283 protein-coding genes, 1 tRNA gene and 3 pseudogenes (1 of these 287 running past the window's edge) are annotated in these 326,095 nt (G+C 67.1%); 182 read left to right on the plus strand and 105 right to left on the minus strand.

Annotated features, from left to right (window positions below):
* The 8 genes from ACS5PM_RS00490 to ACS5PM_RS00525 form a co-directional block, all read left to right on the plus strand.
* Positions 1 to 291, plus strand: partial view of a cell division protein ZapA gene (locus ACS5PM_RS00490; protein WP_439384304.1) — the 3' portion only. Its footprint begins 45 nt before the window's first position; only the last 291 of its 336 coding nucleotides appear in the window; its start codon lies off the left edge, out of view; it ends in the stop codon at positions 289 to 291.
* 258 nt (positions 292 to 549) lie between these two features.
* Positions 550 to 1,014 (plus strand): EVE domain-containing protein, encoded by a 465-nt coding sequence (locus tag ACS5PM_RS00495; RefSeq protein ID WP_439384306.1) that lies wholly within the window; start codon positions 550 to 552, stop codon positions 1,012 to 1,014.
* Complete coding sequence (locus ACS5PM_RS00500) at positions 1,014 to 1,838, plus strand: sulfite exporter TauE/SafE family protein (RefSeq protein WP_439384308.1); 825 nt, start codon at positions 1,014 to 1,016, stop codon at positions 1,836 to 1,838. The genes ACS5PM_RS00495 and ACS5PM_RS00500 overlap by 1 nt, the downstream gene beginning before the upstream one ends.
* A 160-nt stretch (positions 1,839 to 1,998) precedes the next feature.
* Entirely contained in the window at positions 1,999 to 2,211 is a 213-nt protein-coding gene (gene rpsU / locus ACS5PM_RS00505; protein WP_009551973.1) for a 30S ribosomal protein S21, read from the plus strand.
* A gap of 85 nt (positions 2,212 to 2,296) precedes the next feature.
* Positions 2,297 to 2,746 (plus strand): GatB/YqeY domain-containing protein, encoded by a 450-nt coding sequence (locus tag ACS5PM_RS00510; RefSeq protein ID WP_439384310.1) that lies wholly within the window; start codon positions 2,297 to 2,299, stop codon positions 2,744 to 2,746.
* 20 nt (positions 2,747 to 2,766) lie between these two features.
* Positions 2,767 to 3,114 carry a protein tyrosine phosphatase family protein gene (locus tag ACS5PM_RS00515; RefSeq protein ID WP_439384312.1) on the plus strand — a complete coding sequence of 116 codons (348 nt, stop codon included), beginning with the start codon at positions 2,767 to 2,769 and terminating at the stop codon, positions 3,112 to 3,114.
* A gap of 203 nt (positions 3,115 to 3,317) precedes the next feature.
* Positions 3,318 to 3,857, plus strand: a complete 540-nt coding sequence (locus tag ACS5PM_RS00520) for a TRAP transporter small permease subunit (protein ID WP_439384314.1) — start codon at positions 3,318 to 3,320, stop codon at positions 3,855 to 3,857.
* Complete coding sequence (locus ACS5PM_RS00525; RefSeq protein WP_439385578.1) at positions 3,857 to 5,407, plus strand: TRAP transporter large permease; 1,551 nt, start codon at positions 3,857 to 3,859, stop codon at positions 5,405 to 5,407. The genes ACS5PM_RS00520 and ACS5PM_RS00525 overlap by 1 nt, the downstream gene beginning before the upstream one ends.
* A gap of 69 nt (positions 5,408 to 5,476) precedes the next feature.
* Here the strand turns inward: ACS5PM_RS00525 and ACS5PM_RS00530 are convergent, their stop codons facing one another.
* Together ACS5PM_RS00530 and pmbA are read right to left on the minus strand one after the other, a co-directional pair.
* The gene (locus tag ACS5PM_RS00530; protein WP_439384317.1) at positions 5,477 to 6,559 is read right to left on the minus strand and encodes a TRAP transporter substrate-binding protein; all 1,083 of its coding nucleotides are present in this window, start codon (positions 6,557 to 6,559) and stop codon (positions 5,477 to 5,479) included.
* Positions 6,560 to 6,735: 176 nt separating this feature from the next.
* Positions 6,736 to 8,112: a metalloprotease PmbA gene (pmbA, locus tag ACS5PM_RS00535; protein ID WP_439384319.1), complete on the minus strand. Its 1,377-nt coding sequence runs from the start codon at positions 8,110 to 8,112 to the stop codon at positions 6,736 to 6,738.
* 15 nt (positions 8,113 to 8,127) lie between these two features.
* On the opposite strand from pmbA, the gene yjgA reads away from it, so the two are divergent.
* Entirely contained in the window at positions 8,128 to 8,745 is a 618-nt protein-coding gene (yjgA, locus tag ACS5PM_RS00540) for a ribosome biogenesis factor YjgA (RefSeq protein WP_439384321.1), read from the plus strand.
* The gene (gene mog / locus ACS5PM_RS00545; RefSeq protein ID WP_439384323.1) at positions 8,738 to 9,343 is read left to right on the plus strand and encodes a molybdopterin adenylyltransferase; all 606 of its coding nucleotides are present in this window, start codon (positions 8,738 to 8,740) and stop codon (positions 9,341 to 9,343) included. Before yjgA ends, mog begins: the two co-directional genes overlap by 8 nt.
* 7 nt (positions 9,344 to 9,350) lie before the next feature.
* On the opposite strand, the gene cysE is transcribed toward mog, so the two are convergent.
* Positions 9,351 to 10,130 carry a serine O-acetyltransferase gene (cysE, locus tag ACS5PM_RS00550; RefSeq protein WP_439384325.1) on the minus strand — a complete coding sequence of 260 codons (780 nt, stop codon included), beginning with the start codon at positions 10,128 to 10,130 and terminating at the stop codon, positions 9,351 to 9,353.
* Positions 10,131 to 10,183: 53 nt separating this feature from the next.
* Positions 10,184 to 10,951, minus strand: a complete 768-nt coding sequence (locus tag ACS5PM_RS00555) for an RNA methyltransferase (protein ID WP_439384327.1) — start codon at positions 10,949 to 10,951, stop codon at positions 10,184 to 10,186.
* A gap of 123 nt (positions 10,952 to 11,074) precedes the next feature.
* On the opposite strand from ACS5PM_RS00555, the gene ACS5PM_RS00560 reads away from it, so the two are divergent.
* The 10 genes from ACS5PM_RS00560 to ACS5PM_RS00605 all read left to right on the plus strand — a co-directional run bounded on the left by ACS5PM_RS00560 (position 11,075) and on the right by ACS5PM_RS00605 (position 21,540).
* The gene (locus ACS5PM_RS00560; protein ID WP_439384329.1) at positions 11,075 to 12,004 is read left to right on the plus strand and encodes an inositol monophosphatase family protein; all 930 of its coding nucleotides are present in this window, start codon (positions 11,075 to 11,077) and stop codon (positions 12,002 to 12,004) included.
* Positions 12,005 to 12,026: 22 nt separating this feature from the next.
* A complete protein-coding gene (gene mutS, locus ACS5PM_RS00565) occupies positions 12,027 to 14,621 on the plus strand; it encodes a DNA mismatch repair protein MutS (protein WP_439384331.1) in 2,595 nt (864 codons plus the stop codon).
* Positions 14,618 to 15,442: a proteasome-type protease gene (locus ACS5PM_RS00570; RefSeq protein ID WP_439384333.1), complete on the plus strand. Its 825-nt coding sequence runs from the start codon at positions 14,618 to 14,620 to the stop codon at positions 15,440 to 15,442. The genes mutS and ACS5PM_RS00570 overlap by 4 nt, the downstream gene beginning before the upstream one ends.
* A 189-nt stretch (positions 15,443 to 15,631) precedes the next feature.
* A complete protein-coding gene (gene pyrG / locus ACS5PM_RS00575) occupies positions 15,632 to 17,302 on the plus strand; it encodes a CTP synthase (protein ID WP_439384335.1) in 1,671 nt (556 codons plus the stop codon).
* Positions 17,299 to 18,156: a 3-deoxy-8-phosphooctulonate synthase gene (gene kdsA, locus ACS5PM_RS00580; protein WP_439384337.1), complete on the plus strand. Its 858-nt coding sequence runs from the start codon at positions 17,299 to 17,301 to the stop codon at positions 18,154 to 18,156. The genes pyrG and kdsA overlap by 4 nt, the downstream gene beginning before the upstream one ends.
* Positions 18,157 to 18,173: 17 nt before the next feature.
* Entirely contained in the window at positions 18,174 to 18,479 is a 306-nt protein-coding gene (locus ACS5PM_RS00585) for a DUF1330 domain-containing protein (RefSeq protein WP_439384339.1), read from the plus strand.
* Positions 18,480 to 18,569: 90 nt separating this feature from the next.
* Positions 18,570 to 19,853: a phosphopyruvate hydratase gene (eno, locus tag ACS5PM_RS00590; RefSeq protein ID WP_439384341.1), complete on the plus strand. Its 1,284-nt coding sequence runs from the start codon at positions 18,570 to 18,572 to the stop codon at positions 19,851 to 19,853.
* 9 nt (positions 19,854 to 19,862) lie between these two features.
* Positions 19,863 to 20,132, plus strand: coding sequence for a septum formation initiator family protein (locus ACS5PM_RS00595; RefSeq protein WP_439384343.1), 270 nt, complete (start codon positions 19,863 to 19,865; stop codon positions 20,130 to 20,132).
* 99 nt (positions 20,133 to 20,231) lie between these two features.
* A complete protein-coding gene (gene pnuC / locus ACS5PM_RS00600) occupies positions 20,232 to 20,864 on the plus strand; it encodes a nicotinamide riboside transporter PnuC (RefSeq protein ID WP_439384345.1) in 633 nt (210 codons plus the stop codon).
* Positions 20,845 to 21,540, plus strand: a complete 696-nt coding sequence (locus tag ACS5PM_RS00605; protein WP_439384347.1) for an AAA family ATPase — start codon at positions 20,845 to 20,847, stop codon at positions 21,538 to 21,540. The genes pnuC and ACS5PM_RS00605 overlap by 20 nt, the downstream gene beginning before the upstream one ends.
* Here ACS5PM_RS00605 and hslO read toward each other — a convergent pair.
* Both hslO and ACS5PM_RS00615 read right to left on the minus strand, forming a co-directional pair.
* Positions 21,523 to 22,485, minus strand: a complete 963-nt coding sequence (gene hslO / locus ACS5PM_RS00610; protein WP_439384349.1) for an Hsp33 family molecular chaperone HslO — start codon at positions 22,483 to 22,485, stop codon at positions 21,523 to 21,525. The two genes, ACS5PM_RS00605 and hslO, sit on opposite strands and share 18 nt — an antisense overlap.
* Before the next feature lie 14 nt (positions 22,486 to 22,499).
* A complete protein-coding gene (locus ACS5PM_RS00615; RefSeq protein ID WP_439384351.1) occupies positions 22,500 to 23,024 on the minus strand; it encodes a gamma carbonic anhydrase family protein in 525 nt (174 codons plus the stop codon).
* A 51-nt stretch (positions 23,025 to 23,075) separates the two neighbouring features.
* Here ACS5PM_RS00615 and ACS5PM_RS00620 point away from each other — a divergent pair, with 51 nt between their 5' ends.
* Together ACS5PM_RS00620 and ACS5PM_RS00625 are read left to right on the plus strand one after the other, a co-directional pair.
* A complete protein-coding gene (locus tag ACS5PM_RS00620; RefSeq protein ID WP_439384353.1) occupies positions 23,076 to 23,867 on the plus strand; it encodes a ferritin-like domain-containing protein in 792 nt (263 codons plus the stop codon).
* A 62-nt stretch (positions 23,868 to 23,929) separates the two neighbouring features.
* A complete protein-coding gene (locus tag ACS5PM_RS00625) occupies positions 23,930 to 25,372 on the plus strand; it encodes a serine/threonine protein kinase (protein ID WP_439384355.1) in 1,443 nt (480 codons plus the stop codon).
* A 4-nt stretch (positions 25,373 to 25,376) separates the two neighbouring features.
* Here ACS5PM_RS00625 and ACS5PM_RS00630 read toward each other — a convergent pair whose 3' ends face one another.
* On the minus strand, positions 25,377 to 25,970 hold the full coding sequence (locus ACS5PM_RS00630; protein WP_439384357.1) for a MarC family protein: 594 nt from the start codon (positions 25,968 to 25,970) through the stop codon (positions 25,377 to 25,379).
* A 216-nt stretch (positions 25,971 to 26,186) separates the two neighbouring features.
* On the opposite strand from ACS5PM_RS00630, the gene ACS5PM_RS00635 reads away from it, so the two are divergent.
* A complete protein-coding gene (locus ACS5PM_RS00635; RefSeq protein WP_439384359.1) occupies positions 26,187 to 27,131 on the plus strand; it encodes a porin in 945 nt (314 codons plus the stop codon).
* Between the two features lie 35 nt (positions 27,132 to 27,166).
* On the opposite strand, the gene xerD is transcribed toward ACS5PM_RS00635, so the two are convergent.
* Positions 27,167 to 28,099 (minus strand): site-specific tyrosine recombinase XerD, encoded by a 933-nt coding sequence (xerD, locus tag ACS5PM_RS00640; RefSeq protein ID WP_439384361.1) that lies wholly within the window; start codon positions 28,097 to 28,099, stop codon positions 27,167 to 27,169.
* Positions 28,096 to 29,190 carry a tRNA epoxyqueuosine(34) reductase QueG gene (gene queG, locus ACS5PM_RS00645; RefSeq protein ID WP_439384363.1) on the minus strand — a complete coding sequence of 365 codons (1,095 nt, stop codon included), beginning with the start codon at positions 29,188 to 29,190 and terminating at the stop codon, positions 28,096 to 28,098. The genes xerD and queG overlap by 4 nt, the downstream gene beginning before the upstream one ends.
* A gap of 24 nt (positions 29,191 to 29,214) precedes the next feature.
* Between queG and tsaE the strand changes: the two genes are divergently transcribed.
* The 3 genes from tsaE (at position 29,215) to ACS5PM_RS00660 (ending at position 32,210) form a co-directional block, all read left to right on the plus strand.
* Positions 29,215 to 29,700, plus strand: a complete 486-nt coding sequence (gene tsaE / locus ACS5PM_RS00650) for a tRNA (adenosine(37)-N6)-threonylcarbamoyltransferase complex ATPase subunit type 1 TsaE (RefSeq protein ID WP_439385580.1) — start codon at positions 29,215 to 29,217, stop codon at positions 29,698 to 29,700.
* Positions 29,700 to 31,040 carry an N-acetylmuramoyl-L-alanine amidase gene (locus ACS5PM_RS00655; RefSeq protein WP_439384365.1) on the plus strand — a complete coding sequence of 447 codons (1,341 nt, stop codon included), beginning with the start codon at positions 29,700 to 29,702 and terminating at the stop codon, positions 31,038 to 31,040. The genes tsaE and ACS5PM_RS00655 overlap by 1 nt, the downstream gene beginning before the upstream one ends.
* 231 nt (positions 31,041 to 31,271) lie before the next feature.
* Complete coding sequence (locus ACS5PM_RS00660; protein ID WP_439384367.1) at positions 31,272 to 32,210, plus strand: hypothetical protein; 939 nt, start codon at positions 31,272 to 31,274, stop codon at positions 32,208 to 32,210.
* Between the two features lie 58 nt (positions 32,211 to 32,268).
* On the opposite strand, the gene ACS5PM_RS00665 is transcribed toward ACS5PM_RS00660, so the two are convergent.
* Together ACS5PM_RS00665 and ACS5PM_RS00670 are read right to left on the minus strand one after the other, a co-directional pair.
* On the minus strand, positions 32,269 to 34,179 hold the full coding sequence (locus ACS5PM_RS00665; RefSeq protein ID WP_439384369.1) for a chorismate-binding protein: 1,911 nt from the start codon (positions 34,177 to 34,179) through the stop codon (positions 32,269 to 32,271).
* A complete protein-coding gene (locus ACS5PM_RS00670) occupies positions 34,176 to 34,829 on the minus strand; it encodes a VTT domain-containing protein (protein ID WP_439384371.1) in 654 nt (217 codons plus the stop codon). Before ACS5PM_RS00670 ends, ACS5PM_RS00665 begins: the two co-directional genes overlap by 4 nt.
* Positions 34,830 to 34,866: 37 nt before the next feature.
* Between ACS5PM_RS00670 and mutL the strand changes: the two genes are divergently transcribed.
* Together mutL and ACS5PM_RS00680 are read left to right on the plus strand one after the other, a co-directional pair.
* The gene (gene mutL, locus ACS5PM_RS00675; RefSeq protein ID WP_439384373.1) at positions 34,867 to 36,774 is read left to right on the plus strand and encodes a DNA mismatch repair endonuclease MutL; all 1,908 of its coding nucleotides are present in this window, start codon (positions 34,867 to 34,869) and stop codon (positions 36,772 to 36,774) included.
* A gap of 4 nt (positions 36,775 to 36,778) precedes the next feature.
* Complete coding sequence (locus ACS5PM_RS00680) at positions 36,779 to 37,861, plus strand: pseudouridine synthase (protein WP_439384375.1); 1,083 nt, start codon at positions 36,779 to 36,781, stop codon at positions 37,859 to 37,861.
* A gap of 210 nt (positions 37,862 to 38,071) precedes the next feature.
* Here ACS5PM_RS00680 and ACS5PM_RS00685 read toward each other — a convergent pair whose 3' ends face one another.
* The 4 genes and pseudogenes from ACS5PM_RS00685 to ACS5PM_RS00700 form a co-directional block, all read right to left on the minus strand.
* Positions 38,072 to 38,401: an FKBP-type peptidyl-prolyl cis-trans isomerase gene (locus tag ACS5PM_RS00685; RefSeq protein WP_439385582.1), complete on the minus strand. Its 330-nt coding sequence runs from the start codon at positions 38,399 to 38,401 to the stop codon at positions 38,072 to 38,074.
* Positions 38,402 to 38,428: 27 nt separating this feature from the next.
* Positions 38,429 to 38,773 (minus strand): annotated as a pseudogene (locus ACS5PM_RS00690) (FKBP-type peptidyl-prolyl cis-trans isomerase); the annotation flags it as partial.
* 72 nt (positions 38,774 to 38,845) lie between these two features.
* A complete protein-coding gene (gene gluQRS, locus ACS5PM_RS00695) occupies positions 38,846 to 39,754 on the minus strand; it encodes a tRNA glutamyl-Q(34) synthetase GluQRS (RefSeq protein ID WP_439384377.1) in 909 nt (302 codons plus the stop codon).
* A 5-nt stretch (positions 39,755 to 39,759) separates the two neighbouring features.
* The gene (locus ACS5PM_RS00700) at positions 39,760 to 40,755 is read right to left on the minus strand and encodes a LysR family transcriptional regulator (RefSeq protein ID WP_439384378.1); all 996 of its coding nucleotides are present in this window, start codon (positions 40,753 to 40,755) and stop codon (positions 39,760 to 39,762) included.
* An 89-nt stretch (positions 40,756 to 40,844) separates the two neighbouring features.
* Here ACS5PM_RS00700 and ACS5PM_RS00705 point away from each other — a divergent pair, with 89 nt between their 5' ends.
* Positions 40,845 to 41,555: a pirin family protein gene (locus tag ACS5PM_RS00705; protein ID WP_439384380.1), complete on the plus strand. Its 711-nt coding sequence runs from the start codon at positions 40,845 to 40,847 to the stop codon at positions 41,553 to 41,555.
* A gap of 34 nt (positions 41,556 to 41,589) precedes the next feature.
* Positions 41,590 to 42,294, plus strand: coding sequence for a DUF599 domain-containing protein (locus ACS5PM_RS00710; RefSeq protein ID WP_439384382.1), 705 nt, complete (start codon positions 41,590 to 41,592; stop codon positions 42,292 to 42,294).
* Here the strand turns inward: ACS5PM_RS00710 and ACS5PM_RS00715 are convergent.
* From ACS5PM_RS00715 to ACS5PM_RS00725, 3 genes are all read right to left on the minus strand, one after another.
* A complete protein-coding gene (locus ACS5PM_RS00715; protein WP_439384384.1) occupies positions 42,284 to 43,093 on the minus strand; it encodes a substrate-binding periplasmic protein in 810 nt (269 codons plus the stop codon). The two genes, ACS5PM_RS00710 and ACS5PM_RS00715, sit on opposite strands and share 11 nt — an antisense overlap.
* Positions 43,094 to 43,306: 213 nt before the next feature.
* Positions 43,307 to 44,260, minus strand: a complete 954-nt coding sequence (locus ACS5PM_RS00720) for an alpha/beta fold hydrolase (RefSeq protein WP_439384386.1) — start codon at positions 44,258 to 44,260, stop codon at positions 43,307 to 43,309.
* A complete protein-coding gene (locus tag ACS5PM_RS00725) occupies positions 44,257 to 45,006 on the minus strand; it encodes a sulfurtransferase (protein ID WP_439384388.1) in 750 nt (249 codons plus the stop codon). Before ACS5PM_RS00725 ends, ACS5PM_RS00720 begins: the two co-directional genes overlap by 4 nt.
* Positions 45,007 to 45,117: 111 nt before the next feature.
* Between ACS5PM_RS00725 and ACS5PM_RS00730 the strand changes: the two genes are divergently transcribed.
* The gene (locus ACS5PM_RS00730; protein WP_439384390.1) at positions 45,118 to 45,885 is read left to right on the plus strand and encodes a DUF2189 domain-containing protein; all 768 of its coding nucleotides are present in this window, start codon (positions 45,118 to 45,120) and stop codon (positions 45,883 to 45,885) included.
* A 1-nt stretch (position 45,886) separates the two neighbouring features.
* On the opposite strand, the gene ACS5PM_RS00735 is transcribed toward ACS5PM_RS00730, so the two are convergent.
* A complete protein-coding gene (locus tag ACS5PM_RS00735) occupies positions 45,887 to 46,732 on the minus strand; it encodes a 2OG-Fe(II) oxygenase (RefSeq protein WP_439384392.1) in 846 nt (281 codons plus the stop codon).
* A 297-nt stretch (positions 46,733 to 47,029) separates the two neighbouring features.
* On the minus strand, positions 47,030 to 47,671 hold the full coding sequence (locus tag ACS5PM_RS00740; RefSeq protein ID WP_439384394.1) for an NADPH-dependent F420 reductase: 642 nt from the start codon (positions 47,669 to 47,671) through the stop codon (positions 47,030 to 47,032).
* Between the two features lie 131 nt (positions 47,672 to 47,802).
* On the opposite strand from ACS5PM_RS00740, the gene ACS5PM_RS00745 reads away from it, so the two are divergent.
* Positions 47,803 to 48,837 (plus strand): LysR family transcriptional regulator, encoded by a 1,035-nt coding sequence (locus ACS5PM_RS00745; protein ID WP_439384396.1) that lies wholly within the window; start codon positions 47,803 to 47,805, stop codon positions 48,835 to 48,837.
* Here the strand turns inward: ACS5PM_RS00745 and yaaA are convergent.
* The 3 genes from yaaA to ypfH all read right to left on the minus strand — a co-directional run bounded on the left by yaaA (position 48,774) and on the right by ypfH (position 51,284).
* Positions 48,774 to 49,559, minus strand: coding sequence for a peroxide stress protein YaaA (gene yaaA / locus ACS5PM_RS00750; protein WP_439384398.1), 786 nt, complete (start codon positions 49,557 to 49,559; stop codon positions 48,774 to 48,776). The genes ACS5PM_RS00745 and yaaA overlap by 64 nt on opposite strands.
* Before the next feature lie 67 nt (positions 49,560 to 49,626).
* The gene (locus tag ACS5PM_RS00755; protein ID WP_439384400.1) at positions 49,627 to 50,544 is read right to left on the minus strand and encodes a sulfotransferase family protein; all 918 of its coding nucleotides are present in this window, start codon (positions 50,542 to 50,544) and stop codon (positions 49,627 to 49,629) included.
* The gene (ypfH, locus tag ACS5PM_RS00760) at positions 50,544 to 51,284 is read right to left on the minus strand and encodes an esterase (protein WP_439384402.1); all 741 of its coding nucleotides are present in this window, start codon (positions 51,282 to 51,284) and stop codon (positions 50,544 to 50,546) included. The genes ACS5PM_RS00755 and ypfH overlap by 1 nt, the downstream gene beginning before the upstream one ends.
* A gap of 262 nt (positions 51,285 to 51,546) precedes the next feature.
* Here ypfH and ACS5PM_RS00765 point away from each other — a divergent pair, with 262 nt between their 5' ends.
* From ACS5PM_RS00765 to ACS5PM_RS00775, 3 genes are all read left to right on the plus strand, one after another.
* Positions 51,547 to 53,139, plus strand: a complete 1,593-nt coding sequence (locus ACS5PM_RS00765) for a DUF4331 domain-containing protein (protein WP_439384404.1) — start codon at positions 51,547 to 51,549, stop codon at positions 53,137 to 53,139.
* 116 nt (positions 53,140 to 53,255) lie between these two features.
* Positions 53,256 to 54,563, plus strand: a complete 1,308-nt coding sequence (locus ACS5PM_RS00770; RefSeq protein WP_439384406.1) for a hypothetical protein — start codon at positions 53,256 to 53,258, stop codon at positions 54,561 to 54,563.
* A complete protein-coding gene (locus tag ACS5PM_RS00775) occupies positions 54,560 to 56,068 on the plus strand; it encodes a HupE/UreJ family protein (RefSeq protein ID WP_439384408.1) in 1,509 nt (502 codons plus the stop codon). The genes ACS5PM_RS00770 and ACS5PM_RS00775 overlap by 4 nt, the downstream gene beginning before the upstream one ends.
* On the opposite strand, the gene ACS5PM_RS00780 is transcribed toward ACS5PM_RS00775, so the two are convergent.
* Positions 56,061 to 59,816: an error-prone DNA polymerase gene (locus ACS5PM_RS00780; RefSeq protein WP_439385584.1), complete on the minus strand. Its 3,756-nt coding sequence runs from the start codon at positions 59,814 to 59,816 to the stop codon at positions 56,061 to 56,063. The genes ACS5PM_RS00775 and ACS5PM_RS00780 overlap by 8 nt on opposite strands.
* Positions 59,747 to 61,057: an integron integrase gene (locus ACS5PM_RS00785; RefSeq protein ID WP_439384409.1), complete on the minus strand. Its 1,311-nt coding sequence runs from the start codon at positions 61,055 to 61,057 to the stop codon at positions 59,747 to 59,749. The genes ACS5PM_RS00780 and ACS5PM_RS00785 overlap by 70 nt, the downstream gene beginning before the upstream one ends.
* Positions 61,058 to 61,692: 635 nt before the next feature.
* On the opposite strand from ACS5PM_RS00785, the gene ACS5PM_RS00790 reads away from it, so the two are divergent.
* From ACS5PM_RS00790 to ACS5PM_RS01040, 51 genes are all read left to right on the plus strand, one after another.
* The gene (locus ACS5PM_RS00790; protein ID WP_439384411.1) at positions 61,693 to 62,190 is read left to right on the plus strand and encodes a hypothetical protein; all 498 of its coding nucleotides are present in this window, start codon (positions 61,693 to 61,695) and stop codon (positions 62,188 to 62,190) included.
* Positions 62,191 to 62,286: 96 nt separating this feature from the next.
* Positions 62,287 to 62,613: a hypothetical protein gene (locus ACS5PM_RS00795; RefSeq protein WP_439384413.1), complete on the plus strand. Its 327-nt coding sequence runs from the start codon at positions 62,287 to 62,289 to the stop codon at positions 62,611 to 62,613.
* Positions 62,614 to 62,788: 175 nt separating this feature from the next.
* Positions 62,789 to 63,307: a hypothetical protein gene (locus ACS5PM_RS00800; protein ID WP_439384415.1), complete on the plus strand. Its 519-nt coding sequence runs from the start codon at positions 62,789 to 62,791 to the stop codon at positions 63,305 to 63,307.
* Between the two features lie 551 nt (positions 63,308 to 63,858).
* The gene (locus ACS5PM_RS00805; protein ID WP_439384417.1) at positions 63,859 to 64,197 is read left to right on the plus strand and encodes a hypothetical protein; all 339 of its coding nucleotides are present in this window, start codon (positions 63,859 to 63,861) and stop codon (positions 64,195 to 64,197) included.
* Positions 64,198 to 66,217: 2,020 nt separating this feature from the next.
* Positions 66,218 to 66,586, plus strand: coding sequence for a VOC family protein (locus ACS5PM_RS00810; protein WP_439384419.1), 369 nt, complete (start codon positions 66,218 to 66,220; stop codon positions 66,584 to 66,586).
* A 591-nt stretch (positions 66,587 to 67,177) separates the two neighbouring features.
* Positions 67,178 to 67,906 carry a DUF6348 family protein gene (locus ACS5PM_RS00815; protein WP_439384421.1) on the plus strand — a complete coding sequence of 243 codons (729 nt, stop codon included), beginning with the start codon at positions 67,178 to 67,180 and terminating at the stop codon, positions 67,904 to 67,906.
* Positions 67,907 to 70,092: 2,186 nt separating this feature from the next.
* On the plus strand, positions 70,093 to 70,503 hold the full coding sequence (locus ACS5PM_RS00820) for a hypothetical protein (RefSeq protein ID WP_439384423.1): 411 nt from the start codon (positions 70,093 to 70,095) through the stop codon (positions 70,501 to 70,503).
* A gap of 141 nt (positions 70,504 to 70,644) precedes the next feature.
* On the plus strand, positions 70,645 to 70,935 hold the full coding sequence (locus ACS5PM_RS00825) for a hypothetical protein (RefSeq protein WP_439384425.1): 291 nt from the start codon (positions 70,645 to 70,647) through the stop codon (positions 70,933 to 70,935).
* Positions 70,936 to 71,149: 214 nt separating this feature from the next.
* Positions 71,150 to 71,443, plus strand: coding sequence for a hypothetical protein (locus ACS5PM_RS00830; RefSeq protein ID WP_439384427.1), 294 nt, complete (start codon positions 71,150 to 71,152; stop codon positions 71,441 to 71,443).
* Positions 71,444 to 71,563: 120 nt separating this feature from the next.
* On the plus strand, positions 71,564 to 71,983 hold the full coding sequence (locus tag ACS5PM_RS00835; RefSeq protein ID WP_439384429.1) for a hypothetical protein: 420 nt from the start codon (positions 71,564 to 71,566) through the stop codon (positions 71,981 to 71,983).
* Positions 71,984 to 72,103: 120 nt separating this feature from the next.
* Positions 72,104 to 72,442 (plus strand): hypothetical protein, encoded by a 339-nt coding sequence (locus tag ACS5PM_RS00840; protein ID WP_439384417.1) that lies wholly within the window; start codon positions 72,104 to 72,106, stop codon positions 72,440 to 72,442.
* Between the two features lie 93 nt (positions 72,443 to 72,535).
* Positions 72,536 to 72,973 (plus strand): NIF family HAD-type phosphatase, encoded by a 438-nt coding sequence (locus ACS5PM_RS00845; RefSeq protein WP_439384431.1) that lies wholly within the window; start codon positions 72,536 to 72,538, stop codon positions 72,971 to 72,973.
* Between the two features lie 88 nt (positions 72,974 to 73,061).
* Positions 73,062 to 73,565, plus strand: coding sequence for a hypothetical protein (locus ACS5PM_RS00850; protein ID WP_439384433.1), 504 nt, complete (start codon positions 73,062 to 73,064; stop codon positions 73,563 to 73,565).
* Between the two features lie 1,192 nt (positions 73,566 to 74,757).
* Complete coding sequence (locus tag ACS5PM_RS00855; protein WP_439384435.1) at positions 74,758 to 75,231, plus strand: hypothetical protein; 474 nt, start codon at positions 74,758 to 74,760, stop codon at positions 75,229 to 75,231.
* Positions 75,232 to 75,294: 63 nt separating this feature from the next.
* Positions 75,295 to 75,690, plus strand: a complete 396-nt coding sequence (locus ACS5PM_RS00860) for a hypothetical protein (RefSeq protein WP_439384437.1) — start codon at positions 75,295 to 75,297, stop codon at positions 75,688 to 75,690.
* A gap of 305 nt (positions 75,691 to 75,995) precedes the next feature.
* Entirely contained in the window at positions 75,996 to 76,505 is a 510-nt protein-coding gene (locus ACS5PM_RS00865; protein WP_439384439.1) for a hypothetical protein, read from the plus strand.
* A 2,036-nt stretch (positions 76,506 to 78,541) separates the two neighbouring features.
* Positions 78,542 to 78,958 (plus strand): hypothetical protein, encoded by a 417-nt coding sequence (locus tag ACS5PM_RS00870; RefSeq protein WP_439384441.1) that lies wholly within the window; start codon positions 78,542 to 78,544, stop codon positions 78,956 to 78,958.
* A gap of 564 nt (positions 78,959 to 79,522) precedes the next feature.
* Positions 79,523 to 80,050: a hypothetical protein gene (locus tag ACS5PM_RS00875; RefSeq protein WP_439384443.1), complete on the plus strand. Its 528-nt coding sequence runs from the start codon at positions 79,523 to 79,525 to the stop codon at positions 80,048 to 80,050.
* Between the two features lie 89 nt (positions 80,051 to 80,139).
* On the plus strand, positions 80,140 to 80,691 hold the full coding sequence (locus tag ACS5PM_RS00880) for a hypothetical protein (RefSeq protein WP_439384445.1): 552 nt from the start codon (positions 80,140 to 80,142) through the stop codon (positions 80,689 to 80,691).
* Between the two features lie 100 nt (positions 80,692 to 80,791).
* Positions 80,792 to 81,547: a tetratricopeptide repeat protein gene (locus tag ACS5PM_RS00885; RefSeq protein ID WP_439384447.1), complete on the plus strand. Its 756-nt coding sequence runs from the start codon at positions 80,792 to 80,794 to the stop codon at positions 81,545 to 81,547.
* A gap of 1,706 nt (positions 81,548 to 83,253) precedes the next feature.
* On the plus strand, positions 83,254 to 83,622 hold the full coding sequence (locus tag ACS5PM_RS00890) for a VOC family protein (RefSeq protein WP_439384449.1): 369 nt from the start codon (positions 83,254 to 83,256) through the stop codon (positions 83,620 to 83,622).
* A gap of 2,263 nt (positions 83,623 to 85,885) precedes the next feature.
* Entirely contained in the window at positions 85,886 to 86,227 is a 342-nt protein-coding gene (locus ACS5PM_RS00895) for a hypothetical protein (protein ID WP_439384451.1), read from the plus strand.
* Positions 86,228 to 86,231: 4 nt separating this feature from the next.
* Positions 86,232 to 86,711 (plus strand): hypothetical protein, encoded by a 480-nt coding sequence (locus ACS5PM_RS00900; RefSeq protein WP_439384453.1) that lies wholly within the window; start codon positions 86,232 to 86,234, stop codon positions 86,709 to 86,711.
* 652 nt (positions 86,712 to 87,363) lie between these two features.
* Positions 87,364 to 87,846, plus strand: a complete 483-nt coding sequence (locus tag ACS5PM_RS00905) for a cupin domain-containing protein (protein WP_439384455.1) — start codon at positions 87,364 to 87,366, stop codon at positions 87,844 to 87,846.
* Positions 87,847 to 88,419: 573 nt separating this feature from the next.
* The gene (locus ACS5PM_RS00910) at positions 88,420 to 88,776 is read left to right on the plus strand and encodes an antibiotic biosynthesis monooxygenase family protein (RefSeq protein WP_439384457.1); all 357 of its coding nucleotides are present in this window, start codon (positions 88,420 to 88,422) and stop codon (positions 88,774 to 88,776) included.
* A gap of 61 nt (positions 88,777 to 88,837) precedes the next feature.
* On the plus strand, positions 88,838 to 89,386 hold the full coding sequence (locus tag ACS5PM_RS00915) for a hypothetical protein (RefSeq protein ID WP_439384459.1): 549 nt from the start codon (positions 88,838 to 88,840) through the stop codon (positions 89,384 to 89,386).
* Between the two features lie 604 nt (positions 89,387 to 89,990).
* The gene (locus tag ACS5PM_RS00920) at positions 89,991 to 90,443 is read left to right on the plus strand and encodes a hypothetical protein (protein ID WP_439384461.1); all 453 of its coding nucleotides are present in this window, start codon (positions 89,991 to 89,993) and stop codon (positions 90,441 to 90,443) included.
* Positions 90,444 to 90,524: 81 nt separating this feature from the next.
* Positions 90,525 to 90,998, plus strand: coding sequence for a hypothetical protein (locus tag ACS5PM_RS00925; protein WP_439384463.1), 474 nt, complete (start codon positions 90,525 to 90,527; stop codon positions 90,996 to 90,998).
* A 69-nt stretch (positions 90,999 to 91,067) separates the two neighbouring features.
* Positions 91,068 to 91,487, plus strand: a complete 420-nt coding sequence (locus tag ACS5PM_RS00930; protein ID WP_439384465.1) for a hypothetical protein — start codon at positions 91,068 to 91,070, stop codon at positions 91,485 to 91,487.
* A 94-nt stretch (positions 91,488 to 91,581) separates the two neighbouring features.
* Positions 91,582 to 91,938 (plus strand): VOC family protein, encoded by a 357-nt coding sequence (locus ACS5PM_RS00935; RefSeq protein WP_439384467.1) that lies wholly within the window; start codon positions 91,582 to 91,584, stop codon positions 91,936 to 91,938.
* Between the two features lie 173 nt (positions 91,939 to 92,111).
* Positions 92,112 to 92,555 carry a GNAT family N-acetyltransferase gene (locus ACS5PM_RS00940; protein WP_439384469.1) on the plus strand — a complete coding sequence of 148 codons (444 nt, stop codon included), beginning with the start codon at positions 92,112 to 92,114 and terminating at the stop codon, positions 92,553 to 92,555.
* A 94-nt stretch (positions 92,556 to 92,649) separates the two neighbouring features.
* The gene (locus ACS5PM_RS00945) at positions 92,650 to 93,018 is read left to right on the plus strand and encodes a VOC family protein (protein WP_439384471.1); all 369 of its coding nucleotides are present in this window, start codon (positions 92,650 to 92,652) and stop codon (positions 93,016 to 93,018) included.
* A gap of 571 nt (positions 93,019 to 93,589) precedes the next feature.
* Positions 93,590 to 93,865: a hypothetical protein gene (locus ACS5PM_RS00950; protein WP_439384473.1), complete on the plus strand. Its 276-nt coding sequence runs from the start codon at positions 93,590 to 93,592 to the stop codon at positions 93,863 to 93,865.
* A 199-nt stretch (positions 93,866 to 94,064) separates the two neighbouring features.
* Positions 94,065 to 94,433: a VOC family protein gene (locus ACS5PM_RS00955; protein WP_439384471.1), complete on the plus strand. Its 369-nt coding sequence runs from the start codon at positions 94,065 to 94,067 to the stop codon at positions 94,431 to 94,433.
* 186 nt (positions 94,434 to 94,619) lie between these two features.
* Positions 94,620 to 95,087 (plus strand): GNAT family N-acetyltransferase, encoded by a 468-nt coding sequence (locus tag ACS5PM_RS00960; protein ID WP_439385586.1) that lies wholly within the window; start codon positions 94,620 to 94,622, stop codon positions 95,085 to 95,087.
* A 564-nt stretch (positions 95,088 to 95,651) separates the two neighbouring features.
* A complete protein-coding gene (locus tag ACS5PM_RS00965) occupies positions 95,652 to 95,984 on the plus strand; it encodes a hypothetical protein (protein WP_439384475.1) in 333 nt (110 codons plus the stop codon).
* A 1,065-nt stretch (positions 95,985 to 97,049) separates the two neighbouring features.
* Entirely contained in the window at positions 97,050 to 97,556 is a 507-nt protein-coding gene (locus ACS5PM_RS00970) for a protein-tyrosine phosphatase family protein (protein WP_439384477.1), read from the plus strand.
* Between the two features lie 67 nt (positions 97,557 to 97,623).
* Positions 97,624 to 98,148: a toxin-antitoxin system YwqK family antitoxin gene (locus ACS5PM_RS00975; protein ID WP_439384479.1), complete on the plus strand. Its 525-nt coding sequence runs from the start codon at positions 97,624 to 97,626 to the stop codon at positions 98,146 to 98,148.
* Positions 98,149 to 98,346: 198 nt separating this feature from the next.
* A complete protein-coding gene (locus tag ACS5PM_RS00980) occupies positions 98,347 to 99,261 on the plus strand; it encodes a hypothetical protein (RefSeq protein ID WP_439384481.1) in 915 nt (304 codons plus the stop codon).
* Positions 99,262 to 99,327: 66 nt separating this feature from the next.
* Positions 99,328 to 99,747: a hypothetical protein gene (locus tag ACS5PM_RS00985; protein WP_439384465.1), complete on the plus strand. Its 420-nt coding sequence runs from the start codon at positions 99,328 to 99,330 to the stop codon at positions 99,745 to 99,747.
* Positions 99,748 to 99,845: 98 nt separating this feature from the next.
* Entirely contained in the window at positions 99,846 to 100,229 is a 384-nt protein-coding gene (locus ACS5PM_RS00990; protein WP_439384483.1) for a DUF4844 domain-containing protein, read from the plus strand.
* A gap of 98 nt (positions 100,230 to 100,327) precedes the next feature.
* Positions 100,328 to 100,750 carry a signal peptide prediction gene (locus ACS5PM_RS00995; RefSeq protein ID WP_439384485.1) on the plus strand — a complete coding sequence of 141 codons (423 nt, stop codon included), beginning with the start codon at positions 100,328 to 100,330 and terminating at the stop codon, positions 100,748 to 100,750.
* A gap of 240 nt (positions 100,751 to 100,990) precedes the next feature.
* Positions 100,991 to 101,371, plus strand: a complete 381-nt coding sequence (locus ACS5PM_RS01000; protein WP_439385589.1) for a transglycosylase domain-containing protein — start codon at positions 100,991 to 100,993, stop codon at positions 101,369 to 101,371.
* Between the two features lie 1,083 nt (positions 101,372 to 102,454).
* A complete protein-coding gene (locus ACS5PM_RS01005; protein WP_439385591.1) occupies positions 102,455 to 102,769 on the plus strand; it encodes an excalibur calcium-binding domain-containing protein in 315 nt (104 codons plus the stop codon).
* 95 nt (positions 102,770 to 102,864) lie between these two features.
* On the plus strand, positions 102,865 to 103,422 hold the full coding sequence (locus ACS5PM_RS01010) for a hypothetical protein (protein WP_439384487.1): 558 nt from the start codon (positions 102,865 to 102,867) through the stop codon (positions 103,420 to 103,422).
* A 77-nt stretch (positions 103,423 to 103,499) separates the two neighbouring features.
* Positions 103,500 to 103,946, plus strand: a complete 447-nt coding sequence (locus ACS5PM_RS01015) for a DUF4260 domain-containing protein (protein ID WP_439384489.1) — start codon at positions 103,500 to 103,502, stop codon at positions 103,944 to 103,946.
* A gap of 33 nt (positions 103,947 to 103,979) precedes the next feature.
* On the plus strand, positions 103,980 to 104,522 hold the full coding sequence (locus ACS5PM_RS01020; protein ID WP_439384491.1) for a hypothetical protein: 543 nt from the start codon (positions 103,980 to 103,982) through the stop codon (positions 104,520 to 104,522).
* A gap of 982 nt (positions 104,523 to 105,504) precedes the next feature.
* Positions 105,505 to 105,963, plus strand: a complete 459-nt coding sequence (locus ACS5PM_RS01025) for a DUF1801 domain-containing protein (protein ID WP_439384493.1) — start codon at positions 105,505 to 105,507, stop codon at positions 105,961 to 105,963.
* Positions 105,964 to 107,021: 1,058 nt separating this feature from the next.
* The gene (locus ACS5PM_RS01030; RefSeq protein ID WP_439384495.1) at positions 107,022 to 107,447 is read left to right on the plus strand and encodes a hypothetical protein; all 426 of its coding nucleotides are present in this window, start codon (positions 107,022 to 107,024) and stop codon (positions 107,445 to 107,447) included.
* A gap of 142 nt (positions 107,448 to 107,589) precedes the next feature.
* A complete protein-coding gene (locus ACS5PM_RS01035; RefSeq protein ID WP_439384497.1) occupies positions 107,590 to 108,084 on the plus strand; it encodes a hypothetical protein in 495 nt (164 codons plus the stop codon).
* 102 nt (positions 108,085 to 108,186) lie between these two features.
* Entirely contained in the window at positions 108,187 to 108,753 is a 567-nt protein-coding gene (locus ACS5PM_RS01040; RefSeq protein ID WP_439384499.1) for a hypothetical protein, read from the plus strand.
* Here the strand turns inward: ACS5PM_RS01040 and ACS5PM_RS01045 are convergent.
* A complete protein-coding gene (locus ACS5PM_RS01045) occupies positions 108,750 to 109,337 on the minus strand; it encodes a transposase (RefSeq protein ID WP_439384501.1) in 588 nt (195 codons plus the stop codon). The two genes, ACS5PM_RS01040 and ACS5PM_RS01045, sit on opposite strands and share 4 nt — an antisense overlap.
* 11 nt (positions 109,338 to 109,348) lie before the next feature.
* On the opposite strand from ACS5PM_RS01045, the gene ACS5PM_RS01050 reads away from it, so the two are divergent.
* The 15 genes from ACS5PM_RS01050 to ACS5PM_RS01120 all read left to right on the plus strand — a co-directional run bounded on the left by ACS5PM_RS01050 (position 109,349) and on the right by ACS5PM_RS01120 (position 118,842).
* The gene (locus tag ACS5PM_RS01050; RefSeq protein ID WP_439384503.1) at positions 109,349 to 109,966 is read left to right on the plus strand and encodes an energy transducer TonB; all 618 of its coding nucleotides are present in this window, start codon (positions 109,349 to 109,351) and stop codon (positions 109,964 to 109,966) included.
* Between the two features lie 609 nt (positions 109,967 to 110,575).
* Entirely contained in the window at positions 110,576 to 110,899 is a 324-nt protein-coding gene (locus ACS5PM_RS01055) for a barstar family protein (RefSeq protein WP_439384505.1), read from the plus strand.
* Between the two features lie 449 nt (positions 110,900 to 111,348).
* The gene (locus tag ACS5PM_RS01060) at positions 111,349 to 111,882 is read left to right on the plus strand and encodes a hypothetical protein (protein ID WP_439384507.1); all 534 of its coding nucleotides are present in this window, start codon (positions 111,349 to 111,351) and stop codon (positions 111,880 to 111,882) included.
* 391 nt (positions 111,883 to 112,273) lie between these two features.
* Positions 112,274 to 112,648: a hypothetical protein gene (locus ACS5PM_RS01065; protein WP_439384509.1), complete on the plus strand. Its 375-nt coding sequence runs from the start codon at positions 112,274 to 112,276 to the stop codon at positions 112,646 to 112,648.
* A 137-nt stretch (positions 112,649 to 112,785) separates the two neighbouring features.
* Positions 112,786 to 113,208, plus strand: a complete 423-nt coding sequence (locus ACS5PM_RS01070; RefSeq protein WP_439384511.1) for a hypothetical protein — start codon at positions 112,786 to 112,788, stop codon at positions 113,206 to 113,208.
* A gap of 175 nt (positions 113,209 to 113,383) precedes the next feature.
* On the plus strand, positions 113,384 to 113,758 hold the full coding sequence (locus ACS5PM_RS01075) for a GNAT family N-acetyltransferase (RefSeq protein ID WP_439384513.1): 375 nt from the start codon (positions 113,384 to 113,386) through the stop codon (positions 113,756 to 113,758).
* 259 nt (positions 113,759 to 114,017) lie between these two features.
* Positions 114,018 to 114,551 (plus strand): GrpB family protein, encoded by a 534-nt coding sequence (locus ACS5PM_RS01080; RefSeq protein ID WP_439384515.1) that lies wholly within the window; start codon positions 114,018 to 114,020, stop codon positions 114,549 to 114,551.
* 307 nt (positions 114,552 to 114,858) lie between these two features.
* The gene (locus ACS5PM_RS01085) at positions 114,859 to 115,509 is read left to right on the plus strand and encodes a GNAT family N-acetyltransferase (RefSeq protein ID WP_439384518.1); all 651 of its coding nucleotides are present in this window, start codon (positions 114,859 to 114,861) and stop codon (positions 115,507 to 115,509) included.
* Between the two features lie 16 nt (positions 115,510 to 115,525).
* Positions 115,526 to 116,152 (plus strand): LysE family translocator, encoded by a 627-nt coding sequence (locus tag ACS5PM_RS01090; protein ID WP_439384520.1) that lies wholly within the window; start codon positions 115,526 to 115,528, stop codon positions 116,150 to 116,152.
* A 24-nt stretch (positions 116,153 to 116,176) separates the two neighbouring features.
* Complete coding sequence (locus ACS5PM_RS01095; protein WP_439384522.1) at positions 116,177 to 116,560, plus strand: hypothetical protein; 384 nt, start codon at positions 116,177 to 116,179, stop codon at positions 116,558 to 116,560.
* Positions 116,561 to 116,597: 37 nt separating this feature from the next.
* On the plus strand, positions 116,598 to 117,017 hold the full coding sequence (locus ACS5PM_RS01100) for a PaaI family thioesterase (RefSeq protein WP_439384524.1): 420 nt from the start codon (positions 116,598 to 116,600) through the stop codon (positions 117,015 to 117,017).
* 37 nt (positions 117,018 to 117,054) lie between these two features.
* Complete coding sequence (locus tag ACS5PM_RS01105; RefSeq protein ID WP_439384526.1) at positions 117,055 to 117,492, plus strand: GNAT family N-acetyltransferase; 438 nt, start codon at positions 117,055 to 117,057, stop codon at positions 117,490 to 117,492.
* Positions 117,473 to 118,069 (plus strand): hypothetical protein, encoded by a 597-nt coding sequence (locus tag ACS5PM_RS01110; RefSeq protein WP_439384528.1) that lies wholly within the window; start codon positions 117,473 to 117,475, stop codon positions 118,067 to 118,069. The genes ACS5PM_RS01105 and ACS5PM_RS01110 overlap by 20 nt, the downstream gene beginning before the upstream one ends.
* Positions 118,051 to 118,374, plus strand: coding sequence for a hypothetical protein (locus ACS5PM_RS01115; RefSeq protein ID WP_439384530.1), 324 nt, complete (start codon positions 118,051 to 118,053; stop codon positions 118,372 to 118,374). Before ACS5PM_RS01110 ends, ACS5PM_RS01115 begins: the two co-directional genes overlap by 19 nt.
* Before the next feature lie 15 nt (positions 118,375 to 118,389).
* The gene (locus tag ACS5PM_RS01120; protein ID WP_439384532.1) at positions 118,390 to 118,842 is read left to right on the plus strand and encodes a nuclear transport factor 2 family protein; all 453 of its coding nucleotides are present in this window, start codon (positions 118,390 to 118,392) and stop codon (positions 118,840 to 118,842) included.
* A gap of 18 nt (positions 118,843 to 118,860) precedes the next feature.
* Here the strand turns inward: ACS5PM_RS01120 and ACS5PM_RS01125 are convergent, their stop codons facing one another.
* The 7 genes from ACS5PM_RS01125 to ACS5PM_RS01155 all read right to left on the minus strand — a co-directional run bounded on the left by ACS5PM_RS01125 (position 118,861) and on the right by ACS5PM_RS01155 (position 129,500).
* Positions 118,861 to 119,916 (minus strand): 2-oxoacid:ferredoxin oxidoreductase subunit beta, encoded by a 1,056-nt coding sequence (locus ACS5PM_RS01125; protein ID WP_439384534.1) that lies wholly within the window; start codon positions 119,914 to 119,916, stop codon positions 118,861 to 118,863.
* Positions 119,913 to 121,763 carry a 2-oxoacid:acceptor oxidoreductase subunit alpha gene (locus ACS5PM_RS01130; RefSeq protein ID WP_439384536.1) on the minus strand — a complete coding sequence of 617 codons (1,851 nt, stop codon included), beginning with the start codon at positions 121,761 to 121,763 and terminating at the stop codon, positions 119,913 to 119,915. Before ACS5PM_RS01130 ends, ACS5PM_RS01125 begins: the two co-directional genes overlap by 4 nt.
* A complete protein-coding gene (locus tag ACS5PM_RS01135; RefSeq protein ID WP_439384538.1) occupies positions 121,760 to 123,598 on the minus strand; it encodes an FAD-dependent oxidoreductase in 1,839 nt (612 codons plus the stop codon). The genes ACS5PM_RS01130 and ACS5PM_RS01135 overlap by 4 nt, the downstream gene beginning before the upstream one ends.
* A 173-nt stretch (positions 123,599 to 123,771) precedes the next feature.
* Complete coding sequence (gene parC, locus ACS5PM_RS01140; protein WP_439384540.1) at positions 123,772 to 126,099, minus strand: DNA topoisomerase IV subunit A; 2,328 nt, start codon at positions 126,097 to 126,099, stop codon at positions 123,772 to 123,774.
* Positions 126,100 to 126,168: 69 nt separating this feature from the next.
* Entirely contained in the window at positions 126,169 to 126,882 is a 714-nt protein-coding gene (locus tag ACS5PM_RS01145; protein ID WP_439384542.1) for a lytic transglycosylase domain-containing protein, read from the minus strand.
* Positions 126,879 to 127,424 (minus strand): GNAT family N-acetyltransferase, encoded by a 546-nt coding sequence (locus ACS5PM_RS01150; protein WP_439384545.1) that lies wholly within the window; start codon positions 127,422 to 127,424, stop codon positions 126,879 to 126,881. Before ACS5PM_RS01150 ends, ACS5PM_RS01145 begins: the two co-directional genes overlap by 4 nt.
* 105 nt (positions 127,425 to 127,529) lie before the next feature.
* Positions 127,530 to 129,500, minus strand: a complete 1,971-nt coding sequence (locus tag ACS5PM_RS01155) for a DNA topoisomerase IV subunit B (protein ID WP_439384547.1) — start codon at positions 129,498 to 129,500, stop codon at positions 127,530 to 127,532.
* Positions 129,501 to 129,595: 95 nt separating this feature from the next.
* Between ACS5PM_RS01155 and ACS5PM_RS01160 the strand changes: the two genes are divergently transcribed.
* From ACS5PM_RS01160 to bamC, 4 genes are all read left to right on the plus strand, one after another.
* Positions 129,596 to 130,828, plus strand: a complete 1,233-nt coding sequence (locus ACS5PM_RS01160) for an MFS transporter (protein WP_439384549.1) — start codon at positions 129,596 to 129,598, stop codon at positions 130,826 to 130,828.
* 158 nt (positions 130,829 to 130,986) lie between these two features.
* Positions 130,987 to 131,532, plus strand: coding sequence for a class I SAM-dependent methyltransferase (locus ACS5PM_RS01165; protein WP_439384552.1), 546 nt, complete (start codon positions 130,987 to 130,989; stop codon positions 131,530 to 131,532).
* A 69-nt stretch (positions 131,533 to 131,601) separates the two neighbouring features.
* A complete protein-coding gene (gene dapA / locus ACS5PM_RS01170; RefSeq protein WP_439384554.1) occupies positions 131,602 to 132,483 on the plus strand; it encodes a 4-hydroxy-tetrahydrodipicolinate synthase in 882 nt (293 codons plus the stop codon).
* 91 nt (positions 132,484 to 132,574) lie between these two features.
* Positions 132,575 to 133,702 carry an NlpB/DapX family lipoprotein gene (gene bamC, locus ACS5PM_RS01175; RefSeq protein ID WP_439384556.1) on the plus strand — a complete coding sequence of 376 codons (1,128 nt, stop codon included), beginning with the start codon at positions 132,575 to 132,577 and terminating at the stop codon, positions 133,700 to 133,702.
* A gap of 143 nt (positions 133,703 to 133,845) precedes the next feature.
* On the opposite strand, the gene ACS5PM_RS01180 is transcribed toward bamC, so the two are convergent.
* The 3 genes from ACS5PM_RS01180 to ACS5PM_RS01190 form a co-directional block, all read right to left on the minus strand.
* Positions 133,846 to 134,049, minus strand: coding sequence for a hypothetical protein (locus tag ACS5PM_RS01180; protein WP_439384558.1), 204 nt, complete (start codon positions 134,047 to 134,049; stop codon positions 133,846 to 133,848).
* Between the two features lie 178 nt (positions 134,050 to 134,227).
* A complete protein-coding gene (locus ACS5PM_RS01185; RefSeq protein WP_439384560.1) occupies positions 134,228 to 134,743 on the minus strand; it encodes a hypothetical protein in 516 nt (171 codons plus the stop codon).
* Between the two features lie 4 nt (positions 134,744 to 134,747).
* The gene (locus tag ACS5PM_RS01190; RefSeq protein WP_439384562.1) at positions 134,748 to 135,875 is read right to left on the minus strand and encodes a cupin domain-containing protein; all 1,128 of its coding nucleotides are present in this window, start codon (positions 135,873 to 135,875) and stop codon (positions 134,748 to 134,750) included.
* 37 nt (positions 135,876 to 135,912) lie between these two features.
* Here ACS5PM_RS01190 and ACS5PM_RS01195 point away from each other — a divergent pair, with 37 nt between their 5' ends.
* Complete coding sequence (locus tag ACS5PM_RS01195) at positions 135,913 to 136,434, plus strand: FKBP-type peptidyl-prolyl cis-trans isomerase (RefSeq protein ID WP_439384564.1); 522 nt, start codon at positions 135,913 to 135,915, stop codon at positions 136,432 to 136,434.
* Between the two features lie 45 nt (positions 136,435 to 136,479).
* Here ACS5PM_RS01195 and dut read toward each other — a convergent pair whose 3' ends face one another.
* The 8 genes from dut to ACS5PM_RS01235 form a co-directional block, all read right to left on the minus strand.
* Entirely contained in the window at positions 136,480 to 136,932 is a 453-nt protein-coding gene (gene dut / locus ACS5PM_RS01200; protein ID WP_439384566.1) for a dUTP diphosphatase, read from the minus strand.
* Positions 136,929 to 138,149 (minus strand): bifunctional phosphopantothenoylcysteine decarboxylase/phosphopantothenate--cysteine ligase CoaBC, encoded by a 1,221-nt coding sequence (coaBC, locus tag ACS5PM_RS01205; RefSeq protein WP_439384568.1) that lies wholly within the window; start codon positions 138,147 to 138,149, stop codon positions 136,929 to 136,931. Before coaBC ends, dut begins: the two co-directional genes overlap by 4 nt.
* An 11-nt stretch (positions 138,150 to 138,160) precedes the next feature.
* A complete protein-coding gene (locus ACS5PM_RS01210; protein WP_439384570.1) occupies positions 138,161 to 138,934 on the minus strand; it encodes a UPF0149 family protein in 774 nt (257 codons plus the stop codon).
* Between the two features lie 66 nt (positions 138,935 to 139,000).
* Positions 139,001 to 139,564, minus strand: coding sequence for a GNAT family N-acetyltransferase (locus tag ACS5PM_RS01215; RefSeq protein WP_439384572.1), 564 nt, complete (start codon positions 139,562 to 139,564; stop codon positions 139,001 to 139,003).
* 6 nt (positions 139,565 to 139,570) lie between these two features.
* The gene (locus ACS5PM_RS01220) at positions 139,571 to 140,866 is read right to left on the minus strand and encodes a metallopeptidase TldD-related protein (RefSeq protein ID WP_439384574.1); all 1,296 of its coding nucleotides are present in this window, start codon (positions 140,864 to 140,866) and stop codon (positions 139,571 to 139,573) included.
* Between the two features lie 2 nt (positions 140,867 to 140,868).
* Positions 140,869 to 142,242, minus strand: a complete 1,374-nt coding sequence (locus tag ACS5PM_RS01225; RefSeq protein ID WP_439384576.1) for a TldD/PmbA family protein — start codon at positions 142,240 to 142,242, stop codon at positions 140,869 to 140,871.
* Between the two features lie 52 nt (positions 142,243 to 142,294).
* Positions 142,295 to 142,735: a GNAT family acetyltransferase gene (locus ACS5PM_RS01230; protein ID WP_439384578.1), complete on the minus strand. Its 441-nt coding sequence runs from the start codon at positions 142,733 to 142,735 to the stop codon at positions 142,295 to 142,297.
* Positions 142,735 to 143,256 (minus strand): DUF1993 domain-containing protein, encoded by a 522-nt coding sequence (locus tag ACS5PM_RS01235; protein WP_439384580.1) that lies wholly within the window; start codon positions 143,254 to 143,256, stop codon positions 142,735 to 142,737. Before ACS5PM_RS01235 ends, ACS5PM_RS01230 begins: the two co-directional genes overlap by 1 nt.
* Positions 143,257 to 143,270: 14 nt before the next feature.
* Between ACS5PM_RS01235 and ACS5PM_RS01240 the strand changes: the two genes are divergently transcribed.
* Positions 143,271 to 145,433 carry an alpha/beta hydrolase family protein gene (locus ACS5PM_RS01240; RefSeq protein ID WP_439384582.1) on the plus strand — a complete coding sequence of 721 codons (2,163 nt, stop codon included), beginning with the start codon at positions 143,271 to 143,273 and terminating at the stop codon, positions 145,431 to 145,433.
* A 115-nt stretch (positions 145,434 to 145,548) separates the two neighbouring features.
* On the opposite strand, the gene alaS is transcribed toward ACS5PM_RS01240, so the two are convergent.
* Together alaS and ACS5PM_RS01250 are read right to left on the minus strand one after the other, a co-directional pair.
* The gene (alaS, locus tag ACS5PM_RS01245; RefSeq protein ID WP_439384584.1) at positions 145,549 to 148,176 is read right to left on the minus strand and encodes an alanine--tRNA ligase; all 2,628 of its coding nucleotides are present in this window, start codon (positions 148,174 to 148,176) and stop codon (positions 145,549 to 145,551) included.
* 47 nt (positions 148,177 to 148,223) lie between these two features.
* Positions 148,224 to 149,612, minus strand: a complete 1,389-nt coding sequence (locus ACS5PM_RS01250) for an aminotransferase-like domain-containing protein (RefSeq protein WP_439384586.1) — start codon at positions 149,610 to 149,612, stop codon at positions 148,224 to 148,226.
* A 142-nt stretch (positions 149,613 to 149,754) separates the two neighbouring features.
* On the opposite strand from ACS5PM_RS01250, the gene gabT reads away from it, so the two are divergent.
* From gabT to ACS5PM_RS01285, 7 genes are all read left to right on the plus strand, one after another.
* Positions 149,755 to 151,062 carry a 4-aminobutyrate--2-oxoglutarate transaminase gene (gabT, locus tag ACS5PM_RS01255; RefSeq protein ID WP_439384588.1) on the plus strand — a complete coding sequence of 436 codons (1,308 nt, stop codon included), beginning with the start codon at positions 149,755 to 149,757 and terminating at the stop codon, positions 151,060 to 151,062.
* A gap of 115 nt (positions 151,063 to 151,177) precedes the next feature.
* Positions 151,178 to 152,257 carry an ABC transporter ATP-binding protein gene (locus ACS5PM_RS01260; RefSeq protein ID WP_439384590.1) on the plus strand — a complete coding sequence of 360 codons (1,080 nt, stop codon included), beginning with the start codon at positions 151,178 to 151,180 and terminating at the stop codon, positions 152,255 to 152,257.
* A gap of 48 nt (positions 152,258 to 152,305) precedes the next feature.
* The gene (locus ACS5PM_RS01265; RefSeq protein WP_439384592.1) at positions 152,306 to 153,337 is read left to right on the plus strand and encodes an ABC transporter substrate-binding protein; all 1,032 of its coding nucleotides are present in this window, start codon (positions 152,306 to 152,308) and stop codon (positions 153,335 to 153,337) included.
* Positions 153,338 to 153,356: 19 nt separating this feature from the next.
* Positions 153,357 to 154,616, plus strand: coding sequence for an ABC transporter permease (locus tag ACS5PM_RS01270; protein ID WP_439384594.1), 1,260 nt, complete (start codon positions 153,357 to 153,359; stop codon positions 154,614 to 154,616).
* A 5-nt stretch (positions 154,617 to 154,621) separates the two neighbouring features.
* Complete coding sequence (locus ACS5PM_RS01275; RefSeq protein ID WP_439384596.1) at positions 154,622 to 155,446, plus strand: ABC transporter permease; 825 nt, start codon at positions 154,622 to 154,624, stop codon at positions 155,444 to 155,446.
* 97 nt (positions 155,447 to 155,543) lie between these two features.
* Positions 155,544 to 157,022, plus strand: a complete 1,479-nt coding sequence (locus ACS5PM_RS01280; protein WP_439384598.1) for an NAD-dependent succinate-semialdehyde dehydrogenase — start codon at positions 155,544 to 155,546, stop codon at positions 157,020 to 157,022.
* Positions 157,019 to 158,059: an NHL repeat-containing protein gene (locus ACS5PM_RS01285; RefSeq protein ID WP_439384600.1), complete on the plus strand. Its 1,041-nt coding sequence runs from the start codon at positions 157,019 to 157,021 to the stop codon at positions 158,057 to 158,059. The genes ACS5PM_RS01280 and ACS5PM_RS01285 overlap by 4 nt, the downstream gene beginning before the upstream one ends.
* A gap of 57 nt (positions 158,060 to 158,116) precedes the next feature.
* On the opposite strand, the gene ACS5PM_RS01290 is transcribed toward ACS5PM_RS01285, so the two are convergent.
* Positions 158,117 to 159,010 carry a diguanylate cyclase domain-containing protein gene (locus ACS5PM_RS01290; RefSeq protein WP_439384602.1) on the minus strand — a complete coding sequence of 298 codons (894 nt, stop codon included), beginning with the start codon at positions 159,008 to 159,010 and terminating at the stop codon, positions 158,117 to 158,119.
* A 431-nt stretch (positions 159,011 to 159,441) separates the two neighbouring features.
* On the minus strand, positions 159,442 to 162,207 hold the full coding sequence (gene polA / locus ACS5PM_RS01295; RefSeq protein WP_439384604.1) for a DNA polymerase I: 2,766 nt from the start codon (positions 162,205 to 162,207) through the stop codon (positions 159,442 to 159,444).
* Between the two features lie 88 nt (positions 162,208 to 162,295).
* Here polA and ACS5PM_RS01300 point away from each other — a divergent pair, with 88 nt between their 5' ends.
* The 3 genes from ACS5PM_RS01300 to ACS5PM_RS01310 are packed head-to-tail and all read left to right on the plus strand — an operon-like array spanning position 162,296 to position 164,443.
* Positions 162,296 to 162,598, plus strand: a complete 303-nt coding sequence (locus tag ACS5PM_RS01300; RefSeq protein WP_439384606.1) for a hypothetical protein — start codon at positions 162,296 to 162,298, stop codon at positions 162,596 to 162,598.
* 38 nt (positions 162,599 to 162,636) lie between these two features.
* Complete coding sequence (locus ACS5PM_RS01305) at positions 162,637 to 163,605, plus strand: homoserine kinase (protein WP_439384608.1); 969 nt, start codon at positions 162,637 to 162,639, stop codon at positions 163,603 to 163,605.
* A gap of 16 nt (positions 163,606 to 163,621) precedes the next feature.
* Positions 163,622 to 164,443, plus strand: coding sequence for a BPSS1780 family membrane protein (locus tag ACS5PM_RS01310; protein WP_439384610.1), 822 nt, complete (start codon positions 163,622 to 163,624; stop codon positions 164,441 to 164,443).
* On the opposite strand, the gene ACS5PM_RS01315 is transcribed toward ACS5PM_RS01310, so the two are convergent.
* The 3 genes from ACS5PM_RS01315 to ACS5PM_RS01325 are packed head-to-tail and all read right to left on the minus strand — an operon-like array spanning position 164,444 to position 171,008.
* Positions 164,444 to 166,555: a GGDEF domain-containing protein gene (locus tag ACS5PM_RS01315; RefSeq protein WP_439384612.1), complete on the minus strand. Its 2,112-nt coding sequence runs from the start codon at positions 166,553 to 166,555 to the stop codon at positions 164,444 to 164,446.
* Entirely contained in the window at positions 166,552 to 168,597 is a 2,046-nt protein-coding gene (locus ACS5PM_RS01320; protein ID WP_439384614.1) for a diguanylate cyclase domain-containing protein, read from the minus strand. The genes ACS5PM_RS01315 and ACS5PM_RS01320 overlap by 4 nt, the downstream gene beginning before the upstream one ends.
* Positions 168,594 to 171,008 carry a UvrD-helicase domain-containing protein gene (locus ACS5PM_RS01325; RefSeq protein ID WP_439384616.1) on the minus strand — a complete coding sequence of 805 codons (2,415 nt, stop codon included), beginning with the start codon at positions 171,006 to 171,008 and terminating at the stop codon, positions 168,594 to 168,596. The genes ACS5PM_RS01320 and ACS5PM_RS01325 overlap by 4 nt, the downstream gene beginning before the upstream one ends.
* Before the next feature lie 104 nt (positions 171,009 to 171,112).
* Here ACS5PM_RS01325 and ACS5PM_RS01330 point away from each other — a divergent pair, with 104 nt between their 5' ends.
* Positions 171,113 to 172,156, plus strand: a complete 1,044-nt coding sequence (locus ACS5PM_RS01330) for a patatin-like phospholipase family protein (RefSeq protein WP_439384618.1) — start codon at positions 171,113 to 171,115, stop codon at positions 172,154 to 172,156.
* Positions 172,157 to 172,312: 156 nt separating this feature from the next.
* Positions 172,313 to 173,290 (plus strand): GMP reductase, encoded by a 978-nt coding sequence (locus ACS5PM_RS01335; protein ID WP_439384620.1) that lies wholly within the window; start codon positions 172,313 to 172,315, stop codon positions 173,288 to 173,290.
* A gap of 57 nt (positions 173,291 to 173,347) precedes the next feature.
* Here the strand turns inward: ACS5PM_RS01335 and ACS5PM_RS01340 are convergent, their stop codons facing one another.
* Positions 173,348 to 174,721 (minus strand): S41 family peptidase, encoded by a 1,374-nt coding sequence (locus tag ACS5PM_RS01340; RefSeq protein WP_439384622.1) that lies wholly within the window; start codon positions 174,719 to 174,721, stop codon positions 173,348 to 173,350.
* Between the two features lie 135 nt (positions 174,722 to 174,856).
* On the opposite strand from ACS5PM_RS01340, the gene ACS5PM_RS01345 reads away from it, so the two are divergent.
* Positions 174,857 to 177,700 (plus strand): valine--tRNA ligase, encoded by a 2,844-nt coding sequence (locus ACS5PM_RS01345; RefSeq protein WP_439384624.1) that lies wholly within the window; start codon positions 174,857 to 174,859, stop codon positions 177,698 to 177,700.
* Positions 177,701 to 177,767: 67 nt separating this feature from the next.
* Entirely contained in the window at positions 177,768 to 178,643 is an 876-nt protein-coding gene (galU, locus tag ACS5PM_RS01350) for a UTP--glucose-1-phosphate uridylyltransferase GalU (RefSeq protein WP_439384626.1), read from the plus strand.
* Positions 178,644 to 178,776: 133 nt separating this feature from the next.
* On the opposite strand, the gene ACS5PM_RS01355 is transcribed toward galU, so the two are convergent.
* The 3 genes from ACS5PM_RS01355 to cysM all read right to left on the minus strand — a co-directional run bounded on the left by ACS5PM_RS01355 (position 178,777) and on the right by cysM (position 180,557).
* Positions 178,777 to 179,004 carry a sulfurtransferase TusA family protein gene (locus ACS5PM_RS01355; protein WP_439384628.1) on the minus strand — a complete coding sequence of 76 codons (228 nt, stop codon included), beginning with the start codon at positions 179,002 to 179,004 and terminating at the stop codon, positions 178,777 to 178,779.
* Between the two features lie 10 nt (positions 179,005 to 179,014).
* Positions 179,015 to 179,584: an NUDIX domain-containing protein gene (locus tag ACS5PM_RS01360; RefSeq protein ID WP_439384630.1), complete on the minus strand. Its 570-nt coding sequence runs from the start codon at positions 179,582 to 179,584 to the stop codon at positions 179,015 to 179,017.
* Between the two features lie 67 nt (positions 179,585 to 179,651).
* Positions 179,652 to 180,557, minus strand: coding sequence for a cysteine synthase CysM (gene cysM / locus ACS5PM_RS01365; RefSeq protein ID WP_439384632.1), 906 nt, complete (start codon positions 180,555 to 180,557; stop codon positions 179,652 to 179,654).
* Between the two features lie 145 nt (positions 180,558 to 180,702).
* On the opposite strand from cysM, the gene ACS5PM_RS01370 reads away from it, so the two are divergent.
* The 3 genes from ACS5PM_RS01370 (at position 180,703) to ACS5PM_RS01380 (ending at position 182,102) form a co-directional block, all read left to right on the plus strand.
* Positions 180,703 to 180,787, plus strand: a tRNA-Leu gene (locus ACS5PM_RS01370).
* A gap of 46 nt (positions 180,788 to 180,833) precedes the next feature.
* On the plus strand, positions 180,834 to 181,418 hold the full coding sequence (locus ACS5PM_RS01375) for a rhomboid family intramembrane serine protease (protein ID WP_439384634.1): 585 nt from the start codon (positions 180,834 to 180,836) through the stop codon (positions 181,416 to 181,418).
* Positions 181,419 to 181,466: 48 nt separating this feature from the next.
* Entirely contained in the window at positions 181,467 to 182,102 is a 636-nt protein-coding gene (locus ACS5PM_RS01380; protein ID WP_439384636.1) for a rhomboid family intramembrane serine protease, read from the plus strand.
* Between the two features lie 3 nt (positions 182,103 to 182,105).
* Here the strand turns inward: ACS5PM_RS01380 and ACS5PM_RS01385 are convergent, their stop codons facing one another.
* The 3 genes from ACS5PM_RS01385 to ACS5PM_RS01395 are packed head-to-tail and all read right to left on the minus strand — an operon-like array spanning position 182,106 to position 184,796.
* Positions 182,106 to 183,341, minus strand: coding sequence for an AAA family ATPase (locus ACS5PM_RS01385; protein ID WP_439384639.1), 1,236 nt, complete (start codon positions 183,339 to 183,341; stop codon positions 182,106 to 182,108).
* 1 nt (position 183,342) lies between these two features.
* Positions 183,343 to 184,257 (minus strand): tetratricopeptide repeat protein, encoded by a 915-nt coding sequence (locus ACS5PM_RS01390; protein ID WP_439384641.1) that lies wholly within the window; start codon positions 184,255 to 184,257, stop codon positions 183,343 to 183,345.
* On the minus strand, positions 184,254 to 184,796 hold the full coding sequence (locus ACS5PM_RS01395; protein WP_439384643.1) for a hypothetical protein: 543 nt from the start codon (positions 184,794 to 184,796) through the stop codon (positions 184,254 to 184,256). Before ACS5PM_RS01395 ends, ACS5PM_RS01390 begins: the two co-directional genes overlap by 4 nt.
* 160 nt (positions 184,797 to 184,956) lie before the next feature.
* On the opposite strand from ACS5PM_RS01395, the gene ACS5PM_RS01400 reads away from it, so the two are divergent.
* A complete protein-coding gene (locus tag ACS5PM_RS01400; protein ID WP_439384645.1) occupies positions 184,957 to 185,973 on the plus strand; it encodes a S1C family serine protease in 1,017 nt (338 codons plus the stop codon).
* 16 nt (positions 185,974 to 185,989) lie between these two features.
* Here the strand turns inward: ACS5PM_RS01400 and ACS5PM_RS01405 are convergent, their stop codons facing one another.
* Positions 185,990 to 186,883 carry an SDR family oxidoreductase gene (locus ACS5PM_RS01405; RefSeq protein ID WP_439384647.1) on the minus strand — a complete coding sequence of 298 codons (894 nt, stop codon included), beginning with the start codon at positions 186,881 to 186,883 and terminating at the stop codon, positions 185,990 to 185,992.
* Between the two features lie 96 nt (positions 186,884 to 186,979).
* Here ACS5PM_RS01405 and ACS5PM_RS01410 point away from each other — a divergent pair, with 96 nt between their 5' ends.
* On the plus strand, positions 186,980 to 188,011 hold the full coding sequence (locus ACS5PM_RS01410; RefSeq protein WP_439384650.1) for a CDP-6-deoxy-delta-3,4-glucoseen reductase: 1,032 nt from the start codon (positions 186,980 to 186,982) through the stop codon (positions 188,009 to 188,011).
* A gap of 264 nt (positions 188,012 to 188,275) precedes the next feature.
* Here ACS5PM_RS01410 and ACS5PM_RS01415 read toward each other — a convergent pair whose 3' ends face one another.
* Positions 188,276 to 189,190: a LysR family transcriptional regulator gene (locus tag ACS5PM_RS01415; RefSeq protein ID WP_439384652.1), complete on the minus strand. Its 915-nt coding sequence runs from the start codon at positions 189,188 to 189,190 to the stop codon at positions 188,276 to 188,278.
* Positions 189,191 to 189,290: 100 nt separating this feature from the next.
* On the opposite strand from ACS5PM_RS01415, the gene ACS5PM_RS01420 reads away from it, so the two are divergent.
* The 5 genes from ACS5PM_RS01420 to ACS5PM_RS01440 all read left to right on the plus strand — a co-directional run bounded on the left by ACS5PM_RS01420 (position 189,291) and on the right by ACS5PM_RS01440 (position 196,672).
* Positions 189,291 to 190,469, plus strand: a complete 1,179-nt coding sequence (locus tag ACS5PM_RS01420; RefSeq protein ID WP_439384654.1) for an acyl-CoA dehydrogenase — start codon at positions 189,291 to 189,293, stop codon at positions 190,467 to 190,469.
* A gap of 2 nt (positions 190,470 to 190,471) precedes the next feature.
* The gene (locus tag ACS5PM_RS01425) at positions 190,472 to 191,653 is read left to right on the plus strand and encodes a CaiB/BaiF CoA transferase family protein (protein ID WP_439384656.1); all 1,182 of its coding nucleotides are present in this window, start codon (positions 190,472 to 190,474) and stop codon (positions 191,651 to 191,653) included.
* 126 nt (positions 191,654 to 191,779) lie between these two features.
* The gene (locus ACS5PM_RS01430; RefSeq protein ID WP_439384658.1) at positions 191,780 to 193,273 is read left to right on the plus strand and encodes a sulfatase family protein; all 1,494 of its coding nucleotides are present in this window, start codon (positions 191,780 to 191,782) and stop codon (positions 193,271 to 193,273) included.
* 163 nt (positions 193,274 to 193,436) lie between these two features.
* A complete protein-coding gene (locus ACS5PM_RS01435) occupies positions 193,437 to 194,933 on the plus strand; it encodes a sulfatase family protein (RefSeq protein WP_439384660.1) in 1,497 nt (498 codons plus the stop codon).
* Between the two features lie 212 nt (positions 194,934 to 195,145).
* Positions 195,146 to 196,672, plus strand: a complete 1,527-nt coding sequence (locus ACS5PM_RS01440) for a sulfatase family protein (RefSeq protein ID WP_439384662.1) — start codon at positions 195,146 to 195,148, stop codon at positions 196,670 to 196,672.
* Positions 196,673 to 196,735: 63 nt separating this feature from the next.
* Here ACS5PM_RS01440 and ACS5PM_RS01445 read toward each other — a convergent pair whose 3' ends face one another.
* A complete protein-coding gene (locus ACS5PM_RS01445) occupies positions 196,736 to 198,013 on the minus strand; it encodes a M20/M25/M40 family metallo-hydrolase (RefSeq protein ID WP_439384664.1) in 1,278 nt (425 codons plus the stop codon).
* 157 nt (positions 198,014 to 198,170) lie between these two features.
* Between ACS5PM_RS01445 and ACS5PM_RS01450 the strand changes: the two genes are divergently transcribed.
* From ACS5PM_RS01450 to ACS5PM_RS01460, 3 genes are read left to right on the plus strand one after another with little or no spacing between them, the layout of a single operon-like run.
* Positions 198,171 to 198,944 (plus strand): ferredoxin--NADP reductase, encoded by a 774-nt coding sequence (locus tag ACS5PM_RS01450; protein ID WP_439384666.1) that lies wholly within the window; start codon positions 198,171 to 198,173, stop codon positions 198,942 to 198,944.
* Positions 198,945 to 198,962: 18 nt separating this feature from the next.
* Positions 198,963 to 199,616: a pseudouridine synthase gene (locus tag ACS5PM_RS01455; protein WP_439384668.1), complete on the plus strand. Its 654-nt coding sequence runs from the start codon at positions 198,963 to 198,965 to the stop codon at positions 199,614 to 199,616.
* Positions 199,617 to 199,627: 11 nt separating this feature from the next.
* Positions 199,628 to 200,185 (plus strand): flavin reductase family protein, encoded by a 558-nt coding sequence (locus ACS5PM_RS01460; protein ID WP_439384670.1) that lies wholly within the window; start codon positions 199,628 to 199,630, stop codon positions 200,183 to 200,185.
* Between the two features lie 280 nt (positions 200,186 to 200,465).
* Here the strand turns inward: ACS5PM_RS01460 and ACS5PM_RS01465 are convergent, their stop codons facing one another.
* Positions 200,466 to 201,218, minus strand: coding sequence for a hypothetical protein (locus ACS5PM_RS01465; RefSeq protein ID WP_439384672.1), 753 nt, complete (start codon positions 201,216 to 201,218; stop codon positions 200,466 to 200,468).
* A gap of 71 nt (positions 201,219 to 201,289) precedes the next feature.
* On the opposite strand from ACS5PM_RS01465, the gene ACS5PM_RS01470 reads away from it, so the two are divergent.
* On the plus strand, positions 201,290 to 202,051 hold the full coding sequence (locus ACS5PM_RS01470) for an SDR family NAD(P)-dependent oxidoreductase (RefSeq protein ID WP_439384674.1): 762 nt from the start codon (positions 201,290 to 201,292) through the stop codon (positions 202,049 to 202,051).
* Here the strand turns inward: ACS5PM_RS01470 and ACS5PM_RS01475 are convergent.
* Entirely contained in the window at positions 202,018 to 203,025 is a 1,008-nt protein-coding gene (locus ACS5PM_RS01475; protein WP_439384676.1) for a DUF72 domain-containing protein, read from the minus strand. The genes ACS5PM_RS01470 and ACS5PM_RS01475 overlap by 34 nt on opposite strands.
* 127 nt (positions 203,026 to 203,152) lie before the next feature.
* Here ACS5PM_RS01475 and ACS5PM_RS01480 point away from each other — a divergent pair, with 127 nt between their 5' ends.
* Both ACS5PM_RS01480 and ACS5PM_RS01485 read left to right on the plus strand, forming a co-directional pair.
* A complete protein-coding gene (locus ACS5PM_RS01480; RefSeq protein ID WP_439384678.1) occupies positions 203,153 to 205,306 on the plus strand; it encodes a LamG-like jellyroll fold domain-containing protein in 2,154 nt (717 codons plus the stop codon).
* Between the two features lie 112 nt (positions 205,307 to 205,418).
* Positions 205,419 to 205,568 carry a lmo0937 family membrane protein gene (locus tag ACS5PM_RS01485; RefSeq protein ID WP_439384680.1) on the plus strand — a complete coding sequence of 50 codons (150 nt, stop codon included), beginning with the start codon at positions 205,419 to 205,421 and terminating at the stop codon, positions 205,566 to 205,568.
* A 100-nt stretch (positions 205,569 to 205,668) separates the two neighbouring features.
* Here ACS5PM_RS01485 and ACS5PM_RS01490 read toward each other — a convergent pair whose 3' ends face one another.
* From ACS5PM_RS01490 to ACS5PM_RS01570, 17 genes and pseudogenes are all read right to left on the minus strand, one after another.
* On the minus strand, positions 205,669 to 207,030 hold the full coding sequence (locus tag ACS5PM_RS01490) for a sigma-54-dependent transcriptional regulator (RefSeq protein WP_439384683.1): 1,362 nt from the start codon (positions 207,028 to 207,030) through the stop codon (positions 205,669 to 205,671).
* Positions 207,023 to 208,840: a sensor histidine kinase gene (locus ACS5PM_RS01495; RefSeq protein ID WP_439384685.1), complete on the minus strand. Its 1,818-nt coding sequence runs from the start codon at positions 208,838 to 208,840 to the stop codon at positions 207,023 to 207,025. The genes ACS5PM_RS01490 and ACS5PM_RS01495 overlap by 8 nt, the downstream gene beginning before the upstream one ends.
* A 62-nt stretch (positions 208,841 to 208,902) precedes the next feature.
* Positions 208,903 to 209,898: a cytochrome d ubiquinol oxidase subunit II gene (locus ACS5PM_RS01500; protein ID WP_439384687.1), complete on the minus strand. Its 996-nt coding sequence runs from the start codon at positions 209,896 to 209,898 to the stop codon at positions 208,903 to 208,905.
* A gap of 19 nt (positions 209,899 to 209,917) precedes the next feature.
* Positions 209,918 to 211,333: a cytochrome ubiquinol oxidase subunit I gene (locus ACS5PM_RS01505; protein ID WP_439384689.1), complete on the minus strand. Its 1,416-nt coding sequence runs from the start codon at positions 211,331 to 211,333 to the stop codon at positions 209,918 to 209,920.
* 13 nt (positions 211,334 to 211,346) lie between these two features.
* Positions 211,347 to 212,027, minus strand: coding sequence for a DUF6781 family protein (locus ACS5PM_RS01510; RefSeq protein ID WP_439384691.1), 681 nt, complete (start codon positions 212,025 to 212,027; stop codon positions 211,347 to 211,349).
* Between the two features lie 10 nt (positions 212,028 to 212,037).
* Entirely contained in the window at positions 212,038 to 212,784 is a 747-nt protein-coding gene (gene phbB / locus ACS5PM_RS01515) for an acetoacetyl-CoA reductase (protein WP_439384693.1), read from the minus strand.
* 32 nt (positions 212,785 to 212,816) lie between these two features.
* Complete coding sequence (locus tag ACS5PM_RS01520; protein ID WP_439384695.1) at positions 212,817 to 213,998, minus strand: acetyl-CoA C-acetyltransferase; 1,182 nt, start codon at positions 213,996 to 213,998, stop codon at positions 212,817 to 212,819.
* Positions 213,999 to 214,038: 40 nt separating this feature from the next.
* Positions 214,039 to 215,496 (minus strand): PHA/PHB synthase family protein, encoded by a 1,458-nt coding sequence (locus ACS5PM_RS01525; RefSeq protein WP_439384697.1) that lies wholly within the window; start codon positions 215,494 to 215,496, stop codon positions 214,039 to 214,041.
* Positions 215,497 to 215,508: 12 nt separating this feature from the next.
* Positions 215,509 to 216,843, minus strand: coding sequence for an NAD(P)/FAD-dependent oxidoreductase (locus tag ACS5PM_RS01530; protein WP_439384699.1), 1,335 nt, complete (start codon positions 216,841 to 216,843; stop codon positions 215,509 to 215,511).
* 33 nt (positions 216,844 to 216,876) lie between these two features.
* Positions 216,877 to 218,367, minus strand: a complete 1,491-nt coding sequence (locus ACS5PM_RS01535; protein WP_439384701.1) for a dicarboxylate/amino acid:cation symporter — start codon at positions 218,365 to 218,367, stop codon at positions 216,877 to 216,879.
* Positions 218,297 to 219,010 (minus strand): annotated as a pseudogene (gene lipA, locus ACS5PM_RS01540) (lipoyl synthase); the annotation flags it as partial. The pseudogene lipA and the gene ACS5PM_RS01535, both read right to left, overlap by 71 nt.
* Before the next feature lie 33 nt (positions 219,011 to 219,043).
* Positions 219,044 to 221,338, minus strand: a complete 2,295-nt coding sequence (locus tag ACS5PM_RS01545) for an NADP-dependent malic enzyme (protein ID WP_439384703.1) — start codon at positions 221,336 to 221,338, stop codon at positions 219,044 to 219,046.
* A 35-nt stretch (positions 221,339 to 221,373) separates the two neighbouring features.
* Complete coding sequence (locus ACS5PM_RS01550; RefSeq protein ID WP_439384706.1) at positions 221,374 to 222,180, minus strand: alpha/beta fold hydrolase; 807 nt, start codon at positions 222,178 to 222,180, stop codon at positions 221,374 to 221,376.
* An 11-nt stretch (positions 222,181 to 222,191) separates the two neighbouring features.
* Positions 222,192 to 223,955, minus strand: a complete 1,764-nt coding sequence (gene lpdA, locus ACS5PM_RS01555; protein WP_439384708.1) for a dihydrolipoyl dehydrogenase — start codon at positions 223,953 to 223,955, stop codon at positions 222,192 to 222,194.
* Positions 223,956 to 223,968: 13 nt separating this feature from the next.
* Entirely contained in the window at positions 223,969 to 225,567 is a 1,599-nt protein-coding gene (gene aceF / locus ACS5PM_RS01560) for a dihydrolipoyllysine-residue acetyltransferase (protein WP_439384710.1), read from the minus strand.
* Between the two features lie 8 nt (positions 225,568 to 225,575).
* Positions 225,576 to 228,260, minus strand: a complete 2,685-nt coding sequence (aceE, locus tag ACS5PM_RS01565; RefSeq protein WP_439384712.1) for a pyruvate dehydrogenase (acetyl-transferring), homodimeric type — start codon at positions 228,258 to 228,260, stop codon at positions 225,576 to 225,578.
* A 352-nt stretch (positions 228,261 to 228,612) separates the two neighbouring features.
* A complete protein-coding gene (locus ACS5PM_RS01570; protein WP_439384714.1) occupies positions 228,613 to 229,395 on the minus strand; it encodes a DUF2182 domain-containing protein in 783 nt (260 codons plus the stop codon).
* Between the two features lie 93 nt (positions 229,396 to 229,488).
* Between ACS5PM_RS01570 and ACS5PM_RS01575 the strand changes: the two genes are divergently transcribed.
* The 8 genes from ACS5PM_RS01575 (at position 229,489) to ACS5PM_RS01610 (ending at position 243,421) form a co-directional block, all read left to right on the plus strand.
* The gene (locus tag ACS5PM_RS01575; protein WP_439384716.1) at positions 229,489 to 230,097 is read left to right on the plus strand and encodes a DUF1326 domain-containing protein; all 609 of its coding nucleotides are present in this window, start codon (positions 229,489 to 229,491) and stop codon (positions 230,095 to 230,097) included.
* A 33-nt stretch (positions 230,098 to 230,130) separates the two neighbouring features.
* On the plus strand, positions 230,131 to 230,493 hold the full coding sequence (locus ACS5PM_RS01580; protein WP_439384718.1) for a GFA family protein: 363 nt from the start codon (positions 230,131 to 230,133) through the stop codon (positions 230,491 to 230,493).
* A 78-nt stretch (positions 230,494 to 230,571) separates the two neighbouring features.
* Complete coding sequence (locus ACS5PM_RS01585) at positions 230,572 to 231,849, plus strand: alpha/beta hydrolase (RefSeq protein ID WP_439384720.1); 1,278 nt, start codon at positions 230,572 to 230,574, stop codon at positions 231,847 to 231,849.
* Positions 231,850 to 232,041: 192 nt separating this feature from the next.
* On the plus strand, positions 232,042 to 232,902 hold the full coding sequence (locus ACS5PM_RS01590) for an alpha/beta fold hydrolase (RefSeq protein ID WP_439384722.1): 861 nt from the start codon (positions 232,042 to 232,044) through the stop codon (positions 232,900 to 232,902).
* A gap of 119 nt (positions 232,903 to 233,021) precedes the next feature.
* Entirely contained in the window at positions 233,022 to 234,170 is a 1,149-nt protein-coding gene (locus tag ACS5PM_RS01595; RefSeq protein ID WP_439384724.1) for a vanadium-dependent haloperoxidase, read from the plus strand.
* Positions 234,171 to 234,346: 176 nt separating this feature from the next.
* A complete protein-coding gene (locus tag ACS5PM_RS01600) occupies positions 234,347 to 237,406 on the plus strand; it encodes a sensor histidine kinase (protein WP_439384726.1) in 3,060 nt (1,019 codons plus the stop codon).
* 100 nt (positions 237,407 to 237,506) lie between these two features.
* Positions 237,507 to 240,635 carry a sensor histidine kinase gene (locus ACS5PM_RS01605; protein WP_439384729.1) on the plus strand — a complete coding sequence of 1,043 codons (3,129 nt, stop codon included), beginning with the start codon at positions 237,507 to 237,509 and terminating at the stop codon, positions 240,633 to 240,635.
* 65 nt (positions 240,636 to 240,700) lie between these two features.
* The gene (locus ACS5PM_RS01610) at positions 240,701 to 243,421 is read left to right on the plus strand and encodes an excinuclease ABC subunit UvrA (RefSeq protein ID WP_439385593.1); all 2,721 of its coding nucleotides are present in this window, start codon (positions 240,701 to 240,703) and stop codon (positions 243,419 to 243,421) included.
* Here the strand turns inward: ACS5PM_RS01610 and ACS5PM_RS01615 are convergent.
* Positions 243,327 to 244,007: a trimeric intracellular cation channel family protein gene (locus ACS5PM_RS01615; protein ID WP_439384731.1), complete on the minus strand. Its 681-nt coding sequence runs from the start codon at positions 244,005 to 244,007 to the stop codon at positions 243,327 to 243,329. The two genes, ACS5PM_RS01610 and ACS5PM_RS01615, sit on opposite strands and share 95 nt — an antisense overlap.
* Positions 244,008 to 244,470: 463 nt before the next feature.
* On the opposite strand from ACS5PM_RS01615, the gene ACS5PM_RS01620 reads away from it, so the two are divergent.
* The 10 genes and pseudogenes from ACS5PM_RS01620 (at position 244,471) to ACS5PM_RS01665 (ending at position 254,100) form a co-directional block, all read left to right on the plus strand.
* Complete coding sequence (locus ACS5PM_RS01620; protein WP_439384734.1) at positions 244,471 to 244,881, plus strand: GreA/GreB family elongation factor; 411 nt, start codon at positions 244,471 to 244,473, stop codon at positions 244,879 to 244,881.
* Positions 244,882 to 244,938: 57 nt separating this feature from the next.
* On the plus strand, positions 244,939 to 245,841 hold the full coding sequence (locus tag ACS5PM_RS01625; protein ID WP_439384736.1) for a universal stress protein: 903 nt from the start codon (positions 244,939 to 244,941) through the stop codon (positions 245,839 to 245,841).
* Between the two features lie 97 nt (positions 245,842 to 245,938).
* On the plus strand, positions 245,939 to 246,157 hold the full coding sequence (locus ACS5PM_RS01630; protein WP_439384737.1) for a hypothetical protein: 219 nt from the start codon (positions 245,939 to 245,941) through the stop codon (positions 246,155 to 246,157).
* A 174-nt stretch (positions 246,158 to 246,331) separates the two neighbouring features.
* The gene (locus ACS5PM_RS01635) at positions 246,332 to 247,390 is read left to right on the plus strand and encodes a beta-keto acid cleavage family enzyme (RefSeq protein WP_439384739.1); all 1,059 of its coding nucleotides are present in this window, start codon (positions 246,332 to 246,334) and stop codon (positions 247,388 to 247,390) included.
* Positions 247,391 to 247,399: 9 nt separating this feature from the next.
* Positions 247,400 to 248,383, plus strand: a complete 984-nt coding sequence (locus ACS5PM_RS01640; protein ID WP_439384741.1) for a Bug family tripartite tricarboxylate transporter substrate binding protein — start codon at positions 247,400 to 247,402, stop codon at positions 248,381 to 248,383.
* A 100-nt stretch (positions 248,384 to 248,483) separates the two neighbouring features.
* Positions 248,484 to 249,986, plus strand: a pseudogene (locus ACS5PM_RS01645) (3-(methylthio)propionyl-CoA ligase); the annotation flags it as partial.
* Positions 249,987 to 249,996: 10 nt separating this feature from the next.
* Positions 249,997 to 251,472 (plus strand): flagellar basal-body MS-ring/collar protein FliF, encoded by a 1,476-nt coding sequence (fliF, locus tag ACS5PM_RS01650; protein ID WP_439384744.1) that lies wholly within the window; start codon positions 249,997 to 249,999, stop codon positions 251,470 to 251,472.
* On the plus strand, positions 251,469 to 252,047 hold the full coding sequence (locus tag ACS5PM_RS01655) for a hypothetical protein (protein ID WP_439384746.1): 579 nt from the start codon (positions 251,469 to 251,471) through the stop codon (positions 252,045 to 252,047). Before fliF ends, ACS5PM_RS01655 begins: the two co-directional genes overlap by 4 nt.
* A gap of 110 nt (positions 252,048 to 252,157) precedes the next feature.
* On the plus strand, positions 252,158 to 252,778 hold the full coding sequence (locus ACS5PM_RS01660) for a FliH/SctL family protein (protein WP_439384748.1): 621 nt from the start codon (positions 252,158 to 252,160) through the stop codon (positions 252,776 to 252,778).
* Positions 252,778 to 254,100, plus strand: a complete 1,323-nt coding sequence (locus ACS5PM_RS01665; RefSeq protein ID WP_439384750.1) for a FliI/YscN family ATPase — start codon at positions 252,778 to 252,780, stop codon at positions 254,098 to 254,100. Before ACS5PM_RS01660 ends, ACS5PM_RS01665 begins: the two co-directional genes overlap by 1 nt.
* A gap of 11 nt (positions 254,101 to 254,111) precedes the next feature.
* Here the strand turns inward: ACS5PM_RS01665 and ACS5PM_RS01670 are convergent, their stop codons facing one another.
* Positions 254,112 to 254,327, minus strand: a complete 216-nt coding sequence (locus ACS5PM_RS01670) for a hypothetical protein (protein WP_439384752.1) — start codon at positions 254,325 to 254,327, stop codon at positions 254,112 to 254,114.
* Between the two features lie 3 nt (positions 254,328 to 254,330).
* On the opposite strand from ACS5PM_RS01670, the gene ACS5PM_RS01675 reads away from it, so the two are divergent.
* Genes ACS5PM_RS01675 through ACS5PM_RS01720 form a run of 10 tightly spaced genes read left to right on the plus strand, consistent with a single transcriptional unit; the run spans position 254,331 to position 261,549 of the window.
* Positions 254,331 to 254,585 carry a hypothetical protein gene (locus tag ACS5PM_RS01675; protein WP_439384754.1) on the plus strand — a complete coding sequence of 85 codons (255 nt, stop codon included), beginning with the start codon at positions 254,331 to 254,333 and terminating at the stop codon, positions 254,583 to 254,585.
* Positions 254,582 to 255,475 (plus strand): hypothetical protein, encoded by an 894-nt coding sequence (locus ACS5PM_RS01680; protein WP_439384756.1) that lies wholly within the window; start codon positions 254,582 to 254,584, stop codon positions 255,473 to 255,475. The genes ACS5PM_RS01675 and ACS5PM_RS01680 overlap by 4 nt, the downstream gene beginning before the upstream one ends.
* On the plus strand, positions 255,472 to 255,873 hold the full coding sequence (locus ACS5PM_RS01685; RefSeq protein WP_439384758.1) for a flagellar hook assembly protein FlgD: 402 nt from the start codon (positions 255,472 to 255,474) through the stop codon (positions 255,871 to 255,873). Before ACS5PM_RS01680 ends, ACS5PM_RS01685 begins: the two co-directional genes overlap by 4 nt.
* 44 nt (positions 255,874 to 255,917) lie before the next feature.
* Complete coding sequence (locus tag ACS5PM_RS01690; protein WP_439384760.1) at positions 255,918 to 257,132, plus strand: flagellar hook protein FlgE; 1,215 nt, start codon at positions 255,918 to 255,920, stop codon at positions 257,130 to 257,132.
* A gap of 1 nt (position 257,133) precedes the next feature.
* The gene (locus ACS5PM_RS01695) at positions 257,134 to 257,955 is read left to right on the plus strand and encodes a FliM/FliN family flagellar motor switch protein (RefSeq protein ID WP_439384762.1); all 822 of its coding nucleotides are present in this window, start codon (positions 257,134 to 257,136) and stop codon (positions 257,953 to 257,955) included.
* A 20-nt stretch (positions 257,956 to 257,975) separates the two neighbouring features.
* A complete protein-coding gene (locus tag ACS5PM_RS01700; protein ID WP_439384764.1) occupies positions 257,976 to 258,308 on the plus strand; it encodes a FliM/FliN family flagellar motor switch protein in 333 nt (110 codons plus the stop codon).
* A gap of 8 nt (positions 258,309 to 258,316) precedes the next feature.
* Positions 258,317 to 258,691, plus strand: coding sequence for a hypothetical protein (locus ACS5PM_RS01705; protein WP_439384765.1), 375 nt, complete (start codon positions 258,317 to 258,319; stop codon positions 258,689 to 258,691).
* Positions 258,692 to 258,732: 41 nt separating this feature from the next.
* On the plus strand, positions 258,733 to 259,557 hold the full coding sequence (gene fliP, locus ACS5PM_RS01710; protein ID WP_439384767.1) for a flagellar type III secretion system pore protein FliP: 825 nt from the start codon (positions 258,733 to 258,735) through the stop codon (positions 259,555 to 259,557).
* A gap of 15 nt (positions 259,558 to 259,572) precedes the next feature.
* Complete coding sequence (locus ACS5PM_RS01715) at positions 259,573 to 260,382, plus strand: sigma-70 family RNA polymerase sigma factor (RefSeq protein WP_439384769.1); 810 nt, start codon at positions 259,573 to 259,575, stop codon at positions 260,380 to 260,382.
* Between the two features lie 45 nt (positions 260,383 to 260,427).
* Positions 260,428 to 261,549, plus strand: a complete 1,122-nt coding sequence (locus ACS5PM_RS01720; RefSeq protein ID WP_439384772.1) for a tetratricopeptide repeat protein — start codon at positions 260,428 to 260,430, stop codon at positions 261,547 to 261,549.
* A 21-nt stretch (positions 261,550 to 261,570) separates the two neighbouring features.
* On the opposite strand, the gene ACS5PM_RS01725 is transcribed toward ACS5PM_RS01720, so the two are convergent.
* Positions 261,571 to 261,990: a hypothetical protein gene (locus tag ACS5PM_RS01725; protein WP_439384774.1), complete on the minus strand. Its 420-nt coding sequence runs from the start codon at positions 261,988 to 261,990 to the stop codon at positions 261,571 to 261,573.
* Positions 261,991 to 261,997: 7 nt separating this feature from the next.
* Positions 261,998 to 262,630 (minus strand): tetratricopeptide repeat protein, encoded by a 633-nt coding sequence (locus ACS5PM_RS01730; protein ID WP_439384776.1) that lies wholly within the window; start codon positions 262,628 to 262,630, stop codon positions 261,998 to 262,000.
* A gap of 282 nt (positions 262,631 to 262,912) precedes the next feature.
* Between ACS5PM_RS01730 and ACS5PM_RS01735 the strand changes: the two genes are divergently transcribed.
* Together ACS5PM_RS01735 and ACS5PM_RS01740 are read left to right on the plus strand one after the other, a co-directional pair.
* Positions 262,913 to 263,977, plus strand: coding sequence for a GSCFA domain-containing protein (locus tag ACS5PM_RS01735; RefSeq protein WP_439384778.1), 1,065 nt, complete (start codon positions 262,913 to 262,915; stop codon positions 263,975 to 263,977).
* Complete coding sequence (locus tag ACS5PM_RS01740; RefSeq protein WP_439384780.1) at positions 263,974 to 264,693, plus strand: hypothetical protein; 720 nt, start codon at positions 263,974 to 263,976, stop codon at positions 264,691 to 264,693. The genes ACS5PM_RS01735 and ACS5PM_RS01740 overlap by 4 nt, the downstream gene beginning before the upstream one ends.
* A gap of 54 nt (positions 264,694 to 264,747) precedes the next feature.
* On the opposite strand, the gene ACS5PM_RS01745 is transcribed toward ACS5PM_RS01740, so the two are convergent.
* Positions 264,748 to 265,410: an FkbM family methyltransferase gene (locus ACS5PM_RS01745; protein ID WP_439384782.1), complete on the minus strand. Its 663-nt coding sequence runs from the start codon at positions 265,408 to 265,410 to the stop codon at positions 264,748 to 264,750.
* Between the two features lie 584 nt (positions 265,411 to 265,994).
* Between ACS5PM_RS01745 and ACS5PM_RS01750 the strand changes: the two genes are divergently transcribed.
* Complete coding sequence (locus ACS5PM_RS01750) at positions 265,995 to 266,180, plus strand: hypothetical protein (RefSeq protein WP_439384784.1); 186 nt, start codon at positions 265,995 to 265,997, stop codon at positions 266,178 to 266,180.
* A gap of 482 nt (positions 266,181 to 266,662) precedes the next feature.
* Here the strand turns inward: ACS5PM_RS01750 and ACS5PM_RS01755 are convergent, their stop codons facing one another.
* Entirely contained in the window at positions 266,663 to 267,226 is a 564-nt protein-coding gene (locus ACS5PM_RS01755; protein ID WP_439384786.1) for a hypothetical protein, read from the minus strand.
* Positions 267,223 to 282,597 (minus strand): hypothetical protein, encoded by a 15,375-nt coding sequence (locus ACS5PM_RS01760; protein ID WP_439384788.1) that lies wholly within the window; start codon positions 282,595 to 282,597, stop codon positions 267,223 to 267,225. Before ACS5PM_RS01760 ends, ACS5PM_RS01755 begins: the two co-directional genes overlap by 4 nt.
* A 566-nt stretch (positions 282,598 to 283,163) precedes the next feature.
* Between ACS5PM_RS01760 and ACS5PM_RS01765 the strand changes: the two genes are divergently transcribed.
* A complete protein-coding gene (locus ACS5PM_RS01765) occupies positions 283,164 to 284,120 on the plus strand; it encodes an amino acid ABC transporter substrate-binding protein (RefSeq protein WP_439384790.1) in 957 nt (318 codons plus the stop codon).
* 24 nt (positions 284,121 to 284,144) lie between these two features.
* Here the strand turns inward: ACS5PM_RS01765 and ACS5PM_RS01770 are convergent, their stop codons facing one another.
* Both ACS5PM_RS01770 and ACS5PM_RS01775 read right to left on the minus strand, forming a co-directional pair.
* Positions 284,145 to 285,485 (minus strand): sigma-54-dependent transcriptional regulator, encoded by a 1,341-nt coding sequence (locus ACS5PM_RS01770; protein ID WP_439384792.1) that lies wholly within the window; start codon positions 285,483 to 285,485, stop codon positions 284,145 to 284,147.
* On the minus strand, positions 285,478 to 287,325 hold the full coding sequence (locus ACS5PM_RS01775) for a sensor histidine kinase (RefSeq protein ID WP_439384794.1): 1,848 nt from the start codon (positions 287,323 to 287,325) through the stop codon (positions 285,478 to 285,480). Before ACS5PM_RS01775 ends, ACS5PM_RS01770 begins: the two co-directional genes overlap by 8 nt.
* 329 nt (positions 287,326 to 287,654) lie before the next feature.
* Between ACS5PM_RS01775 and ACS5PM_RS01780 the strand changes: the two genes are divergently transcribed.
* From ACS5PM_RS01780 to ACS5PM_RS01820, 9 genes are all read left to right on the plus strand, one after another.
* Positions 287,655 to 288,584, plus strand: a complete 930-nt coding sequence (locus ACS5PM_RS01780) for a branched-chain amino acid ABC transporter permease (protein WP_439384796.1) — start codon at positions 287,655 to 287,657, stop codon at positions 288,582 to 288,584.
* Positions 288,585 to 288,603: 19 nt separating this feature from the next.
* On the plus strand, positions 288,604 to 289,695 hold the full coding sequence (locus ACS5PM_RS01785) for an ABC transporter permease subunit (RefSeq protein ID WP_439385595.1): 1,092 nt from the start codon (positions 288,604 to 288,606) through the stop codon (positions 289,693 to 289,695).
* A 28-nt stretch (positions 289,696 to 289,723) separates the two neighbouring features.
* The gene (locus tag ACS5PM_RS01790) at positions 289,724 to 290,500 is read left to right on the plus strand and encodes an ABC transporter ATP-binding protein (protein ID WP_439384798.1); all 777 of its coding nucleotides are present in this window, start codon (positions 289,724 to 289,726) and stop codon (positions 290,498 to 290,500) included.
* A gap of 34 nt (positions 290,501 to 290,534) precedes the next feature.
* On the plus strand, positions 290,535 to 291,239 hold the full coding sequence (locus ACS5PM_RS01795) for an ABC transporter ATP-binding protein (protein WP_439385597.1): 705 nt from the start codon (positions 290,535 to 290,537) through the stop codon (positions 291,237 to 291,239).
* A 125-nt stretch (positions 291,240 to 291,364) separates the two neighbouring features.
* Positions 291,365 to 292,507 (plus strand): branched-chain amino acid ABC transporter substrate-binding protein, encoded by a 1,143-nt coding sequence (locus ACS5PM_RS01800; RefSeq protein WP_439384800.1) that lies wholly within the window; start codon positions 291,365 to 291,367, stop codon positions 292,505 to 292,507.
* 54 nt (positions 292,508 to 292,561) lie between these two features.
* Positions 292,562 to 293,521 (plus strand): porin, encoded by a 960-nt coding sequence (locus ACS5PM_RS01805; RefSeq protein ID WP_439384802.1) that lies wholly within the window; start codon positions 292,562 to 292,564, stop codon positions 293,519 to 293,521.
* Between the two features lie 117 nt (positions 293,522 to 293,638).
* Positions 293,639 to 294,991, plus strand: a complete 1,353-nt coding sequence (gene chrA, locus ACS5PM_RS01810) for a chromate efflux transporter (protein ID WP_439384804.1) — start codon at positions 293,639 to 293,641, stop codon at positions 294,989 to 294,991.
* A complete protein-coding gene (locus tag ACS5PM_RS01815) occupies positions 294,988 to 296,178 on the plus strand; it encodes an MFS transporter (RefSeq protein WP_439384806.1) in 1,191 nt (396 codons plus the stop codon). Before chrA ends, ACS5PM_RS01815 begins: the two co-directional genes overlap by 4 nt.
* A 30-nt stretch (positions 296,179 to 296,208) precedes the next feature.
* Positions 296,209 to 296,538, plus strand: a complete 330-nt coding sequence (locus ACS5PM_RS01820; protein WP_439384808.1) for a ComEA family DNA-binding protein — start codon at positions 296,209 to 296,211, stop codon at positions 296,536 to 296,538.
* Here the strand turns inward: ACS5PM_RS01820 and ACS5PM_RS01825 are convergent.
* From ACS5PM_RS01825 to smc, 16 genes are all read right to left on the minus strand, one after another.
* A complete protein-coding gene (locus tag ACS5PM_RS01825) occupies positions 296,499 to 297,830 on the minus strand; it encodes a patatin-like phospholipase family protein (RefSeq protein WP_439384810.1) in 1,332 nt (443 codons plus the stop codon). The genes ACS5PM_RS01820 and ACS5PM_RS01825 overlap by 40 nt on opposite strands.
* Positions 297,831 to 297,926: 96 nt before the next feature.
* Positions 297,927 to 298,403, minus strand: a complete 477-nt coding sequence (locus tag ACS5PM_RS01830) for a hypothetical protein (protein ID WP_439384812.1) — start codon at positions 298,401 to 298,403, stop codon at positions 297,927 to 297,929.
* 149 nt (positions 298,404 to 298,552) lie between these two features.
* Complete coding sequence (gene dnaE / locus ACS5PM_RS01835; RefSeq protein ID WP_439384814.1) at positions 298,553 to 302,098, minus strand: DNA polymerase III subunit alpha; 3,546 nt, start codon at positions 302,096 to 302,098, stop codon at positions 298,553 to 298,555.
* A 67-nt stretch (positions 302,099 to 302,165) separates the two neighbouring features.
* Entirely contained in the window at positions 302,166 to 303,746 is a 1,581-nt protein-coding gene (locus ACS5PM_RS01840; protein ID WP_439384816.1) for a Kelch repeat-containing protein, read from the minus strand.
* Positions 303,747 to 303,911: 165 nt separating this feature from the next.
* A complete protein-coding gene (locus ACS5PM_RS01845) occupies positions 303,912 to 306,710 on the minus strand; it encodes a zinc-dependent metalloprotease (RefSeq protein WP_439384818.1) in 2,799 nt (932 codons plus the stop codon).
* 219 nt (positions 306,711 to 306,929) lie between these two features.
* Positions 306,930 to 308,885 (minus strand): DUF6600 domain-containing protein, encoded by a 1,956-nt coding sequence (locus ACS5PM_RS01850; RefSeq protein ID WP_439384820.1) that lies wholly within the window; start codon positions 308,883 to 308,885, stop codon positions 306,930 to 306,932.
* A gap of 82 nt (positions 308,886 to 308,967) precedes the next feature.
* A complete protein-coding gene (gene def / locus ACS5PM_RS01855; RefSeq protein ID WP_439384821.1) occupies positions 308,968 to 309,519 on the minus strand; it encodes a peptide deformylase in 552 nt (183 codons plus the stop codon).
* 76 nt (positions 309,520 to 309,595) lie between these two features.
* The gene (gene ligA, locus ACS5PM_RS01860) at positions 309,596 to 311,647 is read right to left on the minus strand and encodes an NAD-dependent DNA ligase LigA (protein ID WP_439384823.1); all 2,052 of its coding nucleotides are present in this window, start codon (positions 311,645 to 311,647) and stop codon (positions 309,596 to 309,598) included.
* A gap of 26 nt (positions 311,648 to 311,673) precedes the next feature.
* The gene (locus ACS5PM_RS01865) at positions 311,674 to 312,537 is read right to left on the minus strand and encodes an amidohydrolase family protein (protein ID WP_439385599.1); all 864 of its coding nucleotides are present in this window, start codon (positions 312,535 to 312,537) and stop codon (positions 311,674 to 311,676) included.
* 5 nt (positions 312,538 to 312,542) lie between these two features.
* Positions 312,543 to 313,865, minus strand: coding sequence for a polyamine export protein PaeA (paeA, locus tag ACS5PM_RS01870; RefSeq protein WP_439384825.1), 1,323 nt, complete (start codon positions 313,863 to 313,865; stop codon positions 312,543 to 312,545).
* Positions 313,866 to 313,872: 7 nt separating this feature from the next.
* Complete coding sequence (locus tag ACS5PM_RS01875) at positions 313,873 to 314,628, minus strand: VWA domain-containing protein (protein ID WP_439384827.1); 756 nt, start codon at positions 314,626 to 314,628, stop codon at positions 313,873 to 313,875.
* A gap of 15 nt (positions 314,629 to 314,643) precedes the next feature.
* Entirely contained in the window at positions 314,644 to 315,648 is a 1,005-nt protein-coding gene (locus tag ACS5PM_RS01880; protein ID WP_439384829.1) for a hypothetical protein, read from the minus strand.
* Positions 315,649 to 315,664: 16 nt separating this feature from the next.
* The gene (locus ACS5PM_RS01885; RefSeq protein ID WP_439384831.1) at positions 315,665 to 316,318 is read right to left on the minus strand and encodes a TerD family protein; all 654 of its coding nucleotides are present in this window, start codon (positions 316,316 to 316,318) and stop codon (positions 315,665 to 315,667) included.
* A 54-nt stretch (positions 316,319 to 316,372) separates the two neighbouring features.
* Positions 316,373 to 317,602 carry a hypothetical protein gene (locus tag ACS5PM_RS01890; protein WP_439384833.1) on the minus strand — a complete coding sequence of 410 codons (1,230 nt, stop codon included), beginning with the start codon at positions 317,600 to 317,602 and terminating at the stop codon, positions 316,373 to 316,375.
* A gap of 78 nt (positions 317,603 to 317,680) precedes the next feature.
* Entirely contained in the window at positions 317,681 to 318,736 is a 1,056-nt protein-coding gene (locus ACS5PM_RS01895; RefSeq protein ID WP_439384835.1) for a cell division protein ZipA C-terminal FtsZ-binding domain-containing protein, read from the minus strand.
* A 67-nt stretch (positions 318,737 to 318,803) separates the two neighbouring features.
* Positions 318,804 to 322,319, minus strand: coding sequence for a chromosome segregation protein SMC (smc, locus tag ACS5PM_RS01900; protein ID WP_439384837.1), 3,516 nt, complete (start codon positions 322,317 to 322,319; stop codon positions 318,804 to 318,806).
* A 167-nt stretch (positions 322,320 to 322,486) separates the two neighbouring features.
* Between smc and queF the strand changes: the two genes are divergently transcribed.
* From queF to ACS5PM_RS01920, 4 genes are all read left to right on the plus strand, one after another.
* Positions 322,487 to 322,918, plus strand: coding sequence for a preQ(1) synthase (gene queF, locus ACS5PM_RS01905; RefSeq protein ID WP_439384839.1), 432 nt, complete (start codon positions 322,487 to 322,489; stop codon positions 322,916 to 322,918).
* Between the two features lie 16 nt (positions 322,919 to 322,934).
* Positions 322,935 to 323,363 (plus strand): SET domain-containing protein, encoded by a 429-nt coding sequence (locus ACS5PM_RS01910; protein ID WP_439384841.1) that lies wholly within the window; start codon positions 322,935 to 322,937, stop codon positions 323,361 to 323,363.
* A gap of 356 nt (positions 323,364 to 323,719) precedes the next feature.
* Positions 323,720 to 325,324: a sensor histidine kinase gene (locus ACS5PM_RS01915; RefSeq protein ID WP_439384843.1), complete on the plus strand. Its 1,605-nt coding sequence runs from the start codon at positions 323,720 to 323,722 to the stop codon at positions 325,322 to 325,324.
* Positions 325,325 to 325,344: 20 nt separating this feature from the next.
* Positions 325,345 to 326,082 carry a response regulator transcription factor gene (locus ACS5PM_RS01920; RefSeq protein WP_439384845.1) on the plus strand — a complete coding sequence of 246 codons (738 nt, stop codon included), beginning with the start codon at positions 325,345 to 325,347 and terminating at the stop codon, positions 326,080 to 326,082.
* The last annotated feature ends 13 nt before the right edge of the window (positions 326,083 to 326,095 follow it).

Consider the following 326,095-nt stretch of genomic DNA (forward strand, 5'->3'; position numbering starts at 1 on the left):
GCCTGCCCAGAGGGCGGCGAATCCCTGCTGCAGGCGGCGGTGGCCACCGTCGATCATGAAATGAGCGCGATCCGCGATGCGGGGAAGGTCAAGGCGCGCGAGCGCATGGCCGTGCTCGCCGCGTTGAATCTCGCCTATCGTCTGGCGGAGCGTCCGGCCAGTCCTGCCGCGCTCCCGTCGCGCCTGCCGAGAGACGACACGCCCATCACCGATGAGCAGGCGGATGTGCTGGTCAGCGGGCTCATCGACCGACTGGATGCGGCGCTGGGCGACGACGGTCAACTTCTGTGACACGAAGGCTGTCGCGACCCCGGTCGAACGCCTAGAATCAAACCGTCCGCCGCATCCGCGTGGGTTTTATATTTCCTTGAACCGATGCTCTCGCGAGCCCGGGCTTGGAACATCGCCCGGCTGGTGTGATCGTCTCGCGTCAGATGAACCCGACGCCGTGCTGACCTCGCCCACCTGAATCCCCTGGGTTCAGGAATGCGGCCCACGGTTTGCGGTGGACACCCTTCTCGCGATCCGCTCGCCCACACCGAACGACGCATGCCCCAGTACTGGCTGATGAAGAGCGAGCCCGAGGAGGCCTCGATCGACGACCTCGCTCGCGCCCCAGGCCAGAAGCTGCCATGGACCGGCGTGCGCAACTACCAGGCCCGCAATTTCATGCGCGATGCGATGCGCATCGGCGACGGCGTGCTCTTCTATCACTCCTCGTGCGCAGAGCCCGGCGTGGCCGGTCTGGCCGAAGTGGCCAGCACGGCCTACCCTGACGAGACGCAGTTCGATCCCGAGAGCCATTACCACGACCCCAAGTCCACGCGCGAATCCCCCCGCTGGCAGCACGTGGACGTCAAGCTGGTGAAGAAGACCCGGCTGTTGCCGCTGCGCGAGATGCGCGCAGCGCCGCAGCTGGCCAGCATGGTGCTGCTCAAACCCGGCAGCCGCCTGTCCATCACGCCGGTGACGCCGGCCGAATGGCAGGCCGTGCTCGAGCTGCTGGGGGAGTGATGCCCGGCCTGGACGTGCTGCCGCCGGCGCTCATCGGCGAACTGGTCGCGCTGGGCCTGTGCGCGGGCTTCATGGCCGGACTGTTCGGCATCGGTGGCGGCATGCTGCTGGTGCCTTTCATGACCATCATCCTCAGCCACCGAGGCGTCGACAGCAGCGTAGCGGTCAAGATGGCCATCGCCACGTCGATGGCGACGATCCTGTTCACCTCCTTGTCGAGCGTACGAGCCCATCACCGGCGGGGTGCCGTGCGTTGGCCTCTGGTGCGCGGCATGGCGCCCGGCATCCTGCTCGGCGGCCTGGTCGCCGGAGGGGGCGCCTTCGCCTTGCTGAAGGGCCAGGCCCTGGCACTGGTCTTCGGTCTCTTCGTGGCCTTTTCAGCCACCCAGCTGTTGCGTGGCAAGAAGCCCGCGCCGCATAGGGAGATGCCCGGCTTCTGGGGGCAGGCCGCAGCGGGCTCCGGCATAGGATTCCTCTCCGGCCTGGTGGGCGCAGGCGGCGGCTTCGTGAGCGTGCCGTTCATGACGTGGTGCAACGTCCCGATGCACAACGCCGTGGCCACCAGCGCCGCGCTGGGAGTGCCGGTGGCCGTCGCCAGCACGCTGGGCTACCTCATCGGCGGCTGGCATCTCGAACCCGCACTGCCCGGTGCCTTCGGCTACCTCTATCTCCCGGCCCTGGCCGTCATCGCGCTGGCCAGCGTGTCGATGGCGCCTCTGGGCGCCAGTGCCGCCCACGCGATGAACGTCGGCCAGCTCAAGAGGGCTTTCGCCTTCCTCCTGTATGGATTGGCCGCCTACATGCTCTGGAAGGCCTTCCATTGACAGGGAACGCGCCATTTGGCAAACACCCTGAAATCAGGATAGAATCATTGTCTTTGCTGGCAAACCGCGTGTCGATCTTGCGAAACTCGAGTTCGGTGCGGCAACAGGCCGCGCCGGCGCAAGGCACCGAGCGCATCCATCCCGAAGGATCCTTCAGTCAATGACAACCATCCGTGTCAAGGAAAACGAACCATTCGACGTGGCGCTGCGCCGTTTCAAGCGCACCATCGAGAAGCTTGGCCTGCTGACCGAACTGCGCGCCCGCGAGTTCTACGAGAAGCCCACTTCCGAGCGCAAGCGCAAGAAGGCGGCTGCCGTCAAGCGCCACTACAAGCGCGTGCGCAGCATGCAGCTGCCCAAGAAGCTTTACTGATTCCGGTTCGTTTCCATCCGAAGAAGCCCGCACGGGACGCCGTAGCGGGCTTTTTTGCTTATTCGACCGTTGGAGCACTCTCACGATGAGCCTGAAAGAACGCATCACCGAAGACATGAAGGCCGCGATGCGCGCGAAGGAAGCCGACCGCCTGTCCGCCATCCGCATGCTGCTGGCCGCCTGCAAGCAAAGGGAGGTCGACGAGCGCATCGAGCTGGACGACGCCGCCGTGGTGGCCATCGTGGACAAGCTGATCAAGCAGCGCAAGGACTCCATCGCCGCCTTCCAGCAGGCCGGGCGCACCGACCTCGTGGACAAGGAAACGGCCGAGGTGGCCGTCCTGTCGGCCTATCTCCCGCAACGCCTGTCGGCCGAGGAAATCGCCGCCCAGGTCGCGGCACTCGTCGCCGAGCTGGGCGCGTCCGGTCCGAGCGACATGGGCAAGGTCATGGGCGCGGCCAAGGCCCGGTTCGCCGGCACGGCGGACATGGGCATGCTGTCTGCCGCGGTCAAGCAGGCCCTTTCGACCAAGTGAACCTGAGGACGAACCGCCCCATGCAAACCACCCTTCCCTTGCGCCCCGTCGCCGAAGATGTCTATGTCGCGCCGCAGCTTGACGCCGCCGCCATGGCCGAACTGGCGCGCCTGGGCATCCGCAGCGTGATCAACAACCGGCCGGACTTCGAGCACGGCCCGGACCAGCCCAGCAGCGCGAGCGTCGAGGCTGCCGCCCAGGCCGCGGGCTTGCAGTACCGCTTCCTGCCGGTCAATGGCGGCTACCAGTCACCGGAAGAGATCGCCGCCTTCGGCCGACTGCTGTCCGAGCTGCCGCGTCCGCTGGTGGCCTTCTGCCGCTCAGGTGCACGCTCGACCCGGCTCTTCCTCGCTGCACAGGCGGGTTGATTCCAGGCCAGCTAACGGCTGACCCGGGCTTACCCTGAGCGCGCCGCCATTTCAGGCGCGATTCAGGCACCAGCCGATACATTGCAGGCGGTCGGCGCTGCCGGGCTGCTCGCGGCCCTTTGCCGCGCCGCGGTCGACACCTAGTCCGGAGCTGCCGCCATGCCCCCTGCCTGCCTCGCCCTCTCCATCGACGGAGGGGCGCCATGAACGCCTTGCTCGCTTTCGCCCACGGCGTCGACTGGGTCAATGATCGCTTTGCCCGGTTCGCCGCCTGGGCGGTCATCTCGTCCTGCTTCATCAGCGCCAGCAACGCCGTCATCCGCTACGGCTTCGACTTCAGTTCGAACTCGTTCCTCGAGATCCAGTGGTACCTGTTCGCGGCCTGCGTGATGCTGGGGGCGGCGCAGGTCCTGCGGATGAACGAGCACGTTCGCGTCGACCTGATCTACGCCCGCCTGTCGGGCCACGGCAAGGTCTACGTCGACCTCTTCGGCCTGGTCTTCTTCCTCGTGCCGGTGATGGTGACGATGATCTGGTTCGCCTGGCCGCTGTTCGCCCGCATGTACGTCAGCGGCGAGATGTCCAACAACGCCGGCGGACTGGTCCGCTGGCCCGCGATGCTGATGCTGCCCCTGGGCTTCGCGCTCGTGCTGCTGCAGGGCCTCGGCGAAATCATCAAGCGCGTGGCCTGGTTGATGCACCGCTACGAGATGGACACCCACTACGAAAGGCCGCTGCAATGATCGCGATGGAGAGCTTCCCGCCACTGATGTTCGCGGGGCTGATCTTCGTGATGTTGATCGGCTTTCCGGTGGCCTTCTCGCTGGCTGCGCTCGGCCTGGCCTGTGGCCTGTACGCGATCCACATGGGCTGGTTCCCGCCGGAGTTCATGGGCGCCCTGCCGCAGAACGTGTTCGGCATCCTGTCCAACGACCTGCTGCTGGCCATCCCGTTCTTCACCATGATGGGCGCGCTGCTCGAGAAATGCGGCCTGGCGGAGGACATGCTGGATTCGATGGGCCAGCTCTTCGGCCCGGTCCGGGGCGGCCTGGGCTACTCGGTGATCATCGTGGGCTTCATCCTCGGCGCGATCACCGGCACGGTGGCGGGCCAGGTGATCGCGATGGCGATGATCTCGCTGCCGGTCATGATGCGCTACGGCTACAACATGCGCTATGCCACCGGCGTGCTGGCTGCCTCGGGCACGATCACCCAGGTGGTTCCGCCTTCGCTGGTGCTGGTGGTGCTGGCAGATCAGCTCGGCCGATCGGTGGGCGACATGTACAAGGGCGCCTGGGGTCCGTCGATCCTGCAGGTGCTGATCTTCGCGCTCTACACCTTCGTGCTCAGCCGCGTGAAACCGCATCACGTGCCGGGCGTGCCGAAGGAGGCCCGCACGCTCCAGGGCTGGGCGCTGTGGGCCAAGTGCCTGCGCGGCATCATCCCTTCGGCCATCCTGATCTTCGCCGTGCTGGGCAGCATGGGCGGCCTGCCGGGCCTGAACACCGCCATCGCGACGCCGACCGAAGCCGGCGCGATGGGTGCAGTCGGCGCCTTCATCCTCGCGGCGATGCACCGGCGCCTGACCTGGCCGCTGGTGCGCGAGGCCATGGCGGGCACCGCCCGCATCACCGCGATGGTGGTCTTCATCCTCATCGGCTCGCGCGTGTTCTCGCTCGTCTTCCAGGGTGTCGAAGGCGGCCGCTGGATCGAGCACTTGCTGTCGACCCTGCCGGGCGGCCAGGTCGGCTTCCTGCTGGTGGTCAACCTGTTCATCTTCTTCCTGGCGTTCTTTCTCGACTTCTTCGAGATCGCCTTCATCATCCTGCCGCTGCTCGGACCGGTGGCCGACAAGATGGGCATCGACCTGGTGTGGTTCGGCGTGATGCTGTGCGTGAACATGCAGACCAGCTTCATGCACCCGCCCTTCGGGTTCGCCTTGTTCTACCTGCGAGGGATTTCCGACACCTTGTTCAAGAACGGTGCGATACCCAAGCGTGTCGAATCCGGTGACATCTACATGGGCGCGATCCCGTGGGTCGTCATGCAGCTGATCCTGGTGGCGGTAGTGATCTTCGTGCCGGAGACCGTGACGGCCTTCCTCGACAAGGAGAAAGTCGTCGACATGGACAAGGCCTCGGAGTTGCTGCAAGGAATGGGCAACGGCCGGACGGACTCGGGCACGCCTGGGCTCGAGGCACCGTCGGGTTCGGCACCCGCCTCGGCGGCGCAGGAAGACCCGATGGACGTCTTCAAGCGCGCCGCCGAGGAGGACGCGAAGAACAAGAAGTAGCCCGCGAGGGCCTCAACGAAAAAGGCGGCCCGCGGGCCGCCTTTTCTTTGGGCTGATCGACTCAGTCGATCACAGCTTCTGCTGCTGCATGAAATCGTCGAAGCCGGCTTCGGCGAAGCGGAACCAGAGGTTCTGGTCGCGGCGGAAGTTGGCGAAGTCCTCGTAGACCTTCTTCCAGTTCGGGTTCTTGCCCGACAGCTCGCTGTACAGCGCCATGGCCTCCTTGAAGCAGGCGTCCATCACGTCCTTCGGGAAGCGCACGAGCTTGGTGCCCGAGCCGACCAGCTGCTTCAGCGCGGCCGGGTTCTTGGCGTCGTACTTGCCCTGCATGTCGATGTGGGCGACGGCGGTGGCGCACTCGATGATGGCCTTGTACTCGGCCGACAGTGCGTCGTAGGCCTTGGTGTTGACGAAGAAGTCCAGTTGCGGGCCGCCTTCCCACCAGCCGGGGTAGTTGTAGAACTGGGCCACCTTGTTGAAGCCGAGCTTCTGGTCGTCGTACGGTCCGACCCATTCGGCGGCATCGATGGTGCCCTTCTCCAGCGCCGAGTAGATCTCGCCACCCGGGATGTTCTGCGGCACGCCGCCGATGCGCTCGATGACCTTGCCGCCGAAGCCGCCGATGCGGAACTTCAGGCCCTTCATGTCGGCGAGCGTCTTGACTTCCTTGCGGTACCAGCCGCCCATCTGGGCGCCGGTGTTGCCGCCCATGAAGTTGATGATGTTGTAGTTCTTGTAGAACTCGCGCATCAGCTTCAGGCCGTTGCCTTCGACCATCCAGGCGGTCATCTGGCGGCTGTTCAGGCCGAAGGGGATGGCGCAGCCCAGCGCGAAGGTCTCGTCCTTGCCGAAGAAGTAGTACGGCGCGGTGTGAGCCATTTCGACGGTGCCGTTCTGCACGCCGTCGACCACGCCCAGCGGCGGCATGATCTCGCCGCCGGCATGGATGGAGATCTCGAACTTGCCGCCCGACAGTTCCTTCACCTTCTTCGCGAACACGTCGGCCGCGCCGAAGATGGTGTCCAGCGATTTCGGGAAGCTGGAGGCCAGGCGCCAGCGGATGTTGGCCTGTGCGTGCACGATGGCCGGAGCAGTGCCTGCGGCCAGCACACCGGCCAGACCGGCGCCACGAACGAAGGAACGACGTTCCATATCAAGAGTCTCCTGTTTCAACGATCAAGTCAGACGCGGCAAATTCTAGGAGTGGCCCCCGGGGCCACGAGCGGGGATAACCCGCGCGCAACCCGGCATCGCCGGCCCCTCCACGGCCGGCGGCCATGATGGGTGTCCGAAGCTTGCAATCGGCTGAAATTCGGGAAGGTCCCAGGTCAGGTGCCGGCCAGCTTCATTCGGTCGACGAGGACTGAACCGACCGTCTTCGCGCCCATGCAGAAAGCATCTGCGCCCACCGCGACGACGCCCTTGAGCATGTCGCGCAAGTTGCTCGCGATGGTGATCTCGTGCACCGGGAAGGCGATGCGCCCGTCTTCGACCCAGAACCCGGCGGCGCCGCGCGAGTAGTCGCCCGTCACGTAGTTCACGCCCTGGCCCATCAGCTCCGTGACGAACAGGCCCCGATGCAGCTTGCGCAACATCTGCTCGAGGTGATCGCCCGGCTGGGTCAGGCGGCTGGTGAGTCGCAGGTTCTGCGAACCGCCGGCGTGTCCGGTGGTCTTCATGCCGAGCTTGCGGGCGGAATAGCTGGACAGGAAATAGCCCTGCACCACCCCGGCCTCCACGACCTGGCGCGCACGCGTGCGCACCCCCTCGTCGTCGAAGGGCGCGCTGCCCTTGCCGCGGCGCTCGTGCGGGTCCTCGGAGATGTCGATGTGGTCGGCCCAGATGGGCTGGCCCAGGCAGTCCTGCAGGAAGCTGGCCTTGCGGTACAGCGCGCCGCCGCTGACACCCTGCACGAAGCCACCGAGGAGCCCGGCCGCCACGGGCGACTCGAACAGCACCGGCACCTCGCAGGTCTTGACCTTGCGCGATTTGAGCCGCGACAGGGCTCGCTCGGCCGCGTAGCGCCCCACCGATTCAGGCGAGGCCATCTCGAGCGCGTCGCGCATCGAGGTGTACCAGTAGTCGCGCTGCATGTCGCCACCCTTGCCGGCGATGGGCGACACCGAGAGCGAATGGCGCGAGCTCGCGTAACCGCCGCGGAAGCCCCGGCTGTTGCCGGCCCAGAAGTGCGACTGCTGGGCCGAGACGGAACCGCCATCGGAGTTCGTGATGCGCTTGTCGACCACCATCGCCGCCGCCTCGGCACGGCGAGCGAGTTCCGCGGCCGTTTCGGCGTCGAGCGCCCATGGGTGGAAGAGATCCAGGTCCTGCGCCACTTCGGCGGCGCTGGCCAGATCGTCGGCATCGGGCAGGCCCGCGGCCGGATCCTCGGCGGTGAAGCGCGCGATGTCGTAGGCCGCCCGCACGGTCTGCGACAAGGCGGCGGCGGAGAAATCCGAGGTGCTTGCGTTGCCGCGGCGCTGGCCGAGGTAGACGGACACGCCCACCGACTTGTCGCGGTTGCGCTCCACGTGCTCGACCTCGCCCTTGCGCACCGAGACACTGATGCCGCTGCCTTCGCTGACCTCCACGCCGGCGTCGCTCGCCCCGAGCTCGCGCGCCATGCCTAGCACGTCCTCCACGATCTGTTGGAACTGTTCGCGGCTGTAGGCAAAGCCCGTGCGGGAGGCGGTGGAAGCGGTCATGGAACAATCATAGCCATGCGCCGCGCGTTCCACGACAACGACCATTCCCCCGCGATCGACCCTGACGACAGCGTCGACGAGGCCCGACTCCTCCCTGACCGGCCCAGCAAATCCGCCCTGAAGCGGCAGATGCACGACCTGCAGGCCCTGGGCCTGGAGCTGTCAGAGCTGCCCGAGTCGCGTGTCGACAAGCTCGAGTTGCCTGAGTCGCTTCGCGACGCGATCGCGGAGTACCGCCGCACCCGGTCGCACGAGGGCCGACGCCGCCAGTTGCAGTTCATCGGCAAGCTGATGCGCCAGGCCGACGAAGCGCAGATCCGGGAAGCCGTGGCAGCGTACAAGCTGGGCAGCGCCAAGGAGACGCTCGCCCTGCACGAGGCCGAGCGCTGGCGCGAGGAACTGCTGGCCGACGATGACGCCGTCACCCGCTGGCTCGCCCGCTTCCCCGGGACGGACGTTCAGCAACTGCGCAGCCTGGTGCGCGCGTCGCGCAAGGATGCCAAGGCCGAGGCACCGGAGCAGCGCCACGGTCGCAGTTACCGAGAGCTGTTCCAGCTTGTCAAGGCTGCCCTGGCCACCGCTTCGACGAGCCCGTCGGACGACTCGGGCGATGAGGAAGACAGCGATGAGTGAAGACGCCAGCGCCGGCTTCGAGCGCGTCCGCATCGGCCTTGTCTCGGTCAGCGATCGGGCCTCCACCGGCGTGTACCAGGATCAGGGGATCCCGGCGCTGCAATCCTGGCTCGGCCGTGCCGTGCGCAACCCGATGGACTGGGAGACCCGGCTCATCCCCGACGAGCAGGCGCAGATCAGCGCCACGCTGATCGAGCTGGTCGACCAGGCTCGCTGTGACCTGGTGCTCACGACGGGCGGCACGGGCCCTGCACTGCGCGACGTGACGCCCGAGGCCACGCTGGCGGTGGCCGACAAGGTGATGCCCGGTTTCGGCGAGCAGATGCGCGCCATCAGCCTGCGCTTCGTGCCGACGGCGATCCTGTCTCGCCAGGTGGCGGTCATCCGCGGCAAGGCCCTGATCATCAACCTGCCGGGGCAGCCCAAGTCGATCGCCGAGACGCTGGAGGGCCTGTCGCAAGGCACGCCGCCGGCACCCGGCATCTTTGCAGCGGTGCCGTACTGCATCGACCTGATCGGCGGGCCGTACATCGAAACCGATGCCGCCGTCTGCGACGCCTTCAGGCCGAAATCAGCCCGGCGGCCCCCGGCCGCCTGAAGCGCGCCTACTTGACCAGCCGGTTCAGGCGCTCGGCGTCGAAGTGCTCGGTCGTCTGGGCGTCCTGCGGCACGCACTCTTCGTTCGGCAGTTCCCGCGCGCGGATCGACAGCTTCTCGATCGCCTGCCACAGCAGGGCGATCTGGTGCTCGTGGGAGCCGGCGTTGTCGATCAGGCCCTTCATGGCCTGGGCGACCGGGTCGTCGCCATTGGTCACGCCGTAGGCCGAGAAGCCCAGCTTGGCAGCGGTTGCTTCGCGGGCCGCATCCAGCTCGCGCAGGATGATGCGTGCCGGGTTCCCGACCGCCGTGGCGCCCGCCGGCACCGGCTTGGTGACCACCGCGCCCGAGCCCACGCGCGCCCCGTCGCCGACCGTGAAGCCGCCGAGGACTGCCGCGTTGGCGCCGACGATGACGCCCTGGCCCAGCGTCGGATGGCGCTTGGCGCCCTTGACCAGTGAAGTGCCCCCCAGGGTGACGCCCTGGTAGATGGTGCATTCGTCGCCGATCTCGGCCATCTCGCCGATGACGATGCCCATGCCGTGGTCGATGAAGACGCGGTGGCCGATGGTGGCGCCGGGGTGGATCTCGATACCGGTGAGCCAGCGTGCAAGGTGCGAGACGAAGCGGCCGAGCCACTTCAGTCCGTGCGTCCAGCACCAGTGGGCGCGGCGGTGCAGCACCAGCGCGTGCAGGCCGGGATAGCAGGTCAGCACTTCCCAGGTGGTGCGCGCTGCGGGGTCGCGCTCGAGGATGCAGGCAATGTCTTCGCGCAGTCGAGCGAACATGGTGCGTCCCGTGTCGGGGCCGTTGCGAAAGCGGGTTTCAGTGTAGCGGGCGATCAGGCATCCGGCCCCCCAGGGGCTTTGCCCCGGGCCGCCGCCAGCCGCTGCATGGCCGTCGCGATCCCACGCAGGATGTGCACCTCTTCGGCCGTCAGGGCCGCACGGTTGGCCAGCTGGTTCAACCGCGGCAGCAGCTTCTTGGGCGCTGCTGGATCCAGGAACCCGATGTCGATCAAGGCCTGCTGCCAGTGGCCGAGCAATCCCTGCACCGCCGCGCCATCGGCCCACGCCACGGGCGGCGTGCGCGCCGCGACCGCGAAACCGCCCAGCGCCTGTCGCCATTCGTACGCCAGGACCTGGACCGCCTGCGCCAGGTTGAGGGAGCCATAGGCCGGATCGGTCGGGATGCTGATGCAGGCATGGCAGCGGTAGACGTCCTCGTTGGCCAGACCGAATCGCTCGCCGCCGAAGACGAAGGCGACGCGGTGGCCCTCGCCGGCCAGGGACGCGAAACGCTCCCGGGGCGAGAAGGTCGGCGGACCGAAGTCGCGCGGGGTCATCGCCGTCGCACAGGCGTGGGTCACGCCCTCCAGCGCCTCGGCCAGCGTGTCGACGATCCGCGCGCCTTGAAGCACCTCGGTCGCCCCACTGGCCATGGCCAGGGTCTCCTCGCGCGACAGCACGTCGGCAAACCGCGGCGCCACCAGCACCAGGTCGCCAAATCCCATCACCTTCATGGCCCGCGCGGCCGAGCCCACATTGCCGGGGTGGCTCGTGTTCACGAGCACGAATCGCGTCGGATCGGCGGACAGGGGCACGGTCATGGGCGGCTAGAATCGAAGGCTTATCGCGCGGATTGTCCCCGGTGTGTCCGGATGCCGACCGCGCCCGCTCTTTGCCCCCGCCAGCCCGGTTCCCCCACGCCTGTCCAGCTTCGCCGCTTGCCCATGTCGACTTCCATCCATCCCATGCTGAACATCGCCATCAAGGCGGCCCGCAACGCGGGGGCAATCATCAACCGGGCCTCGCTGGATGTCGACCTGCTCCAGATCACCGCAAAGAACACCAACGACTTCGTGACCGAAGTCGACCACGCGGCCGAAGCCGCCGTCATCGAGACCATCCTCACCGCCTACCCGGCCCACGCCATCCTGGCCGAGGAGTCGGGCCGCCAGCACGGCGCCAAGCACAGCGACTACCTGTGGATCATCGATCCGCTGGACGGCACCACCAACTTCATCCACGGCTTCCCGGTGTACTGCGTGTCGATCGCGCTGTCCTTCCGCGGCAAGGTCGAGCAGGCCGTCGTCTACGACCCGACGCGCAACGACCTGTTCATGGCCTCCAAGGGCCGCGGCGCCTTCCTCAACGACAAGCGCCTGCGCGTGTCCAAGCGCATCCGGCTGGGCGAAGCCCTGGTCGGCACCGGCTTCCCCTTCCGCAAGGGGGACAACTTCCAGCGCTACATGAAGATGTTCGAGGCGGTGGCGCCGCACTGCGCCGGCCTGCGCCGGCCGGGTTCGGCCGCGCTGGACCTGTGCTACGTGGCCGCCGGCTGGTACGACGGATTCTTCGAGACCGGCCTGAACCCCTGGGACGTCGCTGCGGGTTCGCTGATGATCACCGAGGCCGGCGGCCTGATCGGCAACTTCACCGGCGAGGCGGACTTCCTTCACCAGCGCGAGGTGGTGGCCGGCACGCCCAAGGTCTACGGCCAGCTGGTGCAGTTGCTCGCCCCTTTCACCCGCATCATCAAGGCGGACGAGCCGGACGCGCCGCCGCCCGCTCCCGCCCCCCAGCCGGCCGCCGAGCGCAAGCCGCTGCGCATCCGCAAGGCCAAGCCGGTCACCGACGAGACCGACGAACACGCCGACTGACCCGCCCCATTCCGCCTCGACGATGAAGAGCGAGAACCTGCCGGTGCAGGACTTCAGCGCCCACACGCCCATGATGCAGCAGTACCTGCGCATCAAGGCGGCGTACCCGGACACGCTGGTCTTCTACCGCATGGGCGATTTCTACGAGCTGTTCTACGACGACGCCCGCAAGGGCCACCGGCTGCTGGACATCACGCTCACCACCCGCGGCCAGAGCGCCGGCGAGCCGGTGGTCATGGCCGGCGTGCCGGTGCATGCGGTCGAGAGCTACCTCGCCAGGCTGCTCAAGCTGGGCGAGTCGGTCGCCGTGGCCGAGCAGGTGGGCGATGTGGCGACCGCCAAGGGCCCGGTCGAGCGCAAGGTCGTGCGTGTCGTCACACCCGGCACCGTCACCGACAGCGAGCTGCTGGACGACCGCGCCGACACCCTGTTGCTGGCCATTCACCGCGCCCGCGGGGTTCATGGCCTGGCCTGGCTGGGCGTGTCCAGCGGGCAGCTCGGCGTGGCGGAGTGCAGCGAACGCGAACTGCCTGGCTGGCTGGCACGTCTGGCACCGGCGGAGATCCTGTTCGATCGCGACGACGTCCCTGCGCCGCTGCGCCAGGTCAAGGCCACGCTCACCGCTCGCCCGGCCTGGCAGTTCGATGCCGGCCTGGGCCAGCGCAAGCTTTGCGAGCAGCTCCGCGTGGCCTCCCTGGCGGGCTTCAATGCCCAGGATCTGACCTCCGCCCACGCCGCCGCCGCGGCGCTGCTGGCCTACGCCGAGCACACCCAGGGCCAGGCGCTGGCCCACGTGAACTCGCTGACCGTCCAGCGCGCCAGCGAGCTGCTGGAGCTGCCGCCCGCGACTCACCGCAACCTCGAGCTCACCGAGACGCTGCGCGGCGAGCGGTCCCCCACCTTGCTCTCCCTGCTCGACACCTGCCGCACGGGCATGGGCAGCCGGGCGCTGCGCCAGTGGCTGACCCATCCGGCGCGAGACCGCAGCGTCGCCCAGGCTCGCCACGCGGCGATCGCCCAGTTGCACGCCAGCGGTTTCGAGGGCCTGCGCGAGGCCTTGCGGGCTGTGAGCGATGTCGAACGGATCGCCTCCCGCATCGCGCTGCGCCAGGTGCGTCCGCGCGAACTTGCGGGCCTGCGGGCCACGCTGGCCGGCCTGCCTTTGCTCCGGGCTGCTGCGCCTCGCGGCACGGCCCTGCTGGACGGCTGGCACGCCGCTCTATCGCCGGATCCGGCCATCGCCGCCCTGCTGCAGCGCGCAGTGGCGGAAGAGCCGGCCGTCCTGCTGCGCGAAGGCGGCGTCATCGCCACCGGGTTCGACCCGGAGCTCGACGAGCTGCGCGCCATCGGCCAGAACTGCGACGCCTTCCTGCTCGACCTGGAGGCCCGCGAGCGTGCCCGGACGGGCATCGCCAACCTGCGGGTCCAGTTCAACCGGGTGCACGGCTTCTACATCGAGGTCACCTCCTCGGGGCTGGACAAGGTCCCCGCCGACTACCAGCGCCGGCAGACGATGAAGAACGCCGAGCGCTTCATCACGCCCGAGCTCAAGACCTTCGAGGACAAGGCGCTGTCGGCCCAGGACCGCGCGCTCGCCCGTGAGAAGTGGCTCTACGAGCAATTGCTTGAGCAGCTCCAGAACTGGCTGACGCCGCTGGCGGCGCTGGCGCGAGCCCTGGCCGGGCTCGACGGTCTGGCGGCGCTTGCCGAGCGGGCCGCCACGCTGGACTGGTGCCGGCCCGAGTTCGTCAACCACCCCTGCATTGACATCGAGGCGGGCCGTCATCCGGTGGTCCAGGCCCGGCTGCAGGAGACCGGCGGCGCGGAGTTCATCCCCAACGACTGCCGGCTCGACGCCCGTACCCGGCTGCTCGTCATCACCGGCCCGAACATGGGCGGCAAGAGCACCTACATGCGCCAGGTGGCGCTGATCGTGCTGCTCGCCGCCATGGGCTCCTACGTACCCGCGCGCGCCTGCCGCCTGGGTCCGATCGACGCTATCCACACCCGCATCGGCGCCGCCGACGACCTCGCCAACGCCCAGTCGACCTTCATGATGGAGATGACCGAGGCAGCCGCCATCGTGCATGGCGCCACCGAGCAGTCGCTGGTGCTGATGGACGAGATCGGCCGCGGCACCTCCACCTTCGACGGCCTGGCGCTGGCCTCGGCGATAGCCACCCAGCTGCACGACCGGAACAAGGCCTTCAGCCTGTTCGCCACCCACTACTTCGAGCTCACCGAGTTTCCGCGCCGGCACGAGCGTGCGCTCAACCTGCACGTGAGCGCCACGGAGAGCGGCGACGACATCGTGTTCCTGCATGCCATCGAGCCGGGCCCCGCCAGCCGCAGCTACGGCGTACAGGTGGCGCGGCTTGCCGGCATGCCGCCGGTGCTCATCCGGCAGGCCCGGGCGGCCCTGGAGGCGCTCGAGGCCCAGTCCCGCGAGCGTGACGCGCAGGTCGACTTGTTCGCCGCCCCGCCGGCGCCTCCGGCCGCCTTGCCCTCGCCGGTGGAAGAGGCGCTGGCCCGCATCGAGCCGGACACCCTGACGCCGCGCGAGGCATTGGACGCGTTGTACCGTCTGAAGCAAATCCAACAGAAGGCACAGGCATGACTTACTGCGTAGGCATCCGGCTCAACGCCGGCCTGGTGTTCCTCTCCGACTCGCGCACCAACGCGGGCCTCGATGCGATCAGTACCTTCCGCAAGATGATCGTCTACGAGAAGCCGGGCGATCGCTTCATGGTGCTGCTTTCGGCCGGCAACCTGTCGATCTCGCAGTCGGTGCGCGAGATCCTGCAGGTCGAGCAGATTCCCCAGGGCGACCGAGAGCCGCTGACCATCTGGAACGCCACCAGCATGTTCGACGCGACGCGGGTGCTCGGCAGCGCGGTGCGTCGCGTCTACGACCACGACGCCCAGGCCCTGCACAACGCGGGGGTGGATTTCAACGCCAACATGATCTTCGGCGGCCAGATCCGGGGAGAGGCGATGCGGCTCTTCCACACCTACTCCGCGGGCAACTTCATCGAGGCGACGCGCGAGACCTGCTTCTTCCAGATCGGCGAGAGCAAGTACGGCAAGCCGATCCTGGACCGGGTGCTGACGCCCACCACGCCGTTGGAAGAGGCGGCCAAGTGCGCCCTGGTATCGATGGATTCGACACTGAAGTCCAACCTCTCCGTCGGCCTGCCGCTGGACCTGCTCGTCTACGAAGAGGGCCGGCTGCAGAGCAACAACATCGCAGTCATCGACGAGCACAACCCGTACTTCCGCATGATCCGCGGCACCTGGGGCCAGCGGCTGCGCGAGGTCTTCGAGGCGATCGACGACCCCCACTGGAGCGGCCAGGACACCACCCACCCGCTGCTGTGGCCCTCCGAGCGCTTCGAGCCCATGCGCAAGATCCGCCACCCCCGCGAGAAGATTGTTTAGCCCCCACGCCCCCTGCCGGGGGCTGCCCCCCGAGGGGGCTCGCGCAGCGGACCGGCAAAGCCGGATCCGCGCACGCCCTTGGCCAACTCAAGCGACGCGTGGCCGAAGTAGACACTCGTATAATGTCTCTTTACCACCACGGCACTCCTGCATGCGGCCCGCCCCGGCCGCGCAAGAGTGCCTTTTGACATGACCAAGTTCGTCTTCGTCACCGGCGGTGTGGTGTCCTCCCTCGGCAAGGGCATCGCGTCAGCGTCTCTCGCCGCGATCCTTGAATCGCGGGGCCTGAAGGTCACCCTGATCAAGCTGGACCCGTACCTCAACGTGGATCCGGGCACCATGAGCCCCTTCCAGCATGGCGAGGTGTTCGTGACCGACGACGGTGCCGAGACCGACCTCGACCTCGGCCACTACGAGCGCTTCATCACGACGCGCATGCGTCGCACCAACAACTTCACGACCGGCCAGATCTACAAGACCGTGCTCGAGAAGGAGCGCCGCGGCGACTACCTCGGCAAGACGGTGCAGGTGATCCCCCACGTCACCAACGAAATCCAGGAGTACGTCAAGCGCGGCGCCGGCGTCGGCACGCCCGAGGCGGTCGACGTGGCCATCGTCGAAGTCGGCGGCACGGTGGGCGACATCGAGTCCCTGCCCTTCCTCGAGGCCGTGCGCCAGATGAGCCTGAAGCTCGGGCCGAACCACACCGCCTTCGTCCACCTCACTTATGTGCCGTGGATAGCCGCCGCTGGCGAGCTCAAGACCAAGCCCACCCAGCACACGGTGCAGAAGCTGCGCGAGATCGGCATCCAGCCCGACGCCCTGCTGTGCCGCGCCGACCGCCACATCCCCGACGACGAGCGCGAGAAGATCTCGCTGTTCACCAACGTGCCGTTGCACGGCGTGATCTCGATGTGGGACGTGGACACCATCTACAAGGTGCCGCGCATGCTGCACGAGCAGGGCCTGGACGAGATGATCTGCATGAAGCTGCAGTCGCTTACCCGCCCCGCCGACCTGCGCCGCTGGGACACCCTGGTGCACGAAGTCGAGCATCCGCGCGGCGAGGTCACGATCGGCATGTGCGGCAAGTACACCGATCTGTCGGATTCGTACAAGTCGCTGAACGAGGCGCTGCGCCACGCCGGCCTGCACAACCACGTGCGAGTCAAGATCGAGTACATCGACGCCGAGACGCTGAACGACGAGCGCGCCGATGCGCTGCTGGCCAAGGTCGACGCCGTCCTCGTGCCCGGCGGCTTCGGCAAGCGCGGCGTCGAGGGCAAGATCCACGCCGCCCAGTTCGCCCGCGAGCACAAGGTGCCCTACCTCGGCATCTGCCTGGGCATGCAGGTCGCCACGATCGAGTACGCCCGCCACCTGGCCGGCCTGGAAGGCGCCAACTCCACCGAGTTCGACCCGAACTGCACGCACCCGGTGATCGCCTTGATCGACGAGTGGCAGGATCGCGACGGCTCGATCCAGAAGCGCGACGCCAACTCCGACCTGGGCGGCACCATGCGCCTGGGCGCGCAAAGCTCCGACGTGAAGCCGGGCACCCTCGCCCACGAGATCTACGGCCCGGTCGTCACCGAGCGTCACCGCCACCGCTACGAGGCCAACGAGCACTACCTCGACCGCCTGCAGCAGGCCGGCCTGGTCATCTCGGCCATCACCCAGCGCGAGAAGCTGACCGAGATGGTCGAACTGCCGCGCGACCAGCATCCCTGGTTCGTCGGTGTGCAGTTCCACCCCGAGTTCAAGTCGACCCCGTGGGACGGCCATCCGCTGTTCATCAGCTACATCAAGGCGGCGCTGGCCCACCAAGCGCAGCGCCAGCAGGAAAAGGCGGCGGCATGAAGCTGTGCGGCTATGACGTGGGCCTCGACAAGCCCTTCTTCCTCATCGCCGGCCCCTGCGTGGTCGAGAGCGAGCAACTGCAGATGGACGTGGCCGGCCGGCTGAAGGAGATCACCTCCAGGCTGCGCATCCCTTTCATCTTCAAGTCCAGCTACGACAAGGCCAACCGCTCCAGCGGCACCTCCTTTCGAGGCCCCGGCATGGAAAAGGGTCTGGAGATCCTGGCCAAGGTGCGCCGCGAGCTGCAGGTGCCGGTGCTGACCGACGTCCACTCCGAAGCCGAGATCACCGAGGTGGCCAAGGTGGTGGACGTGCTGCAGACGCCCGCCTTCCTCTGCCGCCAGACCGACTTCATCCATGCGGTCGCTCGCAGCGGCAAGCCGGTGAACATCAAGAAGGGCCAGTTCCTCGCCCCGCACGACATGAAGAACGTGATCGACAAAGCCCGCGCCGCCGCGAAGGAAGCGGGCCTGCCGTCGGACGTGTTCATGGCGTGCGAGCGCGGTGCCAGCTTCGGCTACAACAACCTCGTTTCGGACATGCGCAGCCTGGCGATCATGCGCGAGACGGCAGCGCCGGTGGTGTTCGACGTGACGCACTCGGTGCAGTTGCCGGGCGGCCAGGGCACCAGCTCCGGCGGCCAGCGCGAGTTCGTGCCGGTCCTGGCGCGCGCCGGCATCGGCGTCGGTGTGGCGGGCCTGTTCATGGAGACCCATCCTGATCCCGCCAATGCCTTGTCCGACGGGCCCAATGCCGTGCCGTTGAAGCACATGGCGGCGCTTCTGGAACAACTGGCAGCGCTGGATCGCGTGGTGAAGTCCCAGCCGTTGCTGGAGAACGACTTCAGCTGCTGACAAAGAGGGAGCGCCTGATGGCCCACGGCTACCTGCTCGTGACGATGAACGTCACCGATCCCGAGCGCTACAAGCAGTACATGGCGGAAGCGCCGAAGGCGGTCAAGGCCTACGGGGGCGAGTACCTGGTGCGAGGCGGCCGGCACGAGACGCTCGAAGGCGACTGGGCCCCGCACCGCGTGGCGGTGTTGCGCTTCCCTAGCTACGAGAAGGCCAAGGCCTTCTATGACGACGCGCAGTACACGCGGATCCGCGAGCTGCGCAAAGGTGCCACCGAGTACTTCCACATGGTGCTCGTCGAAGGCTTCGAAGGCGTGGTCTGAGCCGGGCCCGCGTCAACTTGATGCCCGCAGGTAACGGATTTCCGGCATCCTGCGCGCCGCGAAATTGTCCAAACCCAAAGTGAGACTTCCATGAGTGCCATCGTTGACATCGTCGGGCGCGAGATCCTCGACAGCCGCGGCAACCCCACCGTCGAATGCGACGTGCTGCTGGAAAGCGGCACCCTCGGCCGCGCGGCCGTGCCTTCGGGGGCGTCCACCGGCTCGCGCGAGGCCATCGAGCTGCGCGACGGCGACAAGAGCCGCTACCTGGGCAAGGGCGTGCTCAAGGCCGTGCAGAACATCAACAACGACATCAGCGAGGCCGTGCTGGGCCTGGATGCCTCCGAGCAGGCCTTTCTCGACAAGACGCTGATCGACCTGGACGGCACCGACAACAAGAGCCGCCTGGGCGCCAATGCCACGCTGGCCGTTTCGATGGCCGTGGCCCGCGCCGCGGCGGAAGAGTCCGGCCTGCCCCTGTACCGCTACTTCGGCGGCATGAACGGCGTGCAGCTGCCGGTGCCGATGATGAACGTCATCAACGGCGGCGCCCACGCCAACAACAGCCTGGACCTGCAGGAGTTCATGATCATCCCGGTCGGCGCGCCCAGCTTCCGCGAGGCCCTGCGCTACGGCGCCGAGGTCTTCCACGCGCTGAAGAAGATCATCGACGCCAAGGGCATGAGCACCACCGTCGGCGACGAAGGCGGCTTCGCGCCCAGCCTGCCCAGCCATGAAGCCGCGATCCAGCTGATCCTCGAAGCGATCGACAAGGCCGGCTTCGAGGCCGGCGGCCAGATCGCCATCGGCCTGGACTGCGCCGCCAGCGAGTTCTTCAAGGATGGCAAGTACCACCTCGAGGGCGAAGGCCTGACGCTGTCCGCGCCCGAGTGGACCGACATCCTCGCCACCTGGGTCGACAAGTACCCGATCATCTCGATCGAGGACGGCATGCACGAAGGCGACTGGGACGGCTGGAAGCACCTGACCGAGCGCCTCGGCCAGAAGGTGCAGCTGGTGGGCGACGACCTGTTCGTCACCAACACCCGCATCCTGAAGGAAGGCATCGACAAGCGCATCGCCAACTCGATCCTCATCAAGATCAACCAGATCGGCACGCTGACCGAGACCTTCGCCGCCATCGAGATGGCCAAGCGCGCGGGCTACACGGCCGTCATCAGCCACCGTTCCGGCGAGACCGAGGATTCGACCATCGCCGACATTGCCGTGGGCACCAATGCCGGCCAGATCAAGACCGGCTCCCTGAGCCGCTCGGACCGCATGGCCAAGTACAACCAGCTCCTGCGCATCGAGGAGGACCTGGGCGACGTGGCGGTCTACCCGGGCCGCGGCGCGTTCTACAACCTCCGCTGATCTGCCCTCGTGCGCCTGCTGCCCCTCGCCCTCGCCGCGCTGCTGCTGCTCGTGCAGGCGGAGCTCTGGTTCGGCAAGGGCGGCAAGCCGCACGAGATGGCCCTGCGCAGCGAGCTGAAGGCCCAGCTGGAGGCCAACGCCGAGGCACGCTCGCGCAACGAGCAGCTGACAGCGGAAGTGGCGGACCTGCGCGAGGGCACCGAGATGGTCGAAGAGAAGGCCCGGCGGGAGCTCGGCATGATCCGGCCGGACGAGATGCTCGTCGTGATCACGAAATAGTGCCCCCACGCTCCCTTCCGGTCGCTGCCCCCCATGGGGGCGTTCGCAGCGGACCGGCAAAGCCGGATCCGCGCGAATCCCTTGGTTTGAAAGCCAGCGGTGTTTGAACTGCTGAGCCCGCTGCTGGCCGAAGCCTTCACGCTGTGGGGCAGCCCGACCACCTGGCTGGAGGTCGCGGGCTTCGTGCTCTCGGTCTGGATGGTGTTGTGCAACATGCGGGTCAACCCGCTGGCCTGGCCGCTGGCCATCGTCAGTTCGCTTCTGTATGCGCTGCTGTTCGCCAACAGCAAGCTCTATGGCGAGGCCTCGTTGCAGCTGTTCTTCGTGGTCGTGGCCGGCTGGGGCTGGTGGCAATGGCTGCGCGGCAGGGACGCCGACGGCACGGCCTTGAAGGTCCACCGCATGACGCATCGACAGGTCGCCACGGTGGCGGCCCTCACCTTGGCCGCCTGGCCTGCGCTCGCTGCGGCCCTGGCCCGCTTCACCGACTCCGACGTGCCCTGGCTCGACGCCCTGCCCACCGTCGGCAGCATCGCCGGCCAGTTCCTGCTGGGCCGCAAGCTGATCGAGAACTGGCCGGTGTGGCTGGCCGTGAACGTGGTGAGCCTGGGGTTGTTCAGCGTCAAGGCCCTGTGGCTGACCGTGGCGCTCTACGCGGTCTTTGCCGTGCTGTCCCTGGCGGGCTGGCGGTCCTGGATGAAGATCGAAGGCCATGTCGACGCCGCGCACTGAGCCGGTCATCCTGGCCATCGTCGGTGCGGAGAGCACCGGCAAGAGCACCCTCGCCCAGGCGCTGTCGGACCGCCTTGCTGCGGACACGGGTTGGCGCTGCACCTGGGTGCGCGAGCACCTGCGCGAGTGGTGCGAGCGCGAGGGCCGCACGCCCGCCGCTCACGAACAGGCTGCCATCGCCAGCGAGCAGGCGCGGCGCATAGACATTGCCGCCGCTTCGCATGACATCGTCGTGTGCGACACCACGCCGCTGATGACCGCGGTCTACCACCGCCACGTCTTCGGCGACCGCTCGCTGGATGCGGACGCGCTGGCCTGGCAGCGGCGCTGCACGCTCACGCTGCTGACGGCGCTGGACCTGCCCTGGCAGGCCGACGGCCTGCAGCGCGACGGGCCGCACGTGCGCGAGCCTGTGGACACCGCCGTGCGTGAGCTCCTCATCGGCGCCGGCCTGCCGTTCGTCGTCGTGGCAGGCCTGGGCCCGGCGCGCCTGGAGGCGGCCGCGGATGCGGTGGCACCCTGTCTGCGGCGCGCGGATGCGCCGGCTCCGGGCCTGTTCAGCCGCCTGGCCGCGCGCGACGCCGCCCAGCCCGAATGGCGCTGGGTTTGTGAAAGCTGCGACTCGCCGGATTGCGAGCACGCGGCCCGCAGACTGCGGCTACTGCAGCGAGGATGACGCCGGAGGCTGGTCGCGCCCGGGGGTGAACAGCTCTCCCACGTCGACCGGGTCGAAGTGGTACTGCTGGCCGCAGAAGTCGCAGCCGATCTCGATGTCGCCCCGCTCGGCGAGGATGGAATCGGCCTCTTCGCGCCCCAGGCCGCCCAGCATCGCCCGCACCCGTTCGCGCGAGCACGAGCAGGCAAAGCGCGGCGCCAGCGGCTCGAAGCGCACGACCTGCTCTTCCCAGAACAGGCGGCGCAGGATGGTGTCGGCATCCAGCGTCAACAGCTCCTCGCGCGTCAACGTCGCCGCCAGGTGCGCGATGCGGTTGAAGTGCTCGGACTGCCCGATCATGTCTTCGTTCGCGACGTTCACGCCGGCCAGGTTGGCGGCGCCTTCGATGGGCAGGCGCTGGATCAGCAGGCCCGCCGCCACCTTGTCGTCCGCCGCCAGCACCAGCCGGGTGTCGAGCTGCTCGGATTGCAGCATGTAGTGCTCCAGCACCTGCGAGAGCTGCTGCAGCGGCTCGCGCCGGTCGCCATGCAAGGGCACGATGCCCTGGTAGGGCTGCTGGCCGGGCAGGCGCTGCTCCGGGTCGAGGGTGATCGCGCAGCGGCCCTTGCCGTGGACGTTGAGCATCGCCTCCACCTGCGCATCGGCCGGCACCTCGCCGACGACCTTCGCGGTGGTGCGAAAGCTCAGGTCCGAACGCGCCTCGGCCACTGCCAGCTTCACCGGCCCGTCACCGAAGACCTGCAGGATCAGCGAGCCGCTGAACTTGATGTTGGCCTGCATCAGCGTGGCCGCCGCAGCCATCTCGCCCAGCAGCGTCTGCACCGGCAACGGGAAGCTTTCCCCGGCCTCGCGCCGGCGCAGCACCTCCTGCCAGCCGGTGCTCAGGCGCACCAGCATGCCGCGCACAGGCAGGCCGTCGAAAAGAAACTTGTGAAGTTCGTCCATGGATCGATGGTCTTTCAGCGGAGCTTCTTCAGCCCCTCGCGGTGACGGCGCGCATTGGCCACGTAGCGCTCGGCGGCTTCGTTCAGGCGGGCGATCTGCTCGGGCGTCAGCTCCCTCACCACCTTGGCAGGGGTGCCGACGATGAGCACACCATCCGGGAACTCCTTGCCCTCGGGCACCAGCGTGCCCGCGCCGACGAGGCAGTTGCGGCCGATGCGCGCGCCGTTGAGGATGACCGCCTGGATGCCGATCAGCGAACCGTCGCCTATCGTGCAGCCGTGCAGCATCACCTGGTGCCCTACGGTCACGCCCTGGCCGATCGTCAGCGGGTAGCCCACGTCGGTGTGCAAGACCGAGAGCTCCTGGATGTTGCTGCGCGCGCCGATCTCGAGCCACTCGTTGTCGCCGCGCAGCACGCACCCGTACCAGATGCTGCTCTCTTCGGCGAGGCTGACGCGTCCGATGACTTCGGCTGAATCGGCCACCCAGGCGGTGTCGGCGATGCGCGGGGCGTCTTCGCCCAATTGGTAGATGGCCATCGCTGCCCTCGTGGTTGGCCCTCCGCTGGAGGGCATCCGATAATTTTAGGGATGGAGCTGAGATCAGAGGCGCTGAAGGTCTTGTGTGTCGCCGAGCCGCACGAAAAGGCTCGCCGCGCGCGCGAGCTGCTGGACTCCGCACGTGCGGGCGCCGAGCCCGATGCCATGGCGGTACTGCAGCCATCGGATCCGCTGCCCGGCCGCCCGGACCGGCCGCTGCTGGTGCTGCCCGAGCAGGTGCCGCGCCGCACGCCCTTCACGCCCGAAGGCCGGGCGGCCCTGCTGCACGCGGTGTGCCACATCGAGTTCAACGCCATCAATCTCGCCCTCGACGCCGCCTGGCGCTTTGCCGGCATGCCGCAACGCTTCTACCTCGACTGGCTGCAGGTGGCCGGCGAGGAGGCCCTGCACTTCGACCTGCTGCGCACGCACCTTCAAAGCATGGGCCACGACTACGGCGACTTCGAGGCCCATGACGGCCTGTGGACCATGGCCGAGAAGACGCGCGACGACATCACGGCCCGCATGGCGCTGGTGCCCCGCACGCTGGAGGCGCGAGGCCTGGATGCCACCCCGCCCATGCAGGCCAAGCTGCGCAAGGCGGGCGACCTGCGCGCGGTGGAGATCCTCGACGTGATCCTGCGCGACGAGATCGGTCACGTCGCGATCGGTAACCGCTGGTATCGCTGGCTGTGCGAACGCGAAGGGCTCGACCCCCTCGCGGCCTATGCCGAGTTCGCTGCACGGTACGGTGCCCCGCGGCTGAAGGGCCCTTTCAATCTGCCGGCGCGTCGCGCCGCGGGCTTCGACGAGGCCGAAATCGATCGCCTTAATGCGACATAGTCGACGCGTCGAACTAAATCCGTCGCGGATAATTCGAGCCTTCCCGACGCCTCCCGAAATGCATGCCTGAGATTTCCGAGGACGCCACCCCGGCAGCGGTGCCGCCCCCGCTCGAGGAGCTGAACGCCCTTTCAGCCGGGACGCGTTTCGGAGAACTGGAGATCCTTCGCACGCTCGCCGTCGGCGGCTTCGGCATCGTCTACGTGGCCAGGGACCATGCGCTGGAGCGGCAGGTCGCCATCAAGGAGTACATGCCCGGGCAGCTGGCGCAGCGGTTCGGCGGCTCCCTCGTGTCGGTGCGCTCCGCCTCCTACAGCGAGACCTTCGACGTCGGCCGGCGCTCCTTCGTCAACGAGGCGAAGCTGCTCGCACGCTTCGATCACCGATCGCTGCTGAAGGTCTACCGCTTCTGGGAGGACAACGGCACGGCCTACATGCTGATGCCGTATCTGCAGGGCCGCACCCTGAAGCAGGCGCGCCAGGAGATGCGCGGCCGGCCGTCGCAGACCTGGCTGCTGGGCCTGATGAAGCCGCTGCTGGACGCGCTGGAGCTGCTGCACGCCGAGTCCGTCTACCACCGCGACATCTCGCCCGACAACATCCTGCTGCCCGACGACGGCGGCGATCCCATCCTGCTCGACTTCGGCGCCGCGCGGCACGCCATCGGCGACGGAACGCAGGCGCTCACCGCCATCCTCAAGCCGCGCTTCGCGCCCATCGAGCAGTACGGCGAGGCAGCCGGCCTGCGCCAGGGGCCGTGGACCGACCTCTACGCGCTGGGCGCGGTCATGTACTACCTGCTGCTCGGCCACACGCCGCCCGCGGCCACGACGCGCACGCTCGTCGACAGCTACCAGCCGCTGGCCCGCATGGGGCTGACCGGCTATTCGCCCTCGTTCCTGGCCGCCATCGACTGGTCCCTCGGCGTGCGGCCGCAGGATCGCCCAACCTCCGCGGCGCAGATGCGCGCGGCGCTGCTGGGCGAGCTGAGCCCCCCGGCGCCCGCCCCGGCGGCGCCTGGCGCCTCGGAGTGGGAGCACACCGTGTCCTTCGGGGACGAGCCGTCCGACAACGAAGCGATAGAGCTGCCGCTCGCCCCGGCTGGATCGACGAGGCTGGACGCCGCGCGACGCCGCTCCCGCCGAGCAGTGGTCTTCATCGGTTCAGCGGCGCTCGCGGCGGCGGGCCTGACGTGGTGGGCCCTGCAGGCGCACCGGCATCCCGCCGATACCGGCTCACCGCCGACAGCCGAGTCGACGCCCGGCCCCGTGACCGCGCCCTCCTCTGTCGCAGCGGCCGCACCGCCGAGCGGCGTCGCGCCAAAACAAGCCGCCGCTTCGGCCGCACCGAGACCGCTGGATCCGCGCCAGGCGTGCGAGGGACGCAACTTCATCGCGAAGGAGATCTGTCTCGCGCGCCAGTGCCAGAAGCCGGCCTATGCGAACCACGCCGAATGCGTGAAGCAGCGCGACTACAGGACGCAGCGCGAGCGCTTCGGCAACTGAAGCTCTACTCGAAGAAGTAGCGCTTCAGGCCCGCCAGGATCATCTCCACCGCGATCGCGGTGAGCACCAGGCCCATCAGCTTTTCCAGGGCCGACACCATCGGCGTGCCCAGCAGCTTGCGGATGCGCTCGGCGGCCAGCAGCACCACGCCGCTGATCGCCATGGCCAGCGTCAACGCGCCGACCCAGTGGGCGATGCGCTCAGGCTGGCGCGAGGCCAGCAGCAGCACCGTCGCCATGGCCGATGGGCCGGCCAGCAGCGGCACCGCCAGCGGGAAGATCATCGGCTCGCGCTTGCCGTCGCTGGCGTAGATCTCGCCGCCCGAGGCGAAGATCATGCGGATGGCGATGATCAGCAGGATCACCCCGCCGGCCACCTCCAGCGAGCGCTCGGAAAGGTGCATCAGGCTCAGGAAGCCCTGGCCGGTGAACATGAAGGCCAGCAGCACTCCGAAGGCGATGGCCACCTCGCGGACTGCCACCACTGTTCGCCGCTCCGGCGCCACGCCGCGCAGGACCGAGATGAAGATCGGCAGGCTGCCGAACGGATCCAGCACCAGCAGCAGCAACACGAAGGCAGAGACGAAGGTGTGATCCATGGCGGGCGATTGTGCCCGCGGGCCTGGGCGCCCCCGTGCGTCGCAGTCTCGCCACAGACAAGGGCCGACTCCACAGAACGTTGAGGGCAGCGCGGGCCGATCGCGCCATCGGGGACGAAGGCTGCAACAGAATGCAACCGCTTTCGCGCACCTCATGCGAGCTCTCGCAGCGCCCGGTGCACGTTGCCCCCCCCGTACAACACAAGGAGTCTCGTCTTGAGAACGCTTGCCCTGGCCGCGTCCCTGGCCACCCTGGCCGCCACCCCGGCCTTCGCCCAGAGCTCGGTCACGATCTACGGTCGCCTCAACCTCAGCGTGGAAAGCGTCAAGGTCCAGGAAGAAGATCGCCAGGGCGAGGTCCGCGACAACTCCTCGCGCATCGGCTTCAGCGGTGTCGAGGACCTCGGCGGCGGCCTGAAGGCCGGCTTCCAGATCGAGCACGGCTTCGACGCCTCCACCGGTCAGGCGGGCGACGCCTTCTGGGGCCGGCAATCGGAGGTCAACCTCGGCGGCAGCTTCGGCACCGTGCGCCTGGGACGCTTCACGAGCGAAGCCTATTACGCGACGGCCGACTACGTCAGCCTGCACAACCACGACACCGGCGATTCCGCCGATGCCTTCTACCTGCCCATCTCGGCGCTGACCGACCGCAATCGCAACAAGATCGGCTACCGGTCGCCCGAGCTGAACGGCCTCGTGCTGCACGCCGCGCTGGGCCTGAAGGAAGGCACCGACACCGACCAGCTCTACGACCTCGCCGCCGACTACGACAACGGCCCGCTGCACCTGGGCGCCGGCTTCGAGAAGCTGGGCGACGTCAAGCAGTACGCCGTGCGGGCGCTGTACGAGTTCGGCTCGACGACCCTGGGCGGCTACCTCGAGCACACCAGCATTCCGGTGCTGGGCGACGCGACGCACTTCCGCATCGCGGCGATGTACACGCTGGGCGCTTCCGAGTTCCACCTCAACATCGGCCGGGCCGGCGAATACAGCCAATGGGACAAGAGCGACGCGGTGCAGTGGACGCTGGCCTACAACTACAACCTCAGCAAGCGCACCAAGGTCTACGCCTACTACACCCGCCTCGGCAAGGACAGCGTCCTGATGGCCTACGGCGGCAACTTCGACGCGCTGGCCCTCGGCATCCGCCACAACTTCTGAGCATCCGGAGCCGGCCTCGTACCGGCTCTCGCGTTTCAGCCCCTCGGGTGATGCCGCGCATGCAGCGACTTCAGCCGCTCGCGGGCCACGTGGGTGTAGATGGTCGTGGTCGAGATGTCGGCATGGCCCAGCAGCATCTGCACGGCCCGCAGGTCGGCGCCGTGGTTGAGCAGGTGCGTCGCGAAGGCGTGCCGCAAGGTATGCGGTGACAGCGGCACCGTGATGCCGGCGCGCGCGGCGTACTTCTTGACCAGCGTCCAGAACATCTGCCGCGTCATGGCGCCGCCGCGCGCGGTGACGAACAGGTCCGGGCTGGCCTGGCCCGCAAGGATGGCCGCGCGCCCTTCGGCCAAGTAGCGGGTGATCCAGCTGGCCGCCTCGTCGCCGAAGGGCACCAGGCGCTCCTTGGCCCCCTTGCCGGTCACTCGCAACACCCCGTCATTCAGGCTCAGGCGCACCGTCGGCAAGTCAACCAGCTCGCTCACCCGCAGGCCGCTGGCGTACATCAGCTCGAGCATGCAGCGGTCGCGCAGGCCCAGCGGACTGCCGACGTCCGGCGCGCCCAGCAAGGCCTCGACCTGCGCTTCGCTCAAGGTCTTGGGAACCCGCAGGGCCTGGCGCGCGCTGTCCAGGCGCAGCGTCGGATCCGCGCTGACGAAGCGCTCGCGCAGCGCCCAGCGGTAGAAACGGCGGAAGACCGCCAGCCGGCGGTTCGCGGTGGTGGCGCGAGAGGCGTCGTGGCGCTCGACCGCGTAGCGGCGCAAATGCTCTTCATTGACAGCGACCAGCGTCGCGCCGCCGGTGGCATGCAGCCACTGCGCGAACAGGGTCAGGTCACGGCGATAGGCGGCCAGCGTGTTGGCCGCCAGGCCGTCCTCGACCCACAGGGCCGAGACGAAGGCATCGATGAGCGGATCGGGCGAGGCAGGGCCTGAAGCTTCCATGGGCGAAGATGGCTTGCGGCTCATCGGGTGGCCGCTCCGAGCGCCCAGTCGATGTGCTCTCGCACCAGCTCGTTGCTGGACGCGCGTTCGGCCGCCAGGGCGGCCCGCATCTCGGCCGAGGCCGCGTCGCCTGCCGCGATGGCGTTGCCCATCGCCACCGCCAGGTTGCGCCGCCAGCGAGCATGACCGATGCGGCGGATCGGGCTGCCCTCGGTGCGGCGCAGGAACTCGCTCTCGTCCCAGGCCCACAGCCCCAGCAAGGTGGCCGCATCCAGTGGGTCCCTGGAGTCGAAGTCGGCCAGCGTAGCCCGGCGGGCGTACTTGTTCCACGGACAGGCGAGCTGGCAGTCATCGCAACCGTAGATGCGGTTGCCCATCAGCCGACGGAACTCGACCGGGATCGCGCCGTGGTGCTCTATCGTCAGGTACGAGATGCAACGGCGCGCGTCCAGCCGGTACGGCGCGACGATGGCCCCGGTGGGACAAGCGGTGAGACAGGCCTCGCAGTGGCCGCAGTGCGCGGACGCAGGTGCCGTCAACGGCAAGGCGAGGTCCACATAGATCTCGCCAAGGAAGAACATCGAGCCGCCTTCGCGTGACAGCGCCAGCGTGTGCTTGCCCCGCCAGCCCAGGCCGCTGCGGGTGGCGAGTTCGGCCTCCAGCACCGGGGCCGAGTCGGTGAAGACTCGGTGCCCGAAGGGGCCTATGACCTCGGCGATGCGGTCGGCCAGGGCCTGCAGTCGCTGGCGCAGCACCTTGTGGTAATCGCGCCCTCGGGCATAGATCGAGATCACGGCCTCGCCCGACACGGCCAGCCGCTTCGTCTCACGCTCGGTCCAGTCTTCGGCGGTATCGCGCGGAAGGTAGTCCATGCGGGCGGTGATGACCCGCACCGTGCCCGGCACCAGCTCGGCGGGACGGGCGCGCTTGAGCCCATGCACCTGCATGTAGCCCATCTCTCCATGGAACCCGGCGGCCAGCCAGTCGAGCAGGCCCTTCTCGGCCGCGCTCAGGTCCACATCGGCCACGCCGATCTGGGAGAATCCGAGCGATCGCGCCCAGCCGGGCAGTTGTTGCGCGACCAGCGCCGCCACGTCCTGACCTTGACGACTCATCCGCCGATTCTAGAAACCCGCTTGCTGCACTGGCCCGATGAAGCGGCCTGTGTCCGCTTCGCCTTCGCCCTGGCCGAAGCGCTGCAGACCCAGCCGCCGCTGCGCGATGCCCGGCTCGAGCTGGATGGCCCGCTCGGCGCCGGCAAGACCACGTTCGTGCGCCACCTGCTGCGCGCCCTGGGGGTCACCGGCCGTATCAAGAGCCCCACCTATGCCGTGGTCGAGCCCTACGAGCTCCAGCTGCCGGACGGCCAGCAGCTCGCCGTGTCGCACTTCGATTTCTATCGCTTCGACGATCCGCGCGAATGGACCGACGCCGGCTTTCGCGAGATCTACACCGCGCCGGGCCTGAAGGTCGCCGAATGGGCCTCCAAGGCGGCCCCGCAGATGCCCCCGCCCGATTTGCGCCTCGTCCTCGAACCCCAGGCGGACGACAGCCGCCAGGTGCAGGCACTGGCTTGCAGCGAGCTCGGCCGCCAGTGGCTCGCCTGCGTGGAGGTGAAAGCCTGATGCGCCGGCGTGAATGGCTGGCGGGTGTCGGCACCGTGGTGCTGGTGCTGGGCCCTGCGGAACTGGCCTGGGGCGCGGCCATCGTCGCGGTGCGCGTCTGGCCGGCCGCCGAATACACGCGGGTCACCATCGAGTCCGACCAGGCCCTGGTCGCCACCCATTTCCTGGCCGACAACCCCTACCGCCTGGTGGTCGACATCGAGAGCCTGGAGCTGAGCCCGGCACTGCGCGAACTGGTGGGCAAGGTGCGGTCCGACGATCCCTTCATCGCCGGCGTACGCGTGGGGCAGAACCAGCCCCGCGTCGTGCGGCTGGTGGTGGACCTGAAGCAGGCCGTCAAGCCGCAGCAGTTCGCGTTGACGCCCGTCGCCGCCTACCAGCACCGGCTGGTGTTCGACCTGTACCCCACGGTGGCGGAAGACCCCCTGCTCGCCCTGATCCAGGAGAAGAACGCCGCCGAGCGCGAGGCCGCGAAGGAGGTCCAGGACGCCCTGGGCGAATTCATCGGGCGGGTGGATCGCCCGCTGCCCCCCATGGCCTCTGCCAGCGCGCCGGCGCCCCGGCCCGCCACGCCTGCCATCACGCCTGCGCCGACACCGCCGCCTACCGCGGCCCAGAAGGAGCGGATCAATCGCCTGATCATCGTCGCCATCGACCCCGGCCACGGCGGCGAGGACCCGGGCGCCATCGGCCCGAGCGGCCTGAAGGAGAAGGACGTGGTGCTGCAGGTCGCCCTGCGGCTGCGCGAGCGCCTGAACGCCAAGGCCGGCATGCGGGCCATGCTGACGCGGGACGCCGACTTCTTCGTGCCGCTGCACGAGCGCGTCAACAAGGCTCGCAAGGTGCAGGCGGATCTGTTCGTGTCCATCCACGCCGATGCCTTCTTCACGCCGGAGGCGCGCGGCGCCAGCGTGTTCGCGCTCAGCCAGACGGGCGCCACCAGCAGCGCCGCGCGCTGGATGGCCCAGAAGGAGAACGCCGCCGACGTGGTGGGCGGCGTCAACGCCGCGACCAAGGACACGACGGTGCTGCGCGCGCTGCTCGACATGAGCACCACGGCGCAGATCAAGGACAGCCTGCGCGTCGGCAACGAGGTGCTCAGCCGCATCGGCCAGGTCGGCCGGCTCCACAAGGACAAGGTCGAGCAGGCCGGCTTCGCGGTGCTGAAGGCGCCGGACATCCCGTCCATCCTGGTCGAGACAGCCTTCATCTCCAACCCCGGCGAAGAGGACAAGCTGCGCGACCCGGAGTACCAGAAACGCCTGGTGGAAGCGCTGTTTTCCGGCATCGAGCGCTACTTCGCCAAGAACCCGCCCCTGTCGCGCAACCGGACGACCTGAGTCAGCTGAAGCAGCGACTCGCACCGGGCCCTGCTCGAGCGGACACCACACTGGCGAGTGCGCCGGTGGCGCTTGCCCAGTGGCGGACCCCGGGCGCCGCCCCTTCCGTTGCCTTGATGATGACGATGGGTCCACCCGTGGCGAGCATCCCTCCCGCCCGAGTCGCCAGCGGCACGATCGAGTCAGTGCGCAGTCGCTCGTGCGAACACCGCAACTCCAGGAGGACACAAGATGACCGCATCCCATGCAGCGATCAAGATCGCCGTCTCGATCACTCTCGCCAGTGCATCACTCGCGGCGGCCGCCGCACCACTCACGCCGGCGCAGCGCCAGCAGGTCTCCGACATGCAACGCATGGCCACCCTGGGGCCGGGGGCGGCACCCGCCAAGCGGGGCTCCGAGTTGGCGGGCGGACCCAAGCTGACGGCCTTCAGCGTCGGTCCCAGCGTGGATGCCGGGAGCATGGACGCGCAGCTGCGCGTAGATCTCGTGGCCACCGACAGACTCTCGCAGCTCAACTACATGTCGGTGACTGCGACGAGCCCCGACGGACTGCAGCAGGTGAGCACGGGATATACGACGGGCTTCCCGTCATCCAAGGTCACCTCCGCGATCGGCTTGGCCTTCAACTACTTCCACGCGCCCGGCACCTGGAACGTCACCCAGGTGATCCTGTATGACGTGGCGGGCAACCAGGTGATCTACGACGCCGCGGCCCTTTCGAATCTCGGTCCGACCGCGTTTACCGTGAAGAACGAAACCTGGCGCACCGACACCAGCCCGCCGACCGCCTCCGCCGGCAAGGTCTTGACGCCGCACGTGGACGTAAAGTCCGTGGCGGCCTATGCGGGAGTGCAGTACGCGATCAATGACACCGGCAATCCCAAGGCATCCGGTCCGAGCTATGCGACGGCTCAGTTCTGCACACTGGACTTCGCGAACTGCATCTACCTGTCGCACTCGCTGACGTACGCCGGGCTCGCCAAGGCGACGATGAGACCGACCACCCAGCTCTACGCCGGCTATCCGGCCGGGACGTACTACCTCTACATCCTGTACTCCACGGACTGGGCCGGCTACACCGAGTACCTGACCGGCGCCGACTTCGGCGGTGAGACGGACTTCTCTGCGCTCTTCCCCAACGGCCACACGATCACGGTCACCAACTGAAGCGATCGTGCCACGCCATGCGCCGTGGCTGAGCAAGACCGGCTCAGGCGAGCGCGCCTCAGGCCTTGACCAGAACGGCGGCCAACGCACCTCTGAGCGAGTTGCAGACGATCAAGGCCTCGGCCTGTTCCACGTCCTCGCGACCCAGGCTTCGTTCAACGGCACCGAACTGCTCGTCGGCCAGCATCTGGGCGCGCATCACGCCGGGCAACACGCCGTCGGCCAGCGGTGGTGTCCACCAGCGGCCGTCGCGTCGCACGAAGACGTTGCTGCGCCCGCCTTCGAGCAGCGCGCCGTCCTCGCGCAGCAGCAGGCTGTCGAAGCCGCCCGCGGCCTGCGCGGCCTGCACCGCGCGGTCGTAGACGGCGCGATGGCTGGTCTTGTGGCCGGCCAGCGGCGCGTGAAGAGGCAGCCTCTCATCGAACCAGGCCAGCCGGACCGGCCCGGGCGCCAGGGGCTCCAACGGAGCGTGCCGCCACTCGGCGCTGCCGTCGTGACGCAAGGCCAGGCGCAGCCGCGTTTCGCCGGCAGGCGGGAGCGCAGGCCGCAAAGCCTCGTAGGCCGCGCGCAGCGCCGGCTCGTCGAAGGGGAAGCCGAACCGGGCCGCGCTGCGGGCCAGCCGCGCCATGTGCAATGGCCACATCGGCACGCCGGCGCCGGGCGCGTGGCGCATCGTCTCGATGAGGGCGAAGCCCGGGTCCAGGCTGGTCAGGAACCGGGCCTTCAGCCGGCACTCGGCTCGCTCGTCCCTGGCCGCACTGTCCAGCACGATGCCGGCGCCGACGCCCATGGTGACGGGCGCCAGGCCGCGCTGCGCCTCGCCCAGAGTGAGCGTACGGATCGCCACCGACAGGCAGAAGTCGCCGACGGCAGGTCCGCCTGCGCCCGGCGCATCCACCCAGCCGATGGCCCCGCAATACAAGCCTCGCGATGTGCCCTCCAGCTCGTCGATCAGTTGCATCGTTCGGTGCTTGGGCGCGCCGGTGATCGACCCACATGGAAAGGTGGCCCGCCACAAGCCCGGCATGTCGACGTCGTCGCGCAGGCGGGCCTGGACGGTGGAGGTCATCTGCCACACCGTCGCATAGGGCTCGACAGCGAACAGCGCCGGCACCTGGACCGAGCCGCCGGCCGCGATTCGGCCGAGGTCGTTGCGCAGGAGGTCCACGATCATCAGGTTCTCGGCCCGGTTCTTCTCGTCGCTGCGCAACCAGGCGCCCTGTGCGGCATCAGCCGCAGCGTCGGCGGGATGCCGGGGAGCCGTGCCTTTCATCGGCCGGGCCGTGAGCTGGCCGCGCTCGTGCTGCAGGAACAGCTCTGGCGACAGCGACAGCACGTGGCGAGCGCCTGCGCCGTGACGGCCGCTGCCGGCCGGCAGCGCGATGAAGGCGCCATAGCCCACCGGCTGGCGTGCGCGCAGGCGGCGGTACAGGGCCACCGGCGAGCCGAAGCTGTGGCCGTGCAGGCGGTAGCTGAAGTTGACCTGATAGCTCTCGCCCGACCGGATCGCCGCGTGGATGCGCGCGATCGCCTCGTCGAAGCCCTGGTCGTCTATGGATTCGCTCAGGTCCAGCAGGCCGGCCGGCGTCGGCTCCTCGGACCCGCGGTCCTGCGCCCGGAGCCACTCGCCGGACTCGCTCGCCGTGAGTCGATCGAGCGAGCGGAACATCAGCACGCGCAGGCCCCCGGCCGCGCCCTGCCCGACCTCTGCGTCATCCCGCGCCAGGCCGTGCAACGCGACGCCCCATTCGTAGTCCGCCAGCAGCACGGCATGCAGCCCCGCCCTCAGGTCCGAGTCCACCTCGGCCCACATGCGATCCAGCGCCGCCGGCGTGCGGGCCCGGTGCTCGCGCACGAAGCCGGTGTAGCAGCGGCTGCGCGTCTCGCCGGCCTCACCGCCGGGGTTCAGGTCGTCGAGCAGTGCGCAGACGGAGTCGCCGCCTGCCGGGCACCCGGGCACGACGCTCACGCCGCCGGCGCCGCCTGCTTGCGCCGGGCCCTCCAGCCGCCGACGATGATCAGCAGGCCGGGGATGAGGATCATGGCCCAGATGATCTTCTCGAGGTTCTCCTTGACCCAGGGCACGTTGCCGAACCAGTAGCCGGCCAGCGTCACGCTACCCACCCAGAGGGCACCGCCGGCGACGTCGAAGAAGGTGAAGCGCCGCCTCGTCATCTCGGCCACGCCCGCAACGAAAGGCGCGAAGGTGCGCAGGAAGGGCAGGAAGCGCCCCACGACGAGCGCGACGCCGCCGTAGCGTTCGTAGAAGTCGTGCGCCTTGAGGAAGGCTTCGCGGTTGAACCAGCGGGTGTTTTCCCACTGGAACACCTTGGGGCCGACGTGGCGTCCGATGGTGTAGTTGCTCTGGTTGCCCGCCACGGCGGCGCTGAACATCAGGCCGAGCGAGGTGGGCAGGTCCATCAGCCCCACGCCGCACAGGGCACCGACCACGAACAGCAGCGAATCGCCGGGCAGGAAGGGCATCACCACGACACCCGTCTCGACGAAGATGATCGCGAAAAGCAGGGCGTAGACCCACGGCCCGTGCTGGGTGACGAAGGCCGCGAGGTGCTGGTCGACGTGGACGACGAGGTCGACCAGGAAGGAAAGGAGCTCCATGCCAGGGATTATCGGCGGGGGTTCCTACAATCCCGTGATGACCGAACTGGCCACCCAACACGTCCCGGGCCACCCCGCCACCACCCCGCGCCGCGCCATCCGTGAACTGCCGGATGAACTCGTGAGCCAGATCGCCGCGGGCGAGGTGGTCGAACGCCCCGCCTCGGTGGTGCGCGAGCTGGTCGACAACGCGCTGGATGCCGGCGCCACGCAGGTCACCGTCAAGCTGGTGGGAGGCGGCATCCGCGCCATCGTGGTCGAGGACGACGGCGGCGGCATCCCGGCCGAGGAACTGCCGCTCGCGGTGAAGCGCCATGCCACGAGCAAGATCCGCTCGCTGGCTGAGCTCGAAGGCGTCGAGACCATGGGCTTTCGCGGCGAGGCGCTGGCGGCCATCGCCTCGGTCAGCGAGCTCGCCATCGTCAGCCGCACGTCCGAGGCGCCCCATGCCCACCGGCTCGATGCCCGCAGCGGCGAGCTGCAACCGGCCGCGCGCGCGGTGGGCACGAGCATCGAGGTGCGCGAGCTCTTCTTCAGCACCCCCGCACGGCGCAAGTTCCTCAAGAGCGAGGCCACCGAGCTTTCGCATGCGACCGAGGCGGTGCGCCGCCACGCCCTGGCGCGGCCCGACGTGGCCTTTGCGATCTGGCACGAAGGCAAGTTGGTCGAGCAATGGCGGCGCGCCACGCACGAACAACGCATGGCCGATGTGCTGGGCCCCGATTTCGTCGCCGCCAGCCGCGCGGTCGAGCATGCGGCCGGCCCGATGCGGGTGATCGGCCGGGCGGGCCTGCCCGAATCGGCCCGCGCCCGGCCCGACCACCAGTACGCCTACGTCAACGGCCGCTACGTGCGCGACAAGCTCGTCGCGCATGCCTTGCGCAGCGCCTACGAGGACGTGCTGCACGGCCAGCGGCAGCCGGCCTACGTGCTCTTCATCGACATCGATCCGGCACGCGTGGACGTGAACGTGCACCCGACCAAGATCGAGGTGCGCTTTCGTGAATCGGGCGAGGTCTACCAGGCGGTGCGGCGTGCCGTGGAAGGCGTTCTCGCGGCGACTGGCGGCAGCCCGCTGGGCCGGGCGATGGAGATGCCGGCGGACGCCCCTGTGCCCGCATCGCCGTTCGCTACAACGCCCGCGCCGATGCCGCGCTTCGAAGCCTCGCCACCAGCGGCCGGCCTGCCCTGGAGCGCTCACCAGTCGCGCCTCGGCCTGCAGGACGTGGGCGTGCTTTGGGCTCGCGAGGCGCCGGCTCCGTGGACCACGCCCGCCACTCGATCCCCCGACGCCGAGGCGGCCTTCTCGCCGTCGCCGATCGCCACGGACGAGCCCTCGCCTGCACCGGCAGATTGGCCGCTCGGTCGGGCGCTCGCGCAACTGGCCGGCGTCTACGTGCTGGCAGAGAACGCCCACGGCCTGGTGGTCGTCGACATGCACGCCGCCCACGAGCGCATCGTCTACGAGCGGCTGAAGGCGGCCGCGCGCCAGGCCCCGCTCGCGGCGCAGCCGCTGCTGATCCCGGCCACCTTCGCCGCGACACAGGAGGAGGTGGCCATCGTGGAAGCCCGCGCCACCGACCTGGGCGCGCTGGGGTTGGACATCTCGCCGCTGGGCCCCACCACGCTGGCCGTGCGCTCACGCCCCGCGGCCCTGCCTGACGCCGACCCTGTCGCCCTCGCCCGCTCGGTGCTGCGCGAGCTGGCCGACCTGGCCGAAGCCGACGCCGGCCGACTGCTGGAGCGGGCGCAGGATGAAATCCTCGCCACGATGGCCTGCCACGGCGCCGTGCGCGCCAACCGCCGGCTGACGATCGAAGAAATGAACGCGCTGCTGCGGCAGATGGAAGCCACCGAGCGCGCCGACCAATGCAACCACGGGCGGCCGACCTGGCGCCAGGTGACGATGAAGGAACTGGACGCGCTCTTCCTGCGCGGACGTTGAAACCATGACCATGCGCTCCGACCGGAACATCCAGCGCACGCCCAAGCGTGCCACCCGCGCGGCCACACCGGCCGCCCCTGCACCCGCCGGAGACCCGGGGCCGAAGGCTCCGTCAGCACCCGCCCCCACCACCCCCAGCGTGCCGGTGCGCTACGCGCCATCGACCAAGCCGCCGATGCCCCGTACGCCGGGGGCCCATGCTCCTCGCCCCCCGGCTCCCGCGGGGCCCCGCCCCAAGCCGCCGCGGCCGCCAGCCGCTCAGCCCGGCGGCCCGCGACGCGTGGCGCGGGACGAGGCCCCACCTCCCCAGGTCAAGCCGCGCCCGCCCGCCCCGCGCACTTCCGAAGCCGAGGGCATCCGCCTGTCCAAGCTGCTGGGAGACCGCGGCCTGGCGTCGCGCCGCGAAGCCGACGACTGGATAGCCGCCGGCTGGGTCAAGGTCGATGGCCAGATGGCTGTGCTGGGCCAGCGCGTGCTGCCGAACTCCCACATCGAGATCGACCCGGCGGCGCACACCCAGCAGGCGCAGCGCGTGACCATCCTGCTGCACAAGCCGATCGGCTATGTATCGGGCCAGGCGGAAGACGGCTACGAGCCCGCCAGCGTGCTCGTGACCGCGGCCACGCATTGGAATGAAGACCCGCACCGCCGCCCCTTCCACCCCGGCCACGCCCGCGGCCTCGCACCGGCCGGCCGGCTGGACATCGATTCGACCGGCCTGCTCGTGCTGACGCAGGACGGGCGCATCGCCAAGCACCTGATCGGCGAGGATTCCGACGTCGAGAAGGAATACCTGGTGCGCGTGGAGTACCAGGGCGAAGGGACCCTGCCCGAGGCCGACCTGCGCCGCCTGCAACACGGCCTGGAGCTGGACGGCAAGCAGCTCAAGCCGGCCAAGGTCAGCTGGGCCAACGAGGACCAGCTGCGCTTCGTGCTGCGCGAGGGCCGCAAGCGCCAGATCCGCCGCATGTGCGAACTGGTCGGCCTGAAGGTCGTGGGCCTGAAGCGCGTGCGGATCGGCAGCGTGGTGCTGGGCAAGCTGCCGGTGGGCCAATGGCGCTACCTGGGCCCGCACGAGAGATTCTGATCAGCATTCGGAGCGCGCGAAGCGCCGCTCCGTTCCAGTGGCTGCGCGGATCCGGCTTTGCCCGTTGTCCCCGCACCTCCAGGCAGTTCAGCCCCGCATTCCGAGCGCGCTTCGGCGCCGCTCCCTACCAGGGCGTGCGCGGATCCGGCTTGGCCGGTCCGCTGCGCGAGCCCCCCTGGGGGGCAGGCCCCGGAAGGGGCCGTGGGGGCCTCAAGTCCCCAGCAGCTCGACTTCGAAGACCAGGGTCGCGTTCGGGGGGATCACGCCGCCGGCGCCGCGGGCGCCGTAGCCGAGGTGCGGAGGGATGGTCAGCACGCGCGTGCCGCCCACCTGCATGCCCTGCACGCCTTCGTCCCAGCCGCGGATCACCATGCCGGCGCCGAGTTCGAACTCGAAGGGTTCGTTGCGGTCCTTGCTGGAATCGAACTTGCGGCCGCGGTGACCGGCCGCGTTCTCGTCGAACAGCCAGCCGGTGTAATGCACCGAGACGCTGTCGCCCTCCTGGGCCGTGGCGCCGCTGCCCACCACCACGTCGTCCATCTGCAGATGGGGCCGCTCGGGCGTCGGCAGCAGCTCGACCTCGAACACCAGGGTGGCGTTCGGTGGGATCACGCCGCCGGCGCCGCGTGCGCCGTAGCCCAGGTCGGGCGGGATCGTCAGCACGCGCGTGCCGCCGACCTGCATGCCTTGCACGCCCTCGTCCCAGCCCTGGATCACCTGGCCGGCGCCGAGGGCGAACTCGAACGGCTCGCCCCGGTCCTTGCTCGAGTCGAACTTGCGACCGCGGCCTTCAGGCGCCGCCGGGTCGTGCAGCCAGCCGGTGTAGTGCACGGTGACCGTCTGGCCAGCCCGTACGGTATCGCCGCTGCCGGTGACGCGATCGTCGATCTGCAGGCCGCTGGGGGTGCTCATGGAAATTCCTTTCTGTTCGAGGGCGCTGCGGCCGTTGCGGCAGCGAAGGCTGCGGATGATGCCACCGCCGGCTCAGCCCGCCTCCCGCCATGGCCACGACCGACCCCATGCCGCCACGGCCGCCTCCAGCCACGCGTCCCGGCCAGACGCCGGCAGGCTCGAAGGCAAGCTCAGCGTGCGCCCGGCCGACACCAGCGCCGCGAGTGGATCGGCCAGGTCCAGCTCCGCGGCGCCGTTCTGCTTCGACAGCTTCTGCCCGTCTGCCGCCAGGACCAGCGGCGTGTGCAGGTAGGCCGGCGTGGGCAGGCCCAGCAGGCGCTGCAGGTGGATCTGCCGCGGCGTGTTGTCCGCCAGGTCTTCGCCGCGCACGACGTGGGTGATGCCCTGGTCCGCGTCATCGACCACCACGGCGAGCTGGTAAGCCCACAGGCCATCGGCCCGCTTGAGGACGAAGTCGCCGACCTCGCCCGTCAGGTCCTGCCGTTGCGGGCCCAGCCGTCGGTCCAGCCAGTCGATCAGCAGGTCGCTGCCGTCGGGCGCGTCCGTGCGCAGGCGCCAGGCCCGCGCGGGACGGCCCTGCAGCCCATGGCGGCACGTGCCCGGATAAACCCGCTCGCCGTGCCGCTGGTGGATCTGCCCGCGCGCGGCCAGCGCGGCATCGATCTCCTTGCGGCTGCAGGCACAGGGGTAGGCGAGTCCGGCGGCCAGCAGCCGGTCCAGCGCCTGCTGGTAAAGCGCGCTGCGGTTCGATTGCCAGCCCGGCGGCTCGTCGGCCACCAGCCCGCAGGTCGCCAGTTGCCGCAGGATCAGCTCGTCCGCGCCGGGGACGCAACGCGGCCCATCGACATCCTCGATGCGCACCAGCCACTTTCCGCCAACCGCCCGCGCATCCAGCCAGCTCGCCAGGGCCGCCACCAGCGAGCCGGCATGCAGCGGGCCGGTGGGCGACGGCGCGAACCGGCCGACGTAGGTGCCCGCCACGAAGGCTATCCCGCGGTAGTCGGCAGGTGGCGCTCCAGCAGCGCGCTCCGCGTGGCGGGGCTGCCCAGCTGCTGCAGCCACCACTGCAGGGCGAGACCCTGCGGCGCCTTCTTGGGCTGCGGAACGGCCGCGCTGCGCCAGGCGTAGGCGGTGGGGGCCATGTGGCGCGTGCGGGTCACCTGCTTGACCACCAGGTGGCCGTGGCGAACGTGCTCGCGCACCAGGGGTTCGGGCACGAAGCCGCAGCCCAGGCAACGCAGCTGGGCCGCGATCTTGTCCTGCATGCTGGACACCGTCAGCACCTCCTGTCCCGGCAGCAGGTTGAAGGTGAGCGGCTGCATGCGCATGGCCGAGTCGGCGACGGCGATGGCGCGGTGGCGGATGATCTCGTCGTCGGTCAGAGGCTCCGGCAGCGCCGCGAGGGGATGGTGGGGCGCCATCGCGAAAACGAAGTTCAGATCGCCCAGGATCTTCATCTCGATGCCGGGCGGCGCGGGCATGTCGCCCGGCACGCCGATCGCCAGGTCGGCCTGACCGGTGACCAGGGCCTCCCAGGTGCCCGCCAGCACCTCGGTGCGCAGGCGCAGGCGGGTGCCGGGGCCAGGCTGGTCGTCGCCACCGGGCTTGAGGGCATAGAAGGCGTCGCAGAGCTCCAGCAGGGTCAGGCGCGACAGCACGTCGTCCACGGCGATGGTGAGCTCGGTCTCCCAGCCGGTGGAGACGCGGCGCACACGTTGCGCCACCGCGTCCATCTCGGCCAGCAGGCGCCGGCCTTCCGCCAGCAGTTCCTCCCCCGCCGCGGTGAGCTGGGCCTGGCGTGAGCGGCGGTCGAACAGGAGCACGTCCAGCGCGTCCTCGAGCTGCCTCACGCTGTAGGTCAGCGCCGAGGGCACCTTGCCCAGGGCGCGGGCGGCGGCGGCAAAGCTGCCGGTCCGGGCGATCGTGTCCATCATCGCCAGGGCGTCGGGGGTCAGGGCGCTGCGTCTATCCACGTGCTTCATGTTATTTGAAAGCTCGCTTCAAGCCCCGCCGCCCCGGCCGGTCAGGCGACTGCCTACGATGAACCCATCGACAACAGGAGGTAAGACCCATGATCACCGTTCGCAAGGCCGAGGACCGCGGCGTCGCCGACCACGGCTGGCTCAAGAGCTTTCACACCTTCTCCTTCGCCGACTACTACGACCCCGCCCACATGGGCGTGGGCAACCTGCGCGTCATCAACGACGACCGCATCGCCCCGGGCACCGGCTTCGGAACCCATGCGCACCGCGACATGGAGATCGTGAGCTACGTGCTCGAAGGCGAGCTGGCGCACCGCGACAGCATGGGCAATGGCACCGCCATCCGCCCGGGCGAAGTGCAGCGCATGACCGCCGGCACGGGCGTGCGCCACAGCGAGTTCAACCATGCCCAGGGCCAGACCACCCACTTCCTGCAGATCTGGCTGCTGCCGGCACGCGCCGGCCTGCAGCCGGGCTACGAGCAGAAGGAATTCGGGCCGGCCGACAAGCAGGGCCGGCTGCGCCTGGTCGCCGCCCCGGACGGCCGCGAAGGCTCGGTCACGCTGCATGCCGATGCCTCTATCCGCGCCGGCCTCTTCGACGGCGACGAGTCGGCCGAGCTCGCGCTCGATCCGAAGCGCCTGGCCTACGTGCACGTCGCCGAGGGCGAAGTCACGCTCAATGGCGAGCATCGGCTGCGTGCAGGGGACGGGGTGACGCTGGATGGCGAGACGCGGCTGGCGCTGGGCGCAGGGCGCGGCGCCAACGTGCTGGTGTTCGATCTGGCGCGATCGAGCTGATCGACAGCGTCGTCATGGGCGCTACATTGCCTGGATGAGTCTCACCCTCGACGCCCTCGGCCTGCTGCCTGCCATCGACTGGCTGGCCGTCGTCATGCTGTTCGCCGCCTGGGTTGGCTATGCCCGCTTCGCCGGCCGGCTGGCCGGCCGCCGGCCCTCGATCCTGGCGGCCACCAACCGGGTGCGCCGCCAGTGGATGTGGCGCACGACCACGCGCGAGAACCGCGTCGTCGATGGCATGGTGGCGCAGAACCTGTCGACCAGCCCTTCGTTCTTCGCCTCCACCACCATCCTGATCATCGGCGGCCTGCTGGCGGTGCTCGGGACGACCGACAAGGCCACGGAATTCGTTCGCGAGATCCCTTTCGCCGCCCGCACCTCCGTGCTCGTGTTCGATGTCAAGGTCGCCGTGCTGACGGCGATCTTCGTCTACGCCTTCTTCCGCTTCACCTGGAGCATGCGGCAGTACAGCTTCGGCGTGCTGCTGGTGGCCGCGGCGCCGACCCACGATCATCCGTGGACCGACGAGGAAAGGGACGCGTTCGCGGAGAGAGCCGGCCGCATCATGGGCCTGGCCGCCGAGACCTTCAACGACGGCCTGCGCGCCTACTACATGGCCTTTGCGCTGATCGCGTGGTTCTTCTCGCCCTGGGCCTGCCTGGCGGCCACCGCCTTCGTCGTCTTCGTGCTGTACCAGCGCGAGTTCCGCTCCGAAGTGCTCGCCGCCCTCATCGGCTGAGGTCGTCGCGCGGGATCAGCTCGGCCACTTCGTCCTCCGGCACGTGGCGGCGTGCAATGCGCGCCATCGTGCCGTCGCGCACCACCTCCCCCACCAGGCGCCGCCACGCCGCGATCTCCGCCTCGCTGAAACGGGCCCGCGACAGCACCAGCCCTTCGGGCACGACGGAGCCTCGCGGCGCCCAGTCCAGCGCCACCAGTTGCGGCTTGCGCGGATGCTGTGCCGCGTAGCCCCGGATCACCACGGCGTGGGCGATCACCGCGTCCACGCTGCCCTCGGCCAGCAGGCGCAGCAGGGCCGCGTCCTCGGTGGCCTCCACCACCCGGCCCTGCGCCCTCGCCTCGTCGAGCGCCGCGTCGTAGTCCGGCGTGTGGCGATAGCCTCGGACGGCGCCCCAGCGCAGCTTCGGGTTGGCCATGAACTCGGCGAGGCCGCCCGGCACCGGCGGATGCGAGGCCAGCATCCAGACGGTGTGCCTGAGCTGGATGTAAGGCGCGAAGGCGTAGAGCTTCTCGCGCTCCGGCGTGGCGATGCCCGATGTCGTCATGTCGAGCCGGCCGCCTTCGAGCTCCCACCAGATGCGGGCCCGGGTCATCGTCGTGCCTTCGAAACGGCAGCCGCTGCGGCGCTTGAGCTCGCGCATCAGGTCCACATCGATGCCGGTGCCGTCGAAGCCCTCGCCCCGCTCGCCGCCGGCGGCGCGATAGAGCGCACCGAACTCGTAGAACGCCACGGTGATGGGGCGATCGGGGCAGACCAGCGCAGGCGCTGGCGCAGGGCCGCGGGCTGCGGCAGGCATGGGCGCAAGCGCTGCCAGAGCTGCCGCGATCAGCGCGCCAGGAATGGCGCGCCCACGGCTGCTCCAGCACCTCCGCCCACTCTTTGGTCGGCGATCCCTCCGGTGCATGACCTGCATGCTGCCTTTCCCCGGGCAGGCTCGCAAGCGGGCAGACGCTAGAAGCCGTCCCGGCGCTGCTCCGTCTATCGATCCCTGCGGCGGCGCACGGCCGACTCAGCGAAGGCCGAGGAACTCCTTCAGCGACTCCACGGTCCGCTGCGGGTCCTCCTCCTGTGGCACGTGGCCGAGCTCGGGGAAGACGACGAGGCGGCTGCCGGCGATGTCGCGCCGGAACCGCTCCGCCACCGGAGGCGGGATGAGGCGGTCCCGCCCGCCCCAGAGGATCAGCGTCGGCAGCTTCAGCTGCGACAGGCGGCCCACCTCCTGCCCCGCGTCCAGCTGCTGCATGCGCTCGCGCAGCGCGTGGCGATTGCCCTCGCGCAGCGTCAGCTCGAAGTAGCGGTCGACGAGGGCCGGCGTGACCCTGGCCGGGTCGCCGTAGACGCTGCGCACGCTCTGGTCGACCAGCCCGCGCAGCAGGAACCACTCGCTCAAGGCACTGACGACCGGGGTCCGCGCCAGCCGGAACGCAACGGGCCACTCGATCGGCTGGACGTCGTAGCCTGAAGCATCCACGAGCACCAGTCGTGCGACCCGGCCCGGTGCCAGCGAAGCCACCCGCCAGGCCACCTCGCCACCCAGCGAATTGCCGGCCAGCACCACCCGGGCCAGGCCCAGCTGGTCCAGCAGGTCGATGACGAAGCGCGCCAGCGTGTCGCCGTGGTAGTCATCGGTCGGGTAGGAGCCGCCGAAGGGCCCCGTCAGCCCGAAGCCCGGCAGGTCGAAGCTGATGACCCGGCGCTGGCCCCGCAGCGCCGCGGCCCAGCCTTCCCAGGTGTGCAGGCTGGCGGAAGTGCCATGGATCAGCACGATGGGCTGCGGATCGTCGCGCGGGCCCTCGTCGCGCAGGTGCACCATCTGGCCCTTGATCTCGATGAAGTCCGACGGCGGTGGCGCCCAGCGCGCCACCAGCGTCTCGACCGGCCTGTCCGGCGCGCGAGCCACCGGCACGGCCAGCGCCGTCAGCATCAGCAGGATGCCGAAGGCGCGCCAGAGCAGCAACTTCATGCGCTCGCCACCGCGGGCTGCAGCGCGGGGTCGAGCTCCTGACGCTCGTCGAAGACGAAGCAGCGGCCACGCCAATGCGGCGCGCCATCGGTCTGTTCGAAGTAGCGCAGGATCCCGCCTTCGAGCTGATAGGCGCGCTCCACGCCGAGGTCCTGCATGACCAGCGCCGCCTTCTCGCAGCGGATGCCACCGGTGCAGTAGCTGACGACCGTCTTGCCGGCCAGCTCGGCGCGGCGCTCGGCCAGCGCCGCCGGGAAATCCGAGAAGCGATCGAGCCGCCAGTCGAGCGCGCCTTGGAAGGCGCCGGCGTCGACCTCGAAACCGTTGCGGGTGTCGAGCATCACCACCGGCCTCCCCTCGTCGTCGCGGCCGGCTTGCAGCCAGCGCGCCAGGGTCTTCGGGGCGACGGCCGGTGCACGAGCGGCTGACGGGCGCACCGCCGGCATGTTCATGCGGATGATCTCGCGCTTGACCTTCACCTTCAGCCGCTTGAACGGCAAGCCTTCGCTCCAGCTTTCCTTGGCATCCAGGCCGGCAAACGGCGTGTCCTCGCGCAAGGCAGCCAGCCAGCCGCGCAGAGCTTCCGGCTGGCCGGCCAGGAACAGGTTGATGCCCTCCTCGGCCAACAGCACCGTGCCCTTGAGGCCGACGGCGGCGGCGTGCTCGTACAGGCGCCGGCGCCGGGCCTCGAGGTCGTCGAGCGGGACGAAGCGGTAGGCGGAGACGTTCAGCACGCTGGCAGGCATGGGCGAATTCTAGGAGCCCGCCCAGGCCGCCCGCCGCGCCTTGATCTGGCTCAAGCCCGGCCCGGGACCGGCCCGATGGACGGGTGCCGATCGGCTGCCTAACCTGCCCGGATGGATGTAGACACCACGCCCGCGGGCACCCTCACCCCACCGCTGCGCACGCTGTCCTTCGCCGATCCGCTGCGCTGGCTCGCGCTCGGCTGGCGGGACTTCCGCCGCGCGCCCGGCGTCGGCCTGTTCTACGGGGCCTGCTTCATGGCGATGGGATGGGCGCTGCTGGCGGTGTTCGAGCGTGCGCCGGCCTACACGCTGGCCTTGTCGGCCGGCTTCCTGCTGATGGGGCCCTTCCTGTGCCTCGGGCTGTACCACGCCAGCCGGGCGCTGGAGCGGGGCGAGCAGCCGAGCCTCGCGGCCTCGCTGCACGCCTGGCAGACGCGAACCGGGACGCTGGCGATCTTCGGCTTCGTGCTGCTGGTGCTGGAGATGCTCTGGGGCCGTGCCTCGCTGGTGGTGTTCGCGCTCAGCTTCGACGGCATGCCGGACTTCCGCGGCTCGCTGCTCGCCCTGCTGGACCCGGAGAACATCGGCTTCATCGTCGCCTACCTGGCCGTGGGCGGGGTGTTCGCCGGCCTGATCTTCGCCGTCAGCGTGGTCTCGATCCCCATGATCCTGGACCGGCCCACCGACGCCATCACCGCAGGACTCACCAGCCTGCGCCTCGCCCTCGGCCAGCCCGGCGTGATGCTGTTCTGGGGAGCGCTGCTGACCGTGCTGGTGGTGCTGGCGATGCTGCCGGGATTCGCCGGCCTGCTGGTCGTCGGCCCGGTGGCCGGGCATGCCAGCTGGCATGCCTACCGCGCAGCCGTGGAAGAAAGCTAGTTCAGACGAACTCGCCCTCGCGCAGCCACTTGGTGGCGACCCACTTCTCGCCCTCCAGCACCGGGGCGCCGCCGTGCAGCGTCTTGGTGCTGGCGTGGGGAGCGTTGTAGCTGAAGAACACCGCGTTGCCCTTGATCGGCGCGACCTCCAGGCCGACATCGGGGAAGGTGGTGGCGCCGCCGCGCACAGGCGAGTTCAGGTACATCACCAGAGTGCCCAACCGCTGGCCGCCGCGCGCAAGGATAGTCGGCGTGCCGGGGTGGACGGGGTCGAAGTAGTCATGGTGCGGCTTGTACTCGGCCCCGGGCCGGTAGCGCAGCACCTGCAGGCCCTCGCCGTTCTTCACCGGCCAGCGCAGAAGCTGGGCGATGCGGTGCTCGATGCGTTGGCACAGCGCGTTCTCGGCACGGGCGAAGAACATGCCGTCGCTGGTGCGGGCGGTGTTGACTTCGCTGCCGCCGGTCTCGTTGACCACCGTTTCCGAGCGGGTCAGCCGGCCGCGGGCCAGCTCGACCATCTCGTCGCACTCGGCGTGCGTCAGCAGCCCGCCGAAGACGATGACCCGCGGCAGTTGCATGCTCATCAGCACCTTCACCTCGTGGCCATCGGCCAGCAGGCAGGTGGAGCCGTCTTCCACGGCGGGCTCGGGCAGCTCCAGGCTGGGGATCGGCCGGCCCTTGGCCTTCAGGTGCTCGGTGAGCGTGGACTCCATGGCCTCGATCGCCACGTCTTCGGGCCAGCCGCTCTTCTTCATCGCGGCCAGCACGTCCTCGGGGGGGAAACCGGCCTCGGCCTGGGCCACGATCCAGGCGCGCAACTCTGGGGTGATGGCAGTCGTCGTCGTCATGCCGACATTGTCGCGCAGGGTTCGGGGCGCCAGCCCCGAACCCTGCGGGTGCACGTGGGCTCCCCGGGCCCCCTCCGCGAGGGGGCTCCAGGCAGTCCGACTGCACCACCCAGCCCTCCGTGAGGAGGGCTCCGGCCAGACGGACGAAAGGCATGGAGCGCTCGTCATTCACGCGAGTGCCTCCCTCTCGGAGGGAGGCTGGTGGGAGCCCATTGCCTGCTGGAGCCCCCGCTCGGAAGGGGCCGGGGGAGCCCATGTACGGCCGCCTGAAGTTCGAGCGGCCAGGCCGCTCGGACTTCAGGCGGTGAGCAGCTTGAAAGCGTGCACCCAGTCGTTGCGCAGGAAGCCGGGGATGCACCACAGCATGCACAACGGCTCGATGGCCCGCGCGGCCACCGCGCCGCCCATGTCGGCCGAGTCCCAGCCCACCTGCTCCAGCAGGCCCGCCACCGCTTGCTTGGCCTCGGCGTCTTCGCCGGCGATGAACATCGTCGGGCGCCCGCCGGGCAGCTTGGGATCGATCATCAGCGCCGCGCCGACGGAGTTGAAGGCCTTGACGAAGCGCACCGCCGGGTGGGCTCGCTGCAGGCGCTCCATCAGTGAATCGTCGAGCGTGGTGAAGAAACGCAGCACGCCCTGGTCCGGCGGTGCGTCGGCGATCGGGTTGGTGGCGTCGATGAGCACCTTGCCCGCCAGCTGGCGGCTCACCTCGCCGTGGAGCGCCGCTTCGGCGGCGGTGCCCTTGACCGCCAGCAGGGCCAACTCGGCGAAGGCCGCCGTATCAGGGCCGGTGCCAATCTTCACACCGGCATGCTGCGCGGCGAACTCGGCCAGTTTCGCCGGCTCCCGCGTGCCCAGCATGACCTCGTGGCCGTGGCGAGCGAAGCCGGCCGCCAGCGTCTGCGCCACCGTGCCCGAGCCGAGGATTCCGATCTTCATGGTGTCCGTCCTTTCCGTCCTTGCGGCCCGCCCATCGGGCCTGCGATGGAGGTGACTGTAGGCAGTGGACTGCACAACCGGAAGTCACCAGCACTTGATGGATTCATGAGCGAGAGTTGAGAATTCAGACCATGAAGCAACTTCAGGGATTGCTGGCCTTCGTCGAGGCTGCCGGCGCGGGCAGCCTGGCAGCAGCGGCCGAGCGGCTCGAACTGACCCCTGCGGCCGTCAGCAAGAGCCTGGCCAAGCTCGAGGCGCAACTGGGCGTTCGCCTGCTGCAGCGGAGCACGCGTCGCCTGGCCCTCACGGCCGAGGGCGAGCGCTTTCTCGACAAGGCCCGCGCCGCGCTGCGCGCGCTGGACGAGGCAGTGGCCGACGTCACCCAAAGCGCGACCGAAGCCAGCGGCCGCGTGCGCATCTCGGTGGGCCATGCCTTCGGCCGCCAATGGGTGCTACCGCTGCTGCCTGCGCTCGGTGCCGCCCATCCGGGTCTCACGATCGAACTGGACCTGGACAACCGGCCTGTGGACCTGGTGGCCGAGGGCTACGACATCGGCATCCGCGGCGGCTTCATCCAGGATTCCAGCCTGGTGGCGCGCCGCATCTGCGCCTTGCCCCTGGCCCTGGTGGCCAGTCCGGCGTACCTGCAGCGCACCGGCGTGCCCCGCACGGTGGAGGAGCTGCGCAGGCACGAGTGCGTCGCCGTCCGCTTTGCCGGCAGCACGCCGAGCGCCTGGCGCTTCTTCGGCAGCGCCCGCCGCGGCCGGCGAATCGAGATCCAGCCGCAACCCCGACTCGCCGTGAGCGACCCGGCCGCGGTGCTGGATCTCGCGCTGGCGGACTGCGGCGTGGTGCAGGCCGGCCTGCATCACGCCCTGCCCTACCTGCGAAGTGGGCGGCTGAAGCTGCTGCTGGCGGACATCCACGACCCCGGCGACCGCGAGGTGGTCCTGCACTACCCGCACCGGCGCTATCTGGCGCCGCGCGTGCGGGTGGTGGTGGATGCCCTGCTGGCCGGGCTGGCCGGTGCACGGGATCTGCACCTCACGGCCAAGGCGCTGCTGGCCGAGCTGCCCTGGGCGGATGCCTGCACCTCGCAGGCTCAGTCCTTGCCGCGGCGGAAGACGAGCCGGTCGCGCCCGGAAGCGGCAGCGTCGAAGGCATAGCCGTCGGCATCGAACTCGCGCAGGGCCTTCACCGTCGCTGCCCGCTGCTGGATGGCGTGTCTTGCCATCAGCCCACGCGCCTTCTTGGCGAAGAAGCTGATGACCTTCCACTGCCCTCCATGCCACTCCTCGAACACGCACTCGACGACACGCGCCCTCAGCGCCGGCCGCAGCGCCGCCCGCGAGTACTCCTGCGAAGCCAGGTTGACGACGATGGGCGACTTCTCGTTGGCCTGCACCTCGTTCAGCGTCTCGGCCAGGGTGTCGCCCCAGTAGCCGTACAGGTCCTTCGCGCCGCCCGGGGTCGGAAGGCGCGTGCCCATCTCGAGCCGGTAGGGCTGGAGCTTGTCCAGCGGCCTGAGCAGGCCGTAAAGGCCCGACAGGATGACGAGGTGGCGCTGGGCCCAGGTCCAATCCGCATCGTCCAGCGTCCGGGCCTGCAGGCCATCGTAGACATCGCCATCGAAGGCCAGGCCGGCGGGACGGCTGTTGGCGGCGGTGAAACGGGTCGACCAGGCGGCATAGCGGCCGACGTTGAGCTGGGCGAGCGGATCGGACAGCTCCATCAAGGAGGAAATGGCCGCAGGCGTGTAGCCGCGCAGCACGTCGATCAGCTCGGCGGCCTCGTCGACGAAGCGCGGGCGAGTGGCGCGCCTGGCGAGTTCCGGCGGCACCGGGCGTTCATAGTCCAGGGTCTTGGCGGGAGACAGCAGGAAGAGCATGGGTCAGAAGGTTCGAAAGGGGGCGAGGAAGGGGCGATGTCACGGACCGCGTTTCACCGGCCGCGTCTCACGGCCTCTCCGGCAGCACGGCTGAGGATGATCCGACCGGAAGACAACCAGGCACTCGCCAGCGCGCAGCCAGGCCGTGGGTTTCGCGGCGCAGGGTGGTGCGCTCGGCCTCGGCCAGCAGCGAAGGAGCTGCTGGCGCCGCCGAGATCGGCTGCGAGAGCCGCTCGTCCACGCGGCTGCGCCGGAGGGCGCGCGGGGCGAGCATCGCCTCGTCGTAGGGCTCGCCGATGAAGGTGCAGATGGCCGCCAGCGCGTCGGCCGGCACCGCGGTGAGCCAGTCGTAGGGCACGAGGAAGACCCGGCCGGGAGCAAACGCCACGCTGTCTCTCAACGCGCGGTCCACCCGGCGCAGCCGGACGATGAGTTCGTCGATGCCGAGCTCCAGCCAGCTCCAGGCCTCCCTCGGCTTGCCCAGCGCCCGCTCGCGCGACAGGCGCAGCCGGTACGAATCGGCTATCGCCACCGGGTCTCGCACGCAGGCCAGCACCTGCGCACGCGGGAAGAGTCGGAACAGGCGCGGCAGCGAGAGCACGTGGGTCGGCGTCTTCTCCAGCAGCCGGCGGCCGGCGTAGGTCTCGTGCGCGGCGAAGGCGAGGAAGGCTCGCAACAGGTCGTCCTCCTCCAGCGTGTGCGCAGCGCCGCCCGCGAGCCGTGCAGCCCATTCGCGCAGGCGCGCCAGCGCTTCGCGGCCACCCACGTAAGCCTGCTGCATGGCGTGCGGCGGATCGGCCAGCCACTCGCGCGTGCGGCTGAAGATGAAGGTCTCGTAGACGTCGGGCACGGGCGCCAATGCCGGGTGCCTCGCGAGCGCGAGCTGCAGTGCCGACGTGCCGCTGCGCTCGTGGCCGCAGATGAAGACGGGGCGCGCCTCGGCCGCCCAGGAGCGCAAGGCGGCGAGGTCGTCTGGCCTCGACATCAGTCTTCGGCGTCGGGATCGGTGCTGCGGGCGGCCAGGCGCTCGGCCAGGCCCGGCACGGCCCCCATCGCGGCCGCCCAGGTGCGGTGGGGGATGTGGGTGCGCAGCCGCTCGATGGCTCGGTTGACCAGCGCCGCCGGCAACTCGTGTCCCACGCCTTCGGCAATGTCGATGGTGGCGTCGCCCTGCAACTCGGCGATGCGCTGCATCGCGTCGCGGGCATGGTGGGCCGGGATGACCTCGTCATCGCTGCCGTGGAAGAAGTGCAGCGTGGTGTGCTGCAGCGCCCGCTCGGGCAGCACAGCGTAGCGGCCGGCGAAGGACAGCACCCTGCCGGCGAGCCCGTCTTCCGCCTGGGCCAGCTCCAGCGCGCAGGCGGCGCCTTGGGAGAAGCCGACCAGCGCGGTGGCTGCCGGCCCCACCCCGGTCGATTGCTGAGCCCCTCGCACGAAGGCCGCCAGGCGAGGCAGCACGGCCCGCACGCGCTCGGCCCGGTTGCCTTCGTGGATGCCCAGGCGGGAGAACCACTGCCGGCCTCCCATTGCGCCGCTGGGGTCGCCATCGAAGGGATCGAAGCCATCGGGCACCAGCACCGCCGCTTGCGGAAAGGCGCGCCGCAGCGCCTCGGCCAGGGGTGCCATGCCGGCCGCGGAATCGCCCACGCCATGGAACACCAGCATCAACTGCTCGGGGCGCCCCTGCGCCGGCAGCCATTGGAGAACTTTCGGGTCTGAAGCCATGTCAGTGCCGCCCGGCCGCCCGTAGGCACTGAAGGGCCCCTCGGGGGCCGAGAACGGAGCGAGCTTGGGATCGTTTCATCCGCGGATTGTCGCGCGCGGCGCAAGCCGTACGCAGCCGGCAGGCCACCGGATGCAGGCCACCCAGCGGGCCGCGGGGTTGGTTCACGCCGCTGAATCCGCGTCACGCCACCGCTGCGTAAGCAGGGTCACGCCGAGCCGAGCTGGCCGGTGAACTGCCCTTCCCTACCGAGGAGACCCTGTCATGAACCGTTCCACTCCCCTGATCCTTCGCCTGGCACCGCTGGCCGCAGCGGCGGCGCTGGCCGCCACTGCCACCGTGCCGGCCTTGGCCTCCAGCCACCGCGAGGCGCCCTTCATCACCGGCGCGCCCAAGGTCGACGGCACCGACTTCTACATGTTCCGCAGTTACGAAACGGGCCGCTCGAACTACGTCACGCTGATCGCCAACTACCAGCCGCTGCAGGCGGCCTACGGCGGGCCGAACTACTTCGACATGGATCAGAACGCGCTGTACGAGATCCACCTCGACAACAACGGCGACGCCAAGGAAGACCTGAGCTTCCAGTTCCGCTTCACCAACACGCTGGCCAATGCGGGCAGGGGCATCGAGCTGCCTTCGGGCAAGAAGAGCGTGGCCATCCCGCTGATCCAGGCCGGGCCGGTCGCCAACGTGCGCGACACCAACCTCAACGTGGCCCAGACCTTCAGCGTGATCATGATGAAGGGCGACCGCCGCAAGGGCGAGCCCTGGCAGATCACCAACGCCGACAACGGCTCGACCGTCTTCGACAAGCCGGCCGACAACATCGGCACCAAGACCATCGCCGACTACCCCGGCTACGCCGCCAAGCACGTCTACAACATCAACATCCCGGGCTGCGGCATGCCGGGCCGGATGTTCGTCGGCCAGCGCGCGGAGGGCTTCGCCGTCAACCTCGGCGTGATCTTCGACCTGGTCAACGCGCCCATCGAGGTCATCACCGACCCGAGCAAGATCGGCCTGTTCCCCAACATCATCGCGGACGACAACGTCACCACGCTGTCGCTGGAGCTGCCCATCAGCTGCGTCACGCAGGGCAGCGAGCCGGTGATCGGCGGCTGGACCACCGCCAGCGTGCGCCAGACGCACAACATCGACGACACGCCCCGCTCCGGCCTGAACAAGGTCGACAAGAGCACCGGCGACTGGGTGCAGGTGTCGCGCCTGGGCATGCCGCTGGTCAACGAGGTGGTGATCGGCCTGAAGGACAAGGACAAGTTCAACTCGTCGAGGCCCGAGAGCGACGGCCAGTTCCTGAACTACGTGAGCAACCCCACGCTGCCGAAGCTGCTGGAGATCGCCTTGCCTCTGCCGAACAGCGCGCCGACCAACTACCCGCGCACCGACCTCATCACGACCTTCCTCACCGGCCTGCCAGGAGTGAACCAGCCGGCCAACGTGGTGGCCTCGGAGATGCTGCGGCTGAACACCAGCATCCCGCCGGTGCCCTACGAGCAGCAGAACCGGCTGGGCGTGCTGGGCAACATCCTGGCGGGCGGCAACGACCTGGCGGGCTACCCCAACGGCCGCCGGCCGAAAGACGACGTCGTCGACATCTCGCTGGTCGCGATGATGGGCGGGCTGTGCATGGCCAACGGCAACGGCAACGCGCTGGGCCTGGGCACCAAGTGCAAGCCCAAGGCCGTGCCGCTGGGCACGACGGCCTACAACCTGCACGACGCCGTCGACCAGGCCGCCACGCCGTTCCTGACCAAGTTCCCGTACCTGAACAACCCGACGCCGGGGGCAGGCGCGGGCGCGGGCGCGGCGGCAGCGCTGGCGGCACGCAAGTGATCGCAGCCTGAGCCTGTCGGGTGGCACGCGGTGGTGCCCGACGTCGCGACCTGATCCGGCCTGCAGCGGATCAGGCTTTTTCCGCACCGAGCCCAGGAGCCGACATGTCGCCCCGGATGAGCCCCCTCCTCGCAGCGCTGCTGCTTCTCATGGCGGCGGCAGCGGCACCGGCAGCGCCGCGCGCGCCGACCGATGACCGGGAGGTCGTCGAACGATTGCCGACCCGCTTGCCCGGCGTGGCGCCGCGCCGGATGCTGCCGGCCTCGGGGCCGGGCATGGCCAGCGCGATGCCGTCTCCTGCCAGCCTTTCGACGGCCTTGGCGCTCGCACGCCGGGCCATGGAGCAGGCCCATCGGAGTGGCGACCCTCGTGACTGGGGCCAGGCCCAGGCCGCGCTCGCGCCGTGGTGGAACGCCGCCGAGCCGCCCGCCGAGGTGCGGCTGCTGCGGGCCATGGTCCGCCAGAGCCAGCACGACTTCGCCGGCGCGCTGTCGGACCTGGACTCGCTCGTGGGCGCGCCGAAGACGGCCGACCCTTCGGCCGGAGCGGACAGCGGCTGGGCCCGGCGAGCCGCTTATGCGCGCCACGGCTCGCCTGCCTTGGCCCTGCGCGCGCAGGCCGAGCTGACGCGCGCCGGCATCCACCAGGTGCAAGGCCGCTATGCCGACGCCCGTGCGGGCTGCGGGCGGCTCATGGGCGACACCTATGCAGCGCTCGGCGAGACCGTGACGACCCCCGCTTGCGCCTGCCTGGCCGAGCTGGACCATCTGCAGGGGCGGCTGGATGCGCGCCGGGCGGATGCAACGCTCGCATCGCTCGGCCGTGGGAATGACCCGTGGCTGAGCCTGCTGCGCGCGGAGCTGGCGCAACGCTCCGGCCGCCACGAGGCCGAGCGGCTGTTCCTCGAAGCGACGGCCGGCGATGCGCCCAGCCTGTACGCGCTGGCCGCGAGGGCCGACTGGCTGCTGGAGCAGGGCCGGCCCGCGGAAGTGGACGAGCTCTTGCAGACCTACGACGCGGCCGATGGCCTGTTGCTGCGTCGAGCGATTGCCAACCGCCAGCTCGCGGCCCGGCAGCCGGCGCGCGGGCGGGTGGCCGACGAACTCGCCCGCCAGGTGCAAGCCCGCTTCGATGCCGCGCTGGCACGCGGCGACATGGGCCACGCTCGAGAGCAATCGCGCTTTGCACTGGACGTTCGGGGGGACGCGCAGGCGGCGCTGGCGCTGGCCGAGGCCAACTGGGTCTGGCAGCGCGAGCCGGCGGATGCCCTGCTGCTGCTGCGCGCGGCCGATGCCGCAGGCCGGCCGGACGCGGCCTCGCCCGTGTTGGCCTGGGCTCGCGAACAAGGGTTTCGGGATGCCCGCTGGCCGGCGCGCTTCAGGATGGCAAAGGTGTCCTCGAACGGGAAGGAGGTGCGCACATGAACTCCTCCGTGCGGACCGTGCGCCTCCTGCTGGCGTCTATCGGCGCGGCGAGCTGCCTGCTTCTCGCCCCTGAAGTCGCCCAGGCCCATGCGCCGAGCAACGCGACGCTGGATCTCGCTGCGCGCGGCAACGTGGTGGAGCAACGCTGGGACATCGCCCTGCGCGACCTGGACCGCGTGCTGCCGCTGGACGCCAATGACGACGGGTCCATCACCTGGGGCGAGGTTCGGCTGGCCTGGCCGCAGATCGCTGCCCTGGCTGACGCCGGCTTGCGATTGACGGTGGGCGAACGCGATCTGCTGCCGTGCACGCCCGGCGCGCTGGATGCGCCGCGCATCGACAGCCATGCCGATGGCAGCTACGCCGTCCTGGCTCGCCACTGGCACTGTCCGGCCGACGTCAGCGTGCGAGGTTTGAAGGTGGACTACCGCCTGTTCGGCGACAGCGATGCCTCGCATCGCGGGCTGCTGCAATGGCGCGCGGTTGCAGAGGGCGGCGTGACGACGGCGGTGCTGGCGCCTGCCGCGGGGCCGCTTCCACTGGCCGGCGGTGGCGAGGCGGGCGGCGCGGCGCCGGCGTCCACTTTCGGCAGCTTCGTCGCGGAAGGCATCCGCCACATCCTGATCGGCACGGACCACGTGCTCTTCCTGCTGGCGCTCATGCTGCCGGCGGTGCTCGTGACGCGGACGGGCGAAGCGGGCGGATGGCGTGCCACGCTGTGGCGGGTGGCTCAGGTGGTCACGGCGTTCACCGTGGCGCACTCGATCACGCTGGCGCTGTCCGTGCTGGGCTATGCGGACCCGCCATCGCGCGTGGTGGAGTCGCTCATCGCCGCCAGCGTGGTGCTGGCGGCCGTGGACAACCTGAAGCGCTTCCTGCCGGGCGTGCGCTGGCGAGCTGGAGCACCCGGCGCCAGGGTACCGACGCCGCCCGCCGAGCGGGTCATCGGCCAATTCGCAGCGGCCGTGCGCTGGCGTCCTGGGGCACCCGGCGCCGGGGTACCGGCGCCACCCGCCAAGCGGGTCATCGGCCGCTTCGCAGCGGCCGCCGTGCGCTGGCAACCTGGAGCACCCGGCATCGGGGTACCGGCGCCACCCGCCAAGCGGGTCATCGGCCGCTTCGCAGCGGCCGTGCGCTGGCAACCTGAAGCACCCGGCGCCGGGGTACCGGCGCCGCCCGCCGAGCGGGCAATCGGCCGCTTCGGAGCGGCCGTGCGCTGGCCGATGGCCTTCGTGTTCGGCCTGGTGCACGGCTTCGGCTTTGCGGGCGCGCTGAAGGAGCTGGGGCTGGAGCCTGTCGAGTTGGCGCGGTCGTTGGTGGGGTTCAACGTGGGCGTCGAGCTGGGGCAGCTGGGCATCGTGGCCATCGCGCTGCCGCTGGCGTGGTGGGTGCGGGAGACACGGTTCTATCGGCAGGTGGTGCTGGTGGGCGGCTCGGTGGCCATCGCAGCCATCGCGGCGGTGTGGTTCGCCGAACGCGCGTTCGATCTGCAAGTGCTCACCTGAAGTCGCGGCTGGAGATCTTGAGACTCTCGCTCTGGCCGCGGCCGAGCTTCTTGTCTTCTGGTGCGCGGGGGCCATTGGGGCGGGAGCGGTCCTCGTCCGCCGGGTGGCCTGACGACGCCGCGTCCAGCTCGCGCAGCAAGGCGCTGTGATCCACCAGACGCTTGGCCACCAGGTGCCTGACCTCCCCCTGGCGTTGCCAGATGCCGTAGACGGTGAGCAGCCTCGCAGTGAGCAATGGTGTGCGCTGCGCCTCGGCCAGCTGCGGCCAGACGATGACGTTGACCGGGCCCGTGTCGTCCTCCAGGGTGACGAAGATCACGCCCTTGGCCGTGGCCGGGCGCTGGCGATGGGTCACCAGGCCGCTGGCGCGGGCCAGTTGCCCATCGCGGAAGTGCTGCAGCTCGGCCGAGGTGCTCACCCTGAAAGCCTCCAGCCGCGGGCGCAGCAGGGCCAGCGGATGGGTTCGCAGCGACAAGCCGGTGCGCCGGTAATCGGCCAGCAGCGCAGCGCCGAGGCTGGGCGCCTCGAGCTGTGCAGGCTCCGGCTCCTCGGTCCTCGTCGCGTGCAGCAGCGGCCGCGGCCCTTGGGCATCGGCCATGGCGCGGGCTTGCGTCGTGTCGACACCTGCCACGGCCCAGGCCGCCTCGCGCCGGTGCCCGGCGAGCATCGACAGCGCGTCGGCATCGGCCAGCAGCCGAAGCGCCTGGGCATCCAGGGCTGCGCGCCGGGCGAGATCCTCCACGCTCGTGAAAGCCGCCTCGCCGCGGGCCGCGACGATTCGCTTCGCCACCTCCTCCCGGAAGCCGCTCAGGCGGCTGAAGCCGAGGCGCACCGGCCGCAGGCTGGCCACCGGCGGGCTGTGCGGCCAGGGCGCCTCGGCGGAGGGATGGGCATCATCGTCGGCGGACGACTCTTCCAAAGTCGAATCCCACTGGCTGAGCGTCACGTCGACCGGCCGCAGCACCACGCCGTGGGCCCTGGCGTCACGCACAAGTTGCGCCGGTGCGTAGAACCCCATCGGCTGGCTGTTCAACAAGCCGACGAGGAAGGCATCCGGGTGGTGCCGCTTGATCCAGGCGCTGACGTAGACCAGCAGCGCGAAGCTGGCCGCGTGGCTCTCGGGGAAGCCGTATTCGCCGAAGCCCTCGATCTGGTGGAAGATCGATTCGGCGTACTCACGCGGGTAGCCCTTTTCCACCATGCGGCCGACCAGCCGCTGCTCGAAGGGGCCGAGGCCGCCTCGACGCTTCCAGGCGGCCATGGCGCGGCGGAGCTGGTCGGCCTCGCCCGGCGTGAAATCCGCAGCGAGGATGGCCAGCTGCATCACCTGCTCCTGGAAGATCGGCACGCCCAGCGTGCGCTCCAGCGCCCGCTCCACCTCAGGGCTGGGGTAGTCGACCGGCTCTTCGCCGCTGCGCCGCTTGAGATAAGGGTGGACCATGCCGCCCTGGATGGGCCCGGGCCGCACGATGGCGACCTCGATCACCAGGTCGTAGAACTTCTCCGGCTTCAGGCGCGGCAACATGCTGAGCTGGGCCCGGCTCTCGACCTGGAACACGCCGACGGCGTCGGCCGCGGACAGCATGCGGTAGACGCGAGGATCCTCCTTCGGCAGGTCGTCCATCTCCAGCCGCCGGGCGGCGGGCACCTTCAGCCCCGCGACGGGATCGTCGCCCTTGTGCTGCACCCAGTCGAGCGAGCGGCGGATGGCCGACAGCATGCCGAGGGCCAGGATATCGACCTTGATCAGCTTGAGCGTGTCGAGGTCGTCCTTGTCCCACTGGATGACGGTGCGGCCTTCCATGGCGGCGTTCTCCACCGGCACCAGCTCGGACAGATCGTCGCGGGCGATGACGAAGCCGCCCGGATGCTGGCTGAGGTGGCGCGGAAAACCTCGCAGCTGCGAGGCGAGCTCGGCCCACAGCCTCACCAGCGGCGACTCGGGATCGAAGCCATGCTCGCGCAGCCTCTGCGGATCGAACCGGCCGGGGTGGTCGTCCCACCAGGGCTGCTGCTTGGTGACGGCCTCGACTCGATCGAGGTCGAAGCCCAGGGCGCGGCCCACATCGCGCAGCGCCGAGCGGCCGCGGTAGCTGATGACCACCCCGGTCATCGCGGCGCGGTGGCGGCCGTACTTGCGGTAGATGTACTGGATGACCTCCTCGCGGCGCTGGTGCTCGAAGTCGACGTCGATGTCGGGCGGCTCGTTGCGCTCGGCGCTGATGAAGCGCTCGAACAGCAAGTTGCCGAGATCGGGATCGACCTCGGTCACGTGCAGGGCGTAGCAGACGACCGAATTCGCCGCGCTGCCACGGCCCTGGCACAGGATGCCTTGGCCGCGGGCCCACTGCACGATGTCGGCCACGGTGAGGAAGTACGCCTCGTAGCGCAGCTGCTCGATCAGCGCCAGTTCGTGCTCGACCTTCTGCCTCACGTGCGCCGGCTCCACACGGCCTTTGTCCCGGTAGCGCTTCAAAAGGCCTTGCTCGGTGAGCTCGCGCAGCCAGGTGGTGGGCGTGTGGCCCTCCGGCACGATCTCTCGCGGGTACTCGTACTCCAGCTCGGCGAGCGAGAAGCTGCAGCGCCCGGCCCACTCCACCGCGGCCTGCAGCCAGGCGGCCTCGTAGCGCTCGGCCAGGCGCTGGCGCGAACGCAGATGCGCCTCGCCGTTGGACTCGAGCCGCAGGCCGGCCTGGGCTACGGTGCAACGGTGCCGCGTGGCGGCCAGCACGTCCTGCAGAGGCTTGCGCGAGCGGCTGTGCATCAGCACGTCGCCGGTGGCGACGATGGGCAGCCCCGTCAAGCCCGACACACGGCGAGCGATGGCCAGGCGCTCGTCGTCGAAGCGGCGATGGCGCAAGGCCAGCGCCAGGCCGCACCGCTCAGGGCCGAACCAGGTTTTCAACCACATCGCCTGGGCGTACAGCGCGCTGAATTCCGGCGGCCCGACCCCGCCCTCCTCGGACGGTGGACCATCGATCACCAACAGGGCCAGGCAGCCCCCCAGCCCCGCCAGCCCCGGGGCCGTCGAGGCCTTGCCCTCGAGGTCCGAGGCAAGTGCCTCGTAGCCCCCCTTCCCCGCCCGCCGACGCGCCAGGGTGATCCAGTGCGACAGGTTCGCGTAGCCGCGGCGCGTCTGGGCCAGCAGCACGAGACGGGCGCCATCGCCGGAGGGGCGGTGGGGATGGGGATGGGGATGGGGATGGGGATGGGGATGGGGATGGGGATGGGGATGGGCGTTTTGGTTTTGGTTTTGGTTTTGGTTTGGGTTTGGGTTTGGGTTGGGGTTGGGGATCTGGGTCGGGATCGGGATCGGGATCGGGATCGGGATCGGGATCGGGATCGGGATCGGGATCGGGGTCGGGGTCGGGGTCGGGGTTAGCGTTGACGTTGACGTTGACGTTGACGTTGACGTTGACGTTGACGTTGGGGCTCGCGTTCGTGTTCGCGTTCGTGTCGTCGATGAACTGAGTCCGGCGGTGGCCCGTGAAGACGCCAGGCGCATCTCGGTGCCGATGATCAATCGCAGGCGACGGTTTTCATCGCCGAGCTTGAGCTCCTTCGCTGCCTCATAGGCGCGAACCACCCCCGCCAGCGAGCACTCGTCGGTGAGCGCCAGCGCGCGGTAGCCCAGCGACTGCGCTCTCTCCACCAACTCGCCCGGCTGCGAGGCGCCGGTCAGGAAGCTGAAGTTGCTGCGGCTGTGAAGCTCGGCATAGTCGGGCAGGCCGAAGGCGGCGCCGGGCACGGCACCGCCACCGAGGGGACGAGCACCCGGGAAGCGACCATCGCGGCCATCGTCGTCTTCACCGTCTTCGCCATCGTGGAAACGGGTTGGCATGGCAAAAGTTCTTCGTGGTGGTGGCTTGCGCCGTCGCCATAGGCCGCGTCCGGCTCGCGGGCGACCCCGCGACGAGCCGCCGACACGTCGCCATCGGCAGGCGCGAACCTGCGCACCCCGCTGCTGCCCAGGCGCAGCACATGGGTGTAGATCATGGTGGTGCTCACGTCGGCATGGCCGAGCAGCTCCTGCACCGTGCGGATATCCACCCCGGCCTGCAGAAGGTGTGTGGCAAAGGAATGGCGCAGCGTGTGCGGCGTGGCCGGCTTGGGGATGCGTGCCTCGTGCAACGCGCGCTTGAAGGCCCGCTGGAAGGCCTGGTCCTGCAGGTGGTGGCGCCGGCGCTCTCGCGGCCCATCCGCCCCGGCGGGAGCAGAACGCGGATCGATCGAAACCACGGCTTGCGGAAACAGCCAGAACCAGGTCCAGGACTCGGCGGCGCGGGCGTACTTGCGAGCCAGGGCGTGCGGCAGGTGCACGCCGGCCAAGCCAGCTTCGCGATCGGCCCGGTACAGGCCATGGGCCAACCTCAACTGCGCCTTCAACGGGCCCTCGAGGGCCGCGGGCAGCATCACGACCCTGTCCTTGCCCCCTTTGCCATCGCGCACGATGATGACCTGCCGCGCGAAATCCACATCCTTGACGCGCAGCCGAAGCCCCTCCAGCAGCCGCATGCCGGTGCCGTAGAGCAGGCGCCCCACCAACCGATGCTCATCAGGCAAGGTCGCCAGCAGGCGCGAGACCTCGGCATGTGTCAACACCACGGGCAGCCGCACCTGCCGCTTGGGCCGACCCAGTTCGGACATCCAGGGCAGATCCTTCTGCCCCAGCACCTGCTGATAAAGGAACAGCAAGGCCGACAGCGCCTGCTTGTGCGTGGACGGCGACACCTGCCGCTCAGCCGCGAGCCAGGTCAGGAAGGACTCGATCTCGGCCCGCCCCAGCGACCGCGGATGCTTGAGCCCGTGGAAACGGATGAATGCCCGCACCCAATGCACATAAGCCTCCTCGGTCCGGAGGCTGTAGTGGCGATAGCGGATGTGCTGGCGGAGTTGGTCGAGCAACTTCAACGAGGCGGCCGTGGGCACAACCGGCCCTGCGGAAGGAGGCTCGCTTTCGGAGCCCGGTCGATCGGCTATTGAAGTCACTCTTGGCTTTGAAGCAAGGTTGAACAACTGTATTTATGTACAGTATCCGTCTACCATTGCCTCATGACAAGGCCTTCATCGTCCCAACCTCGTCGTACCCGCCGCGGACCCCAAACCGACCGCCATGAGACAGAGTTCGGCGTGACGGCGTCCCGTCCTTCATCCCCGCGCAATGCGGAGGCCACTGGCGCGGACGCAGCATCCTGTCGAACCATCAAGACGCTCACTCCTCCTCGGCATGGGACCCTGAAATGGCTTCGCCGCTTTGGCCCCTCGCTTGTCTGCGTCCGGTATCGAGAAGACTCCCACTGCCAACTGCGCTACACGACCGTCGAACTGCTGATCGACGTCCGTCCCATCGAAATGCGGCCACATACACTTGTGGCCGTCACCATCCCATACGACGACGAAGAGACCCGCCGCCAGGCGATCGAACACGGCGCCAAGTGGAAACGCCACGACAAGACATGGCTCATGCCATATGAAGATGCCAGAAAGTTGGGACTGTTCCCCCCAGACCGAAATGCCTACCCCAGCCATTCCAAAAACGCAAACGTGGTCAACCATAGGCATTTCTGCCTAGCCGTAGGAAGACGGCTTGATGTCTAAAACACGTTAGGCGTATGAAGCACCTAGTGTCCTCCGTCCTAGGTGTCTCGTGCTGCCTGGCAATTGCAGCACCTACAGACAGCAGTTCACTCTCGACAACGATTCAATCTTCCCTGGTCACGATCTGGCGGCAAGACACCTCCGCCTCTAGCTCTTCGCCTGTGCAGTCGCCCGGCGATGAACGTCTGCAGAAGTTCCAACTTGCGTCAACGCAGGCAGTAGCATGCTTCCGTACGCGTGCCGTCGATTACGACGAGGCGGATGTTCAACTGTTCAAGCATCTGATAACTCAATACCAAAGCATCTTCGCCACGCGGGATCCGGACTGGGAAGACTCAGTCACCATGGCCATCGACGGCAAGTTCGGTCAGGGTGCTTCTCGGGGGCGACGCGAATGCCAGAAGGGTGCAGTCAATGACGCAAACTGTGCAGTTGCCAAGTCATTCCAGGCCGTCGGCGTGTATCTGTATGCTGAGCTTGTTAGCTGCACCATGAAGGCAATCAATGCACAAGCGCCTTGGTAGGGCCGACAGTAGCGCTTCAGCGGACCATACGCCTAACCCCTCCGTCAAGGGGACGTCCCGCACGCGGGCCGCCCCTTACGTCAAACGTTAGGGCGCATGCAAATCACGCTCGCCAAGAGAGCACTTGTTCAGTTGGCTACGGCTGCTGTACTAATTGTTGCGCTGTCCCTTGGGTATACGGCACTTGCGGCGTCTCGCGCTGAAGCCAAGGCTCAAGCTGCATGCTCGAAAATTCCGGTCGGCACAACAGCCGTTCAGGCCGCGAGCGTCGTGCGCGAACTCAACTTGAGCCCATCTCTTCAGCTCATCTCCCCCGATCACATCGCGGTTGGCTTTCGGGCAGCGCTTGGTGAGCGGTGGTTCTGCGATGCTTACCTCGTCGAAGGCGTGGTATCGCGAAACGAAGTGAGGCCCGTCAATTGAAGTCGCAACGTCCATCAATTGCAGGGTCGCAGAGGTTCGGTCCCGCCATGGACCAACACCCTGCTCTTCGCGCTGTGCGCCCTAACCCCTCAGTCAAGGGGACGTCTTGCGCATACGCGCAAGCCGCCCCTTACCTCGAACGTTAGCCGTCTCACTCGCTATGCACCTTGAGTTCATGCGCGTCGCTGAAAGGCAAATGCCGGCTGTTGCTGAGCCATTGGAGGTTCAAAGCCTTACCGTCTGGTATTGCAAGTTCAAGACCCTCGCGCCTCTTGCGCGCTTTCGCAACGTCACACGCTTGACCATCGCTGGCTTCCCCGATGAGTCGTTCGAACAGATCTCTATGCTTGGCAACCTGAGGGAGTTGAGAATCCTCCACTTTCCCCGCGCACGATCTCTCGCCCCGCTGAAGCATCTCGTCCAACTTGTCGCGCTATCCCTTGAGGCCCTCCCGAGTTGGGACGCCTCAAGAAAGCAGCTTGTGGTGGATTCCCTCGATCCGCTGGCTGAGTTGCCCGCTTTGGCACACTTGCAACTGTTCGGCGTGGTCCCGCCTGACAGGTCACTTGCCGTCTTAGAGGCAAGTTCAAGCCTAAAGTCTGCCCGGTTCCAGGGCTATCCCGCCGCAGAGGCTGAACGCTTCTTCATGGCCAAAGCAGTCAAGAATGCTTCCTATCCATTCCCAGCCGGCTAACCCCTCCGTGAAGGGGACGTCCCGCAAGCGGGCCGCCCCTTACGTCGAACGTTAGGGCGCCATGAATCCGTCGGTCCGCAAAGTCACTCAGGGCATTCTCGGCGTCGCAGCCATTGCGTGCTTCGCGATTGCAATGCAACACATGCATCGGTCCGGCTGCTTGGCCGATCTCAAGACTGGCTCCTCGGGTGATATCAATCCTGCCCTCGTGTTTGAGTCATTGGCAATTGTTTGGGGGACCGCGAGTGCAGCATTTCTAGCCTTGCTAGCGGCCAGTTTCCCGGGCCGGAGTCCTCAGGCAAGAGTTGGAGCAGCCTTAGGGGCTGGAGTGCTTGGCTACATCGTCCTGATCAGTGCCTCTATCCATGTCCAAATTGAGGCGATTCAGAGATGCATCTGAGTTCTACTTGCTCGGCAAGCCAGCGCCCTAACCCCTCCGTCAAGGGGACGTCCCGCAAGCGGGCCGCCCCTTACGTCGAACGTTAGGTGTCTCAGGCTTCACGTGCCAGCCGAATCCTGCAAGAATTCCGTCTACCCTTCCCCACTTCGAAATGCCAACGCACAAGCTTCCGCCTTGGCTACAGCCGAAGGTCAATCCTCCGGCGGTGAACTTCGGGGTTGTCTGGTACACAGAAGCTGAGTGGGCCAAGGTCAAGGAAACATCAGTCGACCCTGAGCGCTTTGAAGCCAGTTACTCCGAGTGGATCCAAATGGCAGAGCAAGGGTTGCAGCAGCTTCAGGCTATGGGCATCGTTCCCAGCAAGGTTCAAGTAGTTGCCCAAGACTTTTTCGCTTGGTGCCTCGTCAAGGGCAAGCAAAACAGTGCCGAGTCTCGATCTGAATACGTCTTGGAGTTGGGAGCAAAGCGAAGCAATGCGAGCGACACCTAACCCCTCCGTCAAGGGGACGTCCACAAGCGGGCTTCGCCCACTTGCGGCCGCCCCTTACGTCGAACGTTAGGGCGCACACGCAGCCTCGTCCGGTCTTTAGATGAATGCCATTTGGTCACGCCTGTGCAACCGATCTCTCGCAGTTGCGGCAGTCATGGCACTTCCATGGCTGCTATCACTCGGAAGCCACGCCGCGCTTGAGTTGTGGGCACAGGTGAGGTTTCCGCGCGAAACTGGGAATGGTTCTCATCGCTTGTCTTCCTCGTTGCTACAGTAGCCTGCGTCCGCCTCGTCTCTCTAGGGAAGCTGCGGCGTTCGGCAAAGATCTTGGTCAGTCTCTTCCTGGGTTTGGGTGGGCTCTATCTTGCTGCAATGTTCCACGTTCACTCCAATTGCGGCGAGTCTTCGCTATACATCGGGCAGAAGTCCATTGAGGTCGTCGTGTCCTGTGGGTAGCTTGTTCCGGGCGGTCCTGTTCACCACCAGTTCTGCCATCAGCCTCCAGCGCCCTAACCCCTCCGTCAAGGGGACGTCCCGCAAGCGGGCCGCCCCTTACGTCGAACGTTAGGCCACATCGAAATGAAGGCGCTTGAACGCCCAGGGTTCTGCCGCTCAGCCATGTCGCTAAAACCAAATCCCCGTGCTCGTCGGGGCGTCGCAAGCAGTTGTGTGGCCGAAGGTGAGCGTCGCCCTGGGCTTTCAGGGTCGGGCAATACAGCGCGTTTGTCGATGCGTCGCCGTACGTTCACGCCAAAGGTGGTGGCAGGGCCTGCCGGCCCCCTCTCTTGTTCTTCGTTGCGTCCTGTCGAGTGCTTCATCCGCGCGTCCAGCCAGACGCCTGTGATTGGTGGCCCGGTTGGGCTCTGCGCGGTCCCCGGCCAAAATTCCGGGTTGGTCAGGCGGTTGCTGCAGGGTAATCTGGCTCCAGGACGGCAAGCTGCCGGTCACCGCCCTTCTCCAACCGTGCGGCCTAACCCCTCCGTCAAGGGGACGTCCCGCAAGCGGGCCGCCCCTTACGTCGAACGTTAGGCCTCGCCAAGCGGGGAACATCCAGGGTTGGCGTTGGGTATCACGGCCGCTCGGACGGCAAGCAATCCCGGCGATCGTTGTTGTCAGCGTCGCAGCTTGATGCTGCCCATTGGTGCCATCGCAGCCGTCTCCGCGCTCATCGCCACCGTGCTTGTGAGTGCAAATTGCATGGTCAGCGCCAGGTTGCCTTCGGTCAGCGGGCGGGCGTCAGGTTTGCAGGGCGGGTTGTCGGGGTATCCTTTTGCGTTCCGTGTCCCGCTTGGCTTGCTTCTCCAGCCGGTGGGTGCAGTAGGCCCACTTCGATCCGGCTGGTGAGTTGTCAAATGCACGAGCCCTCCATCACTTCAGCGTCCGTGTACCTTGCGAGTGCTTCTGCTGCCTTGTAGTTTGGCTTTTCAGGGCGCCGTCTCCTCGTTGGGCCATCCGCGGCCTAACCCCTCCGTCAAGGGGACGTCCCGCAAGCGGGCCGCCCCTTACGTCGAACGTTAGGGCACACGAAGGCAGGAATGCAGCATGTCCGAGGGCGTTATCTTCTGTTCTCCCAGCAGCCAGTCGGTGCTTCGTCAAGGTGGCAGCGTCAGCCCGCGTTCTTGTCGGCCTTGCGCTCATGTGTCGGTCTGGCTGCTGGCAATGAGGCGAGCGCTGTGAGTTGGGCCGAATACAAATCCGGCTGTAGGGTTGGTGCTGCGTGGCAGCCGGCGGGTGGTTGTTGTCAATTGCCGCAGTCAAGTTGCTGGGGCTGTTCCGCTCAGGCTTGGCGGTCTGTGTTGCGTTGGTCAGCGCAGTCTGGGCCCATGTCGGGCCTACCCTCAGGCAGAGTTGCAGTTTGGTTTGCAGCAAGCTCATCCGTGGGGTGCTGATGGTCAATACCGTGTGCCCTAACCCCTCCGTCAAGGGGACGTCCACAAGCGGGCTTCGCCCACTTGTGGCCGCCCCTTACGTCGAACGTTAGCCGTCTTGTAGTTCTCCGCCACACTACCTTGGAGCGAATATGGCAACGGTCCGGTACCTCGTCAAAGACGTAGACGCATCTCTCCCGTTCTATGAAGCGCTCGGCTTCAAGGTCACGGAACGATGGGGCCCACCATTTGTCATGCTTACCCGAGCTGACCTGAACCTGTGGCTGAGTGGCCCTGGCACATCGGCCTCAAAGCCACTGCAGAGCGGTGCTATTCCAGAGCCAGGCGGCTGGAACCGCATCGTCGTCGAAGTCAAGAGTATCGAGGAAGCAATGCGTGCATTGCACTCCACAGGTGCCAGGTTCCGAAGCGATCCCATTCAAGGTCCAGGTGGTAAACAGGTTCTGACCGAAGACCCTTCGGGTAATCCAATTGAGCTCTTTGAAGCGGCGCATGAATAATCAACGCCAAAGTAGTTGGGTGGCGCCTATCTGGGAGACGGCTAACCCCTCCGTCAAGGGGACGTCCCGCAAGCGGGCCGCCCCTTACGTCGAACGTTAGGCCTCTGCCGGGCAGGAAGCTGCCGGGTTAGCGCCGGTATCACGGTTCGCTCGGATGGCAAGGGAGTTCAGTGGAGCGTTGCTGTCAGCTTCGCAGCTTGAGGTCGCCGATCTCTGTAGTCGAGTCGTCACCGCGCTCATCGCCAGTGTGGTCATGAGTGCAAAGTTCATGGGTAGCGCCTTGTTGCCTTCGGTCAGCCGGTGGGCGCCAACTTTGCACGGCGGATTGTCGGGGTATCCTTTTGCTTTCCAAGTTCCGCTTGGCTCGCTTCTCCAGCCGGTGGGTGCAGTAGGTCCACTTCAGCCAGCCGGTGAGAGTCAAATGCAAAAGCCCTCCATCAGTTCAGCGTCGTGTCGGTTGCAGTCGCTTTTGCTGCCTTGTGGTTTGGCTATTCAAGCTGCCGTCTCTTCGTTGAGCCATCCGAGGCCTAACCCCTTCGTCAAGGGGACGTCCCGCAAGCGGGCCGCCCCTTACGTCGAACGTTAGACCTCATGTCTTCCACCCGCCACCTTCTCATCTGCTTCCTTCTTCTGGTAGGGGTCTCTTCCGCTACCGCTGGTCAAGGCGCTGAGTACGTCAACTCCTACTTTGAGTTGTGGCTCAAAGATCACCGCTTTAGCGACTTCGAGAAGAGAAGGAACGGAATCTTCTTCCCAAGCAAGGGCGTTCTTCTTGACGGCGAGATCAATGAGGCCAAGGAACTCAAGCCGGGCCAGCTCTACTCCGTCGAGTCGAGAATCTCCGTCACATTCAAGAACGGAAGAAGGCTTGACGACTTCGTCGCGGGTGCTGGTACGAAAGCAGACGAGGCGTTCTATGAGTCGCTGCAGAACTTCTGCCTCACGACACTTCATCCAATCTATGCGGAGCTCTTCGATCACTCAGATCCGCATGTTCGCAAGCAATGGTGGTCCGTCCGGGGCGTTCAGCGCAGAGTCTTCCTGTCTGAGTGGGGCCATCGGGGTAGTCCGATCCCTGAGCCGTTTCAGAAAGAGGTCGAAGCAGCTTTCGCTCGGGAGCTGGCAATCTCTCAGGTCTCCAAGGAAATCCACTGGGTGAAGCTGGTCGTCCTTATCGACCAAGGGCGAATGAAGCAACTGGTTGTCACGGTTGATGGCGAACGCAGCGAAAGCTTGATCAAGAAGCTGGCATCGCTCGCCTGGCCGATGCCAAAAGACTTCTCAATGGCCAAGCTATTCTTTGTCGTCGGAGAGGTCTAACCCTTCCGTCAAGGGGACGTCCACAAGCGGGCTTCGCCCACTTGCGGCCGCCCCTTACGTCAAACGTTAGGGCTTTTTTTGCACCGTATGAATCAATCGCCTCCCTATTCCCCGCCGAAGGCCCCTCTCGACATGGAGCCGCCTACCCGGCCGCCACGGCCGATCCTGCTGAAGGTCGCCGTCGGCGTACTCGCATTCGAAATGGTTGGTAGCCTCTTGCTCACCCTCTTTCACGTCTGGTATCTCAAGCAGGCAAGTCCATCCGAGGACTACTCATTTGTGTTGGTCGGCGCTTTGGGCTTGCCGCTAGTGGAGGCGCCACTCATTTGGCTTGTTGCGCGCGGAGCCAATTGGGCACGCTACACGCTCGCATTGCTACTCGCCGTTGGTCTGTGCGACTGCATCATCACCATTAGCCATTCACAAATATCTGACGCACTTCCGTTTGAGCTTGCCCGCGATTGGGGTTCGTATGGCCTTATGGTCTTGGGCCTCACTCTCGCATTCACACCCAAAGTCTCAACATGGTTCCGCCAAGTCCGAGCCCTCAAGTGACAAGCCCTAACCCCTCCGTCAAGGTGACTGGCCTGCGGCCAGCCCCTTACGTCGAACGTTAGGGCTCAAGAAGACAAGACCATGAGCAACTATCACTGGGTTTGCTTCGGGTGCAGAGAAGCCGTTCGCAGGCCTGGTAGCTCTCAGAACGTGCGCTGCCCCAGTTGTGCAAGCGCATGCGAAAACATTGGCTACAAGTGCCCAGTGCCGCCAAAGTCCAAGCCAAAGCTTTGGCAGGAGCTAGAGGCGTAATACGCTCAGGCCAGAAGAGGGTACTTTGTGCGCCAGTCCGCCTCAAACGTGCGTCGAAGTCACGACCTGGAGCAGGAAATCGCGAGAATTGAAGGTATGGAGTCCAATGAGGGCCGGCGCTCGCTCATCAAGCGCCTCAAAGCTGAGTTGGCGGCGCTGCGTCAGCGGCACGACGCTTTGCTAGCGGCTGAGCCGTTCTACCTCGCAAGCAAGCTCCCACCGCGCACCGGAGGGCAAGGCCGTGAGCCCTAACCCCTCCGTCAAGGGGACGTCTTGCGGCAAGCCGCAAGCCGCCCCTTACGTCGAACGTTAGGGATCACATGCACAGCTCAAGGCCTTCTCTTCGGTGCAGAGCAGTGGGCGTTTTATCTAAAGCGTGGCCGGCACTGCCTTTCTCTTTCCTATCACTTCCCGCTGGCGCTCAAGCAATCCATTCCAGCTTTTCAGCGGCCGGAGTGCTGTTCGGCCTCATCGTGCCGATTGCTCTTCTCGTCACGACCCTTTGCATCCTAAGCTTCAGGCTTGGGCGCTCCGTTCTTGTGGGCAAGCTTGTCGCCACCTATGCGATCTGCTCTCTTCTCTTCGTTGCCGTTGCCCTCGCCAACCCCTTCGCTGCATTATTGATTGTTCTCCTTCCGTGGCCCTTGGCTCTCGTCACAATCTTTGTCGCGTTGTGGGACGTCGCTCGTCGAAAGGACGCGGCGCTTCAAGAGCGGCTCTCATCGAGTCAAGCTTCCGAGCAGTCGTCACAGTAGCAGGAGCGGCTTCTTTGAGGTCAATCATGAGCATTCGAGCCAGCGCCACCCAGATCCCTAACCCCTCCGTCAAGGGGACGTCCCGCAAGCGGCCCGCCCCTTACGTCGAACGTTAGGCTCCGACATTCCTCGTCCCTCCATGTCGAAGAAGCTGACCATCTCTCTACTTCTCGTATGGCTTCTCATCGCGCTAGCAGCGGCATATGCTTTGTGGGCTTTTCAGCCCCAAGGCCCTGCGAAGTGGCTCCTTTTCCTTTTGGCAGGTCCACCGCTGTATCTACTTCTGAGCGGAGTCGGAGAGTTGCTTGGTGAAGCCTATTCCCGCTTGCCCGGCATTCACCAAGGCAACGAGTTCATCGAGCGTCGCACTGCAAGTCAGTCACTATCTGGACTTCGCGTACTTTGGTACCTATTCACATCGTTGCTGGCCATAGGTCTCGTGGTCGCGGCTACGTGGGCCTATCGAACTTATCTTTAAGCGGGAGAACCTAATGAACGTCTGGTCAGGTCCTCCCTCCAGTTGCGCAAACGGTGCAGCCGAGCGCCACCATCCGGCGCCTAACCCCTCCGTCAAGGGGACGTCCCGCAATCGGGCCGCCCCTTACGTCGAACGTTAGGCGTCGCATGTTGCCCCCAATCAGCGCCAACACCAGTATCGAGATGATCCGAGACGGCGGTTCCCTGCAAGCCGGGTTCGTTGGAGCCAATGGCTCAAAGTACTGCCTTCACTTCGCCCTCGTCTCCGAAGAAGCTGCTTCAGGTGAGTTGGTTCGTCTGGGCTATGAACAACCCGTTGTCTTTGAACGCCTGGAAGTTCGGGAAGAGAAGCGGATCGAATGGCAAGCAATCAATCAGGTCGAGGTGTCATGGGAACATGCGAAGGTTCTCTTGCATCAACTTCGCGCTTTCCTGCAACGTGACCAAGATTCAAAGTGGCTTGCAGCAATGGAAGAGGTCGCCAATACAAAAGGGGAAATTCCAGGTGAAGTGCCGCGCGTTCCCGGGCCAACGCTCCAGCTCCGCCGCGACGCCTAACCCTTCAATCGAGAGGACATGCCCCGGCAAGCCGGGTCATGCCTCTCATCTCAAACGTTAGGCCACGACGGAGCGCGCTCGAGCCGGACAGATAGGTTGGAGTGGCATGATGAGCCCGGTTCAGCTTTCCCCCTCAACCACTTGAAGATCACGCCCACTCCAGTAACCGCAGCCTTGGCAGGCATCGCCGCAGCTGTTGGCTGGCCATTCTTGTGGTCAAGGTTTGGCGGGCCAAGTGCCGATGGCAGCGTCGAGCTCATTGTTGGAACGCTTTTGGTTGTTGCTCTTCCTGCACACGCATTTGTGGTTGGCTTCGGGCGTAGCAGTCCTTCAGCCGCCGGCTCGCTCGATATAGCCTTGCTCAAGCGCATTGGCGCTTGGTTGGTTGCTGCGGCAGCAACTGCTGCGCTCGGGAGATTCATTCAATCATGAGCTTTGTAGCCTCAAGCCGGGCGAAGCTCTCCGCCAGCGAATGGCCTAACCCCTCCGTCAAGGGGACGTCCACAAGCGGGCTTCGCCCACTTGCGGCCGCCCCTTACGTCGAACGTTAGGCCTCTCGATGTCACCTTGGCCGCTACCGACGCGCGCTCTTAAGTTCATGAAAGAGTCAGTTCACCTAATCCACCCCAACGGCGACCATCGAATCGTGAAGCTGGGCTTCTGTTGGATCGGCTTCTTCCTCCCTGGCCTCTGGGCAATGTCGGAAGGTTTGTGGCGTCCGTTTGCCTTCACAGCATTGTTCTTCAAACTCATGAGCGTGAGCGAAAACGCAGCCGCGGAAATGGAGCTGCGCTCACTTTCTGACATCGCGTCACTCTTGAACATCGCAGCAGCCCTCTCTGCTTTGGCATATCTTTTAACCATGCTTTTCTGCGGCCTCTTCGGTAAAAGGTGGCTTGTGGCTAGGTTGAGGAAGCAGGGCTATGTTGAGCGCTCGTAGCTTTCTACGCGCCAATGCGAGCCAGTTGTCCAGCACTAAGGAGAGGCCTAACCCCTCCGTGAAGGGGACGTCCCGCAAGCGGGCCGCCCCTTACGTCGAACGTTAGGCGTCAGGAAGTCAATGCAAGTCCGCGCTAGCTCGGCTTGGTTTGCGTCGCTGGTCGCCGTGCTCGTCGCGATCGGAACTCAAGCGTTGCTTGAGGCCATTGTTCCCGCGAGCTTCGCCGAATGGCAGGCAATTGCTGGGTCCACCGCCAGTTCCGGCACCGTCTACCGCGCTGGCAGTTCCTCGCTATGGCTCACTGACGCCATCATTCGACTTCTTAGTTTTATTCTTGGTGGTTTCGTAGCCGGGCGGCTGGCCGGTGCTTTGTCCTGGCGCCTCATCTCCATGCTGCTTACCGCCGCCGTCTTGGCCACAGTCGTTCAGCAGTTTCCCGGCCGGCCGGCCAAGTCGTTGCTGGTGCTGTGGTCGCTGGCTGGTCCGGTGGGTGTAGGCTTTGGTGCTTGGGTGGCCAATGCAAAGCGTGCTGCCGCCTAACCCCTCCGTCAAGGGGACGTCCCGCAAGCGGGCCGCCCCTTACGTCGAACGTTAGGTGTCTCAGGCTTCACGTGCCAGCCGAATCCTGCAAGAATTCCGTCTACCCTTCCCCACTTCGAAATGCCAACGCACAAGCTTCCGCCTTGGCTACAGCCGAAGGTCAATCCTCCGGCGGTGAACTTCGGGGTTGTCTGGTACACAGAAGCTGAGTGGGCCAAGGTCAAGGAAACATCAGTCGACCCTGAGCGCTTTGAAGCCAGTTACTCCGAGTGGATCCAAATGGCAGAGCAAGGGTTGCAGCAGCTTCAGGCTATGGGCATCGTTCCCAGCAAGGTTCAAGTAGTTGCCCAAGACTTTTTCGCTTGGTGCCTCGTCAAGGGCAAGCAAAACAGTGCCGAGTCTCGATCTGAATACGTCTTGGAGTTGGGAGCAAAGCGAAGCAATGCGAGCGACACCTAACCCCTCCGTCAAGGGGACGTCCACAAGCGGGCTTCGCCCACTTGCGGCCGCCCATTACGTCGAACGTTAGGCCCTTTGCTTTTTCCATTCGGCATGTCTCATCTGACCGTTCTTGCACTCGATCTCGAAGGCACGCTCATTTCGAACGCGATGAGCCAGATCCCGAGGCCTGGCCTCTTTGCCTTTCTGGAGCGGTGCCAAGCTCTCTTCCCTCGGGTAGTCATGTACACAACCGTTAAAGAAGAGCGATTCCGCAAGATTGCCAGCCTGTTGGTTGACGAGAAGGCTGCCCCTTCTTGGTTCGCAGATGTCGAGTACGTCAGTTGGGAGGGAAAGACCAAGGACCTCAGTTTCATTCCGGGCGCAAGCGTCCCTGAGGCCTTGCTAGTCGATGACTTCGAGATCTACATTCATCCCGGTCAAGAGTCTCAATGGGTCAAGGTCGACTACTTCGACTACCCGTACGATGAAGCAGACACAGGTCTGGCCAAAGCGCTACGGGCACTGGAGCAACGCCTTGGTCAGGCCTAACCCCTCCGTCAAGGGGACGTCCACAAGCGGGCTTCGCCCACTTGCGGCCGCCCCTTACGTCGAACGTTAGGGCGCACGGAAGGACCCCATGTCGAAGCTGTTCTCCTTCTCCTTCTCGCTTACTCCTCCCGCGACTCCCAAGCCAAAGTTGCACGAGTACGGGTACAGCGAGTTCTTTCTCGCGCTTCCAGCCCAGTGGACGCAAGTGCCTACGGCCGAAGACAACACGGTCAATTTTCATTCGGCTGAGCAGGGTGCTGGAATCACCGTCTCCGCTGACTTCTATGAGATTCCCGACGCCAAGGCTCACGCATTGGCGGAGATGAACCTTTCCAGTCGGCTTGAGGCGTTGGAGCAGGCCACACCAAGTCGCGTCGTTGTATGGCAGCGCAGCATTAAGCCGCACTCTGGGGGCGCCGGGCTAGAGTTGTCGTTCGCGGCAGAGGTTCCCGGCGAGCATATCTACATCTATCTCGGGTATGTCACGTCTCGCAAGATCCTGAACTTCACGCTCGTTTGCAAGCCGGGTAAGGAGGCCGCCGCGGCGCTCTTCAGCCAGTTGGTTCCAAACTTCCAGCCCCGCCTTCCATGAGCGCAGTCAACGCGCGCCCTAACCCCTCCGTCAAGGGGACGTCCACAAGCGGGCTTCGCCCACTTGTGGCCGCCCCTTACGTCGAACGTTAGGCAATCCCGGGTTGAAGGCTGAGCTCATGCCTTGTCTGCCAAGTTCAGCCGCGAAATACACCAATCTCGTTGCCTGGTTCCAGAGTGAAAGGCGTGCCAGCTTCAGCGTCGGCGTGGGCTGTCCGTCCTTCGGCGGCCAGCGCGCGGACCGTGGTGGCTCCACCCGTCTTCACGCCAACGTGGTCGCAGGGTTGAAGCCTCAGCGACCTGCCGAGAGTGCTGGTGGCTTGGCCTTAGAAAGCCAGCTTGAGGCAAGTTCACGCGGAGTGGTAGTTTGTGAGGGTCACTGCCCTGTCAAGGCCGTCGCGTCTGACCAGCCGATGGGAGAAAATCGCATCTCCGGGTGGCCCAACTTGAAATACCGAATACCTGAAGTCTCCACACGCCAGCGTCGTGCCTCTTGGCTTTCAAGTCAGGCGCCCTCGCCGGTCGTGCTCTCGCGTTCCGGTCATCTCCCTGCTCAAGCGGGTTCGCCTAACCCCTCCGTCAAGGGGACGCCCCGCAAGCGGGCCGCCCCTTACGTCGAACGTTAGGCCCCGCGTGGCGGGAACAGCCGGAACAGCCAAGTTGGCAACTGCGTCAGCGGCAGCTCATCGGGCCGCCAATACCAAATGCCTCGGTCTCGATGCCTTGAGCCCATGGGAAAAGCGTGCTCGCTCCAACGTCGGCTTGGGCTGTCCGTCCTTCGGCGGCCAGCGCGCGGACCGTGGTGGCTCCACCCGTCTTCGTGCCAACGTGGTCACAGGGTTGAAACCTCGGCGGCCTGCGGAGCGTGCCGGTGGCTGGCCTTGTGAAGCCAGCTTGAGGCAAGTTCCCGCGTCGCGGTACTTTGTGAGGGTCACTGCCCGGTCAAGGTTGCCGCGTCTGGCCAGCCGATGGGAGAGAATTGCATCTCCGGGTTGCCTAACTCGAAATACAAGAATGCCTGAAGTCTCCACACGCCAGCGTCGTGCTGCAGTTGCACAAAGTCCAGCGCTTTCGTCGGTGCTGGCGTCGCGTTCCGGGCATCTCCCTGCTCAGCCGGGTTGGCCTAACCCCTCCGTGAAGGGGACGTCCCGCAAGCGGGCCGCCCCTTACGTCGAACGTTAGGCATCAAAAGTATGTCGCTGTCGAAACTCTTCGCCGAAGTTCTGTCCAATGCAATTGCAGAGGCCAAGCAACGTCAGGTTCCCGTCTTCACGTTCGCCCTCTATCACGATCACGAGTCAATGGCGGTATCGGTTTGCGTGGATACCGAAGAGAATTCGAGCAGAGTCGTTCGATCAATCAACAACTACAACATGAAGCATTTCATCAGTGCCGCTCGGGCCGGCGACCTGAAGTCCGCAAGACTTTGGCAGGCAAACATTGGTCGCAGCTTGTCCCTCGGAGATTTCAGTCTGGTCAATCTCGCCCGCACGCCGTTGGGGGCCACGCGAGTCAACGAACAGTTCTACGTCGAAATGGTTCAATCCGTTGTTGCCGCTCAGAGCCAGGTGGCTGCCCTTTCGCCAGAACCTCAGCGTCTGGTGTTGGCCTGTTCAGGAGCCGATAGCGAGGTGGCCTATGTCTGGTCACTGCCCGCAGATGCCTAACCCCTCCGTCAAGGGGACGTCCCGCAAGCGGGCCGCCCCTTACGTCGAACGTTAGCCGTCTCATTGAGTCCGGAGCAGGTCATTCAAGCCGCCTTCATAGCCCTCCTCTTGTTTGTCTTCATCGCCTCGGTCTTCTCCGCCTTGACGCGAGAGGTCAAGGACCTGAATGCACACAGGGCCGAAGCCGCGGAGCAGTTCAAGCTGTGGCTTGCAAGCAATGGAGCCTACCAACTCGGCCTTAACCCCGAGAGTAGCGAAGTGGTTCAGGAATCCGAGACCTACGGTCAGGAACGAGACGGTGTGATTTACTCCTACACGCTCACACGCTTTTTGCGCACCAGCAAAGGACACTACGTGATGTTTAAGTCGTCACCGAAGAAGCCATATGTCAAGTTGGTCGAGCCAGCGGTAGCGAAGATCGTTCTGAAGGAAAAGTATGTTCCCCTCGCAGACGGCTAACCCCTCCGTCAAGGGGACGTCCCGCAAGCGGGCCGCCCCTTACGTCGAACGTTAGCCGCCCCTATCCTCCTATGCGCTACTTCATTCCGCTTCTTCGTCTCTCTACGGAGTTGTCTTCGCAATCTGAACCGGAAGACAAACTCGGGGGTCTGCCTTGGGGCTTGCCACCAAGCCTTTGGCCCACTTGCCGCGAGTGTGGCAAGTCTCAGTCACTCCTTGCTCAGTTTGTCCACCATCCGCCGAGACTCGACCTCGGCAGGCCTGGCCGGGTACTAAGCGTCTTCCAATGCAATCACGACCCAGGCATGTGCTCAACCTGGGAGGGTGGGTCGGGAGCCAATGCATGCTTCGTCACCGAGCCAGAAGACCTGATTGCTGAGTTCTCGGTGTTGCCAAATGACTCGCCGGTCGTCGAGCGTGAGGCACGCATCGTTGAGTGGCTCGAACGAGATGATGAAATTGCAGAAGACCAGGCAGGTCTGTTCTTTTCCTCCACGGAGTTCTTCGAACTCCCCGAGTCCGAAGCCGCCAAGCCGACCTGGAGCACCCGACTTGGGAGCGTTCCTCGTTGGATCCAGAGCCCGGACGAAGCCCCAACTGAGGGCTGGGCCTTTTTTGGTCAACTGGACAGTACGTATAGCTTCCTCAGCGCTCCGAAGAGCTCGACTCCTGGAGTTGTCGAAGACGCAGAGAAATTCGAAGGTCGATCACACTATTGCGAAGGGCCCAATCTCGGTGATGGTGGCATCGCTTACCTCTTTCTTCGCAAGACCAAGGAAACGCCAGAGGGTTGGTTCTTCTGGCAGTGCGGCTAACCCCTCAGTCAAGGGGACGTCTTGCGCCAGGGCGCAAGCCGCCCCTTACCTCGAACGTTAGGGCTCCACGTCAATGACCACCCCTTCCAGCGCCATCGCTCTTTCCGCGCTTGTCGTTGCATGCGTTGTGCCGGGCGCCGTCTCTGCCATTGCCCTCCTCAATCCTCTGCTCGGTTTATGGGTCGCGGGCCTCAGTCTGCTTCACAGCTTCGTTCTCGGCACCCCTTTCTTCTTGGTCCTTCGCAGATTCGGGTGGGTCAATCTCTACACCTCGCTGGCCTCTGGCCTCGTCATTGGGGGGTTGCCGGCTGCCCTCGTCTTTCCTGACATTCCCGGCCAGGTCTTCCCTTTTGCTGGCTTCGGCCTTGCCTCGGGCGCCCTTTTTTGGGGGTGCGTTTGGTGGCAAAGTCGCCGTGTCCCGCCGTTGGTCCCGTCCGAATGAGGCCTGTCCGTCATTGGCTCTCCGCGTCGGACCAAAGCCCTATCCCCTCCGTGAAGGGGACGTCCCACAAGCGGGCCGCCCCTTACGTCGAACGTTAGGGCACACGAAGGCAGGAATGCTGCATGTCCGAGGGCGTTGTCTTCTGTTCTCCCAGCAGCCAGTCGGTGCTTCGTCAGGGTGGCAGCGTCAGCCCGCGTTCTTGTCGGCCTCGCGCTCCTGTGTCGGTCTGGCTGCTGGCAATGAGGCGAGCGCTGTGAGTTGGGCCGAATACAAATCCGGCTGTAGGGTTGGTGCTGCGTGGCAGCCGGCGGGTGCTTGTTGTCAATTGCCGCAGTCAAGTTGCTGGGGGCTGTTCCGCTCAGGCTTGGCGGTCTGTGTTGCGTTGGTCAGCGCAGTCTGGGCCCATGTCGGGCCTACCCTCAGGCAGAGTTGCAGTTTGGTTTGCAGCAAGCTCATCCGTGGGGTGCTGGTGGTCAATACCGTGTGCCCTAACCCCTCCGTCAAGGGGACGTCCCGCAAGCGGGCCGCCCCTTACGTCGAACGTTAGGCGCCACACGAGATGCCCTGGCTCAAAGTCGCGAAGCTTCTTTGGGCACTGCCATGTTCTGCTGTTGGCCTCCTACTTGCCGCCATTCCGTTGGGTCTCGGCGGCAGTGCCAAATGGAGGGCCGGAGCCCTTGAAGTCACCTATCGACCCAGCCAGTCCAACTGCGGCCCGCTTGCCCGCCGGCTGCCATTCAGAGCCATCGTCTTTGGGCATGTCATCATTGCGGTTACGCGGCAAGAGCTCGTGGTTCTTGGGCCTCATGGACGGGTCCATGTCGAGCAGTACGAGCGCTGGGGACCGATTTTCTTACTCGCTTATCCAGCAGCCAGTGTTTGGCAGTTGTTCAACGGCCGCAGTCCCTATTGGCACAACTACTTCGAAGTTCAGGCTCGTCAGCGAAGCAATGAAGTTCATATCTCACGCCGTGGCGCCTAACCCCTCCGTCAAGGGGACGTCCACAAGCGGGCTTCGCCCACTTGCGGCCGCCCCTTACGTCGAACGTTAGGCAATCCCGGGTTGAATGCTGAGCTCATGCCTTGTCCGCCAAGTTCAGCCGCAAAATGCACGAGTCTCGTTGCCTGGTTCCAAAGTGAAAGGCGTGCCCGCTTCAGCATCGGCGTGGGCTGTCCCGTCCTTCGGTGGCCAGCGCGCGGACCGTAGTGGTTCCAGCCGTCTTCGTGCCAACGTGGGCACAGGGTTGAGGCCCCAGCGGTCTGCCGGGCGTGCTCTTGGCTTGGCCTTAGGAAGCCAGCTTGAGGCAAGTTCCCGCGTGGCGGTACTTTGTGAGGGTCACTGCCCTGTCAAGGCCGTCGCGTCTGGCCAGCCGATGGGAGAAAATCGCATCTCCGGGTGGCATAACTTGAAATACCGAATACCTGAAGTCTCCACACGCCAGCGTCGTGCCTCTTGCCTTTCAAGTCAGGCGCCCTCGCCGGTCGTGCTCTTGCGTTCCGGTCATCTCGCTGCTCAAGCGGGTTCGCCTAACCCCTCCGTCAAGGGGACGTCCCGCAAGCGGGCCGCCCCTTACGTCGAACGTTAGGGAGCACTGTGCAGCGCTATCGAATCACCTTTTTTTCAGTTGTCCTGGTTCTTGCACACTTTGGGTCGGCCGCCGCTACTCCAGAAGTGAACGCTCTCTGGAACGACAAGCACGGGTTTGGCCTTTGGCTCTACGACGCGCCACGCGATTGCACCGGCAAGAACCCTTACTCGGGGCCGTTCATCAACGTAGGGCCAGGCGGCAAACATGAGCCGTTTCGCGGCAAGTCCCTTCACAATGCCAACATCGCCCTCTGCGCTTCGTTTGACTCGAATTCGAAGCCTTCCAGAATCTGCACTGTTCAAAAGCTTGAGCTCCAGTTCGATGAAACGTCGAGTCAGTTCTTTGGGGACTATGAGTTCACATTCAGCGACGGCAAGAAGGCGAAAGGTCAGTATCGAGCTGCATACTGCTCAGGGGAGTAAGCGTCCCGCTCGCGTGCTCCCTAACCCCTCCGTCAAGGGGACGTCCCGCAAGCGGGCCGCCCCTTACGTCGAACGTTAGGGCACACGAAGGCAGGAATGCAGCATGTCCGAGGGCGTTGTCTTCTGTTCTCCCGGCAGCCAGTCGGTGCTTCGTCAAGGTGGCAGCGTCAGCCCGCGTTCTTGTCGACCTTGCGCTCCTGTGTCGGTCTGGCTGCTGGCAATGAGGCGAGCGCTGTGAGCTGGGCCGAATACAAATCCGGATGTAGGGTTGGCGCTGCGTGGCAGCCGGCGGGTGCTTGTTGTCAATTGCCGCAGTCAAGTTGCTGGGGGCTGTTCCGCTCAGGCTTGGCGGTCTGTGTTGCGTTGGTCAGCGCAGTCTGGGCCCATGTCGGGCCTACCCTCAGGCAGAGTTGCAGTTTGGTTTGCAGCAAGCTCATCCGTGGGGTGCTGGTGGTCAATACCGTGTGCCCTAACCCCTCCGTCAAGGGGACGTCCACAAGCGGGCTTCGCCCACTTGTGGCCGCCCCTTACGTCGAGCGTTAGGTGTCACTAGGAACCCAGTCCATGTTCGGTCTGTTCACGACCCAACCGCCTCCCGAGCAACCGGCAGAGCGGTTTCCGCCTGTTCCGCCTTGGCGGCCAGTCATCGCACAACCGCTAGATCGCATCGTCGAGCGCATTAGGCACTACTCCAACGGAACCAAGGACTTTGCTGTCTTCAACCACGGAACCGTTGCCATACTGCCTGATGGCCTGTCGGACAACCAGGCACGCCAGCATGCTATGCAAGCGCTACACGGCGTGTTCCACGCTCATCCCGACATGAATCCACGTCCGATGAAAGATGGCAACATTCTCATTCAATACAGTAACGATGTGGCCTCGGTTGTTCTCAGCGATCTGGTCGATGCCAATTGGATTGAGATTCAAGCGAAGCATCAAGATGCGTTGGCAACGCATGAAGTGTTGATTACGCCTCTGGGTCCGAACAAGTTCGATGACCACGGCAAGAAGGCACTCTTTGGCCGTTGCTACATGTTCATGGATGCCCAAGATCCAACGGTGTCGCGCATTGAACGCAGTGCCACCTAACCCCTCCGTCAAGGGGACGTCCACAAGCGGGCTTCGCCCACTTGCGGCCGCCCCTTACGTCGAACGTTAGGCCTGATATGAGGTCGCACATGCCAAACAACCGCCGAGTTGCCACGGGACTCGCAGCACTACTGCTGAACTTCGTCATCCCGACTTCGTTTGCCGCCGACGAAAAACTATGCCCGCTGTCGTCCCCGACAGCACTGCTATCCAAGGAAGCTCGAGGCGTGATTCGTCACACGTTTCAACTCAGCTCTCCGCGTGAAGCGACCGAGTTCGCGTTCCTTCAGGGGGGTGAGTCTCTCGTCATCAGTCATCGCGGATGCGAGTATCGAGTCCTGACCATCCTGATCAACACAGAGTCCGAATCGTCGGCAGCAAGTGACACAAGGGTCGGCTATCGCCACGCAGCCCGTCAGTTGCTCAAAGTCGCCGAGCTCACCCCTACCAACGCAGCCTTCTTCCGCACCGCCGCAAAGGCACTTTCATCCACAGCCGAAGGCCGCGCCCTTCCCAAATACGATCGACCTCTCTCACTCTCGGAGGTCGAGGGCATGACAGCTACTGTTACTCTGGTTGAGTCTGGCCGCAAAGGAGCTGAGTACCATTCGCTCATCGAGCTCTCACGGGGCCCGTTTTGAGTTCTTCCGCGCTCAGGCCTAACCCCTCCGTCAAGGGGACGTCCCGCAAGCGGGCCGCCCCTTACGTCGAACGTTAGGCCTATAGGCCGGCGAGTCAGCAATGCAATCCACCACTGCATCTCGATCTGTTCAGCTTGTCGCTCTAACGGCAACGTGGGGGTTCCTAAACGCAGCCCAGGCGCTTGACTGCGCCAAGCAAACGGCCGAAATCGTTCAATCGTCAAAGTCGCCTTCTGACGCTCTTGGACGACTGGAGTCGCTGCGCGGTCAGTGCTCCAAGGACGAGCGCTTCGCTGTCTCGTTCGCCTTGCGCCTTAACCAGGCGCAACGGATTCAGGAGTCGGAATTGACAATCGCCGCCGCCCTCCCAAGCGCCGGCGCGCTCCGGGACAATCTTGTTGGAGTACGAGTTCTCAACCTGATGTCATCGGGAGAGTCAGCGAAAGCATATGCGCTTGCTAAGGAGTCCTCGGCTGCCTCGCCCCGCTTCGCGATGTTCTACAACCTCATGGGCGAGATCGACGCGAATTCGAGCCGTTGGGAGCCTGCCTACAGCAATCTGTCCACTTCGGCCGCTCTAAATCCGGACGCGCGAACGCTCCTCGCCCTTGCGTCGGTCGCTTATCAACTGAAGAAGTACGAAGAGACAGTTGAGCGCGTGACACAAGCCCTACAACTGGAACCTGGACGCATCGCCTCGGCCTCCGGCCTCACCGAGGGAATTTACGCGTTGGTAATGCTGAACAAGCGCGGTCAAGCCCTGGCTTTGCTTAGGCGGCACGTTTCCGCCAATCCCGAGTGGGAACAGTATGAGCCGATGCGACGTGTCGCGAATGAACTTGGCGTTCACTCTTAAGCATGAGGCCCAGTTTGTTCGAGCCTTTCTGCGATCGGCCTAACCCCTCCGTCAAGGGAACGTCTTGCGCCAAGACGCAAGACGCCCCTTACGTCGAACGTTAGGCCACAGGTGAAGGCCCCGCCCGCCCCCCAGGTTGCTGTAGACGCAGGCGAATGCGTCCGCGGAAGGTCCGCGGAAGGTCAGCGGCGGCTCAGCTACCTGGCACCGCCTCGCTACTATGAGGACCGTGTCTTTGCCTGCCGCTCTCGCCAATGTGAGTCCGTCTTTACGGCTGCTCAGCAAAAGCATGAGTTCGAGGTCAACAAGGCCCATCCGTTAAGGCAGCATGTCTTGTGCCCTGCATGTCTTTCCCGAAAACACGAGTTGCTGGACAGCAACACCCGGTATGTTGAGTTGTGGACTCGAGAGAAGTCACATTTATCTCGTGATGTTCCCTACCTGCTCGAATGGCTCGAAGTCCTGCGGGAGCTTCCGGTCTTTGGCGTCCGCCGTGACTCGGCCCGTATCCGCATGCTGGAAAAGGCGGCATCCGATGCGGCCTAACCCCTCCGTGAAGGGGACGTCCCGCAGGCGGGCCGCCCCTTACGTCGAACGTTAGGCAATCCCGAGTTGAATGCTGAGCTCATGCCTTGTCTGCCAAGTTCAGCCGCGCAATGCACCAGTCTCGTTGCCTGGTTCCAGAGTGAAAGGCGTGCCCGCTTCAGCGTCGGCGTGGGCTGTCCGTCCTTCGGCGGCCAGCGCACAGTCGGAGGCGGTTTCGGCCGTCTTCGTGCCAACGTGGGCACGGGGTTGCAGCCCCAGCGGCCTGCCGAGAGCGCTCGTGGCTTGGCCTTAAGAAGCCAGCTTGAGGCAAGTTCCCGCGTGGCGGTACTTTGTGAGGGTCACTGCCCTGTCAAGGTCGTCGCGTCTGGCCAGCCGATGGAAGAAGATCGCATCTCCGAGTGGCCTACCTTGAAATACCGAATGCCTGAAGTCTCCACACGCCAGCGTCGTCCCTCTTGGCTTTCAAGTCAGGCGCCCTCGGCGGTCGTGCTCATGCGTTCCGGTCATCCCGCTGTTCAATCGGGTCCGCCTAACATCTCCGTCAAGGGGACGTCCCGCAAGCGGGCCGCCCCTTACGTCGGACGTTAGGCAATCCCGGGTTGAAGGCTGAGCTCATGCCTTCTCTGCCAAGTTCAGCCGCGAAATGCACCAGTCTCGTTGCATTGTTCCTAAGTGAAAGGCGTGCTCACTTCAGCGTCGGCTTGGGCTGTCCGTCCTTCGGCGGCCAGCGCGCGGACCGTGATGGCTCCACCCGTCTTCGCGCCAACGTGGTCACAGGGTTGAAGTCTCAGCGACCTGCCGAGAGTGCTGGTGGCTTGGCCTTAGAAAGCCAGCTTGAGGCAAGTTCCCGCGTAGTGGTACTTTGTGAGGGTCACTGCCAGGTCAAGGTCATCGCGTCTGGCCAGCCGGTGGGAGAAAATTGCATCTCTGGGTTGCCTAACTCGAAATACAGAATGCCTGAAGTCTCCACAGGCCAGCGTCGTGCCTCTTGGCTTTCAAGTCAGGCGCCCTCGCCGGTCGTGCTCAGGCGTTCCGGTCATTTCGCTGTTCAGTCGGGTCAGCCTAACATCTCCGTCAAGGGGACGTCCCGCAAGCGGGCCGCCCCTTACGTCGAACGTTAGCCGTCTTGTAGTTCTCCGCCACACTACCTTGGAGCGAATATGGCAACGGTCCGGTACCTCGTCAAAGACGTAGACGCATCTCTCCCGTTCTATGAGGCGCTCGGCTTCAAGGTCACGGAACGATGGGGGCCACCATTTGTCATGCTTGCCCGAGCTGACCTGAACCTGTGGCTGAGTGGCCCTGGCACATCGGCCTCAAAGCCTCTGCAGAGCGGTGCTATTCCAGAGCCAGGCGGCTGGAACCGCATCGTCATCGAAGTGAAGAGTATCGAGGAAGCAATGCGTGCATTGCACTCCACAGGTGCCAGGTTCCGAAGCGATCCCATTCAAGGCCCAGGCGGTAAACAGGTTCTGACCGAAGACCCTTCGGGTAATCCAATTGAGCTCTTTGAAGCGGCGCATGAATAATCAACGCCAAAGTAGTTGGGTGGCGCCTATCTGGGAGACGGCTAACCCCTCCGTCAAGGGGACGTCCCGCAAGCGGGCCGCCCCTTACGTCGAACGTTAGGCGTCATGAAGACTGTCGTTTTGCCACCATCTCGAGTAGGCGCCGCCCTGCTTCTCGCGAATGCAGCTCTCGCTGGGGCCTTCCTCCTTGTGGCGTCGCGTTCCTGGATTGAGCCCGAGTTAGCCAACGTTCCGGGAGCGAGCGGTGGGTCAGGAGTCGTGTGGTTTCTCACCGCCATTCCGATTCTTGCCCTTGCTGCAGTCCTCAATGCTTGGGCGCTCATTTGGTCATGCACGCTCCGGGTGAGGCGCGGCACCTGGCCAGTCGCTTGGTTCTCCTGGTGCGCGGTGTTGATCTGGGCCGCGGCACTACTGTTCGACAATGCGCATCATGGTCTTTAGTCCATCGGTCAAGGTGAGCGCAGAGTCGCCAGCCACTCCCATTTCGGTCAAGGGGTTCGGGTCGAGCGTTGCCCAACCGACGCCTAACCCCTCCGTCAAGGGGACGTCCCGCAAGCGGGCCGCCCCTTACGTCGAACGTTAGGCCTCAATCCATGGCAACTCGAGCAGCACTACTTCTCTCCTGCGCGCTAGCGTCGTCCACCATGGCACAGGCACCCTCGCATAAGGTGGCCCGTAAAGAAACAGTTCGCCTTCGCCAGGCATACCAGCAATGGCAGCTTGAGCACCCTCGAAAGCTCGACTCATGGTCGGTACCAGATAGCATTCTTTCGGCGGAGGCAAAGGCAGCCGGCCTCTGCGAAGCCACCGTCGATTCCCAAACAGTGCTGTTCGTCACTGGCTCAGGCACGGAGCAGATCGAGGGGCTGGTTCTTGGTAGCCCATCTACCGCGTGGGTTCAGGGCTTCCGGAGTTCTGGTTTTGTCTTCGAATCCGCTGGTGCCGAGGGCGTCATGCGCTTTTCTCACCCGAGGCCTAACCCCTCCGTCAAGGGGACGTCCACAAGCGGGCTTCGCCCACTTGTGGCCGCCCCTTACGTCGAACGTTAGGCCACTTTAAAAAGAAGGCGCTTGAACGCCCAGGGTTCTGCCGCTCAGCCATGTCGCTAAAACCAAATCCCCGTGCTCGTCGAGGCGTCGCAAGCAGTTGTGTGGCCGAAGGTGGGCGTCGCCCTGGGCCTTCAGGGTCGGGCAATACAGCGCGTTTGTCGATGCGTCGCCGTACGTTCAAGCCAAAGGTGGTGGCAGGGCCTGCCGGCCCCCTCTCTTGTTCTTCGTTGCGTCTTGTCGAGTGCTTTATCGGAGCGGCCCGCCAGGCGCCTGTGATCGGCTGCCCGGTTGAGCTCTGCGCGGTCACCGGCCATAGTTCCGGGTCGGTCAGGCGGTTGCTGCAGGGTAGTCTGGCTCCAGGGCGGCAAGCTGCCGGTCACCGCCCTTCTCCAACCGTGTGGCCTAACCCCTCCGTCAAGGGGACGTCCCGCAAGCGGGCCGCCCCTTACGTCGAACGTTAGGCCTTTCGCACACGGAGAACCCCATGTCGCAGCGTCTGAGCTTAGGCCGGCGGGTCAAGAGCCAAGCCGCGCCCGGGCAACGTCAGTTGCAGCAATCCAGTCAAGCTCAGCCTCGTGCTTCTTGGCGGCCAAGGGCTTCAAGTCTTCTGGTTTTGGATGCTTGCAAGTCAAACTTCAGGGTGGTGGCTGGGCCTGCCGGCCCCGTCTCTTGTTCTTCGTTGCCACAGGGCAACCTGCGTCATCGGGTTGCGCCAAGTGGTGGGCTGTTGCAGCCAGCTCTCGCACGCGCCGTCTTCTGCCTGAGGGGTTGTTTATGTCGTGGCGGGCAGTGTCGCCTGCAGCAATCTGGGTCTGAGTTGGCAGTTACCCGGCACTTTCACCGCTGTGCTGCTTGTCTGCACCGCAGGCCTAACCCCTCCGTGAAGGGGACGTCCCGCAAGCGGGCCGCCCCTTACGTCGAACGTTAGACGCCTCTTTCCGTATGAAGCAAGTTGAGCACTCCGACGGAACGTCGTGTCCAGAAGGAACAACCGTCCTTCCACAAGGTTTCAGTCCTTGCTGTGAGCCGTTTGCTCAACACACTTCCGCCTGCTACTTCGACATCCGTTACGAGTGGTGGCCAAAGCAAAGGTCTTGGTTCATCATCATTGCGCCGTCAGCGGGTGGCGGTGGCATCGCCATTTCCTTTTGCCCGCACTGCGGCGCCAAGCTCTCTGGCTCCAAACGCAAAGCGCAGCCCAAACAGTAAGCCACATGAACAACCTGCATAGCACTGCACTCAAGCTCGCACTAGCAGCAGCTGTCTGCGCTTTTGTTGGCCTTGTTTTGTCGAGCTTGCTCATTCGGTCCCCTGCCCTTTGGCCTCTGGTGCCAGATTGGCTGGTCAGCGGTACGCTGTTCGGGTTCAAGCCTTCTACGCAAGAAGAGGCCGCAAACTACGAATTCACTGCGCTCTGGGCGCTTATCACTATGGGCTTTCTTTCCGCTTCGTTGCTTTACGGCTGGTCAAGAAAGTACTACCACCAGGCGTCTAACCCTTCCATCGAGAGGACGTCGCCCGGCAAGCCGGGCGACGCCTCTCATGTCAAACGTTAGGCGTATGAAGCACCTACTGTCCTCCGTCCTAGGTGTCTCGTGCTGCCTGGCAATTGCAGTACCTACAGAGAGCAGTTCACTCTCGACAACGATTCAATCTTCCCTGGTCACGATCTGGCGGCAAGACACCTCCGCCTCTAGCTCTTCGCCTGTGCAGTCTCCCGGTGATGAACGTCTGCAGAAGTTCCAACTTGCGTCAACGCAGGCAGTAGCATGCTTCCGTACGCGTGCCGTCGATTACGACGAGGCGGATGTTCAACTGTTCGAGCATCTGATAACTCAATACCAAAGCATCTTCGCCACGCGGGATCCGGACTGGGAGAACTCAGTCACCATGGCCATCGACGGCAAGTTCGGTCAGGGTGCTTCTAGGGGGCGAAGCGAATGCCAGAAAGGTGCAGTCAATGACGCAAACTGTGCAGCTGCCAAGTCATTCCAGGCCGTCGGGGTGTATCTGTATGCTGAACTCTTACCTGCACCATGAAGGCAATCAATGCACAAGCGCCTTGGTAGGGCCGACGGTAGCGCTTCAGCGGCCCATACGCCTAACCCCTCCGTCAAGGGGACGTCCCGCAAGCGGGCCGCCCCTTACGTCGAACGTTAGGCCTCGCCGAGAGAGGAACAGCCAAGGTTGGCGTTTGGCATCACGGTCCGCTTGGACCGCAAGTAATCCCGGCGATCGTTGTTGTCAGCGCCTCAGCTTGATGCTGCCCATCTCTGCAATGACAGCGGTGTCCGCGCCCATCGCCACCGTGCTTGTGAGTGCAAATTGCATGGTTAGCGCCAGGCTGCCTTCGGTCAGCGGTCGGGCGCCAGATTCGCAGGGCGGGTTGCCAGGGTATCCTTTGCGTTCCGTGTCCAGGTTGGCTTGCTTCGCCAGCCGGTGGGTCCTGTAGGTCCTCTTTGGTCCGGCCGATGAGTCGTCAAATGCACAGGCCTTCCATCACTTCACCGTCGTGTAGGTTGGGGGTGCTTTTGCTGCCTTGTGGTTTGGCTTTCCAGGGCGCCGTCTCTTCATGGGGCCATCCGCGGCCTAACCCCTCCGTCAAGGGGACGTCCACAAGCGGGCTTCGCCCACTTGCGGCCGCCCCTTACGTCGAACGTTAGGCCATAAACCATTCCTGCACTTGCACCAAATGAAACCGATAGTCAACATCGACGAGCTTGAGTTTGGATCTCACCAACACGGTGAGTCGTTTCAGGCCTCTGGGGCCCAAGTGTCCGGTCTCATAGGCGGCTCAAAGCTGGGCTACGGCGTCACGGTGGTGCCCCCAGGCAAGCGGGCCTGGCCCTTCCACAACCATCACGCGAACGAAGAGATGTTCTTCATACTGTCTGGCTCGGGCGCAGTACGGATCGGATCCGAACAGTACGAGATCCGAGCAGGAGATTTCATCGCGGCTCCAGCGGGAGGAAGGTCGACCGCGCATCAGATCATCAACACCTCCGAAGCCGAGCTGCGCTACATCAGCGTAAGCACAATGATTCGTCCGGAGATCGTTGAGTATCCTGACTCCAACAAGTTCTCGGCCTCGGCAATCCAGCCCGGTTCATCCTCCGGCTTTCGCCATCTCGGTGTGGTCGCGCCTGCAGTCGACTATTGGCAAGGTGAGAACTAGTCTCGCACTCTCGGCCGACCTGTGGCCTAACCCCTCCGTCAAGGGGACGTCCCGCAAGCGGGCCGCCCCTTACGTCGAACGTTAGGCGCCTCAATGCGCATCCTTGTTAGTCTCAGTCTCGCTTTGCTCCTCGGGTTGCTCGTCGCTCGCGTTCCGAGCATCGGCGAAGCAGAGGCTTCGTTTTCCTGGCCGGGCTTCGCGTCGGGCGTCACCATTGTGTTGTTGGCCCTTGGCATCGCAAGAGTCTTCGCTCCCGCCGCAGTGGCTGCCGGTCAAAGTATCAGTCCCTTGCAGCAGTGGCTCCTGCGGTCTGCACTCTGGTCGCTTCTCGTCGCTCTTGTGAGCTTTGCGCTCTTGCTGTACACGCCATGGCAGTGGCCGCGCCAATTGGCCATGCTTGTTATACCGGTTGGGGCTCTCTCAGTCTTCGTCGCCGTTGGTGTGGGATGGATCGGTGGCAAGAGTGGCGGCGCCTAACCCCTCCGTCAAGGGGACGTCTTGCGGCAAGCCGCAATCCGCCCCTTACGTCGAACGTTAGACCTCAACACTGAACTCGGGCCAGGCAAGGCACCAATGACGCACCAGTCTCTCGAAGCGCCAGCAAGCCCGGCCAGGCGCTACGTGTATGTGTGGGAGTTCAGGGTCTCGCCAGAGCGAGAGCAAGAGTTCGTCGCAGCCTATGGTCCATCCGGGGCCTGGTCGCAGCTATTCCGCAAGGCTGCGGGCTACGTCGAAACACTTCTCCTTCAAGATCAATCCATTCCTGGCCGCTTCCTCACCATCGATCGGTGGAGTAGTGAGAGTGCCCATGAGGCGTTCCTGGGTCAGTTCGGCGCAGAATACAAAGCCCTCGATCTCGCCTATGAAGCGCTTACGCAGCATGAATCAAATCTGGGCTCCTACTGGGAGTTCATCCACCCAGAGGTCTAACCCCTCCGTCAAGGGGACTGGCCTGCGGCCAGCCCCTTACGTCGAACGTTAGGGCGCAAGAGTGAACATCGTTGAGTTCTCCACAGCAAATTACCTTGTCCGGGTCTCGCTCGGCAGCCCGCCAAGCACCCTCGATACCTACCGCCAGAAGGCGGTTCTCTGCGACTCTCACGCCCTCAGCGATCTGGAGGCCCAGTACTTGTTCGTCGCTGTTGCACCCAACGAGGCCTCTTGGCCAACACTGGTCGTTGAGCAGCGATATGAGTCACATCAAGTCTTTCATCCAGGCGTCCTGGTCGTTCCTGAAGAAGATACCTTGTTCATTGGCGCAGGCACTCGACTTCTTGCCTACTCGTTGGTCGGCACCCCTCGCCGGCTCTGGGAAGACCAAACTGACGTCGGCTTCTTCTGTTGGCGGTTGCATGAAGGTATCGTTCTCATGTCGGCCGAATTGGAGCTTGCGGCTTGGTCTAACAAAGGTGAGAAGCTCTGGTCCTCCTTTGTCGAACCACCCTGGCACTACACCGTCGAGGGCGATCGAGTCACTCTCGATGTCATGGGCACCGTTACCTCATTTCGACTTTCTGCAGGTCCCAAGCGTGCGCCCTAACCCCTCCGTCAAGGGGACGTCCCGCAAGCGGGCCGCCCCTTACGTCGAACGTTAGGCAATCCCGGGTTGAAGGCTGAGCTCATGCCTTTTCTGCCAAGTTCAGCCGCGAAATGCACCAGTCTCGTTGCCAGGTTCCAGAGTGAAAGGCGTGCCAGCTTCAGCGTCGGCGTGGGCTGTCCGTCCTTCGGCGGCCAGCGCGCGGACCGTGGTGGCTCCACCCGTCTTCGCGCCAACGTGGTCACAGGGTAGAAGCCTCAGCGACCTGCCGAGAGTGCTGGTGGCTTGGCCTTAGAAAGCCAGCTTGAGGCAAGTTCACGCGAGTGGTAGTTTGTGAGGGTCACTGCCTGTCAAGGCCGTCGCGTCTGACCAGCCGATGGGAGAAAATCGCATCTCCGGGTGGCCTAACTTGAAATACCAAATACCTGAAGTCTCCACACGCCAGCGTCGTGCCTCTTGGCTTTCAAGTCAGGCGCCCTCGCCGGTCGTGCTCTCGCGTTCCGGTCATCTCGCTGCTCAAGCGGGTTCGCCTAACCCCTCCGTCAAGGGGACGCCCCGCAAGCGGGCCGCCCCTTACGTCGAACGTTAGCCACCACACTTACCGCTCATGGCAATCTGGCAGTTCGATCTCGCGTTCTATCCACGTGGCGGTCCAGAGCCCTGGCGAGTCGACGATGGACACGAGGTGCCACCTCTTCAAGAAGGCCAAGCAGCTAAAGTGCAAGCTTGGCTTCTTCGGCATTTTGGGGAGCCTTCTCTCCTTCTCGAGGGCTGGCTTATCTTCGGGATGGATCAAGGCAACAGGATAGATCTCGTCTTCAACGAAGACCGAACCGCCAACCTGTCAGCCCGAATCGATGCGCGCAGCAACTACGAAAGCTTTGTCAGCGCCTTGTGCGAATTGGGCCGGTTCTGCAACTGCGTCCTGTTCTCAGCAGAGTTCTGGGCAACGATTGAGCCTGCCACTACAGAAGTCCATTCAGCTCTTCATCACTCAAGAGCTATCGCCTTCGTCAACAATCCCCATGCCGTACTGCGCGCGAGCAACCCCGGCGGCTAACCCCTCCGTCAAGGGGACGTCCACAAGCGGGCTTCGCCCACTTGCGGCCGCCCCTTACGTCGAACGTTAGGCATCAAAAGTATGTCGCTGTCGAAACTCTTCGCCGAAGTTCTGTCCAATGCGATTGCAGAGGCCAAGCAACGTCAGGTTCCCGTCTTCACGTTCGCCCTCTATCACGATCACGAGTCAATGGCGGTATCGGTTTGCGTGGATACCGAAGAGAATTCGAGCAGAGTCGTTCGATCAATCAATAACTACAACATGAAGCATTTCATCAGTGCCGCTCGGGCCGGCGACCTGAAGTCCGCAAGACTTTGGCAGGCAAACATTGGTCGCAGTTTGTCCCTCGGAGATTTCAGTCTGGTCAATCTCGCCCGCACGTCGTTGGGGGCCACGCGAGTCAACGAACAGTTCTACGTCGAAATGGTTCAATCCGTTGTTGCCGCTCAGAGCCAGGTGGCTGCCCTTTCGCCAGAACCTCAGCGTCTGGTGTTGGCCTGTTCAGGAGCCGATAGCGAGGTGGCCTATGTCTGGTCACTGCCCGCAGATGCCTAACCCCTCCGTCAAGGGGACGTCCCGCAAGCGGGCCGCCCCTTACGTCGAACGTTAGGCGTCAGGAAGTCAATGCAAGTCCGCGCTAGCTCGGCTTGGTTTGCGTCGCTGGTCGCCGTGCTCGTCGCGATCGGAACTCAAGCGTTGCTTGAGGCCATTGTTCCCGCGAGCTTCGCCGAATGGCAGGCAATTGCTGGGTCCACCGCCAGTTCCGGCACCGTCTACCGCGCTGGCAGTTCCTCGCTATGGCTCACTGACGCCATCATTCGACTTCTTAGTTTCATTCTTGGTGGTTTCGTAGCCGGGCGGCTGGCAGGTGCTTTGTCCTGGCGCCTCATCTCCATGCTGCTCACCGCCGCCGTCTTGGCCATAGTCGTTCAGCAGTTTCCCGGCCGGCCTGCCATGTCGTTGCTGGTGCTGTGGTCGCTGGCTGGTCCGGTGGGTGTAGGCTTTGGTGCTTGGGTGGCCAATGCAAAGCGTGCTGCCGCCTAACCCATCGGTCAAGGGAACGTCCCGCAAGCGGGCCGCCCCTTACGTCGAACGTTAGCCGTCTTGTAGTTCTCCCCCACACTACCTTGGAGCGAGTATGGCAACGGTCAAAGACGTAGACGCGTCTCTCCCATTCTATGAGGCGCTCGGCTTCAAGGTCACGGAACGACGGGGGCCACCATTTGTCATGCTTGCCCGAGCTGACCTGAACCTGTGGCTGAGTGGCCCTGGCACATCAGCCTCAAAACCACTGCAGAGCGGTGTTATTCCAGAGCCAGGCGGCTGGAACCGCATCGTCATCGAAGTAAAGAGTATCGAGGAAGCAATGCGTGCATTGCACTCCACAGGTGCCACGTTCCGAAGCGATCCCATTCAAGGTCCAGGTGGTCAACAGGTTCTGACGGAAGACCCTTCGGGTAATCCAATCGAACTCTTTGAAGCTGCACATGAATAATCAACGCCAAAGTTGGGTGCCGCCTATCTGGGAGACGGCTAACCCCTCCGTCAAGGGGACGTCCCGCAAGCGGGACGCCCCTTACGTCGAACGTTATGCGTCATAGTCTCCAAGTTCGGAGCGGTCGAGCGGCGGATGCCGGCCGTCTCGCAGTCTTGGCCACTCAAGTCTGGTTGCACACGTATGCAACCGATGGCATCAGTGACTTAACTGCTCAGTACGTTCTTTCGGATCTCACCCCGGAAAAGTACCTGCAATCGCTGAGCGATCCATCAACCCACTTCTTTGTGGCGGAGCGCGACGAGAACCTCATTGGCTTTGCTGCGGTCAAGTTCGGCGTCGAGTGCCCGGCGGGAGCGAGCTCGTCTGCCGAGTTAAAAACGCTCTATGTTCAGGAGCACCACATCGGTCACGGTGTTGGGAGGTTGCTCCTTCAAGCAGCAGAGGCTAAGGCACGCGAGCAGTCAATGTCCGCGTTGTGGCTAACGGTTAATATCAAGAACGATAACGCCATTGCCTTCTATGCTCGGCAGGGCTACACCAAGGTCGGCACCGCGTACTTTGTCCTGGGAGAGGGGCGCCATGAAAACCACGTGCTCATCGGCAGTGACGCATAACCCCTCCGTGAAGGGGACGTCCCGCAAGCGGGCCGCCCCTTACGTCGAACGTTAGCCGTCCTGTAGTTCTCCGCCACACTACCTTGGAGCGAATATGGCAACGGTCCGGTACCTCGTCAAAGACGTAGACGCATCTCTCCCGTTCTATGAAGCGCTCGGCTTCAAGGTCACGGAACGATGGGGCCCACCATTTGTCATGCTTACCCGAGCTGACCTGAACCTGTGGCTGAGTGGCCCTGGCACATCGGCCTCAAAGCCACTGCAGAGCGGTGCTATTCCAGAGCCAGGGGGCTGGAACCGCATCGTCATCGAAGTGAAGAGTATCGAGGATGCAATGCGTGCATTGCACTCCACAGGTGCCAGGTTCCGAAGCGATCCCATTCAAGGCCCAGGCGGTAAACAGGTTCTGACCGAAGACCCTTCGGGTAATCCAATCGAGCTCTTTGAAGCGGCGCATGAATAATCAACGCCAAAGTAGTTGGGTGGCGCCTATCTGGGAGACGGCTAACCCCTCCGTCAAGGGGACGTCCCGCAAGCGGGCCGCCCCTTACGTCGAACGTTAGGCCACTTCGAAATGAACGCGCTTGAACGCCCAGGGTTCTGCCGCTCAGCCATTTCGCTAAATCCAAATCCCCGTGCTCGTCGAGACGTCGCAGGCAGTTGTGTGGCCGAAGGTGAGCGTCGCCCTGGGCTTTCAGGGTCGGGCAATACAGCGCGTTTGTCGATGCGTCGCCGTACGTTCACGCCAAAGGTGGTAGCAGGGCCTGCCGGCCCCCTCTCTTGTTCTTCGTTGCGTCTTGTCGAGTGCTTCATCGGCGCGTCCAGCCAGACGCCTGTGATTGGTTGTCCGGTTGGGCTCTGCGCGGTCCCCGGCCAAAATTCCGGGTTGGTCAGGCGGTTGCTGCAGGGAAATCTGGCTCCAGGGCGGCAAGCTGCCGGTCACCGCCCTTCTCCAACCGTGTGGCCTAACCCCTCCGTCAAGGGGACGTCCCGCAAGCGGGCCGCCCCTTACGTCGAACGTTAGGGCGCAACAAGTGAAGTCCTACGCCACCATCGCGCGCCGGGTAGTACGCATCCTCGGTCACCCCAACAGCGGCTGGTCGCCGGCTGACCTTGATGATGACAATGCACTAGAGCTTGAGTTCCAGTTCGAGATCACTGACGATGGGAACAAGAACTTCTTGCTTGTCTACCGGTCCCTAGATGGGCGCTATGCCGCGGACTCGTGGCATGAAACCTTGGAAACCTGCGCAGAAGAGTCTTTTGGCATCACCCAGTCTGAGTGGGTGATGCAAAATGCCCCTCTTTAGCCCAGTGTTCGAGCAGCATTTGGAGAACACTCGGTTGCATAGCTCTTTGCTGCTTCTTCAAGCTGCGCATTTCACCGTGTTCCCGCAAGCTCGCTTGCGCCCTAACCCCTCCGTCAAGGGGACGTCCCGCAAGCGGGCCGCCCCTTACGTCGAACGTTAGCCGTCTTGTAGTTCTCCGCCACACTACCTTGGAGCGAATATGGCAACGGTCCGGTACCTCGTCAAAGACGTAGACGCATCTCTCCCGTTCTATGAAGCGCTCGGCTTCAAGGTCACGGAACGATGGGGCCCACCATTTGTCATGCTTACCCGAGCTGACCTGAACCTGTGGCTGAGTGGCCCTGGCACATCGGCCTCAAAGCCACTGCAGAGCGGTGCTATTCCAGAGCCAGGGGGCTGGAACCGCATCGTCATCGAAGTGAAGAGTATCGAGGATGCAATGCGTGCATTGCACTCCACAGGTGCCAGGTTCCGAAGCGATCCTATTCAAGGCCCAGGCGGTAAACAGGTTCTGACCGAAGACCCTTCGGGTAATCCAATCGAGCTCTTTGAAGCGGCGCATGAATAATCAACGCCAAAGTAGTTGGGTGGCGCCTATCTGGGGGACGGCTAACCCCTCCGTCAAGGGGACGTCCCGCAAGCGGGCTGCCCCTTACGTCGAACGTTAGAAGGCTACTCCTTGGCAACCGGGTTCACCATCCGTCTAGCTGTTCTCGAAGACTCCTCAGCAGTCTTCGAAGCTCACAGAGATTCAGTGCTCAATCTCTGCGGGTCGTCGTACACGCCAGCCCAACTCGACACCTGGTTCGAAGAACGAACACACGAAATTCACTATCCGTCTATCAAGGCCGGTCAGCTCTTCCTCGCCGAGAAGGGTTCCCGTGTTCTCGGCTTCTTTGGCTTCTGCCCTGGTGAGGTCACCCTCCTCTTTGTCCGGCCAGAGGCCGCTGGGTCCGGCCTTGGCAGCCAATTGTTCGCCCTGGCAGTCCTGCATGCTCAGGTGGGGCATGAAGGGCCGGTTGTTGTTGTTGCCACTGTCAACTCGCGGCCGTTCTACGAGAAGCATGGGTTCGTCGTGGTCGAAGAATCCTATTTCGTTCGCGGCGCCACCGAAACGAGGTTCAAGGTCTTCAGAATGCAGCGCGCTTTCCACGCCCAGCCTTCTAACCCCTCAGTCAAGGGGACGTCCCGCAAGCGGGCCGCCCCTTACGTCGAACGTTAGGTGTCGGGAGTGCATGTAGCTTCTGTCTCCGTCGTTCTTGCCCTGGCGGTTGCCCCGTGCGGAGCAACTGACAATCCTCGGCCTGTCGGGCCGAACTGCGCTCTGTCAGCGCCTCCAGCGGAGGCGGGTGAGGAGTTCAATCACGGCGCAATCCTTCGCGTGTTCCCCCGCGCTCGGGACATCAGTTCGAAGTACAGCGGGTGCCAGGCCGTCTTTGCGGAGCAGAACGGTCAGTGGGTGGTGATGTCTATGACCGAAGTGATCGAATGCGATCCTGTAAGGGTCTGGTCTGAGGAGAACTCCAACGATGAATCTTTGTCTTGCCGTTACGCCCGTGGCAAAGTCGTGCGGGGCAATCCCGACACTTGCCCCATGCCGAAGTTCATCTTACTCAAGTCCCTCGCGCCCGGTTGTGCGCAACGCATACGAGAGGCCGCCACGACGCACGGTATTGGTCTCCCCATGCCTGACGGCTGCAAGTATGAGTAGGCCGACACCTAACCCCTCCGTCAAGGGGACGTCCCGCAGGCGGGCCGCCCCTTACGTCGAACGTTAGGCGTCACAATGATCAATCCTGAACTCTTGCGTAGTTGGGCATGCACCAAAGGCTACCTTCGAGATGCCCGATCTAACGTCTCCAAGTATTTGGAGGCAGAGTACTCGAATGATTTCGTCCAGTTCGATGAGTTCATCGAGCACAACGAGCTTGGGCTAGCATTCGATACGCTTTGCTCGGTTGCCAAAGAAAGCCGCCAGGAGTCAGTGCATGTCTTTGAACTGCTCGCGCTCTCCGCGGCAAGCATGGGTCGATTGGAGGACCAGCGAGAGCTCGATTGCTTGATCTCCGAGCTCACAGAAGCAACGCATGAAACACATCTTCCTCGACTCGACGCCTAACCCCTCCGTCAAGGGGACGTCCCGCAAGCGGGCCGCCCCTTACGTCGAACGTTAGGGCGCGCAGGATCTCACTCAGCGGCCACAATTCTTCTATGACTACTCGGGACGAACCGCCTCCAGGCCGTAGAAGCCGAACCCTTGCCCTCATCAGTTTGATGGCTGCACCGTGGCTAATCGCTATCGGTAGCCACGCCGCCTTGGAAACGTGGGCCCCGGGAGTGGTACCGACGTCTTCCTGGGAATGGTTTGCTTCCGTCTGCTTCTTAGCAGCCACCGCCGGGTCTGTTTGGCTTGTCTTTCGTAGCACGTTGCCTAGGTCATCCAAGCTCGGGATCTCCGTGGTCCTGACGCTTGGCGGCCTCTATCTCTCAGCAGCATTCCACGTGCATTGGAACTGCGGGGAATCCTCACCCTTTGTTGGTCGAGTACACAACGAGGTCGTGGCATCCTGTGAATAGCTCATCACGCCAGCGCCCTAACCCCTCCGTCAAGGGGACGCCCACAAGCGGGCTTCGCCCACTTGCGGTCGGCCCTTACGTCGAACGTTAGGCGCCACACGAGATGCCCTGGCTCAAAGTCGCGAAGCTTCTTTGGGCACTGCCATGTTCTGCTGTTGGCCTCCTACTTGCCGCCATTCCGTTGGGTCTCGGCGGCAGTGCCAAATGGAGGGCCGGAGCCCTTGAAGTCACCTATCGACCCAGCCAGTCCAACTGCGGCCCGCTTGCCCGCCGGCTGCCATTCAGAGCCATCGTCTTTGGGCATGTCATCATTGCGGTTACGCGGCAAGAGCTCGTGGTTCTTGGGCCTCATGAACGAGTCCATGTCGAGCAGTACGAGCGCTGGGGACCGATTTTCTTACTCGCTTATCCAGCAGCAGGGTTTGGCAGTTGTTCAACGGCCGCAGTCCCTATTGGCACAACCACTTCGAAGTTCAGGCTCGTCAACGAAGCAATGAAGTTCATATCTCACGCCGTGGCGCCTAACCCCTCCGTCAAGGGGACGTCCACAAGCGGGCTTCGCCCACTTGCGGCCGCCACTTACGTCGAACGTTAGGGCGCCCGCGCCATGTTTGGACCGTCCCTGTACTGGGTCCCAGGCATCGAACCACGCCGCCTAGCTCTCATGCCTCGACCGCGCGGTGGTGAGGAGCTAAGTGACGAAATCGCCAGTTGGCGCAGAGCTGGGATCACTCTGGTCGTGTCATTGCTCGAGCGATCTGAAGTTCTGGAGCTTGAACTTAAGGCCGAACCGACTCTGTGTGCCGGTGCGGGTATTCAGTTCTTCTCGTTCCCCATCCCAGACCGCGGCATCCCCGCATCTGTTCGCGAGTTCTCTCGCTTCCTTAGCGAAGTTCACGCTGAAATACTGAAGGGCGCCCATGTCGCCATTCACTGTCGTGCAGGTATCGGTCGCACCGGGCTGGTCTCTGGCTGCCTACTTCACATGCTTGGTGTCCCGTACAAAGACATCTTCCAAGTCCTGAGTCGGTCTCGAGGACTGGCCGTTCCCGACACGTCTACTCAAGAGGAGTGGGTAGAGAGGTTCACACATTCATCGCACCCAGCGCCCTAACCCCTCCGTCAAGGGGACGTCCCGCAAGCGGGCCGCCCCTTACGTCGAACGTTAGGCGGCAAGCAGCATGGCGGCATTTGCAGACATTCAGAGCGCAGTCGAGGATGCCTACGCCACGGAGCGAACCAACGGCTTTCTCTGCCTCGCCGCAATGAGAACATCGACTACCTTCTACGCAGCACAACAGATTGCTGCGGGCGGGAGAGCCATTGATCTTGATGCTTGCCCGCCGTGGCTCCTCGCCGAGCTGTATGGGTGGATCAGCATCTATTTGAAGGAAGGTAGCCTAAGGTGGCTCGTTCCACACACAGGCGGCGAAGTCGATCACTCAGAGATCGCCATGCACTTGGTCAAGACCCTGCCTCCCAAAGAGCAGTATGGTTTGTCCCTCGATCTCCATGTAGGCGAAGTTCAATACCCTTCAGGGCGGTACAAGAGCTACTTCACGTACTACTCATCCGCCGAGACCGATGTCATTCGGCATGGCCTTCACAGAGAGTATTCTGAGACCGGAGCGCTTACGGAAACCGAGTACAGGCATGGGGTCGCCATCGGCAGCAGACAGTTCGATGAAAAGGGAAGTGAAGTTTGAAGCCACTGCTACTCGCGAGCGAGCTCGCCTAACCCCTCCGTCAAGGGGACGTCCACAAGCGGGCTTCGCCCACTTGCGGCCGCCCCTTACGTCGAACGTTAGCCCGCAATTTCCCAAGTGTGAGCATCATCAAAGTCAATGATGCGGTAACGCGTTCAGCGGACTACTACTAGGGCTGCTGCACAAGGAGGCTCAAGGATGAAAGGACAGACGCTGCTTCATCTCATGGCCGGAGCGGTCTTGTTGCTTCTTGCGGGTTTGCTTGGCCACGACGTCTATCAAGGCTACCTTTCCAATCAACCAGCGAAAGCCCTTGAACTGTGGGGGAAGGTGCTTGTCGCAATATTGGCAGCCATCGGTGGGCTCTATGTACTAACCTCTAGCCAAGAGCACCAGAGGGAGATCGTTGCGCTTCAGCATTCCATACAGCGAGATCAGTCGGCTGATGCAGCAGGCATTGCCGTCAACCTCGAACTACTGAAGGGATCGATCACCCAACTCAATAACTCGATATCGTCCGAACAAGCCCTCAGATCGACCGTCGCTGCGGAGATCGCAAAACGGTACATCGCTGAAGAGTTCGAGCCAAGAATAAAGCAGTTTGAAGCGGTCGCAGCGGCCAAGAAGAAGTACGTTGAGCTTGCGTACGAGGACGACTTCCGTAGGCGCGAGCGGCGGGATCAAGCGCTCATGGGACTGTCACGCGCTGTCCTCCGAACTACGCGAGCTTTCCGGACACTCTCGAAGTTCCGCCTTGGCGACGGAACGCCCTCCGAGGCATTAGTGAACATCCTCGCTCAAGCACTTGCTGCAAGAGAGGCATTTCTGTCGGCTAGAGAGGAACTTGTTGTGCTGCATGCCGTGGCCCCTGAGCACGAGCGATTGCTTCGGGCCTACTCAACGGAACTCATTGACATGATCATCGACGTCCGCCGCCCATCCGCAAGAGACTCTGTGACATCGTCTGACTACGAGAGGATCATGACCGGACACGAGGCGAACTTAGATCACCTTGACGAGAAGCTCGGCGAGCTTCTGGCTGTATTTTTAGCGCCACATCAGCGAGAGCCCACGCTGCTCGATGGCAAGGGACGATCCGAAGTTGCGGCCTAACCCCTCCGTCAAGGGGACTGGCCTGCGGCCAGCCCCTTACGTCGAACGTTAGGCATCAGGAAGTCAATGCAAGTCCGCGCTAGCTCGGCTTGGTTTGCGTCGCTGGTCGCCGTGCTCGTCGCGATCGGAACTCAAGCTTTGCTTGAGGCCATTGTTCCCGCGAGCTTCGCCGAATGGCAGGCAATTGCTGGGTCCACCGCCAGTTCCGGCACCGTCTACCGCGCTGGCAGTTCCTCGCTATGGCTCACTGACGCCATCATTCGACTTCTTAGTTTCATTCTTGGTGGTTTCGTAGCCGGGCGGCTGGCAGGTGCTTTGTCCTGGCGCCTCATCTCCATGCTGCTCACCGCCGCCGTCTTGGCCATAGTCGTTCAGCAGTTTCCCGGCCGGCCTGCCATGTCGTTGCTGGTGCTGTGGTCGCTGGCTGGTCCGGTGGGTGTAGGCTTTGGTGCTTGGGTGGCCAATGCAAAGCGTGCTGCCGCCTAACCCATCGGTCAAGGGGACGTCCCGCAAGCGGGCCGCCCCTTACGTCGAACGTTAGGCCTCAGAGAGCAAGATCTAGCACCGTATTAGAGAGCAACTCAATGACCCGCAGATCCCGCTCGTATGATCCCATTGGCGAAGTCAAGGATGAGCCGCTCCTCGGCGTTTCGGCGGCAGTTCCGCAGTTGGTCGAGTACCGCGAACAGCCAAAGCTCGTTCGCCTCCCAGGCCAGGTCCCAGGCGAGCACGAGCGCCTGACCGCTGTCGTCAACCAGTTGACAGATGAACTTCTCAAGGGAGTCCAAGCCAATCCATCGAAGCTGTGGGTGATGCGGCAGTTCCAGCGAGCGCTCGAGACAATATCGGGCGAGGACTCAGAAGGCAAAGAGCATGTCGGTTACGAGCTCCAGAGAATCATGAAGATTCTGCACATCGCAAAGTCCGATGGGTTGTTGACCTTCTACCTGAGTCCGACTGGTCAATGATCTCTCTCTGTGTCCTATCACTGCGGCCTAACCCCTCCGTCAAGGGGACGTCCCGCAAGCGGGCCGCCCCCTACGTCGAACGTTAGGCGCCACACGAGATGCCCTGGCTCAAAGTCGCGAAGCTTCTTTGGGCACTGCCATGTTCTGCTGTTGGCCTCCTACTTGCCGCCATTCCGTTGAGTCTCGGTGGCAGTGCCAAATGGTGGGCCGGAGCCCTTGAAGTCACCTATCGGCCCAGCCAGGTCAACTGCGGCTCGCTTGCCCGCCGGCTGCCATTCAGAGCCATCGTCTTTGGGCATGTCATCATTGCGGTTACGCGGCAAGAGCTCGTGGTTCTTGGGCCTCATGAACGCGTCCATGTCGAACAGTGCGAGCGCTGGGGACCGATCTTCTTTCTCGCTTATCCAGCAGCCAGTGTTTGGCAGTTGTTCAAGGGCCGCAGTCCCTACTGGCACAACTACTTCGAAGTTCAGGCTCGTCAGCGAAGCAATGAAGTTCATATCACACGCCATGGCGCCTAACCCCTCCGTCAAGGGGACGCCCACAAGCGGGCTTCGCCCACTTGCGGTCGCCCCTTACGTCGAACGTTAGGCATCACCATGAACCTACTGCGACGACTCGCGTGCTCGATCTTTGTCGCACTTCTAGCTAGCGTGGCGACCTTTGATGTCCTGGTAGTTGTTCCCGCCGTGTCGAGAGTCAAGGCGGCGGTTGCCCGCTCCCAGCCCAGTGAAAGCAGTCCACCCAGTTCAATTGTGGAGATGCTCGACCGGGCATACGGAAGTCGCCTGAAGTATCTGGTCGTACGCCAAGTTGTACACGCCTCACAGAGTGAGGGCCTAAGAATCGGTACATCTCGGCGGCAACTCACTGAGTTGGGTCTAAGTCTGCTACTTCCCCTGCATGTCTCCCACCAGGAAATGCAAGCCGCTTTTCTTTCGCAGGCTTACATGGGTCCAGAAGTCACCGGGTTTGCAGCTGCTTCAGAGCGCTACATTGGCTTGCCACTTCAGCAACTTTCGCGCGAGCAGGCTGCACGGCTTGTCGCAATCACCCATGCTCCGTCAATCTACTTGGCGAGCCCGGAGCGCTTGGAACAGCGTGCAAAACTACTCCTCTCAACACAGGCGCCAGATGCCTAACCCCTCAGTCAAGGGGACGTCCACAAGCGGGCTTCGCCCACTTGCGGCCGCCCGTTACCTCGAACGTTAGGCAATCCCGGGTTGAATGCTGAGCTCATGCCTTGGCTGCCAAGTTCAGCCGCGAAATGCACCAGTCTCGTTGCCTTGTTCCTAAGTGAAAGGCGTGCTCACTTCAGCGTCGGCTTGGGCTGTCCGTCCTTCGGCGGCCAGCGCGCGGACCGTGACGGCCCCACCCGTCTTCGCGCCAACGTGGTCACGGGGTTGAAGCCTCAGCGAACTTTCGAGAATGCTGGTGGCCTTAGAAGGCCAGCTTGAGGCAAGTTCCCGCGTAGTGGTACTTTGTGAGGGTCACTGCCAGGTCAAGGTCATCGCGCCTGGCCAGCCGGTGGGAGAAAATTGCATGTCTGGGCTGCCTAACTCGAAATACAGGATGCCTGAAGTCTCCACACGCCAGCGTCGTGCCTCTTGGCTTTCAAGTCAGGCGCCCTCGCCGGTCGTGCTCAGGCGTTCCGGTCATCTCGCTGTTCAGTCGGGTCCGCCTAACATCTCCGTCAAGGGGACGTCCCGCAGTAGCATGCTTCCGTACGCGTGCCGTCGATTACGACGAGGCGGATGTTCAACTGTTCGAGCATCTGATAACTCAATACCAAAGCATCTTCGCCACGCGGGATCCGGACTGGGAAAACTCAGTCACCATGGCCATCGACGGCAAGTTCGGTCAGGGTGCTTCTCGGGGGCGACGCGAATCCCAGAAAGGTGCAGTCAATGACGCAAACTGTGCAGTTGCCAAGTCATTCCAGGCCGTCGGCGTGAATCTGTATGCTGAGCTTCTTACCTGCACCATGAAGGCAATCAATGCACAAGCGCCTTGGTAGGGCCGACGGTAGCGCTTCAGCGGCCCATACGCCTAACCCCTCCGTCAAGGGGACGTCCCGCAAGCGGGCCGCCCCTTACGTCGAACGTTAGGCCTCCCGGTTCCGCCAATACAGTCTCATTCGCCAGCCGCCCATGCTCAGAACCTTTACGCTGATTGGTGTAGTTGCCACCCTCGTCCTCGCCGCCTCCAGCGTTAACGCGGCATCAATGAACAAGTGCGTCGTCAATGGTACGGTCACCTATCAACAGGGGCCTTGCCCTTCAGAGCAGCCCAGCAAGCGCCCCACGCTCGAGGAGCTGAATGCCGAAGTGAAGAAGCGACGCGAAGCGGCCGTGTCAGCACCGCCGGCTGCACCTGTGGCCTCCAAAGGGTCGAGCGCCTTTCAATGCGATGGGAGGCAGTACTGCTCCCAGATGAGCTCCTGCGAGGAAGCGAGGTACTTTCTGGCAAACTGTCCCGGCGCGAAGATGGACGGGGACAAGAACGGTGTTCCTTGTGAAAGGCAGTGGTGCATTCGCTAGCCACACCCTCGCTGCACGGCTTCCAACGCGGCCTAACCCCTCCGTGAAGGGGCGTCCCGCAAGCGGGCCGCCCCTTACGTCGAACGTTAGCCGTCATGTACCGAACCGTCATTCCACGATGCACCGTTGTCGATTCACTCGAACCAGATCCCTACTCGCACTTCATGACCGGCGCAGTACCTGCCAAGTGCCGCACTTGCGAGAACCTGTTTGAAGGCGGTTGCACGCGCGCCATGGAGCAGGTCCGCGGGTATCTCGCACTCGATCACGGGCCGTGCCCTGTGAAAGGTCCAACAAATCCGGTGATCGTCGAAACCGAGCACTACACCAGCAAGGTCTTCGTTCCGGCAAAGTGTGAGCGCTGTCGCTTTCTTGAACTGGAAAAGGCCCGCGGCTTTGTCTGCAACTTTGAGCGCGCACGGTGGGGCGCCTTTCCACGCACCCTGGATTGGGGAGCGTGGAGCCCAGATCATCCGAACCTTGGTCTCAAGAGTGGCCGCTCTCTCCCCATAGCTGTACTTCAAGCCGTTGCCGCGCAGCACGAGGTAGAGGCAATCAAGGCGTTCCGGGCCGCGCATCCAGACGCGACGCTCAAGGAAGCGCGCGATGCGTATGCTGAGCTCTTGCCTCAGGTTTCCCGCGATGACGGCTAACCCCTCCGTCAAGGGGACGTCTTGCGGCAAGCCGCAAGCCGCCCCTTACCTCGAACGTTAAACGCCAAGGGAGGCATATGTCTGGCGCCACTACCGGAACTGTTCGAAGCGTACTGAGGCTAGAGGGCCTCTGCGTTCTTGTCGCTTCGCTTGCTTGCTATGCAAGATTCGGCTCCAGTTGGAGCCTATTTGCGGCCTGTTTCCTCATTCCCGACCTATCGTTCGTGGGCTATCTCGCTGGCGCACGATGGGGATCCATCGCGTACAACGCGGCGCATTCATACATTGGCGCTGTTGCTTGCCTTTGCATCGGAGCAAATGCTTCGTCGCCGATCTGGCTCACGGCAGGCCTCATCTGGTGCGCCCACATCGGGTTCGATCGAGCGCTCGGCTACGGATTAAAGTACTCGCACGGGTTTGCCTTTACTCACCTCGGGCTCATCGGGCGCACTGGCCGGGAGGCGTCTAACCCCTCCGTCAAGGGGACGTCCAGCAAGCGGGCCGCCCCCTGCGTCGAACGTTAGGCGTCACTCTCTACGTCACAAGCTGGAAAAGCTATGGATCCGCACAACAAGCACTATGTGGAGCTCTGGATGAAGCAGAGCCAGCTGTTTTGGCAAACGGTTTATCAGGTGCCCGTCATCGCTGGCGCAGTATTTGCCGGATGGTTCGCTCTCAAATCAGCGAGTCAAGATTTGCTTGCTCAGGGATTGCTTGGTGTCGGCATCCTGTCGATGGCCGTACAGGTTCTCATCCTAAAACGAATGGCGCAGTACTTGGTCACGTTTCGCCAAGCGGCGGATAGACTAATACCAGCGGTGCCCAATGCCTTTGCCGGCATGTCGGGCTTCATCTTGGGTAATGTCGTTCCGGTTCTTATCGCAGTGTTCTTTGGTGCACTCCTTGTTTGGTCCCCAAGATTCAGTGCACCTGCGCAGCGACCCACAACAGCCTCGAGCGCTACCGCCAATGGTCTCGGCCCGAACTCGGCAGCATCGCTGGCTTCGTCCGGTGTCGTTCCCGTGGCGCCTCCCCAGCCAGTGCCGCCTAACCCCTCGCTCAAGGGGACGTCCGCCGGCAAGCCGGCGTCCGCCCCTTAGCTCGAACGTTAGGCCCCGGGTGGCGGGAAACAGCCAGCCTGGCGCAGGGCGTGCAATAGCTTCTCAGGCGATCAATGCCAAATGCTTCGTTCTCGAGTGCGTTTAGCACTTCGGCGTCGGCGTGGGCTGTCCGTCCTTCGGCGGCCAGCGCGCGGACCGTGGCGGTTCCAGCCGTCTTCGTGCCAACGCGGTCACAGGGTTGAAGCCCCAGCGGCCTGCCGAGAGTACTGGTGGCTTGTTCTGAAGTAGCCAGCTGCGGCAAGTTCCCGCGGCGCGGTACTTTGTGAGGGTCACTGCCTGGTCAAAGTCGTCGCGTCTGGCCAGCCGATGGGAGAAAATTGCATCTCCGGGTTGCCCAACTTGAGATACTGAATGCCTGAAGTCTCCACACGCCAGCGTCGTGCCTCAGTTGCACAAAGCCAAGCGCTTTCGGCGCTGGCGGCGTCGCGTTCCGAGCATCTCGTTGCTCAGCCGGGCCAGCCTACCCCCTCCGTCAAGGGGACGTCCCGCAAGCGGGCCGCCCCTTACGTCGAACGTTAGGTGCCTCAAGTGAGACTTCCGCCAGTGCCATTGGTGCCAACCCCGGAAACCCCCGAGGCGGAGGCAGCTGTCGGCTTTAAGTGGGCGGGTAAGCTCATTGGGCAGCGTCACCGAATCGGAGGAGAGCCGAGTTGGATACAAGATGCCCAGGTCCCGAGTTGCAGCTGCGGCCAGCCGATGAGCTTCTATGGGCAACTTGACTCTTTAGGTGACAGTCACTGCATTGGCGACTGCGGCATGATCTATGTGTTCTTGTGCTGGGATTGTCTAGAGACAAAGAGTGTCTTGCAATCGTTCTAGGAGCGGCGGCTTCTCTACCTGCTCCAGGCTTCGGCCTCGGCTGGTCCACGCTCTCACCTAGACGTCCTGCGGCAAGCCGCAGGCCGCCCCTTACGTCGAACGTTAGGGCGCACCAAGCCCGTAGCCGCAAGAGGCCAGGTCGATGCAGAAATCACCGCCGGCAGCCAACCCAGAGGCCTACCTCGCCGCTCTCAGCGGTTGGCATCGCCTCTATGTTGCGGCTTTGCGCTCCGCGGTCTTTGAGGCAGCACCCCTTCAAGAGTCCGTCAAGTGGGGCAATCTCGTCTTTCATTCCAATGGCCCCGTCCTGGTCATTCGTTCGGAGCCAAAGCGAGTGCTTTTCGGGTTCTGGCGAGGCCAACGGATGCGTCACATTGAGCCAAGGCTCAAGCCTGGTGGCAAGCACGAGATGGCAACGCTCGAGCTGGTTGAGAAAACGCCGCTTGAGCGGTCCACAGTGGTCAGATTGGTCCAAGAGGCCGTAGCGCTCAATGTCGCTCTTGGCGATCCCACTTCACTGTCCACGCGTAGGCCAAGGGTGCGCCCTAACCCCTCCGTCAAGGGGACTGGCCTGCGGCCAGCCACTTACGTCGAACGTTAGGCGTCACAAGGCCCCCGAATCATCGTGATACTTCGTCCCGTTAAGCCCATCCCAAAGCGTCTCCAGCCATCCTCCTGGCTGATAGGTACTTGGCGATCGGATAAGGAAAGAACAATCCGAAGATGGAATAGGGGAGCCCCAAGGCCGGCTGACGGGAGTAGGAGATCCTTCGTCGAGAACGAGTTGGGCAAGGCCGTCAATCGCTTCACCCACGCCCGGTGGTATCACGCGTACGAGGATTCAAAGTTTGTCATGCCATATCGTGTTGTGTGGCAGAACGCCAGCTCTCTCTTTCTCGTCTATACCGCCGGCCGAACTGAAGGTGGTGAAGTCATCACGTTCGTGTCGAGGTCCATCTACTATGTCCAGAAGGGTGGCCATGTTGAGTTCTTCGCCAAAGACGGTGCCGCCTAACCCCTCCGTCAAGGGGACGTCCCGCAAGCGAGTCTCCCCCTACGTCGAACGTTAAGTGTCGACGAGCCTCGGTTCTCCGATCTAAAGGCAACACATGCAATCCGATCCTATCGCGACCTGGCATAGACTCCTCAAGCAGCACGATGTGCAGGGGCTTGATGGTTTGTTGGCAAACGATGCCGTGTTCTATTCGCCGGTTGTTCACAAGCCCCAGGTCGGCAAGGCAGTCACAAATTTTGTACCTAGCCGCCGCGTTCAAGGTCTTCGGTAACGAATCATTTCACTACGTCCGAGAGCTGCGGGCCGATCGCGATGCAATCCTTGAATTCGAACTCGAGATCGATGGCATCAGCATTAACGGCGTCGACATGATCAAGTGGAACGAGAGTGGAGAAATGACGGAGGGGTTAGCCCTCTGGTTCACGAGCAGTCCCACCCCAACAGGACCGCCTCGCAATGGAGGCACTTGAACTTGTAGAAAGCTTGGTCGCCGCGTGGGTGATAGCCCTTCGTAATATGCAGCCAGTCGCCTTTACCAAGACAGTATTCATTCTGCCAGGCCAGCTTTGTTTTTTCGCTGGCATTTTTCAAGGGGACCTGCCGGCGGCAGGCCCCTTACGTCGAACGTTAGCTGCCATCTGGCAATGAGCGTCCCTGTCGACTTCAATGAACTGTTCGCTGCATACGAATGGGTCAGCGGCGGTGAAGGCCTCGGAATGGACTGCCGGGCATACATCAGCCGAAGCACAGGCACGGTTCACTGGTGCGGAGAGGGAGTTGATGAGGAACTTCCGGAAGACATCGAAGATGGAACGCTCTACATCGCCGTTCCGCATAAGAATGAGTTTGATCTTGGTCGTTCGCTTGCCTTTCGTTTTGTCGAGGAGCATCTTCCTCGCTCGCGAGAGGCCGTTCACAAGTTCTTTCGCAAGCGAGGCGCCTATGCAAAGTTCAAGTCGCTGCTTGCGAGCGCAGGCGTCCTCGATGCCTGGCACGTGTACGAAGGGAAAGCCGTCGAAAGTGCGCTTCGCGAATGGTGCGAAGAGAATGGCTTCGTGCTTGTTCGCTAGCCCGTAGAGACCGGCGGCTAACCCTTCGATCGAGGGGACGTCCACAAGCGGGCTTCGCCCACTTGCGGCCGCCCCTCATGTCAAAACGTTAGGCATCCCGCCTCGTCTGATCACTATCTCAGTTCAAAACAAAGGACGCGTCTTGCTTCGCATCAAACTCTCGCTTCTCGCAGCCCTCGCCTCCGGACTATCTGGATGCGTCACCGGACCAGAGGGCTTACTTCGGAGCCACGCATATGAGGGCCCGCCGAAATCCAGAGATAACGTCGCAGCGGTGTTTGTCGCTCATTCCGGCCTCCAGACGTACTTCACGCTGATCTGCGAGGTCGATGGAAAATCCTACCGTCGCATGGGATTCATGACCAGCTGTCCTTCTGTTGCGTACCTGCTTCCCGGAAAGCACCAGCTGTCGCTTGAAACCAGATTCGGAAACTTGATCGGCAATCACTCTTATGAAGTGACGGTCGATCAGGGAAGGGTCTATCAGATCGTGACAACTCTCAAAGAACCTCGCGTTGTCAACTTCGATACGAGAGCAATGCCGCAAGGCTACGTACTTACCTACCGTGACATTGGCCCCTTCTTCTTTCAAGGAAATCTTCGTGCGGACGCGCCCGTTCCAATCGAAGGCAACTAGGAAGCTGATGCCTAACCCCTCCGTCAAGGCGACGTCCCGCAAGCGGGCCGCCCCTTACGTCGAACGTTAGGCGTCACAAGTCAACCCGAGACAGCGCCCTGAGTGTCAAACCAACCCGCTTACCTCTACTGGTTGATCGTTGGTTGCGAGGTGGCCTTCTGGCTGCTGCTAGTGCTCGCACTTGCCGCTCGCTACTTGCTGCAGCGCGACCACCTCAGCCGAGCGTTGCTGTTTGCGCTGCCCGTGGTGGTCATGCTACTGCTCGTATCCACAGCGCTGGATCTACGGGCAGGTACGCCAGCCACATTCGCCCACGGCTTAGCAACAGCCTACGTGGGTTTCACTGTAGCCTTCTCCAGTGTTGTCGTCAGGTGGGCTGATCAACGGTTCGCTTACCGGTTTGCAGGTGGTCCACCGCCTGCCACCATTCCCACCAGCGGCTGGCCTGCAGTTCAGTATGAGTTGTCACTGTGGCTACGCTGCATCGTGGCCGCGGTCATCACGGTCGCGCTCTTCAGCGCCCTGATCTCCTTTGTCGACAATAAGGCAATCACGCAGGAGCTTTACGAGTGGTTCAGTATTGCATTCGGTTTAGTCGCCGTTTGGTTCGTGTTCGGCCCGGCTTGGCGCTTGGTGTTCTTTCGTCGCAGGCACCGAAGTGACGCCTAACTCTTCAGTCGAGGGGACGTCTTGCGGCAAGCCGCAAGCTGCCCCTCGCCTCGAACGTTAGCCATCCCATGCACACCTGATGAGCGCTGATCCTCAGCCATGCGAAGCGAAGGAAGCGGCGCGGGTTTGCAGGCTACGGCGGCCCGAATGAGGCTGTGCATCATGGCCTTGAGATCGAATCGCCGGTTGAATCGGTATTGATATTCAGCCCAGTAGCGCTCGGCGTACTTGTAGAAACTGAAGGCATGGTACGTACCCGAGATGGCCGTCTTCAAGTTGCCCAGAACCGTGTTGGTCGCCTTGAGTTCGGCGATCTCGCAGGCTTGCTTGCCGCCGCCGGTCACGATGGCCAGTTGCACCGCCAGCTGGTTCCATGCCGTGTAGTTGAAGTTTGGCGCCCCGTCCGAGACCACCAGGCTGCCAGGTTGCAGGCAGTTCAGGCAGAACGTCTTCGCCCGTCGCGGGCTGCTGCGACAGGCATATCCGCTCCGGCTTGCCCTGGGGCGTCGCCGATACTGCCGCCAACAACGGCACCTTGCCCTTGCGCCCCAGACTGCTCTTGCCAACCCATCCTCACATTCCACCAGCCCACCGCATGAGCCAGCGGCTGAGGATCAGCGCTGATCAAGCAGGTGGGGATTCCGAGTTTCATCCTTCATGGCCCAAGGGCCTTGACCTGTCGCCACTGACCGACAAAGATCTGCGCAGTCTCAAGCTCATCCTCAACAACACCCCTCGCAAGAATCCTCGGCTTCCGCACCCCGCACGAAGTCTTCTCTCAGCTCAAATCCAACGACATCGCCGGCGTTGCACTTCAACCTTGAGTCGGCCTGGGGGCCTGCTGTCTCAAATGCGATACGAAGCTCAAACTCAAGCCTTACTAGCAATCATCGTTTTGGTCATGGCTGCATGTGCCACGCCTGAGGCCCTGCCTCCACGTCCGATTGACGCCAGTTCGGCCGAATGCCCAATGCCCGAGTACCCTATAGAGGCCAGAAGAACTGAAGCCATGGGAGTTACAAGAGTTTTGATGACAGTAAGTTCCCTTGGCACTGTCACCGAGACGACCATTCTTCGCAAGAGTGGTCAGTCTCGATTTCATGATTTGCTTGATCAGGCAGCAGTCAAGGCCGTTCAGCAATGCCGATTTCCCGCGGCCTCCGGTTATGGTCCGGCAAAGGCAGTTCGAGAGTTCAACTGGCAGCTTCATTGAAGTGCACCGCCCAACAGATTGGCAAACCGCCTAACCCCTCCTTCAAGGGGACGTCCCGCAAGCGGGGCCGCCCCTTACCTCGAACGCAAGGCGTCGGATGACGAAGCGGAGCGCCCCTTGAGAAAGTCCAGGCAACTTCTCCTATTGGCCACTCTCGCAGTTTCGCTGTCGGTGATGTCGGTCTTTGTTCAGCGTACTGGCCCCGAAACGGCGGTGTACGGAAATCTGTGCGGACCTTCATCCAACGATCCGTGTCTCGAACCCATGCTGAAGGGAGGCTTCCCGGTTGCATTCCTGTTCGATCAGCCAGGCGTATCCGTAGAGCACCGGCTCTCTATCGGCGAAGACGCGCTCCACATCGGCGCCTTAGCCGCGAACACCGTTCTGTGTTTCGTAGGAGTCATGCTCTGCGCCTACATCATCACATTGCTTCACAGGGCAAGTACGCGGTGAGGCGCTCGCTCTCTTCCAGTTCAAACCATTTGGCAAACTGTCCCGAATGGCCGTCCGGAGTCGGAGCACGGCCAAAGCCTGACCTCTCCGTCAAGGGGCGGTCCCGCAAGCGGGCCGCCCCTGACGTCGAATGCTAGCCGTTCTCCGACTTCGATCATGAAGACCGTTCGTATCGATGCTTCCAAAATCGCAGACTGGGCGTCGTTCTACGACAGCTTCGCCAACGCGTTTGGCTTTCCTCAGCTCTTTGGCAGGAACATGAACGCCTGGATCGATTGCATGACGAACCTGGACGAAGAGTTCAGCGCAGTTCAGGTTCAAACTGGCGAACTCGTTTGCGTCTCTCTGGAGGACGCGGCTGACTTCAAGGTCAGGTGCCCTGAGCAGTACCAAGCGTTCGTTGAGTGTGCGGCATTCGTCAATTGGCGACGTATCGAGATTGGAGAGCCGCCCATCTTGGTGGTGTCCTTCAATGCTTAGGAACGTGTTCACCTTGCACGGCCAAACTCTCCGTCAAAGGGACGCCCCGCAAGCGGGCCGCCCCCTTACGTCGAGCCCCAGGCACCTTGAAGAGTGTGGCGCTCGGCTTCATGCTCTTGTTCGCCGGCCCGTGCCATGCCGAGTCGACTCAGCTTGATACCTTTTCGCTACGGTACGGGAAGACTGGAATCGTGGGTGTCCAGACGACATTCGCCTTCGCAACAAGTGACGCCGAATACGCCGCGCTTTGGGCGATCCCCAGCAGTGGCCCTCAATCGAGCAGTCTCTGAACACCCGGCCGCGTAAGATCATGAGATTCCGAACGCCCGCTGAGGTCTTCAATGACCTCAAGTCAATCCACATCGCCGGCGTTGCACTTGAACTTTGAAACCGCCCGTCTTGCACCAGGGCGCAAGACGTCCCTTACGTCGAACGTTAGCCATCGAAGAATGCAACGCCGCACCGTCCTCTCCGCACCACTCTGCCTTACCGCCTTCGGCTGCGCCAGCGCGCTGAAGCTGCCCAATATTGACCCGGACGCCACTCTCCCGGCCGGGCATGGGTTGCTTGTCACTCGCGCTCTCCTCTCGGATGCGAGCCCAGGCATGAGTCAACGGCCCGATGTCTCGATCACTTTGATAGATGTCACCAACCTCACCGTGGCCTCGGCCATTCTTCCTCTGTCGCCGGGGGAGAACTTCCGGGCCATCGCGCTGCCGGCCGCGACATACACATGGCGGGGCATCTATCTAGGAACCTATTCCTCTGAGTTCCGGGGCAAGCTGCCGTTCAAGATCGAGGCCGGCAAGGCCTGCTATGTCGGCGATCTCGATCTCCAGATCGATTGGCGCTACAAGACCTACAAGTTGGCAGTCAAAGACCGTTCACGCATTGCGCAATCCCGATTCGAGGCGGAGTATCCAAAGCTTGCCGGCAACCTTCCGTTCGAAGTCTCGTTGGCCACGGATTTGCGCGGTCTCTAGCCGCGCGATGGTTAACCCCTCCGTCAGGGGGGACGATCACAAAGGTCGCCCACTTGCGGCCGCCCTTCCGTCGAACGTTAGGCCGCTCGCGCTCGACAATGCCATCCTCCTTCTACGCCGCTGAACGGTCTTCACCACCATCACGCCGAATATGGTGCCCAGCCCCTCTGCATCACAGGAGTTGTGGGCCCGGCCACCTCGACTCATTCGGCTGTGGCTGTCTACGAGGTTGTCGATGGTCTTATCAAGACCGTCTGGTTCTTCTAAGGGCATGCCGATGAGGCCCCCTTTGCGATGAGCCACAGTCGTCTCACGCGTCGAGCGTCCGCGTCGACAGGCAGCGCCTGTTCGGCAGGTGCACAATGGAATCTAGTGCCCCGTGAGGCTCTCCATGCCGTACAAGCTGACCTGGGAACTGTCGGGCGTCTACCGGCGGTATTTTGGCGACGTATCGATCGCACAGCGCCGTGCATCCTTCGATGAGATCTGCGGTGACCATCGGTTCGACGATCTTCGCTATGCGATCACGGACTATCTCGCTGTCGAGCGCTACGAGATCACGGATGGCGCCACCGCCGAGATGGCTGCGCTCCACATAGGCCCGCTGCGGACAAACCCGCGAATCGCGATCGCCGCCGTCGCCACCAGACCGGACATCATTGCCGCGATAAACGACCTGAAGGGTTACGGCTTCACCAGCGCGCCCTACGAGATCTTTGATTCGGTCGAAGCCGCCAGGCAATGGATCAGCTCCACCTCGCGTTGAGTTCCGAGGGACAAGTTGCCTTCGATTCGTGGTGAGTCGACGATGGCATGTGGAGTTGGTTCACTGCCGGCGGAGGTTGCCCACTGGCGCACAAACCGTTCGTCGTGCCGGGTCCCTCAACCCCATACACTGGCGGCATGCGTTCGATCCCAATCGTCCTGACGGTCTTGGTTGCAGCCTCTGCGATGGCGGAAACAGCCGTGCCGCCAGTGGAGCCGATCGGCTTCACCTCAGTCGCCAGCGCTCTCAAGGAACTCGAGGCACGGGACGGAGACGGCGTGATCGTCACTCACGCCGATGGATGGACCGTTGTCAACGAGCCTGCGAGAGCCGCGCAGTGGTCCTTCACGCCTGTCGGCCACTACGCCTACCCGGCTGTCGTCCGCCGCACCATCAAGCACTCCCCCACGGGCTCGGTGTCCGTGGAGACCGCGAGCCTCTGCGAGGCGCCGGAGATCCAGTGCAGCAAGCTTCTCGCCGAGTTCGCTGCCTTGAACGAGCGCATCTCTCAGGCCCTCAAGGCTCGCGGCCGGCAAGTTCCTTCGCAGCTTCCGCAGTGAAGGCCGCGAACCTCGTCCAGGCCTTGGCGTCATGAGGACCTTGTAGTCCACTGGCGTTTCGCGTTCCGCGGGTCGTCACTTGCCTCGAAGAGGACTGACTCGCACCAGCGCGCAACCAGGCCCTTGCCTTGAACACGTGAACACGAGCCGCCCTTTGGAACCTGTGGAACTTCGAGTGTCCGAGCCTGTGTCCGACGTGGCGCTCAACCGGTTGTTTGCCGACGCCTGGGAAGGTCACGTCGAACGGTCATTTCAGGCGGTGCTGTCCAGAAGCCTGCTGCACGTCTGCGCGTATGCGGATGGCCACTTGATCGGGTTTGTCAACGTCGCGACCGACGGGGGTCGGCATGCGTTCATTCTTGACACTTGTGTTCACTCGCACCATCGGAACCAAGGTGTCGGCCGAGCACTTGTTCGCCAAGCCATCCAGCAAGCGTCGGATGCGGGCGTGACTTGGGTGCACGTCGACTATGAGCCGGCGTTGCATCGCTTCTATGCAGCTTGCGGCTTGCGGCCGTCGAGCGCCGGGGTTCTGCGCGTCGGCCCCTGACCTTCCACGGGCTGAGTTACATTGAGCCGATCCATGAGGAGTTCGGCATGCCCAAAGGTGAACAGCGCAGCAACAAGATGGCAAAGAAGCCCAAGAAGGACACCAGTCCCCCGAAGGAGTCATCAGCGACTTCCACCCGACCGATTCCTCCCACGACGGCGGTGCTGCCCAAAGGGAAGCTGAAAACAAAATAGGCTGCGCCGCTGGCTCAGCGATCGGACTTCGCGGCGCGTCATTCAGCAGCGACGTGGATCAGAAGATGGTGGTCTTGCAAGCGTACGACCCCGGTTGGCCAGCCCTCTTCGAGACAGAGTCACTGCGGCTGCGCGCCGCCTTCGGTTCCTTGGCGCTGCAGATCGAGCATGTCGGATCCACTGCGGTGCCCGGCCTGGCCGCCAAGCCGGTGATCGATATCCAAGTCTCGGTCTCTTCGCTGGCGCCCTTTGGCCGCTACGTGCCTGTCCTGGCTGGGCTTGGATACCGTCACGTCGCGCTGGGCGACTTCGATCTGGTGTATCCCTTCTTCCACAAGCCGGCCGAGTGGCCTGGCACGCACCATGTCCACCTGTGCGAGGCCGCGGGGGAGCAGGAGTGGAAGCACCTGGCCTTTCGTGACCATCTGCGCGCGCATCCGCAGATGGCCGCACGGTACGAGGCGCTCAAGCGCGAACTCGCCGGCAGACACGACATCGGCACGCCTCGATCGATGGAGGCCTACTCCCTGGCCAAGTCCGAGTTCGTGGCCGAGGTCCTGCGCGCCGCACGGCATCCCCAAGGCGACCCGGCGCGATGACAGATCCTTCAGGTCGCCCTGAAGGGCCTGGCTGGAGCTGCGCGAGGATGATCTTCGTCGCCGAGTCCCCCCTCTTGTAGTTCGGCCAGGGCCGGTCGAACTCTTCGTCCAGCACCCCCAGATCCCTGATCCTGGCGACGGCGACGAGAGTTCGCGCCCCAGGCCCCTTGCAATGGATGGATACGCAGCGGCTCCGTCCCCTCGTGGCCTATCCCGTAGCATTGCGGCTCGGCGAGCCTTGGCTTGTCGTGGTACTGGAAGCGCAGCCTTCTGCGCTGATTGCTCGCATCTATCAGCAATTCATTTCATGGTGAACCCCATCGCGGGTCGACTTGCCGTCAGCCCGCAAACGCGCCACCAGCCTGTCGAACCAGCCGAGCGCAACGCCTCGGTTCCCCGAGTGCGCGGCTACGTTCTTTCGCCCGCCGTGCCCTCTGATGCCGAGGAGTGGAGCAAGTTCGAAGTGCTGCCGGAGTTCAAGCGCCATACCAGTTCGACGGTGACGTCGGCGGAGGACCTGCTGGCGCTCATAGCCCGCTCTGCCTCGCCCGACCCGGCAGCGCCGGTCTACTTCGTGGTGCGTGAAGAGGTTTCGCGGCAAATGGTCGCCTCGGTCGGATTCCACACCATCTCCGTTCTCAACCGCACCGCCGAACTGACCTACGGCGTGCGGCCCGACTGGTGGGGCCGGGGTCTGGCGACATCGCTGTGCCAGGCGGCGGTGGACTGGGGCTTCGCGCAGAGAGCGTGGGTTCGTCTTCAGGCCACGGCGCTGGAATCGAACTCCGCCTCGCAGCGCGTGTTGCAAAAGAGCGGGTCTTCCTTCGAAGGCCGGCTGCGCAACTTCCGCATGGTCCGCGGGAGGCCGCAGGACTACCTTGTGTACGCCGTGGTCCCCGCAGTCGCCGACGGGCTCGCCGACACGCCACGCAACGACCTTCGGCCTGGTAGTCCCTGAAACCAAGGAGACCTTCTTGTCCCTCGAACTCTGGCTCGCCTTCGTGGCCGCTTCGGCGGTCTTGCTGATCATCCCGGGCCCGACCATCCTGGCCGTCATGAGCTATTCCATGGCTCACGGACGGCGCGCCAATCTGCCGTTGGTGGCCGCGGTGGCACTGGGCGACTCCACCGCCCTGGTCGTCTCGTTGCTGGGACTCGGCACGCTGCTGTCCGCTTCGGCGTTCTGGTTCACAGTGGTCAAGTGCATCGGCGGCCTGTACCTGCTCTTCATGGGCGCCAGGCTGTTGCGCGCCGGCGTCTCGGCTGGCGAATTGCCGGCGCCCGCGGTCGCGACCTCGAGATGGAGGCTGTTCGCGAACACCTATCTGGTCACGGCGCTGAATCCCAAGGGCATCGTGTTCTTCGTCGCCTTCCTGCCGCAGTTCATCCGGCCCGGCGCGGAGGTGGCCCCGCAGTTGTGGACCCTCGCGATCACGTTCGTGGTCATGGCCACGCTCAACGCGACGCTGTATGCGGTCTTTGCCGGTGCCGCGCGCGGCTTTCTTGCGTCGCCACGGGCCCAGCGGGGTTTCAACCTGGCGGGCGGCTCGCTGATGTCGGCCGCGGGCCTGTGGGCGCTTCTCGCCAGGCGCAGCGCCTGAAGGCTGGCGACCCGTTGATGAACGATGAGAATCGACCCGTTCGTCAGCGTCGACGGGACGTCCTTCGCAGTCTCGCCGGAAGAGCTCGTCCGCGCTTTCGGCGTGCCGCTGCGCCAGGCCCGGAACGCCGTGGAGCTCGAGGAGTTCGACTATGGCGACACGGTCTTCCGCTTCCAGCGCTCCGGGCGACTGGAAGAAGTGACCACCCGGGTCGAGGTGTTGCACCTGGGGCCATTGGCGATACCCTTCGGGGCGATCGAGCCGTTCATCCGCTCCCACGACCCATCGATGTTCGAGCGGGGCGGCTTCATCGTCAGCCCGCGTTTCGGTCTGGCCTTCGCTCCGACAGGCGGTCGTTGGGTGACCGCACTGGCGGCCCATTGTCTGGACGAGTGGAGATCCTTGTGATGCACAGCGCCGCTCAAGCCGTGGGGGTTCTATTCGGATGATCACCGCCGAACAATTCAACGAGCGCAGCATCGGCCACCTGCCGGGTCACCTGGGCATCGTGGTCACCTACGTGGGCAGCGGCGAGCTTCGGGCCGAGTTGCCGGTACGACCTCAGCTGATGGCCCCCAATGGCTTCCTGCATGCCGGCAGCGTCGTGACGCTGGCCGACACCGCGTCGGGCTATGGCTGCGTGGCCCACCTGCCGCCGCAGGCGTCCGGCTTCACCACCCTCGAGCTCAAGTCGAACCACCTCGGCACCGCCCTCGAAGGGACAGTGGACTGCGTCGCCAAGGCGGTCCACCTGGGCAAGACGACCCAGGTGTGGGATGCCACGGTCACCCACCGCGAGACGGGCAAGACCATCGCCCTGTTCCGGTGTACCCAGATGGTGCTGTATGCGCGGCAAGGGACGTGACCGGCATCGCGCCGCGCCCCCGGCGCCGGCGGAGGGAGTGAACTTCAGCCTGCACGACGAGCTGCCTCGCGAGGAGGCCGAGGCGGTGGACAAGGGCCTGGGCCAGGCGAACGATGCCGCAGCTCCGCTGCATGAGGTCCGGCCGCTGGCCTGCTTTGCCCGCTCGCCCGATGGCACCGTGCTCGGCGGCGCTGTCGGTCGGACGTGGGGCCTGTGCTGCGAGCTGCAACAGCTGTGGGTGGTGCCGGAACATCGCCGGCAGGGCCTGGGCGCCGAGCTGATCCGCCGCTTCGAGGCCGCGGCGCGAGCACGCGGCTGCAGGACGGCGTACCTCGAGACTTTCAGCTTCCAGGCGCCTTCGCTCTACCGCTCCCTCGGCTACGAAGTGCGGCTGGCCTTGCATGGCTTCCCGGCGGGCAACGTCAAGTACACGATGGTCCATGCGCTGAAGGACGATGAGCATCCGGCCGCTTGACCTTGGGGATACGGCGGGCACCCCGCTGGCGCGGGGCCCGGCAATCACGTATCTTTTGAGCTCCCTGGCAAGCAGTTTCGGTGAGCGACCGAACCGTTGTTCCATGACCAACAGAACTTCCCTCCTGCCCCTGCTGGGCGCCCTCTGCGCCGCTCCCATTGCCGTCGCCCGTGCGGAAGCCCCCGCCTCCTATTCGTGTACCTACAAGGCATTCAGCCGTTGCGAGAACGGCACGGCCACGGTCAAGCTGCTCGAAGGGAAGGTCCAGGAGCTGACCTTCGAGAACACCGTCTGCGGCGTCAAGGGCAAGCCCGAACGCCGGTGCATCATGACCACCACCCGCTCGGGCGTCGATGCCTGGCGAGACGACGGGCAGGCGGTCCGCATCGTCTTTTCCAAGGCCTCCAAGAAGCGCCACCTCGAGCTCGACGACGAGATGCTGGTGTCCGTCGAAAACGACCGGGTGGTCCTTGATTTCACCGACACGCAGACCTTGACCCGTTGCGACGATGGGGCGGAGATGCCCGAGAAGGTCACCATTCTTCGAGAGGTTGCTCAATGCAAGACAGAGTTTTAGCGGCGCTGTTCGCCGCGGCGGTGTCGGCGGCCCTGCCGGCGGCGGCGCAGCAGGCCGCCGCTCCCGCGCCCGCGTCCTCCTCGGTGCCGCAGCGGGTCGGCAGCGCCGTCAAGCACGGCGCGGAGGCGACGGCGAGTGCCGTCGAGCGAGGCGCCACCAAGGCGGCCAGCGCGGTGGGCCGCGGCGTGTCCAGGGCCGCCAGCGCCGTCGAGCACGGCGCCTCGGTCGCCGGCCATGCGATCGAGAAGGCGGCCAACAAGGTGGGGCTGCCGGCCTCGTCGGCATCGTCGTCCTCCCAACGCTGAGACTTCGCGCCCTTCATGGCCGCCTTCATCGCAGGCCGGCACGCCGCGTCGGGCCTTATCACCCTGCTCGCCGCGCTGTCGGCGGCCCAGCCCGCACGGGCCGCCACCGCCGAAGAAGAGCTGATCGCCCTGGAGGACCAGCGGCGCGAAGCGATCAGGATCAAGGACCACGCCAGCCTCGGCCGGATCTACGCCCCCGAGTTCATGGCAGTGGCCGGCAACGGCCAGCTGATCGATCGAACCGCCTTGTTCCGCCTGTTCGACCAGGGCGGGTCGGCGCTGAAGTTCGAGACCGACGAGATCCGGATCCAGCTGCACGGCGACACGGCCGTCTTCTTCGGCCGGCTCACTGGCCGGACGCCGACGGGCGAACTGGCGACGGTGTCGCGCTTCTCGCACGTCTTCATCCGGCGCGAAGGACGCTGGATGTGCGTGGCCGGGCAGTCCACCCCCATCGCCGCTCCTTGAAGAGCGGCACTCGCGAGCTCAGCGCAAAGAGGCGTTGAGTTTTGCCAGCGCGGTCGAGCCCGGGCAAAGGTCGAGCTCATTCAGTGCGTTCAGCGGCCGCGTGGAGGTCCGCAGGGCCTGGTGCAGGTCGCGGGCCATCGGGTCGACGTAGAGCAGGCCTGAAACGATCTCGCCCCGCTCCTGCAGCGCCAGCAGATGCTCCATGGCCCCGACTCGGTCGGTCGGGTCGTAGTCAGCGTGCAGCTTGCGCAGGCGCAGGATGCTGCCGTCCGGTTGCGGCAGGTCGATGGCCTCGCCCGGCGCGGGTTCGGCGATGCGCTCGGGCGCCGGGTCGATGAAATCGATGCGGCTCACCGCCTCGTTGTGCTGACGCACGTAGTCGTAGCTGCGGGTGCTGCCGGCGTGGTTGTTGAAGGTCACGCAGGGGCTGACGATGTCGATGAAGGCGGCGCCGCCATGGGCGATGGCGCCCTTGATCAGCGGCACCATCTGCGCCTTGTCGCCCGAGAAGCTGCGGGCCACGTAGGTGGCGCCGAGTTGCATCGCCATGGCGACCATGTCGACCGGTGCGTCCGGGTTGGGCACGCCCTTCTTGGAGGTCGAGCCCCGATCCGCAGTGGCCGAGAACTGGCCCTTGGTGAGGCCGTAGACGCCGTTGTTCTCGACGATGTAGACCATGCGCACGCCACGGCGCATCGAATGGGCGAACTGGCCCAGGCCGATCGAGGCCGAGTCGCCGTCGCCCGAGACGCCGAGGTAAAGCAGCTCGCGATTGGCGAGGTTGGCGCCCGTCAGCACGCTCGGCATGCGTCCGTGCACGGTGTTGAAGCCGTGACTCGCGCCGAGGAAGTAGTCCGGCGTCTTGCTCGAACAGCCGATGCCCGAGAGCTTGGCCACGCGATGCGGCTCGATGTCCAGCTCCCACGCCGCCTGGATGATGGCGGCCGAGATGGAATCGTGGCCGCAGCCGGCGCACAGCGTCGACACCTTGCCCTCGTAGTCGCGCCGGGTGTAGCCGACGCGGTTGCGCTCCAGCGAAGGGTGGTGCAGGCGGGGCTTGGCGAGGTAGGTCATGCCTGGGCTCCTTGCGGCCTCAGGGCCAGGGCGAGCACCCGCTCGGTGATGGCCTGGGTGATGAAGCGCGCGGTGATGGGCGTGCCGTCGTAGTGCAGGATGGCCGGCAGGCGCTTGGGGTCGATCTCCAGCTCGTCGACCAGCAGGCGGCGCATCTGCCCGTCGCGGTTCTGCTCGACCACGAAGACCTGTTCGTGCGCGGCGATGAACTCGGCAACGCTCGCCGGGAACGGAAAGGCCCGCAGGCGCATGGCGTCCAGGTGGATGTGCTGGCCCGCCAGCGTGTGCAGAGCCTCGTCCATCGCGGGTGCCGTCGAACCGAAGTACAGCACTCCGAGTCGGGTCTTCTGCGCCGCCGGCTTGAGCAACGGTGCCGGCACCAGCGTCGCCGCGGTGGCGAACTTCTTCAGCAGCCGGTGCACGTTGTAGAGGTAGTCCGGGCCGGACTCGGAGTAGCGGGCCTGGGGATCTCGCGTGGTGCCGCGTGTGAAGTACGCCCCCAGCGAGGCATGCGTCCCGGGCAAGGTGCGCCACGGGATGCCGTCGCCATCCACGTCCTTGTAGCGCGCGAACTCCTTTCCGGCCGCCAGCTCGTCCGCGGTCATCACCTTGCCGCGGTCATAGCGCCGCTCATCGTCCCAGGCCAGCGGCTGGCACAGGCGCTGGTTCATGCCGATGTCGAGATCGGTCATCAGGAAGACCGGCGTCTGCAGCCGGTCCGCCAGGTCGAGAGAAGCCGCGGCGAACTCGAAGCACTCGGCCGGGTCCTGCGGCAGCAACAGCACGTGCTTCGTGTCGCCGTGCGAAGCGTAGGCACAGGACAGGATGTCGGCCTGCTGCGTGCGGGTGGGCATGCCGGTGGAGGGCCCGCCCCGCTGCACGTTGATGATCGTGACCGGGATCTCGGCAAAGTACGCCAGGCCGATGAACTCGGTCATCAGCGACACGCCCGGCCCGGAGGTGGCGGTGAACGCCCGTGCGCCGTTCCAGCCGGCCCCAGTCACCATGCCGATCGAGGCGATCTCGTCCTCGGCCTGCACGATGGCGTAGCGACGTTCGCCGGTGGTGGCATCGACGCGGTACTTCTCGCAGTACTTCTGGAAAGCTTCGGCCACGGAGGACGAGGGCGTGATCGGGTACCAGGCGCAGACGGTGGCGCCGCCGTAGACGCAGCCCAGCGCGGTCGCACTGTTGCCCTCGATGAAGATCTGCTCGCCCACCGCCTCGGCGCGGCGCACGCGCAGGCCCAGACCCGGCCCGCGCGGCGGCCCGAGGTGATCCCTCGCGAACTCTCGCCCGGCATGCAGGGCGCGCACGTTGGACTCCAGCAGCCGCTCCTTGCCCCGGTACTGCTCGGAAAAGAGCTTCTCGATCACCGACGCGTCGATGTCCATCAGGCCGGACAGCGCCCCCAGCACCATGATGTTCTTGAACAGCGTCCTCTGCCGCGGATCTTCATACGTGGCATTGCAGATGGCCGTCACCGGCATCCCGATGACGTTGATGTCAGGACGGAAGGCGTCGGGCGGCAGCGGCCGCGTGCTGTCGTAGAACAGGTAGCCGCCCGGCGAGACCTCGCCCACGTCCTGCGTCCAGGTCTGCGGGTTCATCGCGACCATCATGTCCACGCCGCCGCGCCGGCCCAGCCAGCCCGCCTCGCTCACGCGCACCTCGTACCAGGTGGGCAGGCCCTGGATGTTGCTCGGGAAGATGTTGCGCGGGCTCACCGGCACGCCCATGCGCAGGATGGCCTTGGCGAACAGCTCGTTGGCCGATGCGGAGCCCGAGCCATTGACGTTGGCGAACTTGACGACGAAGTCGTTGACGGCTTCCAGACGCTGAGTCATTTGGCGTGCACCCCCACCTGTCGGCCACCGTGGCTGCGGCAGGCCGGGCCGGCCTGCGTCGTCAGCAGCAGGAACTTCTGCATGTCCCAGGCACCGGTCGGACAGCGCTCGGCGCACAGCCCGCAGTGCAGGCAGACGTCCTCGTCCTTGACCATCACCCGCCCGGTCTTCAGCGGCGCGCCGACGTAGAGCGCCTGGTCGGCGTTCGGCGCCGGAGCCATCAAGCGACCGCGCAGGTCCGCCTCTTCACCATCCGGCGTGAAGGTGATGCAGTCCATCGGGCAGATGTCCACGCACGAATCGCACTCGATGCACAGCTTGGGCGTGAACACCGTCTGCACGTCGCAGTTCAGGCAACGCTGCGCCTCCTTGAATGCGGTCGCGGCGTCGAAGCCGAGCTCCACCTCGACCTTGATGCTGGCCAGCGCCTTCTCGGCCTCGGTCCACGGCACCTTGGAGCGCAGGTCGTTGGACACCGCGTTGTCGTAGCTCCATTCGTGGATGCCCATCTTCTGCGACATCAGGTTCACGTGCGGTGGCGGGCGCTCTGCCACCGGCTCGCCATGAAGGAACTTGTCGATCGACACCGCCGCCTCGTGGCCGTGCGCCACCGCGGTGATGATGTTCTTGGGCCCGAACGCCGCGTCGCCACCGAAGAAGACCTGCGGCAGCGTGGATTGCATCGTCTGCTCCCCCAGCACCGGCAGGCCCCACTTGTCGAAGGCGATGCCGCAGTCGGGCTCTATCCACGGGAAGGCGTTTTCCTGGCCCACGGCGATCAGCACCTCGTCGCAGCCCAGCACCACGTCGGGCTGGCCGGTGGGCACCAGCTGGCGCCGGCCCTTCTCGTCGTGGCGTGCCTGGACGATCTCGAAGCGCATGCCGACGAGCCGGCCGCTGTCGTCGAGCTCGAAGGCCTTCGGCACGTGGTAGTTCAGGATGGGGATGCCCTCGTGCATCGCGTCCTCCTTCTCCCACGGCGAGGCCTTCATCTCCTCGAAGCCACTGCGTACCACCACCTTCACGTCGCTCGCGCCGAGGCGGCGGGCCGAACGGCAGCAGTCCATCGCCGTATTGCCGCCGCCCAGCACGATGACGCGCGGCGCCACGCTGGTCACATGGCCGAAGGACACCGACGAGAGCCAGTCGATGCCGATGTGGATCTGCTCCTTCGCCTCCTCGCGGCCGGGCAGTTGCAGGTCACGCCCGCGCGGGGCACCCGCGCCGACGAAGATGGCGTCCCAGCCTTCGGCCAGCAGCGCCTTCATCGAGCCGATGTACTGGCCGCTGCGGAACTCCACCCCCATGCCGAGGATGTAGCCGCACTCCTCGTCGATCACCGACTCCGGCAGGCGAAAACGCGGCACCTGCGTGCGCATGAAACCGCCTGGCTTGGCGTCGCCGTCGAACACCGTCACGGAATAGCCCTGGGCGACCAGGTCGCGCGCCGCCGTCAACGAGGCCGGCCCGGCGCCCACGCACGCCACGCGCTTGCCGTTGCGCGCTTCAGCGCGCGGCATGCGGGCTCGCACCTCGCTGCGCTTGAAGTCGGCCGCGACACGCTTGAGCCGGCAGATGGCCACCGGCTCCGGCTTCTCGGCGTTGCGTTCTTCGACGCGTCCTCTGCGGCATGCGGGCTCGCAGGGCCTGTCGCAGGTCCGCCCGAGGATGCCCGGGAAGACGTTCGACACCCAGTTGACCATGTAGGCGTCGTCGTAGCGCCCTTGACCGATCAGCCGGATGTATTCGGGAACCGGCGTGTGGGCGGGACACGCCCACTGGCAATCCACGACTTTGTGGAAGTAGGCCGGATCCGCCACGTTGGTGGGTAGCACGGGCGCTGTCTCCTTTTGCCGGAGTGGCCGCTACTGCCAGGATCACCGCCGCAGACGCCGCACCCCGATCACCTATGGATGCGGACCAGTCTACTCCCGTGGTCGACCCGGGCCGCCCGAGGGGAAGCCCGGGTTGAACTGAAGCTTTCGTGCAGCCGGGTGCAAGTGGCCGCTCAGGCGGCGACGACCCGCATCGGCTTGAGGATGCCCTCCACCTTGTGGCCCTTGCGCGCCCGCTTGCCCACGTGGCCGGCCAGGGCCGCCCCCTTGAGCAGTTCGTCCTTGGCCTTGCCGCCGCGGCCGGTGCCCAGCACGCGCAAGGCCTCGCCGCAGGTCGCGACGGAGAGCAGAGGATCCTTCGCATCCACGTCCATCAGCGTCAGGCCGCGGCCGCCCTTGGGCTGCAGCTTCAGCTCGCTCAGGGGATAGACCAGCAGGCGGCCCGACAGCGACAGGCAGGCCACCTGGCCATGGTTCGCCGCCACTGCGGCCGGCGGCAGTACGTGCTCCTTGTCCTCGAGGGCCAGGAAGCTCTTGCCCCCGCGCTGGCGCGTGGCCAGGTCGGCGCAGCGCGCCAGCAGTCCGAAGCCGCCGGTGTTGGCGAGCAGCAGCGTCGCCTCGCCGGCGCCGGCGAAGTAGTGCGCCGGCTGGGTGCCCGTCTCCAGCTCGATGAGCGAGGTGATGGGCTGGCCGTCGCCCCGCCCGCCCGGCAGCGTGGCCACCGCCACGTTGTAGACGCGGCCGTTGCTGCCGAACACGTAAAGCGTGTCGACCGAGCGGCAGGGGAAGGCGCCGTAGAGCTCGTCGCCCGCCTTGAAGGTCTGCGCCGCCACGTCCACCTCGTGGCCCTTGAGCGCCCTCACCCAGCCCTTCAGGCTGACGATCACCGTCACCGGCTCGTCGACGATCCTGACCTCGGCCACCGCGCGCTTTTCCTCCTGGATCAGCGTGCGGCGCTCGTCGCCGAACTGCTTCGCGTCGGCCTCGATCTCCTTGATCATCGTGCGCCGCAGGGCCGTCGGGCTGCTGAGGATGTCCTCCAGCCGGTTCTGCTCCTCGCGCAGGCTCTTGAGCTCCTGTTCGATCTTGATCGCCTCCAGCCGGGCCAGCTGGCGCAGCCGGATCTCGAGGATGTCCTCGGCCTGGCGATCGCTGAGCTTGAAGCGGTCGATCAGGGCCTGCTTGGGCTCGTCCGAATTCCGGATGAGGTGGATCACCTCGTCGATGTTCAGCAGCACCAGCTGCCGGCCCTCGAGCACGTGCACGCGGTCCAGCACCTTCTGCAGCCGGTGCTGCGAGCGGCGCTGGACCGTCGCCTGGCGGAACGCGATCCACTCGGCGAACATCTGGCGCAGGCTCTTCTGCGTCGGCCGGCCGTCCAGGCCCACCATGGTCAGGTTGACCGGCGCGCTGGACTCGAGGCTGGTGTGGGCGAGCAGCGTGTGGATGAGCTCCTGCTGGCCCACCGTGCGGCTCTTGGGCTCGAAGACCAGGCGCACCGGCGCATCCTTGTTGGATTCGTCGCGCGCCGTGTCCAGCACGGCCAGCACAGCCGCCTTGAGCTGGTTCTGCTCCGCGGTGAGCGCCTTCTTGCCGGCCTTCACCTTCGGATTGGTGAGCTCCTCGATCTCCTCCAGCACCTTCTGCGAGCTGCTGCCCGGCGGCAGCTCGGTGACCACCAGCTGCCACTGGCCCCGGGCCAGGTCCTCGATCTTCCAGCAGGCCCGCACCTTGAGGCTGCCGCGGCCGCTGGTGTAGGCAGCGCGGATGTCGGCGGCGCTGGAGATGACCTGGCCGCCGCCCGGGAAGTCCGGCCCGGGCAGCAGGCCGAAGAGCTCGTCATCGGTCAGCTTGTCGTTGCGGATCAGCGCCACGGCGGCTGCAGCCACCTCGCGCAGGTTGTGGCTCGGGATCTCGGTGGCGAGGCCCACCGCGATGCCGGAGGCGCCGTTGAGCAGCGCAAAAGGCAGGCGGGCCGGCAGCAGGCGGGGCTCTGTCTCGCTGCCGTCGTAGTTCGGCGAGAAATCCACCGTGCCCTCGTCGATCTCGTCGAGCAGCAGGCGCGCGATGGGCGACAGGCGCGCCTCGGTGTAGCGCATCGCCGCCGCACCATCGCCGTCACGGCTGCCGAAGTTGCCGTGGCCGTCGATCAGCGGATAGCGCAGGCTGAAGCTCTGCGCCATGCGCACCAGGGCGTCGTAGGCCGCCTGGTCGCCGTGCGGGTGGTACTTGCCCAGCACGTCGCCGACCACCTTGGCGCATTTCACGGGCTTGGGCCCGGAGGCGGTCGTGAAGCCCAGGCCCAGGCGGTCCATCGCGAAGAGGATGCGGCGCTGGACGGGCTTCTCGCCATCGCACACATCCGGCAAGGCACGGCCCTTGACGACGCTGAGCGCGTACTCGAGGTAGGCCCGCTCGGCATAGTGGGCCAGGGTGATCGCGTTGGGGCCGCCGCCGTCGCCGCCATCGGGCGCCGCGAAGGTCAGGGGAGTCTGTTCCATGAAGGTCTTTCGGGGATTCGGGAGATTCGTTCGCTGCGGACCGGCGGCTCACGCCGCGCCGCAAGGGGTTCAGCGCGTGCCGGGCCCCGCTGCCGTGGGGCCGGTGAGCTGCAGCGCCCGCGCCCGGCCCAGCTGGCGCTGCTGCAGCAGCGCCCAGTAGAGCTCCAGCACCATGTGCACGTGCGAGCGGGTTTCGTCGATCGCCGGCAGCTTGCCGCCTCGTACCCGGGATTCGCCGGCGTTCCACGCGGCCAGCGCCAGGTCCACGCCACCGAGGCGCCTCCACAGGTCGGCCAGCATTCGCGCACCGATGAGGACGTTGCTGCGGGCGTCGCGCAGGTGCTCGTCCACCGGGCGGTGGGCGACCTCCTCGCGGGTCAGGTAGCGCTCGGCGGTGGCCGGGGTGATCTGCATCAGGCCGACGGCGCCCCGCGGCGACACGCTGTCCCGGCGGTAGCCGGACTCGACGGTGATCAGCGCCTTGAGCAGTTCCGCGTCGATGCCGGTGGCCAGCTCGGCCTCCCTCAGCAGCGGTTGCACGGCCTTGACCTCGGGCGCGAACTCCAGCCAGGTCAGCAGCTTGCTGCGCGTCATCGTCTTGCCGGGGACGTGCTCGCCTGCCGCCGCGTCCTGTCCGCTGCCGCTCAGGACCGGTGTGTAGCGGGAGTCCAGCGCGCGATCGGCGAAGTGCGCGACGCCTGCTGCATCGACGTAAGCCCACAGCTCCGCCCGTACCGGCAGTGCCGCGGCGGCCAACACCAGCGCCAGCCACGCCTGCCTCATGCCAGGCCCTCCAGCGGCGCTTCGAGGCCAACGGCCTTGCGGGCCTGGTACTCGCGGTCCAGCAGGCTCATGACGACCAGCGAGTCGTAGCCGCTCACGCCATCGCTGGTGATGCGAACACTCTCGCGCAGCCGCCCCTCGACGACGAAGCCCTCGCTCTCGTACAGCGCCAGGGCACGGGTGTTGAGCGACTTCACGTCGAGCCAGAAGCGGTGCGCGCCCAGGTCGCCGAAGGCCATGGCCTTGAGCCGCCGCACGCAGGCCCGGCCCAGCCCCTGGCCCTTGGTCTGCAGCACGATGCGCTTGAGCTCGACGCTGCCGTGCGGGTTGCGGCAACCCTGGAGGATGACGAAGCCCAGGCGCTCGCGGCTGTCGCCCGCCTCCACGATGAAGTGGCGAAAGTCCGGGAAGCGGATCGCGCCCTCGTGCTGGGTGCGCTCCCAGGGCGTGATGAACGGCAGGTTGTGCTGGTCACGCTCGATCGCCACGACGGCGTCCAGGTCCGACACCATCGTGGGGCGAAGCGAGACGCGAGCAGTCATGAATCTTCGTGTTGTATCAGCCAAGGTGCTTGCGCGGATCCGGCTCTGCCGGTCCGCTGCAAGAGCCCCCTCGGGGGGCAGCGACCGGAAGGGAGCGTGGGGGCCTTAGATATCCACGTCGACCGTGTCGCCGTGCAGTTCCATCAACTCGCGCCGCGCCTGCGCCTCGCCCTTGCCCATGAGCTTCGTGAGCGACTCGGTGGTGGCCAGGCCATCCAGCAGGCCGTAGCCCACCTGCAGCAGGCGCCGCGTGTCCGGGTTCAGCGTAGTGTCCCAGAGCTGCTCCGCGTTCATTTCGCCAAGGCCCTTGAAGCGGCTGATGGTCCAGCTGCCTTCGCGCGCGCCTTCCTTGCGCAACTTGTCCAGCGAAGCTTCCAGCTCCCCCTCATCCAGCGCGTAGATCTTGGCCGCCGGCTTCTTGCCGCGCGCCGGCGCATCCACCCGGAACAACGGCGGCTTGGCCACATGGACATGGCCCGCCTCGATCAGCCTGGGGAAGTGGCGGAAGAACAGTGTCAGCAGCAGCACCTGGATGTGCGAGCCATCGACGTCGGCATCCGACAGGATGCAGACCTTGCCGTAGCGCAGGCCCGAAAGATCCGGCGAATCGGCCGGGCCGTGCGGATCCACGCCGATCGCCACCGAGATGTCGTGGATCTCGTTGTTCTTGAACAGCAGGTCGCGCTCGACCTCCCACGCATTGAGCACCTTGCCGCGCAGCGGCAGGATGGCCTGCGTCTCCTTGTTGCGGCCCATCTTCGCGGAGCCGCCGGCGGAATCGCCCTCGACGAGGAACAGCTCGTTCATCGTCAGGTCGCGGCTCTCGCAATCGGTGAGCTTGCCGGGCAGCACGGCGACGCCAGAGCCCTTGCGCTTTTCCACCTTCTGGCTCGCGCGCTGGCGCGTCTGGGCCTGCTTGATGACGAGCTCGGCGAGCTTGCGGCCGTGGTCCACGTGCTGCGAAAGCCACAGCTCGAGCGCCGGCTTGACGTACGCGGAGACCAGGCGCAGCGCATCGCGGCTGTTCAGCCGCTCCTTGGTCTGCCCCTGGAACTGCGGGTCCAGCACCTTGGCCGAGAGCACGAAGCTGGCGCGCGAGAACACGTCCTCAGGCATCAGCTTGACGCCCTTGGGCAGCAGCGAGTGCATCTCGATGAAACCCTTGACCGCGCCGAACAGACCGTCCTTCAGGCCCGCCTCGTGGGTGCCGCCGGCGACGGTCGGGATGAGGTTGACGTAGCTCTCGCGCAGCAGGTTGCCCTCTTCGGTGAAGGCCACGCACCAGGCCGCGCCCTCGCCTTCCGCGAAGTTCTCCGTCTCGCCCTTGTCGGCGTAGTGCTCGCCCTCGAACAGCGGGATCATCGGATCGGCCGCCAGCGACTGCTGCAGGTAGTCGCGCAGGCCGCCCTTGTAGAGCCAGGTCTGGGTCTCGCCGGACTTCTCGGTGATCAGGGTGACCGTCACGCCGGGCATCAGCACCGCCTTGCTGCGAAGCAGGTGCATCAGCTCGTGCCGTGGCAGCTCGGCGCTCTCGAAGTACTTCGGATCCGGCCAGACGCGCACCGAGGTGCCCTGCCTGCGCTCGCCGGACTGCGACTTGCGCAGGGCCAGCGGCTCGATCACGTCTCCGCCGGAGAACGCCAGTGCCGCATGCTGGCCTTCGCGCCACACACCGACCTGCAGGCGCTTGGCCAGGGCGTTGGTCACGCTGACGCCCACGCCGTGCAGGCCGCCCGAGAAGCTGTAGGCGCCGCCCGAGCCCTTGTCGAACTTGCCGCCGGCGTGAAGGCGCGTGAAGACGATCTCCACCACCGGCACCTGTTCTTCCGGGTGCAGGCCGAAGGGAATGCCGCGGCCGTCGTCATCGACGCTCACCGAGCCGTCGGAATGCAGGGTGACCGCGATGCGCTTGCCGAAGCCGGCGAGCGCCTCGTCGGCCGCGTTGTCGATGACCTCCTGCACGATGTGCAGCGGGTTGTCGGTGCGGGTGTACATGCCGGGCCGCTGCTTGACGGGCTCCAGCCCCTTGAGCACGCGGATCGACGCTTCGCCGTAGTTGACGGGTGTCTGAGCCATAGGGGCGCGATTTTAGGGAAGACACCCGGCCCACCCCTGACGATCCTTCGGCCTCATGAAACATATGGCAAATATTCTTCCGGTAAATTCTCCGGATGAGTGCCACCCCACCGAATGCTGACGCCAAGTTGTCGATGACCCAGGTGCTGATGTGCGGCGCTGCCGTCGTCACCCTGTCGATGGGGATACGGCACGGATTCGGGCTGTGGTTGCAGCCGATCACGATGGACCGCGGCTGGACGCGCGAGACCTTCGCCTTCGCGCTGGCTGTGCAGAACATCGCATGGGGCCTGGCCGGCCCGTTCGCCGGCATGCTGGCCGATCGCTTCGGCGCCTTCCGCGTGCTGGTGATCGGCGCACTGGCCTACGCGCTGGGCCTCGTCGGCATGGCCTTGTCCACCTCCGGCCTGGCCTTCACCGGGTCCACCGGCCTGCTGATCGGCATAGCGCAGTCCGGCACCACCTACGCCATCGTGTACGGAGTGATCGGCCGCAACGTGGCGCCGGAGCGCCGCTCGTGGGCCATGGGCATCACCGCGGCGGCCGGCTCCTTCGGGCAGTTCCTCATGGTGCCGGTGGAGAACTGGCTGATAGGCAGCTGGGGCTGGCAGAGCGCCCTGCTGGTGCTGGGCTGCGCCGCCCTGGCCATCGTGCCGCTGGCCTTCGGCCTGCACGAGCCCCGCGGCACCACGCAGGCCGGCGCGCACCACCAGAGCATCGGTGCCGCCCTGAAAGAGGCGTTTGCCTACCCGAGCTTCCGCTGGCTGACCGCCGGCTACTTCGTCTGCGGCTTCCAGGTGGTCTTCATCGGCGTCCACCTGCCCAGCTACCTGAAGGACCAGGGCCTGACGCCGGACGTGGCGACCACGGCTCTGGCGCTGGTCGGCCTGTTCAACGTCTTCGGCACATATACCGCCGGCGTCCTCGGCCAGCGCCTGGCCAAACGGCACATCCTGTCGGCCATCTATCTCGCGCGCTCGGTGGTCATCACGGTCTTCCTGCTGGTTCCGGTCAGCCCGGCGAGCGTCTACGTCTTCGCTTCGGTGATGGGCTTCCTCTGGCTGTCGACCGTGCCGCCGACCAATGCGGTCGTGGCGCAGATCTTCGGCGTCCAGTACATGTCCATGCTGGGCGGCATCGTGTTCCTCAGCCACCAGGTGGGCTCGTTCATGGGCGCTTGGCTCGGCGGCCGGCTGTACGGGCTGACGGGCAGCTACGACATCGTCTGGTACATCTCGATCGCGTTGGGCATCTTCGCCGCCCTGGCGAACATGCCCGTGCGGGAGACACCCATTCCACGCGTGGCGCCGCGGCCGGTGGTCGTCTGAGCCATGGCGGATTTGCAGCCTGTCCAGCCCTCTCGGCCCTGGGTGCGGGCGGTGGGCGTTGTGGCAGCGGTGGCCGCGTTGGCGCTGGTGTTCCTGGCCTACCGCAACCCGCACGCCGTGCTGGACCTGGCCAACCAGGTCTGGGCCTGCTTTTGACCATGCCCGACCACGCCCTGCCCCGCCCCAGCGACTGGCTGCTTCGCTGGGCCCACCTCATCCGGCCCGGCGGCAGCGTCCTGGATCTGGCCTGCGGGAGCGGTCGGCACGTGCGCTGGCTGGCGAGTGAGGGTTTTCGTGTGACGGCTGTCGACCGTGACCAGGCCGCAGTGGCGCCACTGCAGTCCCTGGCGGAGGTCATCGTCGCCGATCTGGAGAACGGGCCCTGGCCGCTGGGCGGGCGAAGCTTCGACGCCGTGGTCGTCACCAACTACCTCTGGCGCCCCCTGCTGCCGGCCATCGTCGCGGCCGTCGCGCCGGGCGGAGCGCTGCTCTACGAAACCTTCGCCGCCGGGCAGGAGACCCTCGGCAGGCCATCCCGGCCCGACTTCCTGCTACAGCCGGGCGAGCTGACAGCGGCCGCGGACGGGCTCGCCGTCGTGGCCTACGAATGCGGGCAGGCGGACGAGCCGCTTCGCTTCGTCCAGCGCATCGCCGCCGTGCGGGACGCCCCAGGACCGGTGGCCCGTCATCTTTGCGCCGTGTAAACCCGTTGGGCGGGGAGAAATTTCCCTCCCCCAGGGGCGGCTAAAATCGTCGGCTTGCAAGGAATCCTGATGAAACCGATTGTTGGCAGCATCGTCGCGCTGGTGACGCCGATGCATGAGGACGGCAGCGTCGACTATGCGGCGCTGCGCGCCCTGATCGACTGGCACATCGCCGAAGGCACTGATTGCATCGGCGTCGTCGGCACCACGGGCGAATCGGCCACCGTGTCGGTGGAAGAACACTGCGAGATCATCCGCGTTGCGGTCGACCACGCGGCGGGCCGAGTGCCCATCATGGCCGGCGCGGGCGCGAACTCCACCGCCGAGGCGATCAACCTGTCGCGCTTCGCGAAGGACGTCGGGGCCGATTGCACGCTGCAGGTGGTTCCCTACTACAACAAGCCCTCGCAGGAGGGGATCTACCGTCACTTCAAGGCGATTGCCGAGGCGGTGGACATCCCGATGGTGCTGTACAACGTGCCCGGCCGAACGGTCGCGGACATGCAGCACGACACCGTGATCCGCCTGGCCCAGGTGCCAGGCATCATCGGCATCAAGGAGGCGACCGGCAGCATCGAGCGCGCCGCCTGGCTGATCAAGCATGTCCCCGAGGGCTTCGCCGTCTACTCGGGAGACGACGGCACCGCGGTCGCGCTCATGCTGCTGGGCGGCCAGGGCAATGTCAGCGTCACGGCCAACGTCGCTCCGCGCCTGATGCACGAGATGTGCATGGCGGCGATCGAAGGCGACGTCAAGCGCGCCCGCGAGATCCACCTGCGCCTGCTGCCTCTGCATCGCCAACTCTTCTGCGAGCCGAGTCCTGCACCGGCCAAGTGGGCACTGGCGCAACTGGGCCGCTGCCGCCCGGGTGTCCGCCTGCCGCTGGTCGAGCTGACCGAAGCGGGCCAGGCACTGGTGGGTGGCGCGCTGCGCGACTGCGGCCTTGTCTGAGCTTCCGCCCTTCCCCTCACGAACCCTTGAAACGGCCCGCCCCGGCGGCTGCTGGCGAGACGACATGCATTCCAAGAAATCCGTATTCGCAATGACGCCGATGCGCGCCGCCGTGTTGCTGATGGCCGTCGGCCTGGGCGGCTGCTCGTTCCTCGGTGACACGACCCCGGGCAAGGACGCAATCGACTACCGCAGCGGCGCCGCCAAGGGCCCGATGCTCGAGGTGCCGCCCGACCTCACGCCGCTGGCCCGCGACGGCCGGTATCAACCGCAAGGCGGCTCGATCAGCGCCAGCACTCTCGGCACCCCGGCGGCACGCACCTCCTCCCCGAGCCCCACCGCTCCCACGATCGCAGTGCAGCAGGCTGGCGACGCCCACCTGGAACGCGCCGGCGATGACCGCTGGATCGTCACCAGCCAGGCTCCCGAGCAGGTGTGGCCCCGTGCCCGCCAGTTCTGGCTGGACCTGGGCTTCGTCATATCGCGCGAGAACGCCGAGGCGGGCACGCTGGAAACCGACTGGGCCGAAAACCGCGCCAAGCTGCCTAACGACCTGGTGCGGCGCACCCTGGGTTCGGTGCTGACCAACGTCTTCGATTCCGGCGAACGCGACCGCTTCATGATGCGGGTCGAGCGCGGCAGCAACGGCACCGAGGTCTACATCACGCACCACGGGATCGAAGAGCGGGTCATCGGCCGTGAAGCCACGGGGACGGTCCAGTGGGTCGCCCGTCCGTCGGACTCTCAACTCGAGCGCGAGATGCTCACTCGCCTGATGATCGCGCTGGGCGCCAAGGACGAGGTGGCGCGCACCGAAGTGGCCGCCACCACGTCGACGGCGCCATTGAAGGCTCGCGTCCTGAGCGGCCAGCCGGGCGCGGCCTTGCAGGTCGACGATGGACTGGAGCGTGCCTGGCGCCGTATCGGCCTGGCACTGGACCGGGGCGGCTTCACCGTGGAAGACCGCGACCGCAACCAGGGGCTCTACTTCGTCCGCTTCATCGACACGAAGGAAGCCGCCAAGGACGAACCGAACTTCTTCACCCGCTGGTTCCGCAGCGACGACCAGGCGGCCAAGGCACTCAACCGCTATCGCATCCAGGTCAAGGCCGAAGGCACCGGCACCGTCGTCAGCGTCCTGAACTACCAGGGCCAGCCGGACAACTCGGCCAATGCCCAGAAGATCGTTTCGCTCCTGGTCGACGAGCTGAAGCTTTGAACTTCGCCTCGCCATGAAAAGGGGCCGCATCGCGCGGCCCTTTTCTTTTGGAACTTTGCGGACAGCACCAACGACAAAGCCGCCCGCAGGCGGCTTTGTCGTTGGCATCGCCCAAGGCCGCGAAGCCCTGGGCGAAGGCTCCATTACTTGCTGGCAGCTTCCGAAGCGGCGGCAGCAGCGGCGGGAGCTTCCGAGGCGGCGGGCATCGCGGACGAAGCAGCGTCCATGGCAGCCGAGGCCACCGGAGCGGGAGCGGGCGCAGCCGGGGCAGCAGCCTCTTCCTTCTTGCCGCAAGCGGCCAGCACAGCGACAGCGATCAGGGAAGCCAACAGGAGCGACTTGTTCATGAATGTCCTCAAACTAAGAGTCGAACAATTACCGGTAATTTTGGAAGCTCGCTGTTCGCGCGCGCCTCCTCCTCGAGACAGACCAGGAAACTCGCCATGAACCCTCGAGCACTCGAGATACTCCAGGTGGTTGCTTCCTGTGCCTAGCCTTACATTATACCCACGCCTAGGGTGATCCCTAGAGTCCTAGTGTGACGGCAGGGAAGGCCTCGCTGGATCGTTGCGAAATAGCATCGATCTGCTCGTGCGCGTGCTGCACGTCTGCCGCGTCATGCCGAAGCCAGCCGCGCACCCGCTCGCGGTCCAGCAGCCGCAGCGCCAGGCGGTGATCCACGACCAGCAAGCTGGGCATGTCCGTGCCGGACACCCCCTCCGGCGAGCGACATGTGATCAGGTGCGAGAAGACCTGGCGCCATCGGGTCAGGCGCGGCATGGTCCGCCTGACGTGTTCGAAGTCCTGCCCCAGCCAGCTCACCCTGGCCCCGGGCATGCGCGACCAATGGGTGAGGGATTCGATGGTCGCAGGCTCGTCCAGCGGCCATTCGCTGAAGTCCGGAGATACCCACCACATATGACGAATACCGCCGTCGCAGGCACTCGAAATGAGCGCCCGGACCGCGCCCTGGAATTCTGTTCGGGAACCGATCAATCCGGCTGGTGCAGCCTTCAGAAGGAGATCTTCGCTTGCATCCATTTCGTCAGTCGTCCGTGCCGTGAATCCACCCGGCCTCCACCCAGTCGGCCAGCAATTCGAATGCATCGCCACCGAGTTGGGCGACCGCGCGTGCAGCGAGCATGCGCTCGTCCGCCAGCGCCCGCATCAACCGCGCATCGCGGCCCGAAGCCCGAAACGACTCGCCGTTGATGAACACATGGTGGGTGTCATACATCATCCGCGTACGTGCGTCCAGGCGGACGCCCTGGCCTTGGCCCAGCGTTCCGCCGCCATCGAACCAGACGATGGACTTCGGCTCGGTCAGGGTCTCGCCCAAGGCGCAGGCCAGGCTGTTGGCATCGTTGAGCGCCTGCACGACCGCCTTCTGCGCGAAGTGCTGCAAGGCCTGCGGTATCAGGCCGGGAGTCGCCGTCGCCGCGCCGGCCGGGTCGCGATAGTGCGGCTCGTCGCCGGGCGCCTCCAGGGCGTCGGTCAGGCGCTGCAGCACGTCACGCGCGAGTTCGGTGGGCGTGGGGGTTCGAAAGCCGATCGAGCAGGTCATGCAGTCGTCTCCGACGGCCACGCCGTCGTGGCCCCAACGCGGCGGCAAATACAGCATGTCGCCGGGCTCGAGCAGCCATTCCTCGGTCGGGTGGAGGTTCGCCAGCAGCTTGACCGGCATGTCCGGCACGAGTGAAGCATCTCGCACCGGGCCGACACGCCAGCGCCGCCGTCCGCTGACCTGCAAGAGGAAGACGTCGTACGAATCCAGGTGCGGCCCGACACCGCCGCCATCACTGGCGTAGGAGATCATCAGGTCGTCCATCCGCGCCTCCGGCAGGAAGCGGAAAGCGTCGAGGAGGCTCCTTGCCGCCGGCACGTGCAGATCCAGGCCCTGAACGAGCAGCGTCCAGCCGGGCCGGCTGCGGGGCGGGATCTGGCGCCGCTTGAACGGCCCGTGCCGCAGGGTCCAGCGCTCGCCCGCCTGGGCGACGATCCGCGATTCCACGTCGTCACGCCCCGCGAGCTCGAAAAGTGCGTTTCGCTCGATCGGCGAGCGCACGCCGGGCACCGCCTGACGGATCAGGCAGGGTGTCTTCTGCCAATGCCGGCGCATGAACTGGCGCGGCGACAGTTGGCCCAGGAGGGGCAGTCTGCGGTCGATATCCATCGACGGATTGTCTTTCAGCCTATGCGATCATCCCCTGATGAACATCACCTCCCCCTGCGTCGTGACGCTGGTCTGGACGCTCACAGACGCACAGGGCCAACTGATCGACGACCTCGACGAGCCGGTCGAGTTCTTCTACGGCGGAACCGATCTGCTGCCCAAGGTCGAGGAAGCGCTCGCCGACCAGCAACCCGGATTCGAGACCCAGCTGCAGCTCGAGCCCGAGCAGGCCTTCGGCGACTACAACGCCGAACTCGTCTGCTACGAGGAACGCTCGCTGTTCCCGGAGGGCGTCGAGCCAGGCATGCAGTTCGAAGGCCTGCCCGACGGCGCCAGCACCACCGGCATGCCGGATGACCTGATCTACACCGTGACCGAGGTCTACCCCTCTCACGTGGTGCTCGACGCCAACCACCCGCTCGCCGGCATGGCCCTGCGCATCAAGCTCAAGGTGCTCGACGTCCGGCCGGCCACGGTCGATGAGGTCGGCGCCGGCTCGGTGGGCGACTCGCCCTTCTCGGTCCTGGACGGTGCGCCGCCGGACGAGCCGCTGCACTGATCGCAGGCCTGCGCGGCTGTCCAGGCCGCCGCGCACAGGGTGGCGTCAGGTCCTGCCGCTGGATCCGAAGCCGCCTTCGCCGCGGTCGCTTTGCTCGAAGGTCTCGACACGCCTGAAGGTGGCCTGCACGACAGGCACGATCACCATTTGGGCGATGCGCTCCATCGGCTGGATCGTGAAGGCCGTCTGGCCCCGGTTCCAGCAGCTGACCATCAGTTGCCCCTGGTAGTCCGAATCGATCAGGCCGACCAGGTTGCCCAGCACGATGCCGTGCTTGTGGCCGAGGCCGGAGCGGGGAAGGATCATCGCTGCCAGGCCCGGATCCTCGATGTGGATGGCCAGCCCGGTCGGGATCAGCGTCGTCTGGCCCGCGGCCAGCTCGACCGCCTCGCCCAGGCAGGCACGCAAGTCCAGGCCGGCGCTGCCGGGGGTCGCATAGGCGGGCAGGTGGCCGGCTACGCGTTCGTCCAGCACCTTGATGTCGATCGTCGTGTTCACGTGGGGTTCTTCAATCGGTGGGCGATCTCTCGCACGAGCTCGCGCGCAAGCGCCTGCTTGCCGCCGGTCGGGATCTCTCGATGGCCATGTTCATCGACCAGCAGCAGCGTGTTGTCGTCCCGGCCGAAGGTGGCCGGGCCCAGGTTGCCGACGATGAGCGGGATGCCCTTTCGCTCGCGCTTGGCCTGGGCATGGGCGAGCAGCTCGCGGCTTTCGGCCGCAAAACCGACGCAGTACGGCGGCCGCGGCAGACGCGCCACGGCGGCGAGGATGTCCGGGTTCTCGGCCATCGCGATGCTCGGCGCCTGCCCGCTGCCGTCCTTCTTGATCTTGTGCTCCTGGACCTCCGCCGGCCGCCAGTCGGCCACTGCCGCCGTGGCGATGAACACGTCCTGCGAAGCCGCCAGCGGAAGCACGGCCTCATGCATCTGCCGGGCACTGTGCACGTCCACGCGCGCCACCCCGCGAGGCGTCGCAAGCGCCACCGGCCCGGCCACCAGCGTCACGCGCGCGCCCGCCTCGCGCGCGGCGCGAGCCAGGGCGAAGCCCATCTTTCCGCTCGATCGGTTGGTGATGCCGCGAACCGGGTCGATCGCCTCGTATGTCGGCCCGGCGGTGATCAGGACCGACCGGCCGGCCAGGACCTTCGGCTGGAAGAAGGCCGTCAGCTCCTCGACCAGGTCCTCGGGCTCGAGCATGCGGCCATCCCCGACCTCGCCACAGGCCTGGTCGCCCGCGTCCGGGCCGAGCAGCGTGGCGCCATCGGCGCGCAGCTGCGCCGCATTCCGCTGCGTGGCCGGATGGGCCCACATCTCGCGGTTCATCGCCGGTGCCAGCAGCAGCGGGCAGCGCTCGATCGGCCGCGCCAGGCACAGCAGGGAAAGCAACTCGTCCGCCCGCCCCTGCGCCAGCCGGGCCATGAAATCCGCACTCGCCGGCGCCACCAGCACCGCATCGGCCTCGCGCGAGAGGTTGATGTGCGGCATGTTATTGGGCTCTCGCGCATCCCACTGGCTGGTGTAGACCGGCCGGCCCGACAGGGCCTGCAAGGTGATCGGCGTGATGAAGGCCTCGGCGCCTTCGGTCATCACCACCTGCACCGTCGCACCCGCCTGGATCAGCTGGCGGACCAGCTCGGCGGACTTGTAGCAGGCGATGCCTCCGGACAGGCCCAGCACCAGGTGCCGGCCGGCCAGATCAGTCGAGTTCGTGGCCATCGTCGGGCCCGTCACTGCATCTGCGCGCCGTGGCACTTCTTGAACTTCTTGCCGCTGCCGCAGGGGCATGGGTCGTTGCGGCCCGGCAGGGCCTCCACCCGGCGCGGGGGCGGCTTGGGCGCATGGTCGAGCCAGTACAGGCGCAGGTCCTGCGCCGCGTAGAGCGCCTCCTGGATCAGCTCGTCCCGGCTGAGCTGCTCGCCTTCGTACAGGTCCTCGAAGACCTCCTTCAGGTCGTCCTCATCCATCGTCAACGAAGCGATCCGGATGATGGTCTCGTCGTAGAGCTGGCCTTCCTCGGTCTCCATGTCGGGCTCGGGCCAGTCCTTGGGGAAGTCGTTCATCGCGTCGAGGAAGCCCATCGCCCAGACCTCGCCGGTCTGCTCGAGCAGCGCCACTTCCTCCGGCTTGACGTGACCTTCGTCGATCAGGCGTTGCTTGTCCTCGTCCGTGAGCTCGATCATCAGCGGCGCGAGGCGCAACACATCCGGGTCGTCCAGGATCAGTTCGGGATCGAGCTGGTCGGCCAGCACGCCCCAGCGCGCTTCGATGACCTCGCGTGCGGCGCCCGCGTCAGCCGGGTCGGCGAAAGTTCGCTCGAACACGCCCTCGGCGAAGACCGGCAGCCATTCTTCGTGCTCGATGCGCCGGGGCCCGGCCAGCAGGGCCGACATGTAGCCGTCCAGCCATTCCAGCGACACCCGGTCGTCGAAGCCCGCCATGCGCTGGCACAGGCCCTCCAGGGCCTCGATCTCTTGCTCGCTGCTCATGCGGGGTTCGGTCATGCCGCCCTCCTCGTTCTCACTTCCAATGCAGCCGGCAAGTGTCGCATGCCGGCGCGCACCCTTCGCTCAGGCACGGGGCGGTTCGCCTTCGGTGGACGCCGTCCAGCGCGGCGGCTCGGGGTGCAGCCTGGCCATCAGGAGCGAGTCGACGAACTGCCCGTCGCGCAGCGCATAGGCGCGCTGCCGGCCTTCGAGCTCGAAGCCGAACTTCCGGTACAGCGCCTGGGCCCTGAGGTTGTCCGCATACACACCCAGCTCGACGCGCAGAACGCCCAGCCAGTTGTCGGCGTAGTCCATCAGGGCCTGCATCAGAGCCGTCCCGAGGCCCCGGCCCTGCCATGGCACCGAGACCGACATGCCCAGGCTCATCACGTGCCGCCGCCGAAGGTGCGGGCCGGTGGGGTGCAGGCCGGCGCTCGCGACGATCTCGCCTTGCACTTCCGCCACCAGGTGCAGCTCCGGGTTGTGGCCAGTGACTTGCTGGGCGGCCAGGCGGGCGCGCCACATCTCGGCATCGGGAAAGGGCAGCTGCAGCAACTGCGAGTAGACCGCCGGCTCCTGCATCATCCTCACAAAGCCGTCGGCGTCCGCCGGACGCGCGCGCCGAAGGATCCACGGGGTGTCGCTCATGGTGGGTCAAGAAAAATGCAGGCCACCGATGCGAAGCCAGGGCAGCACGGTGGCGCCCGTGTCCAGGCGCTCGCGGCTCACGCCCAGCAGGTCCTTGAGCATGCGCGCCATGTTGCCGCTGATCATCACCTCCGAAAGGGCAGCGCCGGGGGTGCCTCCCTCGATCCGGAAGCTGTTCTTGATCACGCCAGAGAAGTCGCCGTTGGCCGCCGGAACGCCCATCGACAGCCGGCCGACGATCGCCCCTTTGGAGACTTGCTCGACCAGCCGCGAGCGCGACTCGCCGCCCGCAGCCATCTCCCAGCCGTAGACACTGGGCACGTGCGGCAAGCCCGTCTTGCGGCTGCCGTAGAGGCTGGGCAGCAGCGTCAGCAATCGGCCCTCACGCACCAGCTCGACCGGCGCCGCCTGGCAGGCGTCGGGAGACACCGGCACCACCCCTGGAGCCTGGAAGCGGCTGCGCACACCCAGAGCCGGCGCGGCGATCGTCTCGCCCACGCATTCCCGGTAGAGCGAGCTGCCGGCGATGAGCTGGGCGTCGCCCAGCTGGCCGAGCAGCCAGTCCAGCAGGTCGCCCACGGCCGGCGGGGTCAGGATGACCTCCCCCACGAACTTGGCGCCCAGCGGCTGCGTCTCGATCTGCTGCGAGGTGTCGCGCATCATCTCGCCAATGCCGAAGCAGGCCTCGGCCGGCACGCCCTTGAGCGAATGCGCGTCTCCCCCAGCCACATTGAACGAGCTGGCGCGCCCCCCGTCCCGCGCGGTGCCGAACGCGCTGAGCGAAACCCAACCGGCCCGCCAGGCCAGATCGCTGCCGCCGGTGGTGAGGGTGCAGGATTCGGACAGGTGGTGGGCCGACACGCCCTCCTCGATCGAGAAACGGGGCGTCTCGCGGGCGCGGAACTCCAGCAGCCCGGCCATGGTGTCGGCCAGGCCGGCCGGGTCCGGCTCCAGCGGACCCTGGACGATGCGGGCGCGCTGGCCAGCCGACACGACATTGGCGGCGTCCTGCGGGGCAGCACGCGCGGCATCGAACAGCTCCGCCACGGCGCGGCGCACGGTCTCGCCGTCGAACGTGCCGAGTTCGGCACTCGCGCGGCGCCCGTCGAGCACCCCCAGCAGGGAAAGGCGGCTCTGCTCGGTGCTGCGCATGAGGCTGGCCTCGTCGTGGGCCACGTTCAGCTCGCACTGGCGATGCATGCCGGCATTGACCTGGGCCTGGTCGAAGCCCTGGTCACGCAGCCAGCCCAGCACCCGCTCGGCCTGGTCGCGCAGGGCGGCGTCGAAATCGCTCTCGGGCATGTTCACTCTCCCCCCATGTGGGCCTGGGCGCGCAAGGCCGGGCCGCCCATGGACACGACCATGGGCTGCTTCTTGCCGCAGTAGCCGCTGCAGCTCCAGTACATGTCGTTCGATACCGCATCCACCGACTGCAGCACCTTGATCGCCGAGCCCGAGACGGTCGTGTCGCGGATGGCGCGCCCGAGCTTGCCGTGGCGGATCTCGTAGCCCAGGGTGATGCCGAACATGAACTCGGTGGTCGAGTCCGCCTGGCCGTTGCCCGTCTTCATCAGGAGGTAGCCGTCTTCCACCCCCGCGATCAGCTCGTCCAGCGTCGAGCGGCCGGGCAGGATGGCCGTGTTGCGCATGCGGATGAGCGGCTCGTCGGCCGGCGCGTAGGCACGAGCGCTGCCGGTGGGTGAATGGCCCAGGCGAGCCGCCGTCTCGCGGCTGTTCATGAACTCGGTGAGGATGCCGTCGCGGATCAGCACCGCATCGCGTGCCGGCATGCCTTCGTCATCGGCATAGACCGGGATCATCACCTCCTGGCCCTGGTAGTGGTGGGCGAAGTCCACCATGCTGACCAGCTCGCTGGCCACGCGCTGCCCCAGCAGACTGCCGGTGACCGCTCCACCCAGCACGATGTCGGCCTCGCAGGGATGGCCCATCGCCTCGTGCGCCAGCATGCCCGCCAGCGCAGGCGCCAGCACCACCGTCTGGCGGCCGCCGCGCGCGGGCACGGCCTCGCACTTGGCTCGCAAGTGCTGATGCAGTTCGTCGAGCTGGGGCGCCAGCGCCTGCACCGACCAGTCGATGTCGGCCAGGCTGCCCTTGCCGGAGACCTGCTCGGCCAGCTCCACCGGCGCCCCGTTGGCACCCTCCGCGACGAACACCACCTGACAGGCGGCCCGCTGGATGCTGGCCAGCGACTGGCCGCCGGTGCTGGTGGCCAGCCGCTTGCTGTGGTATTCGTCGCCCACGATGACCCGGATCGACTTGAGCGAAGGGTAGCGTTGCCGGCACCACGCGTTCAGCTCGGCCAGTCGCTCCTGGATCTCGCCCGGCGAGAGGACGCTGCGTCCTTGGTACACATGCTCGCCGCGGTATCCGCCCTCGGGCATGGAGACCGAAGAGCGGACCCCGAAACGCCCCATGGCGCCGGCATTGGCGCCGGCCTGGCGCGAGACCCGCTCCGCCGCGCCAGCGTCCTGGCCGGGCACCGATGCGAAGCCCCAGTAGCCGTCGCGGTAGACCCGGGCGCTCGTGCCGGCCTCGCTGCTGCGGCTGTTCTGCGTCAGGCTGCCGTCGATCATCACGATGCGCGACTTGCGCAGCTCGTGGCGGCGCATTTCGCTGTACTGCAGGCCGGCCAGGAGGGCCGGGGCGCTGAGGGTCATTTCGTGCTCCCTGGCGCCCATCGGCGCCTGTCGTTGCCGTCGGGGTGGAAAGCTACCGGTCGTCGTGTTCGAGCCGCTTGCCCAGGCTCACGACGCTGTCGTCGGCGTATCCCAGCGCCGCATAGAAGGCGAGGACGGGCTCATTGCCGCGTCGCACCTGCAAGTTGATCTTGGGGCAGCCGCGCTCTCGCAGGCGCGCCTCGGCCCAGTCCATGAGCTGGCGTCCCAGGCCCTGGCCCTGGCAGGCCGGGTCCACGGCGAGGTAGTTGATCCAGCCGCGATGACCTTCGTAGCCCGCCATCACCGTGCCTACGACCTGCCCGTCTTCGCCTGCGAGGACACCGAACAGCTCAGGCTGCTCGGCGAGCTTGCGCCGGATGTCCTTGGCAGGATCGTTCCATGGGCGAGTGAGCCCGCAGCGTTGCCAAAGGGCGATGGCCTGGGTCTCGTCGGCAGGCTCGAAGGGCCGGATCCGGCCACTTTGCCCCCGCATCAGCTGGCCGCCTGAGCGCCGACCAGGTAGTCGGACTTGCCCAGCTCGACGCCGTTGTGGCGCAGCAGCGCATAGGCGGTGGTGACGTGGAAGAAGAAGTTCGGCAGCGCCCAGTGCTTGAGGTAGGCCTCGCCCTTCATCGTGCGCGTCTTGTCCCGGCCGACGGGGAACGTGATGTCGACCTCCTCGCGCCCGTCGAGGGCGCCGTCCGGCACGGTGGCCAGCCACGCCTGGGTCTTCGCGATGCGCTCTCGCAGCTCTTCGAAGGTGGTCTCGGTGTCGTCGAACTTCGGCGCCTGCAGGCCACCGATGCGCGCGATCGCCAGCTTGGCGGCGTCGCACGCTATCCGGATCTGGGCGACGAAAGGCAGCATGTCCGGCGCGAGCCGCACGCCGACCAGGACGTTCGGATCGAACTTGCGCGCCGCCGCATGGGCCTGCGCCTTGGCCAGGCAGTGGTCGAGGTTGGCCAGGGTGGTCTTGAAGATGGGCAGGCTGGCGGACGACAGCGTGATCGGCATGGGGAATCCTCGAGGTGGCTTTCGTGAAGGATTGCCATCATAAGCACCACAAAATGTTCACGCCGGTCCGACCGGATCAACCTTCGGCGCGGCGCGCCTGGGCGCGGGCGATCGACAATCCCACGCTCGCATCCATGAACTACAGGGAGGTTGGATTGATCAAGGCTCGCTTTGCGGCCGGCTGCGCCGTGCTGTCCTTCGTCGCGTCGTGCCAGGCGGCGGCTCCGCCGGTGGCGGACTTCTTCAAGAACCCGCAACTCAACGATCTGGAGCTCTCACCGTCCGGCCGCTACATCGCGGCGACGCGCCAGAACGACAAGACACATCACCAGATGCTGGTGGTGATCGACCTGGGCGAGAAGCGCGAAGCCAAGGTCCTGGCCTCGTACAACGACGCCGATGTGATGCGAATCCACTGGGTCAACGACGATCGCATCGTCTTCGAGCTTGGCGATCAGTCATCGACCTACTTCAACCAGTACGGACGCGGCCTGTTCTCGGTCAGCCGGGCGGGCGACGAGAACCCGAAGATCGTCATCCGGCGCGATTGGGGCGCCGGTGCTGTCGACGTCTCCGGACAGGGCGCCAGAGTGCGGCCTCGGGACAACACCCTGGATCCGGACCACTGGTTCCATTCGACGCTGCTCGACGGCAGTCTCAACGTGATGGTCGAGGAGGGCAGCTTCGACACCACCGAGCACACGCTCGTCAGCACGCAACTGCTGCGCGTGAACAGCGACACCGGCCGCGTGGAGGTGTTGGGTCGCGGGGACTTGGCCGGCCACGCGAAGGAGTGGGTCACCGATGCGCGCGGCAATCCACGCGTCGCATTCACCTACGAGAAGGACCTCCAGCGCATCTACTGGCGCTCCGACGCCACCTCGGACCATTGGACGCTGCTTCGAGAAATGCCCCGCTATGACAAGGTCACGGGACGGGACAGCATCCTCGACGTCCTGGGGATGGACGACCGGGACCGGCTGTTCATCGTCACCAGCGGGGGCAATGCCGCCGGCACGACCGTGCTCGCCACCCTCGACCTGCGCCAGGCCGACGCCAAGCCCGAGCCGCTGGTGTCTGCGCCGGGATACGACTTCCAGGGCAGTCTTGTCCAGGCGCCGAACGGGCACGTCGTGGGCGTGAACTACCTGACCGATGCGTGGGGCACCGCCTGGTTCGATCCCAAGCTGAAGGCCATCCAGGAGCAGGTGGACAAGGCGCTACCGAACACCAACAACCAGATCGACTGCGGCGCCTGCACCGATCCTTCACGGGTGCTCGTCACCGCCTATTCCGACCGCGTCCCGGCGATGTACTTGGTCTACCACGTCGGTCCTGGCAAGTTCGAGCAGGTGGCCTCCGCCCGGCCGTGGATCAAGCCCGAGGAAATGGCCGAACGAGCATTCGAACGCATCAAGGCGCGTGACGGCATCGAGTTCCCGGTCCACGTCACCCGGCCCAACGGCGTCAAGGGGCCGGCGCCGACGGTGGTGCTGGTGCATGGTGGCCCATGGGTGCGAGGCGGCGAGTGGAAATGGGATGCGGATTCGCAGTTCCTCGCCTCGCGCGGTTACGCGGTGATCGAACCCGAGTTCAGGGGAAGCAAGGGCTATGGCTCCAAGCTGTACTTCGCCAGCTGGAAGCAATGGGGCCTGGCCATGCAGGACGACGTGGCGGACGCGACCCGGTGGGCGATCGAAAAGGGCATCGCCGATCCGAAGCGGATCTGCATCGCAGGCTCCAGCTACGGCGGATACGCCACGCTCATGGGCCTGGTTCGCTACCCGGAGCTGTACCGATGCGGCCTGGAGTCCTTCGGCGTGACAGACATCGACCTCATGTACACGAGCCATTGGAGCGACACCTCCAGCGACTACCGCACATACGGAATGCCATTGCGCATTGGAGACCGCGAGAAGGATGCTGCGCAACTGGCGGCGACTTCGCCGCTCAAGCAGCACGCCAGGATCACTCAGCCTCTCCTCATGGCAGCGGGCCGTCAGGACAAGCGCGTGCCCATCGAGCACTACACCAAGATGCTCGACGCCTTGAAGGGACACAACTCCCATGTGGAGTCGGTGGTCTATGACGAAGAGGCCCACGGCTGGCACCTCGATGCCAACCAGATCGACTTCTGGACCCGTGCCGAGAAGTTCCTCGACAAGAACCTGAAGTAGGGCCCGGCGTCCCTCGCGCCGCCGCCCCACCAGGCGGCTTGCGCAGCGGACCGGCTCGAGCCGGTCCGCACGCGCCGCTTGTCGAATCGGGCGGCGCTCGGCCCGCCCGGTGGGGTCAGGCCCTGTCGGAAACCCAGGTCGCGACGCTGGCGAGCGCCGCGCCGAGCCGGGTCGGGTCGGTGCCACCGGCCATGGCCAGGTCCGGCTTGCCGCCGCCCTTGCCGCCGACCTGCTGGGCCACGAAGTTCACCAGCTCGCCGGCCTTGACCTTGGCGATGGAGTCGGCCGTGACGCCCGCCGCGAGCTGCACCTTGCCGCCGTCCACGGCCGCGAGCACGATGGCGGCCGTCTTGAGCTTGTCCTTGAGCTTGTCCATGGTTTCGCGCAGGGCCTTGGCGTCGGCGCCCTGCAGCGTGGCGGCCAGGACCTTGATGCCCTTGACGTCGACCGCCTGCGACAACAGCTCGTCGCCCTGCGCCGAGGCCAGCTTGCCCTTCAAGGCGGCGACTTCCTTCTCCAGGGCGCGGACGTGGTCCAGCACACTGGCGACGCGCGCCGGGACCTCGTTCGGCGAAACCTTCAGCGAACCGGCCAGGCCGTTCACCGTGTTCTCCAGGCTGCGCAGGTAGGCCAGCGCGTTCTCGCCGGTCACCGCCTCGACGCGCCGGATCCCGGCCGCGACGCCGCCTTCGGCCACGATCTTGAACAGGCCGATGTCGCCGGTGCGGCCGACGTGGGTGCCACCGCAAAGCTCCTTGCTGGAGCCGATGGACAGCACGCGGACGCGCTCGCCGTACTTCTCGCCGAACAGCATCATCGCGCCGCTCTTCTGCGCATCGTCCAGTGCCATCACCTCGGCCTGGGCCGCGGCATTGGCCAGGATCTCGGCGTTGACGATGGCCTCGACCTTGGCGATCTGCTCGTCGGTCAACGGGCCGGTGTGGGCGAAGTCGAAGCGCGTGCGCTCGGCGTTGACCAGCGAGCCCTTCTGCTGCACGTGGCCACCCAGCACCTCGCGCAGCGCCTTGTGCATCAGGTGGGTCGCGCTATGGTTGCGCACCGTCTTCGTCCGGCGTTCGGCGTCGACCCGGGCGGTGAAGACATCGCCGACCTTGACCTCGCCCTCGACGACGGTGCCGTGGTGGCCGAAGACATCGGCCTGGATCTTCAGCGTGTCGTCGACGACGACGCGCGTGGTCGCGTTGCGCAGCTCGCCCGCATCGCCCACCTGCCCGCCGCTTTCGGCATAGAAGGGCGTGTGGTCGAGCACGATCACCGCGTCGTCACCGGCGCGGGCCATGTCGACCCGGCTGCCGTCCACATAGATCGCCGTGACCTGGGCGCCTTCGCGCACCAGCTCGTCGTAACCATGGAAGGTGGTCGGCGAGCCCTGGTAGTCCAGGCCCTGGGCCATCTTGAACTTGCCCGCTTCGCGGCCGCTCTGCTTCTGCTTCTCGAGCAGTTCCTGGAAGCGAGCCTCGTCGACCTTGATGCCGCGCTCCCGGCAGACATCGGCCGTCAGGTCGACCGGGAAGCCGTAGGTGTCGTGCAGCTTGAACGCCGTGTCGCCGTCCAGCACCGCGGGCTTGGACTCCAGCGCGGTCTCCAGGATCTCCATGCCGCGCTCAATCGTCTGGAAGAAGCGCTCCTCCTCCTGCTTGAGCACCTCGGTCACGCGGGCCGCGCCCTGGCGCAGCTCGGGATACGCATCGCCCATCTGCTCGACCAGGGCCGGCACGATGGCGTGGAAGAAGGCCTTGCGAGCGCCCAGCTTGTAGCCGTGGCGGATCGCGCGGCGCGCGATGCGGCGCAGCACGTAGCCGCGGCCGGCGTTGCCCGGGATGACGCCGTCGACGACGGTGAACGAGCAGGCGCGGATGTGGTCGGCGATCACCTTCAGGCTCGGCGACTCCGGATCGACATGGCTGCCGCCGGCAGCCTCGACCGCCTTCTTCGCCGCCGCCAGCAGCGCCACGAAGAGATCGATCTCGTAGTTGGAATGCACGCCCTGCAGCACCGCGGTCACGCGCTCCAGGCCCATGCCGGTGTCGACGCTGGGCTTGGGCAGCTTGTGCATCACGCCGTCTTCGGTGCGGTTGAACTGCATGAAGACGTTGTTCCAGATCTCGATGTAGCGGTCGCCGTCCTCCTCCGGGCTGCCCGGGGGGCCGCCGGGGATCTCCGGGCCGTGGTCGTAGAAGATCTCGGTGCAGGGGCCGCACGGGCCCGTGTCGCCCATCATCCAGAAGTTGTCGCTGGCGTAGCGGGCGCCCTTGTTGTCGCCGATGCGCACGATGCGCTCGGCCGGCACGCCGATCACCTTGTGCCAGATGTCGTAGGCCTCGTCGTCCTCCTGGTAGACGGTGACCCAGAGCTTGTCCTGCGGCAGCTTGAAGTGCCCGGTCAGCAGCTCCCAGGCATAGACGATGGCGTCGTGCTTGAAGTAGTCGCCGAACGAGAAGTTGCCCAGCATCTCGAAAAACGTGTGGTGGCGCGCGGTGTAGCCCACGTTGTCGAGGTCGTTGTGCTTGCCGCCGGCGCGGATGCACTTCTGCGCGGTGGTGGCCCGGCTGTAGGGCCGCTTGTCGAAGCCGAGGAAGACGTCCTTGAACTGGTTCATCCCGGCGTTGGTGAACAGCAGCGTCGGGTCGTCGCCGGGCACCACCGGGCTCGACGCGACGATGGCGTGGCCCTTGGATTCGAAGAACTTCAGGAAGGTCTGGCGGATCTCGGAGGCTTTCATCCGGGGCTTTCTCGCTGCGCTGGCGCTGGGAAGAGATGGACCTGGAATTATCCCAGTTCGGCACGCAGGAAGCTGTACAGCCGCTCATCGCCCGAGAACGCCACGTTGAAGCGCATCCACTCGGTGGGCTCCAGCCCCGCGCGGAACAGGTGGCCAGGGCCGAACATGATGTCTTGCTCGGCGGCGCGGTTGGCCAGCGCGGGCGGGTCGGGCAGCGCCGGGTGGCGGGCCCAGACGAACATGCCGGCGCCGGGCCGGGCGAACAGCTCGAAGCCCAGTTCCGCCAGCCGGCCGCCGACCTGCTGGTGCGCCTCGGCCAGGCGCTCGCGCAGGCCCTTCAGGTGCTTGCGCCGGCGGCCGTCCTGCAGGGCCGACAGCGCCAGGCGCTCGCCGAACTCGGCCGAGGTCAGGCCGGAGATCATCTTCAGCTGGGCCAGGTCGTCCAGCAGGTCGGGATGGGCCGCCACGTAGCCGACCCGGATGTTGGGCGAGATGGTCTTGGAGTAGCTGCCGATGTAGAGCACGCGCGCCAGCTGGTCGAGGCTGGCCAGGCTGGGGCGCGGCTGCGGATCGAGCTCGAGGTAGATGTCGTTCTCGACGATGGTCAGGTCGTGCTTCTCGGCCACCTGCAGGACACGGTGCAATTGCCCGAGCGGCGCCACCGAGCCGGTCGGGCTCTGCAGCCGCGGCTGGGTGAAGAAGACCTTGGGCCGGTGCTCGGCGACCAGTGCCTCCAGGGCGGCCAGGTCGTAGCCCTGGGGCGTGCGCGGCACGCCGATCAGGCGAGCGCCCTGGAAGCGCAGCGAGAAGAGCAGGTTGGCGTAGCCCGGGTCGTCGACGAGCACCGCATCGCCGGCGCGCACCAGGCGTCGCACGGCCAGGTCCAGCGCCTGGCTGGAGCCCTGGGTCAGCAGCAGCTGGGCCGGCCGCACGGGCACCTGCTGCTCGGCCAGGTCTTCGCAGATCGCCTGTCGCAGCGGCGGGTAGCCCTTGGGATCACCGTAGCCCCCGAGATCCGCGTCATCGGCGGCCAGCGCGCGCAGCCCGCGGCGCAGGCCATCCTCGAACAGCCAGTCGCCGGGTAGCCAGCCGCAGCCCGCCTTCACCGCGAGGTGGCGGTTCTCGAAGATGCGGCGCATGTACCAGGCGGAGTCGAAGCCCAGCGGGCCGACCTGGGGGACCTCCGCCGGCCCCGCGGCTGCGCGCCGGCGCACGAAGAAGCCCGAGTGCGGCCGCGACACCAGGAAGCCCTGGGCCACCAGCCGGTCGTAGGCCTCGACCACGGTGAACACGCTGACCTGGTGGCTCTGCGCAAACTGGCGGATCGACGGCAGCTTGGCGCCTTCGCGCAGGCCGCCCTCGTCGATCTGCCGGCCCAGCCCCTGGACGATCTGAGTCACGAGCGGAACGGGGGCCTGGGCATCGAGGATCAGCATGGAAGGTCGGTGTACTGGTCACGCACCCGGCACAGTGCGCGCACAAGTGACAACAGCTGTACATGGTAGCCGTTGCCCCGGCCGCCCTAGAGTGGCAGTCTTGGCGCCTTGCCGAGGCGTCACCCGAATCCAGGAGCCTGCCATGCACCGTGATCCCCAAGCCGCCGCCAAGACCAACGCCGCCTTGATGGCCCGCCGTCGCGCCGCCCTGCCCTCCGGCCTCGGCCAGACCTACGACGTGGTCGCCGAACGCGCCGAGAACGCCGAGGTGTGGGACGTGGAGGGCAAGCGCTACCTCGACTTCGGCGGCGGCATCGCGGTGCTGAACACCGGCCACCGCCATCCGAAGATCGTCGCCGCCGTGAAGGCCCAGCTCGACAAGGTGCACCACACCTGCTTCCAGGTGCTGGCCTACGAGCCCTACATCGAGCTGGCCGAGCGCCTGATCGCCAAGACCCCGGGCGACTTCGCCAAGAAGGCCTACTTCCTTTCCACCGGCGCGGAAGCCGTGGAGAACGCCGTCAAGATCGCCCGCGCCGCGACCAAGCGGCAGGCCGTGATCGCCTTCGGCGGAGGCTTCCACGGCCGCACCTTGCTGGGCATGGCGCTGACCGGCAAGGTCGCGCCGTACAAGGCCGGCTTCGGGCCCTTCCCGGCCGAGATCTACCACGCCGAATTTCCCAACCCGCTGCACGGCGTGTCGGTGGCCGATTCACTGAGGTCGCTCGAGCACATCTTCAAGTACGACGTCGAGCCCGAGCGGGTCGCAGCCATCATCCTGGAGCCGGTGCAGGGCGAAGGCGGCTTCTACATCGCGCCGCCCGAATTCGCCAAGGCCCTGCGCGCGCTTTGCGACAAGCACGGCATCGTGCTGATCGCCGACGAGGTGCAGACCGGCGCCGGCCGCACCGGCACCTGGCTGGCCTGCGAGCAGTGGGGCGTGGCACCGGACATCGTCACCATGGCCAAGTCCATGGCGGGCGGCTTCCCGCTCTCGGCCGTGATCGGCAAGGCCGAGATCATGGACAAGCCGCTGCCGGGCGGCCTCGGTGGCACCTATGCGGGCAACCCGTTGGCCTGCGCCGCGGCACTCGCGGTGCTCGACGTGTTCGAGGAAGAGAAGCTGCTCGATCGTTCCAAGGCCGTGGGCGAGACGCTGATGAGCGGGCTGAAGGCCATCGCGGCGAAGCACCAGTCCATCGGCGACGTGCGTGGTCTCGGCGCCATGGTGGCGGTGGAGCTCTTCAGGAACGGCGACCACCACCAGCCGGATGCCGACCTGACCAAGCGCGTCTGCGCCGAGGCACTCAAGCGTGGCCTGGTGATGCTCTCCTGCGGCACGTACGCCAACGTCCTGCGCATCCTCGTCCCCCTGACGGTGCCGCAGGCACAGCTCGAAGAGGGTCTCGCGATCCTGGGCCAGGCCTTCGACGCTGCCTCGTCCACTTGAGTTTGCGGCGGGTCAAGCCGCCACCCGCCGGCGCGGCATGAGGATTGCGTATCCCCTGCCGCCCGCGAATCCTGCGCCAGCGCCCTCCCGATCCCGACCCTCGAGTTCCGCCAGCATGACCCCTCCCCTGGTGCGCTTCACCGGCGTGCAGAAGACCTACGACGGCCTCAGCCTGGTCGTCCGAGCACTGGACCTGGACATCCAGCGCGGCGAGTTCCTGTCGCTGCTGGGCCCCTCCGGCTCGGGCAAGACGACCACCTTGATGATGCTGGCCGGCTTCGAGTCGCCCACCGCCGGGGAAATCCTGCTGGACGGCAAGCCGATCACGCGCACGCCACCGCACAAGCGCAACTTCGGCATGGTGTTCCAGAACTACGCGCTGTTCCCTCACATGACGGTGGCCGACAACGTCGCCTATCCACTCACCGTGCGCAAGGTGCCGAAGGCCGACCTCGCGCAGCGGGTGACCAAGGCGCTGGACATGGTCCAGCTCGGTGGCAAGGGCGAGCGCTATCCGGGCCAGCTCTCGGGCGGGCAGCAGCAACGCGTCGCGCTGGCGCGTGCGCTCGTGTTCGAGCCGCAGCTGGTGCTGATGGACGAGCCCCTGGGCGCGCTCGACAAGCAACTTCGCGAGCACATGCAGATCGAGCTGAAGGAGTTGCATCGCCAGCTCGGCGTGACCTTCGTCTACGTCACGCACGACCAGGGCGAGGCCCTGACGATGAGCGATCGCGTCGCCGTCTTCAACGACGGCCTGATCCAGCAGATCGATGCCGTCGAGCGCCTGTACGAGACGCCCGGCAACCGCTTCGTCGCCGGTTTCGTCGGCGATAGCACGCTGCTCGAAGGCACCACTGCCCACGCCGACCGGGATGCCTGCGAGCTGGTGCTGCCCACCGGCGAGCGACTGTCCGGCATCAACGTGAACCACGCGCGCCCTGGCGCGCAGGTGGTCGCCTCGGTGCGCCCCGAGCGCATCGAGGCACTGTTCACGCCGCCCGAGAGCCAGGCCAATACGCTCAAGGCCGCGGTGAGCGACGTCATCTACTTCGGCGATCACCTGCGGCTGCGCTGCGCCGTCGCCGGCCAGGCGCAGGCGACGGTGAAGCTGCCTCTGTCCAGGGGCGAGCAGCCGGTGGCGGGCCAGACCGTCTGGCTTCACTTCCCGACGCCGTACCTGCGCATCTACGCCTGAGCGGCCGTTTCGTCTTTCCCCAACCACTCCCTCGAAGGAGACCCTCGAATGAACAAGACCCCCCTGGTGGCTGCCGTGGCGCTGTTGGTGGCGCTGCCGGCCCTGGCGCAGAGCCAGTTGACCGTCGTGAACTTCGGTGGCGCCAACGGCGCCGCGCAGAAGAAGGCTTATGTGGAGCCCTTCGAGAAGTCCACCGGCACCAAGGTGGTGAGCGTCGAGTACAACGGCGAGCAGGCCAAGATCAAGGCCATGGTCGAGACCAAGAAGATCACCTGGGACGTGGTCGAGGTCGAGAGCCCGGACGTGGCCCGCGGCTGCGACGAAGGCCTGTTCGAGAAGATCGACTGGGCCAAGGTCGGCAACAAGGCCGACTTCCAGCCGGCCGCCGTCACCGAGTGCGGGGTCGGTGCGTTCGTGTGGTCCACCGTCATGGCCTACAACGGCGACAAGCTCAAGACCGGCCCGGCCACCTGGGCCGACTTCTGGGACGTGAAGAAGTTTCCCGGCAAGCGCGCAATGCGCAAGGGCGCCCGCTACAACCTCGAGTTCGCGCTGATGGCCGACGGCGTCAAGAGCGCCGATGTCTACAAGCTGCTGGCCACCAAGGACGGCGCCGACCGCGCGTTCAAGAAGCTGAGCGAGCTGAAGCCGAACATCCAGTGGTGGGAGGCCGGCGCGCAGCCGCCGCAGTTCCTCGTCGCCGGCGACGTCGTCATGGCCACGGCCTTCAACGGCCGCATCGATGCCGCCCAGCGCGAAGGCAAGAATCTGAAGATCTCCTGGACCGGCGGCATCTACGACCTCGACTACTGGGTCATCCCCAAGGGCGCGCCGAACAAGGAGCTGTCGATGAAGTACATCACCCTGGCCGCGTCCGCCGACGCGCAGGCCGAGTACGCCCGGAACATCTCCTACGGCCCGACCAACAACAAGGCGCTGGCCAAGCTGGATCCCAAGGTGCAGGCGCTGCTGCCGACCTCGCCCGCCAACTCGAAAGACTCGCTGCAGTTCAACGTGAAGTTCTGGGCCGACCAGGGCGAAGAGCTCGAGAAGCGCTTCGCCTCCTGGGCCGCGCAGTAAGCACGACAGGCTTGTCGCGATGACCGCCGCCGCCTCCGCCGTGGACGCCCCCGCCACCGGCCCGCAAGGGCTGGCCCGCTCGCTGGCCCGCGCCCAGCGGCGGCGGCACCTGGCGGCCATCGCGCTGACCCTGCCCCTGCTCGTGTTCCTGCTGGTGACGCTGCTGGTGCCCATAGGCGCCCTGCTGGTGCGCGCCGTCGAGAACCCCGAGGTCGCCGGCACCCTGCCGCGAACCGCCGTGGCCCTGGCCGGCTGGGACAGGCGGACCGAGCCGCCGGCCGCCGCCTTCGCTGCCGTCGCCGACGACCTCGGCCAACTGTCCGACGGCTCCGAGGCCGGCGCCCTGGCGCGCCGACTGAACACCGAGGTCGCGGGCGCACGTTCGCTGGTCATGGCCACCTACCGCGCGCTGCCCTTGGGCGATGGCCTGTCCGCCGACCAGGTGCGTGCGCGCATGCTCGAGCTCGATGCCCGCTGGGCCGAGCTGAAGTACTGGCAGGCCATCGCCAAGAACGCCTCGCGCTGGACGCCGGACTATCTGCTCACCTCGGTCGACCTCAAGCGCCAGCCCGAAGGCGGCATCGAGCAGGTGCCGCCCGACCAACGCGTGTTCACGCGGATCCTGCTGCGCACCTTCCAGATCAGCGCCATCGTCACGATGTGCTGCCTGCTGCTGGGCTACCCGCTGGCCTGGTGGCTGTCCACCTTGACGGCGCGCCAGGCCAACCTGCTGATGATCCTGGTGCTGGTGCCGTTCTGGACTTCCATCCTGGTGCGGGTGGCCGCGTGGATCGTGCTGCTGCAGCGCGAGGGCCTGGTCAACAGCGCGTTGATGGGCATCGGCGTGCTCGGCGAGCCGCTCACGCTGCTGTTCAACCGCACCGGCGTGATCATCTCGATGACGCACATCCTCCTGCCCTTCATGATCCTGCCGCTGTACAGCGTGATGAAGTCGGTGCCGCCCACCTACCTGCGCGCGGCGGTATCGCTCGGCAGCGCGCCGCTGGCAGCCTTCTTCCGCGTGTACGTGCCGCAGACGCTGCCCGGCGTCGGTGCCGGCGGACTGCTGGTGTTCATCCTGTCGATCGGCTACTACGTCACCCCGGCCCTGCTGGGCGGTGCCGACGACCAGATGCTCAGCTACTACATCGCCCAGTACACCAACGTCGACGTCAACTGGGGCATGGCCTGCGCCCTCGGCGCGATCCTGCTGGCCGCCACGCTCGCGCTCTATGCGGTCTACCGGCGCGTGGTCAAGTCCGAACTCAGCCTGGGGTGAACAGCGTGCCCTCGTTTCTCAAGCCGCAATTCCCCGCCTATGCCACCGGCCTGGACAAGCTGGGCTGGTGGGCGCTGCGCCTGTTCTGCCTGGCCGTGCTGGTCTACCTGCTGGCGCCCATCCTGGCCATCATCCCCTTGTCCTTCTCGTCCAGCTCGTTCCTGGCCTACCCGATGCCGGGCTGGTCGCTGCAGTGGTATCAGAACCTGTTCACCTCCGACGAGTGGGGGCGAGCCGCGAAGAACAGCTTCATCGTCGCGCCGGCCGCCACGTTCATCGCCACCGTGCTGGGCACGCTCACCGCCGTCGGCCTGGCACGGGCGGACTTTCGCGGCAAGGGCCTGCTGATGAGCGTGCTGATCGCGCCCATGGTCGTGCCCATCGTCGTGGTCGGGGTCGCGTGCTACCTGTTCTTCGCGCGCATCGGGCTGGCCGACACCTACACCGGCCTGATCGTGGTGCACGCCGCCCTGGGCGCGCCGTTCGTCGTGACCACCGTCCTGGCCACGCTGCAGAACTTCAACCACAACCTGGTGCGGGCCTCGCTGAGCCTGGGCGCCGGGCCGGTGCAGACCTTCTTCCGGGTCACGCTGCCGGTGATCGCGCCGGGTGTCATCTCCGGCGCCCTGTTCGCCTTCGCCACCTCGTTCGACGAAGTGGTCGTCACCCTGTTCATCGCCGGTCCGCAGCAGGTGACTCTGCCGCGCCAGATGTTCACCGGCATCCGCGAGAACATCAACCCGACCATCGCCGCCGTGGCCACTCTGCTGATCCTGTTCACGACCTGCCTGATGGGCGTGCTCGAGTGGATCCGGGGCCGCCGGCGCTGAGCGAAGGGTCGCCGACCGCGGCCGCCGGCCGGGCGGTCCGGAGCCGCTAGAGTTCCCCCATCGCGCTGGCCACCTGGCCGGCGGCCAAGGAGCCCCCATGGACATGAAAAACTCTCCCCTGTCGACCCTCAACGATCCCAGCCTGCTCAAGACCGATGCTCTCGTCGGCGGCCAATGGGTGGCCGGCGCCTCGCGCTTCGACGTGACCGACCCGGCGACGGGCCAGAAGCTGGCCGACGTGGCCAACCTCGGTGCCGAGTACGCCCAGGCGGCCATCGTCGCGGCCGACAAGGCCTGGCCCGCCTGGCGCGCCAAGACCGCGAAGGAGCGTGCCGCGATCCTGATGAAGTGGTTCCAGCTGCTGCACGCGAACGCCGACGACCTCGCCCGGATCATGACCGCCGAGCAAGGCAAGCCGCTGGCCGAGGCCAAGGGCGAAGTGGTGTATGGCGCCAGCTTCCTCGAATGGTTTGCCGAGGAATCCAAGCGCATCTACGGCGAGACCATCCCGACCACCGACAACAACAAGCGCTACCTCGTCATCAAGCAGCCGATCGGCGTGTGCGCGGCCATCACGCCGTGGAACTTCCCGATCGCCATGATCACCCGCAAGGTGGCTCCGGCCCTGGCCGCGGGCTGCCCGGTGGTCATCAAGCCCGCCGAGGCGACGCCGCTGTCGGCCCTGGCCGTGGCGGAGCTGGCCCAGCGTGCGGGCATGCCGGCCGGCGTGCTGAACGTCCTCACCGCCGACGGCGGCAACTCGATCGAGATCGGCAAGGTGCTGTGCGCCTCCGACGTGGTGCGGCACCTGTCCTTCACCGGCAGCACCGAGGTCGGCCGCATCCTGGCCGCGCAGTGCGCGCCGACGGTCAAGAAGATCTCGCTGGAGCTGGGCGGCAATGCGCCCTTCATCGTTTTCGACGACGCCGATCTCGACTCCGCCGTCGAAGGCGCGATGGCCAGCAAGTACCGCAACGCCGGCCAGACCTGTGTCTGCGCCAACCGCTTCTATGCCCAGTCCGGCATCTACGACGCCTTCGTCGAGAAGCTGGCTGAGAGAGCCAAGGGCATCAAGGTCGGCAATGGCTTCGAGCCGGGCGTCAGCCAGGGTCCGCTGATCGACGACCAGGCGATCGCCAAGGTCGAGTCCCACGTGGCCGATGCCGTGGCCAAGGGAGCCACCGTGGTCACCGGCGGCGAGCGCATCGGCGATCGCTTCTACGCGCCCACCGTGCTCTCCGGCGTGACGCCGCAGATGCGCGTGTCGCGCGAAGAGACTTTCGGCCCCGTCGCGCCGGTGTTCCGCTTCGAGACCGAAGCCGAGGCGATCGAGCTGGCCAACGCCACCGAGTTCGGCCTGGCGAGCTACTTCTACAGCCGCGACATCGGCCGCGTCTTCCGAGTCGGCGAGGCGCTGGAGTACGGCATGGTCGGCATCAACACCGGCCTCATCTCGACGGCGGAGGTGCCCTTCGGCGGCTTCAAGCAGTCGGGCCTGGGCCGGGAGGGTGCGCGCCAGGGCATGGACGACTACGTCGAGGTGAAATACCTCTGCCTGGGCGATATCCAGAAGTGACCGGATGCTGGCGGGCCGCGCTGCGGCCGGTGGCAAGCGCCCTGCTGCTGGTCCTGGCCGGCGGCGCGGCGCTGGCCGGCCCGCTGGTCGTGCGGGCGCCGGACGGGGCGCGCTGGCGGCTGAACGACGACGACGACCCGCCGCTGCTGGAGCACTACCTGCCCAGCGGCACGCTGGACCCGAGCTTCGGCCGCAACGGCCGCCTGACGCTCGATTTCGGCGGCACCGATGCCACGGTGGCGGCGATCCGGGTGGACACCGGCGGCCGCATCTGGGTCGCTGCCACGACGACCGGCACGGGCAGCAGCAGCCCCATGGTCGTGCGCCTGCAGGCCAGCGGCCAGCCCGACATGGCCTGGGGAGCTGGCGGCCGCAGCATCGCCACCCCCGTCGGCCAGCGGCTGATGGTGGTGGACCTGTTGCCGCTGTCCGATGGCAGTGCCTATGTCGCCGGCAACCTGTTCGGCCCCCAGGGCGAGAACGACGCCGGCCTGTGGCACCTGAAGCCGGACGGGACGCTGGACTACGCCTTCGGGCCGGGTGGGCTCTGGCGCCGCGCGGGCGGTGAACGCAGTCGTGCGCTGAGCCTGGCGGCGGCGCCCGGGAATGCGGTGGTGGCGCTCGGCCTGGACGTGCTGAGCAGCCGTCAACCCGGCCGCGAGGTCTATGTCGTCCGGCCCGACGGGCGTGCACCGGAGCGCGCACCCGGCGTCTTCCGCCCTCGCAACGAGGACGAGGATGAAGACGAGGCGTACCTCGTGTGGGGCGGCGCAGCTTGGGTCTGGCGGCAAGGCGTGCAGACCGCCGACCTCAGCGGTCAGGCCGTTCCCGCCGCCATGTCCGCTGTGCCGGCCAATGTGCCGGCAAGCTCGACCGAAGCCGGGCACATCGCGCTGAACCCGTTCTCGGAAGTTCCCGCTGCCTCGGCGGCCATGCCGCAGGCGCCTGCGGCGGAGGACCTGCCCTGGGGCTGGATCGCCGGCGGCCTCGCCGGCCTGGGACTGCTGCTCGCCGCCTGGTGGCGCGGGCGCCGCTGAGCCGACGGCCCCGTCCCTCGGACGACCGCGGCGCCGAAAGCGGCGCAGGCGCTGGGTTCAGCCTTCGTCGTTAGCAGCCGCCCCCTGCCCGAGCAGCCGGCCGAACCCGCCGCCCGAGGCCTGGCTGACGGCGTAACGCAGCAGGGCCTGCGCATCCGCGCCGTGCAACGGGTACTGGCCCACGCCCAAGCGCGCGCCCACGGGCACCTCCTGCCCCGCCACCTGGAAGGGCTGGCCGATGGCCGCCAGCAGCTTGCGCGCGACGTGCGTGGCATCGTCGCTGCTGTCCAGCCAGGCCAGCAGCACGGCGAAAAGATCAGGTCCCAGCGAAGCGACGACATCGCTCGCCCGCAGCGAGCCGCGCAGTCGCACTGCCGCCTTGCGTCGCAGCACGTTGGCCGCCTCGGTGCCCAGGTGGGCCTCGGCAGCGCGAAAGCCATCCAGGTGCAGCACGATCAGCGCCATCGGCGCGGGCTCACGCTCGCGCAGCGCGAGCAGGTGGCTCATGTGCTCCTGCAGCTGATGCTGGTTGGGCAAGCCGGTGGTCAGGTCGATGCTGTAGGCGCGGCGCTCGGCCTCGGCGATGCGCTGGCGCTCTATCGCGAGCCGCAGCACCCGGCCCAGCACCTCAGGCGTCGCCTCGCGCGACGAGATCACGTCTCGCACACCGGCCTGCAGCAGCCTCAGGCACTCCGCCGGCGTCGGCTCGGGGCCGACGACGACGACCGCCGATTCGAGCACCGCCCGCGGCAACCCGGGCCAGGCCGCCAGACGCTCGACACCCCCGGCGAGAGCCAGGTCGATGAGGACCGCGTCGCGTTCCTGCTCGTGCAACTGGTCGTCCACCTCCTGCAGTCGCCGGCAGCCCTGGACCACGAACGGCCCGAAGGCCGAGGTCACCAGGTCAGGCGGCTGGGCGCAGAGGCAGACGATGTGGAAGGGTTCGGACATGGCAACACAAGTGGCCGGACCATCATGCACGTTTAGTGCCCGCTCGCCAGGGAGGCAAAACACCGAGGCCCTACCTCAGCCAGGCAACTGCTCCGCGACGAAACCGAAGGCGGCGTAGGGGCCTATTCAGTCGCCGACGGGCCGCCCCTAGGCGATTGATCCCCTCGGGGGACCGACGCCGAAGGCGGCGTAGGGGCCCATCCAGTCGCCGACGGGCCGCCCCTAGGCGATTGATCCCCTCGGGGGACCGACGCCGAAGGCGGCGTAGGGGCCTACTCAGTCGCCGACGGGCCGCCCCTAGGCGATTGATCCCCTCGGGGGACCGACGCCGAAGGCGGCGTAGGGGCCTATTCAGTCGCCGACGGGCCGCCCCTAGGCGATTGATCCCCTCGGGGGACCGACGCCAAAGGCGGCGTAGGGGCGCAAGTCAATCAATGCGCTTCTTCCCAGTTCGCCCCCACGCCCACCTCGGCCAACAGCGGCACGCTGAAACTGGCGACGCCCGACATCAGCCGCGGAACGGCCTCCTTCGCCCACTCGAGCTCGTGGTCGGGCACCTCGAAGACGAGTTCGTCGTGCACCTGCATCACCATCTTGGTGGCCCGCTTCTCCGCATCGAGCACCTGCTGCACGGCGATCATGGCCAGCTTGATCAAGTCGGCCGCCGTCCCCTGCATCGGCGCGTTGATCGCCTGCCGCTCGGCCGCCGAGCGGCGCGGGCCGCTGCCGCCGCGGATGTCGGGCAGGACGATGCGGCGGCCGTAGAGCGTCTCGACGTAGCCGCATTCGGCCGCGCGGGCCTTGGTCTGGTCCATGTAGCGCTTGACGCCCGCGAAGCGCTCGAAATAGCGGTCTATGTAGTTGCGCGCCGCCTTCTGGTCCAGGCCCAGGCTCTGCGCCAGGCCGAAGGCGCCCATGCCGTAGATCAGGCCGAAGTTGATGGTCTTGGCGTAGCGGCGCTGCTCGGAGGTCACGGCCTCCGGCGCGATCCCGAAGACTTCGCTGGCGGTCGCGCGGTGCACGTCCATGCCCTCCGCGAAGGCGCGCGTGAGGCCCGGGTCACCGCTGATGTGGGCCATGATGCGCAGCTCGATCTGCGAATAGTCCGCGCTGATGATGCGGTGACCCGGCGGGGCGATGAAGGCCTCGCGCACGCGCCGGCCCTCGGGCGTGCGGATGGGGATGTTCTGCAGGTTGGGGTCGTTGCTGGACAGACGCCCAGTCACCGCCACCGCCTGGGCGTAGTTGGTGTGCACGCGGCCGGTCTGCGGGTTGACCATCAGCGGCAGCTTGTCGGTGTAGGTGCCCTTGAGCTTGGACAGGCTGCGGTGCTCCAGCAGCTTCGCCGGCAGCGGGTAATCGGCGGCCAGCTCCTGCAGCACTTCTTCGTCCGTGCTCGGCGAGCCGCTGGCGGTCTTCTTCTTCACCGGCAGGCCGAGGCGGTTGAACAGGATCTCGCCGATCTGCTTGGGCGAGCCCAGGTTGAAGGGCTGGCCGGCGAGCTCGTAGGCCTCGCGCTCCAGCGCCACCATGCGCTCGGCGAGTTCGCGGCTCTGGGTGGCCAGCAGGGCGCTGTCGATCAGCACGCCGTGCCGCTCCACCCGACCGAGGATCTCGGTCACCGGCATCTCGACGCGTTCGTACACCTCGCGCATGCCCGGCTCGCGCTCGATCTGCGGCCACAGCATCTGGTGCACCTGCAGGCACATCTCGCTGTCCTCGCCGCTGTAGGTGGTGGCCTGCGCCACGTCGACCTGCGAGAACGCGATCTGGTTGGCGCCCTTGCCGCAGACCTGTTCGTAGCTCAGGCCCTGGCGATCCAGGTGGCGCTCGGCCAGGCTCTCCAGGCTGTGCGGCTTGTGCGCCTCCAGCACGTAGCTTTGCAGCAGCGTGTCGTGCCGGTAGCCGCGGGTGGCGATGCCGTGGTTGGCGAACACGTGCAGGTCGTACTTGATGTTCTGCCCGACCTTGGCAGCGGCCTCGTCCTCCAGCCAGGGCTTCAGGCGTGCCAGCACCTCGGGCAACGGCAGCTGGTCCGGCGCGCCGGGATAGTCGTGCCCCATGGGGACGTAGGCGGCGCGGCCGGGTTCGACCGCGAAGGAGACGCCGATGATGCGGGCACGCATCGGGTCCAGCGAGTCGGTCTCGGTGTCGAGCGCGGACAGGGGCGCGCTGCGCAGCGCCTCGACCCATGCGTCCAGCCTATCGAAGCTGGTGATGGTCTCGTACTCGCGGGCGGGAACGAAGACCGGGCGAGGCGGCGCCGCTTGCGCGTCCGCCGCCATCGCCGGTGTCGCCACCGGGGCGGCCGTGCCCATCGAGCTCTCCAGCTCCTTGCGGAAACTGCGGAACCCGTGGCGCTCGTAGAAGGCGAGCAGGCCCGGCTTGTCGACCTCGCTGAACTGCAGCGCCCGCAGGTCGGGCCAGCCCGGGATGTACTCCGCCAGGTCGCAGTCGGTCACGACGGTGATGAGGCGCCGGCCTTGCGGCAGCCAGTCCATGGCCTTGCGCAGGTTGTCGCCGGCCACGCCCTTGATCTGGTCGGCGGCGGCGATCACGCCATCCAGCGAGCCATGCTCGGCGATCCACTTGGCCGCCGTCTTGGGGCCCACCTTCTCGACGCCGGGCACGTTGTCCACCGCGTCGCCGATGAGGGTGAGGTAGTCGACGATGCGGTCCGGCGGCACGCCGAACTTGGCCTTGACGCCTTCGACGTCGAGCCGCTCGTTGCTCATCGTGTTGATGAGGGTGACACGCTCGTTCACCAGCTGAGCGAGGTCCTTGTCGCCGGTCGAGACGATCACCTTGTGGCCGCTCTCGGCGCCTATGCGCGCCAGCGTGCCTATCGCATCGTCGGCCTCGATGCCGGGCACCATCAGCACCGGCCAGCCCAGCAGCTTGACGACTTCGTGGATGGGCTCGATCTGCTGGCGCAGGTCGTCCGGCATCGGCGAGCGGTTGGCCTTGTACTCGGGATACCACTCGTCGCGGAAGGTCGGGCCGCTGGCGTCGAAGACGCAGGCCGCATGGCCCGCCCCGACGTCCTCGCGCAGCTTCTTCATCATCGCCACCATCCCGTGGATGGCGCCGGTCGGGAAGCCGCCCGGGCCTCGCAGATCAGGCAGGGCGTGGTAGGCGCGGTAGAGGTAGCTGCTGCCATCCACGAGCAGCAGGGTCTTGTGTTCGTCGTCCGTCATCCGGCGATTGTGCGCGAGGAAGAATGCCGCCCCGGCAGGCGCCTGCCGAGGGGCGCGCGGCGCCCGGGTCGGGGCATAGAATGGCCGGATGAACCCGTCGTGGACCGTCTTCATCCTGCCCGCGCTGCTCGCTGCCGCCCCGCTGGCCCGAGCCGCCGAGGAGCCCGCGGCCCCGCGCACCGCGCCCGAGCCGCAGGTGCTGAACCAGGTCACCGAGGACGACAACGTCCGGATCGAGGAACTGCGCGTCCGGGGCCAGACCAGGCGCCTGACCGTCAAGCCGAAGATCCCGGGCATGAACGCCTACGAGATCGCCACGCCCGAGCCGGGCCGCGCACCGGGCGATGACCCGAAGGCCGGACAGCGCGTCTGGTGGTCGATCACCTTCTGACACACAGCCGCGTCGCCTCCAGCGGCCGGTAGCTCTGCATGGCGGTCTATACCGAAGTGAGCCTGGAACAGGCCCAGGCTCTCGCGACGCATCTGCATCTGGGCACGGTGAGCTCGCTCGAGCCCGTGGCCAGCGGCATCGAGAACACCAACTACTTCCTCGGCACCGAAGCCGGCGAGTGGGTCCTGACCCTGTTCGAGCGCCTGTCGGCGGCGCAACTGCCGTTCTACCTGCGCCTGATGCAGCATCTGGCCCGGCACGGTCTTCCGGTGCCCGAGCCCCGGGGCGACGCCAACGGCGACCTTTGCCACCAGGTCGCGGGCAAGCCGGCCGCGATAGCCAACCGACTGCCCGGCACGCCGGTGCACGCGCCCGACACCCACCATGCCGACCAGGTCGGCGCCACGCTGGCGCGCATGCACCTGGCGGTGGCCGATTTCCCGCTGCAGCAACCCAACCTGCGCGGGCTGGCCTGGTGGCTGGAGGTGGCGCCGCAGGTCCGGCCCCACCTGGACGACTCGGCCGCCGCCTTGCTCGACGAGGAGCTGGCCTACCAGAAGCACTTGGCCGCGTCGCCGGTCTATGCCCAGCTGGCCCAGGGCGCGGTTCACGCCGACCTGTTCCGCGACAACGCCCTGTTCGACGGTCTGCCTGGCCGCGAACGCCTGTGCGGCGTGTTCGACTTCTATTTCGCCGGCACCGACAACTTCGCCTTCGACCTGGGTGTCGCGATCAACGACTGGTGCATAGACGACGACTCCGGCCACCTGGACGAGACCCGCGCCGCGGCGCTGATCACCGGCTACAGCACCGAGCGCGAGCCCGACGGCGCCGAGTGGCGGCTGCTGCCTGCCATGCGCCGGGCCGCGGCCCTGCGCTTCTGGCTCTCCCGCCTGTCCGACTGGCATGCACCGCGCGACGCCGCGTTGCTGACGCCCAAGGATCCGCGCCACTTCGAGCGCGTGCTGCGCGACTGCATCGCCAACCCCTGGCACCCGGGCGCCTGATCGGTCGAGACGACGCATGGGACTGAAACTGAAGGAAGTGCCGGCGGCCGCCGGCTGGCAATGGATCACCCTGGGGCTGAAGGAATACTGGCGGCACCCGGTGGCCTACGTCGGCATCCTGGTGAGCTACCTGCTTTCCAACCTCGGCGTGCTGGTCCTGGCGTCGCTGCTGGCCAACCTGCACCCGGCCCTGTTCTACGTCGGCGCCGGCCTCGTCGTGATGGCGCTGCCGCTGCTCACCCTGGCTTTCGTGATGGGCACGCACGAGGCGCTGCAGGGCCGCCCCCTGCACATCGGGGTCTACGTCGGGCCCTGGCTGCCGCGGACGCCGGATCGGCGCCGGTCCCTGTTCCTGCTGCTGCTGGCCTTCATGGTGGCGACCATCGTCTCGTTCCAGCTGGCCGGCGTCTTCGACGATCAGGCGCTGCAACAGCTCCAGGATGCGATGGCCAAGGGCCCGATGTCGGACGAGGAAGTCGCCCGCCTGTTCAACTCGCCTGACGTCACCTCGGCGCTTGCCTGGCGCTCCCTGGCCATCGCCGTCGTCAGCATCCCGTTCTGGTTCGCCCCCGTGCTGGTGGTCTGGGGTGGCCAGGGACCGGCGCAGGCGATGTTCTCGAGCGTGCTGGCGTTGTGGCGCGCGCGCTATGCCTTCTTCCTTTACTTCCTGGGCGGCATGGGCGTGGTCATGCTCGTGTCCATGCTCGCCGGCTTCCTGCTGGCCCTGGTCGGACCAGGCATTGCCGGCCTGCTGGCCATCCCCTTGGGGCTGATGCTGCCGGCGATCTTCTACGTCACGCTCTACTTCAGCTTCCGGGACTGCTTCGGCGAGCCCTGATCAGCCGGTGCGGGGCGTGACCTTCACGCTCAGGCGGCCGTCGAGCCGGGCGCGCTCGAAATCGCCCGCCGCGCGCGCTAGCGCATCGGTGGAGGACACCGCGCAAGCACTGATGCCCACCGCCTGGTCGCGCCCCATCGCCTTCGCGCTGTACAGGCCCATGTCGACCAGGTTCACCGCCTGCTCCCACGGCAGGCTCACGCCATGCGGCGGCAGCGGGAAGGCGGCGTAGGCCATCGACATCGTCACCGCCACCTCGCGGCCGTCGGCCAGCGTGACCGGGCGGTTGCCTATCTCGCCCAGCACCCGCAGGGCGAGCGATTCGACGCCTTCGCTGCTGAGCTCCGCCGTGTGCACGAGGAACTCCTCGCCGCCCCAGCGGCAGGCGACATCGCCCGAGCGCACGCAGGAGGACAGCCGCTGCGCCACCTCGATCAGCACGGCGTCGCCGATGGCATGGCCATGCTCGTCGTTGATGCGCTTGAAATGGTCGACGTCCAGCAGGATCAGGCCGCCCTTGAAGCCGCTCGCGTCGCCATCCTGCCGTGCCGAGAGCGCCTCGCGGAAATGGCGCCGGTTGGCCAGGCCGGTCAGCGGGTCTCGCTCGCTCTGGACTTTCAGCAGGGCCTCGCTGCGGCGCAGCTGCAAGTTGGCATCGCGCGTGCGGCGCACCTGCACCACCAGCACGCCCATCGCCAGCGCCAGGACGATCGACGCGAGCATCCACACCCGCTGCATCAGGGTCTGGTTCTCCAGCCGGGCGGTCTTGAGGCTGTTCTCCCGCTCGGCGAGCTCCAGGTCGCGCTGGCCGGCCTCGGTGCGAAAGCGCTCCTTGAGCTGGCCGAGCACCGCCGTGCGGGTGTCGGTGTCGATCTGGTCGCGCAGCGCCGTGGCGCGGTGGTAGTTCTCCAGCGCCGCCTTCACGTCGCCGGCAGCCGCCAGCGCATCGGCCGATTCATTCAGCTCGACCTCGACGCGAGCGCGTGCCTTGGCCTGCTCCCACAGTTGGACGGCCGCCTCGAGATCGGCCTTGCCCTGCGCGATCTGGCCAAGCTGAACCCGGGCAATCCCGCCGTTGTGCAGCATCACGGGCAGGTAGCGGCGATCGTTGAACTGCCGCATGACCGGCAGCGCCCTTTCCACCGCCGCCAGCGCGTCACGGGGCCTTCCGGCGCGCAGGAAGGCGTCCGACAGCGCCGCCAGGGCCAAGGCCTCGAGGCGGGGCGACCCGCTGCTGCGCGCCAGTCTCACGGCCTCTTCCAGCGGGGCCTGCGAGCCGGTGCGCTCGTTGCGCAGCGAGGCCAGCGCCGCGGTGTTGAGCAGGACGCGGATCATCGCGCGGCCCGACGGGTCCTTGCGCGCGTGCCGTTCGGCCTGCGACATCTCGCGGCGCGACTTCTCCATCTCGTTCAGGTGATGGCTCAGCAGGGCCTGGCTGGCCAGGCCCCAGGCCAGCAAGGTGTCGTCGCCGGCCTGCTGGGCCAGCTCGTTGGCCCGCTGCTGCAGGCGCGCGGCCTCCAGCCGGTTGCCCTGCCTGTCCGCCCTCACCGCCAGCAGGCGGATCACCTGCCACCAGCCCCGGTGGTCGCAGCCGTTGCGGCTGGCTTCGCCGGCGCAGGTCTTCGAGTAGGCCGCGTCGGCCTCCAGGGCGTGGCCGACGGCCGATTCGTTGCGCCACAGCTGTTCGTCCAACAGGGCGCGAATCATCGCCGCGTCGGCGCCCGCCACGGCCACCTGCGCAGCCATCTGGGACAGGCGCCCGGCCGACTCCTGTGCCAGTGATTCACGCCCGGCGCGTGCGGCGACCACCCCCCGCGTTCGCTCGATGACCGCCGCCCAGGCCGCCGGCGTGCCTTCGGCCAGGCCCTGCTGCACTTCGTCCAGCCGGTGCAGCGCCGCATCGGGATCGTCGAAACCCTCGGTGGCCCAGCGGTCGGCCTGGTCGTTCAGCTCGGCCAGCGTGAGGGCGCTCCCCAGGCGCTCCAGCCCGGGGGGCACGGCCGAGGCCGCGATGGCCGACGCACTGGCCTGCGGTGCGGCGACGCGCGCGGCGGAGGCCCCCTGCGCCAGGAAGGCCACCACCAGGCTGCTGGCGACGACGAGAGCTCTCATGCGGCGGCTTCGGTGAGGGCCGGCCCCCGCAGCACCGTCATCTGAACCCGCCCTTCCCGCCAGGAGCTTTCCAGGTCCTGCACCAAGGCGTCCACCTCGGCCAGCGTCGTGGCGGGCACCAATCCCACGCCGCAGGCGCGGTTGCGACCCTGGGTCTTGGCGACGTACATCGCGTTGTCGACGATGTCGACCGCCAGGTCCCAGGGGATATCGAGCCGGTTCGGCGCCAAGGGGAACTCTGCAAACCCGATGGACGTGGTCACGTCGATCCGGTGGTCGCCCACCGTCACCGGCATGCTGGCGACGGCGCTGAGCAGGCGCTGCGCCAGCAGCTCCACCCGTTCGTGGGCCATCGCCTGCACCAGCACCAGGAACTCCTCGCCGCCCCATCGGACGATGAGGTCCTCCTCGCGCACGACGGCCCGCAGGCGGCGCGACATCTCGACCAGCACCGCGTCCCCGGCAGCGTGGCCATGGTGGTCGTTGATGCTCTTGAAGTGGTCCAGGTCGAGCAGGTAGAGCGTGCCGTGCGCTGGGGGGCGGACCGCGTCGCCCTCGGTCATTTCATGGAACTGGCGGCGGTTGGCCAGGCCGGTCAGCGGATCCTGCAGGCTGTGGCGCTTGAGTTGCGCCGTGCGCTGTCGCAGGGCCTGCTGGGTGGCACGCAAGCCGCTGTACATGCGCGCGGCGATGCCCAGCAGCGACAGCACGATCACCGCCGTCAAGGCCCAGATCTTGTACTCCAGGTCGCGCCGGCGCAGCTGCTCCTCCTTCAGCGCGTTGTCCTCGTTCAGCAGCGCGATCTCACGCCGGCGCTGCTGGGCGTCGAAGCCTTCCTGCAGTTCGAGCATGGCCTCCTGCTGGTCACGCCGCGCCAGCTCCGCCGACAGGCCTCGCAGGGATTGGTAGGCGGCGTAGGCGTCGGCGAGGAACCCGGCCCTTTCCAGGTAGCGGGCGACGTCCCCCGTCGACTCGGCCAGGGTGGCAATGTCGTTGACCGAGCGCTCGTGCTCGAGCACCGGCCGGATCAGCGCCATGCCGTCGTCCTTGCGCTTCATCGAGATCAGGGCCAGGCCACTGTTCAGGTGGGCCAGGTTCTCGATGCCGATGTCGTGCAGCTTGCGCGCCAGCGGCACGGCGCGCTGGGCGATCTCGTAGGCGCGCTGGAACTCGCCGCTGTGCAGATAGAAGTCCGACAGGTTCGCCAGGCCGAGCGCCTCGGAGCGCGCGGCACCGGCCTTGTGGGCGTACTCGATGGTGTGGTTGAGTGCGGCGAGTTCCTCGACCGGATGACCGTTGTCGGTCAGCACGATGCTTTCGGTGGTGGCCGCCTCGGTCAAGGACATCCAGTCCTCGTTCTCGGTGGCGATCTTCTTGGCCTCGTCGTTCAGCCGCATGGCGCGGTCGGGCTGCCCGCCCCGGTACAGCACGTACGACAACGTCGATCGGTAGGTGCTGCGACGCCATGGCGAGTTGGCCTCGTCCGCCATGTGGATCACCTCCTGCAGCAGGCGGACGGACTCGTCGAAATGCCCGACGCGCTGCTTGATCTCCGCGGCCGTGGCGAAGCAGCGCATGCGCATGCGTGGCGAGGCGATGGCACGCAGGGCGCTGTCCACTTCGGAAAGCTGGTTCTCGGCGCGTGCCAGCGACCCGCCGTCGCTGATGGCGACCTGCCCGCGGATGCAGACCGCTGCCGCCTCGAGCTGCTGATGCGGCAGATTCCGATACGCCGCGGAGCCTGATTTGACCAGCGCCTGGGCAACGGCTTCGGCCGCCGCCGGCTGGTGCTGGCGCGCGCGGAGCATCCCCAGGAGGTGCTCCACCTCCAGCCGGGGCACGCCTTCGATCGGGCCGGACGCCAGCAGCCGCTCGAGCTCGTCCGCCACGACATCGGGCTTGGCCCGGCTCTCGTTCTCCAGGCGCTCGATCGCCTCGACCTGCACGCCGCCCTGCGCCGCCGATGCAAACGCCACCGCGCAGCCGAGCATGGCCGCCACCCGGCGGGCCCAGCTGAACAACGGCCGGGCGCGCAGGGTCATGTGTCCGTCGGGGTCAGCTTGGCAACGGACAGGGCCAGCCACTTGGTGCCGTGGCGGCCGAAATGCACCTGGGCGCGGGCGTCCGTTCCGGCGCCTTCGAGCGTGACCACCACGCCCTCGCCGAACTTGTTGTGGAACACGCCCTGGCCGACGCGCAGGCCGTGCCCGGCTTCGCGCGCGGCCGCTTCCGCCATGCGCGCGGGCACCGGCGGGGCCGAGGGTGGTTGCCAGCCGGCGTTGCGGCCGGCGCCGACGATGGACCCCAGGCCGCTGCCACGCTGCCAGGCCGCCTGGTAGTCGCGCGCGTAGCCTGAGCCGAAGCCCTGCGCCCGCGGCGTGAGCCACTTCAGGGTGCCGTCCGGCAGTTCATCGAAGAAACGGCTCTTCACGTTGTACCGGGTCTGGCCGTGCAGCAGGCGGGTCTGACTGAAGCTGAGGTAAAGCCGCTGGCGGGCGCGGGTGATGGCCACGTACATGAGGCGCCGCTCCTCCTCGAGCCCGTCGGCGTCCGACAGGGAGTTCTCGTGCGGGAACAGGCCCTCCTCGAGGCCGGTGATGAACACGGCGTCGAATTCCAGCCCCTTGGCGGAATGAACGGTCATCAACTGCAGAGCGTCTTGTCCAGCCTGGGCCTGATTGTCTCCAGCCTCCAGCGCCGCATGCGTGAGAAATGCGGCCAAAGGACTGATGATTTCTCCAGTTTCGGCGTCAGGCGTCACGTCGACCGCGGCCAGCGCAGGCGGGCTGCCTTCGGCCAGCAGACCGGGCGCCTGCTCGTCCACCGGCAGGGCCACGGCATCCTTGCCGAAGCCCTCCTGGGTGACGAAGGCCTCGGCCGCGTTGACGAGCTCCTCGAGGTTCTCGATGCGGTCGGCGCCGTCCTTCTCCGTCCGGTAGAAGTCCAGCAGCCCGCTCTCGTGCAGCATGTGCTCGATGATCTCCCGCAGCGTCATGCCCTGGGTGGCCGCGCGCATGTTGTCGATCAGCGCGTGGAAGGCCGCGAGGTTGCTGCCGCCCTTGCCGCCGATGGCGCCGGCGGCCTGCCACAGGCTGCGGCCGGTGCTGCGCGCGGCATCCTGCAGCTGCTCCAGCGTGCGGGAGCCGATGCCGCGCGTCGGGAAGTTGACCACCCGCAGGTAGCTGGTGTCGTCGTTGGGGTTCTCGACCAGGCGCAGGTAGGCCAGCGCATGCTTCACCTCCGCCCGCTCGAAGAATCGCAGCCCGCCGTAGACGCGGTAGGGAATGCCGGCATTGAACAGGGCCGATTCCAGCACCCGCGACTGCGCATTGCTGCGGTAGAGCACCGCGATCTCGCGCCGTGGCAGGCCGGCGCGGTGCAGCGCCTGCGCTTCTTCCAGCAGCCACTGGGCCTCGGAGTAGTCGCTGGGCGACTCCTGCACGCGCACCGGCTCGCCCGGACCCGCGTCGGTGCGCAGGTTCTTGCCCAGCCGGTGCGCGTTGTGGCTGATCAGGTGGTTGGCGGCATCGAGGATATTGCCGTAGCTGCGGTAGTTGCGCTCCAACTTGATGAGGTGGGTGACGCGGAACTCGCGCTCGAAATCCGACATGTTGCCGACCTGCGCGCCGCGAAAGGCGTAGATGCTCTGGTCGTCGTCGCCCACCGCGAACACCGCGCCGCCGCCAGCGCGCGGCGGCCCGGCAAAGATCTTCAGCCAGGCGTACTGCAGTCGGTTGGTGTCCTGGAACTCGTCGACGAGGATGTGGGCGAAGCGGCGCTGGTAGTGCTCGCGCAGCGCGGTGTTGTCACGCATCAGCTCGTAGGTGCGGAGCATGAGCTCCGCAAAGTCGACCACGCCCTCGCGCTGGCACTGGTCTTCGTAGGCCTGGTAGATCTCGACCAGCTTCTGCGTCTGGCCATCGCGGATCTCGATGTCCTTGGGCCGCAGGCCGTCATCCTTGCTGCCGGCGATGAACCAGGTGACCTGCTTGGGAACGAAGCGCTCCTCGTCCACGTTCATGGCCTTGATGATCCGCTTCACGGCCGACAGCTGGTCACCCGTGTCCAGGATCTGGAAGGACTGAGGCAGGCCGGCGAGCTTCCAGTGGGCGCGCAGGAAGCGGTTGCACAGCCCGTGGAAGGTGCCGATCCACATCCCCCGCACGTTCACCGGCAGCATGGCTCCCAGCCGGGTCAGCATCTCCTTGGCCGCCTTGTTGGTGAAGGTCACCGCCATGACGCCGCCTGGAGAGACCTGGCCTGTCTGCAGCAACCAGGCGATACGGGTGGTCAGTACGCGGGTCTTGCCGGAACCCGCGCCGGCGAGGATGAGCGCCGGCTCTGGTGGCAGCGTGACCGCGGCGAGCTGCTCCGGGTTGAGGCCCCGCAGCAGCGCATCGCCACCAGGCGGCCGGGCGGGCGCGGCGGCGCCTGCATCGTCGAAATCTGTCATTCAGGCATTCTAGGGAGGGGCATCGGCCCGCACCGCAGTCGCTCGCCCGTCATCCGGGCAGGGCACGCTTCGTGCATGGTCGTCGCCTCGGTTTCGCTCGTTCCATGTCCTGGCTGATCCGTTCGCCCCGCCCTCATCGACTGTCGCTTGCGCTGCAGGGCGGCGGAGCCCACGGCGCTTTCACCTGGGGCGTGCTGGACGCCCTGCTCCAGCGCGACGAGCTCGATCTGCGTTCGGTGAGCGGCGCCAGCGCAGGTGCCATCAATGCTGTCGTCCTGGCGCACGGCCTGGCCACGGGTGGCCGTGAAGGCGGGCGTGCCGCGCTCGATGCCTTCTGGAAGGCCCTGGGCACGCGGTTGCCCTTCGGATGGTTCACGGTCGGCCGGCACGACGCCCCGGGCTTCGCGCCCGCGGCCAAGGTCGCGCTTCGCTGGTCGCAGTTGCTGTCGCCGTACCAGTTCAACCCGATGGGGCTGAACCCGCTGCGCGAGATCCTCGAGGCGCAGGTCGATTTCGAACGCCTTCGCCGGGCCAGCCCGGTGCGCCTGTTCGTCGCCGCCACCCACGCGGCCTCGGGCCGACTGCGAATGTTTCGCGAACACGAGATCACGGGCGATGCGCTGCTGGCGTCGGCCTGCCTGCCGAACATCCACCACAGCGTGCTCATCGACGGTGAGGCCTACTGGGACGGCGCCTTCGCCGCCAATCCACCGCTTTGGCCGCTGCTGCACGCGGGCGATGCCGACGACCTGATGATCGTGCTGCTCGCCCCGCCCGCCCGCCGGGCAGCTCCCCCGCGCAGTGCCGAAGAGATCCGGCTGCGCGCCCAGGAACTCGCCTTCACGGCGCCGCTGATGCGCGAGTTGCAAAGCCTGGCCGACTGGCGCGAAGCCACGGGCGGGCCGTCCTGGCCGGCGAGCGCGCATGAGCGGCGCCTGAAGCGCCGGCGGCTTCACCTCATCGATGGCCGACCTGAACTGGCGGCCCTGGCCAGCGAGACACGCTTGATCGCGCACCTGCCGTTCCTGGAGCATCTGCGCGATCTCGGCGCCGCGGCCGCGCGCGGCTGGTGGGCCCGACACGCCACGGCCCTGGGCCGGCGCTCCAGCCTTGACCTTGGGGGCCTTCTGGCCGGCCACCCCGCGTAGAATGGATCACCGGGCCCAAATTCTGCGCCCGGTTTTTTGTGCCCGCACCGCGCCGCCCCAGGCGCACCGGTGATGCGGGCCGGCCGGGCGAGGTCAAGCGCTCGCAGCCCTCGGCAGCACACTGCTCCCAACGTGCCGCCACAGCTCCGAGAAGCCATGGAAATCTTTGACTACGACAACATCCTGCTCTTGCCCCGCAAGTGCCGGGTGGACAGCCGCGCCGAATGCGATCCCGGCGTCGATTTCGGCGGCCGCCGCTTCAAGCTGCCGGTCGTTCCGGCCAACATGAAGACGGTGCTCGACGAACCCATTGCCGAATGGCTGGCCGGCAATGGCTACTTCTACGTCATGCACCGCTTCGATCTCGACAACGTCGCCTTCGCGCGGCGCATGCGCGAGCTCGGCCTGCTCGTGTCCATCAGCTCGGGCGTGAAGGAGGCCGACCGCCTCGTGATCGACCGCCTGGCCGCCGTAGGCGTGGGCGCCGACTACATCACCATCGACATCGCCCATGGCCACGCCGACAGCGTGCGCCGCATGATCGAACACATCAAGCAGAAGCTGCCCCAGGCTTTCGTCATCGCGGGCAACGTGGGCACGCCCGAAGGCGTGATCGACCTGGAGAACTGGGGCGCCGACGCGACCAAGGTCGGCATCGGGCCCGGCAAGGTCTGCATCACCCGCCTGAAGACCGGCTTCGGCACCGGTGGATGGCAACTCTCGGCGTTGAAGTGGTGCGCCCGCGTGGCCACCAAGCCCATCATCGCCGACGGGGGCATCCGCCACCACGGCGACATCGCCAAGAGCGTGCGCTTCGGGGCCGCGATGGTGATGGTCGGCTCGCTGTTCGCCGGCCACGAGGAATCCCCCGGCCAGACGGTCGAGGTGGACGGCAAGCTCTACAAGGAGTACTTCGGCTCGGCCAGCGACTTCAACAAGGGCGAGTACAAGCACGTCGAGGGCAAGCGCATCCTCGAGCCCATCAAGGGCCGGCTCGCCGACACGCTGCGCGAGATGCAGGAAGACCTGCAAAGCTCGATCAGCTATGCCGGCGGCCGGGCGCTGGCCGACCTGCGCAAGGTCAACTACGTGGTGCTCGGGGGCGAGAACGCTGGCGAGCACTTGTTCATGTAGCGTCCGACGGCGCCTGCGCAGGCAGGCCCGGCACTCCGGGCCCGCCCCGGACCTCTACTACTTGCCGATCATCCCCCGGCGATCGCCCGGCTCCAGCCAGCGCGGCCGTTGGGCGGGCACGCGCAAGCCCAGGAGCTTGCTCTTGGCCTGCGCCGTCAGCCCCGGGCAGCCGAAGCCGTCGGCGTGATCCTCGGCCGCGATGCGCAGCGGATCGGTCGAGGCGCCGATCGGCTGGCTGAAGTCCTCGGCCACCGGGCAGGTGGCGTCGAAGCCATCGAAGTAGCGGCCCTCGTTGCTGGCGTTCACGGACTCGAAGTTCACCGCATTGATCACCGCGCCGCAGCCGTCGGGCTGCGGCAGGAAGCCCACCGGCTTGCCGCAGGTGGTGTCACCGATGGTGACCACCTCCACGAACGGCCGCAGCCCGTTGATCACCTGCTCGGCCGCCGAACAGGTGCGAGGGCCGGTCAGCACGTAGACGCGCGAAAGCCCCGTGGCATTCGCGTAGTTCACGAAGCGGAAGGTCTCGTCGTGGTTGCTCTTCTTGTCGTTGTAGAGAAGGCTCGTGAAGACCTGCCCGCTGGTCTCGGCACCATTGGGGAAGGAGGCGATCTTGTCGGCCACCGAGACCAGGCCGCCGCCGTTGTAGCGCAGGTCGATGATCACGTCCTGGATGCCCGCGGTCTTGAACTGGGCGAAGGCCGCGTCGAAGGGTGCCAGCGCCTGGTTGATCATGTCCTTGACCATCACGTAGCCCATCTTGCGGCCCGACGGCGTCGTGATGACGCTCGAGTTGGGCACAGGCACCAGGTCGTAGATGACGGCGTTCAGCGTCACGCGGCTGTCGCCCGTGTCGGTGCGGACATCGATCGTCACGGAATCGCCGGTCTGGGCCGGCGCCAGGTCCGAGTAGTCGTCCTCCTCGATCAGCTGGCTGGAGGTGCGCCCGTTGACGGCCAGGATCTGGTCGCCGCGGCGCAGGCCCGCCAGCGCGGCAGGCGAACCGGGCTCGACGTAGCGGATGTAGAGCGGATCATCCGGATGGCCGCTTACCTCGATGCCCGTCACCATCACCCCGTAGCCCAGGGTGCGCCCTTCGCCGAAGGTGCGGTTGTAGGCCTCCTCCGAGGTGATGTAGCTCCAGGTGTCGGGCTTGGGAAAGTCGGGATCGGTGCCCTGGTAAAGCAGGGCCTGGAAGTAGGTGTCCACCGAGGCGTAGGCCGATGGATCTGGGCTGGGGCTGACGGCGTACCAGTAGTACCAGTCGTTCATGTAGTCGCGCAGCCAGATCTTCTCGTCGGCCGCAGAGCAGCTGAGTCCGTCACCGCCTCCGCCTCCACAGGCAGACAACAAGGCGGCGGCCGCCAGGCCGACAGCGCGCAATTTCCATGAGGCGCGCCAGCTGTTTTTCACGGGAGCGGGAGGGTTCATCGGGGTCTCCTCTTTGAAGAAGGTCGCGGGGGGCCGCGACCTACAATCGGCCCAACACAAAGTCTTCACGCCAGGTTGACAAGCTTTACGTGTCAACCTGTTAGCAATCCGGGCGCCCGACGCTCACCCGCCTCCATGACAGAACTCGCCAAATCGTTCGAGCCCGCCGCCATCGAAGCCCGCTGGGCACCGCTGTGGGAAGCCAGCGGCATCTACCAGCCCACGCTCGATCCGGCCAAGCCCTCGTTCAGCATCCAGCTGCCCCCGCCCAATGTGACGGGCACGCTGCACATGGGCCACGCGTTCAACCAGACCATCATGGACTCGTTGACACGCTACCACCGCATGCGCGGCTTCAACACCCTGTGGGTACCCGGCACCGACCATGCCGGCATCGCCACCCAGATCGTCGTCGAGCGCCAGCTGCAGGAGCAAGGCATCAGCCGGCACGACCTCGGCCGCGAGGCCTTCGTCGGCAAGGTGTGGGAGTGGAAGGCCCAGAGCGGCGCCACCATCACCCGCCAGATGCGGCGCATGGGCGACTCGGTGAGCTGGCAGCACGAGTACTTCACGATGGACGCCAGGCTCTCGGGCACCGTCACCGAGACCTTCGTCCGCCTGTACGAAGAAGGCCTGATCTACCGCGGCAAGCGCCTCGTCAGCTGGGACCCGGGTCTGATGTCCGCCGTGTCCGATCTCGAGGTGGAGAGCGAGGAGGTGGACGGCCACCTCTGGTTCATCCGCTACCCCATCGAAGGCAGCACCGAGTCGCTAGTGGTGGCCACCACCCGGCCGGAGACCATGCTGGGCGACACCGCCGTGATGGTGCACCCTGAAGACGAGCGCTACCGCCACCTGATCGGCCAGCAGGTCCGCCTGCCCGTCACGGGCCGGCTGGTGCCCGTGATCGCCGACGACTATGTCGACAAGGAGTTCGGCACCGGCGTCGTCAAGGTCACTCCGGCGCATGACCCGAACGACTACCAGGTCGGCCTGCGCCACGGCCTGCCGATGTTGACCATCTTCACCCTCGAGGCCAAGGTCAACGACCAGGCGCCCGAGGCCTATCGCGGGCTGGACAGGTACGTCGCCCGCAAGAAGATCGTCGAGCAGCTCGATGCCGAGGGCCTGCTGGTCGAGACCAGAAAGCACCGCCTCACGGTGCCGCGATGCGCGCGCTCGGGCCAGGTCATCGAGCCCATGCTGACCGACCAGTGGTACGTCGCGATGACGAAGCCGGGCCAGGACGGCCAGAGCATCGCGAGCAAGGCGATCGAGGCGGTGGAGTCCGGGCAGGTGAAGTTCGTGCCCGAGAACTGGGTCAACACCTACAACCAATGGATGAAGAACATCCAGGACTGGTGCATCTCGCGGCAGCTCTGGTGGGGCCACCAGATCCCGGCCTGGTACGGCAGCGGCGGGGAAATCTTCGTCGCCCGGGACGAGGCCGAAGCGCGCGAGAAGGCCAGGGCCGCAGGCTACACCGGCGAGCTCACGCGCGATCCGGACGTGCTGGACACCTGGTACTCCTCCGCCCTGGTGCCCTTCTCGACCCTGGGCTGGCCGGAAAAGACGATCGAGCAATCGTTGTTCCTGCCCTCGTCGGTGCTGGTCACCGGCCACGACATCATCTTCTTCTGGGTCGCCCGGATGATCATGATGACGAAGCACTTCACCGGCCAGGTGCCCTTCCGCGACGTGTACATCCACGGCCTGGTGCTGGACGCCCACGGCCACAAGATGAGCAAGTCCGAGGGCAACGTGCTCGACCCGGTGGACCTGATCGATGGCATCGACCTGCCCACCCTGCTCGACAAGCGGGTGGTCGGCCTGCGGCGGCCCGAGACGGCGCCCAAGGTCCGCAAGGCCACGGAGAAGGAATTTCCGAGCGGCATCCCGGGCTACGGCGCCGACGCATTGCGCTTCACCTTCGCCGCCATGGCCACGCTGGGCCGCACGATCAACTTCGACTCCAAGCGCTGCGAGGGCTACCGCAACTTCTGCAACAAGCTCTGGAACGCGACGCGCTTCGTGCTGATGAACTGCGAGGGTGCGGACTGCGGTCTGAAGGAGCACGGCAAGGCCGAGTGCGAGCCCGGTGGCCTGTACCACGGCTACATGCGTTTCTCGCAGGCCGACCGCTGGATCGCCGGCGAGCTGCAGCGCGTGGAGATGGCCGTGGCCCAGGGCTTCGCCGACTACCGCCTCGACAACGTCGCGAATGCCATCTATTCCTTCGTCTGGGACGAGTATTGCGATTGGTACCTCGAGATCGCCAAGGTGCAGATCCAGAACGGCACCGAGGCCGAGCAACGTGCCACGCGCCGCACGCTGATCCGCACGCTGGAAACGGTGCTGCGCCTGCTGCACCCGATCGCACCGTTCATCACCGCCGAGTTGTGGGACACGGTGGCACCTGTCGCCGGCCGCAAGGCCCAAGGCGATGCCGGCACGGTCGCCAGTGCCCCCTACCCCGTGGCGCAGCCGGACAAGATCGACTCGGCCGCGGACGCGTGGGTGGCCCAGCTGAAGGCCATGGTCGGCGCCTGCCGCGGCCTGCGCGGCGAGATGGGCTTGTCGCCCGCCGATCGTGTGCCCCTGGTGGTGATCGGCGAAACCGGATTCTTCACGGCGGCGGCGCCCGTGCTGAAGGCGCTGGCCAAGCTGGGCGAAGTGCAATTGCTGTCGGACGAGGCGGAGTTCGCGGCTGCCAGCGCGCTGGCACCCGTGGCCGTGCAGGGCGGCGCTCGCCTGGCGCTGAAGGTCGAGATCGACGTCGCTGCCGAGCGCGAGCGCCTGGCCAAGGAAATCAGTCGCCTCGACGGCGAGGTCGCCAAGGCGCAAGGCAAGCTCGGCAACGAAAGCTTCGTCGCCCGGGCGCCCGAGGCCGTGGTGGCGCAGGAGCGCCAGCGCCTGGCCGATTTCGAACGCACCCTGGTCAGCCTGCGCGAGCAGTGGTCACGCTTGCCACCCGCGTGACCGGCACAATCCTTGCCGGTAGTGGCACCGCACCCAACCAGTCCAGTCAACCATGCCGCACAGAGGGATGCTTCGCGTGAAAGTCAACAAGGCCATCTTCCCCGTCGCCGGTCTGGGCACCCGTTTCCTGCCGGCCACCAAGGCCCAGCCCAAGGAGATGCTTCCCGTCGTCGACAAGCCCTTGATCCAGTACGCCGTCGAGGAGGCCTATGCGGCCGGCATACGGCAGATGATCTTCGTCAATGGCCGCAACAAGCGCGCGATCCCGGATCACTTCGACACGGCCTACGAGCTGGAAAGCGAGCTGGAGGCTTCCGGCAAGCACGAACTGCTTGCGCTCGTGCGATCCATCAAGCCGGACGACATGGAATGCATCTACATCCGGCAACCCAAGGCACTGGGGCTGGGGCACGCGGTGCTCTGCGCGCAGTGCGTGGTCGTCAACGAGCCGTTTGCGGTGCTGCTGGCCGATGACCTGATGGTCGGCGACCCGCCCATCCTCAAGCAGATGGTGCAGCAGTTCGACGAGTGGCACGCGTCCATCATCGCGGTGCAGGAAGTGGCGGCCGAGCACACGCGCCGCTACGGCATCGTCGCCGGCACCCCGGTCGACGACCGGATGATGGACCTGGTCCAGATCGTGGAGAAGCCGGCCCCCGAATCCGCGCCTTCGCGCCTCGGCGTGGCCGGCCGCTACATCCTGACGCCGGGCGTGTTCCGCGAAATCTCCCAGTTGCCCCGCGGCGTGGGTGGCGAGATCCAGCTCACCGACGGCATCGCCAACCTGATGCGGCGCGAGAAGGTCTTCGCGTACCGCTACCACGGCAAGCGCTACGACTGCGGCAGCAAGGAGGGCTTCCTGCAGGCCAACGTCGAGCTGGCCCTGGCACATCCCGAACTCGGCGCCGGCTTTCGCGAATACCTCAAGACCTTGGAGCTCTGACCCGCTCCCGCCACGTGCCTTCGGGCGCCACGCGCGCGCGCCCCCCTCAAGTGGCGTGCGCGGATTGGGCTCTGCCGGTCCGTTGCGCGAGGCCCCTCGGGGAGCGGCGCCCGGGGGCGCGTGGGGGCCTCGTTCACCGCCTGCGGAGGTAGTGAATGAAGTCGGTGGCCTGAGTCTGCTGCTCGAGCAGTTCGTTGCCCGTCTGACGAGCAAAGGCCTGGAAGTCACGCATCGAACCGGGATCCGTCGACACCACTTTCAACACCTGGCCGCTGACCATGTCGGCCAGCGCCTTCTTGGCCTTCAGGATCGGCAGCGGGCAGTTCAGGCCGCGGGTGTCGAGTTCCTTGTGTGCTTCCATGCCGATCATTCTAGGAGGAGGTGGCCGGCGAAGCGCTCGCTTCGTCGCGCCGGGGCCAGTCGATGAAGCGCGGCTCTATGCCGCGGCCGCGCAGCCAATCGGCCAGCGCATAGCCGGTGCCGGCCGGCCAGCACAAAGTCTCGCCAGGTTCGAACAAGCGGTACTCGGCGAGCTCGGGGGACAGGCTGATCTCGCCGCGCGCCTGCACGTGGTAGGCAATGATCACCTGGTTCAGCCGCTGGAAGTCGTACACCCCGATCAGCCTGACGGCATCGGCCACGAGCGATGTCTCTTCGTTCACCTCACGCGCGATGCCCTCCTCCGGCGTCTCGCCAGCCTCCATGAAGCCGGTGATGAGCGCGAACATGCGCCCGCTCCAGGCGGCGTTGCGCGCCAGCAGCAGCCGGCCGCCGCGGTCGGTGCACTCCACCACGGCGGCGAGCACAGGGGTGGGGTTGTTCCAATGGGTGAAGCCGCAGGCCGGGCAGCGCAGTCGGCTCTTGGCGCCGCCATCCTCGACGGCCTCTATCCAGGCCAGTGCGCTGGCGCACTGGGGGCAGTAGCGATACTCGACCGTCATCGGGGCACCCGACGGCCTGCGGCCGGCCTCGCCAAGAGTGAATGAGCCCCGGCGGGCCGGAAGGGGCTCATGCCGGAAACACGCCCGTCGACAGGTACCGGTCGCCGCGATCGCAGACGACGAAGACGATGGTGGCGTTCTCGACCACCCGGGCCAGCTGAAGCGCCACCCAGCAGGCGCCCGCAGCGGAGATGCCGCCGAACAGGCCCTCTTCAGCGGCCAGGCGCCGGGCCATGTCCTCGGCGGCGGACTGGCTCACGTAGACCAGTTCGTCCACCGCCGCCGGGTCGTAGATCTTGGGCAGGTAGGCCTGCGGCCACTTTCGGATGCCCGGGATGCGCGAGCCCTCGGCCGGCTGCGCGCCGATGATGCGCACCGAGGGCTTCTTCTCCTTCAGGAATCGCGAGACGCCGGTGATCGTGCCGGTGGTGCCCATCGCGCTCACGAAGTGCGTGACCTGCCCGTCCGTGTCGGCCCAGATCTCCGGGCCGGTGGTCTCGTAATGGATTCGGGGGTTGTCCTCATTGGCGAACTGATCGAGGACGCGGCCCTTGCCGTCCTTCTGCATCTGATCGGCCAGATCGCGCGCCAGCTCCATGCCACCCGACTTGGGCGTCAGGATGAGTTCGGCACCGAAGGCCTTCATGGTCTGCGCGCGCTCGACGGAGAGGTCCTCCGGCATGATCAGCAGCATGCGGTAGCCCTTGATCGCGGCCGCCATCGCCAGGGCGATGCCGGTGTTGCCCGAGGTCGCTTCGATCAGCGTATCGCCCGGCTTGATCTCGCCTCGGGCCTCCGCATTGCGGATCATGCTGATCGCCGGACGATCCTTCACCGAGCCGGCCGGATTGTTGCCCTCCAGCTTGCCGAGGATGACGTTGTTGCGCGACGCGATCTCCGGCCCCGGCAGGCGCTGCAGACGAACCAGAGGAGTGGAACCGATCGCATCTTCGAGCGTCTTGTAGGCAGGCATGGCAGGGCAGGCAACAGCGGCTCGTCATTATGGGTGCAGGCCGATTCCGCCGCGAAGGCGCATGCCATAATCCGCGCCCGACATGCCCCGGGACGCAGCCTGCTGCCAGCTGCCCGGCGCGCATGACCACAGAGCACACACACTGGCCCGGGTGGCGAAATCGGTAGACGCAGGGGATTCAAAATCCCCCGCCGCAAGGTGTGCCGGTTCGAGTCCGGCCCCGGGCACCAGTGACCTGCAGCCTCCCCACACCTGCCGCGACGCACCATGCCGCCGATGCCACCCGTCACCAAGGCGCTGATGCTGATCTGCACGGCGGTGTTCTGCCTGACCTGGCTGGCGCCCATCGGCCCGTGGCTGGCACTGCATCCCCTGCAGTCGGGCTTCATGCCCTGGCAGCCGGTGACCTACGCCCTGCTGCACCGTTCGGTGATGGAGCTGTTCTTCAACATGCTGGGCCTGTGGATGTTCGGCGCCGACCTGGAGCGACTCTGGGGCTGGAAGCGCTTCGGCCAGTTCCTGCTGGTGTGCGTCCTCACGGCCGCCGCCCTGGCCCTGGCCCTCATGTGGGCGACGGGCAGCTACTACAGCACCAGCACGGGAGCCTCCGCTGCCTTCTTCGGCCTGCTGTTCGCCACCGGGATGCTGTTTCCCGATCGGACGATCATGCCGCTGTTCCCGCCGATTCCCATGAAGATGCGGACCTTCCTCATCGTGTTTGGCGCGATCGTGCTGGTCACCACGCTGGGCATCGAGCGCAACGTCGTGGAGTTGTCGATCCTCGGCGGCGTCCTGGGGGCCTGGCTGCACATCCGCTACTGGCGCCGGCGCGGCCGGAGCAGTTCGCGCTCGCGCCGATAGCGCCTGCCGCGCACCATGTCAAAGCGGCCGGTTTTGACGTGGGTGCTGATGACCTCCTGCATCCTGCTGTTCGTCGCAGCGAGCGCCGGCAGCGGCGGCCGCGACTCGGCCTTCATGGCGGATCTTTCGCCCACCCGGCTGGCCCTGTGGCCCTTCGATTCGCCGCGCTTTCGCCCCTGGCAGCTTCTCACCTACGCCTTCCAGCATGGCTCGGTGCCGCATCTGGTGCTGAACCTGCTCGGCCTGTGGGTGTTCGGTTCCTGGCTGGAGAGAGTCTTCGGCTGGCGCAGGACACTGATCCTCTATCTGGCCAGCATCCTCATCGCCGGCGTTGTCCAGCAATCGATGTCGCGCTGGCTGGGCCAGGCCCAGCCGATCGTCGGCGCCTCGGGCGGCATCTTCGGCCTGCTGGTGGCCTTCGCCCGCGCCTTTCCCGACTCGAGGCTGCTCATCCTGCCGCTGCCCGTGCCCGTCAAGGCCCGCACCGCCGCGCTGGCGTTCGCCCTGGTGGAGCTGTGCGCCGCCCTGCCTTTGGGATGGGACTGGTGGCGCGCCATGACGGCCCTGTTCGGCAACAGCGCTCACTTCGCCCATCTGGGGGGCATGCTGGGTGGCCTGCTCTTCAGCCCGGGACGCGCTCCGGACCCGCCGCCGTCCCCCGACACGCCGGCCGAGACCCCATGACCTTCAGATCAGCCGCGTGGCCTTGAGGTACTTCTCGACCTCGCGGTAGGTGCCGTCCTGGCCCGCGTACTTCACGACGTTGCGCACGGTCCTCAACCACTCGAGGGTGGAAGGGTCGGCGCCGTCGAGGGCCTGCTCGAAGTCGGACTGCCTCAGCGGGCGTTCCGATCCGGTCGTCAGCACCTCGCCGAGAACGGCCTCCTTCGCCTGATCGATCAAGCCGTCCAGATCGGCCCCGGACCAGTGGGCGGTCCTGGCTGCCAGGGCCGCGAAGTCCAGCGAATCCGACGGCACGCCGACCAGCTTGGCCTGCAGCATCGCCTCGCGCGCCGCAGCGTCGGGCGGCGGCACGAAGATCTGGCGAGCCAGGCGGCCGGGCCGCTTCATGGCCGGATCGACATCCCACGGCATGTTGGTCGCCGCGAGCACCAGCACCCCCTGGTTGTCCTTGCCCAATCCATCGAGCTGGGCCAGGAATTCGTTGACCACCGCGCGCGCGCTCGAGCTGCCGGCCTTGGAGCGCGAATAGGCCAGCGCGTCCAGTTCGTCGAAGAACAGCACGCAGGGCTTCTGGCTGCGGGCCTTGTCGAACATCGCCGCCAGGTTGCGCTCGCTTTCGCCGAGCCACATGTTCAGGACGTCCGAAATGCCGACCGACACGAAGCCGGCGCCGCATTCGTTGGCGACCGCGCGGGCCAGCATGGTCTTGCCGCAGCCGGGCGGGCCGTAGAGAAGGATGCCTCCACCGGCGTTCGAACGGAAGCGCGCAAACAACCCGGGGTTCAGGAACGGCTCGATGATCTTCAGCCGGATGGACTTCTTGAGGTCCTCCATGCCGATGATGCTGGAGAAGCGGACCTTCTCCTCCCGCACCGTCTGCATGGACACGACGCTGGCGGCGCCCCCTTCCACGACGTGGAGCCGCGTGGCTCGACCGGGTTGGGCGGCGGCCCACAGCGATTCCAGCGCGGCGTCTGCCTCGAAATCCGGCAGCTGGCGCCCACGCGCATACGCGCTGACGGCAGCCGCCTTGTCGTCCTGCGCCAGGTGACAGCGCGCCAGCAGCACCTGCGCCTTGGCCGAAGGGGCCTGCTGCGCCACCAGCCGGGCCTGGACGCACGCCTGGTCGGCCTCACCTTCCTCCATCAGTGCTTGCGCATACTGCAGCCGCAGTTCGTTGTCGAAAGGCTCCTGCAAAAGGCGCCGCTCCAGGTCTTGTCGCGAAGTGTCGTCACTCATCTCAGTTCCGCAGAATCCACTTTCTCAGCAACGGCGGCCAGATCCAGGAATAGGCGACGTACCCGAACAGGGCCCAGCTGACGGGGCCGGCCCAGGCCGGCGCATGCACCGCGAGCAGGCGCACGCCGATGATGCCGCCTATCCAAAGCGCGATCGAGCCAGCCCATCCGTAGCGCTGAAACGGCCATAAGGGCAGCAACGACCAGTGGGTGGCAGCCGTCAGCTCCTTGGTCAGGCGCAGCCAGTGCGGGTTGGTCGGATCGGCTTGCAGCAGCTCCCTGTAGCAGCGCAAGGCCGCCCGGTGACGACCCGCCGTGACGAGCGCCGCAGCCAGCATGGCGATGGTCGCCTGGTCTTCGGGATGTCCGGCCAGCAAGCGTTGCAGCGCAGGTCCCTGTGCGCCGCGACTGCCCCGGACCAGATCGCACAGCGCTTGCAGCCGAAGGGCATCCGCGTCGTCGGGCGCGATGCGCAACGCCTCCGAGGCGAGAGCGCTCGCCTTGTCGATGTTCAAGGCATGCAGCATCACCCGGGCGTACAGAACGTAAAGATGCGGCCAGCGGGGGTGCTCGCGCAGCAGCGAAAGGACGATCTCTTCCGCCTGGGGAAGCTGGTTCTCCTCGGTGAGGACCATCGCGAGCAGGGCGCGAGCCGGCGTGTGGTGGGGCTCGCGCTGCAGCAGCTGCGTCAGGTGCTCTCGTGCCGAGGCGTTGGCGTCATCGATCCAGTCGGCGCGCGCGGCCAGGTACAGCAGCTCGGCGTCATATGGGTCGTCCCGCAATGCCGCGGCCAGGAGCGGCCGGGCTGCTGCCGTGCGACGCCTGTCGAGCAGCTCGTCGATGGCATGGCGTCGGGCCAGAGCCTGCGATGCCGTGTCGGGGTCGGGGTGGCCGAAGGCAGGATCCTGGGTGTTCATGACGAAGGGCTGGACAGGGTGAGGGCGTAGGCGATGGCAAACGGCAAGGCATTCGCAACAAGGATGACGGCGAGACCGGCGATCCAGCCGTTCGGCCGTTTCAAGCCCATCAGGCTGGCCGCACGGTCCAGCTCCCGGTGGCGCCAATGGAGCAGGCCGAACAGCGCCAGCGCGAAGGCGCGATTCGCATATCGCCATGCGCCGGGCCCCAGGGCCTGGGCGGTTGCCGCCCGCATGGCGTCGTAGCCTTCCCACAGCGGCAGGACGAAAAGCCAGACCAGCGTCGCGATGACCAGCAGCGCAAGAAACACCGCGTCCTTTCGCCAGCGACGGCAACGGTGGATGTTCAGCGCTCCGATCGCGAGCACGCCGACGGGTCCGGCGAGGAAGGCGCAGGCAAAGCTGGTGGTCGAGCTGTAGGGAGCGGCAGGCGGAGCGCTGCCCGTGCCGCTGAGGCTCGGTTGAAGCAGCCAGCCGCCGGCAGGCAACGCGCCGGCGCCTTCGGGCTCCGCGGCTTCGCGGTTGTCGTTTCGAAACATCTTCTCCCTCTCCGTCCGGATTGTAGGCGCCGCTCCTCGTCGCCCAGGCCGCGCACGCCGGTTGCCCCGAGCTCGGCAGACAAGGCCCTGCCGCGCAGGTAGGCGGGCCTTGCGGCGCATGCTGGCGTCTCGGCATGGCCGTTGAGCGCGGAGGTGTGCCATGGGTCGCGCATATCGCTTCATCGTTCGGGTCTTCTGGGCCGTGGTCCTGACATCGCTGGCGATGCCTGCGGCGTCGGCGGAGGAAGCGCTTTCCACCGAAGGCATCAGCCGCGCCAGCGACGCGGTGGTCGGCGTGATCAGCGTGGCGGTCGATAACGCCAGTTCCAGCGCCACGCTCGGCCCCGTGCGAAAGGGTTCGGGCGTCGTCATCGGACCGGACGGCCTCGTGCTGACCATCGGCTACCTGATCCTCGAGGCGGACCAGGTGCAGCTGATGACGGACCAGGGCCGCCGCATCCCGGCCCGGGTGGTGGGCTACGACGTGGCCACAGGCTTCGGCCTGGTCAAGGCCCTCATCCCCCTGCCCGTGCCGGCCGCCCCGATGGGCGACCCGGCGGCCATCGGCGACGACGATACGCTGCTCATCATCTCCGGCGGCGAGGATGCCGGCATCAGCATGGCCCGCCGGGTGTCGCAACGGGCCTTCTCGGGCTACTGGGAATACCACCTCGACCACGCCCTGTTCACCGTGCCGGCGCGCATGGACCACAGCGGCGCCGCGCTGTTCAACCTGCGGGGCGAGTTGCTGGGGGTCGGATCGCTGTTCGTGGGCGACGCTCTGGGGCCGGGCCAGCCGCCGATGCACGGCAACATGTTCGTGCCGGTCGACCTGCTCAAGCCCATCCTGAACGAGATGCTGGCCCAGGGGCGCTCCGCGCAGAGCCAGCGGGCCTGGATGGGCGTGAATTGCATCGAGATCGATGGCGAGGTGCGCGTGCTGCGTGTCAACTCGCCGAGTCCGGCCGAGGCCGCGGGCCTGCAACCGGGCGACCGCATCGTGCGCATCGATGGCCAGGCCGTCGACACGCTTGACACGCTTTGGCAGCGGCTGTGGACCGGCGGCGCCGCCGAGCGGGACGTGTCGCTCGACATCCAGCGAGAAGGCCGGCCGATGCAGGTTCCGTTGCACACCGTGGACCGGCAGAGCACGCTCAAGCAGCCCCTGGGAACCTGACGGCGCCCGGTGCCGGTCAGCCCAGTGCGGACGAGATCGTCGGGTATCGCAGCTTCACGCGCAGCTCCTGCTTCAGCCGGCGATTGGACAGGCGCCGCGACTCCGACAGGAAGCTCAGCTGGACCGGGGTCATGCAGGCCTGCGCCTCGGCGCGGCTGATCCGCGGCGGACGGGGCAGGCCGCTGCGATCCGCCACCAGGTCGAAATGCGCGCCCGTCTTCAGCGCCCCGTCGTCGCAGGCGTGGTAGATGCGTTGCGGCGCTCCCCGCATCAAGGCGGCCCGGCAGGCCCGCGCGAGGTCGTCCGCGTGGATGTGGTTGGTGTAAACGTCTTCGTCATCGTTCAGCACCGGTGCGCCACGCCGCACGCGCTCGCGCGGATCGCCGCCTTCGCGGTCCAGGGCGTAGATGCCCGGAATGCGCAGCACGCTGACACGCCATCCGAAGGCGCGGCCCGCCCAACGCAGCCGGGCCTCCGCATCCACCCGCCTCTGCGCGCGCGGCGTGGCCGGAGCACACCGGCGCGTCTCGTCCAGCCAGGCGCCACCGCAATCGCCGTACACCCCGGTCGTGCTGGCGTAGACGATGTGACGCGGTGGCGAGCGACGCGCCAGCGCATTCACGAGATGGGCTGTTCGGGGATCGGTGGTGCCGGTGGCCGGCGGAGGTGCCAGATGCAGCACGGCATCGGCCAGCCCGGCGAGCCTGTCCAGCGTGGCCGGCACGTCCAGGTTGCCCACGATGGGGACGGCGCCCGCCGCGCGCAACTCGGGCGCCCGGTCGGCCGAGCTCGTCAGCGCCAGCACGCGCCAGCGGCCCTGCAGCAGGCGAAGCACGCGCAGGCCGACATCCCCGCAGCCGACGATCAGCAGGACGGGGCGGCGATGCACGGGGGGCAGTGGTCTGGGCATTCCTGCGATGGGCGGGCGGTGACGGTCGCGCGGGCACAATGACGGGCCGGTCGCCGCGGAAGTCTAGGGCGCCGGGCTGGCTCGTTTCGCTCCATCATGACCTTCACCGTCACGCTCACGCCTTCCCAACGAACATTCGATGTCACCCGCGACGAGCCCATTCTCGTCGCCGCCATCCGCCAGGGCATAGGGCTGCCCTACGGTTGCAAGGATGGAGCCTGCGGGACCTGCAAGAGCCGGCTGCTCGAAGGCCGCGTGATCCACGGAGCGCACCAGTCCAAGGCCCTGTCGGAGGCGGAAGAGGCGGCCGGGCTGATCCTCACCTGCTGCGCCACGCCCCAGACCGATTGCCTGGTCGAGGCTCGCACGGTGCCGGGGGCGGGCGAGTTTCCCATCCTCAAGATGCCGGGCCGGGTCCTCGCCATCCAGCGCGTGGCGAGCGACGTGGCGGTGTTGCGCATCCAGCTGCCGGCCAACCAGAACTTCCAGTTCCACGCCGGCCAGTACATCGAATTCATCCTGCGCGACGGCGCACGCCGCAGCTACTCGATGGCGAATGCGCCGCACAACCTCGGCACGCCGCCTTCGATCGAGCTGCACATCCGGCACATGCCGGGCGGCAAGTTCACCGACCATGTGTTCGGCGCGATGAAGGAGAAGGACATCGTCCGCATGGAGGGGCCGTTCGGCAGCTTCTTCCTGCGCGAGGATTCCGACAAGCCGATGGTGCTGCTCGCCTCGGGCACCGGCTTCGCGCCCATCAAGGCACTCATCGAGCGCCTGGAGGAGCTGGGCAGCACGCGACCGATGGTGCTTTACTGGGGCGCGCGATCGAGGGCCGATCTCTACCTGAACGACTGGGCCGTCTCCGCCGCCGCGCGCCTGCCGAGCCTGCGCTACGTTCCCGTCCTCTCCGAACCCCTGCCGCAGGACCAGTGGGGAGGCCGGACCGGCTTCGTCCATCGCGCGGTGATGGACGACCTGCCCGACCTGTCGGGCCACCAGGTCTACGCCTGCGGCGTGCCGATCATGGTGGAGTCGGCCCACCGGGACTTTGTGGCCCAGTGCGGACTGCCGGAAGACGAGTTCTACGCCGACAGCTTTACCTCCGAGGCCGATAAGCATTAGGCCCCCACGGCCCCTTCCGGGGCCTGCCCCCCGAGGGGGCTCGCGCAGCGGATGGGACGAGGCCCCCACGCCCCCTCCGGGGGCTGCCCCCAAAGGGGGCTCGCGCAGCGGACCGGCAGAGCCGGATCCGCGCACGCCCCGGTAGGGAGCGGCGCTGCGCTTCGCTCGGGGGCAGCTACTGCCGGAGCCGCCCAGGGGGTTCCACGACAGACCGGAAGAGGCGGATCCGGGCGCGCGTGGAGGAAGCGGCGCTGCGCGCCGGCATCAACCGACCTCGGCTCGGTAGCGGGCGGCCTCTTCGTCCAGCCAGGCGGCAAAGGTGGCGAGCACGGGCGACGCGGCCTTGTGCTCGGGGTAGATCAGGTAGTAGCAGCGATCGCTGAGGAGTTCCTGAGGCAGCAATTGCACGAGCCGCCCGCTGGCCAGTTCGTTGTCCACCAGCATGCGAGGCACCAGGGCCACGCCCAGCCCCTGTGCCGCGGCTTCGCTCAGCATGGAGAACAGCTCCAGCCGAGGGCCGGCCATGTCGTTCTCGACCGTCAGGCCGAGCGATTCGAACCAGTGGCGCCAGGCATAGGGGCGCGTGCTCGCCTGCAGCAGCGGCAGCTTCGCCAGGTCGGCGGGCGACCAGTGCGGGCGGCTGGCCGCCAACGATGGACTGGCCACGGTGATCATCGGCTCGGGCATCAGCAGCCGCCCCTCCGTCCCCGGCCACAGTCCGACGCCGGGGTGGATGGCCGCGTCGAGCTCGGTGTCGGCGAACAGGAAGGGGCGGGTTCGCGAGCTGAAGTGCACGGTGATGCCCGGATGCAGGGCGTGGAAGCGGCCCAGGCGAGGCAGCAGCCATTGGGTCGCGAAGGTGGGCACCACCGCCAGCTCCAGCGAGCCGCCCTGCCCGCCCTGGCCGGCCTGGGCCATCAGGTCGAGCGTGTCCCGCTCGACCTCGTCGAGCCGCGCCGCCACGCTGCGCGCGTAGCGTTGGCCGGCCTCGGTCAGGCCCACTCCACGCTGGCCGCGGCGGAACAGCGACACGCCGAGGAAGGATTCGAGCGAGGCGATCTGCCGGCACACCGCGCTCTGCGTGACCGCCAGTTCGGCGGCCGCCTTGGTGAAGCTCTGGTGCCGCGCGGCCGCCTCGAAGGCGGCCAGGGCGGCAGTGGAAGGCAGCTTGCGTCTCATCCCGGAGTTCTTGAATCGCACAGATGAGTGCGAAAAATACGTTTGATCGGCCTGAAAGTCGATTCTATGATTCCAGGCCGGAACAATTGGAGACTTCGCCATGGCCCACCGCGCCGCCTTCCACTGGGATGACCCGCTGCTGCTGGACCAGCAGCTCACCGACGACGAGCGCCAGGTGCGTGATGCCGCCCGCGCCTACTCCCAGGACAGGCTGATGCCGCGCGTGCTGGAGGCCTTCCGCCACGAGAAGACCGACCCGGCGATCTTCCGGGAGATGGGCGAGCTGGGCCTGCTGGGCCCGACCATCCCCGAGGTCTACGGCGGTGCCGGCCTGAACTACGTCTGCTACGGCCTGGTGGCGAGGGAGGTCGAGCGCGTCGACTCCGGCTACCGTTCGATGATGAGCGTGCAGTCCTCGCTGGTGATGGTGCCGATCAACGAGTTCGGCACCGAGGCGCAGAAGCAGAAGTACCTGCCGAAGCTGGCGACCGGCGAGTGGATAGGCTGCTTCGGCCTGACCGAGCCCAACCACGGGTCGGACCCGGGAAGCATGGTCACGCGCGCCCGCAAGGTGCCGGGCGGCTACAGCCTCAGCGGCGCCAAGATGTGGATCACCAACAGCCCCATCGCCGATGTCTTCGTCGTCTGGGCCAAGGACGACGAAGGCCAGATCCGCGGGTTCGTCCTCGAGAAGGGCTTCAAGGGTCTCAGCGCTCCGGCCATCCACGGCAAGGTGGGCCTGCGGGCCTCCATCACCGGCGAGATCGTGATGGACGAGGTCTTCTGCCCCGAGGAGAACGCCTTCCCCGAGGTGCGCGGCCTCAAGGGCCCCTTCACCTGCCTGAACAGCGCGCGCTACGGCATCGCCTGGGGCGCGCTGGGCGCGGCCGAGTTCTGCTGGCACACCGCCCTGCAGTACACGCTGGACCGCAAGCAGTTCGGCAAGCCGCTGGCCGCCAACCAGCTGGTGCAGAAGAAGCTCGCCGACATGCAGACCGAGATCACGCTGGGCCTGCAAGGCTGCCTGCGCCTGGGACGCATGAAGGACGAAGGCACCGCGGCGGTCGAGATCACGTCGATCATGAAGCGCAACTCCTGCGGCAAGTCGCTCGACATCGCCCGTGTCGCGCGGGACATGCTCGGCGGCAACGGCATCTCCGACGAGTTCGGCATCGCGCGGCACCTGGTCAACCTGGAGGTGGTCAACACCTACGAGGGGACGCACGACGTGCATGCGTTGATCCTCGGCCGTGCCATGACCGGCATCCCGGCCTTCTGACCATGTTGGCGGGCGGCGCGCTGCAGGGCCTGAAGGTCCTGGATCTCTCCCGCGTCCTCGCGGGTCCGTGGGCGGGCCAGTTGCTGGGAGATCTCGGGGCCGACGTCGTCAAGGTGGAGCGCCCCGGCGCGGGAGACGACACGCGCACCTGGGGGCCTCCGTGGGTGGAGGCACCCGACTCGGACGAGCGGCAGGCCGCCTACTTCCAGTGCGCCAACCGCAACAAGCGCTCCGTCGCCATCGACCTGGCGACGCCCGAAGGCCAGGCCCAGGTGCGCGCCCTGGCCGCCAGGGCCGACGTGGTGCTGGAGAACTTCAAGGTCGGCGGCCTCGAGGCCTACGGGCTCGACTATCCGAGCCTCCAGGCCGTGAACCCCAGGCTGGTCTACTGCTCGATCACCGGCTTCGGGCAGACCGGCCCGTACGCGCCGCGTGCGGGCTACGACTTCCTGATCCAGGGCATGGGCGGCCTGATGAGCCTGACCGGGCGCGCCGAAGGCGAAGAAGGCGCCGGCCCACAAAAGGTCGGGGTGGCGGTGGTCGACATCATGACCGGCCTGTACGCCACGATCGCCGTGCTGGCAGCGCTGAGCCATCGCGAGCGCAGCGGCGAGGGCCAGCACATCGATCTCGCCCTGCTGGACGTGCAGGTCGCGACCCTGGCCAACCAGGCGGCCAACTACCTCAGCAGCGGCGAGGCTCCGCGGCGACTGGGCAACGCCCATCCCAACATCGTCCCCTACCAGGACTTCCCCACCGCTGACGGCGACATGATCCTGGCGATCGGCAACGACGGACAGTTCGCGCGTTTTTGCAGCATCGCCGGCCACGCCGAATGGGCCGTCGACGAACGCTTCTCGACCAATCCGGCGCGGGTGGCGAATCGCGCCGTGCTGATCCCGCTGCTTCGCCAGGCGACGGTGATGCGCACGACCGCCGGGTGGATCGCCGCGCTGGAGGCCGAGGCCGTGCCCTGCGGCCCCATCAACCGGCTGGACCAGGTCTTCGCGGACCCGCAGGTGCAGTCGCGGCAGATGAAGATCGCGCTGCCGCATCCGACGTTCGGCGAGGTGCCGCTGGTGGCCAACCCCATACGGCTGTCCGCCTCGCCGGTGACCTACCGCACGGCTCCGCCTTCGCTCGGCGAGCACACCGCGCAGGTCCTGGCCGACTGGTTGCGCTGACAGCCAGGCCCTTCAGGCCGAGCTTGTCGTTCCAGCCTGCGGGGACCAGAATTTGCGATGGTGGTCGCCGGCCCTGAGCGGTCGAGGCGGCATCCCATCCAAGTGGTGGTTCACAGGGAGCGACTCATGAGCAAGCTTGTTCGTGGCGGCCTGCTGGCCGCGATGCTGGTGTTCGCGTGCGGGACCAGCCTGGCCAAGCCGCCCAACATGGTGTTCATCCTGGCCGATGACCTGGACGCCGCCGCCGCGGCGCAGATGGTCCAGGTCAAGTCCATGCTGGCCGAGCAGGGCGCGGACTTCAAGCGGCACTACGTGAGCCTGTCCTTGTGCTGCCCCTCCCGGGTCACGACCCTGCGCGGGCAATTCGCGCACAACACCACCATCTTCAAGAACGAGCTGCCGGACGGCGGCTTCGGCAAGACCTACGAACTGGGCCTGGAAAACTCCACGGTGGCCACCTGGCTGCAAGGCGCGGGCTATCGGACAGCGCTTTTCGGCAAGTACCTCAACGGGTATCCGGAAGGCGCGCCCTCCAGCGCCTACATCCCGCCCGGGTGGACCGAATGGATGAGTCCCAACGCGGGCACGCCGTACAAGAACTTCAACTACACGATGAACCACAACGGCGTCCCCGAGAGCTACGGCAGCGCGGACGGCGACTACCTCACCGACGTCATCTCCCGGGCCGCGTCCGACTTCATCCGCCGCAGCGTCGAGCAGCACCCGGAACAGGCGTTCTTCGTCTACCTCGCGCCCTATGCGCCGCACGCGCCAGCGATCCCGGCCCCCCGCCACTCCGGCGCGTTCAAGGGCATCAAGGCGCCGCGCACGGTGTCGTTCAACGAGAGCGACGTGACGGACAAGCCCAGCTGGGTGCGGACCTTGCCGTTGCTCACCTCCACCCAGGTCAAGGCCATGGACAAGCTCTACGTCAAGCGCCGGCAATCGCTGCTGGCCGTGGATGAGCTGGTGCAGAGCGTCGTCAACACCCTGCAATCGGTCGGCGAACTCGGCAACACCTATGTCTTCTTCACCTCCGACAACGGCTATCACCAGGGCCAGCACCGGCTGGACTCCGGGAAGATGAGCGCCTTCGAAGAAGACATCATCGTGCCGCTGTTCGTGCGCGGACCGGGGGTCGCGCCCGGGCTGGCCATCACCCAGATCACGGCGAACGTCGACTACGCCTCGACCTTCGCCGCGATGGCCGGCGTGAACACGCCGTCCTTCGTCGACGGCCGTTCGTTCCTGCCGCTGCTTCTCGGCCAGACGCCACCGCCCTGGCGACAGGCCCTTCTCCTCGAGCACAAGTCCGCTCCGTCCGAGCCCTTCCGTGGACCCGGCAGCCCGCTGGAACCCTCCGACCCGTTCGACGGCCAGGTCGGGCTAGGAGGCACGATCAGCGGCTTCACAGGCCTGCGCCTGGCCGACGGCACGACGTACCTGGAATACGAGGTCAACGAGTTCGAGCTCTACGACAACAACCTCGACTCGGCGCAGCTTCGCAACAGCTATGCCACCACGCCGCCGCAGACGCGGCAGCGTCTGGCCGGGTGGCTGGCCAGCCTCAAGTCGCTGGCCGGCGAGCAACTTCGCCAGGCGGAACTGCAACCGCCCTGAACCAGCCCAAAGTTCAAGGAAGCTCATGACGGTTCCGGGCGTTACGCCCGTAACCGGTGGATCGCTTGTTGCCCAATGAAGACGTTTGCAAGAATCGGCCGCAGTCCGCATCGCGGCGGCCTTCCGTCCATCCGTCCTTCAACGAACACGGGGAGAGCCTTCCATGGGCCCAATCTTCCGCCGCCGCCTGTGGGCGGCTGTGATCGGTCTGCTTGTCGCGGCATCGGCAGCCGCCAAGGCGCCGAACATCGTCTTCATCCTCACAGATGACCTCGATGTCGCCGCCGCTGCGCAGATGCCGCTGGTGAAGTCCCTGATCACGGACCAGGGAACGAACTTCCGGCGCCACTACGTCAGCCTTTCGCTCTGCTGCCCGTCGCGGGTGGCGACCTTGCGCGGCCAATTCGCGCACAACACCGGCATCTACACGAACAACCTGCCGGACGGAGGCTTCGAGCTGACGCATTCGCAGGGCCTGGAGAGCTCCACGCTGGCGACCTGGCTCACCTCGGCCGGCTACCGCACCGCCCTGTTCGGCAAGTACCTCAATGGCTACCCCGACACCGCGCCGGCCGACTTCGTGCCGCCAGGCTGGAACGAGTGGATGAGCCCGGTGGCCGGCGACCCGCACGATGGCTTCAACTACACGATGAACCACAACGGGAAGGCCGAGAACCACGGCAGCAACGAGAACGACTACCTGACCGACGTCATCTCCAACGCGACGGCCGGTTTCATCCGCGACTCGGTCAATCGCTTTCCGCAGCAGCCCTTCTTCATCTACCTGGCGCCCTACACGCCGCATTCGCCGGCCACGCCGGCACCGCGCCACGCCAAGGCCTTCAAGGGCATCCAGGCCCCCCGGACTCCGTCCTGGAACGAAAGCGACGTGAGCGACAAGCCGGCCTGGGTCCGCACCCTGCCCACGCTGAATTCCACCCAGATCCAGGGCATCGACAAGCTCTACCGCAAGCGCCGGCAGACGCTGCTGTCGATCGACGAGATGGTTCAGAACGTCATCCAGACGCTCAGCGATACGGGCCAGTTGTCCAACACCTACGTCCTGTTCTCTTCCGACAACGGCTATCACCAGGGCCAGCACAGGCTCGATTCGGGAAAGAACACCGGCTTCGAGGAGGACATCCTGGTGCCGCTGTACGTGCGAGGCCCGGGCGTGCCCGCCGGGCGGACGGAGGACCGCCTGACCGCCAACGTCGACTACGCACCGACCTTCGCCGAGATCGCCGGCATCGCGCCGCCCAGCTTCGTCGATGGCCGGTCCCTGGTGCCGCTGATGCACGGACAGACGCCACCCACCTGGCGCCAGGCCCTGCTGCTGGAGCACAAGGCCGGGCCGGGCTCCAAGCTGGTCGGCAAGCAGAAGACCCCGCGCGAGCCGGCCGACCCCTGGGATGCCCTGAACATCGAAGGCAACGGTGCCGACGGCTACGTCGGCCTGAGGCTGGCCGATGGAACGACCTACCTGGAGTACGAGACCGGAGAGCACGAGCTCTACAACAACATCAACGATCCCTCCCAGTTGCGCAACATCTACGCCCAGACGCCCCCCTGGAACAAGCAGCGCCTCGCCGACTGGACCGGCGCGCTGAAGACCGCCAGCGGCGCCGCGCTGCGCGAAGCCGAGCTCGATGCGCCCTGACGCATGAGCCTGCCGAACCGCCCGCGGGGGTACATTCCCACCCGGGCGAGACCGGCCGCGGACTCCGCGGCCGCAGTGGCAGGCCGGTGCGGATTCACTGCGGCGCCGGGACCAGCCCGCTTCGCAAAGCAAGGTAAAGGCTGCAGACCTGCCGTTGCCCCACCTGGGCAGCCGGTAGCAGAATTCTTGGGCTCTTCAGAGGGAGACACGCCATGCGCTCGGTGCTCAGACTGGCGACGGTGGTCGTGCTGGCGCTTCACGTCGCGTGCGGCGGCGGCAGCAGCAACGTGACGCGGCCGCCTGACCAGCAGTCGCCCAACATCGTCTTCATCCTGACCGATGACCAGGCCCTGACCGACCTGGCCTACATGCCCCAGGTGAAGGCCCTGCTCGTCGACCAGGGCATGACCTTCCAGAACCACTACGTCACCCTGTCGCTGTGTTGCCCTTCGCGGGTGACCGGCCTGAGGGGCCAGTTCGCGCACAACACCGACATCTTCGACAACAGCGCTCCCGACGGCGGCTTTGCCGCGGTCTATGCGCTGGGGCTGGAGCAGTCCACCGTAGCCACGTGGCTGTCCGCGGCCGGCTACCGCACGGCGATGCTCGGCAAATACCTCAACGGGTACCCGGACACCGCGCCCTCGAAGACCTACATCCCGCCCGGCTGGACGGAATGGGTCAGCCCGAACGACGGCAACCCGTACAAGGAATACAACTACACGCTCAACGTCAACGGCACCAGCGTGTCCTATGGCGAAACGGAGGCCGACTACCTGACCGACGTGCTGTCGACCAAGGCGGTCGACTTCATCAACCGCTCGATCGACCAGCATCCGGGCCAGCCGTTCTTCCTCTACCTGGCGAGTTATGCGCCGCATGCGCCGGCCACGCCGGCACCGCGGCATGCCAACCTCTTCCCCGGGGCCCAGGCGCCGCGAACGGCTTCGTTCAACGAAGCCGACGTCAGCGACAAACCACCCTGGGTGCAGGCCCAACCCCTGTTGACAGCCACGCAGATCGCCGACATCGACGACCTGTACCGCAAGCGCCTGCAATCGCTGCAGGCTGTCGACGAGATGGTCAAGGCCATCGTCGACACGCTGCAGGCGAAGGGGCAGTTGGCCAACACCTACATCTTCTTCGCCTCGGACAACGGGTTCCACCAGGGCCAGCACAGGCTCGACTCCGGGAAGATGACGGCATTCGAGGAGGACCTGCGGGTGCCTCTGGTGGTTCGCGGCCCCGGCATCGTGGCGGGCAGTTCGGCCACGGCCATGACGGCCAACGTGGATTACGCATCGACCTTTGCCGAGATCGCCGGCGCGACCGCGCCGAGCTTCGTCGATGGCCGCTCGCTCGTGCCGGTGCTGGCGGGCCAGGCGCCTGCGGACTGGCGGCAGGCTCTGCTGCTCGAGCACAAGACCGTCAAGAATCCCGACGAGAACCTGCTCGCGCGCAACGGCACCCTGGAGCCCTCCGACCCGTTCGAAAAAGGAGCCGGCGGCTCGCGTCCGGACATCGCGCCGTTCTCCGGCCTGCGGACGGTGGACGGCAAGACCTACGTCGAATACGAGGACGGCAGCTTCGAGCTGTACGACAACGACACCGATCCGGCCCAGCTGACCAACGTCTACTCCAGCACCCCGCCGGATCGCAAGCTGCAGCTGTCGCGCTGGCTGGGCACGCTCAAGGGCGCCTCGGGCACGACGCTGCGCCAAGCCGAACGCTCGCCCTGAGTCGCACGGTCGCCCGCCCGTTGGCCGCTGACCCCGCAGCCAACGGGCGCTTGACCGGCATGCCTACTTCGTCAGCAGCGCCGGTCCATCGCTTCCCAGTTCCACCGCGAACGCCAGCGCCAGGCGGCTGAACTTGATCGCGTGGTTGGCGTTGTTGCCGCTCTTGTCGATGGTGTCCTGCGGCGTGTGGATGTACGGGTTGTCCTGGCTCAACAGGGATTCGAACGGGAAGGACGCGACGTAGCCGTTGCGCGTCCACGAGGCGTGGTCGGAGCAGGCGTAGCCGCAGGCCCCCTGGTTGACCACCATCGAGGGCGTGTAGTAGGCCGCCAGGTTCTTGACGAAGGTGTTCTGCGCGGCGTTGGTGTAGTCGGTGATCATGGTGTAGTCGCTGGTGCCGCCCTGGTAGTTGGTCATGTCCAGCTGCAGCGCACCGATCACCTTCTTGCCCTTGGCCTTGTAGTCGGCGGCGATGGCCGCCGAGCCGAACAGGCCGATCTCTTCGGCCGCGTAGGCCATGAACTGGATGGTGCGGCGGGGCTGGTAGCCGCTCGAGAGCAGCACGCGCGCCACTTCGGTCAGGCTGGCGATGCCGGAAGCATCGTCATCAGCGCCGGGAGCGATGCTCTCCTCCTGCGTGTTGCCGATGGTCGAATCCAGGTGGCCCCCGATGACCACGATCTGCTTGGGACTGGTGGTCCCCTTGATCGTCATGATGACCGACTTCTGCGGCCAGTTGTGGCTGAACTGCTTGACCGTCACGTCGGCGCGGCCGGCCGCCAGAGCCTTCCAGGTCTTGACCAGGTCGTCGCTGGCATTCACCCCGTAGTGCGTCGCGTAGTAGCGGTTCTTGTAGTCGGTCGACAACTGCACGATGGTCGAGCGCACATTGCTTTCCTGCAGCTGCGGCAGCAGGGCGTTGACCTCGGCCTGGTTGTCGATCTCGTAGTTGACCTTGCCGGCGGTCTCCTGCCGCAGCAGCGCGGCCCTGAAGCCGGAGAGCTCCTGCCGGCCTTGCGCGCGGCTGGCGTGCATCACATAGCCTGCGCAGCGGTTCAGGCGCTGGTGCACGTCCTGCGACAGGCGCGGCAGCGCGTCGGAATCGACCCTCATCAGGTAGACGCTTTCGTCGCGCCTGACCAGCTTCGAGCTGCCCTCGGCCGCAGGGGCCTGCACAGGCAGGGTGTGGAGCTCCACCTGCTCGATGTCGGCGCCGGCGCGGCGCAGCAGGCGGTAGGCATCCTCGCCCACCGAGACCCAGACTTTCGGACCGGCGTGGGCGGCTCCCACCAGACAGGTCGCCAGGGTGCTCGATACCCAGGCGGCGCGGCGTAGATTCATGGTGCTCTCCTTGCGATCTTGAAGCAGATCAAACCAGGTGTTGTGGCACTGCGGCGGCGGCTCGCAGAGGCTGCGCGACAATAGCGGGTTCGCCCTGGCTGCCCATCCCAAGAATCGCGGCGGCTCCTTTATCTTTCTTGACCCTGTCGTTTGCGCAATGAGTGCCTTCAATGAAGAACGCGTGTTGAGCGTGCACCACTGGACGGATCGCCTCTTCAGCTTCACCACCACCCGTGACAGTTCGCTGCGCTTCTCGAACGGCCACTTCACGATGATCGGCCTGCGGGTCGAAGGCAAGCCGCTGCTGCGGGCCTACTCCATCGTCAGTGCCAACTACGAGGAGCATCTCGAATTCCTGAGCATCAAGGTGCCCGACGGCCCGCTCACTTCTCGCCTGCAGCACATCCAGCCCGGCGACACCATCATCGTCGGCCGCAAGCCCACCGGCACGCTGCTGATCGACTACCTCACGCCGGGCAAGCGCCTGTACCTGTTGTCCACCGGCACCGGCATGGCGCCCTTCCTGAGCATCGTGCGCGACCCGGAGACCTACGAGAAGTTCGAGCAGGTCATCCTCGTGCACGGCGTGCGCGAGGTGAAGGAGCTGGCCTACCAGGACTACCTCACGCGCGACCTGCCGGCGCACGAGTTCCTCGGCGAGATGGTCACCCGCCAGCTGATGTACTACCCCACCGTCACCCGCGAGCCCTACAAGCACCAGGGCCGGGTGACGACGGTGATCGAGAACGGCCAGCTCGCCCATGACCTGCGCCTGCCGCCGCTGAACGCGGCCGAGGACCGGGTGATGATCTGCGGCAGCCCCGCGATGCTGCGCGACCTGAAGGCCATGATGGAAGAGCGCGGCCTGAAGGAAGGCAACACCTCCACGCCGGGCGACTATGTGATCGAACGAGCCTTCGTCGACCAGTAGGGCCGGACACGGCTCGACGTGATCCCGATCGGAGGACTGACGCTGCTGCACGCCGACGACGATCTCGTCGCCGTCGACAAGCCCGCGGGCATGCTCTCCGTACCGGGCCGAGGCGCCGACAAGGCCGACTGCGCGGCCAGTCGCGTGCAGGGCGCCTTTCCCGACGCCCTCATCGTGCACCGGCTGGACATGGGCACCTCCGGCATCCTCGTCTTCGGCCGCGGCGCGGCGGCGCAACGCAAGCTCAGCATCGCCTTTGCCGAGCGCAAGGTCTGCAAGCGCTACGTGGCCATCGTCACCGGCCACATGACCGCCGATCAGGGCACGGTGGACCTGCCCCTGATCTGCGACTGGCCGAACCGCCCGCGGCAGATGGTGTGCCACGAGCACGGCAAGCCTTCGCTCACCCGCTGGCGCGTGCTGGCACGCTCGCCCGGCGAAGCCGCCACGACCCGCGTCGAGCTCGAGCCGCTGACCGGACGCTCGCACCAGCTGCGGGTGCATCTGCAGGCCATCGGCCATCCGATCCTCGGCGACGAGCTGTACGCGCCGCCCGACGTGCTGGCCCTGGCGCCGAGGTTGTTGCTGCATGCCGAGCGCCTGACACTGCCGCATCCCGCGCAGCCCGCCGGCAGCCCGCCGCTGTCGCTGTCCTCGCCCTGCCCTTTCTGAGCCTTCCACCCATGCGCCAACCCGTCGACCTGCCCAAGGCCTACCGCCTGCTGAACCACGGCCCCACCGTTCTCGTCAGCGCCCGGCATGGCGGCTTGCGCAACGTGATGGCGGCCGCCTGGGCCATGCCGCTCGACTTCGACCCGCCCAAGGTCGCCGTCGTGCTCGACAAGGCCACCTACACCCGCGAGTTGGTGGAGCAGTCGAACCACTTCGCCCTCAGCGTGCCGTGCCAGGCGCAGGTTCGAGTGGTGCACGCCGTGGGCAGCCACAGCGGGCGCGGCATCGACAAGTTCGCGGACTACGGCCTGCAGGCGCTGGAAGAGCCGACCGCGCAGTCCCCCCTGGTGGCCGGCTGTGTGGCCTGGCTGGATTGCGTGCGCATCCCGCAGCCCGAGCAGGAGGCCCGGTTCGACCTCTTCCTCGGCGAGGTGACGGGCGCCTGGGCCCTGGCGAGCGTCTTCACCGCCGGCCACTGGCACTTCGATCCGGCGCAGCCCGAACTGCGCACGCTGCACCACATCGCCGGGGGCCACTTCTTCGCCATCGGCGAACCCGTGGGGGAGTAGGGCCGCCACGCCCCTTTCCAGGGGCTGCCCCCTGAGGGGGCTCGTGAAATGGAGCCCCCACGCCCCTTTCCAGGGGCTGCCCCCCGGGGGGGCTCGCGCAGCGGACCGGCTAAGCCGGATCCGCGCAGGGCATGGGGCCCCCACGGCCCCTGCCGGGGCCTGCCCCCCGGGGGGGCTCGCGCAGCGGACCGGCTAAGCCGGATCCGCGCACGCCCTGGTAGGGAGCGGCGCTGCGCGCGCTCGGAAGGCGGCGAGCGACGGCGTGTGCCAGCCGTACGGGCTAAGAACTCGCTGGCGAGGCGGCCAGCGGGGCGCGCAGACGCTGCTCGAATTCGCGCGGCGCGACGTACTGCAGCACGGCGCGGGCGCGCGCCAGCGGCCCTTCGGCCGGCGGGACGGTGATCGCCAGGCCCAGCGACGGGTACATCAGCTGCACTTCGCCCTGGGCGCCGGCCACGCGCTGTGCCGGCGGGCCGAAACGCGCCAGCAAGGTGGGCTCGTCCAGCCGGGCCGCGGGAATGAAGGTGAGCGCCGAGACGACCAGCCGGCGGGCCGCCGCCAGGTCGTCCGCCGCCAACGCGTGGCGCTTCGACATCCCATCCGCCGAACGCTCGAAACGCGGCGAGCGCGCCAGCGCCTGCTCGAGCCAGCGCGGCTCTGCGGCCAGGCTCAGGACGAGCTTGCCGTCGATGAAGCCGGCGTGGAAGCTTTCGACATACGCCTCCAGCGCCGGCGGCTGCCCCTGCCCGCCGGCGAGCGCCAGCCGCAGGCCATCGCCGAACCGCGTTTCCAGGTCCGCCACCGAGGTGCGTCCCAGAGCCATGCCGAAGACGGCACTGCCGCCGTCCGGCGTGAGGTTGACCTGCCACGGCAAGCCGGAGGAGTCGCCCTGCGGTGCCATCGAAGAGGCGCGCCACGCACCCCAGCCCCAACCGAGGGCCAGCAGCAGCAAGGTCGCGGCCAGGGCCAGCACGGGTGCGCGTTGCCACCAGGGTCGATCTGGGCGGGCGGCGGGGCTTTCCGTGTTGACCATGGGCCGATTGTCGACGTGCCCCGCGGCTATCCTGCCGGCCTCGCCCCCACGGCCTTGATCGGCATCACGCCATGACCTTGCCCCACCTCAGCTTCATCACCGGCTCCTCGCGCGGTCTCGGCGCCGCCCTCGCCGCACAGCGGCTTCACGAAGGGCATGAGGTCATCGGCATCGCTCGCCAGGCCTCGCCTGAATTGGCCGCGCTGGCCTCGGCCCGCGGGCTCACGCTCAGCCAGTGGACGCTCGACCTGGCCGACCCCGTGACGGCCGCGCAGCACTTGGCCGGCTGGCTGGTGAAGCAGGACGCCAAGGCCTTCGCCAGCGCCACCCTGATCAACAACGCCGGCGTCGTCACCACCCCCGGGCCGCTGGCCGACACGCCGCTGGTCGAAGCGGCGCAGGCCCTGCGCGTCGGCCTCGAAGCCGCGGTCCTGCTCACCGCCGCCTTTCTGCACGCCACGGCAAGCTGGCCGGTGCCGCGCAAGGTGCTCAACATCTCGTCGGGCCTGGGCCGGCGGGCGATGGCCGGCAGCGCCGTCTACTGCGCCGCCAAGGCCGGCATGGACCACTACACGCGGGCCGTGGCGCTGGAGCAGTCGGCCCTGCCCCACGGTGCGCGCATCGTCTCGTTGGCGCCCGGCGTGATCGACACCGACATGCAGGTGCAGCTGCGCGCGGCCAGCCCGGCGCGATTCCCGGAGCGCGAGCGCTTCATGCAGTTCAAGTCGCTGGGGCAGCTCGATTCGCCGGCCGTGGCGGCGGGCAAGGTGCTGGCCTACCTGGACCGGCCGGACTTCGGTCAGTCGCCGGTGGCCGACGTGCGGGACGCCTGATCGCCGCGCCGCATCAGAGCCGCAAGCCGCTGCGCGGCGCGGATGCCCTGGTCCTCGAAATTCACGTTGACGAGCACCTGCAGGTCGAAGACCTCCTCGGCGAGACTTTCGCTTCGCCCGGCAAGCTCCTTCAGTTCCTCCTCGCCGTATTCGTAGTTGAAGCGCTCCGACGAGGCCGACAGGCCCTTGGCGTTCCAGGTTTCGGCGTTGCGGCCATGCAGCCGCAGGACGGACAGCGCCGGGTTCGTCACCGCCCACACGCCCTGCGCGTAGTTGCCCACTCCCTGGGGCTCGTCCACGACGACGTGGGCCACGCCCAGCTCGCGTTCCCAGGCCAGCGTTCGATCGACCCGCTCTTCGCCGAACCAGGTCTGGTTGCGGAACTCCACCGCCAGCAGGTGCCCGGCCATGCGCTCGACGCAATGCTCGACATGCGCCTGCCACTCCCGCGATGAGGTGACCCAGGGCGCGAACTGGAAGTGCACGGCCTTGAGCTTGCCGGCCTCTTTCAGTGGCGCCAGGGCGTCGATGAAGCGCCTCCACAGCTCGTCTCTCAGGTCGGGTGGCAGGTCGGCGTAATAGTGGTTGCGCTGGCGGCCGGAAAGCGCAGGAAGCCACGGCTTCAGGTCCGGCGGGAAGACCTCCGGCGGCGTCTGGTGGCCGGTGAAGAGGCGAAAGGCCTTGACGTTGAACTCGAAGCCGGCGGGCGTGCGTTCGGCCCAGAGCGAGGCATGCTGGGGCTGCGGCAGCGCAAAGAAGCTGCTGTCCACCTCCACCAGCGGGAACTGGCTCGCGTAGTAGACGAGCCTCTGCTCTGCCGTGCTGCAGCCCCGGGGATAGAAGGCCTTGGACTTGATCAGCGAAGGGTCCGTCCAGCTGCAGGTGCCGACGCGGATGTTGCCCCGCGCGCCGACGGCCGGCGGCGTCTCGGGCGCGAACAGCATGCCCTGCGAGCGGTCCTGCAATGCACTCATCCCGCCATGATGCCGCCCGCGCGACACAAGTCGCAACGAAAAGAACGCTCGTCCAGTGTGGTGCTCCGGCCGAATCCCCCGGGCTGGCGCGCGTGCCGGCTGTCGGCAGCGTGGGAGCATTGATTTCATGCCTGACGAAGATCTACCGAGCCTGTTCACCTCGCCCAATCGCCGCGAACTCCTCAAGGGCTTCGCTGCACTCCCGTGGTTCGCCAACCTGTCGGGCTGCGGGGCCGGCGGATCGGGCCAGGGCGATGGCTCGGGCAACGGCGGAGGATCGGGCGGCGGTGGCGGCAACCGCGTCTTCATGCACCCCGGCCTGCTGCACACCGAGGACGATTTCACCCGCATGCGCGAGAAGGTGGCCGCCAATGCGCAACCCTGGATCTCCGGCTGGAACGCGCTGACGGCCAGCAGCCGCACCAACCTCGGCACGCCGAATCCGCAGGCCACCATCATCCGCGGCGGCGAGGGAGAGAACTTCCGCATCATGGTCGAGGACATGCTGCGGGCCTACCAGGGCGCGCTGCGCTGGAAGGTCTCCGGCGACAAGGCCTATGCCGACAAGGCCGTGCTGTACCTCGACTCCTGGGCGTCGACGATGACGACCCTCGGCGGCAATGCAGACCGCTTCCTGGCGGCCGGCATCTACGGCTACCAGTGGGCCAACGCGGCCGAGATCATGCGGACCTACGATGGCTGGTCCAAGGAAGGCGTCGCCCGCTTCCAGAAGTGGCTGCTGGACATCTTCTACCCGATGAGCCACGACTTCCTCGTCAACCACAACGGCGCGGACATCACCAACTACTGGGCCAACTGGGATCTCTGCAATATCACCAACATCCTGGCCATCGGGGTGTTCTGCGACCGGGTCGACCTCTACGACGAGGCCATCGCGTACTACAAGAACGGCCGGGGAAACGGGGCCTCGGCCCACAACGTCTACTGCTGGCACCCGGGGCATTTCGGCCAATGGCAGGAGGCCGGCCGCGACCAGGGCCACTCCACGCTCGGGCCGGCGCTGGCGGGGCCCCTGTGCGAGATGGCCTGGAACCAGGGCGACGACCTGTTCGGCCTGGACAACAACCGTTTCCTGGCCGGTGCCGAGTACGTGGCCAAGGCCAACCTGACGGACGCCAACGGCTCGTACTACGACATGCCCTTCTCCGTCTACGCGAATCGCCAGGGCACGATGACCATGATGTCCACCGGCGGGCGCCCTAACCTGCGCTACTGCTGGGAACTCATCTACCACCACTACGTCAACCGCAAGGGCCTGACGGCGCCCTGGGTGGCCCAGATGGCAACGCTGCTCAGGCCCGAGAAGGACGCCTGGAACGGCGACCAGCCCAGCATGGGCACGCTGACCTTCACCCGCGATCCGATCGCCACCGGCGCCGCGCCCAGCGGGCTCACGGCCCACGCCGCGAACGGCAGTGTGGAGCTGTCCTGGTGGGGCAGCGCCTATGCCACCGGGTACCAGGTCCAGCGGGCCACCTCGGCCAGCGGCCCGTTCACCACCCTCGGCTCGGTCACCGAGCCGCGCACCTGGACCGACAAGCCCGGCGACGGCGTCTGGCACTACCGGGTGGTGGCCACGACGGCGGGTGGCGATCTCGTCGGCACGAGCACCGAGCGAATCGCGCTGCCCACCGAACTGCGCCTGCACCTGCCACTGAACGAGGGCAGCGGCACCAGCGCCGCGGATGCCAGCGGCCACGGGCTCAAGGCCAGCCTGGCCACGGGCGCGTCGTGGGGCGCGGGCCGCATCTCCGGCAGTGCGCTGGCGCTGGACGGCACCAGCGGCCACCTCGTCCTGCCTCCGGGCGTGATGGCCGGCCTGAGCGACTTCACGCTTGCCGTCTGGGTCTACTGGAATGCCGCCTCGACTTTCGGCCGGGTGTTCGACTTCGGCTCGAGCGACATCGCCTACCTCGCTCTGATCCCGCGGGACAGCAGCGGCCGCCTGCGCTGCTCCATCTCCGGCACCACGTGGTACGGCGAGCAGACCATGGCCGCCGAGTCGGCGCTGCCGACCGGCCGGTGGGTGCACCTGGCCGTCACGCTGGCCGGCACGGTCGGCACCCTGTACGTCGACGGCACCGCCGCGGCCACCAACCCCGCGATCTCGTTCGCGCCTTTCCAGCTCGGTGACACCTCGCAGAACTGGCTCGGGCGTTCGCAGTACTCGGCGGACCCGTACTTCAACGGCCGCATGCAGGACCTGCGCCTGTACAGCGGGGCCCTGGGCGCCTCGCAGGTCGCCGCGTTGGCGAGGTGACGGCTTCCCGCGCGGGGCAGTGCAATCGTCCTACGCGGCGGCAGGCGGCAGGCCGACAGCCGATGTTCGGCCGCCGCGGTACGTTGGGGCACCACCTTCGCAGGAGACCATCGTGCTCTACACCATCGCGCTCATTCTTCTGATCCTGTGGGTCATCGGTGCCCTCGGTGCCTACACAGCGGGCGGCCTGCTCCACCTGCTGCTGGTCGCGGCCATCGTCATCGTGCTTTATCAGCTCATCACCGGCCGCCGGGCGCCGTGACGAACGAAAACCGCCCAACGCATTGACCAAGCGCCGTGCGGCCGGCTGGCCGCCCGGCGCTTCGTCTTCCCGCCCGCGGCAGGGGCAGGAGGCCGCCGGCTCAGCTCCTGAATTCGTCCGGCGCGATGCCGAACTTGCGAAGCTTGTCGTGCAGGGTCTGGCGCGCAATGCCCAGCGCGGCGGCGGTGGCAGGCGGATCGCCCGCATGGCGCCGCAACTCTTCGACGATCACCGCGCGCTCGAAGTGCTCCACCTGGTTCGGCAATCCCACGGGCAGGCCGGGCACCTCGCCGGCACGACGCGCCTGCGTCAGCCGGTCGCCCAGCAAGCCGAGCACGAAACGGTCCGCGACATTGCGCAGCTCGCGGACATTGCCAGGCCAGGCGTAGGCCATCAGGTCGGCCAGTTGCGCATGGCTCAGCAGCGGCGCCGCGCGCTCGTAGCGGCTGGCCGCCATCAGGGTGAAATGCTCGAAGAGCAGCGGGATGTCCTCGCGCCGCTCGCGCAGCGGCGGGAGCTCGATGATGGCCACGCCGATGCGGTAGTACAGGTCGGCCCTGAACTTGTGCTGGTCGCTCAAGGACTTCAGATCGTCCTTGCTCGCCGCGACCACCCGGCAGTCGAAGGCGATCGGCTTGTTCGAGCCGATGCGTTCGATGCTGCGCTCCTGCAGGGCGCGCAGCAGCTTGATCTGCACGGCCATCGGCATGCTCTCGATCTCGTCGAGGAACAAGGTGCCGCCGTGCGCATGCTCGAACTTGCCGATCCTCACCTTGTTGGCGCTGGTGAACGCGCCGGGCTCGTGACCGAAGAGTTCGCTCTCGGCCAGCGCCTCGGGCAGCCCGCCGCAATTGAGCGGCACGAAGTGCTGGCGCCGGCGTTCGCTGTGGTCGTGCAGGCAGCGCGCGACGAGTTCCTTGCCGGTCCCGGTCTCGCCGTAGATCAGCACATCGGCAGACGTTTCGGCCAGCGTCATCACCGTGCGGCGGACCTGCTGCATCTGCGCCGACCGGCCTATCAGCACCGCCTGGATGCCGTGCCAGTTGTCCAGCGCATCCCTCAGCACGCGCACCTGCAGGGCCAGCTGACGACGCTCGACCGCGTGGCGGACGATGGCGACCAGCCGCTCGGAGGTGAACGGCTTCTCGATGAAGTCGTAGGCACCTTCGCGCATGGCCTCCACCGCCATGGCGATGTGGCCGTGACCGGTCACCAGCACGACCGGGATCTCGGGATCGACCTGGCGGATCTGGCGCAGCCAGTCGGTGCCGCTCAGGCCCGGCAGGCGGACATCGCAGACGACGACCGCCGGCAGGCCGAAGGCGATCAGCGGCCGCGCCCTCTCGGCGCTGGCGAACGACTCCACCTGGAACCCGTTCAGCGACAAGGCCTGCTCGGTGCTCGCACGGACGTCGTCGTCGTCCTCGATCAGCAGGACCCGGATGGAAGGGCCTTCACTCACGTTCGGTCTGCTCCTCGGAGGGGGCACTCGGAAGATCGACCGTGAAGCAGGCACCGCCTTCTTCCCGGTTGCTGGCGCGAAGCGTGCCGCCGGCGCCTCGCACCAGTTGCGCTGAAATGACCAGCCCCAGGCCGAGGCCGGCACCGGCCGGCTTGCTGCTCACGAAAGGCTCGAACAGCCGCGGCAGGATGTCCGGCCGGATGCCGGGACCGGTATCGGTCACCGTCACGATCGCGCGCTCGCCCTGGGCCGCGGCCTCGACGCGCAGCAGCCTTCGAGGCGAGCCCTGCATCGCGTCGATCGCATTGCGCATCAGGTTGCTCAGCAGGCTGCCGACGGCCGCCTCGTCGGCCATCACGCCCAGGTCGGCCGGCCGAACGTCGACCTCGACCTGGACGTCGTGCTCCTTCAGCTCGGCGGCCAGCAGCGCCTGGGTGTCCGCAATGCTGCGCACGAGCGGCACGGCCTGCGGCGGCAACTCGCTCTTGTGCGCGAAGGTCTTGAGGCGCGAGGTCAGGCGCGCCAGGCGATCCACCAGGCCGGAGATGCGCTGCAGGTTGCCGCGCACTTCCTCGCGCCTGTCGTGCTCCAGCAGCAGGCAGGCGCTTTCGGACAGGGTCCGCAGTGCGGTCAGCGGCTGGTTCAACTCATGCACCATGCCGGCCGACATCTGCCCCAGCGCGGCCATCTTGCCGGCATGCACCAGGTCGCTCTGAGCCGCCCGCAACTGCGCTGTGCGAGCGACGACGGTGGATTCGAGGTTGTCGTGCGCGGCCTGCAATGCGGCCTGGCTCGCGAGCTTCTGGCGCACCGCCCGGCGGCGTTGCCACAGCGTCACCGCCACCAGCAGCAACACCGCCATGGCCAGGCTCGCCGTGATGGCCGCGTAGCGCGCCGCGGCCCGCACCGGAGCCATGTCGTCGAGGGCGACCAGGCGCCAGGCGGCGCGTTGCAGCGTGCGGGTGGAAGCGAGCTGCGCGACGCCGTCCAGGCTGACCAGCTGGGTATCGGTCGCCAGCACCTGCAGCGGCTTCCATGACAGCGGGGTCAGCGGCGCTTCGCCGTAGGGGCGCGAGCGCTGGACCTCGCTGCGCTGGGCTGCATCGAGCGGCGTGATCGGCCGGTACTTGAGCTCGTCTCGCGTCGACAGGATGACGACGCCGCGCTCGTCGATCAGCAGCACATGGCCCGGCAGCTTGCGCCACGCGTTCTCGGCCTGCTCGATGTTGATCTTCACCGCCGCCACGCCACGCACGCCCTCGCCGCGCCGCAACGCGTACGAAAGGTAGTAGCCGGGCCTGCGGCTGGTGATGCCCACGCCATAGAAGCGGCCTCGTCCGTACTTGACCGCGTCGCTGACATAAGGCCGGAACGACAGGTCCTGCCCGACCGTCGTGCCCGGCTGGTCCCAGTCCGAAGCCGCGACCGAGGTGCCGCTGCGGTCGAGCACGTACAGCATCTCGGCCCCGACGGTCGCGTTCACGCCGTTCAGGTAACGGTTGGCCGCGTCGCGCAGAACCGGGCTGGCGGGTGCCTCCAGCAGCGCCGGCACCACCGGTGACATCTCGAGCAGCGCCGGCAGGTAGTCGAAGCGGGCCAGGTCGGCATCGAGACCGCTTTCGAGCATGTCCAGCCGATGCTCTGCCGCTTCACGCAGGCGGGACAGGCCGGTCTGCAACGCTATCTCGTGCCCGCCGTATGCCGCCGCCGCCACCAGGGCCAGCGCCGCGCACCAACGCGGCAGGCCGCGCCAGCGTCTCGCACGCGGGGCAGACGGAGGGGGTCGCAGTGCCGGCGCCAGTGAACTCATGGGCGAGGCATCGTACAGCGCGCCCCTCGCCACGGCATACCCTCGGTTCACGGGCAGGGCCCTCACGCGTACTTCAACTCGCCGGTCTTGCCGCGGAACACGCGGTACGAGAAGACCGTGTAGCCGGCGATCGCCGGCACCGAGATGCAGGTGCCGATCAGGATCACCTTGAGCGCCGCGGGGCTGCTCGCCGCCTGCCAGACCGTCAGCTGATCGAGCACGACGTAGGGGTAGATGCTGTACGCCAGGCCGAGGAAGCCGAGCACGAACACGAGCACCAGCAGCACGAAGGGCAGCCAGCACACCGGCCCGCGCACCTGCCGCGTGCCGAGCAGGCCGCGCACCGCGAGCAGGCTCACGCCGCACATCAGGGGGATCGCCACCAGCGCGATCATCTCGGGCAGCGAGAACCAGCGCTGGCGCACCGTCTCGCTGACCCACGGCGTGGCCATCGAGATCAGCACCAGGCCACCGACCATCGGCGCCCAGGCGATCCTGGCCCACTGCACCGCCCGTTCCTGCAACTCGCCCTCGGTCTTCATGATCAGCCAGGTGGCGCCCATCAGCACGTAGGCCATCGGCAGCGCGGCCGCGATCGCGGCGGCGAACAGCGGATAGTTCCAGCCGCTGCCGAAGCCGCTGACATAGCGCCCGAGCATCCAGCCCTGCGCCACCGCAGCCAGGGTCGAGCCGGCGAAGAAGAGGCGATCCCAGGTCTTCTTGTGCGTGTCCTTGGCCTTGACGCGAAAGTCGAAGGCGACGCCGCGCAGCGTCAACCCGACCAGCATCAGCGCGACGGGCAGGTACAGCTCCCCGAGCACGAGGCCATGCGCCTTCGGGAAGGCAATCAGCAGGATGCCCACGCCCAGCACCAGCCAGGTTTCGTTGGCGTCCCAGAACGGGCCGATCGACGCGATCAGCACGTCCTTCTCGGCGTCGGTGGCGCGATGCATCAGCATGCCCACGCCCAGGTCGTAGCCGTCGCTGACCACGTAGACCAGCATCGACAGGCCCATCAGCGCCATGAAGATGACCGGCAGCATGGAGTCGAAGCTCATCAAGGTCATTGGTGCACCCTCATGCGCCGCTCCCCGCGGGCAGCACCGGCGAGGTCGCCGCACCGGCGGGAGTCGCGGCCTGCTCGCGGCTTTCCATCTCCAGCACTTCCTCGGGCTTCTCCGCCATGTACTTGAGCACGCTGACATAGGCCACGATGAGCGCCAGGTAGAGCAGGAGGTACAGCGTCAGCGTCAGGCCGATCATGGACGTCGTGGGCACCTTCGAGGCGACGTCTGCGGTGCGCACCAGTCCATAGACGATGAAGGGCTGGCGGCCGATCTCGGTGACGTACCAGCCGGCGACCGTGGCCACCCAGCCGGAAAACGTCATGCCGGCCAGGACCCACATCAGCGCCCGCGGCAGCCGCTCGACCCGCCACCCCGCGCGCCGGTAGAGCCACCAGCCGGCCCAGCTGGTCGCCAGCATCAGCAGGCCCATGCCGACCATCGCGCGAAAGGCGAAGAACAGCGGCAGCGGCGGCGGATGCCGGTCGCGGAACTCATCGAGGCCCTTGATCTCGCCCTCGACCTCGTGGGTGAGGATGACGCTGGCCAGCTTCGGGACCTCGATGGCGAAATGGTTGCTGCGGGTCTGGCTGTCGGGAATGGCGAACAACAGCAGCGGGGCCCCGCGCTCGGTCTGCCACACCCCCTCCATCGCGGCGATCTTGGCCGGCTGGTGGTGCAAGGTGTTCAGGCCGTGCAGGTCGCCGACGAAGATCTGCACCGGGATCAGCAGCGCCGCCAGCGTCAGGCCCACACGCAGCATGCGAGGAGCCGACCGTTGAGCCTGCCCGTGCAACAACTGCCACGAACTCAGGCCCGCCACGAGGAAGGCACAAGTCAGCGCCGAGGCCAGCACCATGTGCGTGAAGCGGTACGGAAAAGACGGGTTGAAGATGACCTCGAACCAGCTTCTCACGTGGTAGACGCCGTCGACGATCTCGTGGCCCGCCGGCGTCTGCATCCACGAGTTCAAGGCCAGGATCCAGAACGCGCTGAGAGTCGTTCCGAAAGCGACGAAGAAGGTCGACATCAGGTGCACGCGTTCGCTGACCTTGCCGTGGCCGAACAGCATCACGCCCAGGAACCCGGCCTCGAGGAAGAAGGCCGTCAGCACCTCGTAGCCCAGCAGCGGCCCGGCGATGTTGCCGACCATCTCCATGAAGCCCGGCCAGTTGGTGCCGAACTGGAAGCTCATCGTGATGCCGCTGACCACCCCGAGCGCGAACGTCAGGGCGAAGACCTTGGTCCAGAAGCGGTAGGCATCGAGCCAGCCCTGGGCGGCCACCCGGTCGGCCCCATGCCGGGTGCCCAGCCATCGCAACCGCAGGAACAACAGCAGCCAGCCCATGCCGATGCTGATCGTCGGGAACAGGATGTGAAAGGTGATGTTGGCCGCGAACTGCATGCGGGCCAGAAGCAGCGCGTCCATCATCACCCTCCTGCTACTTGCTGCGCGAGCTCGCCGGGGCGGAGCCGCCCTGCTGAAGGGCATCCGACATGCCTATCAGCACCCCGCTGACGAAGGTCGAGTAGCTGTCCAGCATCGCCTGCGAGGCGCGCAGGCCGAGCGCACGACCCTGGCGAAGGTTGCCCTGCGCGCTCTCCATCAGGTCGCTCATGGTCGCGCTGGCCTGGGCGCCGGTTCCGGTGCCCTTGCCCTGGGCGGCCTTCAGCACCTGGGCCCACAGGCCTTCGAGCGAGGCCTGCGAGCCCTCGGCCGCCTTGCGAAGCGCCGCGAACAGCGCGTCCTCCATCTTCTCGATGTCCGCGAGCGCCTTCTTGACCTGCGTCTGCTGCAGGTCCGCCCCCTGGTCGACCATCTGCTGCAGCGCCTTGCGGTTCGCCTGCACCGCCATCTCCAGGGCGCCATCCATGCCGGCGACCGCCTTGGCCAGCAGCTTCTCGACGTCCGCCGAAGGCAGCGCGCTGCTCGCCGCGCCGGTCGAGGCGGCCTTGGCGACCGTGTTCAGCACCTGCCGGATGTTGGCGAGGCTGAGCTCGCGTCCCTGCAGGGCCTTCAAGGTCGCTTCGGTGACGGCCTTGCGGACCGCTTCGCCCTGCCTGGCGCTGGCTTCGGAGAACTTGGTGATCAGGGCGTCCTGATCGATGCCGTGCTTGATCATGGGCCTTCTTTCATTGCATGTGCTGACCGCCGTTGATGGCGATGTTGGCTCCCGTGACGAACGCCGCCTCCTCCGAGGCGAGGTAGATGATGAGGCCGGCGACCTCTTCCGGCTTGCCCAGGCGCCCGACCGGAATGTGCGGCAGGATCTTGCTGTCCAGCACTTCCTTCGGGATCGCGGTGACCATCTTGGTACCGATGTAGCCCGGGGAGATGGTGTTGACGGTCACGTTCTTCCTCGCGACCTCGAGCGCCAGCGCCTTGGTGAAGCCGTGCACGCCGGCCTTGGCCGCCGAATAGTTGGTCTGGCCGAAGGCGCCCTTGGAGCCGTTGACCGAAGAGACGTTGATGATGCGGCCCCAGTTGCGCTCGACCATGCTGTCGGCGACCTGCTTGGTCATGTTGAACAGGCTGTCGAGGTTGGTGCGCAGCACCGCGTCCCAGTTGACCTTGTCCATCTTCTTGAAGGTCATGTCGCGGGTGATGCCGGCGTTGTTGACCAGCACGTCGATCGGGCCGAGCTTCTGCTGGACCTCGGCCACCGCCCGCCCGCAGGAGTCGAAGTCGGCCACGTCGCAGGGCACCGCGAGGATGGCGTAGCCGTTGGCCTCCATCTGGGCCAGCCAGTCGGCATGGGTCTTGTTGCCGGGCGAATAGGTCACGGCCACCTTGTAGCCCGCATCGACCATCTTGGTCGAGATCGTTTCCCCCAGGCCGCCCATGCCGCCGGTCACCAGCACCACTCGTTGTTGAGTCATTTCCTTGCTCCTTGGTTGATGAAGATTCGGTGTCAGGCGCGTTCGACGGCCATCGCCACGCCCATGCCGCCGCCGATGCACAGCGAGGCCAGGCCCTTGTTGGCGCCCCGGCGGCGCATCTCGTGCAGCAGCGTGACCAGCACCCGGCAGCCCGAGGCACCTATCGGATGTCCGATCGCAATGGCGCCTCCGTTGACGTTGATGCGGCTGATGTCCCAGCCCATCTCCTGGTTGACCGCGCAGGCCTGGGCGGCGAAGGCTTCGTTGATCTCCATGAGGTCGAGGTCCTGCGCGCTCCAGCCGGCCTTCTTCAGGCACAGCCGGGAGGCCGGCACCGGGCCCATGCCCATGATCGAAGGGTCGAGGCCGGCGCTGGCGTAGGCGCGTATCACGGCCAGCGGCTGCAGCCCCAGCTCGGCGGCCCGCTTGGCGGACATCACGAGCACCGCCGCCGCGCCGTCGTTCAGGCCCGAGGCGTTGCCTGCCGTCACCGAACCGGACTTGTCGAAGGCCGGGCGCAGGCCGGCCAACGCGTCGGCGTTGGTCTTGCGGTTGACGAATTCGTCCGCCGCAAAGACGATCGGATCGCCCTTCTTCTGCGGGAGGGTGAAGGGCAGGATCTCGTCGTCGAATCGCCCGGCTTCCTGCGCGGCGGCGGCCTTCTGCTGCGACGCGAGCGCCAATGCATCCTGCATGTCGCGCGTGATGCCGAACTTCTTCGCGACGTTCTCGGCCGTCGTCCCCATGTGGTACTGGTTGTAGACGTCCCACAGGCCGTCGTTGATCATCGAGTCGACCAGCTTCCACTCGCCCATGCGGTTGCCTTCGCGCGAGTTCAGCAGCACGTGGGGCGAGGCGCTCATGTTCTCCTGGCCGCCGGCGATGACGATCTCGGCGTCACCGCATTGCACGGCCTGGGCGGCCAGCATGACCGCCTTCAGGCCCGAGCCGCAGACCTTGTTGATCGTCATGGCCGGCACCGACGGCGGCAGGCCCGCCTTGATCACGGACTGGCGCGCGGGGTTCTGCCCCGAGCCGGCGGTCAGCACCTGCCCCAGGATGACCTCCGAGATGGCGTCGCCGGGGACACCGGTCTTGGCCAGCAGCCCCTTGATCACATGGGCGCCGAGCTCGGGCGCCGCGGTCTTGGCGAGCGTGCCGCCGAACTTGCCCACGGCCGTGCGTTGGGCGGCCACGATCACGATGTCGGTCATGAGAATCTCCTGAGGTTGAAGGGACGAAGGCGGCGCGGGCTCACTCGGCCCGCTCCTTGACATAGCGGCCAGGCGCCGGCTCGATGACAGGAAACTCGGCGTTGCCGGCCCGGCGCGGCGCGGCGGCGAGGGCGCCGGCGTGATGGCCCAGCCACTCGGTCCACGCCGGCCACCAGCTGCCTTCGACGCTTTGCGCGGCTTCCATCCACGCCTGCGCTTGCGGCTGAAGCTCGGCGGTCCAGTAATTGCGCTTGCGCTTGGCCGGCGGGTTGATCACGCCGGCGATGTGGCCGCTGGCGCCGAGGACGAATTGCGTCTCGCCTCCCAGCAGGCCGGTGCTCGCATAGGCCGTCTGCCAGGGCACGATGTGGTCCTCGCGCGAGGCATAGACGAAGGCTGGCACCTCGATGCTCGAGAGATCCACCGGCACGCCGCATTGCACCGTTCCGCCGGGCTCGCGCAGCCGGTTCTCGAGGTAGGTCTGGCGCAGGTACCAGCAATACATCGGGCCCGGCAGGTTGGTGTCGTCGCTGTTCCAGAACAGCAGGTCGAAGGCGCGTGGCGCCTGGCCCTTGAGGTAGCCGTTGACGACGTAGGGCCAGATCAGGTCGTTGGCGCGCAGCGCCGCGAACACCTGCGCCAGCTCGCGCCCGTGCAGGAGCCCGCCCCGGCCTATGCTCGATTCGCGTGCGGCCACCATCGCCTGGTCGACCATGAGGCCGAGCTCGCCGGTGTCCGAGAAGTCGAGCATCGTCGTCAGCAGCGTCAGGCTGGACGCCGGCTGCTCGCCGCGCGCCACCGCCACCGCCAGCGCGCTCGCGAGCAAGGTGCCGCCGATGCAGAAGCCGAGCGTATCGACCTTGTCGGAACGGCGGATCCGGCGCGAGACCGACAAGGCCTGCAGCACGCCCTGCTCGATGTAGTCGTCCCAGGTCAGGTGGCCTTGCGCCTTGCCGACGTTGCGCCACGACACGAGGAACACGGTGTGGCCGGCCGCCACCGCGTGGGCGACGAGCGAGTTCTCGGGCTGCAGGTCGAGGATGTAGAACTTGTTGATGCACGGCGGCACGATGACCAGCGGCCGCTTGTGCACCTGGGCCGTCACCGGGGCGTACTGGACGAGCTGCATCAGCTCGTTCTCGAACACCACGCTGCCGGGGGTCGTTGCGAGGTTGCGGCCGACCTCGAAGGCCGTGCCGTCGGACATCGAGATGCGTCCCTTGGCCAGGTCGTCGAGGAACAGGCGCGCCCCCTCCAGCAGGCTCGCGCCACCGCTTTGCATCGCGAGCTGAAGCGCCTCGGGGTTGCTGGCCAGGGCATTGGCCGGGTTCATCGCATCGGTCACCTGGCGCAGCGCGAATCCCCATTGCGCCTTGCTGCGCTCGTCGAGCGGGGCGGCGCCCAGCGTGCTGCTCATCAGCTTCGCGAATTGCTGGTGTCCGATCCTGAGCTGCTCGAACCAGCCGAACGGGTCGGTGCCCTTCTGAAGATCGATCATGGTTCGGCCCGTTCAGTGCAGCTTGACGTGCGGCTCGGTGCGCCGCGTGATCAGGCGCGCCAGCGTGTCGAGCGCGACCTTGAAGAAGCCGTGCAGGGCGAACTCGTGCATCTTGTAGAGCGACACGTACATCAGGCGCGCAAAGGCGCCTTCGATCATCAGGCTGCCGCCGATCAGGCCGCCCATCATGTTGCCGACGGTGCTGAACTCGCCCAGCGACACCAGCGAGCCGAAGTCGCGGTAGCGATAGGGCTTGAGCGGCCGCCCCGACAGGCGCCGGTAGATCTGCGCCGCCATGTGGGAGGCCTGCTGGTGCGAGGCCTGTGCGCGCGGCGGGACCAGGCCGCCCTTGCCCCCGTTGGCCTGCGGCCATTCACAGGCAGCGCAATCGCCGATCGCGAAGATGTCGTCGTCGCGGGTGGTCTGCAGGGTCGGGCGCACCACGAGCTGGTTGATGCGGTTGGTCTCCAGGCCGGCGATGTCCTTCAGGAAGTCGGCCGCCTTCACGCCGGCCGCCCAGACGACCAGTTCCGCCGGCAGGATTCGCCCATCGGCCAGGCGCACGCCATCGGGCAGCACCTCGGCCACCTTGGCGCTCGTATGGACCTCGACGCCGAGCTTGCGCAGAAGATCCACCGTCGCCTGCGAAAGGCGCGGCGGCAGCGCGGGCAGCACCCGGTCGGCGGCCTCGATCAGGCTGACCTGGATGTCCTTGTCCGCATCCACCCGGTCCAGGCCGAAGGCCACCACTTCGCGCGTCGTGCGGTGCAGCTCCGCCGCGAGCTCGACCCCGGTGGCCCCGGCGCCGATGATCGCCACATGCAGTTGCTCCGGCCGCACCGGCGTGGCCTGGGCGTGGGCGCGGATGCAGGCATTGACCATGCGGGCATGGAAGCGCTGGGCATCGGCCTTCGACTCCAGCTTCAGCGCGTGCGCCGCGACGCCGGGCGTGCCGAAGTCGTTGCTCAGGCTGCCCAGCGCGATCACCAGCGTGTCGTAGCCGAACACCCGCTCGGGCGTCACCTCCCTGCCCTCGTCGTCCAGGTAGGGGGCCACCCGCACCTCGCGGCGCGTGCGGTCCAGCCCGATCATCTCGCCGATCCTGAACCGGAAGTGGTGCCAGTGCGCCTGGGCCAGGTAGTCGACCTCGTGGGCGCTCAGGTCCATGCTGCCCGAGGCGATCTCGTGCAGCTTGGGCTTCCACACATGGGTGCGGTTCTTGTCGATCAGCGTGATGTCGGCCCGGCCGCGCCTGCCCAGCGAGTCGCCCAGGCTCGTCGCCAGCTCGAGCCCGCCGGCACCGCCGCCGACGATGACGATGCGGTGCCTGGTTGGCGGGTTGCTCATGGTGCGGTCCCCGAACGCAAGGGTTGCATCGGCTCAGCGCGCCGCGGCTGCGGGCAGGCGAGAAGCTTCGGCGGGCATGCGCGGCGCCGAGCCGACCGGCATGTGCGCCTCGGTCGCGTCGAGCACCTGTTCCGGCTCGTCGGCTTCTATCGCCGTCTCGTTGTTCAGGTGCCTCTGCATGCGGGCGGTGTCGAGGTCCCCGGTCCACTTGGCGACCACCACGGTGGCGACGCCGTTGCCGATCAGGTTGGTCAGCGCGCGGGCCTCCGACATGAAGCGGTCGATGCCGAGGATCAGCGCCAGCCCCGCCACCGGCACATGGCCCACCGCGGACAAGGTGGCTGCCAGCACGATGAAGCCGCTGCCGGTCACGCCGGCCGCGCCCTTGGAGGTCAACAGCAGCACCAGCAGCAAGGTGAGCTGCTGGGTCAGCGTCATCGGCGTGTTCGTCGCCTGGGCGATGAAGACCGCCGCCATCGTGAGGTAGATGGAGGTGCCGTCGAGGTTGAACGAGTAGCCGGTCGGGATGACCAGGCCCACCACCGACTTCTTCGCGCCCAGGTTCTCGAGCTTGGCCATCATGCGCGGCAGCACCGATTCGCTCGACGAGGTGCCCAGCACGATCAGCAGCTCCTCCTTGATGTACTTGATGAACTTCCAGATCGAGAAGCCGTGGAAGCGCGCGATCGAGCCGAGCACGACGAAGATGAAGAACAGGCAGGTCGCGTAGAAAGTGGCCATCAGCTGGCCCAGCTGCAGCAAGGAGGACACGCCGTACTTGCCGATCGTGAAGGCCATCGCGCCGAAGGCGCCTATCGGGGCCACCTTCATGATGTAGCCGACGATGACGAACAGCACGTGCGAGAACTTCTCGATGAAGTCGAACACCAGCGTTCCGCGGCCGCCGAACTTGTGCAGCGCGAAGCCGAACATCACCGCGAACAGCAGCACCTGCAGGATCTCGCCCTTGGCGAAGGCATCGACCACCGTGCTCGGGATCACGTTGAGGATGAACTCGGTGGTGCTGGCCATCTTGCCCGGGCCGGTGTAGGCCGCGATGCCCTTGGTGTCGAGCGTGCTGGCGTCGATGTTCATCCCGCTGCCCGGCTGCACGATGTTGATGATCAGCAGGCCGACGACCAGCGCGATGCTGCTGACGACCTCGAAGTACAGCAGCGCCAGGCCGCCGGTCTTGCCGACCTTCTTCATGTCCTCCATGCCGGCGATGCCGACCACGACGGTGCAGAAGATGATCGGCGCGATGATCATCTTGATCAGCTTGATGAAGCCGTCGCCGAGCGGCTTCATCGCTTCACCCGTCTGCGGGTAGAAGTGGCCCAGGAGCACGCCGATGACGATGGCGGTGATGACCTGGAAGTACAGCGACTTGTAGAACGGCTTGGATACGGGTTGGTGGTCCACGAAGCTCTCCTTGGGAATGCAATGAATGGCTTCAGACGCCGGCCGCCAGGGCGTGGCCGTCGGCGTGGTCACTGGAGCGCACGAGCGGGCCGCAGGCCGCATGGGCGAAACCCATCGCCCGAGCCCGCGCCGCCAGCGCGTCGAACTGCTCCGGGGCCACGTAGCGCTGCACCGGCAGGTTGCCGGCGCGCGGCTGCAGGTACTGGCCGACGGTCAGCATGTCGACGCCGTGCAGGCGCAGGTCCTGCAGCACCTCGGACACTTCGCGGTCGGTTTCACCCAGGCCCAGCATCAGGCCGGACTTGGTCGGCACCTGCGGGCAGCGCTGCTTGAAGGACTCCAGCAGCTGCAGCGAATGGCCGTAGTCCGCCCCCGGACGCGCCTGGCGGTAAAGGCGCGGCACCGTCTCGAGGTGGTGGTTCATCACGTCCGGCGGGTCGGCGGCCAGGATGTCCAGCGCAATCGTCGCGCGGCCCCGGAAGTCCGGCGTCAGCACTTCGATGCGCGTGGCAGGCGACTGCCGGCGCACGGCGCGGATGCATTCGACGAAATGCGTGGCGCCGCCGTCGTGAAGATCGTCGCGGTCCACGCTGGTGATCACGACGTGCTCCAGGCCCAGGTGCGCCACCGTGTCCGCCAGGTGCTGCGGCTCCAGCGGATCGGGCGGCAAGGGCTGGCCGTGGGCCACGTCGCGAAACGGGCAACGGCGGGTGCTCAGGCCACCCAGCACCATGAAGGTGGCCGTGACCTCGGTGACAACGGAATCATCCATGGCGGCTCAGTCGATCGCGCCGGCGACCGCGCGCTGCGCGCCGGCATCGACCACTGCCAGAGCCGTCATGTTGACGATGCGCCGCACCGTTGACGACGGCGTCAGGATGTGCACCGGCCGCGCCGCCCCGAGCAGGATGGCGCCCACGGTGATGCCGTTGCCGGCCGCCACGCGCAGCAGGTTGTACGAGATGTTGGCCGCATCGACGTTCGGCATCACCAGCACGTTGGCCTCGGACCCCAGCTCCGAGTCCGGGAACTCGCGGTCGAGGATGGTCTTGGACAGCGCGGCGTCGCCACGCATTTCGCCTTCCACCGCGAGCTGCGGGTCACGCGCCTTGATGAGCACCAGCGCCTCGCGCATCTTGACGGCCGAGGCCGCGTCGGAGCTGCCGAAGCTCGAGTGCGACAGCAGCGCGACACTCGGCGTGACACCGAAGCGGCGCACCTCTTCGGCGGCCAGCAGTGCAATCTCGGCCACCTGCTCGGCGGTGGGATCCCGGTTGACGTGGGTGTCGAGGATGAACAGCTGGCGCCCGGGGAGCATCAGCATCTGCATCGCCGCGAGCGTCTGCGTGCCGGGCCGCAGCCCGATCACGTCGCGCACATGGCGGAGGTGATCGCTGTAGCTCCCGAAGGTGCCGCACAGCATCGCATCGGCCTTGCCCTGGCGCACCAGCATCGCGGCCAGCAGCGTGGCGCGGCTGCGCATCTCGACCCGGGCCACCGCGCGCGACACGCCTTCACGACGCTTGAGCTGGAAGTAGTCGTCGGCCGCATCGCCGTAGATCTTCGGATCGAGCAGGTTGACGATGTCGCAGTCCTTGCCGACCTGCAGTCTCAGGCCGAACTCCGACAGGCGTTGGGTGATGACCTCGGGCCGGCCGAGCAGCAACGGACGAGCCACGCCTTCGTCGACCACCACCTGCGCTGCGCGCAGCACCCGCTCGTCTTCGCCTTCCGCATAGACCACCTGCCTCGGCGAGCGCTTGGCGGCGGCGAACATCGGCTGCATGCTGCTGCCCGACTGGTACACGAACTGCGACATGCGCTGGCGGTAGGCGGGCATGTCGGTGATCGGGCGGGTCGCGACGCCGCTGTCCATCGCGGCCTGGGCGACCGCCGGCGCCACGACCTCGATGAGCCGCGGATCGAAAGGCTTGGGGATCAGGTAGTCGCGACCGAAGCGCAGGCCGGCCACACCGTAGGCCTGCGCGACGATCTCGGGGATCTCCTGATGCGTCAGCTCGGCGATGGCCCGCACGGCCGCGAGCTTCATCTCTTCATTGATGGTGGTGGCCCCGACGTCGAGCGCACCGCGGAAGATGAACGGGAAGCACAGGACGTTGTTGACCTGGTTCGGATAGTCCGAGCGGCCGGTGCCGATGACCGCGTCGGGCCGCACCGCGAGCGCCTCCTCCGGCATGATCTCCGGCACCGGGTTGGCCATCGCGAGGATGATCGGATCGCGGGCCATCGCCTTGACCATCTCGGTCGTCAGGACCCCGCCGGCCGAAAGCCCCAGGAAGACGTCTGCCTTCGGGATGATGTCGGCCAGAGTGCGGGCGCTGGTGTCTCGGGCATAGCGCGACTTGTTCGGGTCCATGCCCTCCTGGCGGCCGAGGTAGACCACGCCCTTCGCGTCGCTGACGAAGATGTTCTCCTTCTTCAGGCCCAGGCTCACCGCCAGGTCCAGGCACGCCAGCGCTGCGGCCCCGGCGCCCGAAGCCACCAGCTTGACCTCCGCGATGTTCTTGCCGACGTGCTTGAGGGCATTGAGGATCGCCGCCGCGGCGACGATCGCGGTGCCGTGCTGGTCGTCGTGGAAGACCGGGATCTTCATCCGCTCGCGCAGCCGGGTTTCGATGTAGAAGCACTCGGGCGCCTTGATGTCCTCGAGGTTGATGCCGCCGAAGGTCGGCTCCATCCGCGCGATGGTCTCGATCAGCGCATCGGGGTCGTTCTCGGCGAGCTCGATGTCGAACACGTCGATGCCGGCGAACTTCTTGAACAGGCACCCCTTGCCTTCCATCACCGGCTTGGCCGCGAGCGGGCCGATGTTGCCCAGGCCCAGCACCGCGGTGCCGTTCGTGATGACGGCCACCAGGTTGCTGCGGGCGGTCAGGTTGCCGGCCTCCTGCGGGTCTTCGGCGATGGCCATGCAGGCGTCGGCGACACCGGGCGAATAGGCGAGCGAAAGGTCGCGCGCCGTGGCCATCGCCTTGGTGGGCGTGACCGAGATCTTTCCCGGCGTCGGATAGCGGTGGTAGTCGAGGGCGGCTTCGCGAAGGTTCTCGGTCATGTCTGGAGTCTCCGGTGGTCTTGTCTGCAAGAAATTCAATGCGTGCGTGAAGCGGTCGAAGGCTCGGCATCGCGTGACAGCGCCTGCCTGACGCTCGCCAGGAAGGCGGCAGGCTGGTCGGCATGCACCCAGTGGCCGGCGTCCTCGATGACATCGACCTCGATGTCGGTGAACATCGGCCAGAACGACTCGCCATCACGCAGCGTCACGTAGTCGGAGTTCGCGCCGGCGATCACCTTCAAGGGCCCGGCAAAGCGGGCGCCCAGCAGCGCGCTAGGGAAGGAGCAAAGTGCCGGCATGGCGGCGCTGATGCCCATCAGGTTCAGCCGCCAGTCGAAGTGATCGTTGCGCGTCACCAGGTTCTGCATCAGGAAGGGCACGACGCCAGGATCCGGCACGCGCTGCTGCAGGCGCCGCTGCACCTCGGTGCGGCTGGCCGCCGCGAACACGTCGGCGCCCCGCATCGCCTCGGCAAACGGCGTCAGGGTGTCAGCGTAGGAAAGCGGCGCGATGTCGACCACGATCAGGCGGCTGACCAGCCCGGGGTGGCGCAGCGCCAGCGCCATGGCCGTCTTGCCGCCCATGCTGTGCCCCATCACCGCCGGGCGATCCAGGCCCAGGCGCTCGATGAGTTGCAGCACGTCGTCGGCCATCTCGAGGTAGTCCATCGAATCGGCCCAGGGAGACGCCCCGTGGTTGCGCAGGTCCACGCAGGTCACCGAGTGGCTGCCGGCCAGCTCTCGCGCGATGCCGCGCCAATTGCCGCTGGAGCCGAACAGGCCGTGCAGCACCACCAGCGGCGGGCCGGTGCCGACGGTTTCGCAGACCAGGTTGAGCGCCATGTGCCCTCCCCTTACTTCTTCTTCTGCGGCGGCAGGTCGGTGCAATGGCCTTCGAAGACCTCGGCCGTCATGCCTATCGATTCCCCCAGCGTCGGGTGGGGATGGATGGTCTTGCCGATGTCGGCCGGCTCGCAACCCATCTCGATCGCGAGGCAGACCTCGCTGATCAGGTCGCCGGCGTGGGTGCCCACGATGCCGCCGCCGACGACGCGGTGGGTGGCCTCGTCGAACAGCAGTTTCGTGAAGCCCTCATCGCGGCCGTTCGCGATGGCCCGGCCCGATGCCGCCCAGGGGAAGACCGCCTTGCCGATCTTCAAGCCCTCGGCCTTGCACTGCTCTTCGGTCTTGCCGGCCCAGGCCACCTCGGGATCGGTGTAGGCCACCGACGGGATCTGTCGCGCATCGAAGAAGGCCGCTTCGCCATGCGCCGCTTCGGCCGCCACGTGCGCCTCGTGCACCGCCTTGTGGGCCAGCATGGGCTGGCCGACGATGTCGCCGATGGCGAAGATGTGCGGCACGTTGGTGCGCATCTGCTTGTCGACGTTGATGAAGCCGCGGTCGGTGACCGCGACGCCCGCCTTCTCGGCGGCGATCTTCTTGCCGTTGGGGCTGCGGCCCACCGCCACCAGCACCAGGTCGTAGAGCTGCGGCTCGGGGGGAGCCTTCTCGCCTTCGAAGCTGACCTCGATGCCGGACTTCGTCGCCTTCGCGCCGACGGTCTTGGTCTTGAGCATGACCTTGTCGAAGCGCGAGGCGTTGAACTTCTCCCAGACCTTGACGAGGTCGCGGTCGGCGCCCTGCATCAGGCCGTCGAGCATCTCGACCACGTCGATCCGCGTGCCCAGCGTCGAGTAGACCGTCGCCATCTCCAGGCCGATGATCCCGCCGCCGACGACGAGCATGCGCTTGGGGATGCCCTTGAGCAGCAAGGCGCCGGTCGAATCGACGACGCGTTCGTCTTCGGGCATGAAGGGCAGCTTCATCGCCTGCGAGCCGGCGGCGATGATGGCCTTGGCGAACCTGACGATCTTCTTGCCACCGTCGGCGGCGACGACCTCGAGATGGTGCGGATCGAGGAAGCTGCCGACGCCCGTCACGACCTCGACCTTGCGCGCCTTGGCCATGCCGGCCAGGCCGCCGGTGAGCTTCTTGACGACGCCGTCCTTGAAGCCGCGCAAGGCATCCACGTCGACCTCGGGCGCGGCGTACCTGATGCCGTGGTGGCCCAGCGACTTCACCTCGTCCATCACGCTGGCGGTGTGCAGCAGCGCCTTCGAGGGGATGCAGCCCACGTTCAGGCAGACCCCGCCCAGCGTCGAATAGCGTTCGACGAGCACCGTCTTCATGCCGATGTCGGCACTGCGAAACGCGGCGGAGTAACCGCCGGGGCCGGCGCCGAGCACCAGCATCTCGCACTCGATGTCGGCCTGGCCGGCAAAGCTCGCCGCCGTCGGGGCGGGAACCGCGGCTGCGGCCGGAGCAGAAGCAGCCGGAGCGGGCGCAGATGCCTTGGCGGGCGCAGGTGCCGCCGCGCCGCTCGCCTCCACCACGAGGATCACCGACCCTTCGCTGACCTTGTCGCCGAGCTTGACCTTCAGCTCCTTGACCGTGCCGGCGTGGCTCGACGGGATCTCCATCGAAGCCTTGTCCGACTCGACCATGATCAGCGCGGTCTCGGCCGCGATCACCTCGCCGGGCTTGACCAGCAGCTCGATGACGGCAACGTCCTTGAAGTCGCCGATGTCCGGGACTTTGACTTCCACGAGTTGTGCCATTGCAGAAGGCCCTTCAGAACAGCACGCGCCGCAGATCGGCGAGCACGTTGGCGAAATGCACGTTGAATCGCGCCGCGGCGGCGCCGTCGATCACGCGGTGGTCCCAGGACAGGGACAGCGGCAGGATCAGGCGCGACTGGTACTGCTTGCCGTCGGTGGAGACCTGCTTCCAGTAGCTCTTGCACACGCCCATGATCGAGACCTCGGGGGCGTTGATGATGGGCGTGAAGTAGATGCCGCCGATGCCGCCGAGCGAGCTGATGGTGAAGGTGCCGCCCTGCATCTGGTCGGGCTTGAGCTTGCCTTCGCGCGCCAGCTTGGCGAGCTCGCCCATCTCCTTGGCGATGTCGGGCACGGTCTTCTTGTCGACGTCGCGGATGACCGGCACCATCAGCCCGTTCGGCGTGTCGGCGGCGAAGCCGATGTGCCAGTAGTTCTTCAGCACCAGCGCATCGCCATCCAGGCTGGCGTTGAACTCGGGGAACTTCTTCAGCGCAGACACCGCCGCCTTCATCATGAACGGCAGCATGCTGAGCTTGACGCCCGACTTCTCCAGCTCCTTGTTCATCTGCACGCGGAACTGCTCGAGCTCGGTGATGTCGGCCTCGTCGTGGGTCGTCACATGCGGGATGACGACCCAGTTGCGGTGCAGGTTGGCGCCCGAGATCTTCTTGATGCGCGACATCTCCTTGCGCTCGACCGGGCCGAACTTGGAGAAGTCGACCTTGGGCCAGGGCAGCAGGTCGAGTCCGCCGCCACCACCCGCGGACGCGGAGGCAGCCTTGGCCGGCGCGGGCGAGGCCGCCGAGCCGCCGCCCTTGGCGAAGGCCTCGACATCCTCGCGCGTGATGCGGCCGTGGTCGCCGCTGCCCTTGACCCTGCCGAGGTCGACACCGCGCTCGCGCGCCAGCTTGCGCACGGCCGGGCCGGCGTAGGCCAGCGCGAAGCCGGCCTCGTCGACGGTGCCGGCGGTGCTGGTTGCCGATGCGGACGCTGCCGGTGCAGCGGCAGCCGCCGCGACCGCCGCTGCAGCAGGAGGCGCCGCCGTCGCTTCGCCCGTGGCCAGCGACAGGATCACCGAGCCCTCGCTGACCTTGTCGCCGACCTTCACCGTGATCGCCTTGACAACCCCCGACAGCGGCGCCGGGACGTCCATCGTCGCCTTGTCGGATTCGAGCGAGACGAGCGGATCCTCCGCCTTCACCGTGTCGCCGACCTTGACGAAGATCTCGATGACCGGCACGTCAGTGAAATCGCCGATGTCGGGCACGCGCACGTCCGCCACACCGGCCGGTGCGTTGACGGCGGAAGGCGGCGCCGTGACGCTGGGCTTGGCCGCCTCGGCCGGTGCGACCGGGGCCGCGACCCCGTTGTCGGCATCGAAGACCATGATCACGCTGCCTTCGCTGACCTTGTCGCCCACCTTGACCGAGATGGACTTCACCTTGCCGCCGCGCGGCGCCGGCACGTCCATCGTCGCCTTGTCGGATTCGAGCGAGACCAGCGGGTCCTCGGCCTTCACCGTGTCGCCGGGCTTGACGAAGATCTCGATCACCGGCACGTCCTTGAAGTCGCCGATGTCGGGCACTTGAATATCGATCGATTGACTCATGTCGCGCCTCAGACAGTCCAGGGGGCCGCACGCTCGGCATCGAGGCCGTACTTGGTGATTGCTTCAGCCACCACCGAAGGCTTGATGACGCCGTCGTCGGCCAGCGCCTTCAGCGCGGCCACCGTCACGTGCCAGCGGTCGACCTCGAAGAAGCGGCGCAGCTTGCGCCGGTAGTCGCTGCGGCCGAAGCCGTCCGTGCCGAGCACGGTGTAGCGACGCCCCGCGGCCTGCACCTGCTCGCGCACCTGGTCGGCGTAGTTGCGCATGTAGTCGGTGGCGGCGATGACCGGGCCCTCGTGCCCTTCGAGGCAGGCCTCGACATGGCTCTTGCGCGCCGCCTCGGTCGGGTGCAGCCGGTTCCATCGCTCCACCGCCATGCCGTCGCGGCGCAGCTCGTTGAAGCTGGTGGCGCTCCACACATCGGCGGCGATGCCGAAGTCGCTCTTCAGCAGCTCGGCCGCGAACATCACTTCGCGCAGGATGGTGCCGCTGCCCATCAGCTGCACGCGCTGGCCCTTCTTCTTTCCTGTTTCGGGCGTTTTGCCGCCGTCGCTGAGCAAGTACAGCCCCTTGAGGATGCCCACCTCGCTGCCCTCGGGCATGCCGGGGTGCGGGTAGTTCTCGTTCATCAGGGTGACGTAGTAGTACACGTCCTCCTGCTCGGCATACATGCGCCGCATGCCGTCGCGGATGATGGTGACGACCTCGTACGCGAAGGTCGGGTCGTAGGAGATGCAGTTGGGGATGGTGCCGGCGAGGATGTGGCTGTGGCCGTCCTCGTGCTGCAGGCCTTCGCCATTGAGCGTGGTGCGCCCCGCCGTGCCGCCGAGCAGGAAGCCGCGGGCGCGGATGTCGCCGGCCAGCCAGGCGAGGTCGCCCACGCGCTGCAGCCCGAACATCGAGTAGTAGATGTAGAACGGGATCATCGGCACGTTGTTCGTGCTGTACGAGGTGGCCGCGACGATCCAGCTCGACATCGCGCCGCCTTCGTTGATGCCCTCCTGCAGCACCTGGCCGTCCTTGGACTCGCGGTAGTACATCAGCTGGTCGGCGTCCTGCGGCTTGTAGAGCTGGCCGAGCGAGGACCAGATGCCGAGCTGGCGGAACATGCCTTCCATGCCGAAGGTGCGAGACTCGTCCGGCACGATGGGCACGACGTGCTTGCCGATCGCCTTGTCGCGCACCAGCGTGCCAAGCATTTGAACGAAGGCCATCGTGGTCGAGATCTCGCGCTCGCCGGTGTCCTTCAGCAGGCGGTCGAATGCGGCCAGCGGCGGGATCTCGAGCGCGGCCGACTGGCGCCGCCGCTGCGGCAGGTAGCCGCCCAGCGCCGCACGCCGCTCCTGCAGGTACTTCATCTCCGGGCTGTCTTCGGGCAGCTTGATGAAGGGCACGTTCGGCAGCTCTTCATCGGTGACCGGGATCTGGAACCGGTCGCGGAAGTTGCGCAGCGCGTCCTGCGTCATCTTCTTGGCCTGGTGCGCGATCATCTGCCCCTCGCCCGACTCGCCCATGCCGTAGCCCTTGACCGTCTTCGGCAGGATCAGCGTCGGCTGGCCGGTGTGCTTGACCGCGGCGGCGTAGGCAGCGAAGACCTTCACCGGGTCGTGGCCGCCGCGCGTCAGGCCCCAGATCTCGTCATCGCTCATGTCGGCGACCAGCGCGCGGGTCTCTTCGTACTTGCCGAAGAAGTGCTCGCGAACATACGCGCCGCTCTTGCTCTTGAAGTCCTGGTACTCGCCGTCGACGCACTCCTCCATGCGCTGCAGCAGCTTGCCGCTCTTGTCCCTGGCGAGCAGCGCATCCCAGCCGCTGCCCCACAGCACCTTGATGACGTTCCAGCCGGCGCCGCGGAACACGCTCTCGAGTTCCTGCACGATCTTGCCGTTGCCGCGCACCGGGCCGTCCAGGCGCTGCAGGTTGCAGTTGATGACGAAGACGAGGTTGTCCAGGTTCTCGCGGCCGGCCAGCGAGATCGCGCCCAGCGACTCGGGCTCGTCCATCTCGCCGTCGCCCATGAAGGCCCAGACCTTGCGCGGCGCCGTGTCGGCGAGACCCCGGCCATGCAGGTACTTCAGGAAGCGCGCCTGGTAGATCGCCATCAGCGGGCCGAGGCCCATGGAGACGGTCGGGAACTGCCAGAAGTCAGGCATCAGCCAGGGGTGCGGGTACGACGGCAGGCCGTGGCCCTCGGTCTCCTGGCGGTAGTTCAGCAGCTGCGCCTCGGTCAGCCGCCCTTCGAGGAAAGCGCGTGCGTAGATTCCGGGCGAGCTGTGACCCTGGATGAACAGCAGGTCGCCGCCGTGGGTGTCGGTCGGCGCATGCCAGAAGTGGCCGAAGCCGATGTCGTACAGCGTCGCCGCCGACTGGAAGCTCGCGATGTGGCCGCCGAGCTCGGACGAATCCTTGTTGGCTCTCAGGATGATCGCCATCGCGTTCCAGCGGATGATGGAACGCAGCCGGTGCTCCATCGCCCGGTCGCCGCTGCTCTTCTCCTCGCGTTCGGGCGGGATGGTGTTGCAGTAGGCCGTGGTCAGCGATCGCGGCACATAGACGCCTGCCCGCCGGCCTTCATCCACCAGCCGGTTGATGAGGTAGTTGGTGCGTCCGTTGCCGCGGTGCTGCTGGACCGCGCTCAGTGCGTCGACCCATTCACCCGTTTCGATGGGGTCGACGTCGCCCGTCGTGCTCATGTGCCGGTCTCCTGTGAGTCATGGTCTGGTCCGCACCTGCCGATGCGGCCAGCCCCTCTATTCGCAACTCACATGCCACGTGACGCAGTGCCGGACGACTCGTCTAAGTCATTGATTTGATTGAGACCGACCCCGCGACGACGCCGGCGGCCGCCGGGCCTCCGGCTTTGTGACCGATCGCTCGTCCGGCCCCCCGGCGGGACTTCTCAGAGCAAACCCTGTGACGCCATCGCGGCCGGGCCGCGCGAGGAACGTGTGGATCGGAGAGCGGTGGGGGGGCGATCACTTTCAGGGTCCGGGGCGTGCGGGCGGCGCGAGGCGACTGCGAACAGCCACCATCCACCGGCCGGCGTCACCACGCCACGTGCGCGGCCGTGAGCAACTTCCAGGCTCCCGCCAGGATCAGCCCGACGCCCAGCAGCAGGCTCAATCGATCGCCGCGCGGCGCCATCTTTTCGACCGCGACTACGATCGACAGTGCGGCGATCCAGGCGATGTTCATCACGCCGCCGACGAACAGCAAGACCATCACGGCCCAGCAACATCCGGCACAGAACAGGCCGTGCCGGATGCCCATGCGGAAGGCGCCGGCAGCCCCGGCCCGCCACTCGCCCATCAGGAAGCCGAACGGGGTCCGGCAGCGTGCCAGGCACATCTTCTTGAGCGGCGAGAACTGGTAGATGCCGGCGATGGCCAGCAGCACGCCATCGAGCGTCGGGGACGTGCTCACGACCATCGGGTCGACCCAGCGCAGCGCCTGAAATCCCCACTGCAACGCGGTCGCCCCGGCGCTGAAGACTGTCCACACCAGGAGGTAGGCCGCCACGAACAGGCGTGCCCTTCCCTGCTCGCCCGCCTGCACGCTCACGTGCGCAAAGGTCACGATCATCGGCAGTGCCGAGGGCAGCATCATCGCGGCCATCATCACCGACCACATCGCGAAGATCGCCAGTGCGTTGGACCCATGCCAGTGGGCGGTCGCCGGCATCGTGAGCCGGACCCATGGATGCCCCATGTCGACGGCCATCCACACCAGGCACGCCCAGCCCGCGACGGCGGCCGCCACGATCAGCAGCGTCGGCCGCAGTGCGCTCGTCCACAGGTCGCCCCGGCGGGGCGACGGGCTGGTTTTCACCTGCACGGCTCCTTGTTCGGCCGCCGGCCCGGCGGCTTGCAGATTGCCAGTGGCCCGCCTATCCTGCCAGTTCCTTTTCACAAGGAGGCGGTCATGTCTTGGCAAATCTCGGGGCAGTACATGGAGACTTGCAATTGCACGCTGCTGTGTCCTTGCATCTACACCAATCTCGCGGGGCGCCCCACGGAAGGCGAATGCAAGGTCGCGCTGGCCATGCGCGTGGACAAGGGTGCCAAGGACGGCGTCGCGCTCGACGGCGTGAAGTTCATGGTGGTGATGTATTCGCCGGGGCCGATGGGCGACGGCAACCTCACCGTCGGGCTCATCATCGATTCGGCCGCCTCGCCAGCGCAGGCCGAAGCGATCGGCGCCATCGCCACCGGCCAGGCCGGCGGGCCGCTGGCGGCGCTCGGTCCGCTGATCGGGAAGGTGGCCGGCCTGGAAAGACAGCCGATCACGTTCGAAATGAACGGCATGACCCGTTCGTCCCGCGCCGGCGACCTTGTCGAACAGGTCTGCGAGGGCCTGCCTGGCGGCAATGCCGATGAGCCCATGAGCCTGGACAACACCCCCCACCCCATCGCCAGCCGGCTGGCGCTGGCCAAGGCCATCCGCAGCAAGTTCCAGGCATTCGGCATCCGCTGGGACGACAGCACCGGAACGCGCAACGGGCACTTCGCGCCATTCGCCTGGAGCGGTTGAACGCCCGCCCCCGGCACCACGCTCCCACCCGCCATGCACCAAGGCTCCTGCCACTGCGGCGCCGTCCGCCTGCGCCTTCCTTCGACTCCTGCCGTCGCAACGCAATGCAACTGCTCGCTGTGCCGGCGAATAGGCGGTCCGTGGGTCTACTTCGAGTTCGGCACCGTCGAGATCGAAGGTCATCCAGAACACACGGCGGCCTATGTGCAAGGGGACCGCACGCTGAGCACCATCCACTGCCGCACCTGCGGCTGCGTCACGCACTGGGAGCCGCTGCCCCCGACGCCCGGGGCGCGGCACGGGGTGAATCTCGGCAACTTCGATCCGGCCCTGATCGCCTCGGTGCGGGTGCGCAGATTCGACGGCGCGGACACCTGGACGTTCCTCGACGACTGAGCAGCAGCACGAAGACCAGCCGGCGGCGCCGGTCACGGCAGCCTATGATGGCCTTGCCTACCGAAGCGAAGCGAAGCGATGTCGAGCGACGCTACCGACACGACCATTGCGCTGGGCGGATTCACCTTCGCCACCGTGCGGCTCGAGTTGCGCGATCCATCCGGGGCGCTGGTCGAGTTGCGCGCGCAGGCGCTGGCGGTGCTGCGCTACCTCGCCACGCAGCGGAACCATGTCGTCACCCGGGACGAACTCATGCGCGCAGTGTGGGGCGACGTCATCGTCACCGACGGCAGCCTCGCGCAATGCGTCGCCGAGATCCGGCGCGCCCTTGGTGACACCGCCCACAGCATCGTGCAGACGGTGCCCAAACGCGGCTACCGCCTGATGAGCGAGGGCGCCGCCGCAACGGCCGCGCCCGCCCCTGCGGGCGGCTTCGAGCAAGTCATCGGCTTCGCTACTGGCGCCGACGGCGCTCGCATCGCCTACGCGGCAAGCGGCGAAGGCCCGATCCTGTTGCGCGCGCCGCACTGGATGACTCACCTCGACTGGGACTGGCGCAGCCTCGTCTACGGACCGTGGATTGAAGGCTTGTCGCAGCGCTTCCGCCTGGTGCGCTATGACGGCCGCAACTGGGGGCTGTCGGATCGCGGCGTGGCGCCGGCGACGCTGGAGCGCTCGACATCCGATATGGCAGCGGTAGCCGACGCGGCCGGGCTCGGCCGATTTGCGCTGCTTGGCGTCTCGGGCGGCGGGGCGATCGCGATCCGGTTTGCAGCGCTGCACCCCGAGCGCGTCAGCCATCTCGTGCTGGTCGGCTGCTGCGCACGGGGTGGTCTGAGGCGCGGCGCGGCGTCGATCACTGCCCAGCATCTCGATGCCTACTGTCGACTCATCGAAGACGGTTGGGCACAAGACAACGCAGCGTTTCGCCAGATCATGACCTCCCAGATGTACCCGGGCGCCAGCGCGGATGAGATGCATTCGTTCAACGAGATGCAACGGGTCGCCTGCACGCCACAGGAGGCGGCGAACATCCGGCGCCTGGTCGCCGACTACGATGCCAGCGAGCACCTGCCCGATGTTCGTTGCCCGACATTGGTCTTGCACAACCCGCACGACGCGATGGTTCCGTTCGAGGAAAGCCGGCTTGTCGCGTCGAGCATTGCCGGTGCGCGGCTGGTGCCTTTTGACAGCCCGAACCATGTGCCGCTGTGCGGTGAGGCGGCGTTCGCGCAGATGAATCGCCTGATCGACGAGTTCGTGCTCGGCGATGCCCCGGCGAAGATCGGCGCGCACACATCGAACAACACCGCCGGCGCCACGGCACTGCCGATCGTCGCCTCCCGAAGGCGCTGAGCGCCTGACGCAGCCACGGTCCGGGCCGGACCGTGCTTGAGGTTTTCTTCGCGGAAATTTCAACACGCTCTAAAGACTCGCGCGCTCCCCAGGCATAGCTTGTTGGTCGTCCCAAGCACGACCTGAAGGATGGCCACGATGTCTACATTCCGATGGACCTGGGCGACGGCTGTCAGCACCGCAGCATCGCTGATGGTCGTTGTCGCCTGCACCAGCTTTCCTGGCGCGGTTCGCCACGCCGACGTGAACGGCGCGCGCCTTGCCTATGTCGAGCAGGGCAATGGCCCCACAGTCGTCCTGGTACACGGTTCGATTGCCGACCACCGAACCTGGGACCGGCAGCGCGCACTGCTGGCCGGGCAGTACCACGTCGTCGCCTACACCCAGCGCTACTTCGGCACCGAGCCCTGGCGCCCTGAATGGCCGAAGATCGGCGTACCGGTGCAGTCCGACGATCTGGCCGGGTTCATCCGCAGCCTGCGTGCCGGCCCGGTGCACCTGGTGGGCTGGTCGTCCGGCGGCGTCGTCGCGCTCAACGTGGCATTGCAGCACCCAGAACTCGTGAGGAGCGCATTCGTCTATGAACCTCCCGTCGCGAGCGTCGTCACCGAAGAGGCCGACCGCAAGGCGGTGGCAGAGGATCGCGACGCGGCATTCACGCCGGCGGTGAAGGCGCTTCGTGCGGGCGACAACGTGGCGGCACTGCGTCTGGTTCTCGATGCCGTGGACAACCGCAGCGGTGCGCTGGATGGCTGGCCGAAGGCGGAACAGGCGGTGACCATCGACAACGCGCGGACGTTGCCATTGGAGTTCTTCGACTCGGATCCGACGCCTCCCATCGCTTGCGCACAACTCGGCCAATTGAAGCCCGTGGTCGTTGTCGCGCGAGGCGAGTTGACGCGGGTGTCATACCGCCTCATGGCGGATGCGACGGCAAGATGCATCGGCGGCAGTCGGCATGTCGTCGTACCGGGCGCTCGCCACCTTTGGCCGGCAGACCAACCGCAAGCCTTCAGTGAAGCGGTGATGCTCTTTCTGAGGCAGCAGCGGTGAAGGCGCCCGCAACAGGCCTCGCAGCGCGAGGTTCCAAAGTGCGGCTCCAGCATGCAACCCCGGTACGCGCGTTCGCGCTGGCGTTGTGTGTAGTCACGGCGCCGGCACACGCCGACGTGGTGAGCGACTGGAACGAGCAACTGGTCGCCGTCGTGCAGATGGAGAAGGCGAACGCGCTTGCGCAGAGCCGCGCCGCGGCGATCATGCATACGGCCATCTTCGAGGCCGTCAACTCGATCGAGCGGCGCTACAGGCCGTACAGCCAGGCCATTGCGGCACCAGCCGGCGCGTCCGCAGAATCGGCCGCCGCCAGCGCCGCGCATCTCGCACTCACCACGCTCTACCCCCATCAACGCGGCCGGCTTGACGAAGCGCTCACGCGCTCGCTGGCGGCCATCCCTGCGGCCCCGGCGCGGCAAGATGGCGTCGTCGTCGGCGAGCGCGCGGCCGAGATGCTGCTGGCGCTGCGTCGCGACGACGGCGCCGATGCGCAGGTGACCTACAAGGCGTCGTTCGGCGCAGGGGCCTGGGTGCCCGCGGCAGGGGCGCCTGCGCTGGCGCCGCACTGGGGCAGCGTGGAGCCGTGGGGGATGGACCGGGGATCCCAGTTTCGGCCGGGGCCGCCGCCGCGCATGGACAGCGATGCGTTCAGGCGCGATTACCTGGAGGTCAAGCAGATGGGGGGCAAGACAAGCGCGACTCGTACCGCCGAGCAGACGCAGCTTGCCAACTTCTGGACTCCTTCGGGCGTGGTGCTATGGAGCCCGATCACGGCCCAGCTCGCCAAGGCCGGCGGGCTGAATCTCGCCGCCAGCAGTCGGCTGTTCGCGTTGCATGCGATGGCCGGCGCCGACGCGCTGGTGGCGTGTTGGGACGCCAAGTATGCGTACCAGAACTTCCGCCCGGTGACGGCGATTCGCACCGGCGCCGGCCGAGACGATCTGCCAGCCGACGAGGCCTGGGAGCCGGCGATCCCGACACCGCCGTTCCCGGCCTATGTCTCAGGCCATGCGTGCTATGCGGGCGCTACCCAGGCGGTGCTGGAAGCGCAGTTTGGTGACGGGGAGGTGCCGGCGCTGACGATGACGAGCCCCGCCGTGCCGGGACTCAGGCGCCAGCACAAGCGCATCCGTGACATCGTCGCCGAGTGCGCCAATGCGCGCGTCTGGGGCGGCATTCACTGGCGCACGGACCAGGTAGAGGGTGAGGAACTGGGGCGCAAGGTGGCCCGACACATGCTGCAGCAGCGGCTGCTGCCCGTCCCCTGAAGTTGCGCGGCGGCCCGGGTCAAGCCCCGGGGCTGGCCGCTGGCCGAGCAGTCGGTCACCGCGACGTCGCTTGCGTGCGCCGGACAGCCAGCCATTTCGCGATACGCTGTCGGCGTACGTCGAATGGCGAAGGATGTCGCGTGAGTCGACCGAAAGGCCCTGGTGAAAGACGCCTCGTGCCAGGCCTGCTCCTGGCATCGGCGCTGCTCACGCCGCCATCGCCCGCCCTCGCCGTCGATCTGCCGGTCCAGATCTCGCAGTACGCGCACACCTCGTGGACGGCCCGCGAGGGCGCCCTGCTGGGCCTGGTCTTCGCGATGGCGCAGACACCCGACGGCTACCTGTGGATCGCCGGGTCGTTCGGCCTGTTCCGCTTCGATGGCCTGCGGTTCGTGCAGTGGCAGCCGCCGGACGGCCAGAAGCTGCCGACCAATCCCTACAGCTTGCTGGTGTCGCGCGACGGCACGCTCTGGATGGGCACCTACAGCGGCCTGTCGAGCTGGAACGGCCGCGAGTTCGTTCGCCGGCACGAGGAGATCGGCGAGGGCTTCGTGACGTCCTTGCTGGAGGCTCGCGACGGCACCATCTGGGCCGGCGTTCTCGCCGAATCCGGGCGGCTGTGCGCCATTCGCGCCGGGAAGATCCAGTGCTCGATGCCGCCGGAGAAGGGATTCGGCGCCTTCGTCTGGAGCCTCGCCGAGGACCGCGACGGGACGTTGTGGGTGGGCGCAGAAACCGGCGTCTGGCGATGGACCCCCGGGTCGCCGCGCCTCTATCCGATGCCCGGCCAGCGTGTGGGAGACCTGACCACGACCCCCGAAGGCCACGTCCTGGTCGGCGTGATGGGCGGGGGGCTGAAGGAGTTGGCCGGCGGACGGCTCGTGCCCCAGCCGCTGCGTCTCGCCGGCAATCCCGACCAACGGATCCCCGACCTCGACGTCAAGTCCAACAAGCTGCTGCGCGACCGCGACGGCGGCCTGTGGATAGGCACCGAAGGCCTGGGCCTCATCCATGTCAAGGACGGACAGGCCGACACGTTCACGCGGTCGGACGGCCTGTCCGGCAACATCGCCTGCAGCCTGTTCGAGGATCGTGAAGGGAATGTCTGGTTCGGCAGCCACAAGGGGATAGACCGCTTCCGCAAGCTGCCCGTGACCACGATGTCGAGCAAGCAGGGCCTGCCGCACGAGATGACGAGGTCAGTGCTCGCCACCACCGACGGCAGCGTGTGGGTGGCCACGAACGACGGCCTGGCGCGCTGGAAGGACGGCAGGGCCATCGTCTACAAGGAGCGCGAAGGCCTGCCCGATCTGCACGTGCATGCCCAGTACCAGGACGCCGACGGGCGACTCTGGGTGAGCACGGCCCGGGGCCTGGCCTACTTCGCGAACGACCGCTTCGTCACGGTCGACGCCGGGCCCAGCACCGAGATCTACTCCATCACCGGGGATGGGCAAGGCAACCTCTGGCTGTCCGGCAACAAGGGCCTGGCCCGCCTGTACCGGGGCCGGTTCGTCGAGAACGTGGGGTGGGCCACGCTCGGTCACCAGAAACAGGCCCAAACCATCATTGCCGACCGAGGCGGGCTGTGGCTCGGGTTCTGGGACCGCAGCGGCGTGTCGTTCTTCAAGGACGGCAAGATCGAGGCGACCTACACGTCCGCGCAGGGACTGGCGGGGGTGCACGCCAGCAGCCTCCGGCTCGATGCCGAAGGGGCCGTCTGGGCGGCGACCGGAGAAGGCGGCCTCAGCAGGATCAAGGATGGCCGCGTCACGACGCTCTCCGTCGCCAACGGCCTGCCCTGCAACTCGATCCACTGGTCGGCCCTGGACGACAGCGGGTCGCTGTGGCTGTACACGGTCTGCGGCCTGGTGCGGGTCTCGCGCGACGACCTGGCCGCGTGGATCGCCGACCCGGCCCGCCGGGTGACGACCAAGCTGTGGGGCGGCGCCGACGGCGTTCCCATCCAGCTGGAATCACCGGCCTACTTCACGCCTCCCGTGGCCAAAGGGCCGGACGGCAAGCTCTGGTCGGTGGGCGTGGGCGAGGTCCAGGTGTTCGCGCCCGACCACATGTCATCCAACCCGGTGCCCCCGCCGGTCCACATCGAGACCCTGGTGGCCGACCACAAGCCCTATGCGGTCGCCAATGGCCCGGGCCTTCCGCCGCTGGTCCGCGACATCGCCATCGGGTTCGCGGCGCTCAGCCTCGCCGACCCGCGCAGCGTTCGCTTCAGCTACAAGCTCGAAGGGCACGACACCGACTGGCAGGAGGCCGTCGACAGGCGCCTGGTGACGTACACGAACCTGCCGCCCGGCCACTACCGCTTCCGCGTGAAGGCCGCCAACAACAGCGGCGTGTGGAACGAGGAAGGCGCGCAACTGGACTTCTCGATCCAGCCGGCCTTCTACCAGACGACCTGGTTTCGGGTCGCATCGGCGGTCGCGCTGATCGGCCTGGCCTGGGCGGGTTTCCAGCTCTGGCTGCGCCTGCGCATCCGGCGGCTGCAGCGGCAGTTCGAGACGACGCTGGAGGCACGCGTCGCCGAACGCACGCGCATCGCCCGCGACCTGCACGACACCTTGCTGCAGCGTTTCCACGGCCTGCTGCTGCAGTTCCAGGCCGCGTCCAACCTGCTGCCCGATCGCCCGCGCGAATCGAAGCGGGTCCTCACGGACGCCATCGACCAGGTGGCCGAGGTGATCACGGAGGGCCGCGACACCGTGCAGGGCCTGCGGACCTCGACCGTGGAGACGAACAACCTGGCGGACGCCTTGCGGGCGCTCGCCGAGGAGCTTGGCCACGAGGGCGGCGGTGCGACCTCGGCGCGAGTCTATGTCCACGGCCAGCCGCAGGCCCTGCATCCGATCGTGCGCGACGAGACCTGCCGCATCGCGGGCGAGGCGCTGCGCAATGCCTTCCGCCACGCCGAGGCGAAGCGGATCGACGTCGAGATCCACTACGAAGCGCGGCAGCTGCTCGTGAGGGTGCGCGACGACGGCAAGGGGATAGACCCCGAGGTGGTTCGCCGGGGCGAGAAGGAAGGGCACTTCGGCCTGGGCGGGATGCGCGAGCGTGCCGAAGTGGCCGGCGGCAAGCTCGTCGTCCGAAGCAGCGTGGGGACAGGCACGGAAGTGGAGTTCAGTGCGCCTTCGTCGCGGGCTTACCGCAAGCCCCCGCCCGCCCTGTCGTGGCTGCTGCCCAGGAAAGCTTCGCCCAGCGAGATCGGCGAATGAGGGGACCGACAAGGCGTCATCCCGACGACGATCCCGTCCACGCGACAGCGGCCCTTTTCGCGATACGCTGTTGTCGTGCCGCCCCTGGCGAAGGATCCCCGTGAGTCGACTCGTAGGCCCAGGTGAAAGACGTCTCCTGCCAGGCCTGCTCCTGGCATCGGCACTGGTCACGGCGCCCGGCCCGGCCCCCGCGCTCGACCTGCCGCGGCAGATCGCCCAGTACGCGCACAGCGCCTGGACGGCGCGGGAAGGCGCCATGCTGGGCCTGGTCTTCTCGATGGCTCAGACGCCCGACGGCTACCTGTGGATCGCCGGGCTGTTCGGCCTGTTTCGCTTCGACGGCGTTCGATTCGTGCGCTGGGAGCCACCGGACGGCCAGTCGCTGCCGAGCAGTCCCTACAGCTTGCTGGTGTCGCGCGACGGCACCCTGTGGATAGGCACCTTCGAGGGCCTGGCGAGCTGGAACGGACGGGAGTTCGTCCACCGGTATCCGCAGATCGGCAAGGGCTTCGTGACCTCGCTGCTGGAGGATCGCGAAGGCACCGTCTGGGCGGGGGCGATCGACCGCGACGGAACCGCCTGGGCCGGCCTGCACCCGGAGCGCTCGCTGCTGTGCGCCGTTCGGGCCGGCCAGGTGCAGTGCTCCGAACCGGAGGGCGGATTCGGCTCCTTCGTCTGGAGCCTCGCCGAGGACCGCGCCGGGACGTTGTGGGTGGGCGCAGAAACCGGTGTCTGGCGATGGAGCCCCGGGACGCCACGCAGGTACGCGATGCCCGGCATGCGCGTAGGCGACCTGACCACGACGGCCGATGGCCAGCTCCTGGTCGGCATCCGCAGCGCGGGGCTCGGCCAGCTGGCCGGCGACCATCTGGTGCCCCACCGGTTCCAGCTGGCCTCCAGGTCCGACTCATGGATGGCCGACCGCGACATCAAGTCGAACAAGCTGCTGCGTGATCGCGACGGGGGCCTGTGGATCGGCACCGAAGGCCTCGGCCTGATCCATGTCAAGGACGGCCGGGCAGACACCTTCACGCGGGCGGAGGGCCTGTCCGGCAACATCGCCTGCACCCTGTTCGAGGACCGCGAAGGCAACGTCTGGTACGGCAGCGAGAGAGGGGTGGACCGCTTCCGCAAGCTGCCCGTCACCACCGTTTCGACGAAACAGGGCCTGCCCGACGAGATCGCGCAGTCCGTCGTCGCCTCCACCGACGGCAGCATCTGGGTGGCCACGAACGATGGACTGGCGCGGTGGAAGGACGGCCGGCTCACCGTCTACAAGGAGCGCGACGGGCTGCCCGACTCCCACGTGCAATCGCAGTACGAGGACGCCGACGGGCGACTTTGGGTGAGCACGGCCAAGGGCCTCGTCTACTTCGCCAAGGACCGCTTCGTCGCGGCCGATGGGGTGCCCGGCGGCGAGATCTACTCCATCACGGGGGATGCGGAGGGCAACCTCTGGCTGTCGAGCGCCAACGGCCTGCTGCGGCTGCACAGGGGGCGCTTGGTGGAGACCGTTCCGTGGTCCACCTTCGGTCGCCCGCGACAGGCCCAGGCCATCGCCGCCGATCGGGGCGGCGGAGTGTGGTTGGCGTTCTGGGAAGACGGCGGGGTGTTCCATTTCAAGGACGGCCAGGTGGATGCGACCTACACGGCGGCGCAGGGCCTGGCTGCCGGCCCTGTCGCGGGCCTGCGGCTCGATGCCGAGGGGGCGGTGTGGGCGGCGACCGTGGCCAGCGGCCTCAGCCGGATCAAGGATGGGCGAGCCACGACCCTTTCGGTCGCCAACGGCCTGCCCTGCAACAAGATCCAATGGTCGACGCTCGACGACAACGGAGCCCTGTGGATGTACATGGGCTGCGGCCTGGCGCGCATAGCGCGTGACGACCTCGCCGCGTGGATGGCCGACCCCAGCCGCCGCGTGACGCCGAAGCTGTGGGATGGCGCGGACGGCGTGCCGGTCCTGATGGGAGGCCAGGCCTCCTTCAATCCCCCCGTGGCCAAGGGGCGGGACGGAAGGCTCTGGTTCGTGGCGGGCGTCGAGCTCGAATGGGTGGACCCCGATCACCTGCCCTTCAATCCGGTGCCGCCGCCGGTCCACATCACGGCGCTGGCCGCCGATCAGAAACCCTATGCCGTCACCCCGGGTCTTCGCCTGCCCCCGCTGGCCCGCGACGTCACGATCGATTTCGCCGCCCTGACCCTGGCGGACCCGAAAAGCACTCGCTTTCGCTACCGGCTGGAAGGGCATGACAGCGATTGGCTGGAAGCCGTCGACAAGCGGCAGGCCACCTACACGAACCTGTCACCCGGCAACTACCGCTTCCGAGTCAAGGCGGCGAACAACAGCGGCGTGTGGAACGAGGATGGAGCGCAGCTCGATTTCTCCATCCAGCCGGCCTTCTACCAGACGACCTGGTTCCGCCTGGCCGGCGCGGCCCTGCTGATCGGCCTGGCCTGGGCGGGGTTCCAGCTCTGGCTGCACATGCGCATACGGCGGCTGCACCGGCAGTTCGAGGCCACGCTGGAGGCGCGCGTGGCCGAGCGCACGCGCATCGCGCGCGACCTGCACGACACCCTGCTGCAGCGGTTCCACGGGCTGCTGCTGCAGTTCCAGGCCGCCTTCAACCTGCTGCCCGATCGCCCGCGCGAATCCAGGCAGGTCCTCGCGAGCGCCATCGACAGCGTGGCCGAGGCGATCACCGAGGGCCGCGACACCGTCCAAGGGCTCAGGGCCTCGACCGTGGAGACCAACAACCTCGCGGACCCGTTGCGGGCGCTCGCCGAGGGTCTGGCCAAGGAGAGCGGCGGCGCGACTGCCGCGCATGTCGAGGTGCAGGGCCCGCCGCAGGCCCTGCATCCGATCGTGCGCGACGAGGTCTTCCGCATCTGCGGCGAGGCGCTGCGCAACGCCTTCCACCACGCCGATGCCAAGCTGATCGACGTCGAGATCCGCTACGACACGCGGCAGCTGCGCGTGCGGGTGCGAGACGACGGCCACGGGATAGACCCCGAGGTGCTGCGCGCGGGCCAGAAGGAAGGTCACTTCGGCTTGAGCGGCATGCGTGAACGGGCAGAGCTCGTCGGGGGCAAGCTCACCGTCCGCAGCAGTGCGGAAACGGGCACGGAAGTGGAGTTCACCGCGCCTGCGTCGCGGGCGTACCGCAAGTCGTCATCGGCCCTGTCGTGGCTGCTGCCGAAGAGATTCGCCCCGAGCGAGACCGGGGACTGATCGGGAAGACAGGGCGCCTGGTGAAGCGGCTCGGGCTTGCCGCTTGCCACGTCCCGCCCGTGAAGATGGACCTTCCTCGCTCGCCCCAAGGCTTCGTCCGCGTGCGCGGCGCGCGCGAGCACAACCTGAAGAACGTGGATGTGGACATCCCGCGCGATGCCCTGGTGGTCTTCACCGGCATCTCGGGATCGGGCAAGTCCTCGCTGGCCTTCGGCACGATCTACGCGGAAGCGCAGCGCCGCTATTTCGAATCGGTGGCGCCGTATGCGCGGCGCCTGCTCGACCAGGTCGGCGTGCCGGCGGTCGATTCGATAGAGGGCCTGCCGCCTGCGATCGCCTTGCAGCAGCAGCGAGGCACGGCGAGCGCCCGCTCGTCGGTCGGCAGCGTGACGGGCTTGTCCAACCTGCTGCGCATGCTCTTCTCGCGGGCCGGGCGCTATCCGACGCGCCAGCCCATGCTGTTCGCCGAGGACTTCTCGCCCAACACGCCGCAGGGCGCCTGCCCCCACTGCCACGGCCTGGGGCGCGTCTACGACGTGACCGAGGCCTCGATGGTGCCGGACGATTCGCTTTCGATCCGCGAGCGCGCGGTCGCCGCCTGGCCGCCGGCCTGGCATGGCCAGAACCTGCGTGACATCCTGGTCACCCTCGGGCACGACGTGGACAAGCCCTGGCGCGAGCTGCCGCGCAAGACGCGCGAATGGATCCTCTTTACCGAAGAGCAGCCGACCGTTCCGGTCTATGCCGGCTTCACGCCGGCAGAAACCCGCGAGGCCCTGCGACGCAAGACCGAACCCAGCTACCAGGGCACCTTCACCAGCGCGCGCCGCTATGTACTGCATACCTTCGCGACGACCCAGAGCGCGATGATGAAGCGGCGCGTGTCGCGCTACATGATTGGCGGCCCCTGCCCGGTCTGCCACGGCAAGCGGCTCAAGCCCGAGGCCCTGGCCGTCACCTTCGCCGGGCTGGACATCGCCGAGCTCTCGGCCTGGCCGCTGGAAAGGCTGGCCGGCCAGCTGGCGCGGGCCTTGAGCGAGCCGGCTCGCCCCTCGGCTGCCGAGCCGCTGAGCCGGGCGGCGTCGGCGCGCCACCGGGCGCAGCGCGTGGCGGCCGGCGGAGCCTCGCACGCCGCCTCGCCCGACGTGAGGCGCACGCCGGACCTGTCGGAAGAAAAGCGCCTGGCGGCCCAGCGGATCGTCGACGACGTGCTGGTGCGCGTTCGCCCGCTGCTGGCACTCGGCCTGGGTCACCTGAGCCTGGACCGAAGCACGCCTACTCTGTCCTCGGGCGAGCTGCAGCGGTTGCGCCTGGCCACGCAGATCTGCTCGAACCTGTTCGGCGTCATCTACGTGCTCGACGAGCCCTCGGCCGGCCTGCACCCCGCCGACGGCGAGGCGCTGCTCGACGCCTTGAAGGGCCTGAAGGCCTCGGGCAATTCGGTCTACGTCGTCGAGCACGACCTGGGCGTGATGCGCCAGGCCGACTGGCTCGTCGATGTCGGGCCAGCGGCCGGCGAGCATGGCGGGCAGGTGCTCTACAGCGGCCCGCCCGAAGGCCTGGCCGGCGTGGCGGAGTCACAGACCCGGCGCTATCTGTTCGCGGGGTCGGCGGACCGGCGCCGTGCGCGCCGTGAGCCGGACGGCTGGCTGCACCTGGCCGACCTGAGCCGCAACAACCTGCACCGCCTGGAGGTGAAGCTTCCGCTCGGTGTCTTCACCGCCGTCACCGGCGTCTCCGGCTCGGGCAAATCCACGCTGGTGAGCCAGGCGTTGGTCGAGCTGGTCAGCAGGCACCTGGGACACGAGCCTGCCGCGGCTGACGAGGACGACGAGCCGGGCGACCAGGATGCGCTGCAGACCACCGGCGGCCACATCGCCGGCGGCATGGAGCGCATCGGGCGCCTGGTGCGCGTGGACCAGAAGCCGATAGGCCGCACGCCGCGTTCGAACCTGGCCACGTACACCGGCCTTTTCGACCATGTGCGGCGGCTCTTTGCGGCCACGCCCGCCGCGCGTTCGCGCCGCTTCGATGCCGGGCGCTTCTCCTTCAACGTCGCGAAGGGGCGCTGCGAGACCTGCGAGGGCGAGGGCTTCGTCAGCGTCGAGCTGCTCTTCATGCCGAGCGTGTATGCGCCCTGCCCGGCCTGCCATGGCAAGCGCTACAACGAGGCCACGCTGAAGGTGCGCTACCGGGAGCAGACCATCGCCGACGTGCTGGCCATGACCGTCGACGCGGCCGCGGTCTTCTTCGCCGAAGAGCCCGCCCTGCACCGGCCGCTGGCCCTGCTGCAGGGCATAGGCCTGGGCTACCTGCGCCTCGGCCAGCCGGCGACCGAGCTTTCCGGCGGCGAGGCGCAGCGCATCAAGCTCGCCACCGAACTGCAGCGCACCCAGCACGGCGACACGCTCTACGTGCTCGACGAGCCGACGACCGGCCTGCATCCCGGCGACGTCGACAAGCTGATGGCGCAGCTGCACGGCCTGGTCGACGCGGGCAACAGCGTGATCGTGGTGGAGCACGAGATGCGCGTCGTCGCCAGCAGCGACTGGGTCATCGACCTGGGCCCGGGCGCCGGCCCGCAGGGCGGCCGCATCGTGGCCAGCGGCACGCCGGACGTCGTCGCCTCGCACGCCGCCTCGCGGACGGCGGCCTATCTGGCGGAAGAGTTGGGCCGAGCCGGATGGCGCGTCAGCCAGGCCGGCCTTCATCCGGCTGATCCTCCTGGCGACCGGAGAAGCGAGGCAGGTTCCACCCGTAGTGCAGCGACAGGTAGCGCAAGGTGAAGCAGGCGCCCAGCGCCAACCACGTCCGCCAGCTGGAGGTCCACCCGAGGCGCTCGCCGGCCACTTCGATGGCCGCTGCGACCAGCGCAGCCGAGGCATAGATCTCTCGCTTCAGCACCACCGGCACGCGGTTGAGCAGGACATCGCGCACGACGCCTCCGCCCACCGCCGTCACCATCCCGAGCAGCAGGGCCACCTCGGCGTTGTGGCCCAGGAGCAGGGACTTCTGTGCGCCGGTGACCGCGAAGAGCCCGAGGCCCAGCGAGTCGAAAAGGATCACCGGATGCGCGAGTCGCGTGACGAGGCGGCCCGCCGCCATCGTCAGGGCCGCCGCGCACAGCGCCGTCGCCAGGTACTGCCATTCGCTGAGCCCGGCAGGCGGCACCACGCCGAGGCACAGGTCGCGCATCACGCCTCCGCCACAGGCGACCGTGAAGGCCACCGCCATGATGCCGAAGCCGTCGAGGTTGCGGTCCTTGGCCGCCACGGCGCCGCTGATGGCAAACGCGAAGGTGCCCGCCAGGTCCAGGAAGGCGAACAGGCGGTGGTCGCTCAAGCTGGCGACGGCGAATTCGTGGACGTTCATGCGAGCACGATACTTCGGGCGCCGCGCTGTGCCCCGCGATCACGGTTCGTTCAGGTAGACCCCACACCGCAGTGCGACTCGTGGCACGGCGTTCGGGAGCGCAGCGACCCCATGCTATGGTCCACGCACACCTTCCTGGTCTGCACCGAACCCATGTCCCGCTCCAGCGCCCTCATCGCCGAACCCAGGCCCCGCACCACACGGTGCGTGAGTCTGCGTGCGGGCTGTGCGGCGCTGTCCGAGCCCTCGGGATGCTGCTCGCGCCGCGCCGACGGCGTTCCGGCCTTCCTTTCCTGACGCGGCAGGTCGCCGTCCCGCGCACTGAGCGCCGGACGGCTTCCTGCCGGATCTTTCCCCCCGCACCTCCTGCCTGATTCGCCGCGCACGGCGATCGGGATGGCCTGCGCCCGCCTGCGGCCAGCATGGCGGGCATGCCTCACGCCACGCATCGAAAGGAAGCACCATGGAAGCCCTGGCACTCGAACGCACCCTCACTGAACTCGACCACTCCCGCCTGTCGATCCTGGCGCGCACCGATGTGCACTCCCGGCTCGACGCGGACTCCATCGAAGCCGTTCTGCAATCGGCCCATCAGGTGCCGTCCCGCGCCATACCGCCTGACATCGTCACGATGTATTCCAGGGTCTTGCTGACCTTCCCCGATGGCCGTCACCAGAACCTGACGCTTTGCTACCCGCAGGACGCGGACCCGTCAGAAGGTTTCGTCTCGGTGCTCTCGCCTGCCGGCTCCAGCCTTCTGGGCTTGCGCGTGGGTGAGCGGGCCCGCTGGCGCACGCCCGCCGGGGACGAGCGGACCGCCGAGGTGCTGGCCGTCATCTTCCAGCCCGAAGCGAGCGGGGACTACAGGACCTAGCGGCGACTCGACCACCGGCGCCCTGCGACGCAGTGCGTCGAACGCAAGGAGATCCAGATGAAACAGTACCCATCGATCCTCGTGGCGACCGACTTTTCGGAGCACGCCACTTTCGCGGTTCGCCAGGCCGCGCTCCTGGCCGGGCACCATGGCGCTCGCCTGACGCTGTTGCACGTCGTCGATGCGGCGGGCTGCAGGGCGTTGCAGCAGTGGTTCGCACCGTCCATCGACCTCGAGCTGAAGGAGGCGCAGGCGAGGTCGACGCTCCGCGGATTCGCCGCGGAGACCGCCGGCCGGTACGGTGTGCCGGCGCACTTCGAGGTCGTCGTCGGGGAGGCCTTCGACGAGGTCCTTCGCGCCTCGGAAGAAGCCAACCTGGTCGTCTTCGGCCAGCGCGGGCGAACGTCCACCGGGCACCTGGAAACCGGCAGCACCGCCGACCGGCTCCTGCGCCTGTGCCGTCGCGCCATGCTCGTCGTCAAGCAGCCGGTCGAAGGCCTTTATCGCAGCATCCTCGTTCCGGTCGACCTGACGGCCTCTTCGCGCGCCTGCCTACAGGCAGCCGCCGGCCTGGTGCGCTCTGCGGAGCTCCACGTGGTCCACGCTCCCGGCTCGCACACGGAAATGAACGGCAGCGAACCGCCCTTCCGCATGGAGGGCCTGGCGGCCAGCTCGGGCGCGGACCCTGGCCGGCTGAGCGACGACGGGCGCCCGAGCCCGGCATGGGAATGCTCCCTGGCGCACGCCGACAGAGTGGGCGCGGACCTGATCGTCGTCGGCAAGCAAGGCGAGTCCGCCATGGCGGAGTTCCTGCTCGGCAGTTCCACGCGCCGCTTGCTGGCGATGTCTAGGTGCGACCTGCTGGTCATGCCTCGCGCCGCGCTGCAGGCGCCCAGTCCACCGACTGCCATCGACCTGCTGCCGTCCACCGCCCAGGCCGAGTCGACGCCTTCCCTGTAGCCGGCCGAGCGCAACGCAAGGCGCAGCACAACGCCGTCCCGGCCGGCAGGCGCAGCCAAGCCGGCCGGGACGGCCCTACCTGTCACGGAGAGCCTTCATGACGACCTTCATCTCTGTCACCGACCTCGTGCGCGCGCAGGTCGAGCCTTACGTCCACTTGTCCTGGTTTCTGTACGAAGCCGTGGAGCGGGAGCATCGGCTGAACCTGGAGGCCCTGGCCGGCACGCCCGGTTCGCTGGTCGATGCGTGGGCGCGACTGCTCACCTCCGGCACGGCCATCGCACACCCGCATCAATTTGCCTGTTTGCGCGTGTAGTGAAGTAGGAAATCGAAACGAACCGCGCGACGCGCTGCAGGGCGGCGCGGGGCGACGCCGCCGTCGATGCCAGGCTGTTGGCGCCAATCGGTAAGCGCCGGTCGCGGTGTGCACATCGCCGCCCCGCCGCTGGAACCAACATGCCGCATCGATCACCGCCCACGAAAGACGCGCATGAACTTCCTCGACGATTCTCTGCTGCCCGAGAACCAGGACAAGCTGGTCATCACCGTCGCGCCGTACGGCCCGGAATGGGAGCCCCAGGACTTCCCGGAGGACATCCCGCTGACGATGGCCGAGCAGGTGCAAAAGGCCGTCGACTGCTACAACGCCGGCGCCACCGTGCTGCACCTGCACGTGCGCGAGCTCGATGGCAAGGGCAGCAAGCGCCTGTCCAAGTTCAACGAGCTGATCGCCGGCGTCAAGGCGGCGGTGCCCGACATGATCGTCCAGGTCGGCGGCTCGATTTCCTTCTCGCCCGAGGGCGAAGGCGCCGATGCCAAGTGGCTCTCCGATGACACCCGCCACATGCTCGCCGAGCTGGACCCCAAGCCCGACCAGGTGACGATCGCCATCAACACCAACCAGATGAACATCGTCGAGCTGATGAGCGGCGACGACTACGCCGGCACCTCGTTCGAGCGACCGGCCGTCTACCAGGCCTACCGCGAGATGACGGTGCCGGCCGGCCCGGGCTGGGTCGAGGAGCACCTGAAGCGCCTGCAGGCGGCCGGCATCCAGCCGCACTTCCAGCTCGCCACCGTGGCCCAGCTCGAGACCGTCGAGCGCCTGATCCGGCGCGGGGCCTACACCGGCCCGCTGAACCTGACCTGGGTCGCGATCGGCGGCGGCTTCGACGGCCCCAGCCCCTACAACATGATGGAATTCATCCGCCGGGTGCCCGACGGGGCCTGCCTGACGCTGGAGACCATCATGCGCAACGTGCTGCCGGTCAACACCATGGCCATGGCGATGGGCCTGCACGCCCGCTGCGGCATCGAGGACAACCTGTGGGGCCGCAAAGGTGAGAGGATGGGCTCGGTCAAGCAGATCGAGCAGCTGGTCCGCGTGGCCCGGGAGCTGGGTCGCGACGTGGCCAGCGGCCAGGAGGCGCGAGCCATCTACAAGATCGGCACCCGCTACGCGAACGCCGACGAGACGCTGGCGGCCCTGGGCTACGCCCCGAACCGCCAGCCCGGCCAGCGCGGCGCGCCCCTGCGCCAGGCGGCCTGAGGAGCGAAGATGAAGTGGTCCACCCGCATCGCGGCCCGGGTCTGCCGCGGCCTCGCGCTGGCCGCCCTGGCCTTCGTCGGCGGCCATGCCGGCGCCCAGGCCGACAAGCCCCTGCGCATCGTCGTGCCCGCACCGCCGGGCGGCACGCTGGACGTCGTCGGCCGGCTGCTCGCCGAAGCGCTACAGCCGGCGCTGAACCAGCCGGTGATCGTCGACAACAAGCCCGGCGCCGTCGGCATGCTGGGGGTCAACGAACTGCTCGCCGCGCCGCACGACGGGCAGACGGTGATGGTGCACATCAGCGGCATCGTCAGCGAGATCCCGCACCTGGCCAAGCCACGCTACGACCCGTTCAAGGACATCAGGCCGATCGCCCAGCTGACCCGCAGCGGCCTGGTCTTCGTGGGCGGGCCGCAGGTGCCGGCAGCCACGCTGAAGGAGGCCGTGGCCTACATCAAGGCGAATCCGGGCAAGGTCAGCGTCGCTTCCTACACCACCGGCACGATCTCGCACACGCTCGGCGTGGAGTTCAACGGCCTGGCCGGGCTGGACATGAGCCACATCGGCTACAAGGGCTCGCCGCCGGCGCTGCAGGACGTGATCGGCGGCCACGTGCAGTTCATGTTCGACGGACCGGCCACCTCGGTGCCGATGATCAAGGCCGGCAAGCTCAAGGCCTTGGCAGTGACCACACCGCAGCGCCTGGCGGCCCTGCCCGACGTGCCGACCTTCGAGGAGCAGGGCTACCCCGCCATGAACGCCGTCGCCTGGGTGGGCCTGTGGGTCACGCCCGACGTGCCGGCGCCCGTGCAGGCGCACCTGCGCGAACTGGCGCTCAAGGCCATGCAGGCCCCGGCGATGAAGGACCGCCTGGCGGCGCTCGGCATGGAGCCGGGGCTGAGCGTGACGAGCGAAGACCTCGCCAAGACCTTGCGGGTGTCCTACGAGCGCCAGGCCTCGCTGCTGAAGTCGATCAATTTCAAGCCCGATTGAGCGGGCATCCGGCGCGGCAGTCCCTGCCTTGGACAGGGGCCGCGGCCTCCTCGGGGCGGCCCGGCGGCCGCTGCACGCGCCGACCATCGAAAGGAATGACATGAACGGACTGATGATGCAGCAGCCGCTGCTGATCTCGTCGCTGCTGCGCCACGCCGAGCGCCACCATGGCGACCAGGAGGTGGTGTCCCGCCGGGTCGAAGGCGACCTGCATCGCCTGACCTACCGCGAGCTCGCCGCGCGGGCGCGGCGGCTGGCCAACGTGCTGGCATCGATGAACGTGCAACGCGGCGATCGCGTGGCGACGCTGGCCTGGAACGGCCACCGCCACATGGAGCTGTACTACGCGGTGTCCGGCTCGGGCGCTGTCCTGCACACGCTGAACCCGCGCCTGCATGCCGAGCAGATGGCCTGGATAGCCGACCACGCCGAGGACACCGTGCTGTTCTTCGACCTGACGTTCCTGCCGCTGGTCGAGAAGGTCGCGCCACAGCTCAAGACGGTGAAGCTCTTCGTCGCCATGACCGACCGCGCGCACATGCCGGCCGGCAGCTCGATCCGCGGCCTGCTGTGCTACGAGGAGCTGGTCGACGCCGCCAGCGACGCCTACGACTGGCCGTCGTTCGACGAGAACGCCGCCGCATCGCTGTGCTACACCAGCGGCACCACCGGCCATCCCAAGGGCGTGCTGTACAGCCACCGCTCGACGCTGCTGCACACCATGGCCGTCGCGCTGCCGGACGCGCTCAACGTCTCGGCGCGCGAGGTGATCCTGCCGGTCGTGCCCATGTTCCACGTCAACGCCTGGGGCCTGCCGTATGCCGCCTGCCTGGCCGGCGCCAAGCTGGTCTTCCCCGGCCCGGCGCTGGATGGCCGGTCGCTGCACGAGCTGTTCGAGGCCGAGGGGGTCACCCTCTCGGCCGGCGTGCCCACGGTATGGCAAGGCCTGCTTGCGCATGTGGACGCGAACGACCTGAGGTTCACGACGATGAAGCGCACCGTCATCGGCGGCTCGGCCTGCCCGCCGGCGATGATGAAGAGCTTCCAGCAGCGCCATGGCGTGCAGGTGCTGCACGCCTGGGGCATGACCGAGCTGAGTCCGCTCGGCACCGCCGGCGTGCTCAAGGGCCACCAGCTCGCCCTGCCCGAAGGCGAGCGCGAGGCCATCCAGGCCAAGCAGGGCCGGGCGGTGTTCGGCATCGACATGAAGATCGTCGGCGAGGACGGCCGCGAGCTGCCGTGGGACGGCCGGGCCAGCGGCGAGCTGCTGGTGCGCGGGCCCTGGGTGGTCTCCCGGTACCTCAAGGGCGAGGGCGGCGATCCCCTGGTCGACGGCTGGTTCCCGACCGGCGACGTGGCCACGATAGACGCCGACGGCTTCATGCAGATCACCGACCGCAGCAAGGACGTGATCAAGTCCGGCGGCGAATGGATAGGCTCGATCGACCTGGAGAACATCGCCATGGCGCACCCGGCCGTCGCGATGGCCGCCTGCATCGCGGTGCCGCACCCGAAGTGGGACGAGCGCCCGCTGCTGGTGGTGGTGAAGAAGCCCGGGGCGGCGCTGAGCCGCCAGGAGCTGATCGGTCCCGTTCAAGGACAAGAAGATGGACATGAAATCGTTGTGGGGCGGCCTGGGCCGCGGAGCGCGCTGGGGCCTGGGGCTCGGCGTGGCCGTCATCCTGGCTGCGACGCTGGCAATCGGCTGGTGGGCCTGGCACACGGACTACGAGGTGCTGTTCTCGAAACTGTCGGCTCAGGATGCCGCGGCCATGACTCGCGAGCTCGATCAGATGAAGGTGCCGTATCGCCTGGGCGACGACGGCACCACCATCCTGGTCGACCGCGCCACCGTGCACCAGACGCGGCTCAAGTTGATGGGCAAGGACCTGCCGCTGCACGGCGCCGTCGGCTTCGAGCTGTTCAACAACTCCGACTTCGGCATGACGGAGTTCGCCCAGAAGGTGAACTACCAGCGGGCGCTGCAGGGCGAGCTGACGCGCACCATCCTCTCGCTCGCCGAGGTGGAGTCGGCGCGCGTGCACCTCGCGTTCCCGGACGAGGGCCTGTTCAAGCGCGAGCAGAACCGCGCCAAGGCCTCGATCACCCTGACGCTGCACGAAGGGCGGGCCCTGCGGCGCGAGCAGGTGCGCGGCATCCAGCGCCTGGTGGCGGCCGCGGTGCCGGGCATCGAGACGCGCGACGTGACCATCGTCAGCGACCAGGGCGTGGCCCTGACGCAGGAGGGCGAGGACACGGCCGGCGGCGCCGCCCCGGCCTCGATGCGCATGGAGGTGAAGCGCGAGATCGAGCAGTACCTCTCGCACAAGGCCAACACCCTGCTCGACAAGGCCTTCGGGCCCGGCCAGGCGCTGGCCAGCGTCGACGTCACGATCGACATGAACCAGGTCCGCGTGACGACCGAGGACGTGCTCACGCCGGCGGCGCCGGCGGGCGAAGGCCCGGCCGGTGTCGTGCTGCGGGAGCGCGAGACCACGCGGGACAGCAGCGGCGGCCGCGGCGGTGCGAACGCCGGCACTGACACAGGCGCTCCGGGGAGCGTTCACCGCGAAGTCGACTACCAGCTCGGCCGCCGCGTCGAGCAGGTCGTCTCCAGCCCGGGTGCGGTGACCCGCCTGCAGGCCCTGGCGATCCTGCGCGCGCCCTTGAACCCGGCGCAGGTCGAGCAGGTTCGCCAGCTGTTGAGCAGCGCCGTGGGCGCGTCGCGGGAGCGCGGCGACGTGGTGGTCGTCCAGCCGCTGGAAGGCCTGGCGGCCAATGTCGTGGCGGCACCCGCCGTCGCGAGCCAGATGCCCGCCGCCGCTGCGGCCACCGCCGCCAGCGTCGTGACGAACGACAGCGAATCGAACAGCGCCTCGGCCCGCCCGTGGACGGTGGTTCAGTCCCTGGCCGGCGTGCTCGCCCTCGCGGCCGTCCTCATGGCCGGCCTGTTCGTGCGACTCAAGGGCCGTGCGACGGCACCGGCGCAACCCATGAGCGCAGCGCAGCGTGAAGCCAGCATGGCGCAGCTGCGAACCTGGATGGCGCAGGCCGACATTGACGGCCCGACCGCCAGGAGCGGCCGGTGAGCGTGCTGTTCGAACAGGCCGTCGCACCCGCCGCCGGTGGTTCGGCGCAGCGCTCCGCTGCCCTGCTGCTGCACGGGATGAGCGAGGCCGACCGTGCCTGGGCGTGGGAGCAGTTGGACGAGATCCAGCGCGCTGCCCTGTCCCCCTTGCTCCACGAGTTGCGCGAACTCGGCGTGCCGCGTGATGCTTCGCTGCTGCGCGAGGTCATCGCCGAGGCGCCGCGCGCGGCCCCACGCCCGAGCTCGGCGCGCGATCGCGTAGCCAACGCGGACCCCACCCAACTGGCAGAGCTGCTGCATGCAGAGCCTGCCGGCCTGGTGCAACGCGTCCTCGCGCTCGGGCCCTGGCCCTGGCAATCGCAGGTGCTCGCCTCCCTGCGGGCCCGCCGCGGCGAGGTGCTCGAGCCCATGGCCGGCGATGTTCACGCGTCCGCCCCGGCGCTCGATGAGGCGCTGCTGCAGCGGCTCGCCGAACGAGTCTCGGGCGGCGTCGCGCCGGCGCCGTCCGTGCGCTTGCGCTGGTGGCAGCAAATGCTGCAGAGCGTTCTTGGCAGCAAGGTGAGGTCTGCGCGATGAACGGTGAGCGCGTGCTCAGAAGCCCTGCCCTGGGCAGCGAACGCCGCCTGCTCGGCGAGGCACCGGTGGCTGCGCGCCCGACTGCAGCAACCGCAGCGTCTGCATCCTCGGTGAGCGCGCCGACCCCGGAGTTCGACGCCGGCTACGCAGAAGGCCTGCGGCAAGGCCTGGCCGATGCGCAGACGCGCCTGGATCGCGAGATCGAGCTGCGCCTGCAGGCCCTGCAGAAGCAGGCCGAGCAGGCGGAGAAGCGCCGCCACGATGAACATGGCCAGCGCATCGCGGCACTGGAGCACCTGCTGCAGACGGTGCAGAAGGCCCTGCCCGAGCGCTTCCTCGCCCTGGAGCGCGAAGCCATCGAGCTGGCCTACGAGGCCCTGTGCCGCGTCTGCGGCCCGCACGCCGAGCAGCACACCGGCGCGGGCCGTGCCGGACTGCTGGTCGACATCCTCCGGCAAGGCGTGCACCAGTTGCGCGGCCAACCCTGGCTGGGCGTGCGTCTGCATCCCCGCGACCATGACGCCCTGGTGGCGAGCGACGCCGGTCGCACGATGCTCGCGCGGCATCCGGAATTGCGCGTGCAGATCGCCCCCTCGCTCGAGCCGCTGGCCGCCATCATCGAGAGCGATCACGGGCAGCTGGATGTGAGCCTCGCCACCCAGCTGGGGCGTTTGAAGGATCTCTGGAATCGCGCCGATCGCGATGAACTCGCCGACGGAGGTGCGCGCTGATGTTGCAGTCCCTTCGCCAGGCGACCGCCACCGCCGAGCTGGTTCGCCGCGTCGGCGTGGTGCGGCAGGTCACCGGCCTGTCGATAGAGGCCGAAGGGCCCGACGTCACGCTCGGCGAGCTGTGCCGCATCCTGCCGCGCCAGGCGGGTGCGCCCGTCCTGGCCGAAGTGGTCAGCCTGCGCCGAGGGCTGGTGACGCTGATGCCCTTCCGCGCCGCGCAGGGCCTGGCCGCGGGGTGTCGCGTCGAGGCGCTCGGCCAGGGGGCGCAGGTGCCTGTCGGCCCGGCCCTGCTGGGCCGTGTGATCGACGGCTTCGGCCATGCGCTGGACGGACTTCCCGATCCGGCCCGCCAGCCGAGCCGCCCAGTGAAAGCCGCCCCCATCAACCCCTTGCATCGCCCGCGCGTGAGCCAGGTGCTCGAGACCGGCGTGCGCGCCATCGATTCGATGCTGACGCTGGGTCTGGGCCAGCGGGTGGGCATCTTCGCCGGCAGCGGGGTGGGCAAGAGCACCCTGCTCGGCATGATCGCGCGCCACGTGAAGGCTGACGTGAACGTCATCGCCCTCATCGGCGAGCGCGGCCGCGAGGTCAAGGAGTTCATCGACAAGCATCTCGGCCCCGAGGGCCTGCGCCGCTCGGTCGTCGTCGTGGCGGCCTCGGACCAGCCGGCCCTGGCTCGCCTGCATGCCGCCTACGCCGCGATCGCCATCGCCGAGGCCTTCCGCGACCAGGGCCAGCAGGTCGTGCTGACCATGGATTCGATCACCCGCTTCGCCATGGCGCGGCGCGAGATCGGGCTGTCCGCGGGCGAGCCGCCGACGGCGCGCGGCTACACGCCGTCGGTCTTCGCCGAGCTGCCGGAACTGTGCGAGCGCTGCGGCACCGCGCCATCGGGCGGCTCGATCACGGCCCTGTTGACCGTGCTGGTCGAAGGCGACGACCACAACGAGCCGATCGCCGACAACCTGCGCGCGATCCTGGACGGGCACATCGTGCTGTCGCGCCAGCTCGCGCAGCAGGCCCACTTTCCCGCCATCGACGTGTTGCAGAGCGCCAGCCGGGTGATGAGCGACCTGGCCGGTACCGACGAGCTGAAGCTGGCCCGCCAGACCATGGCCACGCTGGATCTGCTCGAGCGCAACCGGCAGTTGGTCGACATCGGCGCCTACGTGGCGGGCAGCAACGCCGAGCTGGATGGTGCGCTGCGGCTGAAGCCGGGCCTGCAGGATTTCCTGCGGCAGAGCGAAGGCGGCGCTTCCCGGCCCGCGGCCCTGCAGGCGCTTCACCACCTCATGAGCAGCAGCAAGGCAGGCCCGGCATGAGTCGGCAGGATCTACGCGGGTTCACCTATGCGTTGGAGCCGGCGCGCCAGCGTGCGCAGCACCGCGTCGACCACGCCATCAGCGTGCTTGGGCAACGTCAGCACGCCGCAGCCCAGGCGCAACGGAGCTCCGACGCGGTCCGCGAGCAATGCGTCGAGCTGGCTCGACGAGCTACGCCCGACCCCCGTGCCCCGATCGACCCGCGGCGAGCACTGGCGCTGTCGCATCACATGCAACACCTGAGCGAATCACTGGCCCTGGCCCAGCTCGACATCGAAGCCAGGCAGGCGGAGGCCGACGAGGCGCGACGCGAACTCGAACGTGCCCGCGTCGAGCAGCAGGCCTTCGACAGGCATCGCGACGAGGCATTGCGAGTGCACGTGGTGGACAGCAGCCGGCGCCTGCAGTCGGCGGCTGACCAGGACTGGCTGGCGCGACAGCATGTGCTGGTCGCAGCGGCGGACGAACAGGAGGCCAAGGCATGAAGCTGGAAGACGCGATGCGCGCCCTGACGGCGGGCTCATCCTCGTCTGCCGGCAAGGCGAGTGCGCCGGCGGGCGATGGCCAGGCGTGGCGTCGCCAGATGGAGCGCGCGCAGGCAGACGCCTGGTTCCATGGCTTCGAAGGCAGGCGCACGGCAGATCCGCCGTCGAAGGCGAAGACTCCTGCCCAGGCGAAGGCTCCTCTGGAGCGCGAAACCGTCCGCATGGCACGGCCAGACTCCAAGCGGCCTGGATCGAGCTCGGCGGTGCATGTGCGGCGGTCGAGCTCGGCGTCGGCAGGCGGCAACCTCCAGCCCTTGGTCGTGGCCAGTCCAGTGCTGCCCGCGGCATACCAGCCCGCCACGATCCCGGTCGCAGCGTTGCCGGCTGTTGTCCATGCGACGAGTCCGGCGGCTCCGGTCTTGCAGGTGCAGCCGATCCTCCAGCCCATGCGCGCGTCCCCTCCGGCATACGCCACCGCACCGCAGGTCATGGTGGCCGGAGATGACCGTCCGCGACTCGCACTCACGCTCGTCGTGGCGCCGCCCGAGGCCGGCACCGCAGCCGAGATCGACGACACCGCCCCTCCGCCCCGAAACGTTCGGCACGAATCGACACGGCTACCGGTTCGCGTGCACGTCGAAGGTGACAAGGAGCATGCCACCGTCTGGCTGGGCCTGGACACGCCGACCGCTGTCCACCTGCCCACCGTCACCCGCGCCGTCGCCCAGTGGCTCGCGCAGTCCGGCTACGGCCCAGCCCGTTGGATCTGCAACGGCCAAGCGCTCGACCTCGATGCATTGCCTGGCGCCGGTGCTGAAAGCGACCGGTCCTCGCACGAGTCCGTCACCCATTTCCCCTTCATCGACCCAGCCCAGGGAGAGTCCGCATGAGTTCCATCGGCGCCATCGGCGCAAGCACGACCAGCAGCACGCAGTCGTCCAACATCAGCATGCAGGACTTCCTGAACATCCTGCTCACCCAGCTGACGTACCAGGACCCGCTGAAGCCCATGGACAACCAGGAGTTCATGGCCCAGCTGGCGCAGTTCACGACGCTGGGGCAGACCCAGGAGCTGAGCGGCAAGATCGATTCGCTGGTCTCCACCCAGGCCTCCATGCAGGCGATCGGCCTGATCGGCCGGACGGTCCAGTTCACGACCAGCGAAGGCACCCAGACGGGAACCGTGGCGTCGCTTTCCTGGGCCGGCACCACGCCGGAGCTGAGCGTCAACGTGTCGGGCATCACGATCGGCGGCATCAGCCTCTCGCAGGTCACCGTGGTCCGCTGATCCAGGCCGCCACCCTTTTCAAATTCCATTCAGGAGAGCATTGCATGCTGGACTCGATCTACATTGGCATGAGCGGTTTGATGGGCTACTCGCGGGGCCTGCGCGTCATCGCCAACAACACGGCCAACATCAACACCCCCGGCTTCAAGGGCGCCTCGCTGCAGTTCGGAGACCTCTTCTATTCCGCCGGGCCCGCCAGCGGAGCATTCAGCTCGGCCGGCCCCAACCAGCTGGGCCAAGGCCTCACCACCTACTCCACGTCGCTGGATTTCTCCCCGGGAGAACTGCGCCAGAGCGGCAACGGCCTCGACCTGGCGGTCGACGGACAGGGCCTGTTCGTCCTCAAGGACAAGGATGGGCAGCTTCGCTACACCCGCGACGGAGAGTTCAAGTTCGATGACGATGGCTTTCTCGTCAGCCGCGGGACCGGCGCCAAGGTGATGGCCCATGACGAGCACGGCGCCCTCGTCGAGGTGTCGCTGGAGGGCCTGCGCACCAACGCCGCCAAAGCCACGAGCTCGGTGGCGTTCCGCGGCAACCTGTCCAGGCGCGGCACCCCCTCGGAAGGCAAGCACACCCTGTCGGACGTGAAGGTTCGCGACGCGGTGGGCGGGCAGCACAGCCTGACCCTCGAGTTCCAGCAGGTCGAGGCGCCCGGTGCGCCGGCGAACGAGGTGCACTGGAGCGTCACGGTCAAGGATGGCACCACGCAGGTCGGAACAGGCACCCTGGTGTTCCTCGGCTCGGAGATCGATCCGACCAAGGCCAAGGTATCGATCGACTACAAGCCGCCGGGTGCCGAAGCGGTGGCCATCACGCTCGACTTCAGCGCGGATGTGACCTCCTTCGACGCTGGCACGCAGTCCACCCTGCAGACCACGACGATCGACGGCTACGCCTTCGGCGACCTCACGGATGTCGCCGTCGGTGCCGACGGCGTGCTCGACCTCAAGTACTCGAACGGCCAATCGGCCAAGGGCGTGAAGCTCGCTCTGGCGCGCTTCAATTCGCCCGACACCGTTCGCTCGGCAGGCGACAACATGTTCGAGCCCACTGATGTCTCCTCCTGGGAGACCGGCTCCGCGCAGATGGGCGCCTTCGGCTCCATCCGCTCCGGCGTCGTGGAAATCTCCAACGTCGACCTGTCGTCCGAGTTCAGCGACCTGGTGATCATGCAACGTGGCTACCAGGCCTCGTCGCAGGTCGTCTCGACCGCCAACGAGATGCTTCAGGAACTGTTCTCGCTGAAGGGCCGCTGAGATGGATGCACCTGGTTCGGCCCGGCCGACCGCCGTGCAGTCCCTGTGCTGGCGCAGCGCTGCGCAGTTGGACGGCTTGCGTACCGGTCTGCTGGCAGCACTCGACGGCTGGGGACGCGACTGGGGACTGGCGGTCGACGGCCTGCAGGTCGACAACGCGTGGCAGGCGCCTCCTGTCGCGACTGCGTGGCAGCCCTTGGCGGTCGGAGCGAACGGCAGGAAAGTCGCCTGGGTGGGTTGTGACGCGCCATGCGTAGCAGCGCTGGAGCAGGCGCTGTTCGGTGCCCAGCCCCCGGCGGAGCACGGGGCCCCGGCGCTGTCCAGGTCCCTCGCCCGAGATGCGCTGGCCGCCCTGCATCGAAGCGCCGTGGACTGGCTGGGCGCCATCGCGGCCGAGCAAGACATGCCAGACGACGGCCCGCCTGCCGGGGACAGCCTCGCCTGGTCCGGAGCTGTGCGCGCCGTGGCGCGCTTCGCCGGGCCGGATGCTCGCCCGTTCTCCGTGTCGCTGCACGTCCGTGCCGAGGCATGGCCGCGTCCGGGCCGCGGCAGCAGCGTTGCCGCAACAGCCCTGCCTGCCTTGAGCCCGTTGCATGAAGCCCTGGTCGACGAGCCTGTGAGATTGCACGCACGACTCGCCGACGTGCCCGTCACGCTGGGTGAACTCGTCGGCCTGCGGGAGGGCGATGTGCTGGTCACCGGTCATCGCCTTGCAGACCCTTTGTCCCTGTCGGCGCACGAAGCCGACGCCACCGCCGTGTTCGCCGGAAGGCTGGTGCAGCGAAACGGCCGGATGGCCGTGGCGCTGGTGTCGGCCCGCTGAGCCATCAAACCTCCCACTTCATGAATTCCGCTTCCCAGAATCAATCGGCCGCGCAATGGATCGGCCTGCCCGAGGCGACCGACCCCGCGCCGACCGCAGCCCCTGTGGTGCCTGTGCAGAGCCCGCTGCTCGACGTGAAGGCCCGCCTGCAGGTCTGCGTCGGCGAAGTCGTGATGACCGTCGGTGAATTGACGCGCGCCCAGGCGGGCCAGGTGCTGGCGCTGGACCGCGAGGTCGACGCGCCAGTGGACCTCCTGCTGGAAGGTCGGGTGGTAGCCCGCGGCCAGCTCGTAGCGGTGGGCGAGCATTTCGGCATCCGGCTGACCGAGCTGCCGCTGCCGTTGAAGCCTTGAATCCATCCATGGACTCGAGTCTTTCGGCTGCCTCGGCGGCGTCGGCGGTGCCAGCCCACCTTCTCGCGGACACGGCGGACGTCGGCTTCCCCTGGGCGGGCGCGGCGCTGCTTGCCCTGCTGGCCCTCGTCGCCCTGGTGATGCGCTGGCGTGCGGGCCGCGGCGGCACGAGTCGACCGCCTTGGATGTCCCGCTGGGCGAAGGGGCCGACAGCCGCCCGCCCCGGCGGCCTCGGCCTCGAGGCCTCACTGCGCCTGGACGGTCAGACCCAGGTGCACGCGGTCCAGTGGGGCGATCGCAGGCTCCTGGTGGCCACCACCCTGAACGCCAGCCCGGTGCTGCTCGACAGCCGCCCCGCCGCCGATGGGGAGACCTCGCCGTGATGGAGCGTTGCGCACGCGTCGCTCGGCGAGCGGTGGCAACGATGGCCATCGTCCTGTGGGGCATTGCCGGCCTGCCCAGCGCCCACGCCCAGACGGCCACGGAAAACGTCGACACCGTCCAGGCGCAGCCCGGGAGCAGTTCTCAGGCTGGTGGCAGCTCGAAGGCGGCCAAGCCGGCGCAGCCCGCCGGGGCGGCCGACCTCGGCCTGGCCCTGCCGCAGCTCGACCGCAAGTCCGGGGACACCGCGTCCGCCGTGCGCATCGTGCTGGCGCTGACGCTCCTGGCCATCCTGCCTTCGCTGCTGGTCTGCCTGACTTCGTTCCTGCGCATCGTGATCGTGCTGTCGATGCTTCGCCACGCGATCGGCATGCCGGAGACGCCGCCGAACACCGTGGTCATCGGCCTGGCGCTGTTCCTGACACTGTTCACCATGAATCCGGTGCTGCAGCAGGTCAACAACGAGGCCCTGCAGCCGTTCATGGCCGGCAAACTCGGCATCCAGCAGGGGGTCGACACGGCCGCCCGGCCTCTGCGCGAGTTCATGGTTCGCCAGACGCGCGAGCAGGACCTGGCCCTGATGGTCGAGATCTCGAAGAGCAAGCGGCCGACGAGCATCGATGACATCGGCAATCTCCAGCTGATCCCGGCCTTCATGCTGTCGGAGCTGCGCGCGGCCTTCCAGATCGGCTTCGTCGTCTTCCTGCCCTTCCTGCTGATCGACCTCATCGTCTCGAGCATCCTGATGTCGCTCGGCATGATGATGATGCCGCCGATCACGATCGCCCTGCCGATCAAGATCCTGATGTTCGTGCTGGTGGACGGCTGGGCGCTGATCGTCAAGGCCCTGGTGGGATCGTTCCACTGAGCCTTGAGCTTGCGAATGCAGCCACAGGAATCGATCGCCGCTGCGGCCACGGAGGCCGAGGACGCCGCGGCGCAGGACGAGCGCGCGCTCTGGATCGCCTGGAGAGTTTCGCGCGACGAGGCCGCGCGCCAGACGCTGCTGTCGATGCATCTGCCGTACGCACGGGTGATCGCGGCGATGACCTTCGCGCAGCGCACCACCGACGAGATCGACTTCGACGACTACTTGCAGCTCGCCCGCATCGGCATGCTCGAGGCCTTCGACCGCTACGACCCCCTGGCCGGTGCCCAGTTCAGGACCTATGCCTCCCGGCGCATGCGTGGCGCCGTGCTGGACGGCATCGCCCGCCTGAGCGAGCGCCAGCAGCAATTGAACCTGCGGCGCCAGTTGCTCGCCGAGCGCAGCGCCTCCCTGGCGGCTGCGACCGATGAAGCCGCCGAGGCCAGTGTCGGTGGTGCCACACCGCCCGTTGAAGGCGACCTGTTCCAGTACCTGGCGCAGATCGGCATCGGCCTGGCGATCGGCTTCATGCTGGAGGACACCGGCATGTTCAGTGCCGGCGAGCAGGCGCAGCCCGTCGCCGACCCGGCGTATCGTGCCGTGGAGTTGCGGCACACACGGCGAAGGTTGCATGAACTGATCGCGCAACTGCCGCCCGCCGAAGGCCGCGTCGTCCGCTTGCACTATGCGCATGGGCACGCGTTCGAGGACATTGCGCGCGAACTGGCAGTGACCAAGGGCCGCGTCTCGCAGATTCACAAGAAGGCGCTGGCCTCGTTGCGTGCGCTGATGTCCCACCATGGCGAATGCAACGCCGCCTTCTGACCACGCGATGCAAACGATCGCATTTGCCATCCCAGGAACTTCAAGATGAGCTCCAACGAACCGATCGACGCGCTGCAGCGCCTGGAGGGCTTCCTGGCCCAGGATCCCGGCAACAACGGCCTGCTGATGCGGGCCTTCGAGGCCGCGCTGCACAGCGGGCGGCTCGAGCGCGCAGGTGCGCACCTCGAAGCGGGAATGGCGCTGGGCAAGGAGCCGCTCGCCTGGAGGTTGCACCATGCTCACTGGCTGATGGCGCGCCGCGAGTGGCAAGCGGCGGCGGACTCACTCGATGAGCTGCTGTCCACCCCTGATACACCGCCTGGCCTGGCCGATACGGTGCGGCATGACCTGGCCCTCACCTGCCTCTACAGAGGCCGTGGCCAGGAGGGCCTGGCCTGCCTCTCGCCGCTCGTCGATCCGACTGGCGCGGCGCCAGCCCCGCACCTGCAGGTCGTGTGGCTTCGCCTCATGCATCGTTCAAACCGCCTGGACGAAGCGCTGGACGCTGCCAGGCGCTGGGCCGCAGTGCAACAGCTGGCTCCCGAGGCACAAGGAGTCGCGGCGCTGGTGGCCCTGGATGCGAACGACATGGCCCTGTCCGACCAGTGGTCCCGCGCGGCGCTGCTCCACCATCCTCGCCAGATCGAAGCACTGGTGAGCCGGGGCAGCCTGTGCCTGGCGGGGCAGGATCCGCAGGAGGCCAAGCACTGTCTGGCGCAGGCGCTCCAGGCCAATCCGGACGACGGCCGGGCCTTGTCTGCATGGGCCTTCGCATTGATGCTGAGCGGCGAATGGCCGGGCGCGAGGGAGAGCTTCGAGCGCGCGCTGAAGCTGATGCCGGAGCACATCGGCACGTGGCATGGCCTGGGCTGGTTGACGCTGCTCCAGGGTGACCTGGAAGCGGCCAGGTCGGCGTTCGATCATGCGCTGGCCATGGACCGCAACTTCGCGGAAAGCCACGGCGGCATGGCGGCGGTGCTGGCGCGCGCTGGGGAGCGCGCGGCTGCCGAAGGCGCGATCGAGATCGCCTTGCGCCTGGACCGGCATTGCCTGTCGGCCCACTACGCGCGCGCAGTGCTCGACGGCGAGGCCGGCGACGCCGGCAAGTTGCAGCAGTTGGCGGCCAGGCTGCTCACCGCAAGGCGGACATCCACGGCGCCGCGCTGAGCGACGCGGGATGCGCGTGCGTCAGGTGCCCACGCCCAGGCCGAGCAATCGATCAGCCGCCTCTTCGATCGGCGCCTTCAGCGCGGCTTGCGACTCCATCTGCGCCTGCACCGTGTCGACGAGTTGCTGGAAGCCGGGGTCGTTCAACAGCGCCGGCCCCCACTCGTCCACCATCAACGCTTCCAGAAAGGCACGAAAAGCCTTGCGGCGCCTGTCCGGGTCGCGCTTGTCGATTCCGGCGACCTTGCGGGCAATGCTCGTCGCCAGGTCATCGGCCGCGCCCTTTCGGGCACGCGGCTGGCGGGATTCCTGGCCGGGCCGCACAGTGGACTGGGGCCCGGCAGCCGGATTCCCGCCCGACACGCCTGCAGGCCGCGCCAGCGCCGACAGCTGGGTGCGCAAGTAAGCCGTGAGTTCGGGCGCGGGGCCGATCGTGGTCATCCGGATGTCAGTGCAGCAGGCCCTGGCGGCCGTAGTTCGAGAGCAGGACGTGCTGCGGGTCCTCCGCGTCAATGGCGGCCGGCGGATCCGACGGCGCAGGATCGGGTTCGACCGGCGAGGGGGCAGCAACGACAGGCCGCTGCTGCTCGATGCGCTCGATCATGCGCTGCACGTCAGCGTTCAGCGGAGGGTTGTGCGGGTTCAGCGCGATGCCTTCGCGGAAACAGGCCACCGCGCGCTCCGCGTCGTCCTGGGCGAGGGCCGCGAAGCCATGCACTATGCGCTGCAGCGGATCTTCTGCCGACCTCTCCAACAGCGGCGACCACGTCACCAGGGCCAGGGCCATGCGGCCGCCGGTGAACTGGATCAGCCCCAGCTGATACCTCGCCATGTCCAACGCGGGGGCGAGCAGCACCGCATTGGCGTAGGCCGTCTCGGCCTCCTCCATGCGGCCCAGCTGGGCCAGCTCGGCTCCGATCAGGAAGTGCGGGATGCCGGACGCAGGGGCCAGGCTCGCCGCCTCGGCGAACAACGCGAGCGCCTCGTCGGTCCTGTCGGCGCGGCTGGCCGCGAGCCCCTGCTGGATGAGGCCATCGGCCGCATCGGGGGAGAGGGAAAGGGAGGAGTCGTTGGTGCCCATGAGAAACGTTCGTCTGACGACGAGCTGGCCGGTAGAAGTGCATGTCGATCGTACCCCGCGCGTTGCCCGCCGACGACCGCTTGCCGCCCTCGACGCAGCGAGTGAGTTCACGAAGTACCCGATATCGCGAACCAGAGCGCGCAGCTCGTCGCGCGCGTCTCTGGCCGAGCGAGGCCATGGGCTTGAAACGTACCGATGGCCGAGATGAAACCGGCGCAGGGCCGCCAGCGACAATATTCGCCATACGACACGACGAGGCTCATGGAAAAGACAGGATTCCCCATGGTTCCTTCGCCCAGGCATCCCTACGTTGACATCCCGGCCCGCGCGCACTGGATGCGATCGGTGGCCCACCGCGACCCGCTGGAGATCAAGGACTGGTACCAGCCGCGCTTTCGCATCACCGACCAGGCCATCGCGACGGCTGGCAGCTGCTTCGCGCAGCACATCGGCCGGCGCGTGCGAGAGGCGGGCTTTCGCTTCATCGACACGGAGCCCGCACCCGGCTTCATCGTCAACAGCGCCACCCGCCTGGAATACGGCTACGGCATGTACTCCGCGCGCTACGGCAACGTCTACACGCCTCGCCAGTTGTGGCAGCTGATCGAACGCGCGTTCGGCCGCTTCGAGCCGAAGGACGATCACTGGATCTGGCAGGACGGCGTGGTCGACCCGTTCCGCCCCACCATCGAGCCCGAGCCGTTCTCATCGGTCGATGAACTGCGCCGCTCGCGCAGCCACCACCTGGCGATGGTGCGCCAGGTCTTCGAGACCGTCGATCTCTTCGTGTTCACGCTCGGCCTCACCGAATGCTTTGCATCGCGTCATGATGGCGCCGTCTACCCCGTCGCGCCCGGAGTGAACGGCGGCACGTGGGATCCTGCGGAAGTGAAGTTCCACAACTTCGGGCAGGAGGAGGTGCTGGCGGACATGCGGTCCTTCCTGGCCGCGCTACGCGCCCTTCGGCCCCACCTGCAGGTACTGGTCACCGTCTCGCCCGTGCCTTTGATGGCGACCGCCAGCGGCGAGCATGTCGCGGTCGCGACGATGCGCTCCAAATCCACGCTGCGCGCAGCGGCCTCGGCCCTGACCGACGAGCTGCCGTGGGTCGACTACTTTCCATCCTTCGAGATCGTCGCTTCGCCTGCCATGCAGGGCCGCTTCTTCGAGGCCGACATGCGCAGCGTCAGTGCCGCCGGCGTCGACCACGTGATGGCCGAGTTCTTCCGCATGCACCCACCTCCCCCCTCGGGCGCCGCCGTGCAGGCGGGCCCATCCGAAGCCGCCGACGACGAGGCCATCGCTTGCGACGAGGAGTTGCTGCGGACGTTCGGGGTCCCGCGATGAAGGTCGTCATCATTGGCGATTCGCACACGGCGCAACTTCATCGAGGCATCCTGGCGCTGCAGGCGGAGGATGCTCCCGCGTTGCGCGAGCACGAGTGGATCGTCCGACCGCTGGGCGGTGGCCACCTGTTGCCCTTCCCGTTCTTCAAGGCGCACGGCGACCACATCGCCATCACCCAGCCGGAGTACCGCAAGAGCATTCATCGCCTGCCGCTGAAGCCGCACCCGGACGCGCGATGGCACGGATTCAGCGGTGCGCTCCACACGGCCCGTGTGTTCCGTCACCCGGACTGGGCTCGGTACAGCGTGCCCGGCACCGATATCCCCGGAATCCCCCTCAGCAGCAGCCTGCTCGGCCGCCTCGTCGATGACGACCAGCGCCACGTGATGGCGCTGCTGCTGGCGATGCAGTCGCTGGGCATGAACCCCTTCGTGATCGAAGGCCCACGGCCCTTCCGTCATCACCCCGCCATCCAGACGGTCGGCGCGCAAAGAGTCATCGCCATCGACGGCTTCTTCCGCGAGCGAATGAAGCGTTGGCTCAGCGCCCAACGCATCCCCGTGGCCGAGGTGCCCTCCGACCTCTTTGAAGAGGACGGTTTCATGCGAGACGACCTGCGCAACGGCCTGGACGACCCGCATCACGGCAACGCCGCCTTTGGCCGCCGCATGATCCTGCAGGCGCTGGATGTGATCGCGGCAAGTGGCGCCGGCTGAGCCGGCCGATCGCTGCAAGCGAGCCATCGTCGGGTGCGAGGGCCCGCGGTCGGATCAGCGCGCGTAGGAACGCACCTTGTTGTCACTGGCCTCGGGCACGGTGCGGAAGCCTTGCGACTCCAGGTTGGCCCAGAGTGCTGCGACCGTCTCCGCACCGATGATCGTGGGGTGGTACTCGGCCACCACGGCCCGCACGTGCGACGGCAGCGTCTTGTTCAGCAGATCACGTTCGCCACCCTCGATGTCCATCATCACGAAAGTCGCAGCCTTCCTCTCCAACTGCCGCAGGAAGTCGCGCTGCTCGACGACGATGGTCTTGCTGTTGCCGTAGTCGATTTGTCCCGAAGAAGCCCAGAAGGCCTTCGACACATGGAACTTGTGCTGGCCCTTGCCGGTGCCCAGCATGAAGTTGTAGACGTTCCCGTCGCAGCCGTTGAATGCCCAGGTCTTCCTGATCACGGGGATCAGCTCGGGATTGGCCTCGAAGACGTGAATGCGCGCCGGGTCGCGCACGATGCGCGCCGCGAGCGTCGACATGAAACCCAGGCCGCCCCCCAGCTCGAAGTAATGATCTTCCGGCCGCAGCAGAAGTTGCAAAGCCTTGGCCTCTGAGCCCTCGTAGCGACCACTCGTGAGCGCTGCCTCGAGGGGCTGGTTGAGCGTCGAGCTGTCGACCTCCAGGTGGACATCGCGGACGATGAATTGACGTAAAGCCATGGGAACGAGGGAAAAGGGAGAGGGAGAGGGAGAGGGAGAGGGAGAGGGAGAGGGAGAGGGAGAAGGAGATAAGGGCCATCAGGCTGGCGTGCAATTGGATCACGATGAACCGGCCCCGAAAGGACCCGTCGAAGCCAATGGGTCCGACGTTGGTGGTGAATTTCGCGACTCATCGGTTTTCGCTCCATGCGCGACGAACGCACGTTCAGCGTCCCCAGCGCTGCCGCGCGATGGCAACCTCGAGGTGCTGCGCTCGTGCGCGGCCAGGCGGCGCGCCGCGGCGTGGATGGCCGCGGTCAGCTTTGCCAGCGTCCGCGCGGGCTCCGTGGTCAGTTTTCAAGGGACGTGAAAGGCGGGGCAAGTGGGCCGAAGTCAGATCGCCTGATCGTCTCGAAGATGATCGAGCCGTGCTCGCCAGCAGGACGCTGAGTTTCGGTAGCCACAAGCAACAAGGGCCGCTCAGCAAGCGGTCCTTGGGGGCGGGTGTCTCTTCTCTTAGCAGCTGTTCGGCTGTTCAGGCTGAGTTGCATTGCAAGACCTGACCCTGGCTTCCCCGGCGCATCCCGGTCTCAGCGCTGCCGACCGTGGCGCACACGCTGTCGGTGTCGCTCGATGAACTCTTCGGCGAGAGCAAGCCCGCGACTCGCAGCAAGCGCGGTCCCGCGCCGCAGTGGCAGCAGCACATCGAGGCCGTCGCCCAGCTGCCCAAGTCTCAGCAGCAGTTCGTCTCGAAGATGATCGAGACCGTGCTGGCCCAGCAGGGGCGCTGAGCTTCAGCAGCCCACAAGCAGCAAGGGCCGCGGTCAGCGGCCCTTGGCTTCTTCCCCCTCAAGCGGTCAACTCGCCTTACCGGCTAACTCGTGAATCTTGTAGACCGACATGAGGCGAACTGGCGTTTCCGCTGGCACCTCGAACTCGTATTGACCAGGCAGGAAGTCCGCATACTCGCCCGCCTTCACGAGCACAGGCCCTGCCTCGGTGTGATATGTGCAGCGGCCTTCGAAGACGTACACCCTACCTGCACGCGAGAGACTGCCCGAGAACTTCACCCCCGCGTCATACCGGTTTGGGAAGAATCGGTAGCCGTCCGACGCAGGGAACACCCGCGTTCAGCTCAAGCAGGTGTTCGATGCGCTGCGCGAGCTGATGACGCCGCCCGATCCACCCAAGCGGCCCATTGGGTTCGTCACGCCGGAGGATAAGAGCAAGAAGGGATCATCAAGAGACAAGACCTGACTAGTATGGGAATCAACTAACGATTCAGTGGGGAGGCGACAATTTTGCCATTTTCAAGAACGCGCCCATTCTTGTAAATGAACCAGATTCGACGAGCTTGGCTGGATTTCGAGTCTCGCACTTTTAATCCAATCTTCCATTCTCCATCCGCATATAGCGGATTGTTCAGGGCGATGATTTCTCTCTCGCTCGTCATGTTGCTTGCCTCGTGAACAGCGCATTCGCCAAAGTCACTCGTCCAAATCGTCGCTCCACCGGCTTTTACTTCCAGAACGCGATGATGCGCTGGGCAATAATTGTTGCCATTGTCGCTTTCCAACAGTACAAGGCGGGCCATGCCTTTTGTAGGGTAGGCAGCAACTACATGCCAAGAGTAGTGTTCGTCATCACTCTTGAAGAGGGTGGCTCCATCTAGTTTGACTTCCTCGGTGCGCGATGGTGATTTTTCAATGGAGAGCTCACCTGATTCAGTTTTTGCCCAATTGAATCCGAACGAGAAGTCACTTGCCGCGTCAGCCGCCGCTCCACCAGTCCAAAGAAGCAAAAGAGAGCCAATAAGAAGCCAAGCGCGCATAATCATCCACCAAATTTAGAAGGCGTAACCTTCTTTTGAGTGTAATCCCAAAGCCAGGCTTTGTAGGCTTGCGCATATGAGCCGTTTGCACCATCCAAGCGGCTCTGTTGCTCGCTCTTAGGGACATTTTGCCCCCAAGCCTTCATTACATTGGCGTCGGTAAGTGTGTCATCGATGAAGCGCGCGGAGCCCGTTGGCCCTTCATGGTGCCCAATATAAAGGTAGTGTGCTTGCTCCGTGGGAGAGAGGTTCGCAGGGATAATTCTGCCTTTTGCGACGTTTCCGTCGTAAATTCCTTTGTCATACTCTGCAGCTGCCACAATGGCTAGCGTTGGATCCGTACGGAGCTTCAACAGACTCTCGCGGTCAAGAATCTTATTCTTTTGATCAACCAATCCTTGCAGCTTGGCTTGCTCATTCAAATAGGTCCCAGGCGTCGCCGCTTCCCCAAGCCAGGTGTCCGGCATGAACTGGGTCATGCCAACGGCGTTGCCATTGACCGAGTTGGGATTCCATGAGCCATCGGATAGCTTCGCAGCTTCAGCATTGATAACGGCAGCGATGCTAGATGCGGGAACGCCCGTTCTTGTTTGTGCAAGGATAAGGGCATCACGAAATTGCTCGTTACCTTGGCTCAGTGTAAGGCCGCGTGAGAGCAACAAGTAGTCTTGTTTGTCGATTTCACCAGCCGAGTATTTTTCGTACAGCGGCGACATTTTGTTCGGAACGGAAGTGAGGATTGTCTCTCCGTCAGCCCCCTCTCGCCAGACTGGTAGCCTTCCCAAGGCTCGAATCGTCCTCTCGATGCTCAGCTTGTCTTCGACGCTCTCTTCGGGCGTCATTTCACGTGGACCACCGGACAGTGCGCGGTTGGGGTCAAACGGATTCGCATCCGCTTGGCTCCAGTCGCCGACTTGATAGCCCTTCTTTTCTTCACGGAGGAAGTCAAAAGTCTTGGCGTCACCGGTTGATGAGGCTGGAGAGAATGCGCCGCCAATGGACGACAACTCACCTGGCGCCCCTGCCGGAGCGACAAGATAGCGAGCGAACATCGGGCTTCTAGACGGGAATCGCGAATCCCAATATGGGGATATCAGCCCATCAGCGGCGGAGTCCGGCGCGGCTTGGTCCACGGGCGACACAACAAGCGAACTTCGATTGAGTCGCGCAGTCTCGGCGTCGGTCTGGTCCGGCCAATAGGCATACGGGTTCCCGGTGCGCTCAAGCCTTGCGGACTCGGCCGCGCTCTGATCCGGCGCCTTGCTCCAGTCAACGCCACCTTGCATGGACTCTGCGATGGAACTCCCCAACGCATTGCCAAGGCCACTCGCAAACAAGCTGCTGAGCTCAGCAGTCTTGTAGCGTGGATCGGTCGCCATCACCTCGCTGGAGGCCCAGCCGCCAACCATGGCGCTGGCCAGGCCCTTGGCGAGCTTGCCGAAGCCCTCGCCAGCGGCGGTGCCCAGGGCGCCTGACATGGCAGAGCTGGCGGCTGAGCCGGCGGCAGAGCCGACGCTGGCGGCGGCCACGGCGCGCCAACTCCACTTGCCCTGGATCGCCTGCGTGGCCGCGGCGCTCAGGCCGCTGCGGAGTGCTGCCTCGCCGGCGGTGCTGATCCAGCTGCTGCTGCTGGCCGCTGCACTGGCAGCCTGCGTACCCGCCGCCTGTCCGCTGCTGACCGCGGTGGTGGCCGTGGAGGCAGCGGGGGTGAGCGCCGCACCCACGCCAGCGGTTACGCCGGCGGCCAGTGCGCTCTGCGCCACGGCCTTCCAGCTGAAATCATCCGTCGCGCCGATGGCAATGCCCACCAGCTGGCTGGCGATCGAGCCCACGGCGGCGCCTACCGCGGCCGAGGCAATGGCCACGCCGGCGGTCATCATGCCGGCGCCGCCGGCCAGCGCAGCGGCACCCACGGCCATCGTGCTGCCCGCGGCTACCGCCGTGCTGCCCAACATGCTGGCAATGGCCGGCGCAGCCGCCCCGGCCGTCCACACCGTGACCACCACCGCCACCACCACCATGATGATGGTGCCCACCGCCCCGCAGCCGGAGTCGGGCTGCGGCGGCGGCGCGGGCAGCGTCGGGTCCACGTTGCCGATCACCTCGCCCGGGTTGTAGGGGCGGAAGGTGTTGGCGTTGTTGTGGATGTTGGTGACCCGGTTGGGCACGATCAGCACCTGGCCGGACACCAGTTGCTCGTCGCCCTGCAGGTTGTTGACCTGCGCCAGCTCGAACCACATCTCGGAGTCGCCCCACAGCGCCAGCGCGATCGAGCGCAGCGTGTCGCCGCTGCTGCAGGTGTAGGTGCTCGGCGTGGAGGCCGGGTACGACGGGCTGATGGGCTCGTAGTTCTGGTCGAAGTCGGCCGAGGTGACGGGCTTGATGTTCTTGTTGCGCTGCGCCTCCTTCTTCGGGTCGGCCAGGCTGCGCGCGAGCGACTCCGCGTAGGAGATGCGCTGGTTGTCGTTGGGGTCGGTGGTCACCTCCCCCACGCGCCGGCTGTTGGCGTAGTACCAGAAGTGGTTGAAGGTGACGTCGTCGCTGGTCGAGGCGGTGCCGAAGTCGCGCGTCTCGTCGCGGCGCAGCACCTGGCCGGTGGCGCTGTTGAAGTAGCTCAACGTGCGGTGGCCAGTGACGTCACGCGCGGAAACGAGGTAACCGTTGACGTCATACCTCATGTCCGACACGCCTGGTGCCCAGTCCTCGACGTCGGTCTTGCGCTTGATGGTCTTCTGCTTGGCCCCGTCCCAGTACTCGTAGGTGTAGCTGGTGGTGGTGGCGGTGCCGCTGGTCGGGGTGAACACCGTCCTGGCCAGCGCGCCCTTGCCGGTGGTGGTGCTGGCAGAGTCCGTCGTGTCGGTGAAGTAGTAGTTGGTCGTGGTGCCGTCGGCGTTCTTCTGCGTCAGCAGCCGGTTGTCCCGGTCGTAGGTCGAATCGGTGGTCTTGGCCAGGGTGCCGCTCGTGTTGTATTCCTTGTACTGAAGGGTGCGACCGAGGGAGTCGACTCGCCGGCGGGCGCGCAGCACGCCGCCGATCTTGACGTCCTCCAGCAGCCCGTCGCTGCTGTAGGAGTACTCCTCGAAGCTGCCGGTCTCATAGCGCGCCGAGGTGCGCTGGCCCGCCAGGTCGTACGTCAGCTTGATGCCGAAGGCGCCCTGCACGATGGAGACGCTGGTGTCGCTCAGCGAGGTGCCGCGGGTGCCGCCCGTCGACAGCGCGCCCTTGGTCATGGTGAAGCGGTTGGTGGCGTCGTACAGGTACCAGAAGTCCTCGCGGCGCCGGATGTTGTTGTCCCACAGCGGATCCTTGTAGGTCGCGTGGACCGCGCGCCGGTTGCCCACGGCGTCGTACTCGTACTGGATGTCGTAGGAGACGTCCTCGATGTAGCTCATGCGGCCGAGCTCGTCGTAGACGATCTTGCTGTCCTGGTACAGGCCCACCGCCCCCGTGCCGGCGGTGTCCAGGTTGCTGTACATCTCCCACACCCGGTCGCCGGAGTTGTCATAGCCGTAGCGCGACAACCTGCGGTTGATCATGTCGCGCGACTCCTTGATGAAGCCGTTGGCGTAGTAGCCGTACCGAATGTCCTGGCCCGCGGAACTGGTCTGCGAGGCCAGGCGGCCCGCCATGTCGTAGGTGTAGACGTAGGTGCGTGCCCCCTGGTCCTGGTGCCAGGTCGTCAGGCCGAAGTAGTCGGTCCGGTCGATGGTGCTGCGGCCGTCGCTGCCGGTCGTCGTGAGCTTGTAGCCGCCCAGGCTGGCCCCGCCGGTGCCGATGATGCCGCCGTTAGCCGCAGTGGTGCCCGCGGCGACGAAGCTGTAGGCGTAGGTGGTCGTCGAGCCCAGCGCACTGATGCTCTTGGTCACTCGGCCCAGGCTGTCATAGAAGGTCTTGTCGACCCAGCCCAGCGCGTTGGTGTGCGTGAGGCGATGGCCGAGCGCGTCGTAGGTGTAGGTGTCGGTCAGCGTGCCGGCGACAGCGTTGGTGTCGGTGAAGTTCTCGACGCGGGTGACGCCCAGGCGCGTCGCGGTCAGCATGTTGCCGAGATCGTCGTAGGTGTACTCGACGACGCGGTCCAGCGTCGAGGTGACCTGGCTGGTGGTCCTTCGCAGGTCGCCGAAGATGTCGTACTCGGTGAGCGTCTCGGCGCCGTCGCCCGTCCATTGCTGGTACACCCGCTCGCCCTGGCCGGCGAAGCGCTGCTTCATGACGTGGCCGTTGGCGTCGGTGCTCGTCGCCATGCGGCCGCTCATGTCGTAGCCGTAGGTGGTGACGGGGCGGGTACGGTAGCGGTAGCCGTTCTCCGCCGTGACGTGGGTCTGCGGGTCGGTCTTGGTGACCAGCTTGCCCAGCTTGTTGTAGACGAACGTGGTGCGCACCTGGTTGGCATCGGCCGTCCCGCCGTACTTGGCAGCCATGGCCTGCGCACGGGCCAGGGTGGTGTCGTCGTACTCCTCGCTGATCTCGCCGAAGGCGTTGTAGCTCTGGCGATGCTGGACCTGCGCGCTGACTTGCAACTGCTTGACGGACTGCTGCAGGGTCATGGGCTGGGTGGCGCTGCCGCCGAGCGTCATCAGGCCCTCCATCGTGATGGCCGCGCCCAACTCGTTGGTGTAGGCCGTCCCGTCGGCCTTCTGCAGATCGAACTCGTAGTCGTACTGCTCGGTGCCCGAATCGGGTACCACTGAGGTGGTGCTTCCGGCGAGCTTGAAGGCCGAGGCATTCCAGGTGAAGACGGAGCAGTTGCGTGTCGCGTCCCACACGCCGGTGAGCGTGGTCTCCGTGAAGGCGCCGGTGGATCCGGCATCACGCAGCCTGAGCAGCATCTTCGGCACGTTGCGACCCGGCGGGCCGTACAGCGTGACGATGGTGGGCAGCTTGTCCTCGTAGTGGGTCGAAGTGACGGCCCCTGCGGACGTGATGCTGAGATCCCCGCCGCCGCTGGCCAGCACCTTGCCGGAGGCGTCCTTGGCCACCTGCAGGTATTCGTACACCGCGGTGCCGCTCGGCGGCCGCAGCGACGAGGCGTCGAAAGCCTTCTGGTTGGTGCCTGCGACCGTGGTCACGGTCTGCAGGGTGTAGGCGCCAGTGGAGCCCTTCAGGCGCGTACGCAGCTCGAAGGTCGTGGTGTTGGCTGGCGGAGTGAGGTAGAAGATGGAGGGCTTCAGCAGCGGCGTGTCCATCGTGCTGTCCAGCGTGCCGCTGGTTTGAAGCGTGAAGCTGCCGTAGCCCTTGCCGACGATGTTGCCCGAGGCATCGACGGCCTCGTAGTAGAAGCGCCGGGCTCCCAAGCCAGCTTGGTCGGCGGCGTTCCAGGTGAAGATGCTGCCGCTCGTGGTGACGCGCGTGTTGATGTCCACACTCGCCAGGCTGGTGTCGCTGGCGCCCACCTTGAGGACGGACAGGCGTGTGGCCCCCGTCACGGTGATCGGAATCAGCGGTTGCCGCGTTTGCGAAGACAGGCTGACGCAGTCTGTCTGCCCGGTGTCCTTGAGCGTGTAGCTGCCGCTGAAGACGGCATCGGCGGCGCTGTAGCTGACGGTGATGGTCTTGGTCGTACCTGCAGCCCAGGTGAGCCACTGGCTGAGGTCAATCGCCAGCACCGTGGAACTCGGCGACGAACGGCGCCAGTCGCCAACGGGGACGGGGACAGTAGCCCCGGCCGGACCGACGGTCAGGGCGCCGCTCAAGCTCGTGCCCGTAGGCAGCGTAAGGAGCGCGAGGGGCCGGTAGGCCGTGGTGGTCGCCGTGTTCGTGTTCTTCGGATCGCTGCCGAACTGGATGGTGCCGGTGCCCTGGCCGATGAACTGGTCGATCGGGTTGCGCTCGCCGCGCACCTCGTACTTGTAGGTGTAGCCGGCGTTGCTCCAGGCGGCCGGCGTGATGCTGAACTCGGCGGCCGTGAAGGTCGCCGTGAGGTGATTGCTGCCGTTCACCACCTCGGTCACGACTGTCTTGGAGACGGTGACGCCGTTGAGGGTCACGGTGGCCGTGCGCGAAGTGGCCCCCAGGTCGCTGAGCTTGCCGGTGAAGTCGAACTTGAAAGTCTGGGCCGGGCGGGTCACCGAGCGCAGCTGGCCCGCGTCCGCCAGCGCCGGAGTACCGGCGGAATCCAGCGTGAACTTGCCGTAGAACTCGCTGCCGTTGGTGCTCTGGACGATGTACTCGTAGGTGGCGCTCGCCGCCAGGGTGGAGATGTTGGCCGACCAGTTCGTCAGGCTGAGCGAGGACCAGCTGGATCCGCTGCCGGCCACGCGGTAGTGCAGCGTGCCGGCGCCCGTGCCTACCAGCTTGTCGGGGCGGAAGAACAGGCCGCGGGTGTTTCCGGCCACATAGTCGGTGGAGGCCCAGAGGTCGGCCTTCGCGACGGTGGCAGTGCTGTTGATGGTGCAGCCATCGCTGACGGTGACGTTGACCACGGCGGCAGAGACGGTGTTGCCGTTGGCATCGAAGCCGCGATAGGTGATGGCGTAGGTGTTCGCCGCCAGGCTGCTGGTGTCGATGGCCCAGCAGCCGGTGACCACGGCTCCCGTCACGCAGTCCTTGACCTGGACGCATGGCACGACCGTCTCATTGGCCAAACCGGCGTTGATGACCGCGAACGCCTTGGTCACCGACGCGTTGGTCGGAATGATGAGTCGCGACTCCTTGGAACTCCAGATCTCGGTGTGCATCCAGAGGTCGTCTCCGGATTGATTCTGTCCGCCAGTCGGCTCGCCATCCGCCTCGAAATGCAGGGCCGCCGCCGACACCCACTGGCCGCTGTCGAGCTGGAAGTCGATGCTCGTGTCGCCGCTGCCGAACTGCCCGGCCGGGATGTTGAAGGTGAGCGCAGCCGTCGCGTTGGATCCGGAAAGCAGCACGTTGTTGGATCCAACTTCACGCACGCGGTAGTTGCCCAGGGGCCAACTGGCCGGAATGGGGAAGGCCTTTTTCGAAGGAGTCGAGCTGGTGTTGGTGTAGCTCCGCACGCCCGACCAAGCGACCGGAGTGAAGCTGTCGTAGACGGTCTGGGCGACAGTCCCCTGCGCTGCCGGCGAGCCATAGGTGGGCGCGCCGGAGGCCACGGCGGTGGCCGGCGTGACCATCTTCTGCGCATCGCTGCTGTCCGACCCGCCGACGTTGGTGTACAGATAGGAATCGTCGTTGACCTGGCCCCCCACGTAGCGGCCGCCATCACTCCCATCCAGGCCGATCGGCGCGTACGGGTCGGTCACCAGGGCCTGGCTGAAGGCACCGTCGGTGCCTTCGATGTGGTCGCGCAGGAAGGTGATGTCCGGCTCGACGGTGCGCACCAGCTGGTTGCGCTTGTCATAGATGCTGAAGGTGTGCACCAGCTGCGTGTTGGCCGCCGCGGTGGTAACGACCATGCCGGTGAGGTCCACGGCGCCGCCAGGGCTGGCGATCTCGCGCGTGGCGTTGCCGTTCTTGTCGTAGAGGTAGATCTTGGTCGCGCCGCCGTCCGAATTGCTCTTCTGGATCCGGCCCAGCGTGCTGTACTCGATGAACTCCTGCCAGGTCGTCCCGGCGCCCAGGCCCTTGCCCGAGACCTGGCCGAAGGCGTTGTAGCGGTAGCGCCGGACTTCTCCCGTCCCGACGTCCGTCTGCGTGGTGACGCGGCCGCGCACGTCGTTGACGTAGGTGGTGACCAGATCTGCCGTGCCGCCGTCGGCGTTCTTCACGGCCTTCATCGTCCGGCGCGAGACATTGCCTGCCGCGTCGTAGTCGTAGAGCGTGACGTTGCCTTCGGCGTCGGTCACCTGCTTGCGCAAGCCGTTGACGTTGTAGGCGTAGACGGTGATCCGGTCATCCGTCTCGTTCACCGTATCGGTGCCGCGCCGGATCTCGCGTACGACGTCGCCCAGGCCGTTGTACTCCGTGTCCGTCTGCATCCGGACCACGCTGCCCTGGTAGCCCGTGATGCTCGGCGCCTTCGAGGTGATCTGCCGGCCCAAGTTGTCGTAGACGACGTCGGTCGTGTTCCATTGTTCGGTGCCGTCCGCGTAGAGCCCGTAACGCTCCTGGATCTTGGTGACGTTGTCCAGGGCGTTGTAGCCGTACTTCGTGATGGCGTCGGCCGTGCCGCTGATGATGGTGCCGCTGGACCCGACGAACTGGTAGTCGACGGCCAGGACGCGCTTCTCGGTGTTGCGCCCGGCACGGTCGAAGGTGAACGTGGTGACACGGTTGTCCGCCGACGCGAGGCCAGCGGTCAGCTTCGCGGGCGTGCGCAGGTCGATGCTCTTGGTCGTGTCGTCCTGGCGTGCGTAGCTGGCCACGCGCACGGCATAGCGTGTCTCGCTCGTCGCCTTGTCGAAGACGTCGTCGTACGCCCACCCGGTGGCGTAGCCCTCCTGGTCGATACGCAGCGTCTTGCGGCCCAGCTTGTCGAAGTAGTTGTAGACCGTGTTGCCACGGGCGTCGGTCTCCAGCACCAGGTTGCCGTTGGCGTCGTAATTGTTCTGCAGCAGCGTGATCGTTGCCGGTTGCGTCCCGCTGAGATTCAGCGTGATTGCGCCCCCGTCGGCCTGCTCCCAGAACACGACGGCCGCCCGGCGTGCCTCGACCAGGCGACCCGCCGCGTCGTAGAGGGACGTGGTGATGCGGTCATTGGCCGCATCGGCCACGGCCGCCGGTGGCGTACCGCCGGCCGAGGTCGGCGGTGTCACGAGCTTGGCCCGCACCGACTCGGTGTACACATTGCCTGCGGCGTCGTAGGTCCACTCCGTCATCGCGCCGTCGCGCTCGACCTGCGCGGTCTTGCGGCCGGCGGCGTCGTAGTACGAGAAAGTATTCGTGCCGCCGGAGGCAACGCCGTTGACCCAGTTGGCGCCGCTGAGGAGCCCGATGACCCGGCCGAGCTTGTCGTAGCTCGTGACCTCCACCGGCCGGACCGAGCTGGTCGTACCGGCCACCGCGTCGTACGCGGTGTAAGTCATGCCGATCCGCCGGAGCACCCGGCCCGCCTTGTCGAACTGGAACGTCGTGCTGCGCTGCTCCGGCAGGCCGACCGCCTCGGTCATGCCGATGCGGTCGCCCAGGCCGTTGTAGCTGTAGGTGTTGACCACGTCCACCAAGGTGCCGGAGGCGTCTTTGGCCTGGACGGGCAAAGTCTCCTGGACCAGGCGGCCCAGCTTGTCGTAGCTGTAAGTCGCCACGCCGGCGAGCTTGTTCCTGACCTGCTTGTCGAACCGGTTGCCGTTGACGACGTAGGTCGTGCTCTCGTAGTTGCCTAGGTGATCGCTGCTCTTGGTCAACCTGTCCAGCCGGTCGTACTCGGCGTACTGCAGGCGTGCGTCGTTGACCGCGTCCAGCGTGATCGTGGGGCGGGCCTTCTCGTCCGTCCCTGCGGGCACCTTGGTGAACCGGCGCCAGACGCTCTTCACCTGGTTGTTGAAGGCGTTGTCGTAGGTGATCTCGTTGGCGTAGCCTTCGGCGTCGACCTGCAGCGTCGTGCGGTTCAAGCCGTCGAAGTAGAAGAACGACGAGTTGCCCAGCGGGTCGGTCACCTTGATGGCGTTGCCAAAGGCATCGAACAGGGTCGAGGTCTTGGCGCCCAACGCGTTCGTGGTGCTGATGCGGCGGCCAGCGCCGTCATAGGCGTGTTTCGAGGTGAAGGCCGTCAGCAGCGCCTGCTTGTTGGCGGCAGTGAGACTGGCCACATCCTCCGCGTACCCCAGCCGGATCCGCTCGGCCTTGGCCCACGTGCTGTTGCTCAAGGTCAGTGCCGTGCCGCGCGGGTCGATCTCGGCCGTCACCTGGCCCAGTGCGTCCACCTGGTAGTTGGCCGTGCTGGCGCTGTCGGTGCCGTAGCCGACGGTCTTGCTCAGCAGGTGCCCCGCCGCGTCGTAGGCGTAGACGGTGACGGATTGCTCGGCAACGCCCTTGGCCGCCGTCTCCGTCTCCACCAGGCCCAGGCCGTTGTAGGTGTACCAAGTGATGGCCCCAACGGCGTCGGTCCGGCTTTGCAGGCGGCCGGCTCCGTCGTAGCCGTAGGACTCCGTGCGGTCGAACTCGCTCGCCAAGGTGTCGAGGGTGCGGGTCCCTTCGAGCTTGTTGACGAAGCGGGTCGTGGCGGTCAGGCGACCGTTCTTGTCGTAGCTGTTGAGCTTGACGCCCTTTTCCGCATCGATGGTGTAGGTCAGCCGGCCGGCGTCGTCGTAACGCATCTCGGTGACACGGTCGAAGGCGGTCGGCGTGGACGCCGCCGTGCTGGGCTCCGCCCGGACCCCGATGGGCTGGGCGAATTCGGTGATCCAACGGAGGTTGCCGTTGTCGTCGTACTCGAACTTCGTCACGCCGCCGACGGCGTTGTTGTGCCAGGTCTTGCGGTTGGCCGAGTCGTAGCGGTAGACGTCGATCCGGTCGGTGCCCGTGTTGACGGTGAGCGTCGCCGGGTCGCCGTCCTTTGCCAACTTGGCGGCGAACTCCACCTGCTCCAGAAGGTTGCCGTTGTCGTCGTAGTTGTAGCGGGTCACGCTGCCCAGGCCGTCGGCAGCGTTCTCGATCTTGACGCAGTGCGTGCGGCGGCCGAGCGTGTCGTAGGTGTAGCGCTCGACATGGTCCCGCGCACCGTCAGGGATCACGGGGGGATCCACGTCGCCGCTCCAGCCGGCCAGGCTGATGGCCTTCGCGTAGGCGGTGCGGCGGGTCACCTGTCCGTTGGCGTCGTACTCGAACTTCACGACAGCGCCGGTCCCGTCGACCGTATAGCTCAGCCGCCCGTCGTGGTCGTAGCGCCGGGCCTCGATCTCGTCCGAGCCGGGCGTGGCCACGATGAGCGCCTGGATCTGGGCCTGCGTGAGCACATTGGCCAGGCCGTTCACGGTGGCCGCCTTGACGTACCGAGTGCTGCGCTTGACGCGGCCGGCGTCGTCGTAGTCCGTCTTCGTGATGCCGCCAGCGGCATCGACGGTGTAGGTGAGTCGGCCTGCGGCGTCGTAGGCGTAACGGGTCACGCCGTTGGCGCCGTCGATGACTGTCACGACGTTTCCTGCCGCGTCGTACGCCATCGTGCGAGTCACCTTCAGGCCGTCGCGATCGACCTGCTCGCTGGTGCGCCGGCCTTGCCGGTCATAGCCGTACAGGGTGACCTGGCCCTCCGGCTGCTTGACGGTCAGCGTGCGGCCGCCGGCGTCGTAGGTGAAGGTGGTCACCAGGTCGGGCGCCGTGCCCTCCATCACCACCGTGCGCGTCAGGACGCGGCCTTCACCGTCGTAGGTGAACGACGTGACCTTGCTCTCTGGATCGGTGACGGTGACCGCCTGGCCCTTGCCGTCGTAGACGTAGCTGGTGACGAGCTCCAGGCCGTCGGGGTTCGTCACGGGATCCTTGGGATCGACCGTGCGCGTCAGGACCCGGTTGGCTGCGTCGTAGTCATAGACCACCCTCACCTCGTTGGCGTCGACAGTGTCGACCAGACGATTGTCGGCGTCGTAGTGCCTGGCCTCGACGACTGTGCCACCCACCTGCTTTTGCGTGAGGTTGCCCACCCGGTCATAGCTGAAGACAGTGTCCACGCCATTGGCGGTGATCTTGTAGACCTCGCCGTAGTACGTGCGGACCGTGGTGGTGGTCACGTTCTCCGGCGTGGTGACGGTGACGCTGCTGTTGGCCTTGTTGTAGGCGTAGGTCGTCAGCTCGTGCAGCTCGTTCTCGACCGTGAGGACCTGCGAGAAAGCGTCGTAGGTGGTCTTGCGGCTCTTGTTCAGCGGATCGATGACCTCGACCTGGCGGCCGAGGCGGTCGTAGCTGAACTGGCGCTTCTGGCCGTTCGGGTCGGTCGATTCGATGGCGCGGCCGAAGGCGTCGTATCGCGTGCTTGCGCTCGAAGGCGTGGCCGCGTCAGCGTCGGTGACCGTGCTGACCAGCTGACCGCGCCGGTCGAACTTCTGCAGGTCGTGCCGCTTGTCGAGGTTGATGTCGGTGCCGCCCTTCCACGGCACCCAGCGCTCGTCGACCTCGCCGAAGGCGTTGTAGTGGTATTGGGTCGTCGCTCCGTCTGCCGCCGTCCCGAAGATGAGGCGGCCGGCGCCGTCGTACTGGTAGCCGGTCTTCGAATCCTTGGCCGCATTGGCCACGATCCTGCCCGTCAGGTCGGTGTTGACCAGCCCGCCGGACAGTCCTGTGCGACTGATTCGCTGGTCATAGCGGACCGTCGCCGTCAGCTGGCCGAGGGTGTTGTACTGCTTCTGCTCGACCTCACCGAGCGCATTGACGGTGTAATTCAGCCGGCCGTCTTCGTCGTAGTAATACAGCGTCGTGTGCTTGTTCGCATCGGTGACGCTGGTGAGTCGGCCGGCGCTGTCGTACCCGTATTGAACGGCTTCCGCGTTCCAGAGCGCCTCCAGCTGATCGGCCGTCGTATCGGCCTTGATCTTCGCCGCACTGTTGGCCGAGAGCTCGCGGGTCTTGCGGCCCCATTCGTCGTAGCGCACCCGCGTCGCGCGCGGATCCGAACGGTTGGCGCCCACCGTCGTGGTGGTCAGGCGGCCCGCGGCGTCGTACTCATACGAGGTGCTGGTGCCCTCGAAATTGACGGATTTGAGCAGTTGGCCGTCCAGCGTGTAGTACCAGAAGCTCTTCCGATCGTCGGCCTGGAGGACATTGCCGCCGTCGGGCCGGATGCCGAGGAGCAGCGAGTCGAAGTCGGCCTTCCAGTCCGGGATGCCGGACAACGCCGTCGAGTAGCGCGTCTGGTCGCGCAACTGGCCGCGGTCGTTGTACCAGTTCTTGGTGACATAGCCTTCGGCATCGACCTGCCCGCGCACCATGCCGCGGGCGTCGTAGAAGAAGGTCTCGACCTGGTCCTTGGGCGCAGTGGCCGGCGTCAGCGCGGCCAGGGTGGCGGTGGCACGCAGGTTCGCGGCCACGACGGTGGCATACCGGCGCGTCTGGACGAGACGGCCAGCCATGTCGTAGGTGTTCCGGACGAGATAGCCCTCGCCATCCAGCTTGCCGAGGAGCAGACCGTCACCGTCGTAGAAGAATCGCTCGGTGCGATCGTCGGCTGCGCCGGCGACCACGGCCGGGTCGGCCAGCGCGGTCGCCACTGAAGCCACGGTCGGACTGGCGACGGCCGTGATGGCGACCGAATAGGCGGTGGTGCGGACGATCCGCCCGGCGCTGTCGTAGTCGTGCTGGGTCACGGCGCCGCTGTTGGCCATCTCGTACACCAAACGGCCAGCGTCGTCGTACAGGCTCCAGCGGTCCAGGTCTGGATCGACGGTCGCCGGGCGAATCGCTGCCAGAGCAGGATTCTTCGGCACGGCGTTCGTCCCGTCGTACAGGGCCGTCTGGGCGATCTTCGTGGAATACGTGTGGACTCGCGTGACGCGACCGGCCTTGTCGTAGGTCGTCTCGGTCAGGGTGCCGGTGCCATCCACCGTGCCCACCAGCCGGCCGATGTCGTCGTACACGTTGAACGTCCTGACGCCGGTCGGGTCGGTCGTCATGAGCAGTCGGCCTGCCGCGTCGTACGCATACGATGTCTTGCTGCCGTCGCTCCTGGTGACACTGATCAGCCGGCCCGCCTTGTCGTAGGCGGAGGTGACGACTGCCCCGCTTTGGGGCTTGGTCACCGTCACCTGGTTCAGGCTGTCGCCGTAGCTGGTGGTGGTGACGGCGCCATGCGCGTCGACCACGCTCAACAGGCGCCCCAGCCCGTCGTACGTGTACGTCGTGGTGGGCGTGCCCGCCTCCTCGAGCGTGTTGGCGGCTTCCTCGATGACCTGCAGGAGGCGGCCATAGGGGTCGTAGACGTACTGGGTCTGGCGCAGGTCCTTGCCGGTGCCATCCGCGTTGGCGTTCAGGTACTCGGAACGGTAGTTCAGCTGCCCGCGGCCGTCGTAGGCGTAGTCCTTGCGCGCCGTCTCGGTGAGATCGGCCAAGCCGCCGGCCCAGGAGGTCATCTGCGCCTCCGTCGGCACGGCGGTGCTTCCGAGGCCCGAGGTGTCGTAGCGATCTACCAGGTAGCTGATCTCCGACGTGCGCTGGCCCAGGCCGTCGTAGATGTACTGGGTGACCCGCCCTTCGCCGCTGATGGCGAAGCGCAGCTGGCGAGTCTTCGTCGCCGAGTAGACGTAGCGGGTCGTGGAACCACCGGCCGTTTCGGTCAGCAGCTGGTTGCTCGCGGCGTCGAAGGTGCGAGTGACGGTGTTGCCCAGGTGATCGGTCACCTGCTTCTGATTGCCGTTGCCGTCGTAATCCATCGTGACGGCCTCGCCGTCGCCGTTGGTGATCTTGGTGGCATTGCCGGCGGCGTCGTACTCGTACTTCTGGGTGATGCTTGCGCCGTTGACGCTCGGGCTGGTCAGCATCACCAGCTGGCCTGCACTGTCGTAGTCGTACAGCCAGGTGGTCGGAGACGGATCGGTGGCGCTGTCCAGGAGCGTGACGGTGGTCCGGCGGGCGGCGGTGTCGTATGCATAGCCGGTCACCGCCCCGAGCGCGTCGGTCACCGTCTGGACGCGGTAGTCGCTGCCCACGAGGACGTACGTGAAGGTGAGCGCCGTCCCATCCGATTGCTTCAGCGTCGCGACCCGCGTCGTGTCGGCGTCGTAGGTGTAGGTCGTCGTGTAGACCTTGCCATCCGTGATCGATCCGTCCTCGGGCGTGAGGTCCACGGTCACGGTCTTCAGCCGGGTATTGCCCTGTGTTCCGTAAGTCTCATAGGCATAGCTGACGACGCTTCGAAACACGCGGATGGCATTTCCGTTCGCGTCCGTTCCACCCACCTCGGTCCGGACGCCGGTCAGCTGGTTTCCGGTGTAGTCGTAGTAGATGCTCTGACCGCTCTTGTCGAGGATCTTGGTCAGCTTGCCGTTCGTGTACGTGTACCACTTGGTGTTTCCGTAGGCATCCGCCACGTTCTGCAGGCGCCCGTTCGCCGACGAGTACTTCTCCACCTCGCCGGACGAGCCGTCCGTGCGCACGTACTGCGAGTTGGCGGCGTCGTAGACGATCGTGTCGTGCGCCCCGTCGCCTGCCGTGGTCACATAGCAAAGCCGCGCAGCGTCCCAGCTGTAGATGGCCTGCGACCCATCGCGTGCCGTGCGGACCATCGTGCTGCCGGCCGTATTGACCGTGCCCGTCAGTGCGATCTGCTGCGCATAGACACCGAGCGACCAGTTGTCGTTGTTGTCGCCATCGTTCGCGAGGCCCAGGCTGTTGTAGGTCCGGACCGCCTCATTGTCCAAGCCCTTGCTGGCAATGAAGTCGTCTCGCCGCTGCACCACCAGGTTGCCGGTGGCAACGTTGACGTAGACCCGCTCACCGCTGGATCCCTGTCCCGCCTGCCCGAAGAGACCCTGGGACCCCAGGGTTCCAAGAGAGGTGAGTTCGAGGCCAAGGCTGTTTCCGCTGACGATCGCGACCATAGGTGTGACTGTGAAGAGGTGGACTCATGGGCGGCCAGCACCCTGGGGTGCCGCGCATTCACAGTCGGGCCATCGCGGTTCGGCGGCAGCGATACCCCCAAGAACCCCTCAACCTCCCTGCTGCTGGCGCTTTGCTCGCGCCTTGGCCGCTACAGCCAATACATCTGACGGCTTCGACGAATGTTTAGGAAATCCCAGCTTGACGGTCGGAATTGACCCCGCGCGACAGCCTGTTCGGGAAGGCCTGACCGCTCGGGGCGGCCACGACCCGGGCTCAGTCAGTCAGGACAACCATCGAGCTAACCGGCATGCGCAGTGCACTGGACAAGCCGCAGCGGTGGCAAGAAGGTTCGCCCATCACGAAAGCGGTAAGCCATAATCGTCCATTGCCGAGTGTGGCCCGAGAGGCTGCGCAGGCGCTCAGGCAGGCCCCGGTTGAAACGGCCCTTCGACTGGAACTGTCAATCCGCAGGTCCCTGGTTCGAGCCCAGGCCGGGGAGTCCAGACCACACGAAGGATCAGAGCCATCGCGGCGTTTCGCGCTGGCTTTCTTCTTTGGATCCACGATGCCGGCTTGCCGATCGATCGTTGTCGATATCGCCGTCGCCGTCGCCGCGGCAGCGGCCACTGCAGTCTCGAGCGCGAGCGTCCTGGCCGCGGCTTCAGCGGTCGAAGCGCCGCTGGCAGATTCGCCGGTCCTGCGCAAGATCCGGGACACGGGGCTCGTCACGGTCGGCCACCGCCTGACCTCGATCCCTTTTTCCTACCTCGACTCCAGGCTGAGGCCCGTCGGCTATTCGATGGATCTGTGCCAGCGCGTCGTCGATGCGATCCGCACTCGAATGGACCTGCGCGACCTCGAGGTGAAGATGGTCGCGGTCACCTCGGCCACGCGGATGCCACTGGTCGCCAACGGCTCGGTCGACCTGGAGTGCGGAGTGACGACCAACACGGTCGAACGCCAGAAGAGCCAGGCCTTCTCCGTCACGACCTTCGTGGCCGCGAGCCGATTGCTGTCGAAGAAGGAAAGCGAGATCCGCACGCTGGAGGACCTGCGCGGCAAGGTGGTGGCCTCGACCATCGCCACCACGAGCATCCGCTACCTCAACAGCGTCAATGAGTCGCGCAGGCTCGACATGCGGATCGTCGCCGGTCAGGACGACACCGACGCCTTCCAGATGGTGCTGAACGACCGCGCCGTGGCCTTTGCGATGGACGACGTCCTGCTGCGCAGCCTGCAGGCCACCGCCTCCAACCCGGGGGACTACGCCATTTCCGACGAGGCGCTGTCGGTCGAGCCCTACGGAATCGGCCTGCCCAAGGACGATCCCGTGTTCAAGCAACTCGTGGACGGCGTGCTGGTGGACCTCTACCGCAGCGGTGAGATCCAGGTGATCTACCGCAAGTGGTTCCAGTTGCCCATCCCGCCCAAGGGGATCAACCTGCAGTTGCCGATGAGCGATGCGCTCAAGCGAGCCATCGCCCACCCGACCGACGACCCCGACCCCACGCGCTACAGGTGATCAGGGCCCGTCGCCGGCAGCGTGCTAGCCCGGCCGGTACTTGTCGACATCGATGTCGTGCCGGTGCAGCTTGTCGTAAAGGGTCTTCTTCGCGATGCCCAGCATCTCCATCACCTTGGGCACGCGCCCCTGGCACTGGCGCAAGGCATGCTCGATGAGCACCTTCTCGACCTTGTCCATGTGTTGCGCGAGCGTGATCGGCGCGACGCCGGCCGTCGGGGTGGTGAGTTCGCCGATCTCCAGCACGAAACGGTCGGCCGCGTTGCGGATCTCGCGCACGTTGCCGGGCCAGTCGTGCGCCATCAGCTCGCGCAGCTTCGCGGGCGTCATCTCCGGTGGCGCGAGCCCGTAGCGTGCACTGGCCTGTGCCGCAAAGTGCTCGAAGAGCAGGGGGATGTCCTCACGGCGCTCCCGCAACGGCGGCAGCTCCAGCACGGCCACGTTCAGGCGGTAGTAGAGGTCGCCCCGGAACTTGCCCTCGTCGCTCAAGACGCGCAGGTCGCACTTGGTGGCCGCGACCACCCGAAGGTTGACCGGCACCTCCTCGTTCGAGCCGAGCCGCTCGATCTTGCGCTCCTGCAGGATGCGCAGCAGCTTGATCTGCATCTGCATCGGCATGGTCTCGATCTCGTCGAGCAGCAGCGTGCCGCCGTTGGCATGCTCGATCTTGCCGATGCGCCTCTTGGCCGCCGAGGTGAAGGCCCCCGGCTCGTGACCGATGAGCTCGCTCTCGAACAGGGTCTCGGGCAGGCCTCCGCAGTTGATGGCCACGAAGTTCCGGTCGCGCCGGTTGCTCTGGTCGTGCAGGCAGCGGGCCACGAGTTCCTTGCCGGTGCCTGTCTCGCCCAGGATCATCACGTCGGCCGAGGTGTCGGCCAACCGGACGATCTTGCGCCGCAGCTCCTGCATCACCGCTGATTTGCCGAGCAGCACCGCCTCGATGCCGCTGCGCTTTTGCAGCTGCGAGCGCATGTCGTCCAGCGCAACGCGCAACACGCGCTTGTCCAGAGCGCGCACGAGGGTGTCGACGAAGCGCTCCGGCGCGAAAGGCTTTTCGATGAAGTCGTAGGCCCCGGCCCTCATCGCCCGCACCGCCATCGAGACGTCGCCATGCGCGGTGATCAGCACCACCGGGATGCCGGGGTCGGTGGCCACGACGTGATCCAGCAGCGTCAGCCCGTCCATGCCCGGCAACCGCACGTCGGTCGCGACCACGATCTGCGCACCGGCCACGATGTGAGGCAGGGCCTCTTCGGCCGAGCCGCAGGGCTGAACCTCCAGGCCGGCCAGTTCCAGCGTCTGCGCCAGGCTCATGCGCACCGGCGGGTCGTCCTCGACGAAAAGGACCTTGAATCCCTCAAACATAGATTTCCTTGCGTACCGCCTCAAGGTCGAATTCGAACACCATGCCGCCCTGCTCGCCTCGCCGGGCGCGAAGGGTACCGCCGAACTCGCGAATGATCTTCGACGAGATCACGAGACCCAGGCCCAGCCCCTGTCCGGCCGGCTTGGTGGTGAAGAAGGGCTCGAAGAGATGCCCGAAATGTTCCTCGTCCATGCCGGCGCCGGTATCGCTCACGCTGACGACCGCCCGGCCCTCGACCCACGCGGAGGTGATAGAAAGCCGCCGGTCCTGTGAATCGGCCATGGCATCGACGGCGTTGGTGGCCAGGTTGAGAAGCACCTGCTCCAGGCGATTGAGGTCGCCACGAACCTGCAGCCCGGGCCGCAGGTCCACCCGAACCTCGATGCGTTCGGCACGCAGGCGGTGCTCCAGCAGCAGCAGGACGCTTTTCACGGCCGAATCCAGTTCCACCGGCGTCGCGATGCTCGCCCCCTTTCGTGCGAAGGACTTCAGCTGCAATGTGATCCGGCCCATGCGCTCGACCATGTCGTCGATCGCCTTCAGGTTCTCGGCCACTGTCTTGTGGCGGCCGCTTTCGAGCAGCAGCAGCGTGTTGCGCGACAGGGCCCGCAAGGCCGTGAGCGGCTGGTTGATCTCGTGCGAGATGCCGGCCGACATCTGCCCCAGCACGGCGAGCTTGCCGGCCTGCATCAGCTCGTCCTCGGCCTGCAGCCGCTGCGCGATCTGGCGCTTGAGCTCCTCGTTGGCGCCACGCAATTCACGCGTTCGCTCATCGACCTGGCGCTCGAGCTGGTCGTGCGCCTGCTGCAAGGCATTGCGAGCCCTGAAGAGTTGGCGCAGTGCCCGCCGCCGGTGCAGCAGATACAGCGCCAGCAGCCCCAGCAGCGCGCCCCCTGCCCCACCGCCCCAGGCCGCCGAGCGTGCGCGGCGCCACACATCCGACGGATCCGACAGCGTCACCAGGCGCACGGCCAGCGGGATCACCGGCCGCTCCTGCGCCAGGTGCAGGCTGTGGCCGGCCGTCTGCACGTCGGCGATGCGCATCACGGTGGCGCCGCCTTCGGCAGGCGTCTCCACCGACATGCCGAGCGGCGCGAGCGTCGCGCCGGCATATCGCCCCGAGGTCTTCAGCGCCTCGACGTTGACGGACCCGAGCATGCGGTACTTCCACGGCGGCACCGACGACATGATGACGACGTCGTTCTGGTCGACGACGAGCAGCTTCTCGCTCTGCGATCGCTGGCCGAGATCGACCCAGGTCGCCTCGAGCGGCGCCAGGCTCACCTTGACGACGATGTGCCCCCGGAAGACGCCGCCGCGCCTGACCGCCTGCACGAAGTAGTAGTCGGTCGTGCCGTCGGTCTCGTTCGAAGCGAAGAAGTCGGACTCATCCTCCGACAGGCCGCGAGCGGCACTGGGCAACGAGGTGCGGCCGCCCGGCACGTCGCCGCCGTGGCGCTGATAGCCGTTGCTGGCCGCCAGCGCTTCACCGTCCCGGCCGGTGATGAAGATGATGATGGAGCCGGCCCGGACATTCACCCTGGCCAGCTTCAGGCGCACGCGCTGCTGGATCTGCGCGTTGTGGGGATCGTCCAGCAAGGCCTGCACATCCTCGTCGATGGCGATGAGGCTGGGCAGATAGGCATAACGCGCCAGTTCCGTCTCCAGGGTGGACGCATAGAGCTCCAGCCTTTCGTTGGCCAGTGCCGCCAGCTCGGCGAGCCCTGCCCGTTCACTGACGCGGTAGCCCAGCACCATGCCGACGACGATGGCGACAAGGGTCAGCAGGCCGACCAGCGGCGGCGTCAGGAGCAGCGAAGGGAAACGGTCGGCGCGCATCGACATCAAGCACCGTAGTGTGCCCAACTCGCGCCCGCCGGTGGGTTGCGGCCCCTGCCGCGAAACCGCATTTCGGTGCATCACGCCGCGGTGGCGGCGGCTGCCTTCGGACCCTCCCAAAACACAGGGCGGAAATCCACACGCATGACTTTGGGGCTTGTGCGGATTTCCGCCCGGTTATCTCCGACGCTGGCCCTCTGAAGGCGCCGATTCATTGATTTCCGGGCTTTTTTCTTCGGGCATACCCGCAGAAACAGCGTGTTGGCACAGGCCGTGCTCTATGGGGCCCCGTGGCCGCGTTTGTGCGGTCTGAAACGAAAGAAGAGTGAATGGACATCTTCGTACAACAAATCATCAACGGGCTGGTGCTTGGAAGCATGTATGCGCTGGTGGCTCTCGGCTACACCATGGTGTACGGGATCATCTCGCTGATCAACTTCGCGCACGGCGAGATCCTGATGGTGGGCGCGCTCACCAGCTGGACGGTGGTCACCGCGCTGGCCGGCACCGGCTGGCCCGGCTGGGTGCTGCTGCTGATCTCGCTGGTGGCCGCCATCGTGGCGTGCTCGGCCCTGAACTTCGCGGTCGAGAAGATCGCCTACCGGCCGCTGCGCAGTGCGCCGCGATTGGCCCCGCTGATCACCGCCATGGGCATGAGCCTGCTGCTGCAGACGCTGGCGATGATCGTCTGGAAGCCCAATCCCAAGCCGTTTCCGCCGCTGCTGCCCCAGGACCCGCTGTTCCTGTGGGAAGCCGGCCCGGTGATCACCCCCACGCAGATCGTCATCCTGGTGACAACGGTGGTGGTGCTTGCCGCGCTGCTGTGGCTGGTGAACATGACCAAGCTGGGCCGCGCGATGCGCGCCACAGCCGAGAACCCGCGGGTGGCCGGCCTGATGGGCGTGAAGCCCGACTTCATCATCTCGGCCACCTTCGTCATCGGCGCCACGCTGGCGGCCATCGCCGGGATCATGTGGGCGATGAACTACGGCACGGTGCAGCACTCGATGGGCTTCCTGCCGGGCTTGAAGGCCTTCACCGCAGCCGTGTTCGGCGGCATCGGCAACCTGACCGGCGCGATGGTGGGCGGCGTGCTGCTCGGCCTGATCGAGGCGATAGGCGCGGGCTACCTCGGCGAGTTGACGGGCGGTGTGTTCGGCAGCCAGTACGTCGAGATCTTCGCCTTCCTGGTGCTGATCCTGGTGCTCACGTTGCGGCCCTCCGGGCTGATGGGCGAACGAGTCGCTGACCGCGCCTGAGGAAAACTTCATGCAAGAGATGAACAAGCAAACCAAACTGGTGGTCTTCCTGCTGGCCGCCGTGGCTCTCCTGGCCTTGCCGCTGGTCGCCGCTCAATTCGGTCAAGGCTGGGTGCGCATCATGGCACTGGCCCTGCTGTACGTGCTGCTGGCCCTGGGCCTGAACATCGTGGTCGGCTATGCGGGCCTGCTCGACCTGGGGTACGTGGCCTTCTATGCCGTCGGCGCGTACATGTTCGCGTTGCTCGCTTCGCCCCACTTGTCGGAAAACTTCGAGTGGATCAAGGCGGCGTTCCCCGAGGGCCTGCACATGCCCATCTGGCTGGTGATCCCGGTGGCAGCATTGCTGGCGGGATTGGCCGGAGTGGTCCTGGGCGCGCCGACGCTGAAGCTGCGCGGCGACTACCTGGCCATCGTGACGCTGGGCTTCGGCGAAATCATCCGGGTGTTCATGAACAACCTGGAGTACCCGGTCAACATCACCAACGGCCCGCGCGGCATCAGCCAGATCGACTCGATGAAGCTGGCGGGCTTCGACTTCGGCAAGTCGCATGAGGTCTTCGGACTCACCATTCCCTCGGTCGCGGCCTACTACTACCTGTTCCTCGCGCTGGTCGTGGCGACGGTGGTGATCTGCACCCACCTGGCCAACTCGCGCATCGGCCGCGCCTGGATGGCCATCCGCGAAGACGAGATCGCCGCCAAGGCCATGGGCCTGAACACCCGCAACCTGAAGCTGCTGGCGTTCGGCATGGGCGCCACCTTCGGCGGCGTCTCCGGCTCGATGTTCGCCGCCTTCCAGGGCTTCGTGTCGCCCGAGTCCTTCTCGCTGATGGAGTCGGTGATGATCGTGGCGATGGTGGTGTTGGGAGGGCTCGGCCACATTCCGGGCGTGATCCTGGGGGCGCTGCTGCTGTCGGCCCTGCCCGAGGTGCTGCGCTACATCGCCGGCCCGCTGCAACAGATGACGGATGGCCGGCTCGATGCAGCGATCCTTCGGCAGCTGCTCATCGCGCTCGCGATGATCGTGATCATGCTGATGCGCCCGCGTGGCTTGTGGCCGCAGCCCGAACATGGCAAGGCCGCGCCGACGCCGGTGAGCGTCAAGTAAGACCGCAGGACAGGAGAAAGACAACACCATGAGCAATTCCGTCCTCAAAGTCAGCGGCGTGTCCAAGCGCTTCGGCGGCCTGCAGGCGCTGTCGGACGTGGGCATCACCATCCTGCCCGGCCAGGTCTACGGCCTGATCGGCCCCAATGGCGCGGGCAAGACCACCTTCTTCAACGTCATCACCGGCCTGTACACGCCCGACGGCGGCACCTTCGAGCTCGGCGGCGCGCCCTACACGCCCACCACCGTGCACGAGGTGGCCAAGGCCGGCATCGCGCGCACCTTCCAGAACATCCGCCTGTTCTCCGAGATGACGGCGCTGGAGAACGTGATGGTCGGGCGCCACGTGCGCACCCACTCGGGCCTGATCGGCGCGGTGTTCCGCACGCCGCGCTTCAAGAAGGAAGAGGCCGAGATCACCCAGCGCGCACAGGAGCTGCTGGATTACGTGGGCATCGGCAAGTACGCCGAGTTCAAGGCGCGCACGCTCAGCTACGGCGACCAGCGCCGGCTGGAGATCGCCCGCGCGCTGGCCACCGATCCCAAGCTGATCGCGCTGGACGAACCGGCGGCCGGCATGAACGCCACCGAGAAGATGGTGCTGCGCGAGCTGATCGACCGCATCCGCAAGGACGGCCGCACCATCCTGCTGATCGAGCACGACGTGAAGCTGGTAATGGGCCTGTGCGACCGCGTCACCGTGCTCGACTACGGCAAGCAGATCGCCGAAGGCACGCCGGCCGAGGTGCAGCGCAACGAGAAGGTGATCGAGGCCTACCTCGGCGCCGGCCACGCGACCCACTGAGCATCAGGAGAACAAGAACATGACGCAACAAACCATGCTCAAGGTCCAAGGGCTCAAGGTGGCCTACGGCGGCATCCAGGCCGTCAAGGGCGTGAGCTTCGAGGTCAGCCAAGGCGAGCTGGTCAGCCTCATCGGGGCCAACGGCGCGGGCAAGACCACCACGCTCAAGGCCGTCACCGGCCTGCAGCCGGTGGCGGCCGGCCAGATCGAGTATCTCGGCAAGCCGATCAAGGGCCAGGGCGCCTGGGACCTGGCCCGCCAGGGCCTGGTGATGGTGCCCGAAGGCCGCGGCACCTTCACCCGCATGACCATCACCGAGAACCTGCAGATGGGGGCCTACACCCGCTCGGACAAGGCGGGCATCGCCGAGGACATCGACAAGGTCTTCGCCACCTTCCCCCGCCTGAAGGAGCGAGCCACCCAGCTCGCCGGCACGATGAGCGGCGGCGAGCAGCAGATGCTGGCCATGGGCCGCGCGCTGATGGCAAGGCCCAAGGTGCTGCTGCTCGATGAGCCGTCGATGGGCTTGAGCCCCATCATGGTCGACAAGATCTTCGAGGTCGTCGACACGATCCACAAGCAGGGCACCACCATCCTGCTGGTCGAACAGAACGCCAGCCGCGCCCTTTCACTGGCCAACCGCGGCTACGTGATGGATTCCGGCGAGGTCACCATGAGCGGCCCGGCCCGCCAGCTGCTCGAGGATCCCAAGGTCCGCGCCGCCTACCTCGGCGAATAGGCCACGCTTCGCTTCAGCGGGCCTTATCAAAGAACCGGTGAGAGGCGATGCCCGCACGCCTCGGCCGGGCAGCAGCCCGGCGCTCATCGATTCGCCAACCCCAAAGACGGAGAGAGAAGACCTTTATGAACTTCAAGCTGAATTGGAGTGTGGTCGCGATGTGCGTGGCCTTCGCGGGCAGCGCCATGGCGGAAGACCTCGTGGTCAAGATCGGCCACGTCGGCCCGACCAGCGGCCCGATCGCGCACTTGGGCAAGGACAACGAGAACGGCGCGCGCATGGCCATCGACGAGCTGAACGCCAAGGGCGTGACGATCGGCGGCAAGAAGGCCAAGTTCGAGCTGCTGGCCGAAGATGATGCGGGGGACCCCAAGCAAGGCACGGCCGCGGCGCAGAAGCTGGTGGACTCCAAGGTCAACGGCGTGGTGGGCCACCTGAACTCGGGCACCTCCATCCCGGCCTCCAAGGTGTACTCCGACGCGGGCATCCCGCAGATCAGCCCCTCGGCCACGAACCCCAAGTTCACCCGCCAGGGCTACAAGACCACCTTCCGCGTGGTGGCTGACGACGTGCACCTGGGCGGCACCCTGGGCCGTTACGCCGTGACCGAGCTCAAGGGCAAGACGATCGCCGTGATCGACGACCGCACCGCCTACGGCCAGGGCGTCGCCGACGAGTTCGAAAAGGGCGTCAAGGAAAAGGGCGGCACGGTCGCCAAGCGCGAGTTCACCAACGACAAGGCGACGGACTTCACCGCCATCCTGACCAGCATCAAGGCGACCAAGCCCGACGTGGTGTTCTACGGCGGCATGGACGCCGTGGCCGGCCCGATGATCCGCCAGATGAAGCAGCTGGGCATCACGGCCAAGTTCATGGGCGGCGACGGCATCTGCTCGGGCGAGCTGCCCAAGCTGGCCGCTGGCGCGATGGCCGATGGCCAGGTGGTGTGCGCCGAGGCCGGCGGTGTCGAGGGCACCCAGAAGGTCGCCATGGACAAGTTCAAGGTCGACTTCAAGAAGAAGTTCAACGCCGACGTCCAGATCTACGCTCCGTATGTCTATGACGCCACGATGGTGATGGTCGACGCGATGGTCAAGGCCGGCTCGGCCGACCCGGCGGTCTACCTGCCGACGCTCGCTAAAACCGCAGGTTATAAGGGCGTGACTGGAACCATCGCTTTTGATGATAAGGGCGACATCAAGAACGGTGCACTGACGCTTTTTACCTACAAGGCAGGCAACCGCGAGCAGATCGCAGTCGTTCGCTAAGACATCCCAAGTCAAAATTGGGTTTCCCCTAAATCACGAGGAAAGAGAACTCGCATGAAAAAGCAAATCGCACTGGGCCTGCTGGCCGCCGCCGCTGCAGGCGGTGCGTTCGCCCAATCGTCGGTCACCATCTACGGCCGTCTGAACCTCACGGTCGAAAGCCAGAAGTTCGGCGACGACGACCGTCAATACAACGTCGTCGACAACTCCTCGCGTATCGGCTTCAAGGGCACGGAAGACCTCGGTGGCGGTCTGAAGGCCGGCTTCCAGATCGAGCACGGCTTCAACGCCGACACCGGTTCGGTCCGCAGCTCCACCACCTTCTGGAACCGCCAGTCGGAAGTCAACCTGAGCGGCGGCTTCGGCTCCGTTCGCCTGGGCGCCTGGACGCCGGACTCGTACTTCGCGACGTCCGACTACATCGGCATGCACAACCACGAGACGGGTGACTCGTCGGACGCGTTCTACGCCTCGACCTTCAAGTACGACAACAAGGTTGGCTACGTCACCCCGAACATGGGCGGCTTCCAGGGCTACGTCTCGGTTGCCGAAAGCGGCCCGGGCGCGCCCGAGAAGACCTACGACTTCGCTGCGTACTACGACCGTGGTCCCCTGCACCTGGGCCTGGGCGCCGAGAAGCAAGACGACAAGAAGCAAGTCGCCATCCGCGGCCTGTACGAACTGGGCGCCTTCACCATCGGCGCGCTGTACCAGCACGACAGCAACATGTACGGTGACGGCAACCGCAACTACTTCCGCGTTTCGGGCATGTACGCCTTCGGTGCCAATGAACTGCACCTGAACGTCGGCCGCGCGGGCGAGTACAGCGACGAGCCGGGCACCGGCAGCTCCACCCAGTGGACCGTCGGCTACAACTACAACCTGAGCAAGCGCACCAAGGTGTACGGCTACTACACCGCCATCACGGGCGATGACTCCGACCGCTACACCGGCATCGGCTCCGGCGACGGCAAGTTCAGCGCCCTGGCCGTCGGCATCCGCCACAACTTCTGATCCTCGAAAGGCCCCCGGCCTTTCAACCGACCGCGCCCTCCGGGGCGCGGTTTTTTTTGCCCGGCTCGAACGGCCGAGTAGTAGCATCTACGCATTCGTCTGAACCTCTACACGTCAATGGAGCCGGCAACCCCTGCACCCTCTGCTGTCTCCTTCCGCGAAGCGCTCGGCTTCTGGTTCAAGCTTGGCTTCATCAGCTTCGGTGGACCCGCGGGCCAGATCGCGATCATGCATTCCGAGCTCGTGGAACGCCGCCGCTGGATCAGTGAGAAGCGTTTCCTGCATGCGCTGAACTACTGCATGGTCCTGCCTGGGCCCGAGGCCCAGCAGTTGGCCACCTACATCGGCTGGTTGATGCACCGAACGTGGGGCGGCGTGATCGCTGGCGCCCTTTTCGTCCTGCCGTCCCTGCTGATCCTCATCGCACTGAGCTGGGTCTACGCCGCCTACGGCAACGTTCCGCTGGTGGCGGGCCTGTTCTACGGCATCAAGCCGGCCGTCACCGCCATCGTGGTCCAGGCGGCCCATCGCATCGGCTCGCGCGCGCTGAAGAACAGCTGGTTATGGGCCATCTCGGCCGCAGCGTTCGTGGCCATCTTTGCGCTGAAGCTGCCCTTCCCCGCCATCGTGCTGGCCGCGGGCCTGATTGGCTACGTGGGCGGACGATTCGCACCGGAGCGCTTCAGGGCCGGTGGTGGCCATGCTCAGGGTCGAACCACCACCGCTGCGGCGCTGATCGACGACGACACGCCCACGCCGCCCCACGCACGCTTCTCCGTTCCCCGCCTCGCCATCGTCCTGGGCGTTGGCATGCTCCTCTGGGCCGCACCCATGGCGCTGTTGATGGCCACCGCCGGCTGGACAAGCACCTTCACCCAGATGGGCTGGTTCTTCACCAAGGCAGCCTTGCTCACCTTCGGCGGCGCCTATGCCGTCCTGCCCTACGTCTATCAAGGCGCCGTCGAGCACTACGGCTGGCTGCAGCCCAGCCAGATGATCGACGGCCTCGCGCTGGGTGAAACGACGCCCGGACCGCTGATCATGGTGGTGGCCTTCGTCGGCTTCGTCGGAGCGTGGCAAAGCCCCGAACTGGCGGCATGGTTCGGTCAAGACAGCTTCGCAGCCGGTGCTCTCGCGGCCACGCTGGTCACCTGGTTCACCTTCCTGCCGTCCTTCATCTTCATCCTCGCCGGCGGCCCGCTGGTGGAATCGACCCACGACGACCTCAAGTTCACCGGGCCGCTCACGGCCATCACTGCAGCCGTCGTCGGCGTCATCCTCAATCTGGCCCTGTTCTTCGGCTACCACGTGCTGTGGCCCGCAGGCTTCGGTCAAGGCTTCGAATGGCCGGCGGCCTTCATTGCACTGGCGGCCTTGGTGGCCCTCCTGCGCTTCAAGCGGGGCGTGATCGAGGTCATCACCGGCAGTGCGCTGCTCGGGCTCGCGTGGACCTGGGCAACCCGCACGTGACAACCCCACCCGTGGCCTCGCGACTGCTGTGGGCGCGCGGACTTCGCGCCTTCTGCGATGGCTACGTCGCCGTGCTGCTGCCGGCCTACCTCCAAGCGCTGGGCTGGGGCACGGCCGACATCGGCATGCTCGGCTCGGTCACGCTGGCCGGGTCGGCCATCGCGACGCTGGCGCTCGGGCAGTTCGGTCATCGCGCACCTTCGCGTCGATGGCTGCTCGCGGCAGCGGGGCTGATGGCGGCCACCGGATTGGGGTTCGCGGGCCTTCAATCGTTCTGGCCGCTGATGCTGGTGGCCTTCGTCGGCACGCTGAACCCCAGCTCCGGCGATGTCAGCATCTTCCTGCCCCTGGAGCACGCCAGGCTCGCACAGGCCGGTGGCGGGCGGGACGAAAGAACGCGGATGTTCGCCCGCTACAGCCTCGTCGGCGCGTTGTGCGCCTCGGTAGGGGCCCTCGCATCGGCGCTGCCGGCCTGGTTGACCGATCGGTTCGGCATCGATCGGCTCGCCGCCTTGCGCGCGATGTTCGTCCTCTACGCAGCGGTGGGTGCCATCGTCGCCGCGCTGTACGTTCGCATGGACGGCGCCCGGCCGGCCAGCGAGCCGCCGCCGGCACCGTTGGGAGCTTCACGCGGCATCGTCTGGCGGCTCGCCGGCCTGTTCAGCGTGGATGCTTTCGCCGGCGGCTTGCTCGTCAACACGATCCTGGCCCTGTGGCTGTTAGAACGCTTCGGCGTCTCGGTGGCCGACGCGGGGCGCTTCTTCTTCGTGTCAGGCTTGCTGGCCACCGCCTCCCAGCTGGCAGCCCCGTGGGTCGCGCGACGGATCGGCCTGGTCAACACGATGGTGTTCACGCACATCCCGGCCAATCTCTTCCTCGTCGCCGCGGCGCTCGCGCCGACACTTCCTTGGGCACTGGCAGCGCTGCTGGCGCGCAGCACGCTGTCGCAGATGGATGTACCGACCCGCTCGGCCTTCGTGATGGCTGTCGTCACCCCGCCAGAGCGTGTCGCGGCCGCCAGCTTCACGGCTGTCCCTCGCAGCCTTGCCTCCGCCGGCGGACCCGCGCTCGCCGGCGCGCTGATGGCCAGCGGCATGCTGGCGGCGCCCTTGCTGTGTGGCGGCCTGCTCAAGATCGCGTACGACCTCGCGCTCTGGCGCGCCTTCCGCCACCACCAGACGGATTGAGTTGGCGCTCGAGCGTGGCATCCTCGCGCGATGTCTTCGCGCCCTCGCTCCTTCCCATGGCCGGCCCAGTGGATAGCCGGCCTCTTCATCGCCCTGCCGGCCTGGGCCCTGCCGGGTGGCCTCGTCGATCTGAACCTGGCCAACCAGGCCGAGCTCGAGATGGTTAAGGGGGTCGGGCCTCAGCTGTCGGAGCGCATCCTGAAGGAGCGATCCGATGGACCTTTCGCCAGCTGGGAAGACTTCATCGCCCGGCTGAAAGGCGTCGGGCCCACCCATGCAGCGCGCCTGTCCGCCGCAGGCCTTCGGGTCGGGGGGCAGCCTTACGCGGGCAAGGCGCCCGGACGTGAACCGGCGAAGTAGTTCAGAACTTCCGGCTGGGCGGTGCTCGCCGATTCGGCGCGGGCAGGCTCGTCGCGTGAGCCTGCGCTTGCCGGATGGCGCGGCTGCCAACCGAAGAATTGCTCGACTTCCTCGCGCCTCGCCATGGTGTCGCTTTCGCCGAGGGCCATCAGTTCGCGCGTGTAGTCGGCTTCGAAAAGCAGGTAGCTCGCCAGAGCCGCGCCCCGCGCATCACTGCCCTGCCCGCTCACGCCCACACCCCGCAGCAGCGTGCGAATGGTCAGCGGCAACGCGTCGAGGTGTCTGGCTGCGATGTCGTCCAGGCGCTGGCTGGGCGCTATCAGCAAGACATCGATGGGCCGCAAGGCGCTGTGTTCTCGCACATCGGGCGGCAACAGCGCGAGCGTCCGGTTGACCCGCTGCAGGCGCTCGAAGTCGACCGCCAGGGCGTCGAGGAAGATGTTGGACAGCGCGTGGCCCGCGATCTGCGCCATCGTCGGATAGTCGGTGCTGACCTGGCGCTTGCCCGGGGGCTCGTGCATTCGGCCGGCGCCTATCACCAGGATGCGTTCCGCGCCGAGGTGGATGGCCGGCGAGATCGGCGCCGCCTGGCGCATCGACCCGTCGCCGAACCACTCCGCTTCGCCATCGATGGCGAGCTGCTTGGCGGGGAAGACGAAGGGAATGGCCGAAGACGCCAGCAGGTGCGGCAGGCCGATGTGGTCGCGAACCGCGCGGCGCTGGGAGCGAACCCAGCCGGGCACTTCATGGGCGGCGTTGTAGAAGGTGACGTGCTCGCCCGAGGTGTAGCTGGAGGCGCTGACGGCCAGGGCCTTCAGGTGACCTTCGCGGATCAGGTCGGGGATGCGTTCGAGCCGCACCATCCGTTCGAGCAGCCCCGACAGCGGCGTGTTGTCGAGCAGCGAGCGCGGCTTGAGCCGCCGCCAGCGGGCGATGATCCAGCCGATGGACATCATGGTCAGCCAGCGAGCGCCGGTTCGTATGACCCCCAGCGAGTCGGCCCGGTAGACCTGCTCCGCATGGAAGCCCTGCCAGATGGACACGAGCTTGTCGACGGCACGATCGAAGTCATCGGCGTCGCCGGCCAGTGCGGCCGCATTGATGGCCCCTGCCGAAGTGCCGGCAATCACGGGGAACGGATTGCCGGCCGACGCCTCGCACCCGCGCCTGATCGCCGCGAGGGCGTGCAGCACGCCGACCTGGTAGGCCGCGCGTGCGCCGCCGCCGGTCAGGATCAGGCCCGTGACCGGCTCGGGAAAGGGTGTCGAAGGGCTCGCCGGCTTGACCTGCATGGTGCGAGCCAGTCTAGGTCGCGGCCGGCAGGGCGAAAGCCCCAAATGCAGGGGAAGCGGGCGTCATTTGGGGACGCGCGCTGCCCCGGGACGGTCTCAGTCCTTGTCGTGCCCACGGCCTCGACCGTGGCCGTGACCCGGCCCGCCTTGAGGCTCGGCGACCATCACCGGGCCGCCCGGACGAGGCGGCGGGGCCACGTGGGCGTGGTACCAGGAATCCTTGACGAAATAGACCGGCACCCCGCACGCGTTGTAGCGGTAGCAGTGCTTGGACCAGTGCTTCTGATGGCCCGGCGGCACCCACAGGTACACGGGCTGCGGCTGGGCCACGACGACGCGCGGCCTCTGCACCCACACCGGCTGGGCCACCATCAGCTCGGGCGCAGGGAACCGGCCGATGTCGACCCGGCCATAGACGCCCGGCTGGCTGACGGAGATCGAGACGCCGACATCGGCGGCTCGGACGGCCGGGCTGACGAGCAAGCCCACGGTCGCAGTGGCGGCCAGGGCCAGGCTGCACAGCGTGGCACGAGCGAGGGTCATCGATCCGGGGTGGGCGTGGGTACGGCTCATCGTCATCGGTCTCGGAGGTCAGGGGGCCCCGGGGCCCGCTTTCGTCATGGATATCGAATTGAAACGCCGAACGACGGCGGCCGGTTGGCACAAATGCGCGGGGATCCGCCCTTCTTACCAGCCCTTACCGCCAACGCGGCCTCGCCAAATCAGGTGTAGACGATGCTTGCCCGGCCTTGGTCGGCGAGCTGTTTCCAGCGCGCCAGCGCCTGGTCGCTGGGCCAGATGCGGGCCGCAGCGCCCAGATCGAGCTCCGCACGTGCGCCCGGCCGCTTGAGCATCAGCCGCACCGCCAGGCCGAGCACCACCTCGCCACCGCCCGCCTCCGGATCCGCCTGCTGCACTCGTGCCGGAAAGCTCCTGACCAGCTCGGCCACCGGCGCCGGCCCGCCATTCAGCTCGACGGCCAGGTAGCGGCCGAAGCGCGCTCTCGCGCCGGCGAGGTCCCAGACCTGGGCGACGTTCAGCCTCAGGCCCCCGGAGAAGCGGTCGGGCTGGACCTTGCCCTGGACGATGATCAGCTCGTCCTCCCGCAGCAGCTCGCGGTGGGCGTCGAGCAGTTCCTCGTTGACCACCGCCTCGACCGGCTCGGTCGCATCGTCGAGCTTGAAGATGCCGACGCGGCCGCGCTGCCCGTTGATGACACGCAGTTCGGTGACGATGCCGGCCAGCAGCTGCGGCTCGCGCGAGTCGATGAGGTCGGCCAGGCGGCGCGAGGAGATGAGCCGCACCTCCGCTTCGTTCTCGTCGAACAGATGGCCGGAGAGGTAGAAGCCGATCGCCACCTTTTCCAGGGCCAGCCGCTCCCGCACGGTCCACGGCTCGGCAGGCTGCAGCGGCGGCTCGTGGGTGTGCGAGCCGTGCGCCGAGTCATCGCCGAAGTCGAACAGGCCGCCCTGCAGTGCATTGGCGGCCTGCGTCTCGGCCCATTCGAATGCCAGGCCCACGCTGGCCAGCGTGGCGGCGCGGTCGGCGTGCAGCGTGTCGAAGGCGCCCGCCTTGATGAGCGCCTCGACCACGCGCTTGTTGCACTTGCCCTTGTCGACACGGGCACAGAAGTTGAACAGGCTGGTGAAGGGGCCGTCGGCCTCGCGAGCGGCCACGATGGCCTCGATGGCGCCCTGTCCCGTTCCCTTGATGGCCCCCAGCCCGTAGCGAATCTTCCGGCGCCCTTCGGCTCCCGGCATGGGCTCGAAGCGGTAGACGCCCGAGTTGACGTTGGGCGGCTCGAACTCGATCTTGAAGTTCTTGGTCGCGTCGGCGAGCAGCACCTTCAGCTTGTCGGTGTCACCCAGTTCGATCGTCATGTTGGCCGCGAAGAACTCGGCCGTGTAGTGCACCTTGAGCCAGCCGGTGTGATAGGCCAGCAGCGAGTAGGCGGCAGCGTGCGACTTGTTGAAGCCGTAGCCCGCGAACTTCTCCATCAGGTCGAAGATCTCGTCGGCCTTTTCCTTCGGGATGTTGTTGCCCGCGGCCCCCTTGCGGAAGATCTCGCGGTGCTCGGCCATCTCCTCGGCCTTCTTCTTGCCCATCGCGCGGCGCAACAGGTCCGCGCCGCCGAGGCTGTAGCCGCCCAGCACCTGGGCGGTCTGCATGACCTGCTCCTGGTAGACCATGATCCCGTAGGTCTCGGACAGCACCTGCTCGACCAGCGGGTGCGGGTACTCGACCTGCTCGCGGCCATGCTTGCGCGCCACGAAGCTGGGGATGAGGTCCATCGGACCCGGCCGGTACAGCGCGTTCAGCGCGATCAGGTCCTCCAGTCGCGAAGGCTTCGCGTCTCGCAACATGCCCTGCATGCCACGGGATTCGAACTGGAACACGGCCTCGGTCAGGCCATCGGAGAAGAGCTTGTAGACCGCCTTGTCGTCGAGCGGAATCTTCTCGTACTCGAAGCCCTTTCGCTCCGGGTAGCGGGCGACGATGAAGTCCTTGGCGAGCTCGAGGATGGTGAGCGTGGCCAGGCCCAGGAAGTCGAACTTCACCAGCCCGATGGCCTCGACGTCGTCCTTGTCGTACTGGCTGACCGCCGAGTCGCTGCCGGGCTGCTGGTAGAGCGGGCAGAAGTCGGTGATCTTGCCCGGGGCGATCAGCACGCCGCCGGCATGCATGCCGATGTTGCGCACCATGCCCTCGACGCGCGCGGCCAACGAGAGCAGCTCCGCCACTTCCTCCTCCGCCGCCTCGCGCTGCTCGAGTTCGGGCGCCTCCTGGCGGGCGTAGATGACCCCCGGATCCGGCTTCTCGGGCACCTTGGCCAGCGTGACCGTCTTGCCGGGCGGCGCGGGGATCAGCTTGGCGATCGAGTCCACGTGGCCGAAGCCCATGCCGAGCACGCGCCCGATGTCGCGCAGCGCTGCCTTGGCGGCCATGGTGCCGAAGGTGGCGATCTGGCTCACCGCCTGGCGGCCGTACTTCTCCTTGACGTAGTCGATGACGCGGTCGCGGTTGCCCTGGCAGAAGTCGACGTCGAAGTCGGGCATCGACACGCGCTCCGGATTCAGGAAGCGCTCGAACAGCAGGTTGTACTGCAGTGGATCCAGGTCGGTAATCGACAGGGCGTAGGCCACCAGCGAGCCGGCGCCGGAGCCGCGGCCCGGGCCCACCGGGCAACCGTTGGCCTTGGCCCACTTGATGAAGTCCGACACGATGAGGAAGTAGCCCGGGAAGCCCATCTTCAGGATCGTGCCGATCTCGAATTCCAGCCGCTCGACATAACGGGCCCGTTGCGCGTCACGCTTGGCGACGTCCGGATAGAGCAGCTGCAGTCGCTTCTCCAGGCCTTCGAACGACTCCTGGCGGAAGAAGGCGTCGATCGGCATCGGCGTGCCGTCGGCCTGGATGGGCGTCGGGAAATCGGGCAGGCGAGGCTTGCCGAGCACCAGCGTGAGGTTGCAGCGCTGCGCGATGGCCACGGTGTTGGCCACGGCCGAAGGGATGTCGGCGAACAGGGCCTCCATCTGGGCCTGTGTCTTGAAGTACTGCTCACGGCCGAATCGCTTGACCCGGCGCGGATTGGCCAGCGTCTCGCCTTCCGCGACGCAGACGCGCGCCTCGTGGGCCTCGAAATCCTCGGGCCCCAGGAACTGCACCGGATGCGTCGCCACGACCGGCAAGCCGAGTTCGGCTGCCAGCGGAACGGTGGCCCGCACCAGCGCCTCGTGCTGCGCCGGGCCGGCGCGTTGCAGCTCCAGGTAGAAGCGCCCGGGGAACAGCGATGACAGGCGCTGCGCCGCCTGCCGCGCGCGCGCCTTGTCGCCGGACAGCAGGGCCGTGCCCACGGCGCCGTGTTCACCACCGGACAGCACGATCAGGCCCTCGCCCAATTCGCCCAGCCATTCCCACGTGACCCACGCCTGCGCGCGCTGCACGTTGCGCGTCCACGCGCGCGCCAGCAACTCGGAAAGGTTGAGGTAGCCCTGGCGACTTTGCACCAGCACCAGCAGCCGGCTGGCGGCCTTGTCGCCACCGGCCGGGTCGATGGGCTCCAGCCACAGGTCGGCGCCGAGGATGGGCTTGACGCCCTTGCTGCGGCAGGCCTTGTAGAACTTGATCCCGCCGAAGAGGTTGGCCAGATCGGTGATGGCGAGCGCGACCTGGCCGTCGGCGGCCGCCGCGGCGGCCACGTCATCGACGCGCAGGGTGCCGTCGACGACGGAGTACTCGGTGTGGGTGCGCAGGTGGACGAAGGACATGCGGCATTTTACGAACCGCCCTTCGCCCACCCGGCCTGCCGCGCCCCTGCGGGCGCGGAGACGCTGCCTACTGCGCGCAGGCCTCGATCGCGATGTCGGCCGGCGCTCCCGTGCCGTCCACCTGGTCGGCGGTCAGCGTGACGCAGACCTTGTCCGACTGAATCCCGGCCGCGCTCACGATGAGCTGGTGGGTGCCGGCCGGCGTGCCCTTCTTGAGCGTCAGCTTGGTGCTGGTGGGCTTCTTGACCTGGACGTTGGTGGACTTCCAGTCGAAGGTCCGGGCATAGCGCACCCGGCCGCCCGACGTCAGGCTCACGATCGGATAGTTCTCGTCGCACTCGGCGTCGTCGCCATAGCCCGCGCCGGACGAGACACCGTTCAGGCGGATGCCCGTGAGGGTGAACTCGCCGTTGCCGTCGTAGTGCAGGGCCTGCGGCACCGGGCGAGCCCTCTTGGGCGCCTTGCCGTCCGGGGTGTAGATCCAGACGTCCGAGGTGCCGTAGGTGAAGATCAGCTGTCCCGTCGGCAGCATCAGCATGCGGGTCACGTAGGCCGGATCGGTGATCGTCACGGGGAAGTCGGGGCTGATCGCCTTCATCTTGCCCAGGGCGGGGTCGTAGTCGAACAGCTGCGTCGGCCCCTGGAACAGGCCTTTGGTCGGGCCCGCATCGGCGGACACGATGATGTGGCCGTTGGGCAGCTCCGCGGCGGGCGCGTCGTCGGAGCCGAACAGCACCTTGTTGCCGTTCAGCGTGCCCATGATGTCCGGCCCCGGCACCCAGGTGTTCGACCCGATCTGGTAGGTCGCGGTGTGGCCGGTTGCGCCGATGTAGAAAACTTCGCCGCGCTTGTCCTCGCTGCGCATGGCCAGGGCGGCCCCCAGCTCGAAGCCCATCGCCTGGCTGCTGAGCTGCGGGATGCTGCCCTGTGACGTGCCGTCGCTCGGGCTGCGGCCCGACCAGGCGTTGGTCTTCGGGTCATACACCTCGCCGTAGGCGCCGCCGGTGGAGATGCTCAGGAAAAGGTCGTAGGTGAGGACCTTGCCGTCCGGCAGCTTGACCCAGGTCTCCTCGTCGCTGCGGTCGTTGTAGAACTTCTGGCCCGCGGTCGACCAGGTCATGGTCTTCAGGTCGAAGATGTACGAGTTGCGGGTCGACAGGGACCCGGCGAGGATCTTGTCGTGGTTCAGCATCATCGAGGGCACGTCACCGTAACGTGCTTCCGGGTGGTTCGGGATCGGCGCCCACTTGTCCTTGAGGGTGTCATACATCTCGCCCGTGTTCGTCCAGTTCGCATCGAGATTGGGACCGCTGTATTCGCCGCCCAGCACCCAGAGATTGCCGTCACGAGTGACATGGCTGGCGAAGTAGATCCGGTTGGTGCCCATCGGCGTCACCGCTGACCACGTGCCATCCACATAGCTGCCGTCAGAAGCCGGCGTCAGCTTCAGCCAGATGTTGCCGGGGTTGTCGTAGGAGTGGGCGAGCACCGTGCCGTCGGTCAACAGGAGCATCGTCTCGGCGCTGTTCGGCGGAAGGTTCGTCAGTCGTGTCCAGGTTGCTGCCTGTGCCGCCGGTATCAGCGCAAGCGCTGCGGCGGCGGCTAGCAGGCGGCGAGTGGTCTTGGGGGCCAGGAAAGCTTGGAACATGCGTGGACTCCATCGCCCACCGGCGGGCGGGCTTGTTGAGTGGGAGGCCGCCCACGCGACACACGAAAAGAAGGCCCGCGCGGACAACCGGGCGGGCCAGTATCGGCGGGTGAGGCGGCTTTGCGTCGCCCCATCCCTAGACTGCAGTTCGGCTAGTCAGCCACGCTAGACATTGCTGCGTTGCAGCGCAGCGTTGAGTGCGGCACGCAGTGAATCGGCGCTGTCCATGACGTGGGCCCGCGCCTCCGGCGACAAGTCCGTGCGACGGCTGGCGGCCTGCAACCGGTCGAGCAGCTGGCGCGCTTCGACTCGCAGCAGGCCGCGCGCATCGGCGCGGCTGCCGGACGACGGACGCAGCAGAAGATTGGCCAGACGCGAGAGATGCTCGCGCTGCAAGTCCCGTCGGGCCGACGGGATGTCCCCCTTGCCTCCCAGCTCCGACCAGATGTCGCGCGTGAGCCGGCCGTAGAGGTCCGACAGCCCGAAGGCCTCGCGCGGCGAGTCGGCCTTGGCCTGCGCATCGAGCAGCCGCGCGGCCAGCGTCTCGCTCATCAGCTGGTTGAGCAAGGCACGCTGCAGGTCCAGCATGATCGAGTCGAGCGAGAAGTCGGTCGGCACGGGCTCCGTGCCGCCGAACCGCTCCAGGTAGTCCGGCGCCAGCTTGCGCGCGAGAGCGGGCGAGATGCGAAAGCTGCCCGCCGCCAGGAAGTTCTGCGCCAGCGTGTCCAGGGCCTCGCGTTGCACGGCGGCCGGGACCGGAACGAGAGGATCGCGGCCCGATCCGGGGAAGTCGCGCAAGGTGCGCAGTCCACCGATCTGACGCGCCAGCACACCGGCGGCCCGGGTGGCATCGCGCAAGGCATAGCCCAGCGCGCGACGCAGCACGGCGTAGTCCTCGGTCGGCTTGAGGGCCCGCGTCTCCTGGCGCTGGAACAGATCGTGCGCGATGGCGATGCGCTTCTTGGCGAACACGAGCGGGTCGTCGCCGAGGTCGAAGACCAGCGACTCCGGATCGAGGCCGAGCAGGTTGTCCTCGTCGGTGCCGAAGGCCAGCACGGGATCGGGCGAACGTGCGGCGATCGCCTTCAGTTCGGCCTCCTGCTCCTTCTCCGGCAGGCCGGCCGGCAAGGGCTTGTACGCGTACTCGATGGCCCAGTAGTCGTAGGGGCCCAGCGTGGTCTGGAATGGCGCCGGGGTAGGCGCGCCAGGCATGCCCAGGTTCACCGGCGCGTACTCCATCACCGAGCCCGCGAGGCTGTGGGTGCGGGTGAACTCGGGGTCCGAAAGCTGCTTGTCGTTGTAGATGCGCGAGGAGCGGAAGTTGTGCCGCAGGCCCAGCGTGTGGCCCACCTCGTGCATGGTCACGTCGAACAGATAGGCCTGCACGAAGGCATCGGCCTCGGGACTGTCGGGATCGATGTCACCACGGGACTCCAGCACGTCGAGCGCGTAGCCGAGCTGCTCGTTGGCCAGCTCGCCGAACTGGCAACGCAGCGCATCCTCGCCGTGCTGCGCCAGGTCGGCCAGTTGGGCCTGGCCATCGGACTGAAGGAGCGAGGCAGCGTCGGCCATCGGCCGGCCCGAAAGAACCTGCGCCCGCACGGCGCGGCGGTCGCGCGAGGACAGGCTCTCGATGCCGATGTCCGCGTCCAGGATCTCGCCGGTGCGCGGGTCGATGTGGCTCGGGCCGATCGCGCCGAAGGCCGGATCGGCGTTGGTCATCCAGCGGATCGAGGCGACGCGCAAGTCCAGCGTGTCGAACTTGGCATCGTCGGGCTGCTGCTTGACCACCAGGGCATTCTTGAAGCCGATGCGCTCGAACGCGGGGGTCCATGCGAGCACGCCGCGGGTGATGGTGTCGCGGTACTTCAGCGGAACGTCGCGATCGATCCAGAAGGTGATGGGGTGAACCGGCTCGGACAGCGGTGCCGCCGGATCCTTCTTCTCGAGCCGCCAGCGGCGCACGTAGTGGCGGTTCGGCGTGCGGGCCGCGTCATTGCCGAAATCGCTGACCGTGGTCGTGAAGTAGCCGACGCGCGCGTCGGCGCGGCGCGGCGTCATGGGCTGCGCGGGCAGTGCCGCCAGCGAGTAGTGCAGGCCCAGGAACATGCTGCGAGGGTCGGGCAGCGTGTTGGGCAGGATGGGGGCCGGGACATTCGGCGGTGCTCCCGGCGTCGCGGACGACAGGCTGCCGGTGGCGAAGTGCAGGTTCAGCTCCAGCGTGACGACGTCGGGCTCGCTTCGCACGGCGGTGAATGCCGAGTTGCGAGCGTCGAAGTTGTAGTTCTGCCGATAAGTGCGCTGCAGGTTGATGGAAAGGCCCAGCAGGTCCGACACGAAGAGGTTGTTCGCCTCGATCAGGATCGCCTTGGACTCGGGGTTCGGCTGGCTCGCGACCGGCGTGCCCCCAAGCAGGCTGTCGGAGAACGCACTGGCCACCGAGCGCGCCTCGGGCGAGCCTGCCGCAGCCAGATAGCGCTCGTTGCGAGCCACCAGCAGCACCTGGTTGTGCTGGCGCCGGAACTCGACGATCTGCGGCCGGCCCCAGGGCTGGAAACCCAGCATGCTGCCGCCGAAGATCGCCTGCTCGCCGATGCCATGAGACAACTTCGGCGACAGGAACATCGGCTTGTTGAAGTCCTCGGGCCTGAGCTCGATCCAGACCTTCTCGTCCTTCTGCCACACCGGCAGCAGGCCGTCGGTGCGCCGGGCATCCTTGATGACCGTGGCGAAGGCCGCAGGCGCGCCGGGGGCCGGCGGGGCGGCAGGGGCGCTGGCCGTGCCGGGCCTCGATGGACCGGCGGCGCTGGCCGCTCCACTGGCCGCCGACGCCGGCGACTCGGCCGCCACCGGCGCACCCGTGGCGGCGGCCGGAACGCCGGCAGGGGCCCCGCCCGGCGCACCGGCGGGCACTGTTGCACAGGCCACCAGGCCGAGCAGCACGCTGCCCGATGAGAAAGACATCAGCCCGGCGCGGGCTCGGGAGGAAGCGAGGGGCATGGAGCGGAAGGACGATGGACGAAAGAGCGTCGCGGCCCCCCCCGGGGGCCGCGACGGGGGATCGTGCAACGATTGTGCCGCCGGGGCGGCACCGCCTTGCCCGGGCAAGCCCGATGCCCAAGGCGGTCGTCGTGCCCTTCGACACGGCCCGGCGCAAAGAGTTCGCGCCGGGGGGATCAACGCTCAGCGGTTGTCGCGGTCGCGATGATCCCGCTTGTCCTGGCGTTCCTCGCGCTCACGCTGGCGCTCGGCGCGGTCTTCGCGCTGCACCTCGCGGGGGGCGGCACGCGGTTGGGGTTGCGGCTGCGCCTGGGGCTGCGAAGGCATGGGCTGCATGGCCTGCTGCTGATGCTGGCGGGGCTGCGGCAACTCGCGCGCGTCACGCTCGCGCTGGGCTTCCCGCTGCGCGGGGAACCCCGGCACGTCCGCCTCGCGCCGCGGCTGCGGGACCGCCTGGGCCGGCTGTCCGGGCTGGCGGAAGCCGTTGTCGGACGGGCCGCCAGACAGCGGCGGGCGCGCCACGCGCGGGCGTCCGGCATCGCCTTGCGGCGCAGGGCTGGGTTGCACCGGTGCCGGGCTCACGCCCCGGCCGGGGCGCTCGTCGTGCCCGGCGGGCGAAGGGGTGCGAGCGGCAGGCGTCTCCGGCTGCCTCACCTGTCCTCCGAAGCCGCCGCGGGGATCGCCGGCGTTGGACTGCTGCAGGCGACCGCCACGTGAATCGTCAGAGTCATTGGCGGTGCGCGCCGCACCTCCGCGCCCCGGCGGCGCAATACGCGGCTGCGCTGCAGGGTTGACCGGCACCGCGGCGCGCGGCGCGAAGGAGGCATTGGACGGCGCCGGCGGTGCCACCGCCACCACGCCACCGCGCTCGCGGTTGATGGCGCGGATCACGTCGGGATCGGCCGGACGGGCCGCAGCGGCCACCGCCTGGCGACGGGTCAGCACGTCGGACGAGACCACCGTGACGCCGCCGTTGAAGCGGGTGTTGGCGTACATCACCGGCCGGCTCGGCGCCGGTTGCACGACGGTGACATGGGTGACGTTGACCTGCTTGATGTAGACCGGCGACACGCGGTAGGCCGGGTAGTACGCCTCGCGGGGCGCCAGCGGCACCCAGCCGACCGGCTGGCCGACCGACACCGACACGCTCAGGTGCGGGCCACCGACCCAGGCCACCATCGCCGGCGCGTAGACCGGGCGGCGGACGTAGGTGCCGGGCGCCCAGCACCAGCGGTTGCCCCAGTAGAACCAGCGGCCATAGTGGAAGGGTGCGAAGCCCCAGGGCGAGTCGTCGACCCAGGTGTAGCCCCAGGGCCGGACCCAGGCCCAGTGGCCGTAGCGGTACGGTGCCCAGCCCGCGACCACGGTGGTCGGGTACCAGACGGCGCCGTACTCGGGGTGGGTGGACCATTGGCCGTTGCGGTCCAGGTCCTCCGCACCGGTCATCTCGGGCGAGACCGGGGCACGCGAGCTGTACTGCTGTTCGCGCGAATCGTCGCGCCGGACCCATTGCTCGAAGTCGTCGCTCACCGGGCTGGCCCAGCTGTAGTGGGTCCGGCCGTCGTTGTTCTCGAACCAGAATTCGGCACGCTGGCCGGGCCGCAGGGTGAGCTGGCTGTCACGCGATTCGAAATCGAGCTCGCCCTGGGTGCTGGCGCCGAAGCTGCCACGGTCGGTGCGGTCGATGCGGAACAGGCCGGCGCCGCGCGGCTGGAAGCGGCCATCGGGCGTGGTCAGCTGGACCTCGCGAGCGACCTCGGGCTCGCGCACCCGCAGCGAGGCCGTACCGCCGTGCAGCGTCAGCTCGATTCGGTCGTCGTCCAGGCGGTTGATCTCGAGATCGCTGGATTCGTCCAGCCGGACGGTGGTGGAGCCGATCTGCAGTTCCAGCCGGCCGTCGCGGTCGGTGGCGACGCGGTCGGCCGTGGTGACCGGGCGGTTGATCGTGGCCGTCTGCCATTCGCCCTGGCCCTCCTCGAGGAACCAGACCTGGCCGCGCATCTCGGCCAGGCGCCCGACGCGGCCGGGCGGGTCATCGGCCGCCTGGGCGGACAGCGCTGAGAGTCCCAGCCCGGTGGCCAGGACGGCCGCCGCCAGGGAGCGGGCGGCCATCGCCCACCGGTATTTCAGGATGTTCATAGTCTTTGCCTCCAGACTTCCAGCCCCACAACGCAACAAGGCGTTCGCCGGCTGACCAGCCGATGTTGCTACCAGTAACGGATCAGTCCTCGCCCGCGTCTTCCAGCTCGGGAAACAGGACGCTGGTGTAGCCCAGGCGCGTCAGGTCGCGCATGCGGGTGGGATAGAGCCTGCCGACGAGGTGGTCGCATTCATGCTGGACCACCCGGGCGTGGAAGCCCTCGGCCTCGCGCTCGATCGGACGGCCGGCCACATCGACCCCGGTGTAGCGGATGCGGCTGAACCGCGGCACGACGCCGCGCAGGCCCGGCACCGAAAGGCAGCCCTCCCAGCCTTCCTCCTCGGCAAATTGGCCGTCGGCCTCGGGCAGCGGGGTGATGACCGGGTTCAGCAGCACCGTGCGCGGCACGGCCGGCGCCTCCGGGTAGCGCTCGCTGCGCTCGAAGCCGAAGATCACCAGCTGCAGGTCGACGCCGATCTGCGGCGCGGCCAGGCCGGCGCCGCGCGCCGCTTCCATCGTGTCGAACATGTCCTGCACCAGCGCGTGCAGCTCCGGGGTGCCGAAGGCCGTCACCGGCGGCGCGACGCGCAGCAGCCGCGGGTCGCCCATCTTCAGAATGTCTCGCACCGCCATCGTCGCATCGTCCTCACGGGATCGGCCAAAGGCCGGCATTATCCGGCCGCGTGGACGACCCCTTGTCCGGCGTGACTCAGCCTTCCAGCAGCGCGCGCAGGCCGTCCTCGTCAAGCACCGCCACGCCCAGTTCCCGGGCTTTGTCGAGCTTGCTGCCAGCCTCTTCGCCCGCCACCACGTAGTTCGTCTTCCTGGACACCGAGCCGCTGACCTTGCCGCCAGCCGCCTCGATCAGCTCCTTGGCCTCGTCGCGGCTGAGCGTCGGGAGCGTGCCGGTCAGCACCAGCGTCTTGCCCAGCAACGGGCGCGGCGCATCGCTGGCCGTGCCCGCGACGTCGGGCCAGTTCACGCCCGCGGCACGCAGCTGATCGACCACCTCGCGGTGGTGCGGCTGGTCGAAGAAGTCGCGGATGCTCTCGGCGACGATGGGGCCGACGTCCGGCACTTCGAGCAGTTCCTCCAGCCGCGCATCCATCAGGCGGTCGATGGAGCCGAAATGGCGCGCAAGATCCTTGGCCGTCGTCTCCCCGACCTGGCGGATGCCGAGGCTGTAGAGAAATCGCGCCAGCGTCGTCGACTTGCTCTTCTCGATGCCGTCGAGCAGGTTCTGCGCGCTCTTGCCACCCATGCGCTCCAGTGCCGCGAGGTTGGCGAAGCCGAGCTTGTAGAGATCCGGCACGGTCTTGACGATCCCGCCGTCCACGAGCTGGTCGACCAGCTTGTCGCCCAGGCCCTCGATGTCCATCGCCCGCCGGCCGGCGAAGTGCAGCAGCGCCTGCTTGCGTTGCGCCGGGCAGGTGATGCCGCCAGTGCAGCGCCAGTCGGCCTCACCCTCCGGGCGTTCGATCGGGCTGCCGCAGACGGGGCACTTGCCGGACAGGCGCTTGTACAGATCGAAGGGCTCGCCGGCATCCGCGGGGCGCTTGTCGGCAACGACACCGACGACCTCGGGGATCACGTCGCCCGCGCGCCGGACGATGACGGTATCGCCGATGCGCACGTCCTTGCGTCGGGTCTCGTCCTCGTTGTGCAGCGTGGCGTTGCTCACCGTCGTGCCGCCGACGAAGACCGGCTCCAGCTTGGCCACCGGCGTGAGCTTGCCGGTGCGGCCGACCTGGATGTCTATGCCCAGCACGCGGGTCATCTGCTCCTGCGCCGGGTACTTGTGCGCCACGGCCCAGCGCGGCTCGCGGCTGACGAAGCCCAGCTTCTCCTGCAGGGCCCTGTCGTTGACCTTGTAGACCACGCCATCGATGTCGAACGGCAGCTCGTCGCGCTTGGCGGCGATGGCCTGGTGGAAGGCGACCAGGCCGGCGGCGCCCTTCACCACGGCCCGATCGGCGTTCACCGGCAGGCCGAAGGCGGCGATCGCATCCAGCATCGCGCTGTGCGTCGGCGGCCGATCCCACCCTTGCGTGTCGCCCAGGCCGTAGGCGTAGAAGCTGAGCTTCTTGTCGGCCAGCGACCGGTTGTCCAGCTGCCGCACCGCGCCGGCCGCGGTATTGCGCGGGTTGATGAAAGTCTTGCCGCCCTTTTCGCGCTGTCGCTCGTTCAGGCGCTCGAAATCGTCGCGGCGCATGTAGACCTCGCCGCGCACCTCCAGCACCGGAGGCGCGTGCTTTCCCTTCAGGCGCAGCGGGATCTGGCCGATGGTCCGGATGTTGTGGGTCACGTCCTCGCCGGTCTCGCCATCGCCGCGCGTGGCGGCCTGCGTCAGCACGCCCCCCTCGTAGCGCAGGTTGATGGCCAGGCCGTCGAACTTCAACTCGGCGGCGTACTCGATCGGCGGGTCGCTCTCGGTCAAGCCCAGCTCGCGGCGCACGCGGGCATCGAAGGCCTCCGCGCCCCCCGCGGTCGTATCGGTCTCGGTCCGGATGCTGAGCATCGGCACGGTGTGCTTCACCGGCACCAGCCCCGGCAGGACCTGGCCGATGACCCGCTGCGTCGGCGAGTCGGGCGTCAGCAGCTCGGGATGTTCAGCCTCGATGGCTTGCAGTTCCTGGAACAGCTTGTCGTACTCGGCATCCGGGATCTCCGGCGTGTCCAGCACGTAGTAGGCGTGGGCGTGGTGGTGCAGTTGCTCGCGCAGCTCGGCGGCGCGCGCAGCGGGCGTCTTCTTGTCGGGCATGGCGGCGAGTGTACGAAGCGCCGGACCTAGGGCGCGGCCACGGCAAACAGGCTGGCGGCGTTGCCCCAGGCGATGCGCTGGGCCGTCACGGCCTCCAGGTCTCCCAGCCACTTGCGCGCGTCAGCCATCAGGCTCTCGTACGCCTCCCACCGTTGGTTGACCCAGGTGTCCGAGCCGATCATGAAGCGATCGGGAAACTCGGTGAACAAGGCCTTCCACTCGGGCGACAAGCGGCCCGAGCCATCGGTCAGTCCCGGGCGGTAGGACAGCTCGCCCATCAGGGTCGGGTGAGCCTTCAGCAGCTCCCTCACGCGCGCGACGGGCACACCATCGATGCCGGTATGGGCCCAGATGAGCTTCGCCTTCGGCGCATGGGCAAAGAGCAGTTCTATCGCCGTGTCGTCCACATGCGCCAGCACGGCCAACCCACGCTGCTCCGCCAGCCGCATCAGGTTCTTCGCGACCGGGCCATTGGCGTTGGCGCTGTCGTAGAGATGGAATTCGCCCAGGCCGCGGTAAGGGCCCGCCGCCGTGCCGGCCGCGAGCTCGGTCTGCACCATCGTCTCGATGCTCGGATCGCGGAACCAGTTGTCGTAGTCGGCGCGGTGGCGATACAGGCGCACGAAGGGCACCACCGTCACGCCGGCCGCCTGGGTCGCGGGACTGGCGGCCAGGGCCTTGGTGCCGTCGTTGGGCCGGCTGTTGGCCACGATGGCACGCACGCCGGCGCGCTGCATCCTCGCCAGCACGTCGGCCAGCGGATGCGGGCCTTCGGCGGCCTCGACGTTGTAGTGCAAATGGGTGTCGAACAGCGGACCGGTGTACGGCGCCGGCTCGGCGGCCATGGCGGACCACCCGAAGACCAGCCAAAGCCAGCCCATGGCCACCATCGACTTCATGGCCCCAGCCCCACGCCCGGCAGCCCCGCGGGGTCGACCCTCGTCACCATCACCTGGTCCACCCGGTAGCGGTCCACGTCCATCACCTCGAAGCGCCAGCCCTCCCACACCACGCTGTCGGTGCGCTTGGGGATGCGACGCAGCATCACCATGAGGAAGCCGGCGAGGGTGTCGTATTGGCCGGGCTGCGGCCAGTCCTCGATGCCGAGGGCGCGCTGCAGGTCGGGCACCGGCGTGCTGCCGTCGGCGAGGAAGCTGCCGTCGTCGCGGCGAACGATCTGCTCCTCGTCGGGCGAGGCGACCATCGCGCCCATCACGGTGCTCATCACGTCGTTCAGCGTGATCACGCCCACGACCAGGCTGTATTCGTTGACGATGACGGCGAAGTCCTCGTGCGCGCTGCGGAACTGACTCAGCATTTCCGCCAGCGTCAGCCGGTCCGGCACGATCAGCACCTTCTTGACCAGGCCGGAATCGGCGCAGGCGCGAAGCGACAGCGGCTGGCCGAGCAGCACTCGCTGGAACAGGTCCGTGGCATCCACGTAGCCCAGCACTTCGTCTATGCCTTCGCCGCAGACGAGGTAGGTGGAGTGCGGTTCGTCGGCCACGCGGTTGCGCAACAGGGTCTCGTCGTCGTCCATCGAGAGGTAGACGATGCGCTCGCGGCTGGTCATGGCCGACTCGACCGTGCGGGTCTCCAGCTCGAAGACGTTCATGATCACCTGCTGCTCTTCGCTGGCCACGGCGCCGCCGGCGGCGCCCGCCGCGGTGAGGGCCAGGATGTCGTGGTGAGTCACGCGGTCGTCGCGCTCCTGCGGCAGGCCCAGCAGCCGCGACAACGCGCCCGACGCGCCGTTGAAGAGCCACACCAGCGGCTTCAGCAGCGTGGTGAGCAAGCTCATCGGGCCGACCGTGCGCATGGCCAGCTGCTCGGGGTCGTTCATGCCCAGCCGGCGCGGCACCAGGTCGGCCAGCACGATGAACAGCGAGGTGATGATGAGGAAGGACAGCGCGAAGCCCAGCGTCTGCGCCCGCTCCTCGGGCAGGGCATAGGCCAGCAGCCCGGCGAAGTACGGCGTCAAGGCGCCCTCGCCCACGATGCCGCCGAGGATGGCCACCATGTTCAGGCCGATCTGCACCACGGTGAAGTAGTGGCCGGGCGCCTGCTGCACCGCCATCACCCGCCGCGCCCTGCCGTCACCCTCGTCGGCCAGGCGTTGCAGCTTGAGCCGGCGCGCGGCGGCGATCGAGATCTCCGCGACCGAGAAGAAGGCCGCCGCCGCAATCAGCAGGGCGATGAGCAGCAGCTGCATGGCCATGGGCGGATCAGCGCTTGAGCCAGGCCACCAGTTCGTCGGTCAGCAGCAGCTCGTTGAGCTCCTCGTCGGCCAGGCCTACGAAACGCCGGATGTCGGGGATGGCCACGAAGCCGGTGTTCGTGAACTCGTCGCCCACTGATTCGAGGAAGGGGAAGCGGCTGTCCTGGTTGGACACGCCCAGGAACAGCACGTAGACCTCGTCCTGCCGCGCCTGCGACGCCCGCAGCACCTGGCGCGTGCGGTCCTTGTCGTTGTTGTCGCCGTCGGTGACCACCGTGACGAGCGAGCGCCGGCGTTGACCCGGCACCGCCGCCCCGCCCTGCTCGGGCTTCATGCCGAACAGGCGGCCCAGCAGGCCGACCGGCTTGGCGGTCGACTCGATCCAGCCGTACAGCCGCAGGAAATCCTCTATGCCCCAGCTGTAGTCGGTGCCGCCGTTCCAGCCCGGCACGCGGCCGATGATCTGGCGCTGGACGAAGTCCGTGTAGTTGCCGGCGGTGACGCTGCCGACCCGGTGCACATGGCGCTCGCCGTGGCTGAAGGTGGTCACGTCGAGCTTGCCGTCCGGGTCGAAGGTCAGGCCCCAGGGGATGAGGCGGGTCAGCAGGCGGTTGGTGGTGCCGTCCTGGTGCTCGTCCTCGAAGGAGCCGCTGACGTCGAGCAGCACGCCCATGTCCATCACCGGCGGCTGGGTGACGCCGGCCTTGTGCAGGCAAAGCTGGAGAGCGGCCTTTGACTTTTCGAGGTTGAGCTGAAGGGCCATTCGCGGCTTCTCCGGTCAGGTGCGGTGCGGTTTGAGGGTGAGCATCAGCGACTGCAGCGGGTCGAGCAGGCTGTAGCGCTGGGTGTCGTTGAGCTGGTCGGCCGGCATGGTGGCCGCCAGCGAGAGCCAGGCCGGCAAGGCATGCAGCACCGCATCGCGCAGGCGCTGGGCCATCTGGGCGTAGGCGGTATCGAGCTGCTGCAGCTGGATCGCGTGCTGCTGCAGCAAGGCGGTGGACTTCAGCAGCTCGGCCTCGCGGTGGTCGAGCGCTGCCAGGCGGCGGTCGTCGTGGAAGTGTCCCCGCAGCTCGGCCAGCGCGATGAGCACACCCTGCAGCGCATCGGCCGTCTGCCGCAGCTCGCCCTGCATGGCGGTGAGGCGATCACGATGGTCGGACAGCAGGGATTCACCGTGCTGCAGCTGGTCGCGCAGGCCATCCAGCTCGGGCCGCGTCTCGGCCAGGGCCTGGCGCAGGCTGCGGCGGCGCCACGGCAAGGCGCCCGGCTCTATGGCCTCGGCCAGCTCCTGCAGCAGCTCGAGAAGGCGCTCGACGTGGCGGCCCGTCGCCCGCATCGGCTCCTGGTCGACCAGGCGCAGCACGCGGTCGACCAGCCGCGCCACGCCGTCCTGTGCCGGCCGCCCCATCGACTCGACGGACTTGGCGGCGAAGGTGTCGGGCACCACGCCCGCCAGCAGCGTCATCGCCTGCTCCAGGGCGTCATCGGTCGATTGCGGATGGCGCTCGCGCAGGGCCGCCGCTTCCACCGACAGGCCGCGCCGCTCGGTGCCGCGGACCTTGGTGATGATCACGGGCGTGGCCGCGGCTGGCGCAGCGGCCGGCGCAGACCCACCGAGCCCGCTCGGCAGTGCAGTAGCCCGCGGCGGGGGCGGCGGTTCCGCCGCGGCGGGCGCCGCCGGCGCGGGCGAAATCACCGTCGGGCGGGGCGCCGGCGCCCCCTCGGGAGCCGGCGCCGGCGCGGGCGGCCCGTTGCTGCCGATGACGGTCGGGCGCAGGCTCACGGCACTCGGGCGATGGTCAGGAGAAGTGGCCCAGCACGGTGTTGAAGTCGCCGTTGAAGCCCACGCCGACGGAGGCGAAGCTGGCCTTGCCGCCGGCCTCGATCAGGATCGACCCCATCTGCACACCGACGAACTCGCCGAACTGGTCGGACAGCGTGGCGCTCATCAGCTCGCGGCCGCTGGAGTTGATCACCGTGACGCGGGCGTTCTTGACGTCGGCGAAGCGGCGCGCCCCCGAGGCGGCGTGGATCATCGCCACCAGCGGGATCTCGAGGTGGCCTTGCGACGGCGTCGAGAGCTTGGCCGGGTCGATGCGGATCCACTCGTCGTCGCCCTCGGCCAGGCCGTCCTGCGCATCGGGGCTGTGGACCAGCGCGCCGCCGTGGATCTCGAAGCTGCCGTCGGACTTCTTGTCGAGCACGCCCACCTCCTGCCCGCCGATCCGGCGGCGCACGTTGTAGGTCGACAGGATGTCCTCGAAGGCTCCCGCCTTGGCGCCCGCGCCGGTGTTGATGCCGACGATGGCGTGCAGGTCGAGGTCGGTCTTGCTGCCGCCGGACTTCTCGTCCCACGAGAGCTTGATGGTGAAGACCTCGTTCTTGTTCAGGTTCAGCTGCAGCTTGGATGCCTGTTCGCCGGGCTTGGTGAGGTTCAGGACGAGACTGGTCATGGGGCCTCGAAAAAGGTGGACGTTGTGGATGCGGTTGGTTCGGGCTGAAGCCCGTCAGCGGTTGAGCGGCAGGTCGGGCCGGATGGCGGCACCCAGCTCGGCCAGCTCGCGCCGGGCCTGGGCGCTGATCTCGCGCGCGGCCTGGAACTTCTTCTGGTTGTCCTCGGCGGCGCGGTCGACGATGGCCACCAGCTCGCGCGTGTCGGCCACGATCTTCTTCAGGCCCTCGGCCTGCGCCAGGCGGTTTTCGCCGGGGGCGTTGGCGGCCTTGCCGACCACGTCCTTCATCAGCGCCGAGCGAACAGCGAGCAGGTTGGCATCGAGCGCCGCGCCCTGCTCGGCCAGGCGCTGCACGCCCTGGGTGACGAGCGTGCCGTGGATCGTCAGCAGCGTCATCTTGATGCTGGCGAAGCGGCTGGAGGCGGTGGTCATCGTCTCCTGCAGGGTCGCGATACCCGCGTTCTCCAGCATGCGGACGGTGAGCTGGTCGGCCGGCAGCCGGGTCAGCGTGCCCTCCAGCGCGAGGGTACGGCTTTCCAGCGCCTGCAGCTTCTCGTTCAGCGCGCGCAGCTCGGTCGCATCGCCGCCTTGCGCGGCCACCTGCTGCACCTCGCGGCGCGATTGCTCGAGCCAGGCCGCCATGAAGGCGACCACCACGCCGAACTGGCGGAAGTGCTCGCGATAACTCTCCTTCAGTTGCTCCTGCGTGCGCAGCTCGCCTTCGAGGCGGCGCTGCTCGTCGGCCAGCTCGGTCTCCATGGACTTGAGCACGTCGTTCAGCGTCTTGGTCTTGCCGGCGGCGCGCAGGCGGATCTCTTCGAAGGCGCGTTGCATGGCCTTGGCCAGCGCCTTCTTGCTGAACATGCCCGCCACGCGTTCCATGAAGGTCGGCTTGGCATTGAGGATCTCGTCGGCCAGGGCCGGCAGGCGCTGGTCGTCCACGGCCTCGCCCAGGCGCGAGACGAGCGTGAAGATCTTCGGCTGCTCGCCCTTCTCGATCTTGTCGAGAAAGCCGCCGAGCGTGCGGTGCAGCGCCACCTCGGCCTCGCTGCCTAGCTTGGCGATGTCCAGCAGCGACGTGCCCGCCAGGCTGCGGCCCGACAGCTCCGCCTTCACCGTCTCCACCTGCTCGGGCGTCAGCCGCAGCGGGAAGTCCGCCGGCAAGGCCAGCTCGCCCGAGGCGGGCGCCGCCTCCGGCAGGACGACCGCGGGCGGCGGCGTGAACAGACTCGTAGCCCTCGCTTCCGCGGGCAGTCGATCACCCTTGGATTCACCATCAACCATCAGCCAGCTCCCTCTTGTCTCCATCCCACGATGGACGCTTGCCGGAGGCCACTTCGCCACCGGCCGGCCGATTGTGGATCAGCTGAACAGCCGCCGGGCCGCCGGGCTGCCGGCGGCCAGGTCACGCGTCTCGAGCGCGCGGTACAGCCGGTCCAGCTCTTGCCCGATGGCGGCGAAGGCGTGCAGCGTGATGGGCTGGCCCTGGTCGTCGACCAGGGTGGCGTCCAGGTCCTCGGCGAGCTTGCGGGCGAGGTGCTGCCAGGCCGCGAAAGGCTCGGCGCTTTCCAGCGTCTGCGGCACGTCCAGGCTGAGCGTGAGCTCGCGCAGCGCGGCATGGCCCGGGTCCTCGGCCAGCGCGGCCTGCGGGTCGAAGGCCAGCACCAGCAAGGGGGGCGCGGCCTCCTCGGCGGCCGGCAGCACCAGCCGACCGGGCACCGAGCCCGGCACGAAGCCGTGGCGCGTGGCCGCCTGCTGCACATACCCGACCGACCAGGCGATGGAGTTGGCCTGCAGCACTGCCGTCAGCTGCGCATCGTGCTGGCTGGCGAAGGCATCGAGCTCGCGCGCACGGGCGACGGCGTCCAGCATGTCGGGGAAGTCGGCCATCGCGCTCAGGCCCTCGGCGAAGGCTTCGATCTTCTGCGCGAACTCGGAGTATTCGATCTCGTTGACGGCGCCGTGCCGGTTGGCCATCTGCAGGCCGGCCTGGAACTGGCCGTAGCGCTGGCCGGGCCGTGGCAGCTCCCAGTCGCTGGTCTCGGCGTTCAGGCCCTCGATGTGGAAGGGCTTGGTGCCGGCGCGGCGGCTACCGGGCAGGTGCTGCAACGCGAGGTCGCCGGTCACCGGCGACTCGGGCGTGATGGTGGCGATCGCGTCGATGAGCGCGTCGACCCTGGCCTGCCGCCGGGGGATCACGACGGGCAAGGGCCGCGGCTCCTCGTCCCGCTCTTGCGCCGGATCCTCTTCGGCGGCGGCGGCATCACCCATCGTCGGTTCCGTCCGCAAGACCGGCTCGACGGGCACAGGCGGCTGCGCCAGCCGAGGCTGCTCGCGCCGCGCCGACCAGGCGCTGTGCACCACCACGCCCAGCAGAACCAGCCCCGCGAGGATCGCCAACGCCACCGTCAACGTCATGTGGCCCCCTTGGCGCGAAGCGCCGTCCCCCCGAGGGGGAATTCGCCCTTGGGGCGGCCCTGCGCGCTCATGCCGCCTCCACCAGGCTCACCGCCGATTCCATGTCGACGGCCACGATGCGCGAGACGCCCTGCTCCTGCATGGTCACGCCGATGAGCTGCTCGGCCATCTCCATCGCGATCTTGTTGTGAGAGATGAAGAGGAACTGGGTGCCCTTGGACATTTCGTTCACCAGCTTGGCGTAGCGCTCGGTGTTGGCGTCGTCCAGCGGCGCGTCCACCTCGTCCAGCAGGCAGAAAGGCGCCGGGTTGAGCAGGAAGATCGCGAACACCAGCGCGATGGCGGTGAGCGCTTTCTCGCCGCCCGATAGCAGGTGGATGGTCGAGTTCTTCTTGCCCGGCGGCTGCGCCATCACCTGCACGCCGGCGTCGAGCACCTCGTCGCCGGTCATGATGAGCCTGGCCTGGCCACCTCCGAAGAGCGTGGGGAACATGCGGCCGAAGCCCTCGTTGACCTGGTTGAAGGTGGTCATCAGCAGGTCGCGCGTCTCCAGGTCGATCTTGTGGATCGCGTCCTCCAGCGTGTTGATGGCGTCGTTCAGGTCGGCGTTCTGCGCATCGAGGAAGGTCTTGCGCTCGCGCGCCGACGCCAGCTCGTCCAGCGCGGCCAGGTTGACGGCGCCGAGCGCGGCGATCTCGCGGTTGATGCGGTCGATCTCGCCCTGCAGGCCCCAGAGCTTGACCTTGCCTTCTTCGATGCCCTGGCCGAGCACGGCCAGGTCGACAGCGGCAGCGGTCAGCTGCTCCATGTACTGCGCGCCACCGAGCTGAGCCGCCTGGGCTTCGAGCTGCAGCTTGGTGATCTGCTCGCGCAGCGGGTCCAGGCTGCGCTCGAACTGCAGGCGCTGCTCATCGGCCGCGCGCAGCTTCGCCGAAAGGTCGTCGTATTCGCTGCGGGTCGCGGCCAGCGCCGCTTCCTTTTCCATCTTGATGGCCAGCGCGTCCTGCAGGCCGGCTTGCGCCGCCGCATCGTTGAAGCTGCCCAGCTCCAGCTGCAGCTGCTCGCCGGCCTGGGCGTTGGACTGGATCTGCGAATCGGCCGTCTCGATGGCGCGCTGCAGCTCGCCGCGGCGGGCGGCCAGCGCGCGGGCCTGGAACTGCGCCTCCTGCGCCTGGCGCTCCAGCGAGCGCAGCTGCTCGCGCGCGCCCGCCAGACGGCGCTCGGCCTGGATCACCGCTTCGTCCAGCTCGGCGTGGCGCTCCTGCGTGTCGGCCAGCTGCATGTCCAGCTCTTCGAAGCGGGCCTCGCCGGTGGCGCGGCGCTCCTGCAGCTCTTCCATCTGGCCGTCGATCTCGGCGAGCTCCTCGGCCAGCTGGCTGCGGCGGGTGCTGGCGGCTTCGGCTTGCTGCGAAAGGCGCAGCAGCTCCACGTGCAGCTGGTGGGCCCGCGTCTGCACTTCGGCGGATTCGCGGCGCGCCGACACCAGGCGCTGCGAGGCCTCGGTGTAGGCGGCTTCATGCCGAACGAGCGCCGTGCGGGCTTCGTCTGCGATCAGTGCCTGGGCCCGGCCCTGGCGATCCAGGTTCTCGATCTCCTGCGCGCGGGCCAGCATGCCGGCCTGCTCGGAGTCGGGCGCGTAGAAGGCCACCGCGAACTGCGAGACCGCGTGGCCCTCGCGGGTCATGATGACCTCGCCGTGGGTCAGCTGGCCGCGTTGCGCCAGCGCCTCGTCCAGGTTGCCCGCGGTGTAGACGCCTTCGAGCCAGTCGTTGAGCAGCGCCTTCATGCCGGCGTCGTTCAGGCGCAGCAGGTCGGACAGGCGCGACAGCGTCTGGTGGGTGTTGGCGATCGCCGCCTGCGGCAGCGAGTAGAAGGCCAGCTTGGCGGGCGGCGCATCGGCGGCGAAGGCGCGCACGATGTCGAGCCGGCCGACCGCCAGCGCGTTCAGGCGCTCGCGCAGCGCGGCTTCGAGCGCCACCTCCCAGCCGGCTTCGATGTGCAGCTGCGTCCACAGCGCCTGCAGGCCGTCCAGCCCGTGCTTGGCCAGCCAGGGCTTGAGCTTGCCCTCGGTCTGCACCTTCTCCTGCAGGGCGCGCAGCGCCTCCAGCCGGGCGGTGATGTCGGTCTGGCGGGCGGCTTCGCGGTTGACGGTGTCGTGCTGGGCGCGGCGCTGCTCGTCGAGCATCGGCACCTCCTCGCTCAGCTCGTGCAGGCGCGCGTCGGCTTCGTCGCGCGCCGCGTCCGCGGCCTGGCTGTCTTCCCTCAGCTGCTCCAGGCGCGCCGTGTCGGGCGCGGCCAGGCCTTGCGACTCGGTGGCCAGCCGCTCGCGGCGGGTGCGCAAGGCCCGGGTCTGCTCTTCGATGTTGCGGCTGTCGGCGGCCAGCAGCTGGATCTGCTGCTGCACCTGCACCACCTGCCCGCGCTGCTCGTTGGCCTTGGCCTGGGCCGCGCGCACGGCATCCTCGAACTGCGGCGCAGACATCGACTGCTCTTCGGCCTGCGCCGCCAGGATCTCGGCCTGTTCCTCGGCGGCGGCGATCTGCTCGGCGATGGTCTCCAGCTCGGCCAACGCATCGGCGCGTCGGGTGTCCCACTGCTCGTTCTGGGCCTTCAGGTCGGCCAGCCGCGCCTCGGCGCGCTGGCGGCCTTCGACGACATAGCGGATGCGCTCTTCGAGGCGGCTCACCTCCAGCTGGGCCTGGGCCAGGTCGCCCTGCTTCCCGTGCAGCGCATCGGAGGCGGCGTAGTGCGCCTGGCGGATGGTCTCGAGCTCGGCCTCGACGTGGCGCAACTCGGCCAGACGGGCTTCGAGCGCGTTGGTGGCCTCGAGCGAGGCGAGCTTGACGCGCTCCTCTTCAGCCGCCGCGTCGCGGTGCTTGAGGAACCACAGCTGGTGCAGCTTCAGCGTGCCTTGATCCTGCAGGCCGCGGTACTGCGTGGCCACCTCGGCCTGGCGCTCGAGCTTGTCGAGGTTGGCGTTCAGCTCGCGCAGGATGTCGTCGACGCGGGTGAGGTTCTCGCGCGTGTCCTTGAGCCGGTTCTCGGTCTCGCGGCGGCGCTCCTTGTACTTGGACACGCCCGCGGCTTCTTCGAGAAAGAGCCGCAGCTCCTCGGGCCTGGATTCAATGATCCGGCTGATCGTGCCCTGGCCGATGATGGCGTAGGCGCGCGGGCCCAGGCCGGTGCCGAGGAACACGTCCTGCACGTCGCGCCGGCGCACGGGCTGGTTGTTGATGAAGTAGCTGGAGGTGCCGTCGCGCGTGAGCACGCGCTTGACGGCGATCTCGGCGTACTGGTTCCACGAGCCGCCGGCGCGGCCATCTTCGTTGCTGAAGACGAGCTCGACGCTGGCGCGGCTGGCCGGCTTGCGGTTGCCCGAGCCGTTGAAGATCACGTCCTGCATGGACTCGCCGCGCAGTTCGCTGGCCTTCGATTCGCCGAGCACCCAGCGCACCGCATCCATGATGTTGGACTTGCCGCAGCCGTTGGGCCCGACCACACCGACCCGCTGCCCGGGCAGCTGGAAGGTGGTGGGCTCGGCAAAGGACTTGAAGCCGGACAGCTTGATCTGGTTGAGCCGCATGGAGGGGGTGGACGCCTTGGGCGGCGGGCCCGCCGGCTACCGCGCTAAGTCGTTGATTTGATTGGGTATTTCGGCCCTTGTGGGGCCTGAAATGGGCTGCGGATGATATCATCCGCACCATGCCACGATCCTCCTCCGCCCCCAAGCCGACGCCCCGGCAGCGGCCCATGCCGCCTAACCCGCCGACCGCCCCCTCCAAGGAACTGCACGTCTTCCCCAACCCCGCGCCCGAGCGCGACTACGTGATCCAGTTCCAGATCCCCGAGTTCACCTGCCACTGCCCGCTCACCGGGCAGCCGGATTTCGCGCACTTCACCATCGACATGGTCTGCGACAAGCTCTGCGTGGAGCTGAAGAGCCTGAAGATGTACATGTGGAGCTTCCGCGACGAGGGCGCCTTCCACGAGAAGGTCACCAACGACATCCTCACCAAGATCGTCGAGACCACGAAGCCCCGCTACGCCCGCATCACGGCCAAGTGGTACGTGCGCGGCGGCATCTTCACCAACGTGGTGGCCGAGCACCGCAAGAAGGGCTGGAAGCCCGAACCGGTGGTCACCCTGCCCGCCCACTCCACCGAGCGCAGCCTCGCCGGCTGAAGCGGGGTCAGCACTGATGGGCGCGCTGGCGGGCCACCCGCCTTACCAGAAGTACGAAGTGGCGGTGCGCCGCAGCCCCATCGATGGCTTCGGCGTCTTCGCGCTCGAGGCCGTGCCGCGCGGCCACAAGATCGGCGAAGTGCGGGGCGAGAGCATCACCGTGGCCGAGGCGCGCCGCCGTGCGGCCACCCTGGAGCGGATCATGATCGTCGAGATCTCGACCCGAAAGGCGATAGACCTCGCCCGCTCGACGGATCCGATGCGCTTCACGAACCACTCCTGCCGCCCCAACGGGCAGCTGCGCATCAACGCCGGGCGTATCGAGTTCTACGCCCTGCGCGCCATCGAGCCGGGCGAAGAGATCACCGTCGCCTACGGCGAGACGCACCACGAGGGCCGGCTCACCTGCCGATGCGGCGCGCCGGGCTGTGCAGGTCACTTGTGAGGCGAGAGCTCCCCACAGGATTTCCCTAGGTTTTTCAACGCTTTGTGCAGGCCGTGCCACGGTTTTCGTGTGCCACGTCACCAGACCCGTCACCTATTCGTGGCGAAGCAGTGGCATGCGGTTTCATTCGCCTAAACTGCGCCGCAAGCCCCAATGCTGGGTAAGGCGTGGATGGGATCCAGCCGGCGCAGACCGGCAGGCCATAACAAAAGCAGTTCGACAACATCCGTGGGCATGACGCGCTGAACCCGGCGACTCCTTTCGGATCGTCGAACTTGCCTCGCGCGCCCGCACCGCCGTCGAATACCCCCGCCCCGATTCCCGCCGAAGCGCCGGCGATCGGGGCGCAGTCCGACTTGAGTCGATTCGGTGCCGGCCTGCGCGCGCTGGTGGTGATGCTCGTGGCGCTGGAGCTCGCCGCCCAGGGCCTGCAAGGCGGCTGGACGAGCTGGTTGCTGCTGGGCTATGGCCTGTGGTCCGGCGTGCTGCTCTGGACCGAGGCGCGCGGGCAACCGCTGGCCCGGCCCCTGCTGCCCCTGTGGATAGACGTGGCCTGGTCCGCGATGATGGTCCAGGGCGCCCCCGAAGCGGCCGACATGATGGCGCTGACCTTCATCCTGCCGGTCGTCATGGCGAGCGTGCTGCACGGATACCGCCAGGGCGTGATGCTGGCCTGCTTCGCGACGCTGGCGCTGGCCCTGGGCATCCTCGGCGCCGCCTGGCGCGGCAGCCTGCCGATGGACCAGCTGCACTTCCTGCCGGCCCTGGGCCTGTTCGCACTCGCCCCTGCCGCAGCACTGTTGTCTCGCCCCATGCACCTGCTGCGCCGGCGTGACGCGCTGGAGGCGCGCTTCGAGGAAGAGATAGACCCGCGCCGCGGTCTCGAGGCCGCCTGCGCCACGGTCGCCGAGCGCCTGCGCGGCGAGACGGGCGCGCGGGTGGTCGCCGTGGTGATGGCCAAGGGCCGCGGCCCGGCGCTCGTGAGCTCGGAGACGGAAGGCACCTTCCGCACCAGCGAAGCCATCCAGTCGCAGTTCGAGGAGCAGCTCACCGCCCTGCCGCGCATGACGGCCAGCTTCCGGCCGCGGCGATGGTTCGGGCTGCGCGGCGGCGTGCATCTGCTCGATCACGCGGCCGCACCGGCAGCCGCTCTCGAAGCCATGGCCAAGGTGGCCGCCATGCTGGAGTCGCAGCGCCTGATCGCGGTGCCGATGGCCCTCGGTGACCGCCTGCATGCGCACCTGCTGGTGGGCGACCTGCCCAGCCAGCGCGACGGCTGGAGCATCGCCAGCCTGTCGGCCCTCGGGCTTTCGCTCATGCGCCTGTTCGAGCGGGCCGGCCTGGTGGATGAACTCAACGAGGAGATTGCCGCCCATGCGCGGGTACGCATAGGCCGCGACCTGCACGACAGCGCGATCCAGCCCTACCTGGGCCTGCGTTACGCCATAGAGGCCCTGGCCCTGCGAACGCCCACGGACAACCCGATGCACGGCGAAGTGACCGCCCTGCTGAGCCTGATGAACCACGAGGTCGACGAATTGCGCGAGGTCATCTCGGTGCTGCGCTCCGGCCAGCCCAAGGGCGACAACGCGCTGGTCCCGGCGGTGCGGCGCCAGGCCCGGCGCTTCAGCGTGCTTTTTGGCATCGAGGTCCACCTGGACTGCCCGGAGGACATCACCACCAGCCGCGCCCTGGCCGGATCGCTCTTCCACATGGTCAACGAAGCGCTGAACAACGTGCGGAAGCACACGGCAGCAAGAAACGCTTGGATACAAATGCGGACACTAGGGGATAGCATCCATATGAGTGTTCGCGATGACGCCGGTAGCCTCCAGGGCGGGCCGGTCGGGGACTTCGTGCCGAAGTCGCTGACCGAGCGCGTCAGGGAAATGGGCGGGGCGCTCAGCATCAGCCGCCCCAACGGGCTGGACACCGAGATCGCGATCAGCATCCCGCTCTGAAGTCACGAAAGAACGACACCATGCAGTCCATCCTCACCGCCAGCCTCCCCGCCACGGGTGCACGCAGCGCGGCCATGGCAACGGGCACGTCCACGATCCGCGTCTTCCTGGCCGACGACCACCGCGTGACGCTGTGGGGCCTGCAGCAGCTGATAGACAGCGCGCGGCCCGAGATGGAGGTGGTGGGCACCGCGTTGACCCGCGCCGAGCTGGTGGCCCACCCGGCCCTGGCCGAGACCGACCTGCTGGTGCTGGACCTCGACCTCGCCGGCGAGGACGGCTGCACCGCCCTGGCGGACGTGCAGCGCCGCTGCCGCGGGCACGTTCTCATCCTCACCGCAGACGAGGATGTGGCCCACCACCGCCACGCGGTGATGCAGGGCGCGCGCGGCGTGCTGCACAAGTCCGAATCGGCCGACACCGTGCTGCGCGCCATCCGCAAGGTGCACGAAGGCGAGGTCTGGCTGCACCGCAACATCGTGGCCGAGCTGCTAGGCCAGCTCACCGGCCGCAGCAGCGCGCCGCCGCCCGCCCCTGACCCCAACACCCAGCGCATCGCCAGCCTCACGCCGCGCGAGCGCGAGATCGTCGTCCAGCTGGTGCGCATGAGCGGCCGCAAGCAGCTGGCGGTGGCCGATGCGCTCGGCCTGAGCGAACACACGCTGCGCAACCACCTCACCGCCATCTATTCCAAGCTCGGCGTGCACGGCCGGCTCGAGCTGCACCTGTTCGCCACCGAGCACGGACTGAACATTTAGCCCCCACGGCCCC

Origin of the sequence: Ideonella flava, assembly GCF_051857595.1 — a bacterium.
Lineage (GTDB): Bacteria > Pseudomonadota > Gammaproteobacteria > Burkholderiales > Burkholderiaceae_C > Ideonella.

Coding starts and splice junctions, on each gene's coding strand:
- ACS5PM_RS00495 (WP_439384306.1), top strand. CDS start 550: ATGCCCCAGTACTGGCTGATGAAGAGCGAGCCCGAGGAGGCCTCGATC.
- ACS5PM_RS00500 (WP_439384308.1), top strand. CDS start 1,014: ATGCCCGGCCTGGACGTGCTGCCGCCGGCGCTCATCGGCGAACTGGTC.
- rpsU (WP_009551973.1), top strand. CDS start 1,999: ATGACAACCATCCGTGTCAAGGAAAACGAACCATTCGACGTGGCGCTG.
- ACS5PM_RS00510 (WP_439384310.1), top strand. CDS start 2,297: ATGAGCCTGAAAGAACGCATCACCGAAGACATGAAGGCCGCGATGCGC.
- ACS5PM_RS00515 (WP_439384312.1), top strand. CDS start 2,767: ATGCAAACCACCCTTCCCTTGCGCCCCGTCGCCGAAGATGTCTATGTC.
- ACS5PM_RS00520 (WP_439384314.1), top strand. CDS start 3,318: ATGAACGCCTTGCTCGCTTTCGCCCACGGCGTCGACTGGGTCAATGAT.
- ACS5PM_RS00530 (WP_439384317.1), bottom strand. CDS start 6,559: ATGGAACGTCGTTCCTTCGTTCGTGGCGCCGGTCTGGCCGGTGTGCTG.
- pmbA (WP_439384319.1), bottom strand. CDS start 8,112: ATGACCGCTTCCACCGCCTCCCGCACGGGCTTTGCCTACAGCCGCGAA.
- yjgA (WP_439384321.1), top strand. CDS start 8,128: ATGCGCCGCGCGTTCCACGACAACGACCATTCCCCCGCGATCGACCCT.
- mog (WP_439384323.1), top strand. CDS start 8,738: ATGAGTGAAGACGCCAGCGCCGGCTTCGAGCGCGTCCGCATCGGCCTT.
- cysE (WP_439384325.1), bottom strand. CDS start 10,130: ATGTTCGCTCGACTGCGCGAAGACATTGCCTGCATCCTCGAGCGCGAC.
- ACS5PM_RS00555 (WP_439384327.1), bottom strand. CDS start 10,951: ATGACCGTGCCCCTGTCCGCCGATCCGACGCGATTCGTGCTCGTGAAC.
- ACS5PM_RS00560 (WP_439384329.1), top strand. CDS start 11,075: ATGTCGACTTCCATCCATCCCATGCTGAACATCGCCATCAAGGCGGCC.
- mutS (WP_439384331.1), top strand. CDS start 12,027: ATGAAGAGCGAGAACCTGCCGGTGCAGGACTTCAGCGCCCACACGCCC.
- ACS5PM_RS00570 (WP_439384333.1), top strand. CDS start 14,618: ATGACTTACTGCGTAGGCATCCGGCTCAACGCCGGCCTGGTGTTCCTC.
- pyrG (WP_439384335.1), top strand. CDS start 15,632: ATGACCAAGTTCGTCTTCGTCACCGGCGGTGTGGTGTCCTCCCTCGGC.
- kdsA (WP_439384337.1), top strand. CDS start 17,299: ATGAAGCTGTGCGGCTATGACGTGGGCCTCGACAAGCCCTTCTTCCTC.
- ACS5PM_RS00585 (WP_439384339.1), top strand. CDS start 18,174: ATGGCCCACGGCTACCTGCTCGTGACGATGAACGTCACCGATCCCGAG.
- eno (WP_439384341.1), top strand. CDS start 18,570: ATGAGTGCCATCGTTGACATCGTCGGGCGCGAGATCCTCGACAGCCGC.
- ACS5PM_RS00605 (WP_439384347.1), top strand. CDS start 20,845: ATGTCGACGCCGCGCACTGAGCCGGTCATCCTGGCCATCGTCGGTGCG.
- hslO (WP_439384349.1), bottom strand. CDS start 22,485: ATGGACGAACTTCACAAGTTTCTTTTCGACGGCCTGCCTGTGCGCGGC.
- ACS5PM_RS00615 (WP_439384351.1), bottom strand. CDS start 23,024: ATGGCCATCTACCAATTGGGCGAAGACGCCCCGCGCATCGCCGACACC.
- ACS5PM_RS00620 (WP_439384353.1), top strand. CDS start 23,076: ATGGAGCTGAGATCAGAGGCGCTGAAGGTCTTGTGTGTCGCCGAGCCG.
- ACS5PM_RS00625 (WP_439384355.1), top strand. CDS start 23,930: ATGCCTGAGATTTCCGAGGACGCCACCCCGGCAGCGGTGCCGCCCCCG.
- ACS5PM_RS00630 (WP_439384357.1), bottom strand. CDS start 25,970: ATGGATCACACCTTCGTCTCTGCCTTCGTGTTGCTGCTGCTGGTGCTG.
- xerD (WP_439384361.1), bottom strand. CDS start 28,099: ATGAGCCGCAAGCCATCTTCGCCCATGGAAGCTTCAGGCCCTGCCTCG.
- queG (WP_439384363.1), bottom strand. CDS start 29,190: ATGAGTCGTCAAGGTCAGGACGTGGCGGCGCTGGTCGCGCAACAACTG.
- ACS5PM_RS00655 (WP_439384365.1), top strand. CDS start 29,700: ATGCGCCGGCGTGAATGGCTGGCGGGTGTCGGCACCGTGGTGCTGGTG.
- ACS5PM_RS00660 (WP_439384367.1), top strand. CDS start 31,272: ATGACCGCATCCCATGCAGCGATCAAGATCGCCGTCTCGATCACTCTC.
- ACS5PM_RS00670 (WP_439384371.1), bottom strand. CDS start 34,829: ATGGAGCTCCTTTCCTTCCTGGTCGACCTCGTCGTCCACGTCGACCAG.
- mutL (WP_439384373.1), top strand. CDS start 34,867: ATGACCGAACTGGCCACCCAACACGTCCCGGGCCACCCCGCCACCACC.
- ACS5PM_RS00680 (WP_439384375.1), top strand. CDS start 36,779: ATGACCATGCGCTCCGACCGGAACATCCAGCGCACGCCCAAGCGTGCC.
- ACS5PM_RS00685 (WP_439385582.1), bottom strand. CDS start 38,401: ATGGACGACGTGGTGGTGGGCAGCGGCGCCACGGCCCAGGAGGGCGAC.
- ACS5PM_RS00700 (WP_439384378.1), bottom strand. CDS start 40,755: ATGAAGCACGTGGATAGACGCAGCGCCCTGACCCCCGACGCCCTGGCG.
- ACS5PM_RS00705 (WP_439384380.1), top strand. CDS start 40,845: ATGATCACCGTTCGCAAGGCCGAGGACCGCGGCGTCGCCGACCACGGC.
- ACS5PM_RS00710 (WP_439384382.1), top strand. CDS start 41,590: ATGAGTCTCACCCTCGACGCCCTCGGCCTGCTGCCTGCCATCGACTGG.
- ACS5PM_RS00715 (WP_439384384.1), bottom strand. CDS start 43,093: ATGCCTGCCGCAGCCCGCGGCCCTGCGCCAGCGCCTGCGCTGGTCTGC.
- ACS5PM_RS00720 (WP_439384386.1), bottom strand. CDS start 44,260: ATGAAGTTGCTGCTCTGGCGCGCCTTCGGCATCCTGCTGATGCTGACG.
- ACS5PM_RS00725 (WP_439384388.1), bottom strand. CDS start 45,006: ATGCCTGCCAGCGTGCTGAACGTCTCCGCCTACCGCTTCGTCCCGCTC.
- ACS5PM_RS00730 (WP_439384390.1), top strand. CDS start 45,118: ATGGATGTAGACACCACGCCCGCGGGCACCCTCACCCCACCGCTGCGC.
- ACS5PM_RS00735 (WP_439384392.1), bottom strand. CDS start 46,732: ATGACGACGACGACTGCCATCACCCCAGAGTTGCGCGCCTGGATCGTG.
- ACS5PM_RS00740 (WP_439384394.1), bottom strand. CDS start 47,671: ATGAAGATCGGAATCCTCGGCTCGGGCACGGTGGCGCAGACGCTGGCG.
- ACS5PM_RS00745 (WP_439384396.1), top strand. CDS start 47,803: ATGAAGCAACTTCAGGGATTGCTGGCCTTCGTCGAGGCTGCCGGCGCG.
- yaaA (WP_439384398.1), bottom strand. CDS start 49,559: ATGCTCTTCCTGCTGTCTCCCGCCAAGACCCTGGACTATGAACGCCCG.
- ACS5PM_RS00755 (WP_439384400.1), bottom strand. CDS start 50,544: ATGTCGAGGCCAGACGACCTCGCCGCCTTGCGCTCCTGGGCGGCCGAG.
- ypfH (WP_439384402.1), bottom strand. CDS start 51,284: ATGGCTTCAGACCCGAAAGTTCTCCAATGGCTGCCGGCGCAGGGGCGC.
- ACS5PM_RS00765 (WP_439384404.1), top strand. CDS start 51,547: ATGAACCGTTCCACTCCCCTGATCCTTCGCCTGGCACCGCTGGCCGCA.
- ACS5PM_RS00770 (WP_439384406.1), top strand. CDS start 53,256: ATGAGCCCCCTCCTCGCAGCGCTGCTGCTTCTCATGGCGGCGGCAGCG.
- ACS5PM_RS00775 (WP_439384408.1), top strand. CDS start 54,560: ATGAACTCCTCCGTGCGGACCGTGCGCCTCCTGCTGGCGTCTATCGGC.
- ACS5PM_RS00795 (WP_439384413.1), top strand. CDS start 62,287: ATGCAAATCACGCTCGCCAAGAGAGCACTTGTTCAGTTGGCTACGGCT.
- ACS5PM_RS00800 (WP_439384415.1), top strand. CDS start 62,789: ATGCGCGTCGCTGAAAGGCAAATGCCGGCTGTTGCTGAGCCATTGGAG.
- ACS5PM_RS00805 (WP_439384417.1), top strand. CDS start 63,859: ATGCCAACGCACAAGCTTCCGCCTTGGCTACAGCCGAAGGTCAATCCT.
- ACS5PM_RS00810 (WP_439384419.1), top strand. CDS start 66,218: ATGGCAACGGTCCGGTACCTCGTCAAAGACGTAGACGCATCTCTCCCG.
- ACS5PM_RS00815 (WP_439384421.1), top strand. CDS start 67,178: ATGTCTTCCACCCGCCACCTTCTCATCTGCTTCCTTCTTCTGGTAGGG.
- ACS5PM_RS00820 (WP_439384423.1), top strand. CDS start 70,093: ATGTTGCCCCCAATCAGCGCCAACACCAGTATCGAGATGATCCGAGAC.
- ACS5PM_RS00835 (WP_439384429.1), top strand. CDS start 71,564: ATGCAAGTCCGCGCTAGCTCGGCTTGGTTTGCGTCGCTGGTCGCCGTG.
- ACS5PM_RS00840 (WP_439384417.1), top strand. CDS start 72,104: ATGCCAACGCACAAGCTTCCGCCTTGGCTACAGCCGAAGGTCAATCCT.
- ACS5PM_RS00845 (WP_439384431.1), top strand. CDS start 72,536: ATGTCTCATCTGACCGTTCTTGCACTCGATCTCGAAGGCACGCTCATT.
- ACS5PM_RS00850 (WP_439384433.1), top strand. CDS start 73,062: ATGTCGAAGCTGTTCTCCTTCTCCTTCTCGCTTACTCCTCCCGCGACT.
- ACS5PM_RS00855 (WP_439384435.1), top strand. CDS start 74,758: ATGTCGCTGTCGAAACTCTTCGCCGAAGTTCTGTCCAATGCAATTGCA.
- ACS5PM_RS00865 (WP_439384439.1), top strand. CDS start 75,996: ATGTGCTCAACCTGGGAGGGTGGGTCGGGAGCCAATGCATGCTTCGTC.
- ACS5PM_RS00875 (WP_439384443.1), top strand. CDS start 79,523: ATGTTCGGTCTGTTCACGACCCAACCGCCTCCCGAGCAACCGGCAGAG.
- ACS5PM_RS00880 (WP_439384445.1), top strand. CDS start 80,140: ATGCCAAACAACCGCCGAGTTGCCACGGGACTCGCAGCACTACTGCTG.
- ACS5PM_RS00885 (WP_439384447.1), top strand. CDS start 80,792: ATGCAATCCACCACTGCATCTCGATCTGTTCAGCTTGTCGCTCTAACG.
- ACS5PM_RS00890 (WP_439384449.1), top strand. CDS start 83,254: ATGGCAACGGTCCGGTACCTCGTCAAAGACGTAGACGCATCTCTCCCG.
- ACS5PM_RS00895 (WP_439384451.1), top strand. CDS start 85,886: ATGAACAACCTGCATAGCACTGCACTCAAGCTCGCACTAGCAGCAGCT.
- ACS5PM_RS00900 (WP_439384453.1), top strand. CDS start 86,232: ATGAAGCACCTACTGTCCTCCGTCCTAGGTGTCTCGTGCTGCCTGGCA.
- ACS5PM_RS00905 (WP_439384455.1), top strand. CDS start 87,364: ATGAAACCGATAGTCAACATCGACGAGCTTGAGTTTGGATCTCACCAA.
- ACS5PM_RS00910 (WP_439384457.1), top strand. CDS start 88,420: ATGACGCACCAGTCTCTCGAAGCGCCAGCAAGCCCGGCCAGGCGCTAC.
- ACS5PM_RS00920 (WP_439384461.1), top strand. CDS start 89,991: ATGGCAATCTGGCAGTTCGATCTCGCGTTCTATCCACGTGGCGGTCCA.
- ACS5PM_RS00925 (WP_439384463.1), top strand. CDS start 90,525: ATGTCGCTGTCGAAACTCTTCGCCGAAGTTCTGTCCAATGCGATTGCA.
- ACS5PM_RS00930 (WP_439384465.1), top strand. CDS start 91,068: ATGCAAGTCCGCGCTAGCTCGGCTTGGTTTGCGTCGCTGGTCGCCGTG.
- ACS5PM_RS00935 (WP_439384467.1), top strand. CDS start 91,582: ATGGCAACGGTCAAAGACGTAGACGCGTCTCTCCCATTCTATGAGGCG.
- ACS5PM_RS00945 (WP_439384471.1), top strand. CDS start 92,650: ATGGCAACGGTCCGGTACCTCGTCAAAGACGTAGACGCATCTCTCCCG.
- ACS5PM_RS00955 (WP_439384471.1), top strand. CDS start 94,065: ATGGCAACGGTCCGGTACCTCGTCAAAGACGTAGACGCATCTCTCCCG.
- ACS5PM_RS00965 (WP_439384475.1), top strand. CDS start 95,652: ATGATCAATCCTGAACTCTTGCGTAGTTGGGCATGCACCAAAGGCTAC.
- ACS5PM_RS00970 (WP_439384477.1), top strand. CDS start 97,050: ATGTTTGGACCGTCCCTGTACTGGGTCCCAGGCATCGAACCACGCCGC.
- ACS5PM_RS00975 (WP_439384479.1), top strand. CDS start 97,624: ATGGCGGCATTTGCAGACATTCAGAGCGCAGTCGAGGATGCCTACGCC.
- ACS5PM_RS00980 (WP_439384481.1), top strand. CDS start 98,347: ATGAAAGGACAGACGCTGCTTCATCTCATGGCCGGAGCGGTCTTGTTG.
- ACS5PM_RS00985 (WP_439384465.1), top strand. CDS start 99,328: ATGCAAGTCCGCGCTAGCTCGGCTTGGTTTGCGTCGCTGGTCGCCGTG.
- ACS5PM_RS00990 (WP_439384483.1), top strand. CDS start 99,846: ATGACCCGCAGATCCCGCTCGTATGATCCCATTGGCGAAGTCAAGGAT.
- ACS5PM_RS00995 (WP_439384485.1), top strand. CDS start 100,328: ATGCCCTGGCTCAAAGTCGCGAAGCTTCTTTGGGCACTGCCATGTTCT.
- ACS5PM_RS01000 (WP_439385589.1), top strand. CDS start 100,991: ATGCTCGACCGGGCATACGGAAGTCGCCTGAAGTATCTGGTCGTACGC.
- ACS5PM_RS01005 (WP_439385591.1), top strand. CDS start 102,455: ATGAACAAGTGCGTCGTCAATGGTACGGTCACCTATCAACAGGGGCCT.
- ACS5PM_RS01010 (WP_439384487.1), top strand. CDS start 102,865: ATGTACCGAACCGTCATTCCACGATGCACCGTTGTCGATTCACTCGAA.
- ACS5PM_RS01015 (WP_439384489.1), top strand. CDS start 103,500: ATGTCTGGCGCCACTACCGGAACTGTTCGAAGCGTACTGAGGCTAGAG.
- ACS5PM_RS01020 (WP_439384491.1), top strand. CDS start 103,980: ATGGATCCGCACAACAAGCACTATGTGGAGCTCTGGATGAAGCAGAGC.
- ACS5PM_RS01025 (WP_439384493.1), top strand. CDS start 105,505: ATGCAGAAATCACCGCCGGCAGCCAACCCAGAGGCCTACCTCGCCGCT.
- ACS5PM_RS01030 (WP_439384495.1), top strand. CDS start 107,022: ATGAGCGTCCCTGTCGACTTCAATGAACTGTTCGCTGCATACGAATGG.
- ACS5PM_RS01050 (WP_439384503.1), top strand. CDS start 109,349: ATGAGCCAGCGGCTGAGGATCAGCGCTGATCAAGCAGGTGGGGATTCC.
- ACS5PM_RS01055 (WP_439384505.1), top strand. CDS start 110,576: ATGAAGACCGTTCGTATCGATGCTTCCAAAATCGCAGACTGGGCGTCG.
- ACS5PM_RS01060 (WP_439384507.1), top strand. CDS start 111,349: ATGCAACGCCGCACCGTCCTCTCCGCACCACTCTGCCTTACCGCCTTC.
- ACS5PM_RS01065 (WP_439384509.1), top strand. CDS start 112,274: ATGCCGTACAAGCTGACCTGGGAACTGTCGGGCGTCTACCGGCGGTAT.
- ACS5PM_RS01070 (WP_439384511.1), top strand. CDS start 112,786: ATGCGTTCGATCCCAATCGTCCTGACGGTCTTGGTTGCAGCCTCTGCG.
- ACS5PM_RS01080 (WP_439384515.1), top strand. CDS start 114,018: ATGGTGGTCTTGCAAGCGTACGACCCCGGTTGGCCAGCCCTCTTCGAG.
- ACS5PM_RS01085 (WP_439384518.1), top strand. CDS start 114,859: ATGGTGAACCCCATCGCGGGTCGACTTGCCGTCAGCCCGCAAACGCGC.
- ACS5PM_RS01095 (WP_439384522.1), top strand. CDS start 116,177: ATGAGAATCGACCCGTTCGTCAGCGTCGACGGGACGTCCTTCGCAGTC.
- ACS5PM_RS01100 (WP_439384524.1), top strand. CDS start 116,598: ATGATCACCGCCGAACAATTCAACGAGCGCAGCATCGGCCACCTGCCG.
- ACS5PM_RS01110 (WP_439384528.1), top strand. CDS start 117,473: ATGAGCATCCGGCCGCTTGACCTTGGGGATACGGCGGGCACCCCGCTG.
- ACS5PM_RS01115 (WP_439384530.1), top strand. CDS start 118,051: ATGCAAGACAGAGTTTTAGCGGCGCTGTTCGCCGCGGCGGTGTCGGCG.
- ACS5PM_RS01120 (WP_439384532.1), top strand. CDS start 118,390: ATGGCCGCCTTCATCGCAGGCCGGCACGCCGCGTCGGGCCTTATCACC.
- ACS5PM_RS01125 (WP_439384534.1), bottom strand. CDS start 119,916: ATGACCTACCTCGCCAAGCCCCGCCTGCACCACCCTTCGCTGGAGCGC.
- ACS5PM_RS01130 (WP_439384536.1), bottom strand. CDS start 121,763: ATGACTCAGCGTCTGGAAGCCGTCAACGACTTCGTCGTCAAGTTCGCC.
- parC (WP_439384540.1), bottom strand. CDS start 126,099: ATGGAACAGACTCCCCTGACCTTCGCGGCGCCCGATGGCGGCGACGGC.
- ACS5PM_RS01145 (WP_439384542.1), bottom strand. CDS start 126,882: ATGAGGCAGGCGTGGCTGGCGCTGGTGTTGGCCGCCGCGGCACTGCCG.
- ACS5PM_RS01150 (WP_439384545.1), bottom strand. CDS start 127,424: ATGACTGCTCGCGTCTCGCTTCGCCCCACGATGGTGTCGGACCTGGAC.
- ACS5PM_RS01155 (WP_439384547.1), bottom strand. CDS start 129,500: ATGGCTCAGACACCCGTCAACTACGGCGAAGCGTCGATCCGCGTGCTC.
- ACS5PM_RS01160 (WP_439384549.1), top strand. CDS start 129,596: ATGAGTGCCACCCCACCGAATGCTGACGCCAAGTTGTCGATGACCCAG.
- ACS5PM_RS01165 (WP_439384552.1), top strand. CDS start 130,987: ATGCCCGACCACGCCCTGCCCCGCCCCAGCGACTGGCTGCTTCGCTGG.
- dapA (WP_439384554.1), top strand. CDS start 131,602: ATGAAACCGATTGTTGGCAGCATCGTCGCGCTGGTGACGCCGATGCAT.
- bamC (WP_439384556.1), top strand. CDS start 132,575: ATGACGCCGATGCGCGCCGCCGTGTTGCTGATGGCCGTCGGCCTGGGC.
- ACS5PM_RS01180 (WP_439384558.1), bottom strand. CDS start 134,049: ATGAACAAGTCGCTCCTGTTGGCTTCCCTGATCGCTGTCGCTGTGCTG.
- ACS5PM_RS01185 (WP_439384560.1), bottom strand. CDS start 134,743: ATGGATGCAAGCGAAGATCTCCTTCTGAAGGCTGCACCAGCCGGATTG.
- ACS5PM_RS01190 (WP_439384562.1), bottom strand. CDS start 135,875: ATGGATATCGACCGCAGACTGCCCCTCCTGGGCCAACTGTCGCCGCGC.
- ACS5PM_RS01195 (WP_439384564.1), top strand. CDS start 135,913: ATGAACATCACCTCCCCCTGCGTCGTGACGCTGGTCTGGACGCTCACA.
- coaBC (WP_439384568.1), bottom strand. CDS start 138,149: ATGGCCACGAACTCGACTGATCTGGCCGGCCGGCACCTGGTGCTGGGC.
- ACS5PM_RS01210 (WP_439384570.1), bottom strand. CDS start 138,934: ATGACCGAACCCCGCATGAGCAGCGAGCAAGAGATCGAGGCCCTGGAG.
- ACS5PM_RS01215 (WP_439384572.1), bottom strand. CDS start 139,564: ATGAGCGACACCCCGTGGATCCTTCGGCGCGCGCGTCCGGCGGACGCC.
- ACS5PM_RS01220 (WP_439384574.1), bottom strand. CDS start 140,866: ATGCCCGAGAGCGATTTCGACGCCGCCCTGCGCGACCAGGCCGAGCGG.
- ACS5PM_RS01225 (WP_439384576.1), bottom strand. CDS start 142,242: ATGACCCTCAGCGCCCCGGCCCTCCTGGCCGGCCTGCAGTACAGCGAA.
- ACS5PM_RS01230 (WP_439384578.1), bottom strand. CDS start 142,735: ATGCGGGGGCAAAGTGGCCGGATCCGGCCCTTCGAGCCTGCCGACGAG.
- ACS5PM_RS01235 (WP_439384580.1), bottom strand. CDS start 143,256: ATGCCGATCACGCTGTCGTCCGCCAGCCTGCCCATCTTCAAGACCACC.
- alaS (WP_439384584.1), bottom strand. CDS start 148,176: ATGAAAGCCTCCGAGATCCGCCAGACCTTCCTGAAGTTCTTCGAATCC.
- ACS5PM_RS01250 (WP_439384586.1), bottom strand. CDS start 149,612: ATGCTGATCCTCGATGCCCAGGCCCCCGTTCCGCTCGTGACTCAGATC.
- gabT (WP_439384588.1), top strand. CDS start 149,755: ATGCACCGTGATCCCCAAGCCGCCGCCAAGACCAACGCCGCCTTGATG.
- ACS5PM_RS01260 (WP_439384590.1), top strand. CDS start 151,178: ATGACCCCTCCCCTGGTGCGCTTCACCGGCGTGCAGAAGACCTACGAC.
- ACS5PM_RS01265 (WP_439384592.1), top strand. CDS start 152,306: ATGAACAAGACCCCCCTGGTGGCTGCCGTGGCGCTGTTGGTGGCGCTG.
- ACS5PM_RS01270 (WP_439384594.1), top strand. CDS start 153,357: ATGACCGCCGCCGCCTCCGCCGTGGACGCCCCCGCCACCGGCCCGCAA.
- ACS5PM_RS01280 (WP_439384598.1), top strand. CDS start 155,544: ATGGACATGAAAAACTCTCCCCTGTCGACCCTCAACGATCCCAGCCTG.
- ACS5PM_RS01290 (WP_439384602.1), bottom strand. CDS start 159,010: ATGTCCGAACCCTTCCACATCGTCTGCCTCTGCGCCCAGCCGCCTGAC.
- polA (WP_439384604.1), bottom strand. CDS start 162,207: ATGACGGACGACGAACACAAGACCCTGCTGCTCGTGGATGGCAGCAGC.
- ACS5PM_RS01300 (WP_439384606.1), top strand. CDS start 162,296: ATGAACCCGTCGTGGACCGTCTTCATCCTGCCCGCGCTGCTCGCTGCC.
- ACS5PM_RS01305 (WP_439384608.1), top strand. CDS start 162,637: ATGGCGGTCTATACCGAAGTGAGCCTGGAACAGGCCCAGGCTCTCGCG.
- ACS5PM_RS01310 (WP_439384610.1), top strand. CDS start 163,622: ATGGGACTGAAACTGAAGGAAGTGCCGGCGGCCGCCGGCTGGCAATGG.
- ACS5PM_RS01315 (WP_439384612.1), bottom strand. CDS start 166,555: ATGAGAGCTCTCGTCGTCGCCAGCAGCCTGGTGGTGGCCTTCCTGGCG.
- ACS5PM_RS01320 (WP_439384614.1), bottom strand. CDS start 168,597: ATGACCCTGCGCGCCCGGCCGTTGTTCAGCTGGGCCCGCCGGGTGGCG.
- ACS5PM_RS01325 (WP_439384616.1), bottom strand. CDS start 171,008: ATGACAGATTTCGACGATGCAGGCGCCGCCGCGCCCGCCCGGCCGCCT.
- ACS5PM_RS01330 (WP_439384618.1), top strand. CDS start 171,113: ATGTCCTGGCTGATCCGTTCGCCCCGCCCTCATCGACTGTCGCTTGCG.
- ACS5PM_RS01335 (WP_439384620.1), top strand. CDS start 172,313: ATGGAAATCTTTGACTACGACAACATCCTGCTCTTGCCCCGCAAGTGC.
- ACS5PM_RS01340 (WP_439384622.1), bottom strand. CDS start 174,721: ATGAACCCTCCCGCTCCCGTGAAAAACAGCTGGCGCGCCTCATGGAAA.
- ACS5PM_RS01345 (WP_439384624.1), top strand. CDS start 174,857: ATGACAGAACTCGCCAAATCGTTCGAGCCCGCCGCCATCGAAGCCCGC.
- galU (WP_439384626.1), top strand. CDS start 177,768: ATGCTTCGCGTGAAAGTCAACAAGGCCATCTTCCCCGTCGCCGGTCTG.
- ACS5PM_RS01355 (WP_439384628.1), bottom strand. CDS start 179,004: ATGGAAGCACACAAGGAACTCGACACCCGCGGCCTGAACTGCCCGCTG.
- ACS5PM_RS01360 (WP_439384630.1), bottom strand. CDS start 179,584: ATGACGGTCGAGTATCGCTACTGCCCCCAGTGCGCCAGCGCACTGGCC.
- cysM (WP_439384632.1), bottom strand. CDS start 180,557: ATGCCTGCCTACAAGACGCTCGAAGATGCGATCGGTTCCACTCCTCTG.
- ACS5PM_RS01375 (WP_439384634.1), top strand. CDS start 180,834: ATGCCACCCGTCACCAAGGCGCTGATGCTGATCTGCACGGCGGTGTTC.
- ACS5PM_RS01380 (WP_439384636.1), top strand. CDS start 181,467: ATGACCTCCTGCATCCTGCTGTTCGTCGCAGCGAGCGCCGGCAGCGGC.
- ACS5PM_RS01385 (WP_439384639.1), bottom strand. CDS start 183,341: ATGAGTGACGACACTTCGCGACAAGACCTGGAGCGGCGCCTTTTGCAG.
- ACS5PM_RS01390 (WP_439384641.1), bottom strand. CDS start 184,257: ATGAACACCCAGGATCCTGCCTTCGGCCACCCCGACCCCGACACGGCA.
- ACS5PM_RS01395 (WP_439384643.1), bottom strand. CDS start 184,796: ATGTTTCGAAACGACAACCGCGAAGCCGCGGAGCCCGAAGGCGCCGGC.
- ACS5PM_RS01400 (WP_439384645.1), top strand. CDS start 184,957: ATGGGTCGCGCATATCGCTTCATCGTTCGGGTCTTCTGGGCCGTGGTC.
- ACS5PM_RS01405 (WP_439384647.1), bottom strand. CDS start 186,883: ATGCCCAGACCACTGCCCCCCGTGCATCGCCGCCCCGTCCTGCTGATC.
- ACS5PM_RS01410 (WP_439384650.1), top strand. CDS start 186,980: ATGACCTTCACCGTCACGCTCACGCCTTCCCAACGAACATTCGATGTC.
- ACS5PM_RS01415 (WP_439384652.1), bottom strand. CDS start 189,190: ATGAGACGCAAGCTGCCTTCCACTGCCGCCCTGGCCGCCTTCGAGGCG.
- ACS5PM_RS01420 (WP_439384654.1), top strand. CDS start 189,291: ATGGCCCACCGCGCCGCCTTCCACTGGGATGACCCGCTGCTGCTGGAC.
- ACS5PM_RS01425 (WP_439384656.1), top strand. CDS start 190,472: ATGTTGGCGGGCGGCGCGCTGCAGGGCCTGAAGGTCCTGGATCTCTCC.
- ACS5PM_RS01430 (WP_439384658.1), top strand. CDS start 191,780: ATGAGCAAGCTTGTTCGTGGCGGCCTGCTGGCCGCGATGCTGGTGTTC.
- ACS5PM_RS01435 (WP_439384660.1), top strand. CDS start 193,437: ATGGGCCCAATCTTCCGCCGCCGCCTGTGGGCGGCTGTGATCGGTCTG.
- ACS5PM_RS01440 (WP_439384662.1), top strand. CDS start 195,146: ATGCGCTCGGTGCTCAGACTGGCGACGGTGGTCGTGCTGGCGCTTCAC.
- ACS5PM_RS01445 (WP_439384664.1), bottom strand. CDS start 198,013: ATGAATCTACGCCGCGCCGCCTGGGTATCGAGCACCCTGGCGACCTGT.
- ACS5PM_RS01450 (WP_439384666.1), top strand. CDS start 198,171: ATGAGTGCCTTCAATGAAGAACGCGTGTTGAGCGTGCACCACTGGACG.
- ACS5PM_RS01460 (WP_439384670.1), top strand. CDS start 199,628: ATGCGCCAACCCGTCGACCTGCCCAAGGCCTACCGCCTGCTGAACCAC.
- ACS5PM_RS01465 (WP_439384672.1), bottom strand. CDS start 201,218: ATGGTCAACACGGAAAGCCCCGCCGCCCGCCCAGATCGACCCTGGTGG.
- ACS5PM_RS01470 (WP_439384674.1), top strand. CDS start 201,290: ATGACCTTGCCCCACCTCAGCTTCATCACCGGCTCCTCGCGCGGTCTC.
- ACS5PM_RS01475 (WP_439384676.1), bottom strand. CDS start 203,025: ATGAGTGCATTGCAGGACCGCTCGCAGGGCATGCTGTTCGCGCCCGAG.
- ACS5PM_RS01480 (WP_439384678.1), top strand. CDS start 203,153: ATGCCTGACGAAGATCTACCGAGCCTGTTCACCTCGCCCAATCGCCGC.
- ACS5PM_RS01495 (WP_439384685.1), bottom strand. CDS start 208,840: ATGAGTTCACTGGCGCCGGCACTGCGACCCCCTCCGTCTGCCCCGCGT.
- ACS5PM_RS01500 (WP_439384687.1), bottom strand. CDS start 209,898: ATGAGCTTCGACTCCATGCTGCCGGTCATCTTCATGGCGCTGATGGGC.
- ACS5PM_RS01505 (WP_439384689.1), bottom strand. CDS start 211,333: ATGGACGCGCTGCTTCTGGCCCGCATGCAGTTCGCGGCCAACATCACC.
- ACS5PM_RS01510 (WP_439384691.1), bottom strand. CDS start 212,027: ATGATCAAGCACGGCATCGATCAGGACGCCCTGATCACCAAGTTCTCC.
- phbB (WP_439384693.1), bottom strand. CDS start 212,784: ATGACTCAACAACGAGTGGTGCTGGTGACCGGCGGCATGGGCGGCCTG.
- ACS5PM_RS01520 (WP_439384695.1), bottom strand. CDS start 213,998: ATGACCGACATCGTGATCGTGGCCGCCCAACGCACGGCCGTGGGCAAG.
- ACS5PM_RS01525 (WP_439384697.1), bottom strand. CDS start 215,496: ATGATCGATCTTCAGAAGGGCACCGACCCGTTCGGCTGGTTCGAGCAG.
- ACS5PM_RS01530 (WP_439384699.1), bottom strand. CDS start 216,843: ATGAGCAACCCGCCAACCAGGCACCGCATCGTCATCGTCGGCGGCGGT.
- ACS5PM_RS01535 (WP_439384701.1), bottom strand. CDS start 218,367: ATGCGGCCTGCGGCCCGCTCGTGCGCTCCAGTGACCACGCCGACGGCC.
- ACS5PM_RS01545 (WP_439384703.1), bottom strand. CDS start 221,338: ATGACCGAGAACCTTCGCGAAGCCGCCCTCGACTACCACCGCTATCCG.
- ACS5PM_RS01550 (WP_439384706.1), bottom strand. CDS start 222,180: ATGGCGCTCAACCTGGTCTGCGAAACCGTCGGCACCGGCCCGCCGCTG.
- lpdA (WP_439384708.1), bottom strand. CDS start 223,955: ATGGCACAACTCGTGGAAGTCAAAGTCCCGGACATCGGCGACTTCAAG.
- aceF (WP_439384710.1), bottom strand. CDS start 225,567: ATGAGTCAATCGATCGATATTCAAGTGCCCGACATCGGCGACTTCAAG.
- aceE (WP_439384712.1), bottom strand. CDS start 228,260: ATGAGCACGACGGGCGACGTCGACCCCATCGAAACGGGTGAATGGGTC.
- ACS5PM_RS01575 (WP_439384716.1), top strand. CDS start 229,489: ATGTCTTGGCAAATCTCGGGGCAGTACATGGAGACTTGCAATTGCACG.
- ACS5PM_RS01580 (WP_439384718.1), top strand. CDS start 230,131: ATGCACCAAGGCTCCTGCCACTGCGGCGCCGTCCGCCTGCGCCTTCCT.
- ACS5PM_RS01585 (WP_439384720.1), top strand. CDS start 230,572: ATGTCGAGCGACGCTACCGACACGACCATTGCGCTGGGCGGATTCACC.
- ACS5PM_RS01590 (WP_439384722.1), top strand. CDS start 232,042: ATGGTCGTTGTCGCCTGCACCAGCTTTCCTGGCGCGGTTCGCCACGCC.
- ACS5PM_RS01610 (WP_439385593.1), top strand. CDS start 240,701: ATGGACCTTCCTCGCTCGCCCCAAGGCTTCGTCCGCGTGCGCGGCGCG.
- ACS5PM_RS01615 (WP_439384731.1), bottom strand. CDS start 244,007: ATGAACGTCCACGAATTCGCCGTCGCCAGCTTGAGCGACCACCGCCTG.
- ACS5PM_RS01620 (WP_439384734.1), top strand. CDS start 244,471: ATGGAAGCCCTGGCACTCGAACGCACCCTCACTGAACTCGACCACTCC.
- ACS5PM_RS01625 (WP_439384736.1), top strand. CDS start 244,939: ATGAAACAGTACCCATCGATCCTCGTGGCGACCGACTTTTCGGAGCAC.
- ACS5PM_RS01630 (WP_439384737.1), top strand. CDS start 245,939: ATGACGACCTTCATCTCTGTCACCGACCTCGTGCGCGCGCAGGTCGAG.
- ACS5PM_RS01635 (WP_439384739.1), top strand. CDS start 246,332: ATGAACTTCCTCGACGATTCTCTGCTGCCCGAGAACCAGGACAAGCTG.
- ACS5PM_RS01640 (WP_439384741.1), top strand. CDS start 247,400: ATGAAGTGGTCCACCCGCATCGCGGCCCGGGTCTGCCGCGGCCTCGCG.
- fliF (WP_439384744.1), top strand. CDS start 249,997: ATGAAATCGTTGTGGGGCGGCCTGGGCCGCGGAGCGCGCTGGGGCCTG.
- ACS5PM_RS01665 (WP_439384750.1), top strand. CDS start 252,778: ATGTTGCAGTCCCTTCGCCAGGCGACCGCCACCGCCGAGCTGGTTCGC.
- ACS5PM_RS01670 (WP_439384752.1), bottom strand. CDS start 254,327: ATGCGACAGCGCCAGTGCTCGCCGCGGGTCGATCGGGGCACGGGGGTC.
- ACS5PM_RS01675 (WP_439384754.1), top strand. CDS start 254,331: ATGCAACACCTGAGCGAATCACTGGCCCTGGCCCAGCTCGACATCGAA.
- ACS5PM_RS01680 (WP_439384756.1), top strand. CDS start 254,582: ATGAAGCTGGAAGACGCGATGCGCGCCCTGACGGCGGGCTCATCCTCG.
- ACS5PM_RS01685 (WP_439384758.1), top strand. CDS start 255,472: ATGAGTTCCATCGGCGCCATCGGCGCAAGCACGACCAGCAGCACGCAG.
- ACS5PM_RS01690 (WP_439384760.1), top strand. CDS start 255,918: ATGCTGGACTCGATCTACATTGGCATGAGCGGTTTGATGGGCTACTCG.
- ACS5PM_RS01695 (WP_439384762.1), top strand. CDS start 257,134: ATGGATGCACCTGGTTCGGCCCGGCCGACCGCCGTGCAGTCCCTGTGC.
- ACS5PM_RS01700 (WP_439384764.1), top strand. CDS start 257,976: ATGAATTCCGCTTCCCAGAATCAATCGGCCGCGCAATGGATCGGCCTG.
- ACS5PM_RS01705 (WP_439384765.1), top strand. CDS start 258,317: ATGGACTCGAGTCTTTCGGCTGCCTCGGCGGCGTCGGCGGTGCCAGCC.
- fliP (WP_439384767.1), top strand. CDS start 258,733: ATGGCCATCGTCCTGTGGGGCATTGCCGGCCTGCCCAGCGCCCACGCC.
- ACS5PM_RS01715 (WP_439384769.1), top strand. CDS start 259,573: ATGCAGCCACAGGAATCGATCGCCGCTGCGGCCACGGAGGCCGAGGAC.
- ACS5PM_RS01720 (WP_439384772.1), top strand. CDS start 260,428: ATGAGCTCCAACGAACCGATCGACGCGCTGCAGCGCCTGGAGGGCTTC.
- ACS5PM_RS01725 (WP_439384774.1), bottom strand. CDS start 261,990: ATGACCACGATCGGCCCCGCGCCCGAACTCACGGCTTACTTGCGCACC.
- ACS5PM_RS01730 (WP_439384776.1), bottom strand. CDS start 262,630: ATGGGCACCAACGACTCCTCCCTTTCCCTCTCCCCCGATGCGGCCGAT.
- ACS5PM_RS01735 (WP_439384778.1), top strand. CDS start 262,913: ATGGTTCCTTCGCCCAGGCATCCCTACGTTGACATCCCGGCCCGCGCG.
- ACS5PM_RS01740 (WP_439384780.1), top strand. CDS start 263,974: ATGAAGGTCGTCATCATTGGCGATTCGCACACGGCGCAACTTCATCGA.
- ACS5PM_RS01745 (WP_439384782.1), bottom strand. CDS start 265,410: ATGGCTTTACGTCAATTCATCGTCCGCGATGTCCACCTGGAGGTCGAC.
- ACS5PM_RS01755 (WP_439384786.1), bottom strand. CDS start 267,226: ATGATTATGCGCGCTTGGCTTCTTATTGGCTCTCTTTTGCTTCTTTGG.
- ACS5PM_RS01760 (WP_439384788.1), bottom strand. CDS start 282,597: ATGGTCGCGATCGTCAGCGGAAACAGCCTTGGCCTCGAACTCACCTCT.
- ACS5PM_RS01765 (WP_439384790.1), top strand. CDS start 283,164: ATGCCGGCTTGCCGATCGATCGTTGTCGATATCGCCGTCGCCGTCGCC.
- ACS5PM_RS01770 (WP_439384792.1), bottom strand. CDS start 285,485: ATGTTTGAGGGATTCAAGGTCCTTTTCGTCGAGGACGACCCGCCGGTG.
- ACS5PM_RS01775 (WP_439384794.1), bottom strand. CDS start 287,325: ATGCGCGCCGACCGTTTCCCTTCGCTGCTCCTGACGCCGCCGCTGGTC.
- ACS5PM_RS01780 (WP_439384796.1), top strand. CDS start 287,655: ATGGACATCTTCGTACAACAAATCATCAACGGGCTGGTGCTTGGAAGC.
- ACS5PM_RS01785 (WP_439385595.1), top strand. CDS start 288,604: ATGAACAAGCAAACCAAACTGGTGGTCTTCCTGCTGGCCGCCGTGGCT.
- ACS5PM_RS01790 (WP_439384798.1), top strand. CDS start 289,724: ATGAGCAATTCCGTCCTCAAAGTCAGCGGCGTGTCCAAGCGCTTCGGC.
- ACS5PM_RS01795 (WP_439385597.1), top strand. CDS start 290,535: ATGCTCAAGGTCCAAGGGCTCAAGGTGGCCTACGGCGGCATCCAGGCC.
- ACS5PM_RS01800 (WP_439384800.1), top strand. CDS start 291,365: ATGAACTTCAAGCTGAATTGGAGTGTGGTCGCGATGTGCGTGGCCTTC.
- ACS5PM_RS01805 (WP_439384802.1), top strand. CDS start 292,562: ATGAAAAAGCAAATCGCACTGGGCCTGCTGGCCGCCGCCGCTGCAGGC.
- chrA (WP_439384804.1), top strand. CDS start 293,639: ATGGAGCCGGCAACCCCTGCACCCTCTGCTGTCTCCTTCCGCGAAGCG.
- ACS5PM_RS01820 (WP_439384808.1), top strand. CDS start 296,209: ATGTCTTCGCGCCCTCGCTCCTTCCCATGGCCGGCCCAGTGGATAGCC.
- ACS5PM_RS01825 (WP_439384810.1), bottom strand. CDS start 297,830: ATGCAGGTCAAGCCGGCGAGCCCTTCGACACCCTTTCCCGAGCCGGTC.
- ACS5PM_RS01830 (WP_439384812.1), bottom strand. CDS start 298,403: ATGAGCCGTACCCACGCCCACCCCGGATCGATGACCCTCGCTCGTGCC.
- dnaE (WP_439384814.1), bottom strand. CDS start 302,098: ATGTCCTTCGTCCACCTGCGCACCCACACCGAGTACTCCGTCGTCGAC.
- ACS5PM_RS01840 (WP_439384816.1), bottom strand. CDS start 303,746: ATGTTCCAAGCTTTCCTGGCCCCCAAGACCACTCGCCGCCTGCTAGCC.
- ACS5PM_RS01845 (WP_439384818.1), bottom strand. CDS start 306,710: ATGTCTTTCTCATCGGGCAGCGTGCTGCTCGGCCTGGTGGCCTGTGCA.
- ACS5PM_RS01850 (WP_439384820.1), bottom strand. CDS start 308,885: ATGAACATCCTGAAATACCGGTGGGCGATGGCCGCCCGCTCCCTGGCG.
- def (WP_439384821.1), bottom strand. CDS start 309,519: ATGGCGGTGCGAGACATTCTGAAGATGGGCGACCCGCGGCTGCTGCGC.
- ligA (WP_439384823.1), bottom strand. CDS start 311,647: ATGCCCGACAAGAAGACGCCCGCTGCGCGCGCCGCCGAGCTGCGCGAG.
- ACS5PM_RS01865 (WP_439385599.1), bottom strand. CDS start 312,537: ATGGTGGCCATGGGCTGGCTTTGGCTGGTCTTCGGGTGGTCCGCCATG.
- paeA (WP_439384825.1), bottom strand. CDS start 313,865: ATGGCCATGCAGCTGCTGCTCATCGCCCTGCTGATTGCGGCGGCGGCC.
- ACS5PM_RS01875 (WP_439384827.1), bottom strand. CDS start 314,628: ATGGCCCTTCAGCTCAACCTCGAAAAGTCAAAGGCCGCTCTCCAGCTT.
- ACS5PM_RS01885 (WP_439384831.1), bottom strand. CDS start 316,318: ATGACCAGTCTCGTCCTGAACCTCACCAAGCCCGGCGAACAGGCATCC.
- ACS5PM_RS01890 (WP_439384833.1), bottom strand. CDS start 317,602: ATGGTTGATGGTGAATCCAAGGGTGATCGACTGCCCGCGGAAGCGAGG.
- ACS5PM_RS01895 (WP_439384835.1), bottom strand. CDS start 318,736: ATGACGTTGACGGTGGCGTTGGCGATCCTCGCGGGGCTGGTTCTGCTG.
- smc (WP_439384837.1), bottom strand. CDS start 322,319: ATGCGGCTCAACCAGATCAAGCTGTCCGGCTTCAAGTCCTTTGCCGAG.
- queF (WP_439384839.1), top strand. CDS start 322,487: ATGCCGCCTAACCCGCCGACCGCCCCCTCCAAGGAACTGCACGTCTTC.
- ACS5PM_RS01910 (WP_439384841.1), top strand. CDS start 322,935: ATGGGCGCGCTGGCGGGCCACCCGCCTTACCAGAAGTACGAAGTGGCG.
- ACS5PM_RS01920 (WP_439384845.1), top strand. CDS start 325,345: ATGCAGTCCATCCTCACCGCCAGCCTCCCCGCCACGGGTGCACGCAGC.